A 458772-nucleotide genomic window follows, 5' to 3' on the forward strand; every position below is an offset into this window, starting at 1 on the left:
GGCGTTGTGTCGAAAATCGTCGAGTAATTCGCGCAAGCGAATGATCAAATGGAAAGGGCGCCCATCCGGCGCCCTTTCTCGTTTGATCTCGACAAGCCCGCGACGCACCCATGTCGTACACCAATGAGTGTTGAGTGATCGGAGGCGGTGATGAGATCGTTCGTCGAATATTCTCAGACCTAACCGTCGAAACAAAAAAAGCCCGCCCCAAACGGGGCGGGCTTTTTCTGTTTGAATTTGGTAGTTCAAGACGGGGGAATTCCTAAAGAAGCAGCATGCTTCAGTCGTATGCGGCGTCCACTATGAATTCCACCTTCAGTTCGGGCCGCGCTAGTTTTGCTTCGCCACACGCCCTCGCAGGTGCGTATCCTGCAGGAACCCAAGCATTCCAGACCTCGTTCAAACCAGCAAAGTCCTTCATATCGGCCAGCCAGATGGTCACACGCAGCATCTTTTCCCGTGATGAACCTGCGCGCTCTAGCAGGTCGTCAATTTTCCCAAGGCAAATACGCACCTGTTCCTGAATGGTATCACCTTCGGCGACTTGCCCGGTCAAATAGGCCACACCATTATGTTTAACGATTTTGGACGATCTCTCGCCGGTTTCGATGCGTTCTATCATTGGAGTGATCTCGCTGTTTCCTGTTTGATGCACGCGTTCATGGTCATAAGATGCCCCGCATGGCAAACGGAAACCGCTTGAGTAACTTTCAGAAAAGTTGAACTGGTCGGGGACGGCCCGGGTCGATAGCATTTCGCCACGCCTAGGCTAGCTTGCCAGCGACACAGTATACCAGATTGCGCTTTTGCCGTTGAAGTGCTCTCTAGTTGGTTTCAGTGGATTGCATCGGGCGAAACCGCAAGAAGGATACTTCGACATGGACGAAACCGTAGAACGACTGTCCAAACGCCTGAAGCGGCGAGGATATCAGGTTTCGCCAATGAAGGAGACGGGTGCCTATATCGGTAATCTGGGTTTTGAGGTCGAGACAGTATTCGATGTCGGGGTGGCCTCGGGAACCGAGCATTTGTACGAAGCTTTCCCTGCAGCCAAGTTTGTGTTGGTTGAGCCCATTTCGGATTACGAAACCAAGGTACGGAAAAACTGGGGCGACAAGATCGATTTTGATTTCCATGCTTGCGGAGTTGGTGCCGAAAGCGGACAGACGACTCTTCGAATTCCAACAGTTGGCGATCGTTGGCTCGGCACACGGGCAACGATGCAGGAGTTTGACGAAGCGGCAATCCAGCACACCTCGCAAGTTGAAGAGCGACAAGTCCCGGTAAAAACACTGGATGAGATTGCGTCTTCCTACAAGGAACCTTTCGGATTGAAAATCGACACGGAAGGTTTTGAAATCGAGGTTATTAAAGGTGCATCGGAGATGCTGAAAAAATGCACCTTTGTATTGGCTGAAGTCTCTGTACGGCGCCGGTATCACGGCGGTTATAGGTTCAGCGATTTTGTCGCCGCGATGGCAGATCACGGGTTTGAGCTACACGAATTCGTCAGGCCACCGTCTGCAGAAGCGACCGATTGCGATGCCATTTTTGCCCCATTCGAAAGCTCAGTGTTCGACTATCAGGATACCAGACTGTCTCGTATGGCGGCACGGGTAGCCAAGACATAGTCTAAGGGCATCTTTCCGCATGCAACGCGAGTTGTGTTGCCCGCGAAGGCGTTGAGCCAATCGCGCTGGGAGACGCCCCGCTTTTCGCTATCCGTGAAAGTGGCCGCTCCTCAAAGGACGGCCTTTACAGAGGTTCGGATCGAGATGAGGTTACTCTGCGCCCACAAATCTGAAAGAGGTCGTGCAAGCCTCAAACAATTTGAAGTTAGAAACATGTATCGCCTCAGTTGCACTGATGACATATCGAACGTTACGAACAAGGGCAGAGTGAAGACACACGATGGAAGCAATATTCATCCTCTTGTTTTTGGCCTTTTTGCTCTGGGCGATCTGGCAACTGTTTGCGCTAGTGGGGGATATGGCAGAGCGGCGCGGACAAAATCGATTACTTTGGCAAGTGGCAGCACTGTTTATCAACCCGTTTGGGGCAATTATCTTGCTTTGGCTTTTTGTGTCTGTCCAAGAAAATCCCTAAGCATTCAGTACAGGAATCTGGTGGACCATTTTAGATTGAGTTGATCTTGTCACGACACCCAAATTCAGAAAATCTACGCATAGGGTATGAGCCAGGTGAGCGCATTCGACTTGTTTGAACTTCCCCCCTTGCCAAACCCCTCACACCCCTGTAGATCGCGCGAGTTCTCTATAAGAACATCAAGGCGGGGTGATTCCCGCCTTTTGGGTTCGATGAGGGTTGGCGATGCGCGCTTGTCCTCCTCTCAACCTCAACGCCTGATAAAAGGCTGTTATTATGCAAAGCCAAAATATCCGTATTCGGCTGAAGGCATTTGACTATCGCGTTCTGGATGCCAGCACGCAAGAGATCGTCAACACTGCCAAGCGGACCGGCGCGAACGTGCGCGGCCCGATCCCGCTGCCGAACAAGATCGAGAAGTTCACGGTTCTCCGTGGCCCTCACGTTGACAAGAAATCCCGCGACCAGTTCGAGATCCGTACGCACAAGCGTCTGCTCGACATCGTTGATCCGACCCCCCAGACCGTTGACGCGCTGATGAAGCTCGACCTCGCTGCTGGTGTGGACGTCGAGATCAAGCTGCAGTCGTAAGATCGGAGGGTATAGATTATGCGCTCTGGTATTATCGCAAAAAAAGTCGGCATGACCCGCCTGTTCATGGAAGACGGCAAGCAGATCCCTGTGACCGTTCTTCACCTGGACAACCTGCAGGTTGTTGCACAGCGCACGGACGAGAAGGACGGCTATACCGCTGTTCAGCTGGGTGCCGGTGCTGCCAAGGCAAAACGCACCTCGAAAGCCATGCGCGGTCACTATGCCGCTGCCAAGGTTGAACCCAAGCGTAAGCTGGTCGAGTTCCGCGTCTCTGAAGATGGCTTGATTGAAGTTGGCGCCGAGATTTCGGCAGAACATTTCCTGGAAGGTCAGAAAGTTGACGTTTCGGGTACTTCGATCGGTAAAGGCTTTGCCGGTGCAATGAAGCGCTGGAACTTCGGTGGTCTTCGCGCCTCGCACGGTGTTTCGATCAGCCACCGTTCGCACGGTTCAACTGGCCAGTGTCAGGATCCGGGCAAAGTTTTCAAAGGCAAAAAGATGGCCGGTCACATGGGTGCTGCCCGTGTAACCACCCAGAACCTGGAAGTCGTCAAAACCGACGCCGACCGTGGTCTGGTCTTCATCAAAGGCGCCGTTCCCGGACCGAAATCCGGTTGGGTTACCGTCAAGGACGCCGTCAAGAAGAAAGCACCGGAAGGCCTGCCTTTCCCGGCTGCTGTGAAATCGGCTGCAACCGAAGCACCTGCGGAAGAAGTTCCCGCGGAAGGTGGTGAAGCATGAAACTTGATGTAATCAAACTGGACGGCGGCAAAGCCGGCAACATCGAGCTGGATGCAGACCTGTTCGGCCTGGAGCCGCGCGCGGACATCCTGCACCGTGTGGTCCGTTGGCAGCGTAACAACGCGCAGGCTGGCACCCACAAGGTCAAGACCCGCTCGGAAGTGTCCTACTCGACCAAGAAGATCTATCGCCAAAAAGGCACCGGTGGCGCACGCCACGGCGCCCGTTCGGCACCGATCTTCCGGGGTGGTGGCGTTTACAAAGGTCCGGTCGTGCGTTCGCATGGTCATGACCTGCCGAAAAAGTTCCGTAAACTTGGTCTGCGCCACGCGCTGTCTGCCAAAATGGCAGCTGGTGAACTGGTCGTGATCGAGAACGCCGAAGCCGAAGGCAAGACCGCCGCTCTGGCCAAGCAGGTTGCAAACCTGGGTTGGAAACGCGCTCTGGTCATCGACGGGGCGACCGTGAACGAAGGGTTCCTGAAGGCGTCGCGCAACATCGAAGGTCTGGATATCCTGCCGTCGATGGGTGCAAACGTTTATGACATCCTCAAGCGTGACACTCTGGTGCTCACCAAAGCGGCTGTCGAAGCACTGGAGGCTCGACTGAAATGAGCGCGAAGGCAGAACACTACGACGTGATCCGCAAGCCGATCATCACCGAAAAGTCGACCATGGCGTCCGAAAACGGCGCGGTTGTCTTTGAGGTTGCGATTGACAGCAACAAGCCACAGATCAAAGAGGCCGTTGAGGCACTGTTTGGTGTGAAGGTCAAAGCGGTGAACACCTCTGTGACCAAAGGTAAGGTCAAGCGGTTCCGCGGCCAGTTGGGCAAGCGGAAAGACGTCAAAAAAGCATATGTGACCCTTGAAGAGGGTAACACCATCGACATTTCCACCGGTCTTTGATCGGGCCTGTCTTTGGACAAACCATTAAGACCCCCGCGAAAGCGGGGGTTTTTCTTTAGGTAGTGACACCAAAAGTTGAGCGCCATTCCCAGCGTCTCGAACAGAAAATGATTGCTATGCCGGTGGGGTCGTCTATCCGGTATGGAACAAACAAACGATATGGCAGGCGCATGACCCAATCCACTCTCTCGACCCGGGACAACCCGGATGTGACTGTCGCGCGGGACTGGGTGTCGACGCTGGCCAAATATCGGGAGCCAAGCCAACCGCGTAGCTGGTTCGAGCTGGGGGTTACCTGTGTTCCCTTCATAGCGCTTTGGGCCTTGGCTTGGATGTCTTTGTCGGTGAGCTATTGGCTAGCGCTTGCGATCTCGGTTCTGAACGCGGCCTTTCTGCTGCGCCTGTTTGCCATTCAGCATGATTGCGGTCACGGGGCATTTTTTACGAACCGGACGGTCAGTGACTGGGTCGGTCGGGGGCTCGGGGTGCTGACGTTGACGCCTTACGATGTTTGGCGGCGCACACATTCCTCGCATCACAACTCATCTGGCAATCTGGATAAGCGCGGGATGGGAGACATCCATACGCTGACGGTGGCCGAATACCGGGCGCTGACGCCCTTGAACCGGTTATTTTACCGGCTCTATCGCCACCCGATCACCCTGTTTGGCTTTGGGCCCGGCTATCTGTTCCTGTTTCAAAACCGCCTCCCGCTTGGCTTGACCGGTATTCCGAAATTCTGGGTCAGCGCGATGGCGACGAACCTGGCCATTCTGGCCGCACTGGGGGCCATCTACTATTTTGGTGGCCTGATGCCGGTGCTGCTGATTTTCCTGCCTTCGACCCTGATCGCTGCAACGGCTGGCGTCTGGTTGTTCTATGTCCAACACCAATTCGAAGAGACGCAATGGGACCCTGATCAGGACTGGCAACTGCACGAGGCCGCCCTGCACGGAAGTTCGCATTACATCCTGCCATCCGTATTGCAGTGGTTCACGGCCAATATCGGCATCCACCACGTACACCATCTGTACAGTCGCATCCCGTTCTATCGCCTGACCGAAGTGCTGCGGGATCATGACGAATTGGCCAACAGCAACCGGATGACCATCCGCGAGAGCCTCGCCAACGCGCGGCTGCACCTGTGGGATGAAAAGAACCGTCGCCTGCTGTCCTTTGCCGAAGCGCGCGCGCTGTATGGGTGACGGGCTTGTTCAGAGGGTGTGAACGTTAGCCGGAAATCCGGTCGTTGCCCCCGGCGTGTGATGCGGATACGGTCGCTCTTATGAAACATGTCCCCAAAGAAACTACAGATGAGGCCCTTATTCAGGAGTTCCTGGATAAAGGAGGCAAAGTCAGCATTGGCAAAACCAAACCCGCGCCCGCTGAGCTGGGTTTGAGCAAGAATGTCTGGAACGCCAAGCTGACCAAAGAAGAGAAGGCCGCGCGCGACAAGAAGTGATCTTGCGAGGCCGGTTGTGTGGGCGGAAAGACGTTAAGAAAGCATAAGTGACCCTAGAAGAGGGTAACGCCATCGACGTGTCCAGTGGTCTCGTATCGAACCGTCATTGAAAAGAGAAAAAGGCTCCAGTGAAAGCGGATTATTGGGGAGGGGATACGGTCCAATCTCGGCTTATTCGGGTGCAACGGCTATTCGATCAAACCATAAGGCCGCTTAAACTCTCGAGCTGAGCGTCCTTAGAAGAATTGATAGGGGTTGGGCAGTATGTGCCTCTTCAGACTTTTCCTTTTGCAGGTGGGTTTCATCGCGCTCTTTCATGTTTCGCCGACTTTCGCGGATGAGAGCTATTTCATCTCCAAAAGCCAAGTGGTTTCAGATTTTGATGCGTTTCAGGAGTGCGAAGCATGTCCATCAATGGTTGTTTTGCCTAAGGGGTATTTTTCGTTCGGATCAACTGAAAAAGAGGCGAGGGAAGCGCATCGTCGTTTCAAGATTGGTCTAAACATTGATCCCGATGAAGTCCCAGACCCCTATGACACATTCGTCAGCGAGACCCCAAAACACGACGTTACAATTGATGTTCCGATTGCAATGGGTCTTACCGAAGTTACTCGAGAGGAGTGGTCCGCTTGCGTCGCCGAGAGAAGGTGCGTAGATGAGGCCGACGCACGTATACGCTTTCGACTTAGAAACGGCCCCTACCAAGACCATCCACGCAGCCCGATCACCGCTGTCACCTACACCGAAATGCAAGACTACTTAGCATGGCTAAATGACAAGGTAGGTGCCAAGGTCTACCGACTCCCTACCGAAGTAGAATGGGAATACGCTGCCCGGGCAGGAGCAAAAACAATCTTTGCACAAGGTGATTCACTGACACGGGAACAAGCCAACTTTTCTGTCTATTGGCGAGAAATCGAAGATGGCAGGAAGGTGTGGAGAAGAGACCCCGGGAACGAAAAACGGCCTGTTGCAGTGGATGAGTTGGATGCTGCAAATTCTTGGGGGCTGCGTCATATGTCTGGAAACGTATCTGAAACGACAAGATCGTGTTGGAGCGAAGGGCATCTCGTTTTTGCCACTTCGGGTCGATACCTCGCTGCTTCGATTCGACCGCTTGGCTGTAAGCGCGTTGGTAAGGGGGGCTCGTACGGAGGATCTGTAGAATTGGCTCGCCCAGCTCGGCGTGTAGGCCAACCAGAAGACTATTGGGGACCGTGGGTCGGATTCCGCATTGTGCGAGAGTTGAAAGCGCAGGGTCACCAGGAGAATTGAGTTGGAGTTGGGTAAAGCAGTTATTTTGGCATTATCCGAAAGTATCCCACCCAAAACTTGTAGTGGAGTGTTTTAATGCTTCGCACACCCCAACAAGCGAACCTTGGTGGGACGCGAAAATCCAGCGCCCCCCACTAGACACCCACCCCCAACACGGCTATATGCACCCAATCTTGCGGCCTCGGATTCGTTCCGGGGCTTCTGATATTTGTAACCGGGGACCTTCGGGGCCCTATACCCTTGGCACCTACGGGGGCCTATCACATAGCGGGGAAATCCCTGCACTTGCTAAACGGAAGACAGAAAGCATGGCACTCAAGTCGTACAAGCCGACGACGCCGGGCCAGCGCGGGCTGGTGCTGATCGACCGTTCGGAGCTTTGGAAAGGACGTCCGGTCAAGTCTCTCACTGAGGGTTTGACCAAATCGGGCGGCCGGAACAACACCGGACGGATCACTTCACGCCGCCGCGGCGGTGGCGCAAAGCGTCTCTACCGGATCGTTGACTTCAAACGGAATAAATTTGATGTCGCGGCAACCGTCGAGCGGATCGAATATGACCCGAACCGGACCGCGTTTATCGCACTGGTAAAATACGAAGACGGCGAGCAGGCATATATCCTGGCTCCGCAGCGTCTGGCTATTGGTGACAAGGTTGTGGCTTCGGCCAAGGCCGACATCAAGCCGGGCAACGCAATGCCGTTCTCGGGTATGCCTATTGGTACCATCGTCCACAACATCGAGATGAAGCCCGGCAAGGGTGGTCAGATCGCACGTGCGGCCGGTACTTACGCGCAATTCGTAGGCCGCGATGGCGGTTATGCTCAGATCCGTCTGAGCTCGGGCGAGCTGCGCATGGTTCGTCAGGAATGCATGGCCACCGTTGGTGCCGTGTCCAACCCCGACAACAGCAACCAAAACCTCGGTAAAGCCGGTCGTATGCGCCACAAAGGCGTGCGTCCGTCGGTTCGTGGTGTCGCTATGAACCCGATCGATCACCCGCACGGTGGTGGTGAAGGTCGTACCTCGGGTGGCCGTACACCGGTTACGCCTTGGGGTAAGGACACCAAGGGTAAGCGTACTCGCAACAAAAACAAAGCGTCCCAGAAGCTGATCATCCGCTCGCGGCACGCCAAGAAGAAGGGACGTTAATCCATGTCTCGCTCTGTTTGGAAGGGTCCTTTCGTCGATGCTTACGTGCTGAAAAAAGCCGAAGCAGCGCGCGAGTCGGGCCGCAACGAAGTCATCAAGATCTGGTCGCGTCGTTCCACCATTCTGCCCCAGTTCGTGGGTCTGACCTTTGGTGTGTACAACGGCCAGAAGCATATCCCCGTCAACGTCTCGGAAGACATGATCGGTCAGAAGTTTGGTGAGTATTCGCCAACTCGTACCTATTACGGTCACGCCGCTGACAAAAAAGCGAAGCGGAAGTAAGTCATGGGCAAGGAAAAGAACCCCCGCCGCGTGGCTGAAAACGAAGCAATGGCGAAAACGCGCATGCTCCGTACCAGCCCGCAGAAACTGAACCTGGTTGCGCAGATGATCCGCGGCAAGAAAGTTGAGAAGGCACTGACCGACCTGACTTTCTCGAACAAGCGTGTCGCGCAGGACGTCAAAAAGTGCCTGCAGTCCGCAATCGCCAACGCTGAGAACAACCACAACCTGGACGTCGACGAGCTGATCGTTGCCGAAGCATGGGTTGGTAAGAACCTGGTCATGAAACGCGGTCGCCCCCGGGCCCGTGGCCGTTTCGGCAAGATCATGAAGCCGTTCTCGGAGATCACCATCAAGGTGCGTCAAGTTGAGGAGCAAGCCTAATGGGTCATAAAGTAAATCCGATCGGCATGCGCCTTCAGGTGAACCGCACCTGGGACAGCCGCTGGTACGCCGACACCAAGGACTACGGTGATCTTCTGCTGGAAGATCTGAAGATCCGTGAGTTCATCAACAAAGAGTGCAAGCAAGCCGGCATCGCTCGTGTGATCATCGAACGTCCGCACAAGAAGTGCCGCGTTACGATCCACACTGCACGTCCGGGTGTCATCATCGGCAAGAAAGGCGCGGACATTGAAGTTCTGCGCAAGAAAATCGCCCTGATGACAGACAGCGAATTGCACCTGAACATCGTCGAAGTGCGCAAGCCCGAGCTTGACGCGCAGCTGGTTGCCGAGTCTATCGCTCAGCAGCTGGAGCGCCGGGTTTCGTTCCGTCGCGCGATGAAGCGGTCTGTTCAGAACGCCATGCGTATGGGCTCTCTGGGTATCCGGGTGAACGTCGCTGGCCGTCTGGGTGGCGCAGAAATCGCACGGACCGAGTGGTACCGCGAAGGCCGTGTGCCTCTGCACACGCTGCGCGCCGACATCGATTACGCACAAGCCGAAGCGATGACTCCTTATGGGATCATCGGGATCAAGGTCTGGATCTTCAAAGGTGAGATCATGGAGCACGATCCGCAGGCACGTGACCGTAAAGCACAGGAACTCCAGGACGGCCCTGCACCTCGTGGTGCTGGTGGCGGTCGTCGCTAAGGAGGGAAAGATATGCTTCAACCAAAGCGTACTAAATTCCGCAAGATGCACAAAGGCCGGATCAAGGGTGAAGCCAAGGGCGGCTCTGATCTGAACTTTGGCACCTATGGACTGAAAGCTCTTGAGCCTGAGCGTGTAACTGCACGCCAGATCGAAGCTGCACGTCGTGCCATGACGCGTCACATGAAGCGTCAGGGCCGTGTCTGGATCCGCATCTTCCCCGACACTCCGGTTACGGCTAAGCCGATCGAAGTTCGTATGGGTAAAGGTAAAGGTTCGGTCGACCGCTGGGCATGCAAAGTCAAGCCTGGCCGCGTGATGTTCGAAATCGACGGCGTCAATGACGACATCGCCCGCGAGGCCCTGCGCCTGGCTGCGATGAAGCTGCCGATCAAGACTCGCGTCGTGGTTCGCGAAGACTGGTAAGCGACCCGGGGGCGACCCCGCTCGCGACAAGATTGACCCCCGTCGGGAATCCGGCGGGGGTTTTTGGTTTGATGGGGCTGCCCCCGCGACAGCCTCGCAAAACACCCATCGCCTTCATCGAGAGGCTGGTTTAAGACAGGCCCATGGCACAGATTGAATCACTTTTTGTCACCCGTCTCTATCGCGCAGCTTTGTCCGAGTTTGATCCCAAGATCGACCCGGAGGAGCTGGAAAGCTCCTGTCTTGTCATCGCCGAGGATGATGAGGCCGGGCAGGAATGGTGCGAAGAAAACGGCTATCCCGGTTATACCAGCTATGCCTCGCTGACGGATCTGCCCTGGCGGTTTCCGATCTTTGCCGATCTGGTTAAGGTGCTGGACCAGCACGTTGCAGCTTTTGCTAAGGATCTGGAGTTTGATCTGGGTGAGGGTGAACTAAAGCTTGAAGACCTTTGGATCAACATTTTGCCCGAGGGCGGAATGCACTCCAGCCACCTGCACCCACACAGCGTGATCTCGGGCACGACTTATGTTTCGATGCCCGAAGGCGCTAGCGCGCTGAAGCTTGAAGACCCGCGCTCGGGCCGCATGATGGCAGCGCCCACGCGTATGAAAGGGGGGCGTCGGGACCTGCAGCCATTCATCTATGTGAAGCCTCAGGTTGGCGATGTCTTGCTATGGGAGAGCTGGTTGCGCCACGAGGTGCCGATGAACATGGCCGAGGATGAGCGGATTTCCGTCAGCTTTAACTATAAATGGGACTAGCACGGTCGTTTAAGGGACTCTGATTCAAAGGAATGTGTGAAAAGTTCTTGCATTGTGTCGTCAGATAAACGATGTGGGGGGCGCTTACGTTTTTCTTTTTCGACCACTGTCTCCCGAATATCGGCGTTCAGTCTTTCGATCCAGACCGACAACGCCGCGCTGTCGCAATTCCGCGGACAGCAATTTACTAGGAGACTACGGATATGGCCAACGGCACCGTAAAATGGTTCAACACAACTAAAGGTTTTGGCTTCATCGCACCGGAGACCGGTGGCAAAGACGTGTTTGTACACATCTCTGCTGTCGAGCGCTCGGGTCTGACCGGCCTGGCCGACGACCAGAAAGTAACGTTCGACATCGAACCCGGCCGTGACGGTCGTGAGTCGGCTGTGAACATCGCTCTGGCGTAAGTCACTCAGACTTAGACAGTTGAAGACGCGGTCTCGTGCAAACGAGGCCGCGTTTTGCGTTTGTGAGTGGGATGTCTACATGCTGTAATGGCTGGTGCATTCAACGCACCTGTCAACGAGGCCTAGGGTGGCGGGATTAATGCCAGCTTTTCTATTTTGTGGGAGTAAACCATGGGCGCGCCAAAACCAGCAAAGGTTGTACTAGCGGTTTCACTTTTTTTGGCGTTGGCCGTCGCACCTGCACTTGCGACGTGCCCAACCCGTGTAGATGTCGGTAAAGGCGTCTGGTTGGACTATGGCGGAACATGGCTTTTACGAGTTCAAACCGTTGTTGAGACGGGGTTTGTCGTTGAGTTGAGAACCGAAGACTCTAGGCGCATAGGTTTCGCTAGCCACTACGCGCATCCTTTGCTGTTCGGCGAGACCTTTATGAAGTTCACCGCCTCAAAGCGTTCATACGAGCAATCAGTTAGTTCCTTAGATGACCTAGAGCAGCAAAAAGAGTGGCAGTCAGGCTTCACGATACAAGATGGCGATAAAGAAGCCTTACTCGGCACTGTAACGGTTGAGTTCCAGAAAAATCGAATTGAACGGGTTGGAACGTGTAAATACAAAGTTTGGGAAGTTCTGGTGCGTGAGCATGTATCAGGGGATGACGAACGAACGGTAAAGGTGCTGTATTCTCCAGAGCTAAAGATAGTTTTGAAGCAGGCGCATATGCTGCCGAACTCTGGATTGGTTTGGGGAAGAGGTTTCGATGGAATTCGCTCCAAGAGCGAATAGGCTTCCAAATTCGGTTCAAACATCTCGTGCCCGTCGCTGGTTGCTCAAGTGAGCAGAGCGCTAAAAACGGCCTCTCGATCAATCCTCCATACTTTCCCTTGCCACCCACCCCAGAACCCCCTATAGAGCGGCATCTTGCGTTCCCCCGGCCGAGTCGGGGGATTCGTATGTCTATCATTCATCCACCAGGTCAAAGGTGACCCTGCATAGGGGCCTTCTGGTGTTTTGAGCAAAGGAAAAGGCGATGAACGCCCAAGAACTGCGTGACAAGACCCCTGACCAGCTCCGCGAGGAACTGGCCAACCTGAAGAAAGAAAGCTTTAACCTGCGCTTTCAACAGGCAACCGGTCAGATGGAAAGCACCGCTGGCATCAAAGCGGCCCGCCGCAACGCCGCCCGCGTTAAAACCATCCTGAACGAAAAGGCCGCTGCTGCGGCATCGGAGGAGTAATCCTATGCCTAAGCGTATCCTTTCCGGCACCGTAACGAGCGATGCCAACGCACAGACTGTAACCGTATCCGTCGAGCGCCGCTTTACGCATCCGGTTCTGAAGAAAACCATCCGTAAGTCCAAGAAATACCGGGCTCACGATGAAAAGAACGCCTTCAAGGTCGGCGATACAGTTCGCATCATCGAATGCGCGCCGAAATCGAAGACGAAACGTTGGGAAGTTCTGGAAGCGTAAGCCTCCGGGATTTTCCCATTTGTCGAAACCCTGGGGGATCTAACAAGACCAGCCCCCACAGGTCGGGAGAAACCACATGATCCAGATGCAGACCAATCTGGATGTCGCTGACAACTCCGGCGCACGCCGAGTTCAGTGCATCAAGGTCCTGGGTGGTTCCAAGCGTAAATACGCCTCTGTAGGCGACATCATTGTCGTCTCGGTGAAGGAAGCCATCCCACGCGGCCGCGTAAAGAAAGGTGACGTCCGTAAGGCCGTCGTCGTACGCACCGCCAAAGAAGTCCGTCGCGAAGACGGCACCGCGATCCGTTTCGATCGCAACGCCGCCGTCATTCTGAACAACAACAACGAGCCCGTAGGTACCCGTATCTTTGGCCCTGTTGTTCGTGAACTGCGCGCGAAGAACTTCATGAAAATCATCTCGCTTGCTCCGGAGGTGCTGTAATCATGGCTGCTAAACTCCGCAAAGGCGACAAGGTCGTCGTGCTGGCTGGCAAGGACAAGGGCAAAGAGGGAACTATCACCTCGGTCGACCCGAAAGCCGGTAAAGCCGTTGTTGATGGCGTGAACATCGCCATTCGCCATACCCGCCAGTCGCAGACCTCGCAAGGTGGTCGCCTGCCTCAGGCAAACCCGATTGAGCTGTCGAACCTGGCTCTGCTGGACAAAAACGGTAAAGCAACCCGCGTTGGCTTCCGCATGGAAGGTGACAAGAAGGTTCGTTTTGCCAAGACCACGGGGGACGTGATCGATGCTTGATACCGCAACCTACACCCCGCGTCTGAAAGCTCAGTACGCTGAAACCATCCGTGCCGCTCTGAAAGAAGAGTTCGGTTACAAGAGCGATATGCAGCTGCCCAAGCTGGAAAAGATCGTTCTGAACATCGGTTGTGGTGCAGAGGCCGTCAGAGACTCGAAGAAGGCGAAAGCCGCTGTTGAAGATCTGACCGCGATTGCAGGCCAAAAGGCTGTTGCAACACTGGCGAAGAAGTCGATCGCGGGTTTCCGCGTCCGTGAAGACATGCCGCTGGGTGCGAAAGTTACCCTGCGCGGTGACCGGATGTATGAATTCCTGGATCGTCTGATCACCATCGCGCTGCCGCGCGTTCGTGACTTCCGCGGTGTTAAGCCTTCTTTCGATGGTCGTGGCAACTTTGCCATGGGCATGAAAGAGCACATCGTGTTCCCGGAAATCGACTTCGACAAGGTCGACGAGGTCTGGGGCCTGGATATCGTAATTGCCACCACAGCGAAAACCGACGCTGAAGCGAAAAGCCTGTTGAAAGCGTTCAACATGCCGTTCAACGCTTAAGCGCCGGGAGGATTGAGACATGGCTAAAAAAGCAATGATCGAACGCGAGAAGAAGCGCGAACGCCTGGTGGCCAAATATGCCGCAAAGCGTGCCGAGCTGAAAGAAATCGCGAATGACGAGAGCAAGCCGATGGAAGAGCGTTTCAAAGCGCGTCTGAAACTGGCGAAACTGCCGCGCAACAGCTCGGCAACTCGTCTTCACAACCGCTGTCAGCTGACAGGTCGTCCTCATGCTTACTATCGTAAGCTGAAGGTCAGCCGTATCATGCTGCGCGAGCTGGGTTCTGCAGGTCAGATCCCCGGCATGGTGAAATCGAGCTGGTAAGGGAGACATAGATATGAACGATCCTATCGGCGATATGCTCACCCGTATCCGCAACGCGCAAATGCGCGGCAAGTCCACTGTAAACACTCCGGCGTCGAAACTGCGCGCCTGGGTTCTGGACGTGCTGGCGGACGAAGGTTACATCCGTGGCTACGAAAAGATGACCGGTGAAAACGGTCATCCGGCCATCGAAATCAGCCTGAAATACTACGAAGGCACCCCTGTCATTCGCGAGTTGAAGCGGGTCTCCAAGCCCGGTCGTCGCGTATACATGGGCGTCAATGACATCCCGCAGGTCCGTCAGGGTCTGGGTGTGTCGATTGTCAGCACTCCGAAAGGTGTGATGTCGGACCAGAATGCACGCTCCAACAATGTTGGCGGCGAAGTGCTCTGCACCGTCTTCTAAGGAGGTCTGTCAATGTCTCGTATTGGTAAACGTCCGGTCGAACTGCCCAGCGGTGTAACCGCCTCGGTTTCCGGCCAGACCATCGAAGTCAAAGGCCCGAAAGGTGCCCGTAGCTTCACTGCGACTGATGACGTTACGCTGTCGGTCGAAGACAATGTGGTTCAAATCAACCCGCGTGGCATGTCCAAACGTGCCCGCCAGCAATGGGGCATGAGCCGCACCATGGTTGCCAATCTGGTAACCGGTGTGACCGAAGGCTTCAAAAAAGAGCTGGAGATCCAGGGTGTTGGTTACCGGGCTCAGATGCAGGGGAACACCCTGAAGCTGAACCTGGGCTACAGCCACGACGTTGATTTCGTTGCTCCGGAAGGTGTCACCATCACCGCACCGAAGCAGACCGTGATCATTGTGGAAGGTAACGACCAGCAGCAGGTGGGCGAAGTCGCGGCGAAAATCCGCGAATGGCGCCGTCCCGAGCCGTATAAAGGCAAGGGTATCCGCTATAAGGGCGAATTCATCTTCCGCAAAGAAGGCAAGAAGAAGTAAGGACGCAAACAATGGCAAACAGCAAAAGAACCCTGTTTCTGAAGCGCCGCCTGCGCGTTCGGAACAAACTTCGCAAGGTCAATGCAGGTCGTGTACGCCTGTCGGTTCACCGTTCGAACAAGAACATCAGCGCTCAGCTGATCGACGACGTTCGTGGTGTGACCCTGGCCTCGGCCTCGACCCTGGAAAAAGATCTGGGTGTAGTTGGCACAAACAACGTCGAAGCGGCTACGAAAGTGGGCGCAGCCATCGCCGAGCGTGCCAAGAAGGCAGGCGTCGAAGAGGCTTATTTCGATCGTGGCGGCTTCCTGTTCCACGGCAAAGTGAAGGCTGTCGCCGACGCTGCGCGTGAAGGTGGTCTGAAGATCTAAGACTTGCGGGCAGCGCCTCAGCTGCCCCGATGATCCGGGGGCCTCGGCAATAGTCGAGGCTCACTTGGATTGAAACAACGGCGCCGTAATGCGCCACATGAGAAAAGGGATGCCAAATGGCAGAACGTGAAAACCGTCGGGGCCGTGGCCGCGACCGCGACGAAACTCCGGAATTCGCAGACCGTCTGGTCGCGATCAACCGCGTGTCGAAAACCGTAAAAGGTGGTAAGCGCTTTGGCTTCGCCGCTCTGGTGGTTGTCGGCGATCAGAAGGGCCGCGTCGGCTTTGGCAAGGGTAAAGCAAAAGAAGTACCCGAGGCCATCCGTAAGGCAACTGAACAAGCCAAGCGTCAGATGATCCGCGTGCAGCTGCGCGAAGGTCGGACCCTGCACCACGATATCGAAGGCCGTCACGGCGCCGGTAAAGTGGTTATGCGCTCGGCACCTGAAGGTACTGGTATCATCGCCGGTGGTCCGATGCGTGCTGTGTTCGAAATGCTGGGCGTCAAGGACGTTGTGTCCAAGTCGTTGGGCTCGCAGAACCCGTACAACATGATCCGCGCCACCATCAACGGCCTGCAAAAAGAGCAGAGCCCGCGTTCGGTTGCACAGCGTCGCGGCAAGAAAGTTGCTGACATCCTGCCCAAGCGGGACGAAGCGCCTGTTGCTGCTGAAGCAGAAGCATAAGGAGAGCGACCCATGGCAAAAACCCTCGTCGTCAAGCAGATCGGTTCCCCGATCCGCCGCCCCGCCGAACAGCGCGCGACCCTGATCGGTCTGGGCTTGAACAAGATGCACAAAACCCGTGAGCTGGAGGATACTCCTTCGGTCCGCGGCATGGTCAACAAGATCCCGCATCTGGTAGAGATCATCGAAGAACGCGGCTAATCGCGAGTTCTTTGAAGACTTAAAAACGCCCCCGATCTGATCGGGGGCGTTTTCTTGTTTGGCCGGTCGTCTTTTTTCCGGCTCGTCATATGGTGCTGTTCAGTGCCTCGGCGCAAACTCGGCTATGACCCGAGCGCCTTTTTTTCTGCAAACTCAATGTCGACTTCATGGCGCAACGGGGGTTCTCTGCCTGGTTTTTCGTACAGCCTGGGGCATCCATCGCAAAAACTGGCTGCTGCTTCGCGTTTGGAATGAGCACGCGGGTTCCAGACCTGCCGGCGCAGAGCTTTGTATTTTTCGTTGTTCCAGATGGTTTCAAGTGGTTCGTCGAAAACATTTCCCAACACATGCGGATCACGGTTCTTGTCGGAAACATATTGGCGGCCGGATCGCCAGAGACAGCAGGGAATCACATCGCCATCAAAGCGAATGACCGTGCTGCTGTGGGGCCAATGGCACCTTGGGGTGAGGGATGATGACAGGGGCGGGCCATTTTCAATCCGATCGGGATCGTCGTCTACGACGTTGTACAGATCTCCATTTGCATCGAACCGTAGCCCTTCAAACGTGGTAAAGGCGTCGATACCAATCTCGTCTACGATGGCCTTCACCTGATCCAATTCATCCTCGGCGTGATGGGGGAAAGAGATATGCTGTATTTCTATGAACGGAGATTTCAGACCCTTCCTCTTTTTATAGCCAGCCAGTAGTCGCAGGTTGTTCAGGACGAAATCCAGGCGTCCGCGAACACGGGTAACCTGAAAGCTTTCCTGCGTCGCGCCATCAACCGAGATTGTGATATGGCTAAGCCCGGCATCGACCAGGTCATGAATCCTCTCGGCTTTTAGCCGATAGCTGAAATGGGTGGTGATATGGCTTTCCAAACCGGCTGCAGTCGTGGCCCGGATCATGTCGTTGAGGTCCGGGTGTGCCAGAGGATCGCCATAGTAGAACAGGCTTACACCAAGCGCGCGATCTTTGATCTGGTCAATGATATGCCGGTACTGCTGAAGGCTGAGTTTGTCCTGCTTTCCGAAATTCTGATCGCTGAGTAATGGCCGGTTGCGTCGGGACGGGTTCGCATGGACGCAATGTGGACAGGCTAGTGAGCACAGCGGCGAAATATCAATTTTCACCAGAGACGGCAGCGGGGCGGCTTGTTGAGAGTGAAGAAGATAGCCCCGAACGTTGCGCAACAGGTTTGCCGATTGCTTCAAGGAAGGACGGCGCTGAATCCAGCGCAACCTTCTAATAACGCTTGAAACCAAAGGCATGGAGTATCCTCATTCATGAAGTCGAGGACGCCCTAAACGTGCGAGGCGAAAATGGTAAAACAGGCCGAAATAGCCCGATAGTTCACGGATATGTGATAGAATAGTGAAAATATGGGTCCGTAAAAGAAAAAAGATATTAAAATATATAAATTTGATAGATCTTATCTTTAGCCGAGAAATCCACAGGTCTATTTCAACGAAAGCCTGTAGTGGGATGTCTAAACAGTGTTTTCACTGCCATTCCCCCAATGCATACCGGCCAGACCGAATCTTCTGTTGTTAGCGTTATCTGGCGTTCTTATTTGAGCTTTGTCCCAAATAGGAACGCAAACGAAATCTGGAGAATACGCTCCGGTTTAGAAAGGAATATAGAAATGGCAAACACAGCAACTTTTTCCCGCGAAGGCTTTGGTCTGACCGCCCGCATCGCAACTCTGATCGCACGCGTGAAAGAGGCCTATGCCCTGCGCGCCGAATTCGGCCGCACCTATTCAGAGCTTCAGAACCTGACTGATCGCGAACTGAACGACATTGGTATCCGCCGGTGCGATATAAGTGATATTGCGCATAAGCACGTCTACTGCTGAGAACCTGGCAGGCTGAACAACACCGAGGCGCCATTTGGCGCCTCTTTTGATTCTGCGTGCTTGAAAGGCACAGGCACGGTGAAATTGGTCGCTCTGCATTGTGGATCGTTTGGAAACTTTCCATGAGAATTATTAGAGGGGGCTATGTCCCAATAACGCGATGACGAGGCTGACGCAGTGCGAGACTACCAGATCGGCATGTTGTGGGTGGATGGCCCGCTGAGCTTTCTCGAGCAGCTCTGCATCAAATCCTATCTGGATACCGGTCAATCCGTTCGCCTCTACACCTATGGGAATGTCTCCGGGATACCTGAAGGTGTGGATACCCGCGATGCGCGCGATGTGATGCCTGGCACAGAATTCATTGCGCATAGCCGTACTGGTAGCCCGGCGCCGCATTCGGACAAGTTCCGATACCGCATGTTGGCGCAGGAGCCCGATTTGATATGGGCGGATACGGACGCCTATTGCATGCGTCCTTTCACAACGGAGACCGGGCATTTTTACGGAATGCTCGAAGGAGAGATTGCGATCGGCGTATTGGGCATTCCGTCAGACAGCCCGGCGCTGGATCTGCTCATCGAATATACAACGGACCCGTATCGGATTCCGCCATGGCTGCCCAAACGATATCAGGAACCCCTTCGTGCGGCACAGGATGCAGGTGATCCGATCAATGTGCCCGCGCAATATTGGGGCGCATGGGGTCCGTCAGCCTTTGCCTGGGCTTTACGGCAAACCGGCGAACACCAATTTGTTCTGCCTGAGCATGTGTTCTATCCGGTGAACTTTACCAGACGGCGCGCTTTGGCACGCCCAAACGCCGATTTATCCAGGTTCTTCCACGAGGACACAGTTTCCATTCACTTTTATGGTCGCCGGATGCGTTCGATCCTTAGGAACAGGTATAATGGCCTGCCAGATCCAGATAGCCTGGTGGGTAAGCTTCTGGCCAAACACCGGATTAATCCACTGGACGCGCCAATCCAAAATGCTGAAGGCTAGACAGTTTGGGTGTTGTTCACTTCAAAACTTGCATCCTCAGCCACAAAGCTGTATCGGGCTCCGGTGGCGTACTGCGCCGCAAGAATCAAAACCAAGAAATGCCGTGTTTGACCCATCACGCTTCGGGGTCATTTCCGGCGAAGGAGAAGCGAAATGAAACTGAATGAATTGCGCGACAACCCAGGCGCCACACCGAAACGGACCCGCGTCGGCCGTGGTCCCGGTTCCGGTAAAGGTAAAATGGGTGGCCGTGGTATCAAAGGTCAGAAATCCCGTTCGGGTGTGGCCATCAATGGCTACGAAGGTGGCCAGATGCCGCTGTACCAACGCCTGCCCAAGCGTGGCTTTAACAAGCCGAACCGCAAGGCATTTGCCGTTATCAACTTGGGCCTGATCCAGAAATTCGTCGACGCCGGTAAGCTGGACGCCAAAGCCGCGATCACTGAGGACGCACTGGTTGCATCCGGTCTGGTTCGCCGTAAACTGGACGGTATCCGCGTTCTGGCCAAAGGCGAAATCAGCGCCAAGGTGACCCTGGAAGTAACTGGTGCTTCGAAAGCTGCCGTTGAGGCAGTCGAAAAAGCGGGCGGTTCACTGACGGTCACAAAAGCCGCTGCGGCAGAGTAAGCGCTTGTGAGCGGGCCAAGACCCGCTTACATAGACCTCAGAGTTTTCCAAGACGCCGCCCGAGCCGGAAAACGGTTCCGGGCGGTGTTTTCATAAGAGAGACCGATTCATGGTATCAGCAGCAGAACAAATGGCAGCCAACACTAGCTGGGCTGCTTTGGGCAAAGCCACCGATCTGCGCAACCGCATCCTGTTCACACTGGGTTTGTTGATCGTCTATCGCCTGGGCACTTTTATACCGGTGCCGGGGATCGACGGACAGGCCCTGCGTGAGTTCATGGAGCAAGCGGGGCAGGGCATCGGCGGTATGGTTTCGATGTTCACCGGCGGGGCGCTTGGGCGGATGGGTATCTTTGCCCTCGGCATCATGCCTTACATCTCGGCCTCGATCATCATTCAGCTGCTGACCTCGATGGTTCCGGCGCTCGAACAGCTCAAGAAAGAGGGCGAGCAGGGTCGTAAGAAGATCAACCAATATACCCGTTTCGGCACCGTGGCGCTGGCCACCGTTCAGGCCTATGGCTTGGCCGTTTCGCTGGAGTCGGGCGATCTGGCGACCGATCCGGGCCTCTATTTCCGTCTGTCGACTATGATTACACTGGTTGGCGGCACCATGTTCCTGATGTGGCTGGGTGAGCAGATCACCGCGCGCGGCATCGGCAACGGTATCTCTCTGATTATTTTCGTTGGCATCATCGCCGAGGTTCCGGCAGCGTTGGCTCAGTTCTTCGCAAGTGGCCGCAGCGGCGCAATCAGCCCCGCAGTGATCATCGGAGTGATTGTCATGGTCATCGCCGTGATCACCTTTGTGGTGTTCATGGAGCGCGCTTTGCGTAAGATCCACATTCAATACCCGCGCCGTCAGGCCGGTATGAAGATCTATGAGGGCGGCTCGAGCCACCTGCCGGTCAAAGTGAACCCGGCCGGCGTTATCCCGGCGATCTTCGCCAGCTCGCTGCTGCTGCTGCCGGTGACGATCTCAACCTTCTCATCGGGTGCGACCAACGGGCCGATCATGTCCTGGCTGCTGGCCAATTTTGGACCTGGTCAGCCTCTGTACCTGCTGTTCTTTGCGTCGATGATCGTGTTCTTTGCCTATTTCTACACGTTCAACGTGTCGTTCAAACCGGATGACGTGGCGGATAACCTGAAAAAGCAGAACGGTTTTGTGCCGGGTATCCGTCCGGGTAAGAAAACCGCCGAGTATCTGGAATACGTGGTCAACCGCGTTCTGGTTCTGGGTTCGGCTTATCTGGCGGCGGTTTGTTTGCTGCCTGAAATCCTGCGGGGCCAGTTTGCCATTCCGTTCTATTTCGGTGGTACTTCGGTTCTGATTATCGTCTCTGTGACCATGGATACGATCCAACAGGTTCAGAGCCACCTGCTGGCGCATCAATACGAAGGGCTTATCGAAAAGTCCCAACTGCGCGGGAAGGGTAAGAAACGCGGCAGGAAGGGACCCGCTCGTCGATGAACATCATTCTTCTGGGCCCCCCGGGGGCGGGTAAAGGAACGCAAGCGCGTCATCTTGTTGAAACACGCGGCATGGTGCAGCTGAGCACCGGAGACATGCTGCGCGAAGCCAAAACCTCGGGCACCGAGATGGGCCTGAAGGTTGCAGCCATCATGGATGCCGGCAAGCTGGTCACCGATGAGATTGTCATCGGCCTGATCGAAGAGAAGCTGACCACCGAAACCGGTGCCGGTTTCATCTTTGACGGTTTCCCCCGCACATTGGCACAAGCCGACGCATTGGCGGCTCTGCTGACCAAGTTGGGCCAGTCACTGCACACTGTGATCGAGATGCGGGTGGATGACGATGCCCTAGTGGATCGGATCACCGCACGTTCGACCTGTTCGGGCTGTGGCGAGGTCTACAATGACAAGACCAAGCCGATTCCGGCAGATGGTCGCTGCACCAACTGTGGTGAGCAAAAAGAGTTCACGCGTCGCGCTGACGACAACGAAGACAGCCTGCGCACGCGGTTGATGGAGTACTACAAAAAGACGTCGCCGCTGATTGGTTATTACTACGCCAAAGGCGATCTTCGCCCGGTCAATGGGTTGGCCGATATCAAGGAAGTGACTGCGTCGATCGAGGCCGTACTCGGCTAGCTCCAATATGGCCTTGACGCCAAGCGCAAAAGCCCATATCGACCCCCATCCCTAAAGGGAATCAAGATCGCAGGCGGGATTCGTCCTAACTGCCCCGACCACCTCGAATAATACTGGGCCCTCTGGCGTCACTGCCACGGTCAAGTGTTGTGAAAAAAGGTTCCGGAGCTACGGAACCGCAACAAAAAGGAAAGTGACACGTGGCACGTATTGCCGGCGTAAACATCCCGACTGCAAAGCGGGTACCTATCGCCCTCACATATATCACCGGTATCGGCAACACCTCGGCGCAGGCCATCTGCGAAGCCGTAGGCATTGAAGCGCACCGTCGCGTCAATGAGCTGTCGGATTCCGAAGTTCTGGCCATCCGCGAACATATCGACGCAAACTTCACCGTCGAAGGTGACCTGCGTCGCGAAGTTCAGATGAACGTCAAGCGCCTGATGGATTTGGGTTGCTACCGCGGTCTGCGTCATCGTCGTAACCTGCCCGTTCGCGGTCAGCGTACCCATACCAACGCTCGTACCCGCAAAGGCCCCGCAAAGGCCATTGCTGGCAAGAAGAAATAAGGAGGGTCTGACCGATGGCACGCGAAAAGACTCGTACCAAGAAAAAAGAGCGCAAGAATATCGCATCGGGCGTGGCCCATGTGAATTCGACCTTCAACAACACCAAGATCCTGATCTCGGACGTGCAAGGCAACGCCATTGCATGGTCGTCGGCCGGGACCATGGGGTTCAAAGGGTCGCGTAAATCTACACCGTATGCTGCTCAGATGGCTGCGGAAGACGCAGGTAAAAAGGCGCAGGATCACGGCGTCAAGACGCTGGAAGTCGAAGTTCAGGGCCCCGGTTCGGGTCGTGAATCGGCTCTGCGCGCACTGGCTGCAGTGGGCTTCAACATCACGTCGATCCGCGACGTGACGCCGATCGCTCACAATGGCTGTCGCCCGCCGAAACGCCGCCGCGTCTAAGCGAATTAGAATTGAGCTGGGGCCCGCATTTTCGCACGGCCCCAGCACGTCATTTTGAACCTCGGGCGTCTGCACCTTGTTGGTCATGGGGCGCGGACAGGAATGGAGGGATTACATGATCCACAAGAATTGGGCAGAATTGATCAAGCCAACCCAGCTGGAAAGCAAGCCGGGCAACGATCCTGCGCGCCAGGCAACGCTGGTTGCAGAACCGCTGGAGCGTGGCTTTGGTCTGACACTGGGCAACGCCCTGCGCCGCGTTCTGATGAGCTCGCTGCAAGGTGCGGCCATCACCAGCGTTCAGATCGACAACGTCCTGCACGAATTCAGTTCGGTTGCAGGCGTGCGTGAAGACGTCACCGACATCATTTTGAACCTTAAGCAGGTTGCCCTGCGCATGGAGGTCGAAGGCCCCAAGCGTCTGTCGATCAATGCTAAAGGCCCGGCAATCGTCACCGCAGGCGACATCAGCGAAAGCGCTGGCATCGAGGTTCTGAACCGCGATCACGTCATCTGTCACCTGGATGATGGTGCCGACCTGTTCATGGAACTGACCGTCAACACCGGTAAGGGCTATGTTTCGGCTGAAAAGAACAAGCCAGAAGATGCACCTATCGGCCTGATCCCGATCGACGCGATCTATTCGCCGGTTAAAAAGGTCGCCTATGATGTTCAGCCGACGCGTGAAGGTCAGGTTCTAGACTATGACAAGCTGACCCTGAAGATTGAGACTGACGGTTCGATCACCCCCGAGGACGCGTTGGCCTATGCTGCGCGCATCCTGCAGGATCAGCTGTCGATCTTCGTCAACTTCGATGAGCCGGAAGCGGCTGGTCGTCAGGACGAGGATGATGGTCTGGAGTTCAACCCGCTGCTGCTGAAGAAAGTAGATGAGTTGGAACTTTCGGTCCGTTCGGCAAACTGTCTGAAGAACGACAACATTGTCTACATTGGCGACCTGATCCAGAAGACCGAAGCCGAGATGCTGCGCACCCCGAACTTTGGCCGCAAGTCGCTAAACGAGATCAAAGAAGTGCTGTCCGGCATGGGTCTGCACCTTGGTATGGATGTCGAGGATTGGCCGCCCGACAACATCGAAGATCTGGCGAAGAAATTCGAAGACGCGTTTTAAGCGCGTCTTCCCCAATGCCCGGGCTGCCGGGGAATCAAGGGCGATCTTGCCCCAAGGAGAGTCGGTGACACGCATCGCCGGCCAGACAAAGCAAAACGCTAAAGAAGGAACTAGAAAATGCGTCACGCACGTGGTTACCGCCGCCTGAACCGTACTCATGAGCACCGCAAGGCTCTGTTTGCGAACATGGCTGGCTCGCTCATCGAACATGAGCAGATCAAAACAACTCTGCCCAAGGCAAAAGAACTGCGCCCGATCGTTGAAAAACTGATCACTCTGGGCAAGCGCGGCGACCTGCACGCCCGTCGTCAGGCCGCATCGCAGCTGAAAGAAGACAAAGACGTCGCAAAGCTGTTCGAAATCCTGGGCCCCCGTTACGCCGAGCGTCAGGGCGGTTATGTCCGGATCCTGAAAGCAGGCTTCCGCTATGGCGACATGGCCCCGATGGCGATCATCGAATTCGTTGACCGCGATCTGGACGCCAAAGGCGCTGCAGACAAAGCGCGTACCGCCGCCGAAGAGGCCGCAGACGAAGAATAAGAAAGCTTGGCTTTCATGTGAAAACCCCCGTGTCTCGGACGCGGGGGTTTTTCTTATGGAGCCAGTCGCAAGTCCGCTCTGCTCATGGTATGTGTCAGCTTTAGTCAGGGCCCGAGAAGCGTTTGCAAATGTCTGGTTGCTGCTTCGGCGCGCCTTGCCAATGTTCCCGGATCGGGCTTTTCTGTGCGCCCGATCGCGCGCTGGATCTGAAGATCACCAATCAACAATCCCAAATACAAATCAACCACGTCCGATATATCGTTGCTGACTAGCTCTCTATTGGTTCTGGCAGCTTCAAACAGCTGTGCCAGGAGAGGGGAAATTGTTTCCCGGCCTGCCTCTGACAAGGCTTTACCTAGTTGGCCGGTTGCGTCAGCTGCGGCCGCGCGATTCAGAGAAACGGCCTTCTCGCCCAAAATGATTTCCAGCAATACCGGCCCAAAGGCGTCGAGTGTTTCGATCGAGGCTTCACGCTGTGCAAGCGCGTTTTCAAGCAACGTTTTTGCTTCCGCAGCGTTTCGTGACACCATGGTGCGGAACAAGCCAAGCTTATCGCCATACCAGTTGTAGAGCGTTTCGTTTGAGCAGCGGGCACGTTTGGCGATGCTCAGCATCGAAGTTCCCGCGAAACCTTTTTCTGCGAGCAGTTCATAAGCCGCTGTTTCGATCTGTTCCTGCCGGGCAGTGCGTAGGTGATCTTTCAATCTGGCCTCCTGAATGGTGTTGACACTCAGCCGTACATCGGGTTACGGCTTAACGCAACCGTACACTTTGTTACGGAAAAAGGAGGCGAACTTGATTTATGAGAAAGATCGGGCGGCCAATGCTGCTTTGTTGACACTTATCGTTTTGCAGATCGTTATGCTGAGCGCTCTCTATGCCGGAGTACCGCCACATCCGCCCACAGTTACACCACTGTTTGGGATTGCGCCTTCTATTGGGGCCGCACTCAGCGCAGCCTGCGCTGCGATCCTCCTTGGCGCCACGGAAACAAAGGCCGGTATATGCCTGACACTTTTAGCGGCACTTCTTGCTTCGGTTTCCTTCGGACCGCAAAAGTACACAGACGCGCAGTTTCCCCTGATCTGGCCCGCAGTACTCGTAGGGCAGGGGGCCATACTTACGCTTGTCGTTTTGGCATACAGATCGGTTCGCTTGAAACCGAGACAGCTCAACTAATACCTAACCGTCTGACTATGAACGTCGTAGTCAGGCGGTCGGACATGTCAAATGTGGCTGGACTGGCTTAATCTTGTCTGGGTGGTGATGACTGAAGTCTGGCAGAAACTCCAATACCGCGCTTGCAAACCCAGACATCGCGCCGCATATCCAAAACAGTCCAAAAATTTTCGGGAACTATGATGCTTCGCGCCACGGCCTTCGCTTTATCGCTTTTGTCTGCCTCTGCCGCGGCGGAAACCAGGGTGCCACGTTCTCAGGCCGAAATCAGCCTTGGATTTGCGCCGGTGGTGAAACAGGCCGCGCCGGCGGTGGTGAATATATACGCCAAGATTGTGCGCGAAGGGCGCTCGAACTCATTGTTCTCTGATCCGTTCTTTCAGGATTTCTTTGGCGGCGGCTTTGGCGAACCGCGACCGCGCGTTCAGAATTCGCTGGGGTCGGGTGTGATCCTGACGGATGACGGTTATGTGGTCTCTAACTATCATGTTGTTGGTTCAGCGACAGAAATACGGGTCGTCACGACGGACCGGCGCGAGTTTTCGGCCGAGGTGGTTCTGGGCGATCAGGAAAGCGACATCGCCATTCTACGTCTGAAAGATGCCGAGGCGTTGCCTTCGATCGACATGCGGGATTCCGATTTGGTTGAGGTGGGTGAATTGGCTCTGGCCATCGGCAACCCGTTCGGCGTCGGGCAGACGGTATCATCGGGCATTATCTCGGGGCTGGCGCGGACCGGTACGGCCACGGGCAATGCGCGGGGCTATTTCATTCAGACGGACGCGGCGATCAATCCCGGCAATTCGGGCGGGGCGCTGATCGATGTAAACGGTGATCTGATTGGCATCAACACCTCGATCCTGACACGTTCTGGCGGATCGAACGGGATCGGCTTTGCCATCCCTGCCAATCTGGTTGCCGAATTCCTGCGGCAAGCGCAGGCCGGCAATGACAGTTTTGTCAGCCCCTGGGCCGGAATGGCAGGGCAGCACATGAGTGCGGATATCGCTGAGTCTCTGGGCTTGGTCATCCCGCAGGGTGTGGTGATTTCGGATCTCCATGCGCTCAGCCCGTTGGCCGAGGCAGGGTTGCAGGTTGGGGACGTCGTGACCCATGTCGACGGGGATGAGGTCAACTCGCCGGCAGAGATGAAATTCCGCATGTCAGTGGCCGGTGTGGGCGGCACGTCGGTGGTGACGCGACTGCGCGGCGAGGACCGAGCTGAACTTGAGGTCGCTTTGGTCAAAGCGCCCGAGGTTCCGGCAGCGGAAGTGACGACGCTGAACGATGAAACCGTGATGCCAGGCCTGACCGTGTCGCGGATCAACCCTGCTGTTATCGCGCGGCTAGGGCTTTTGCTGTCGCAGACGGGGGTGGTTGTGGTCGACGCGGGCCGCTATGGCGGTCGGTCCGGGCTGCGTCCGGGCGATGTGGTCGATGGAATAAACGGCGCGCGGGTCGAGCGACCTGCTGATGTCGTGAAGGCGCTGACCGATCCGGGGCGTCGGATCAATCTGGATATCCTCAGGGGCGGCCGGCCGGTTTCCCTGCGGTTCAGGCTGTGACCGGATGAGTGACCTTTTCGATACCGGGTCACCTGATCCTGCGCCGCCTGTACATCGCCCGCTGGCCGACAGATTGCGCCCGCAAACGCTGGCCGAGGTGATCGGACAGGAACAGGTGTTGGGTCCGGATGCGCCTTTGGGCGTGATGCTGGCCTCGGGCAGTCTGTCGAGCCTGATATTCTGGGGGCCGCCCGGTGTCGGCAAGACCACGATCGCGCGGCTTTTGGCGCAAGAGACGGACCTGAATTTTGTGCAGATCAGTGCCATCTTTACTGGTGTTCCCGACCTGAAGAAAGTGTTCGAAGCTGCGAAGATCCGGCGTCAGAACGGGCAGGGGACGTTGCTGTTCGTTGACGAAATCCATCGCTTCAACAAGGCGCAGCAGGACGGGTTTCTGCCGCATATGGAGGATGGTACGATCCTCCTGGTCGGGGCGACCACGGAAAATCCATCGTTCGAGCTGAACGCCGCTGTGCTCAGCCGAGCACAGGTGTTGGTGTTGGAAAGGCTCAGCCCTGCCGATCTAGAACGCCTGACGCAACGCGCTGAGCAGGAACTGGACCGTGGGTTGCCACTGGACTCTGCGGCCCGTGGTGCGCTGCAAGAAATGGCCGATGGCGACGGGCGCGCGCTGTTGAACCTGATCGAACAGGTGGCCGCGTGGAAAGTTGAGGGCACGCTGGACCTTGAAGCCCTGTCGACCCGGCTCATGCGCCGTGCCGCGAAATACGACAAATCTGGAGATGAGCATTACAACCTGATCTCGGCTCTGCATAAATCGGTGCGAGGATCCGACCCCGATGCCGCCCTGTACTGGTTCGCGCGAATGCTGACGGGAGGCGAGGACCCAAGATATCTGGCGCGCCGGATCACGCGAATGGCGGTCGAGGACATTGGTCTGGCGGATCCGCAGGCTCAGGCGATCTGTCTGCAGTCATGGGAGACCTATGAGCGGCTGGGCAGTCCCGAAGGCGAGTTGGCTTTGGCGCAGGCGCTGGTCTATCTGGCTCTGGCTCCGAAATCGAACGGGGCCTATGTGGGCTACAAGGCAGCGATGCGTCTGGCCAAGCAATCAGGAAGTGAGCCGCCGCCCAAACATATTCTGAATGCACCGACCTCTTTGATGAAAGATCAGGGCTATGGTGCAGGCTATGCTTATGATCACGATGCCGAGGATGGGTTTTCTGGGCAGAACTACTTTCCCGAGTCCATATCGCGCCCTGTTCTCTATCAACCTGTCGAGCGTGGGTTTGAACGTGAGCTGAAGAAACGGCTGGACTACTTTGCCAAGCTGCGTTCGCAACGGAAACCAGACTAGCACCGGCTTGACTCTTTGGCCGATGCGCGCGACAGACGCGCATGTTTTCTGGGACAATGTTTACAGCGTGGTCCGGGCGGGTCTGCCGCGCGGCGCAAGGGGCAATGGCATGAGTGGCGTGCAGATGATTACGGTTGCGGATGGGGATGGCGATCAGCGGGTGGACCGCTGGCTGCGGCGTCTGTTTCCGCATGTCAGCCAGGGGCGCATCGAGAAAATGTGCCGCAAGGGCGAACTGCGTGTGGATGGCGGACGGGCCAAGGCCTCGACCCGGCTTGAGGTCGGCCAGGTCGTACGCGTGCCACCTCTGCCGGATGCGGACCACAAACCGGTCGAGGTCAAGCCGCGGATCACAGATGCGGATGCCAAGATGTTGCAGGCTTGCGTGATCTATCGTGATGATCACGTGATCGCGCTGAACAAACCGCAAGGCTTGCCGGTGCAAGGCGGCAGCGGCCAGACCCGGCATGTGGACGGCCTGTCCGAGGCGCTGCGCTTTGGATATGACGAAAACCCCCGATTGGTGCACCGACTGGACAAGGATACCTCGGGCGTGCTGTTGCTGGCCCGCACACGCGAGGCCGCCAAAGCACTGACCGCCGCTTTCCGTCACCGGGACACGCGCAAGATATATTGGGCCCTGGTCGCTGGGGTGCCGACCCCTTATCTGGGCGAGATCAAGACCGGTTTGGTCAAGGCCCCGGGCCATGGCAGCCAGGGCGAGGGCGAAAAGATGATCCCCGTTCATCTGAACGAAATCAACGACACGCCAGGCGCGAAGCGGGCCCATACACTTTACGCTACGCTATACCGAGTGGCCGGACGCGCCGCCTGGGTCGCGATGGAGCCGATCACCGGCCGCACCCATCAGTTGCGTGCGCATATGGCAGCGATTGGGCACCCAATCATCGGGGATGGAAAATACGGCGGTTCGGGTCAAGAGAACCTTGGCGATGGCTGGGGTGCGCAGTTGGGCGGTGTGATCAGCAAAAAGCTGCACCTGCATGCGCGGCAGGCTTCGTTTCAGCACCCGGTGACGCGTAAGAAGATCACGGTTACCGCACCCTTGCCTGATCATATGAAACACAGTTGGGACACATTCGGATGGGCCGAAGACCTAGCTGCGGATGATCCGTTCGAGTCTCTGCAATGAGCAGACCCTTGCGTCTGGTACTATTTGATGTGGACGGTACCCTGGTCGATAGCCAGGGCAGCATTGTTGCGGCCATGACCGCCAGCTTTGATGCCTTGTCTCTGCCGGTACCGGATAGGGCGGGGATCTTGTCCATAGTCGGATTATCTCTGCCACAAGCCATGGCACAGTTGGTGCCCGAGTGTTCTGCTGTGGATCAGGCGCGGTTGGTAGAGGGCTATAAACAGGCCTATCACGCACATCGGCTGGAACAGGGAATGGCCAGTTCGCCGCTCTACCCCGGAGCCCGTGAGGTTATCGAGGCGCTACATGCGATCCCCGAGATGTTGCTGGGCGTGGCGACGGGCAAATCGCAACGCGGTCTGGATGCCCTGATCGAGGGGCACGGCCTGCAAGGCTATTTCGTGACCCGGCAGGTCGCGGATCACCATCCCTCCAAACCGCACCCTTCGATGATCGACACGGCACGGGCCGAAACCGGCGTCAACGCTGCTGATACGGTCATGATCGGGGATACCCGGTTTGACATGGATATGGCCGCCGCCGCCGGTGTCACCGGAATTGGCGTAACCTGGGGGTATCACGAACAGCCTGCCCTGGCCGCCGCCTCTCGCATAATCGAAACGTTTGACCAGTTGCCGGGCGCACTGGACGATATCTGGACCTGAAGACATGAGTGACTGGAAACCGAAACGATTTTGGACTGCATGTCGGGTGGTCGAGGCCGATGGCGGATTTACGGTCGAACTGGACGGTCGTCGGGTCAAAACACCTGCGCGGGCCGGACTGATCCTGCCGACCTTGCCGATGGCTCAGGCCGTTGCGGCCGAATGGGACGCGCAGGAAGAACAGGTCGACCCAGGGACGATGCCCTACACGCGTTCGGCCAATGCAGCCATCGACAAGGTACAGATTCAGCACGCCGAAGTTGCAGACATGCTGGCCGATTATGGCGATTCGGATTTGCTGTGCTATCGCGCCGCCCACCCGCAAGAGTTGCAGCAGCGGCAAGCTGAACAGTGGGACCCGGTGTTGGACTGGGCCGCGGAAGCCATGTCGGTTCGCCTGCAGCCCGTCACAGGTATCCTGCATCAGCCGCAAGACGTGGCGGCGCTGGATCAGTTGCGCCGGCGAGTGCATGATTTCAACAACTTCCAACTGGCTGCCTTCCACGATCTGGTCAGCCTTTCGGGCTCGTTGATCCTTGGGTTTGCGGCCACTTCCGATTGGTGTGATGCGCAAGAGATCTGGCGGATTTCGCGGTTGGACGAGCTGTGGCAAATCGAGCAATGGGGCCATGACGACGAGGCGCATGAAGCAGCCGAAGTCAAACGTTCTGCCTTTTTACACGCTAAACGCTTCTACGACGTCTCTGATTGATCTTAGATTTCTGAATTTTTACCGCTCTGATGGACATCTGTGAGTTGATCCATCGTTTTCCCTGATCCGACCCTTGACGTTTGTTTATGAATGCGACCAAACTCGTGCGCACTAAAGGGGAGACACCTTTGGGGAAACCTTTCTGGTACCTGAGGTGCCGGATAGAACCGTCCCTGAACGGGATGGACAATCAGGAAGAGGTAAAAATGAAAAAATCCGTAATCTTGGGCGCGGCCACAGTTGCCGGTCTGGCCGCAGGCGCAGCCATGGCGGGAACCGTGGACGACGTCAAGGCGCGCGGTAAGCTGAACTGCGGTGTGACCACCGGTCTGGTCGGCTTTGCCGCGCCCGACGCAAATGGTGAATGGCAGGGCTTTGACGTTTCGTTGTGCCGCGCCGTTGCCGCTGCGGTTCTGGGTGACGCAAGCGCCGTTGAATTCGTTCCGACCACAGGTAAGACACGCTTTACCGCGCTGGCTTCGGGCGAAATCGACATGCTGGCCCGGAACACCACCTGGACCTTCAGCCGCGACGTAGACCTGAAGTTCGAATTCGTCGGTGTAAACTATTACGACGGTCAGGGCTTTATGGTTCCCAAAGCGCTGGGCGTAAGCTCGGCCAAGGAACTGGACGGCGCGACTGTCTGCATCCAGACCGGCACCACCACCGAGCTGAACCTGGCGGATTTCTTCCGCTCGAACAACATCAGCTACGAGCCGGTTCCGATCGAAACCAACGCAGAAGCGCAGCAGCAGTATCTGGCTGGCGCATGTGACGTCTATACCACCGACGCATCGGGCCTGGCCGCAACGCGCGCCACGTTCGAAAACCCCGGTGATCACATCCTGCTGCCCGAAATCATCTCGAAAGAGCCGCTGGGCCCGCTGGTCCGTCATGGCGACCACGAGTGGGGCGACGTTGTTCGCTGGACACTGAACGCACTGGTTTCGGCTGAAGAGCTGGGTGTGACCTCGGCGAACATCGACGAGATGTCTGCTGGCACCGACAACCCCGAAGTGAACCGTCTGCTGGGCAGCGAAGGCACTCTGGGTGAGATGCTGGGTCTGGACGCACAGTGGGCAATGCGCGCTATCAAGGCGGGTGGTAACTATGGTGAGGTCTTTGCCAAGAACATCGGTGAAGAAACCCCAATCGGTCTGGCACGCGGCCTGAACGGTCAGTGGACCGATGGCGGCCTGCTGTACTCGCCGCCGTTCCGCTAATATCCATTGAAGAGGGCGCAGTTCATCCTGCGCCCTTTTTCAATCCATAAGAAACAGTCCCGGTTAGATTGAACAGAGATCAACTCTGTCTGCGAATAACGGGATGACACGGGGATATACATAGGTCATGTCGACTCTCACTGACCCGCCAAAGGAGCAGTTCCGGCTGTCCATGCTCCTTTACGATACGCGGTACCGATCTGCGACCATCCAGGTCATTGCAATGATCGGTTTCATGCTTTTGGCAGCCTGGATCATTTCCAACACCATTCAGAACCTCGAAGCACTTGGTAAACCCGTAGAATTCGGGTTCTTCGGCGAACCTGCAAGTTACGATATCAACCAACGCCTGCTGGAATACGATTCTCGAGACAGCCACTTGCGTGCTGGGCTTATCGGATTGCTAAACACACTTGTTGTTGCAGTTCTCGGCTGTATCACGGCGACGATTATCGGTGTTTTCGTTGGTGTATTACGGCTTTCAAACAACTGGCTGATCGCGCGGATCATGACTGTTTATGTCGAGATGTTCCGTAACGTGCCTGTGCTGCTTTGGATCGTTCTGGCTATGGCCATTCTGATCGAAGGTTTACCGGCACCCAATGCATTCCGAGGTGAAACCCCGACGGCCACGATGGATTTATTCAACTCTGTCGCCGTCACCAATCGCGGTGTCTATATCCCAGAGCTCCTGTTTTCACGCAGTCTTGGCGATATCCACTTGTTTGGTGCGTCCAGCTTACGCTTCGACATTTCATTGGATCTGGTCGCCTTTCTGGTCGTTTTGGCGGGCAGCATTTTTGTGATGCGCAAAGTATCCGCTAATGCCGCTGCAAAACAGGAAGCAACTGGTGATCGCCCAACCATCTGGCATATTCAGTTGGGCATACTGTTTGTGCCGATGTTGATCCTGCTGACTGCGTTGGGATTCCATTTGGGATACCCGGAACTGAAAGGGTTCAACTTTAAAGGCGGCACTCATTTGCGGAACTCGCTTATCGCATTGTGGTTGGCCCTGTCCCTTTACACTGCAGCTTTCATCGCTGAGATCGTGCGGGCCGGAATTCTCGCCATTTCCAAGGGGCAGACCGAGGCCGCCGCCGCGCTGGGTATACGCCCGAGCCGGATTATGCGTCTGGTGATCCTGCCGCAAGCGTTGCGCGTGATCATCCCGCCAATGATCTCGAACTACCTGAACCTGACCAAGAACTCGTCTCTGGCGATTGCGGTGGGATATATGGATATCACAGGTACCTTGGGTGGCATCACCATGAACCAAACCGGCCGCGAGCTGGAATGCGTTCTACTGCTGATGCTGGTCTATCTGTGCATCTCGCTGAGCATCTCGGCAGTGATGAACTGGTACAACAATAGTGTCAAATTGGTGGAGCGGTAATATGAGTGATGTTTCATTTGTCCGCGCGGAAATGTTGCCGGAGAAAGCGCCACCAGCGTCCGAAGTGGGAATAGTAGGTTGGGTTAAGCACAATCTGTTTTCTGGTTGGTTCAATTCGATCCTGACTTTGGTTTCGCTCTATGCGATCTACTATGTGTTGTCGGGCGTTCTGCCATGGACGTTCCAATCCGTCTGGAATGCCAATTCACTGACTGAGTGCCGTGAGATCATGATGGCAACCTGGGGAGACACCCATGGTCATGCTTGCTGGGCTGTCATCAATGATCGCTGGCTGCAGCTGTTGTTCGGATTCTACCCGAGCCATCTGTACTGGCGGCCGATTCTGGCGCTTGTTCTGTTGCTGGTTGCTCTGGCACCAGTGCTGTATTCGGACCGTGTTCCGAGCAAGTTGCTGATCTTTAGCGCGATCTACCCCTTCCTGATGCCTTGGTTGATGTGGGGTGGTACCATCTGGGGGCCATTGTCGGCGGCACTTGGATTTGTTGCCGGCTGGGCCGTCTACACCGTCGTCAGCAAGCAACAAAGCGAATTGCTCGGGATGATCGGTGGTGCAGTGGCTGCGTTGATCTGGTGGCTGTTTCTATCGAGCTATTTCGTTGGTGCCATGGATTCGATCCTGCCGATCGGTATCGAAGCCGTGCAAAGTCGTCAGTTCGGTGGTTTCATGCTGGCGATCCTGCTGGGTGTTGTGGCCATCGGTGTCTCGCTGCCGATCGGTATCGTGTTGGCGCTGGGCCGTCAGTCGGACCTTCTTATCGTCAAATACATGTGTGTGGGCTTTATCGAGTTCATTCGCGGCGTACCGCTGATCACGCTACTGTTCGTGGCCTCGCTGCTGTTGAACCTGTTCCTGCCACCAGGCACCAATTTTGACATCATCCTGCGGGTGATGATCATGATGACCCTGTTCTCAGCCGCCTATATGGCCGAAGTGATCCGGGGTGGCCTGGCTGCATTGCCACGCGGTCAGTACGAGGGCGCCGACAGTTTGGGCCTGAACTACTGGCAGGCACAGCGTTTGATCATCATGCCGCAAGCCCTGAAAATCTCAATTCCGGGCATCGTGAGCACATTCATCGGGATCTTCAAGGATACGGTTCTGGTGTCGATCATCGGACTGTTCGACGTGCTTGGCCTTGCCAACGCGATCCGCGCTGATACCGCTTGGAACGGCATCTACTGGGAACTGTTCGCTTTTATCGGCGCGCTGTTCTTCGTCGTCTGCTTCTCCATGTCCCGTTATTCCATGTATCTGGAGCGCAAGCTTCAGACTGGCCATCGTTAAGGAGTTCAACACATGTCTGAACTTGCAATAGACCGCGAAATCGACCGATCCAAGATGCAGGTGAGCGACGAGGTCGCCATCGAAATCAACAACATGAACAAGTGGTATGGGTCTTTCCATGTGCTGCGCGACATCAATTTGACCGTCAATCAGGGCGAGAGGATTGTTATCGCGGGGCCGTCAGGGTCGGGTAAGTCCACCCTGATCCGCTGTCTGAACGCGCTGGAGGAACACCAGCAAGGCACGATCATGGTGGATGGGACGGAACTGTCGAATGACCTGAAAAACATCGACAAGATCCGGTCCGAGGTCGGGATGGTGTTCCAGCACTTCAACCTCTTCCCGCATCTAACCATTCTGGAAAACTGTACGCTGGCCCCGATCTGGGTGCGCAAGACGCCCAGGAAAGAGGCTGAAGAGCGTGCGATGCACTTCCTAGAGAAGGTGAAAATCCCAGAACAGGCCGACAAGTATCCTGGCCAGCTTTCGGGTGGTCAGCAGCAGCGTGTTGCGATTGCCCGTTCGCTCTGCATGATGCCGCGGATCATGTTGTTCGACGAACCTACATCGGCGCTGGACCCTGAGATGATCAAAGAGGTGCTCGACACTATGATCGAGCTGGCCGAAGAAGGCATGACCATGCTTTGTGTGACCCACGAGATGGGTTTTGCCCGTCAGGTCGCCAACCGCGTGATCTTTATGGATGCCGGTCAGATTGTGGAACAGAACGAACCAGAAGAGTTCTTCAACAATCCGCAAAGCGAGCGGACCAAGCTGTTCCTGAGCCAGATTCTGGGCCATTGATCCCGATCGGAAGAACCTTGAAAGGCGGGGTTTTTGCCCCGCCTTTTTTATTCCGGCAACTCGCGTGGAATGACGAACCCCAAGACATCCCCACTGTGCCACCGAAGCGCGGCCCAGGAGTTGATCTCGAACTGTATGACTGTTGTTGCGCAGGTCGGGTAGTCATCGAAACGGCCGTGATCTGGCGCCTGCCGCACAAGCTGTCTGGTGAATTCAGCGATCCCGGGGTTGTGGCCCAGCATCAGCACGGTTTGGCCAGAAGCCTGCGATAGGGCCCGCATCATGAGATCGGGACCGGCCAGATACAGCGAGCGTTCGAACTGGATCAGATCGGCCTGCAGCCCCATTCGATCCCACGTCTCGCGGGTCCTGAGGGCGGTAGAGCTGAGCACCTCATTCGGTAGCCAGCCATTCCTGAGTAGCCAGCCGGACACAGCAGGTGCGGAGCAGCGTCCACGTTTGTTCAGTGGTCGATCATGATCGCTGAGCGTCGGCTCATCCCAACTGGATTTGGCATGGCGGGTCAGGATCAGGGTGCGAGTCATGACGGGTGAAAAGACCTCATGTGGTGGGCGGATTGTTCTGGGTCCCGCCCGGCCCCGGGGCTGAGAGGGCAGGCCAGGCGCGCAAGGCAGCCACCGGTCATGCAGGTTTGGCCCTGCTCTGTGTTCAGATGCCCGTGGCAGGCCTCAACGTCATAGAAGCTGTGGGTGTTCAGGGCTCCGACTGGGCAGGTCTGAGCGCAAGGGGAATCGCATGTAACACAGGGCGATGAGTTATGGGCACCGGGAATCTCGAATTCCTCATCAAAATGCAGCGCGCCGCGATACGAGATCATCATACCGACCGTGTCATGCACCAAGGCGCCAACAGGGCTGCTGAATGTACGCCCCGATTTCAGCGCCCAGTCGATAAACGGCACATAGGGTGGGCCACCGAATGGGAAATAGGCTTGCGCCCCCAAATCCTGCGCCATCTGATTGACGACGCGGTACGACCACCGGTCAACAGGGTCGGGACCTTGCCATTCAAGGGCTGATTTCAAAACAGGCCAGAACGTGGGCCCTGCACCTAGCAGGATCAGGGTGCCGCTGTCCAATTGCTTGGCATTAGCGCGCCCAGGATGCAACGCACCCATCACGATAAGCCCAACCTCAGCTGCCGCTCTGTCGACACGTTGATAAATGTTCGGAGAAGGTGCGGTTTGTTCTGTCATGTCACCTCCGTCGCAGTCGATCAATCGGGTCGGATCAGCGACCCAGCCCCGTGTTCGGTGAACAGTTCCAGTAGCACCGCATTGGGCGCGCGCCCATCCAGAATGACTACGGCCCGCACCCCACTATGTAGTGCGTCCAGCGCCGTTTCGGTCTTGGGGATCATTCCGCCTGCGATGGTCCCGTCCAGGGTCATCTCGCGGATCTGACCGGCTTTTAGCTCGGTCACGACCTCTCCGGCAGCGTTCTTGACGCCTGATACGTCGGTCAGCAACAGCAGACGGTCTGCCTTCAAGGCCGAGGCGATGGCACCGGCGGCGGTGTCACCGTTGACGTTGAACGTCTCACCTTCGCGCCCGGCGCCCAGAGGCGCAATTACCGGGATCACGTCATGCGTAAACAGATCGTGCAGGATTTCGGGTTTCATCTCGGAAGGAGAGCCAACAAACCCCAGCGAGGCATCGGTTTGATCACAGATCATCAGGCTGGCGTCCTTGCCCGACAGGCCAACCGCAGTCCCTCCCTGTCCGTTGATGGCCTGAACAATGCGTTTGTTCACGAGGCCGGACAGGACCATCTCGACCACTTCGACAGTCGCCTTGTCCGTCACACGCTTACCGTTCACGAAATCGGATTGGATATCGAGCTTGTCCAGCATCGCGTTGATCATGGGACCGCCGCCATGTACCACAACCGGGTTGATGCCCACCTGGCGCATCAGAACCACGTCACGGGCAAAGCTTTCCATCGCTTCATCGCTGCCCATGGCGTGCCCGCCCAGCTTGATAACGACAATGGCCCCATCATAGCGCTGCAGATAGGGCAGTGCGCTGTTCAATGTGGCGGCGGTGGCAATCCAATCCCGGTTCATGTCTCTTGTCTTCATGGCTAAGGTCCCTCTGGCCCACCGTGTTAGGGCCTTTGAAAGGTGCTGCCAAGGGCCAAGCTATTCCAGATGCGTGATGATCGAGCGCAACGTTGGGATACCATCGCCTTTTTCGGACGACGTCAGCACGATTTCGGGGAAAGCGGCGGGGTGTTTTGACAGGGCCGAGCGGACCTGGTTCAGAACCTTTTCGCGTTCATTGGCCTTGACCTTGTCTGCCTTGGTCAGCACGCATTGAAAGGTTACGGCACTGGTGTCCAGCAGCTTCATAATCTCGGCATCAACAGGCTTTACCCCATGGCGCGCGTCAACCAGGACAAAGGCCCGGCGCAGGGTCTGTCGGCCACTGAGATATTGTTTCAGCAACCGCTGCCACTTTTCCACCACCTTAACCGGCGCATTGGCATAGCCATAGCCGGGAAGGTCGACCAGATAAAGCTCCGGCCCTTGGGTGAAAAAGTTGATTTCCTGCGTGCGGCCCGGCGTGTTCGATGCACGCGCCAGCCCCTTGGTGCCGGTCAGCGCGTTGATCAGGCTGGACTTGCCAACATTGGAGCGGCCCGCAAAGCAGACCTCAAGCCGGTCAGGGTCGGGCAGCCCACTCATGGCGACGACACCTTTGACAAACTCGGACGGGCCTGCAAACAGCTTGCGCCCGCGCTCCAACGAGAATTCATCGGGATCTTGGGCCAGAGGGAAGGGTAGGGTGCTCATAACGGTATCACCTTGTCACCGACCGAGATTACCCCGCCGCGAACCACTTCGGTATAGATGCCGAAATCCTGATGGCCCCAGCTGTTCAGCGCGCCCAAAGTGTCGGCATCGCGGTCGCCGGTATCGGGGTTCGCAGTGGTCGCCAAACAGCGCACAATCCGCTCGCGGACACGGAACATGGCCTCACCGATTTGCAACTCGCGGTCGAGCCAGTCGAATTCTTCCCATAGGGGCAGGCCATCGAACCAGATGTTACCGCGCCAGCGTTTGATTGACAGGTCTTGCCCCAGTTTTTGTTCAACCGCCCGGTGAGAGGCCATGTTGCATAGGCTGATTGACGGGAAATCGCTGTCTGTCATCCCACGCCCTGGTATTCGAACGATCCGGGCAGATGCCGCCCTGTCCGCGGGCATCAGCGGGCGCACCCAATCCAGAAAAACGTCCTGTTCCCGATCCGGGTCAAAGGTTAGATCGGGGCGATCGGGGTGGGTCAGGGTCAGCAGATCCGCATCCAGCTTGGCGGAAATGGCCATCAGAACTGGGGCTTTTGACCCTCGGCTGAAATTGACGCAAGGTACCCATTTCGTGCCATCGGCCTTTGACGCTTCGTGCGCAACTGCCCAAACGCGATCCCCGGGCATTGTCTGCCCGGGGGTCACTGTCACGGTCTGCACGGCTTCGTGGCCGTGGCTTTTCATAGGATGCCGCCAAATATGGGTGACTTCAGCCGTCATTTGTCATCCGTCTTAGCGGCGCGCTTGAAACCGGATTTGATGTTGCCAAATACATCCGGTTTATAACCTTGGCTGCGCATGATCAGATACTGTTGGGTAAAGGTGATCGTGTTGTTCGCGATCCAGTACACCACAAGGCCGCTGGCAAACCCACCGAGCATGAACATGAAGACCCAGGGCATCCAGGCAAAGATCATTGCCTGTGTCGCGTCTGTTGGTGCCGGGTTCAGCTTTTGCTGCAGCCACATCGAAATCCCCAGCAACAGTGGCAGGATGCCGATGAAGATCAGCGCCATAAGGGTGTCAGGTTGCGGCCCGGCCCAAGGCAGCCAGCCGAAGAAGTTCATGATTGACGTTGGATCCGGTGCGCTGAGATCCTGAAACGGGCCAAACCACGGTGCTTGACGCAGTTCGATGGTGACAAAGATCACCTTATACAGCGAGAAGAAGATAGGGATCTGCATCAGGATCGGCAAACAGCCCGCGGCGGGGTTAACCTTTTCCTTCTTGTACAGTTCCATCATACCTTGCTGCATTTTCTGACGATCGTCACCAGCGGCCTCTTTCAGGGCCTCCATCTGCGGCTGCAGTTCCTTCATCTTTGCCATCGAGACATAGGACTTGAACGCCAGCGGGAACAAGATCGCCTTGATGATCAGGGTCAGGCCGATGATCGACCAGCCCATGTTGCCGATCTGGGCGTTAATGTTGTGCAGCAGCCAGAAGATCGGCTTGGTCAGGAAATAGAACCAGCCCCAGTCGATGCTGTCGATGAACTTTTGAACGCCTTCGGCCTGATATTCACGAATGGTTTCCCATTCTTTGGCACCGGCAAACAGCTGGGTTGTGACCTCTTCAGTAGCCCCAGGTGCGACAAGCAATGTCGGCAGTACAGTTTCCGTCTGATAGATCTTGCGACGGGCATCGTATTTGGCTGCTGCCTTGAAGGTCGCGCCCTCAGCCGGGATCAGGGTGGTCATCCAATAGTGATCAGTAAAGCCGACCCAGCCACCGTCTTTGACCTGAAAGACCTCGGCTTGCGCCCGTTCGTTCGGATCAATATCAAAGTCGCGCACATCGCCATAGTCGATTTCATCAAGAACACCGTCGGCCATGACCATCACGCCTTCATGCAGGATGAAGAAATTCTTCAGTCCGGGCAGGTCGCCATCTTCGCCGATGCCATGGCGGGCGAGGATGCCATATGGCGCCATGCCGACCTCGGCTTGTGTGTTGTTTTCCACCGCTTGTGTGACTTCGAACATATAGTTCTCGTCTACCGAGATGGTACGGCGGAAGGTCAGGCCATTGCCATTCTCCCACTTCAACGTAACTGGAGCGTTCACCCCAAGTGTTTCACCATTTTCGACCATCCAGACCGTGTTCGGCCCGGGTACGTCCGTGCCGGTGACACCAGCGCCAGGCGCCCATCCGTAGAGCGCATAATATGCAGATTCAGATCCGACCGGAGAGAACAGTTCGACAATCGGTGCGTCGTCCTGGATCGAGACTTTATAATCCTTCAGGTACAATTCATCGATGCGGCCACCGGACAACGACAGGCTGCCCTCAAGGCGGGGCGTGTCGATCTTGATCCGCGCGGCCTCGGACCCGGGCAGCGTTTCTTCTGCGCTCGCCGTGGCTTCGCCTACGGTACCCGCGCTAGAGGCGCTGGGGGTCTGAACCTCATCGCTTTCGATGGCGCTGATTTCAGCCTGATCAGTAATGGTGGTTTGCTCGGGCGGTGGAAACAGCACGAACCAAACCAGGATCACGACAAAGCTGAGCGCGGTTGCGAGGATGAGATTCTTGTTCTGATCGTCCATCTGGGACAGCCACCTTAAGCAGTGAAACACACCCGGTGGGTTCAACAGAGTGCAGCCCCAAAGGTCAAGCGGATTCGCCCGCCTTATGGTTCCAGATTGGGCATTTGTGGTGAAAACCTGCGATCAGGAACCCGCTTGCCGTCCAATCTTGGGAATGCCTTTGACTTTGTTCTGGTGGGCCGAGATCCAATCCATGGTCTTTTCGAACGGCATGGGCTTGCCAATGCCAAAGCCTTGAACGTGGTCACAACCTAGCTGTGCCATCAACGCGTGCTCACCGGTGGTTTCAACACCCTCGGCGAGTGTTTCCACATTCAACCTTTCGGCCATAGTCAGAATTGCACTGACCAATTGTTGTTGCGATGCATCACTGTCCGCCTTGGCCACAAAAGTTCGGTCTATCTTGATCCGCGTCACATCAAACCGTTTGATCGAGGCGATCGAGGCATGTCCAGTGCCGAAATCATCCAGATCGATACAACAGCCAAGTGCTGCAAGGCTGGTCACGTTGCGGGTAATCACATCGTCCGGACGTCGCGAAAACACGGTTTCCAGAATTTCGACAGCCAGTCGGTCGGGCGTCAGGTCGTTTTGGTCCATTTCCCATTTCAATCGGTCCAGCAGAGCGGGGTCTCGTAGCTCGTCCGAAGAAAAGTTGATTCCGATTCGTGGGACGTGAATCCCGTTCCGGCCCCAGTCGCACATCGCGGAGAATGCATGATGCCGCATCGTCTGGCCAAGCCTCTCCATCAGCTCGGCCTGTTCGGCAAAAGGCAGAAATATCTGTGGGTTCAAGATGCCTTTTTGCGGGTGCTCCCAGCGGGCCAGGGCTTCAAACCCCGTAACCCGCCCTGTATCTGTGGAAACCTGAGGCTGAAACCAGGGGCGGATTTGTCCGTTGTCCAGCGCAGCCTCGAACTCTTTGCGAAGGTTGGCCCTGATATTGGATCTACGGCGGGTTTCGTTTGAAAAGGCGCGGATCGTTGAGGGCCCATTACGCTGAGCTTCGCATAGCGCAGCAGATGCGGCATCAATCCAATTTTCAAACCCGGATCCGCGAATTGCGGATTGCAGGCAAAAACCGATTGAACACGAGACATAGGCAGTGGTGCCGTTTAGGGTGATCGGCTCTTCAACGGCGGATTGGATGCGGCCCGACATCTGAATACAGGCTTCGAGATCGAGATGCTGTGACGGGCGCAGGCCGATGGCGATTCTGCACTCGTCTAATCGTGTCGCAATATCGCCGGTTCGAATGACCGAGAAGATGCGGTCACAAAATTGGCTGGACAGATGGGTCGCGGCCGCATTTCCGTGCAGGTCAACAAATTCTGTGAACCCGTCTAAGGCCATAATCATACAAGCCGATCCCATGTTATCGTGATCGGTACGGTCAAAGAAATTTTCAAGTTCGGCGGCAAACTTATCCGTTGGCGCGAGTCTTCCGTGATGGTGCAGTGGAGAGATGCGTGCAGTTTGCGTGCGTCTGACTGAGGCGAAGGCGACGATCAGCAACGGAAGGCTTAGTGCCACAACGACAAGCGCACGTTCTCCACCGATCCAGAAAGCCGCAAGCGAAATGGCGGGAGCAAAGGCCAGCACCGGCGGGCCACTCAGATATGTGGTGAGAGTATCGAGAAATTGATCAACGGAAACAGATTTCCTCATCGGTTCGTCTTCGCCTTTACCTTGAGCATCTTGCGCTCAGGTCAAACCGTAGAAAATCAGTCTGAGTCACTCGTTAACGCAGCTGTGGAATATCATCCGTTTTTTCAGTTTTTTCGCTCGAATTGATGGAAAGATTAACAAAATCAAACAATTTCGGGTCCAAAAGGTGCGAAGGGCGCGCATTGGTTAAGGCGCGGAACATCACTTGCCGCCGTCCGGGGCTGTTTTTTTCCCACTGATCGAGAATCTGTTTGACCTGTTGGCGTTGTAACCCGTCCTGGCTGCCGCACAGGTCACAAGGAATGATCGGGTAGTTCATCGCATTGGCAAATTTCTCGCAATCCGCCTCGGCGACATGGGCAAGGGGGCGAAAGACGAACAGGTCGCCTTCTTCGTTCACCAGCTTTGGCGGCATCGTTGCTAGACGGCCGCCGTGGAACAGGTTCATGAAAAACGTCTCAAGGATGTCGTCACGGTGATGACCCAGCACCACGGCCGAGCAGCCCTCTTCCCGCGCGATGCGGTACAGGTTGCCCCGGCGCAGGCGCGAACATAGCGCGCAAAAGGTGCGGCCTTGGGGAACCTTGTCCATGACGACCGAGTAAGTGTCCTGATATTCGATGCGGTGCGGTACACCCATGCGTTCCAGAAACTCGGGTAGGACGGTAGCGGGAAAACCCGGTTGGCCCTGATCCAGATTGCAAGCCAGCAGATCGACCGGTAGTAGGCCGCGCCATTTCAGCTCGTACAGAACCGCTAGCAAGGTATAGCTGTCCTTACCGCCTGACAGGCAGACCAACCAACGGGGTGGTTTGCCGTCTTTCTCATGCGCGGACGGGTCCACCATGCCATAGTGTTCGATGGCTTCGCGGGTGTGGCGCACGATGCGTTTGCGCAGCTTCTTGAATTCGGTGGTCGAAGGCGCGCCAGCAAACAGCGGATGGATATCGTCAGCTTCGTCAAACATGCGCTGCCCCTACAGCAGATGGCGTATCCGGGCAAGTGTGCGGGTCAGCCCAACCGCGCAAGCAGGGCACCAGTGTCCAGCCCGGACACCGAACCGGGGATGCGGCCATTGTTACATGTCAGCCGAGACGCCACAAATCCATCAGCGACCGGCCCGGGCGCTTGGCGTATTAGTTGAGAGGCCGTCAGCAGCAAAGCAGTGCGCTCCGCAAACCAGCGCGCCTCGGCTTCGGGTGGGATATTGGTCCAGCGGGCGCGGTGGTCCCTCAGCGCCGCATCATAGTGGCGGTTCACTCCGGTTGCCGCCTCAAGCTCGGCCTGCAGTACCTCGGCGGCCAAGGGGTCGCGCGCCAGGGTGCGCAGGATATCCAGGCAGATCACATTGCCCGACCCCTCCCAGATTCCGTTCAAAGGGGCTTCGCGGTAGAGCAAGGGCAGGGGGGTGTCTTCGACATAGCCCATGCCGCCCAACACCTCCATGGCTTCGACCACGACGGCTGGACAGCGTTTGTTGTTGAGGAATTTGGCGAGTGCAACAGCGATGCGGGAAAGGGCTTTATCCTCGGGTGTATGACCGTCAAAAGCCTGCGCCACACGCATTCCCAGTGTCAGCGCCCCCTCCCAGTCCAGCACGAGATCGGCCAGAACGATGCGCATCAGGGGTTGGTCAATCAACCGGCGCTGAAAGGCGCTGCGATGGCTGACCCAGTAATGCGCTTCGCTGAGGGCCGCCCGCATCAGACCTGCCGGGGCCATTGCAGTGTCGAGCCGTGTGTGATGCACCATCTCCAGGATTGTGCGCACACCCGCGCCCTCATCTCCAAGCTGATAGGCCAGCGCATCATGGTATTCAATCTCGGCCGAGGCGTTGGACCGATTGCCCAGCTTGTTCTTCAGCCGCATCAGGTGGATTGCATTGCGTTCGCCGTCCAGCCAGCGGGGCACAAGGAAACAGGTCAGACCGCCGGGGGTCTGGGCAAGTGTCAGGAAACCGTCGGACATCGGGGCCGAGCAGAACCATTTATGCCCGCGCAACCGCCAGTGATCTCCGTCGCGTGTGGCCGTCGTGGTATTGGCGCGAATGTCCGAGCCGCCCTGTTTCTCAGTCATCGCCATACCCAGCGTGGCGCTTTTTTTGGAGGCGATAGGAGCGATAGAGGAATCGTGGTTCCATTCCGTCAATCTGGGAACCCAGATCGAGGCAATCTCTTCATTCGCCGCAAGTGCTGGAACGGCTGCGTAAGTCATCGTCAGCGGGCAGCAATGTCCGGGTTCGACCTGACTGGCAAGGTAGACCATGGCGGCGTGGGTGGCGTGACCATTCGGGAGGTCAGACCAGGCAACGGCTGCGTATCCGGATGATTGACTGAGTTGCATCAGGTGATGGTATGAATGAGTGAAACGCACTTCATCCAGGCGGCGTCCACCTTGGTCAAACAGCACAAGTTCTGGGGAGTGGAAATTGGCCTCGCGCGCCATGTCTCTGACTGCAGCACGCCCAAGGTCTGCACCATAGTTGCGAAGAATAGAGCTTCGCGCGCCTGCCACATTTTGCAGTACTGGGTCAGAGGCCCAAAGGTCTAAATCTGCTCGCACAGGCGGCTGATTCAGAACGTCATGCGTGGGTAGGGAATGGCGCGCGTCAGATGTCATCTGGCCCTCGAATTGAACAGCACAACTGTTCAGCGAAGGTGCGCTCCGGTCAAGTCCGACGACGGGTCAGGAGGGATCTTCACGGTCCGGAACCGGATCATACCCGTCACCACCCAAAGGGTGGCAACGCCCAATCCGTCGCGCGGCCAGCCATGTGCCCTTGATGGCACCGTGTTTTTCCAGTGCCTCCAACGCATAGGCCGAGCATGTAGGCTGATAGCGGCAGTTGAACCCGACCCAAGGGCTGAACAGCAACCGGTACGCCCGAATGGGTAAGGCAAGGATATGCGAGAGCAATGTCATTTCCGCGCAGCATGGACTTTTCGCAGAGCATAGCGCAAATCATCCAGCAGCGCCGCATAGGGGCGTCCGGCTGTGACATCGGCGCGACCGATCAGCACGTAATCCCAGCCGTCCTGCCCCTTCTCAGGCAGTACCGCGCGCGCAGCTTCGCGCAGGCGTCGCTTGGCCCGGTTGCGAGCCACGGCATTGCCGACCTTTTTGGAACAGGTGAAGCCGACGCGAATCCCGTCCGCCTCGCCCTCGGCGCGTTTACGCGCCTGCACCATCATTGATGATGTGCCCTGCCGACGCGCACGCGCGGCGTTCAGGAAATCAGATCGTTTACTGAGGATGATCAATGTTTTGGATGCGCAAACGGACGCCGCCGGGGGCGTATCCCCGGGTTGGCAGTTACCATCCTCAGGGGCCTCCGGCGGCGTCATGTTCATAACCTGATCGGTGAGCGGTTTATGCGCTCAGCGACTTGCGGCCACGTGCGCGGCGCGAGTTCAGGATTTTGCGGCCGGCCTTGGTGGCCATGCGCGCGCGGAAACCGTGGCGGCGTTTGCGAACCAGGTTCGAAGGCTGATAGGTGCGTTTCATCGCTCCGTCTCCAATCTATTCGGTCGGGTGCAGCGCGGATTCGCCTGCCCGTGGTGTTCGAAGCCCGTCCTCTACTGCCAAGCGGGGGGTAAGTCAAACCCCTTGGTGGGGGTTTTGCCGCCTTTTGCAACAAATTCTATAATCCCGCGCGGTAAAAGATTTCAAAAATACGGATTTTAGGCACAAAACCCTCACATTCACTGTCGAAAAGATCAAGGCAGCGTGAGGCCCCTGTTGCCCGGGCGCGTGACGTCGCATGTTGAGGCCAGAATGAGACGCACAAAACTGGACACCATTATGAGCGATACAACTCAGGCCCCGCGCAGCGGGCTTGCGCGACATATTCCTTTGCTGGTGATTCTTTCCGTTGCCGCCGTGGGGTTCTTTACCTTGGGTGATTACCTGACTTTTGAGACCCTGCGCGACAACCGAGAGGCCCTGTTGGGCTGGCGTGACGCCAATTACTGGGCAATGGCAGGCGCATTCATCGCGATCTACATTGCCATCGTTGCCTTTTCGCTGCCTGGCGCTGCGGTGGCCTCGATGACCGGCGGGTTCCTGTTCGGACTGTTCGCAGGCACGGTCTTCAACATCTTTTCGGCAACCATCGGCGCCTCGGCGATTTTTCTGGCGGCGCGCTGGGGCTTAGGTGCGTCGTTGACAGCACGGCTTGAAGCCTCGGAAGGCACCATCAAAAAGCTGAAGGACGGCCTGCGCGAGAATGAGATCTCGGTCCTGTTCCTGCTGCGCCTTGTCCCGGTGGTTCCGTTCTTTGTGGCCAATCTGGTGCCGGCGCTGGTGGGGGTGAAGTTCCGCAACTTTCTATTCACCACGGCGCTGGGCATCATTCCCGGAGGTATCGTTTATACTTGGATCGGCGTCGGACTGGGCGGTGTATTCGACCGAGGTGAAACGCCGGATGTCTCACTGCTGTGGGAGCCGTTTGTCATCGGCCCCATCATCGGCTTGTGTGTGCTGGCGGCTCTGCCCATTCTGATCAAAACGCTGCGCGGCCAAAAGGACAGCTGATCATGCAAGAACTGAAATCCGATATCCTGGTGATCGGGGCCGGGTCAGGTGGGCTGTCGGTCGCCGCGGGGGCGAGCCAGATGGGTGCGGATGTGATCCTGCTGGAAGGTCACAAGATGGGCGGCGATTGTCTGAATTTCGGCTGCGTCCCGTCCAAGGCCCTGATTGCCAGCGGCAAGGCCGCCTATGGGCAGGCGCATGCCTCGGCGCTGGGTGTGGCGGATGTGGTGCCACAGGTGGATTACGCCGCCGCCAAGGACCACGTGCATGATGTGATTGCGCAGATCGAGCCGATGGACAGCCAAGAGCGGTTCGAAGGCTTTGGCGTCAAGGTGATCCGGGAATTTGGCAGCTTCGTCTCTCCAACACAGGTACAGGCGGGGGATCACCTGATCGCCGCGCGGCGGGTTGTGATTGCAACAGGTTCATCCCCCTTGGTCCCGCCGATACCCGGTTTGGACAAGGTGCCGTATTATACCAACGAGACTATCTTTGATCTGCGCGACAAGCCCGATCATCTGCTGATCATCGGCGGTGGCCCCATCGGGATGGAGATGGCGCAGGCGCATATTCGGCTCGGTTGCAAGGTCACAGTCATCGAAGGGCAAAAGGCGCTGGGCAAGGATGACCCCGAGGCGGCAGAGGTCGTGCTGGACAGTTTGCGCGCCGAGGGCGTTGCGATCCATGAACAGGCGATGGTGGCACAGATTCGCGGCTCCGATGGCGCGGTTGAAGTGGTGACCGAGAACGGCGAGATCTTCTCGGGCACGCATCTGCTGCTGGCTGCGGGGCGAAAGGCCAATACCGACCGCCTCAACCTTGCCGCTGCCGGGATCGAGCCCATCCGAACCGGCATCAAGGTCGATGACACCCTGCGCACCACGAACCGCAGGGTCTATGCGATCGGAGATGTCGCGGGTGGGCTGCAATTCACTCATGTGGCGGGCTATCACGCGGGGATTATCATTCGTTCGGCGCTGTTTGGGCTGCCCTCCAAGGCGAAAACCGCACATATCCCCTGGGCGACCTACACCGACCCCGAGCTGGCGCAGGTTGGCCTGACCGAGGTGCAGGCGCGCGCCGAGCATGGCGATAAGATGGAAATTGCTCGGTTTGACTATCACCACAACGACCGCGCCATTTCCGAGCGTAAAACGAATGGTTTCATCAAGGTCATGGTCGTCAAAGGCCGACCTGTAGGTGCCACAATTGTTGGCCATCAGGCGGGTGAGCTGATCAGCTTGTGGTCGCTGGCGCTGGCCAATAATCTGAAGATGGGGCAGGTTGCCGCCATGGTTTCGCCCTATCCGACGATTGGAGAGCTTAACAAACGGGTGGCTGGCGCTTATTTCTCACCAAGGCTGTTTGAGAATCAAACGGTTAAACGTGTGGTCAGGTTCGTCCAGCGCTGGATGCCCTGACCTGGAAGGGAGAGCAATGTGAACTCGCTGTCAGGCCGATTTCTGATCCTGACGACGGTCTTCGTGATGTTGGCCGAGGTTCTGATTTTTGTCCCTTCGATTGCGCGATTCCGCGAAGATTTCCTGCTGAACCGGCTGGAGCGCGCTCAGATCGCCTCGCTCGCTTTGTTGGCCGATGATATGCTGGCCGAGGACCTTGAGGCTGAACTGCTGGCCAATGCGGGCGTCTATAACGTGGTTCTGCGGCGAGACGAGATGCGCCAGTTGATGCTGTCCTCTCCTATTCCAGGGCAGATCAGCAAGACCTATGACCTGCGTGACGCGCGACCATGGGTTTTGATCCGGGATGCTGTCGTGCGGTTGTTCACGCCGGAAAATGAAGTCATCCGTGTTATTGGCGAGCCTGTGAAAGGCGCAGGTCTGCTGATTGAGGTGACGACTGACAGCATGCCTTTGCGTATGGCGATGACGGATTATGGGTTACGCATTCTGGGCCTGTCATTTGTGATTTCGATCATCACGGCTTTTTTCCTGTTTCTTGCGGTTCGGGTGGTTCTGGTAAAGCCCATCAAAAGCGTTGTCGGATATATGCAGCGCTATGCCAGCGCCCCCGAAGATGCCCGTGGAATCATCTCACCGGATTCCAAAGTGACCGAGCTGCGCGAGGCCGAAGAGGCGCTAAAACAGTTGCAAACCGAACTGACCCAGGCCCTGAAACAGCGCGAGCGTCTGGCGCAGCTGGGCGGGGCTGTGGCCAAGGTGAGCCACGATCTGCGCAACATCCTGACCTCGGCCCAGCTGTTTACCGACCGGATCGAATCCAGCGAAGACCCGTTGGTGCGTCGCATGGCCCCTAAGCTGGTGAACTCGATCACCCGAGCGGTAACCCTGTGCGAAAGCACATTGGCATTTGGCCGCGCTGAAGAACCTGCACCGTCGCTTACTTTGATTCCGCTCCGCATTGTGGCCGAGGATGTGGTTGCTAGCGAGAAACTTGCCGTTGCCGATGCCTGTGTCGAGATCATCAATGATGTGCCGGAAGAGTTGGTCGTACGAGCTGATCCTGAACAGATTTTCCGTGTCATGATGAACCTCGTTCGAAATGCTCGTCAGGCGCTGGTTGCATCAGGAAAGCCCGGTCGGATCACCCTGTCCGGGCAAGAGCAGGACGCCAACTGGTGTATTCAGATCAGCGACACAGGGCCGGGCCTGCCGGCCAAAGCGCGTGAAAATCTGTTCACACCCTTTCAGGGTGGCGTCCGCAAAGGCGGGTCGGGTCTGGGCTTGGCGATCTCACAGGAACTGTTGCGGGGCCATGGGGGTGACCTTGTTCTGACCGAGACAGGGTCAACAGGTACCACCTTTGAAATTCGCCTCCCGCGGGGCGATGGGGCTTTTTGAATTATTTTTACAGAATCGACTTGCACGTCCCGAATGCCGGGTCTACATAGCGCCTCACCAACGCGGACCGATAGCTCAGCTGGATAGAGTACTTGACTACGAATCAAGGGGTCGGGGGTTCGAATCCTCCTCGGTCCGCCACTGGTTTCCTGTTGAACGTCACACGAACCTGACCCAACTGTCATAGTTGGACCACAAAAGCAGTGAATGTTCGACATCAGAAGGCGCCCCCAACGTTGGACATCAGTTGAATTTGACCTTTGCGTCATCAACTAGCACGCCGCCCCCATTTCATACTCCCGCAGACAGTTTGGTTTGATCTGATCCCTCCTCTTGGAAAATCAGAGCTGATTTGTAGGTCTGACAGCGAAGCTGCCTGTTCCTGCTAATCTGCCACGTGGCGAACGCGGGAAGGTGCGAGGCAATGCTTTTCGACGGGGGTGGCGCGGCCCGCAGGCACAGCCGAGGACACGGTTCTGTCTAATAGGGTTGCCCGAGGGGGAAGGCAGCGTCTTTCCCCTGATGGCCAGGGGCGTTTGGCTAGTCCAAATCCCGCTGGCCCCAAGACAAGTGCGACGGTGTGGGCTGCGCCGTAACTCTTTGCGCCAGAACACGTTGTTTTTCTAAAAAATGGGCGGGAAGCAGACGTTCGCCGCGTATTCGAATTTCAAAAACCACAACAGTCAAAGTGGCCACTCGCTTGTATCGCTTCTTTGGCAGCTGGGCACGTTCGAGAGACGACTGCTGCCAGGATCAGGTGCTTAGGATGTAGCAGTTTTTTGCGATAACGAAGCGTTTTGCGTGTGGGCTTTGTTTTTTTTCGGTCTGGCGAAGGGTGTGTAAGGGAAAATCATGCCCTTCTGATTAGGGGCGGCTTGCCATTTGGGATAGAGAGTGCAGCGGGAAAACTAGAAACTTAAAATGTCTTCAAGTTGTTTCCATATTTGCTCTGCGTGATCTGGCTGAGATTCTGCCAAGCGGACTACCCTGATTGCCAGAAGCTGTGTGGGCAGCACGTCGTCAATACACACAAGCGCGCCCTCAGAAAGGTGGGTCGCCACTAGAGAGCGGGGCAACCACGCGATGCCGATTTCATTCAAGGCGTATTGTAGTATGGCCAACGTAAGTGCGGTTTCAGCCCTGGGTACTGCGGTTTTACCTTCAGGTAATCGCGGCGCAATCATTCTGGAATAGACCTGCCCGAGAAAGACTTCGGGCGGGTAGCTGATTGTAGGAATTACGTCTTCCGTCGCTTGCGTGCGCACAGTAGGCGCACAGACTGGAATCAAAGTATCCATCCCGAGTGTTTTGGTTTCAAACGCGTTAACGGGTTCTTGAATACTGTCATCAGGCACCGCGTACATGATGGCAAAATCAACTTCTTTTGAAATCAGATGCATCAGGCACTCGTCTTGATTTCCTGAACGAACACGAACCGAGATTTCGCCAGCTTCAGTTAAAACGCGAACAATTTCGGGTGAAATTGTCGTGGTAAGCGCGTGTTGGCAAACAAAAGACAGCGATTTGCCTGTCTGATCACTCGCTGTCTTTAAGGTGTGTCGAAGCCTCTGCAGCCGGGTGCTGAGTTCACGTAATTCAAATTCCAGTTCCCGCACGCCTGGCATCAAAGAGACTGGCTTGCGGCGGCGATCAAACAGCGTTGCGCCGATGTTGTCTTCGATAAGCCGCACCCGCCGAGTAAACGCAGATTGCGTCAGCAATCGCTTTTCAGCGGCGCGGGCGAGAGAGCCGCTATCAAGCACGGCTAATATATCATCGATCCACTCAAGACGCATGGCGGATCGATAGTGCAGTTCGTGACAACATGCAATTCCTGCAATTTATGTACCGAAGTTCGAATTATGAATGCGCCTCAGCGCGTAGTAACTTGACAAAAGCAAATATTAGGAACCATGACATGCACCTTGCCCGTTTTCCCCGCCTGCATCTTGCCCATCTTCCAACACCGCTTGAACACATGACTCGATTGTCAAAAGAGCTGGGGGTCGAAATATGGATCAAACGCGATGATTGCACCGGTATGTCGACCGGCGGCAACAAGACCCGCAAGCTTGAATTTCTAATGGCTGAGGCCGAAGCGCAGGGTGCCGACATGGTGATGACCCAAGGGGCCACGCAAACCAATCACGGTCGGCAGACGGCTGCATTTGCCGCCAAGCTGGGGCTTGCTTGTCACATCCTTTTGGAGGATCGCACCGGTTACCAAAATGGAAACTACAATACGAACGGTAACGTCCTTCTAGACCATTTGCATGGCGCAACTACCGAGAAGTTTCCCGGCGGCCACGACATGCCGGGTGAGATGGAAAAAGCAGCCGAAAAGAAGCGCGCGGAAGGGCACAATGTCTATGTCATTCCTGGCGGCGGATCGAACCCGACCGGCGCACTTGGCTATGTTAACGCGGCCTTTGAACTGTTGGCACAAGCAAATAACAGTGGTTTGCAAATTGACAGATTGGTGCATGCAACCGGTTCTTCAGGAACGCAGGCCGGGTTGGTGACTGGCATGTGTGCCATGAATGCGCAGGTGCCCGTGCTGGGCATCGGCACAAGGGCGCCTCAGCCCAAGCAAGAACAGATGGTTTTTGACCTCGCCTGCAAAACCGCTGAAAAACTGGGCTGCGCAGGTGTGGTCAAGCGCGAAGACGTGAAGGCCAATACTGACTATGTCGGCGAGGGCTATGGCCTGCCAACGACAAGTGGCATAGAGGCGATCCAGATGTTTGCAGAGCTCGAAGGCATCCTTCTCGATCCGTGCTATTCAGCCAAGGGCGCAGCCGGTCTGATTGATCTTGCCCGCAAGGGTGAGTTCAACGGCCAACGGATTGTGTTCCTGCACACTGGGGGTGCCGCAGCCCTTGGGGGGTATGATTTTGCCTTTGATCATCAAAACCGCTGGGTGACTGTCTGAACCATGACACTGTGCCCGGTTGGAATTCTTGGCGGTATGGGCCCCGAAGCGACTATCCTCCTCCAGCGCAAGCTGGTGGCGGCAGTACCCGCAACTGATGACCAAGACCACATACCTTTGTTGATCGACATGAACCCGCAGGTGCCATCGCGGGTTCGTCATCTGCTCGAGTGCGTCGGCGAGGATCCGGGGCCGACGCTTGCCGCTATGGCGCGACGGCTTGAAGATGCTGGAGCCTTAGCGCTGGCGATGCCGTGCAACACCGCCCATCACTATGCCAAGGCGATTACGGATTCCGTGGACATCCCCATGCTGAACTTGATCGAACTGGCAGCTGAATATGCAGCTCGGGCGCTTGGGTCAGGGGGATGTATCGGAATGCTTGCCTCGCCAGCCGTACAACGTACTTATCTATTCGAGACTGCGTTGCACAGGCGCGGGCTGTCGGTGGTTTGGCCCGCAGGTGATGAAAAGATGCTTGCAGCGATCCGGAAAATTAAGACGGACGGTCCGTGCGAAGAGGCGCGCGAAACACTAAGAGTTGCCTCGAAAGAACTTGTTGCCGCAGGGGCCGACCTGCAGCTTGTGGCTTGCTCAGAATTCTCGCTCATCGCTGATAGTGTTGCGGCCGAGGTCAATGCCATTGATACGATTGACCTGCTTGTCCAGGCGATTGTCGAATTTTCCCACGCAGGGCAAGTTTAGGCGATTGAATAAGTGCGCCACAGCGTTCGGAGGCAATCTGTAAGTCAACAGATACCTTTGTTCATAATTGGTCCCAAAGCTGTTGCGCTGTCTGATCAAAGGTCGCCGGATTGGCAAATGCGGAAATCGTCAAGGTGGCACACCACGCGTCATCGCCGATTGGCACCAGCAATCCCGCGTCCAGCTCTGGCGAAATCGCAGTTTCGGGCATCCAGGCAAAGCCGCTTCCGGTAATCAGGCGTCTCTTGATTGTCTCAACCAGACTATCAACATAAATCGTCTCGGCGTTCAGGGGTTTGCGGTCTATGGTATTTTCTACAACCATGCCTAAAAACGAAGAACGATCATATGCTAGATAGGGGATGGGTGGGCCATCCTGCTCTGCGAGACTCCAACACATGGCACGCGCTGAATCAGCTGTAGCCACTGGTACCAGACGATCCTTTAAAAGGTCTTTTCGCTCAAATGCGGTTTCATCAATCATCGGTGAAACCGAGTGGTGGTTGTAGCACAAGAGAATGTCCACTGCGCCCTCGACCAACAGGTCACAGCAGGTGCTTAGGGAATCGGACAGTACACGAGTGCGCAGATCGGGAATTTGCATCTGCAACTCTTCGATGCGACTTGCCAAAAAATTAACCGCGATCGTGTGGAGGACCGAAAACCGGATGAAACGGCTATCCCCACGATCGGCATCCCGCAGCGATTGACGGGATTCTGACAGTTGTGAGATCGCCGCCAGCGCGACCGGCAAGAATTGTTGACCTGCTTCTGTCAATTGAACAGGATAGGTGGCGCGATTGACCAGAGGCAGCCCGACCCAGCTCTCCAACGCTTTGATTCTACGACTGAATGCGGATTGTGTGATGTTACGTTCATCGGAGGCTCGGGTGAAGTTCAGTGTCCGGGCGAGGCATTCAAAGTCGCGCAGCCAGTTCAAATCCAATGTGTGTACCTGCATTTCCAAGGAAGCATTGGTCGAGCATACTCAAAACTATGCATTTCGGGAATAGTTTGATGAAATGTTCGAATTGGCCCTCAGAAAACCTCATGCTCTAGACTTTAAGCTAGGGCCTGGCGGTTTGTCCCCCTTTTCCCCTTCCGTCCGAAGTCGCAGCCCGAGACGACTTTGTACGACACCGCCGAGTGATGTGAATGAGATTGACTAAAAAAAACGACGCCAAAATACGGCGCAATTCAACAGAGGAGACTATCATGAGAAACAAGCTAAAGGCATTTGGTATGGCAGCGGCGGTAGGTATCTATGCGATGCCCGCATTCGCGGCGGAAGAGGTTAAAATCGGTGTGCCGTCTTGGACCGGGGCGCAGGCAATCGCTCATCTTCTGGGTGCCGTTGTTGAAACGCGCATCGGCGGGACGGTTGAATATGTGCCCGGTAACAATGCAACCATCTTTCAAGCCATGGATCAGGGCAAAGGTGACATCGACGTGCATCCAGATGTGTGGCTGCCCAATCAGGAGAGCTTTACCAAGAAATATGTCGACGAGGCCGGTACGGTAACATTGTCCTCGAACCCCTACGAAGGCAATCAGGGTTTTTGCGTCAGCAAGGCCTTTGGTGAGGCCAACAATATCACCGACATAGCTGATCTGGGCCGCCCTGACGTCGCTGCCCTGATGGATAGCGACGGCAATGGCAAGGGTGAGATGTGGATTGGCGCCCCGGGCTGGGCCTCGGCCAATGTGAATGAGGTTAAAACGCGCGACTACGGTCTGCTTGATTTCATCGAGCCCGTGCGTGCAGAAGAAAGCGTGAAGACCGCGCGCATCAAAGACAGCATCGCCAAAGGCGAGGGCTATGCCTTCTATTGCTATAAGCCACACGCGGTCTGGTACATGTTCGACGTTCAAATGCTGAGCGAGCCGACGTTCGACCCGGCAAAATACGTGATGGTGCAGCCATCGGACGATCCGGATTGGTATAGCAAATCCAGTGTTGCCACCAAAGACGCCCTGAAGAACGTCCAGATCGCATGGTCCAATACGTTGCCAGACCGCTCACCTGCGATTGCTGATTTCTTCGCGAATTTCGCATTGACTGCAGATGATGTCAGCGGTTTCGCCTATGAGATCAGCGGCAAAGGTCGCGATCCGGCAGAGGTTGCCCGCGAATGGGTCGATGCGAACCCGGATCGCGTCGACGCTTGGCTGGGTCTCTGATCCCACTTCCAGAAACAGGGTGGCGGCATCTGCTGGCGCCACCCAAAAGCAGATCTCTGGAGGACCTATGAGCGACGACACCGTTATCGAAATTTCGAATGTCTGGAAAATTTTCGGAGGCAGACCCGAGGTGGCGCTGCAGGCGATCCGCGACCGCGGGTTGGACAAGTCCCAAGTGCTGGCCGAATACAACTGTGTTGTCGGCGTCGCTGATGTCAGCCTGTCGGTAAACCGGGGTGAGATTTTTTGCATCATGGGTCTGTCAGGCAGCGGTAAATCCACCCTGGTTCGCCATTTCAACCGACTGCTGGAGCCGACAGCTGGTAAGATCGAAATCGAAGGCACTGATGTCATGGCCTTGGGGCCAAAAGAGCTTCAGCAGTTTCGCAACAACAAAATCGGTATGGTGTTTCAGAACTTTGCGCTGATGCCGCATCGGTCGGTGTTGGATAACGTGGCAATGCCACTGGAAATCCGACAGGTCAGCAAGAATGAACGCATGCGTCAGGCTGCTGCTATTCTCGATATTGTCGAACTGGGCGCCTGGGGGTCAAAGTTCGCACACGAGCTGTCCGGTGGCATGCAACAACGTGTGGGCCTAGCCCGCGCTTTGGCCGCCAACCCCGACGTGCTTTTGATGGATGAACCGTTTTCGGCCCTTGATCCGCTGATCCGGCGACAATTGCAGGATGAATTCATCCGGCTGAGCAAGATTCTCAAGAAGACTACAATCTTCATTACCCATGACCTTGATGAAGCCGTCCGCATCGGCAATCGGATCGCCATCATGCGGGACGGCAAGGTGGTGCAGATCGGGACAGCCGAAGACATCGTAATGAACCCCGCTGATGATTATGTGGCTGATTTCGTTGCAGGTATTTCGCGCCTCAAAGTGGTGCGCGCCCATGCGGTCATGCGGCCAATTCCAGAACATATTGCGGCCCATGGACCGCTACCGTCGGATGCCCCGCGCGTGAATGAAGACGAAAATCTGAGCACGCTGATCAATCTGGCGATCGACAACAGTAGCGCAATCCTTGTGGAGGACGGCGGCGTGGATGTTGGCGTCATAACCCGTGCCGATCTGTTGCGCACCGTGATCGAAGGGACCGAAGTGTCATGAGCATTTCTGATGTGAACCCGCTGGAAGATACCGAAAGCGAAGCGGCCCTTGCCTATGCCGAAGAGCGGCGTGAAAACATTCGCACATTTGTGCGCACCAGCCCTGACTACTACATCCGTAATTTCGACAAGATTGGTGCATCGTCCCGCTTTACACCAACTTTCAATCTGATGGCCGGATTGTTTGGTCCGGTCTGGTTCGGTGCGCGAGGTCTGTGGTCATGGGCGTTACCATTTCTGATCCTCGAAACAATAGCCTTTGTGCAGATTGCGCGAGGGTTGTTCGGCGATCTGGCAGCCGAGGCAATGGAGCGTATTGCATCGATTGAAGGGACGCTTGAACTGCGCCGTCAGCAATTGGCGGCGGCTATCGAAAACAATTCGGACAAGATCGATGTCTATCAGCGAACGGTGGACTCGCTTGAAGAAAACATAGGGGGTATCCGTGCCGAGGCCGAGGCGATGGCAGCTGAAGGTCCTTACATCATTCTAACCGGCCTGATCATACTGATCATCATCAAATTCATACAGTCACAGGTGGCGAACTGGGCGCTTGAGGCGCGTTTCTCGGAGTGGCTATCGGATCGTTCGATCCGTTCGGCCATGCCGGTGTCGCAGATCGTGTTCAGCGCAATCTTCATGGCGTTAATCGTCGCCGCGGCAATGTTGCATTACAGCTTCCCAGGGCGCTTTTCACTGCTTAGCCATTTTCCGACAGACCCAAACATCCGCCTGACCAGTATCACTTGGGTAGAAGATTTCATCGCCTGGTGCGTACGCAACAGCGAGACCTTCTTTGATGGGCTGACATTCGGCATCCGCACTCTGTTGGATGCGCTAGAGGTCATACTGGTTCAGACGCCATGGATCGTGATTGCGAGCTTGATTATTCTGCTGACCTGGCTGACAGCGGGCATCAGCACGGCGATCTATTCGGGCGCATTTCTGGCCTATATGGGTCTGCTGGGTTTCTGGGAAGGTGCCATGACGACGCTGGCCTTGTTGGGGACAGCGGCGTGTCTGTCGATTGTTATCGGAATTCCGCTCGGCATGTTTGCTGCCCGTCGCCCACGGTTCTATGCGTTTATCCAGCCGATCATGGATTTCATGCAAACCATGCCAGCCTTCGTGTTCATGGTGCCTGTGATTGCGTTCTTCGGCGTTGGAAAGCCAGCGGCGGTTGTGGTCACGATGATTTTTGGCGGCACACCGGTGGTACGATTGACCGTTCTTGGTCTGCGTGGTGTACCAGAAAGCGTGCGCGAAGCAGCTATTAGTTTCGGTGCCAATAAGTGGTACTTGCTCACTAAGGTAGATCTTCCATTAGCAAGCCCATCGATCCGCGCGGGGATCAACCAGACGATTATGTTGTCGCTGGCGATGGTCGTCGTGGCCTCGCTGATTGGCGCCAAGGGGCTGGGTGAGGACGTGCTGGAAGCGTTGCAATATGCCAATGTGGGCCAAGGCATCCTCGCCGGGTTTGCGATCCTTTTCTGCGCCATGATCCTTGATCGCATTGTACAGGGTGGGCGCAAATGACACCTGTCGTATTCGTCCATGGATTTTTGGGCGGCAGTCGGCATTGGTTGGGGCAAGTCGATGCTCTGGCCGGTTTCAATGTCGTGGCCCTGGATCTACCGGGATTTGGTGAAAACGCACATCTCGAGGCCCCCGCCAGTATTGCGGGCTTTGCCGAGTGGGCGCTGAGAGAATTAAGCGCGCGTGGGATTGAGCGGTTTATCCTGATCGGCCATTCAATGGGCGGGATGATCGTTCAGGAAATGGTTGCCCGTGCACCCGACCGCATCGACCAGTTGGTGCTGTACGGAACCGGAACAATCGGCATTTTACCCGGCCGGTTTGAGACAATCGACACCTCAAAGCATCGGGCCAATACAGAAGGACCAAGAGCCACAGCCAGACGTATTGCGGCAACCTGGTTTCTTGATCGGGGAAAAGCTGCGGCCTATGAGGACTGTGCTATGATTGCAGAACAATGCAGCCTGCAAACCATGCTAATTGGGCTCGACGCAATGGAAAGTTGGAGCGGCGCCAAACATTTGGCGGATATCATGACCCGTACGTTGGTGATTTGGGGTGACCGGGATCGGACCTATCCATGGAGCCAAACCGAACAATTGTGGCAATCAATTCCCGACGCCAACCTCGCGGTGATACCTGGATGTGCTCACGCGACGCATTTAGAGAAGCCGGGGCTCTTTAATTCGATACTGCGAGATTTTTGTACCGCCTGACAGCTTGTCTGCAGCCAAAATGTTAGAACGACCGCTGTCGTGACCAATACCGGTCAATCCCGGATAGTGTAGATTTTGCTGCGAATGGGTATGCACGGGCAGCAAACGCCGGTATGCAACGCTGTATTTCAGTAATCCGCTCGGGTGTAGAATGTCTCTTATGGGCCGTTCTGCCACGATGCTAGTTCTGCGAAACTGGCAGATGCCGCGCCGCATCTGAGGTCGGCTCTGAGCCCTTACTGACTGATGCTGCGAGACGTTCGAACGTCCGGCGTTGCTTTTTTTGTTTGTGTGGAGCGGAGGTCAGTTCAGATCAGATTCAGAAGAGGCCCACATTCGAAGACCACCTAAAAGTTAGCCTGATATTTTGGCATCCTGCGCCGCGTCCCAACCCAAATTTGCAGACATTTCACGCGCAATAAGGGAGATCTGGGGACCAAGTTTTTCGCGGAACGCTGGCGTAAAGACCCGTACCGATCCGGTTGCACCGATGGACATCGTGGAACCTGGCCCGCTTGGCGCAAGGGGAGCTGCCACCGAACACATGCCGCGCTCAATCTCTTCCACGCATTCTGCGAAGCCGCGATTGCGAATGGTGTCAAACTCGGCTTCCAAGTCCTGCACGTTTGTCAGGGTGAATTCGGTGTAGGCGCGCAGCCGGCCTTCCATTTCGCTGGTCAAAAACAAGTCGGGTGAGAATGCAGCAACGGCCTTAGAGCAGGAACAGGCATGCAAGGGTCGTTTCCCCAAACCGGGATGGAGATAGGAGACCCCAGTGTCAGGTGTTTCAACGTGAATAATTTCCACGGATTTTCCGCGCAGACGGGACAGGAAAAATGCGGTGCCATATTGTTTAGCGGCTTGCTTTAGCGCAGGCGCAATCACCTCTAGCAGTGCACGGTCAGAGTGGTCACTTTTCGTGATCCGCTTCAGGCGGGAGCCGATTGTGAATGTACCACGGGCAACAGGTTCCAGTAGACCCACACCGACGAGGTCCTGCACCAACCGGTAGGCAGACGGCTTAGGCAGGTCAGAATGAGCGCAAATCTCGGCCACTGTAGCCTCGCCCTTTTGTCCAACAACTTCGAGGATGAATGTCAGGCGTTCCAGATGCATATTTTTACCTTGCGAGAATCTTTTTATCGATTTACGAGAATCTTCAAATGATCGCAAGGGAGGAATGTGAAGATGGACGGAGCATGTTGTGGCCCGGGGTATGCAAGCCCTGCCGAGGCGATCAAAGCGCCGCGTGAAAAACTCTTGTACACAATTGCCATCTACACCGGCACCGGCATTCAAAAGCCGGACTACCTAGCCACCGTGGACGCCGACCCGGAAAGCCCGACCTATTCACAAGTCATCCATCGCTTAGAGATGCCCGGCATCGGGGATGAATTGCATCACATGGGCTGGAATGCCTGTTCTTCCTGCCACGACGACGCGGGCATGAGCCGTAAATACCTGCTGGTGCCAGGCGTGCGGTCCAACAATATCCATGTGATCGACACCGCGACGGACCCGTTTGCTCCGCGCCTTCATAAGGTGATTGACGGGGCCGAGATCAAGTCAAAAACCAATCTGAGCGGCCCACACACCGTGCATTGTTTGGGCTCTGAGATCATCATTTCCTTCTTAGGTGACGAACAGGGCGAAGCGCCCGGTGGTTATCTGCACCTCAACAAAGAATTCGAGATCGTTGGTCGTTGGGAAAACTCAATGGGCGATATCCCGTTTGGTTATGACTTCTGGTACCAGCCGCGCCATAACGTGATGGTCAGTTCCGAATGGGCCGCACCCAATACATTCATGCCAGGGTTTGATTTGGAAGAAGTGGGCCACCTGAAATACGGTCGCCGCCTGCACATCTGGGATTTTGAGAAAAAGGTGCCGGTCGGGACGATGTATCTCGGCGAAGACGGCCTGATCCCGCTGGAGGTAAAGTTTCTGCATGATCCTGACAGTACACATGGGTTCTGCGGTGCCGCGCTTAGCGCCAATGTCATCCATTTCTGGAAGTCCGAAGCTGGGAAATGGGAATGGGAAAAGATCATTGATGTGGAGAATGAACCGCATCCCGAATGGCCTATTCCCGTGCCCGGTGTGATGTCGGCCATCCTTGTATCGATGGACGACAAATACCTTTACCTCAATAACTGGTTGCACGGCGATATGCGCCAGTACGACATCTCTGACCCGCATAATCCTGTTTTGACCGGGCAGGTTTGGATGGGCGGGCTTTTGGGCAAAGCGCCCGAGGTCAATGGCGTCAAAGTGGCAGGCGGGCCGCAAATGTATCAGCTCTCGCTTGATGGCAAACGGCTTTATGTCACGACCTCGCTGTTCTCGACCTGGGACAACCAGTTCTATCCGGAAATTCGCACCCAGGGCGGTGTCATGCTGATGATCGACTGTGATGTCGAAAACGGCGGTATGAAAATCAACGAAGATTTCGTTGTTGATTTTGGCAAAGAGCCAAACGGACCAAGCCGCTGCCATGAAACCCGCTATCCCGGTGGCGATTGTACAAGCGACATCTGGCTGTGAGCGAAACCCGCACAATCACAATCGCCAACCGCGATGATGCGACCTATCAGGTCGACGCCCGCCGTCCGTTGCTGGACGCTTTACGCGAACAGGGAGTCGATCTGCCCTATGGCTGCAAATACGGCGGCTGCATCACCTGTGCGGCCAAACTGACAGCTGGCGAAGTGGATCAGCGCAGGCAAGTGGCGTTGAACAATCGCCAGATCAACAATGGCTATGTTCTGCTGTGTGTGGCCCGCGCGGTGAGCGATTGCATATTGGAAATCGGCGTCGAAAGCCACGACAAACTTTATCGCAACCCCTTCCTTGATCCGCTGGAGCCGCATGAGCTGAAGGCGGATATCGCGACCCCTAAGGAGGCTTAAATGCCCGAAGCTGACATCGATCACCTGTATGATTACGCGCCCGAATATCTGGCGGACATCCTGCGTTCGGTCAAAACCATTGCGATGGTGGGGGCCAGTGGCGACAAGACCAAGTTCAGCTATGGCGTGCTGCGTGTGCTGCACGAAACGGGCTATGACATGATCCCTGTCAATCCAAACCCAAAGCTGATCGAAATTCGCGGCATACCTGTCGTTCATTCGCTGGAAGAGATCGACCGGCCCGTGGATATGGTCGAGGTCTTCCGCCCGAAAGAGGAACTTTACGCGATCACCGAGAAAGCCATTGCAATCGGCGCCAAGGTGCTTTGGGGCCAAATCGGCGTTTATGATGACCGCGCGGCCGCGCTTGCCGAAGAAGCGGGGCTGAAGGTGGTGATGAACCGCTGCCCCAAGATCGAGCTGTTCCGCCCGTTCTGGAAGCCCCGTCTTGATCTCGCAATTTGACTGAGAGCGGCACAGAAACTCATGTGACATCTGCCTGCGCATACGGCTGTAGCGGTGCCATAAATTGGCCGCTCGACGCACTATTGGACTGGCTCAAAAACCAATCGAAAAAGGAAACCAAACATGGCTCAGACAATCACCAAAAGCGCGAAAGACATCGTAAAGGTGGCCACGAAAGCGGTGCCTGCGATCAGTGCCGAAGAGGCATTGGCCTTGGTAGGCTCGCTCGATCACGTTTTTGTCGATCAGCGCGATGGTACGGAATAGGCCAAAACCGGCGTCATTGAGGGTGCTGTCGCATCGTCGCGCGGCATGATGGAATTCCACATCGACCCGGAAAGTCCTGCGCACAAGCCGGAGTTCAGTCAAGATAAGACTTACGTGTTCTATTGCGCATCGGGTGGGCGTTCTGCCATGGCGGCGGTGGTGGCCATGGATATGGGACTGTCGCCCGTTGTGAACCTGACCGGAGGCGTTGGCGCCTGGAAAAAGGCCGGGGGCGCGCTGGAATAAATCATGGAACCTTCAACAAATTTCCCAAATCTCAATATGGCAGCAAAGCCTAGTGTCGAAGGGTTCTTTGATCCTGCCTGCAACACGATTTCTTATGTCGTGAAAGACCCCGCATCTAACGCCTGTGCAATAATCGACAGCGTTCTGGATATGGATTACGCCGCCGGGCGGATCACTTACGACAGTGCCGATCGCTTTGATCGACGCCATCCAGTCACAAGGCTTGTCGGTGGAATGGATCATTGAAACCCATGTCCATGCCGATCACCTGTCTGCTGCACCCTAAATTCAGGATAGGCTGGGTGGCAAAATGGGCGTTGGTGCAGGCATCATCGAAATTCAGGACACCTTCGGCAAAATCTTCAACGAAGGCACGGAATTTCAACGCGACGGGTCGCAGTTTGATGCTTTGTTCGAGGATGGTGACACCTACACCATTGGCGAAATGACAGCCTTTGTGATTGCCACGCCGGGCCACACACCAGCCTGCATGGTGCATGTGATTGGCGACGCCGCCTTTGCCGGTGACACGCTCTTTATGCCTGACAGCGGCTCAGCCCGCGCAGACTTTCCGGGTGGTGATGCAGGGCAGCTTTACGATTCTATCCAAACCGTGCTGAGCCTGCCGGACGAGATGCGCCTGTTCATCTGCCACGACTATGGCCCCGGTGGGCGCGCCATCGCGTGGGAGACCACAATTGGCCAGCAACGTGCCGACAACATCCATGTGGGTGCTGGCAAATCGCGCGAAGATTTCATCAAGTTCCGGACGGAGCGTGACGCGCAGCTGGCGATGCCCAAACTGATCATACCGTCCCTGCAAGTGAATATGCGGGCCGGCGAAATCCCGTGCGACGAAAGCGGCGCACCTATGCTGAAAGTTCCACTCAATGGCCTATGAGGGCGAAATGCAAAACGATGATTTGATCCTGAGGGCTGACATCGATGGCGTTACCGTTCTGACTCTGAACGCGCCCAAGTCGATTAATGCGTTGTCAGAGGCGATGCTACGCGCTCTGTCTGACACATTTGACGAAATCGCAGAAGATCGCAGTGTCAAAGCAGTGATCTTGCGTACCGGCGGCAATCACTTTTGCGCGGGTCATAACCTCAAAGAAATGTCGGCGCGCCGGGCGGATGCCGACGGTGGGTTTCAGTATTTCCAAGACCTGTTTGCGACGTGTTCGGCGATGATGCTTCGGGTGGTGCGCTTGCCGCAACCTGTAATCGCCGAGGTCAAAGGGATTGCCACAGCGGCGGGGTGTCAGCTTGTTGCGTCCTGTGATCTGGCGGTGGCCGCCGACAACGCAACTTTCGCAACATCGGGCGTGAATATCGGGCTATTCTGCTCAACCCCGATGGTCGCGCTTTCGCGCAATGTGCCGCGCAAGCTGGCGATGGAAATGTTGCTTTTGGGGGAATTCTTGCCCGCAGCCCGCGTCGCCGAAATGGGGTTGGTCAACCGCGTGGTGCCCTTGGCGGAACTGGAAGCGGCATCCACAGAAATGGCTAGGATCATTGCCTACAAATCGCCGTCCGCCGTCAAGATCGGCAAGCGTGCCTATTACGAACAGCTCGAAATGCCGCTGGAAGAGGCCTACGCCTTTGCCGGTCGCACGATGGCGGAAAACATGATGGCCAAAGATGCCGAGGCCGGTATCGGGGCCTTCACCCGCAAAGAACCGATGCCTAAATGGACCGGGGAATGATCTACGAGGGCCCGGAGCTTGCCCGTAATGCAGCGAACCACACCGCCCTGTCACCGGTTTCGATCCTCAAACGCGTCGAGCGCGTGCATCCAGAGCTTCCGGCGCAAATCCATGGCCACATCCGGCGCAACTGGGGCGAGGTCGCGGAACGTTGCAAACGGCTGGCCTCTGCCCTGGCCAAACGCGATATCGGCAAGGGCGATACCGTCGCCCTGATTGCGCCGAATATCCCCGAGGCGCTGGAATGCGCGCTGGCTGTGCCCATGCTGGGCGCGGTTCTGAACGCGAACAACACGCGGCTGGACGCGGGCACGATCGCTTATATTCTGGATCACGGCGACGCCAGGGTTTTGTTGGTCGATACCGAATTTTCCGATCTGGCCACTGAGGCCGTCGCCCAATCGGGCCGTGACCTGTTGGTCATCGATATCGAGGATAGTGAAGGCCCGGGCGGCGAGAAAATCGGCACGTTGACCTATGATGCGCTGCTGGCGGAAGGCGACCCGGATTTTGCCTATTCCTTGCCGGAGGATGAGTGGGACGCACTTGCTCTGAACTATACGTCAGGCACCACAGGACGGCCCAAGGGTGTTGTCTATTCCCATCGTGGCGCCTGGACCAACGCGGTCAACAATGTCGTCACATGGGAAATGCGGCATCATCCGGTTTACCTGTGGACGCTGCCGCTGTTCCACTGCAATGGCTGGTGCTTTCCCTGAACAATCACCATGCTGGCCGGGACGCATGTGTTCCTACGTGCGCCAAGGGCCGACGCGATTTATAACGCCTTCGCCGATCATGGCGTCACCCATCTTTGCGGAGCGCCGATCATCATGTCGATGATCTCGGGCGCAGAGGAAAAACGCGACTTCCCGCAATACATCAATATGATGACCGCCGCCGCCCCACCTCCGGCCAGTGTGATTGCAGGAATGGAGGCGATGGGCATCTCGATCACCCATGTCTATGGCCTGACTGAGGTCTATGGCCCCGCGGTGGTTTGCGCGGAAAAACCCGATTGGGCAGCACTGCCAGCGGAAGAACAGGCAAGCCTGAAAGCCCGCCAAGGCGTCGCGTATGAATTGCAGGAAGACGTGCTGGTCCTGAACCCCGACACATGTGCGCCCGTGCCATGGGATGGTGAAACGCTGGGCGAAATTGTCTTTCGCGGCAACATCGTCATGAAGGGCTATCTGAAAGCGCCCGAGGAAACCGCCAAAGCCTTCAAGGATGGCTGGTTCTGGTCGGGTGACATCGCGGTGCAGCATCCCGATGGCTATATCGAGATCCGCGACCGGTCCAAGGACATCATCATCTCGGGCGGCGAAAACATTTCGTCCATCGAGGTGGAAAAGGCGCTTTATTCGCATCCTGCCGTCAGCCTCTGTGCCGTCGTGGCGATGCCGAATGAGAAATGGGGCGAAGTGCCTTGTGCCTTTGTGGAGCTTTCCGGCGAGGCCACCGAGGATGAGCTTCTGGCGCACGCCAAAGCCCGTCTTGCGGGATACCAGCGGCCAAAGAAGGTGATCTTTGGTGAGCTGCCCAAGACCATTACCGGAAAAATCCGCAAAAACGAACTCCGAGATTTGGTCCGCGCAAATAGCTGACCTCCCACACAATTAACTGGATACACGTCATGTCCCATGAACTTAGCTTTGCCCAGTTCAGCTTCGGAACACAGGTCCGAAAATCCCCTTACTCCGACGCAGCCTTGCGGTGGGGGGCCAAAGGATTTTCCGTCTACAACCACATGTACATCCCCCGCGATTTTGGCGATCCGAGGCAGAATTTCTGGAATCTGGTCAATGAGGCGATCCTGTGTGACGTCTCTGTCGAGCGTCAGGTCGAGATCAAAGGACCGGACGCGGCAAAGTTCACCCAATTCCTCAGCTGCCGTGATCTTTCGAAATGTGAGGTCGGACAATGTAAATACGTACTGATTACCGACCAGAGCGGCGGGATCATCAACGATCCGATTCTTCTGAAACTGGCCGAGGATCATTTTTGGCTGTCTATTGCGGACAGTGACGTCCTTCTCTGGGCGCGCGGTATTGCGGTGAATTCCGGCATGGATGTGGAGATTTCCGAACCCGACGTGTCACCGTTGCAGCTGCAAGGCCCCAAATCCCGCGACGTTCTGCGCGCAGCCTTTGGCGATGCCCCGACCGAGCTCAAATACTACCGGTTCATGGAATTTGACTGGGACGGCGTGCCTTTGATTATTTCACGCACCGGATGGTCAAGCGAGCTTGGTTACGAGATTTTCCTGCGCGACGGATCACAAGGTGACCGGCTTTGGGAACATCTGATGGTCGTTGGCACTCCTTTGGGTCTCAAGCCCGGCCATACATCGAGCATTCGCCGGATCGAGGCGGGCATGTTGTCGTATCACGCGGATATGAACCTTGCGAACAACCCCTATGAGCTGGGTATGGGGCGTCTTGTCGATCTGGACACGGAGGCTGATTTTGTCAGCAAGGCGGCCTTAACCAAGATCAAGGAACAGGGCGTGTCGCAACAGCTAGTCGGTCTGGAAATTGACGGTGATCCTTTTATCGGATCCAATGATTTCTTTTGGCCCATTATCAAGGGTGGCGTGCAGGTCGGCGCGGTCACGTCTGCGATCTATTCCCCAAGACTGGAAAAGAACATCTCACTTGCGATGATCAGCATCGACTACGCAGCATCAGGCGGGGTCCTACAGGTAGATAAGTTGAGCGAAATGCGTATGTGCACTGTCGTGCCGATCCCGTTTTACGATCCCAAGAAATCACTTGCCTCAGCGAGCTGAATGGGCCGCTGCATAGGTTTGGTCGCCTGTGCAGCGAAGCGTTTCCCCTCGATGTAATCCGCGTTAAAAAATACGGAGCATAAGTGAGTTCCCTAACTACGATCATAGAAAACGACGGTTTCGTATTGCCGAATTGGAAGCAGACATTGAACAGCCTCATCTGACTGGTCCAAGTTGATTGTTAGGGTCTGGACCCATTGATTTCCGTTTTGCGGCGTGATTCACGGTTCAAAAACGAGCGGTGAACATGTCTGATCTCTTCTGACTTACGGATGCGCAAATGGCGCGTCTGGAGCCGTTTTTCCCGAAGCCCCACGGCAAGCCGCGCGTCGATGACAGGCGTGTGTTGAGCGGGATTATCTTCATCAATCGGAGGTTTGCGGTGGTGGGATGCCCCTGCCGCCTATGGACCGCACAAGACGCTGTACAATCGATGGAAACGGTGGAGCGACAAGGGCATCTTCGCGCGAATGATGGCCGGTCTGGCCGCCGAGCACGGCGAACAGAAGACTGTAATGATCGACGCGACCTATCTGAAGGCTCATCGGACAGCGACCAGCATGGGCGTCAAAAAGGGGGGCGTGGACGCCTGATTGGCCGAACCAAGGGCGGCTTGAACACCAAACTGCACGCCATCTGCGACAGTCAGGGACGCCCGCTGAACCTGTTCATAACCGCAGGACAGGTCAGCGACTACATCGGTGCTCGGGCTCTGTTCAGCGGCATACCGAATGTCGATTGGCTACTCGGAGATCGCGGGTACGATGCCGATTGGCACCGAAAAGCGTTGCAAGACAAAGGGATACGCGCTTGTATCCCCGGTCGGAAGCAGCGCAAGACAACGGTGAAGTACGACAAGCGCCGATACAAACGCCGCAACCGGATCGAGATCATGTTTGGCAGGCTCAAGGATTGGCGCCGTGTGGCAACCCGTTACGACAGGTGCCCGAAGGTCTTCCTCTCAGCAATCGCCCTCGTAGCTCTCGTCATCTATTGGCTATGAGTCGTCAGCAGAGAGTCCAAAGCGGCCTTTATCTATCTACGCCTATATCGGAGAATTGGGTTTTCTGGGCCGATCACTCGAAATCACCATTTTGGGTCATCAAAAGCCAACTTCGCGCATGTCAATTCCGGCTGGGTGTTGGAAAATGGGACCGAGAAATGTAATCTCTGCTCATCTCCATTGATTGGAGATGAAGTGGCCTGCACGCCGCTAGACCGTTCAGAAGGACGTCGAACGCGATCGTTCGAAATTTGACGGTTTTGAATAAGATGTTCATTTTCAAATGCTTGGGGGGGGACGCATGAGCTATTTCGACCTTGGGACCTATTCACGGCCCGGCGCATCCGCATCAAATGAAGCGCAAACGTGGTTCGACCGCGGTCTGAACTGGACCTTTGGCTTCAACCACGAAGAGGCGGCGGATTGTTTTCGCAAGGCGATTGCAGCGGATCGCGCCTGTGCGTGGGCCTATTGGGGGTTGGCCTTTGCGATTGGTCCAAACTACAACAAAGAGTGGGATTTTTTCGAGCTTGAGGAGCGGATCTCGGTCCTGAAAGAAGCGCACGAAGCCCTGTCGACGGCCAAGGCGCAAGCAGGCATCAACACAGTCGCCGCGGCGATGATCGAGGCGCTCACGGCGCGGTATCCGACCGACCCGGAAGTCGAGGATTTCGGTCCGTGGAACGACGCATTCGCTGATGCGATGCGCCCGATCTACGCGGCCCACCCGAACGACCTTGAGGTGGCGACAGTGTTTGCTGAGGCGCTCATGAATCGCACCCCCTGGGGGCTTTGGGACATTGAGAAAAATCAACCTTCAGACGGCGCATCGACAGAAGAGGCGCGAAACGTTCTCGAAACCGCATTCTCAAACAACGCTGGTGCTTGGGACCATCCGGGGTTGTTGCACCTCTATATCCACCTAATGGAGATGTCGCCCTGGCCCGAGCTGGCCCTGTCGCATGGGGATCGCCTGCTGGATCTTGTGCCGGATTCCGGGCATCTGGTGCATATGGGGACGCACATCGACGTGCTGTGTGGTGACTACCAGAATGTCATTTGGCGAAATCACCGGGCCGCGGAAGTTGACGAAGCATATGAAGCCTACGCGGGAGCCCAGAATTTCTATACTGTCTACCGTTTGCATAACATCCACTTTGAGGCCTACGGCGCGATGTTCATGGGGCGAAAGTCGCAGGCGCTTGCCGCTGCAACGCGGCTGCAGGAAGTCCTGCCGCGCGAAACGGTCGCGTACCTTCCCGTATTGTTTGAAGCCTTCTGGGGTATGCGTATTCACGTGTTGGTGCGGTTCGGCATGTGGCAGGCGCTGTTGGATGAGACGCTTCCTGAAGATCAGGCGCTCTTTTGCTTCACTACCGCGCTGACCCTTTACGGGCGCACCGTCGCCCTGGCCAACCTGGGGCGCATCGACGAGGCCCGCGCGGCATTTGCGGAATTCCGTGCTGCACAGGATAAGGTCGGCGAGGATCGCTTCATGTTCAACAACGAAGCCCGCGACGTCTTGAAAATTGCGGCGGCTATGGCCGAAGGCGAGTTGCTATACAAATCAGGCGAGGTTGAGAACGGCCTTCTACGTCTGGAGGCGGCCATCGCTGCGTCTGACGGGCTGGTCTACGATGAACCCTGGGGCTGGATGCAACCACCGCGGCATGCGTTGGCTGCCCTGCTGATGGATCAGGGCCGGTTCGCCGAGGCCGAGCCGATCTACCGCGCAGATCTGGGTCTAGATGATACCCTGCCACGCCCGGTTCAACACCCGCGCAACGTCTGGTCGCTCCACGGGCTGCACGAGTGCCTCGAGGCCCGCGGAGAAGAGGTTGAGCGGCGCCACGTCGCGGAGTTGCTTGACCAAGCGCTGGCTAGGGCAGAGGTCCCCATCCGAGCATCGTGTTATTGCAGAAGCGCTGCTGCAGAATAGATGCGATGGAAGTTAATTTAGTCCGACACGCTGTACAATTCACGAAGCGAACCAAAAAATGGGGTTTTGATACCGCATCAATCGACTGCTTTGCACCCAAAGCAACCTACCCGCAAATGACGGCGAATGCCCATTTCATTTGGCGAACTTGACAATTTGCCCCTTTCGGCGGTCCTCCGAAACGTGGCGACTGAGGAGATGTTGGATGCCTGACAATCAGGAACAGGACACATTTGCCGCCCTCGAAAGGCGCGAATGGGCCAAGTGCGATGTGGCACAGTCCTATGCCGAGGTGTTTGCCAAGGCGGCGGACATGGTTGTCCCACACCTGGTCGCTGCGGTTTGTGCTGGACCGGACACTCGTGTGCTCGATTTGTGCTGCGGACATGGCAATGTATCCGCAGGCCTTTTCAACACAGGTGCTCGCGTAACGGGCCTTGATTTCTCACCCGCCATGCTTGAGATGGCGCGGCTGGCGGTGCCACAGGCTCAGTTCGTTGAGGGCGATGCGATGGCCTTGAGCTTTGAAGACAATACGTTTGACGCTGTAACAATTGGCTTTGGGATGCCGCATATGCCGGACCCCCCGAAAGTGTTGGCAGAAGTTCGCCGTATTTTGCGCGACGGCGGTCGGCTGGCGTATTCGGTGTGGTGCGGGCCCGAAGTTGACACTGCACTGGGGTATGTTTTTGGCGCCATTGAGGAACACGGGTCGCCAGAGATTGCCTTGCCACCGGGTCCCGGGGCAAATGATTATGCCGATCCGACTATCGCCTTTCCCGTACTCGCCAAGGCCGGTTTTTCAGATTGCCATCAAACCTTCGTCGCGTCGAAATGGCAGGTTAGTGATCCGGGCGCACCGTTCGATTTCTTTCTTGAAGGAACGGCCCGAGGTGGCGCCCTTTTGCGCCCTCAACCTACAACGAATTCGGCCGCAATCCGAGCGGCGGTTGTGGCCAAAGTTCTGGCAAAGCACGGTACGGGTCCTGAATGGGACGTGCCAATTCCGTCTGTCGTGACCTCGGCGGTCGTTGCCTAGCCGATCGGAACGATGTGCTGAAATGCGCGTCGTCGCCATTCATCCAAGTGTCCGGATTGTCCCGCGTTTTGTCTGTTCACACGCGTGCCGCAAAAGTCGTTTCGTACCAGAGCGGCCCTCGGTGCAAGTCGCGGCATAGGTTTAAGGAGAGCCCGAAGTCTCAGTTGCCGCGCTTCGTACGAATGTCCGCTAGGTATTTCGACGAGGTGTAAGCCTTGTGATTTGGATAGCAGTTTTGTTGGCTCCATTTACGGCCGCACTTATGGAGCGGCTATTCCGAGACCTCGTGGGCGGCAAAGGCATCCGCATAGCCAGGATGCCAGCGCGACAGCGCGGGCCGGTTATGGATAATATCACCCAAGGCCCATTCGACGCGTTTCCTGTCGCGGGCTTCTGAGACATCGTTGTCGGGGCAGAGAATATAGAAATCTCCGTTCGACATGCGCTGCAGCAGATAGTCGATCGCCTCGTCGCTTGACCATGCCGCCGCGGGCTTTTCGGGCATGAGCTTCTGGATCATGCCCGTGTAGGTAAAGCCGGGCACAAACAAATGGGCGCTGATCTCGGCACCCGCCTCGCGCAGCTCGTGGGCCAGCATCTCGGTCATGACCTTCACAGCGGCCTTGCTGGTGTTATAGGCGGCGTTTCCGGGCGGCGTGGTGATCCCCTGTTTCGAGCCTGTGTTGATGACCACGGCAGGGCGCGCTGTGGCGATCATCCGCGGCAGCAAGGCGTGCACTCCGTTCATGACGCCAAACAGATTGACCTCTATCAGTTTCCGCCAGTTCTCGCTGTTTTCCCAACTGCCGGTCGGCAACGCAATCCCGGCATTATTCATCAAGACAGCCACTTCTCCGAGTTCAAAGACCTGATCGGCGAGATCCGTCATGGCTGCGGCGTTGGTCACGTCCGCGGGTATCGCCCGAACCGTCTGGGACGTATCCGCCAGTTCGATCAAATCCGGCTCGGCTTTGTCCAGCGCCTCTCCCGGAAGATCGACCAGCACAACACCCAGACCCGCCTGCAAGAACCGTTTGGCCGCAGCGAAGCCCACGCCGCTTGCCGCCCCGGTGACAACAGCCAGGCCGCCTTTATCGATTGCTTTTTGGTACATGTTGTTCCCTCTCTTGATGACGGGTCACGTCGTGTTTCAGGGCGCCATCTTTTGTTTAATGCCCCCGATAAACGCCGCATCGTCTTGTTGTTTGCGGGCATCCAGCAAAGCCTCGGCATCAGGTCCTGCGCGATACCGCAAACGGTCGCCGGTGTCGTTGGCCGCGTCCCAAATCACCTCGGCAACCGTCTCTGGCGCAGAAGGGTTCGATGCGAGTTTGCCGAACAGGCGCCCCATAGCTTCGGCCATCGGCACGTAGTCTGACAGATTTTCATCCATCGCAAAATCGAACGAGCTGCCGCCGAAATTCGTTTGGATCATGCCAGGCTGAACAATACGCACCCGTATGCCCAACGGTTCCAACTCGTAGTGCAGGGCTTCGGACAGACCTTCCACCGCAAACTTGGTACCGTGATAAAGCGCGCCCAGCGGGAAGGTGATCTGCCCACCGATAGACGAGATATTGATCACCGTGCCGGAACGGTTTTGACGAAAGTGGGGAAGCACCGCTTTGGTCACCTCCATCAAGCCGATCACGTTGGTGTCGAACTGGCGTCGGATGCGGTCCATCGTAAAGGCTTCGAGCGCGCCATAGGCCCCATAGCCTGCATTGTTCAGCAAAACGTCGATCTGTCCAAAGCGTTCGATGCCCCCTGCCACGGCCGTCGCGATTGAGTCGGCATCCGTCACGTCCAGCCGCGCCAGGTGGACGTTCTCCAAATTGGCAAGATCCGAGCCGCCGGTAGGGGTCCGCATCGTGGCAACGACGTTCCATCCCTTGGCCTGAAAATACCGGGCCGTTGCCGCGCCGATACCGGACGACGCGCCGGTAATTAGAATGGTCTTCATATCTTTGATCCCCTGATGCCTTTGCGCATAATACTCAAGAATTCTGTGGGAATCTTTTTCTATTCTCCAAAAAATTAGCACATTTCTCCAGAAACGGAGTTTTTTTAAGAAATAAGGCTGCGCCCATGCTAAAGGAGGACAAACCAAGGGAGGCGGACATGGAACCCCAGGATTTGTTGGACTACGTTTCGACACTGCTTGACCAGAAAGGGATCGGCCAGGGCGTTCTTCAGCATGAAGAAAGCGGGACGGTGTTCCTGACCCATCCGACGCCAACCCAACAAGAGGCCAATGTCTACCGTCCTCTTTTGTGTGCGGTGCTGCAGGGCGCAAAGCAGGTTGGCACCAGCACGAGAATCCTGACAGTTGGGGCTGGGCAATCACTGATCGTCAGCAATGCCTTGCCCGTGGTCTCGCAGGTTACCAACGCAACGCCCGAGCATCCCTATGTCGCACTCGTATTCCCTTTGGATTTGGATGTGATGCGCGCCTTGGCGTCGTCGCTGCCACCGTCATCTGGTGCCCGTGTATCGGACCCGTTTTCGATTTGCCTCGCAGATACGGATGATGCGTTACAGGACGCGCTGTTGCGCTATTTCCAACAGTGCGAAACCGATGAGACACGGTGCATGCTCGCCCCCATAACAGCGCGGGAAATCCATGCCCGCCTGTTGATTGGCAAGCATGGCGGCACGCTTCAGAAACTGGTGTGGCATGAAAACGTGGCCAGCAAAATCTTTGCAGCGACACACGAAATCCGCTCTGATCTGGGTCGGTCACTGTGTGTTCCCGAGCTTGCCGGGCGTGTTGGTATGAGCAACTCGGCCTTTTTTGAGCAGTTCAAGGCGGTCACTGGAACGTCTCCCTTGCAATACCAAAAGGACCTGCGGTTGATGCAGGCCCGCAACGAGCTGCGCACAACCGGGTCGAAAGTGTCCGAGATTGCCTATGGCGTCGGATACGAAAGCTCGGCCCAGTTTTCGCGGGAATATGCACGCAAATTCGGATGCTCCCCAAGACACGATCGAGTTTCTATGGCCGTCCAATAAGGCAAAAAGTAACAAATTCAAACGTCACAGCTCTATTACGGACAAGAGCCTTTCAGCCCGGCCAATTTCCGAAAGCAGCCGTAGGCGCATTCGCAGCGAAAGTCGGCTGCGTCCCGCAATGTGTGAGTTCGAGCAGCGCCAAAATTTGCACTTGCAGCGAATGACCGGGATGCGGGCTACGACCGCAGAATGCCAGCAGGGTGCCGAATGTCTCTTATGGGCCGCTCAGTGCTTTTGGCTGCGTGCGCGGTAAAATTGCACAATAACCAGTTCTTCACATCAGAGCTGTGCGGCATATTGCACTTGGCACCGTGCGGAAGGAGTGCGGTGTCCATTGCTGTTAATGCCTCCGAGCGGCGATGCCCTAGGTGGCACCTGATTGACATTTTGGGTATTTTGGCGCAAAATAAAAGCATATTTAAACAGCATTAACACTATTCCAAATTTGCAAATCACACTTGGTCGAGATTGGTGTAAAGCGTCCTATTTGGCGCAATTCCCAAGAGAAATTGACAGAAGTTCATTTTTAAAACGGAGGCTTACTTTAGCTATGTCCAGTCTTATTCAATCTGTTTTCGGTCGTGTCACCCAACAGGAAAACGGTCAGCCCGTACACGGTATATTGGTCAAGATTCAGGCGGTATTTGGGGATGGCTGGCGCAAGCGAGACGGCTGTAAGATCGATCTTGGATGCGTCCTGACAGCCGCCGATGGCCGATTTGTGCTCATAGTGGATTCGTCGAAAATACCCGAAGACTGTCGATGTGCAGGTCCGATGGAATTGCGGATAAAGCTGCGCGACCGCGATGGCGTGCGCATCCATAAAGCCCGGCTCAAGATTGAGGATTGTTCCTGCACCGACGATATTAAAATCGACGTCGCCATCCCGGCAAAGAAGCTGGCGTGTCACCTGAGGCGCCCGTTAAGCTGGGCTGCACCGGATAAGCCGTTTTTGCCAGAAAGCGTTCTCGATGACATTGAGGAAGCGCTTGAGCTTGCGGATGCTGATCGGTTGCTGCGCAAGCGCACTCACTTCTTTGAGTGCATCCGCCCGACGCTTGCGATTTTTGACAACTCGCTTAGTGATGCCTGGAGTGTTCTGAACGGAGACGTCGCTGCCAAGGGGCGCTATGTGGATGTACTCAATGCTCTTTGTGCCACGTCGCCAACAGGCTGTGGCTGTGGCGGCGCATCCGGGGATGATGCAGGCGGTATCTTGCAGGACATTTTTTCCGACGACTGCAATGATGACAGCTGTAAGCCCATCAAATCCAAACCCAACCCGGTGTGCTGTTCCGACCATGTCTGCCCGACCGGTAAGTCCCTGATCGCTGACAAAGACATGAGCTTGATGGCCTTTGCGGCCATGCATGTATCCTGTGGTCACAGACCAACAATGATCAAATACGTCGGCGCGCTGCTTGAACAACGTTGCCGGTTCCAGGCGTTGACCGCGCTTCATGAAGCAGCTGTCAACCTGATCTGCAAGAAGCCGCACGCAAGGCGTCATTTTAAGGATCTGCTCGAATATGTGATGTGCATCTGCACCGGTCAAACCCCTTGTGGACAAGTGCCTTGCTGTCAAACTTGTGCCCGCCAGCCCATCCTGGATTGCATCACGGATGCATATAGAAACTGGTGCAGTATCGAATGCTACACCGTGACCAAGATCAACCCAGAGCGTGCCTGCCCCGGTGACATGGTGGCGATCTGCGGGTGCGGGTTTGGCGATATTGCGGGGCAAGTGCAGTTCACCCAGCATGGCACGATGAACCCCGGTCCGATCGCTGTGCCGACCTCGTGGTCAGACGAACGCATCTGCGTGATCGTCCCGTCCAGTGCAGGATGTGGTTTGGCGATCATTCCTCCGACCCAAACGATCAGCGTCTGCGATCGTTTCCTGGACTATCGAAAAAGCGGCACGATGTTGGCTGAGTTCGAAGGCACAAGCGCTGACATTCTCAAGTTTATCGTCAAAGGGCATCAGAACGACGACTGCCTGTTACCCGGCGAGGTTCTGAAAATCCGCTGGAAGGTCTGCGCCGCTGACTCAGTGACTGTGCGCATCGTCAATACAGACACCGGCGCTGCCATTGCGCAGATTTCACCGGCCCCCGATCTGGGACGCTGGGACTTCGATCAGACTGACTTCGACCAAACGACCCGAGTGCGGGTCGAAATCGTCGTGACCGGTAAATGTAAACCTCCTACAGTAAGTCAGGGCTTAGACCTCGTTTTCCAGAACCCGCCGGATCTATCCATCGACGGGGTCGAGGTAACGCAGGCGATACAGTATTTCCGAGCCAACCAGCATCTGACTGATCCAGCTGACCGCGGCCCGGACAACTCACTTCAACTTGTTGCCAATAAATCGGCCTGGGTGCGGACATATCTGCGCAGTGGACAGGATCCGAATTTCGATAATGGGCAGCTCGGCAATGTCAGTGGCAAACTTCAAGTGGAACGCCGGGTTGGTGGGATCTGGTCCACGGTGGCCAATATCGTTCCGTCCAATGCCCCGGTGACAGCGCAGGACAGTTTCTCGAGCTACGACGCAGAGAGACGCGACATTGATGCGACGCTGAACTTCATTATCCCTGCCAACGTGATGACCGGGCTCTTGCGCCTTTCTATCACTGTCTCGTCGCCAGACGATTGCTATGGAGGCAGCGGCACGGCCCAACAGCTTGTTGATGTCGATCTTGAGCAAGAGTTGCGCGTTGCAGCCGTCACAATTGGCTATAACGGTCCACCGATGGGCGGCGGCGCCAATATTACCTTGCCTGCCCCTAACGCAGCGCAAGTTGCCGCTGATACCAGCTTTGCCCTTCGGGTTTTCCCGGTAGGCAGTACGCCCAACGTGCGGATCATCGACAGTCAGACAACAACACAAGGTCTGACAAACAACAATTTCCCAGCGGGGGGGTGCGATCCCAACTGGACGCCGATCCTGAATTTCGTGGCTAACGCGCGCACGAATGACGGTAATCAGGGCGATTGGCTTTACTATGGACTGGTCAATGCGGCGATCCCGCGCTCGCATGGCAATACAGGATGCGCCAGCGGCGGCAACGGCGCTGGCTTGTCCGGTAGCCCGGTCACGTTAGCGCATGAGTTGGGCCATCAGGCGGGTTTACCACATGCCCCATGTGGCACGGTCGGCACGCCGAACGCGAGCTACCCGCTTTACGAGCCTTACGATACCGGCATGACAACGACCGATAGCAATGGCAACACTGTCTATTCGGATGCGAGCATCGGCGAATACGGGCTCGACACAAATGACGGGACAATACACCGGCCGGCCAACAGTGAGGATCTGATGGGTTATTGCGGCCCCCGGTGGGTCTCGATCTTTACGCATAACTATATGCTGAACCGCGCCGAATTTGACCCGGTGGCGCTGGCAACGGGCGTGTCTGGCGGCAATTCGGTGGGGGCAGGCGCCATGGAAGTCGATCGGCAAGACCAGATGCGTCCTTTCGTGACGATCGTGGGTGAGGTCGGCAAAGACATGCAGGTCTCGGTCGCAAGCCTCGTACGGGTTCCAACCCGGCCCTTGCGGATGTCTGGCGCGCGTACCGATCTAGTTTTGCAGTTGATCGGGGACAAGGACGAGGTGATCTCATCTGCGCCGGTGTTCACAATGGATAATCACGACGCCAATGGCGATGGCTGCGGTTGCGGCGGAGGCGATAAAAAGGATCCGCCTAAACCGCCGTATAGTTTCATTGCGGCAATGGGCGATGTCGGCTCTGGAATTGCAATCCGCATCTGCCAAGGGGACGCAGTCATATGGGAGCGCAAGCGACCGACACGGCCGGTTAAATTGGCTTCGGCTGAAGCCAGCATTGGCAAGTCTGGTCTAAAGGTTTCCTGGAAAACGACCGGGGCCAAGCGTAGTTACGATCCCGATATTTGGCTGCAATGGTCTTCTGATGGTGAACGCTGGAACGGGCTCAGGGTTGGTGCGAGAGGTAACAGCGTAGAGATCGACCCCAACACCATTCCGGTCGACAAGGTTTGGATTAGGGTCCTTGCTCATGACGGTTACTTCACCGCAACGGCAGACACCAAGCAAGTTAAACTGCCACCAGCGCCACCCGAACTCGCCATTATTCACCCCTCTGAGGGGCAAGTGGTGCGCCCGGACCGACCGCTGCATCTCTGGGGTACATTCACTGGCCGCACCGAAGCAAAATCTGTTGAATGGTATCTGGACGGCAAGAAGGTCGCCAAAGATCTGGATGCTTGGATCGATGTACCCAAGCCAGGTGAGCATGTGGCGGAGCTGCGCGTCAAAGGCGCAAACCCGGTAACTGTCAAGTTTTCTACAGGAGCGCGCTAGATGGTTAGCTTCTTTGTGCTGAAAGGGAACTCGATCCAATGCTAGCATCCAGGGCTGACGCCTGAGATCTGGCAAGTGTTAGCCCACAACGCACCCTTCAGGTAGCAGCCGCCGCCGTTTAGAGATCAGATTAGATGTCGTTCGCCATTCCCTGGTGCGGTTTGTTTGCGCGACGGGTGAAAAACCAATGCTTTGCCCATTCGGCACAAAGGCCACGTTTATCAAGAAGCGCCCTTATATACTTGGATTAGTAGTTGGCGGTACTGGTTCTCAATAGACTTAATTATTCTGTCACTGGAGAAAACAATATTTTTGACCAGCCCAAAATTGACAGGAGCATCCGATGACGATCTCATTCAAAGGCTCGCATTTCCCAAAAGATGTGATCTTGCACGAGGTGTTTTTCTATCTGCGCTACTGAGTGTCGTATCGGGATCTGGAAGAAATCCTGGCTGAGCGCAGAGTTAAGGTTGATCACGCGACGCTGAACCGTTGGATCGTCAAATATGCGCCATTGATTGCCGACAAGGCACGTCGCCAGAAGCGAAACTGCGTCCACCTCTGCAACGCTCGATGGGATTGAAGTTGCGCAGATGATCAGAAAGGGTCAGTTCGGAGTCGGAATCTGCCCGTTCAAGCAGTTTGCGAACCAAACCGCTTGAACTTAGTAAATTCCAACCAGCCCTCACACTTCAGAGAATTTTGCGACAAAGCCGCTAAGATCATACCGAACTTGCGAATTCGGACCAACGGTGGCTCTTCCCGCAATATGCGGTCGGAAGGGCAGAGTAGATGAACGGCAGATTCCTTTCGCGAGCTGTTAGTTCGTAGACCTGCCGATTTTGTGGCTGCGGCGAATGTCTCCTTTGATGAGCTGCAGCGCAGTGGTGGGACAAATCTGCCAATGGCAGGTTCGGGCCGCCCGTTCATTTGCACACAGCGTCTGGAAAAATCGCAAAGGTCAGCTACAGTAGTCAATGTTCAAGCGCCCGCTTCAACACAATGCTTTGCTGCTACCTAACAGTTGCGTGAGATTTCGGGATAGGTCTAAAAAAGTTATGCCCTCCTAGCAATCTCAATTCAATACTGAAGAATATGAGTAATTTGGCGGAGATTTAAGTGCGACTTAGCGTGGGCATCGCTGTGTCAATTCTGGTGGCTGTGTCTATCGGAGTGTCGACCTTTATTGTCCATTCCCTATGGTGGACGACTGCGCGCGACAATAGCCGCATGCTTGCAGCTGAAATCAACGGCCAGATCGCGAACACTGTCCGCATCGAGGTGGGGGTGACGCTTAGGTCGGCCGAAGCCGCCTGGGCAGCCGTTCGCACGATCTTTGTCCAGAACGTCATCGCGACGCGACAGGCCGACAAGCGCGAGTTTGTTTTTCTGTCGCAACTGCAGGCGCAGCCGAATATCTCATGGATGTTCTTTGGCTGGCCCGATGGCAATTTTTTCGCGTCGCACCGTTTAGGTGACGGCGGGCTTGAGATGATTGAAATCGACAAGGGAATCCGCGATCGAATGCTGCGGAAGGATCGCTACATCTTTATCCCGGGTGACATTCAGTTCGAGGAGCGGGCCTTTACTGAAACATCCTATGATCCGCGCGAACATGCCTGGTTTGAAAACTTCATGGGGCTCAGCTCTGCGGGGTGGATCGAAACGCGCGACCTTCCGGATAGTAAAAAAACCGTTTACGCCTTTGCTGGTCCGATAGACGTTAACCGAACGCGGCAAGGTGTTCTGGCCGTTGCAATCGAAACGGATCGTTTGTCACGTTTTCTCGCCACGCTTGCGCCCGGCGAATTCGGCGCGGCATTTATTCTGAACGCTGACGGCAAAGTTATTGCGGTACCTGATGCAGAAGCGGATGAGATTACCCCGGCGCGAATGGGCGAAGGGAAGCTTTATGAAGTTGCCATGATCTCAGGCGAAAGGTTGTTGGCAGACCCCCAAGCGAATGCCCAGGGCACGTTAACGAAACGTGTCGTCATCGACGGCGTGCCTTATGCGGTGGCGCTGACGCCACTGGGGTTTTACGGCTGGCGCGTTGCCACGGTCATACCCGAAGCGGCGTTTCTGTCGAGCATCGATGAAGCGCTGATAAACTTGATATACGTTTTGATCGGTGTGGTAGTCGTCGCAACCGGGCTGGCGATCTGGCTGATCCGAAGCATTGTCGCAAATCCGTTGGCACGCATCGCCGAAGATCTTGGCAAAATCGAACGCTTTGACGTCGAACGCATTGAGCGCAGACCCTCCAGGCTGTCTGAGCTTGCCAATCTTTCTGCGGCAACCGCGAGCATGGCCGCTGGTTTGTCCGCTTTCCGAAAATACGTGCCCACCGATCTCGTGCGTATGCTGGTTGCTGAGGGCATCAAGATACAGCCGGGCGGAGAAATGAAACAGATCTCTGTGTTGTTTTGCGATGTAGCGGGTTTCACAGGGCTGTCCGAAAAACTTGGCCCAAATATTGTCCAGCTGATGGAGCCCTTCTTCAGCGCGGCCTCTGCGGCCATTACTCAAAATGGTGGGACGATCGACAAGTTTATTGGCGATGCCGTAATGGCGTTTTGGGGGGCACCGCGTAAAGATGCTAACCACGCTGAAAACGCCTGCCGCGCAGCGCTGGACCTTGTCGCTGCCGTGGCCGCGTCCGGAATCGAGGATGAAGCCGGCAACCCCCTACGCGTCAGGATCGGGGTGAACAGCGGCGAGGCTCTGGTCGGAAATATCGGATCAGAGCAGCGGTTGAACTACACCGCGATTGGTGATGTCGTGAACGTTGCCAGTCGGTTGGAAGGGGCCAACAAAGACTATGGAACGCTGATCCTGGTCGGGCCGGAAACGAGGCGACAGGCCGCTGACGCAATCGTGGTCCGTGAGTTGGACACGCTTACCGTGTTTGGACGTGTTGAAGAGCTGGTGGTCTACGAACTGATCGCGATGGCGGATGGGCGTGTTGGATCATTTGCCTGGATAGAGGCCTATGAACAGGGCCTTACACATTATCGGACAGGGCGGTTTGAAGAGGCCGTTGCCGCATTTGCGGCCGCAGACCAGGCGCGAAACGGAGACCCCGCCTCAGTCGCCATGATGACCCGCGCCCAAGACCTGTTAGACAGGCCGCCAAAGGAAGGTTGGCGTGCGGTTACTAGCACCAACAAGAACCAGTAGGTAACTTCCGTTTAAGTTAAGGGGCTTTGGGAAAGTCCGACAAGTCTTGTGTTGTATGTGCTCAGCGCGCCAGGGGCTTCGCTCTCGCAGCGAATGTCCGGAAAGTGGGTTACGACCGCAGCATCACCACGCTGTAGCCAATGTCCGGTTTGGGCCGTCTAGGAAAACGACCCTGTGGCTCTAAATTTCAAAAGCTTCCGCGATGGCCAATGTGTCCTCCAACTCTAGGCCAGGATACCGTACCGTCCTATCCAACTTTGTATGTCCAGGCAGAAGTCGCTTATTGCGCAGATTGTCAATGTTTCTGCAGATCTGAGTAACCTTGGTTCACCTCTTAGAATGCGTTCCGTTGGTGCTCGCCTCAAGGTCTATGGGCTTCATCCATTCCCGGACAATCCGCAAATACTGGCGGGTCGAGACGAGCGGGCGCTCATGAATGGCCGAAATTAACATGCCCGTCGTTTGCTAATGTCACTAATACTCTTAAGGTGAATGGAGCCTTAGGAGGCCTTAATGAAAAACCTAATTTTGATCTCGGTCTTGGCCGCTACTAGTACTGCGACCAGTGCCGAGGAGCAACGCATCGAGCTTAATAATTTCTATCCGCTTTCTCAGGAAAACTTTGACCTTGGTGATCATATTTTTCACATCGCCGACAACAAAGGAGGATTTGAAGTTATCGAAGGTCCTGTTGACGGCGGGCTTGCTCGATGCCTGGGATCGGGGTTCGGTTACCAAGATGGGACCAACTCAATCTCCGGAATATGCATTTTTGGTGAGGGCGAAGACACTTTCACGACGCGTTGGAAAGCAGGTGAAAAAGGCGCGGCAAACTCTTGGGAAATTATCGTCGGAACCGGGCGCTATGATGGGATGACTGGCGAGGGCATAGCCACGACGGACATTGTGTCGATGTACCAAGCACTACCTTTGAGGCGAACCCACATAGTAGGAACCGTGGAAATCCCTGAGTGAAATGTTGTCCCTGAGTTTATGACGGGTAGGGCCGTTGGATCGATCGTGGGAAGCAGGGCATGGGAAAACGTTACTGTTGCTCCAATGTTCGGTAGGTGATGGCGTCAGACATCATACACATCACAGAGAGCAGCATTTCGCGGTTGCCGACGCAATGTAAGCCGTCCCAACAAAGCGCTCTTACTTCGAGGCCTTGAGTTGTTCGTCCAGATCAGAGAACGATGCGGCCCAGAATTCTGCCAGGAACGCTGAAACCTCCTGTTCTGAGATTTCCGACCTATTGCCTTCGGCATCCGTCGCTTGACCCATTGTGTATCGCATGTCGGTGCCAGAGTTCGTTTGCGTCAGCTGATATGTCTCGGGCAAGCTCACCCCGGTGCGCGCCGGATCCTGGATGCAGGTCGAGAAATAGTCGAACGGTTCCCAATCAGTGATGCGATAGAAAAAGTCCGCCAATTCGTGAGAGCAATGATATTCCGACCCGTTGCTGAGGCGCCCTTGCGGGCTGTCGACGGTGATATCCTGAACACGGTTCATCCATTTCAGCTTTAGTTCAGGCGCGACCAACGCCTCCCAGACGACTGCAATTGGAGCATCGAAATGATGGCTGAAGGTCCAAACTCCGTCTTCCTTGGTCAAAAAATGGCGCTCGCGGTTGGCACGCAAACGTTCCCAAGATTTAGCCAAATCGTAGACCTTCATCGAAACCTCGCCAAAATGTTCGATGTCCTGTGAAAACGGTTCCACTATGCCTTTGATATCCATGGCGTTTGCAGCGGCCTCGCTAAACAGCGCGTAACTGCGTACACCGGTGGCTTCAACAACGTTCGTCTTGGCCATTCGGTGGACCAGAACAACGTCGGCGCCGGAAAAGTCTTTTACCGGGCCAAGTTGCATTTCTTCGAACTGGCCATGATGGGTGATAACCTTCAAATCCAGCCCTCCGACATTGGCACACGCGTTGCAGGTACAGGTTGTGTTGGCAATTATGTCCTGCCGACGAAGAGCAAATGCGTTGTAGAGATTCTCGCAGATGGTCAGGAAGGTCTCGCCGGAGGGGAAATCCTGCCGGGTTGAATATGCCAGAACGGCATCGCCTTCGGTTTTCCAGAAATGGAGCGGATCACCCACCTGTTCGACCAGTACGCCCAGCAAGGAATGCAAAATCGGATTAGCGTGATCCATTTCCGAAGTGGTCAAAAATTGTGTGTAGCCGGAAATGTCGGCGATCAACAGATATCCAGTTTGTGTTGACATGGCACGCTCCCCAAAAGAGTGTTTGGCGCGGTTATTTTGACCTACAAAGGGTTCAAAACCACTTTGGGTCCAAATGCGCCATAGACGGTCATCATGGTGTGTAGGCTGGAGCTCAGACGCAAAGTTGCCGGTGAGAGCCAGAAGTGGTTACCAAGTTCCCGCAATACAGCCCCTAAATGGCGCCGCCGCTATAGCGACGTCACTACGCCCATCCGAGTTGTTTTAGAGAGTGCCCATCATTCCAGATTTTGGTCATTCGGGCGATCTTATCACCTTCAAATTCCATAACGTAGGCATAGTTGGTTGCGATTTCTTTGCCGGTGGCAGGAACTGGTCCACCTTCACCGGTTTGTTTGCCGCTGAATACTGCTGTGGCCGTTACGATGTTGCGTTCGTGATCAGTCGAGAATGAGGTGATGTCGTAATTGCCATCTGGGATTGGGGTCAAAATTCCCGCCGTCCAGGCTGTATAATCTTCGATTGTCGTGATATCGGCCAATGCGTCGGCTTCGCATGTAAAAGTGGCACCGTCCTGACAGTATGTCTTGCAGACGTTCCAGCCTTTGCCTGTTTCGCATGCATCAAAGAAGGCCATAGCCGTTTCGGAAATACTCATCGTGTTTCTCCTATCCCTGTTTTACTAACGTCCAGCGCGTAGTCGCCTTCAACTCCATCTGGATGGGATAGTTTTAGAACATTTATTTTAAAAAATCAATTTTAAAATAAATAGGGGATGAAATTCACTCGCGAATTTCCCTCATGATCAAGTCGTAAAAGTTTGGTATCACGCGCTTTTTTTCGTCGTGCCGCCCATACAAGACGGTCCCGTGAACGCAAAAAACCACAAAGCTCGCAAGCTGCGCCGTGTCCTTCTCCGCCCCGATATCTCCATCCGCCTGGGCATTACGAAGAGCAGTTTCAACCAATGACTCGACTTCTGCGCAGAACGCGCCCACCTGTTCAGCGGCCTCAGGACTTATCACATGTTTCTGCGCAAGGTGGTTCATCATCAGGCAGCCCTTGTATTCCGACTTGGCGGCCCCCAAAAAAACGTTTCGGAGAAACATTTCGACGCCCTCTAAGTTAGGGTTGTCGATCAGAATACGATAGCGCGGCCCGATAACATGATCGCGGTAATGATCCAAAGCTGCTGAAAACAATCCTTCCTTGTCTCCAAACTCCTTGTACATGCTGGCCGTGTTCAGCCCGGTTTCGCGGACAACGTCACTTATCGATGCAGCTTTGTAGCCGTTCTGCCAAAAAACACCCATGGCTTTTTCAACTACAGCTTCGCGTGAATATGATCTTGGTCTACCCATCGGAGCATATTAAAATGATCATTTAAAAATCGCAACACGTACCGTCTGAGCAAGATCATGAAAAACCGTTACGCAGGGTAGAATCTTCGTGAACTGCCACGTTTTGCATGGTGCGCTCTTAATTTCCAACTCGCAGGCAAGTAGTTGACTTGTTATTGCTCCGTGTAGCGAGAATGCTCCCGCGTTTTCACAAATCGATGTCAGTATTGACCGCCTTTTTTTATTGTTCAAACCAACTGCAGAAAATGCGCGGCTCAATTTTCGCATCCCAGCGCGGCCTTCAATGACCGGTTCGATGAAATTCGCTGAGAGGCAAAGTTCCGATGGTCGAACGAGCCTGCCCTGACCTAGACCATTTGCACGAGCAATGCTGCATGATTTACAGCCTGGTCGCGTATCCCCGAAAATGTGAATCCTGACGCGTTTAGGTTTCTCTGTAACGAGCGTCGGCTCACTCCCATTTCATCTGTCATGCATTGGACCGTTGCCCTACCGTCTCGTGCCAAATCGAGCTTTGGTTCGGGACTGAATGGACCACTCGTGGCGCGCAGATGTTCGCGTAATCTCCAACGTGGAAATTCGACCTATTTGAGTGCAAGGTAATTTAGGGCTGCATTTGGAGGAATACGTTTTGATGGAATCGAATTCTGACTCTGGGACTTCCCCAGAATACTCCAAAGCGGTGGAGAAATTTGATCTGGACGTCGCGAAGTCTGTCTTTTTCGGTAATTTCAGCGACGGGATCAATGCATGCGTAGAATGTTGTGATGTCCATTTGCAGGGCAATCCCCTGGCTTTGAACTGGATTGCATTGGACGGGCACTATGAGACCCGCGACTTTAGACAGTTGCGCGATGAAGCTGCACGCTTCGCCAACTTGCTGAAAGAACAAGGTATCCAACCCGGTGACATCGTGGCGGGTCTGTTTCCGCGCACCCCGGATCTTGTGACGGTTGTTCTTGGCGCCCTCCGAGCTGGCGCTGCCTATCAACCTTTGTTTACAGCCTTTGGGCCCAAGGCCATTCAGGACCGTTTGACCATGAGCGGCGCGAAGATGGTTGTGACTGACGCCGCGAACCGCAAAAAGCTCAACGAAGTGGAAGGTTGCCCGCCTGTCGCGATGATTGCTGACACGCGACAAGAGGTTGTTGGGGGAGACATTGATTTCCGCCGGGCAATGGCCTCGCAATCGCCTGAGTTCGTCCCGGTATTGCGGAACGGCGATGACCTGATGTTCATGATGGCGACATCTGGAACTACAGGTCCCGCAAAAGGAGTTCCCGTGCCCCTAAAAGCTCTGCCTGCCTTTAGATCTTACATGATCGAAGGGATCGGTCTGCGGCATGAGGATGTTTTCTGGAACATTGCCGATCCGGGCTGGGCCTATGGTCTATACTATGCGTTGATCGGCCCGCTACTATTGGGTCATGCAACCACTCTGGTCGAGGGGCCATTCACAGTGGACAGTACATATGACGTGATTTCGAGATTGAATGTGACTAACTTTGCAGGCGCGCCCACTGCGTTTCGACTAATCATCGCCGCCGGAACCGAGCGCGCGTCACAGCTGCGCGATCAGATCCGGTGCATCAGCAGCGCAGGCGAGCCGCTAAACCCCGAAGTCATCCGCTGGTTCGAGACCGAACTGAATGCGCCGATCAAAGATCACTATGGGCAGACCGAAACGGGTATGCTGGTGAATAATCATCACGGGCTCGAACATCCGGTCCGTCCGGGATCGGCCGGCTATGTTATGCCGGGATACAGGGTCGAGGTTCTGGCCGAGGATGGCAGCATCGCTGATTTCAATGAGCCTGGTCAATTGGCCGTCAACACCGAGGATTCACCTCTCTTGTTCTTTAGCGGCTACCTGAACAAGGGCAACAAATCGATCGAGAACGGATACTATCTTACCGGGGACACGGTGGAGCGGGACGAACACGGATGTATTACTTTCGTAGGGCGGAACGACGACGTTATCACCTCTTCGGGTTACCGCATCGGACCGTTTGACGTTGAAAGCGCTCTGATTGAACACCCTTCTGTGACGGAGGCGGCAGTCGTAGGCGTGCCGGACAAGGAACGGACCGAAATAGTGAAAGCGGTGGTCGTACTGGCGGAAGGCACAGAAGGTAATGAGGAGTTAGCTGCAGAGCTGAAGGATTATGTAAAACAGCGCCTTTCTGCACACGCCTATCCTCGGCTTATCGAATTCGTTGAAGAACTGCCAAAGACACCCAGCGGCAAAATTCAAAGGTTCCTGCTTCGAGAAGCGAGTGTCGGCGCCACTTGATCTAGCCTCTCGAAGGCAAGCTTCGTCGTTCAACTACATGGCAATTCTGCTGGACAGCAACCGGCAGCTTCGTCCCGCGTTCTGTGAGTTCGCTTGTGTTGAGATATTGCTGTCGTAGCGAATGACCGCAAAGTGGGCTGCAACCGCAGCATCGTGAAGACATGTCGAGTGACCGGTAAGGGCCGACCGTGTAGGCGGCCCAGAGATGTTTGATTTCAATAGCTTCATCAATGGCCAAGGCACCCTCAAGTTCAACGCCAAGATACCTGACTGTACTGTTCATCTTTGTGTGCCCGAACAGAAGCTGAACGGCGCGAAAGTTGCCAGTCTTCTTGTAGATCTGAGTGACTTTCGTTCGCCGCATCGAATGCGTGCCCTATGCACTGACTTCCAGTCCGATCGACGTGACCCAGTCCCGAACAATCCACGCATATTGACGTGGCGATATGTGAAGGCGCTCATGAGAACAGCCTAGCCAAAGATACTCTGATCCGACCATCAATTCGTATTCCATCCATTTCTCGACGGATGTGTGGGTGCCATCCGATATCTCAAACCGAACTGACTTCTGCGTCTTGTTCTGCAGCACTGAGGCGCGTTCCCTGATCTGGCCTGACGCCAGCACATCCAATACTTTCATCTTCACAAGGTCGCAGCGGCGAAGCTTGCTGTCGATTGCCATATTGAACAGAGCAAGATCACGATGGTTCTCTGCCAATTCAAGCCGCACCCGGATTGCCCAGCCATGCTTAGGTTTCAGTGGCCGCTTCTGACCGACAATGCGGCCCTTGTTCCAGGCTGGCCGAAGTGCGCGAATGGCAGGTAAGTTTGGTATTTCCATGACTAATCCTCCGATCCGCCATGCCCTCCCAAAACGACAACCCGACGTTGACACAAACGTCATACCACAGGATGCCGCGCCGCCTCCGATGTCAGGAACCGAGTCCGACCTGCCCATTTGACAGAACGCAGCGAAAGTCAGTTTTTTATGGCTTGGCCATAAATGCGGCTCGGATCGCCTCCTTCATAGCGTCTTGAGGCCCTTGTTCTTTCGGCTTGCTGGATGCCATCACCAGCTTGGAGGCAGGTGTGTTTCCGAAGTCCAATGCGTCGTTCACCACCGATAGACCTGCGTGAAGCGACGAGCGACCAAGTAGACCTACTGCAATCCCAGCCTCAACCGCTGCGATCACGCCAGAGACGCTCTGGCTGGAATATACAAGGCGATATGGCTCTCCGCGGGCTTGCAATGAACTGACTGCCGCGTCGCGCCACCAGCACGCATGATCGAATAGGGCCACCGGAAGGCTTTCATCGATCTGAAAATTCCGGCGCGCCGACGACACCCAACAAGTTGGGTCTTCATAAAGAACTTCCTCTTGGCTGGACGGGTTTTCGACCTCATAGACCGCAAGGTCCAGCGAACCTTTGTCGAGGGCCTCGGGAAAACTTGTGCTCAGGGCGCAGGTGACATCCAGTTCGACTTTTGGGTGATGACGGGTGAAGGACGCAATGATCTCGGCGAGTTTGGTTCGCCCGTGATCGTCGGGTATCCCCAAACGTAGTTTCCCGCTTACAGTGTTCTGGGAAATCTCCCGTAGTGCCGCGTCGAGACGTGCCGTCACCTCCTGCGCGACTGGAAATAGCTTTCGTCCCGTGTCGCTCAGGACCACCCCGCGGCCATGTCGGTCAAAGACCGGCTGACCAAGAATCCCTTCAAGGCGCTTGATTTGAAGGCTTGTTGCGGACTGCGACCGGTGGATACGAGCGGCGCCTTCTGTGACGCTTCCGGCATCAGCCACGGCGACGAAGGTTCGCAAAAGATCGCTATCCAGGTTTTCCATTTGTTTTTCCAATATCGGAAATTGAAACTATGCGTTTCACAGATGCCTCGCGCCGCACTATTTTTCAAGGTCAGAGGAGTATCCCATGTCCGATCAAACCGACTCCGACCGACCATCCAACTGGAAACCCCTGATATGGGGCCTGTCTCTGCTGATGTTGGCGGGCGTCGGTCTTGTCTGGCCGGAACACGCCGCAAACGCAGCAAGGTTCGTCTTATGGGGTCTAATTGTCGTTGCCCCCATTGTCATTCCGGGCATAGTTCTAGCAGCTTGGATCATCGCCAGCGGCGCGGATACCCATATCGCTGGCGCGTTCGAGGGCAGGACGTTGCGAACGGTTTTGGCTGCATCGCTCATCGGAGCCATCACGCCGGTCTGCGGTGTGACGGTGCTGCCCTTAATGGCCGGATTGCTGGCAGCGGGCGTGCCACTCGCTCCGATCATGGCATTCTGGCTGTCCTCCCCAATAACTGATCCGGCGATGCTCGCGACAACAGCCGCGACACTGGGTTTGAGCTTTGCGATCGGCAAAACACTTGCAGCTTTCGGATTAGGCGTATTCGGGGGCGTGATCACAGGGCTATTCGCCAAGACACCTTGGGCAATGAGCGCGCTTCGAGACAATGGTCTTGCGCGCCAACTGAGTGCCGCACGATGCGGCAGGGATCAACCCTTTGATCCATGGGTATGGCGGTCTGAGGCACGAAGGCATTCTTTCAGCAGACAGTTCTGGGCGACCACGCGGCTGATCCTGACCTGCCTGATCCCGGCATTTGCCGCCGAGTATGCCTTAAACGCCGCACTGACGCCGGGCGCACTGGCAGCATATGTTGGCGAAGACAAATGGTGGGCCATACCCGCCGCTGTCTTTGTCGGTGCCCCGGCCTATATCGACGGTTACGCTGCGCTCCCGCTGACACGCGGGTTGATCGACAACGGCATGTCCGAAGGCGCGGCGATGGCTTTCCTTGTCTCGGGCGGTGTTGTCAGCATCTGGGGTGCGATGGCCATTGCACCAGTGCTCAGATTTAAACCGTTCATGCTCTATCTGTTGCTTGCAATTCTGGGGTCGCTCGGGGCGGGGTATGTCTTTGGGTGGATTGTCTGAGATTCAGCGTTAACGGGAAGCAGACGTTCAGCAACCGGCAGCTTCGTCCGCACTGTGTGAATTGATCGTTCCAGCCTCGCTGCGCGCTGCACCAATGGCCGGTTTCATCGCCGCGTCACAGCGCCAGATTTCGAGCGCAATGTTGTGGGTTTTGCGCCTGAAGCGAACGGCAGAAATGCGGGCTGCGACCGCAGTATCGTTATCGTATACTGTATGTCCGGAAGGGGCCGTGATCCGCGCGCATAGTCCTCGCCGCCAATATGCTGCGGCGACGCCGGGGGCTGCAAGAAGCCTAGACTGTCGAGTCATCATCGAAAAGCGGGCGCCCGCCTTGTGGACTATGGGCGATAAACGCTTAAGAAGATCCGCTGTATCAAGTTTCTAAGGCTGCTCAAAATTGGACCAGTCATGCCCGCCACTTCGGCTCACGCTTCCTCACCGAAGAGATAGAGCTTGTCACCTGACAGGATCGCAGAGTGCAGATCCTCAAAATCCTTTGGCGACATATCCTCCCAATTAGGGGTTTCAACAACCTGTAGCTGGCCAATACGTCGGCCAATTTGACTGAGGGTTTTTGCTTGCTCGCATCGTTGGGCGTCGTAGCTTTTGAGCAGGTCAGGTAAATCTTTGGCTGCGACCGCAAGCATTTCCAGCGCCAGCGCGTCTTCTAATGCCTTTGTAGCCCCGCTTGCGGTGTGCGGGCGGGTCATTGTTCCTGCATCGCCAATCAGTAGCGTTCTTTTGCTGACATAGGTATCGACGATGCTGTCATAGATCGGCTGTATCGACACGTCTTTGTGGCGGGTTTGGGCGAGGAGGCTGCGAATGGCGGGTGGAAAGTGATCGTTCAACAGCATCTGAAGCTCGGCGAACGCCGCCATCGTGACACTGCCTGGGGGAATAGATTCGACGCCGTTCAACGGTTGTGCTTCAGGACAGGATGCGTACACTGCCCAATTCACACGGCGTTGCCCGGTCGCGGCGCTGCCGTCAAAATTCGGGATCATGTAAAGGACTCCGTGTCCGCCCGAAAAAGGGACAGTCAACCAGGCCGTCTCTTTGTCGATCGCCTCAATCAAATGGGTGTCGGCACACTCTGCCTCAGGATAATTCCCGCGCCACAGCACATAGCCTGCGTAGTCCGTTTCGATTTGGGGATGCATCCTTTGGCGCACCGCAGAGTTGTATCCATCCGCGCCTATGAGAAGATCAAAGTCTCGCGTCTCACCGTCCTGGAAGGTCACTGTGACGCCATTTGCAGTCTCTGTGAAATCCAAGAGCATCTTGCCCTCGTGATAGATGTCATCGGAGACTGTTTCCCGCAGCGCACGCCATAGGTTCCCCCAGTTATTGGCGAAGGCGGGGGTCGCTTGGGTCCACAAGCGCTTTCCGTCACGACTTCCATCGGGAACCTGCCACCAATGCGATTTCATCTCGCAACTTGGGAAATTCTTAGGAAGATATCCCTTGTCCATAAGCGTGGCGCGTAGAGGGCCCGGAATGCCGATGCCGGACCCGCGGTCCATCAGCCCTTTTGAGGATCGTTCGAACACGTCCACATTGCAGCCAGCTCGGGTCAACGCTGTTGCTGCAGCGCAGCCTGCGATGCTGCCACCGATCACTCCAACTTGCAAACCTTCCAGACTCATGCATTCCTCCCAAGTCGAACTTATATAACTTTACCTTGTATATTTAATTATACAATGTAAAATAAAGAAATGCACAAACCCACTAAGCGATCAAAAAAAACAAACAAACGCCGTGACTTAACGGTGGACAAAATTGTTGAAGCGTCCCTTGTCGTTTTGAAGTCAAGCGACCCATCCGCACTGACAATGCGGCGCGTGGCAGAAGAATGCGGTGTTTCAGCCATGGCGATCTATCATCATATCGACGACAAGAACCAACTCGCCACCCTCGCAGTTGATAGCCTCTTTCTTGCAGCCGCGCAGGGTCTGCGAATAGGGGAAGATTGGAGAGACCGCTTACTCGATTTTTTGGAGGAGGTTCGAAAGCGGCTATTGGAAACACCTGGTGCGGGCATGATCTTTGTCCGCCAGGCTATCATCGGCCCCGGAACCGCTACCACGACAGAGCTGATGTTTGAATGTCTCAGGGCGGGTGGATTCAGCGGTAGGGCCATCGCCGAAGCGAGTGACGCAATTACCATGCTACTCATCGGATCGATCGCCAACGATCTCACCCGGCCACCGCAGATACGTGAGGAGTTGGGCAAGCAACTCGCGCCCGAGGATACCCCGATATTACAAAAGAACATGCAAACCTATGCAACCAGAGACGGCGGCGAACGGTTCATGCTTGCTATAGGCTGGATTCTTGATGGGGTCACTCAAGCGGATGCAACAGGATCCAGAACCAAAACCTTATAAGCCGATCTTGACCTTTGGTTTTTGGTCGGCAACTCCGTCCTTCACACCTTAGACCGACCTGTGCTCTCAGCGTGTCCCGTGAATGTCCGGAATGCGGGCTGCGACCGCAGCATGTCGGTTGGCTGCTGGATGTCGGCTCTGGGCCGAGTCTGCTTGCGCAATGCACATAGTTGTTTCGGCGGGTTCGTTCATTGCTTCGCGTTCTCAAATTACTCGGTCATTCTTGTTTGGCCTGAACATCCAAATATCGGATTAGAACTCTTGGGATGGACGGCTAAAACCTACTGTGATCCTATGCTGTCGCAGTTCATGGGCATTCAATGCGATCAGCTTCGTATATTGTAGGTATTTTGGTAGCCAGTGCCGCCAGCATTGGCCTTTATTTGGTTTCTTACCAGTACTTCGTTTCGGAGGAGCTTTCGAAAGCTCAGGGCCGGCTCTCTCTCTACCAAAGTTCGGTAAACAGCGAACTCGAACGATTTTCCCACCTCACATATGTGCTGTCACAGGATTCCTTTGTAATTGGAACAGCCGAAGGAGACGGCACCGGAGCTTTAAACCGACGCCTTGAGGATTTTGCGGAGCGGGCGGAGCTGGATGCTATCTACCTGATGGACGAAGACGGGATCACGATTTCCGCATCGAACTACCGCAACACAGAGAGCTTTGTTGGCCAGAACTACGCTTTCCGCCCGTATTTCCAAAGTGCCATTTCTGGCAAACAGGGCCGCTTCTATGCCATCGGGGCGACGACTGGTCTGCCAGGATACTTCATCGCCAACGCAGTGCTTGACGACCAGGGAGATTCAACTGGCGTCATAGCGATTAAGATCGATTTCTCTAATCTTCAGGATAGTTGGAAAAACTCGGGCGAACAGGTTCTTTTGGCCAATGAAGACGGTGTCGTTCTGCTTTCTTCGAACTCGGATTGGCAATATCGCGCGTTGACGCCATTGTCAGAACCACAGCGAGAGCGAATTCGAAACGCCCGGCAGTTTCCGGGGCAAGCCTTAGATGCGTTGGATTGGGTTGAGTTGCCGGGAGATCAGGCCAGAATTGTGGGGACGAAGCGCTTGCATCTTGCAGCAACGGATTTGCCTCATGGCTGGTCGCTTCACTATTTTGCAAGTGACGATCAGGCTGTAGCGCGCAGTTGGCTTGTAACTGCAGTTTTTGTCCTCTTGGCGGGGCTCACATTTATCTTCTTCCAGATACAACGTGCGAGACGTGTAAGCGCTGCCTTGGCGCGGTCCGAAGAGGAAGAAGCAATGCTGCGCGAAGCAAATGAAAGGCTTGCCATCGAAATCGACGACCGCAAAACCGCCGAGCGGAGCCTCAAACGCACCCAGGGCGAGTTGGAGCGCGCAAGCCGACTGGCCGCTCTTGGGCAACTATCCGCGTCGGTCACGCATGAGCTGGGCCAGCCCATCGCGGCGATGCGCAATCATCTGGTGGCTGCAGAGATTTCATCTTCCGGTGAAACCAAGCTGCCACAAAAAATCGGCAACCTGGTTGACAGAATGGAAGGGATCACACGCCAGTTACGGTTTTTTGCACGGTCGGAGAGTGAGGCGTTCGACGACGTAGACTTACGCACTTCGGTTAATGCCGCGTTGGCTCTGGTTGCCCCAAACATCGAACAGGGCAAGGTGAAAATCTCAATTGATGCGTCGACTGGTCCGGCGTTTATCCGGGGCAGTGCCCTGCGGATCGAACAGGTCATCACAAATCTTTTGCGCAATGCCATAGATGCTACGGATGAAGCGGATGCGCCTGAAATCCATATCGCTGTCATGGCTTCTGATGATGAGGTCGTGTTGGAAATTCAAGACAACGGTCACGGGTTGGGCGAGGCAACGCTGGCAGAGTTGCAAGAGCCATTTGTAACCACAAGAGAGAGCGGGAGAGGCATGGGCTTGGGACTGGCCATTTCCACCAGCATTGTCAAAGATCACGATGGCACAATGACGGCCAGAAATCGAAATGGCGGCGGAACAATTTTCCGTGTCACCTTCCCGATAGCCTCAAATACTGACGAAACGGACGAATGAACCTGCAGCAACCCTTCAAAGTTTTGGTCGTTGATGATGACAAATCGATGCGACAATCTCTTGTCGAGTTGCTCGAAGCCGCCGACTGGACTGTCAGCGCCTTGCCACGTGCGACTCAGGTGACGGAGCATCTGGCTAACGCCTCGCCCGATGTCATTCTGTCCGATGTGCGTATGCCCGGCATGTCGGGACTTGAATTGCTGGCCAGCCTGGACAGGCATGTGGCGCCTCCGGTCGTACTGATTTCGGCGCATGGTGACATCCCGATGGCCGTTCAGGCCATACAGGACGGGGCGTATGGGTTCATCGAAAAGCCATATGAACCACGGCGATTGCTTACGGTGCTGAGGCACGCGGCTGAACAAAACCGAATGCGAAAAAGCAATGCCCGCCTCAAAGACCGGCTGTTCAAACTGTCAGGCCTTGACCGCATCCTGCTGGGACAAACAGACGCCATTACAGACTTGCGACAAGATGTACTTGATCTTGCTGATACTTCGGTTGCGGTTTTGTTGCAGGGGGATACCGGCACCGGGAAAGAGCTGGTTGCCCATGCTTTACATGATTTGGGTCGCTCGCCGGAGGCACCGTTTCTGGCGTTGAATTGCGCCGCATTGTCTGCCGATACGTTTGAAGCGGAAATGTTCGGCGTCGCGGGTGAATCCGACGGAAGGCTTGTGGCGGCATCGGGTGGGACCTTGTTTCTGGATGAAATCTGCTCGTGCCCACCAGCGGCGCAGGCCAAGCTACTGAGGGTCATCGAAGATCAGCAGGTGCTGCCGGTGGGGGCTGTGTCGCCAGTGCCAGTAAGCTTCAGGGTCGTGTCAGCAACCAACGAGGACATTGTATTGGCAGCCGAGGAAGGCCGCCTGCGTAAGGACCTTTTGTTTCGACTGAATACTGTTGTCCTGTCTTTACCTCCGCTACGTCAAAGACGGGATGATCTGGTTCTGTTGGCAACGCATTTCTTGAACGAATACGCGCAGATTTATGAGATAGACGCACCAGAACTCGATCAGGACGATTTGGCTGCTCTGCTTGCACATGATTGGCCCGGCAATGTGCGTGAATTGCGCCATGTCTGCGAACGGCGCATTTTGGCGGCCCGGCGCGGAGGAGGGTCAGTGGCGCAGGCGATCCAAAGCGATCAGCATTTCGACGATGTGCCGGATACGCTACGCGAAGCGGTTGCTGCTTTTGAACGCGAGCTCATCGGCAAAGCCGTCAAGGCGCATAAAGGCCGCATGGATGCCGCCGCCGAAGCGCTTGGGATTGGCCGCCGGACGCTCAACGAAAAGATTGTTAAACTTGGTCTCGATAAAGAGGCGCTGTTGTAGGAGAAATCACTCTGCGGATATCCGCAGGGACTCCGAAACTTCACGCGCATTTTCCTTCATAGGCAGGCTGCCGTGCATCCTGAATACTCTGCCCAAACACATTGCGTGATCTGGGAGGAGCCATTATGCGCAAACATCTTAACCGGGCGGCCATTGCCGCCCTGTCGCTGACCGTTGCATCCGAGGCACTGGCTGTCGAATGGAACGTATCCCTGTGGGGCAAGCGTCGTGCTTTCACAGAGCATGTCGAAAAGCTGGCTGAACTGGTGAACGAAAAGACCAACGGGGAGTTTACCCTGAACATCAGTTATGGTGGCCTGTCGAAGAACAAAGAAAACCTCGATGGGATTTCGATTGGCGCGTTTGAAATGGCCCAGTTCTGCGCTGGCTATCACCGCGACAAGAACCCCTCGATCACTGTCTTGGAACTGCCGTTTCTGGGCGTGACATCCCTTGAACAGGAAATTGACCTGTCGATGGCCGTTTATCAACATCCAGCCGTTGTCGAGGATCTGGCCCGCTGGGACGCGACTCTGCTGATGCCGTCTCCGCTACCGCAGTACAACCTTGTCGGGGTAGGTGACGCGCCGAAATCTCTGACCGATTTTGAAGGTCTGAGTGTGCGCGCCACCGGCGGTATAGGTAAAGCGATGGAGACGGTCGGCGCAGTTCCGACTTCGATGTCCGCATCCGAAGTACGTCAGGCAATGGACAGCGGCATCGTCAAAGCCGTCAGCTTTGCACCACACGCCCATATGTCCTTTGGCACTATTGAGAACGGTACGTGGTGGACGACGAACCTGAACCCCGGAACAGTCAACTGCCCGGTCGTCGTGAATACTCTGGCACTGGAAGATCTGTCCGATGAACATCGTAAAGCTCTGCTGGGGTCGATAGACGAAGCGCTGGATCACTACGTTTCCCAATACCAGACCAAAACGATGGAAGCTTGGGGCCCCGAGCTGGATCAACGCGGCATCGAACGGGTCACGTTCAGCGATGAAGAAATCGCGGCATTCAAAGAGGCCGCCGCCGCACCCGCAGCAGAAGCCTGGATTGCGGAAAACACCGAACGCGGTCTTCCGGCGCAAGAGCTCTATGACCTCGTGACCGGCAAGATCGCCAACGGTAGCTAATCCACTCACCACCCGACGTCGGCCAAGCTGGCGTCGGGTGCCTATTCCCCTGATAGCGGAGCACAACGATGGCCGGGTCATCCCTGGTGCTGTCCGACGACAGCCGTCTCAGCATTCTCGATCAACATCTCTACAAACTGGAGAGCTTTCTGGCTTTGATCAGCGGTCTTGCGGTTTTCTCTCTGATGGTCATGGCCGTTGTCTCCGTCGGTGGTCGGAACATCGCCAATGCGCCGCTTCCCGGGTATGTCGACTGGATTGAACAGGCCATGCCGTTGATTGCCTTCATGGGGATATCTTATGCGCAGCGCGATGGCGGCCACATCCGAATGGACATGTTCGTTGGTGCACTTAAAGGCCGAACGCTCTATATCGTTGAATTCGTGACAACCGCCGTCATTCTGGCGCTGATCGTCTTGCTGATCTGGGGGAGCTGGGCGCACTTCGCGCGCAGTTTCGACTATGGTGCCCCACTGTGGAGCCGCGACAGTTCCATTGACATCAGTATCCCGCTGTGGCCCGCCAAGCTGTTGGCACCCGTCGCCTTCAGCGTGCTTTGCATAAGGCTCTTTCTGCAGCTCTGTGCCTACGGTCGTGCGATTCGCCATCCTGACCAGCCGCCTATCGCCGTCCCGTTGATTCCCGATGCCGCCACCCAGGCTGCAATGGAAGCCGAGCATGTCTCGGGCCACGACAACTGAGGTAAATTCTGATGGAACCCATTGAAATTGGTCTGATCGTCTCGGGCGGAATGCTTGTTCTTGTGGTGCTGGGTATGCGTGTGGCATTTGCTGCCGCAACGGCCGGAATGGTTGGCCTGATCTGGATCTTCTGGGCCAAGTTTGGGTACGACCCGGCGCGGTTCGGCAAGGCTGTGACTGTGGCCGTCAAAACAGCGGGGCAGGTGCCGCATTCCAAGATTTCGAGCCAGGCGCTGAGCCTTATCCCGACCTTCATCCTGATTGGCTACCTCGCCTACTACGCGGGCCTGACCAAAGCACTGTTCGAGGCCGCCAAGCGATGGCTGGCATGGGTTCCTGGCGGGCTGGCGGTTTCGACCGTTTTCGCGACCGCCGGGTTCGCTGCGGTTTCAGGAGCCTCGGTTGCCACATCCGCCGTTTTCGCCCGCATCGCCATCCCCGAGATGCTGAAGATCGGCTACGACAAGCGCTTTGCTGCAGGTGTCGTCGCTGCAGGCGGCACATTGGCGTCGCTCATCCCTCCTTCGGCCATTTTGGTCATCTACGCGATCATCGTGGAGCAAGACGTGGGCAAACTGCTTTTAGCCGGTTTCATTCCGGGCATGTTCTCTGCTTTGATCTATGGCTTGCTGATCATTGGCATGGCTGTTGTGATCAAAGACTTTGGCCCCCCAGTCTCAGGCTTTACATGGAAAGAGCGTTTCATGTCTCTTCCGCCTGCATTGCCTATCTTGTTTGTCGTCGTGACGATTATCTTCTTTGTCTACAACCCATTCGGAGGCGATGCTTGGGGCACGCCAACCGAGGGTGGCGCAATCGGTGCCTTCGTTGTCTTTCTGATGGCGCTTTACCAGGGCATGCGCTGGTCCGAACTTAAAGACGCGTTGCTGGAGACAGCCAAGCTGAGCGTCATGATCTTTACCATCATCTGGGGCGTGCTGGTCTATGTTCGTTTTCTGGGTTTTGCCGAACTACCCAGCGCGTTCTCCGACTGGATCACCTCGCTTGAGATGTCACCAATGCTCATTCTGATCTGTATCCTGCTGGCTTATGCTGTACTGGGCATGTTCATGGATGCGATAGGTATGCTGCTGCTGACGTTGCCCGTAGTTTACCCAGCCGTCATGGCGTTGAACGGTGGTGAAGCGGTAAGTGCGACCGATAGTACCTTTGGAATGTCCGGCCCGATGTGTGCCATCTGGTTTGGCATTCTGGTAGTCAAAATGGCCGAGTTTTGCCTGATCACCCCACCTATCGGGCTGAATTGCTTTGTAGTGGCTGGCGTGCGTGATGACCTAAGCGTTCAGGATGTTTTTAAAGGTGTAACGCCTTTCTTTCTGGCGGATGCAGCGACGATCGCAATGCTCGTTGCGTTCCCTGCTATCGTTCTGTGGCTTCCTGGACAGGTTTGAATTGCAGGGGATGATTTTTGAGCGCGGTTTGCCGGTGCGGCTTAGACAAAGATGCAAGATGCGTGCCATTCATGAATAAGCAACGGCGACCAAAAGCATAGATAGCTGGCGTCATTATCTGTTCAGTCGTGTAAAGGCGTGTCGACTGATTTGGGCCGTCCGCATGATCAGCTATTGGTGGGGCAGGGGACCTTTCTGCAACGGCACCGGAGCCTGTTGTGAGCCCAAAGCAGAATCTTGAGAGATAGTGGAAAGAGCACTCCGCCGTCACCACGGCGAAGTGCTGAATAGTGTGTGTTTAGCTGCCTTTCGTCGAGCGTGCGAAATCCTGTAGAACGGTAACTCACGGTCTGCAGGGCTAAGCCGCCACTCGCCGCACCGTCCACTAAGAAGCGCTGCGCGAACTTTGCGGACCCTGGAACAGCCTTTGACACAACAATTTGGAACGTCGCAGTTAACCGCGTGCACACCAGCATTGATTTCGAAAAGGTCCCAATGCCATCATCTTCTAAAAGTGGGAGGGGATTAGATGTGGAAACCAATCATATTAGCTTTTTTGATTGTCGTGACTGGTGCCGCAGCGGCTATGTCGCACGATGTGCGGGATCCAGCGACTTTGCAAAAACCGCTTATTCAGGACTTGCTAACCGAGTCGCTCAAAAGCACTGAGGGCTTGGAGGTTGTCGTGAGCCATGTTGCCCTACCACCAAACCTCACTTTACCAATGCATTGGCATCCCGGTGAAGAATTTGCCTACATTCTGCAGGGCAGCGTCACCCTCATCCTAGACGGCGAAGGCGAACAAGAAGCTTTTTCAGGTGACGTAGGCGTCGTTCCGTTGAAAAAAGTGCACACCGCTCGCTCAGGGGACGAAGGGGCAACCATTTTGGTGTTCCGTGTCCATGAGGAGGGCCAGCCAGGCAGAGTTTTGGTCAGCGACTGATTTTCAAGACAAAGGCGAAATATCCTTTACCGAATGCATGGTTGTCGGAACCGGGGGGGGGTGCCGTTTGCCTTCACACTTGCAACCCTGCTTTTTTCCACCCGCTGCGCCAGCGATCAGCGCAGGTTGGAATAGAGAATAATGGTAAACGTGTTGTCTCGGTTATCGAAGCCGCATTCGGAGCGATCTCGTTCAATTTGACAGCCGCTGTTTTTGCCGCATCTATGTCATCGAGCTCAGCGAGCGAGGCAATCAGCATCAGGTGGCTCATCAGGAAGGTTGCACGCACAGACAAGGCTTCGCGACAGGCCTGCGCGGCTTCCTCATAACGTCCCAAGTGAAACAAGGCGGCACCCTGTCCCATGAAAGCGGCGTGCCGCAATGGATCACCCGGGCTGAGTTCGACAGACCGGACTGCATGTTCCAGCGCCTTGTCAGGGCGATTCAGCAAATAAAGATTTGCAGCGGCGAGCATGTGGACCGTCGCCGCGTTGGGATTTTCCGACAATGCTTCCTTAAAGGCTGTCCGCGCGCGGGACAGGTCCTGTGCCAGCATAGAGATCGAATGTGCGGCATAAGCCTTTGCAATGCCGTCCGCGCGATCGCTCCGCAGCACCTGCTCTGCGGCCGCGACAGCTGACTTGGGTCCCTGATCTACAGGCTCCAAACCTTGCACAAGACGTTGGATATGAAGCCATGCTAGCAAGCCCGCTGCGGAGGCGTATTCCGGATCTCGATCCAAAGCCAGTTTTGTTAGTCGTATTGCCTCTATGTTGTCTTGGTCAGTCAGCAAGTGGAAATGTGATAATGCTCGGAGGTAGAGCTCGTATGCCTGTAAGTCCTTGGTGGGCTTTGCACGCGCACGATTTGTTTCAGCGTGCCGCACCGATGGTTCAATAGCTGTAACTACGTCTTCGGTGACTTGATCTTGAAGATCAAAGATGTCGTCGAGCACACCGTCAAAGCGGTCCGCCCACAAATGGCTCCCATTTTCGGTATCTATGAGCTGTCCCGTGATGCGGACGCGCTGCCCGGAACGCCGAACGGAGCCTTCCAGTACATACCGAACCCCTAGGTCGCGGCCCACGTCGCGGATGTCCGTGCTTTTCCCCTTATAAGCAAAAGAAGAGTTTCGTGCGACGACCATCAACCAACGAAACCGAGATAGCTCAGTTATGATGTCTTCCGTTATGCCATCGGCAAAGAACTCCTGCTCCGGATCACCCGACATATTGTCGAATGGGAGCACTGCGATTCCTGGCCTCACATCCGCTTTGATCGCGAGATTGGCTTTCGTACCCTTTGGCCAACACCAGATTCCAACATGCCGCGTGATGTTTTTCAGTTCGGTTTGCTCTCCGCCGTCGAATAATCCCGCATCGTTACGGTCAAGGCTGTTATGTGACGTATCCGAAAAGAGCACTTGTCCCGGCTTCGCGAGAGCCTCCAGACGCGCCGCAACATTGATGCCGTCGCCGAAAATGTCATCGCCATCGGTTACCACTTCCCCTGTGTGAACCCCGATGCGCAGTTTGATGTGGTCAGGTTTGAGGGCGGACTGAACTGCAATCGCGCAAGCTGCTGCTTCAGATGGTGATTGAAACTCGACGATCCAGCCGTCGCCCATGCTTTTGATCAGTGAACCATTGGTATCTTCCACGATCGGGAGAAACGTGTCCTCACGGAAGGTCTTTAATGCAGCGACTGTGCCAGTACGGTCCTGATCCATCAGCGCGGAATAGCCCACAATGTCGGCGGCCAATACCGTCGTGAGACGTCTTCCCATTCACCCCTCCTCTTTGCAATGAAGTTAGCTCGGTGGGTTGCTTCTGTCAGCCCATTCGTCAGATTTTGAAAAGCCTTAATGAATAGAAAGCATAGGTACAGGCATACACGCACAACTAAAAAGGTAATGCTCAAATACCTGTCGCGCATTCAGCAAACGGTCACCTTCATATCCGCGGAGTTAGTTACTTGCGTTTCTTTAGCTGCCAATGTTCGTGGCAAAGCAATTCCGCTTTGGGCTCAAGGCAGACGTTCCTCTAAACTCGTTGAACGTCTGCTGAGCGGGACGAAGCTGCCGTTTGCGCTTGAAAGATCAATGTCCGCTCAGCAAATGGCCACACCTGCTGACGACATCTTCTTTTCAGCGCTTTCCGTCGGTGCGGCTGCGAGCGCCCCCTCTTTCACGACGGTGACGTCATAGCCTCGTTTTCTGGCCGCCAGCGCCGTCTTTTGCACACAGTAATTCAAGTCCAAACCAACAAGGCGCAGCCTGCCGACGTCGTAACTCTCTAAAAGAGCATCCAGTTCGCCCATTTCGAATGCGTCCTGCACGCGCTTAACAAGCACATGGTCGGGTAGAGATGTAAAAACCTCGGCAATTTCGGTCCCGTCGCTGCCCTCTATCGCCTGCCCTTTCATCAAGAGTTTTGCCACTGCCTTGGTTGAAGGGATCGACCATTCCTGACGCACGGCGATGACGGGATGGCCTTGCGCTTTCGCAGCTTCTACTTCCGAAAGAATGACACCTGCGGCGGCTTCTTTTGCGGCGTTCGAGTACGGACCGCGCTCCCAGAATACCGACTGTAGATCAATCAGCAGTAGTGCTGATCCATTCCGGTCCGATATCGTTTCTCCTACACTGACCGCGCCAATGCGTCTTATACCGTTGGCGAGCCAGAGAATTAGGAGCAAGACCGCGGTGGCCAAGATAACACCGAAAGTCATTCGCTCTCTCCCGCTTGGGTTTTTAGTCTGTCCGTCACTGTGAGCACGACCTCAAGCGCCGTGGAAATGCTCTCACTGCGTAGGTTCGCACCAACCCTCTCCATAAGCTTCATTTCGTTCGAAATGATCTCTTCAATGAGGGTGCGACCGTGATCGGTCAACGTCAGGACAGGAGACCGCTTGTGGCGAGGATTTGGGCGGTGCTCGACCAGACCTGAGGCCAGCGTCTCATTGCACATGATCTGAACGTATTGCCGTTTGATTTCGAGTCTTGCCGCAATCTCTGGGACGGTCTGCTCTCCGTATTTGTCCAGCATCTCCAGAACGGCGCGCATCCGGACTGTTAGGTTGGTTCCGACCAAGCCCGTTTCAACGCAGGCTTCTGCGGCCTGCATCAAGGGGCGTGACATCCAAATCAGTTGGTGAAGTTGTTCTGCCTTCATAACGACATTATACATGTCATTTTGACAAGTGCAATGTCATCTCTAAAAAGCTGACATTAGTACATCGTGCAGCATCCGGTAAGTCTGGGCTCAAAACGGAAATCCCTTTTCGGGAGCACTGCAATCTTTCTTTAATTCTAGATTTATTCCTGAACCAACTGCCTCCACTACTACTACTGCAGTTGCAAAATATCCGGGACGCAGAGTTTTCTTTTGGCAGGCATTTTGTCTGCACCATCTGATCGTTTCAGTCGCTTCGGGCCGTCCTTGACCTTGATTTTCGGCTTAGCTAGCGGGCCTTTTAGAGTCACTGGCCAGGGGCTTTTCGAAAGAGGTTCGCCAATCTTGCGGGGCTGTAGATCTAAATCCAAGACCTTGCCAGCCACATCGACCCCGCCAAAAACGACAACTTGGACATGATCCGTTTCCAAGGTGGTTTGTTTCGTCGAAATACTTCCATTGGAGATACTAATCGGCGCGCGCAAGCACACGATCGGAGCAACCTTTTGTTTTTCTTTGGTAAACACCCAAGGCAGCACACCCAGCCCCGCCAAATCCAAAAGCTGGGTCTCGATCGAGCCATCACGCAATGAAACTGTGGCGTTGCCGTTCATGCTGTTGGCAAAGTGCTTGGGTGAATCGGTTCCTCCTGACACCGAAAAATCTGCATAGATCGTACCGCTTGCACCTTTTTTGAAGTTCAGACCGTGAAGAATATCATCCAGCTGCCAGCCGCCTGCCTTGCCGGTCAACGTGAGCAGGTGCGCGTCGTTCGATAGATCCATTTGCCCGCTGACGTCGAAATGAGCGCCACCGTATTCAAATTTCAAAGGTCCGGCCTTAAGCTCATTTTTGTTAAGCGTCAGTTCGCTCTGCAAACTGCTAATGCCTTTGGCGCCCTCTATGTGCCGAAGGTCAATGTCGACATCCATATCCATACCGGACAAGAGAACTGAACGCCCAATTGGTTTAAGCGTAACATTTCTCAAAGGGTCAGTGTCATCTGCTTCTTGATTGACGTCTTCCTCGTCGGGCCCCGTACCGCCTAGCTTCCGCAACTGTGCGGCGGCCTGAATGATAGTTCGAATATGATCTATCTTTATCAGGTCACTCTCTATGGAACCTTTCAGCACAGGATCACTTGTTGCATCATCAAGATCGGCGACAATTTCCAGGACAGATTCAGCAACCTCGACATTGGCACTCGCGTTCCAATCGGTGCCTTCGCTAGCGAGGTCAATCTCAAGGCGAGCCTGTCCGGTTTCCACGCGATCAAGCGATAGTGCCTCCAAAAGGTCTGCACCTGATGGGACTTCAACATCAATTGCCAAATCCAGGTCCTCGAATTTGAGTACATTCTTGACAGTGCCATGTACTTCGAGGTTCCAGACTTCCGTTTCGCTTGTCCTGCCATCCAAATTCGTCAGCGATAGCTGATTGATGTCGCCATTCAAATGAAAGTCGCCGGAAAATCTGCCGAGTTGGTCGTCCGGTCCTAACAGTTCTGGTGAGATCAAACTGCTTGCCGGAATATCCATTAGACCTTCTGCTGATATTCCTTGTAACTGCAGCGCGTCATCGACCGAACCGTCCAAAATGATAAACGGATCAGCCGGGTTCCCAATTCTCAAGTTGATGCTTCCGACCCTTAAGGCGCCCTCTGGTGTTCTGGAAAGTTCGGAGAACTTGATCGGAGGCGGACCCTCGCCAGACGTGTCCAATGTGAATCCGTTGGTCTTAATGACCATTTGCCGCTGCGGAATCTGCCCGGGGACGCTGTCGATAACCATGTCGACCGCGATAAGTTTAAGATCATACCGCGATGCGGCTGTGCCCGGTTCAGCATCTTCAGGGTACAACCGAATGCGGGTTGTCAGCGATACGTCTTCCGGGTTCCCCAATTCTCCGATTTGTCCTGTCAGCGAGAGGCTTTGCCCGCCATCCAACTCCGTCAAAACACTTAGATCATCAATCCGAGCAACGCCGTCGACCGATTTGAATGTTGCACCAATACTTCCTGAACCTTCCAGGACACGGTCAATCTTCAGGATATCGAGAAGCTGGCCAAGTTCTACAACCTCTAGGGTCGTCTTCACTTGCAGCCCGTCTTCTATGGGGGATTCCTCTGCGGTAATCGAAATCTGTTCGAAGTTCACCGCTACCTGAAACGGGTCTTCCGCAGGGAATGTCGCGTTCAGATCAAACCTCTCTCCATTTAGCGAACCGGCCCCAACTGCGGTCGCAACGTCGGTTTCCGTATCGCGTTTTAGAAGCAGCTCAGAAAGCTTCAGATCCAGCTCAAGCCCGTTTAGATCATTTCGGTAGAAAACGGTGATATCGGTCAGGTCAATTTTATGGTCCGTTAGAACTCCAGCCAAAGGCATTTTAGGAGACTTAGCAGCTTGCCCGGCTTCTACATCTGATTGGGAAAGGGACTGCCAGTTTCCGACGCCGTCTTTGCCTGTGATCAGGTTCAGGTGAACGCCCGAGAGAGAAAGGTTGCTCAGCGATAGATTACTGTTCCAGAGGTCGCGCGTGGAAATTTCGAACTCAAGTTCGTCGATTGCTGCCAGATTCTCGTTCGCTCTCCGCGAACCGGGTAGTACCAGCCCCGCCGCTGACACCTGCAAGTGCCGGCCAAGGCCCAGACGCACTTCATCCTCTATGATGACGTCCTGACCAAGTTTCTTGGAGATCAGGTTTTCAACGAAGGTGGTCCTTACAGAAGAAAGCAACGTAGAAGACAGGAAAAGCCAAGCTGCTAACACAGCCACAAACGCGACAGCGCAACAAACAAATACACCTTTTGCAACGTACCGCACGCTTTTCTCCTAATGTTCCGATTCATACCTTGGGCAACCTAAACCATTTATTTGTTAGGTTAATGGATTATATGGTCGGTAAATTTCCCGACCTCTGAATGATCTTGACCGTACAGCTGATAACTCTCGCTGATTTGGTCGGACAGGCAAATCACGGGTAGATGACAAAATAACTTTTGTACCGCTGACCCAGCTTCCAATCAGCTGGCTTGAAGCGAGTTTGACCGACCAGAACTGGACACGTTGCAGGGGTTGCGACTTCAGCGGCTCGACGCATTCCCAAGCTATTGGCAGCCAGATTTCTTCGATTTCCCACATTTATCTAATTACTGTTATATGTGAATTCTTCAAACGACGAGGACAGGATGAACTCACTAACTAGAATAACACGTGGGATAGGCGTCGCTTTCAAAGACGGTAGAGTGAAAGGCATTCTTGCCTTCACGGTTGGAATGATTTTATGGGCCTCGGTCTTTTACCACTTTGTCGAGGGTTGGAGTTGGCTCGACTCAATCTACTTTTCTGTAGTGACAATTTCGACCGTAGGGTTTGGTGACTTCTCACCTGAAACCGCGGCAGGGAAGATCTTCACAATGATTTACATCATCGTGGGCCTCGGTGTCTTCGTGACCGCGGCGACCACAGTGGCAGATACAATCTTGTCCCAAGACGACAAAAAAGCGGACTAATAGACTGCACTCAAATGAGCCAAACCGAGTTCCTGCACAGGCATTGGCCCGTCTGTGCATCTCAAACCGCGGCCTGGATTCATTTGCGCCTTCAAGCTGATAGATGATCACTAAAACTCAAAAAAATATACATATTATGTTTTTTGAGTATAACATTCAAAAAAATATATGGAGGGATGGAATGGAAAAGACACAGGACGCAAAGATTGTCGATCTAGCGATACGATTGCTCTTTCTCGGACTATTTCTCTACAGCGCTCTGGTCATGGTGGCCCCGCTTGCAAGCGTGGTTATCTGGGCAACTATCCTCTGTGTGGCGCTTTACCCGGCATTTGATTGGCTGCAGTCCAAGCTGGGAGGTCGGAAAAAGCTTGCCACGACGATCTTGGTTTTGCTGGGCCTTGTTCTGACCCTCGGGCCTGTCGCAACTGCGGTGTCTGGTGCTGCAGAACTAGGGGCTGAATTCGCGGAACAAGCTGACAAGGGTGAGTTGAAAGTCCCCCCTGCGCCCGAGGGCCTCAAGGAATTGCCATTGGTTGGAGACAAAATTTCCGATGTCTGGGGGATGTTTGAGCGCAATCTTGACGGCGCGCTTACGAAATATGGCGCGCAAATCCTTGAGATCACCAAGTCGCTGTTTGGAAAGGTGTTGGGCATCGGCATCGGGCTTCTTGGCTTAGCTCTGTCCGTATTGATTATGGGGGCGTTGTTCAGCCCCGGGCCAAATATGGTCCAGGGTCTTCAGCGCTTTGCCAACCGTGTTTTCGCTCCGCGCGGTGGAGAATTCGTAACACTGGCAGGCGCAACAATTCGGAACGTTACAAAAGGCGTGATTGGCGTAGCTGCCATTCAAGCGGTCTGCGTTTGGATACTGTTGGCTTTGTTTGGGATTTCTTCGGCCGCCACGTTGGCATTCATCTGCCTGATACTCTCGATTATCCAAATCGGGCCCGGATTGGTTCTTATACCGGTAATTATCTACGCATGGAGTTCCATGTCCGGCGGAACTGCTTTGATCTTCACCATACTGGCTGTTCCCGTCACTATAATGGACAGTTTCCTAAGACCCGTGTTCATCTCAAAAGGCCTCGAGACTCCTATGTTGGTCATCCTCATCGGTGTTCTCGGAGGTATGATGGCGTACGGTTTGATCGGCGTCTTTATGGGGCCGGTTCTCTTTGCTGTCTTCTATGAGCTGTTCAAGGTTTGGATTGATACCTCGCCCGAAGCCGAGGGTGTTGCTGATGGTACGACGAAATGAGGAAAACGATATGGACAACCCTGGCTGTCATTCTGATTTTCCTTGTCTGGTATTTGGTCGCTGATCGGAAAACGCCATTTACCGGGAACGCCAGAGTAAAAGCCGTGGCGACTCAGATCGTCCCTCAGGTGACTGGCACCGTGACTGAAGTATTGGTCGAAAATGGTCAGATTGTCTCGGCCGGAGATGTCCTTGTCCGGATCGATGCGCGACCCTACGAGATTCAGCGCGACAAGGCGGAAGCTGATCTCGAAGCAGCCACTCAAGAAGTCGGCGCATCTTCGGCAGAAGTAAGAGCGGCACAGGCCAAACTGGCAAGGGCGCAGAGCGATCTGGATACGATGCGCATTCAAACAGAACGCGTATTTGCGCTCGAAAAGAAAGGGTTGATTGCCGTCTCAAAGGCCGATGATGCGCGAGGGCAACTGGCAGAGTCCGAGGCAAACTATGAGAACGCAAAAGCAGATCTGGAAAAAGCAAAACAGAGACTTGGTGACGACGGAATCGAAAACCCGAAAATCCAGCGCGCGTTGGCCGCCTTGGCGGATGCAGAGCTTAACCTTGAGTGGACTGAGTTGCGCGCTCCGGCGACAGGTGTCATCTCTAATTTGCTGATAGCCCCCGGAACATATGCGCGATCCGGTCAGGATCTGTTGACGTTTCTGGACGCAACTGACGTCTGGATTGAGGCGTATTTTTCCGAGAACAACCTAGGAAGAGCCTCGATAGGGTCTCCGGTTGATGTAGTGTTGGACATGCATCCAGGTCAGGTTATTCCGGGCGTCATTGAGAGCTTTAGTTCGGCGGTTTCCCTAAGCGGCGGTGATGTGCCCGGGCAATTGGCGAGCCCGCCAAGCACCAAAGGTTTTTTACGAGAGCCTGAGAGATTCCCAGTCAGGATCGTTTTACCCGGCTATGAAGCCGGAAGCACCGAAGACGACCTTCGCTTTCAGTTGAATGGGCAAGCCGATGTGATCATGTACCTAAGCGACAACTCGTTGCTGAACCTCGTGGGACGTACCTACATTCACGTGGTTTCAATTCTGTCCTATGCGTACTGAGGACCAACGCTCTGTCACCCGGCTTGCGCTAGGTGTTACCGGCGTCTTTTCATTGGGCCTATTTCTTGGGTGGCCGCTTGCCGTCGTTGGGGCGGTGTTCGCCGCACTGTTTTTGCAGGCGCCCGCCGCATTGCCTCTGGCAGCATTTACTAAGCTGTTTGTTTTTTCGATTGGATTGATGTTCATTTCGTTTCTGGTGTCGTCAGTCTTCTCACCATATCCGCTTGTATTTCTGATGCTGGTGGCGATTGGAATAATCCTGTCTTTCATGTGGTCAGTTTCCGGCGCCGGAGTATTACCCGGTGTCATAGCTCTCATGGGGGCATTGATGATCCCAAACTTGGTTCTGCAATCCCAGGATCTGGCCTTGGTGCTTGTGTATTGGATACCTTTGAATCTGCTGTTTGCGGGCTTCGTATCGACGCTAATGTTCGCGCTGATCCCCGCGGAACCCCAAACAGCGGCCCAGAAGAAGGCCGCATCGTCGCCGAACTTCGACCCACATCGCCGAATAGTCAGGATGTCGCTTGTAACAGTGCCGTTTGCCTTGGCGTTTTTTGTTTCCGGCGCATCTGCACTACTTGTTTTGTTTTTTGTCGCACTGCTGAGCCAGCAACTTGCGGCAATGCCCGCTGCAGGCAAAACAGTTGCAAAAGCAATGCTGACGGCAAACCTTCTTGGGGCGGCAGTATCCATCATTTGTTATGAAATAAACGTAATAGCTCCGGTTATTCTCACCCCCATTTTGCTGTGTTTTTTCTTTTGCCTGACACTCGGAGTACTCGGTAAATCTCAAGCCCCGCTCGCCACCGCTGCCGGCTCTGCTATTACAACGGCTCTCATAGTATATGGCGGGTCGGTTGCGCCGTTTTCAGACGAGGCTGACGTCAAGAGCATCATTCGAGTTTTGCAAGTTGCCAGCGCCGCCTTCTTTGTAATCATCGCATATGTCGTGGTAGATGAATTCTGGCCGGAAAAAGAGCGCCAGGCGGCTCAATGAAGTTAGTTGCAACAAGGCTTGGCGCTGAAACCGACAGTGTTCTCAACTTGACCAATTCTACTTAGGGTCAGGATTCATAACCAGTACATAACGGTTGCCTCGAGTGCGAAGGCTGAGAGGAAGACCTTGGGACTACGGTCATAGCGTGTCGCCACGCGCCTCCAATCCTTGAGCCTGCCGAACATGATCTCGATCCGGTTGCGACGTTGTACTTTCGCTTATCGTATTTGACCGGTGTCTTGCGTTGCATACGGCCTGGGATGCAGGCGCGTATCCTTTTGTCTTTTAGCGCTTCACGGAACCAGTCGGCGTCATAGCCGCGATCCCCGAGCAGCCAATCCACGTTTAATATGCTGCTGAGCAGAGCCCGAGCATCGATGTAATCGCTGACCTGCCCGGCAGTAACAAACAGGTTGAACGGGCGACCTTAGCTATCACAAATAGCATGCAGCTTGGTATTCATGCAGCCTTTGGTTCTGCCAATCAGGCGGCCACGCCCCCCTTTTTGAAGCCCAAGCTTGATGCCGTGCGATGGGCTTTTAGATATGTGGCATCGATCATGACCATCTTCTTTTCACCGTGCTCGGCAACCAGACCAGCCATCATCCGTGCGAAGATGCCTTTCTCGCTCCAACGCTTCCACCGGCTGTAGAGCGTCTTTTTAGGTCCGGATTCCCAGGGCACATCTCGCCAACGCAACCCATTGCGATTGATGAAGATAATCCCGCTTAGCACCCTTCTATCATCGACCCGTGGCCTACCGTGCGACTTCAGGAAGAAAGGGGAAAGCATGGCCATATGCTCGTCTGTCAGCCAATAGAGGTCGTTCATGTCATCGCTCCGTTTTTGGAGCCGTGAATCACGCAGCGCAGCGAAAATCAATGCATCCTGAGCCTAACATAGATCCAAGCGAAAGCTTCCTTCGCACCAAAAGTCAATTCATGGCAAGCGTTGTTGAATGGCCGCTAACCGAGACTGTGAATGCTTTTTATGCGAGAGTAGCGAACGGCGGGTAGGCTCGCATCAACGAAACTGCAAATTCCTGTCTTGAAGGTCCGCTTTGGGCTGCTAGCGGCCTATCATGCTTGCTGCGGAGAATGGCAACACTGAGCCCAAGGTGTTCATGTTGCAATAGGAATGAGCGGCAGCGACAAATCAGGGTACAGACATCAACGTTGTGAGTAGCGGTTCGTTTTGACCATGCGACGTGCTGATGTCACGCAGCGAACGTAGCCCCACCGCGATCTTGGAGATCGTTAGGCTTCTTGGTCGCTTTGTCTGCAAATTCAGGCGATGTTCAATGTCCCGAATTGGTTTTCGCTATATTGCAAAGCAGATCAACATGTTGATCCAACCAATCTTCGTCCAGTGCCTCGTGACGTATGAGTTTGCGGAAATAAGGTGCTGCGACTGCTAGTTCTATGAGTTGGTCAACAGGGACGTCAGCGGTGATCTCACCGCGGCCTATTGCGGCTGCAAATACTGCTTCAACACTTGCGAACCTGTCTTTCATAAATTCAGTGATCACTAACCTCGCTTCTGCATCGTTGGACGCAGCAGCGACCACCTGAGGCGCAATTTGGCCCCATGGTGTGTCATTCAAGGCTCCCATCAGTACACCGAGTAGCCAGCGCAGGTCAGATCGTAGCGGGCCATCGGTTTTGGGCGGTATGTTCGGCGGTGTTGCGATGCGCCTGAACGCTGCATCACGCAGACTACGCGCATCTGGCCAGTGTCTGTAAAGTGTGCTGCGCGAAATGCCCGTTGCCTTCGATACTGAGCCATGAGTTACGTGCAGCACGCCCTCATCCATTAGTATCCTTTGTGCCGCATCAAGCGCGGTCTGTCGTGTGGCGATCAGCCTAGGATCTTCTTTCAATCACCCCTCCTATAGAACATTTTGTTGCACAGTAGAGCATTTTGTCCTAAAAGTATGGCAAGCTAAAACTAAATCCCAAAATTCAATTTCGCAAACACGTCTTGTCAAAATGGGAGCGTATCAATGTTCAAAGTGGCAGCAACCCCGCTGGCGGTACTCTTATCGATGGGCGCGACAACCGCATTGTCCGAGAGTGGCACTTACGAGCTGGATCCTGGACACAGCCAGGTATTGTTCAGCTACAGCCACATCGGGTTCTCAGAAACATATGGAATGTTCTCAGGTTTTAGCGGTGAGATTGAGTTCGACGAAGATGATCCGTCTGCCTCATCTGTCACAGTGTCTATGCCTGTAAAATCCATGATCACGGGCTGGGATGCCCGTTTGCAACACTTCATGTCCGATGACTTTTTTAGCGCGAGTGACGGTGACGTGGTCACATTCGCCTCAACCAGCATTGAAGTGACCGGGGACAATTCCGCGAATATTTCTGGCGACCTGACCATGAATGGCGTCACCAAACCTGTTGTTCTGGAAACAACGCTTAACAAGTCAGCGCCATACCCGTTTGGCCCAAAAGAGGGCACGCCAACCTTGGGGCTGGCAGCCACGGCGACTATCGTGCGGTCAGAATTCGGACTTGGGGCGTTTGCACCTGCGGTGAGCGACGAAATAGAGCTCTTGATCAATATCGAAGCGTTAAAGGCTGAATGATGTGTGCAAGTGCGCTGAAACTGCTCGGAGCGCTCTTTCTTAACTTTTGACGGGGTCGCCAACAATATGGATATTTTCCCGAAAATATTTGCTGTTGTCGCAGTAGCGGCGGTCACGAGCCCTTTGGCATATGCGCAAGAGTACGCGTTCCCGGAGCGCACCTCGCCCCGTCCGGAAACAACAAGCGGCGTACCGCATACTCAGATTGGTGTCGAAATTGATGCCGATTTGTCCCAGCTATTGCTGGAGCGAGTTGCGCAATTCCCAGGGGTCACACTTGGCCCCACACGCATATCACTACCTGGCGCGATTGGCTTTCAGCTTGATCCCGGCATGTTGTTGTCTCGACCGAGCTCTATCGTCGGTGGGTTTGAGTTTGCGCATATGCATCCTGATGGCAGCTTGCACGCTTCGCTCGACCCAGCATTGGCGCGAAAAGCAATTGAGGCTGGCTGGGCCGTAGCTCACCCTTGGGCTGATCAACGCCCCGGATGGAGCGGCTTTGTCATGATCTATACTCCAACCACACCAGAAGAGTTGGAATTCGTCATCGATCTGGTCGAAAGTTCGTACACCTTCATCACCGGCAACACCTTGGGTTAAACCTGTTTTGCCCGAAAGTGTGCGGTGGCGCCTGCTTCCTTAAAGAGTGCTGTTTCAGCTTGCTTGCTTTTCACGGTCAATTTCTTTCTTACATTCTTGCCGTGGCGAAGCGCTCGGAGCGTGCGTTCAAACCTTCAGCACCAATAGTAACTCCCGTCCCGCGCAGTTGAATTTGCAAAGCTCAGTGGCAAATGCCCGCTTTGGGCTGCGACCAACTAATTGAACTGATCGCAGAGAATGGCGTATCTGCGCCCAAAGCGACCATTCCGGTATCTAATTACAAAGTGGGTGTTCATGTCTTTGGGCTCACTTCACGGGTTTTTCGGTGAACCGGCGAACTGCGAGGACCGAAGCAGCATAATCCCCCAATGAAATCCCTCTGAAAGCAAAAGCCGCCGGTTTATTGCGTGCTCGGACGTCGACTTTGCCAGCGACCAATTCCGTCAAGTCGCCAGCAATTTGCTCGTATTGCAACATCGGCTTGTCGCTTTCCAGCTCCTGCAAACGGTCGTCGACAATTACCGTTTTGAAACCAATCATGTGCGCCGGCACCCACGGGATGCACGCATCAGTTATGGTGGCGAAGGCAGTCGGCTTCAGCCATCGGGCATCCAAGAAGGGTTCAATGGAGTAGTCCAACGTTATCGATGTCACTATCAGATCGGCATCACTCAAAGCGTCCTTGGCATCGGCGCATGTTTCAGCTTCGAGACCCATGCCCCTAGCATAACGACAAAGCTTGTCGGCATTCTCTTTACCTCGCCCGAACACGCGGATTCGTTTCAAGGGAAACAGTTCTGAAAACGCAGCTAGATGGGAGTGAGCCTGCACGCCCGCGCCCACAAAAGCCACTGTCTCGGCATGAGGGTCAGCAAGCCGACGCGCTGCCACCACTGACAGAGCCGCAGTTCTGTTTGCCGTAATCCAATTCGCTCCCAAGACCGCGCGAAGCAGTCCGGTTTGCGCATCCATAACCATGATGGCACCGTTTATCGCGGGATAACCCCTCGCCGGATTTTCCGGACACACTGTAACCTGCTTGGTCACGATGAATCCATCATCTCCCATTGCCAATGTAGACATTGCGTAGCGCCCATCGCCGGGCAAAATGACTGTCTTGGGAGAAGTGTGAAGCTTTCCGTCTGCCTTGGCTATTAAAGCAGCCTCGATGGCATCGGCAACTTCCGAAGGTTGGATGCCTAAACCCCCGAGGTCGTCGTCAGACAGATAAATTAAGGCGTTCTCAGAAGTCACAGAGTCCCTCACTTAAGCAATTTGGCTTTTTGACTGAATACATTGTCTTCGGCAGTTCTTCCTATCGGTTTACCTTCACAGAAGTATTTTGGCTGTAACTTTTGATCGCCCGATCCAACGCGAAAAAAATGCGCCATCATTTTCTGCAAAAGTGAACCTAGCCGAACGCCTGATTTGTCCATTAGGCCGACTTTGTGCGGTCTGAACCAACCCGATGACCTACTGAGATCGTCAGACGACAGGTTCGGGCCCATTGGTAGTTAAAGTTGCGAATTGTTCAAACGACACTTTGCAGATCAGATTCCGGGCGACTTCAGGTCGGGACCACAATCCGACACACCAACCCGCCCAGCGATTCTGAGCGGTCCAGATCTAGTTTGGCATCGTAGGCTTTCAGTAAATCAACCGCGATCGCCAACCCAAGCCCGCTGCCAACGACCGAGGTGTCCAGCCGTCCGCCGGATCGCAAGGCTTCGCGGTGGGCGTCTTCGGGAATTCCGGGGCCGTCATCCTCGATACTGATTTCGATGCATTTCTGCTTACGCTTCGCGGTCAGCCGTACCGCGCTTCGGCACCATTTGACCGCGTTGTCCAGAAGGTTGCCCAAAATCTCTTCGATGTCCTGCGTGTCCATGCGCACCCAAAGACCCGGATCGCCCTGGATCTGCAGCGATTTGCCTTCGCGGTCCGCCATCGCCGAGAACAGCCGCGCCAGGCGGTCGATGGAGTTTGACAGATCGGTCCGCGAATGGGTCAGGTCCGCTGCGTTCAAAGCCCGCAGTCTGGCCAGAGATCGACCAAGTTGAGCATCGATCCGATCCAGCGCCTCTTGTGCGGTATCCGTCACCGCTCCGTCGTTGGACAATGTTACAAGTTCATTGCGCAAAATGGCGGTGGGGGTTTTCAATGCGTGCGCCAGGTCTGCGGCCTGGCGGCGCGAACCCGAGACAATCTCGCGGTTCCGACGCAACAGCTGGTTCAGGTCCTCGACCAATGGCGAGACCTCTTCGGGGTAATCTGCAGGCCTAAGGTCTTCGTCCTGATCCCAGCGATGGGCCACATCCGTACGCAGCTTTCGCAATGGTCCCAGAACAACTGAAATCAGAAACAACGAGCCGGCTAAACCGATCAGGCCAACTAGGCCAAACACCGGCAGCAGGCTTTTCTGCGCCGCGCGCCGCTCGGCCACGAGCTGAGCCTGACTTTCGGCGACGCTGACGCCCCATACCGTGCCATCTTCATAAGTGATCTTCTGAAAAGCGCTGCGCAGCACTTCATTCTCCGGACCGCTTGTGTCCCAGAGTGTGGGGATGTCAGGAATACCGGGGGGTTCCGCGATGACCTCATCAAACAGCGAGCGAGAGGTGAAGACCACACCGTCGGCGCTTCTGACCTGCCAGTATCGTCCGGAATATGGGGTGCCATAAGCCGGGTCAAATATCAGATCTCGTAGTGCCTCCGGGTTTTCGGTTGTGACATTCAACCCGACAACCAGCTGTGTGTGACGATCCAGCAGCGCAGAGTCGAACCGGTTGGACACCCGTGCATCAATGTATGAGAAAACCGCCAGTGTGCCTACGCCCACAGACACTGCCCCAGATGCAATTCCCCCCAGCAGTGCCCGTTGTCGCAGCGATAACATCAGGCCGAATCGATCATATATCCACGACCCCGAACCGTTGTGATCAGGTCAGTGCCAAGCTTCTTGCGCAGACGGGTAACAAATACGGCGATGGTGTTCGAATCCCGGTCTCCATCGTATTCATAGATATGCTCTGAAAGTTCTGATCGTGAAATCATCCGACCAGAATTATGCGCCAGATAAGTCAGCACCGCGATTTCTTGAGCAGTCAGGTCAACCGGCACGCCATCGGCTGTCACCCGGCCGTTACGGGTATCCAGAATGACGTTTCCCATTTCAATCACGGGATTCAGCTGTCCACTTTGCCGTCGCAGGATGGCGCGAACACGCGCGGCCAGTTCGGGCATGTGGAACGGTTTGGTCATATAGTCATCTGCGCCCGCATCCAGGCCGTCGACCCTTTCGCTCCAGCCATCGCGGGCAGTCAGGATCAGCACCGGTGTTTTGACACCCTCGTTGCGCCATTCGCGCAGAATCGAAATGCCATCGCGCTCTGGAAGGCCGAGGTCAAGGATGATCATGTCATATGGTTCGGTCGCACCCAGATGCAGGGCGTCGAGCCCACTATTGGCGACATCCACAACGCGGCCTTCTGCGTTCAGGAGTTTTTTGATCTGTTCGCAGAGGTGCGGTTCGTCTTCTGCCAGCAATACTCTCATACTTAGGGACTATAGGCGAGCGAATGGAAGTATAACCATTACTTTTTGCCCCCGCCGTTACCTCCGCCATTACCACCGGAGTTACCGCCGCCGTTGCCACCGGAATTACCGCCACCGTTACCACCGGAATTACCGCCACCGTTACCACCGGAATTACCACCACCATTGCCACCGGAGTTACCGCCGCTGTTGCCTTTGTTTGCAGATTTCCCCTGCGTAGCGCCCTTGCCGGATTTACCCGGCGCAGCGCGGGCAGCTTCAGAAATCTGGCGGCCAACAACGGATCGGTTGGAGACAACAACACCCGTCTGAGCGTTGACGATGACACTGACGATTATACCATCGGGTTTCTTGACGAGAATACGGTAATATAGCCTGTCAGTCTGAAAGGCGCGCGCGTCAACTGGCGTTCCACCAAAAGCCTTTTCAACGCCTTTGATTACTTTTTTCAAACGAATGGCACTGCCTGAGGTTGTCGCCTTGCGCAACTCGGATTGCGTCAACTCACGTGCAGCAGCCTGTCCCTCTCCGGGGTGGAGAAAGGCAAGTAGACAGGCAATGGCAATAAGCTTTTTCATCCTTGTCACTCATTACTGCGAAAACGCCGGCTCAATCTACCGATTTCTATGTGAACCTACGGTGAACAGCCAGTTACGCGTGGGTTCAACGATGATGGGTTTAGATCAGGGGTGTCGGATTCTGTTTTCGACACCCAGTTTTTGCGTCTGCTCGCCGCTGATTACCGTGACAGACGAGAATCGCACCTGATGAACGAGGACCATTATGAACACCAAACCGATCAACCTGCTAAAAGCCTCTGCTATTGCCATCGCCCTGCTGGGCTCGACCGCGATTGTCGGAGCTGTCGCGTTTCCTGATGCTGCTTATGCCAAAGGAGGCAACGGCGGCGGTAACGGAAACGGCGGCGGCAATGGCAATGGCAATGGCGGTGGAAACGGCAATGGTGGTGGAAACGGTAATGGCGGATCTGGTGCGTCCATTAGCGATAGTGATAAAGCGGCCGGAAAATCTAACCGGAAATCTTCCAACGCTGGTAAGTCAAAGTCATCGGGAAAAAACAAGTTTTCCTTGAAAGACCTGTTTGGGGGCAAAAAGACCAAAGCCAAAACCGCAGCCGTAAAGACCGTACGCAAAAGTCAACCAGTGGATCAGGTGACCAAAGCAATTCGCCCCGCCCCGAAACCAAAAGGGTACAAGATGGCGGATCTGCTGGGCGTGCACCCATCTGAACTAGGCGCACTGAACGCCGCCAACGCTAATGAGAATGCTCTCAAGAACGCCTCTCCTAATTCCCGTGTGGGCCGCATCGCCGCATTTCGTGACGCAGTTCTGGCCGGAGATGAATTGCGCGAGGAGCTTGCGGAAACACAGGCACAGCTGGATGGCATGACCCCGCCGGACCGCCCGGTCTCTGAGATCGAAGAGGACCTTGATGCGGCTCTGACAGATGTTCAGGACAAACAGGATCGCGTGAACGAGCTTGAGGACGCTCTTGCCGATGCCGGGGGCACAGATCCGGATATAGAAGCAGAGCTTAAGGACGCCAATGACGAACTTCAGGGAGCCCTCGATACGGCCGAAGACCTAGGCGCCGAACGGCAGGCTGCGGTCGACTACAACGATACGGTGGCAGAAGTCGATGCGCTGACTGAGGCTGTAGAAAATCAACCGCAGACCGAGCGTGAAGCGTTGGAGGCTGCCGCCAACAAGCCTGTGACGGATGAGGTCGAGGCTGCCGTAAAAACTCTGCTTGGTCTTGAAAGCTGATTGCTGATTGTCCAATCAATCACCAGGTCAAATAGACCCGAGCCAGCAGGCATAACAACATCACAAATAAAAAAACCCGCTCCGATCCGGAGCGGGTTTCACTACATCCCAGACAACACCACGTGACTTGGGATATACGCAGACGTTCTGTTGAGAGATCAGACGCCTCGTTTCGCCTCTTTTAGCCGCTCATTGTTGAATAGTTCAGACAGTGCATTTTCGATAGGAGGGAAGCGACCGTTGCTCGAATTCGTGATGCTTGACAATTCACCGCCTGAGACGGTGCGCGAGGATTGCATTGCTGTAGGAATGCTAGGCGCACCCTCATTGGCAGTATTGATCATGCTATTCCCCTTCAGTGCATCCGGGCACGCATTGATCGGCCCTGAGTAAGGAATTATGAACGATAACGGTTGAACACTCTGAGAATACATTGTTCACGTTCGGTTAATGTTGTTGCGTATGAGTGGACAAACTGGGGGGGCATTGACCGCCATATAAGAAAATGCTGCCATTTTGGTTTTATTTCCCGATGGCAGCTTTGTCCGTATAGCCACTGTCCAAAGCTCCACAACACTGCATCTTGGATTAAGGGTCTGCTTCAAGTGCATTGCCGCCGTTTGTAGGTCTTGTTGATGCATGCGCGGCGAAAGTCTGCCGTGTGGCCTTCCTGCCAAGTAGCCTGTGGCACGGCGATTAGAGGCCATCGGTCTGGATGCACGTTGTCAACAAGATTGGGCGGCAGCTTTATTGGGATTCACGCGGCAATTCACGGGGAATACGCAGAGCAGGCAGAAAAAGCCCTGAAAAGGGCGTTGGATCGTGAAAAACACCACAAACGGAAGCAAAATCGCGAGTATCAATCTCATCTTAAATTACCTTCTGATAGTTAGACCGCTATGTTCTCACGAACATGGGCGTTGTTGCATATCTCTCGCAGCGAGGGATTCACAACGCGAATCCATAAGGTTAAACGGTGTGGATGAGTAAGCCATCTTCCGCCCGTTAACGCGTCACGTATTGGTCCGACTACAATGCTGCGCCTAAGGAGCGCGGCTCACTTCTTGTCTGGCTGGACAAGGACATGACCTGGCTCGCGGCGCACGAAGGTCGGCCTTGTCACAGCCGGTCTTTTCGAATGCGACGATCCAATTCTGCCTGTCGACCAAAGTGCTATTCAAGCTGCCGCTGAGACAGACAGCGGGGGTGACCGCCGGCGTTGATCAGCTTCGTTTCGTAGCCGGCTTCTCTGACTACATCGTTGATAAAATACGCAATCTTAGCCGTTTGGCCTTCTAGGGTACCGTAGGCAATCAGCACAGTCATTCCGATCCTCCTGCAAATCGGTTCGAAAAACGCACCAACTATGTCGAAACTGCTCGTTTCGGCCCTTGATCCCAATCAAAAGTGCCTGTCTTGCCAAGTTATTTGGGCGCGGGTGAGGCACCCGTTGGCTGGCTTATGCGGTTTTGGAAAGCGCGAAAGCTACAGTTAACCAGAATGCACTGCGTATGGTCATTGCGCCGACCGTTCGCCATTCAAACGGCGTTCCACTAAGTGCCACTAGTATCAGAACAACGAACACCAATAGTGTAGATAAGCCAAGCAACCAGGCAATTCGTTGTGCCCAGATCGTGGATTTATGGAGCGCGAAAGCGCCTAGCAAATAGATAAATCCAGCCAGAAAATTGTACCATAGCACGAATGTCACTGCATCTCCGACTGCAGCTCTGGCAGCAGCACCCCCAAACAGGGCTGTTCCTCCTGAGAAAATGGTCAGGAGACCAAAGAGTACTGCGGCTATCGTAACTGGGCGAACCCAAGGCGGAGAGGAAGGCATCGTTGTATTCCCCAGAAATAAGATTGAATCTCATGTCGTGGGCAATCTGCCAACCTTGCCAAACGAACTGAAACGCACGTCCCTAATAGCAATTCTTCTCGCCATTTCCCTTGATCTTTATCATTGGGCTTAACTTGATACCCTTTGAAAAAATGCAGCGTCTGCGCGAGGTTTTTCGCAATAATTATGCGCTGTTGCCCCTTTGGGATGACCCGTTTGCAACTCCTAACATTTTTCAAAATTGGTTCAGTTACCGTATATCTTCTGGAAATAGACGGACGACTACGCTCGAACCTGCAGTGAAATGTGTTGATTTGAGTCAAAGTTAACTACTGCAAGCTCGCCCATACTAACCCCTCACTAAGGAGGGAGTGCAACATGTTCAAAAAGATCGTAGTTGGCTTGGATGGATCTGAGGCGTCAGAAGCAGCTCTGCGCGTTGCCTGTGATATTTCAAGCAAATATGGCTCCCAAATTCACCTTGTTCATACACCTCAACCCCAAACCGTGGCGTTCGCAATGGGCGCATTGGCTGGCTATCACGCCGTCACGACAATGCCTTCAGACGAAGAGGTGCATCAGGCAGCAAACAAGATTATTTCCGCTGGTAGAGAGATTGTCGAAGAGTACAATCAGACGGTTTCGCAAACGCATACCCAACGCGGTGATCCCGTCGACCAGATCATCGCATGTGCGGAGCAATGCACAGCTGACCTGATTGTGACGGGCCGCCGTGGATTGGGAAGCATTGGTAGCCTAATTCAAGGGAGCACCTCTCTAGGCATCAGTCGGAATGCCACTTGTGCTGTTTTAACCGTTGCCTGAATTTCAAACTTGGCCCCAATCGGCGCTAAACGATGAGGATCGAAAAGTTCTGCATTGAGATCTCGCGAAAGCGGAAGCTGAAGTGGATCTCAAGGGTACCTATGGCCATGACCGCGCGCCAAACTGTGTTAGGTGGAACTATCCGAACTCAGAGGGAACAGATAGGCTTCCGGTTTTATTTGCGCGTTAGTTCAAGGTCAGAAGACAGGCTTAAACTTCCTGCTACGTAAACTCGTGCCAACTCTGGAGCGCCACATGAACCCCCCGGCCCTGTTCGATGCTCATAAACCCGCTGAAATTGCAACGTTAGTTGAGACTGCCGGGGTCGCAAAGGCAAAGCTGCCACTAGCACCCATGTTCGTTCTTGCGATGCTGGCTGGAGCATTCATAGGGTTTGGCGCAGCGGCCTATACGATGGCGGTCACGGGGGCAGACAGCGCTTCAGGGCCGATCCGCGTTCTGGGAGGAGCAGTGTTTTCCCTGGGCCTTATCCTGGTGATCGCAGGTGGTGCAGAATTATTCACCGGCAATGTTCTGATGGTGATAGCAGCGGTCGATCGCAAGATACCGCTGCGGCTGCTGTTCCGAAGTTGGGTTATCGTCTACGTTGGTAACTTCGTGGGTGCCGTTGTGCTTGCATTAGCTTTCGCCCTGACCGGCTTGCTTGATGGGCCGATGGGTAGCACTGCCATAAGGGTAGCCGATGCCAAAGCGGGGTTGGAACCGATGGAGGCTTTCGCCCGCGGCGCATTGTGCAACGGGCTGGTTTGCCTTGCCGTATGGCTGTCCTTCGCCGCCCGCAGCGTCGCTGGAAAAATTCTAGCGGTCTTGTGGCCCGTCTCAGCATTTGTGCTGCTGGGGCTCGAGCATTCGATTGCGAACATGTATTTCTTCCCGCAGGGCTGGGCTGCGGGAGCAACTGTGCCGGTTTTCGCAGCGGCGGCCAATCTGCTATGGGTCACTCTGGGTAACATTGTCGGCGGGGCGGGAGGAGTTGCCTTGGCCTATTGGTTTGCTTATCTTGGCGGAACAAATCGGTAAGATCCGCTTCTTCGATTTAAGCACCCACCGGAGCGAAATGAACGGAAACAGTTGGTTCTGAAGGCGTTGTCTAATAGCGCACTGGCTGAAGACGGCGCCGGGAATTGGGCCGCTCATTTCCACTGTGCAAGTCGTCCTCTCGATCCTGATCTGAATCCTTCGCGAACATCTAATTTTATTGATCCCTGTCAAGATTGGCAAAGGTAAGATGTGATACAGTTGAGGCTGAAATTGGGGGGCTATTATGGAAGAATTAGTCGAGATTGGACGAACATTCGTTCAGGCAATGCGGGATCGCAGAGGTCTTGCAAACGTTGGTGAAATGTATGCAGAAAACGCTCAATCTATTGAGGCGGTTGTGCCTCCGGTTCGACAGTTTCGCATCACCAAGGGCCGGGATGCTATCAAGGGAAAAAGAGAGGACTGGCTGGCAGCTCATGAAATCGTCGAATTCGACGTGGATGGCCCCTATGTTCATCCCCCAAACCGCTTCGGTGTACGATATAAGGTTAACGTAACGCAGAAGGCTACAGGGCAACACATGACCTTGAGCGAGATCGCAGTTTATTCGGTAGCAGATGGGAAAATTGTACTTGAAGAGTTCTTCATGTTGCCGAAGTAGGAACGACAGCCAGCAACGCTGACGCAGTGTTGGTTTTACCTGAACGTTGGAAGCGTGACTCGTAAGAGCTTTGACACGACAGATGGACAACTGGGCATTTATTTCGACTACGGGATGCTTGCCCTTGCGCATCATTGCGACCAATTCGGCGCAGCCGTCATAGAGAGTCACACCCCGAAAGCCTCATTGGGCCATGGATGTGGGTCAACAACCAGACCTGTGCCTCAATTTCGTACCCGATAAGCACTTGGACAATCATCAGATAGAACCTGTTTGATCCAACTCAAGGCATCACTTCGAGAGCGAGCTAAATTAGAATAGAAAATTAACTAATGTGCGCGGGGCCATGAGAAAGAACGTACGCGCAATTCTGATCGCCATAGCGCTCCTACTTGCAGGTGCAGCTGTTTATTTTTTCGTCGCAGAAGACAGTGATGAATTGCCGGCTGGGTTTGTACAGGGCAATGGGCGGATCGAGGCTGAACAAGTAGAAATCGCTCCAACCTTTGCCGGGCGCGTTGCTCGGGTCATAGCAGCAGAGGGCAGCCTGGTTGCTTCGGGTGAACTGCTGGTTGAAATGGATACAGATGAATTATCTGCAGCCCTTGACCGTGCCAGTGCCCAGGTTGCGCTGGCGCGCCAAACCAAGGCCGAAGCCGAAGCCGTGGTCATCCAGCGAGAAAGCCAGCAGCGTCGCGCTTCGCAGGAGCTTGACCGGGCCAAGGCGTTGCTGGCCGGTCAGAATATCTCGATGACTGTCTTTGAGGATCGTGAAACCGCGTTTCAGGTTGCGGATGCCGTGCTGGGCGCGGCCAAGGCCCGGGTTGCAACGGCGGATAGCCAGATTGCCGCCGCAGAGGCCGAGGTGCGCCGGATTGCGGAACAAATAGAGGATGGTTCCCTCATCGCTCCCATGCCGGGGCGTATTCTGTATCGACTGGCCGAGCCCGGTGAGGTCGTTGGAGCGGGCGAACCGATCTTGACGTTACTCAGTTTGGAAAACGTCTATATGGAGGTCTTCCTGCCTGCACGCGAAGCGGGGCTATTGCCCATCGGTGCCGAGGCGCGCATCGTGCTTGATGCGTTGCCGGAATTTGCCATCCCAGCAACCGTAACCTTCGTCTCTCCCGAAGCTCAATTCACTCCCAAGCAGGTAGAAACTTTGAGCGAACGGGAGCAGCTGGTGTTTCGCGTTCGGGTTCGCATTCCCAGGGATTTGGTTACGGCGCGGATTGAGCATGTGAAGACCGGCCTTCGCGGCATTGCAGTGATCCGACTTACTTCCGATGGCGCGTGGCCAGACGATCTGGATAGACGAATTCCACCCGAGCTGTTCGAATGAGCGCCGAGGGGGGCTCATCGGGTTTCTGCATCAACGGTGTCACACACACGTACCGACAGCATGTTGCGTTGGATAACCTTTCGCTGGTTCTGCCAACTGGCCAGCTTATCGGATTGATCGGGCCAGACGGGGTTGGCAAGTCAACGCTGCTGGGATTGATTACCGGCGCAAAGCAACTTCAGTCCGGGGAAATTGATGTTCTCGGGGGATCGATAGGTGACCGCGCGCACCGTCACCGCGTGTGCCCGGCGATCGCATTTATGCCGCAGGGGTTGGGCCGCAACTTATACGCGGAACTGTCTGTGCGTGAGAATCTCGAGTTCTTTTCACGTCTTTTCGGACAAGGGCAACAGGAGCGTGAAATCAGGATCGCGGCCTTGCTGTCAGCGACCGGACTTGCGCCCTTTTCGGACCGGCTTATGGGCAAACTTTCGGGCGGAATGAAGCAGAAACTTGGACTGTGTTGTGCGCTGATCCACGACCCTAAGTTTCTGGTACTGGACGAACCGACGACCGGAATTGATCCCCTGTCGCGGCGCCAATTCTGGGCGCTGATAGACGCGGTCCGAGAAGAAACGCCCGGTCTCTCCATACTGGTTTCAACGGCCTATATGGAGGAAGCCGAACAATTCGATTTTATAGTAGCGATGGATGCCGGTCGGGTGATATTTCACGGCCCCCCTGCCAAGCTGAAGGGTAAAGCCCGGGATCTTGAAACATCTTACAGGCAGCTACAGGCACGAGGGGAACCCCGGTTTGTGTCGAACAAGGTACCTATGCACCATCAAGGCGCAGACGCGGTAATCACGGCGCGTGGGTTGACCCGGCGCTTTGGCGATTTTACTGCCGTCGACAACGTCGAATTCTCGATCCACCGAGGCGAAATCTTTGGCTTCCTCGGATCAAACGGCTGCGGCAAGTCAACCACCATGAAAATGCTGACAGGTCTTCTGCCAGCAAGTGAGGGAGAGGCGCTGCTGTTCGGCAGACCGGTGGATGCGCGCGATCTTAGGATGCGCCGCGAGATCGGGTATATGAGCCAGGCATTCTCGCTTTATGGTGAGCTGACCGTTCAACAAAACCTCCAGTTGCACGCCCGCATCTTTGCGATCAAAGATCGTGTAGAACGCATTGATGAATTGGCCGAACGTTTCGGCCTTAAGGCACATATGGGCACGCTGGCGTCGGCGCTTCCGCTGGGTATCAAGCAGCGTCTTTCCCTTGCCGTCGCCGTGATCCACCGGCCTCGGGTGTTGATCCTGGATGAGCCAACCTCGGGCGTGGACCCCGAGGCGCGCGACTCGTTTTGGGCGCTGTTAATCGAGCTGTCGCGAGACGATGATGTAACGATTTTCGTCTCGACACATTTCATGACCGAAGCAGAGCGCTGTGATCGCGTTTCTTTCATGCATGCAGGCCGGGTATTAGCTGAAGGTACACCAGATGAGTTGATCGCAACGGCGCAGTCGGACAGTCTGGAAGGTGCGTTCATCTCTGTCCTGGAGGCCGTCGAGCCGCCTGAGCCGGTAGCAGCACCCAAAATTTCGGTTGATGCTGTCAACCCGGGCGCTGCCGGAAGTATCGGGCGCATACTGGCCTATGCACGGCGCGAAACAACCGAGGTTCTGCGCGATCGCGTCCGTTTGGCTTTTGCTTTCCTTGGCTCGGTGATCCTGATGTTGGTCTTTTGCTATGGGATCACTTTGGACATAGAAGACCTGGATTTCGCGGTGCTCGACCTGTCTCAATCGCCTGAGAGTCGTACCTATATCGCCGAGATTTCTGGTTCCCGCTATTTCAACCCCACGGTGCCTCTGGCCAGTTTTGAAGACGGCCGCGAGCGGTTGGCCAAAGGAGACATCTCGCTGGTTGTCGAACTCCCACCCGATTTTGGTCGCAAGTTGCGCGCCGGCGAGCCAACTGAAGTCTTGGCAATTGTGGACGGTGCGATACCGTTCAAGGGTGAGACAATAGAGGGCTATGTGGCCGGGCTTCACAGTACGTTTCTGGAAGTAATGGCCCGCCAAAGTGGCGAGCAGTCGGTCGAAATCGCCCGCATCGAACCGCGCTTCCGATACAATCAAAGCTTTGAAAGTATCGCTGCAATGGCCCCTGCCATGCCTGCGATCCTGTTGATAATGCTGCCGGCCGTTTTGATGGCTGTTAGTGTCGCGCGGGAGAAAGAGTTGGGCACGATCACCAATTTCTACGCAACGCCAACGACGCGGCTCGAATTTCTGGTTGGCAAACAGATCCCCTACATTGTGATAGCGTTCGTCAATTTCCTACTTTTGGCAGCGATGACGATCTTCATTTTTGGCGTGCCCCTAAAAGGAAATCCGGTGCCGCTTGCAATTGGTGCTTTCCTATATGTTTGGGCAACCACATCTTATGGATTGCTTATTGCGACCATAACGTCGAGCCAGGTGGCCGCAACTTTTGCCACCGCTATCGCGTCGGTGGTGCCGACCATTCAATTCTCCGGGCTGCTACAACCGATCTCGACGTTGGAAGGCGGCGCTCAGACGATTGGATCGCTTTGGCCTTCATCCTATTTCCTGCATCTAAACGTCGGCGCGTTCACCAAAGGTCTTAGCTGGGATGCACTTGCCCCCGACCTTCTGGCCCTAGCCTGTTTCGGGCCCGCGCTAACCTTGATCGCTGCACTGTTACTCCGAGCGCAGGAGAAGTGAATGCAACGATTGTCCCGCATATTCTGGCTTGGTTTGAAAGAAATGATGAGCCTTCGGCGCGACTGGGTGATGATGGCGCTGCTTGTCTGGTCATTCACGCTGGCGCCCGTAATGGAGGCAACGGGCGTTTCAAACTCGGTCAACAATGCATCCATTGCATTTGCCGACGAAGATGGCTCGCCGCTTTCACGCTCGCTTGCCTCAGCGTTTTTTCCGCCTGAATTCCAACCCGTTGTTCAGATCGCACCGGGCACCGGGGCCGAAAAGATGGATGCAGGGCATTTCCTGTTTGTAGTCGCAGTGCCACCAGGGTTCGAGAAAGATGTTCGAGCCGGGCGCGCGCCAGAAATTCAGGTTTTGATCGATGCGACAGCGATGGAGCAGGCCGGAATTGGAGCAAACTACATTATCAATATCTTGAGCGCCGAGATCCAGCGCTTTGCCATCGGTGCAGAATTGTTAGACCCGCCGCCCATCGATATCATTGTGCGCAGCGCATTTAATCCAAATCGCGACACTGTTCGTTTCGCCGGTATCGTCGCGTTGATCGGCCAGATCATGTGGCTGACCACAATCCTTACCGGTGCTGCCATGATCCGTGAGCGCGAGCATGGAACAATCGAACACCTGCTGGCGATGCCGCTTACCCCATTTGACATTGCGGTCGCCAAGATCTGGGCAAACGCTGCGGTGGTTCTGGTAGCGACCGCCCTATCGCTGACCTTTGTTATGCAAGACTTCCTGGGGATCAGCATCGCGGGATCGAAGGTGTTGTTTTTAATTGGCACAGCTCTCTTTCTCTTCACGGCGACGGCGCTTGGGGTGTTTCTTGCGACGATTGCGCGCTCAATGGCTCAATTCGCACTTTTGGTTATGCTGACGGTGCTTCCAATGTTGATGCTGTCAGGAGGAGAGACGCCAATCGAAGGGCAGCCCGGCTGGCTTCAGATCGGAACATCTATCCTCCCATCCCGCCACTACATGTCAGCCAGTCAGTCCATCATTTTCAAAGGTGCCGGGATCGAGACGGTCTGGGCAGAGTTCGTATGGATGGCGTGCTTGGGCGCGATCCTTCTGGCAACAAGTCTGCTGCTTTTTAGACGCTCGGTTGCGCAAGAGACCTAAATAAGTTTTTGCACCTGAGCAAAACTAGGCGGCTGACAGAACACCCGCTTGCGTAAGATCAATGGCCGCGCCCGTATTTTGGCACAATACTGCCTCGCCGTTATAGCACTAAAGGAGGAGGTTCAGATGCTTGAAGGCAAACAGTCCCAGCAAAACATCCAAATCAAGGACCATCGATTGACACTACGTGGCCAGAAGAAGATCACGCACGTTCACCATGATCGGGTCAACATGTATAGAAGGCCTGTCGGTCATTGGACCTCTCCTGATAGCATCACCTATTTGCAATTAACTCGACGGTAACAATTAACCGCCGGAGAACCGCGCCCGGGCATACTCTGATTGTGTGCTTTATTGCCAAACGTGGAAGTTTCGAGGTTGCCCATGATAGAGTGGGTATAGCGCTATTAAACAGAGATGGGCCATGCGGACACCGGACCAAGGCGACACAGGAGTTGATACAGGTAATGTCCGTGCATTCCTGGAGAGCTTGACCGGCCCGTCTCGTGGGACTGTAGTCTGGCTTGCCGACAACGCTGTGTCAGCCTCGGTTAGTCCGGACCGTACCTTGAGGCTGAGACCGAAAGAAGATGTGCCAGCTTATGACGAAGACATTGCGACTCTTCAGTGGTCAAATGACGGTTACACGTTAAACGCGTTGTCTGATCGGAATATCTGGGTCAATGGTCACAAGGTCGCTTCGGTTGACCTCAGGCACGGCGACATGATCGAATTCGGCGAAAAAGGCCCGATGTCCCGCTACAGGGTGTGCGACCACTCATTCCCTGCACATCGCACGGTCGAGGATATCCTAAGCGACGCGTACGCATATGCGAGAACAAGCCGTCGACCCTTTCCAAGAAAAATTTCCGGTGCACTGCGCGACAGTGGGCGTCGGCTAGCATCACAAACCACAATTCTCTTCAGGATCACCATTATTGGCGCAATCCTTCTGATCGCCGTATTTGGGTATTTACTGTTTCAGAACGACAGGAAGCTGGCGGACAGCCTGGAACGAGAATCCCATAAGATCGAAGCGGTTGCCGTTATGCTGGCACAGACCCGGGAAGACTCGTTGACGCCAGAGGATTTGGGTGCACTCAAAGATGCTTTCGAAAGTCAGGTGCTGTCCACTGAGCAGCGTCTTGGCACGCTGGAGGAACGCGCAGGCGCATCAACGCGGATTATCACAGCCTCTACACGTTCCGTCGCGTTCGTCCAGGGCGCCTATGGATTGCGGCAGATCAAAAGCGGGAAATTGCTGCGGCATGTGGTTGGCCCCGATGGAAAGAATCTGCAAACGCCATTTGGACAACCGTGGCTCGAACCAGATGCGATGGGCGAACCTGCTGAGTTTCAGTTTACCGGAACCGGGTTTCTTCTACAGGACCCGCCTCTGTTGGTGACCAACCGTCATGTCGCCTTGCCCTGGACCACTGGCGACCGTGCACAAGCCCTTCAGGCCGCAGCGCTGGAGGCCGAGATGCTGAGTTTGCTGGTCTATTTGCCTGATCAAACTGTACCAATTAAGGCTGTCTTGCATAAAGCAAGCGAAACCGCAGATCTGGCGCTTCTCTCTATCGACTCCACACGCGTTCGGGGACTTGGGCTGTTACTTGCAGATGAGCCGCCGCGAGCGGGAGAGGAAGTTTTCCTGCTTGGATATCCAACCGGCCTGAAGGCTCTTATCGCGCAGGCCGGTCCGGGCTTTCTGAAAACGCTAGAGAATAAAGGCGCCGTGGATTTCTGGACAATTGCGACCCATCTTTCGGAACAAAATAAAATCCGGCCCCTGGCCAGCCGGGGAATCGTAGCCCAGACCAGTCCCGGCGCCATTGTTTATGATGCAGAGACCACAACTGGAGGAAGCGGGGGACCTGCGTTGAACCGAAACGGTAAGGTGGTTGCGATCAACGCCGCAATCTTACCCGAGTTTGGTGGTTCGAATATTGGCGTTCCGGTGTCGCACCTCAAGACACTTCTCAATGAAAGCGACTGATCCGCGTATTCATTCGCCTGTCCGATATGGTGAATTTTGCACAAGAAGAACCATAATCAGTGGGACTATGACAGAGATCAGGCCCACGGTAATCAGCAAATTCCCTAAGTGGCTATAGTCAGCGATGGATGCAACTGTACCCGTTCTGGGTTCGGTAACGACACGAGTCACGACAAATACCTGGTTTAGGTATTTTGTGCCCAAGCTGCTTGCCGACAATGCCATGTTGGTGAAAGAGGCCATGACAGCAAAAAAGGTCGCCTTGAGATGTGTCGGGGCGTTACGTGCGATCCAGGCCAGCATCGGGACCATCGCGATCTGACCCAGCGGTGACTCGACGGCTGTGTCGAGTATGGCGATGAACCTTGCATCCACAACCCCGCCTGTGTGCGCGGCCGTCCATTCATGCACTCCGTAGTACAAAGCAAGGTTAGGCAGGGCCAGCACTCCGGCGGCAATGGTGAGCAGTACCACCACCTGCGCGATGGAACGACTGGCCATAAACGGCCTGAGGATGATCAGGCCAAGCAGCGCTAGTAGTGAGGTCAGGAGCGCCAGAATTGCCAGAAACTGTTCGTCGAACCCTAGCTCGTCGATTTCGAACCAGGTCAATCCCTGACCAGGCAACGGGACCGCGCGAAAAACGAAAATAATTGTCGCCGTCCCGATCAGAACCTTGGCATGTTTCGGCTCCAGTTCCCTTAGCAGCCGTGACATGAGATAGAGAATGACCGTGAGCGAAACCGCAAAAACAGCCTCTTGCGCAAACGCAAAATTTGCGGTTCCCAACACAACGCTGAGTACAACAAACGCGAGACCTCCCAGCAGTATTGGCCACCTTACTTCGGTGGCTTGATCCGGTTTGTGTGGAAGGTGCCCAAGACTAACGAGGCGACGCTGTATCAGAGCATGAAGAACCACTCCGCTGATCGACAGTAAGGGCACAACCAGAGCGACGAGATAGACCTGACCGTAGAGAACCAAACGATCGACTTTCTCCAGATCCTCCGCACCCGAAAAAATCCAGATGTTAACCGCTGCGACTCCCGCAAACCCGGATATGATCGCAATCCTGCCCAGGGTCTGCATGGTAGTGTGGCGGGCACGAACTTCTTCATGCGTAAACGCGAACCCATCTTGGTTGGTTTGTGGTACCGCTTCGATCGTCATGGCATCTGCCACGACGTCCTGAATGGCATAACCAGAAGGTGCCAGGATCAAGGCAACGACATACCAATGCTCAGGCAGCATGACCCCGGCCATCTGGGCAGGCGCGGTCACAAGTCCATACATGATAAGCAACGAGGCCGTGATAAGAGACGCGCCAACCAATATCAGCAGCGATTTCCAACGCCAGAACAGATCCACCAGATGCCCAAGCGGCATTTTCAAAATCCAGGGCAATCCGGCCCAAAATGCCAACCCCGCCACGAAAGCAGCAGATAGATTCAGATAGTCCTTGAGGAAAAACGCGCCAACGACGGATGTCAGTCCCGAAACTCCGGCCGCGAAGTACACCATCAACGGTGGCATGTAGGACCACTGTAGTTGCGCGACCAGATCAACGAATGTCCGGTGCCACCAGTCAGAGAGCCGCCTTCCAAGTGTAGGTCGATCAGTGTTCATAAGTCATTCGGATCCCGTTCTGGCGACCTAACGCCGTCGGATTTTCTCTCAAAGAAACCCGGCGCCAAAAAGCAGGGTGCTGGTCAGCACACCAAGGATTGGCACGACAAGAGGTACGTGGAAATGTTGTCGGGTTGAATCCGGTTTCAACTTCAAAAAGATCAGCGAGAAATTGACTAGAACAAACACCCCCAAGACGATCTGAGATGTGCGTTCTGCTAGGGTGCCGATCGGCAGTGTTTGGGTCAGTAGAAGGATTAGCGCCACAACCAGCAGGGTTGCGACGACTGGTGTCTGGGTTACCTGCGGGACACTCGCCAGTATTTTCGGCAGATGATCCCGGTCGGCAAGGCCGTAGATTACCCGCGACGCCATTATCATCTGGATCAGGACGCCATTGACTGTTGCAACGACTGCGACTGCGGCAAACCCCTGTTTGATTACTTCGGGTGCATTTGAAAAAACCAAAGCAAGCGGGGCAGTCGACGTCGACAAGGTATCGATAGGAACAACAAGCAGGACCGTAATTGAGGTCGCCAGATACAGACCCGTCGCCAGAACGAGCGTCAGCAGAATTGCCCTAGGAATTGTGCGAACTGGGTCTTTTACTTCTTCGGCGACGTTTGCCATGTCCTCGAATCCAACAAAGGCAAAGAAAGCCAGAAGCGACGCCGCGAAAATGCCCCGCCAAGCGTTGATCTCAAAACCTGGAATCGTCTCGCTGAACGCATAGCCTTGCGGATCCTGCACGGACATGCCCCAGCCAATCACAAACAGAAGCCCCGAAATCTCGATGATCGTGATCACTGCAGCCACAAATACTGATTGCGCAATGCCCCAGAGTGCAATCAGTCCCATAACCGACACGATGCCGATCGTAAGCAACGTGGTGCCAAGGTTGGTCAGGGTGTGAAGATAAGAGGCCGCTCCAATCGCAACGGCCGAAGCCGATATCACTCCCGAAGCAGCGACGGCGAGACCCACCAACACGGCAATCCAGTTTCTTTGAAACCCCGCTTCGACGTATGCCGCTTCTCCCGCGCTTACGGGATAACGTGTCGCGAGTTCGGCGTACGACAAAGCCGTCAGCGAAACGACGAGCGCTGCAATGAGAAACGAAACAGCGGCGTAAGGACCAGCGACCTCGGCGGTAGCACCGACAAGCACATAGATTCCCGCACCGACGGTGACACCTAGCCCGTAAAGCGTAAGCAACGGGGCAGTAAGCGCGCGTCGGAGTTTAGGTGTCGGTGGATCGGCCGTATGCATTGGCTTCACTCCTCAATGAACAAACGCCTGTGTACCGAAGCTACAGCGCGGTTAAGTACACCAGTCACTAACGAGGGGCTCGCCACCATTCATTCTGAGCCCCTGCGGTGGAATTTCCACGCTTTTGCAATTCCACTTATCACCATGTTTGATTTGGATGCAGGCGATGAACGGCAATCCCGCTGAAACATTCATGCTTTACTATGTAATGTACCTTTTTGAATTGATCTATGTCATTGGTCGCCAAGAACCGACCAGCCAAGCGGAACCGACTGCAGTGTACTTACTTTCGTCGCAGTCTTTCCCAGCTGGTACTCAAAGGCTGAATATGAGCGAGATCAATGAAGCGTTCATTCATTACCGCGTAGTCTAAACGCGAAATGCTGACGTTCGAGGAGGAACAGATGCCAGTTTATCGCGGACTTCTTTTGTCAATATTTGCTGCAAGTGCTGCACTGGCGCAGGATATTGACCTTCAAAACGGAAACAATCTCTACAGAACCTATTGCTGGCAATGCCATGGTTTCGAGGCCACTGGAGATGGTCCAATGGCGGAGATGCTGGCAATAAGGACGCCTGATTTGACCAGGCTTGCGGCCCAAAACGACGGTGTTTTTCCGATTGAGGCGGTGGCGCGTCAAATCGATGGTCGCGCACCATTGCTCGCGCATGGCGGAGAAATGCCCATTTTTGGACCAGCTTTGGATTCGGACCAAAAAGTTGCGCTGACCATGCCTGACGGCCAGCCGATGTTCGCAGGTGTGCCGTTGGCAAATGTGATCTATTATCTGGAGTCTATTCAAATCGAGTAGGTTGGTACAAATGCTGCCGTTAGATTGTAGATCACCACTGCCCACGTTTGTTGACGCCGGTTGATCTACATTAAGGTTATTTTCTACTGGATATGGTAAGATTCAGCATTGGGAAGATGAGGAGGAATCTCCGATGCCTAAAGAGAAGCCAAAATCAAGTTACTCCAACCCACTTGTTGATGTTTTCAAGCAGATGCAGCCGACTACTACGGCCAATCCGTTTTTAGGCGCTCAGCTTGAGCAATTCTGGGACACGCAGGAGAAATCACTGAAAGAGGCAGAGGCCTTTGCTCAACATTGGTTTGAGAGGCGTCACGAGGCTGTTCGAACCGCGTTAGAAGCTGCGCGCTCGGCGTCTGCTGCAGACCCGACTGATCCGGCGAAAGCACTGCAATCCATAGCAGAGTGGCAGAAGCATTCAGCCGAACGCCTCGTGGCTGACGCTCAGGAATGGTTCGAAACAGTTGCCCGATGTGCAGCATTTGCAGCGGAAACCGAAGACGAAGCTGAGGAAAAAACAATAGGTGATGTTGCAAGCACAGCAAAGAAAGCGGGTAAGTCTTCGAAATCCGAACCGGTTTAGAGTGCCGTATCACCGCGGAGGCCGGAATGATCGTAGCTGGAGCAATCGAAGGTCAATAACATGTATAAGAACATTCTGATTCCAGTCGCGCTGGACAACGATCACGATACACAGGCCTCATTTGAAGCTGCTCGTTTGCTAGCGAGTGCCGATGCGGAATTCACAGTGCTCCATGTGCAGGAGCCGGTCCCTGCATATGTGGCATCCCAGATACCCGAGGAAGTTCTGGCCAACACGCGAAAAGAGCTTCAGGAAGGCTTACATCGGAACGCTGCAGAGCTACCGGGGGCGAAACCGCGGCTTATCTCGGGGAGCGCTGGCCGAGCGATCGTTGATTTCGCAAATGAAAATGGCATCGATTGCATCGTGCTGGCCTCACACAAGCCGGGGATCGAGAACATGTTTATTGGGTCGACTGCGAACCGGGTCGTTCACCACGCCAATTGTTCTGTCCACGTGATCCGCTGAGTCGTTTTGTGGCAGGTGCTCCAAGTCGAATGCTGGATGCCCAGCATGGGACACAAAGACGACGGAGTGAAATTGGCGTTGCGAGCACGCGCAGCGTGAAAATCGTATTCACGCTATGGGCTCGCTGCGGCCGATTGCCAATGCAGTAGGCAACTTGGCGCAGATGGAACGGAACCAGCCATCGGCAGAATAGGTCAAGCCTCTTATCTTCCACTGTCACGGTCGATGTACTGTCGTTCGCATGGCAGGAGCGAACTTTGGCGCCGCAAGCGGCGAAACCTGGCTCTGCGCCCAATTTGCACAATACAGCACTAAACACTTATGACTGCTTTGCGCGGCAATTGAGCTTTGCAGGGGCTAGTGCTTCCTTTTAAAGGCCAACTACAATTGCATTTGACCTATAGGTTTTCAGCATTCGAAAGCACATCAAGGCAAAACCTCAATGGGGTGCTTTTCGGCATCGAGCAGAAACCTTTTGATTGCAAGGGGTCCAGAGGAGAGTTTCCTCCTCCGATCAGAATAAGAAGGAAATCCTCCAAAGGCGGCAAAAGCTCATGTGAGATTGCTGCCGTCTCCTCCAATGACAGTGTTTGGAACACGCCAAAAAGTGGAATTTCGATAGTCCCGTCAGCGCCCTCGGGGTACTCGTGCAGGTATTGCCGCGTTCCCCAGACAGGCTCAGTGAAAAAATCGCGATAGTAAGCCCGGTCCAACTGACCGAACTGAATCTCTAAACCTTCTTGTTCAATCTTCCCGCTGCGGACACTCTGATAGATTTCCTTTATTTTCTCATAGATCTCTGGCCATCTTACCGCCTCAACTGTTGCGCTCAGTGAGATAATCGCCTTTCTCTTCCCCATGACAACGAAATCTGAACGTGGATCGTAAGCCGCACGCATTTCCTGGCGGATTATCCGAAACATCTCAGACCCTTGGTTTGCGCCAATGTAATCCACCAAGACATTTGTTCCAACTTGGTCAGCCTCGTCCGCAAACTCCTCTGCTTTGACAAAAAGGATCAGCATCTCGGAAGAGTCGGGATCGGCAAAGTGAATGACACCCGCTGGAAGGGTGAAGTCATCCACATCCGTGCCAATCAACGCTTCAGCCCATTTTGCAAAAGGCAGTTCCCACTTTCCCTTCGGGCGGGGAAGATTGTTAACCAGTCGAATGGTGCGGCGTTCTACTTCTTCATCTCCAGATCTTAGGATTGCCTGAATGGGTTGACCGAAACGAAATTGGCCATCCCAAACCTCGGTTTCTGCTTCGTCAGGTTCGTACTCTAGGAAATCCGCCACTTCATCCAGAACATGTTCTGGCATTCTGGTCCTGGTAGACTTGATTGGGCTGGAATACTGCAGCTCTCTTGCATACCAGCCGTCGGAGTATTCCGGCTCAAGCAATAGATTTTCGAGGTGGACGATGGTCTCTGGAAAGACTTCATTTGGCGCCGAAACAGTGAGCATCAGACTATGGCGACTTGTTTCGACGTAATACCTGATCCCCTTCAACTGCTTGTATTTAGCAATTTTGTGGGAGGAACGGCTTGATGTTCCTCCTGACACGATACTTGCGAGACCAGCGCGCAACGCGGCCACCCGTTCTGTTGTTGGCCGATCAATTGGCCAAACCAAGGTGAGTTCTGAGATGCCGTTTTCTAGTGGCATCAGATAAACAATATTCGCATCGCCAGTCGTTGCGATCAGCTCTGCTCGGACCTGCTGCGCTGACAGCAGGCTGAGAACCATTAAGAGAGAGGAAGTGAACCGGCTTTTGAATGCTTGCATGTTACTCTGCTTTTTCGGCCAACACGACTGATGTGGCTGATGGCTTGATGACCTTTTCGGCAAAATCAATAACGTCCTGATCTGTCGTATCGTTCAAGATCTCGACAAATACTGACGGTGTGACAGGTGGGAAGCCATCAGAAGCCACATTCTTCAGAAATGATAGAAACTCTACGGGTCGGCGCGCGGCATTCCGGGCTCCAACGACCTGCGTCTGGCGTGCTTGATTGATTTCGTCCCTGGTGATTGGTTCGTTCAACAAATTCGCCAGAGTTTCTGTCAGATGGCTGTGCGCCGGGTCCAAGCTGAAGCCAGGCATCAGGTGCAAATCTATGGTAAGTTCTAGATCAGCATTCTTGGCAAAATACCAGTCAGCATCGACGCTGAAAACACGCTCGTCTTGATAGTACAGGGCCTTGTATAGCCTTTCGTTCAAAATATCGATGGCGATGAAAAATGCGCCCTGCATCTCGATGCTGGTTGACCGATCTTCGAAGTCCACGAATTTCGCAAACTGGACTGTGTCATGCGCCAGCTTGTCCGACCTAATGCGCTCAATAAACTTGAGCTCGGGATCCGGTTTGTGGTCTAACCAGGGCTTCTGAGGAACCTCAGAAGGTTCTGTGTCCCCAAATATACGTGCAACGAGTTCTTCGGCTTTATCAGGGTCAATTTTCCCCGACACGATTAACGTCACATTGGATGGCACATAGTGTGTTTCGTGAAACTGATAGGCCTTCTCAAGGTTCAATTTGGGAAGATCTTCAATGGTGTTATTTGCCCGACCACGCAGAGTGCCATAGAGGTTTTGAAGCGCAATTCTTCGGAGCCAGCGAAGCGGAGACTGTCTTTCGCGTAGCAGTGTTTCACGCTGAACGATATCAATTTCGCTTTCCGCAAATCCTTTCGGCAGTGTTGGGGTGTCAAGAACCGCCCGAGACAGCCGCAACAGCATTTCTATGTCGGAAGGAACGCCAGAATTAGTGTAGACAGTAGATACGTTGTGCGTTGTCGCATGGATATCACGCTCTCGGGGCTTTCTCAGAATGGTAGCATCCGCTGAAAACGCGGCCAGATGTTCAGTCAGATGCGCCGTACCGGATGGTTCCGGATCGTCATACGCCCCCGAGAGAACAATTAGCTGCACGTCCACACGGTCGAGGTCGTCTACCGGAACTACGTAAGCTGCGTGTAATCCGCCTTTCTCAGAAAGAGTGATAACGCTCTGAGCTTGAGCAGCTCCAGCAAACACCAAGAGGACAAGCGAAAAAAACAAAACGACAGCGTGCATTATTATCCTTTAAACTATTTCACTTAAGCCAAATAACGTCCGTCGTTAGGCGTTCAACGAAAGCGAAAATGATTTGCTGAATGCTTGTGGGATACGAGTTGCTATTTCAAGTCGCCAATTGAAAACTTGTCGAAATGTTTTCGGTTTGCTGCAAATCTACGACCGCGAACGACTGGTTCGGCGACATGCGCTGCATCGTATCAATGGTGGTGCCGCACGTGCGAGAGAATGCTGCATCAGCAAAGCAGGAAAATCCAATGTCGGCATTGTCCTGCATAGCAGGCCTTCATACTGTCTGAACCGAACCGATGACCTACTGAAACCGTCAGATGACTGGTTTGAGCCCCCACCAGTCGTTGCTATTTTTTTCTGCGTGCGCTCGCAGCTAGGATTTTTCGGCACCCGCGCAACTTCTCATGTTGCGGTGCGGCGGCCATTCTGGCCGTTCGCGCACCGCGCAGCATTCTTTAAGGTGGGAATTTACAGGTCGCGGACAATGCCGACTTTTGCTGAAACGGTGCCAAAGTCAGCAACTGACTTCGGTTGGGGCATACCAAAGTGGCCTGGATCGCTATTTCTCCCAATGGGGCACCCAGTCACCATCCGTACGCAGTGACACACCGGCGGCATCTTCTTCCAGCTTGATTACGTGCAGTTCGCCCTTGTCGCCGCCGTAGGTTTTTCGCGCTTTTTCAAATTGCGCGCAGACCAGACGTGTCGCGGGGGCCGGTGTTCCTGCGTCATCGCAGGCCTCGACAATGAGCCCCAAGTCTTTTTGGCACAGGTCTAGCGTGAAAGATGGATCGTAGTGCCCTGCAAAGACCGACGGCGCATCATGGTGCATACACCAGCTATCGCTGGCCCCAATTTTCAGAGCTTCCCATGCTCGGGGCAATTCAACGCCGGATTTTACGGCCATGACCAATGCCTCTCCCATCGCGGTGGCGTGGATCGCCCAAAGTTGGTTGCTGGCAAGTTTGGTGATTGACCCGTTGCCGCTTTGGCCCATGTAGTGCATCGGCCCCATCAGCTCCATCACGGGGCGGATACGCTCGATCGTGTCCTCGTCGCCGCCAGCAAATTGCGGCATATTGCCTGCACGTGCGCCATCAACCGCGCCTGATACCGGGGCGTCGACCGGCTGGACGCCCTTGGCTGCCAATGCGCTTCCAAGTGCTCGTGCCAGGGTCGGTTGGTTGGTTGTCATATCAACCCAAACCTGCCCCGCCCCCATCGCCGACAGTAGACCGTTTTGACCCCGAACCACCTGTTCGATCTGCTTGGGACCAAACACCATAGTAAAGACGATATCGGCATCTTTGGCGGCCATGGCGGGCGTATCAGCCCACGTCGCCCCAAGCGCCAGATGCCGTTCGGCGCGCTTAGCGTCCAGATCACAAACGGCCAGCTGATGCCCGCCCTTGATCAGGTTCAGGGCCGCCGCCCCACCCATCGTGCCAAGCCCGATAAAACCAATGCGCATGTGTGCGTCTCCTGAAATCAAGCGGCGAGGATTTCGTCGGTCGATTGGACCGCACCAAATTCGCCGTGAAGGTTTGCAAGGGTCACCGAGTGGATTTGCGCGGCGGTATGGGCAACCCCGTCTGGACCGGTTGCGTCATAGGCCCAGACCGCATCAGAGGCATAGATCATATCAAACCCAAGGCTGCTGGCCGAGCGTGCGGCGGATTCAGCACAATGATTGGCGGTCGCACCGCAGATGACGACCCGTTCAATGCCCGCGCCCTGCAAATCAGCTAAAAGCGTGGTGCCACCAAATGCACTAGAGGCGTGTTTGACGATCACTTGTTCGCCGTTCTGAGGTGCGGCAAACGGTTGAACGGCAGAACCCGGTGCATCTGGGTGAAACGGATCATCCGCATCTGTGCCGTGGTGGTGGATGTGGATGATCTTGTCACCAGATGCGCGGAATTGCGACAGCAAACGTCCAATATTGTCAGACGCTTCAGGGCAAGACCGCGCGGCCCCAGCAGCATCGTCATGGGCGAGCGCCATTTGCACATCAATAACGAGGAGAGCGGTTTTCATTGTGATATTCCCTTAGCCTGCGCCAGTGCGGCCCTACGATCCTCAAGGATTTTTTCAACGCGTGTGCCATAGATGCGTACGTTGATGTCGTCGCTGATGACACGACCTTTTTGTTCATCATAGGTCATAATTGCCGTCATTCTGGGATGCGCGCCGAACACTTCGGTCACACCGTGCAAGGAATATCCGCCACGGAACAGTGTAAACGTCCCGGCCCCACGATCGAATTTATGCGCATGGGACATATCCCCCGCCAATAACCGGTCCACGGCGTCACGGTCTTCGGCCTCATCTGTGCGCGAATTTGGCAAGAATGCAAAATCGCCACCGCTTTCAGCTGCTTTCAAAAGCAACGTCACGGTACATTCGGTTGTATCATAATGCCATGCATGCCAACTGCCGGGGTAAAGTGCGACAACATTCAGTGCCTGAAACTCATCTGCACAACGATGCAACACGGTCTTTTTCTGCACACGGCGAACGAAGTCCGTCAGGACATCCGACTGATATAACTGCTGGATCAACGTATCTGCCGGTATCTGGTCATCGGCAAGCTGAGTAGCCACATGGGTGTATTCGCGACGTCGCGGATCATCTTCGGGCAAGGACGGATCAATCGCACCTTGATAGATGTTGCGTTTGATTGTCAGCACCTCGGCACCGGGCAAAAGGCTGCTGGATTCGTCCTCAAGGGCGGCCAATGCGTCCGCGCGAATGAAGCCATCCAGATTGCACCAGCCGTACGCCTCCATGTGGTCCTGACAGTCCTTCAGGAACGCCGCACCCGCGCCCTTATCCAGATCAGCAATTGGATAACGCGCAAGATCGACGAGGTTCAGGGCCATGTCAGCATGGGTTCCAAAATCGGTCTTTGACATCGCACTCTCCTTTGGAAATCGGGCAGACGCGGGCCCGTTACCCATTGATAGACGAGCAGTTGGCAGAAGATAAACGAAACGAATTGCCCTCAAGCACATAAATATCTTATGCCACACGGGTGAAACAGAATCTCAATCTGAATTGGCTGCGCACGTTTGAGGCCGCGGCCCGCCACCAGAGCTTTACCGCCGCAAGCCATGAATTGGGCCTGACGCAAACCGCTGTCAGCCAACATATCAAGGCGCTGGAGACCAAGCTGGGGCAAAACCTGTTCATCCGCCGCGCCAAAAGCCTGCAGCTTACGGATATCGGGCAAGCCTATCTGATTTCGGTGCGTGAGGCGCTTGAACACATCGCGTTTTCGACCAGCGGGCTTTTTGGGCCGGAGCTAGAAACGACCATCGTTGTGCGCGCCTCTGCGGCGATGATCATCTGGCTGACGCCGAAGCTGTCCACCTTTCAAGATGAACACCCGCAAATCGTGATCAAGCTTGAAACGTCGCTGTGGCAAAATGTGCTGGAAAAACACCCCGTCGATGTCGAGATTTTGCTCGCCGCGCAGACCCACGCAAACCCACGCATGGTCAAGCTGTCGGACGAGAGAATCCTGCCCGTCTGCGGGGTGCAGACATCAACGAAAGTCCAAAGGCCCGCGGATCTGATGCAACTTGATGCCATTCACGTTCTGGGCTTTGACGACCATTGGGCGCGTTATTTATCCGCCAACGGCCTGCCAATTGACAGGATTTCTCCCCGCATCATTGTTGACACCTCGGTCGCGGCCTGTGAATTGGCCGCCGCGGAGAACGGCTGCGCGATTATGTTCGAACGGTTCGCACAACAGGCCATCGCCGCAGGGCGCGCCATCAATATTGTCGGTGACCCCATCGCGAATGGTCAGTCACATTATGTCATCCAACGAAATACGGGCCTCCCCGAAAAACAGGCGTCAGCGGCATTTTGTGAATGGTTGGCTGCTTGCTTTTGACGTTCGCCTCGGAGCCAAAGGGGCTTTTCTGCGAACGGTTGGAAACATCTCTTTAAACCCCATGAGCAAGCCGTTCGTCGACTTTGCAGCCTTGGCCGAACTGGGCTCTTCACGGCCATGCGGTGCCAAAGAAACCCGGGGTCCCTTCGCGGTCTGATAGCGTCCCTTCGCGTAGACAACGCATTTCCGTCCGAACCACCTGTATAAATTCGTGATTCTCAGGCCGCAAAAGTGAGCATGCGTCGTTCGCTGTCTGGCAGCGGGAATTCCGGCAACGGGTAGCGAACCATCGCTCAGAGCCCAACCTGTACCTTGGATTTTTTCGCTGCGTGCGCTCGCAACACGGAAAATTCTGGGCACGCACAAATTCTTGTGTCACGGCGCAGCGCTGAATTCGGCCATTCAAATATTGCATAGCAAGAATGTGCGCCCGGATTCACAGGATGTAGACTAAAGCAGTGATCCGTGAAAATCCGTGCAAGCGTCGGCCCACCGGACCGGTGCTTCCACGGTGGGGCTGACGCGCCTTGATTCCGTTCTGGGGTGCATCACAACCTATGTCCGCCAACGAACTCAAAGCGGTTCAATGCCTGCACCGAGAACTCAAGTAGAGTGGGCTTCGGACAGCAGGCATCCGATTCGATTGTACAAGTGCCTCGTTGGCGCGGTGCCGATGATTGGGTGCGGAGGGCGGATTGGAGGGCACATTATGCCTAGAGCTCAACTTCCCGCAGTCACCCCAAAGCGCAGAGCATGGAACAAGGGGCGGATCATCGGCCAGAAACGCCCCTTGTTTCCCAAGCAGGTCTGGGCGATCCGTGCTCGGCTCGAACTCGCCGGAAATCTGCGCGATCTTGCGCTGTTCAACGTCGCCATTGATAGCAAGCTGCGTGGATGCGATTTGGTTAGGCTTGCCGTGACCGATCTGGTCAAAGATGATCGTGCTCGAGAACGGGTTTCAGTGGTCCAGAGCAAAACCAAGAAACCAGTACAATTCGAACTGACGGAAAACACACGGGATACGGTTCATGCTTGGGTCAAGTCGCCAAAGATGATGGGCTGTAGCTTCATGTTTCCGAGCCGTTTCCTCGAGCGACCCCATATCTCAACGCGTCAGTTTGGTCGGCTTGTCCGGGATTGGGTGACAGCGATTGGATTGGAACCGAGCGGTTACGGAACCCATTCACTCCGCCGAACCAAAGCAGCGGAGATTTACCGTAAGACAGGGAATCTCCGTGCAGTGCAGCTTTTGCTGGGTCACACTAAGATTGACAGTACAGTGCGTTACCTTGGCGTTGAGTTGGAAGATGCTCTCACTATTGCGGAGCAGATTGAAATCTGACCCGCGTCGGTGAATGGCACTTGCCGTTCGCCGGTTTGGAACAGACTTACGGCCTTGACGCGGCGAAACCGGTTATGAAGGGAAGAATAGTATACAGATCACCCTGCCATTGCGTACTACAAAGACGTGCTTGCGGTCAGCTTTTCGAGTGATAGTTCCGGCTTTCGCGCGCTCAGTTTGACGGCACCGCGCTCCATCACGACGAAGGCATCCCCAAGATCATAGGCGAAGGACAGATACTGTTCGACTAGGACGATAGCGATGTTCCCGCGTTCCTTCAGAATGCGGATGGTGCCGCCGATCTGCTGGATGACGTTCGGCTGGATACCTTCGGTCGGTTCATCCAGAAGAAGCACTTTCGGGTTCGACACCAGCGCGCGCGCGATCGCCAGTTGCTGTTGCTGGCCGCCTGAAAGGTCACCGCCCCGCCGTTGCAGGAACTTCTTCAGAATGGGGAACAGATCAAAAATCTCGTCCTTCACCTTGCGTTCGCCACTTGGCAGGCAGGCAAATCCCGTCTCAAGGTTTTCCTGCACCGTCAAAAACGGAAAGATCTCGCGCCCCTGGGGCACATAGGCAACGCCCTTCCGCGCAAGGTCAAAGGCCTTCAGCTTTCCGATGCTTTGGCCGTCCAGATCATAGTCGCCCCCCGACCGGGGATGGGTGCCCGCCAGCGCCTTTAACAGCGACGTCTTGCCTACGCCATTGGTGCCCATCAAGCAGGTGACCTCGCCCTGGGCCGCGTCGAAATCCACGCCGTTCAGAATTTGGCTGCCGCCATAGTGCAGCGTCAGATCGCGGATGCTGAGGAAACTATCGGCCAAGGTACACCTCGATGACTTGCTGGTTCTTGGTGACGTGATCGATCGAGCCTTCGGCCAGAACCGAGCCTTCGTGCAGCACGGTCACTTTGCAATCCAAACGCCGCACGAAATCCATGTCGTGTTCCACTACGACGACAGCGCGGGTCTTCGCCGCGTCCCGCAGAATTTGCGTGGTCTTCTGACGTTCTGCGGTCGTCATGCCTGCCGCAGGTTCGTCCACCAGCAACAGCTTCGGTTCCTGTGCCAAGAGCATCCCGATCTCCAACCATTGCTTTTGCCCGTGGGACAACTCGCCAGATTTCCGTGACAGAACCGCGTCCAGCCCAATGACATCCGCCAGTTCTTCGACCCGGGCAAAGTCCGGTGTTTCGGGTTTGAACAGCAGCACGGCCAGCGGCGACCGCGACTTTTTCAGCGCCATCATCAGGTTGTCTTGAACTGTCTGATCCTCAAACACCGTGGGTCGCTGGAACTTGCGCCCGACCCCTTCCATGGCGATCTTGCTTTCCGATTTGCCCAGCAAGGACACGGGCGGTTCGCCCCAAAGCACATGGCCCTCGTCAGGCCGGGTTTTACCGGTCACCACATCCATGAAGGTGGTCTTGCCCGCGCCGTTCGGGCCGATGACCGCCCGCAATTCGGCCCTGTCAATGCTGAACGACAGGTTGTTCAGCGCCTTGAACCCGTCAAAGCTGACCGACACGCCCGAGACTTCAAGAAGCGCGCTCATGCATCTGCCTCCTTTTCTCTCAAAGAACCGTGGCCCGGCCCCAGGTCGCGCCCATGCCGATTGGGGTTGCGACGCGCTGCCAAGGCGTCGACCAGCCCTCCAATGCCTTTCGGTGCGAAAAGCGTAACCGCCACGAAGGACAGCCCCAACAGGACGGTCCACCAATCGACCCATTGAATGCGATACCCGGCGATGTTCAGGTCAGGGGCTTGCCCGCCGGTAAACCAGGTCGACAAGAGCGAGACGAAAGCCGCGCCGATCACGGCTCCGTACAATCGCCCACGCCCTCCGATGGCCACCCAGACCGCCAGATAGATCGAGGCAATCGGCGCCAGTTCCGCCGGGTTGATGATGCCCGCCTGTGGGTAGTAGATTGCGCCTGCAATGCCAGCGAGCACGGCCGATACGGTGAAGACAAACAGCTTGAACGCCTCGACTGGATAGCCAAGGAAGCGCACCCGCGCTTCGTCGTCCCGAATGCCCCTGAGGACCGAGCCGAACTTGCCCGACACCATCCATGTCGCCAGCAGGTATCCAAGCCCCAAGGCCAGGGCCGAGGCCCAAAGGAACCAGACCGAAACGATGGCCTGACTAGTGCTCTCCAACCCCGGCAGGTTCTGAAGGCCTGACAGACCATTGTTGCCGCGCAATCCGCTGTCGTTTTGGAACAGGTACAGTGACAGCGCCAGCGTCATCGCCTGCGTCAGGATCGAAAGGTACACACCTGTCACCCGGCTGCGGAAGGCCAGCCAGCCAAAGACCAGCGCCAGAAGCCCCGGCGCCAGTACGACGGCGGCCAGTTGCAGCGGCAGAGAATGGGCAAAGGCCCAGATCGGCGGAAATTCCGAGGCTCCGACGACACCGAAGATCTGGCCAGCGATCCCGCTGGAGACCTCTTCGGGCGTTGGCGGCAGCCCTCCGGCGGCGAGGCTTTCGACGACGATCAGACGCGTCCGCTCGTACATCAGCCACATGCCTATCGCGTAACCGCCCATTCCGAAGAAGGCCATGTGCCCAAGGGACAGGATACCGCAATAGCCCCAGACCAGATCCATCGCCAGCGCGACGAGGCAGAGGCACAGGGTCTTGCCCAGGGTCTTGACGAAACTGGTCGAGATGACGCCGATACCGAACCCTTCGGACAGGATCGTCACGCCCAGGGTGAACAGCCCCAGACAGGCCAGAAAGATAAGCACCGACGGATAACGCACCACGAAAGGTGTGCGACGCACAGGGCCTGCTGTCAGTTCCGCCATGCTCATGCCTCCGCCGCCCGGCCTTTAAGCGCGATGATCCCGCGCGGCCGGAATTGGATGAAGAGGATGATGAAGAGGATCATATAGGTCTGTGCGGCCAGTGTGTTCGAGGGGTTCAGCCATTCGATCCCTTTTTGCAGCGAGCCAACCATGGTTGCGCCCAGAAGCGTGCCCCAGATGTTGCCAACGCCGCCCACGACCACGGTCATGAAGCTTTGCACGATATAGTCCGCGCCCATCTCGCTGGTCACTTTGGCGTAAAGCCCAATCGCCACACCCGCAATCCCGGCAATACCCGAGCCGAAGCCGAAGGTCAGCATGTTGATCCTGTCGGGGTTGATCCCCATCGAGGCCGCCATGCGGGGGTTCTGCGTCACCGCCCGCACTTCCAGCCCCAATCGAGTGCGGTTCATGACGAAAAGGAATAGCGCCATGAACAAAAGCGCCAAAACGAAAATCGCGATCCGGATATAGCTGATCGACACGATGTCATTGAACACCAGCGATCCGTCCAGCCAGCCGGGCGAGGTGAGGGGCCGCGCTTGCGTGCCGAAGATGTTCTTGGCGATCTGTTGCAGGGCAATGGAAATCCCGAAAGTCGCCAGAAGCGTCTCCAGCGGGCGATGGTAGAGGTGGCGGATCACTAGCCGTTCCATCGTGACCCCTGCGCCGAAGGTGACGGCAAAGGCCAGCGGCAAGGCGACGATAATGGAAATCGTGTAATCCGGGATGATCTGCTGGACGACGTAGCCGGTGTAGGCGCCCATCATGATGAACTCGCCATGGGCCATGTTGATCACGCGCATCACGCCAAAGGTGATAGCAAGACCGATGGCGGCAAGAAAGTAGATCGAAGCGAGCGACAGGGCGTCAAGGCCAAGGTCAAATGCCTGGTTGAATGCCACCTTGTTTTCGATGCCCGTCAGCACCGCCGCCGCGGCAACGGCCACTGAAGGCGAGCCGCTGTAGCGTTCGTAGAACGTGAAGCCTGCCAGGGTTTCATCCACCTCGGCTTCGGTGGCCACAGGGTCTACCACGCCCTGTTCGGCCAAAGCTTCATAAGCAAGGTCGCGTGCGTCTTCGCTGTTCAGGGTCGCCACCTGAACCCCCGCGACCGATCCCTCCGAGATGTTGGCCAAAAGCGCGTTCCGCTTGTCGTACCGGCTGATCCGGGGTTTCGCCAGATCGGCGGCAACCAGAAGGTCATAGGCGGACTCGCGCGGCAGGTCGTCGCTGCCGACGGTCAGGATGCGGGCGATGTCATCGCCCTCGGGTGCTTGTGCCGAAGACTCGACCTCCACGGCCAAAAGCGGGTTCAATGCGGCCCGGACATCGACACCAAGATCGCCGTCAAACCGCTGGATGGCAGCAATCCTCTCCTCGTTGGTCGCGCCGAAGCGGATTGTCAAAAGTCCCTGAAGGCGTTCCATGCGACTTTGTACAGACTGGTCCGTTTCGTCGGGCAGAACTTTGGTCAGGGCCGCAAGATGGGACATCTCCGAGTCACGCTCGATCGCATTCAGGGCCTGCATCTTTTCGGCAAAGGACCCTGATAGTTGGAATTGCACCAGGGCCGCGCCGATCATGCCGCGAATGCCGCTGTTGGGTTTCAACTGTTTGAAGTCACGGGCAACGAAAGTGCCAAGTTCCGCGCCATCGGCAAAGTCGAAGGCCGCCAATTCCTTGCCCGAGGCTTCGCCATAGACGAAAAGCCCGGTGTCCTTGTCGCGCCACATCTCTTTGTTTTGCCAGCGTTCCAGCACGACCTGGGCCTCGGCCAGACCACTGGCGGCAAGCGCGTCGATGGCAGGACCGATGGTCTTGCGCGAGGATTTGGCGATGATTTCGCCATGTTCTTGCAAGAGTTGCTGGATCGGCGCCTCGGCGTTCTGCGCCGAAAGTGGCAAGGCAAGAGCGCATAGAAGCACCGACATGAAACCGATGTTGAACCGACGTATAATCGACATGGATAGTTCAGCCCCCGTAAGGCGTTCTGGGGGCGACATGCGCCGCACCCGTAGGGTGGGTTTTCAACCCACCATGCTTAGTAGTTCGACTTGATCTGAACGCAGGACGACGTTTCGGTGTTGTACATCCCGCAATCGAGTTCCGCCCAATCGGATTTCAGCACCGCCGATTCCGGCAGGAAATCCGTCCAGGCATCGCCCGGCACTTCCTCCGTCTGGCTGATGATGTCGAACTGACCATCCTCGGTGATCTCGCCGATCAGAACCGGCTTGGTCAAGTGGTGGTTCGGCAGCATGACAGCGGTGCCACCAGTCAGGTTCGGGAATTCCTGCCCGTACAAGGCGGTGCGCACGGCATCGACGTCGGTGGTACCTGCTTCGGTCGCCGCATTCACCCACATGTTGAAGCCGATGTAATGCGCCTCCATCGGGTCATTCGTCACACGCTCGTCACCCATGCGGGCTTTCCAGGCCTCGACCCATTCGGCGTTGGCATCGGTATCTGCTGACTGGAAGTAATTCCAGGCTGCGAGGTGACCAACAAGGTTGGTGGTGTCGAGACCCGACAATTCTTCCTCGCCGACCGAGAAGGCCACAACGGGAATGTCGTCGGCGCTGATGCCAGCAGCCGCGAGTTCCTTGTAGAAGCCCACGTTTGCGTCGCCGTTGATCGTTGAAATCACGCCGACTTTCTTGCCATCCGCACCAAGAGCCACGACGTCCGAGACGATCTTGGACCAGTCAGAATGACCAAAGGGCGTGTAGTTGACGAAGATGTCGTTCTCGGCGATGCCCTTCTGCTGAAGATAGCTTTCCAGAATGTTGTTCGTCGTCCGGGGGTAAACATAGTCGGTGCCCAGAAGCGCGAATTTCTCAACGCCAAGTTCTTCCAGAAAGTAATCCGTCGCCGGGATTGCCTGCTGGTTGGGGGCGGCGCCGGTGTAGAAGACGTTTTTTGAGGATTCCTCGCCTTCATATTGAACCGGATAGAACAGAAGTCCGTTCAACTCTTCGATCACAGGTAGAACCGATTTCCGCGACACGGATGTCCAGTTGCCGAAAATCACGTCAACCTCGTGTACCGAAATCAGCTCGCGCGCTTTTTCGGCAAAGAGCGGCCAGTCCGACGCCGGGTCGACCACGACGGCCTCCAACTCGCAGCCCAGAACGCCGCCTTTGGCGTTTTGCTGTTCGATCAGCATTTCCATCGTGTCTTTTAGTGTTGTTTCCGAAATCGCCATGGTTCCGGACAGGGAGTGCAGCACTCCCACCTTGATCGGGCAGTCTTGCGCCATGGCCGGCAGCATCGAAGTGGCCAGGACGGCAGCAGAACTAAGAAGTGTCTTTTTCATCGCAGTTTTCCTTCAGGCACTGCGCGGGGAAGCGTTGCTTTCAAGGGTGTGATCCCCCATATGCCCCCCACGCAATCTAATTGCGGAGTGCGGTGGTGTTTTGGAATTGCAAGGCCAGCACCATCGCACGTTCAACGGGATTTGTGTGATCCCGGAAGAAGTCGTTCCATGGAAATTGCTGCGACTGCGAGATCGGCGGGGGTTGAAAAACGGCCCCTGGCGTCAATCCGTCAAAAATTGCGCAGACTTTCGCGGGTTCGCCATTTTATTGTGCGAAAGAAACGCCAAATCTTTGGGCGTTTCAGCTTTCAAGCAAGAATCCTGTGCAATAGCCGATCTCGGCCCGGGCACGCCGCACCGCCCATTTGGAGCGATCCGCATCGCGTGAGAAGCTGGCGGCGGTCAGCAATTGCGCATGCGCCATCTTGGCGTCGATACGCAGGTGAAGCGCATGACGTCGTTGATCGTCGGGCACCGTCGCGTTCAGAAGGTCGATGAACTGCGCCCGGCGATGCGCGATCTGATCCGTGCGGTCATCATTCATAAGCCAGGAATGTTCCAACTCGGCCGAGAACCGTCCTGCACATGCCGCGAATGAAGACATCAGGGGATCATCTGCCGCCAGACTTTGCTTCGGTAGGATAAGAAGCAGGACCAGAAAGGTTTTCAAACTGCTCATGATCCGATCATGAACGACCTAGAAGTCAGCAATCAAGCTTTCTGCCACCTTATGGCTAACGCACACTTAACAGACGAAGTCCCTGTCACCCGTTCGACACGTCATTCAGGCATTTCCGTGTCGGCATCTCATCATTGCTGAACTTCTGGGCGAGTGGGGTTACTTTCGCACAGCAAATAGGCAGAACTCCGGGATTGGTCTTTTTCCCGGCGCGCAGCGGTGGATCACCCCCCAATCTGCATGGTGAACCATGCGGGTCGAGTACCGGGGGCGACAAACGCATGGGTCAACCACATCTGGCATCACGAGAGGCGAACACCGCCCCGAGATCCATCGGTGCCATGACCTTGTCGACCAAATGCCGTGACGGACGTACGGGCATAGACCGCTTCAGAACCTCGGGCGCTAGCAAGGTGGCTTTTCCGCGTCGCAAGGATGCCGTCGAAGCCATTGTGCTGAACACTTCGGGCGGATTAACAGGCGGCGACCGGTTTGAGGCTTCGGCCAGCGCCGGGCCGGACAGCCACCTGATCCTGACAACCCAAGCCGCAGAACGTGCCTATCGCAGCACTTCTGGCGCTGCGTGTGTCAGCACGCGCCTGTCTGTCGCCAAGGGCGCGGTACTGCATTGGTTGCCGCAAGAGTTGATCATGTTTGACGGCGGTTATCTTAACCGTCGCCTTGACGTGGACGTCACCGACGGAACCGAGGCCGTGCTGGTCGAACCCGTCGTCTTCGGTCGCCGCGCCATGGGCGAAACCCGTATCTCGGGCAGTTTTCGCGACCGGATCACCCTGCGCCACGATGGTCGCCCAATCTATTGGGATCGCATCAACCTGACCGGATCAATCAGCGCCAGTCTTGACCGTCCGGCCATCGCAGGCGGCATGACCGCCCTTGCCAGCGCCCTTTACTTCGGCCCGCGTGCCGAGGCGCTTTTGCTGATCATCCGACAGCTGTTGCCAAAGACGGGCGGCGCAAGCCTTGTCGCGCCCGATCTTTTGACCATCCGACTTCTTGCCGCCGATTCCTATCTGTTGCGCCAATGGTTGGTGCCGGTGCTGGAACGCCTGACCGAAACCACCCTGCCGAAATCCTGGAGCCTTTGATCCATGCAACTCAACCCCCGCGAAAAAGACAAACTGCTGATCGCCATGGCTGCCGAAGTGGCCCGCAAGCGCCTTGCCCGTGGCGTCAAGCTGAACCACCCCGAGGCCATCGCGCTGATCACCGACACGGTCGTCGAAGGCGCTCGCGATGGCCGCTCGGTCGCCGACATGATGGAGGTAGGCGCCGTGGTCATCACCCGCGACGACTGCATGGAAGGCATCCCCGAGATGATCCACGAAGTGCAGGTCGAAGCCACCTTTCCGGACGGCACCAAGCTGGTCACCGTCCACAATCCCATCCGATAGGAGTCTCTCATGCGTTACGCTATTCCCGCCTTGTTTCTGGCCTCGCCCGCCTTGGCCCACCCCGCAAGCCTCCCACATGGGCATTCGGGGGATTGGGCTGTGCCCGTCGCCTTGATGCTGATCGGCGCTGCGGTTGTTTTGGCCAAGCGCAAGGCGGTCCGTGTCCGCAGACGCCAATGATCCCCGGCGAACTCTTTCCGGCGGAGGGTGAGGTCACTCTGAACGCAGGGGCGGAGCCGATCACGCTAATGGTCGCCAATACGGGCGACCGACCAGTGCAGGTCGGCTCACACTACCATTTCGGCGAGGCCAACGCGGCGCTCGATTTCGACCGCGACGCCGCACGCGGCATGCGTCTGGATATCGCAGCCGGGACAGCCGTGCGGTTTGAACCCGGTCAACGGCGCGAGGTGCAACTGATCCAGATTGGCGGCGCACGGCGTGTCTTCGGGTTCAACCAGCTTGTGATGGGAGATCTCTGATGCCCACCCAAATCCCCCGCTCTGACTACGCCGCCATGTTCGGCCCCACCACCGGCGACAAGTTGCGACTGGCCGATACTGACCTGATCATTGAAGTGGAAAAGGACCTGACAGGTCCCTACGGCGAAGAAGTCAAATTCGGCGGCGGCAAGGTGATCCGTGACGGCATGGGTCAGGCTCAGACCACACGCGCCGAGGGTGCGGTGGATACCGTCATCACCAACGCGCTGATCGTGGACGCAACCGGCATCTACAAAGCGGACGTCGGTTTGAAAGACGGCAAGATCCACAAGATCGGCAAGGCGGGCAACCCAGACACACAACCCGGCGTCGACATCATCGTCGGCCCTGGCACTGAAGCCATCGCTGGCGAAGGCAAGATCCTGACGGCCGGTGGGTTCGACAGCCACATTCATTTCATCTGCCCGCAACAGATCGAGGATGCTCTGTATTCTGGTCTAACCACAATGCTGGGCGGCGGCACTGGCCCGGCCCATGGCACGCTGGCCACGACCTGCACACCGGGACCGTGGCACATTGGGCGGATGCTGCAGGCGGCGGATGCGTTTCCGATGAACCTCGCCTTTGCGGGAAAGGGGAATGCGTCGCTCCCCGCCGCTTTAGAGGAACAGGTCAAGGGCGGTGCCTGCGCGTTGAAGCTGCATGAGGATTGGGGCACGACGCCCGGCGCTATCGACTGTTGCCTATCTGTGGCGGACGACATGGACGTTCAGGTGATGATCCACACCGACACGCTGAACGAATCCGGCTTTGTCGAAAACACCATCGCCGCCATAAGGGGCCGCACCATCCACGCCTTCCACACCGAAGGCGCAGGGGGCGGCCATGCCCCTGACATCATCAAGATCTGTGGCGAGGCCTATGTTCTGCCGTCGTCGACCAACCCGACCCGACCTTTTACGGTCAATACAGTGGACGAACATCTGGACATGCTGATGGTCTGCCATCACCTGGACAAATCCATCCCAGAGGATGTGGCTTTCGCCGAAAGCCGCATCCGGCGCGAGACCATCGCCGCCGAAGACATCCTGCACGACATGGGGGCGTTCTCGATCATCGCTTCAGACAGCCAGGCCATGGGGCGTGTGGGCGAAGTGATCATTCGCACCTGGCAAACCGCTGACAAGATGAAGAAACAGCGGGGCGCCTTGGCCGAGGAGGTCGGCGACAACGACAATTTCCGTGTCCGTCGCTATATCGCGAAATACACGATCAACCCGGCCATTGCACACGGGCTGTCAAAGCACGTCGGTTCGATCGAAGAAGGCAAACGCGCCGATCTGGTCCTATGGAACCCGGCGTTTTTCGGTGTGAAGCCTGAGATGATCCTTATGGGCGGCAGCATTGTGTGTGCGCAGATGGGCGATCCAAACGCTTCAATCCCGACACCGCAGCCGGTCTATACTCGCCCGATGTTCGGGGCCTTTGGCCGCTCTCTGGAAGCCAATGCCGTGACCTTTGTTTCCGAGGCGGCACACTCCGAAGGACTGGGAGATGCGCTTGGATTGGCCAAGACAAGTTTGCCGGTGGAGAACACGCGCGGTATCGGCAAAGCGGATCTTGTCCTGAACGACGCCATGCCCGAGGTCGAAGTGCACCCCGAAACCTATGAGGTGCGGGCTGATGGCGAATTGCTGACCTGCCAACCTGCAACCGAGCTGCCCATGGCGCAGCGGTATTTTCTATATTGAGGCCCCATGACTGATCTTCCACTTGCACAAACGCTCCATCCCGTTGGCACATCAGACAATGCGATAGCGGACTGCGCGTTGACCTACGACGCCCGATTTTTCCGGCGAAAGAAACTGACAACGACCGAAGGCTGGTCCTTTGTCGCGGACTTCGAACAGACCGTATCTCTGAACGATGGCGACGTGCTGGAACTGGGCGATGGACGTCTGGTTAAAGTGACGGCGGCACCCGAAAACCTCTTGGCCGTTTCCGGGCAAGACCTGCCCCGCCTCGCCTGGCACATCGGCAACCGCCACACACCTTGTCAGATCGAGGCGACCCGCCTTTTGATCCAGGATGATCCCGTCATCGCTCATATGCTGAGCCACCTCGGTGCCACAGTGACCCAAGTCACCGAACCCTTCACTCCGGAAGGCGGCGCCTATGGTCACGGGCGCACCCATGCGCACGATCACGGACACTCGGCCCATGCCCACGCCCATTGATGCGCACTTACTGACGCTGACCCAATGGCTGTCGCCCGCGTTTCCAGTGGGGGCATTCGCCTATTCGCACGGACTTGAAACAGCGATCAACGAGGGTTGGATTGCCGACGCGACCAGTTTGGAAGACTGGCTGAGAGATTGCCTGAGTGATGGCTCAGGTCGCGCTGATGCGATCTGGATGCGGCTGGCTTATGCTGCCGACGACCCATTGGAGATGGACGCGAAAGCACGATCCTTTGCCACCGCTCAAGAGCGTCTGCGCGAAGCTGAAAGGCAGGGCGCTGCCTTTGTTGCGACGGTTAATGCTGTCTGGGGTTTGGCGCTGCCTGACATGCTGTTGCCCGTTTCCGTCGGTCGCGCCGCTAGATTGGCAGAGCTGGATATCGATACGACTGCCGTTCTCTATCTGCAGGCCTTTGTCGCAAACCTGACCTCCTCGGCCATCCGCCTGAGCCCCATCGGGCAGACGGCCGGTCAACGGGTGATCCTGAACTTGCAGCCCTTTTGCCTTCAGGTCGCCGAAGACACGAGAAATGCGGACACCACGGACGTTTTTGGCAATGCCTTTTTCTCAGACATCTCCGCGATGGCCCACGAAACTCTTGAACCGAGGCTCTTCCAATCATGACACAACTCAACGGCCCCTTGCGCATCGGTATCGGCGGCCCGGTCGGTGCAGGAAAGACGACCCTGACCGCGAGGCTTGCCGAACTTTTGAAAGACGATCACTCGATCGGCGTCATCACCAACGACATCTACACACAAGAAGACGCCGAAGCTCTGATGCGCATGCAAATCCTGCCTTCGGATCGCGTGATTGGAGTGGAAACCGGCGGCTGTCCTCATACGGCGATTCGCGAAGACGCGTCGATCAACCTGGCTGCCGTGGCCGAGATGCGGCTGCGTCACCCCGACGTAGAGGTCGTCCTGATCGAATCCGGTGGCGACAACCTATCGGCCACCTTCAGCCCGGAGTTGGCGGACCTGACAATCTATGTGATCGACGTGGCCGCAGGCGAGGAAATCCCACGCAAGGGTGGCCCCGCAATCACCAGGTCAGACATCCTAGTCATCAATAAAACCGACCTTGCCCCTCATGTGGGGGCATCTTTGGACGTCATGCGCCGAGACGCCGCGAGAATGCGGGGCGATCTGCCGGTGGTATTTGCCTGCCTGAAAGCCGGCCACGGTTCGGACGAGGTCGTGTCGCACCTTAGATCTCTTTCGGGCATTTGATGAGAGCCTAGCCGGCAAGAACGGTGCTTGGTCCACTTTGCGGGACTTTGAGAGTTTTCGAGTATGTGCTAACGCAACGTTTCGGGACGTTTGCTTCTCCCCCCACTCAAATGAACAAGCGAAATCCCCTGACTTCACCAACGATTTCTGCGGCTTGGGAGGAGGGCGATGACCAGTTTGGATGCAAAACGGCTTTAGCAACGCCCTGATCGATGCACAGCCGAGCATTGTGCTTTGCTGCAAGATGCCTCATGCGGCGGTTCTCTCGCAGGCACATCAATTCAATTGAACTGATGCCCCACTTCCGCGCGATTGCGATAATGCGCTCGAACAGCGCATCACCAATTCCGATGTTTTGCCAATCAGGTTCGACAGAAAAGGCGGCTTCCGTCTTTGTAGATCCGGTCTGGTCGTCACCGCGGAGTTCGGCAACGCCCCTCCGACGCCCTTTTGCAAACGCGCCACAGAGAATGCTGTCATAATGAGGAATGCTCTGAACGTAGGTCGTCAGACTCTCGTCGCTGACAGTCCACCAGAACCGCGCGCGCCGAGCTTCGGCGTCGAGCCGTCGAAAGTGCTCGCAGATCTCGTTTTGGTCGGCTGGATAGAGTCGGCGAATGGCAAAGTCTTGATGATGTCTGAGATGGACCATCGCCTTGTCGCTCCGATTGCAGACTTGGATTGGGCCAGCATCTTCGGGAGGAGGTGAAGATGCTGGCCCAAAAGCATTGGCGGTCCCTGTTGATGTTTTTCGGCGCCGCTGCTTTTGCTGCTTACTGTGGGAAGAGCGAGGTCCAGCAATTCCTTTTCAAATTTGCACGCAAACCCGGGATCAGGACCCGTCGCGTTGGTCCGGGTCTTTCCCGCCGGTTTCCTGTGCCATCAGCTTTTCCGCATATTGAGTGTCCGTCGTCAGAGTTTTTGGAACCAAGAGCGGCGTAAACTAAGTGAGTGTTCGGCTCATCTGATTTGTGTGATTAAGCTGCGCGCTGGCTGTGACGCAAACGCCGAGCTTCGAACGTCTTCCGTTTGATCCGTTCTCGTTATTCCAGAATGGCTTGGTCACGCCCGAAGTAGACATAGGCGGGTGTGACGTTGTTTAGGCTCTCGTGATATCGCTGATGGTTGTAGTGATCGACGAAGGCTTCGATCTGGGCCGCGAGATCACCTGGCAGGAAGTAGTTTTCCAATAAGATGCGGTTCTTCAAAGTTTGATGCCATCGTTCGATTTTACCTTGGGTCTGCGGATGACACGGCGCACCACGACTGTGTTTCATGCCTTTGTCCTTCAACCATTCAGCCAAATCGCCAGAGACATAACTTGAGCCGTTGTCACTGAGCAGTCTTGGTTTGTGGACGATATGGGCCTGATCACATCCGGAGGCCTGCAAGGCTAAATCGAGGGTTCTGTCACATCCTCAGCCCGCATGTTCGTGCAGAGCTTCCATGAGATGATGTAGCGGCTGTAATCGTCCAGAATTGTGCTGAGATAAAACCAGCCCCGACCCAGAACCTTGAGATAGGTAAAGTTGGTCTGCCAAAGTTGGTTGATGGCTGTTGTCTTATGCTCAAACGCATTCGCGGCTTTCAGCACGATGATGGCAGGGCTGGTGATCAGGTCATGCGCCTTGAGCGTGCGATACACTGTAGATTCCGACACAAAATAGCGCTCTTGATCGGTGAACGTGGCGGCCAGCTCGCGCGACGACAGCTCCGTCTCTTTCAGAGCGAGATCCACAACCTTGCGCTTCACTTCGGTGGGCACCCGGTTCCAGACATGATTTGGCTTTGGTGATTGATCATGCAAACCAGCCTCACCGCGCTGCAGATACCGATCATACCAGCGGTAGAATGTGGTGCGGGGGATAAGCCACCGCTATCTCCATTTGCAACACATAGCTTTCGGCACAAGGGGCGGAAATCGGACTTTCGCTGCGGTGGCGAACAAGGCCAACACTCTAGCGATAGCGGTCATTCATTGTAAGTATTAGGCTGATTGCGCTGGGTTAGCAGCCCGATAGAACTTGCGTCAGGCTCAACAGCACATTCCAAAGATGTTTGGTCGCACCAATACGGCAGTCGACGCTGCGATCCCCACAACAAGATCAAACATTTGAGAGCTCCTTGCTGCTTTCTTTTGCCAAGCGTTAAGCTGGCGTTGCAGATACCCTAGTCCGCAACATTTGCGTGGTTGACAGGATCAGTTTCTGTGAAAGGCGGGAAAAACCGCTGACCCGCAATTTGTTCATGCGGTTTTTTTTAGACTACTCGATATTAATATGTATGAATTTAGACTAGGGCAATGAGGCGAAAAGCCATCCGATATCTAGCCACCTATTCATCAAAGTATGCGTTATGCGTTGTGTAGATCGCCTGAATGGTTGGCGTCAAACGGTCAAGATGCGTACGAAGGACTTGATCCGCCGCCCACGCATCCCCGCTGAACAGGGCCTTTAAAAGAGATTGATGATCCAGATACAAATCATCCATTGCTTCTTTGCTGGTTAACGCCAGCATGCAAAGGCGGTCAACCTGTGCTTTGTTTTCGGCGATGATTTCAAACGCAAACGCCTGTTTGGCCGAGGCGCAAAGCAGTTTGTGAAACTGGTAGTCCAGATCATGGAACAAATTGACATCTTCTGCTGAGATTGCATCCGCCTGTTCACGAAGGTTAGCTTTTAATGCCGCGTCTACCGACTTGTCGCGATCTGACACGGCAGTGCGGATGACCTCCAATTCGACTGCGGCACGCACAAAGCGGGCATTCGCGATGAGCTGGCGTGAGAACGGTCGAACAACTGTCGCGCGTTGTGGCCGCACCAAAAGGAGATTGAGGTTGGAAAGTCGCGTGAAAGCCTCGCGCACAGGCTGGCGTGAAAACCCGAATGATTTCGCAACATCCGTTTCGGATATCTTTGTCCCTGGAAGCAGCTCCAGACGGGTGATTTGTCCAAACAGTTCGTCAAAGACGACATCGCTACTTGTCGTACGTTCAAGGGTTCCCAAAGCTGCCATTTTTTGTTTTCCAACCTCTGTTTGGCGACATTGTGGCAGATCAGAGAGAGAATTAATAGAGCAAATTAGGATACTAGGCTACATTATATTCATTGTTCTAAAAGGAAAATATCACATATCGAAAGAGCATCTAGAAAATTTATGTTGACTAGTATCCCAGTTATCGTGTTGGGTGTGCCCATCAACGAGGGCGGAGCAAGTGTGCTAGCTGGGAGGAAATCAGATCATCCAAATTGGGGTGAAGGCTGATCTGGCGTGACCACTTGTAAGGTTTCGAACACGATCGCCGGTCAAAGACGACTGGAAGAAAACAAGACCTGAACCTGATCTGGGAGGATAGAATGTTCAATTTTTCACTAAAGACGTTGGCTGTGACGGCTGTTTTGTTGGGCGGGGTTTCGACCGCGCAAGCTGATGTCACACTGCGCGGGGCAAGCATGTTTGATGAAGAACATGCATTCACTAAGACCTTGCGCGAGTTTGAACGACTGGTCGCAGAGAAATATGATGGCGAGGTCGAATTTGATCTGCGCCTGAACGGTGAGCTTGGGGTTGAATCCGATTACGTCACCTACCTCAACCAAGGTGTCGCCGTAGATTATACGATCCTTGCCCCGTCCAACATGGCGGTGTTTTCAGAGTCCATTCCTTTGATGGATATGCCTTTCCTGTTCCGTGATCTTGAACACTGGGATGCGGTCCTTTCGTCGGATGCGCTGAAACCCCTTGAGGACGATCTGCGCGAAGCTGCAGGTATCGTGATCGTCGGGTATCACGGCGGTGGTGTACGGAATCTCGCCTCTGCTGAGCCCATCACAAACATGGAAGAGCTTGCGGGACATCGTATGCGCGTCATGGGGGCCCCAATTCAGGCCCAGACATTCTCAGCTGTTGGAGCGGCACCATCTGCCATTGCCTACAACGAAGTCTATAACGCAATCCAAACAGGCGTCATTGCCGGATTTGAGAATGAAGCGGCCTCGATCCAGAACCTGAAGTTCTACGAAGTTGCGCCGCATGTCTCATTGACCCAGCACACGATCACGGTGCGCCCAATTGTGATGTCAGCAAAAATCTTCGATGAACTGCCTGCTGAGTTGCAAGCCGCTATCATGGATGCCGGCACCGAGGCCGGTGCTTTTGGCCGCGCGTTGGAGAGCGGTCAGGACGGCGAAAAACTTCAGGCAATGATCGACGCAGGTCAGATCGAAGTGCATGAGTTCGAGGGTCGCGAGAAAATGCTGGAACTGGTTCAGCCAGTGCAGGACGCCTATGCCGAAGAGCTGGGCGCGACAGAACTGCTCAACAACGTTCGCGGAATGTGATCTCCCAGCTGACGGGCGAGTAAGTAATCAAACTCGCCCGTTGGCATAAATCCCGATGCGCTTGGCGCGTCACATTGCGATGTAGGGTGGAACATGCTTGGAAAATATCTGGATAGGTTCTGCACTGGGCTTCGTATATTGCTTGGCGTGATGATGGGGGCATTGGCGATACCGGTCGCGATGCAAGTTGTCTCTCGCTACACCGGTTTGATCCCAACTTATCTTTGGACTGAAGAGCTGGCGACGTTCCTGTTCGTCTGGATTGTGATGATCGGGTCTATTGTCGCTGTTTGGGACGGCACGCATTTTGACGTGCGGATCACCCGGGATGCGACTGGCTCACTCCCGCGGCTCCTCCAAGACGGTGTTGTGCATGTTGCCATCATGATTTTTGGGGGCTTCTTCCTATTTTACGGCATCGAGTACACCGAATTTGGGGGCAACCAACGATCTGTAATGATGCGTGCAAACCTCGCGATCACGCACGTATCGGTCCCGATTGCTGGAGGGTTTTGGTTTCTCCTGTCAGGCTACCGGTTGTCCGAAACCATCGCGAAATATCTAAACCGAGAGAGCAGCCAGACATGATCCTCGATACTGCAACTGCCGCCACGATGCTTATTGCTGGCTTTCTGGTGCTGATTTTCATCCGCATCCCAGTGGCATTCGCATTGGGTTTGGCGACCCTCCCGGTTGTGTTGCTTGAGCTGCGGCTGACCCCGTTCATCGTGCTGGATCGGATGTTCCAATCCTATAACTCCTTCATCTTATTGGCCGTTCCATTCTTTCTACTGGCGGCCAACCTGATGAATTCCGGCAAAGTAACCGACCGGCTGATCGAACTGGCCCGTGTGCTAACCGGCTGGATGCCCGGCGGATTGGGTCATGTAAATGTCGCTGTGTCGATGCTGTTCGCTGGTATCTCCGGATCTTCCACAGCAGATGCGGCGGGTATCGGAAAAATCCTGATCCCAGCCATGCAGAAAGAGGGGTACGACACGCGGTTTGCCGTTGCTATCACGGCCTGCTCTTCGGTGATGGGGGTCATCATCCCGCCGTCGATTTTGATGATCGTTTGGGGCGGTGTCATGCAGGTCTCTGTCGGCGCATTGTTTTTGGGCGGCGCGATTCCGGGCCTGATGATTGGCCTCGCCTTGATGGCTACGGTCTATGGTTTCGCAAAAGCCCGCAATTACCCGGTGACGGCGACGCCGAACTGGGGTGAATTCTGGGCCGCTTGGAAAGGCGCCGCACTGGCCCTTTTGACACCGGTCTTTGTGATTGGCGGTATTGTAGGTGGTCTTGTCACGCCAACTGAAAGTGCAATCATTGCGGCGGGTTATGCGCTGATCTTGGGTATGTTTGTCTATCGGACGGTCACTGTCAGAGATTTGGGTACGATCCTCTATGACACTGCACGATTTGCAGCCATCTCTCTGTTTGCGATCGGCACCGCCTCGGCATTCGGATGGCTACTGTCGTTCTACGATGCGCCGCGCCTGATTGTCAGCGTTCTGACTGCTTGGGAGTTCGGGGCATTTGGAACGGCTATCTTGATTGCCCTTCTGTTTCTTCTCTTTGGCCTGTTCATCGATGCAATCCCGACAATCATCATTCTTGGCACGGTTCTGATGCCGGTGGCACAGGCGGGTGGGGTCGATCCAATCGCATTTGCCATCATCGGTATCGTTTCGCTTGCCTTCGGGCTGGTGACGCCGCCCTACGGCTTGTGCCTGCTGATCTCAGCGGCAATTGGCGGCCTGAATGTTGTGCAAGTCCTGCGTGAGGTCGTGCTTATCCTTGCCCCAATGCTGGTCATCCTCATTCTGTTGGCGGCATTCCCCGAAATCATTCTGTGGCTCCCAAAGGCAGTTATGCCGGGGGCGTTCCGATAATGGCGTCTCAACTTGCGCTGTGAGCGCTCTGAGAGGGCCGCCAACTGAAACCCGTGACACAAGCGAAGCTGGCGCTTTGTAATAGGAAGGACCGACATGAAACTTGCAGGTAAAACCGCCATTGTAACCGGAGGAGGCCGTGATATTGGCCGCGCGGTTGCGATCAAACTCGCCTCTGAAGGCGCAAATGTTGCGATCAACTATTTTTCCAGCTCAAACGGCGCGGATGAAGCTGTTGCCGCAATCGAAGCCAACGGCGGTAAGGCGATTGCCGTGCAGGGCGACCTGAACAAGAAGGCGGATGTTGACGCGCTTGTGTATCGCACGGTCGAAACCTTTGGCGGCGTCGATATTCTGGTCAATAATGCAGGCGGTCTGATCGCCCGCAAAACCATTGCGGAAATGTCTGTTGAACATTGGGACGCCGTGATGAGCCTGAATCTGACCAGCACATTCCTGATGACGCAGGCTTGCCTGTCCAGGATGACGTCTGGAACTATCGTCAATCTCGCCAGTCAGGCCGGGCGCGATGGTGGTGGACCGGGTGCCGTCGCCTATGCCACAGCCAAGGGCGCGGTCATGACCATGACACGCGGTTTGGCAAAAGAGGTCGGCCCAGACATTCGTGTGAATGCACTTTGTCCTGGCATGATCGATACCGATTTTCACAATGTTCATACACCTGATGCTGGTCGACGCGGCTTTGAAGCCAACGCACCGCTAAAGCGTCAGGGTCATGTCGATGACGCTGCAAATCTCGTTTTATTTCTGGCCTGCGAGGACAGTGCCTTCATCACGGGCGCAAACATTGATCTCAACGGTGGCATGCTGTTTTCCTAACAAGCAAGGAGAGAACCTGTGCCCAATTTCCCGATCGTCTCTACAGGTGAACATGTCACGCGGCAGGTGCTATCTGATCATCCTGACCTCATGGTTGTTGCCTTCCGGTTTTACGCGACCGGGGCGATTGGTGCTCTACACAGCCATCCGCATGTGCAGGCGACCTATGTCGAAAGCGGTCGATTTCGGTTTACGTTGGGTGAGCACGAACAAGAGTTTGGCCCCGGTGAAAGCTTTGTCATCCCGCCCGGCCAAACCCATGGCTGCACATGCCTGGAACCTGGGACATTGGTCGACAGTTTCACGCCCCGCCGCGATGATTTTCTGTAACTGATATGCGTGTACTGGCAATCGGCGAATGCATGGCAGAACTTGCCCCATCTGAACGGTTTGGTGAATTCAAGCTTGGTTTTGCGGGCGATACCTTCAATACAGCATGGTATCTTGCACAAATCGCCGCAGATATCGACGTCAACTATCTGACGGCTGTCGGAGATGATGCGATTTCGCAGGATCTGCGGGCGTTCATGAAAGACAGCAGGATATCCGACACGCACGTCCAAGTCATTGCGGGCAAAACGATTGGGCTATATCTCATCCATCTCAGCAATGGTGAGCGCAGTTTTTCATACTGGCGCAGCGACTCTGCCGCCAGGCAACTTGCGGTCGACGAGATTGCACTCGGGCGGGCAGTTAAGGGCGCAGACTTAATCTACTTTTCTGGAATAACCCTCGCTATTCTCGATCCACAATCACGCGAAATGCTGTTCGATGCGTTGCGTCGTGCACGTGCATCCGGAACGACTGTTGCCTTTGATACAAATCTAAGACCACAGCTTTGGTCTACGCCGCAGGAAATGACAGACACAGTTATGAAAGCTGCTGCGCAATCCGATATCGTTCTGCCATCTTATGATGACGAAGCCGTATGGTTCGGGGACGGCGATTCAATTGCGACGCTGGATCGGTATGCAAAGGCTGGTGTCGATCAGATTGTCGTCAAGAACAGCGCGCAGCCTGTGGTTTTTCAAAAAGCAGGTCAACGTGGAGAGGTAGGCGTTGATCCAGCGAGGGGCATTGTCGATACCACTGCGGCAGGGGACAGTTTCAATGCAGGTGTCTTGGTAAGCGTTGTTAGGCAGGATGATTTGGCAACAGGCATACGCAAGGGGTGTCGTCTGGCAGGCCATGTCGTCCGTCACAAAGGCGCACTCGTCCCGGTTAACTTAGATCTTGGTAAGGATGAGACGGGTTAGTGATACGTCTTGATCAAGGAGTAGCAAGATCATGAAACAGACTTGGCGCTGGTTTGGTCCTTCTGATGCGATCTCCATTGGCGAAATCAGGCAAACCGGTGCAACCGGCATCGTCTCAGCCTTGCACCATGTTCCAACAGGAGAGGTTTGGTCAGTCGAGCACATCAAAGAGCGGCAGCAACAGATTGAGCAGCCCGGAGGCGTTCCATCTGGATTGACCTGGGACGTTGTTGAAAGCGTTCCGGTGTCCGAAGCGATCAAATCGCAAACCGGCCCGGTAAGGCAACACCTTGAAATGTACAAGGAAAGCCTACGTAATTTGGCCGAATGTGGCATTCACACAGTCTGCTACAACTTCATGCCAGTGCTGGATTGGACGCGCACAGACCTGAGCCATCCGCTGCCACATGGTGGGCACGCAATGCGGTTTGATCTCTTGGATTTTGTCATGTTCGATTGTTTCATCCTATGCAGGCAACGTGCGGAGCAAGATTATTCAGCGGTGATCATAGAAGCCGCACGGGCCCGGTTTACAGATCTGGGTGATGGAGATCGCCTGAAACTGTCGAACAATATCGTCGCTGGTTTGCCGGGGGCGAACGACAATTGGTCTCTTGAGGACGTGAAGCGAAACCTCGACGCATATGTTGGCGTGACGCCCGAAACCCTCCGCTCCAACCTGATTGATTTCCTTTCCGAGGTTGTTCCAACGGCCGAAGACCTCGGCGTCCGGCTCTGTTGCCATCCAGATGACCCACCTTTTCCACTGCTTGGGCTTCCACGGGTCATGTCGTCGCAAAGTGATTACGCGACCGTGTTGGATGCCGTTGAAAGCCCGGCAAACGGAGCAACGCTATGCACCGGGTCATTGGGTGTTGCCGAAAACTTCGACCCAGTATCCTTCATTGCTCAGCTCGGCCATCGGATCCACTTTGTACATCTTCGCAATACCGTGCGGGACGGTTCAAGCGACCGCAATCGCCATAGTTTTTCCGAGTCCGAACATTTGGCCGGAGACACAGATATGGTTGCAACAATTCGCGCCTTGATGGTCGAAGAAACGCGGCGCCGCAATCAGGGGCGATCAGATTATGAGATTCCCATGCGCCCGGACCATGGCCACGCTTTGCTGAACGATCTCACTCGTCCTTCCCAGCCCGGCTACCCGCTCATAGGCAGAATGCGCGGCCTCGCCGAACTGCGCGGTGTTATGCACGGTTGCACTTTGATTTCACCTGGGTCCAATGCCAATATTCGCGGCATTTAAGCGAGCGTCTGCTCCTCCGGACAGATCAGCCGGGCTTGATGATACCGGTATGTGATCAGAAGACGATAGTAACCTCTCGGCAGAAGTCCGCTTTGTCCGCAGTGCGTAAATTCAGTCCCTGATCCTTGCTGCACTCTGCATGAATAGCGGCTTTTCCCGCTGCCCGACAGCACCATACTTTACGCTACCGCAGCATTTCCCACGCCGCGAGCGCACGCAGCATGAAAACCGGACTCACAAAATGGGTTCATCGCTGACGTTCTCTGCATACACGATCAATGGCTGCTATTGGGCAAATTAAGGACCTTTACGATGCAGCAAATGCAATGGTCGGCCATTTGCGTGGTGGACTTGGGGTCGCCACGATCCTCTCCTGCACCATATTCGCAGCCATTTCCGGTTCGTCTGTAGCCACAGCACTTAACTATTGGCTCGACCGCTATCCCGCAGATGAAGCGCTTCAACTACAGCCCCAGCTATTCCTACGGTGTGATTGCAGCGGGCGGTATGCTCGGGATTCTAATTCCTCCCTCTGGGCCTCTTATTCTCTATGCCATTGTAACCGAGGCCTCGATCGGAGCTCTTTTCCTAGCCGGGTTGGTGCCGGGTATCATGATGGCTGTCATATTCGCGGTTTGGGCGATGGTCAGCGCTGGGTTTGGGGGCACAGTTGTCTCTCAACCATTTGCAGGTATGGGCGTTATTTGGTCACGTATGAGACAGTCGATCTGGGCTTTGTTGATGCCACCGGTGGTTTTGGGCGGGATCTACCTCGGAGTATTTACTGCCACTGAAGCAGCTTCTATTGGCTGCCTTTACGCGCTGTTCATCAGCGTAGTTGTTTACCGCAATTTCGGTCTGAACGACCTTTGGGTGACTGCGTTTGAGACTGTACGCACAACGGCGATGCTGTTCATGATCCTGGCTGCTGCGGCGCTGTTTGGTCACACCGTAACCATTATTCGCCTGCCCATAGAGATCGTCGAACAAGTGACGGCAATGGGCCTCAGCCCCGCCATGTTTGTCGTAGCTGTTATGCTGCTCATTCTGGTGCTGGGTATGTTTTTGGAGACCATCTCGATCATCCTGATCACGACGCCAATCGTTTTTCCTGTCATGCTGGCATTGGGGATCGATCCAATTTGGTACGGCATCCTGCTAATGATCAACCTCGAACTTGCGCTGATCACACCTCCCGTGGGGATGAATCTCTTCGTCATCAAGGGCATTGCCAAAGCCCCTTTGTACGAGGTCATTCGCGGCGCCTTGCCATATGCAGCGCTAATGCTGCTGGGCCTGATCCTCGTCTTTGCATTCCCACCTTTGTCCACGTGGCTTCCCGAGGCGGCGGGGTTCGGCGGCTAAGCAACGCGTTCATGAAACTCCTTGAGTATTACCCTTTTCATCCTTAACGCCATATCTCAATAGGATTTGACCCCATGGCTAGGGCTCGTTTGAGACACTAACCGTATACTTTCTGGGTCAGAAATGCCCGACGTTTAGGTCAGAATTGAATGACGTGATCCTCCGACTCATTGAGGTTTTGGCTGTCAATTGAGTCAAAGGTCAGTGACGTTCCACCTTTCTTGGTCTGGTCGTCATTTTGTGGATCAGTGTCGGAAACAGTGAACTCTCTCCCCGTATTTCCCAAGTAGCATAGCTTTGACAGCGAACGTTGTCAGTCACAGAAGCTGTCAAACGGGCCCGACCCGGAGCTGTTTTTAGACCGGTGTCATTACCGAAGGGAGTTGATCATGGCGAAACTACTTGATCCGTTTCAGCTCAAGCACCTGACGCTGCGCAACCGTATCGTCAGCACCTCTCACGCGCCCAATTACGTCGAAGATGGTCATCCGCGAGACCGTTACAGGCTGTATCACGAAGAAAAGGCCAAGGGTGGCGTCGCCCTGACAATGATCGGAGGATCGACAAATATCGCTGCCGACAGCCCCTCGGTATTCGGCCAGCTTTATGCCGGCGACGACAGTATCGTTCCCTGGTTTCGGAAGCTCACGGATGGCGTGCATCTGCATGGGGCCGCTATCATGTGTCAAATCACTCATATGGGACGCCGCACTGCTTGGGATGATGGGCATTGGTTGCCGGTTATTGCCCCGTCCGGCGTTCGCGAACGCGCGCACCGCGCCTTTCCCAAAGCAATGGAACAAGAGGACATTGAACGAGTGATCGGCGATTATGCCGCTGCGGCGCGACGTTGTCAGCGGGGCGGGTTCGATGGGATCGAGCTTCTGTCCCACTCGCATTTGCTGGGCCAGTTTCTGTCTCCACTCACCAACCAACGCGACGATGCCTTTGGTGGAACGTTGAAGAACCGCATGCGCCTGACCCTGCAGGTATTGGATGCGGTGCGCGCAGAGGTCGGTCCGAAGTTCATACTGTCCATGCGCATCACCGGCGATGAGTTGATTGAGGGCGGGCTGAGCGCCGAGGACTGCATTGCCGCCGCCCGGATGCTGGAAGATAGTGGCCATGTCGACCTGCTCAACATCCTGGTCGGGGCACCCTACGATGACCTTGGCCTTGCTGAATGGGTGCGTCCTATGGGTCTACCAGCCGCTCCGCATATTACTGTGGCCGGACGCATCCGCGAAGCCGTCAACCTGCCGATTCTGCATGCAGGCGGCATCGCAGACATTGCAACGGCTCGCCACGCGGTTACAGGCGGCCATGTCGATCTGGTCGGCATGACGCGCGCCCAAATGGCTGATCCTTATTTGGTGGCAAAACTGGCACGCGGGGAAGAGGATCGTATCCGTACCTGTGTTGGCCTCGGGTATTGCGTGGACCGGGTCAATCAGGGCAAGCCCGCCGTGTGCGGACACAATGCCGCCACCGGGCGGGAGCAAACTTTACCCCATGTCATTCCTGCCAGCCGCACCCGAAGGAAGGTGGTTGTCGTCGGCGGCGGACCTGGCGGGCTGGAGGCAGCGCGGGTCAGTGCCTTGCGCGGTCACGATGTGGTTTTGTTCGAGGCGTCAGATCGGCTGGGGGGGCAGCTTGTTTTGGCAGCCAAGGGCGGGACACGCAGGCAGATATGGGGTGTTGCCGATTGGTTGATTTCCGAGGTTACCACCCTTGGTGTTGATCTTCGCATGAATACCTATGTCGAGGCCGGTGACGTGCTTAGAGAAGCCCCGGAATTAGTCATTGTTGCTACCGGAGGATGGCCCGAGCCAGTATCCATTCCGGGCGGCGATCTGGCGCTCTCCAGTTGGGAGGTTCTGTCAGGAGAAGCGCGTGTCTCGGGCGAAGTTCTATTGTTCGACGAGATTGGAGACCATCCCGCGGCAGTCACTGCCGACATGTTGGCAGGCGCTGGCCACAGCGTCGAACTTGTGACCCCCGACCGGGCGATTCTGCATGACCTTGGCCCAACGACCTCTGCCGTTGCTTTGCGCGATCTGGCAGCCAACGGGGTGACCTTTACCTGCCTCCACGAACTCCGTGCTCTAAGCCAAGAGGGAAACCGGGTGTGCGCCAGCCTGCGCAATGTCTTGACCGGTGATATCACCAAGCGTCTTGTCGACCACGTGGTTGTCGAGCAAGGTCTAATCCCGACGGACGCGCTCTATCACGATCTAAAGCCAAGTTCGCGAAACCTTGGGCAGGTTGATCACAAGGCGCTGATCAATGGTTCATTCCCGTTCAGGGAAGACGAGCCGGATGGCCAGTTCTATCTGGCCCGAATTGGTGACGCGATCGCAGGCCGCAATATGCACGCCGCGATTCTCGACGCTATGCGTATTTGCTGTTCAGCCTGAGCTGCGCTTCGAGCATTTTTCATCAGTTGCGGCGAAGGCAAAGCTGTACCTCGGCCCGCATCGAAAAACCTTCAGGAAAGCAGAAGTTCGCAGCACTCGCACAGAGACCTAGTTTGCAGACGAAAAGCAGATCTTAAGTTCGAAATACGATGCTTGCTCTACGCTGGAGGAAGCGGCCGCCTCAGCAAAGGGCTGCCTAAACAATGCGACATCAAAATACGCTCCCGATACTCAAACTTGGTGCTGTAAACAGGCTTGGCGGTTCAAAACCCACCGGTGCAGAAAACCAATGCTCGTTGAATTTTCTTGCAGAACCAGCAGTACAGTGTTGAGATTGCTTCTGTCATTGGGAGGCTGGTCGGATGTTGATCTGGCCAACGCAATTAGATCAACTAGCGACTTAGAGCGACCGCCACTAGCGACGAATTGACGAGTATCGCGCTGAAAATTTCGGCACGACACATAGGGGAGGAAAGAAATTGAAAAATCTGACGACGACGCTGGCGGGATCGCTGATAGCATTTGCGGCTTCGCTAACTGCGGCCCAAGCTGAGAAGCTGACGTTTTACTGCTCGGCACAGGAAGATTGGTGTCAACTCATGGCGCGCAGTTTCGAGGATGCCACCGGCATAGACGTCAATATGACCCGCAAGTCCTCGGGCGAGACGTTTGCACAAATTCGCGCGGAAAGTTCTAACCCTAAAGGCGATGTATGGTGGGGCGGTACCGGTGATCCCCATTTGCAAGCCGCCGAAGAAGGCCTGACGATGGAATACGTGTCGCCGATGCGTGACCAGCTTCACGACTGGGCGATCTCGCAGGCTGAAAGTGCAGGTAACAAAACCATCGGAATTTATTCAGGCGCACTCGGCTACGGTTATAACTCCGACCTCTTGGCCGCGAACGGCTTGCCCGAGCCCGCATGTTGGAAAGACTTGCTGAAGCCCGAGTATAAAGGGCACGTGCAAATGGCGAACCCGAATTCCTCGGGCACCGCTTATACGACGCTTGCCTCGATGGTTCAGATATTTGGCGAAGACGACGGCTTTGAGTTCATGAAGGGCCTACATTCGAATATCAACCAATACACCAAGTCGGGTTCAGCCCCAATCAAGGCCGCCGGCCGGGGTGAGAACACCATCGGTATCGTCTTCATGCATGATGCGGTCAAGCAGGCCGTATCAGGTTTTCCGGTCAAGGTCGTGGCCCCATGCGAGGGCACAGGCTATGAGATCGGCTCGATGTCGATCATTGATGGCGCTCGAAATGAAGAAGAAGCCAAAAAGTTCTATGACTGGGCCCTCAGCCCCGAGGCCCAGAACCTTGCGCTTGAGGTTAACGCCTTCCAGGTTCCGTCCAACAAAAATTCGGAGACCTCTGAAAGCGCACCTGACATGAGCCAGATCAAGCTTATTGACTATGACTTCAAAAAGTACGGCTCGTCTGACGAACGCAAGCGTCTCTTGCAGAAATGGGACGAAGAGGTCTCAGTACTGCCACAGTAAGTGACTGACACCACACCAAAAACGAACCACCCGGTTCTGATCTTCTGGATTGTTGCCGGGTGGGTCGGATTCTGCCTGCTGCCATGGTTCATGGTGGAGGATGGCATTTGGTCATTCGTATGGCTGGTCGATGGATATCCGTTCGATGAAGATTATGCGCCTGCCGCTTTCCTGATCGGACAGGGCGAAAAGCTGTGGCTTACGCCGCTTTTGGTCCCGCTTACCTTGCCTTTGTTGATACTCGGCAAACCAAAGTCCGATCCACAATATGCACGTATCCTGATTTTGGCTGGTGCCTTGGGTTTTGGCTGGCTGATTGCGCAAGGGTTCTCAATTGGCATTCGCGGGTTCAATTTCGACTGGATGAAGGCGCTGTTCGGAGAACCGAAGATCCGCCAGTTCGGCATGGGATACGGCGCGATGATCTGCGCCACAGCGTTCCTGTTCCTTTTAACTCAGGGTATTGCGGCGCGCGGTGCCATCAACGGCGACGTTTTCGTCGTCAGTGCAATTGGCGGCGTAATCACCATTGTTACAATTTTCGTCTTCTTTCCAATTGCGAAGATGTTGTTTGCCGCCTTCGTTACCGAAGATGGTGCCTATTCAGTTTCGGTTTTTGCCTCGAAATTCTTTGATGACCGACTTTGGGGTTTGGGCTGTTTTGCCGGTGCCAAATGCGGCGCCGCGTGGAACTCTCTGTTTCTTGCAGTTCTTGTGGGCTTCATCACGACGGCACTTGGACTATGTTTTGCACTTGTCGTCACACGGTCAGGTTTTCGTTTTAAACGCGGGATGCGCGCGTTGACAGTTTTGCCGATTATCACACCGCCCTTCGTGATTGGTCTTGCACTGATCCTGCTGTTTGGGCTTTCCGGTTCGGTCACCAAATTTGTTGCTGAGATATTTGGTGTGCAGCCTACGCGCTGGCTTTATGGCATGCCCGGGGTGCTGATCGCTCAGACTCTGGCATTTACGCCGATCGCCTTTCTGGTTTTGATCGGGGTGGTCGAAGGGGTGTCACCTTCGATGGAAGAGGCCGCCCAAACCCTTCGAGCCAATCGTTGGCAAACATTCAAAACCGTGTCCCTGCCTCTGATGCGTCCCGGCCTGGCCAATGCCTTCCTGCTTGGGTTCATCGAATCCATGGCCGATTTTGGCAACCCGCTTGTTTTGGGCGGGAATTTCGATGTGCTGTCGACCGAGATTTTCTTCGCCATCGTCGGAGCGCAATACGATCAGGGCCGTGCTGCTGTTCTGGCCATGGTGCTCTTGTTCTTCACACTTTCCGCCTTCTATGCGCAGCGCGCGTGGCTGGGGAAAAAGAGTTATACCACCGTTTCCGGCAAGGGCGACGCGGGTGTGCACCCCTTGATGCCGCGCGGCCTTGCCATACCGGTTCTGGGCATTGCAATTGCCTGGGCGGTTTTCACTGCCGTGGTTTACGGGATGATCATCTATGGAAGTATCGTCGAACTGTGGGGCGTTGATAACTCGCTGACGTTCAAGCACTACGTCACAGCCTTTTCGGTTCGCTTCGAAGAAGAAGGTATTCGCTGGACCGGAGCCGCCTGGGACAGTTTCTGGACCACAATCACCATTGCTGCCATTGCCGCACCGTTGACGGCCGCCGTAGGGTTGGTCACTGCCTATCTGCTGACACGGCAAAGTTTTGCGGGAAAGAATGCGTTTGAGTTTGGTACGATGCTCTCTTTCGCCATTCCCGGCACGGTTATTGGCGTCAGCTATATCCTGGCATTCAACGTGCCCCCGATCGAGATCACTGGCACAGGTGTTATCCTTGTCGTCAGCTTTATCTTCCGCAATATGCCGGTTGGGGTTCGCGCGGGTATTGCGTCTATGTCACAATTAGACAAGTCGCTTGACGAGTCTTCGCTGACGCTCGGTGCAAATTCCTGGCAGACTTTCAGGCGGGTAATTCTTCCTCTTTTACGGCCCGCTATCCTAGCTGCGCTGGTTTACAGTTTTGTCCGGGCCATGACGGCGATTTCGGCGGTGATATTCCTTGTTTCAGCAGAGTATGACATGGCTACCAGCTACATTATCGGTCGGGTCGAAAACAACGATTACGGTCTTGCAATCGCATATTCCACAACGCTGATCTTCGTGATGTTGGCGGCAGTCGGGATGTTACAAATCCTCGTGGGCCGTGTTCAGATCGGGCGACGTACACAACTCGGGACAGAGAAAACGACATGACCGAAACGACTATAGCAAGTAAAGCCGCGCCTGTTCGTTTCGAGGGGGTTTCGAAAGTGTTCGGCAGGGATGTGGTGGCTGTCGACAGCATCGATCTACACGTCCAGGCTGGCAAGTTGGTGACGCTTTTGGGCCCTTCTGGTTGCGGCAAAACGACGACGTTGCGCATGATCGCAGGTCTGGAAATGGCGACCTCGGGCCGAATTCTGATCGGCGACCGAGACGTGACCAAATTACCCGCTACCGACCGTGACGTGTCGATGGTATTCCAATCCTACGCGCTTTTTCCTCATATGAGCGTGCTGGAAAACGTCATGTATGGGTTGACCTTTTCCGGCTTCGACAAGCGCGAGTCCCGATCGCGCGCGCTGCATGGGTTAGACTTGGTTGGCCTGAAGGGCTTCGACAACCGTTTGCCAAGTGAACTCTCCGGGGGGCAGCAACAGCGCGTTGCCGTCGCTCGTGCGTTGGTTTTGGAACCGCAGGTTTTGCTCTTTGACGAACCTCTCTCAAACCTCGATGCAAAACTGCGCCGCCAGGTGCGCGAAGATATCCGCGCCATTCAGCAAGATCTCGGTTTGACCGTCGTCTATGTGACTCACGATCAGGAAGAAGCCCTTGCCGTTTCAGATGAGATTGTCGTCATGCGCAACGCTGCCATCGCACAGATCGGCACGCCGCGTAAACTCTATGATGCGCCGGTTGACCGGTTTGTGGCCGATTTCATTGGTGAGGCTAACCTGATCAGCTGCACTATTTATTCCGTCAAAGGCGATTTAGCCACGATCGAAATCGAGGGCTATCAACACACACTCCCCTCTCGTGGCCTAACGCCTGGTCCCGCAACACTGGCCGTGCGCCCGTCACGGATATTGATTGGATCTGATATCGGCATCCCGGCCAAAGTTGCCAAGGCGACCTATGTTGGCGTGCGGATGGAGTACACTCTGGCCGGTGCCTTCGGGCAGGTATTTGCTGTGCAGGACGACGTGGACGAGCCACTGGAAATCGGCTCGGAAGTCAAAATGTCTTTTGCCGAACGTGGCCCCGTTCTGTTGCCGGAAGGGTGACGTGGGTAAACTTTTAGCCGTCTCTCACCCGGAGGTCGTCCTTGAGCCAGAGAAACCAGTCACCGAATAGGGTTTGAGTGAAATTGGCCGCGCCCGAGCCGACACATTTTCACAAAGTAAGACCATGTCTAGCGTGACAGATATCTGGTCCAGTACCGAGCGAAAAGCGTCCGATACAGACGCTATCCTTGCAAAGCCTTTGGGGCTGGTCACGAATTCCGAACCTGGGTTGGGAGAGAACGACCGAAGCACTACCGGGTTCCTTCCTCCCTCGATATTCAAGGTCCGCTGCTTACACCTTCTTCAAGGCACCCAAGTCCAGCTTCTGCAGTTGGGAAACTGCCCATGCTGCGCAACTGCGTATCGTTCGAACAGTCCTGTCAATCGTCAAAAACCACGACAGAAGAGACTTGGCCATTTTAAACCACGGCGCGGTCGGAACACCGCTTTGATGCCATCTTGCAGGGAAGAAAATCGATCGGCTGTTTGTGCAACCTGGGCAGGGCCACTTCTGGCGCGCGGATATTAAAACTCTTCAACCTGAATTCGGGTCGAGCCCGATTACCTGAACGACGTCATTCGTTCCAAGCGTCGTCGCAGATCATTTTCAAGGTCTCGAACACGGCCGGTGTGCCAGCGATCACGCGACCACCGTCCCGGATCATCCCGTCGGCGTCTTGATCCTCGATCTCGCCACCTGCTTCGGCGATCATCAACTGACCGGCGAGGCAATCCCAGGCGTTCATGTGCTCTTCAATGTACCCCAATAGACGTCCCGCCGCGACATAGGCCAGCGAAAGCGCACCGCTTGCATTGCGATGATAGAGAGCGCCACGTTCGATAAGGGCCGCAATCACCGGAATGACCTTTGATGCTTCGACCCGGTTCGAATAGCCAATTGAGACGGTTCCACTTGCAAGTTCCACGCTTGAGGCAACCTGCATGGCGTGTCCATTCAAAGTGGCACCTTCGCCTCGGACCGCCACGTAAGTTTCACCAACGTTTGGCTCGAAAATCACACCGACCTGCGTCTGACTGTCTGAGACGCCCGCTAAGACAATCGTCCAGGCCGGAATGCCATTGACGAAGTTCGTTGTCCCATCAATCGGATCGATCACCCAGTCAAAACCGCTGGAGCCAGCTTTTTCGGCGTGTTCTTCGCCATAAATCCCATCATCGGGAAAAGAGTTCATAATCTTTTGACGAATGAAGGTTTCGACGTTGCGATCCGCCTCGCTGACCCAGTCTTGTGCGCCTTTTTGATCAATGACCAAGGTGTCTCTGGAAGCAAAATACTCTAGTGCAAGCGCGCCCGCCTCTTCGGCTACCGCAACGGCGAAGTTTCTTCGTGCAATGATGTTATGCATAGGTCGGCTCGCTTCCTGCTAAATGCAACACCATCCCTAGTGGATAGGGTGTCAGAACACAAAACAGTGTTTGCCAGACAGAAATCCACTTTCTTCGAGTCACCCGAGTTTCTGTCGAAAGAATATGCCAATAAAAGCACTCATTCACTTCCGTGCAGTGAAGTCGCATATTGCTCGTGACCATCGCCGGATTTTGAGAACACTGCATCGCAGCACTTGAAGTTGCGATGACGGTCCGCATCGGGCTGCCTGCGAGAGCGGCCCAGAGATATTGTATTTCAATGGCTTCAGCAATAGCCAGGGCATCTTCAAGTTCAACACCAAGATACCTGACCGTGCTGTCCATCTTTGTGTGCCCCAACAGAAGCTGGAAGGCGCGAAGCCCAAAGCTCCATATGCTGCGCCCTGCATCATAGTCCGCTTTCGTTCAGTCGATCCAATGAGTCAAATCACATGATCACTATTGTTCCCTTCATATGTGGATGAAACGCACAGAAATATTTTGTTTCCATACCTTTAGTAACCTCAACTTTGGCGCTGACACCGTTTGGGATCTCCCCAGTGTCCCATCCGAACTCATCTGCCGTGGCCGTATGTGGCGCCAGATCTTCATTGGTCCATTGAATGGTATCACCAACAGACACGTTCAGAAGCTTTGGCGTGAATGCGAATGCTTTGATGCTGACTTCGTGGACTACTGGTTCTGCCGCCAGGGCCCGCGTTCGGGTTAAAGCGAGAACGGCCGCCGATGCGACCGCTCCAACCATTACGCGACGGCGTGAATGGGCTTTTCCCATCACTGCAGTGCCTCGACCATCATTTCGGCGTGGCCTTCATGGGCTTTAAAGATCTCAAGTCCCTGCTCGAACAGAGCCTTCACCTCGGCATTGACGATATTGGGGATCATTGTGTTCTCCACCAGATCATTCACCGCCTGGTGATAGGCCAATTCATTGGCTGCATAAGCGGCATCAAACTCTGCTCCACGCAGCTTGACGAAGCCATCGATGATCTCTTCGGCATTGGCATTCAGCGTTTGGCTGAACGCATTGTCCTGCGCTGACGCGCCCAGTTTTTCGAGCAGGCCCAAGGCCGCTTCGTTCACGGCAGTATGGTCGCGGATCATCGTGTTTGCGAATTCATGGATGTCGGGGTTCGACGACAAAGCCAGCGCCAGATAGGCATACCGAATGTCGATGTTATCGGCCGTATAGGCAATGTGAGCGTATTCGAGATCGCTCATCTCGGCGACGTCCTGCGCAGAGGCTTGAGCGCCAGTCATGGCAAGTGCCACAGCAAATGCGGAAATCAGTTTCTTCATTTTGGAGACTCCACTGAGTGTTACGATGGCAATAGGAGTAATCCGAACCGGGAAGTGAGATATATGCGGGAACGTTCGATTTTCTGTGCAGATCGTTCAAGCTACTGTACAAAAACGCCAAATACTGCCATGAAAATGCATGCTTGATTTGCTTAGCGATATCCTTACGAAACTGTCTGTTCAAGGCGCGCTCTATTTTCGAACTTCGTTGACCACCCCTTGGGGGATTGAAGTTCCCAAGTTCAATAACGTCGCCCGATTTCATTTTGCTCATAGGGGCAATTGCCTGATCGAAGTTGAAGGATATGAAAAAGTGGTGGGGCTGGAGCAGGGCGATCTGTTGATTGTTCCGCATGGCGCGTCACACAAGTTGTACTGCGCGGCTGAAACGAGAGATGCAGTTTTGCCGCTGGACACGGTCATCGAACGGTCGGGATACACTGGGACTGGGGTTCTGGTTTACGGCGGCGACGGCGATGAACGTGACACGCAACTTATCTGCGGCCATTTTTCATTCGACCCTCATGCAAAACATATACTGTTGGAACGCCTTCCACCGATCATTCACCTCAGGAATTACGGGGAATCCGCTGGAAAATGGATGGAGGCGACACTGCGCATGATCGGAGATGAGGCCGGGGGTCTTCGCCTCGGTGGCGATCTCATTGCTTTGAAGATGTCAGAAGCCATACTTGCGCAGGCCATACGTTCGTTTGTGGAAAGTGACGAATCCTCGAGGTGGGGCTTGAACGGATTCTCTGATCACCATCTGGCTCGGGCTCTTGACGCGTTTCACAAGGATCCAAGCGCATCCTGGACGATAGAAACAATGGCGCGCATTGCAGGCATGTCACGAACAAACTTTGCCGTTCAGTTTCAGAAAAAGATGGCGATGTCGCCAATGCAATACGTAACAGCTTGGCGGCTGGAGATCGCCAAACGCTGTCTTACTGACCCATCAAGTTCTGTTTCGGATGCGGCAGAACGCGCTGGATACGCATCGGATTCTGCTTTTGCACGCGTTTTCAAGAGGGAAATCGGCCTCTCACCTGCCGGCTTCCGTCGGCAAATCAGGTTATCATCGGCGCAATAAACCGGACGGGATCTGTTGCGAAGTTTTAACTTGCCACAGTGATATCTTTGCACCGGCGGACTAAGCCGACAGCTCCTTAAATTGCCGAAACGGACAGACACCGGGCGTGATTTGTCCTTTGCGGATTATGTGAACCACTTCTATTCCGTCGAGCGTTTTGCTGTGGATGTCGACGGCTGGGTAAAGATAGACCCACGCGCCTTTCCCCTTGATGTAGGTCGTACCATTCACACGATAATAGGTATTGACAATACCTATTATTGTGCGCAGATAGTGAGGCGTATCGTTAAGGTAGATCCGATGACTCGTACCATGCCAATTCGGCCACATATGTTTGACATCACAGCGGATGAAATCGCGACTTTGGTCAACCGGTTCTATGCGCGCATCAGAGTGCATCCTGATCTGGGGCCGGTATTTGACAGGGCAATCGAAGATTGGCCGGAACACGAAGAAAAGATCGCAGCCTTTTGGCGCGGCGCCATTCTACGAGAGACAGGCTATTCGGGTAACCCGATGCAGGTTCACCTGGCGAACTCTGAAATCCTGCCAGAACATTTTCGCCTGTGGCTCGACCTGTTCGAAGACACCGCAAAAAAAGCCCTTAAACCTGCAACCGCCGAAGCGTTCTCACATTTGGCCAGGAGGATCGGTAAGGGCTTGTCATTCGGAATTGAGAACTTTCGTCGAGAGGCTGACGCTCCGCCGGTGTTGTCATGACGGTCCCTGTCTATACCAAAGCTCAGGTCATCTCTGATCCTCCGGCACGCGTTGTCAAACGTTGGCTGCAGGCGGGCTGGGGCGACGTGAAACGCAACCCGGGATATTCCTTGCTTTACGGTGGTTCACTCGTAGTTCTGGGGTGGGTTTGCGTTGCGGCCCTGATGCTCAACGATCTTGGTTGGGTTTTGTTGCCTTTGCTAGCTGGCGGCGTTTTGGTCGGACCACTTGCAACGATTGGTCTTTATTCCGTAGCAAGCGGTAAAACAGGGCTCAGAGCGGCCACGGGTCAGATTACGTTGGTGGGCGTCATACTGATGGTTTTTGCCCTAATCTGGATTCGCGCGGCCACAGTTATGTTCGCCATAGTCTACGGGCTGCGCCCATTCTCAAGCTTCGCAGATACGCTGCTTTTGCTGATTACTACGTCATCAGGATGGGCGCTGTTGATCGCAGGATCATTCGTTGGGGGGCTGTTTGCGGCATTAGGGTTTGCGGTGTCAGCGTTTTCATTGCCAATGCTGATCGACCGCCAGATCGATGGCTTCTCGGCTATGGGGCTCAGCTTTAACGCCACCACTCACAACTTCAAGCTTTGCTTGTGCTGGGGAGCCATCATCACTCTTTTGACTTTGGTTGGAATACTGTCCGGGCTACTGGGTTTGGTCGTGGTGTTCCCATTGCTCGGGTACGCGACCTGGCATGCTTATGTCGAGCTTTTTCATGGAGATGCATAAATGACCGAAGCGCTTCCAAAAGGCGTGGTGCACTATGCGACCTCGCGGTTTACGCATGAGACATTGCCAGAAAAGCTGCGCAAAGATCACAGCACCAAAGCGGATGTCTGGGGTCAATTGGCTGTGCAACATGGGCAGCTTCTACTGTGCCGGGATGACAAGGATGACCTAGTTCTGGGCGCAGGGGATACTGCTGTGTTCGCACCACAGGAAACTCATTCGGTGAATCCGATTGGCGAAGTCGAGTTTGAAGTACGCTTCCACCGGCAGGAGGCGCCCGATGCAGCGTGAGAGTTTTCTTGAGGATGCTGCCGTCCTGTGTGCCCTTGCTTTGATCTTTGTCGGTGGCGTAGCCATACTTGGCTGGGGGGTTCCTACCGCCTACGTGCTGCATGGTTGGTTGATCGCAATAGCCGCTGGTTGGGGGTTGATGTGGATGATCAACCGTTTGAGCGAGGCCCCAAAGGACATCCCTTTAGAATACAATGACAAGGTCATTCGGTTTGGTGTCATCGCCGCGCTGATTTGGGCAATCATAGGGTTCACGGTTGGCGATATCCTCGCCTGGCAGTTGGCGTTTCCAGCACTGAACGGTGATATGTTCTGGTCGAACTTCGGCCGGTTGCGCCCGGTTCATACATCTGCCGTGATTTTTGGTTTTGGCGGCAACGCGTTAATCGCGACATCGTTTTATGTGGTCCAACGTACCTCGCGCGCCAGATTGGCCAGTGAATCGCTGCCCTGGATGGTGTTCTGGGGGTACAATCTGTTCATGGTCCTTGCGGCGACCGGCTACCCCTTGGGGATCACCCAATCCAAGGAATATGCCGAACCGGAATGGTATATGGATCTGGTTTTGCTGATCGTCTGGGTTGGTTATCTTGGTCTGTACCTAAAGACGCTCTCTCGCCGAGCCGAACCGCATATCTATGTGGCTAACTGGTACTACCTGGCCTTCATCGTCGTCATCGCGATGCTGCATACGGTGAACAACCTCTCGGTTCCGGTTTCCATAGCCTATCCCAAAAGCTACTCGCTGTTTTCCGGCACACAGGATGCAATGACGCAATGGTGGTATGGGCACAATGCTGTTGGCTTCCTGCTGACCGCCGGGTTCCTGGGGATGCTGTATTACTTCTTGCCCAAAGCTGTGAACCGGCCAATCTACTCTTACCGAATGTCAATTGTTGGCTTCTGGGGGATCACCTTCCTGTATCTCTGGGCTGGTTCACATCACCTTCACTACACGGCATTACCGGACTGGGTTCAGTACCTTGGCATGACCATGTCGATCATCCTGCTGGTCCCCAGCTGGGCCTCTGTGTTCAACGGAATCCTTACGATCAACGGGGCTTGGGATAAGGTCCGGACGGATCCGGCGGTCCGGTTTATGATGGTCGCGATTCTGTTCTACGGACTGTCGACATTCGAAGGGTCGTTCATGGCGATCCGTCCGGTCAATTCGCTGAGCCACTACACGGATTGGACCGTCGGCCACGTACATGCCGGCGCGTTGGGCTGGGTCGCCTTCATCACCTTTGGTGCCATGTATAAAATGGTGCCCTGGATTTGGAAACGAGATGGCGTGTATTCATTGCGGCTGGAGGCATGGCACTTCTGGCTCGCCCTGAGCGGGACGCTGATTTACGTCGGCGCTATGTGGAACAGTGGCATCACACAATCGCTGATGTGGCAGACCTATGATGCGGATGGGGCGTTTCTTTATTCCTTCCTCGACAGTGTGATCGCAATGCATCCTTACTATGTCGCCCGTGCGATCGGGGGGCTGCTGTATCTGATCGGAGCGTGCATCGGTGCATACAACATCTACATGACGGTCAGTGGGCCGCGGCAAGCCGAGACCAGGCAATCCGGACCTTTGGTCCAGCCGGCGGAGTAGCAGCCCATGAGTACACAACACCAAAAGCTCGAACGCCACTCACTTGGCTTTGCGATGGCCATCCTGCTGGTTGCATCAATCGGTGGCATTGTTGAAATCGCCCCTTTGTTCACCATCGAAAACACGGTGGAAGAAGTCGACGGCATGCGGCCCTACACTCCGCTGGAACTGGCAGGGCGCGATATTTATGTGCGCGAGGGCTGCTATGCCTGCCACAGTCAAATGATCCGCACCCTACGGTCGGACATCGAACGCTATGGGCACTACAGCCTGGCCGCCGAAAGCATGTATGACCACCCGTTCCAATGGGGCTCGAAACGTACAGGGCCGGACTTGGCGCGAGTTGGCGGTAAATACTCTGACGCATGGCATGTGGCGCATCTGGAAGCGCCACGAGAGCTGATGGAAGGCTCGATCATGCCTGGTTATGCGTTTTTGTCTGACGCGCGGCTGGAAACAGGCCACCTGCCTGCCTCTTTAAGAGCCCTTAGCCGCGCCGGGGTGCCTTACACAGATGCTCAGATCGAAAATGCGGAAAAGGATGCTGCATGGCAAGCAGATGCCGAGCAATATTATGAAGGTGAACTGCAAGAAAGTTACGGTGAAAACGTTCAGGTCAGGGATTACGACGGGCACCCGAGTGAGTTGACGGAAATGGATGCCCTTGTGGCCTATCTGCAGGTTCTTGGCACATTGGCCGATCTGGATTCGGTAGATCACGAGGAGATTAATCGATGACACATGATACCGTTCTTGTCTTCTCCAAGACCTGGGGTGCAATCTACCTGCTGGTCGTCTTCCTTGCCGCAGTTGTCTGGACCTACTGGCCCTCACGGCGAAAAGTCTACGATGACGCTGCGCAATCTCCGCTGGACCATCAGGAGGATCAGCCGTGGCGCTAAAGGAAAAGGATCCGATTTCCGGTACTGATCTGACCGGCCACGAGTGGGACGGTATCAAAGAGTTGGACACACCTGTTCCCTGGGCGGCCCGATGGGCTTTGTGGATCAGTATCATCATCGCAGCACTGTTTTGGGTGTTCTACCCATCCTTCCCAGGTGCGCGCGGCTATGCAAAAGGGCTGTTGGGGTATTCATCCCGATCAGAGGTTGTCGCAGAACTTCAGCAAGCGAATGCTGATCGTGAAATGACATTTGCGCCTTTTGCGTCACAGGATCTCGAAGAACTGGCCGCAGACCCAACACTGGAGGCAAGGTATAGCGCGTCGATTTCCAAGCTTTACGCTGACAATTGTGCCGCTTGTCACCGGAATGATCTGAAAGGGCAGCCTGGTTTTCCCAATCTGGTAGACGGACATTGGCTGTGGTCCGGCGCACCGGAAGAGGTTGAGGCGACCATACGCTATGGGATCAATGCGCAGCATGACGATACACGGATTGCACAGATGCTGGCGTTTGGCGCAGACGGCATGATCGAAAAGCAGCAGGTTGAAGAGGTTACAGAATTTGTCTTGGCCCTCTCTGGAAAGCAGCATGATGCGACGGCGGCTGGCGCCGGTAGATTGATCTTCGAAGAAAACTGCGCGGCCTGTCATGGCGGTGACGGGCGCGGGGGCTATGAAATCGGCGCGCCCGATCTGGGTGATGAACGCTGGATCTATGGAGGCGACCGGGATGAGATTTACCATAGCATTTATCACGGTCGGCAAGGTGTAATGCCTGCGTGGGAAGGACGTCTGAGCGACGCCCAGATTCGAATGCTCACGTTGTATCTACTGTGGAATGCAGAAGATGCACCAAGTTGAAGAAAATCCACGATTCCGAAGGGCAATGTATCTGATGATACTGGCCCTTCTGGTCGGCTACATCGGGTTCAAGGCATGGCACCTTTCCGTGGCTTTCGAGGCATGGGAAGGACAGGCGATTGTAAAGGCTGTGCCTGGCGCGGCCAAGTAACAATCAAATTATTATAGGACTACAGTTTGCGTATTAATCGCTTGATGCCAGCGCATGACTGACTTCCAACGCTCGGATCAGGTTTTTCATGCCACGGTTCCCTTCCAATACGTCCTGTAAAGTCTTGGTGTCCAAGGCAGCAAAAAACGCCTCCTGAGCTTCGTTCAGAATTGGCAACAATCCACAAGCGGGCGTCATTACACAACAGCCGCCGTCTTCCTTCATGCATTCCACCAAAGGTGTGCCGCGTTCGGATTTTCGTAGTAGGCCGCCAATCGATATCGCATTGGGAGGTAGGGCCATACGCATACCACCGTTGCGCCCACGCATGGATTCTACATAGCCCTCGTGTGTAAGCCACTGCGAGATCTTGGCCAGGTGATTAAAGGGCAAGTTTTGCATAGCCGCGATCTCACGCGTCGACATCAACCCTTCTTCGTGGGTGGCAAGATGGATCAGGATGCGCAGGGCATAGTCGGAGAACTTGGTAATTTGCATAGTTATTCTTCCCATAAAAAATAGGCTTTGAAAATGCCTATTTTATTGACATCTTTTTCTTACCTTTATAATGGGTATTTATAATACCTAATATAGGAGATGGCTCATGCAGCCCGTTGTGTTATTGATCTCGCTGATCCTGATGGCAGTGCTGTCACTTGTCTTCTGGTTGGCCGTGCGGGCTTCGGATGGGTCGGAACCCGGACCCAAGGCCAACTCGAAACGTTCGGGCTTGATCTGGGCAATGACGATTGTCGGCGTAATTGTTGCGGTTGGCACATTGCGACCGTGGCCGCATGCCGTAGCCAGCACAGACGACGCCTTGACCGTCTCTATCACCAGCGGGCAGTGGTGGTGGGATATCGACACCGTCGAGATCCCCGCTGGAATACCCATAAATTTTAGCGCCACGACCGAAGACGTTACCCACGGATTGGGCATTTACACCTCAGATCTTCGCCTTCTGACGCAGGTCCAGGTGATCCCGGGCTACACAACCGAAGTCACGTATACGTTCGATGATCCGGGCTCCTACCAAATCCTGTGCATGGAGTTCTGCGGAGTGGCGCATCAGGACATGGTCGACGAATTCGAAGTCGTCGCGGTGGAGGACTGAATGAGCACTGCATCTGAACCTTTTGCGGGGAAATCAATCGCCGCTGAACCTCAAACCGGAGCGGTCAAGCTCACGATGATCCTTTCAGGCGTGGTTTTTGCCTTGATGATGGTCTTTGGCCTGATCATGCGCGCCGCGCAGGGTCAATGGTTCGAAGTGGATCCTGCATTGTTCTATCAGCTCCTGACGGCCCATGGTGCCGGAATGGTCGGTACAGCGGCGCTGTCTGGCGCCGCGATCATGTGGTATTTTTGCGGACGTCACATAGTTCTGACGCCAAGAATTTTTTGGGCATTCCTTGCCCTGTTTTTGTTGGGCGTGGCCTTGATCTTGGGCTCGATCTTCATCGGCGGATATGGCGGCGCATGGACATTCCTGTATCCGTTACCGGCAATGTCCGGCGGAGCGTGGGAGGCAGGTGCAGCGGCTGCGTTTATGCTTGGATATGTTTCGATCGGCGTAGGATTTTTGTTGTACTATCTGGAGCTCGGTCGCCAGATTCATGCCCGCTATGGTAGCCTTGTACGGGCCTTGGGCTGGAACCTGATCCTTGGGCGTGAGGACAAGAACCCTCCACCGCCAACCATCGTCGCAGCAGCTGCAGTGACCGTATTCAATTCGATCGGGATCATCCTGGGCGCAGCGGTTTTGGTGGCAAGCCTTGTCCATCTGCTGGTACCGGGATTTGAAGTTAATGCGCTGCTGGCCAAGAACCTGATCTATTTCTTTGGCCACGTTTTCATCAATGCCTCGATCTATATGGCGGTGACTGCGGTTTATGAAATCCTGCCGGAATACACCGGTAAGCCTTGGAAATCGAACCGATTGTTTGCGATAGCCTGGAATGCCGTACTGATCTTCGTGATGGCTGTATACTGGCACCATCTGCTTCAGGATGTGGTCATGCCACCCTGGATGCTGGTGGTCGGGCAATTGGTCTCGTACTTCAGCGGCATTCCCCTCATTGCGGTCACGGCGTTTTCCACATTCCTCTACGTGCGCGGCTCAAAAATGCCCTGGGATCTGACGTCCTCGCTGCTGGTTCTGTCCGTTGCAGGCTGGGCGGTTGGCTCAATCCCCGCGTCGATCGACGGAATGATCAGCGTGAACAAGGTGATGCACAACACTATGTGGGTCCCGGGGCATTTTCACACCTACCTGCTGCTGGGCGAGGTGGCGATGGCTTTTGGTTTCATGGCCTGGCTGGTCCGTGGCAAAACGATCGCCCAGATGAGCGGGTTGGACCGTGTCGCCTTTGTGACCTACCTCGTGGGTGCTGCTGGGTTTGTGACAGTGTTTCTGTTCTCTGGCGCGGCTTCGATTCCCCGCCGTTGGGCAGTGCACTATGAAGAATGGCTGATGCACGACCGTATAGGCACTTTGTTCAGCGTGCTGATCGTGTTGGCAACATTGGCTTTTGTTTTGCGCTTTGTGTTGCGTCTTGGGCGGAGTAACGGCTGATGATGGCGCGCGCTCTTCCATCGGTTCTGGTCGCAATCATGGGCCTGGGAATGCTCAGGCATGCCACAGACGGAGGGCAGGCATTCACTAGCGAAGCCGCGCGGAGACTGGATGTGGAACGCGCTCCACGTCCAGTTCCAGCCCTGCAACTGGAAGATATGTCAGGTCAGTTGCTGCCTCTGTCACCGCAAGGGCAAGAGGTGGTTCTGGTCGAGTTCATCTACACTGTCTGTGGCGACATCTGTCAGATTGCTGCAGCGGATTTTGCCGAGATCCGGGATCAACTGGAGCTGCGTGAAGTGCCCGTCCGGATGATCTCGGTCAGCTTCGATCCTGAGCGGGATACACCAGAGCAAATGGCGACTTACGGAGAGGTTCATGAAGCGGACGGCAAAATGTGGACCGTCGCGCGGCCGAAGTCAGAAGATTTACCGGCATTGTTGAAGCTGTTTGACGTGACCGTCATCCCGGATGAGTGGGGCGGGTTTCAGCACAATGCCGCGATCCATGTGATTGACAGCGACGGCAGATTTTCGGCGGTGTTTGATACCGATGCGATCGACGCTGTTCTAAACCATTTGGAGGAGCGCAACTCATGAAGTTGCTTGGTCTTGCCTTCCTCGCGGCGGCCGAAGCTGTCGCACTTCGTTATGCGGTCATTGAAAGCCCGATCCAGCATGTCTTGGTGCAGATGCCATTGCTGGTTTTGGCCGGGGTTTTGTTAGCCTGGAACAGGCAGGTTCGGCAAGAATGGGCGGTTCCATTGCTGCTTGTCGCCTTAACCGTCTTTCTGTTCTGGATGCTTCCGCGAAATGTCGATTGGGCGCTGACATCGACGGGCGAAATTGCCAAATACCTAAGCTTGCCACTGTTGTTGGGCGTTCCTCTAAGGGTGTCCTGGCCCAGGCTGGGCCCGGTCCTGAGGGGGTTTCTGAAGGCGAATGCGCTGTCGATGCTGGGCGTGCTGGGATTTCTGTACACGCATGCACCTGTCAGGATCTGCAACTCCTACCTGGTCTCGGCTCAGAAGGATCTGGGCATGGCCTTTCTCTACCTCGCTGCTGGCTTGGCCTGTCTCTGGGCTATCCCGATCCTGTTTGGAATTCCAAACGGCCAAAGGTCGAATGCGACCAGCTGCGCAAGCTGTGGAGTGTAATACGAAATGACCTATGCTGACACAGTCATTGGGTTTGCAGAACTGGCGCAAAAGAAAAGCGTCAACCTGCGAGCAGATCCAATCGCCTTTCTGATCCTCGCAGTAAAGGCAGGCGCGTTTGTTGGGGCGGGCATCCTGCTGATCTTTTCCGTGGGGCAGGGCGCGGATCCATCCATCCGTCCCATCGTCATGGGGGCTAGCTTCGGTATCGCCTTGACCCTTGTGGTCTTTGCAGGGGCCGAGCTGTTCACCGGTCACACCATGTACATGACGCACGGATTGCTTGCCAAAAGTATTGCGTGGTCGGATGTGCTGCGCTGTTGGTTTGTCAGTTGGGCAGGAAATCTGATCGGGGCCATATTGTTGACGTTGCTGTTCGTCGTAGGCGGTGGCGGACTTATCCTGGGAGCAGGAGAAGACGCTTTGCTTTACAAGGTAGCCGCCAAGAAGATGCACGGCACTGAGTTGGAGCTGTTCGCCAAAGCGATCCTGTGCAATTGGCTGGTTTGTCTCGCCTTGTGGTGTTCGGCGCGCGCAAAAGACGATGTTACCAAATGCATCGTCATCTTCTGGTGCCTGTATGCATTTATCGCTGCCGGGTTTGAACACAGCGTTGCGAACATGACCGTATTTTCACTGGCGCTGCTCTCTGATCATCCCGACAGCATCACTCTGGCCGGAGCCGCCCACAATTTGACGTATGTCACCTTGGGCAACGCATTCGCCGGTGCCGGGATCATGGGCTACGGCTATTGGCGAGCGGCGTCGAAGCCCACGGTCAAGGGTATCGCGACGCCCGCGTCAACCAGACATCCTGTCTAGTGAGGGCGTGATCATGAGCGTGACACAACCTGTCAATATCCCCGTCTCCAAAGACCGATAAGCAAATGCCGGGCCTGTGTCTGGGGCCGAGCAACTCAAAAAGGTAGGATCACTCACAATCTCCAACTGGATGTATTCGCTGGAAATCGCATACTTTCTTGTTAGGGTGCAGCCGGCGCAGAATTCAATCTGCAGCCGTTTGCACAGCGTTTATTGGAGCTGCCATTTGATCATTCCATTTCATGTGCGGGAGATGCTGCGGCGCATCAAAATGCGATATGATGTTGAACGCACGCCACAGCAGATGGCCCCAAGCGACGAAGTGTTTTCGCCTTTACGCCCCTCTCGCAAGGCTGACCGTAAGACTGTTGCGCGGTTCTGGGATCATCTAAAGCCCAAGGCAAGCGGCGCAGATCAGGCATTGATTGCGGATCCTGCAACAGTCGAGGCATCTGAAACCTACAGCGCCAATATTGAAAACTTCATTGGAACTGTGAAAGTGCCAGTTGGCATCGTCGGGCCTTTGCGCATGAACGGTATGAACGCCAACGGGGATTTTTATGTGCCTCTGGCGACGACTGAGGCCGCGCTTGTTGCCTCTTATGCGCGGGGGGCCTTTGCAGCTGGCCGGTCTGGTGGGGTCAGCACAGCTGTTTTGTATGAAGGTGTTTTGCGTACGCCGGCCTTTGTGTTCGAAAGCCTTTTGCAGGCCGGTCAGTTCGTGGATTGGGTGGTCAGCAATGTCGATGAACTCCAGGCGGCGGCTGATGCCACAACCGGGCATGGTAAACTTGTCTCGCTGGAGCCTTTCATAGACACAAATATCGTCTTTCTGATTTGCCGCTACACCACAGGTGATGCGGCCGGTCAGAACATGGTAACCATTGCAACGGATGCTCTGTGTTGCACCATCACCAAAGACTGTCCAGTTCCAATTGAGAACTGGTATATTGAGGGAAATTTTTCAGGCGACAAAAAAGCCTCGGCGCTTGGATTGGTAACGGGTCGTGGCCGAAAGGTTAGCGCGTCGGTAACCTTGCCTGCGGACGTCGTGGAAAAGACGCTTGGCACCACCGTGGATGCCATGCTGGCTTATGGTCGGGTCGCCAATCTTGGGTCACATCTGTCGGGTCAGCTTGGAGCTCAGGCCCATTATGCCAATGGGCTTGCTGCCTTTTACATAGCAACTGGGCAGGACGCGGCTTGTGTCGCTGAAAGCGCGATGGGGGTGACGCGGATGGAGCCCAGAGGGGATGATCTTTTCTGCTCCGTGACGCTCCCGAACATCCTTGTCGGCTCCGTGGGCGGTGGTACCGGTTTGCCCAGCCAGACTGCGGCACTGAACATTCTGGGATTGAAAGGCGCCGGCCACGGCACGGCGCTGGCCGAAGTGGCTGCCGCCATATGCCTGTGCGGAGAAATATCGATTGTCGCTGCAATCGCTGCGGGGCATTTCACGCGAGCCCATGAAAGTTTGGCCCGCCAAAGATGACTCTGCTGGCTCGACTGTGGATATATCAATCCGAACGCTTCCCACTGAAGAAAACTGTACCGCTTTTGCTGGTGTTTTCAGCAGCAAGTATCTGCGTATCGGCCCGGCTTGCTGATCGACCATTGCCCGAGTGGTCTGCCTTTGTGGTGGGGTTCGTACTGGCGATGGCGCTGTTTTTCCAGATGCGCGTTTGCGACGAATTCAAGGATGCCGAGGACGACCGCCGCTACCGGCCCGAGCGACCGATACCCCGAGGGCTGGTGTCCCCGGCTGAGGTGCTTGTCCTTGGCTTGCTGACTCTACCCATGGCCGCCGCCGCTGCATGGTTTTGGTACCTCCCGGTTCTGTGGTGCCTTTTTTTGGTTTGGGTATGGCTGGCGGCAATGACGGCCGAGTTCGGGGTGCCAACCTGGTTAAAGGCGCGCCCAGTTCTTTATCTCGTCAGTCATATGGCGATCATGCCGCTGATCGACTTGCTGCTGACCAGCATCGAATGGCTTCCGGCCGGAGGGGCCGCATCAAAGCTGTGGTTATTTCTGGCGTTGTCTTTCGTGAATGGCTGCGTTCTTGAGATCGGTCGCAAGCTATGGTCGCCCGAAAACGAAATTGTCGGGGTGGACACCTATTCCGGTCTTTGGGGGTATCGCCGCGCCGCTATCATTTGGCTGTGCTGCGTTGTGCTGTCATTCGTGTTTCTGGTTGGCACGGGGTTTGCGTCTGGAGCTGGTTGGTTAACCGTATTGGTCGGGGCCGCTGCTTTCGTGCCTTGTGGTCTTGCGGCACGCAGCTATGCGAAAGCTCCAACACCCAAGGCACAGGACAGGATGGACGCAATCGCGGGACTATGGGTATTTTTCTGCTATGCCACTGCGGGCTTTCTGCCGTTCCTGATCGGAGGCTTTAGATGACCCTTATCATCAATCAATCCGATGCGACTGACCCAACAGTGGTCGGAGGAAAAGCCGCTGCGCTATCAAACCTCGCTCGTCGCGGATTCAATCCACCTGCGTTTTTTGTTATCACCGATGCCGCATTCCGTGCAGGTAAGACAGGGCCTGTCGCAGCACGTGGGTTGAGTAAGGCGCTTGGCGCTGCACTGGATGCGTTGGGTCCGGGGTATTATGCAGTGCGTAGTTCCGGTCGGGCCGAAGATGGTGTAGAACACAGCCATGCAGGTCAGTTTGATACGGTTTTGAATGTCACCGGTAGCAAGGTCATACAGGCGGCAAAACAGGTTTGGCAATCGGGGTTTGCGGATACAATCGCCACTTATCGCTCGGTCAAATCCGGGGGCGAGGCAGAAGCGCCCGCGATAATCGTACAGCGCATGATTGAGGCGACGACCGCGGGTGTTGCTTTTTCGGCCGATCCAGTGACAGGGCAGCGAAACACCGTTGTCGTGTCTGCCATCAAAGGTTTAGGCGATGCGCTGGTAGCAGGTGAGGTTGATGGTGAGGATTGGATTATTGATCAAGCCAAACAGCCCGAGTGCGCGCAAACCACGCCTCAGGTTTTGACACCGGATCAGGTGCTGCAGGTCGCGATGCTGGCGCGCAAAGCGGAAGAGGCTTTTGGCGTTCCGCAAGACATTGAATGGGCGTTCGATGCGGATGGGCTGCACATTCTTCAGGCTCGGCCGATTACGACCGAGCTGCGACCATTGGCGGTGCCGGATGATGTACTTACCATTTTTGACAATTCGAACATCGTCGAAAGCTATCCGGGCATGGTCAGTCCACTGACCTATTCTTTTGCACTGCACGTCTACTCACGGGTTTATCGCGCTTTTGTGCGGCTTCTGGGCGTTTCGAATAAAACCGTCGCGCAGAACTCAGCCATATTCGACAATTTTCTTGGGCGTATTGATGGGCGTGTCTACTACAATCTGGTCAACTGGTATCGGGCGCTGGCGTTGCTGCCGGGGTTCTCGCTGAATCGCGATTACATGGAAACGATGATGGGTGTGTCCGAACCCATGCCCCGCGAGATTACAGATGGCATTGGACCTGCTCCTGCCAGAGGTGTGCGCAAGATACTGGAATACGCCAAACTAGCGACGGTAGCGGGCAGTCTGATCTGGCAGGCCGTGCGTTTGCCGCGCACGCGGCGTAAATTCTATGTCAGGCTGAACGATGTTCTGGACCGTGGTCTGGACATAGAAGCTGCGAATGCGACCGAACTGGCCGCCGAGTATCGTCAGATCGAAAGCACTCTTCTAGATCGCTGGGATGCGCCGCTTATCAATGATTTCCTTTGCATGATCGCGTTTGGGGCATCGCGCAACTTGCTGCTCAAGTGGTTGGGTGAAGACGGGCTGTTGCTGCATAACGACGTCATGATTGGTCAGGGTGATATCGTCTCAGCCGAACCGGCGCAGCGTATTGCCCGCATGGCCGGCTTGGTCCGCGAGGTCGGGATTGCTGATCAGCTAGGCGCGGAATGCCGGTTGGAAACCCTTGCTCCTTACCCTGAGATCGAAGCCGAGGTTAGATCTTATCTCGATAAATTCGGGGATCGATGCACTGAGGAGTTGAAGCTGGAGAGCATTCCGCTGCGCGATGATCCCACCAGCCTGTTGATGGCCGTCGCAGCCAGTGCCGCCCGTCCCGAGGGTAAGCGACACATCGGCACCGAGCCGGATTGGAAAACCCTGTTTCCCGGCAATCCGCTGAAACGCTACCTATCCAAATGGTTCGTAGGCTGGGCCAAGGGCCGCGTACGTGACCGTGAAAACCTGCGCTTTGAACGCACCCGTATTTTTGGCCATGCCAGACGTGTTTTTCTGGGAATTGGTCGAGAGTTTTCGGCAAGGGGGCTGCTTGCGGAACCCCGCGACGTATTTCATCTGACGACGTATGAAGTCTTGGGAGCCGTCGAAGGGTTCAGCCTATCGCCTGATCTGAAAACCATAGTCGCGCAGCGTCAGCGCGAAGAATCCGCTGCGTCCCAGCGTCCGGATCCGCCAGAACGTATAGAAATTCGAGGTCCCGCCATTGCTCCGATTTGGGCGGAAATAGAAGAGGTAGACAGTGATCCGGAGCGGATAAAATCCGGTACCGGCTGTTCAGCTGGACAAGTTATCGCAAAGGCCCGTGTGATCCGTGACCCGCGGACTGAGGCGCTGCAACCTGGTGACATCCTCGTGGCGCGTCACACCGATCCGGGCTGGATCGCAGTATTTTCGAACGCCTCGGCCATTGTTGTGGAACGGGGGTCACTTTTGTCGCATTCCGCAATAGTGGCGCGAGAGTTGGGAATCCCATGTGTGGTCGGTCTGAAAGGGGCCACTCATTGGATCAAGGATGGTGAAACCCTGTCGGTCGACGGGGCTAGTGGCAAGGTGGAACGGTGCGATGGGGCATAGTGAAATCGAAGGCAAGGCTGATTTTGATCACATCCGCTATGCACAGCTGTGGGAAGATGCAGACGTTTTGACCGACGCGCTGGGCGATTGTGCGGGGGGAACGCTGGTATCCATCTGCTCGGCCGGGGATAATGCGCTGGCTATGTTGATACTCGATCCAGCGAAAGTTGTGGTTGTCGATTTGTCGCCAGCACAAATCGCCTGCCTAAAGCTACGAATTGGCGCTTTCCAGACCCTGACACATCCCGAGTTTCTGGAGCTGACGGGATCGCAGCCCAGCAAGAGGAGAGCAGCCCTGCTGGAGCGAGCTTTGCAGGATACCGACCCTGAAACCCGAACCTTCTGGAGTGGTTTTGTCCCTGACGTGGAACGTTACGGGGCAGGCGGGGTTGGCAAGTTCGAGCGGTATTTTCGCATCTTCCGCACCCGGCTTTTGCCGTTTGTGCATTCACGACGTACGATTGATGACGTTTTTACGCCCCGGTCACCTGAGGCGCGCGAGGTTTTTTTCGATACGCGCTTTGACACCTTCAGATGGCGGCTGTTGTTGAATGTGTTCTTTTCCCGTTTTGTGATGGGGCGCATGGGCCGCGATAAGGCGTTTTTCGATCACGTAGAGGGCAGCCCCGCCCAGCATGTGGCTCGTCGCATTCGCCACGCGGGCGTTGATACCGACCCGTCACAGAATCCCTATTTGCACTGGATTCTGAAAGGCACGCATGGAGACGCGTTGCCGATGGCATGGCGGCCCGAGCATTTTGATACGATCCGCACCCGCCTGGATCGTCTCGATATCCGTCCGGGATCATTAGAGGCTTTTGTCTCGACCGGTGAAAAAGCCGACGGGTTCAACCTGTCTGACATTTTCGAATACATGTCGCCCGATGTATTCGAGCAAGTCTATGGCTCGATCCTGTCAGCTGCCGCGCCCAAGGCACGTCTCGTGTATTGGAACATGATGGCACCGCGCCGCGTGCCTGCGCGATACAGGAGCGTAGTTGAAACACATCGCACGACTGAGGATCGACTGAAGTCACGCGACATGGCGTTTTTCTACTCGGATTTCGTCGTGGAAGAGGTGCTTTCGTGAGCATCCAGGCCCAGATTTTACTGGCCTTGGCGTCTGTTGCGGTCCTGTTGGGATTGATGGCCGTTGTCCGATGGCTGGCGCAAAAGGTCGGCTTGAGCGCAGAAGTGCAACGTAAACTGATGCATGTTGGAACCGGACTCTTTACACTGGTTCTGCCGTGGATTTTTCCGGAACGCTGGCCAATATACATGCTAATCGGGGTAACGCTGATCGTCATGCTGATCTTGCGCCTGCCCCGGTTCTCACAAGGTCTGGGCGCAACCCTACACAGCGTCGAGCGCACGTCATACGGCGATTTCCTGTTGGCGCTATCCGTTGGGCTTTGCTTGTTGCTGGCCGGGGAAAACACCCTGTATTACGTGCTTCCGATCGCCGTTTTAACACTGGCTGATGCCGCAGCCGCGCTTGCCGGGACCACGTACGGGACCAAACGCTATGTGGTCGAAGATGGCGAAAAAAGCCTAGAAGGGTCAGTGGTGTTTTTTGTCGTAACTCTATTGGTTGCGATCATCTGCTTCTTGTTTTCGTCGAAACTCCCACCGTCCAACATCATGATGCTGTGCCTTATGGTTGCGGCCTTTGGTACATTGGTCGAGGCACAAAGCTGGCGGGGGTTTGACAACTTGTTCCTGCCGCTTGGCTTGCTGATTTTTTTGAAAGTTCACTACTACAGCTCCTTGGCAGAGCTGGCGTTGCTGGCCATTTTGTTCTTTGCCGCACTTGCCAGTTTTGGGGTGGTGGGAACCAAGCTGGGCCTGACCAAACATACGACCCGTGTGTATGTTGTTGCGATTTTTCTGCTGCTGGCGACCGCGAAACTGCAGAACACAGTACTGCCGATCATGGTTCTCGCGGCACACGGCTGGGCGCGTACTGCTTCTCCTTGCGACAGTAAGTTCCCCGATTTGGATATCGTAGCCGCCTTGGGGCTAATAGGGTTCGGCTGGCTTGCAGCGGGAAATGCAACGGGATGGGATGCAATATCCTTTTTTGGACTGAGTGCAATGGGGTTGGCCATGGGGCTCACAGCTGTGGCGCTGCGTGCCATTCCTATTGCGATACCGCTTGCTGCCGCTGTTCTGTTTCTAATCCGTACCTGGGCGGTTTCCCTGAATTCTGACCAATCAAACTGGGCCGAGCCTTTGACCGCGCTCTCACTTGTATCACTCGCATTTATGGCGATTGTGCCCTTGGTGCTCCCGAATTTGCTCCAAAAGAACCGCGTTTCGAGGCTCACGCTTTTGGCGCTGTTACCTCCGCTTGCCTATTACATCTGGTCCATAGCAGGGTCTATTGACGGCGGGATTGTTGCTAGAGTTGTATCATGACGAAAGAAAACATTCAGACCAAAGGCGCCAAACTATCTGTTTATCTGCAGGGCCCTGATTGGGATGGTGCCCCAGCTGCAACAATAGGCGACTTCTCGTGCGAGACCCCAGAGGCCGGTCTGGAGGTACTGCAAACGGCTATTGGGCGGGTCCGGTACGCCGGGGTTGATCGGATTATTGGACCTATGTCCGGTGATACATGGCACAGTTATCGGTTTGTATCGGACAGTGATGGATCAGCACCCTTTTTAATGGAGCCGACGCACAAATCACATGAGCCCGATGTGTTTAGGGCGGCAGGATTTGCCGCCATCAGCAAGTATTTCTCGGCGCGAGTATCATTGGCGCAAACGGCCAATTCGTCTCTAGCTGCAGTTGATGGGTTCGACGTAGAACCCTGGGACGGAACCAACCCTGAGGAGTTGTTCCGGCAGGTGTATCAACTATCTGTCGAGGCTTTTTCCCGAAACGCTTTTTATAGACCTATTTCTGAGCGCGATTTTCTTGCAATGTATATGCCTGTTGTTCCGATGTTGAAGCGCGAGCTTATCTTTTTTGCCCGCCGTCCGGACAGCTCATTAGCGGGCTTTCTGTTTGGTATTCCGAACTATGCTGAAGGCCCAAACCCAACAGCCGCGATCCTGAAAACTTATGCAAGCCTTGAGCGTGGTGCGGGTCGCCATTTGGCCAGTCATTTCCACAAGTCTGCTCTGAAGCTAGGCTTTGATTCCGCTATCCACGCGCTGATCCATGATGACAACCAATCAGCGGATCGCAGTGTTGTTGAAGGGGCCACCGTATTTCGACGGTACAACCTGTTAGGACTGCGCCTGGATGACTAACTTGTTGGACCAATTTGCCGTAGCGGTTGATAGACACCCGGACCGGACGGCCATTGTTGAAGGCAGCGGTCGCGAGGTCACCTTTCGTGATGTGCAGATACGCGCGCAGCAAATGGCTAGGAAGTGGAGACGTAAGGGGATTGGGCGTGGCGACCGCGTTCTTCTGGCGATGCCGGTCAACGCTAATCTCTACGCTAGTCTTGCGGCCTTGTGGTCGTTGGGCGCAACGGTGGTTTTGCCTGAACCCACGATGGGACTCGCGGGGCTGCGTCATGCAGCGAGAACGACCCGACCCAAGGCTTTTTGCGCGTCGGGTTATTTTGCGTTGCTCAGGTTTGTTGTGCCGGAACTCTTCAGGCTGCGCCTTTTGCTACCAGGTACCGCCCGGGGTGATCTGAGCGTCGCGCCCGTTCAAGACGGTGACACGGCGCTCATTTCCTTTACATCCGGCACTACAGGTCAGGCCAAGGCCATCCCCCGCAGCCACGCGTTTCTGATGGCACAACATGATGCCATTGCGCCGCTTCTGGACAGTGATGCAGTTGAACGGGATCTGGTAGCGTTTCCGGTGTTTACCCTGATCAACCTGGCGGCTGGGCGCACGACAGTTCTGCCGAATTGGAGAATGAGCAATCTGGATCGACTATCCTCCGAACAGTTTGCGGGCTGGATATCGAAGCAGCAAGTGACCCGTCTTTTGATCCCTCCGTCGTTGTGCGAAAAACTTGCACAGCGTAAAGATACGGGCCGGCTGCACACAGTCTTCACCGGCGGCGGTCCGGTATTCCCTGACATGATTGAAAGGCTTCTCGCCAATTCCGGTCTGGACGTGGTCTGTGTCTATGGGTCAACCGAAGCTGAACCGATTGCGCATCTTGATGCGCGGGAAATCACCGAAGTTGATCAACTTGAAATGGCGGCGGGCAAGGGGCTTCTTGTTGGGCATCCGGTTTCGAAAATCAAACTCCGAATTCAGGACGATGAAGTTCAGGTGGCGGGCGATCATGTAAATGATGGCTATCTTGATCTCGCACACTCCAAGGAAAACAAAATCAAAGACGGTACTACGATTTGGCATCGAACCGGCGACGCGGGTCGGTTAGATGATCAGGGGCGATTGTGGCTGTGGGGCAGACTGGGGAGCGATGTGACAACCCCGGCTGGTCAAACCTTTCCTTTTGCAATCGAAGTAGCTGCCCGGCAATGGCCGAGCGTGGCGAACAGCGCGCTCATGAGCTTCGATGGGCGTCCGATTTTATGCATTGAAGGCGACGCGGATCAGCTTTCAAACTGGAATAGCCTGGCGCAGGAATTCGGTGTTGCCAATGTGACCCATGTGAAAAAAATGCCTATGGACAAACGGCACAGGTCCAAAGTTGATCGGAAAAAACTCACTCAATTATTGGGTTACTAAATCACAGGATTTTCACCTTAAGAGCTCCAACGGAAAACCGTGGTCGAGCACACTTTTTGCCTTCCAACCGAAAGGCAGGAAAGTCCGGGTGCTTATGAAAAACCAGTGCCAGCATAGCTGCTCGCCGCATGAATGACTATTTCTCCCACTGCAAGTTGGCTGTGAGAAAGCGCAAGGGACAGGATGGGCTCATTTGAGACATTTATCGCAGCGTCGATGAGGTGTCGTTGTTCGTTCTGGGTTAGAAATGCTTGATGTTTGGGTCAGAATTGAATGAACCAGACCCAACCGTCACAGTTGGACTAGAAATGTGATGAACGTTCGACGTCAGAAGGCGGCTCAATGTAGGGCATCAGCCGAATTTGATCTTTGGGTGGCTTTGTTGATGGCTTAAACAAACATCACATTAGCACATTGCGATGTCGTCAGGAGGAGGCACCCACGTCATCAGCAAAGCCTATCCCAACCTTGGCTGGTCTCGCTCTAGGCATTTCCGTTCAAATATCGCGTCATATCCGGAGCGGCCATAAGCGTCTGAATGAAAGTCCCGAAGTGTTCAAGCGACCCTGCGCGCGGGTCGCTGTCGCGCCATGCGAGTCTGATAGAACGGCCAAAGATCCCATCAGCAATGGGATGTGTCGTTGCCAAGCCGCCGAAACGATCAGGGCCACTCACAGACAATGCCGGAAACAGCGCACAACCCTCTCCGAGTGCGACCATTTGCCGGAGCATTTCAAGGCTGCTCGCCACCCTCTGTCTAGGTCGGTCAATCCGATCGCAAAATGCTACGGTCTGATCCCTTAGGCAGTGCTCTTGAGAAAGCAGAACGAGCTGAGAGGACAGAACCTTGGACCAGCGAACTTTCTCATTGGGTCTGAAGTCCAGATCCTTGGGGCAGGCAAAAACAAATGGTTCGTGAAACAACGGAAGCGCTCTCAGTACAGGCTGTTTCGGGGCCGTCGCAATCAGTGCAGCGTCCAGCGTCCTCCTGACGAGCATCTCTTCAAGAACGTGAGTGGGTTCTTCGAACAATGACAACTGGAGATTGGGGTACGCATTTTTGAGAGACTTGAGGATAAGCGGCAGCAAGTAAGGCCCAAGTGTTGGAAGTACACCAAATTTTAACTCTCCCTCCAGATTGTCACTTAGGCTAAGCGACAATTCCAGCAGTTCACGGGCTTCTGTCAGAAGGATTTCTGCTTTTTGCAGAACTATCTGGCCATTTTGCGTCAACGAAATATGCCGTCCGTGGCGTTCGAATATCGAAAAGCCAAGGCGCGCCTCCAGCTTGGATACCTGTTGGCTGATTGCAGGTTGTGAAACCCCACAGATATCAGCCGCCCGGCCAAAATGGCCTTCTTCGGCAATGCTTTGAATGTACTCAAGATCTCTGAGTGAAAGGCCGGCGACTGAGGTTCTTCTAACCATGCATCACCTCTGATTATCGATCGGATAATTTATATAAGTTGGAGTAATTTGGCGGTTTTCGGTTTTGTCCTGCCAATACCAACTCAGGAGATTGACATGACCAGTAAATCGAAGCTGACCACCGCATTTGGCGCGCCAGTGCCTGACAACCAACACACACTGACGGCGGGGCCGCGTGGACCTGCGCTGCTTCAAGATGTTTGGTTTCTCGAGAAGATGGCCCACTTTGATCGCGAGGTGATCCCCGAACGTCGGATGCATGCCAAAGGGTCTGGCGCTTACGGTACATTCAAAGTGACCCATGACATCACCCAGTATACGCGTGCCAAAATGTTCTCTGATGTTGGCAAGAAGACGGATCTCTTCCTGCGGTTCTCGACCGTTGCAGGGGAACGCGGCGCAGCGGATGCAGAACGGGATATCCGCGGCTTCGCTATCAAGTTTTATACGGAAGAGGGCAACTGGGATCTTGTGGGCAACAACACCCCTGTGTTCTTCCTTCGCGATCCGCTGAAATTTCCCGATCTCAACCATGCCGTCAAACGCGATCCGCGGACGAACATGCGCAGTGCGGATAGCAATTGGGATTTCTGGACCAGCCTTCCCGAAGCCTTGCTTCAGGTGACGATTGTTATGTCTGACCGGGGGATTCCGGCCACCTACAGACACATGCACGGCTTTGGCAGCCACACGTTCAGCTTTATCAACTCGGACAACGAGCGGTTCTGGGTCAAATTCCATTTCAAAACGCAACAGGGGATAAAAAACCTCACCGACGAGGAAGCAGCACAGATCATCTCCGGTGACCGTGAAAGCCATCAGCGAGATCTTTTTGACGCCATTGAAAACGGTGATTTTCCTAAATGGACGCTTTATGTCCAAGTCATGCCAGAGAAGGATGCGGGTACATATCACCTCAACCCGTTTGATCTGACCAAGGTTTGGCCACATGGGGATTTTCCGCTGATTGAGGTTGGCGAGCTGGAATTGAACCGGAACCCTGAGAACTACTTTGCCGAGGTTGAACAAGCAGCCTTCGCCCCCTCTACAATCGTGCCTGGTATCAGCTTTTCGCCGGACAAGATGTTGCAAGGACGTTTGTTTTCTTATGGTGACACTCAGCGGTATCGGTTGGGTGTCAACCATTCCCAGATCCCTGTGAATGCGCCTCGTTGCCCGTATCATTCCTACCATCGTGATGGCGCGATGAGGGTCGACGGCAATGCCGGATCTCGGATTGGTTATGAGCCCAACATGCATGGCGAATGGTCCGAGCAACCGGATTTCTCTGAACCACCTTTGTCCATCGAAGGTGCTGCGGATCATTGGAACCACCGCGAGGATGATGACTACTTCTCGCAGCCTGGTGATTTGTTCCGCTTGATGACGCCAGAGCAGCAAGAAGTACTGTTCGAAAACACTGCCAGCGCAATCGGGGCTGCACAAAGAGAAATTCAGATCCGCCACATATCGAACTGTCTCAAGGCAGATCCTGCATATGGTGCCGGTGTAGCAAGGGCTCTTGGTTTTACCGATGAAAGTGGGTTCCCCGCGTAAAGACAACTGGCAAGCCCCCGATCTTCGAGGGCTTGCCTGATACTGCGGGGTATTCGACGGCGGGCACCGTTTGGTGTGATCGGGTATTCCGTCGCTGCGTGTGGCTAAACAGCCTTTTGGCGACGACCTTGGGGAAAGACGGTTTCCATACGCGGGCGCATTGGCCGGCTCACACATTGCAGCTACCTGATGCGCCTTCGTTTTGATTGACGGTGGCGGGATTGCTTGTGACCGATGCGGCCCCTCGTGTCAGAAGACTGCCAATCTCAGACCCCAACTGCAGTTCTGAGACCTGTCCAAGGTGATGCACAACGATCCGTCCCGACTGATCCAACAAGACAAGGCTTGGTGTACCGCGCATGCGAAAGCGGGACATCGTGTTTGGCAATTGCCCCACCCCCTGCCTGTCCACGCCGACAGGGAAGGTGATGCGATATTCATGCAGGAAGGCTTTCAGAGACACCGGTGTCATGGCGTCGTGATGCTCGAACACAGTATGCAAGCCAATCACGGCTACCTTTTCTTCAGGAAACGTTTTTTGAATTGATTGCACCAAGGGAATACCATGCAGGACGCATCCCGGGCACAACATTTGAAATGCCTCAATAACAACAACCCGTCCCCTTAGACCGCCTAAGGTTAGGGGTGTGTCTGTGTTAAACCATTCCGAAACGTCTAGTTCTGGTGTTTGCATTTTCATTGCCCTCAATAAAACGCAGCCGTCTTGGGTTCGGCGGCTGCGTAGTCGAATGTCAGTGAAGCTTCCCCGGCAGGCTCAGGTCGCCGGATGCGACGTCGAAAACATCTGTGACGCACAGCAAGGGCGCATGGATGTTAGCGTTCACTCGCAATGCAGAAGTGACACCATCGTAAGCGACACCATCCAGTTCTACGTCGCTGGCAAAGCCTGCGTTCACCACAATTTCGGGCCCATCAAACAGCGGTGTAAACCCTGGGCTGTCCAGAAAGATCGGGAACCCAGGCCATGTTGCAGGTAGCTTCGGCGTGGAACCTTCGGGGATGTCCCGTACGGCAAGCGCGTCGGGCCCGCACGCTTCGGTCGGGGTCAACACAACCCAGTGGCTGTGCCATTCGATACCGTCATTCGCCGGATCTCCGTCGCCGTTCTCGTCAAAAAGCGGTGTGTCATCAAAATCTGGATGACTGGTTGCGGCCATTGCAAGGATGCCTGTGCCGCCTTCGAACCCAACGGCCGAAGGGTCCAAAGAAGTAGGCCAGACATATGACCAGACGTCTGATCCACCGACCTCTCCGGTTGCCACCGGAACCGAGGCGCCAGCCGCTCCATTCGTTGTCATGTGAAAAGTGACCGTGTTTCCATTGCGATGCGCATGCGTTGCCAGAATGTCAAAGTCCGCGACTTTACTGGCGTCCGGCGAAGATATGATGGCGCCATCTTGATGGATGGCATGGTTCCCATCTGCAAGAGCCGTGCCTCCGATGACCAGCGCCAAAGTGGAAGTGAGCATTGAGAGTTTCATGAGTGTCTCCAATCAAATAATATCGAGTCGCTACTATAGTGAGAAATGCATTGCAACTATAATTTCGACTCGCTACTAAAAGTGTTATGAACACAGACCACCGCATACGCACGCTAATCAACCGTTTGGCCCGTATTGATGCTTCCGAAGGATGGGCGGGAGATTTGAACCCGACTCAGAGGATGGCGCTGGAATACCTCGCAGAGGCGAACATGTTTTCGCGCTCGCCGTCGCAAGTTGCGGAGTATATCGGAACAACCCGTGGAACGATGTCACAAACGCTCAAGGCTTTGGCGCGCAAGGGCTATGTAGAAGAGCAACGCAAAGAGCTTGATCAACGGTCGATCTCTTATGACCTGACCAAGGAGGGGGTCAAAATTGTACGTCAACCGAATCCTGTTGCACAGGCAATTGGAGATATACCCGTAGAAAACCAAGCCATGCTTGAGCAGGGGTTGATGCAAAGCCTCAGTCTGGCTTTGGCCGCAAATGGAGGTCGGTCATTCGGCCAATGCAAATCCTGCACATACCATGATGCCACGACGGAAAACGGTTTCTGCAAACTGTTGGGTGTATCATTGGACGTCGGTGAAAAAGACAAGATCTGTATCGAGCATGAGGAAGCCAGATGAACCATTTTGATTTATCGGCGAACATCGACGGCATATTTGTCGGAGCGGTCAAAGATTGTTGGGAAGGCAAACCGCCATCGGCCATTCAAAAAGACAGGGTGGACGGGCGGCAGTTGATTACTTCGCTCGGATTTTCCGAGGATGCACAGGCAGATTTGACCCAGCATGGAGGCGAAGACAAAGCCATCCATCATTATGCTTTTGATCACTATTCGGCTTGGCAAGCAGAGGGCCTAATGGCACCCGGCACACTGCCAGTGGCGTTCGGTGAGAACATTTCAACAACGGGGCTGACCGAGGAAAACCTCTGCATTGGCGACATCCTGTCACTGGGTACGGCGGTTGTTCAAATCAGTCAGGGGCGGCAACCGTGCTGGAAACTCGGGCTACATACGGGGCGCAAGGAAATGCCTTACCAGTTTCAGAAGACGGGCCGAACCGGATGGTACTATCGTGTGCTCGAACCTGGCGAAGTTGGTTCCGGTGATCGGATTACCTTGGTTGAAAGGTTAAATCCCAATTGGTCTGTATTGGCCGTCACTCGTGCAAGGTTGACTCGTCGCATTCTGCCAGAAGATGCAGAGGTGTTGTCTCAGATGAAAGAAATGGCTCAAGGTTGGCGACAAGCTTTCTGCCGAATGGCGGAAGGCAACACCATAGAGGATACATCGGTGAGGCTAGGTGCCTGAGGCATCGTATGAAGCATTTAAGCCGTGGTTAGCGATAACGCACCTTCCTCGAACCGAAAGCAATCGAGAACACGAAAGCAGCCAACCGCCTAATATCAGTCCTTTGGCAAACCGAACTCATTTGAGACATAAGCCTTAGCTTCGATGAAAGTTAGTAGCCTTGGGGCAGAAATACTTGACGTCAGGGTCAGAATTGAATGACGCAAACTGCTCATTGCTTGAGGACACCCTCTGATGGGCATGTTTTCATATCACGTCGCCGCGAAGTCGCCCGCCGCTTGAGCAAGAATCCAGTCAACCCCGCGCAGAAAATCGTCTATTGTCAGGGGATTGTCTTCTCCGCTCGAGGCTGAGAGCACAAACCCATGTGCATAGTCGATCAGCACGTGAACAAGAACATCACCGCCATCGCTGTATTCGAGTTGGTCCGTGCTGACCTTTAATTCCTCGGCCACGTTCATGAGGTCCGCGCTCATGAGCGTTACATCGTCTAGGATTGCACGGAGTAGATTGGCGTTCTTCAAAGCGCAACCATAGTAAGCCGCCATAATGCAGCGGGCGCGTTTGACCGGGTTGCCACCATTCACTCCATCCAAGACGCCTGCAAAGGCAAGTTCCACAAGATCGGACAATAGTTGCTTCTTGCTACCTGCGTGATAGGTCACGGCCATCGGAGTGACGTCAAGCTGATCGGCAAGTATGCGAAACGATAGCGCATCAACACCTTTGCTTTGGGCGATCGGCAATGCGGCCTGCAGGATCACTTGCTTCGAAAGGCGCTGTGCAGCCTTTGACGGTCGCCCTGGTGGAGAAGCTTTCGTCACCTGGTTTTCAGTCTGTAATCGAGATCTACCAGACCGGAGGAAAAGCTGCTAACCGAAACCAATTCCAGATCAACGTCACCTTCTGTTTCACCAAAGATCCGAATGCCTTCACCAATCAGAATGGGAACCAAGGTAATCCGCATGTCCTCAATCAGCCCGGCTTTGAGGAAGGATTGGATGATTGCACCGCCATCCACATAAACTCGATTGTAACCACGCGCGCTAAAGCCCTCCATCAAATCGGTGGGTGTTTTGTCTGAAACTTCAACTCTATCGCGCAACTCATCTGGAATGCCTGAGGGTTTCATTGAGCGACTGAGAACCACCACTGGTTTCTTGTAAGGCCACTCCCCGAATCCCAGAACTGTCCGGTACGATCCGGACCCCATCACGATCACGTCGACGCTACTCTGAAACGCGGCGAACCCGTGATCTTCGTCGGCAGTGGGTTGCTTTTCCAACCAGTCCAGCCTGTGATCTGGCCTTGCGACAAAACCGTCTAGGCTCATTGCCATCATGATATGTCCTGTGGGCATCCTCTGGGTCCCTGTGATTTATTTATATGATGTATAATAACGGCTCTGAGGATACTCAAGGGGAATGAATGTTACGATTGACCCAGAATCCAATCCGAGAAGGACTGTACTGCGCCGGTTGGAGCGGAGCTATGCGGTTGAACCAAAAAATACCCATAGTCGGGCAGATCGGTTTCCGACAACCGAAACAGTCTTTCAGCATTTAGATCGTCCCGAACCAGATCATCCATCAAAGCTATTCCCTGTCCGTCGATGACTGCTTGCGCCCGGACATTTGGGTCAGGAACGATTAGCGCATCTCTCCTTGATTGTCGGGGAAGCTTTGCGACGTTCAGCCAATCAGACCAGGCGTTGCTGTCATCACGATCTCTCAGCAGCGTAAGATGCGATATTGCCTCTTTCATTCCTAACTCTATCACTAGGTCAGCTGCCGCCCGGTCACCCACAGGATAGGGCGGCATGGGCATGAACGGAGTAACGGTGCCGCCGATCCAATTCCCGTTACCCCACCTGATTGCAAGATCCACATCCTGCATCTCAGCTTCTGAAAACTCGATCATCGGTTGAATGCGAATCTGCACGTCCGGGTGGCTTTGCATGAATGACATCAGGCGTGGCGACAGCCAGCGCGCAGCGAAATAGGTCGAGACCCCAACGGTTAGAGAACGCGTTGAAATCCCCTTTAATGCATGAATTTCAGCTTCGATTTCTTCGTATCGGGTCTGGCAGATCGCGAGCAGTTTTAATCCTTCACCAGTGAGTGTGACACCACGCGATGTGCGCGCGAACAGGATCATCCCAAGATCGGCTTCAAGCGTTTTGATCTGATAGCTGATGGCGCCCTTTGTCATGTTGAGCGCCGATGCTGCCGTCGAGAAGCTGGAATAACGAGCAATCTCGGCAAATAGCCTGAGTAAGTCATGGTGATAAAATCGGGTACTCATATTCTTAGTGTACAAATTTTCTAAACGTTAAGAGTAGTTTTTTTCGATTTTCAAACATGTTTTTAAGGTCGACAACCGCACTCTAGCTCGTGGAGCAATGAGATGACGTTGGACTTGTTGAACGCAAAAGCAAAAACACCGACACCGGCGGGGCACCGCGGCCGCGCGCGCAGGCGCCGCCTGGCCCGTAGTATTGCCCCTTCTGAGAGCACACCGTTCACGGGTCGCAGGATACCTGCATACAATCTACTAAGTGAAACGGTATTGGCCCGGATCGAAGATCAAGCCGACTGGATTCTAAGCAATATTGGCGTCGAGTTTCGGGGGGATCGAACGGCACTGGATCACTTCGCCCAAACGGGTGCCCGCATCGATGGCGAACGTGTGCGGTTTGAACCGGGTCACGTCCGTGCGCTTTGCGCTACGGCCCCAAGTGAATTTCAGTTGCATGGCCGAGACCCGGTCAGAACGGTGACACTTGGCGGTGACAACGTTGTGCTGATGCCGGGATACGGCTCTCCCTTTGTCAGCGATCTGGTGAAGGGCCGACGATATTCGACGCTGAAGGATTTCCGCAATTTCGTCAAACTGGCCTACAGTGCGGCCGCCTTGCATCATTCCGGCGGCACGGTTGTCGAGCCGACAGATGTGCCGGTGAATAAACGGCATTTGGACATGATGCTGGCGCATCTGACACTCTCAACCAAGCCCTTTATGGGCTCTGTTACGGCACCCGAGCGCGTGCGTGACAGTATCGAGATGGCACGCCTCGTCTTTGGACGGGACTTCATGGAGCACCACGCGGTGATGCAGGCAAATATCAACGTCAATTCGCCGCTGGTTTATGATGATACCATGTCGTCGGCTCTGCGTATCTATGCGGAGGCAGGCCAATGTGTCTGCGTCTCCCCTGCGATTTTCGCGGGTGCCATGGGGCCGCTTTCGCCGGCGGCGGTGGCGGCGCAAACTCTGGCAGAAGCGATGGTTGGCATTGGGCTTGCGCAACTGGTGCGCCCCGGTTGTCCGGTGGTGTTCGGCTCGTTCCACTCCACAATGAACTTGCGCACGGGCGCTCTGACCTTTGGATCGCCCGAGGCGAACATGACCACGATGGCGCTGACACAATTGGGACGAAGGCTTGGCGTACCTGTGCGCTCTGGCGGTGGGCAGATCACCGCCTCCAACGCGCCAGACGGGCAAGCGATGCAGGATAGCACCGGTGCCATGTGGTCCACGCTTTTGTCCGGAGCCCATCAGGTCTGGCATGCGGCAGGCTGGCTCGAAGGTGGGCTTGTGATGTCCTACGAGAAATTCATCATGGATCTAGACCACTGTGGCGCGATGCTGAAACTGTTGCAGGGCTTCGAAACGGATGAAGAGGCCTTTGGCCGTGATGCCTATTTTGAAACGGGCCCAGGCGAAAATTTCCTGTCGACCAAACACACGCTGCGCCACTATGCGGCAGCAAATTATGAGCCACAAATTTCTGATGCAGGGCCATTCGAGACCTGGTCTGAAAATGGTGCTCTCACGTCAGACCAACGCGCCACCGCGCGGTGGCATCAAATGTTGAACGATTACCAGCGTCCTGAAATGAAACCCGGCATACATGCCGCGCTTGAAGACTTCGTGTCAGAGCGCAAAGCGCGAATGCCGGATGAATGGTACTAGAACGGAACACCCAATACCTAAGAACTCTTCTGGGATTGCCAACTTGCTTGAGCAAGATTGAAGAACGTCGGCGCCTATGTCGTCAGGAGGACATTTCGCGGGCATAGCTGATCCAAAACTGGAAGGCATCTGATCGGGCATGGTGGTATAGAGCTGAAGTAAGTTGATAGCGGGGAGACGGGAGCTGATGGTGATCTGGTCATGGGCAACCAGAAATCTCTGAGTCTGCCAGAGTGACTTGTCGGGACCGATGATCTTTTCGCGTTTTCGGGTTGATTGGTGGGATCCTTCAATCCGGTTACTTAGACCCTTGTGCACTGCGCAGTGCTGGGCTCAGGTTTTGAAGACACTGAACAATTTCAAAATTTGATTTCGAGAACGAACTCACTTCGGTGTTTCCAGTCGCCTTTGTTCTCGCTCTTTTCTTGTCTTCGCATTGAGACCGGCCCGGGCCTATTCAGCAATTTCGTTGATCAATCGTGTCTCGAGAAGTTGACCGTTCTGGTAAAGGACCGGGTAAGCAATCGATGCAATATGACTGTTGAACTCCCGGAAAGCCCGCAAAGTCTCTAGATGAATATCACTGGTTTCGAAGCTTTCCGTTGTTCCATGCTGCAACCGGCGCAGGTGACGCTTGCGGCTTTCACGTTCCACGCGTTTGATTTCGGTTTTTTCAAGGCTGAGAAGCCGGGCGCTTTCCAGATCGTCTGAAACAAGTACATTTGATGCCAGTTTCATGTTTGCAAGAATACCTTCATGCATCTGAACAAGTTCGGACCAGCCATCTTGCGAAAAGCTAGAGCCTTTGGCCCGCATTTCACCGGCCAATACAGTCAGGCGTTTGGCGACAACGTCACCCGCCGTTTCAAGCCTGATCGCAAACTCCATAAGGTCGCGCGCGGTTTTAGCATCGTGTTTTTCATATAGCTCAGGGGGTATCGCGGCGACGAAGGCTCGAATACCCGAGAGGCACCGGTTTACGTCCTCGTCAATGGCCTGAACTGACCGGATCTGCTCTTTGTCTCCGCTGCGGTAAAGTTCAAGAGCAGGACGGAACATGGTTTCGAGAAGATCGCTCATCCGCAGCAGCTCACGCTTGAGGCTCGGCAAGGCCTGATTGGGATTTGCCACGTCTTTCATGTCCAATGCGCTGACCGGTTGTGCGGGTTGCGACTTCTGTACTTTCTGCTGGTCTGGCAAGAGCCTTTCGAGCAAGTTCTGCCAGTGTCCACAAAACGGAAGGGCTAAAACCAAAAGCGACAGGTTGAAAGCAAGATGCACGTTGACTAGCATTTGCCCCCCTTGCGGGTCGCCCAAAAGCCCGGTTCGTAGGGCAAAATTTGCTGCAAACAAACTAGCCAACGCCCAACTGCCTCGCAGCGCCAAATTTGCATAGGGTATTCGTCGGGCAGTCACTGGCATTCCTCGGGTTAGCCATACCGGAATGAAGGCCGAGCCAAAGTTCGCGCCAAAAACCAAAGACATTCCGGCGGCAAATGGGATCGCTCCAATTTGCACAAGTGTCACACACATAAGGATGGCCGCTACCGAGGAATGCATGACGAAGGCTAAGGCACCCCCGACAAGAAATGCAGTGATATAGTCGCGCGACAAGTAATCCGCGACTGCGGGTACAAATGCACTGTCCCGAATTGGATCCATCGCCTCACGAAGGAACCGAAGTGAGATCAGGATAAAGGCAACGCCCATCAGAATGCGCCCTAGCTGTCGGGCTTTTTTGGCTTCGGTCTTGACGAATAGATAGCCTCCAATCGCCAGCAGCATTGGAATAAGCCAGTCCAACCGGAACGTAAGAATCTGGATGATCAGTGCTGAACCTAGATCGCCTCCGAGCACAATCGCCAGACCGGCAGGAAAACTCAACATTCCACTGGCAGCAAACCCAGAGGTCAACAGCGCCACTGCCGCCGAACTTTGCAGTACAACCGCCATCATCAGACCCACAAGTGAGGCCTGCAGGTAACTGTGCTGTCGCGTCAAAACGCGCTGGAACGACGCTCCATAGCTGCGCTCAATTCCAGTGCGTACCATTCGAACTGCAAAAAGCAGCAACATCGTCGCGCCAGCAAGGCTGATTAAGAAGCTGACTATCGCCATGCTCTACCTCACTCCCACGGTTTGCTTGGAATAACAGGGTGCGCTGCAATCCTGCCAACCAACGACCGGAGACCGACCCGGTGATTTTGCGGCCGAGTAATTTCGATAAAACGCTCAGCGCCCGAGTTTGCTGAAATAAATCGGACGCGCCTGTTCCACCGGGAAAACGCATTCACTTTCTTGGCGGTAGGCAATGGCCCTTGGCGCCATAATTGAGAATTGATCTCCACGTCCATTGACCACTGTTTTCCTGGAAGCAGACAGAGCAACGGCGTGTTTTGCTCTAAAGGTATGGCCACAAAGATCAACATTCGTCCTTAATCGCGTTGACAACAATGTCGATTGCACAGTCGAGATCCTTGCGCGTGATCGTTAGCGGCGGTGACAATGTAAGCACACATCCCTGACTGATTTTGTAGCTTAGGCCAGCTTCCAAACAAGCATAATAGATCCGCTCGGCTCGTGCATTTCCAGGTGTCTTGTCGGCACGGTCATCGACAATTTCGACACCAAACATCAGACCACGGCCGCGAATGTCACCGACGATCGGGATATTCTGAAGCTCGCCCATCAGACGATCCATAGCGTGCTCGCCCAACTCAGCCGCCCGGTCAACCAACCCCTCATCTTCGATGATTTGTATTGTGGTAAGCGCGGCGCGTGCAGTCACCGGGTTTTTTTCGTGTGTATAATGTCCAATGGCAAAGTCTCCGCAGACGTCTAGTTTGGATCGCGCGATACAAGCTGCAATCGGCAGGATGCCTCCGCCAAGTGCCTTACCCAAGGTGACGATGTCAGGGATAATCTCGTCATGCTCAAAGGCAAACATCTTGCCGGTCTTTCCAAGCCCCGTGGGAATCTCGTCCATGATCAAGAGAGCCCCGTGACGATTACACGCCTCCCGCACAGCTTTCCAGAAGCCCGGTGGCGGCACATAAGGCACCGCGCGCATAGGCTCAGCGATGACCGCAGCTACGTCTCCCTCACGTTCTAGAACGAACTCGACCATTTTTGCACAAGCCAACCCACAAGTATCTGGGCCGGCGTGATTGTACGGGCATCGGTAACAGGCAAAAGGTGCCACGTGCTCTGCACCCGGGAGAAGCGGGCCGGCTATATGGCTGCGAAATGTCGCCTCGCCGCCGACGCTTGCGGCGCCAAAACCGGCACCGTGGAAGGCATCCCAGAAGCTAATTGTTTTGAACCGACCGGTGGCAGCGCGCGCTATCTTGAGAGCGACCTCGTTTGCATCAGAGCCGCCGGTCGTAAACAGCATTTTCCCAAGGTCGTCTGGCGCGATTTCGGCGAGCTTTTCGGCCAATTCAACCGCGGGATCATTGGTGAAGCGACGGGGTGCGAAAGACAGGTCATCCAGTTGCGCCTTGATCGCGGTGATCAAACGGGGATGTCCGTAACCGATATGATGCACTGAATTGCCATGGAAATCCATGTAACGGCGGCCGTCCAGGTCTTCGACCCAAATCCCCTCAGCCTTGGCAATGGTGCTAACGCATGGCGAGGACAGTGACTGGTGGAGAAACGCGTTAGCGTCGCGTTTCAGCAAGGGTGAAGATTTAGGCCCTATAGATTCCTTCATCCATGCTTTTCGCGCGCTGGAAGTATTGGATTCGCCTTCCGTGTGGACGATTTGTGACATGCTTTTTCCTCAACGCCGCTTGTGAAAAAATGCGGACCTCGCAAAGTCCGCCAGTACCAGGGAGGAACTTGTGGTGCCCCGACCCGGGTCGGGACGGGGCACAAAAACTAGCGTGGCCAGGGCAGCGAGTAAGTTTTTACGTTAGTAAAAAACTTCATTGCCTCGATGACACCTTCTTTGACCCCATTACCGCTGTCCTTGATGCCTCCGAAGGGGGACATTTCGATACGGTATCCGGGTTGTTCCCAAATGTTGCAGGTGCCCACGTTCAGACCGTTGATAAAGGCAATCGCACGGTTCAAGTCGTTCGTACAGACGCCTGAGCTGAGGCCGAATTCGGTACCGTTCGAAATACGCATCACCTCGTCGTCATTGTCCGGAACCCGAACGATGGGCACAATGGGGCCAAAGGTTTCTTCCATCACCAGCTCGCTGTCATGGGGGACCTTATCGACAACGATGGGCGGCAGTAGTGCGCCCTGACGGCCCGGATGATAGAGGATTTCTGCGCCGTCGGCCTCGGCCATGTAAACGCGTTTTTCGAATAGTTCAGCTGCCTTGTCATGGATGACACAGCCCAGTTCGGTCTCGGGGTCTTGTGGGTCGCCGAACTTGATCTGCTTCGCCTTTTCCAGAACCAATGGCACAAACTTGTCGGCCACGCTTTCTTGCACCAGAATACGTTTGATCGCAGTGCAGCGCTGACCCGAATTGCCTGTGGCGCCTGCCACTGCAATGGTCGCGGCCTTCTCAAGGTCCGCGTCAGAAAGATCGTTCAAAACGATCAGAGGGTCATTGCCCCCCAGTTCCAGAGCTTGCCGCTTGTAAACGCCTTTTTCGGCGATCATCTTACCCACCGGCACGCCGCCGGTGAATGTGATGATGTCGATGTTGTCATTGGTGATCATCTCATCGCCAATGTCACCTGGCCAGCCGGTAACCACTTGGAACATCTCGGGTGGTAGACCCGCGTCGTAGAGGATGTCAGCTAATGTCAGCGCCGTCAGTGGCGTCAGTTCCGTCGGCTTACACACCATGCAGTTGTTGGTCGCGATTGATGGCGCGATCTTGTGGCTGACCATGTTAAGTGGATGATTGAATGGTGTGATTGCCGAAATCGCATTCACCGGCTCGCGCATGGTGAATATTTTTCGATCTTTGCCATTATGGGTCAGGTCGCATGAAAAGATCTCGCCATCATCCTTCATCGCCTCAGCGGCGGCGAACTGATAGACATCTTGTGCACGCTTGGTCTCATAAATCGCATGCTGGTGACAGATACCCAGTTCCAACGTCAGCCATTTGGCAAGGTATTCACGACGTTCACCAATCAACTCGCCCGCACGCTGCAGGATCTGGCTGCGCTCATACCGTGTGAGCTTTGGAGTGTAATTTGCCGCGATTTCGAACGCTTTGCGCGCATGTTCCGCCTTGCCGGCGGGTACATGCCCGACAATCTCGTTTGTGTATGGGTACAGAACCGGCACCGTTTCGTCGGTAAAGACGATCTCGCCCCCGATGCGCATTCCTTCATTGCGGATTTCGATTTTCGACATGGTTTGATCTTTCATGGATTACTGCGCCGCCGCTGTGGTTGCATAGAAAAACGCATCAAAATTGCGCAACTCGGGCGCAGTCCCCAAGTCGATAACCCGGTTTACGATGAAAGGAACTTCCTGCTCGGTCAGTCCACCGTGGCTGCGCAGCGGCTCGTTGAGAGCGGCCAGATCGTGGCGGTCTTCAGAGGTACCGATACAGATGTTCTCACCCGAGACCATCACAATATCGCCAATGCGGTCACCGGGCAGTTCAAAGCGCTTGATCGCCTCTTCTTTGGTCAAAACATGAGTGATGCCGGGTGTAGCTTTCAGTTTGCCGATGATGTCGTTGCGATCCGCGTCTTCGGGCAGATAGCAGGTGGCAAACGACCCGAGTGCGCCGTGGTGCACCACATAGGGGTCCGTGATCGGCAAGATGACACGGGCCGCGTCCTTGCCCAGCCATTCATCCACCAGATCCTGCACATATACCACGCTGGGCGAGCCATCGGCGTGGTGCTTGGGCTTCATGCCGTGGTCGGCGGTGACCACGATGGCAGCGCCCATGGCGTCCAGTTCGGTCAGATATTTGTCAAACATCTCATAGAATGCCTTGGCCTCGGCCTGATCGGGTGCGTATTTGTGCTGCACGTAGTCGGTGGTGGTCAGATACATCACATCTGGTTTCCACTCTTTCAGCAATTTGACACCCGCAGCAAAGACAAACTCGGACAACTCTGCCGAATAGACCTCGGGTTGGGCCATGCCCAACCATGCGCTTGCTTTCTCCTGACCATGCTCAGCCTGGGTCGACGTGTCGGACTTTTCCGCAGAGAAGCATTTGGCCCGGTCGTCGTCGAACTTTAGACCCGCCCCCAACAACGCGCGCAGCTTGTCCTTCGCGGTGACTATGGCCACCTTGGCGCCAGCGTCATAGAACTGCTTGAACACGGTCGGTGCACGCAAAAAGCGCACATCGTTCATCATCACTTCTTCACCACTGTCCGGATCAATCAGATAGTTTCCACAGATGCCGTGCACGATAGGCGGACGGCCAGTCGCAATGCTGAGGTTGTTAGGGTTAGTAAACGACGGGATCACCGAATGGGCCAGCCGGTCAGTGCCGGTTTCGCGCATCCGCTTGAGCGTCGGCATCAGACCGTCAGCAATAGCTTTGTCCAGATATTCCGGCTCACAGCCGTCAAGGCAGATGGCAATGGCGGGCACTTTGGGCATCGGGTAGACACGCTCGTTGGCTTCAACAGGGGTGTGGATGGTCATTTGGTTTGTTCCTTGATCCTTAAGCGGCCAGTTTGGCGCGTTCTTCTAAAGCTTGGAGAGGAGGTGTGGCACTCGACACACCCATTTTTTCCAGAGTTTCCTTGGCGGCAATTACAACTTTCCGCATAACCTTGTCGTCCATCTGACCGATGCACCCAACGCGGAAGCTGTCGACGACGGTCAACTTGCCCGGGTAAATGATGAACCCTTTTTCTTTCATCAGTTTGTAGAACTGATCAAAGACAAAGTTTTCATCGGCCGGGCAGAAGAATGTTACGATGATTGGGCTCAGCCAGCGATTGTCGAGCAGAGTTTCGAAACCCAGCTCACGCATGCCGGCGACCACAACATCCCTGTTGCTGGTGTATCGGGCTCCGCGACCGGAAACGCCGCCCTCAGCCGCATGTGCCCTGAGGGCTTCGATGAAAGCGGCAACCACATGGGTGGGCGGCGTAAATCGCCATTGACCGGTTTTGTTCATATGCGCCCACTGCGCGTGAACGTCCAGAGACAGCGAATGACTGTTACCCTTGGCATCCTCAAGCTCGTTCTTGCGCGCGATTATGAACCCAAACCCCGGAACACCCTCAATACACTTGTTGGCGGACGAAACCATTGCCTCATAGCGGACTTCCGTAGGCTTCAACTCGATCGCACCAAAGGCTGACATTGAGTCGACAAGAAGTTTGCGACCAGCGGCGTAAACCGCCTCCGATATTTCCTCTACCGGATTCAGAATGCCCGAGCTTGTTTCGCAGTGGATAGCAACGACATGGGTGATCGCGGAATCATTCGCCAGAATCTCGGCAACTTCTGAACCACGCGGCGGCAGATAGTCGCCCTTGTCCAAGACAACATGATCGCGTTCCAGATACTCGAGCGTTTGCGCCGAGCGTTGACCGTAAGCGCCATTGGCCAGCACCAATGCCTTGCCATCGCGCGGAATGAACGAAGCCAGCATCGCCTCTACTGAAAACGATCCGCTCCCCTGCATCGGTACGCAGTCAAACTCATCGGCGCCCTCGCCAAGCAATGCCAAAAGACTGGAGCGCAACTCCTGGGTCATACCCCGAAAGTCATCATCCCAGCTTCCCCAATCCCTCAACATGGCTTCTTTCACGGCGTATGACGTGGTCAAGGGGCCAGGAGTTAGTAGATAGGGCTCGCCGAGACGCGGTTGTTCAATTTGAGGAAAAGAAGACGTCATAACCAAGCTCCAGATCAACGTTTCAAAGACACAGTTGCAGCAACCGCAGCTATATGTGAAATTGCAAATATCAATCTAATTATAAGCTCAGCCTATGCTCGAACCTTCAGGAGTTTGAAATGCGACATAGCCAGCTCAAAGCCTTTCATTTCGTGGCCAAATATGGTGGGTTTTCGCGTGCTGCAGAGGCGCTTTTTTTGACGCAGCCAGCAATTTCAGAGCAGGTTCGCAAACTTGAGCAGGATCATGATTTGTTGTTGTTCAAGCGTGAGCGAAAAAGAGTGAACCTAACCCCGGAGGGGACGCAGCTTTACCGGTACACCAAGCAGTATTTTGAGATCGAGGATCAGATCGAGGACTATCTGTCTGAAACGAGGGCTGCGATCGACGGCGAGCTGCGGATCCTTGCCGATTCCGCGCACCACTTGACCGACTTTCTGGGGCCATTCCGAGAAAAATATTCAAACATTACGATTACCGTCCGCGCTGGCAACACCGAGGACATTTTGGAGGAACTCAGATCTTACAACGCAGAAATTGGTGTTGTTGGCAGCGTGTCTCCCGGCAAGGACATGAGCGTTCTTAGCCTCGGTTCGACCGAGATCGTGGCATTCACGGCCCGCAGTTTGCTTCTCGCGTCAAAACCTACATTGTCCCTCGCAGAGCTGGCGGAGTTGCCTCTCATCTTTAGGGAACAGGGATCAAAAACACGCCAAAAGCTCGAAGATGAAGCCAGTAAACGGGGGGTGCCGCTGAAACCGGCGATTGTGGCCGAAGGAAGAGAGGCCGTCAGAGAGTTGGTGGCATCAGGTGCAGGTATCGGGTTCGTGTCCCAGGCAGAATACGGTCACGACGACCGACTCAGACAAATCAAGCTGCAAGACGTCGACCTGCAAATGGGAGAAAGTATGATCTATCTGTCCCAACGGCGTGAGGTGAAGACCATTCGCGCCTTCATGAAATTCGCCAATTCTGTTCTAGAAGAAAAACAAAACCCCACCAATCAGTGATCGGTGGGGAGATGCCTAAATGGGCTTTCTTGTTAGCGAGTTCGCCAGGCTTGCGTGCGACCGAGGACGCCTTTGGAAGCAATCAGGTGGATGATCCGCGCTGCGGCGTTTGTGTAGAAGATCATCATCCCCATTGCGGCAGCCGGCGCAATATCGCCCGCATCGTCCATGTTTAGCACTGCAATAGATGCCAACGTGGTTTTGGGCGAGTATAGGAACACAACCGCAGATACCGTCGTCATTGCGTTTACGAACAGATAGATTGATATGTCCAGCACGGCTGGCAGGCAAACAGGGACCGTGACACGGGCAAACAACTTCATCGTCGGTTGCTTGAGCGAGGCTGATACCGACTCGAATTCTCTGTCCATCTGCTTGAGTGCTGTCACTGCCGTCAGGTGCGACACAGTATAGAAGTGTGTCACCGTACAGATCACCAAAATTGCCATTGTTCCGTAGATACCGTTCAGCGGATTAGACGGGCTATTGAAGAAGAAGATGTATGACAGGCCCAGTACCATGCCCGGGATCGCCATTGGCAGCATCGCGAACATCTGAAAGATCGATCGACCTGTTCTGAACCCGTTCGACTTTTCAACCAGATAGGCACCAAAGAAGACGACTGAAGTACCGATCACCGCCGTCAAAAGCGCCAGCTTGATCGAGTTAATGTAGGAGCCCCAACCGCCACCATCCATCTTGTTGAAATCGTAGTTCTTCAGGCTCAGGCTCAGGTCGTAGGGCCAAAACTTGATGAGCGCCGCGAATTGGCACACAGCCAGCAGCCCAACGATGAACAAACCGATCAGACAGCAATAGATTAGAAAGAACCGATCTGCCTTTCGATTTGGGGTTGGCTGGTACGGGACCGACCGGGCCGACAATAAGGCAACCTGCTTTGATTGCACCATGCGGTCGATGGCGAACGCCAGGATTGCCGGGATAACCAGAACGACCGAGACTACGGCACCCATTTCAAAGTTCTGCTGGCCGATCACCTGCTTGTAGATATCAACCGCCAGAACGTTGAACTGACCTCCAATAACTTTTGGCAGACCAAAATCAGTTATGACCAGATTAAATACAACGAAAGCGGCCGAGATCAGACCATATCGCGCGCCGGGAACGGTGACCGTCCAAAAAGTACGCCACGGCGTTGAACGCAGGCTGACCGCAGCTTCGTATAGTCGTGCATCAGAGATCGCCAGTGCCGTTGAAATGATTAGGAAGGCGTGCGGGAAGGTGAAGAACACCGAGCCTATCACGATGCCAATCGGACCATAGATACTGGCGCCGAACAGCAACTCTTTTATCATGCCCTGATTGCCGAACAGATAGACCAGCGCGATCCCGGGCAACAGCGAAGGCACCAGGATCGGAGCCATCGCAATCAGACGAAACACACCCTTGAACCGCATGCAACTCCGGTTCAGCGCATAAGCGAACCAGAACGCCAAAGTTACTGTGACAATGGTGCTAATTACAGAAATCCAAAGGGAGTTCTTGATAGAATTGAACAGTGCCGGGGTTGAGAAGTAGTTGACGAAATTTTCCAAGCCTCGCGATTGAACTGGCCTCAGCTGAACCCGCCGGAACTGATTGGAATCGAGCGTGACCCAATCCGTATTGTCTTGCAGCGTAGAACCGACAAGAAACCGCCCGGTGTCGCTTGTGTTACGGATTTGGTACATGACCGGACTGCGAAAGCTGAAATCGGGAAAAAGCTCGGTTACCGATAGCCGCCCGTCTGAGCCGGTAGACAGATCGGTGCCTGAAAAAGCCCCGATTTGTTCGTTCAGTGTGTCGGCTGACAGGATGGTTCCGTCAAATTGCCCCGCTTCGTCACTGACCTGAAACTCGTATTGTGACAACTCCATCCGATAGGTCGAGAATGACTTGGAAAGCATCGTGTAAAGCGGCAGGACCAACGTCGCGACCAGATAGAGTGCGATCACGAACATGCTGCCGCGCATCAGGATGTCATCCCTGCTGAGCTTGGGTTTGATGTCAGGCCCAGCTGGAAGAGTCCCCGGGTTGGTTGAAATCTCGCTCATGCTGCCGTCTCCGGAACATCAAAGGCCATTAGCCGGTTTTCGGGCAGTTCAATCACCATGGTCCTACCCTCTTCCAGTTCTAGGCGGCGCACGGCATTGATCGAAAAATCTGCGATCAGTTCCGAAGATCCAAATCGCTCGTTGCTTAAGCGGCATCGCCAGAATGAACCGAGGAATTCCATTTCATCGAGAGTGACGTCGATGCAATTCCTGTTGCCGCCGGTATCGAGATAACCAGCCTCATGCGGGATGATATCCTCCGGTCGGATCGCCGCAATCGCTGGCATTCCGTCGTTGAACGTGTGGCTGAGGCACGCAAAGGTCTTTTCGCCGACGCTCAGTCGACCACCCTTGGTGACCTGAGACTGGATCTGGTTCATTTCCCCGATGAAGTCTGCCACGAACAAGTTTGCGGGTTCTCGGTAAATTTCTGTAGGTGACCCCACCTGCTCGATAACCCCATGATTCATGACCACGATCCGGTCCGCCATCGCCAGCGCTTCTTCCTGATCATGCGTAACCATCACAGTAGTCACACCCAGTTTGCGCTGCAGCTCTTTGATTTCGTGACGTAGATGGACGCGCACCTTTGCGTCCAATGCCGAAAGCGGCTCATCCAGCAACAAGAGACCGGGGTTGGTCGCAATGGCGCGGGCCAACGCAATCCGCTGCTGCTGGCCACCGGACAATTGCGCAGGATACTTTTTGCCTTGTTCAGGCAACCCAACCAAATGAAGCAGTTCGCTGACACGAACGGCAATATCCGATTTGCTGCGACCAGTGTTTTCCAAGCCGAAAGCAATGTTCTTTTCGATCGTCAGGTTCGGGAACAAGGCGTAAGACTGAAACACAATCCCGAAATCACGCTCTGACGGCGGCAGATTTGACACATCCTTGCCGTCTTGCATGACAGTGCCCTTGGTTTGCAGATCGAGACCCGCAATCGCCCGGAGCAAGGTTGTTTTGCCGCAACCCGAAGGCCCCAGAAAGCAGACAAATTCGCCTTCGTTGATTTCCAGGGATATGTCCTTGAGTGCAAGAAAGCTGCCGAACGCTTTCCACAAATTCTGGATGCTTAGATACAGTTCACCGGGTGGGGTTTTCTGAAGCACGGGAGCGGTCCTCATATCTGCACCTCGGGAACGGCCGATCTGGGCCGGTTGAAGCCGGGCGCGCTGGTCGCGTTGTTTGGAAAAATAGAGTGGTGTGCAGAAGAGGTGCTTACACCTCTTCTGCAGGTTGGTTTACTTCGCTTCAGACTTCCCGTCATAGCGAGACTGCCATTCTTTCAGTATCGCCGCGCGGTTGTTGGCGGCAAATTCAAAGTCGTTGTCGATCATCGCATCCAGAAGACCTTCAGGGAAGTGCTCGACCGGTTTTGCGACGCCAGGATAGGCGACAACGGCGTACCCTGTGTTGTACATCTCGTTGGCTTCCTTGGTGACGGTGAAATCAACCAGTTTCTGCGCGGCTTCGAGATTTGCAGTACCGGCAACAATAGCGGTCGCTTCCATGTCCCAGCCGACACCTTCTGACGGGACGATGATCTCAAGCGGCGCACCATCAGCTTTCGACTTAGCACCACGGAAAGCAAAAGAGATGCCAATCGGGATCTCACCTGCAGCAGCCAGTTTGCACGGCTTTGAACCAGAGTGGGTATATCGCGCGATGTTCTCGTGCAATCCGTCCATGTACTCCCAGCCGCCTTCTTCGCCGAACATCTGCAGCCAACTTGAAACATCAAGGAAACCAGTGCCCGACGAGTTCGGATTTGGCATGATCACCTGATCCTTATACATGGGGTCTGTAAGATCCTTCCACGATGTCGGCGGCGTCAATCCCGCTTTCTCGGCCTCGACGGTATTGTAGCAAACTGCGGCAACCCAAGCGTCCATGCCAACCCACGCCGGAGGATTGTCGCCATCGACAAATTTCGCGTCTAGGTCGCCAACACCCGCAGGCGCGTAAGGCTCCAGCATACCTTCGGACTTGAGCAACAAAAGCGAAGTGGCTGCGAGACCCCACACGACGTCTGCCTGAGGGTTGTCCCTCTCGGCCAACAGTTTGGCGGTGATGATCCCGGTCGAATCCCGCACCCAGTTGATTTTGATGTCCGGATTGCTCGCATTGAACGTCTCAGCGTAGCGCGCCAGGTCTTCAGCTTCGACGGCTGTGTAAACTGTCAATTCGGTTTCAGATAACGCAACTGTAGCAGTCAAGGAGCTTACGGCCAGGGCTGCAAGAAATTTGGTCTTATGTTTCATCGTGATCCTCTGTCGGTTGATTATTCTCGGGAACGCCATTCTTGAGCAGCGCTTATTTGCAGTTCCATGCCCCGGCAGTGTGACAGATAAATAGATCAAGAAAAATCGATTATACCTTCCACATCATAAGCAAAACCTATGTAAGGCAATCCGCCTTAGCGCTCGGAATTGAGTGTCATACCCCATTGATATGAGATAGGAACTCTCCCTGCACCAGTCACCCAAGAGTTTCGTTCAAATCAGTGCGCTTCGGCATTGGCCCATCGAACGGGCGGTGGGCTACGAAATCCGAGGCTACATACTGCTACCTGTCGACTGACCAGCCGCCAATCGAACATGACTGTCATAGTGCTCGCAAATACCTTCGCAAATGTCTGACGTCAGCACTTGCGGGACAGTACAGGTCGATTTGATAAGAGAGATTTTCTGGCACATCGTACCCGCCAAGGAGTGGAGGTGAGATAGAAACCCAGAACACGTAAGAGCCACGGCGAAAAGATCGTCAAGGATATCCGTCGTGCTACCCGCAAGCACTATTCAGCGGAAGAGAAGATCTGGATCGTTCTGGACAAGCGCAAGGGCGAAGGCAGCATTGTGGAGCTGTGCTGCCGGGCAGGCACCGCTCAGAGTCTGTACTATAGCTGGTCCAAAGAACTCCCTGAAGCTGGCAAGAAGCGCCTCGCGGGCTATAAGATACGTGCGGCGACCTTATCCGAAGTTAAAGACCTGCGCCTTGGACTCGTTATCCCGCAACTTCCTTCTCCTTAGTCCAACTTGTACGTCATCTTGTTAGGGCCAGAACCACAATTCCAACTGCTACGATTATCGCCGCCAGGAGCCTGTTGGATTTTGGGCCCTCACCAAACCACATCACACCTATTATTGAAGCGAAGATGACCGAACTTTCTCGGAGCGCTGATACAACACCCAACGGCGCGAAACTCTTAACATAGAGCACCAGACCATAGGCTAAGCCGGAAATGATTCCTCCTGCTAAACCTGACCAGACATATCTCTTTGGAAGTGCGATGAGGCGGTCCCACCGAGTCGAGAAGATGAACCCCGCCACGAAGATCTCGGCCACGAACAATACCGTGATATATCCAAGCGTATTCCCTGAGAGTCTCACGCCAATACCGTCAACCAGAGAGTAGGAAGCAATCATCAAACCAGTTCCGAATGCCGCCGCGATGCCTACCCAGTTCGTTCCCTTTCCAAGTCCGCCAAAAGACAGGCAACCGATGCCGGCCGAAATGCAGACAATACCGATCCACGCGCCCGGAGGAAGGAATTCACCGGCAAGAAAGACCGCTCCCAACGCCACTAATATGGGCGTTATCCCGCGCGATATGGGGTACACCACCGATAAATCGCCGTAACGGTAGGCGGTGTTGAGAAACCAGTAGTATCCCCAATGAATCAAGGTGGAACCAATAATGTATGGAATTGCAGCCATTACTGGAAAGCCCGTAAAAGGAAGCACGGCAAGCGCAGGTATGGCATGCCCGATCGAGATTAATCCCAACATAATGGCCTTGTCAGGCGCGCCCTTTACGACCGCATTCCACAGCGCATGAAGGAAAGCCGCAAACAGTACGATGAGGATCGCATGTACTGTCATAGCTCGTCGCAATCAGCGAAAACGCCTTGTAGACACATATGATTTTGCACCTTTATGCGCTCTGCTTCATGCGCTGATCGACTGGCGTTCTACCAAATCTTCGCTTGTATCGCTGCGAAAGCGTCGTACAGGAAACAAATCCACAGGCCAATGCAATTTCTGTCATATACAGGTCAGTGAATTCGGCGATGGCATGTGCCTTCTCCAACCGCTCTGCCATATAGTTTGGCTTTGAGTTCGTCATGGTTCGTAACGCGGTTAGGCATTGATTGGCGGTCAAAACCGTCAGGCTTCCGTGTCTTGAGAGAATTCAATCAGAATTGAAGAATACGTATTATATGCGAAATGAACGCCGCAGGGCCCTATACCCGCCTCAAGGCCAAATCCGTTAACAACATTCAACACGCCAGCAGGCAGGATATCCGCGATCAGTTCACAGAACACCATGATTGTCGCTGGCGTTGCTTGGCCGGATTCAGAACCACGCAATAGCCAGCATCTCCAGATTGTCTTCCAGTTATTGCTCTATCCGCGTGAGAACATTCGCGCGCTCGGTCACGCTGGTCGAACCTCAGGCATCGGCAGCCGAATGCGCTGGGTCCAGCGCGGCCTCAGCGTCTGAAGCATCAGACCGTGTGATCTGGCCAATGGGCTGGACGGGAATCGGGCTTAGATTGTCAAAATACCGGCCTGCTTTTGGCTTGCAAAAGCCGCCTCCGATCAATTTGTCATAACGGGATGCAGGGGGCGAGATACTCGTTACCGCCTGCAGATTGGTCATCTCATTTATTGATTTTCTCCATAAGTTCACGGTCGGGGCTTTTGATATCCCGCGCATCGGCTGATGCAGCAGTGTGGAACCCGGCCTACCGTTCTTGTTGTACGGCGACTTGGCTAACATGATGAATTTTCGGAATGTATCCGAGCACAATAGTAATACTTTGGTCGCTGCTTGGGGTCTTCCTGTCCGCAATCGCCGAGAGCGCCAAAAAATGCGCCTCAAATGTAAGCGCTTGCACGAATCAAATGTAAGCGCTTACAGTGTCGCTCAGAACTGCAACCTTTTCGGATCCTATTTTATGTTCCTTACCGCCTCGCTGATCGTCTTTGTCATCTACTTCGCCAACGTCGCTCTGGGGGCCTTTGCAGCAAGCGCATTCCTTGGGGACGTGGGCGAAATGCTGGTTCTGTTTGCCGCGTCGATATTGTTTGTCGTCGCCATTCTTCAAAAAGAGGCTGACCGAAACAAAAAGAACGGCAGCTAAGGATTTCTGGGAGGAAACATAATGGACAAAGATCGCAAGGACCTTGCGTCGGCAGCACGCCGAAATTTTCTGAAATTGACGGCAACAGGCGGCTTCACAGCGGCCATGGTAGCTGGTGCTGCGGGGACGTTGTGGTCAACTGAAGCTGCAGCGCAAAGTGCCAGCGAAGAGCGCGACCGCGAGGCTGCAGCGGACCATATCATGGTTCTGGCAACTGCCTATCCGGTCGGTGCGTCGCGTGGTTATCCAATCATGCAGCTGGACCTGAAGGAAAACATCCAGAACGCGACCAACGGCAAGGTCTATGTCAAACTCGCGCCTGGCGGGCAGCTGGGTGCAGGCGGCGCGCTGGTGCAGGCGGTGCAGGGTGGCACAATTCAGGCAGCACAGCATTCGCTTTCGAATTTCGCGCCGTTTGCGTCGACCGTTGACCTGATCAACATGCCGTATCTGTGCGGGTCAAACCAGCGTTTCACAAACCTCGTCAACTCGCAGTTCTGGAAGGACACGGTCGAGCCGAAGGTTGAGGAGAACGGCTTCAAGGCGCTGTTTTATATCAACATCGACCCCCGTGTCGTTGCCATCCGCAAGGGTGGCCCCGGACCGGTCTTGACACCTGGCGACCTGTCCGGCGTCAAGTTCCGCGTTCCCGGCTCGAAGATGCTGCAGCAATACTACCGCATGGTTGGTGCAAATCCGACGCCTGTGGCCTGGGGAGAAACCCCGTCTGCGATCAAACAGGGCGTCGCTGACGCGCTTGACCCGTCCGTGGGTGCGCTCGAAGTCTTTGGTTTCAAAGATATCCTGAGCCATGTGACTTTCACCCAGGCCGTGCCAGACAGCCAAGTTTATTCGTGCAACCTGGAATGGTTTAACTCAATGCCCGCCGACGTGCAGGAAGGGATCATGTGGGGGTCCGAGATGACCTCGCACCAGAACCTTGCCAAAGTGCCATCGGCCCGTGCCTACGCTATGGCCGAACTGATCAAAGCAGGTGTCGAATTCCACTCGCTCAGCGAAGAGCAACTGGCCGAATGGAAAGCCGCTGGTGGCTACCAACGGTCCGAATGGGACGAGTTCAAGATCGATCTGGCCGGGTCCATGGACAACTTCGCCAAGATGGAAGAAGCCGCAGGTACCCAAGGCAAGTACTACGTGCATGACGCTTAACTGTCGGGTCGGGCGTGCCTCCACGCGCGCCCGATCACCAATCTTTCCCGCCTCAGTAAAATCCAAACGCGTCAGCGCGGTGCGTTTTGCTAGGCAAATCAGCAGGTTCTCACATGAGCTTTTTGCGCCGAATTGATAGAGACGCCGAGCGCTGGTTGCTTCTGGTCTTCTACGTGATGCTTGTCATCACCATGGCGATCGAGGTGCTGCGCCGGGAAATATTCTCTTTTTCCTCGATCTGGGGCGAAGAAATTGTGCGGTACTCCTTCATCTATCTCGCATGGATTGGTGCTGCGGCTGCAGTGAAAGAGCGCGCGCATATCCGCATTGACGTGCTGATGCACTACCTTGGGCCGCGTCCGAAGGCTTTGCTGTATATCTTTGGCGACCTGGTGATGTTCGGTGTTGCTGTGATTGCCCTCTATTGGTCCTACGAAGCCGTGCATGTGTCTGCCAAATTCGGGTCGGTCACGGACGGGCTGCGCATTTCCAAAGTATGGTTCCTGATGGCGGTTCCATTGGGGTTCGGCTTGATCATATTGCGGCTGATTCAATCCCTACTGCGCGACATCCATTCTCTCAGAACGGGCAAACCCGTTTTTGAGGGCGACACACTCTTTGATTGAGGGATGATTTGAATGCTTTGGCAAACCTTTGATCAAACCGTCGAGCTGGGTTGGGATTTCTATCTGCCCGTTATCATATTCGTCTCGCTGATTGCTCTGGCGGTTCCGGTTTGGGCCGCCATCGGGACCTCGGCGATCCTGATGTTGGTCATGTCCGGCGACCTTCCCCTGAGCCTTGTTGGTGAAAAGCTGTTCACCGGCATTGATGCCTTTGCGCTGACCGCGGTGCCGCTGTTTATCCTGACAGGGGACGTGCTGGTCCGAACCGGGCTCAGTCGAAAATTCCTTGATGTTGCCGAGGCATTGACGTGTTTCACCAAAGGTGGTTTCGGGTCTGCGACGGTTCTTGTCTGTGGCATGTTCGCGGCCATTTCGGGATCGGACGCAGCTGGTGCGGCCGCGGTCGGACGTATGACTATCGCACGCTTGGTCGAAAGCGGCTATCCGCGTCCCTATGCCTGCGCTCTGGTGGCGGCGGGCGCCTGTACCGGCATTTTGATCCCACCGTCGATCGCCTATATCATCATCGGCCTTGTTCTGGGGATATCCGCATCGACCCTGTTCCTTGCGGCCTTGATCCCGGGGATCGCGATCCTGTTGTCGATCCTGATCACGAACCTGATCGTGAACCGCATCTACGCCTATGAAGGTGGCGGACAGATGACGATGGCCGAATGGTTGGGTAATTTGGGCCGTGCTCTAAAATCCGGTTGGTATGCGTTTATCGTGCCGGGCATCATCTTTTACGGCATATTCTCGGGCCGCCTGACACCAACAGAAGCGGGTGCAACGGCCGTCGTCGTGACAATCATCATGGGCTTTATTCTGCGGACGCTGTCCCTTGCGGATTTTCCCGCCATGCTGGTCAGTTCGGCAAAGGTGAACGGCGTCATCCTTCCCATAATCGCTTTCTCGGCTCCGCTGGCCGAAGCGCTGGCCATCATGGGCGTTCCGCAAGGTTTTGTGACATCGGTGACCGGGCTGACGGATGAACCATGGTTACTGATCCTGCTGATGATCGGAATCCTGATCGCCGCCGGTTGCGTTATGGAAACCACGCCGAATATCGTGATCCTTGCGCCTATCCTGAAACCACTCGCGGACAACATCGGCATGAACGAGATACAGTTCTGCATCATGATGATCACAGCTCTTGGCGTAGGCTTCATCACGCCGCCATTGGGGCTCAACCTGTTCGTGGTGTCTGGCATAACCGGGGAATCCATCCTCAAGATTGCCGCCCGTGCCGTTCCCTTTGTTCTTTGCATGTTCTTGGTTGTGTTGCTGATTGCTTATATGCCAGCGATTTCGACTACGTTCTTGCCCGAAATCTACAAGTAGGACCTCGCTAAGATGAAACGTGAATACCTGAAAAAAGCGACCCTAACCGCTAAATCGGATGCTTCCGAAGTCCACGAGACGGTCAGGACAATTCTGGCCGATATCGAAACGGGCGGAGATGCAAAGGCTCTGGAATACGCAGCCAAGTTCGACCGTTACGATGGCAATGTCCTATTGACCGCCGAGGAAATCGAGGCTGCAGCCGCGCTCGTGCCGGAAAAGCTGAAAGCGGACATCCGGTTTGCACATGACAACGTCAAACGGTTTGCCGAGGCGCAAAAGGCCACGGTATCCGATGTCGAGGTTGAGATCGTACCGGGCATGGTTGCGGGGCAAAAGGCGATCCCGGTTGATGCGGCGGGCTGTTATGTGCCCGGTGGTCGCTATAGCCACATTGCGTCAGCCATCATGACGGTGACAACGGCCAAAGTTGCAGGCTGTGGTCACATCACCGCTTGCTCGCCCCCCCGTCCGGGTGTGGGTGTTGCCCCGGCCATCATCTATGCGGCGCACCTGTGTGGTGCGGACAAGATCATGGCGCTGGGTGGCGTTCAGGGCGTGGCCGCAATGACGTTCGGACTGTTTGGCCTGCCCAAGGCCAACATCCTTGTGGGGCCGGGCAATCAGTTTGTCGCAGAAGCCAAGCGTATTCTCTTTGGCCGCGTAGGGATCGACATGATCGCGGGTCCAACGGACAGTTTGATCCTGGCGGATGCGACCGCTGATCCACATATCGTGGCAACGGATTTGGTCAGCCAGGCCGAGCATGGCTATAATTCGCCTGTTTGGCTGGTCACAGATGACCGGGTGTTGGCCGAAAAGGTGATGGAGCTTGTGCCTGCCCTGATCGATGATCTGCCCGAAGTGAACCGCGACAACGCCTTTGCCGCCTGGCGCGACTATGCCGAAGTAATCGTATGTCCAGACCGCGAGGAAATGGCCGCGTGCTCCGATGATTACGCGCCCGAACATCTGACGGTACAGGCCGAAGATCTGGATTGGTGGCTTGATCGGCTCACCTGTTACGGCTCGCTGTTCCTTGGGGAAGAGACAACCGTTTCCTATGGCGACAAGGCAACGGGCACCAACCATGTGCTGCCAACGTCAGGGGCCGCGAATTATACCGGCGGTTTGTCGGTCCATAAATACATGAAGATCGTCACTTGGCAGCGCGCCACACGCGAAGGTGCCAAGCAGGTGGCCGAAGCCACAGCGCGCATTTCCCGCCTTGAGGGGATGGAAGGGCACGCCCGTGCTGCGGATGTTCGTCTGGCCAAGTATTTCCCGGATGAAGCGTTCGACCTGACTGCAAATGGCTGATCCACGATCTCTGTTCGACCTGACTGGCCGCGTGGCCTGTGTAACCGGCGCCAGCTCCGGCCTCGGGCGGCGTGCGGTCATCGCACTGGCAAGTGCCGGGGCCCGCGTGGTGGGCGTAGCCCGGCGCGAGGACGCCCTGCAGCGCTTGCAAAACGAGGTCGGCGAAGATGTGGACTACGTTGCAGCGGATGTCGCCGACCGTGATGCACTCCCACACTTGGTAGAAGCGGTCAGCGCACCGTTCGGAGCGCCAGACATCATTGTGCACGCCGCTGGCATCAACACCCGTCAGACGGCGGATGACGTGACACCAGAAGGTTGGGATCAGACCGTGGCGCTAAACATCTCGGCTCCGTTTTTTCTGAGCCAGGCGTTGGTGCCCGCGATGAAGGCCAAGAGGTGGGGGCGGATCGTGAATTTTGCATCGCTCCAAACCACGCGCGCTTTTCCCGGTGGCATCGCCTATGGGACGACCAAGGCGGGCATTGCCCAACTGACCCGCGCTATGGCCGAGGCGTGGTCGACTTATGGCATCACAGCCAATGCGATTGGGCCTGGGTTTTTTCCGACAGAGCTGACCGAGACCGTCTTTGCCGATCCGAACCGAGCCACGCGCAATGCCGCCCAGACCTGCATCGGACGCAATGGCCGTTTGGATGACATGGACGGCCCCATGCTGTTTCTCTGCTCGGACGCGTCCGGTTACGTGACCGGACAAACCTTGATGGTCGACGGAGGGTTCACAGCAAAATGAAAGCGTTGGTCTACGAAGGTGTCGAAACGCTTGGTGTGCGCGAAGTCCCCAACCCGACAGTCGGTCAGGGCCAGTCGCTGGTTCGTATCGAAGCCTCGGGCATCTGCGGATCGGACATGCATGCCTATCTTGGCCACGACGACAGGCGCCCTGCGCCCCTGATCCTTGGCCATGAGGCCGCAGGTGTGATTGAAGGCGGCGCCCGTGACGGCGAACGGGTCACGATCAACCCGCTGGTCAGTTGTGGCACCTGTCCCGCGTGTCAGACGGGCCGCGATAATCTGTGCCCGGACCGTATGATCATTTCCATGCCGCCGCGCGAAGGAGCCTTTGCTCAATATGTGGCAATGCAAGGCAGCAATCTTATCGTGGTGCCGGATCATGTTCCGTTGCAAAAGGCTGCACTGGCCGAACCTCTGGCCGTCAGTTGGCATTCCATACGGTTGGGGCTGATGGCGCTTGATCCGGGTGCCAGCCGCACGGCGCTTGTGCTGGGCGGCGGGGCCATTGGCCTTGCTGCGGCCCTTGCCCTCAAGGCACAAGGGGTCGATGACGTAACCGTTGCTGAACCAAGCGACAAGCGACGCACATTCCTGGAAGATGAATGCCTAGTGAAATCTGTACCCGCAGGGGCAGGGCAGTACGGCATCGTGGTCGACGCCGTCGGATACGCGGCAACACGCGCGGCAGCTTCTGCCATGGCTGAACCGGGGGGTGTCATTGTCCACATCGGCCTGGGCGAAGACACGGGTGGCCTCGATATCCGGCGGATGACCTTGCAAGAGGTGACGTTCATCGGAACCTATACCTACACACCGGAGGACTTCCGGGAAACCTGCACCGCGCTTTTCGATGGTGCGCTTGGCCCGCTAGACTGGGCAGAACATCGCAGCCTGAATGATGGACCGCAGGCATTTGCCGATCTACGATCGGGAGTGGTTGCAGCCCCCAAAATCATCCTCGACCCGTGGGCCTGACACTTATGATCACCAACCAAATGGAGACACTTCATGTACCATAAAATCCTCGTCCCCATGGCGCTGGACCATGGCGTGTCGACTCATACACTTGAGATAGCCAACGCGCTGCGTGCAAAAGATGCCCAGATCTTCGCCCTTCACGTTCATGAGGCGCCCCAAGGCTCTGTCAGTGCGTATCTGGACGAAGAAATGGTTGCCGCCGGGTTTGAAAAGGCGCGTGCTGATCTTGAGGGCAAATTGTCTGGACATCCCGGTGTCACGCCTGTGATTGTAAAAGGACATTCGGCCCGCACTATCATTGACTATTCCGAGGCTCATGGCATCGATTGCATCGTGCTTGGATCCCACAAACCTGGTCTGAGAGATTATTTCCTGGGCTCCACAGCTGCTCGCGTCGTGCGGCACGCAGGCTGTGCCGTCCATGTGCATCGCGCGTCCTCTTGATGACGCTCTCCTCTCCTTTCAAGAAAGGCCTTTCTGTAACATGAACATAGACAAGAAGATCACCGACGATCTTGTCGCGAATGACATCTCGTTCGTGACGACGGTGCCCTGCAAACAGCTTGCGGGCGTTATCGAGGAAATTGACCAACACCCCGATATCTTCCATATTCCGTCGAACAAGGAAGACGAGGGCATGGGCCTGTGTGCCGGTGCGTGGATGGGTGGAAAACGCCCTGCGATCATCATGCAGAACACAGCCATTGGGGTGACGATCAACACTCTTGCGACGTTGATCCAGTATTACCGGATGCCTCTGCCGATGTTGATCAGCTACCGCGGAGAGCTCCGCGAACCTGTGGCGTGCCAGGTGGAAATGGCGGTGCATACCAAGGCGCTGCTGGCGCAGATGAATATCCCCACCTACCACTTCCATCACCAGAAGGATGTGGAAGAGCTGGATATGATCCTGAAGTATACCTTTATGTGCAACAAACCCGTGGCAATCCTGACCGATGCCAATTTCTGGGGAGGCTATGGCGACCAATGATCCGTTCTGAAATCCTCAAGGAAATTGCACCTCAACTCCGAGATCAGCTGGTGGTGTGTAACATCGGCATTCCCAGCCAAGAGCTGCATGCCATCGACGATCAACCAACGAATTTCTACATGCTGGGCACTATGGGCCTTGCCTCGTCCATCGGGCTGGGTCTGGCGCTGGTGCAGCCTAAAACCGTGATCTCAATCGATGGGGACGGGTCGGTGTTGACCAATCTGGGCACCTTGCCAACCATCGGGAACAATATGCCTCCGAATTTCATCCTGATGGTTATCGACAACGGATCATATGGATCAACCGGTGATCAGCCGACTTATACTGGGCGCAAGACCGACTTGGCGGGCATGGCGCGTGCGGCCGGATGTGACAATGTCGTTGAAGTGCAGGATGTTGATACCGGGAAAGCATTGCAAGAGGCGATGGACGCGCAGGTCGGCACGGTCATGATCGTGAAGTGCGACAGTGGAAATGCCAAGATGCCGGTCATCACGATGGACCCGGTGATCATCAAGGATCGCTTTATGAAAGCGGTGGCTGGTTGATGAACCGCGCCGCGCGAATTCATTCCAGTGAGGATGCGCGGCGTTTGGCCAAGGCACGTCTGCCTTGGATGGTGTTTGACTATATCGATGGGGCCGCAGGGTCAGAAACGGGGGCTGCGCGTAACCGCGCTGCTCTGGATGACATTTGCCTTGAACCCCGGATATTGAAAGACGTCAGCAATCGGTCTTTGGACATGCCGCTGTTTGGCAAGATTGCCAAGCGGCCCTTTGGCATTGCGCCGATGGGGATGTGCAACCTGTCCAGACCTGGTGCCGATCTGATGCTAGCGCGGTTGGCCGCACGCGAATCCGTGCCTTTGGGGGTCTCGACCGTGGCCTCAACCCCGCTGGAAAAAATGATCGAGGTTGCCGAAGGGCACGCGTGGTTCCAGCTTTATTTCAGCGGAGACGGGACGGGGTCGTTCAAACTGGCAAAGCGTGCGCAAGATGCCGGTTACGACACCCTGATCGTCACGGTTGACGTGCCCGAGGTTGGTCGCCGACCGCGTGAGTTGCGCCATGGTTTTACCATGCCATTCCGTATCGGACCCCGCCAATTTCTGGACTTTGCCCTGCACCCGCAATGGTCGCTTATGTCACTTGCCGCAGGTCGTCCGCAGATGGCAAATTTCGAGATGCCGGGCTTTGAGTTCGACCGCACCGAAAGCCGCGCGAGGGCGACTTGGACAACATTGAAGGCTCTGCGCGATTTGTGGCAAGGCAACCTGGTAGTAAAAGGCGTGACCAACGCCGAGGATGCGCTGCAGCTGAAATCCGAAGGCGTTGACGCCATTCAAGTATCAAATCATGGCGCGCGGCAACTTGAAAGCGCACCCGCTGCCGTTCACGCGCTGGGCCGGATACGAGACAGCGTTGGTGCGGATTTTCCGCTATTTTACGACAGTGGCTTACGATCTGGCGAAGACGTTCTGAAAGCCCTCGATCAGAGTGCAAATTACGTGTTCTTTGGCCGCGTATTGCAATTTGCCATCGCCGCGGCCGGCGAAGAAGGTTTGCATAGACTGTGGAATATCCTCAGCGAAGAGTTGTCCAGTGCACTTGCTCAGGTTGGTCGGACGAAACTGACCTGAAGCAACTGAACAAATGTGAATGCCGTCGGTAATGCCTCTAACGCACACGATCCGGATGCCGCTACGAATTATTTTGCCCCGGACGCTGTGTTCGACTACGCCAGCGGCCCGAGGTGTTTGCCCGCCGGTTCGAGAGCACTAAGACCCTGAATTGGGAAGCGTTGGGAAACCTAAGCAATCCTTCATTTCAGACGCGCATGCGTGCGCTTTGCAGGAATCGAAAGCCGATCACGTTTCTTTCGCCGACCGCGATTTTAGCCAGTTTACGACTTGCATCACCGCGTGTTGGTTTGCGGCCGAACGCTCTATGAGGAGGTAAAAATCGCTACCACCGATGTCTCTTGCCGCACCAACCTCTACCAGGCGTCCTGTCTCAAGATCTCGGGAAACCATGAAACGGCTGACAAGGGCCACACCCTGCCGCGCGATCGCAGCGTCAACTGCAAGCGCTGTCTGGCTTAATCGAAGGCCGCGTTGCGATTTGTCACGAACCCCTAGGTCTGCAAGGTATCGCGGCCAAAGGTCATGCGTGTCATGAATTTTGGGCAGGCGTGCAAGGTCATCTGGTGTTAACGAATTGAATCCGTCGCTGATAAATTCGGGTGCGGCGACGGCAATCACCTCTTGTCTGAAAATAAGCGCCGCCCGAAGCGCGGCGCCAAACGGCGGCGATCCCTGCCGGACGGCAAGGTCGATCCCGTCGCTGTGAAAGCTGGAGACTTTTTCAGTGGCCATGATCCGCAAGTCGATTTCCGGATGGCTCTCAGCAAAGTCCGGCAAATTCGGGATCAACCATCTGGCAGCAAAAGTCGGGGTGACGCTTATTATAACCTTGTCCGGTTCCGGCTTTAGCTCGGCGGTTGCTGATCTAAGGCTCGCAAAGGCAACCGATATACGTGCGTGATAGCTACGGCCAACCGAGGTGAACTCCAATCCTTTGGGCACCCTTTCGAACAATGTGACTTCTAGGTGAGCTTCCAGCAGTCGCACCTGCTGCGCCACCGCCCCTTGTGTTACGCCCAACTCATCGGCAGCGGCGCGGAAACTGAGGCGGCGCCCAGCGACTTCGAAAGCCCGTAAACCGTTGAGGGGAGGAAGATCAGCCATGAGACAATAGTATTTCTACTGTAATGAAACATCAAATCTCAATCGAACGACCCATCGAAACGGGATATTTTCGCAGAATACATAAGGGGAATCGTCAGATGGCAGTAGAAAAAGTAGCTTTGATTACCGCGGGCGGGAGTGGCATGGGGGCTGACGCGGCGCGCCGGCTTGCCAAAGATGGCTTCAAAGTCGGCATCCTCTCTTCTTCGGGTAAAGGCGAAGCACTCGGCGCCGAGCTGGGTGGTTTTGGCGTCACTGGTTCTAACCTCAGTGGTGACGATCTGACTGCTTTGGTCAAGGGCGCGACGGAGCGTTGGGGCCGCGTCGATGTCTTGGTCAATTCCGCCGGTCATGGCCCGAAAGGGCCCGTATTAGAGATCGGTGACGATGACTGGCATCAAGGGATGGAGGTCTATCTGATGAATGTGATCCGCCCAACTCGGCTGGTGACACCCTTGATGCAGCAACAGGGCAGGGGGGTGATTATCAACATCTCTACTTTCGCGGCGTTCGAGCCCGATCCGCTGTTTCCAACATCAGGCGTCTTCCGGGCAGGATTGGCCGCCTTTACCAAACTTTATTCCGATAAATATGCCGCAGAGAATATTCGCATGAATAACATCCTGCCGGGTTTCATCGACAGCCTGCCCGAAACAGAAGACCGCAAAGCCCGGATTCCGATGGGGCGTTACGGTCATGCTGCGGAGGTCTCTTCGCTTGTCTCATGGCTGGCGTCTGAAGGCGGTGGCTATATGACGGGTCAAAACTTGCGCGTTGACGGAGGATTGACCCGCGCTGTCTGAGGCAACGTATCTGTTTGCACAACATCAAGCCTCAATGCATTTGTGCATTGCCTGAGGCAGTACAAAAGGAAGCGGGCCGGTCGGCACAATGCCGATCGGTAGGTTGATGCCGTAAACTTGCTGCATCAGGTCGTCGGTGAGGATATTTGAAGGTGTGCCAGAGCCCCAGACAGTGCCCTGTGACATCACGTAAACACAGTCTGCAAATAGCGCGGTGAGGTTCAGATCGTGCATCACCACCACCACACCTCCACCTTGGGCGGCAAAATCGCTTGCGATACCAAGGACCGTAAATTGATGCGCGATATCCAGGCTGGCAACCGGTTCGTCCAGTAAAAGCCAGCTGGGATGATCGGCCCGTTGTGCCTGCCAGACCTGCGTCAAAACACGGGCTAACTGTACGCGCTGCTGCTCACCCCCGGACAGGGTCTGGTAAGACCTCTGCTCGAACCCTGCTAGGTCGACATGTGCCAGGGCGGTAGTGACCGAACCGTCATCTTGTGCGGCCAACCCGTTTGCCAGCCCCAGTCTGACAATCTCGTGCACTTTGAAAGGAAAGGCCACGCTGGTCGATTGTGGCAGCACGCCCCGTTTCGCGGCCAGTTGCCAGGGCTTTAACTCTGAGATGTCGTGGCCGTTCAGGGTGACGGTTCCGGTCGAGGCAATCTCTCCGGCCAATGCCTTTAGTAAGGTCGATTTGCCCGATCCGTTGGGCCCGATGATTGCGGTGACATGACCGGGATCGGCCTTGAAATTCACGTCGTGCAAGATGTCCTTTCGGCCCAGGCTGACGCAGATGTTCTTACCTTGCATGATTTACATTCCCATAATGCCGTGGCGGCGCAGGAGGATCCAAAGAAAGACCGGTGCGCCGAGAATTGCCGTGACGATCCCGATTGGCAGTTCCGCCGGGGCCACCACGACCCGGCTGATCATGTCGGCGCATAGCAGCAGACTGGCACCCAGCAGGGCGGAGTTCATCAAAAGCCTGTGGTGGTCCGGCCCCGTGGCCAGCCGTAGCAAATGGGGGACCACAATTCCGATGAACCCGATGCCGCCGGACACGGCAACAGCGGCCCCGGTGGCCCCGGCAACGGCCAGAATGGCAATGTTCTTGCTGCGCTGAACCGGGATGCCCATGTGATGGGCCACCGCCTCTCCCATCGCCAGACCGTTAAGCGCGCGAGCCAGAAATTGTGTGCTTGCAAGGGCAACCAAAATGATAGGCGCAGCCGAGGCGATTTTGGTCCAGGTTGCCCCAGCTAACGATCCCATTCCCCAGAACGTCAGGTCGCGTAATTGCTGATCATCGGCCATGTAGACCAGAACACCCGATGCAGCGCCGGATAAGGCACCTAATGCAATGCCGGCCAGTAGCATAGTTGCGACCGATGTCCGCCCTCCGCTGGTCGAGACACGGTATAGGATCAGAACAGACGCCCAGCCACCAAGAAAAGCAGCAATGGCCACTAACCCGTTTCCGGTCCAGACCAAAACCGACACTGGCACGTGGCTGCCAAGCATGATGGCTGAAATTGCGCCCAGACCTGCGCCCGCGCTGACGCCGACAATTCCGGGGTCCGCCAACGGGTTTCGGAAAAGCCCTTGCATGACCACCCCTGAAACAGCCAGTGCGGCACCGACCAGAATCCCCATGGCAAGCCGGGGCAAGCGTATGTCCCAAAGGACAATCCGATTCAGGTCAGACAGGGACCGCCCATTGATTAGGTCGATCACCGCCATGTTTAACGACGCATCCGAAGCACCGACTGAAATGCTTGCGGCGCTGGTTAGGCCAAGCAATACCAGTAAGGCCAAAGTAACCCGCCGTGCAGTTGCTCGCCGATTGTACCCAGGTGCCTCGGCGCTCATATGATCCAACGTCAGCGTCATGAGCCACCTTCATCCTGCAAAGCTGCTGACAGATCAGAAATGGCACTGGCGGTTCTAGGGCCAAACCCAAGAAGATATGCACCCTGCATGCGGATCAGCATCTTGTTCTGGCCCGCCGGGGTCAGCTTGACTGCGGGCAGTGAAAAGAGCGCGGCATCCTCGGTATTATTATCACCCCGCCGATCCATCATAAGGATGACATCAGGCGCAGCCGACACCAGCGCTTCGGGCGTCATTGGCTTGTAACCTGACACTTTGGCGGCGGCATTTACACCGCCAGCCAATCGAATGATGCTGTCTGCTTGGGTATCCACACCTCCCACTGTGATCCGGTTATCCTGCACCGACAGAACAAACAGAACCCGTTTCGGGTTGGATCCTGCGGCACTACTAGCCGCCAATTCCGCCTGATTGATCTGGCGTATGGTTTGCGCTGCCAATCCCTCGGCAGCAACGTCAGCTCCCAGCACGGCCCCAACGGTTTGGATTTTTTCGACCACGCCTTCCAGAGAGAACTCATCCTTGATCGTGACGTATTGCACGCCCGCTTCCTGCAGAACCGCAATCGCCTCTGCTGGTCCTGAACCTTCAAGCGCCAGGACCAAGTCTGGTTCTACCGACAAAACGCCTTCGGGCGACAGCGCGCGTCGGTATCCGATATCGGGCAGGTTCATCGCTTCTGTCGGGTAGGTTGATGTTCGGTCGCGACCAACAAGCCTGTCTTGCTGACCCAGAGCGTAGACGATTTCAGTGATGGAACTGCCGATCGCGATGATCCGCTTTGGTTCGTCGTCCGCAGCCTGCGCGACCTGTGTACTTAGCAGCATAGCCAAGGCAGGCCAGATCACTCGCATCCTGTTCATGTCAGCGCGGCCTCGGGTTGGGGTTCAAGTGCGGCAACTAACTCATTCCAGATTGGGCGATGGTCGGTATCGCCGGTGCGCTGACCAAATATCTGGAAGATCAGCCCACCTTCTGCATCGAACGCCTCGACCGAGACGGCGGGGCCGCGCTGAGTCGGTTTGGTGACAGCCCAGACCTCTGCAATATGGTCCGTCCTCAGATGCAGATTGAAACGCGGGTCAAGCACATTGAACCAGGGTCCCATCTGCTTGATCGTTCCGATAAGGCCACCGTGAATTTCGATACATCCACGATTGCCAACAAAGATCATCACCTCAATTTCCTTGTCGCACACCTGTTCGAACATTGGTGATATTACCGACGGCGTCAGTTCCCTGACAAGCGGTTGGCCGGCGATGCGATAGGCCCCCAATCGGTTCATCTTGAGCTTTGAGGTCAAGCGCATGAACTGGTGGGTGTCCGTCATCTTGGCCCATTCCGCACGTAGGATTTCCGTCTTTTCGGGGTTGGCCTTGGGCGCTTCGGTCGGTCGGCGCGGTTCTAAATCAAGAGTTTGCGATTGGTCCTCAGACGCAAGGGCGCTGACAAGCTTATCCCAATGGTCCAGATCCGATCCTTCGCGCAGGAATATCTTGTGCACCGCATCGCCTGCGGCATCAAAGACCTGAAGCGAGCGTTTCACACCGCTGTCGGTTTTGCGTTCGATCGCAAAGGCATGGACCCAGTGGCTGGGAAACATGCGCAAATCAATCTCATCCGTCAGAACCATCGAGGCATGCGCGCCCGAATGGTAATTGTCGTATTGTCCGACCTTTTCGATCACGCAGGAGATATTGCGCGTCAACGCCATGACCTCTCCCAACCCGTTGAGCATTGGGAAAATGTCATCAAGGCTAGCCGACAGCCGCGTTACGTCCAGCCCAGCGAAGGCTGCAACCAGCTGCCCTTCGGTCAATCCAAGCGATTCTGCCAGATCGCGGTCACGCTTACCGCTGTTTTGCGCATAGGCTGCGCGAATTTGATCGGGGGTGTTAGGCACCTGTTCCGTCATGGGGTTTCCCATCTTACGAGTTGATTTTCGGAGGTGCTGGCCCGGCTGCCGATTTCCTCGGCTGCCCGCTGGCAAGAGCCGTCAGAACGACTGCGATTTATTGTTGACTGTTTTAGTAACCTTTATTAACGAGCACAAGTCGCCAAAATCGGCGAGTCTAAAAAACAATAAAACAGACTGACCAAAGCCAGCATGGCGCAAGCATTTCAGGTCCTCCTACTGTTTCGAAGGGACAGAGATGCGTGTGCAAATACGGAAGATAGCTTTGCTGGGAACGGCTTCGTGCCTCAGCATGATTGCGGCTGGCGCTATGGCGCAAGAACAAGACGATGGTTTCCTGGGCACCCTGATACTTGGGGAAAGCAAACGAGAGATTCAGACAGACACTGCCGTGCCGGTCACAAATATTGATCAGGAAGAGATCAACGACCGGCAGGCCAATACGGTTGCAGAGCTGATCGACTCGGTTCCGGGGGTAAGCCTGGTGAACGGCTCGACCCCTCAGGGATCGGGCATCAATATTCGCGGCTATGGTGCAAACGGCACGTTCGGAACCGACCAGAAGGTACTGATCCTGGTCGATGGTGCCACAACGGGCGCGGAAGAGCTGTATCGGATCGGCAACCAGCTTTTTACTGACCCCCAGCTTTACAAAAGCGTCTCGGTCATTCGGGGCACTGTCGGTTCATTCGAATATGGGTCCGGGGTTGTTGGTGGTGTCGTTCAGCTGGAAACCAAGGGCGCGTCAGATTTCACCGGTGGAGAGCCGGGTTTCCGTTTCCGTCAAACCTTTGAAGGGTATTCCAACGGTAACGGATTTGCCTCGTCCTCTATCCTGGCTTGGCAGCCGAATACCCAAACGGAATTTCTGTTCAACTACGCCTATCGGGATCAGGACGATCAGGAGGATGGAAACGGCAATACGATCGGCAACAGCGCGTTCACGCTGCCGTCGCTTCTGGCTAAGGGCAAATACAGCTTCGGCAACGATCTCGAACATTCGTTCACCGCATCCTACAACCAGTCCACATCTGAAGAGCGCGACGTCCCTTATGACTCGTTTGGCACCACGTCGGATGCCTTTGGTAATGTAGACCGTGATATCGAAACAAAGATCGGTATCCTGCGGTATCAATATCAACCCGTTGGAAATGATCTGGTCGATCTGGATGTGAACCTCAGCTATTCTGAGCAGGCGATCGAAAGCAGCTATGTTTCCGGGTCTTCCAGCCTTGAGGGCACGCCATTCTTCCCTGGAATTCAGGCTCTGGCTGATGCCACGCATAACTATGAAACGACAAAGCTGACGATCAAGAACACGTCGTATTTCCAGACCGGCATCGCCTCGCATGATCTGCGGGCAGGGATTGAATTCATCAACCGCGAACGGTTGGACGCGGCATCGGCGCCGGGTGGAACCGACCGTCGATTTGCCCTGTTTGCTGTGGACGATGTGCAGATCGGTGACAATCTGACGATTACCCCCGCGGTGCGATATGAGACGCAGGACATCGACGGTGATGATGACGCCGCGGCCCCGTTCAACGAAAGCTATGACAACAACGCGCTTATGGGCGGGTTGTCGGCGCGGTACGCGTTCAACAGCGGTTTCGCGATCTTTGGTGGTGCGGCCTACACGGAAAGCCTGCCGATCATCGATGATCTGGGCACGCCGCTTTACATGACGCAACCCGAGAGATCCCGCACGTGGGAAGCTGGTTTTTCCTATGATCGCGGTGACGTGTTTGCCGAGGGCGACGTGATCCGCGCCAAGGTCAATTTCTATCAAACGACCCTGTGGGATATCACCTCCTACGTCTCTGGCACCCCGTCTCAACCTCTGTCCGAAGTGGAAACAAAAGGCGCCGAGATCGAAGCCTCTTATGCCAATGCGGGTGGGTTCTACGTCGATTTCAACTCGAACATCGTGACGGGTACGGAAACCAGCGCCACCGGCGATGACTCGCGTTGGCGGAATGAGCCGTCGGATTCCGCGCGCCTGACATTGGGCAAGCGGTTCGGTCAGACGTTGGACGTCAGCTGGGAAATCTTCGGTGCCCGGGCCGGAACGGACTCGAGCGGGGACGCGACCGCGGGATACGGAGTAAACTCTCTGCGTGCGACCTACATGCCGCAAGAGGGTGTGTTTGAAGGCTTTGAGCTGCGCGCCGGTATCGAGAACATCCTTGATAAGGACTACCGCCCGAACCTGTCGACCCGCAATTCGACGGGCCGGACCTTCAAGCTCGGCCTGGCCAAAACCTTCTGATCCCAAGGAAAGGACCCGTTATGCGAAGTGCGGCAGCAAACAAAGCCAGCGCTGTCCTGTCGACCCTGCTCTCAGTCTTGGGGGCAGGGATCGCCAGCGCAGAAGACGTGCCCAAGACTGGCGGCGTATCAATCGAACTCAGCTCTGCCGAAGCAAGGGGGCAAAACTGTCTGCTCAGCTTTGTCGCCGAAAATATGCATGAGGTCGACATCAACGGTGCGGTCTATGAAACCGTCCTGTTTGGCAAAAACGGTGCGGTCGCGTTAATTACCCTGCTGGATTTCGAAGAACTGCCCGCAGGCCGCCCACGGGTCAGGCAGTTTCAATTCACCGACATGGCCTGTGACCAGATCAGCCGGATTCTGTTCAACGGCGTGCAGGAATGCATGACCCAGAGCGGTAACAAAGATGCCTGCATGAATGGCCTCAGTCTAAAAAGCCGCCTTGAAACTGAGATGATTGGATAAAGCTATGTCCGAAATGCTGCAAAAACTGATGGAAATCCTGCAATTAGGGGGCCCGGTGGTGGCGATCCTGATTGCAGCCTCAATCGCGACCCTCGCCTTGGTCTTTTACAAAATCTGGCAATACAAAGCGGCGGGAGTCGGCCGTCACGTCGAATTGTCAAGGGCGATCGACGCATGGGACCGAGAAGACCCCACGGCCGCCAGAATATACCTGAACAAAAGCCGTAGTTACCTGGCGCCGGTGATCGCAATGGCATTGTCCGGGAATGATCGCACCTTGTCCGAACGGGTCGATGCCGAGGCTGAGACGCGATTTGCAAAACTGGAACAGGGTCTCAACGTGCTGGACATCGTCTCGCAACTTGCGCCCCTGCTTGGATTGTTCGGCACAGTGCTGGGCATGATCGAAGCCTTCCAGACCCTGCAGGGGGCAGGCAACGCTGTTGACCCATCGTTGCTGGCTGGGGGCATCTGGGTGGCGCTGATGACAACAGCAGCAGGGCTGGCTGTAGCCATGCCGACGTCACTGATCCTGACCTGGTTTGAGGCCCGCGTGAACCGGGAACGCGTCTTTGCCAACCGTGCGCTCAGAACAATATTTGCCCCCGGCCATGCCGAGGAGACCGAGCAAACGGCAGGGGCGTCAATTACGGCGCTGGTACATGGCGCTTAATGTGCAAAGAAAGCGGCGCAAACGCCTGTCAATGACGTCGCTTATAGATGTCATCTTTTTGCTGCTGTTGTTTTTCATGCTGACATCCACATTCTCGAAATTCGCCGAGATTCAGTTTTCGACGGCCTCAGTCGGCGGCGCGGAGCCAGACCAAGCCATCCGGTTTATTAAACTGGATGCAGACCGAATTCTGGTCGATGGTGCGCCTGTACCATTGGCGCAGGTGGCTCCAATGCTGCTCGACGCCAAATCCCAAATCGCGCTCATCAGCCTGGGTCCGAGGGCAACCTCTCAGCAGCTGATTGATCTGCTCATCGGGCTGGCACCTGTCGAAAACCTGCGCACTCAGGTTTTGGGCTGATGCAGTTGAAATCGAAGCCCAGACAAAGCCGAGATCCAACCATCGCGCTGATCAATGTCGTGTTCCTGATGCTCATATTCTTCATGATCGCAGGCACCCTTACGCCGCCGCTCAACGGATCGGTTCAGCTTGTCGAAACGATGGATCTGGAGGGACGCGAGCCGCCTGATGCTTTGGTTATTCGCGCCGATGGCACACTTGAATATCGCGGGGCAGAGCTGACCAATGCTGCGGCCTATGTCGAGAGGGCGGCTGTTGATCTGCCCCTTGATGCGGTTCGGATCGTGCCGGATCGATCCTTGCCTGCAGTCACGCTCAAACAGATCAGCGATGACTTGAGCGGGTTGGGCGCAAGACAGGTCTATGTCGTGACGGAAAGGGGATTACGATGATAACCAAATCCCGCGTGGTAGTTGTGATTTCTGTCGCATTGGCCGTAGCGACACATGGCCTTGCGCTTTTGGATTATTCGACCGCCGAACAGGTGCAGGTCGAAGGTGGCGGAGAGGAGAGGGCCGCCGCGCTGGGATCTGTATTCAAGGACTTCGTCGCCGGAACAAATGCACCAGCACCGGCCAGCACGCGCAAGAAACCGGCAGCACCTCATCGGTTGCATCCCAAGGCCCGCCCTGTCAAGCAGCAGCGCACAACGTCGCCGCAAACTCTCAGCCCGGTTGTGAGCAGCGCTACGGCCGCGACCGCTGTTGCGCCAAGCCCTCTCAGGCCTCAGGACGCTGAAACACCGAACAGACAGGGTGATGCTGCTTCGGTGTCGCCGACCGAGGATGCCAAGCCGCCGGAACCGAAGAAACAGGCAAGCAATCAAACTGCCACCGCGCATGGCAACGCGAAACAATCGGGGAAAAAAGGTGACGCCACCGGGAAAACCACGAAAGGCGCGGCAAATGTTGCTACATCCACGTCAGCGCTGACCGCATCCGGCAATGCTGACGCCAGCAACTATGCCGGACAGATTAAACGCAAGATTATCCGCGCCCGGAGAAAGAGCGCCAATATTCGAGGTGCCGCGTTGGTGGCCTTTCGAATAGCTGAGAACGGGACATTGCAGGCGGTTGGAATAGTACGCAGTTCAGGATCAAAGCGGTTGGATCAGGTCGCCCTTGCCCAGGTAAAAGCGGCTGCACCCTTCCCGCCACCTCCGGCAGGGGTGAGACGAGATTATACTTTCGAAATCATCGGGCAGCGATAGGTGTCATATCCGATCGAGCCAAAGGGCCCCTTCGTAAAGATGGGGACACGGCTGCGCTTTGCGCCATCAACTATGAACACCGGTGATCATGGCGACAATTTCGTTCTTGTCGGTCTCGGCAGTTGTCCTGACGCCTATCTGTTCACCCCGGCGTAAAACGCAGATGCGGTCGGCAAGACGAAAAACCTGATCCAGGGAATGGCTGATTATCAAAATTGCCAGATTGCGATCCTTAAGTGACGCGACAAGGTCCTCAACCTTCGCAGTCTCTGCAACGCCAAGTGCTGCAGTGGGTTCATCCAGAAGGATCAATTTGCTGGCCCAATGGGTTGCTCGCGCGATAGCAATGCCCTGTCTTTGGCCTCCGCTCAAATCACGTATGGCTGCGCGCTCAGAGGGGATGCGCACGTCAAGCTGATCAACAAGGCTTTGGGTTTCGGCACGCATGCGTGCTTTATCCAGCAGTCCAAAGGGTTTGCGCGTCAGTTCGCGGCCCAGAAACATGTTCATATAAACCGGCTGTTCGTCAGCCAATGCGAGGTCCTGATAGACCACCTCAATACCATGTGATCGAGCCGCGCTAGCATCCGAAAAACCGACTTCTTCGCCGTCGAGCGCGATCTCGCCGCTGGTTGGTCGATGCACGCCAGAGATGATCTTGACGAGCGTGGATTTACCCGCGCCATTATCACCGACCAGAGCCACGATTTCACCGGGGTAGAGGTCCAGTGAAAAATTCTGGATTGCGACCACTCCGCCAAAAGATTTGTGGATTTGCTTGAGGGAAAGAACCGGAGTCATTGCGCAAATGCTCCCGGCCAGCTGACGTGGTCGCCAAAGCCGTTTTCGATTGAGGTAAGCTCTGGCATTCCGCTGTCTACGCCTTTTATCCCGGCAACCAAAGCGCGGGTTACAAAGGCCTGCCCACGGAAACCGAAGACAACCGTGTCGCCTGGTGCGGGGTTTTGATCGCTGTCGCTGTCGATCATGGCGTAGTAATCTATTGCGGAATAATCAGGAATTTCGACATTTCGCAGGGCTGACCGGCTGATTGTCGGGCTGCTGCTTACCAGCGCCCGAACCTGGTATTTCGGGAAAACCGGATCGATATAGAGCCCGCCGCCAAAGCAATAGGCTTTCCCGCCGTGATGGTGCGAGACCTCGGAAAGGTAAAGTACGGCGGGATCCTCAGGAAGGTCTTCTACCGCATGGAGAGGCGTCGTGCCATGTAGGCCATTGCCCGGTTCAACCTGCGTGGCCCCGGCTTCGGCTAATGCCGGAAGAACAGCTGAAGATGTCGTTCCGGGGGCATTGATTTCGACCTCCGTACGCCCAGCACGCGCCAGAGCTTCTGCAGCCATGTTGAGCGTGTGGAGGTTTGGGGTCGGCACAACCTTGCGGTCATCCTGGTCGAAAAGCAGGGCGGGAAAGGTCGTAATGCCTGCAAAGCGCCCGCCCTGCAGCGCATCCAAACGGTCAGCCACCGCCAGGATATCATTCGCGTCAAATCCCCCCTCGTGGCCACGATAAAACGTATCCCCTTCAGTCTGGATGCGCGCCATCAGTGCCTGTTCTCTCTCGGCCCGAGCAGAGGCGTCTGCCGCCTCTTTTGCCTTGTTGTCCGAGAATACCGTCCAATAGTCCGGGCGTAGTTTGGCTGCGGCGAAGAGAGCTTCTTGGCGGGGCACCTGTACAAGGTGACCCAAATGACCTGTCCTTAAGCCAGCGCGGTCACATGCCAAGGCGCAGGCCATATCCACGGCGACGGACCGGCTGATGCCACCGCGCATGACCGCCTGACAAAAGCCGGAATGGCGGCCCACCTGTTTGGTCATGGCAAAAGTTGCAAGGCCATGCCCACGGGCCACATCAGAGAAAAGGCGCGCGTTGCGTTCGACGGCATCCAAGTCAAGCACATAGGCGTTTGCGGGGATCTTCCCTTGTTGATGCAAGGCCATGGCGGCCTCGATGAACTTGGGGTTGCGGCGTATGAGAAGATCAAGAAACATTGGGTTGCTCCGGTGTCTATCGGCGGATTTCGCGGAGTGAAATTGCTACGGCGATCAGTATGATCAGCCCGCGTACGATCATCTGGTCCGAGACCTGCAGCCCCATCAGGATCAGCCCGTTATTCAGCATTCCCATCATGAGCGAGCCCAAAAGCGCACCTATTATGGATCCCTTGCCGCCATTAAGCGCAGTGCCACCTACGATGACAGCGGCAATGACTGTCATCAGATCGCTTTCGCCCATTGTATATTTGGCGGCTTGAATACGCCCGGCATAGAGCAAACCAGCCAGCCCAGCGGTTGCGCCGCACAAGGTCAGAACCATCAGCCGGATACGGGGAACCCTGATGCCAGAGACTTGGGCTGCGCGGGCATTGTCCCCAACGGCCAGAACGTGTGCGCCAAAACGTGTGTGCCGGTAGATGACATGGCCAATCAGCACTGCAATCACGGTCCAGATAACAAGTGAAGGTACACCAAACAGCTTGCCCGAGCCGAAGACCCCGGTGAAAGTCCCGTTAACGACAGGAATGGATCGCAGATCGGTCATCGAACGCGCAATTCCGGCAAATAACCCCATGGTGGCCAAGGTCACCAGAAATGATGGCAACCGCAGATAGGCCACCAAAGCACCATTGAACGCGCCGATCAGAATGCCTGCGCCAAGCCCCGCTGCGACACCCAGGATCATTGGGCCGTTCTGCATCGCAACAGCTGCCGAGAGGGCTGCAACTGCAACGACAGAGCCAAAACTCAGGTCGATCTCTCCGGCTGACAGGGCAAAGACCAATCCGATGGCCATGATCGTGGCTGGGGCTGTCTGAAGGACGATATTTGTCAGATTCCGACTGGTCAGAAACCCGTCATCGTAGAGAGTGATCCCAAAAAACAGAAAGATCGCAAGAAAGCCGAAATAAATGACGCAGCGCTGTAGATCCAAGTCGCGCATACGTTGAAAAGCCTGTTCCATGGATGCCTCTGGGAATATCCGGTTGCGGCAGGTCGCCAGAGGCGACCTGCCCATCAGGTCTCTACTTCGATGTCAGACTGGCTGGTGCATCAATATTCAGCGAGTTTTGCCATCCATCGGCAACGTTGTCCGCTGTCACTTTCAATGCAGGGGCTACAACAAAGGATGGTACGTCCTCGCCCAGCAGGTCGAGCACGGCACTGGCGGCCATTGCACGCCCCAGTTCATAGGCTTCATCGGCAACAATCGCCGCGACATTCCCACCCTGAACCATATCAAGGGCAATCGGCTCTGACAGATCCAATGTCACGATCTTGGTCGAGGTGTTTCCGTTCGTCCGCAGCGCTGCAAGAATACCCTCTGCCGGACCAGCCCAGGTTACGTAGATTCCACCCAGGTCTGGGTTTTTCAGCAGCATAGCATTGGCAATCTCTTCGGCGCGCGCAGGATCAGAAATGCCTTGTTCTGCAACGATTGTGATGTTCGGATAGTCGTTCTCAATCGTGGTCTTGAAAGCGTTGTCGCGCTGATTGGTCACATAATAATCTGCGTCGTGATAAATCCATCCAACTGTTCCTTCATTGCCCATGGCAGCCGCAAGCGCATCCGCCGCTTGTTTGCCCATCTGAAACAGATCATCCGTCACGATTGCCGCATAGTCGTCCGGGTGCTTGTAGCCGGCCGGCAGGTTCGAGAGGAAACTTAGGGCAACTCCGGCCTCTTTTGCCTCTGCAAATGCTGCGGCAGAGGTCACCGGGTCCAGAGGAAGCGACAGAATGATATTGGGCGATTTGGCCATGACCGTCTCGATATCGCTACGTTGTTTTGCAGCATCAAATCCTGCGCTTGTCACGGCAACGACCTCGATCCCCAGACGCGCAAATTCATCGCTGGCACCTGCTGTTACCGCATTCACAAAGTCGGATTGGTCATGCCACAGCAAAGCAGCTGAATATCCAGCCTCTTTCACCTTTTCGACATCATCATCAGCGACAACAACCATTGATGAAGGGGTGGCACTTTCCCCCGCTGGACCGATGGTTTCGGCGTATAAGCTGCCCGCCAGCGCGAACATCGCGGTAGCGGCAAATGTGCTTCTAACAAGTGACATGTTTGTCCTCCTCAGGTTGGATGCATTACGAGCGTGTCCGACGCACCGAACTGCGCTATGAAAAGCGCAAAGGCCCGGACGGCGGCGAGGTATTCTTCGACCTCAATTCGTTCTTCAAAAGTATGCGCCACGGCGATATCACCCGGTGCGCAGTAAACGGTTGGACAGCCGATCTGTTCTGTTAAAAATGGCATCTCAGACCAGTAGGGCGCGCCGCCGATTTCTACTTTTCGGGACTGAGTTTGCTGTACACAGCTCTGCAACAGGCGAACCGCCTCAGTATCGGGGTCGTTTTCAACTGGTGAGCCGCCCTTGGGATGATCACGACCGGCTGGGTAGTCGATGCACACCTCTATACCTGTAGGTAGGCGATCCAGGCCAAGCGCTGTTTCCAATGCTGCCACTGCATCATCAAGCATTTCGCCAGGTCTAAGTTTCCGGATCAGTGAGAGCCTGCATTCTCCGGGCACTGCGATAAACCCGCCGCCATTGATATGCGTCACCAGAACAGAAGAGGCACCGACAAGGTCATGACGCGGGCCCGCGTTCAGTTCTTTTTCATGATCCCAGATTTTCGACAGAAGCGTATGCGTTGCTTTCAATGCATCGACCCCCAATTCGGGTCGGCCGAAATACGCTGTTTTTCCAGTTATCGTGATCTCGGCGATAAAGAACCCGATCTGGGCGGAATAAATGTCCAAACTCGTTGGCTCGACATAGATCGCGAAATCAGGACGGGGGATTTCGTCGGACTTGATACGTCCAACCAGATCTTTCGCCCCGGCGCTAACGCCGCTGTCAGGTTCACCGCTTTCTTCATCACCGATGAAGGCAAAGGTCAGACTGGCTGAAGGCATAACGCCAAGTTTTTGCAGCAGGCGATACCCGGCAATCGCAGCGCAAATCCCACCCTTGAGGTCGCTTGCCCCACGTGACCAGATGTGCCCGTCCTTTTCGGTCGCGCCGAATGGATTTTTGCGTGCATCGTCTTCCCAATATTCCTCCCAGCCCCGGACATGCACAGTATCCGTATGGCCCAAAATCATGAGGTTGGGACCCTCCACAGAAGCAATTCCCCAGACATTTTCGCGTTCACCCGCGAAACAGCCCCGTCCGGTATTCAGGCCCAGGGCCATAAGTTGCTGGTCCAGAAAACGCGCAAAACGTGTTTCATTGCCCGTCACGCTTTCGATGGACAGGGCATTGCGCAACAGAGTTAGGTCTGCATCAGCATCCTGTTCTTGACGCAAGCGTTCTGAAAGAGCCTTAGCGGTCATGACATACTTGCCTTGAAGGTATCGAGCGCTGGAGGTGGTACGTTGATCTCGGCACCTTTCTGACCCTCGGCGAAAAGAGAGATATGTAAATGCGACAGGGCTATAGACACACCTCCGGCAAGGGCAGCATGCGGACCCAGCTTTGAGGGCTGGATCTCTATTTCACGGGGGTAGCACTGGGCGGCAAAGCGTCTGATCCGGTGCATCAACTCGTCGCGCGCGCCGATAGAGCCCCCCATCACGATAAGGGACGGATCAAGAACCGCTACAATCGACGCCGAAGCCCGCGCGATCTGATAAGCGACATTGTCCAGCGTTTGCTCGGCTGCTTTGTCGCCGTTATTGGCAGCCTCAAAGATCGCAGGAACTGAGCAAGTTTTGCCCGTAAGCATCCTGTATTCGCCGATGATTGCATCGGTGGCGGTTACGCGTTCCAGCGCGCCTATTTTATGGCTTTCCTTTGCAATGGGATCGGCACCAAAGGGAAGAAAACCTATTTCGCCAGCTGCACCAGATGCGCCACGCAGCAAAATACCTCCGACGACGATTCCTGCACCAATTCCGGTTCCGACGGAAACGAAGACCAGGTCATCCTGGTCGCTTCGATGATCCATCCAATGCTCGCCCAGAGCGGCAAGGTTCACGTCATTTTCGACAAGGATTTCTATCCCAAGCCGTTCGTTCAAAGTGCCAGCAAGATCAATCTGATCCAGCCCGGTTATGTTAGGCGCCATCAGGACCGCGCCGGTCCTGCTGTCCGGCACGCCTGGGACACCGACGACAGCTATTTTCAATTCGCCTGACGGGCATTGGGGGTCGTCTGCGGTTGCGCGAACCATACGGGCAACCTGATCGATCACTTGTCTGCCGCCGCTTTGTTCTGTCGGCTCTACGCGCTCGGCCAGAACGCGACCGGTCAGATCGCATAGTGCGACCCTGATCTTTGTTCCACCCAGATCGACGCTGGCGACCGTTGCCGCATCCGGAGCGATTTCATATACCACGGCTCGGCGTCCGACATGCCCCTCGGTCTGACCGACTGTCCGCACCCAGCCATCGCTTTCTAGGTTCCCGACAATTTCCGAGATTGTCTGTTTCGAAAGACCGGTCAGCTTCGACACGCTGGCGCGCGAAATGGGCCCATAGGTCGCAATCGCCTGAACGACCGCACTTTGAGACATTCGTCGAGAGATTTTTGTCTGCGTTGCCACGTCAATTCCATTTATTCGTTCTGTTACCGAACTAAATATGGAGTGCGATTTGAGTCAACCCCGTTTTTTTCTGCGCTAAAGCATGAAATACGAAAAATGAGCCTGCTGCGTCCGGGTCGAATTTTGGCTAAAGGCCTGGAAGCCGTTCTGAAAATTGGTGCTGGGTCAGAAGGTTTGAGTAAGGGTGCCCGAACCAGAAAGAATCTGATTGCGGGCTAATAAAACCGGCTTATCCCAAGATGGTCTCGATCTTTTCAAGGGTCGCAATATTTACAGCCACGCCTTGTGTGGCCGATGCGACGCGTTTTGCGCGTCGGCCATCGCCAGGCAAATGTGCATCGTCTTGCGATCGAATGGCGCCGACGAGTTCCTCGATGCCCTGAGCAAAGCCACCCGACGACGATGTCGCCACAGGGTCGATCGCAATGAAAAACTGTCCGGTCTTGGGCGGGCCGCCAGCGGTTCCTGAAAAGGGCGAGGCGTTGATGCCCAGAGTGGCCCCTGTAAGAGCGGCCGCCATAACTTCGGTCAGAAGGGCCACACCGACGCCCTTGTACCCACCAGAAGGTGCCATGGAGCCCTTGAGGCCCACATTGGGATCAGTGGTCGGGTTGCCCTCGGCGTCCAATGCCCACCCAACGGGGATCGGCCTTCCTTCTCTGGCATGTTTCATGACCTCGCTCTTGGCGATTGTGCTGGCGCTTTGATCGATCAGCAGGGCGGGTTGCCCATCTGTACCGGGTACGGCAACGGAAAAGGGGTTGGTCCCTACAACCGGCTTTGCGCCACCCGATGGCGCGATCGAGGCTGGCGCGTTGGTAAAACCAAGCCCGACAAGCCCGGCCTGTGCCAGACGATAGGTGTGATAGCCCAGCACGCCGCAGTTATAGCTGTTGCAGATGCTCAGCACGGCAACGCCCTGTTCGCGCGCAGCGGTGATCAGCGTCTCATACCCGAGATCGATGGCTGAATGGGCAAATCCGGTTGCGGCATCTACGGTAACTACACCTGGCTTGGGCCGTGTCATGACCGGTTTGGCAAGACCGTCGACCTTGCCACATTGGACATGCTCACAATAGATCGGGATATAGGCCAGTCCATGGCTTGCCACGCCGTCCGCCTCGGTTGCCGCGGTCGCAACCGCCAGCGGGCGGGCGTTTTCCGGTGAAGTCCCCGCAGCAACAAGCGCGCGAAACGACAGGTCTTCGATTTCGTTCAGAGTAAGGGTCCGGGTCTCGGTCAAATCAGTACCTCATCAGTCATTATCAGAAAGCCCGGCCCCTGCACCCAGCAGGCGGGATTCCTCGGTTGCGGGGGCATAGGTGCGGTGGGCAAAGCGATTCAGCGTTGCCCAAGCCTGATCAGTCGGGGCGGCGCGGGTCTGATGTGGGCGGGGGCCTGTGCGCTGTTCCCCCAGCGAAACCACCACCCTGCGCGCCTGGGCGGGTAAGGTATCTGGGGTCGACACGGAATACCCATCACATGCCGCCAGATGCCCATCACAATCAAGCACCACACAGCCCTTGAGTTCACGTGCCGCATAGGCAGCAAAGGGCAGTAACAGTGCAGGGATTGCAATGTTGGCCATCTCAACCGGTCCGGCGCGCAGCTGTTCGGCACAATCCGACAGCAAGGTGCCAGTGGCCAGAGGGCACAAAGCGCCCTTGCCCTGCCATGGGCCCTGCATCGCATCTGGTCTGTGATCTGCCGGCGCCGCAGCCAAACCCAAGTCCAGCAGGTGGGCCAGCTCTGTAGTCCCGTCCAGCCCATGCCCGCACAACCAGCGTGTGGCCTTGGCGGCCTCTTCTGCCAGACCCCAGGCATACCCTGCCCCTCGGGCGGCGCGTTTAGAGGTGGCTTCGATCTCGTTCAGTGAATAGGTCATTGCGGCAACTCCGGATAAACCCAAAGATCGGCATTTTCCGGCGTTAACTCATCAGGATATGGTGCGCCGGAATACATGCAGATCCGCACCCAGCGGTCCGACCGGGGGTCAAAATGGGTTGCCCCAAAAAACGACAGCTTGGCCCGCAGCATGTCGATAGGCAGGACAGTGGCGCTGATCGTATTGTCGTGGATTTCACCATAGGGGGCTACTCGGCTCATTTGAGCGCGGCGCAGGGTGTGGCGATGTTCAGGATGGCGCAGCAGAAACTCTGCAACGGAGGAGCGAGTATCCCATTCGGCAAGTGCCTTAAACGCCATCGCGGCGTCACGGGCCGGGGCAAGGGGCTGTTCGTAACCGGCTATCGGTTCCTCAAAGCGCTCACCCAGTCGCGGCTCCAGCTTCTCCTCGGAGACATACCAGGCCCGCGCACAGTTTTCCGCTGCGTTCCAATCCAGATCCAAGGCCCAGCCAAAACTGTTACTGATCAGATCGCGCGCAGCGCCTACCGACATTGATCCATCAATCACATGGGCACTTGAATTGCTGTCGGCCATACAACAGCTCAGCCCATCGACCAATTCGCCATAGGGCTCAAGGATAAGCGAGGCGAGCAGTTCCTGGCCCTCCTCGCTCAGCGCGGATTGCGACCACAGGATCAACCGATCCCAGGGTTGGTTCTGCGTCAGATCATCCCTGTCCAGATACCCAGAGATTGCCTGCAGATCGTTGTTGAGCGCCGCCAGCTTATCGCGCTGGACCGGATGCTCAGACTGCCACCAGGACATCGAGAGTTTGCTACGATCATAGATGCCACGGAATTGACGGGCCTCATCTTCCGAGGCGGTCAAGAGCGACCGTACCCGGGCGATGGCCTCCTCTCGCGCCATGATCCAGTTATTGAACAAGATCGGATGGTTGACGATGAAGGGGGCCATGCCCAGACCTGTGGAATTGCCAATGCCGAGCCAACTGGCGATCTGCGGATCTAACTGCGCGGTTTGATCGCCGCCCTTCACTTGGGCCATATGCTGCACCAGGTCGCGCACAAAGGTCCGGGTCAGGTAGACCGACAACATCTCGGTCTGGAACGGGCCGTTGACCTCGGGGCGACTGGCTGTTTTCTCGCGATCTGCAGCCCCAAACTTGCCGGAACCATACACGGCGGTTGTCCGCATCAGGTAGCCAACCTGATAAATCTGTTCCAGATCGGGTTGTTGACCAGCGGCCAGACGGTCGACCACATGTGCCCACAGGCGGACTGACCGGTTGGCGCGCGACAATGACAGTTCTGACTCGCTGACGCGCCCGGCCTCTTGCACTGGTACGTTTTGCGACAGGCGGTGAATATCATCCGCCGTCGGAATGCCGTCAAATAGCGCGAAGGTGGCATCCCAGGCCTCGGCGATGACCCGGTCCGAGCGTTTTTCGGGCGGCAGATCATGGGCAAACGCCACAAGAGAATATGCGTGATCAGGGCCTTGCGCGGTATAGACCGCATGGCCAACGCCGTGTTCGTCAATCTCGAACGCAGGGCGGGAAAAACTCCAGTTTTCCTGCGCCATACGGCGGGTCAGTTGCCGCATAAAGCTGAGACGGCATTGATGCAGCGAGCCCAGCCGCGACAGCCGCATGACCATCGCGGGATCACGTCTGACATTTTCAGTCTGCACGCGTGTATTCATAGTGTTACCCTTGTGGGACGAAGTTCTCGGCAAAAAACTTATACCAGTTTCTGCCCATGATCCCGGCCACTTCGTCATCGTTCAGGCCGGTCGCGCGTAACCCTTGTTCGATGTTCCCAAAATCTCGGTTGTCCTGAAACCAGCCCGGCATGGGCGGAAAGCCTGGTGCCGAAGCGGATCCCTCGCCATAGTCGATTTCCTTGGTCCAGCGGCCAACCCGCATCCATTCCACAATGCTGTCGGGTTGATCCTGACACAGGTCTGTGCCGATCCCCAGATGCTGCGCGCCGTATTTGTCGGCGGCGCGTGCGATCATCTCGCAAAAACTGTCCAGCGTGCAGTCGGATTTATCTTTCAGATGGTGAGGATAAACCGAAAAGCCAAGCACCCCGCCGTTTTCCGTCACCGCACGAATGACATCGTCGCGCTTGTTACGCAGCGCGGGCGACCAATCATACGGGTTCGCGTGTGTGATGGCTATGGGACGCTCGGACAATTCAGCGGCCTCGATGGTGGAACGGTCCGCCGAATGGCTCATGTCCACTACAAGACCTACGCGGTTCATCTCTTTGATCACCTGCTTGCCCATACGGGTGATGCCTGTGTCTTCGGCCTCATAACAGCCGGTCGCCAGCAAGGACTGGTTGTTATAGGTCAGCTGCATGAAACGGGCGCCAAGATCGTGCAGGATTTCGACTAGCCCGATATCGTCTTCGATGGGCGAGGGGTTCTGAAAGCCAAAGAACACAGCCGTCCGGCCCGTTTTACGAGCCGTATCGATATCGCTGGCCCAGCGCCCTTTCATGATCAGGTCCGGGTATTGTTCGAACCAGCGGTTCCATTTCTCGAAATTCAGTACCGTTTCGCGAAAGTTCTCGTGGTACGAGATGGTGACGTGGATCGCGTCCACGCCCCCGTCACGCAGTTGGCGGAAAATCTTTTCCGACCAGTTGGCATATTGTAGCCCGTCGATCCGCATCACACGGGGCCCGCGCTGATATAGGCGGTTTTGACCGTGGTATAGAACTCGGCCGCAGCCTTACCCTGTTCGCGCGGCCCGTAAGAGCTGTCGCCGCGGCCGCCAAAAGGCACGTGGTAATCGGTGCCTGCAGTGGGCAGGTTCACAGTCACAACACCAGTGCGCGCATTGCGACGGAAATGCGTGGCGCGGGCCAGCGATTTGGTCACGATGCCCGAGGTCAGGCCAAAGTTGGTGTCGTTGACGACGCTCAGCGCTTCGTCATAGCTGCCAACCTTGATGACACTGGTCAGGGGCGCGAACATTTCTTCGCGGTTGATGCGCATGTCGTTGTTGGTGTTCAGAAACACGCCCGGCGACATGTAGAACCCGTCATGAGGCATCTCCAGCCGGGTTCCGCCACAGGCCAGCTCGGCCCCTTCGGATTTGCCCAGATCAACATAGGCCAGGTTTTCGCTCAGCTGCTGTTGGCTGACGACGGGACCCATCTGCACGCCTTCCTCCAGCGCGTGGCCGACCTTCATCGCTTGCGCACCGGCCACCAGCTTTTCGACAAACGCGTCATGGATACCCGCATGCACAACAAGGCGCGAAGACGCCGTACATTTCTGTCCGGTGCCGCCAAACGCTCCTCCCAATGCCAGAGTAACGGCCAGATCCAGATCGGCATCGTCCATCACAGCCAGCGCGTTTTTTGATCCCATTTCCATCTGAACTTTGGTCAGGTTCTGGATGGCGGCTGCTGCGATACCCTTGCCGACCGGGACTGACCCGGTAAAGGAAATTGCATTGACCTTGGGGCTTTCGACCAGGCGTTGCCCGATGCTGCGCCCCGAACCCATGACCAGACTGAACAGACCTTTGGGGATGTCCTGACGTTCGATGATTTCGGTCAGTGCGACAGCGGATGCCGGGGTGATGTTGGCGGGTTTCCACACAACCGCGTTGCCAAAACACAGCGCCGGAGCAATCTTCCACGAGGCAGTCGCGGTAGGGAAGTTCCATGGGCTGATGATGGCGACAACGCCGACAGCTTCGCGGCGAACGTCTACTTCGATATCGGGGCGCACAGAATCCGCGTTCTCACCGATTTGACGCAGGCATTCAGCTGCGTAGTAGGTAAAGAACTGCCCGGCGCGGAACACTTCGCCTTTGCCTTCGGCCAGCGGCTTGCCTTCTTCGCGCGCCAAGAGCGTACCCAGTTCTTCGGCCCGGGCCATCATTTCATTGCCGATAGCGTTCAGAACGGCTTGCTTCCGTTCGATGCCATAGGCGGCCCATTCAGCCTGTGCAACACGGGCTTGATCCAGCGTCGCCTCAAGCTGGTCAGCGCTGGCCTGTGCAAACATGCCGACCAGATCGCTCAGGTCCGAAGGATTGCGGTTTTCGATTTCAGACTCACCTGCCAGCCATTCGCCAGCAATCAGATTCAGTTGTGTCACGTTACGCCCCAGTGCGATTTCATTTGACCTAGGATGGATTTTTTGGCGAACATCAGTCAAACTCAATTAAATGAAACAAATTGCAGAAAAACTGAAGTATGGCGATCAAGATTGAAACACTGCGCAGTTTTTGCACGGTTGTGCAGACTGGTAATCTGACCGAGGCCGCCGACCGTCTTGGACGAACGCAATCGGCGGTGTCGATGACGCTGAAGCAGCTTGAGGAGCACCTGGGTAAGAAGCTGTTCGAGGGAGAGCGCAAAAATCGACTGTCGGAAGTGGGTCGGCAGGTTCATGATTTGGCTTTGAAGCAGGTCAGACAGTTCGATCAAACAGTTCAGGATATCGAGGCAATAGCCAGCGCAGAGTACGGCCTGTTGCGGATCGTGTCTGTGCCGTCGGTGGCGGCTCTTGCCTTTCCCAAGGTGCTGAGTCACATGAATAGCCATTTCCCCGATATCAGGATCGAGCTCCGCGATACCGATACACAGCAGGTACTGGACGCGGTTGTGCAAGGAAAAGCGGATATCGGCATTGCATCCGGATATCTTGCGCTAAACGGGGTCACAGCCACGCCCTTGTTCGAAGACAGGTTTGGGGTGGTTTGCACGGCTGCTCACCCGCTGGCACAGCAATCGGAGATGCCAACCATCGAACAGGTGGCTTCGGTTCCCTTCATACGCAATGCTCTGTGCGATCTGGTTCAGTCCCCGCGGTTTCACGCGGCGATTTCGAAGGCCGGTGTGACCATTCAGAACACCCATTCACTGATCGCATTGGTGCGCACCGAGGAATGGGTGACGGTTTTGCCGCAAACCGTTGCACGGTCTCTTCCTGAGGCTATCGTCTTCCGTCCGATAGCTGATCTCGAAGATCAAAGGCAGGTGTATCTTTATGTCTCGCAACGCTCGCGCTTTCAAACGCTGACGGACGCGTTTGGGGACTTCATCCTGAAGCAGGATCTTGTACTGGGATCTGAGGACTGACTGGATAAAATCTGTGCCCCTGTCTGAGATGGCGCCGCTTAGGGGATATTGATGGCAGACAAGCCCACTCAAGAATCGGCTGCACCTATTTCAGGCGTCATATCGATCAAGATCAGAATAAACCGAAACTAATATTCGAGAAAGACGCATATATCGATTTGTGGCATGTTGTTCTTGATGGGTCATGTGTCGGCATGTTTGAATTTTCCTGTCAAACCGGCGCGCCCGGTAACTGGCTAAGAAAGGGGGATGGAACGTCATCCCGATGTCGTTTGACAGGCGTACCGCTGCCCAGAGGGTAAGAAGAACAGCGCCTCGAACGCCCAACACGGAGAAATAATATGAACAAACTCACTATGTTACTGGGAGGCGCGTCGATGATGGTCGCTGTGCCTGCTTTTGCTGCTGACATTGTGATCGGTGTGCCGAACTGGCCATCGGTAAATGCAACAGCGCACATTCTAAAGGTTGCGATCGAACAAAATCTGGGGCTAGAGGTCGAGCTTCAGAATGGCACCAACCCGATCGTGTTCGAGGCGATGGATTCCGGCGCCATGCACGTACACCCCGAAGTGTGGATGCCGAACCAGCAGAACCTGCATGACACCTATGTAACCGAAAAGGGTACAGTTACCTTCAATTCCAATGGCGTTGAGGCGTTTCAAGGAATGTGTGTCGACAAAGCGACCGCTGATGCCAATGATATCCGGTCCATTGACGACCTGACCAATCCCGACATCGCGGCACTGTTCGACAGCAATGGCGACGGGCAGGGCGAAGTATGGATCGGTGCCCCCGGCTGGGCGTCGACCAATGTCGAGAAAATCCGGGCCAAATCATATGGCTATGACCAGGTCATGGAATTGACCGAGATAGACGAAACCGTCGCCTATGCGAACCTTGATAACGCGATCAAAGCGGGTGAGCCTTGGGTGGGTTTCTGCTATACGCCGCATTACGTGTTTGAACTGCATGATCTTCAGATCCTGGAAGAGCCAGCCTATGACGCGGCAAAATGGAATGTCCTGCAGCCCACGGATGATCCGGATTGGCTGGAGAAATCCGAAGCAGGTGTCGCCTGGGATTTGGCCTATCTGCACCTTCACTATGCCAAATCTCTTGAGGATGAGTACCCCGAGGTTGCTCGGCTGTTGTCCAACATGAAACTGGATACTGCCGCTGTCTCGGCCATGACTTATGCGCTTGTCATAGATGGCAAAGAGCCGCTCGCATATGCCGAAGAATGGGTCGGTGCGAACGAAGATGCGGTTCTGAACTGGATGTCAGAGTGATCGGTAACGCTCGGAACTGAATTACAGATAGGCCGCCGGGAATGCCTGGCGGCCTGTTTTGCATTGAAGGGGCAAGTATGACCGAAACAGTCGTTAAGCTGACAGATGTCTGGAAGATTTTCGGTGCGCGGGCAGAGGAGGCCATGACCGCAGTACGGGATGAAGGGATTGGAAAGCCTGAAGTTCTTGAAAGGTATAATTGTGTGGTCGGCGTACAGGGTGCGTCTTTCGAAGTCCCGCGCGGCGAAATCTTCTGCATTATGGGTCTTTCGGGATCCGGGAAATCCACGCTGGTGCGCCACGTGAACCGCTTGATCGAGCCGACCTCAGGCAAGATCGAGATTCTGGGCCAGGACGTATCCAAAATATCCGAGGCTGAGCTGCGCCGTATCCGCGCGCAGCAGATCGGGATGGTTTTCCAGCATATGGCGCTGATGCCGCACCGATCTGTCAGAGACAATGTGGCCTATCCTTTGGAAATTCGAAAAGTGTCCAAATCCAAGCGCTGGGCCGTCTCGGATCATGCGCTGGGTCTGGTGGACCTGACCGGGTACGAAGACCGCCTGCCCAAGGAATTGTCGGGCGGGATGCAGCAGCGTGTCGGGATCGCTCGCGCGCTGGCCTCGGACCCGGAAATCCTGTTGATGGACGAGCCCTTTTCGGCGCTTGATCCGCTTATCCGGCTGCAACTGCAGGACCAGTTTAAAGCGCTGGTTGCCCAGTTGCAGAAAACGACGTTGTTCATCACCCATGATCTGGACGAAGCGATCCGCATTGGCCACCGCATCGCGATCATGAAAGATGGCGTCATCGTTCAGATCGGTACGCCCGAAGATATCGTGATGAACCCGGCTGATGACTATGTGCGCGAGTTTGTTCAGGGCATTTCCAAGTTGAAACTGGTCAAGGCACACTCGATCATGGAGCCACTGGACAGCTATTCCGGCCCGACCGACGGCGCGCCGCGCGCGGATGAGGGGGCCGATCTGGATCAGCTGATCGACCTTGCCGTCAACACGGACCAGCCGGTGATCATCACCGATGCAGGGCAAGACGTCGGCGTCGTCACCAAACCGCGCCTGCTGCGCGGAATTCAGGGGGGCAAGAATGACTGATGTAACCACCGAAGTGAAAGTAACCGCCGCCTCGGATATCGAGGTTGACCATGAGGCACTGGATCGGTCCATTCACGAGTTTGCTGGTCCGAACGGGGACTATTACGTCAAGGCGTTTCACAAGATCCATGATGCAACCAGTGCGGTTCCGAATACGTTCAATCTCTGGGCCGCGGTTCTGGGGCCTTTGTGGTCAGCATCACGAGCCATCTGGGGGATGTTCTGGACCTTCCTGATCCTGGAAATCATCGCTTGGGTTCAGATCGGGCGTGGCGCCTGGGGCAATCCGGGCGCTGACATGGTGGAACGTGCCGAACGTCAGCAGGCACGCGCCGACGAGCTGCTGGCGCGAGCGGCCGATGCGATAGAGAAGGCCGATATTGACCGTTTCACCAAGCTGGCAGCGAATATACAGAAAGCCGCCGATACCAGCTTTGGAAAAGCCGCGGCCGCGCAGTCTGAAGCGCTCAGCATCATGATCACCGGATTGCTGATGCTGCTGGTCTTCAAACTGGCACAGGGCTTCTATGCCGACCGCGTCTATGAAAAACAGTATTCAAAATGGCGGACCGATCCGGACAGTACCGAAAGTGGTCAGTCCAGGCGAAATATGGTGCTGGGGGCTGTGCTTGTTGCGGCGATTGGGCCGTTGATTGTCTACAAATTCACGGTCAATGCGTCGATGGCTATGTTGGATGCATTCCCCGAAAAAGAAGTGTCCGCACTGATATTGGGTGAGGGCGGCGGGACCCTGTTTTCAAACCTTGCAAGTTGGATGGAGGCGCAGATAGATGCGGCCGCTCTTGCTGGCGGGGACGTATTCGATGGGATCGTCGCTGGGGTTCGGTCGGTTCTGGATGCCCTGACCATTGCGCTGATCGGGTCGCCTTGGCCGGTTGTGATGTTGGTGATATGTGTGACGGCTTGGCGGGCTGCAGGCCCCCGAGTGGCGATCTTCACGGCGTCTTCATTGGCCTATATCGCCTTGCTGGGATATTGGGATGTGGCGATGGAAACCGTGGCGCTGGTCGGTGCGGCGGTGCTGTTATGCGTTGTTTTTGGCATTCCACTGGGCATTTGGTTTGGCAAGTCCAGGCGTGCCTACCGCGCGGCAGAGCCCGTGCTGGACTTGATGCAGACTTTGCCGGCCTTCGTCTATCTGATCCCGATTATCGCCTTCTTTGGCACCGGCAACCCGCCCGGCATTCTGGCCACGATCATCTTTGGCATGCCGCCGGTCATCCGACTGACCGCGCTGGGCATGCGCGGGGTGCCCGACAGTATCAAAGAGGCTGCTGTGGCCTTTGGGGCTTCGAAATGGCAGTTGCTGAAGGATGTCGAGATACCTCTGGCCTTGCCGTCGATCATGACCGGGGTGAACCAGACCATCCTAATGTGCCTATCGATGGTGGTGATCATTTCGCTGATCGGTGGCGGAGGGCTGGGCAAGGAAATCCTTGAGGCGTTGCAATACGCAGCCAAGGGGCCCGGCCTGTTGGGCGGCTTTGCCATTTTGTTCCTTGCTATGGTCATGGACCGTATTGTTCAGGGTGCATTCCGGCGAGAAGACGAAAGAATCTGAACTTCTATGCCCTCGGCCCAGGCCGGGGGCATTTTTTTACCGGAGGATGAAATGGTCGACCGCTATGAGCAGTCCATGATGGACAATTTGTACTGGTGGGGCATACCGACGATGTTTCGCTGCCCCAATATCGGACCCGAGGGGCAGGATATTGCACTTGTCGGTGTGCCGCATTCGACCGGAAACGGGACAACCGAAAGGGATCAGCATCTGGGCCCGCGCGCCTTGCGGAATGTCTCGGCGGTACAGCGCAGGGTCCATTCGGTTTTTGAGATCGACCCCTGGAGCAGCGCGAAGATTGCCGATGTCGGCGATGTACCCTTCCCGCGCGCCAACGACAACGAAGACTGCATCGAGCGCATTACCGCCTTTTACAAAGGCATAGATGCGGCAGGTGCGCGCCCGGTATCCGTTGGCGGTGACCACTCCATTACCGGCGGGATCGTACAGGCGCTGGGATGTGGGAAGCTGGCCGGAGGAGAGCCGATCAGTTTTCTGCACCTGGATGCCCATACGGATGTGTTTACAAAGGTCGATCACTTTTTGGGGGCAAAGAAGTCGGCCGCTCATTGGGGAGCTTATCTGGCCGATCAGGGGCAGGTTGATCCTACCTGTTCGATGCAGATCGGCCTGCGAGGCCATCCGCGCAGCCTGGACTGGTTGCAGCCGTCCTACGACTACGGGTACAACATCGTCACCATGCGCGAATTTCGTCAGCGCGGGCTTGCAGATGTAGTGGCGCAGACCAAAGAGGTTCTAGGCGACCGACCGGTCTATATTACCTTCGATCTGGATTGCCTTGATCCGACAATCGCTCCGGCGGTTTCTAATCTGGAACCGGGCGAAAAGGGGTTCGATATTGATGAGGCCGTGGGTATCCTGCGTGCCGCGCGCGGTTTGAACATTGTCGGAGGTGACGTTGTTTGCATGATGCCCACCAAGGACAGCCCCAACAATATCACCGCCCTGACCGCGGCGGCGGTGATGTTCGAGATGATCTCGATGATTGCCGAAAACACCGGTTAGCGGCGGGCGTCTACGGCCTGTGCCAGAACACACAGTAGCTCGAACATCAGTGAGATGCCCAGCCAGGCCGTGCCCCCAGCGGCATCGAAGGGGGGCGCGACCTCAACCAGATCAGCACCAACCAAATTGACACCGCTTAACTGGCGGATCACCTGCTGCGCCTGAAAGCTGTTTGGCCCGCCAATTTCCGGCGTGCCAGTGCCGGGGGCATAGGTGGGGTCCACAAAGTCGATGTCATAGGTGCAATAGGTCTGACTTGTTCCGACGATCTCTCGCACCTCGGCCATGACATCGTCAATGCCGCGGTCGAACAGTTCTTCGATGCGGATGATGCGGATGCCCTGTGCTTCGGCCCAATCGATATCGTCTGTGTTATAGGCCGTCCCGCGTATGCCGACTTGGACAAAGCGCTTGGGGTCCACAAGGCCCTCTTCAACGGCACGACGAAACGGTGTGCCATGGGTGTATTTGTAGCCACCGAAATAGCTGTCGAACAGGTCGGTGTGGCTGTCGAATTGAATAAGGCCTAATGGCTCCGACTTGGCCAGAGCGCGCAAGACGGGCAGGGTGGTCAGGTGGTCGCCGCCCGCGGTTAGCGGCGTTATGCCCCGTTCGGTCAGATCGTTATAGAAAGACGTGACTCGGTTCATGGTGTCTTCGATGTCCACCGGGTTCGGCGCGACATCACCCAGATCGGCGCAATTCACCATGGAAAACGGAGCAATACCGGTGACCGGGTTCATTGCACGGATCATGGTCGAAAAGTCGCGCAACTGCCGAGGCCCATGCCGCGCGCCGGGGCGGTTGGTGGTGCCACCATCCCACGGGATTCCGACGATGCCAATATCCACCTCGTCAATCCGGTCGTCCTTGGGCGTCAGCCCGGGAAGGCGCATGAACGTCGGGACACCGGCAAAACGCGCAAGCTCCATTGCCGAGACCGGCTGAAAGAAGGGGTTTGTCATGAGGGCCTCATCTGAGTGTATGTGGTGCAAGCCTACTGGCTAGGATCGTTCAGCGTAAGTCTAATAGAGAATGCGAAACCGTCTGCGGATTTCAGCGTCCTGTTCTTCGGTCAGGTATTGCGGATGATGTCGTGCCAGGATGTCCTTTGCGTGCCGGCGGGCAACCGTCCACGCATCTGCGGCCCCTTCGGTCTGCCATGTCCGGGGTTCGTTCCGGTCAGCCAGCGCTGGATAGAAGTAGTCCCGTTCCATCGCAGCATAGGTGTGGGCGCTTCCCAGAAAATGACCGTCGCCCAGTACCGCATGACAAATGGCGTCGAATCCCAGGTTTTCGTCGGTCACTTCGATGCCGCGCAAAGCGCGATAGGTGTGAGAGTGCATTTCGTCGTCAAGGACGAACCCTTCGAAACTGACGCCCAGCAACGAAGCGGTCATGCCCGAGCTTTCGTAGATCAGATTGCCCCCGGCCAGCGCTGCAGCCAGCGAGGTCATTCCTTTCTCGGCCCCGTACTGTGCGTCGACAGCTTTGGCATCAGTCATCGAGGCGGCCACTCCCGAAGGCAGCCCCAGCGCGTTAGTGATCTGTGCCGACGCCGCGTTCAGGATGGCGGTCTCACCGCTGCCGCCTGCGAAAGAGCCGGTGCGCAAATCAACGATGAAAGGCCAGTTGGAAAACACCATCGGGAAGCCGGGTTTGATCGCATTGACCATAACAAGGCTGGCCAGCGTCTCGGCCAAAGACTGCGCCAGAAACCCGGCGAGTGTCGCGGGTGCTGTGGCGCCCGCCTGTGCGGCGGTAATGCAGGACATCGGGATATTATGTGCGATACATTCATAGACAACATCCACCGCATCCTCGCCATAGCGCAGCGGTGAAATCACCGGGCTGATATGGGCCTTCAGAAACGGCCGCTTGGCGAACTCACCCGGCCCGCCTGCAACGATGTCGAGCATTTCGACGATCGGGGCCACATGTTCGGCAAGGGTAAACGACGTGGCAATCGGTTTGGTGGTATTGCGAACCAGAGCGTAAACCGTGTTCAAGTCCAGATCGAAAACATCTGGCAGATCAGTCGCGACACAGCAGCGCGTGAACCAGCTGACATTGGCCAGCGTATCTTGAAGCCGCGTGAAATCATGCAGATCGGCCAGCGTGGAGGGGCGATAGTGACCGCTCTCCAGATCCAGCGTCTGCACCGCCGCGCCGCCGGTGCCAAAGAACACGCGGTCTCCGCCCACTTCGATCGAGCGCGCTTCGTCCCGGCCATGAAACGAGAAAGTCTTGGCAGCGGACCCAATAGCGTCTTCAACCATGTTTCGAGGAAATAGCAGCCGCCCTTGCTGTCCGGTTTGTGCACCGGCTGACCGCAGGTCGTTGGCCAGCCTGTCCGGGACCTCGCCCATGCCCAGAGTTTCCAGAAGCCTTAAGGCGGTATTGTATATTTGTTTGACTTCGGACTGTGTCAAAGGTTGAAAGCGACCACCGGCTTGCCCGGGGGGGCACGGATCTATGGCGGGCTCTGCTGCGCGTTGCGCAAGACGCGCATTTCGACCGCTTCTTTTACTGCCCTTTGACAACGCCCAATCCTTTTCATGTCAGAATTCCCGGAACCGTAAAGGGCGATGCGGGGTCTCTGCAAAAGGGAAATGCGCCTTTCAGAATCCTCAATCGTAGTTTCGATTTTTCAGCACAAGCCATTCGTAAGCTGTTGCGAAGACCCGTTTTCAGCAAAACCTATTGGGGTTCAGAGGAGCAAAGCCAATGAAGTCGCGGACAAAAGTAGTGGTAATTGGTGGCGGGATCGCTGGGTGTTCAACGCTGTATCACCTGACGCAAGAGGGATGGGCAGATGTTGTCCTGGTCGAGCGGGACGAGCTGACCTCGGGCACCACATGGCATTCCGCGGCGCAGGTGACGAATTTCGGAACAAACCAAACCATGGTTGGGCTGAAATCCCATTCGATCAAGCTGTACCAAGACCTGGCTGCCAACCCGGACTATCCCATCAACTATCACCACGGCGATGGCGGGATCAGGCTGGCGAATACCGAAGCGCAGATGCAGGGATACCGCCATTTCGCGTCGATGGCCCGGGGGATGGATGTCCATTTCGAGGTTATTTATGCCGAAGAATGCGCTCGGCGGCACCCTCTGATCTCGACCGAAAACCTAATTGGCGGGCTGTGGGATCCTTTGGACGGGGATATTGATCCGGCTCAGCTGTGTCAGGCGTTGGCCCGGGCTGCACGTTTGGCCGGGGCCGAGGTGTACCGGAATACCCCGGTTGTCGGGTTGACCCAACACAAGGATGACACCTGGACGGTGCAGACCGAACACGGTGATATCGACTGTGACATCGTGGTGAATGCCTGCGGATATCGTGTGAACGAAGTGGGCGCCTTGATGGGGGTGCACCACCCCGTGGCCTCGATGGAGCATCAGTATTTTCTGACAGAAGATATTCCTGAAATCCGCGATGCCGGCCACCGAATGCCTTTGCTGCGATGTCCGATCAGCGATTTCTACTGTCGACAAGAAAAGAACGGCCTCTTGCTGGGGTTCTATGAACAGGGCTGCAAGACCTGGGGCATGGACGGGATCGATCCAAATTTTATCAATGCACTGTGCCCGGACGATCTGGACCGTGTCTCGGATGTGCTGGAGGGCGCTTTTGCCCGGATGCCTGCTCTGTTGGAGGCCGGGATTCACACCGTCGTCAATGGGCCGATCACCTACACGATTGATGGTGCGCCGCTTGTCGGGCCGATCCCGGGCAAGCGCAACGCCTTCTGTATCATCGGCCTGCGGGCGGGGTTAGGTGAGGGCGGTGGCCACGGCTGGTTGCTGGCCCAGCAGATTGTGCATGGAGAGGCCTGTTATGACACCTGGTGCCTGGATCCGCGCCGGTTCACAGACCACGCGAATGTGGAGCTGACGGCACTGAAGGCAGTTGAGGATTATCAAAACGAATTTCGCTTTCATCTCCCGCATGAACACCGCCCCGCGGGGAGGCCTGCTAAGACCACTGCTTTGACCCCGGTTCTGGCGGCCGAGGGCGCCGAATTCACTGTCGTCAATGGATGGGAAAGGGTGGATTACATCAAGCCTGACCCCAGCTTTGAACCGACCCTCAGTTTCGATTTTGACGAAACCTATGATTTGGTCGGGGCCGAGGTGGCAAATGTTCAGTCCAATGTCGGGTTGTCCGAGGTGAATGGTTTCAACCGTATCGAGATTACTGGCGCGGATCGGCATGCCTTTCTGGATCGTCTGTTTTGCGGTGCTGTCACGCGCCGCGACGGCAGGGTTGGGCTGGGCTATCTTTTGAACCATCACGGGATGGTCAAAGCCGAAGCGACTGTGGCGAACCTGCCCGCCAGCGATCGCGGCCCTGCCCGGGTCTGGTATGGCTCGGCGGCGGCAAGTGAATTCCACGATATGGATTGGCTAAAGCATAACCGCTACCCTGATGAAGACGTGCATTTACGCAGTCTGACCAACGACTACACCATTCTGATCCTTGCCGGCCCGAAATCACGTGATGTGCTGGCGTCCAGCGCGCGCGGTGATTGGTCCCCGGCAGCTTTTCCATGGCTGAGCGTCAGGGAGTGCTTTGTTGGCTTCGCTCCAGCAACGGTGATGGCGGTAAGTTTTTCTGGCGAACTGGCATATGAAATCCACGTTCCCAACCCTTCGCTTTATAGCGCATATCTGGCGCTGCGGCGGGCTGGAGAGCGCTTCGGCCTCAAGTTGTTTGGCGCTCGGGCGATTGACTCCATGCGGATGGAAAAGACGTTCCTGCACTGGAAGGCTGATTTGATCACCGAGTTTAATCCTTTTGAAACAGGACTGAATCGGTTTGTGAGGTTGGAAAAGGGCGACTTCATCGGGCGCGATGCCTTGCTGAACCGTGATGCTGATGGGCCGCGGAGAAAACTCGTGCCGCTCCGGTTGGAAACAGGACAGGGACCTGCCCATGCCGGGGCTTCGCTGATGCTGGGTGACACGGTTGTCGGAACAATCACCTCGGGCGAGTGGGGGCACCGCACCGGCCTCAATCTTGCCCATGGATTTGTCGATCCGCAACTTGCAGAATTCGGGTGCAAGATAGAGTTGGATCACTGTGGAATACGGGTCAACGCAACGGTGATCGCACCTTCGCCCTATGACCCGGACCATAGCAGGCTCCGGGCTTGAGGCAGAACGGGTTGCAAGTTCCTCATTGCAATGAGGGGCGTTCTTTGTTTCGCTAGTTTTGATGTAATCGAAACAACGGACTGTAAATGTGCCAAAGTCGCTAAGCCTCCGCTGGCTGGAAGTTTTTCAGTTGGTCGCAAAGTCAGGATCGATCCAACAGGTCGCATCGGAAACCGGTTTGTCTATCAGCACGGTTTCCAATCACCTACGAAGCCTTGAGACCGCGTTGGGCATTGATTTGGTGGATCACGGGCGTCGTCCAATGGGTCTGACACCTGCCGGTGAAGTCTATGCGCGCCATGTCCGCGATGGGCTGATTGTTTTGAAAAAGGCCGAGGCGGAGATCCGGTCGGGTAACTGGCGCCATGCGACGGATTTGAGGCTGGCACTGATTGATGATTTCGACAATCAAATCTCGCCAGACCTGTTTCGGTTTCTTGCGCATGCTTTGCCGCGCTGCAGTTTTCGGCATTTCACACGCCCCAGCCATGAGATCATTGCCAAGTTGCAGGAACATAAGCTGGATGCAGGGGTGGCGACCCGACCGTTCGAACGGACCGAGGGCCTGATCGAATACCCGTTGATGCGCGACCCTTTTATCGTTGTTTTGCCCGGAGCGTTCAGTGGCATGCCCGAGGAGATGTTTTCATCAAACGCAGAATTGCCGTTGCTGCGCTATTCGCGTGATTACGTGATCGGCAAGCAAATTGAGATACAGCTCAGGCGAGGTAAATTTGATCTGCCCAACAGGTTCGAACTGGAATGCAATCAGTCGATCATAGGATTGGTCGCTGAAGGCACCGGTTGGACCATCACCACGGCCGCAAGTTTTCATAGGGCCCACAGATTTCACGACCAAGTTCGGGTGGTGCCATTTCCCGGCCGAAACTTTGTAAGAACAGTGTCTTTATTCACGACCGACGTATACCCCGAGACCACTTCGAAGCTAATCCAGAGAGCGATGGGAAAGCTTATTCGTCAACATTTTACCGACCCGATGTGCGCAAGTCACGCCTGGTTGAAAGGTGAGTTTCGCACCATGGAGAATGAGGCCGCCTGAAGTCAGCCGGGGCGCCCCAGCGATTGGCGTTCGACCAAATTGGTTCGCAACTGTACATTGCAACTTTCGGTGGGCTTTTCGATCAATCCAACCAGTTCCAGCGCAGCCCGTCGACCCATTTCCCGATGTGGGACATGCACGGTCGTCAAGCCTGGATCGGTGATCTGCGCCAGTTCGATATCGTCGAACCCTGTGACGGAGACGTCCTGAGGAACTCTAAGCCCCATCTCCTTGGCCCGGCGCGACGCACCGATAGCCAGAACATCGTTCCCGCACAGCACCGCTGTTGGTCGATCTTGCCGAGACATCAGACGGGAAAACGCCTCTGCCCCGTTTTCGATTTCATATGGCGTTTCTACGATCGTCAGCCGGTCATTTGGGATGTTGTTGCGGCGCATTGCTTCTTGCACCCCTTCGATCCTCAGTCGGGCACGGTCGTTTCCGGTGCTGACACCAGAAATCATACCCAGGGTTCGGTGACCCAGCTTGATCACTTGATTTGCCAGTTCGGCCATGGCCGCACGGTTGTCAAATCCGACCGAAGGGACTGGTGCGTCTGCCTGAAACGACCAGGCTATCAGAACTGGAATCCTGCGCTTTGCGAGATAGTCATAGATCCGCGAGTCTCGATCATGCCCGATCAGCAGCAACCCATCCGCCCCCCGTGCGACCAGGTTGCGTATCTGCTCTTCTTCGATCTCAGGCTGATAGGCCGAACTAGAGACAAGCAGGGTATAGCCATGCTGGCGCAGCTCTTCCTGAAAGGCCTGAAGTCCACGCGCAAAGATCGCGTTTTCCATGGTGGGAATGATGGCGCCGATGGTGTGCGACCGTCTGGCAGCCATAACACGTGCGGCAAAATTCGGCGTGTATCCCAAAGCGTCAACGGCAGACTGAACCCGATCACGCGTAGCCTGCACCACCAGGTTCGGAGAATTGAGGCAACGTGAAACCGTGGCGGTCGATACGCCCGCGAGTTTCGCAACATCCTCCAGGGTCGGTGCAGTTTTTGCCTTTGGCATTGTCAAACCTGAAATTTGATTTTGCAAATATGTGTAAGCTCTGCGCCGTCTAGGCGAAAGCGAAATGTAACCGCTTACAGAAATTGATTGCTTTGTCGCAGGCAAACCGGTGCGGGCTAGGCTCAGGAAAATACCAACCCGTCGCGATTTTGTGGTTGGATATTCAGAATGTAGAAACTTCAAGTATAAAATATTTTTACTTGAAGGGATGCGCCACCTGGTCTAGCGTTTCAGGTAAAGCTGCGAATGGGGGGAAGGTAACGATGCGTGTTGCATGTCTCGGCGGCGGGCCGGCTGGCCTCTATTTCGGGATTTCAATGAAGCTCCGCGATCCGGATGCCGAAGTGGTTGTTATCGAGCGAAACCGCCCGGATGACACCTTTGGCTGGGGCGTCGTGTTGTCAGATGAGACGCTGGATAATCTTGCAGCCAATGACGCAGCCAGCGCGGCGGTGATACGTAAACACTTTGCCTATTGGGATGACGTAGCACTTGTGCATAAAGGTCAGCGCACCGTGTCCAGCGGCCACGGATTTTGCGGGATCGGACGCAAGCAACTGCTGCTCATTTTGCAAGACCGAGCGCGCGAGCTTGGTGTCGAGATGCGCTTTGAGACCGAGGCGGCATCAGCCTCGGACTATATGATGAACTTCGACGTCGTTGTGGCTTCGGACGGGCTGAACTCCAAATCACGGGCCGAGTTCGCAGATGTTTTTCGACCCGATATAGACCAACGACGGTGTCAGTTCGTCTGGCTGGGTACGCATCAGAAGTTTGACGACGCCTTCACCTTTATTTTTGAGGAAACGCCAAAGGGCTGGGTCTGGGCACATGCCTATCAGTTCGACCGGGATACGGCGACTTTCATCGTGGAATGCTCGCAACAGACCTTCGATGCTTTTGGGTTTGGTGAGATGACCAAGCAAGAGTCCATCGCTTTGTGCGAAGACATTTTCAAAGATCATTTGGGCGGCCATCCCTTGATGAGCAATGCCAGTCATATCCGCGGCTCGGCCTGGCTGCGGTTTCCTAGGGTCTTGTGCGAAAAATGGAGTTACAAAAACCTGGTATTGCTGGGAGATGCCGCAGCGACTGCACATTTTTCCATTGGCTCGGGAACAAAGCTGGCACTGGAAAGCGCTATAGCGCTGGCTGACTTCCTCCATAAAGAAGATACGCTTGAAGCGGCTTTCGCGCGGTATGAGGACGAGCGTCGTCTTGAAGTGTTGCGCCTGCAATCGGCAGCGCGGAACTCGGTCGAATGGTTCGAGAATGTCGAACGTTACCTCGATCAGGATTCGGTTCAGTTGAATTACGCGATGCTGACACGGTCTCAGCGGATCAGCCACGAGAACCTGCGCCAACGCGATGCCAACTGGCTGGGGCATGCCGAGGCATGGTTCATGCAACAGTCTGGGGGCGCGGTTGATGGTCCGGCCCGGCCCCCGATGTTTGCGCCATTTCGCCTGCGGGGGATGCAGTTGAAGAACCGGATCGTGGTGTCACCCATGGCACAGTACAAGGCGGTTGATGGGTGCCCGGTTGACTGGCACCTGATCCATTACGGTGAAAGGGCCAAAGGTGGCGCCGGGCTGGTATACACCGAAATGACCTGTGTCAGCGCCGAAGGCCGGATCACTCCAGGATGCCCGGGGCTTTATGAGCCCGAACACGAGGCCGCATGGGCTCGACTCACCGAATTTGTCCATGCGGAAACCGACGCCAAAATATGCTGTCAAATCGGCCATTCGGGCCGCAAAGGTTCAACCTGCATCGGGTGGGAAGGAATGGACCAGCCGCTGAAGGAAGGAAACTGGCCTTTGATATCAGCTTCGGCGATCCCTTGGTCCGACGGTAACGCTGTGCCCAGCGCGATGGATCGTGCAGATATGGATAGGGTCACGTCCCAATTTGTGACCGCAACCCGGATGGCAGATCGTGCTGGGTTTGACATGATCGAACTGCATGCGGCGCATGGCTACCTCATCTCGTCCTTTATCTCTCCTTTGTCGAACACGCGCGACGACATGTATGGGGGTAGTCTTGAAAACCGTATGCGTTATCCGCTTGAAGTTTTTTCAGCTATGCGGTCGATCTGGCCCAAAGATAAGCCGATGGCGGTGCGCATTTCTGCCAATGACTGGGTCGGACCTACTGGTGTGACGCCGCAACAAGCTGTGGATATAGCGGCGATGTTCGATGCGGCGGGTGCAGATATAGTCGATGTTTCCGCCGGGCAGACTTCGACCGATGCCAACCCGGTTTACGGCCGTATGTTCCAGACCCCTTTCGCGGACCGCATTAGAAACGAATGCGGCATCAGTACTATGGCGGTGGGGAACATCTATGAAGCCGATCACGTAAATTCGATTCTCATGGCCGGTCGTGCGGATCTGGTGTGCCTTGCCCGGCCTCATCTGGACGATCCGTACTGGACCTTGCACGCGGCTACGGCGTTGGGGGACCGGCAGGAAACTTGGCCCCGCCCCTATGAAGCCGGGCGGGATCAGGCTTGGCGCCTGGCAGATCGCATGGCGGAAACGGCGGGTGAAGTATGAAACATGTCGTCATAACCGGCGGCGGCACCGGCGTTGGTGCGGCTATAGCCCAAGATTTCGCGAATGGCGGAGCAGTCGTTACCATTTTGGGCCGTACAGAGGCCAAGCTGCAGCAGCAAGCTTTGCCGTATGTCCTTTGTGATGTGACCGATGACAAGCAGGTCCTAGCTGCTATTGAAACAGCACGGGCAGAACGCGGCCCAATTTCAATAGCGATTGCGAATGCCGGCGCGGCCCATTCGCTTCCGTTTCATCGGATGACAGCCGATGATCTGCGGACCCTGACGGATGTGAATCTGGTGGGTGTTTTCAATCTATGGCAGGCGGTTTTGCCTGACATGCAAGCCGCTGGAACGGGCCGTCTGATTGCCATCGCGTCCACCGCCGGATTGAAGGGCTATCCTTATGTTTCCGGCTATTGTGCGACAAAACATGCGGTGGTTGGGCTGACGCGGTCTCTGGCGGTCGAACTTGCGGCGACGGGCATCACTGTCAATGCGGTTTGCCCGGGGTTTGTGGAAACGCCGATGTTGGATCGCTCGATTGCGAACATCGTCGAGAAGACAGGAATGAGCTCAGAAAATGCGGTGAAAAGCCTGAAAAAGATAAACCCACAGGGTCGTTTCATCCAGGTCGAAGACGTAGCAGGTGCCGTGCGGTGGTTGTGCTCGGATGCGGCAAATTCAGTCAATGGCCACGCGCTTAGCCTGTCCGGAGGCGAGATATGAACCCAAACCCGCTTCAAGCACCATTGGAAGATCCATCCAAAGAGAGGTTGCGGTTATGGCTGCGGCTGCTCAAGACCACGCGTGGCATCGAGGCGGCGCTAAGAGAGAACCTCAGGGTAGAGTTCGACACGACACTGCCACGTTTCGACGTGATGGCAGCCCTGTCGCGGTTCGAAGATGGGCTGAAGATGAGCGAAATCTCGGGCGCGCTGCGCGTTTCGAACGGGAATGTGACCGGAATCGTGGATCGGCTGGCTGATGACGGCCTGCTAGTGCGCGTACCTGTGCCTGGGGATCGTCGTGCCCATCGCGTACGCATGACACAAAAAGGATGCGAGGAATTCGCACGTCAGGCCGCGGCGCATGAGGCGTGGATATCCGATATGCTTGGCCAGTTTTCCGCCGAGGACGCCCGCACTCTGACAACCGAACTCACTATTTCGGAGGAAATCGATGGCCAGTGACGTCAAACATTTTCGCTGCGAAATCCGGAACCGGGTTGCAACGATTGCACTGAACCGACCAGAGCGTAAGAACCCTTTGACCTTCGACAGCTATGCCGAACTGCGCGATTGGTTCAGGGATCTGGTCTATTCAGAAGAGGTAGATGCAGTGGTGTTCGCCTCAAATGGTGGCAATTTCAGCTCGGGCGGCGATGTGCACGATATCATCGGTCCGCTAACGCGCATGAAGATGAAAGACCTGTTGCTCTTCACGCGAATGACCGGAGATCTCGTCAAGGCGATTGTGAATTGTGGCAAGCCGGTGATTGCTGCGGTGGACGGTATTTGCGTGGGGGCCGGGGCCATCATCGCTATGGCTGCGGATTTGCGTATCGCCACCCCGCAGGCCAAATGTGCATTCCTGTTCACGCGGGTGGGGCTGGCAGGGTGCGATATGGGGGCCTGCGCCATCCTGCCCCGTATCATCGGGCAGGGGCGTACGGCCGAACTGCTCTATACCGGACGCAGCATGACCGCTGATGAGGGGCTTTCCTGGGGGTTCTACAATGCGGTGGTTGATCCATCCGAGCTTGACGCTACCGCGCAGTCTCTGGCTGACCGTATCGTGGCAGGCCCCAATTTTGCGCATATGATGACCAAGACCATGCTGGCGCAGGAGTGGTCTATGTCGATCGAACAGGCAATCGAAGCAGAGGCGCAGGCCCAGGCGATCTGTATGCAAACCGGAGATTTTGAACGCGCCTACAAGGCCTTTGTTGCAAAAGACAAACCAGTATTCGAGGGCGATTGATGGCAGATCAGAGCTTTCTTTCGTGGCCATTCTTTGACCCTCATCACCGGGGCTGGGCGGATCGGGTGCAAGACGTCGCTCGGGGACTGACTATTGACCATGGCGACCCGGACCAGGCTTGTCGCGATCTGGTCCGCCAGCTGGGCGACGCCGGGCTGCTGCAGCCTACTTCGGACGAAAGCGGCCATTTGGATGTCAGGACGCTGTGCCTCAGCCGTGAAACACTTGCCCGCCATGATGGGTTGGCCGATTTCGCCTTTGCAATGCAGGGGCTTGGAACCGGTGCGATCTCGTTGTTCGGCTCAAAAGGCCAAAAGGCGCATTGGCTGCCGCAAACGCGCTCTGGTCAGGCTATCGCGGCCTTTGCATTGACTGAACCTCAATCGGGGTCGGATGTGGCAAATTCGACAATGACGGCTATCCGTGATGGCAACGACTTTGTCCTGAACGGTGAAAAGACATGGATATCGAACGGGGGTATCGCAGATGTCTACACCCTGTTCGCCCGTACTGGCGAGGCACCCGGGGCCAAAGGGTTGTCAGGTTTTATCATCACTCCTGATCTGAAGGGTTTCGAAGTTGTCGGGCGCCTGGACACAATCGCGCCACACCCATTGGCGACATTGCGTTTCAATGATGTGCGTGTGCCGGCTAGCGCGATGATCGGTCAAGCTGGCGCAGGATTTCGTATTGCAATGTCTGTGCTGGACCTGTTCCGCCCGACGGTGGCCGCCGCTGCGCTGGGATTTGCACGACGCGCGCTGGATGAGGCGCTGACACGGGTATCGGAACGGCAGGTGCAAGGCGCCCCGTTGTTTGAATTGCAGATGGTGCAGGGGCACATCGCCGAGATGGCATTAGATGTCGATGCTTCGGCGCTTTTGATCTATCGGGCAGCGTGGGCCAAGGACAGCGGAGCGGCGCGCATTACACGTGAGGCGGCGATGGCCAAGCTGTTTGCTACCGATCAGGCGCAGTTGATTATCGACAAGGCGGTTCAGTTGTTTGGTGGCGACGGGGTGCGTTCTGGGATGGCGGTAGAATCTCTGTACCGAGAAATCCGTGCCTTGCGCATCTACGAGGGCGCCTCGGACGTTCAAAAAGTAATTATTGCACGTCAGACGATGGCCGCGCACATGGAGGGAAGGTGATGCTTGGACCGTCTGCACATACCGACACGTTCAGCCGCGATAACCTGCCCCCCCAGGATCAGTGGCCCGACTTCCTGTTGGCGGGTTTTGCATATTCCGATCATGTGAATGCAGCATATGAGCTGACCGATGCCATGGTTGCCAAGGGCTTTGGTGATCATACCGCTTTGATCGGCAATGGTCGGCAACGAACATATAAAGAGCTCAGCGACTGGACCAACAGGCTGGCACATGTATTGGTCGATGACTTGGGGGTCGAGCCGGGAAACCGGGTGCTGATCCGATCGGCTAACAATCCGGCAATGGTTGCGTGCTGGCTTGCCGCAACCAAGGTGGGAGCGGTTGTCGTCAATACTATGCCGATGTTGCGCGCTGCAGAACTGATGAAAACTGTCGATAAGGCGGAAATCCAGTTTGCATTATGTGATACCCGGCTGATCGACGAAATGCAGTCCTGCGCCAGTGATAGCCGGTTCCTGCAGCGGGTTGTCGGGTTCGACGGAACTTCAAACCACGATGCCGAGCTTGATCGTCTAGCACTTGAAAAACCGGTACAGTTCGATTGCGTTAAAACCGGGCGCGACGACGTGGCCTTGTTGGGTTTCACCTCCGGCTCGACAGGTGAGCCCAAGGCCACCATGCATTTTCACAGAGATATTCTGATCATTGCCGACAGCTATGCGCGTGAGGTGTTGCAGGTCGTTCCGGAGGACGTTTTTGTTGGTTCTCCACCTTTGGCCTTCACATTCGGGTTGGGTGGTCTGGCGGTGTTTCCGTTGCGGTTCGGCGCGACTGCAACCCTGTTAGAACAAGCCTCGCCTGCGGGCATGATCGAGATAATCGAAAAATACAAAGCGACTGTCTGTTTCACTGCGCCAACCGCCTATCGGGTCATGCTGCAGGCGATGGATGACGGTGTAGATCTGTCTAGTCTGCGTGCGGCTGTGTCGGCGGGCGAGACCTTACCGCAGCCAATCTATGACGAGTGGATTTCCAAGACAGGCAAACCAATGCTCGACGGGATCGGCGCGACCGAGATGTTGCACATCTTTATTTCAAACCGGTTTGACGATCACCGCCCAGCCAGTACCGGCAGGCCGGTTACCGGATATGAGGCCAAAGTACTAAACCCAGACGGAACTGAAGCTGCAGTTGGGGATATCGGACGCCTGGCTGTTCGTGGTCCGACAGGGTGCCGGTATCTGAATGATAAGCGGCAGGCGGGTTATGTGACAGATGGGTGGAATATCACTGGTGACAGCTTTTATCGGGACGCAGAGGGGTATTTTCATTTTTCTGCGCGCAATGACGACATGATTATCTCGGCCGGATACAACATAGCCGGACCCGAAGTCGAAGCCGCACTTCTGGCGCATGAAGCCGTTGCGGAATGCGCGGTGATCGGCGTCCCAGATGCTGAGAGGGGTCATATTGTCCAAGCACATGTTGTTCTGGCTTCAGGTACGGCTGATGACGCTATGCGCGAAGCCCTTCAGGCTCATGTGAAATCTATGATTGCCCCGTATAAATACCCGCGCTCGATCCGGTTCTGCGATGGTTTGCCCAAAACCGCGACCGGAAAAATCCAGCGTTTCCGCCTGAAATCATGATCAATGTATGTAGAATATAGCGGGCAGAAAGAATGTAAGAAAAAGACCGAATTGCCAAAGGCATAGACCGAACGTTGAGAATAATGACATAAATCGCGTTCATAGGGCCAACGAAGGGAGAAGACGATGAAGAGACTATTGGCGGCTGCAGCGATCACCGCGCTGTGCGCGACGGGTGTTACAGCGGAAGTTAAGGTGGGGATGATCACAACGCTTTCAGGCGGCGGGGCCGGTTTGGGCATCGACGTACGGGATGGGTTCATGCTTGCGATTGCTCAATCGGGGCGGGATGATATCGAGGTGGTGATCGAAGACGACCAGCGCAAACCGGATATCGCGGTACAGCTGTCAGACAAGATGATCCAATCCGAACGTGTAGATGTGATGACCGGTATCATCTGGTCAAACCTGGCGATGGCGGTTGTGCCAGCCGCCGTGAACCAGGACGTTTTCTATCTGTCACCCAATGCGGGCCCGTCACCTCTAGCGGGGAAGGGCTGTCACCAGAACTATTTCAACGTTGCCTGGCAGAACGACAACCTGCACGAGGCCGCGGGCGCATACGCCAATGGTGCGGGTTACAAGAGCAGCTTCATACTTGCTCCGAATTACCCGGCGGGTGTCGACGCGCTGACAGGCTATAAACGCTTTTTCGAAGGTGATCTGGCCGGTGAGATCTATACCGAGCTTGGCCAGACTGATTATGCAGCTGAAATCGCGCAAATCCGCGCAAGCGATGCGGATAGCGTCTTTTTCTTCCTGCCCGGCGGGATGGGGATTTCGTTTCTGAAGCAATATGCCGACAGCGGGATCGATCTTCCAGTTGTTGGCCCAGCCTTCAGCTTTGATCAGGGCATTCTGCAGGCGGTAGGCGATGCGGCGCTGGGCGTGGTGAACACTTCGCAGTGGAATAAGGATATCGACAACCCGACCAACGCTGCCTTTGTTGAAAGCTTTCAGGCAGAATACGGACGTCTGCCCTCGCTTTACGCCAGTCAGGGATTCGATACCGCTAACCTGTTGCTTGCCGCGCTTGACAAGGCTGACCCGTCAGATGCGGATGCCTTCCGCGAAGCGCTGAGGGCGGCGGATTTCAACAGCACACGAGGGGATTTCAGCTTTGGCCCGAACCATCATCCGGTTCAGACCATCTATGCGCGCGAAGTGATCAAAGAAGGTGATGTATTTACCAATAAGATCCTTGGCGTAGCTCTTGAAAACCACTCTGATGCCTACGCGGCCGAGTGCAAAATGTAACTGAATTTCTGCCTGCCCCTAAAAGTGGGCGGGCAGATCACCGGAGTTTCCATGTCCTCGATCCTGATTATCGAGCAGATCCTGAACGGGCTGCAGTTCGGCGTCATGTTGTTTTTGATGGCTGCTGGCCTGACGCTGATCTTCGGGGTGATGGGCCTGATCAACCTGGCCCATGGCTCTTTGTACATGGTGGGTGCATTTGCCGCTGCAGCAGTTGCAGGGGCGACCGGGTCATTTCTGCTTGCTCTGATTGCTGCTCTGGCTGCGGCCGCACTGGCAGGGGTGATCGTAGAAATGCTCGTTATCCGGCGGCTTTATCAGGCACCACATTTGGATCAGGTTCTGGCCACCTTTGCACTGATCCTGATCTTTTCCGAAGGGACAAGGTGGGTCTTTGGGTCTTTCCCATTGTTCCTGGATATTCCAGCGGCACTTTCGGGTCCGATCACGCTGCTGGGCGGGATCGAATATCCCCTCTATCGCCTAACCCTGATCGGGATTGGTCTTGCTGTTGCAGTAGGTTTGTGGGCCCTGATCGAACGCACGCGTTTGGGTGTGCAGATACGGGCCGGTAAGAACGACCGGGAAATGATTGCCGCACTGGGCGTCGACATCTCGAAACTTTATACGTTGGTATTTGCACTAGGGGCGGGGCTGGCGGGGCTTGCCGGTGCTTTGGTTGGGGCAATTCAGTCGGTACAGGTGGGCATGGGTGAACCTGTTCTGATCCTGGCCTTCGTGGTTATCGTAATCGGTGGCATAGGCTCGGTTCGAGGGGCGTTCATCGGGGCGCTGTTGGTTGGGCTAACCGACACGCTGGGCGGGGTTTTCCTGCCCGAGCTGTTCAAACTGTTCATGGAGCCGGGAGCCGCTCAGAAAAGCGGCTCGGCTCTGGCATCAATGGGAATCTATGTCCTGATGGGATTGGTCCTGATCTGGCGCCCAACAGGTCTGTTCGGAGCCCGCGCATGAGAATGAATGAAAGATACATCAATGGCCTGATGATCGCCGGCCTGCTGGCGCTGCCCCTTTGGGCGCTGGCCGCGGACCAGCCCTTCACAATCACGCTTGTGACGCGGGCGGTGATCTTGGCGCTTGCAGCGGTTGGTCTGAATGTCATCCTGGGAATTGGGGGGTTGGTCAGCTTTGGCCATGCTGTTTTCTTCGGGATCGGCGGCTATGCGATGGGCATTCTGACCTATCACGCGCAGACCTACACGGCACTGGATCTGGGCTTGATTTCTATCGAAGGCAGTAAATCCATGCCCGTGATCTGGATAGTTGCGATGCTTACTTCGGGCATTGCTGCCTTTTTCGTCGGTCTTCTGTCCCTAAGAACGTCAGGCGTTTATTTCATCATGATTACGCTGGCCTTCGGACAGATGTTTTACTACTTCGCGATTTCTTGGGCGCAATACGGGGGCGAAGACGGATTATCCATCTATGTTCGCAACGGTTTTCCCGGCCTCAACACATTGGATCCGATCCAGTTTTACGGCATCTGTTTCGCGCTGCTATGTCTCGTCCTGTTCCTGTTTGCGCGGATGCAAGCCGCGCCATTCGGGCTGGCTCTTAATGCGACGCGGCAATCTACGGCGCGGGTCGAGACCGTGGGATTGAACCCCATGCGGCTGAAACTTCTGGCCTTTGTTCTGTCCGGCGCTGTCACTGGTCTGGCCGGGGCGCTGTTTGCCGATCTCAACCGGTTCGTTTCGCCGTCTATGTTCAGTTGGCAGCTTTCGGGCGAATTGATTGTGCTGATAATCATCGGAGGTGTCGGACGCCTGATGGGTCCGGTAATTGGGGCTTGCGTGTTTGTCGCGCTCGAGCATTTTCTGGGCGAACTAACCGATTTCTGGCATGTATATTTGGGTGTTGTTCTGCTGTGCATCGTTCTGTTTGGTCGCGGTGGCCTGATTGGGCTGCTAACCGGGAAAGAGGGGGCACATGTCTGATCCGGTCCTTGCCACCGAGAGTCTGAACAAAAGCTTTGGCGCGTTAAAGGCTACGGATAACGTCTCGATTGATCTCAGGCCAGGAGAGATCCACGCCATCATTGGTCCGAATGGAGCGGGAAAATCCACGTTGATCCAGCAGATCTGCGGAGGTTTGCAACCGGATTCGGGGCGTGTTTTGCTGTGCGGACAGGATGTGTCGGACCTTGGCACGCAAAAGCGGGCAAGGGCAGGGATGGGGCGGACGTTCCAGATATCGGAACTGTGCATGGAAGATACGGTTCTGGAAAACGTCGTGTTGAGCGCCATGGGTGCGGAAAACCTCGTATGGCGGTTCTGGAAACCTGCCTTGAAACGGCCAGAGCTGCTCGAAAGGGCCGAGGCTGCGCTGGAAAGGGTGGGCCTGGGCGATGAACGCGAAACGCGTTGCGCAAATCTCAGCCATGGTCAACGCCGCCAGCTTGAAGTCGCCGTGGCTTTGACTTTGTCACCTAGGGTCTTTGTCATGGATGAACCGATGGCCGGGCTTGGCGCTGGAGGGTCCAAACGGTTGACCGGGTTTCTTGACGGTCTGCGGGAAGAGGCGCCCATACTGCTTGTCGAACATGATATGGACGCCGTTTTTGCGCTGGCTGACCGGATCAGCGTATTGGTCTATGGCAAGGTGATCGCAACCGGGACGGCAGATGAAATCCGCGCAAGCCGTGAGGTGCGCGATGCCTATCTGGGGGATGAGGCATGACTTTGTTGCGGGTAGAAAACCTGACCGCGACATACGGTGTCAGTCAGGCGTTATTTGGGGTCGATCTTTCTCTGGCGCAGGGCGAGGTTACAGCCCTTATGGGGCGCAATGGGATGGGCAAGACCACGACTGTCAAAGCCATTTGCCGGATGATCCGGTCCGAGGGCACTCTGTCGCTGAACAATCAGAATCTGCACGCTTTGCCCAGCTATAAGGTCGCGCGTCTTGGTGTCGGGCTGGTACCCGAGGGGCGCCGGTGCTTTGCCGACCTGACGGTGCGCGAGAATCTGATCGCCGCTGCCAGACCCGGTGACTGGACATTGCAGAAGGTGGCTGAACTGTTCCCACGGTTAGAGGAACGTCAGGGCCAAGGGGCTGCCTCACTATCCGGCGGAGAACAACAGATGCTGGCTATCGGGCGCGCCCTGATGACAAATCCCCAGCTCTTGATCCTCGATGAAGCAACCGAAGGGCTGGCTCCGATCGTGCGGCAGGAAATCTGGTCGGTCTTGCATCGCCTGAAACAGGAAACCAATGTTTCGATCCTGTTGATCGACAAGTCTCTGAAAGAGTTGGCGCTGGTGTCTGACCGCGCGGTCATTCTTGAGCGCGGTAAAACAGTCTGGTCTGGCGCGATGGTGGATCTCGGTCATGACATCACAGAAAAATATGTGGGGGTCTGATGACTTTTGAATTCCACCAAAAGGTTCTGTTCAAACATTGCGACCCGGCGGGGATTGTCTTTTTCCCGCGCTATTTCGAGATGATCAATGATTGCGTTGAGACCTATTTCGATCAGGTGCTATGCAAACCGTTTGAAGAGATTCATCCTGTTGGCGCAGTGCCTACCGCACAGATACAAACCCGATTTTCAGCGCCCAGCCGTCACGGTGACCATTTGATATTCCGGATGAAGATCACAAAGATCGGACGCAGTTCAGCCGAATACTCGGTCGTGGCCAGTTGTGCGCAAGAGGAGCGACTGACAAGCGTAGCAACGCTTGTTCATGTAGATTCAAAGGGCGGTCCAACGGCCTGGCCCGCAGACATCCGTAAAAAACTCGAGGCATTCAGGGACGACGCGCTATGAGCCACAAGACAATTCACCCCGATGGCTGGTTGCCTGCCAAAGGATATGCCAATGGCGTTTTGACCAAAGATGGAACGTTACATATCGGCGGGCAAATAGGATGGGACGCGAACAAGAAATTTGTCAGCGGCGGGTTCATCGGACAGATGAAACAGGCGCTGCAGAATATCGTTGATATTGTCGAGGCCGCTGGTGGCTCGGCCCGCGATGTGACCCGCCTGACCTGGTTCGTAACTGACAAACGCGAATATCTGTCTCTGCAAGCCGAAGTTGGGGCCGCCTATCGTGAGGTTTTCGGCAGGCATTTTCCTGCGATGTCAATGATCATCGTGGCGGGTTTGGTCGAAGACGAGGCCTTGTTGGAAATTGAAGCGACAGCACATTTATCCTGAAGGCAAGCGACATTGAAACCGGCCCAGCGGAATGAATATGAGCGATTTTCACCATAGGAGGTGAGAATTCTGCCAAACCTCTTTTCTGAAATCACAGGGCCGCCGAAGCGGGTTGCAGCGGCCTGAACCGCGCTGGGTTTTTTACTCGTACCAGAGTTAAAAGGCCAACGTGCAGGGCGTAACCAAGTCATTTGGGCGACCGATTGAATGGTGAAGGGAGACAAAGACAAACTTCCGCCGCTATTTCGTCAGATCAATCACAAATTCATATTTCAAACAGATCCTCAACAAAACATGAGGGTCGACGCAGTGAATAGAGTCACAAGGCATCTAAGTCTCGAAAGACGGCGGTTGTCGCTGATTGCGGCTCTGGCTTTTGCCTCAGGTTTCACTCTTTACTCACATATAGAGGCAACGCGTTTCGGATTGCCCGTCCCGGTTGTTATCGGCCTGATCTATATGGCTGTCATTGTATGCGCGACGGCTCTATCCACCTATTTCCTGCCTGGCTTGCGCCGCGTCACGGATACGGTGGCGATGACGCGTCTGGCATTTGCTCTTTGGGTGGCCGGAACCCAAAGCCATGAGATCGCAGCCTCGCCCACAATCAGCGCCGCCGTTGTGGTAGGGGGCGCGATCTTCGTGTTGCAAACGGGTTCATTGGTTCAAAAGCTGGCCGGTAATCGACCGGATTTCGGCTTTGTCCCTTACATCGTTGGAAACACGCGCCTGTTTCTGGACTGGTTGGATAACGCAGGCGAATATCAGGGTGCCCGGGTCCAGCCTGTATTTGCCGGAAAGACGCCTCGAACGGTGGTCTGATGGCAAAACTCAGGTTTATTTGGTCAGCGTTGCACAGGCCGTCTGGGCCCATCTAAGGGCCAGAGGCGAAAGATGCGGCCCGACCTGTCTGAGAACCTTGGCATGATAGTCATTGATCCAGTCAATTTCTGACTGGTTCAGCATATCTGGCATCAACATATCCGTCTGGATCGGGATCCAGGTCATGTTCGAGAACTCCAGAAATCCGTCATCTGCCTCGACAATTTCGAACAGGTTTTCGATGCGAATGCCGAACTTGCCGGCCTCGTAATATCCCGGCTCGATCGACATAACCATGCCAGGCATCAGGTCGACCGGGTTATAAGGTTTGCCAATGCGCTGCGGATGTTCATGGACGGACAACCGGTGGCCAATTCCATGACCCGTGCCGTGGTCATAATCCAATCCCAGATCCCACAGCGGGCGGCGACAGATTGCATCAATGTGATGGCCCTGTGTGCCTGCAGGAAAGCGCAGCGTGGCCAGAGCGTGAAAGGCCTTGAACACTGCGGTATAGGCCCGGTCATATCCATCAGGCCGCTGGGGCCCGAACGAAAAGCTGCGCGTGGCATCCGTTGTGCCGGTGTCGTACTGCCCCCCGGAATCCAGCAGGTATGTGCCCCGCGGTTGGATCGGAACGGTATTGTCGGCCTCGGTCGCGTAATGGCACATCGCGGCATTGCCATCGGCGGCCGAGATTGTGTTGAAGCTTTCGTGGATGAACCCATTCTGAGCGCGGCGGAAGGCCAATACCCGCTGTTCTGCTTCACGCTCGGTCACCGGATCAGCCTGTTTCTGTACCTGAGCCGCTAGCCAGGCGCAGAATTCGGTCCAGGCGATCCCGTCCCGGATATGGCAAGCGCGCAACCCTTCCAGTTCCGTTGTATTCTTGCGGGCTTTGGTTTTGCTTAACAATCCGTTGACCGGCACGCCCTTCGCTCCGATACGCTCCAGCACTTGTTTGACCGCCGTCGGCGAAAAATCGGGGTCGAAAATCACAGCCTGGCCGGGCGCTGTGAGATCACTGAGTGTAGACAGAAAACCATCCGGCGCCTGAACCGAAACATTTTCCGGCATGTGGTCAGTGACATCGGCATCCAGTTTTTGATCAGACACGAACCAGTGCACTTGGCCCGAGCTTTGCAACAGAAGGAAAGAGTTGGGAACAGGGTTGAAAGCCACGTCTGAGCCACGCACATTAAGCAGCCAGGCGATGTTGTCGGGCTGAGTTTCCACCAGCAAGCCGGCCTCTCGGCGTGTTAGCTCAGTGGCCAGATCCGAGATCTTTTCACCCGCCGCCCGGCCCGAAAACTGAAGTGGAAATGGCTCGATCTGTCCTTGGGGGGCAGCGGGTTGGTCGGTCCAGATTGCATCGACCGGATTTGAAGCTGTCGCTACCATCGCGGCACCGCTGCCTTCCAGCCCGCGCTCAAATCGGTCAAACCAGACCGGCGGTAGGTGCATAGAGTCAAAGCCGATTTTCCATCCTTTCTGTGCAACGGCGGCCAGCCAGTATTCGGGCGGCTCGTTAAACAGATGATGGTGCGAGAAAACAGCCTCGGCACACTGGTTTGCAGCCTGCACCACATAGCGGCCATCGACAAATAAAGCGACAGTTTCGGGTGTGACGATGGCCATGCCTGCCGAGCCGCTGAAGCCAGTTACAAAGGCGAGGCGTTCATCATGAGGGGCAACATATTCGCCCTGATGTGCGTCGTAGCGGGGCACGATAAAGGCATCCAGACCTTGTGCTTTAAGCTCTGCGCGCAAGGCCGAAACAATCGCGGATCGGTCGGTTCCGGGGGCATCAAGCATCGGCATTTATCTCTTCAACATGGTGACAGGCGACCTCGCCACGATTTTCAAAAGGCAGCAGGGCAGGCACTTTGGCTTTGCATATGTTGCTGGCGTGAGGGCACCGGACATGGAATGGGCACCCTGAGGGCATGTTCAGCGGTGAAGGCAGCTCTCCCTCAAGCCGCTTGACGGTGCCCCGGTTGTCGGGGTTCAGCGAAGGCGCGGCTGAAAGCAGAGCTTGGCTGTAAGGGTGGGAGGGGGCGGAAAACAAGGTTTCGCTGTCGCCGATTTCAACGATCCGCCCAAGGTAGATTACCGCGACCCGGTTTGAAACATGACGGACAAGCCGCAGGTCATGGGCCACAAACAGGATTGTCAGATCAAGTTCCCGCTGCAGGTCCAGCAACAGGTTTACCACCTGCGCCTGAACCGAAACATCTAGTGCCGAGACCAGTTCGTCCGCAATCAGAACTTCGGGTTCGACCGCCAATGCGCGCGCAATGGCGATCCGCTGACGCTGACCTCCGGAGAATTCGTGCGGCAGCTTGTCTTGCGCGTCCTTCGGAAGGCGGACCAGATCAAGCAACTCGGCCACACGGTCGGGAATTTCTGCTTCTGGGCGCATGTTGTGAACGCTCAGGGCTTCGGCCAGAATTTGCCCTGTCGTCATCCGGGGATTGAGCGATGAATAGGGGTCCTGGAACATCATCTGAACCCGGCGGTTATAGGTGCGGTCAGCTTTGATTTCGCCGTCGAATATGTCCTGACCTTCAAAGTGGATTGAACCGTCGCTGGGCTTATGAAGGCGCACGATACACCGGGCTAGTGTGGACTTTCCACACCCGGACTCTCCGACGACGCCCAAAGTTTCGCCGCGGGTCAAATCTAGGCTGACACCATTCAGCGCCCGTACTTCGCGACCAGGACGCCGCGAAATGACATCGCCGATGCTACGGCCCATTGGGAACCGCAGATGCAGGTCACGGATTTGCATCAGGGCGGTCATGCGGCGTTCCCTTGGGTTTTGGTTATCGGGTTGAAACAGGCGACCTGTCTATGATCGGTGATCAGGGTCATCGCTGGGCGCTCTTGCGTGCAGGCGTCTATGCAGGCGGCACAGCGCAGTGCAAACGCGCATCCAGCAGGCAGGGCATCCAGTGCTGGCGGCACTCCGGGAATAGAATATAGCGGCGTGCGAGGAGCGATGTTTTCGGGCACAGACCGCATCAGACCCACAGTGTAGGGGTGATGCGGTGCCCGCAGCACATCGCGGACCGGCCCTTGTTCGACGATCCGCCCCGCATACATAACGGCCACGTTGTCGCAAGTCTGGGCAACCACGCCAAGATCATGGGTGACCAGCACAACCCCCATATCCATATCCTGCGCCAGTCGCAGGATCAGATCGAGGATCTGCGCCTGTATGGTCACGTCCAGTGCTGTGGTGGGTTCATCCGCCAGCAACAGTTTGGGTTCTGCGGCAAGCGCTATTGCGATCATGACCCGCTGGCGCATTCCGCCGGAAAATTGGTGAGGATAATCCTTCAAGCGTTGCGCTGCCGAGGGGATGCCGACAAGGTCCAGCATTTCGATTGCCCGATCCAAGCGCGCGGCGCGGGGCAGGTCGGTATGGGCGCGCAGGGTCTCTTCCAGTTGCAGTCCGACTGTCAGCAGTGGATTCAGCGAGGTCATCGGTTCCTGAAAAATCATCGCGATTTCGCGACCCTGAAACCGACGAAGAGCCCTGTCTGACATGGATATCAGATCACTTCCATTCCAGCGCACCTGGCCGGTCACGTCGCCATAGCGGCGCGCCAGCCCCATGATCGAGCGCAACGTGACGCTCTTGCCCGACCCGCTTTCGCCGACCAGCCCCAAAACTTCACCCCGGTTCACGCCGAAACTGACATCGCGCAGCGCAGGCAGCGCGCGACCGTTCTTGTGAAAGGTTGTGCTTAGCCCGGTAACTTCTAGAAGTTTCGTTTGATCCTGCATCGCTATCCCCGCGGTCTCAGCAGATCGGCAAGCCCATCGCCCAAAAGCGAAAAGCCAAGGCCGGTCAGAACGATGGCGATGCCAGGCATCAGGCTCAGCCACCAGGCGGTCGAGATAAAGTTGCGCCCTTCGGCGATCAGCACGCCCCATTCGGCCTGCGGTGGTTGCGCCCCCAAACCAAGATAGCCCAGGGATGACCCCAGCAGGATCACCAGCGCCATGTCGGTCATCCAATAGACGATAACCGGCGTTATCGCGTTTGGCAGCAGGTGGCGAAAGATGATGCGCCGGTCAGAATAGCCCATGACCACCCCGGCCGAGGCATAGTCATTCCCCATTTGAGCGATCACCTCGGCCCGCATCAGGCGCGCATAATAGACCCAGTAAACAACTGAAATCGCGATATACATGTTGATCAGGCCCGGCCCTAGAACCGCAACCACGGCAATGACAAGAACCAGGAAAGGAAAGGTTATTACAGCGTCAACGATGCGGCCAAAGATCATGTCCGCGATGCCGCGATAATACCCGACCAGCGCGCCAACCGTTATACCGGTGACCAACGCGAATACAGTCCCGAAAATTGCCATCTGCATGTTGACCTGATAGGCCCAGATGACGCGGGATAGGCTGTCGCGCCCTAACAGATCTGTGCCGAACGGATGTGCCCATGATGGTGGTTGGCGCAGGGCCTGATAGTCGATTGCGCTTGGGTCATAGGGCGCGAATACGCCGGGAAACAGGGCAAGCAGCACCGAAAACCCGATGATGATGCACCCGGCCACAAACCCAGGCTTGCGCAAGGCCCGCTGCATGAAGGTGGGGCGCTGCGAGGTGCTGTTGAAGGTCGCGTCACTCATTGCAGGCGCATCCTTGGGTCAAGGCGACTCTGAAACAGGTCGGTCATCAGGAAAACCACGGAAACCAGAACAGCAAATGTCAGGGTCAGCCCCTGAATCAGGGGGTAGTCGCGGGCAAAGATAGCCTCGAGCATCAGGCGCCCCATTCCGGGCACGGCGAATACGGTTTCGGTGACCAATGTCCCGCTCATCAGATTGCCGATGGACAGGCCCAGCAGGGTTACCGTGGAAATCAGCGCATTGCGCAGGACGTGGCGACCCAGAACCAAACGAGGCGGCAGGCCTTTGGCACGCGCGAACTGAACATATTCGGCGTCCAGAACCTCGATAATCGCGCTGCGCAGGTTCCGCATGATGATGGCCGAGGTGTAAAGCGCTACGGTCACTGAAGGCAGGAACAGGTGATAGAGCCGCTCGGTAAAGGTGTCGCCATATCCTCCGACCGGAAACAGGCGCAGCTGTGCTGCCAGAAAGGTCAACAGAACGAGGCCAATATAGAACACCGGCATCGACAGCCCGATCTGAAAAACGGTGCGGATCACCGCATCAGGCCAGCGCCCCCGGTTGAGCGCAGCAACAAAGGCCAGCGGACCGGCAATCAGCAGCGACAAAACCACCGAATACACGGTCAGGAAGACAGTGATAGGAAGACGGTCAGAAATCACATTGATCACATCCGAGCGCATCAGGATAGACCGACCCAGATCGCCCTGCACGGTATTGGTAAGGAACAGCCAGAATTGCACCAGCATAGGTTCGGTCAACCCAAGCCGTTCACGGATGGCCTGGATGTCGGCGTCCGAGGCACGATCACCGGCCATCGCAATGGCAGGGTCCCCCGGTAGCAATCGAACAAGAAGAAAAATAATAATCATGACCAGGAAAAAGGTCGGGATCATCATCAGGAGTCGTTTGAAGATATAGGACAGGCTGGACAAAGCGAGCTCCGCAAATTTGTCCCGCCGCCTGAAAGCGGCGGGACCAGGGGTCTTACCTTAGCGGCTGACGGTTGCTTGATCGAAGATATTGTTGCCCAGAGGGGTCTGGACATAGCCTTCGACAGCCGAGCCAACTGCAACGGCAAAGGGGGTCTCATACATGAACAGCAGGGGGGCTGCTTCGGCATAGAGCTCTTGCATTCGGGCGAATTTCGCTTTGCGCGCCTCGGCGTCCATTTCACCGGCGGCTTCGTCGAACAGGGTGTTAAACTCGGCGTTTTCCCAGCCGGTTCCTACTGCCTTGGCCGTGGGTGTGTGGCCCAGCCAGCCCACCACCTGACTGGGATCATTTACATCGTTGACCCAGCCATAGGTGTGAATGTCAAACTCACCTGATCGGTTCTTTGCGCCGCGTGTTGCGCCGTCCACTTGCTCGACCACAAGATCGACGCCCAGAGGAGCCCACATCTGCTGAAGCGCCGCAAAGATGGTCGCATCGTCCGCAGAACCTGCCAGCGTGGTAAAGGTGATTTCGGTTCCATCGGCAAACCCGGCCTCGGCCAACAATGCCTTGGCCTTGTCCACGTCATAGCCATAGAGCGGGGTCATGTCGGCGGCATATTGGGTAGCCTTGGCCATCAACGGCGAGCTCATCGGTTGACCCGCGCCATGCAGTACCAGCCCGATCAACGCTTCTTTGTTGGTGCCATAGTTCAGCGCCTGCCGGACGCGGGCGTCGGCCAGTGGGTTGGCAGAACCATCGGCTCGGTTATCGCGCGTATTGATTGGCGAATAGATGATCCGCGTGGACGGATAGAGGTTCATGTTGATGTTAGAATCCTGCTCCAGCTCGGCCACACGGCTGAACGGGATGAATTCTGCGGCATCAACTTCTCCGGCCTGCAAACTCAGGATGCGGGTAGCGTCATCCGGGATGATCTCAAAATGTACGGCATCCAGATAGGGCAGAGCTTTGCCGTCTGCGCCCATGCGCCAATAGTTTTCATTGGCGCAGAAATCCATCGATGCACCTTGTTCAAAGCCACACAGATAGAAGGGGCCAGAGCCTACTCCGGCGGCTGTGGCGGCAAATATCGCAGCGGATTTTTCCTGATCTGTTGCACCTTCTGCGGCCTCAAAGGCCGCTTTGGACACGATTGCCGTGTTGAATGTGGCCAGCATGGACAGGATGGTTGGATCCGGGCTGCCAAGGGCAACCGTGATCGCGTTTCCATCTGCGGTAACCGCGTCGATCGAACCCAGCAAGCCAGCCCAGGGGCTCAGGTCGGGATTGCGCGCTCGGTCGAGGGAAAAGACTACATCGTCACCTGACATGGGCGTACCGTTTGCGAATTTGATCCCCTCGCGCAGGGTCAGCGAAACCGTTTTACCATCGTCAGAGACTGTATAGGTCTCAGCAAGGCCGGGTTCGACGGAATTGCCGTCGGCACTGCTCCGCAGCAGGGTGTCGAACAGGCTGCCGACCATCCAGATATCAGGGTTGCGATCCGCATAGATCGGATCAATCAGGCGCGACCCGTCATAGCGTGCAAAGTTGAGTGTGCCGCCTCTTTCCTGTGCCAAAGCAGGCATGGCCAGGGTGGCGGCAACGGTTAGTCCCAAAACCGTCTTCAATTTCATAATCAGTCCTCCCGCAGAATGAATTCATGCTCGGGGCGACCATATCCGATTCTTAACAATACTAAAGCTTTTTTTAGTGGTGGGTGAAAAATGGCCAAATGTATTTAGGCTGACCTCTGTTCGGTTGGTCAATTTAACTTGCCACAAAGCCGGAATCATTGATCGGAGAGGTTGTTACCCAAAGCTCTACGGCTTCTACGTCCCCCAATACGACTGAGAAATGACGGGTAGATGTGTCGTGGTGAACGACGTCACCTGGCGACATAATGAAAACCTTGTCACCAAGGTGATATTCAAGCCGTCCCGAGATCAGATAGCAAAACGCCTCGCCCTCATGCCGCATCTTTTCGGAAACGTGCCCCGGGGGGCGATGAACGATCTGTGGGTTGAACAATGCACCGGTAAAACCAGGGCCCAGCTTCTCATAAAACCTGCCCCGCATACCCAGGGAATATGTCTGGCGGTTGTCCTTTGCCACATATTCGCTGAACACCTCGGGTACGCTGAGCAGCTTTTCGATGCTGGTTTGAAGTGCCGCGGCAATCGCCATCAGCGAGGTCAGCGAGGGTGAGCTCAGGCCGCGCTCGACCTGAGACAGAAAGCCCGTTGTCAGATCAGAGGTCTGTGCGACCTTGTCCAAAGTCAGGCCCATCGCCTTGCGCCGCCTGCGAATTGCCTGCCCAAGCTCGGTCGGCGTGCCCTTCGGCTTTGATTTGTCGCGCGCGTTTGCTGCGTTCATTCCCTGTCTCCCGGAATCGTGGGTTGCCGCGCATTCAACCGGATCGCAGAGGAAATATCAAAATTTTTTTTAGCAGAGGTAAATTTATTTGGGAAGATCTGGATATAAGCCTTCAAACCCCTCAATTTTTCCAACGGCTTAGTATCTAGCGAAACAGAATCAGAGTTTGATAGCGTGACGCCGATCCGCCGAGATCATGTCGCGGATGTTCTGTACGATTTGTTCCGCATGGGCGCTCGCCAATCGGTCGGCCTCGGTGATGTCCTGGGCCGCTATAGCTGCGATTATGTCGTCGTGTTCCAGGGAATACCGATCCGGTAACCGATCCCCAAAGGACGAATAATAGGGCCGCATGATCCGTTGCCCTTCGTTCAGCAGTCTGCGCGTCAGGCTTTCGTAATATGGGTTGCGCCCTGCTTTGGCGATTGCATTATGAAGCTCTGCATTTTTTGCGATCATGGTCAGAACGTCATTTTTGACAGCTGCATCCGAAAATTCCTGCTGCCGCATGCGAATGTCGCACAGATCCTGGTCCGTTCGGTATTCGGCGGCCAGCCGGGTTGTAACGCGATACATCAGGGTCATCGCATCAAAGAATGTGTGAAGATTCAAAAAGTCTATGGGCGCCACGATGCTCGCGCGGTTCGGCAGTGTCGCCACCAACCCTTCCGATGTCAGCCTGACAAGGGCTTCGCGGATCGGGGTGCGCGACATCGAGAACCGCTCGCTCAGCTTGGCCTCGTCTATGGCGCTGCCGGGCGCAAGGGCGAGGTCGATGATTTCGTCCCGCAGGGTTTCATAGACGAACTGAACGCCTGATCCACGTTTGCGGCCGGCTTCGACCGGCTTTCGTTTTTCCATGTCAGAGCATTCCTTAGCCGCTGGATCGCGGTCCATCTGCGTTCGCATATCAATTTTGCCACACGTACCGGTGCTAAGTCGAGTGTTAATCCCAGCCAAAAACCAGTTGTTTTTCACGTATTTTAGGGCCTTATTCCTTCTTGTCGAAAATTTGTCGACAAATAAAATATTTAAAGTAGACTGACGGCAAGATTACACGAATCCCTAACCCGGTGGGGCAATCCACCGGCCCGGCAAAAAAATACGGAGACCCAAATCGTGAACCCGAATGTCTTTTCCGGATGCATCCCGGCCCTGATGACGCCCTGTCGCGCGGATCGCAGTCCTGACTTTGAGGCGCTTGTGCGTAAAGGTCTTGAGCTGATCGAGACGGGCATGTCCGCGGTTGTCTATTGTGGCTCGATGGGTGATTGGCCCCTTTTGACAGATGCGCAGCGTATGCAGGGCGTCGAGGCGTTGGTCGGGGCTGGTATCCCGGTGATCGTGGGAACAGGCGCGATCAATTCGGCCTTGGCAATCCAGCATGCCGCACACGCGCAGAAAGTGGGCGCCAGCGGATTGATGGTCATTCCACGTGTACTGTCACGCGGCGCGTCCATGACTGCGCAGCGGCACCACTTCAAAGGCATTCTGGCCGCGGCACCGGATCTTCCCGCAGTGATCTACAACAGCCCTTATTACGGATTTACCACCCGTGCGGATCTGTTCTTTGATCTGCGCAAGGACCACCCGAACCTGATCGGTTACAAGGAATTCGGCGGCGCCGAAGATCTGCGCTATGCGTCCGAAAACATCACCAGCGGTGATGACAGTGTTTCCCTGATGGTCGGCGTGGATACCGCGGTGTTCCACGGGATCGTGAATTGTGGCGCAACCGGCGCCATCACTGGGATCGGGAATGTGCTGCCCCATGAGATTCTGCATCTGGTGGATTTGTGTCAGGCGGCGGCCAAGGGCAATGCCAACGCGCGTGCCCGGGCGTTGGAGCTTGAGGCGGCTTTGGGCGTTTTGTCGTCCTTCGACGAAGGCACCGATCTTGTGCTCTACTACAAACACTTAATGGTTATGACGGGTCATCCCGAATACACGCATCATTTCAACGAAACAGATGCCCTTACTGACAGCCAGCGCGGCTATGTTGAACAACAGTTCAGACTGTTCCGTACCTGGTACGAGAACTGGAGCAGTCAGGCCGGTTCTTCGGCGCAAAATGCAGCGTGAGGATTGGGTATGTCGTTGAATAATGGATATGTTTTTCGCGGTCAGCACTTGATTGGCGGTCAGTGGGTTGGAGCTGATGAAAGCTTTGCCTCCAGCCCCGTCTCGGGTGAGGGGAGCAACTTTGCTGCGGGAACGCCTGAGTTGGTTGATCAGGCCTGTACCCTGGCCGAGGCCGCCTTTGGAGATTACGCCAATCGCAGCCGAGGGGATCGAGCCAGATTCCTGAATGCTATCGCGGATGAGGTCGAGGCCCGTGCCGAGGCCATCACCAGCATTGGCAGTGCAGAAACCGGTCTGCCCGAGATGCGTCTTCAAGGCGAGCGGGGACGCACGGTTGGTCAGTTGCGCATGTTTGCCGAATTCGTCCAGGATGGTGCGTATCTAGAGCGCCGCCATGATCTGGCGATGCCGGATCGCCAACCCGCCCCACGTCCTGACATCAAGATGATGCAGCGCCCGGTTGGCCCGGTGGCTGTTTTTGGCGCCTCGAACTTCCCCTTGGCATTTTCGGTTGCCGGAGGTGACACCGCATCGGCACTGGCCGCAGGTTGCCCGGTCGTGGTCAAAGGCCACCCCGCCCATCCGGGCACCGGCGAAATCGTCGCTGATGCCATCCACGCGGCGGCCAGGGCGACCGGTATGCCCGACGGCGTATTCTCATTGGTGCAAGGTGGGGACCGCAGCATCGGAGAAGCATTGGTAAAGCATCCGGCAATCCGTGCCGTGGGCTTTACCGGTGGGCTGGCCGGAGGCAGGGCGCTGTTTGACCTCTGCGCAAGCCGCCCAGACCCGATCCCGTTCTTTGGTGAATTGGGCTCGGTCAATCCGATGTTTGTTCTTCCAAACGCTATGGTCGCCAGAGGTGAAGAGATCGGCAAAGCCTGGGCGGGGTCGATGACCATGGGGGCAGGGCAGTTTTGCACCAATCCGGGCGTTGCCGTGATGATCACAGGCGATGATGCTGACCAATTTATCGATGCTGCAGCGAGTGCCCTGAGTACAGTGCCGTCACAGACCATGCTGACCGATGGGATTGCCGAGGCATTTCGATCCGGCCAATCGCATTTGGCCGAACATCCCGCTGTGCGCACGATCCATCAAGGTTCCACGGCAGGCCGTTCAGCTGAACCGGCGCTCTTCGAAACCGATGCCGAAGCGTTTCTGGCTGATCCCAGCCTCAGCGAAGAAGTGTTTGGGCCCGCATCGCTGATTGTGCGCGTCGGCTCGGAAAAAGAGATGGTTGCCTTGTCAGCCCAGCTGGACGGGCAACTTACGGCCACGATCCAGATGGATGACAGCGACACCGCGCTGGCGCAGCAACTCTTCCCGATCCTGGAGCGCAAGGCCGGGCGGTTGCTGTTCAACGGCTTCCCAACCGGGGTCGAGGTGGTGGGGTCCATGGTCCACGGGGGGCCTTATCCTGCCAGCACGAATTTCGGCGCAACAAGCGTCGGCACAATGGCCATCCGCCGTTGGCTGCGACCCGTAGCATATCAGAACATGCCCGCCGCACTCAGCCCCGAAGATCTGGAAGGCTCGACGCAATAAGCGGTGAACCACAGGGCTGAGGCTGGAAATTTCCTCGGTCATATCAAAGGCTTTGGCCCCGGTGAACGGGGCCGGGCAGGGACACCAAGATCGGCTGTTCCGTATCATCCGCAACACTCTGCCATAGAAGCAGATCACCGGAAATTCCGCGTCATTCGACGTGCAAAATCGGGCTTTGGCCCATAACAGGAGGACAAGATGAAACTCTTCTCGAACTTTGCCGCCCTGGCGGTAACAGCCACGCTTGCAATGCCCGCAAGCGCCGCAGAAATTGAATGGAAGATGACCGCAGCGATTGGTGAAGGTTCATTCTTTTACCAGAACTTCATGGAACGATTTGCGGCTAATGTGGACACACTGACCGCGGGACGCATGCATGTCCAACCTTTTGGCGCGGGCGTTCTGGCCCCGGCCTTCAAGGCGTATGAAGTAGTTCAGGACGGCATCGTCGAAGCCGGACATTCCACGCCGTCTTATCTGGTAAACCAGGACCCGACCAATGCCGTTTTCGCCAGCTTCCCCGGTGGCATGTCCGGCGAGGCGACCCTGCACTGGATCTATGAAGGCGGCGGTGAGCAGATGCTGCAGGATTTCCGCCGCGAAGAAATGGGTCTGCACACGCTGGTCGTTGGGGTCGGTACGTCCGAAGTTATGGCGCATTCGAACGTCAAGATCGAAACAACCAACGATCTGAAGGGCGTCAAATACCGGACCTCGGGCGCATGGGCCGCTGTTCTACAGGACAGCTTTGGCGGCGTTCCGACGGTTGTCCCGGGAAATGAAATCTACACTTTGCTGCAGCGTAAGGGTGTGGACGCGGTCGAATGGTCGACACCAGGAGGCAATATCTCTGAAGGTTTCCACGAGGTTGCGCCCTATATGATCATGCCCGGCGTGCATCAGCCGTCCTTTCTGTGGGAAGTCTTCGTCAAACAGGAAACTTGGGATGCTCTGCCCGAGGATATCAAGCTTCAGGTTACCGCAGCGGCCAAGCTGACAACATACGAAAGCTTCACACATTTCGGTCACGCGGACATTCAAGCCATGGCTGCCTTCCGCGATACCAAAGTTGAAATCATCAACATGGTACCAGCGGAATCCGAAAAGATCCGCGCCGCCGGGCGCGATTGGGCCCGTAGCCAGGCTGCCAAAAAAGCCGAAGACGGAAGCGCCCGGATGCAAGAGGTTCTGGACAGCTACCTCACCTATCAAGCGAACTGGGCCGAGAATTCGGGTTATTTGGTTCGCGACAGCGCCGAATAGGCTCTGCCCTGACATTGGTTGGATGACCGGATATTCGTGCCGGTCATCCGTTTCCGGGGACATACATGACCACTATTCTCAGAGTCATCGACGCGATTGCCGGGGCGCTGGCCCTGCTGGGTCGATGCGTAATTTTTGCCCTGATCGTGGCAATGCTGTACGAGGTTGTTGCTCGCTATGCGTTTGGTGCGCCGACGCTTTGGGCGTTTGATATCTCGTACATGCTGAACGGTTCGGTTTTTCTGCTTGGGGCGGCTTATGCCCTGCGCTGTGACGTGCATGTCAGGATCGACTTTCTGTCTCAGCGTATGCCGATGCGGGCGCAGCAGCTGTTGAACGGTGCTGTCTTTCTGTTGGTCATGACACCGATCACGACCATCTTTGCCTGGGTTGCAAGCAAAAAAGCCTGGAAAGCACTGATCACCGGAGAGGTCGAAAGCGTCAGCCCCTGGGCGCCGGTTGTTTGGCCGTTTTACACGGTCATCGCCGTTGGTCTGGCGGCCTTGGCGCTGCAATTCCTGGCTGAGGCGATCAAGTTGCTTTCGGGGCGCAAGAACCCTGGTGAGGCACCGGGCGAACTGGACGGCATGGAAGAAAACCAATGACACCATTACTGATGTTTGCAGCCCTTTTTGTGTTGGTCTTTGCCGGAGTGCCGGTGGCCTTTTCGCTCATCATCATCTCCGTCGCCTTTGGCTACATGGTGTTCGGTGAGCTGATCTTTTTGCAGCTTTATGGTCCGCTGCTTCATACGGCTTCGAATTTCGTACTGGCAGCAATCCCTCTGTTCATTTTCATGGGGGCGATACTTGAGCGTTCGGGGATCGCGAAACGCCTGTTCTTTGCACTGCAGTTGTGGCTGGGCGGCTTGCCCGGTGGATTAGCGCTGTCGACGATTGCAATGTGCGCGGTTTTCGCCGCCGCATCCGGCGTTGTAGGTGCGGTCGAGATAGTTGTGGGGTTGATGGCCATCCCAGCCATGACCAAAGCGGGTTATCGTAATGACCTCATCGCGGGAACAATCTGTGCAGGGGGCTCACTGGGGACAATAATTCCACCCTCGGTCATTGTGGTCGTCTATGCGTCGATTGCGCAGCTGTCGATTGGCAAGCTGTTTGCCGCATCTATCCTGCCCGGCTTGCTGATGGTGGTGTTCTTCGTGCTTTATATTTTAGTGCGCAGCATGGTCCGACCTGCTGACGCTCCTCCGTTGCCACAGGCAGAGCGCGCGATGTCAACCGGCCGTAAGATGAAGGTGACGTTGACGGCATTGTTGCCCCCGCTGGCATTGATTGTCCTGGTGCTGGGCTCGCTTCTGGCCGGTGTTGCCTCGGCTACCGAAGCTGCCGCAGTCGGGGCCGCCGGTACGATCCTGTTGGCTTTGATGTTTCGGGAACTAAACCTGAAACTGATGTCCGAGGCACTGAATGTGACCCTGCGCATCACCGCTATGATCATGTTGATCGTGGCCGGAGGAACGATGTTCACCAGCATCTTTGCGGTCACCGGAGGCGGACAGCTGGTGCGCGATACCGTTGCCGGGATCGGGTATGGCAATGCCGGTATCATCGCATTCTTTTTGTTGGTGGTTTTTTTCGCGGGCTTTGTACTGGACTGGGTGTCGATCGTTCTGATTTTCATTCCGATCTTTGCCCCGATCGTGAAATCCGCCGGAATTGATCCGATCTGGTTTGCCATGATGGTTCTAGTGGTGATTCAGACTTCGTATCTGACACCGCCAATGGCACCGTCGATTTTCTATCTTCGCTCAATCGCTCCGCGTGACATGAGCTATGGGCAGATGTATCGCGGCGTGTTGCCCTTTGTAGGGGCGCAAATGCTGGTTCTTGTGGTCATCATCCTGATCCCCGAAGTGGCGACATGGTTGCCAGAGATATTGGTCGGGCTTTGACATAGATCTTGGTCTTGCCCCTTCAGATGCCTGGCCCTGGTTCAAGGGGCTGGGTCATCGCCCAAGCTGTTTCGAAAGATCTTTCGGTTCCGGTAACTTGTCCGCATTCTGCGCCGCCCATTGATGCATCTCATACAGCAGTGGAAGCAGGCTTTGACCCAGAGGTGTGAGGCTGTATTCGACATGCGGCGGTATGGTCTTGAAGTCTTTGCGAGAGACAAAGCCCGTCGTCTGCAACTCGGTCAGCTGGCGCGTTAACGTTCGATGCGTGATGCGTCCGAGGTTTCGCTGAAGCTGGTTGAACCGGCAGTCTCCCTGCGAAAGCCAGTAGATGATCAACAGCTTCCATCGACCTGAGATCGCCGAGATCAATGCTTCGATCTGACAATGATCCTCTAACTCATCATGTTTCAAGGCAGTATCCTAGATGACCGTACTTGTTCGTGTGAACGTGCAATTTTAGATAGTGGTCAGAACGTTATGCCGCAACGGGGGGACCCAATGGCGAAGAAGAAAATTGTGATCATTGGCGGGGGCTATGTCGGGTTTGAAGTTGCCCGGGAACTGGACGCTTGCGCGGACGTCACCCTGATTGAGCAACGCGAAGCGTTCGTGCATCCGCCTGCAGCGATCCGCGCGCTGGTTGAACCCGCCTTGCTGGACCAGATCATCCTGCCATACGACAATCTGCTGCTATCGGGTAAGGTCGTGCGCGGGCGCGCCGTTTCGGTTTCTGAAACCGAGGTCACTTTAGAATCTGGAGCTGTCTTTCCGGCGGACTATATCCTGATCGCCACCGGATCATCCTATGCAGCGCCGTTCAAGCCGTCGGGTGGCAGCATTGCGGATTTTCAGCAAGCGAGCAAAGACGTCAGCGCGCAACTGGCCAAGGCGAATTCAGTTGTGATCGTAGGGGCAGGCGCTGTCGGGACAGAGCTTGCGGGCGAAACCGCCTCGGCACATCCGGGTAAATCCATCACCCTGGTTTCGTCGGATGATACCTTGTTTCCCAAATACCCGGCCAAGCTAGGCGCGCAGCTCAAAGGTAAATTGGAACGGCTGGGCGTCACTGTCATTCTCGGCCAGAGGGCGCAGGATTTACGCCATTTGGATCGGCCCTACGAAGGATCCGTGAGCTTGACCGACGGTAGAGTGATTGCGGCCGATCTGGTATTTCCGGTGGTTGGATCGAAACCCCAATCGTCTTTGGTTCAAAGCCTTCCGGGCGTGTCGGCTGATGCATTGGGTAGGGTCAAAACCGACAAATGGTTGCGACCGTCAAGCTATCCGAATGTCTTCGTCGGCGGTGACATTGCCGACATTGGCGACGGAATGACAATCGTAGCAACGGCACGGCAGAATCCGTGGCTGATCAAAACGCTTAAGAAAGTAATCGAGGGCGCACCCGTCGAAAGTCAGAAACCCTACGCGCCCTGGAAAAAAGCACCAATTCTGGTGCCCCTTGGGCCGGTCATCGGAAGCAGCTGGCTTTTTGTGACAGTGGGTGACTGGATCACACGCAAGATAAAGGGGAAAGATATTTTCATTCCCAAATATCGAAAGGCTTTTGGGATTTCGAGCTCGGGAAAATAGTTCCTTCTGAGCATTGCGATTTGCCAACGTTCAGGCATCCCACTCGGATGATATCTGTGACATTCGTGTTGGCCTGCCTCTAGTCGTGTGCGAGGTTGCGACTGGCTTGTACCTGCTGAATATCTTTCGGCCATGTGGAACGGATATAAGCCAGAACATCCCATATGCCGTCATCAGTCAAAGTGCCTTCGAAACCCGGCATGCCACTGTTGAAATTCTTGACGCCGCGTGCGGCCAGTGTCTTTGCACCGCCGAATTTGGTGTAGTCAAACAAAAGCAGGCTATCATGGTGCCATGTGTGCCCGGTCACGTCATGTGGTGGCGCAGGCATCACACTGTCTTCACCCGGTGTTTGCCAGTTGGGTTGGCCTTCCAGGTTAACGCCGTGGCACGCGGCGCATTGATCTACGTAGAGCCTCTGTCCATTCGCCACGTCTCTGTCTGTCAACGTATGATCCGCGGCAACGCTGGAATAAATGCTGCATAGGACCAAAATAAATAAGTGCCTGGTCATCTCCACCCACCTCAATTCGGAAGCGTCAGAACGGTTGTTAGTGTCGCCGTAGTTGTCAGCACCGCCAGAACGATCAGCGCCTCAACTTCGATGGAACGGGCGAGGTGCTGCGCCGCCTTGGTATCTCCGTCTAGCATTGCCGGAACAAATCGAAGCTTGTTCGCGGCGGCTAGGATCAATAGCAGCCCTACAAATAGTACTTTGAGCAACAGGGCCTGCCCATAACCAGTGGAGATGAGCGCTCGGAGATCACCAACAAGCAACCAAGCCATCCAGAAACCTGCGACGATCAATGCGGGTACCATTAGTGCCGCAGCTTGGCCAAACCTATGCCCAAGTGCAGCAGCGTCTGCAATTTGCTCAGGTTGAAGAGCCATACTCCGCAGCGGGCTGAAGATGCCTACCCAGAAAGCTACACAGAGCAGGTGTGCTAGTAACAAGAGTTGGGTACCAAAATTCTCTAGATCCGATAGGTGCCCGATCTGTGCAAAGGACCACAGAGCCATCGTGCCACCCACAAGTGCGATCCCTAAACCAAAGCGCGGAACAGACAATCCGACAAGGATCATTGCTGCGCCTATCACTCGATAAACAAATACATCGCCTACGGATGTCTGCCAGAGTAATCCAAGCATCTCGGGGTCGACCAGCCCATCCGCTCCGCCCGTCAAGAGGGCTCCACGAAGCATGAACCCCAGTGCCGTCGCAATGAGAGCAAGCCATGCCAAGGCCATGGATTGGCGTTTCATCGCCAGGCTTATCGGTGTGACCAAGCTGGAATAGAGACACTTAACGACCACAAGGCCAGTGGCCCCCGCAAAGCCGATATAGAGTGCTAGCTTTGCGAGGATTGCAGCAATTCCCCAGATGTCTGGCATGCTCATTCCACAGTAAAGGTAAACGCGCCCTGCATCGCATGACCGTCCTCACCTAAACCGCGCCACTCGATGACATAGGTGCCCGCGCCATTGCCTGGCAATGGAATTTTGAACTTCTGAGCAAATCTTGCCTGGTCGCCCAAATCCAGTCGTACTGCCCCGTGTTCTTCGTGTGCCATCTCTATCCGGGTCAGCCGGATGTCTTTCGAGAAATTGAGGCCAACTTCAGCAGGCACAGTCGTTACTGTGGTTCCGTCTGCAGGTGTTGTTTCTGTGACCTTGGAATGCGCCAGCGCAAAACCGGGGAGCGCAGCCAAGAGTATAAGCATTACAATCTTCTTCATGGGCCTATCCTCAATTTATTCCGTTGGCGCGCTGGATTTCACGAATGTAGGCGATCACCATAGCGACGTCACCTCGCGTCAAGCCGTCGACGGGCGGCATGTCTCCAAACTGCCAATGGTGACTTCTTACACCCTGTGAAACCGCCCTCTGAAACGCTTCATCAGCGTGGTGACTAGGTTCGTATATCTTGTGGATCAGCGGCGGTCCTGCGCCGTCAATTCCGACCGCGTTGACACCGTGGCAAGTGGCACAGGAGGCATCAAAGACCCGCTGGCCGATTGCTGCATTGCCCTCAATAGGTGGCAACTGAATTGCGACTAGGTCGACTCTTGAAACTGTCGCCTGAGGGCTGGATTCTTCGATTGGGTCTGAACGAAAAACTATGAAAGCGGCAACAGCCGAGACGACGCAAGCGCCGATTAACAAGTGACTTTTCTTCATGGGTTGAACCTGACTTTGTAGAAGCTGGAAGTGCTGCGGCACATCGCAAACAGCCGCAAGGGCCGGTCACTTAGGCGCGCGCGGATTTTGGCAGCTTCAAAGGTCAGGGGGTCTGTAGGGGCTATCTGGTTCAGTCAACTTGGATTGGGATCCAATCTGGAACTCTCGGTCAAGCTGATATTGATTCCACACGACTTGGCTGTTCTGCGAGATCAGTACGACGGCTTGGCAAAGCGAAGGGTTACACTCTCCGGCTCCGGCACTATCCGTGTCGTGCTGGCTGCTTTGGGCCGAGATGTCAGGGATGCTTTTCACCGCGGCGGAGTGTCCTGCCGATTGCATATGGTCCCCGCAATGAAGCCCGACGCAGGCATGAGACTCGCTAACAAATCCGGCCAGAATGACCAGAAGACTCGTCAATAGCGCAAATGTGTATCGTCGGATGACCATGATTCCGGACGCTAATGCAGCGGAACACACAAGACAACGCCTACAGCTTCATTATGCCCCACGCCGTTCTAAAGGAAATTACAACGCTGATATTCGTGATGGGGCATTCCCCGCTCTTGTCCGTCGCGCGATTCTCATCAAATGCAGAGAGTCCGGGTCTATTTTGATTTCTATCAGTTGGGCCAAGCAACTGATTAGCGGCCAAACGGCAACACAGGTCGCAGCAGTGCCAACGCCGACGATCGGATAGTAGAGGAACTTACTCTGGGATTCAGTGGTCGCATCAATCTTCTGGAAGGTTAGTCACATCGTATTTGCTTTGTGCATTGGCCGTTGTTCGATTTGCTGCATTTCAATCCGTCGAATAGTCGAGGTCTTCTCGCCACTCTCGCAGCAAATACTCCAAGTTGGAATATGGTTTCCCAAGACCTGCTCATCGACGCGTGAGTTTGTGTATTGATCCAGATGTTGTAACTGCCCTTGCTGGCGAGAGCATCGGTCTGGCCAGCTACCAGCGATATTCTGGCGAAACTCATGTCTGACACGCTGCGGTGTCTGGCTGGGGTGGGCAGCGCTGGTTGCGAACGTAGCATCGCGCGCGGGTGGGGAATGTCTCTTTTGGGCCGACATTATCTTTATTGGGAAAAGTTGGTCCTCAGTATATGCGCCGTTTCGTGACATCGTTCATGGGCTTGCAAAGCTGATTGCCAGCGCTTCTACCGCGTCCCCGTAGGTTGGGTATAGACCGGCGCGTTGTTCAAAGGCGTAGGCCTGAAAATAGTCCCAAAATAAGGTCACTTCCGTTCCAAAATAGTCTTTGAGCAAAGGAGTATTGCAAAGGTCGGCGCGTAAACAAAATTCAACCTCGCTGAAAAATACAACTACTGTGTCGATCTGCGCTTCGATTTCTTTGAGTGTATCTGCATCGCCTGTTTTGAGATTTTCTAATAGGTTAGCCCCGATCTGCTTACGGGCCAGTTGCCGGGCTCGCTCGGGCAAGTCCGCGGGTACTTCGCCCGCAGCTTTGATTGCGGGGATCAGAACGTTGCCTAGTTGGGTGTATGTTTCGCGTGCACCGGTTTTCTGCCAGTCCGACATCAACTCGATGGAGCGCTCCTTTTTTGTGTCGAGGTAACCCTGATAGAAGTTCAACGCCGAGACCCCGGCGGAGGCGGCAATAGCGATCAGTGATAAAAGGCGAAAGGTGCTTTCAATTCGTTCCCATGCGGTTTTAGGCGCGGGGGCCGTGTCGGCGGTGGCAATGCGGCGGCCAAGCGGGCCGTCGTCTCCTGGTTCGACATCCTCGTCCGCCTGTACAGGTTCAAGAACACCGGAAAGTTCGGCTGCGCCCGGGTCCAGATCATTGGAACGCGTACGCCTAATCGACCGTTTGTCAGTTGGAGCAGTCAACGCGGACCTCAAATGTCAGTGTTTTGTCCTTTTCGAATTGCGCGGTTTCGACCTCGCGCGCAAGACAATCAAGCGCCGGTTCGGGTATTAGAAACGCCTGGTCCAGCTGCACCGGCCCCCCTCCATCGGTTTGCACGTCCGGAAGCGCAGTCGCACTGCGATCTAAACCACATGCGGACAAATCAACAAGGTGCACCTCTGAGTTGTTCTGTGATGCCGCCAAGCGTTCGTCGTTCAGCCGCTTGAGATAGCATTTCGCGAGCAGTTCGTTCAAAGTGACCTTTTCGGCGCAAAACCCGCAATCCGCAAAAACCGGCGGTGCGACGAGGGCACACGCGATGCAAATGGAGGCCGCTGATGTCAGGTTCTTCATTGTGTGTGTCCACCCAGGAGTCTTGACAGACAAGGATAAGCGCGACTCAGTTGTTTTGTGAACCCGTTTTGAGGCGTGCGTATAAGATGAGTTCGGGTCGGTACTCAAAGTGCATTCCATCGAAGTGGTGCCATTTGCCTCCCCAGATAAACCCAAAGCGTTCCATTTGCTGAACGAGCGCAACTGGGTATTGATTTTCGTAGGCCCCGGCGTTGCCTTCAGGAGCGCCTGACCAGCGCCAATAGCCGCCAAGCTGCGTGTTGAAGTCGACCGCGATACCAAAACTGTGCGCGCTTAGCCGTGGCGTGCCAGCGATACGGCGCCAGTTAAAGCTTCCGCCGACTTGGGTGAAATATGGGTCAAAATCCTCACCACTGGCAGCCATCGCATCGAACGCAGCTTGTAATTGATGTGCAGCGCAGTGGTGGCTGTTCAAGGCAAAACGGGCGCGGCGCTTCGGCCCCTGGTATTCTGCGCGCCAGAGCCGGGCTGCAACCTGAGTTTCTGTTTGCCCATAAAGTGCGCGGAAGAAGGCGTCGTTGCGGGCGCGGCCTGGATCGAACCAGGGTGTGTCACGCGCCGCGAGGTCAAAGGCCAGCGGATAAATCTGTGCGAACTGGTCGGTGATGGAGGCGTTCGCCAGCCGTTCCTTCGGCGGACCGTTATGAGCCGCGCCAAGTGGCAGCGTCTGGCCGCCCGTTGTTAGCGTTTTCGCTGCTTCGTCGACGGTCAGGCCGGGATATGCGGTCTCAAGTGCTGTGGCGATTGCGGACCGACCCTGCGGTAATGGCATCGCCAGAAAATCGCGGGGGACGCAGCCATCTGCACGCGCAAAACTCGGCAAGAGTCCAAGCGCAAGAGAGACAGCGACTAGCCGCGATATTAGCATCCATTGGCCCTTTCGAGCGCTTGCAGACGCTGCACCTCGCCTTGTTCGGCTGCTGTCAGGCGCGGGTTTCGAGTGGTGCATTGGCTTGTGTCAAAGGCAGCCCGCGCACGCGTGGACTGAAAGCAGAAGCCGTTGTTATGAAAGATGAGGTTGCGCGAGTACCAAAGCTGTTCGCAGGTGCTGGGCGGCGAAGGCACTGGTGCCACGGCCCTTTCGGCGGGTTGGGTAGCGGCACTGAGCGTGTCGATCCGATCCTGAGCAGCGGCGGCATAGATGGGGCAGCCCGCGTGCATGGTCATGAACGCTTCCAGCGCGGAGGTGCTAGACGTGGTTTGTAGCACCTCCCAGTCAGCGCGTGCCGCGTCGCATGGGCTGATCTGAGGGGCAGAGGGTTGGGGCGTTGGAACAGTTACTGGGAGCGGGGCGGGGCCGCCGCGCTCAAAGGTAAATGTGCCCTGTAGCTGGTCGTAGTAAGCTGGGAACTGGTTGTGGTTCACACTGGCAGCCAGTTTACGCACGTCGGTCCGCACAAGGCGCACTAGCTCGTTCAGAGGTAGGCCGGGTGTGGTCATCCGCTCCAGCAGGGAGCGAGTGAAGACCGAGTTGGGGTTTGGGTCATTGTCCGACAGTCGGTCCAGCGCAGTCTGGCCTGTACCGGCAGAAAAGAGGACGAAGGCCCCTTCGGCCGGTTCCATTCGCGATAGCCCGCTCGAGCGGCCCACGGACCGGGTACCTTGGGTGGGGAATGGGTTGTCGCGGCAGGCATCGAGTATCATCAGTGCCACGCGCGCACCGCGGGACTGGATTACATCAAGGATCTGGTCAGCAGCGATGCTTTCGCCGGTCACAAAATCTTCTTCGCCCGGACGCACTTGGGGTACGTCGGTGGGCAGCAGGTAATTGCGACCTTCTACTTCGATGCCGTGTCCTGCAAAGTAGAACACTACCTCGTCGCCAGGACTGATCTGGCGAGAGAAATCTACAAGGCCGCGCCGCAGGTCCAGCCGCTCGGGGTCGATCAGTTCGGTGACCACAAATCCGAGTTCGCTCAGCGTGGCAGAGACGGCTCGAGCGTCATTGCCTGCCTTTTGCAGGTCGTTAATATTTTCATAGCTGTCGATCCCAATAACCATCGCCAGCCGTTCCTCGGCAGTGGCGAGCGAACCGCATAGCAGTGTGGCGGCGATCCACATAAATAAACGCAAAACGGTCTCCTTAACGTTTGTCGTACCGCTCTGAATTTAAGGCTAACGTGTGTGTGAGGTCGTGTCCAACTTCACCTAGAAAGCCGGGCGGAGCGTTGTCCACATTTTTGACAATGTCGACATCCAGAGAAATGGATGATGCAAATCTTTGCTTTCGCTGCTGCGCTGAAGTTGGATGTCCGCTCCGACGCGCAGAACCTCACTGGAACCAGCCAAGTTCCAGCCGTGCGGTGCCATTAATTTGGGGCAACGTAGTGGTCTGAGGGTGCTGGTGTTTCTGCTTCTTTGACCCGCGTTCAGGCGCGCTTATTGAGAACTTTGAACCAAAGATATATTTTGACCGGATTGCGAACGAAAAGGAAAGTTCATGATCAGAACTACTGCACTGGCGCTCTTAGCGCTCCTCTCGGCAACCTCGGCATTCGCAACTGTCGGGCTGTATTGCGAGGCCCCTGATGGATCAGGCGCTGTATTTGATGTCGGATTGGGAACTGTCCCTGGTCTCGCAGTCGTAAGCGCGACCATTCACGCAGACGGCAAACACTGGAGCCTTACTGAAGTCGATGGTGCGATACCAATCATCGTGGCACAGGGGGCCGATGTCGATATGCGTACTGTAATCGACTTTGCCGATCCCGAATACAGTCGGATCGTTGCCTCGGTTCGATTGATAACCGCTGTCGAAAGAGACAAATCCGTCACTGTAGGCACGCTCACGATTCCGGAAATCGGTGCCTTCCCGCTGGTTTGCGAAGGGCCGTAGCCGTCCGATTTTGTGCAGTGTACCAGGGCTAGCTCGGCGGAAGCGGTCATCCCAAATTCTGCTTTGCTCAAATGTCTGAAATTTGGCCGAGAGCGAGAGTAGTTTTAGATTGGAGGTGCTGCACGTTCTGTGACCAATTGTCTGGCTACGACTCTTTCGCGATGAATCATGTACAGCCCTGCACTGATGATGATTGCAATACCAAGTAGGCTAAGCGTGTTCGGAAAGTCATTGAAGACAAGATAGCCGAACAGGGTCGCAACTGGCAGCTCAAAGTACTGCAAAGGTGCCAATGTGGCTGAAGGCGCGAACGAAAGCGCATAGGTCATCATCATGTGGCTCACCGTTGCAAAAAAACCAGCTCCCAAAAGCCACAACAAAGCGATGTCTGTCGGCCAAACAGGATCGAACAGCTCCGAACCAGAGCCTTGCGCAAATATTAAGATTGGAATGGAAAACAGGCTGGCAATCAGGCCAGTGTGGAATTGCAGAGCCACGGGATGCATCCGACGCGACAATCCTCGCGTCACAAGAATGTAGAAAGCGAAAGCAACTGCCGTACCAAGCGGAATTATTGCAACCGCGCCGAAGGCCGCGAAACTGGGCTGGATGACGAACATTACCCCAACAAACCCGACAAGAGCTGCCCCGACACGACGCGGACCTACGTCTTCACCAAGGTAAAACTTACCAACCAACAAGACAATGAACGGGGCCACAAACACGATTGCCAACGCATCGGCGAGTGGCATCACACGGATGGCAGCAATGAAGCAAAAAGTTGCGAACAGCAAAAGTAATGAGCGGAATGCGAGTACGATCAATTTGCCTCGCGCTACATGCAACGACAGCCCCATTATCCAGACGAACGGGGCCATCAACACGCACTGCACTACAAAGCGAGCAGCCGTAATCTGCCCAACTGGTACGCTAGCCGACGCGAGTTTTGCAGCTACGTCCAGCAAAGGAGCGGTGAGGCAAAATCCAAGCATCAGTGCAACTCCTGCAAGGATGCGATCCGTAGATTGAGGTATGGAATCAGCCGAGGACATCTCATCTTGTAGAAACGTCGCTAAACGCGTGTCTGTTCTCTATGCGACGCGGAGCAAAAATCCCTCAACTTGCGAGTTGGGGGTGGGTTAGAATTTGCGCTAGAAACGAACAGCAGGTTCGATGAGATGCGCAGCAGCAGATGGCCGGTTCAAAATTGGTCTACAAGCTCTTGATCTCGATTGCTGCTGCGATGGCAAAGGCGTCTTCAAGCTCGACGCTCAGATGCCGAACCGTGCTTACCATCTTTGCATGACCCAAGAGCAACTGAATCGCCCGAAGACTTCCTGTCTTTTCTTGTAGAACTGCGTGACTTTGGTCCGGCGCATTGATGGAGTTCCTTAGGCGCTGGCCTCGAAGCCAATGGGCTTCATCCAGTCCCGGACAATCCGCGCATACTGACGTGTTGAGATCTTCAGGAAAACTAAGTGATAGATCCACGGTCACAGCAATTACTTTCTTTTCAAGGGAGACACATAGAAAAAGCTGTAATTCCGACCCCTGTGAAGCTCTTGGTGATTGATCTGCTTGTTCGCGAATTCGAATTGGTTACTATTGTCGCATGACAAATTGGAAACCATCCCGAGATACGCTGAGTTCACCGCTGCATACGAGCCTTGCCACGATGATTGCAGGCGCGATCGAAGACGGCAGTTTGTCACCTGGACAGAAATTACCCACACACCGGAAACTGGCCGATGACCTGAGGTTGAGCGTTAATACCGTCAGCAAAGCTTACGACATTCTGCGTCGCCAAAACCTGATCGATGGTCAGATTGGGCGTGGCAGCTATGTTGTCGATACTGACAAAACCGACGGACAGCCATTCAAGTTGGAGTCAGAACCTCGAAACTTGTTCGACATGTCGATTTCGCGCCCCTTGTTTAATGGCCTGCATGTTGAGGCGATGCAATCAACGCTGAGGACTTTGCATGCTGGGCTCGACCCGGCCATATATCTTTCTACACGTCCGAATGTAGGCCACGCGACTCACCGAAAAACGGGAGTCAAATGGCTTTCACATTGCGGCCTCGAGACAAATGCAGATTCAGTCCTCATGACGAATGGGGTAACGCATGGAATGTCGGCAGCAATGTCTGCGATATTGCGTCCTGGCGACGTCATTCTGTCAGATATGGTCACGCATCACCTCTTGGTTTCGAGTGTCGCATATTTCGGATACCGACATGTTGGCCTTGAAACTGATGAGCACGGAATCCTGCCCGATGCATTGGAAAGGGCGTGCGTTGATAAGTCACCTAAGGCATTGTATTTATTACCATCTCTTGCCAACCCTAATGTACATATGATGCCAGAGGAACGTCGGCGCCAAATTGCTGCAATCGCCCGCAAACATAGGCTGCATATTATTGAAAACGATGCGTTTGGTCCGGTCGCAGCGGATCGCCAGCCGCCTGTTTCGATGTTCGCACCAGAACTGTCGGTCTACCTGACAACGTTCACCAAATGCACGGTCAGCGGGTTGCGTGCGGGTTATGCCGTTGCTCCGGACCATTTGCTTCCTGCATTGACAGCGAGACTGATCGTATTTGGTTGGATGGCAACGCCGCTGATCTGCGAACTTGCCTCACGCTGGGTGGAAGATGGCACAGCACAAGCGCTGGCGGATTGGCAGCGCGCGGAAATTGTCAAGCGGTATCACATAGCAACGCAAGAGCTTGCTGGTTTTAAATGGACGGGCCATCCGGCCAGTTTGCATCTTTGGTTGCAGCTCCCTCCAGATTGGGATTCCAACAGTTTTGTCGCCCATGCCCGCGAACTAAATGTTGCGGTGTCCCCCGAAAGCCCATTCCTTTCTCCCAAGGCTACCCCAACAAATGCAGTGCGCATTTCGGTGGGAAGCATTCGCGAAATCGAACGTTTTCGCCAAGCTCTGAAGCTTCTGGCCGGTTTACTTTTGCGCCCACGCGAGCCTTTGCCGCAATTCGCTTACTAGAATGTAGCGCAACAATATAATAATTGACTCGCAGTACAATCTTCGGGATGTGGTGGAACATCACTAACAAAGAAGGTGATATCTGGGAGGATATGATGACCAAGACTGCACGTTTTACCCTGCGCGTCTGCGCACCCCTTGCTGCTGCATTGCTAACCTCAACTGCCGCTTATGCGGACAATTGGCGCTATGCTATGGAAGAGGGGCTGACAGATCCGCAAGGCCTGTACGCCACCAAGTTCAAAGAGGAAATCGAAGCCAACTCGGATCACACAGTCCAGATTTATCCTGTGGGTACGCTTGGTGAATCGGCCGACGCCATGGAGCAGGCCCAGGCTGGATTGCTGCAGTTCATTGATCAATCTCCAGGTTTCACCGGTGCGTTGATCCCAGAGGCCGAAGCCTTTCTGGTGCCATATATCCAGCCGACGGACCCTCAAGTCGTGCGCAAGTTTTTCAAAGAAGGCGTCGCTGTAAACGAGATGTTCCACGATATCTATCGCGAACAGGGATTGGAATTGTTGTCGGTGTTCCCGGAAGGTGAAATGGTGGTCACCACAATGGAGGAATTTCGGACACCTGCCGATTTGGAAGGTATGAAAATTCGGACCATGACCTCACCATTGCTTTTGGAGACTTACACGGCCTTTGGCGCTTCCCCGATTGCCATGCCTTGGGGCGAGTTGATCGGCGGACTGAAAACTAAAATGGTTGACGGGCAAGAAAACCCGGCAATTTGGATCGAGGCCTATGATCTGGATAACCTGACTAATGTGATGACCTATACCGGACATGGTCAGTACACGACTGCTGTGATGGCAAATGCAGAGTTTTACGACGCGCTAAGCGATGCGGACAAAGAACTTGTTCAGAATGCGTCGCAAGTCGCACTCGATTATATTCTTGATGTTGCCGTCGAACTGGATGCAACCGGTCTGGCAAAAATTCAGGAGAGCAATCCGGGCTACACAATAAACCGGCTAACCGAGGAAGAGCGTGCACCCTTTAAAGAACGTGCAAAAGCGGTCGAAGCAGCCTTTGTCGAAAGAGCGGGCGAACGTGGCGCTGCCATCCTCGAGCAAATGAAGAAGGATCTAGCGGCTGCGCAGCAGTAGCGCTTTGCCACAGGCATCCATCACGTTTGCGATGTGTTCATCTGAAAAATCGGTGCAGGCCCAGAACCATAGTTCGGGCCTGCAATTTGGAAATAGTAAACCGGCGATCAGCCTATGTTGCGAATGTTCGGGGGGAATATGAGCGAAACGACGCAGAAAAAGTCGGGCCTTGCCGGAATTGTTGATGGCATTGACAAGGGGATCGCTGCGCTTGAGCGGGTGATCATGGCCACAGGCGTCATTCTGATGGCAGTCAACACCATCGCAAATGTCATCAGCCGGTTTGTTTTCAACCACTCCATTATATTCGCCGAAGAGTTGAACAGTATATTCATATTGTTGGTGACATTTGCTGGTATCGGCTACGCCGCGCGCCATGGTCGGCATATCCGCATGTCCGCCATCTCAGACGCGTTACCCGAACGGGTCAGAAAAATCTTGATGGTTGTAGTCACGGGAGTCACCGCTGTGCTGTTGCTGCTCTTGGCGTGGTACGCTGTGCAATACATCATCAGCATGTACGCCAAGGGGCGGGTCTATCCCGCCCTCGGATTCCCTGTTTATCTCAGCTACATCTGGGTGCCGATTGGGCTGTTTGTGACCGGGGTTCAATACGCGCTCACTTTCATCAAAAACCTTCAGGAACCTGAAATCTACCTGTCAACTGATCTGCGAGAAGCAGATGCGCGGGAACTGGAAGTGGAGCTTTAACCATGGCACTCTTAATGTTTTCCGCAATGGTTGTCCTGCTGCTTATGGGGTTTCCGATGATGGTTCCCCTCATTGCCGGCGCGTTCATCGGCGTGATCGAGCTGTTTGGCACAATCGACAAAACCGAGTTTATGATTCAGCAAATGTTGGGTGGTATCCGGCCCTCTTCATTGATCGCCGTGCCTATGTTCATTCTGGCAGCGGATATCATGACACGTGGCCAGTCCGCAGGGCGGCTGATTGATATGGTCATGGCCTTTGTTCGCCATGTTCGAGGGGGGTTGGCCGTCAGTACAGCTGCGGCTTGCGCATTGTTCGGTGCCGTGTCCGGGTCCACCCAAGCCACGGTCGTTGCGGTGGGAACGCCACTCAGGCCCCGAATGCTGAAAGGTGGCTACAAGGATTCTTTCATTTTGGCCCTGATCGTCAACTCAAGTGACATCGCGTTCCTGATCCCGCCCAGTATTGGGATGATCATCTACGGTGTAGTTGCCAAGGCCTCCATCCCTGAACTGTTCATCGCGGGCATAGGGCCCGGATTGTTAATCCTGTTCATGTTCTCGGTCTACAGTATGATCTACGCCAAAATAAATGACGTCCCCACTGAACCGGCCGCCACATGGTGCGAACGCGCGGCAGCGGTGAAACGGGCCTTGTGGCCGCTGGGTTTCCCGGTTCTGATCATCGGCGGCATCTTCTTCGGCGTTTTCAGCCCGACCGAAGCCGCAGCAATCAGCGTGGCCTATGCGGTGTTGCTGGAAGTCTTCATTTTCAAAACAATGAAAATCACCGGCCTATACCAGGTCGCCCTGTCAACGGGCATGGTAACGGCGGTAGTTTTTATTTTGGTGGGTGCAGGTGCTGCCTTTGCCTGGGTTCTGTCATTCGCGCAGATACCGCAACAGATATTGGGCGCTCTTGGCATTGATGAAATGGGGCAGATCGGCGTCCTATTCACAATTGCGATTGCGTTCTTCATCGGCTGTATGTTCGTGGATCCCATCGTGGTCATCTTGATCTTTGTTCCGATCTTTGCGCCCGTGGTCGAGAAAACCGGGCTGGACCCAATTCTGGTCGGCACTTTGATCACATTGCAGGCCGCCATCGGCTCGGCCACCCCGCCGTTCGGATGCGATATCTTCACAGCGGTTGCGGTGTTCAAACGTCCCTATCTGGAAGTAATCAGAGGAACGCCGCCTTTCGTGATCATGCTTTTGAGTGTCTCGGTCTTGATGATCTTCTTCCCGCAGGTGGCACTGTTTTTGCGCGACATCGCCTTTAACAAATAAAAGGAGCGACAAATGTTCAAATCAATACTCGCTGCTTTCGACGGGTCTGAAGGATCAGAGGCCGCCCTTCGCAAAGCCGCTGAATTGGCTAAGTTGTGTGATGCGGAAATGTTGGTACTGACGCTCTACCGTCATCATTCGATACTGGAAGGATCGATGTATGTCATCGATGCAGAAAAGCCCGATGATATTGACGGGATCATGCGCGATCACGCAAAGGAAACTGCTGAACGCGGCGCGTCCATTGCGCACGAGGCAGGGTGCGAGAGCATCCGGGCCTTTGTCAAAGGCGGGCCAACGGCGCGGACTATCGTCAGCTTTTCCAAAGAACATGAGAATGACCTGATCGTCATGGGCAGCCGGGGATTGGGATCGATTGAGGGCTATTTGCTGGGCAGCGTCTCTCACAAAGTGACCAGCCTTGCGCAATGCCCGGTTCTGGTGGTGTGAGGATGGCAATGGCTTTGGATATACAATCTTCGACCTCGTCTGTGGCTCTCGCGCTGGATGCTCGCCCTGTCACACATCGTATCGGGTTGGTCACGCTGGCCACGGATCATACGACGGAAACTGACTTCGCACGCATTCTGCAAGGGCATGATGTGGGCGTATATGTAAACCGGATCGGGTTTGAAAACCCAACCACACATGAAAGCCTTTTGAAGACAGGGCCGCTGCTGACCGATGCCGCAGCAGAGATCCTGCCTGGCGAGGCGCTAGATGTATTGGTCTATGGATGCACGGCAGCTTCGGTAGTGTTGGGGAACGACAAAGTGGCCGAGCACATGAACAGCGCAAAGCCGGGCACGCCATGCGTCACACCCAGCTCGGCAGCCTTTGATGCATTTGAGGCTTTGGGGGTAAAAAAAGTAAGCGTTCTTACGCCCTATACGCAGGATGTGACGGATTCTCTGGTCACCTATTTCTCGCAACACGGCCTCGACGTGGTGAACGCTGTTTGCTTTGGATTGTCCGATGATCGCGACATGGCGCGCGTCTCAATGGACAGCATTATCGAAGGTGGTGTTGCTGCGTGCGATCCCGATGCTGATGCGCTTTTTATTTCCTGTACGGCGGTGCGTGCCGCCCCATGTGTCGCACAATTGGAGGCCCGACTTGGCAAACCGGTTGTTACCTCCAATCAGGCGATGGTTTGGCGCTGCATGAGGCATCTTGGGATTACTTCGGATTATCCCGCGGGCGGTATGTTGTTCAGTAAATAGGAAAAAAGTCAGGACAAGAAATGAGCTCTGAAATCACACTTCAGGATAGTTTTGCTGCGCGCGCGCGGATCGCACAGTCGATCCGGGTCACGCCGACGGTGTCGTCAGACGCGCTCAGCAAAGCCACCGGCGGTGATATTCGCCTCAAGCTGGAGCAAGGCCAGATTACCGGCAGTTTCAAGCTGCGCGGGGCATCCAATGCTGTGTTGTCACTTAGCGATGCGCAGCGCGCCAAAGGTGTGGTGGGTGTATCGACGGGCAATCACGGGCGCGGTTTGGCCTATGCGGCAAAGCAGGCCGGGGTGCGGTGTATCATCTGCATGTCGGAACTGGTGCCGCAAAACAAGGTGGACGGCATCAAGGCGCAAGGCGCAGAGGTGCGCATTGTCGGGCGTTCTCAGGATGACGCACAGGTAGAAGTTGACAGGCTGGTCGCCGATGGGATGGTCATGCTTCCCCCGTTTGATCATCGCGATATCATTGCCGGGCAAAGCACCGTTGCACTGGAAATGCTGGAACAATCCCCGGATCTTGAAACGGTTCTGGTGCCGCTGTCGGGCGGCGGGCTGATTTCCGGCGTCGGGATGGTGATGAAGGCGGTTAATCCGCAGGTCCGCGTTATCGGAATTTCGATGGAGCGCGGGGCGGCTATGTATGAAAGCCAGAAGGCAGGGAAACCGGTTCTGGTCGAAGAACTGTCGACACTGGCCGACTCGCTGGGCGGTGGGGTTGGATTGGACAACCAGCACACTTTTGCCATGACTCGTGCCTTTGTTGATGATCTGATTCTTGTGACCGAGACCGAGATTGCTGCTGCCATCCGTCACGCCTATTGGCAGGAACGTCAGATCATTGAAGGGTCCGGCAGTGTCGGCATTGCCGCGCTTCTGGCGGGAAAAATCAAAGACCCAGGTCGGTGCGTCGCGCTGATATCGGGGCAAAACATCGACATGCAGCTGCATCACCGGATCATTTCCGGCGAAGATGTAGATGTGACGGCGGAGGGCTAGAATGGCGCAGATTAAAATTCTGACAGAAGCCGAATTGCGCGATCTGGTGCCGCTCGATATCGATGCAGTGGACTGCATCGAACAGGGTTTTTCGACACTGGCCGGGGGCAAAGTGGTCATGCCGCCAATCATGACACTGATGGTTCCAGATCATAATGGCGAGGTATGTGTAAAGTCTGCTTATGTCCCCGGCATAGACAGCTTTGCCATGAAGATGAGTCCCGGCTTTTTCGATAATCCCAAGCTGGGCCTGCCCAGCACATCAGGCTTGATGGTGCTATTCTCAAGCACCACTGGCGTTCTGGAAGCTTTGCTTCTGGATAATGGTTATCTCACGGATGTGCGCACCGCCGCTGCGGGAGCGGTATCTGCGCGCCACCTTGCGCGCGAGGACGCGACACGCGCGTGTATCATCGGTGCTGGTGTGCAGGCGAAGCTACAACTCAAGGCGCTGACCCTTGTGCGCGGCATCGAAAGCGCTGTGATCTGGGCGCGGGATGCGGCCAAGGCCGAAACCTTGGCTTCCAGCCTTCGCGAAGAACTTGGGGTCGACGTCACGGCCAGCACTGATAGGGCGGGTGCCGTGTCCTCGGCAGATATCATCGTCACGACAACCCCTTCGGCGACCCCGCTGATCAAAGCGGACTGGCTGCAACCGGGGCAGCTTGTCATTGCGATGGGTTCGGATCAGGAACACAAGGTCGAGCTTGACCCGGGTTGTCTTGCCAAGGCAACGCTCTATGTGCCCGACAGCCAAGCCCAATGCGCCCTCAAAGGCGAGCTGCGCAGCGCCATTGCGGTAGGCATTTTCCCGGCTGATGGCAGGTTTGCTGAACTGGGTGATATCACCTCCGACAAGGCGCCGGGGCGACAATCCGACAGTGACATCATTATTGCTGACCTGACAGGTACGGGTGTCCAAGACACCGCCATTGCCACGCTTGCTCGCCAGCGCGCGGAAAACTCAGGCAAAGGCACCACGTTTTCAAGCTAACAACGGATTAATTCTATGCCAGAACCAAAACTCCACTTCTCACGCGATGAGTTCAGCCAGCGCATTGCAAAAACCCGCGCCGCCATGGCCGAACGTGGGCTTGACCTTCTGATCGTGACGGACCCTTCGAACATGAACTGGTTGACCGGCTATGACGGTTGGTCTTTTTACGTGCATCAATGCGTAGTGCTGAGTCTCACTGGCGAGCCGGTCTGGTACGGCCGTGGACAAGATGCCAATGGCGCGCTTCGCACCTGCTTTATGGATCCCGCCAATATCATCGGTTACCCGGACCATTATGTACAATCCACCGAACGTCACCCGATGGACTACCTGTCGGCACAGCTGGCCGATCGTAAGCTGGATAAGGGCCATATCGGCGTTGAGATGGACAACTACTGGTTCACAGCTGCGGCCTTTGCCGCGCTACAGCACCACATGCCAAATGCCAAATTTTCCGATGCGACTGCGTTGGTCAACTGGCAGCGCGCGGTAAAATCTGAAACCGAGCTGGAATACATGCGCCAAGCAGGCCGCATTGTGGGCCGTATGCATGAACGTATCTTTGAAAAGGTCGAGCCGGGCATCCGCAAATGCGATCTGGTGGCGGAAATCTATGATGCGGCCTTACGCTATGACGCACAGATCGGTGCGGGCGGAGACTATCCCGCGCTGGTGCCACTTTTGCCCTCAGGCGCGGATGCCTCAGCCCCGCATTTGACATGGGACGATCAGCCAATGAAATCCGGCGAAGGCACGTTTTTCGAGATCGCAGGTGTCGTCAAACGCTACCACTGCCCGCTGTCGCGCACGGTCTTCCTTGGAAAGCCCACGCAAACATTCCTCGACGCTGAAAAGGCTGTGCTTGAGGGCATGGAGGCCGGGCTGGAGGCTGCAAAAGAGGGCAACCTCTGCGAGGATGTCGCAATTGCCTTCTTCAGCGTGCTAAAGAAACACGGGATCACCAAAGATAACCGCACCGGTTACCCGATCGGTGTCAGCTACCCGCCTGACTGGGGCGAGCGGACCTTCTCGCTTCGCCCTGGCGACAAGACGGTTCTGCAGGAGAACATGACCCTGCACTTCATGACCGGCCTCTGGATGGAGGATTGGGGTTTTGAGATTACTGAAAGCATCCGCATCACCAGATCCGGCCATGAGTGCCTGGCCAACGTGCCCCGCAAAATGGTTGTGAAGGACTGAGTAATGACACCCAACCCAATTTCCCCGACGATCCCGCTGGATAGCGATGGTATCCACCACGGTTTCCTACGGCTGCCTTACAGCCGGGATGACAGTGCTTGGGGGTCAATTATGATCCCGCTAACGGTTATCAAAAACGGAGATGGGCCTACGGCTTTGCTGACCGGCGCCAACCATGGCGATGAATATGAAGGGCCCGTGGCGTTGCAAGAACTGACGGTTACGCTAAAGCCCGAGGACATCGCCGGACGCGTGATCATCGTGCCTGCCTTCAATTATCCCGCTTTTCGCGCCGGGTTACGCACCTCGCCCATCGACAAAGGCAATATGAACCGTGCCTTTCCGGGCCGGCCAGATGGCACCCCAACCGAAAAGATTGCCGACTATTTCCAGCGCGTACTTTTGCCAATGGCCGATATTGCGGTGGATTTTCACTCGGGCGGAAAAACGCTGGATTTCGTGCCCTTCGCGGCGGCCCATATCCTTGAAGATAAAGCCAATGAAGCGGCCTGTTTCGCCGCGATGGCCGCCTTTAACGCCCCCTATTCGGTGCAGCTACTGGAGATCGACAATGTCGGAATGTACGACACCGCGGTCGAAGATATGGGTAAGGTTCTGGTTTCAACAGAATTGGGCGGTGGTGGCTCTGCCACAGCCAAGTCGATTGCCGTTGCAAAAAAGGGCCTGCGCAATGTGCTGATCCACGCAGGAATTCTGAAGGGCGAGATGCAGATTGATCCAACCGTGCGCCTGGATATGCCCGATGGTAACTGCTTCGTGTTCTCGGAAAACGATGGCCTCTACGAGCCGATGGTTGATCTTGGCGAACAGGTCAGCCAAGGCGATGTTGTGGCCCGCATTTGGCCGGTTGACCGCACCGGGATTGCCCCGATTGAATACCGAGCCAAAGTTACGGGCCTTTTGATCAGTCGCCACTTTCCCGGTCTCATCAAAGCGGGCGATTGCGCGGCGGTGATCGGGTTGAAAGTTGGATAACTTTATTCCCCGGAGGTGAGACCATGCGGCTCGACGCCCGCGATCTGGATATTCTACGGGTGCTTTCAACCGACGGGCGCATCACAAAAACGGCTTTGGCCGACCGCGTTGGCCTGTCGCCCACCCCCTGCTGGGAGCGGCTGAAAAAGTTGGAAAAAGCCGGGTTGATCAAGCGATATAGAGCCGAGATCAACCTGCGCAAACTTGGGCCACATGTAACTGTTTTTGTTGCGGCCGAACTGTCCGATCATACCGCTGCCAGCTTTCAGGCTTTTGAGGCCGCAATGCAACGCTATGAAGAAGTGTTGGCCTGCTGGGCGCTTGGCGGAGGATTTGATTACATCCTGCAAATCGTGACGCGCGATATCGATGCCTATCAACGCCTGATTGATGAAATGCTCAATGCTGACATAGGTCTGGAAAAATATTTTACCTATATTGTCACCAAACCAGTGAAGGGGCAGGGCGTTCCGCCGATTTCCCTCATTGCTGGATGGCAGGAGTAACCCTCTGCCTGAGAGATGGTTGACAGTAGAATACTCTGCTTTGGCCCTGAAATTTGGTCTCATCCTTTGCCTGTAATGCCCGACATTGTCGGGCATCGAGGGAGAGGTATCCATGAAAGACACTGCACTTTCTGCGCGCGATGATATTGCTGACAAATCTTTGGCGCGCAGTTTTTCCTATGTGAATGGTAAATGGTGTGCAGCTTCGTCGGGTTACACCATCCGCGTCACCGATCCGGCAACTGGCGATGTTATCGGTGAGGCCGCCAGCCTTTCGGCAGAGGAATCCTCTGCCGCCGTGGATGCGGCACAAGCTGCCTTTCCGACCTGGTCGGGCCTCTTGCCACAAGACCGATCCGCCATTCTGCGCCGTTGGTTCGACCTGATGCTGCACCACAAAGAAGATCTGGCACGGATCATGGTACTGGAACAGGGCAAGCCCCTGTCCGAGGCGCGCGGTGAAATTGATTATGCTGCGTCTTTTGTAGAATTCTACGCCGAAGAGGCCAAGCGACCCAATATTGAAGGCGTCACCAGCCATCTGCCCGATGCCGAGGTCGAGGTTTGGCTAGAGCCGGTCGGGGTGGTGGCAATGATCACACCGTGGAATTTCCCTGCTGCCATGCTGACCCGCAAAGCAGCAGCAGCCATGGCAGTGGGATGTACGGTTGTGGCTCACCCCTCAGGTGAAACCCCGTTTTCGGCCCTCGCGTTGGCTGAACTGGCGGAAAAGGCGGGTATTCCGGCGGGCGTGTTCAACGTGGTCACCGGCCAGGCCTCGACCGTGGTCGAACCTTGGACGAAAGACACCCGTGTTCGGGCACTCTCGTTCACAGGCTCCACCGAAATCGGACGGTTACTTTACCGTCAGTCCGCCGACACAGTGAAAAAACTTGTAATGGAACTAGGCGGGCATGCACCGGTGATTGTGTTCAAAGGGGCCGATCTTGAAATTGCGGTTTCTGAAACGATCAAGGCCAAATTCGCCACATCCGGGCAGGACTGTCTTGGCGCCAATCGGATATTTGTGGAGCGCTCAATTTACGACGCATTCTGCTCGCAGTTCGCCGAAGCGACCCGCAGGCTGTCCCTTGGCATCGGTATGGACGACCCCGATATCGGCCCTCTGATGAATGAAAAGGCGGTTCAAAAGCAGGAAGAACATGTCGCCGATGCGCTGGCCAAGGGGGCCAAACTGGCGTGCGGAGGTGCAAGGGATCCTCTCGGCCCGCTGTTTTATCAGCCCACGGTTCTGACCGACGTGCCCGCCGATGCCGTGCTTATGTCAGAGGAAACATTTGGCCCTGTGGCGGCCATTGCGCCCTTTGATACCGAAGAAGAGGTGATCGCCCGGGCCAATGACACCGAATACGGTCTGGTTGCGTATCTGCACAGCCATGACCCACGCCGTATTTACCGCGTATCTCGTGCATTGCAATTTGGCATGGTGGCGGTGAATCGCACCAAGGTCACCGGCGCGCCGATCCCCTTTGGCGGCACCAAACAATCCGGTCTGGGCCGTGAAGGGGCAAGACGGGGAATGGAAGAGTTTACCGAAATCAAATATGTCTGCCGCGACTGGGCATGAGGAGTGAAAAGATGCTGAAGAACGATCAACTTGACCAATGGGACCGCGAGAACTTTTTCCATCCCTCCACTCATCTGGCCCAGCACGCGCGGGGCGAAACAGCGACCCGAGTGATCAAAACCGCAAGCGGGGTCCATATCGAAGACCGTGATGGTACCAAATTGCTGGACGCCTTTGCAGGACTTTATTGCGTGAATGTGGGCTATGGCCGTCAGGAAATTGCCGAAGCGATTGCGGATCAAGCCCGCGAGTTGGCCTATTATCATTCCTACGTAGGCCATGGCACAGAAGCCTCCATCACTCTGTCCAAGATGATCCTTGATCGCGCGCCTTCGAACATGTCCAAGGTCTATTTCGGCCTGGGCGGTTCAGATGCAAATGAGACCAACGTCAAATTAATATGGTATTACAACAATATCCTGGGTCGCCCCGAAAAGAAAAAGATCATCTCGCGCTGGCGCGGGTATCATGGCTCGGGCCTTGTCACCGGGTCGCTGACTGGGCTGGAACTATTCCACAAAAAGTTCGATCTGCCGCTCACGCAGGTGGTTCATACCGAAGCGCCCTATTATTTCCGCCGCGATAATCTGGACCAAAGCGAAGCCGAATTCGTCGCGCATTGCGTTACTGAACTGGAGGCGCTGATTGAACGTGAAGGCGCTGATACAATCGCCGCGTTTATTGGCGAGCCGGTGTTGGGAACCGGCGGTATCGTGCCCCCGCCCGAAGGCTACTGGGCCGCCATCCAGACCGTATTGCGCAAGCATGACATCCTGTTGGTTGCCGATGAAGTTGTGACCGGGTTTGGCCGCCTGGGCAGCATGTTCGGCTCTGAGCATTACGGCTTGGAATCCGATATCATCACCATCGCCAAAGGCCTCACCTCGGCCTACGCACCGCTGTCAGGTTCGATTGTTTCGGAAAAAGTTTGGAAGGTGCTGGAACAGGGCACGGATGAAAACGGCGCCATCGGCCACGGCTGGACCTATTCGGCACACCCGATCGGGGCCGCGGCCGGTGTGGCAAACCTCAAACTGATTGATGATCTGAACCTGATCGAAAACGCAGGCAAAGTCGGCGCTTATCTGAAGCAGTCGATGAAGGATGCACTGTCAGCACACGCCAATGTTGGCGATGTGCGCGGCGAAGGAATGTTGTGCGCGGTCGAGTTCGTGAAGGATAAAGATAGCCGCACCTTCTTTGACACCGCGGACAAGATCGGCCCGCAAGTCTCAGCCGCTCTTTTGGCACAGGATAAGGTCATCGCACGCGCTATGCCGCAAGGCGACATCTTGGGCTTCGCGCCACCGTTTTGCCTGAGTCGTGAAGAAGCTGATACCGTCGTCGCGGCAACTCTGCGCGCGGTTACAGCAGTATTGGGCTAGGGGATGTCTGTCTCGTCCATCCTTGGCTGAGTTGACAGCGGTAAACATTACCGCATCAAACTCTGGGGTGGGCGCAGCACTCGATTGAGACCGCTTTGATTTGGCAATATTGCCTGGATCAGGCCGCAATTCCAAGATTCCTTACTATACGGCCCAATCCGATCAAAGCGGCCAGGATTGAAACTTGAAACAAGCACACGTCACTATTGTCGCAATGTGCTACAGACCAGATATTGTCAATCATGGGTGGAGCGGCGGAAAAGTCCGCAACGTGTGGGTTGCCATTCCTGTAGCCAGACAGACGATGAAGCAGGAAGAGCTCAAGCGGAAGTTGGAAAATTTCGAAGTTCCGCAAAGGAATTTTGAAGAGATGTTCGAACCGGTCGCCGAAATTCTGTCAAAATCTTGGAAAGTATGGAAAAAAAGCGACTATAGGGGCAAGAGAGCTCTGCTTAGAATGCTATTTGTTCAGAAGGGAAGTTACTCTTCCAAATCGGATCTTCGAACCGGTGAATTATCTTTTCCATTCAGATTCTTAAGTGACGCAAATTATCTGAATTAGGTTTTGGTGGAGCCTAGGGGAGTCGAACCCCTGACCTCTTGCATGCCATGCAAGCGCTCTCCCAACTGAGCTAAGGCCCCATACAGGTACTGCAGAAGCAGTGGGCGGACGTTTATGAGACAGTGGCGCTAAGCGCAAGTCCAAAAACAGGCGTCGCCGTTAAAATTTTGAAACCAGATTGCAAATGGCGCGAGGCGGCGCGAGGCCGCCTCTGACCGTGATCAGCTATCGTCCTCTGCTGGAATGTCAGTGATGTCGTCCAGCGGAACTTCATCACTGCTGTCATCATCGTCATCCAGCAGATCATCATCCAGATCGACTTCGACTTCGTCGTCGTCATCCAGAACCAGTTCTTCCTCAGGCGCGTTTTCACGCGCCTTGGCCGATGCAGCATCTTCTGCATCTGCTGCGATCATCCGGCTTTTACCGGTTTCGAGTTCCACGATCTCGCCGGTATAAGGGCTAACGATCGGGTCTTTGTTCAGGTCATAAAACCGTTTACCGGTGGTCGGGCAAACGCGCTTTACACCCCATTCTTCCTTGGGCATGTCCAATCCCCTTGATATCAGGTGAGTCGTATCGACGATTCAGGTCAGGTGCCACAAGCAGCGGGCACTGTCAAAGCCTTTGAGCAGGAGAAACAGACCTATGGGAGATCACGCACTGCCAGGATCGCCTCCGGTGCCGCTGACATTGCGCAAATCGGCGTGGGCACGGCGGATCAGTCTGCGTATATCCCAGTTGGACGGGCGTGTTACACTGACCTATCCAAATGGCGTTGCTGAATCCGATGCGTTGAACTTTGCCCGCCAAAAAGAAAGCTGGATTCGGCAGCACCTGAGTGATCGGCCAGACCCCTCGGTGGTTCAATTTGGGCAGCATATTCCTGTTGAGGGCACCCAACGGCGCATTGTCCGGGCAACGGGCCGACGCGTTCTGTTGCAGGCGGATCAGATTTCAGTACCTGAAGGCGCTGAAGCGCGACGTTTGGCGCGCTTTTTGAAAGAACTGGCACGCGACCGGCTGACCGGCGCATGTGATGACTACGCAGCGATGTTGGGTAGGGCTTATGCCAGCATCTCTATTCGGGATACCCGATCGCGCTGGGGATCATGCAGTTCTGAGGGTGGGTTGATGTTTTCCTGGCGGCTGATTCTCGCTCCACCAGACGTCCTGCATTATGTTGCTGCACATGAGGTGGCGCATCTGGCCGAGATGAACCATTCCCCAGCCTTTTGGGCCCAGGTCGAGCGGTTATTCGGAGATTACAAAGAACAGCGGCGCTGGCTGCGCGACAACGGGGCGCAGCTGCACCAGTACAGATTTGACACGCCTGCGAGTTGACCTGTGCGGTGTTTGTGATCACATAGAGACATGTTGAACGCACGCCCCTCGGAAACGCAGACCGCAACGCATGACCGGGTGTACCGGGCCCTGCGATCCCGCATCATGCATGGTGATATCGCCCCCGGTCAGGCACTGACCTTACGGGGAATTGGCAAAGAGTTTGGTGTCTCAATGACACCGGCCCGAGAGGCGGTGCGTCGGCTTGCGGCTGAAGGGGCGTTGTTTCTGTCTTCCTCGGGCCGCGTCTCGACGCCCGAGCTGACCAATGACCGGATCGAGGAGCTTGCTGCGCTGCGGGCCTTGCTTGAGGTCGAGCTGGCCAGCCGGGCATTGCCGCGTGCGCATATTGCCCTGATTGACCGATTGCAGAGCATCAACATGACGGTGGCCGAGATGGTCACCAAACGTGATGCCGTTGGATATATTCGCACCAATCTGGAGTTTCACCGAACTCTGTATCTGCGGGCGCAGGCCCCTGCGATGCTGGCGATTGCCGAAACCGTATGGTTGCAGCTTGGGCCGACGATGCGCGCGCTTTATGGGCGGCTGCGGCGAACGGAACCACCGCATCACCACAAGCTGATAATTGCGGCGCTAAAGGCCGGGGATGAGCCGGGTTTGCGCCTTGCGGTTCGCTCGGATGTTACACAGGGCCTGCGGATGCTGGTCAGCTAAGCGGCTTGTTGCCGAAGCTGCCGAAATCGCCCGGTTCGGTATCGCTGTTCTGGCCCCGGCGATTTCTCTGCGCTAGGCTGTGAGAAATCACAATAAGAGCAGTTTTCAACCATGATTGATCGACGGTTATTTTCCCTTGGGCTGGGCTCCGGCTTGTTGGTTGCCTGTACGGATGGCGTGCCTTCTTCGGCGCCGGCCGCGCGCATGCAACCGGTTCGGAACGCGGGCTGGGACGCCTGGGTCGCGGGCTTCAAAAGCCGCGCGGCCGCACAAGGGATTTCGCAAAGCACAATTAACCGCGCCTTCCAGGGCGCCGGATATCTGCCCGGAGTGATCGAGCGGGACCGAAATCAGGTCGAGTTCAAGAGGTCGCTTGAAGACTACCTGGCGATTGCAACCTCGGATGAACGGATCGCGACCGGCAAGCAAATGCTGGTGCGTCATGCGGGAACGCTGTCTCAGATCGAGGCGCAGTACGGCGTCGACAAAGAAGTTGTCGTGGCGATTTGGGGGCTGGAAAGCCGCTATGGTGCGCGGCGCGGTGATGTGCCTGTTGTATCGGCCCTGTCGACGTTGGCCTATGACGGTCGGCGCGGGCAGTTCTTTGAAAGCCAGCTGATAGCGGCGATGAAGATCCTGCAGAACGGTGACACGACATCTGCCAACATGACAGGTAGCTGGGCTGGTGCCATGGGGCACACGCAGTTCATCCCGACCTCTTATCTGGCCTATGCTGTGGATTTCACCGGCGATGGACGGCGCGATATCTGGTCCGACGATCCAACGGATTCGCTGGCATCAACGGCGGCTTATCTGGCGCGTTCCGGTTGGGTGCGTGGACAGCCCTGGGGCGGTGAGGCCGGGACGGTCTCGGGCACGCCGGTTGCCGTGCTGCAACCTCAGGTACCAGGGCCCCGCATTGCCGTGTTCCGCAATTTTCAGGTGATCAAACGGTATAATAACTCGGACAGCTACGCGATCGGGGTAGGGCATCTATCAGACCGGATTGCCGGAGGCGCGCCGTTCCAGGCCTCTTTCGGACCGGATGCGACTGGTCTGACGCTTGAAGATCGCAAAGAGCTACAGCGCCGCCTGACATCCGCCGGGTACGACACCGAAGGCGCAGATGGTGTAGTCGGTAAAAACACGACATCCGCGATTTCTGCGTACCAGCGGGCCAATGGGCTGCCCGCGACCGGAGAGCCCTCAGTTGCGCTGCTGAGGCAGTTGGGGGGCTGAGGAGGGTTACGCTGCCAGCCCTTTTGAGCCGATGTCGAGGAATTTTTGACGACGATCTCTGATCAGGGCGGCAGAATCCTTGCCGTCCAGATCCTTGAGCATCGCCGTAATTGCATCCCGCACGGAGTCCACGGTCGCGGCGCGATCACGATGTGCGCCGCCTTTGGGTTCCGAAATGATCCGGTCGCAAACGCCCAGCTTGTGCAGGTCTTGCGCGGTCAGCCGCAACGCTTCGGCTGCTTCGCGCATTTTCTCTGAATCTTTCCAAAGGATCGAGGCGCAGCCTTCGGGTGAAATGACCGAATAGACCGAATGTTCCAGCATCGCGACACGGTTTGCCGTTGCAAAAGCCACCGCACCGCCTGATCCACCTTCGCCGATGATGACCGAGACCAACGGGACGCCGATCTTCAGGCACATTTCGGTCGAGCGGGCAATCGCCTCGGACTGGCCGCGCTCTTCGGCGCCTTTGCCGGGATAGGCGCCAGCCGTGTCGATCAAGGTGATAACCGGCAGTCCAAAGCGTCCTGCCATCTCCATCAGTCGGACAGCCTTGCGATACCCTTCGGGGCGAGCCATTCCGAAATTGCGTTCGATGCGCGATTTGGTGTCGCTGCCCTTTTCGTGGCCGATCACCATAACAGGTTGATCGTTGAACCGCGCCAGACCGCCGATCACGGCCAGGTCGTCAGCAAAATTCCGATCGCCTGCCAGAGGTGTGAATTCGGTGAACAGATCTTCCACGTAGTCTTTGCAATGGGGACGTCCAGGGTGACGAGCGACCTGACATTTTCTCCATGGCGTCAGATCGGCATAGAGTTCGTCCAACAGCTTTTCAGCCTTGGCGTCCAAAGCGGCGGCCTCTGCGGCCACATCCATCTCTTCATTGGCGCGCGCCAGTGCACGCAGTTCCTCGGCCTTTCCTTCGATCTCGGCCAAGGGTTTTTCGAATTCCAAATACTGGGTCATGACGCCTCTTAACGCGGAAGTTCTCTGCTATATGGCCTGACGTCGCGTCGGATGCAACTCAGCAAGATCTGAAGGGTTGGCAAGGGTGCCGGCATTCGTCAAGCAGTTGCAGGTCTGTATACGCTCTTACCCCGACCACAGAACAGGGTAGAGCGACGCGACTAGCAGCCCCGCCATCACCCAGTTGAACAGCATCAACCGGCGCGGATTCGTGAGTACTCGCGCCATTTGCTGCCCAAGCACCGTCCACGTGCTGACCGAGGGCAAATTGATTGCGCCGAAAACAATCGCGACAATGACGATGGCGTTCAAGGTGCGGTCGGGCGTGTAGGCGGTTGTTGCGGTCAGGGCCATGGCCCAGGCCTTTGGGTTGACCCATTGGAAGGCGGCGGCCTGTAGAAACGTCATCGGCGTACCAGCAGAGGCGCCCGCTTCGGCTGGGGCCGAATGCGCAATTTTCCATGCCAGATACAGCAGGTATGCGACTGAAGCCGCTTTCAACACGGTATAGCTGATCGGATAGGCATCAAACACCTGTACCAGCCCCGTTCCGACCAGAAGGACCATGACTGTAAAGCCCAACCCGATTCCGAACATATGTGGGATTGTGCGTCGAAACCCGAAATTCGCGCCCGAGGCCATCAGCATCAGGTTATTGGGTCCCGGCGTGATCGACGAGACGAAGGCAAAGGTGACGAGGGCAAATAGCAATTCAGGGTTCATAGCGCAGATAATTGATAGATTCCGCCCAAATGAAATTGCGTTTGCGCTGGCTATTGCGGTAATTCTGCAATTAATGATCAAGTTGGATGGAATAAATCGCCATATATTGCGTGAGCTGACGCGTGATGGGCGGATAAGCAACCTTGAATTGGCCGATCGGGTCGGGCTGTCAGCCTCGGCCTGTTTGCGCCGTGTTCAGGAATTAGAGCGCGCGGGCGTGATCTCGGGCTATCGTGCTGTATTGAACCCACCTGCGCTGGGCATCGGCTTTGTCGCCTATATTGGCGTGGGGCTGGGCGAACATACAAAGGCCGCTCAGGAAGGGTTCGAGCGTGCATTGCAGCGCGCGCCTGAAGTGGTGGAGTGCCATAACATCACCGGCACGATCGAATACCTGTTGCGCGTGGAATGTGCAGATCTGTCGTCTTACAAAACTTTTCACACCGAAGTTCTGGGGACTTTGCCCCATGTCACGTCGATCACGTCCTATGTTGTCATGGGCTCGCCCAAGGATATGCGGGCCTGACATTGGAAAGATGATTCTGTACCGACTTGCCGGAGTTGGATTCACGTTTTACTGTCTTGCCAAAGAATTGACCAAAAATGGGGACAACCCCAACCGGTCGTATTCAGGGAGAAGACGATGAAACTTGTTCGGACCGGAGCACTGGTCGCAACTTTGGTGATGATTGCGGGTGCATCTTTTGCAGCTCCGTTAAAACTGCAACCTGCCAACCCACAGCCCAGCCCCAAGGCGGGATTGAATGTGAATTACTTTGGCACTGGCAATCAACACAAGAAGATCCGAGATCTGAGCCATGCAAAAAGCATGCTGTCTAAAGCGCAGCCCGGACAACCGTTGCGGGGCTTGGATTACAGGGACACCAGTAAGGGTCAGGACGTCATGACGTTTGACGGCGCTTACAATGTCGCCGCCGAGATTACGGGGTATATGCGGTTCGACTCTGCTGGAATCTACGAGTTGGAAACGTGGTCAAATGACGGGATAGAGGCATTCGTCGGAGGCCAGAACATTGGACAAGTCTCGGGCATTCAGGGCTGCGAGGCCAATCAGCGGACCGAAGTCGATGTGCCCAAAGCCGGGTGGTACGCGCTCAAGATCATCTATTTCCAGAAGCTCGGAACATCCTGTCTGATGATGAAATCTGGGAAAAAGGGCGAAAGGTTCACCTGGACACCCAATGATGTCTTCGGACGGTAAGAAAAAGGCGCCCGGTGAGGCGCCTTTCTACTTTTAGCTATTGGCAGCGATCAATTCGGCCTGGGCCACGATCACCTCGGCCTGTTTGATCGAGGCGATATCGACCAGACGCCCTTTGTAGACCGTCGCACCTTCGCCATTGGCCTTGGCTTGCTCCATGGCGGCCAAGATTTCGCGGGCCTCTGACACCGCCTCGTCCGAGGGGGTGAAGACCTGGTTGGCCAGCGCGATCTGTTTGGGGTGGATTGCCCATTTGCCGACCATGCCCAAAGTGGCAGAACGTTTGGCCTGCGCGATATAGCCTTCGTCATCGCTGAAATCGCCGAACGGTCCATCCACCGGCAGCACGCCATGGGTGCGGCAGGCGGCAACGATGGCGGCCTGCGCCCAGTGCCACGGGTCGGACCAGTGTTTTTCACCTTCGCGCAGCATGTAATAATTTTCCTGCGTGCCGCCGATGCCAGTTGTCTGCATGCCCATCGAGGCCGCAAAGTCGGCGGCCCCAAGGCTCATGGCTTGCATCCGGGGGGACGAGGCAGCGATTTCTTCGACATGGGCGAGGCCAGCTGCGGATTCGATGATGACCTCAAAGCTGATCGGTTTGGTACGGCCTTTTGCGCGTTCGATGGCGGTGACCAGCGCGTCCACCGCATAGACATCCGCCGCACAACCGACCTTGGGGATCATGATCTGGTCCAGTCGATCTCCGGCCTGCTCCATCACATCCACGACATCGCGGTACCAGTAAGGCGTATCCAGCCCGTTGATTCGTACGGACATGTATTTAGTGCTCCAATCGAGGGTGTTCAGCGCCTCGATGACATTGGCACGCGCTGTGTCCTTGTCAGATGGTGCAACCGAATCCTCAAGGTCAAGATTGATCACATCCGCCGCAGAGGCCGCCATCTTGGGGAACAGCTTGGTGTTCGACCCGGGGCCGAACAACTGACAACGGTTAGGGCGCGCGGGGGCGGCGGGTTGAATGCGAAAGCTCATCTGGACCTCGTGCAGGAAAGGAAATTGCGATTTTGTTGCCTTATGGGGTATTAAATTGCGCAGGTCTCCGCAAGCACGTTTGTGCATCTGCGGCAATGCAGTCGCAGCATTCGCCGCAATGCGCCGTGTCTCTGGTGATTAAAGTTTAATCGCTTTAAAAACTTGAAAGAATTTTGCGCAAGCTACGATATTTGCGCGAAATTTTCCTGCGGGATCCAGCGATGCTGGGCGAAATCGAGAAACACTCGCCTTGCCCGTCCCATAGCCTGCGCCAGAATCAAAGGAGTGCACCGCAATGATCGAGACACCGTATCTGTTGTTTTTGGGCGATGCGCCCGACCAGCTGGCGGCCAAGGTTGCCGTTGGAATCAAGGACTGGCGTCCGGAAAACGCCGTGGGTCAATACCGGATGGAGGGTTGTAAAGCCGATCTGGGCCTGACCGACATGTCCCTGGCTAAGGCCAAAGAGGCCGGGGCCAAGACTTTGGTCATTGGCGTGGCCAATCGTGGCGGTGTGATCAGTCAGGAATGGAAAAAGGTGCTGGTCATGGCGTTGGAGGAAGGTTTCGACCTGGCCTCGGGCCTGCACAACCTTTTGTGTGATGAACCCGATCTAGTCGCAGTCGCCGAAGCAACAGGCCGCAAGCTGCATGATGTGCGGGTTCCGTCGGTCGACTATCCAATCGCCAACGGAATCAAACGTAAAGGTAAGCGCTGTCTTGCCGTGGGCACCGATTGTTCGGTTGGCAAGATGTACACCGCGATGGCCATGGATGCCGAGATGCGCAAGCGTGGCATGAAGTCGACCTTCCGAGCTACTGGCCAGACTGGCATTCTGATCACCGGTGACGGTGTACCGCTGGACGCGGTGATCGCAGATTTCATGGCGGGATCGGTCGAATGGCTGACACCCGACAATGATGACGACCACTGGGATTTGATCGAAGGGCAAGGGTCACTGTTTCATGTGTCATATTCCGGTGTGACAATGGCGTTGATCCATGGCGGTCAACCGGACGCGTTGATCCTGTCCCATGAACCCACCCGCGAGCATATGCGCGGTCTGCCGACCTATAGTTTGCCATCTTTGCAGGCTCTGCGGGACACGTCGCTGGCGCTGGCCAAGGTTGCCAATCCTGAGTGTCAGGTCATCGGTGTTTCGGTCAACACGCAGCATATGAGCGAAGCAGACGCATCCGCCTATCTGGCACAGGTCGAAGCTGACATGGGGCTGCCCGCGACGGACCCGTTCCGTTTTGGTGCAGGCAAGCTGGTCGACGCGCTGGCAGCAGTATAAAGCGGTCTGGTCCCGCCGGCCCGGATCTAAATTGGAAAATCCGGGCGGCTCTGCCAGGAAAAGGTATGTTATGCAAATTGACGTCTCTCGCGATGTGTTCAGGCTGGCTCAGGTCTTTACGATTTCACGTGGGTCACGGACCGAGGCCAAGGTTCTGACTGTACGCATTTCTGACGGCCAGTATCAGGGCTGGGGCGAATGTGTGCCCTATGCGCGTTATGGTGAAACACTGGATTCGGTCGAGGCTGAAATTGCCGGATTGCCCGACAGTTTCGACCGAGTGCAACTGATGGACTTATTGCCTGCGGGCGCTGCACGGAATGCCGTAGATTGTGCGCTGTGGGATCTTGAGGCCAAGCGTTCCGGTAAACGCGTCTGGAATCTGGCTGGGCTGCCTCAGCCTGGCCCCGAAATCACGGCCTATACATTGTCGTTGGACACCGCCGAGGTGATGCAGGCGCAGGCGGCTGCGAATGCACATCGCCCGCTTTTAAAGATCAAACTGGGCACGCCGGATGACATGCCCCGACTTGAAGCCGTTCGCGCAGGCGCACCGGATGCGACGATCATCGTGGACGCAAATGAAGGTTGGTCCGCCACCGTTTACACCGATCTTGCGCCACATCTTGTGCGCCTGGGTGTGGCCTTGGTCGAGCAACCTCTGCCCGCCGGTGACGATGACGCGCTGATCGGGATGGAGCGCCCGGTTCCCGTATGCGCCGACGAATCCTGCCATGATCGTGCCAGCCTGCCCAAACTGAAGGGCAAATATGATGTGATCAACATCAAGCTCGACAAGACCGGAGGTCTGACCGAAGCGCTAGAGCTGCGCAAAGCGGCGATTGCTGAAGGCTATGACATCATGGTCGGCTGTATGGTCGGCAGCTCTTTGGCGATGGCCCCTGCGACATTGCTGGCGCAGGGTGCGATGGTAACGGACCTTGACGGACCACTTCTGTTGGCCGAAGACCGCGACAACCCGCTGACTTTTGATGATGCCGGAGTGTACCCGCCATTGGCGGCGCTCTGGGGCTAAGGAGATTGACATGACCCGCACCGTTTATGTGAATGGCGACTACCTGCCCGAAACCGAAGCCACAGTGTCGATCTTTGATCGTGGCTTCCTGATGGCCGATGCCGTGTATGAGGTGACCAGCGTTCTGGACGGCAAGCTGATCGACTTCGAAGGCCACGCGGTCCGCCTCAAGCGCTCGCTGGACGAATTGCAGATGGCTGAACCCTGCTCGAAGGACGAGCTGCTGGAGATCCACCGCAAGCTGGTTGAGTTGAACGGCATTGAAGAGGGGCTGGTCTATCTTCAGGTCACGCGCGGCAGCGACGGCGACCGGGATTTTGCATTTCCTGCGGCTGATACCAAACCCACACTGGTTTTGTTCACCCAAAACAAGCCGGGTCTGGCAGACAGCCCTGCTGCCCGGAAAGGTGCCAAGGTCATCTCGATCGAGGATATCCGTTGGGGCCGGCGCGACATCAAGACGACACAGCTGCTCTATCCCTCGCTGGGCAAGATGATGGCCAAGGCCGCGGGCTGTGATGATGCCTGGATGGTCGAAGGCGGTTATGTGACCGAGGGCACCAGCAACAACGCGTATTTTGTCAAAGGCAACAAGATTGTCACCCGGCCGTTGTCGAGCGACATCCTGCACGGCATCACCCGCAAGGCCGTTCTGCGAATGGCAGCTGAAGCGCAGATGGTTGTCGAAGAACGCCTGTTCACTATCGACGAGGCCAAGGAGGCTGATGAGGCGTTCACCACCTCTGCCAGTGCTTTTGTCATGCCTGTGGTTGAAATTGACGGCACAGCGCTGGGCGACGGCACGCCGGGACCCTTAGCCAAACGTCTGCGCGAGATTTATCTGGACGAAAGCCGCAAGGCAGCACTCTAAAGAAATCCCATGCTGGGCGTTTGTGTGGCATGGGGTGGTCGCAACGAATTTGACAACATTTGGTGCCGCGTGCAGGTCTTGGTCGGGATGAACGGCGCAAAGAGGGTGCGGCACCAAAATCTCTGAGCGCGATCTGAACACGATAGTTGGTGATCCTGCATCCTGACAGGCCGCTTTGAGAATAGGCATACTCAGCCTGACAAAGGGTATTGGTATGGCCGAAACCAGGCGGCATATTACGCGCTGAGTTGCGGTTTTCAGGAGCCAACTTCACACATGATGATGGCGAAGCCCCTACGTGTTGCTGGTGTAGCTAGGGGACAGAGGGCCGGAGATGCCCCGTCACACGACTAATGGGCCTCAATGGCCGCTATTGGCGCCGATGAAAATGTTGGTCTATCATGTCCTCCTGTGGTCCATTTCAAATGAGTTAACTTATGGCCGATCCATACTCTGACCTCGGCGCGCAAGACACCGCCCTTCAAGAGCGGATCGCAACAGCAATGGAAGTGCGCTGTTTAGAGCCTGCGCAGATTGCAATTCGCAAAGCCTACATGGAAAACCTGAGGCTCCCCAAAGGTGCACGGGCGCTGGAGCTTGGTTCAGGAACAGGACACGTTACCCGAGATTTGTTGGAGCTTGCAGGAGCCGCAACGGCTCATGGAATTGAACCCTCGCCCGTCATGGTCGCACGGGCCCAGAAGAGCTTTGGGGATGATGATCGACTTAGCTTTGATATCGGGGATGCCAAAAACACAGGTTTTGAAAGCGAGACCTTTGACCTTGTGTTAATGCACACGTTGTTGTGCCACGTCCCTGGACCTGAAGACGTTGTTCAAGAGGCCTTCCGCCTTTTGAAGCCCGGAGGTGTGCTGGCAATTTGTGATGGCGACTACAGTACCGCAACTGCGCAGATCGCGGACTTTGATCCGCTCGATCAACTCATCAAATTCATGATCAATCAAAATGTCACTAATCTTTGGATAATGCGTCAGATTTCAGGCATCCTGGTCGATGCCGGATTTCAACTTGGGGCTCGGAAAGGTCATGGATATGTGGCAGAAGGGGAAGCGACCTATTTTCTCACCGTAATTGAACGCGGAGCAGACCGCATGGTGGAAGAGGGTCTGTTATTTTCCGAAACTGCAGAGGCTTTGAAATCAGAAGCGAAACGCAGAGTATCTGCCAAGATGTTTTTTGGTTTTATGTCCTATGTGAGCCAAATCGCGAATAAACCCAAGATCGTTTGACCGTTCTCAGTAATCGAGCAGACAGACATTGCACAGCATCCGGCCTTCTTGGTTCAAAGCGGACCCTACCAGTTACCAGTAACAAAAAAGGCCGCCCCAAACGGAACGGCCCTTTATTCACTGTCTCTTTACAGAGGATCAGGCGGTCAGAGCAGCCTGAGCCTGGGCGACGATCGCGCCGAACGCTTCCGGTTCGTGCACGGCCAGATCGGCCAGAACTTTACGGTCCACTTCAATACCGGCCAGGTTCAGGCCGTTGATGAAGCGGGAATATGTCAGGGCTTCGTCATGCGAACGTACAGCAGCGTTGATCCGCTGGATCCACAGCGCGCGGAAGTTACGCTTGCGGTTCTTACGGTCACGGGTTGCATATTGGTTGGCCTTGTCTACGGCCTGACGGGCAACCTTGAAGGTGCTTTTGCGGCGGCCATAGTAACCTTTGGCGGCCTTGATAACCTTCTTGTGACGGGCGTGAGTTACGGTTCCACCTTTAACGCGGGACATGTCTTAATCTCCTCTTATCGATCGTAGGGCATATAGCCCTTGACGATTTTGGCGTCGGGGGCGGACAGGGTGGTGTTGCCACGAGCATCGCGGATGAATTTCTTGGTCCGCTTGATCATGCCGTGACGTTTGCCGGCCTGGCCAGCAAGGACCTTACCGGTCGCAGTCACCTTAAAGCGCTTTTTGGCGCTCGACTTTGTCTTCATCTTAGGCATTTCCGTCTCCTTTCGGGGTTCGGTTCGAAACGCGACTCGGCATGCCATCTCGGCCGGTCACGCGATCAGAAGCGCCGTTTACGCAAGTTCGACCATACTGGCAAGGGGGTTTTGGCTGAATCTGCAATTTTAGCAGCCCAGTCAGGCACCGGGGCGACGCAGGCCGCCCCGGTGGTCTATTTAGTGACCGTATTTGCGGATCTCACCGCTTTTCAGTCTTTCACTATACGATGCCAGTTCCTGACGAACGATCTTCATCAGGAAGTAGAGCGCAAAGACGTTCACAACCGCCATCGCAAAGATCGCCGCATCCGAGAAGTCGATAACCGGGCCGAGGTTGGCCGCAGCACCGATCACCACGAAGACGCAGAAGATGATCTTGAACACCAGCTCTTTGGTGTGCCCCTCACCGAACAGATAGGTCCAGGCCTTGAGGCCATAGTAGGACCAGCTGATCATAGTCGAGAAAGCAAACAGGATCACCGCAATCGCCAGAACATAGGGGAACCAGCTGAACGCGCTGCCAAAGGCGGCAGAGGTCAGGCTGACGCCTGAGTTGCCGTCAACGGTCGCAATAGCGCTTCCTGCTTCGTTCAACATATAGTTGCCGGTCTCGGGGTCGATGATCAACTGCTGAGTAATGATGATCACCAGCGCAGTCATGGTACAGATCACGACCGTATCGATGAACGGCTCAAGCAGCGAAACAAAGCCTTCTGTGATCGGCTCCTTTGTGCGCACCGCCGAGTGGGCAATCGCAGCAGACCCAACGCCGGCCTCGTTCGAGAACGCGGCCCGTTTGAAGCCCTGGATCAGAGCACCGACCATGCCGCCGGCCACACCAAGACCGGTAAACGCACCGGCAAAGATCTGACCAAAGGCCCAACCGATCATATCCGCATTCATGACGATGATGACCAGAGCCGCCGCGACATACATCACGCCCATAAAGGGCACAACTTTTTCAGTCACTCGCGCGATGGATTTAAGTCCACCGACGATCACCATGAACACGACAACCGCAAAGACCACACCGGTGATCCAACCCGGGTAATTCCCGACGATGCCTGCAATCTGCTGATGCGCCTGATTGGCCTGGAACATGTTGCCCCCGCCCAGCGCTCCAAGAATACAGAAGATCGAGAACACAACCGCCAGGATCTTACCTCCGGGTAGGCCAAGCTCGTCAAAACCCTTGGACATATAGTACATCGGGCCGCCCGAGACGCTGCCGTCTTCGTATTCGTTGCGATACTTGACGCCAAGTGTACATTCGGTGAATTTTGACGCCATGCCCAGAAGACCAGCCAGGATCATCCAGAAGGTCGCCCCGGGGCCACCAATGCCAACAGCAACGGCAACGCCTGCGATATTGCCAAGCCCGACCGTGCCCGACAGGGCAGTGGCCAATGCCTGAAAGTGGCTAACCTCACCCGCATCGTTGGGATCGGAATAGTCGCCTTTGACCAGACTTATCGCGTGGCCGAAAAAGCGCATCTGCACAAAAGCAAAGTACAGAGTAAAGACCGACGCCGCGATAACCAACCACATCACGATCCAGGGAAATCCTGTCCCGGGAATTGGTGCGAATATGAAGCTAACGAATGGCCCAGTGATATCAGCAAAAGCCTGATTGATCTTTTCGTCCAACCCGGGCGCCTCTTGCGCGGCGACGGGGCTGGCCATCAGGGTGGCGACTGCCAATCCCAGTTGAGATAGTGTTTTCATTCCTGTGCCTCCCTCAATTCACGACCGTGACCGGTACATCGGCATGCATTACAAGGTTTTGCGTAGAGCTGCCGAAGATACGCTTTTTGAGGCCATCCGCGGACGAGCGTCCAACGACAATCTGTACGGCCTTGCTGTCTACCGTGATGGCATTCAGCGTTTCAGCTACATCTCCGTGGCGCACCACTCCGGTCGCGGCGAAGCCCGCGGCCTTCAGGGCGTCGACGGCGGGTGCCACCACCCGTGTCGTTGCTAGTTCAATCTCCTCCTCACGCCGCATGTGCCGCTTTGCGTTTTCTTCAGGTGTCTGAAAAGTGTAGGGCGACCATTCAATGACATATGCAACCAGAAGCTCGCATGAACCAATTCTTTCAGCCAAATCTTTGGCGAAAGCGATGGCACGTTCTCCGGATTCTGTCCCGTCCAGTCCTATGACAATTTTTGTTGTCATCTCGTTCCTCCATTTATTGTTCATTTGACCGGGGCCCGTGCCCCCGGCAGGGCAGCCGGAACTTGGAGCATTTATTGTAGACTGCCCTCAAGTCAGTATCAGGAAAAATCACTAGGAAATGGTATTATTTTTGGTCTATTCTCAGTAAATTATCCCATTATACGCCAAAATTACAGGGAATTTTCCTAATGGACAGAGAATTGGACAAGATCGATCAACGCATCCTGCGGGAATTGGAAGCCAATGGCCGCCTGCCGATCGTCGAGCTTGCCATGCGGGTAAACCTGACCAACACCCCGTGCTCAGAGCGTGTAAAACGACTGGAAAGAACCGGCTATATCACCGGATACAGCGCCGTTCTGGACAAGGAGCGGTTGGGTCTCGGGCATATGACGGTTGTGCAGGTTTCCCTGGCTGCAACGTCTGAGAACTCATTGGATAAATTCAACGATGCCGTGCGCGATGTCACCGAAATCGAAAGCTGCCTGATGGTGGCAGGGTCGTTTGACTATCTGTTAACCGTTCGCACACGCGACATCGCCCATTTCCGCCAGACCCTGGGGGAAAAGATAAATAAGCTTCCGGGCATTCACCAGACCAGTTCCTTTACCGTGATGGAAATCGTCAAGGAACCGGTCGGGCAGAATGTCATACCAGCCTGATCAGCCAGGGTCCGTGTTATAGATCAGCCTTTCGTCGCAAGGCGCGATCCGCAGGATATTGGTCGTGCCGGGCACGTTGAACGGAACACCAGCGGTGACAACGATCTGATCCGTGTCAGTTGCAAATCCACCAGAACGAGCAGCACGGGCGGCGCTGACGACCGCCCCTTTGAAACGCTCAAGCTCGGGCGTCATTACGCAATGGCAGCCCCAGCTCAGGCATAACCGACGGGCCGTTCCCTTTGCCGGGGTCATTGCAATGATCGGAACTCCGGGGCGTTCGCGCGCGGTCAACAGCGCAGTTGTGCCGCTTTGAGTGAAACAACAGATGGCCTTGATATCCGTTTTCTCGGCAATTTCGCGAGCGGCGGCGACGATGCCGTCGGCCACGGTAGTCCCCTTCGCCGTGCGCGATGCTGCGATAATCTGATCATAAGTGGGGTCGGCTTCGACCTCGATGGCGACCTTGTTCATAGTCTGCACGGCCTCGATCGGATATGAGCCAGCGGCAGATTCCGCACTCAGCATGATGGCATCCGTGCCTTCGTAGATTGCGGTTGCCACATCTGAAACCTCGGCCCGCGTGGGCATCGGGCTTTCGATCATGCTTTCCAGCATCTGTGTGGCCACAATCACCGGCTTGGCGGCGCTACGGCACCGGCGGACCAGACGTTTCTGGATCGGGGGCACTGCAGAAACCGGCAGTTCCACACCCAGATCGCCGCGCGCAACCATAATGCCGTCCGAGGCATCGAGGATGTCGTCAAACGCTTCAACAGCGGCGGGTTTTTCAATCTTGGACAGGATTGAGGCGCGCCCGTCGGCCAGCGCTCGAGCCTCGAACACATCTTTGGCACGCTGAACGAAACTCAGCGCCAGCCAGTCTACGCCCAACTGGCAGACAAATTCCAGATCGCCACGATCCTTGGCCGACAGAGCTGCCAAAGGCAGCACCACGTCCGGCACGTTCACGCCTTTCCGGTTCGAAATTGTCCCACCGACCTCGACGGTACAATTCGCATGATCCTGGCCGCAATCCTGTACGATCAGGCGAATTTTGCCATCATTGACCAAGAGGCGCGCACCGGGTTCCAGCGCAGCAAAAATCTCGGGATGGGGCAGGCATACGCGGCCTGCGTCGCCCGGGGCCGGATCCAGATCCAACCGAAACACGGCACCCTCGATCAGCTCTTCCGCATCATTGGCAAATACGCCGACACGCAGCTTTGGCCCCTGCAGATCTGCAAGAATGGCGATAGGGCTGTCCAGATCCTTTTCGACCTGACGGATGATCCGGTGCCGCTCGCGGATTTCGTCATGGCTGCCATGGCTCATGTTCAGGCGAAATACGTCGGCTCCGGCTTCGTGCAATGCGCGAATGGTGTCATAGTCATTGGACGCCGGCCCCAGCGTCGCCACGATTTTCACATTTCTCAGGCGTCGCATTGACCTTGTTCTCCTCAAATCATGTCCTGAATTTGCGCGAATGTTACCGCAAACATCGACTCTGCCCGCTTATTGCGCAATTCCCTTTCCGAAGCAACTGTCCTAAACCTGCCGGAAACAACATGACAGGCTTATGACGTATTCTCCGTTTTTTATCCATGGCGCGGATCGCCCTTCCCGCTGGCTGATCACATGTGACCACGCGACCAATACTGTTCCACCGGGAATCAATGGTGGGGATCTTGGCTTGCCGCGTGAGGATATGGAGCGCCACATCGCCTATGACGTGGGCGCCTATGAAGTATCGAAACATCTGGGTGAAATTCTGAACGCGCCTGTGATCGCGGCGAATTTCTCGCGCCTTGTGATCGATCCGAACCGAGGCGAGGACGACCCGACTCTTGTGATGAAACTGTATGATGGGTCAATCATTCCCGGCAACCGTAACGCCGATGCGGATGAGCGCGAGCGGCGTTTGAACATGTGTTACCGCCCTTACCATAGGGCATTGGCTGAGCTGGCCGCACTGCCCCATGCGGTGATCGTGTCGATGCATTCTTTCACCCGGCAGTTGCGTGGACGCGAACCGCGTCCCTGGCATGTCGGTGTGCTGCACACTCCGGATGAGCGTTTTTCGCGCCCACTGATCCACCGGTTGCAGGCTGAAAAGGACCTATGTGTTGGCGTCAATGAACCCTATACTGGCGTTCTGCCGGGCGATGCGATCGACAAGCATTGCTCTACCTTTGGCCGCCCTAATGCGTTAATCGAACTGCGCAATGACCTGATCGCCGACCACGCGGGGCAGCGCGCATGGGCCGAACGTCTGGGAATTGTCCTGGAAGACGCCCTTTCGCAAAGCGAATTGTGACTTTTGGTGGCTGAGAGCCTGCGCACCATTGAGCGACCGCGCCCGAAACCCCATATATCAGGCGAAAGGAGGCGATCATGACGCAAGAGCTTTTGACATCTGTTTTCGGCTGGATGGCGGTGATCAACCTTGCTGTGTTACTGTTTTCGACCCTGATGGTCGTGCTGACGCAGGATTGGGCGGCTGGCATCCATAGTCGGATGTTCCGGATGGACCGCGCGGATGTGAAACGTGCGTATTTCAGGTATCTGGCCAATTACAAAATTCTGGCGCTTATCTTTTCCATCGTGCCCTGGCTGGCGTTGAAACTGGCCTAGCGCACTGAGGTGTTGCTGATGATTGAAACGGCCCGCTTGGGTTGTTAGGTCATCTTGAACATATTGGGCAAGCATCCGGAGCGAGAACATGGACCAGAAAACCGAAACCGAACTTCAGGCCGCCGCATTCCGCAGGTTGCAGCAGCACCTGATGGAAGACCGGACCGATGTTCAGAACATCGACATGATGAACCTGGCCGGATTTTGCCGCAACTGCCTGTCGCGCTGGTATCAGGAAGCGGCCAATGAACAGGGCATTGAGATGGACAAGGACGAAGCCCGTCAGATCTTTTACGGGATGACCATGAGCGAATGGAAAGCCAAGTATCAGACCGAAGCCAGCCCTGAAAAACAGGCGGCTTTTGAAGTCTCATTCGAAGAAAATGTCGGCAAAAAGAGCTGAACGTGAAAATAGAAAGGCCCACCATTCCGGCGGGCCTTTTCTCAGTGAGGCGACTGTCAACAAAGGTTTCACTGCCTCCGCTACATTCGCTTCTTACGGTTGTTCCGATCCGAAAGCGACTGGCGCGGCGAATTGCGCAAATGCCCAGCTTTACCTCAGCGCTCCTAAGATCTTGCCTTTAAGGCCTGCGCCCGACATTTACGCTTTCTCCGAATTAAGGGATGGTTCTTCTGCTGACTTTCAGTGCAAGAAAGGATGTCTTTGCTCTTACTGACGGGTATGAAACGTGTTGAAACTGATCAAGAATGCGCGGCTCTATACGCCTGAGCCTGTTGGTTTAGGCCATATTCTCACAGCAGGTGAACGCATTATTTACCTCGGTAGCACTCAACCCGAACTGCCGGATCCGCTTCAGGCTGAAGTCGTTGACGTCGAAGGTGCAGCGGTTGTTCCGGGATTGATTGACGGACACGCGCACATCACGGGCGGCGGCGGTGAAACCGGACCAGCCAGTCGGGTGCCGCCGATGGTCCTGTCCTCGTTCACCCGTGCCGGGGTCACGTCGGTTGTGGGGGTATTGGGGACGGACGATCTGACCCGCAACACGCAGACGTTGGTGCAGCAGGCCTATGGGCTGCGGGAGGAGGGGCTTTCGGCTTGGTGTCACACTGGTGGCTATCACGTCCCACTGACCACCCTGACCGGTTCCGCCCGGGGTGATATCGTGTTTCTTGACCCGGTTATCGGCGTTGGGGAACTGGCGATCAGTGATCACCGGTCAAGCCAACCGACAATGGACGAGTTTCTGCGGATCGCAAGTGAGGCGCATGTCGCGGGCCTGATGACCGGCAAGGCAGGGGTCGTGCATTGCCATATGGGCGACGGCGACAGGGGTCTGTCGATGTTGGAGCAGGCTATTGCGACCTGCGAAATTCCCGCACGCGTCTTCAACCCGACCCATGTCAATCGCAACAAACCCCTGTTTGAACAGGCCGTCGCGTTGGCGCGGCACGGATGTTACATCGACGCCACCGCGTTCCCCTGCGAACACATCGAGCCGGGCATTTCAGCCGCCGAGGCCTATATCCAATTCCGCGATCAAGGTGGCCGCGCGGACCGGTTCACCATCAGCTCTGACGGGGGTGGCTGCCTGCCGGCCTTTGACCGTGAGGGCAATCTGACACGGTTTGGTGTGGGGTTGTCCGACACTCTGCCTGAAACACTGCGCGACCTGACCGATAAAGGAATGCCTCTGTCTGATGCGCTTGCTCCGATGACCTCTAATGTCGCCGATCTGCTCAGGCTACATCGAAAGGGCCGTTTGAAAGTGGGTATGGACGCCGATCTGGTGGTTCTTGACGAAAACACCGCTGTGCGGCATGTGATGGCCCGGGGGGAATGGCATGTCCGCGATGGCCAGATAGCCCGGCGCGGCATGTATGAACAGATTTGAACGTCCGCGCGGTCCCCGGTGGCTGCCCGCTATAGCTCCGGAAGGTAGTTAAGATATGTGCCCTGCACCCATTGATGCAGAGACCCCGCGCGGGTTCATCATCCCGATCGGCGGTGGCGAAGACCGCGTCAAGGAAATGCAGATTCACCGCAAATTCGTGGAGCTGTCCGGCGGCGGCGATGCCGATATTGTCGTGATCCCGACAGCCTCGATGCTGGAAGAAACAGGGCCGGATTATAACCGCATATTCTCTGAGCTTGGAGCGGGTCAGGTTGAGTTCCTGCCCATCTCGCGTCGCGCCGATTGCGACAATCCCGACTATGCCGAGATGTTGGACCGCGCCACCGGGATATTCATGACCGGCGGGAACCAGCTGCGCTTGTCGGCGATTCTGGGTGGCACGCTTGTTGCTCAAAAAATCCGGCGCCGGAATGCGGCGGGGATACCGATTGCGGGAACCTCAGCCGGGGCGTCGGTCATGTCCGAGCATATGGTTGCAGGCGGCAGCAGCAATTCGGCCCCGGCTGAAGGCAATATCACTCTGGCCCCGGGCATGGGTTTGACCAATGCGGTCATCATTGACCAGCATTTCACGCAGCGTAACCGCCTGGGGCGCCTGTTAACCGCCTCATCTTTCAACCCTTTCCTGATCGGGCTGGGCGTTGACGAAGACACGGCGGCCTTCATTGGGCCCGATAACGTCCTTGAGGTAGTGGGCAGCGGAACGGTCACTGTGGTGGATGCCAGCCATCTGACGCATTCATCGATGTGGGATGCCCGTCGCGGAGAGGCGTTGAGCCTTCTGGGACTTCGGCTTGACGTTCTGGGCGAAGGGTGCCGTTATGATCTGACGGCTCGCCAGGCGTTTCCGCCGGATGAGCATATGGCGTTCTGTACATTGCCGGACCTGTCCGGGGACGAGGGCGCCGGCGGGGGAAAATAAAAACTAACCAACAGGGTGCCTCATGAAAATAATTTCGACCAACGTCTTTGTCGGCCCGAATGTTTGGGCAAGTTTTCCGGTTATTCGCCACGTTATCGATCTGGGTATTCTGGAAGAATGGCCTTCGGCAAAGATTGGTTCGGAATTTATCGACGCTCTGGTCGCGGCACTTCCCGGTTTGACAGAACATGGCTGTTCCTATCGCGAACCCGGCGGGTTCATCCGCCGCCTGCGCGAAGATGAAGGCACCTGGCTGGGTCATGTGCTGGAACATTGCGCTATCGAGGTTCAGAACGTAGCTGGTACGGATGTGACTTTTGGCCGAACGCGCGGCACTGGCGAACCCGGCCAATACAACATGGTTTATGAATACCGCCAGCGCGATGTCGGACTGGATGCGGGCAAGCTGGCGATGCGTCTGCTAATGCATCTGTTGCCACACTCCCTCAAGGACCAGGTGGATTACGACTTTGATCCAGATTTCAACTGGGATGATGAGTTACGCAGCTTTGTGCTGCGGGCGCAGCGCAAAGAATTTGGCCCCTCGACCGGCTCGTTGGTCAAGGCGGCACAAGAGCGGGACATTCCGTGGATCAGGCTGAACTCTGGCTCGCTGGTGCAGTTCGGACACGGGAAGTATCAGAAACGCATCCAGGCTACCATCACTTCTGAGACCAAACATATCTCGGTCGAGATTTCCTGCGACAAGGAAGATACCCACAATCTGCTGAACGATCTGGGTCTGCCGGTACCACAGCAGCGCATGGTCTATTCGGCACGCGAGGCGGCAAAAGCAGCGGGACGTATCGGGTTTCCTGTTGTCGTCAAGCCGCTCGACGCCAATCATGGGCGCGGTGTTTCGATCAATCTGAATTCAGAGTCCGAGGTCGAGGCCGGTTTTGCCGAAGCCAAGGAACATTCTCGGAGCAGGGCCATTCTGGTGGAAAGCTTCATCACCGGTTTTGACCACCGAATGCTGGTTGTGAACAACAAACTGGTTGCGGTGGCCAAGCGTGTCCCCGGACATGTCGTTGGCGACGGCACACACACGATTGCCGAACTGGTTGACATCGTGAACCAGGATCCGCGCCGTGGCATCGGACACGAGAAAGTGCTGACCATGCTGGAAATCGACAATCAGGCCAAACGCCTGATGGAGAATGCGGGCGTGACCGAAGAAACGGTGCTGTCGGAAGGCGAGATCTTCTATCTCCGTTCAACGGCAAATCTGTCGACGGGGGGGACAGCGATTGATCTGACGGATGTGGTGCATCCTGACAATCGTGACATGGCCGAACGCGCCATCATGGCGGTTGGATTGGATGTGGGAGGTGTGGATTTTCTGATCGACGACATCACCAAATCCTACAAGGATATCGGCGGTGCTATCGTCGAGGTGAACGCCGCCCCGGGCTTTCGGATGCACGTGGCGCCGTCCGAAGGTCAGCCCCGCGACGTGGCGGGCAGAGTGATCGACATGTTGTTCCCCGCCAATGAGGAAACTCGCATCCCGATTGCGGCGATCACAGGAACCAACGGCAAGACGACGACCTCGCGGATGCTGGGGCATATTATGAAAACCAGCAGCAAGACCGTTGGCATGACCTCGACCGATGGCGTCTATGTGGACGGTAAACTAAGCGTTAAGGGCGATATGACGGGACCGAAATCCGCACAGATCGTCCTGCGTGATCCGGCGGTCGATTTTGCGGTGATGGAAACCGCACGCGGCGGGCTTGTGCGGTCCGGTCTGGGCTATCAGCGGTCGAACGTGGCGGCGTGTCTGAATGTCTCGGCCGATCATCTGGGTCTCGGCGGCATAAACACGGTCGAGGAGCTGGCCGTTGTCAAGCGCGTGGTGGTTGAAAGCGCTGTGGATACTGCAGTGCTGAATGCCGATGACATCAACTGTCTGAAAATGGCCGACTACGCTCAAGCGGATCAGATTTTCTATGTCACGACCAATCCAGCGCACAGTCTGGTCAAGGAACATATCAAGGCCGGCGGCAAGGCTATCGTGCTTGAAAAAGGCATGAATGGTGACATGCTGACCATCTATGACAACGGGCTTCATATCCCGGTTCTGTGGTCGCATCTGATCCCGGCGACGTTGGAAGGCAAGGCAATTTTCAACGTCCAGAATGCGATGTTCGCCGCCGCGATGGCCTATAGTTTCGGCGTGGACCTAGATAATATCCGCCATGGGCTGCGCACCTTCGACACCAGCTATTTTCAGGCACCTGGACGGATGAATGTCTATGACGAACATCCCTTCAAGGTGATCCTCGATTATGGCCATAACCCCGCCGCGCTGAAAGCGATGGCGGCGCTGGCCGATCAGTTAGAGATCAAGGGCCGCAGGCTGTGCGTTGTAGCGATGCCTGGCGACCGGCGCGACGAAGATATTGTCGATGGGGCCGCCGCCCTAGCCGGACATTTTGATCATTTCATCTGCAAGGCAGATGACCGCCGTCGCGGACGCGGGCATGACGAGGTGCCGCAGATGATGCGTCAAGCCCTGATCGACAACGGCGTGGATGCCGCAGCCATCACGGTCATCCCCGACGAAGTCGAAGCGGTCAGTGCCGCGTTGGAACAGGCCGGACAGGGCGATCTGTTGGTGATCTTTGGTGATGACACAACGCGCTGCTGGAAACAGATCATCTATTTCAATTCTGATGGCGAAGAACCCGAGGTCGCACCTGTGGCAGCCCCCGCCGAAACCTCGTTCGAAGATATGTTCGAAGGCGACCAGAACCTGATCCGGGATGAGCGTGGCGTGCGTCTGGCCCGTGAAATCAGCGAAGACGCGGATTGAGCGGAGGCACCGGAATGGACCGGATCGAAGAGCTTGAGACCGCGCTGACAATAGAAAGCGCGACCGTTGACCATATTCAGGTGGATGACGCCCGGCGTCTGACCGGGCCGGGCCTGCTATGGAACCGACCCGGCGCGGTGATGGATGTTTTCTTCACCGATATCGACGCGACGCAGATCACCGACTTGTGGGAGAAGCATGCGCGCCGGGTTCTGGACGCACTGGGCTGGCAGGGACAGGGTCTGATCCACCGTACCTTTACGGGCGGTGTCAATCTGGCGATCTCGGCACCGATGGATCAGCTCTATTCCGGGATATTCGCAGCGCAAACCGCCTGGCATTTCTGTGCTGCAGAACTGCTGGCATCCGAGCCCGGAGATTTCGATCAGATGGTTGCGGATGTCAAAGGCGTCATGGAAATGGAAGCCAATCCCGCACTGATCGCCTTGATCGCCGCGGCTGAGGCGCATGGCGTGGATATCCTTTGCGATGATGACGAGGTGTCGATCGGGCATGGCACAGGCAGTCAGACTTGGCCTGTTGATGGGCTGCCCACCCCGGGTGAGGTGGACTGGTCTGCGCTGCATGATATCCCGGTCGCGTTCATCACCGGAACCAACGGCAAGACCACTACGACCCGGCTGCTTGAGGCTATCGCACGCGCTTCGGGCAAGGTCGCTGGGCTAACCTCGACCGAGTTTGTCCGCGTGGGCGATGATATACTGGACCGTGGCGATTACTCGGGCCCCGGCGGCGGGCGGATGTTGCTGCGCGATAAAAGGCTGGAGGTTGCCTGTCTTGAAGTCGCCCGTGGGGGCATCCTGCGCCGGGGTCTGCCGACCCGCGCTGCCACGGCGGCGGCTGTCACCAATGTAGCCAACGACCATCTGGGCCAATACGGGGTCAACACGGTGCCGGAACTGGCCCAGGCCAAATTCGCCGTACATCGGACATTGGCTGAGGGGGGCGTGCTGGCCCTGAATGCCGATGACGACTTTGTCCGTGCCGAGGCGAAGAATACCTCGGCGAATATCTGGTGGTTTTCGCTGGACGCGCAGAACGACCTGATCCGCCAGGCGCGCGATGCAGACAGGTGCTGCGCCTATGTACGGCAGGGTGATATCGTGTTTTTCGACGGTGCGGCGGAACAGGTGGTGATCGCAGTTTCCGATGTTCCCCTGACCATGGGCGGCGCTGCGAAATACAATATCCTGAACGCGCTAGCGGCTTTGTGCCTGGCTTTGGCGTTGGACTTGCCCGCTCAGGCGGCTCGGGATGGGTTGGCCGGGTTCAAACCAGACGCTAAGGATAATCCAGGCCGTTGCAACGAGTTCCGATACAACGGGGCACGGGTCTTTGTGGATTTTGCACATAACCCGCATTCGATTTCCGCCGTTTGCGATGCGCTGTCGAGCTTGCCAGCAAAACGGCGTTTCATCATGCTCAGCCATGCGGGGGATAGATCGGATCAGGATATCCGGGACGTAACCGCGACAGCGCTGAATTTCCAACCCGACGTGGTCGTCGCAACCGAGTTGGAAGGGTATCTAAGAGGCCGCGAGTCGGGGGAAGTTTCTGATCTGATCGAAAGGACAGCGTTGGAACATGGGTATGGTGCAGAACAAATACTCAGAGCCGCTTCGCCCACACAAGCCGCATCAATGATACTCGAAAAGCTACAACCGGATGATATCGCTTTGCTGCTGGTTCTGTCCGATCGTGACGCTGTTCTCGCTATGCTCGACGGGTAAGAACAGAGGCGCGTGTCGGGATCACAGAGAGGGCGTGTTAGGAAATCAGTTTTTGGGCGGTCGGCAGTCCACATTCGACGCCCTCACCCAATATCAATACGGCCCTATCGTATATCCGCCTCATCCTCGAATTTTTTGCTTTGCGCATTGCATCATACTGTCCCGCAATTCGAGGCCGAGTAAGCTGGTGCGACGCCGTTCAAAGGGCATTGAGCCCCTGATCATTGGCCGTTGGGGCAGGTATGATACCTGCCCTCAACTTGCTCGTGGCTGCCGGAACGGGCTCTAGCTGCCGGCTGAGACGTGCGACGAACCCTGCGGGATCACCTCGTATCCAGGCTCTTCTGGTTCGTCATCCGCCATTTCCGCAGGGAAGCCGGGGGCAAGGATGGAAAGACCGGTGGCGTCCTCTAACCGACGGATAATGTTGGGCGATAGCTCGCGATCGCCATAGCGTGCAATGCCGTCGTCAAAAATCTGGCAAATCAAGGGAGAGACTTCCAGCGGCACATTGTTTCGTTCGGCAATACTCTGGAACAGGCCCACATCTTTTTTCACCAGATCCATGGTGAATGAGATATCGCGCGAACCGTTCAGGATTACCTGGCTTTCGGTAACATGGGAAAAGCTGTTACCAGACGAAATTTTGATCGCCTCGTAGGCTGTGTTTAGGTCCATACCTGCAGCCTTCGCCGTCACCAACGCTTCGGCATTGGCGACCAGATGGACGGTGGCCAGATAATTGGTAAGTACCTTGAGCATCGAGGCGCTGCCAAGCTCACCAGTATGCAGGATACGCCGTCCCATGGTCTTCAGCAACGGCAGAACTCGCTCGAACGTTGAGCGGTCACAGCCCGCAAAGATCGAGATATTACCAGTGTCGGCGCGGTGGCAACCGCCAGATACCGGGCAATCGACTGCGGCACCACCGGCGGCGATGACGATACCGCCAAGGCGTTCGGCTTCGGCTTGGTCAGTGGTAGACATCTCCAGCCAGATCTTGCCTTCTTTCACCTCTGGCAGCATCTCCTGCATGACAGCGTCCGAGGCGGCAGGCGAGGGTAGGCAGGTGATGACGACATCGCAATCACGCATCAATGCTGCGGCATTTTCTGCCAACTTGGCACCCTTGGCCGCCGCCGCTTCCATCAAGTCGCGGTTTAGATCAAGAACCGTCAGGTCGATTCCGTTCCGCAAAAGGCTGCCTGAAAGCTTTCCGCCGACATTACCAAGTCCAATGAACCCTACTTTCATCTTCTATTCCTTCCGAGTGTACGAAAAATCCAAACAAACAGATCCGCTAGGTGAGCAGTCAATAAGCGATGTCCGAGCACAAGGTGCCACCGATCCCTTTGTCAGATGAACGACGTTGGAATCTGCAATAACGCCAAGACCGGCCGCGTTTGCCACGAAGTCGAAGCCAAGCGCCGGATTGGCCACGAATGCGGCAATTCTGACTTTCGTCGATGAGACGTCTGGTTTGATCAAGTCCAGATTTCCTGTTCGGATTTGAGACAATTCAAAAACTTGTATCGCGACCTGAGCCGCAAGTGAAAATGATAAAACAGGCTATCTACCACAAAAATTATTTGTCGCTAGATTAGATCAAACCCAATACCCATAGCTGGTTACGCAGCTTCGAGGCAGCGGCCCGACATTTGAACGCTTCGCATATCGATGTCGACCTGTTCAAAGCTTGGCTGCGTGGACAGTTTGCCCCGGATTAGGGATATGCGAGAGATGGTCAGGACAAAACTTGCGGCAGCCTAGCTGTACATGGTCGGCTACGTAGGTCAGCTTCGGCGGAGCCAGTGCGATATTGTCGAAACAAGGCATATCTCAACGTCATTTGCCCGCCCGTTTCGGAGCTTCAAAGAAAACCAGAGGTGCAAAGATGAGATGGTGCTGCTGGAGAGAATTGAACTCTCGACCTCTCCCTTACCAAGGGAGTGCTCTACCTCTGAGCTACAGCAGCGCTGTGGGCGGGTGATTAGACTCAAACGAAACGCGGCGCAAGGGTGTCTGGACGGTTTTTTTCGCCTCCTGTAGAGAAAGGTTATGGCAGATAAAAATACACCTAAAAAACACGGCAGATCCGGCGATGTGCGCGAAGAGCGGCTGAAAGCGGCGCTCAAGGCGAATATGGCGCGGCGTAAGGCGCAGGCTAAGGCGCGGGCAACCCAGAACGGCAAAGCCGACAAAGACGAGGGATAAGAGCAGATGGATTCGATTCTGGTGACAGGCAACGGGCCGCTTAAAGGTCAGATACCGATTGCAGGGGCAAAAAACGCGTGTCTGACGCTGATGCCGGCGACCTTGCTCAGCGAAGAACCGCTGACGCTGACCAATGCGCCTCGGCTGAGCGACATCAAGACGATGACGGCTTTGCTGCAGTCCTTGGGGGCCGAGGTGTCGTCATTGCAGGATGGTCAGGTGATCGCTATGTCCAGCCACGACCTGACCAGTCAGACGGCGGACTATGACATCGTGCGAAAGATGCGCGCGTCAAACCTTGTGCTGGGTCCTTTGCTGGCGCGGTTTGGGCAGGCGGTCGTTTCGCTGCCCGGGGGCTGTGCAATCGGCGCGCGTCCGATGGATTTGCACGTCGAAGGGCTCGAGGCGCTGGGCGCTGAGATTGAGCTTAAGGACGGGTATCTGCATGCCAAAGCTGTGGGCGGGTTGAAAGGTGCCGTGCATGAGATGCGATTTGCATCCGTGGGCGCGACCGAGAACATTGTCATGGCGGCCACGCTGGCCAAAGGCACAACGGTTCTGAAGAACGCGGCGCGCGAACCTGAAATTGTCGATTTGGTCGAGTGTCTGAGGAAGATGGGTGCTCAGATTTCCGGTGAAGGCACGCCGACCATCGAAATTCAAGGCGTAGACCGGTTGCATGGTGCCACTCATCAGGTGGTCACTGACCGGATCGAGCTGGGCACCTATATGCTGGCCCCGGCGATCTGCGGAGGCGAGGTCGAACTGTTGGGCGGGCGGATGTCTCTGGTGGAATCATTTGCCGGGAAACTGGATGCGGCGGGCGTGAATGTCTCGGAAACAGCAAACAGTCTTTTGGTCGCCCGCAAGAACGGGCGCGTCAAAGCCGTGGATGTCGTGACCGAGCCGTTCCCGGGTTTTCCGACCGACCTGCAGGCCCAGATGATGGCGCTGATGTGCACGGCCGAAGGTACCTCGGTGCTCGAAGAACGCATTTTCGAGAACCGTTTCATGCACGCCCCCGAATTGGTGCGGATGGGCGCGAATATCGAAGTGCACGGTGGCACGGCAACCGTGACTGGTGTCGAACGTCTGAAGGGCGCACCGGTTATGGCGACAGATCTGCGCGCTTCGGTTTCGCTGATACTGGCGGGGCTGGCTGCTGAAGGTGAAACAACTGTCAGCAGGGTCTATCATCTGGATCGTGGGTATGAGCATGTTGTGCGCAAGCTGGAAGGCGTGGGCGCCAAAATTGAACGGATCAAAGACCAATGACAGACGCAAGTTTCCACGATGGGCGTGAGGCTCCACTGAATCTGGGTGCAGAGGATGGGGATGACCTTCAGGTGATCTCGACTTTGACACAGGATGCGGTGTTCCCTGTATCCGAAATGACCTGGCACCCGTCGCAGCGCCGCTTTGGCCTGTTGCTGAACCGTTTCCGCTGGGAGGACAAGGATGCGGCCACGCGCCGGGGCCGTCCATTCGAAAGGGTGCAGTCTGTGCTGGTGTTCGCTTCCGTTCTAACCGTGGCCAGCCAGGGTATCGACCGTAGCGAGAAGGATTTGGTGATGTCCTTGCTTTCGGTCGATTTTGAACCCGGCGAAGACGGCGCGGGTCAGATTTTGCTTACATTGGCCGGAGATGGCGCGATCCGTCTATCGGTCGAGGCAATAGACGTCACGCTCAAGGATGTAACCCGCCCCTATCAGGCGCCTTCGGGGCAAGCGCCGCATCATGCAGAATAAGCGCGGTATCGCGCAGGCCTTCTCAGAACCACCCGCTGGTCTGATGTTGCGCCGCGCGACCGTGTTTGATGTCTTTGATCTAAGCCGGGTTCTGATCCGTTCGATCACGCAGCTGTGCGAGGCGGATCATGGCGATGATCCGCAGGCCGTTGCGGAATGGACCGCCAATAAAGACCCGGAGACCATTCGGGGTTGGGTCAAGGCCGGAGCGCAGATTTGGCTGGCCGAGCGCGCAGGTCAGGTTGCGGCTGTCGGCGGATTGCGTGAGGGCGGCGAGATCACGCTGCTCTATATCGACCCGGCTCATACCGGTCTTGGGGTGGGAAGCGCGTTGTTGGCCCGGCTGGAACAGGAACTGGCCGCTGCCGGTTGCACCGAGGCACAGCTTGAGGGGACACGGACGGCCCAGCCGTTTTATATCCGGCATGGCTGGAAACCGACTGGCGGCTGCGCGGCGCGCAAAAGCATATCCTGTTTTGAGATGCGCAAATCGCTGCACCCGGTGGACTGAGGGTTGAGGACAGCCCATCCCGGCGATATGACCCGGTGAAACGCTACGGAGTGCCAGATCATGCCCGTTTTCCTAAACACCAAGACGCCCGAGTTTGAAGCCGCTTTTCAAACCCTGCTGTCGGCCAAGCGCGAAGACAGCCCGGATGTTGATGCCATCGTAGCGCAGATCATTGACGATGTCCGTGCCCGCGGCGATGCGGCTGTGATCGAACTGACGGCCAAATTTGACCGGTTGGCGCTGACACCGGAAACGCTGACCTTTTCGGAAGAGGAAATCGACGCCGCCATTGCGCAGGTCTCGGACGCGGATCGTCAGGCGCTCGAACTGGCAGCCGAACGCATCCGGGCCTATCACGAGAAACAGATGCCCGCCGATCACCAATGGACGGATGAGGCCGGGGCGACCCTTGGCTGGCGCTGGTCCGCAGTGTCTGCGGCGGGGCTGTATGTGCCGGGAGGGCTGGCCTCGTATCCGTCGTCGGTGCTGATGAACGCGATCCCGGCCAATGTCGCAGGGGTCGAGCGTCTGGCTATCGCCGTGCCCACCCCAGACGGTCAGGCGAACCCTCTGGTCCTTTTGGCCGCGCGCCTGTCAGGCGTGACTACGGTCTATCGCATCGGCGGGGCGCAGGCGATTGCGGCACTGGCCTATGGAACAGATACAATCGCAGCGGTGGACAAGATCACAGGCCCCGGAAACGCCTTTGTCGCCGCGGCCAAGCGCCGTGTCTTTGGCAAGGTCGGCATCGACATGATTGCGGGCCCGTCTGAGATTTTGGTTATTGCTGACAAAGACAACGACCCCGACTGGATTGCACTGGATCTACTCAGCCAGGCAGAACATGACGAAAGTGCTCAATCCATTCTAATCACGGATAACGCCGATTTTGGACGGGCTGTGGCGCAAGCCGTAGACAAACGTCTTGAAACTCTCCAGCGCCGGGCGATTGCAGGTGCCAGCTGGCGCGATTTTGGTGCGGTGATCACTGTGGGCAGTCTGGATGAGGCAGCCTCTCTGTCGAACCGAATTGCCCCGGAACACCTTGAGCTATGCGTCGCAGATCCCGTCGCTCTGAGCGAAAAGACAATTCACGCAGGTGCAATCTTTCTTGGTCAATACACGCCCGAGGCAATCGGGGATTATGTTGGTGGGCCCAATCACGTCCTACCCACCGCCCGGTCGGCGCGTTTTTCTTCCGGTCTGAGTGTGATGGATTTCCTTAAACGCACGACTCTCAGCCAGATGACACCCGAAGCCCTGCGGGCAATCGGGCCAGCGGCAGAGCAACTTGCGCAGTCGGAAAGCCTTGAGGCGCACGGGCTGTCCGTGACCGCACGGTTGAAACGATTGAACGGTTGATCACCTATGGTCAGAGGGTCACACCTGCAATTACCTCATCCGATTTTCCCCGATAGGGCTTGAAATCAAGGGGCAAATTGCGGCGCTCTTTATGTGCGACCGGATCTAAAGGAGGTTGATTTGGAACGTGTGGCGACCCTCTGGATCGGTAAGCGCTTTAGCTTTTTGGAACATCTGTGCCTGAAGTCCTTCGCCGATGTCGACCAGAAGCCAATCGTCTATCACTATGGCGATCTTGAAGACATTCCGGATTATATCGAGCCGCGCGATGCCCGCGAAATTTATGATACTCCCGAGATCTACCGCGATCCGATAACCCGATCCGTGGCCGTTCATGCAGATCTTTTCCGTCTGCAGTTGATGCAAAAAACCGACTATATCTGGGCCGATGCGGATGCTTATGCGGTCCGGCCATTTGAGACAAAGAACGGGTATCTTTTTCCGAATGCGAACCTCAAGAAACAACGGATCATGAACGGTGTACTTGCGTTGCCCAGCGACAGTCCGGGGCTGCAAGCCATGTGCAAATATGCTTTTGACAGCGATCTGGTGCCGCCATGGTGGACACAAGAGCATAAGGAAACCTACAGCCAAATGTTCAACGGGTCGACCTATTGGAGCCTGCCAATTTTCAGCTTTGGTCCGCCCATGCTGTTTCATTTTCTTTATGGCACACCAGAGCATGAGATAGCTGTGCACAGGTCGGTCCTCTATCCTATCCCATTGCGATACCGCGGCCTTTGGAATGATCCTGACCTTTCCAAACTGGATTTTCTGAAGTGGGACCAACAGATGTCTGTCCATTTTTTTGGATCCTGGTTCCGAAAGATCTTTCTTGGCCGCCAAATCAACTCTGGTTCACTGGTCGATACGCTGTTGCGCAAACACGGAATAGATCCGTCCGAACACCCGCTTTGACGATTTTCGTTGGACGGGCCGTCACTGCGTTGCCCATTTATTTCCATTGGGATAAGTCTGTCCCGACCTGAACGGACCAAACGACCATGACCCGAATTTCGCACATCGAACTGGATGATAGAAACTTGCCCCCGCCGACACCCGAGATCGAGCAGGAGCGCAAAGTGGCAATCTATGATCTGCTTGAGGATAACGCTTTCGCGCTGCCCAAACGCGATGATCGTGTGGTTCCGGAAGGGCCGTATCATGTGCAACTCTCGATCCGTGACAAGCGTTTGGTCTTCGACATTGCCACCGAAGCCGAAGAAAAAGCGGCCGAGTTCCATCTGTCCCTTGGACCATTCAGGCAGGTGGTCAAGGACTACTTCCAGATCTGTGAAAGCTATTTCGACGCCGTAAAGACTTTGCCGCCCAGCCAGATCGAAACCATCGACATGGCCCGGCGCGGTATCCACAACGAAGGCAGTCGGGTGTTGCAGGAACGTCTGGAAGGCAAGGCCGAAGTAGATTCAGACACAGCCCGTCGCCTGTTTACGTTGATCTGCGTATTGCATTTCGGGGGGTGACGGGTGACGTCTCTGCCGCAGTCCATCTTGTTCTGTTGCGACCACAATTCGGTCCGATCTCCGATGGCCGAAGGCATCATGAAGAAGTTTTATGGCACCGGCACCTATGTGCAATCCGCCGGGGTGCACAACGATCTTGAGATCGATGGCTTTTGCATTTCGGTCTGTCATGAAATCGACGTCGAGCTTTCACGTCACCGGTCCCGGTCGTTTGATGAAATGCAGGAATGGGGCGACGACCTCAGCTCGTTCGATCTGATTGTAGCGCTGTCGCCGGCCAGCCAGCGCCGTGCGCTGGATTTGACGCGGGTTTTTCATCTGGATGTCGATTATTGGCCAATAATGGACCCTACCGGGCTGGGTGAAAGCCGCGAGGAAAAGTTACATCACTACCGACAGACCCGCGATCAGATCATTCAGCATCTGAAGGACCGCTGGGGTGAACCAACGGAGTGACCATGAACGAAACCGTCAAAACCTATTTCGAAGCCTTCAACGCCGGGGACGTAACCGGCATGCTGGCCTGTTTGTCCGACGACGTGGCCCATCATGTGAACGAAGGGCAGATACGAGTGGGCAAAGAGAAATTCGCAGCTTTTTGTGACCACATGAACCGCTGCTATCGCGAGAACCTCACCGATATCGTTGTGTTCGCGGCCGAGGGCGGTACCCGTGCCGCCGCTGAATTCATCGTGAACGGCACCTATCTTGAGACGGATGAAGGCCTGCCCAAAGCACGCGGGCAGACCTACCGCCTACCAGCCGGGTCGTTCTTTGACCTAAAGGATGGCAAGATCACGCGGGTCACCACCTTTTACAACCTGGCCGACTGGACCAAGCAGGTCTCGAATGGCTGAGGTCACAGGCGTTCGCGCCTTGACCGGGGCGGCGCTTGAGGCGGCTCTGGATGACGTCGCTCGCTTGCGGATCGAGGTGTTTCGGGCATGGCCGTATCTTTATGACGGCGATCTGGAATACGAGCGGAAATACCTGCAATCCTACCGTGACAGCGACAGATCCATCGTTGTTGGTGCCTTTGACGGGGATCGTCTGATCGGCGCATCGACCGGCGCCCCGCTAGTCGACCATGCCGCCGATTTCGCGGCGGCCTTCGATGGCTCTGGGCTGGACTTGTCCCAGATCTTCTACTGCGCCGAATCCGTCTTGCTGCCCAACTATCGCGGGCAGGGCGTGGGGCATAGGTTCTTTGACCTGCGCGAAGCCCATGCGCGCAACTTTGGCTTCACCAAATGCGCCTTTTGCGGTGTGCAACGCACGACCGATCACCCGATGCGGCCTGATACCTACCGCCCGCTGGATGCTTTTTGGAGCGCGCGGAAGTATGAGCCGTTGCCTGGCGCTGTTGCGCAGTTTTCGTGGAGGGATATCGGCGAAGAAGGCGAGACGCTGAAGCCGTTGCAGTTTTGGATCAGGGATATCACGGCTTAGATTTTATGGCTGACGTTTGCGCCCAAGAAGGCCGTATTTTACGGCCCAAGCCCTGATTGACCGGCGTTTCCGCCTTTGCTGTCTCGGAGTTGATTTTGTTAGCGCTCCACCCGTTCGGTTGAATTCGTACACGTCGATAATCCGTTCGGCGCAACCGCAGGCTTCTCCCATGCCAACCTTTGTGTAATAGAACTTTTCGAAACTTTCCCGGTTTTGCATCGCAACTCTCCTAATCTTATTTAGCCATTTCGGGCTTGAGATGCCAACTCACAATCCCTTGCTGGGCCGGTATATGCACATATGTGCCTGTACTTTTCAGGGCGCCCTCAACTAGTGTTCGCCAAACCAGCGCAATGAAAGTTACTCCATGAAAGCTGCCACCGCCGCCTATAACCTCGACTGGCTCGAAAACTGGGCGCAGTATGAAGATAAGCTGGCCCGCTGGGTCTCGGATGCCGCAGGGCAGGGGGCAGATCTTCTCGTTTTCCCCGAGTATGGCGCGATGGAATTGTCGACTTTGGACGGGGCCGAAGTAGCGGGTGATCTGGAACGCTCGATCCGTGCTGTTTCAGATCGGATGGGGGACGTGCAGGCCCTGCATTCGCGTCTGGCTCAAGAACATGAGACCTACATCCTGGGCGCATCCGCTCCGGTGATTGACGGGTCAGGCCGTCCGGTAAACCGGGCTGTGCTCTACGCTCCGAACGGGACGTTTGACCATCAGGACAAACAGATCATGACCCGCTTTGAACGCGAAGACTGGGATATCGCGCCGGGCGGACCACTAAAATTGTTTGATACCCCACTTGGAAAAATCGGAATCCTGATCTGCTATGACAGTGAATTCCCCTTGCTGGGCAGAGCCCTAAGTGAGGCGGATATAATCCTGGTTCCCTCATGCACCGAGGCGTTGGCAGGGTACTGGCGTGTCCGCATCGGGGCTATGTCGCGTGCGCTGGAAAACCAATGTGTTACGGTCATGGCGTCTCTGGTGGGCAAAAACGAATGGTCCGATGCGGTAGATATGAATACAGGAACGGGTGGTATTTTTGGTCCACCTGACAAGGGTTTTCCCGCGACCGGAGTGTTAGCAGAGGGTGCGCTGAACCAACCTGGCTGGACCTATGCCGACGTCGACCTGACAACGATCGCCAATGTGCGCCGGGATGGCCATGTGTTGAACCGCGCCCATTGGGACGAGCAGTGCGGTCGAGTCGAAACAGTCACAATATCCTCTCTTTAGGTGAATACGCCCTTGAAATAAGCCCCAAATAGGCTCATTTAGGCGCACATCCCCGTAGATTCTGCGGGTGCAACGTAATTATGGAGACAACATGGCCAAGGAAGATACGCTCGAATTTCCCGGTGTCGTGAAGGAACTCCTGCCTAATGCGACGTTTCGGGTCGAGCTGGAAAACGGCCATGAGATCATCGCACATACGGCAGGCAAGATGCGCAAAAACCGCATCCGTGTTCTGGCTGGCGACAAAGTTCAAGTCGAGATGACCCCCTACGATCTGACCAAAGGTCGGATCAACTATCGCTTTAAGTAACGCCCGACACATGGCGTTTATTCTCGGATCGGGCAGTCCAAGGCGGCTGGACCTGCTGGCGCAGCTTGGTGTGCAGCCCGACGCCATCCGCGCCCCGGACATTGACGAAACGCCTTTGAAAGGTGAGCTGCCGGTGCCCTACTGCCACCGGATCACACGCGCCAAGGTGCTAGCTGTTCCCGCCGAAAGCGATGATGTCACACTTTGTGCGGACACCACGGTCGCGCTGGGTCGGCGCATCTTGGGAAAGCCTGAAGATGCAGGTCAGGCGGCCGAGTTTCTGCACGCTCTGTCTGGACGGCGGCACCGGGTGATTACCTCGGTTGCGGTTCGGCGCGGAGACCGCATATCGCAACGCGATGTGGTGTCTCAGGTCAAGGTCAAGCGCCTGTCGGATGTTGAGATCAATGCCTATCTGGCAACGGGTGACTGGCAAGGCAAAGCCGGTGCATATGCAATCCAGGGGCCTGCAGGGGCGTTCATCCCATGGATTTCCGGCTCATTTACCGGCATCGTGGGACTACCATTATCCGAGACTGCCGCTTTGCTGCAGGGCATCGGCTATCCTTTGTATCGCGAGGCACTATGAAGGGGCGTACCATCGTTTTAGACCACATCAACAACCGCGAGGCAGCGGCGTTGATGGTGGACGGAAAGCTTGACGATTTCCTGATTGCTTCCGAAGCCCCGGCACCCGGTACTATCTACCGGGCGCGGGCGGATCGCCCGGTCAAGGGGCAGGGTGGGATGTTTCTGGCCACGCCGGACGGCCAGGCCTTTTTGCGACAGGTCAAAGGATTGGCCCCCGGAGAGCTCAAGCTGGTCCAGGTGACCGGTTTTGTCGAACCCGGAAAGGCGCTGCCGGTGACGGATCGCGTGCTGTTTAAAAGCCGCTTTGCGATTGTCACACCGGATGCGCCTGGCCTGAATATCTCGCGCAGTATCCGGGATGAGGATGAACGCGACCGCTTGCTGGAAATTGCACATGAGGCGATGGCGGGCAGCGAACACGGGTTGATCCTGCGGTCCTGCTGTCAGGGCGAGAATGCCCTAGAGATTGCTGAAGATATCGGCGTCATGCTGGCTCATGCCGATGCTGTGATGAACGATCCCGGTACCGAGCCTGAGGTTCTGCTCGCAGGTGATGGGCCGCATGTTTTGGCCTGGCGCGACTGGACCGACCCGGCCGAGGTCGTCACCGAGCCCGGCGCCTTTGAGGCGCATGGTGTCTTGGATGCATTGGATCAGGCGGGCGGAATATCAGAACCATTGGCCGGGGGCGGACACATCTATATCCAGCCCACCCGCGCCCTGGTGGCCGTAGATGTAAACACGGGTTCAGACACCTCGATGGCCGCCGGAACCAAGGCCAATTTCGCCTGCGCAAAAGCACTGCCACGTGCATTGCGTGTCCGTGGGTTGGGGGGGCAGATCACGCTCGACCTCGCTCCAATGCCCAAGAAAGACCGGCGCGGTTTCGAAGCCGCTTTGCGATCTGCATTCAAGTCTGATCCGATCGAGACGATTCTGGCAGGATGGACCCCGTTGGGTCACTATGAGTTGCAACGCAAACGCGGCCGGATTTCCCTTGCGGAGGTGCTGAAATGAGCTGTCCGATCTGTCACGAACCAACGGTGTCTCAATTCCGTCCTTTTTGTTCGAAACGCTGTGCAAACATTGATTTGGCCAAGTGGCTGAACGGGTCTTACGCGGTTCCTTCGCAGCGTGAAGAAGACGTTGAACAGGATGTTTCTTCAACTGAAACTGAGATGCCGCGCCCACATTGAAAAAATGTAAAAAAGCCTCTGGACACTGCCAGTAGCAAGTCATAGAACGCCTCCACCCAACGGTAAAAGCCGTATCCGTGCCCGGGTAGCTCAGGGGTAGAGCAGTGGATTGAAAATCCTCGTGTCGGTGGTTCGATTCCGCCCCCGGGCACCATTTAGCTAAGATAAATTATTCAATATCAAGGCTTTGATCTGATATCTGCTTTGTGTATCTACCATTGCATCCATCAGTGTGTTTTGCATTGCCCGAAGCTGTGTGCCGAGACAACCGCTTGGTGAAAAGTACGAATACAAAGAACTGATTTAGCAGCGCGGCGGCTTTCGGACAATTTGGCACGATTTCCCGGAAAAAATTCAAAGTGACTTCTGAGCCCACAGCATGGCGCGACGCGGCTATTTGTAGAAATATTCCCAGCCGCGATCTTCATGCAAACCGAAGCGGGCATTGAGCAGGTGGCCACTGAGCCGACATTCGCCGCGATTGCAGCAACTGTCGTTGCTAACGGCGGCTTTGCGCAGAAAGCTGACTTTGCAAAGTTACCGTTCAAAGTTTCGCTTGCCTAATTTGACCGGCCCAGATGGTCGGAGGCTCTTCGTGGAAGTGCGGCGCTTTAGATTGTTGGCCTATTTGAAGTAAATTTGGGTACGGAGCATTGTTGGGCTACATCAGCCAACGTAAGCGCCAGGGATTAAAGGCAATACGAAATCCAATTTTCCAGATGACAATTGACGAACTATTGGTCGATTAATCTCATTACCCGAGCAAAACCTACCCAGCGAGCTTCAGCGCTGCTTTCGTTTGACCGAGATAATGCATCCGGAATGCTTCGGGTGCCGTGCTGGTACATCACGAGCCATCGCATCCACATTTCCAAGGTGTCGTAGTGCCCCGCTGTTCAGCAACACGCCCCGCCCAGCGTCATACCGGCGCTGTCCAAATCCGCTGGCAACGCATTCCCAGTTTTCCTTGGCCGCCGCGCTGCGGAACCTCGGCAGGTCGTGCGGGTCATGCCGTCCAGGTGTTGCTGCGACGTGATCGTGTTTCTTTGAATTACTTTGGTGGGTTAAATGGTGGGTCACTTGTGTTGTGCCAGGTTGCTGAACAGTACCGGTTGTCGGCCTCGGCTTTGGGCGCATGATTGTCACGACGCCTTGTGGCTTCGGATGTCCTGGGACGGCCACGTGAGTTGCCGTAGGTTTTGGTGTCAACTGTGGAACCTGGCCAGGAACCGCGGTGGGAACCTGATTGGGGGTTGCGGTTGGGACAAGCGGTGGCGTCGCTGTAGTGCCGCTGGGTTGCGGAACACGGCCTGGCACTGCGACTGGTATTTGGTTGGGTGTCGCTGTTGGCACAAGGGGCGGCACAGCCGTCGGGCCAGTAACTTGAGGCGGAACCTGGCCAGGGATAGCTATCGGAACTTGATTGGGAGTTGCAGTCGGAACTTGCGGCGGCACCGCGGTAGGACCGGTAGCCAATGAGGGAACCTGATTTGGAACAGCTGTCGGAACCCGGCTTGGTGTCGCGTTTGGTGTCAAAGGCGGAACTAGGGTCGGCGCTAGGACCGGTGTGGGAACCTGACCTGGAACCGCTATTGGTGTCGCAATAGGAACCTGACCGGGAATTGCGTTCGGGACCGCGCCCGGCGCAAGGACTGGAACAGTAACTGATGTGGGCGTTTGCTGCGTTCCTTTAGGCGGCAACTGATTTGCCACCGGCTGCGTTGGGCCGGTAATTTGATTGCCTGCCCCTTGCCCACCGGCCTGCCCACATCCTTGGCTCGACTGGTGCGGATTCCCTACGCCACGGCACCACCCGAAATGATTTCCCTGCGCGACGACCTGCGTAGCGGCCAGCTCTGCGACCAAACAAGCTGCGGTAAGTAAAACAATGCGGTTCCGTTTCATAACATCCTCACCAACTTGTTGTCAGAGCAAGATACGCGCCAGGATCGCCTGAGTCGGTCAAAGGGCCGTCTCTCAAAGGGACACCGACATATCCGGACAGGAATAGGTTTTGCTTAAACTCAATGTCCAAACCCAGACCTGTCGATGCCAGTGTAGCATTATCAACTTCAAAACTCGCTGGGTCATTGTTCGAGATGTAACCCACGTCGAAAAAGACAAAAGGCGTTAAGCGATGAATGCTTTGGGAACTTGGAAAGTAGGAGTGAGATACTTCGAAAATCGCGGAAATCCCGGAATCACCGTCTACTTCGTCGAACCGATACCCGCGCAATGCATAGCGATCACCAAGGAAGTACTCCTCGACCGAGGGCAACCGGTCGGTTGTGAACTGGCCCCAGATCTCGGTGCGCCAAGCTGTGTTGGGTGACAAGCTCGTAAGTGGGCTTTCGTATCCGATGCCGCCCCGCAGATGCCAGAACGAAGAGTCTCCGTCGTCAAAATTCGCGTCTGTCGTGTCATTGTCATTGTCACCAAAAGATAAGGTTAGCCCCGCTTCCAGAGCTTGTCCTTTTGGATAGTTTTGTCCGTAAAGATACGTAAGACCAACAACGCTCGCGTCACTGGACAATGGAACGCCGCCACTGACTGAGTCCGCTTTTGAAAGGCGATAATCCAGCAGAAAATATCCATAACGGGCCACATCGCGGATCACGGGATAACCCATCGCGACGGTGAAGTTCTCGCCGTCAATATCTGTTCTCGCAAAATCCCCCGAGAGGTCACGTTTTGCGTTAATGTTTCCGTAGAAAATCTCACCGTAGAGACCATTGCTGTTCAGCGGCGTGCGATAGGTAACAGCGCCCCACAAAGAGTGTTCGTCGTCTTTGTCCCAATTGTAATTGCCTGATCCCTCAAAGCGCAGTAAATCCCCGACGGTCAGCGTCGAATAAAACTCTTGTACGACATAGAAGCTGAGCGCTTCTCCAAACTCACGCGGAGGGTTGTCGAGTGTCGCACTCCCGGCTTGTTTGCGCAGAGGCTCTCCCAATACTCTCAGCCTGGCACCTGCCTGATCCGGATAATCAAGTTCGGTCGACAATTCCAAATCAGGTATGTCCTCGGCCAACATAACCGCCCGCTCAAATTGTTTGAGAGTTATTGGATATGCGGTGGTGAGGGGGCGAAAGATCTTTTCCAAGGTTTGGAACGTGCGCGTATCTACACCTTCAATTTCGATGGTTTGAATACGCCCTTCATCAACAACAATGCTCTGCCCATCGGGGCCAGGCCAGGCCTCAGCCAAAAAATAGCCGTCTTCTCGGTAGATCTGCGTGATCGTTGATGCGACCTCTACCGCTGTGATGCGCCCTGACCGATCAAAGGCCAACTGACCGGCAAAAGTTAACAGCTCATCTGAATCATACACAGTTACGCCGCTGACAGAGTGCTGTGATGCTATGTCCCAAGTTTGTGCAATGCTGTATTTTGGAACTGAAACAATGGCCACAAAAGTGCAAATGATCGCAATTACAACCGAGTTGGTTACGGGCATTTTCTACAACCTTAGCATGATTGAGCATGTTAAAACCCAATCCTATTACGAGGTTTGAATGTCTAAGCTTGCCGTTATTCAAATTTGATCACGACTGGTGCTTTCGAGATACACAGCGAACAGACTACAATGCGCCTTCGTCGCCAAGGAACTCGATACCAGCTGTCGCGCCATCACTGTAGGCAATGCAATTCCACGGAGCGCGATCCTCACCAACGCCTACAGTGACCTGTGTTCCCGCCTCGCTAAACGCGGATGAGAGCACCACGACTTGCGAATTGTTTGTCGTGTTGGCTACATCCCGTAAACATGCCTGCTGAGCGGGCGTGAGCTCGGCGGACGCGCTGGACGTACTCGTGTCGTCGCAGGCTGCAAGCAATGCGAAACATGTCGCGCCTGCAATCATCACCTTCTTGTTAGTCATTTTCTTCTCCCTCTGGTTCCTTTGAAATTTGTGAAATTGGATGCGCATGTTTGAAGCTTTTGCGTCTGTGCAGCCAACAGAACACACCTCGATCCTTTGACTACCTTTCCCAAAAACTTGCCGCGGGGGGCTTGTGGGGCAGAACGACATTACGTTGACTACCGAGGCCGCCAACAACGTGTGATGGCCGTATGACGTCACTGGTAAAAGCTAGAGCGAACTTGGGAGAGAGGGCGAGTACGTTAAGTCTGAGCATCGTGTTCTCCCAAGCCAGATTATTGTGAAGTGCCTTCCGACCGCCGGCACTCACTCCAGCAGTCGGAAGGGCCCGGTAGATCGGGCGACAGCGACAACAACGGAGGTAAAAAAAAGTTGTGTCGAATTCGTATGTTCGAATATATTTTTTCATAAATCAACATTTTTTCCGCGCGTAAACTTCTTTACGCTCTCGTACGATAGGCTTCTGCTTTCAAACAAAAAGGTAAGTGGGAGTACCCAGAGGGGAGAGTGTGTTCTCCTGAGCGGCGAAATGTTTTGAGACCGCACAGAAACTGAGAAAGGAATGAAAGATGGGATTCGGTGAAGCAGTTAAAACGTGTTTCTCGAAATACTTCCAGTTCTCCGGGCGGGCTATACGCACAGAATACTGGTGGTTCTTCTTGTTTGTGGTTCTCGTAAGTGCCGTTTTTGCCGGGTTGGATTCGATCCTGTTCGGGACAAACCCCGAAACAGGCCAAGGATCTCGGGTTCTGTCCTCTGTTTTTCAACTGGCCGTTCTCATACCAATGCTAGCCGCCGGTTGGCGGAGGCTGCATGATACAGGGCGACCTGGTTGGTACTTGCTGCTGCCGATGGTGCTCAGCATTACAACGCTTTTTGTTATGCTGGGTGGGGTGGCGTTCTTTTCGGTATTGGAGCAAGGGACCGAAAACCCCGATGCATTGCGAGGACCCGCGGCAGTCCTGGGCTTGACCGGTATTGTCGTTGTCTCAATTCTGCAAATCGTTCTGTCCATTCTGATGATCTGGTGGCTGACACGACCTTCCCAAGAAGGCGCAAACGAATACGGCGCACCTGCTTCCTGACCTCGCTGTGGGGGCAACAGGTCGGAATCTCTGCTGAATGAAAGTGCAAACCGCAACACCATGGAGAGAGAAAATGAGTTTCAGACCGATTTCCATTGGAACGCTAATGATGGCAATGGCGACCACAGCATCGGCGGAGTGGTCGTTCAGTTCCGGGCCTAATCCCAATGCATTTATTCAGACCGGAAACATGACGCTAGAGCTTCAGTGTAACCGTATTCGCTTTGCTCCAGCTGGATATGAGGACAGCCAGGACATTGCGGAGAAGCAAGGGCTTTCCTTTCGTTTTTTGAAGAACGGCACCACCGAGGTTGGGGCATTTCAGGTTGGCGCTGAAAACGCTGTGTTGCAGATCGTTGACAATTATCCCGTCGAGATCAGTTTCAATAGTCAGCAGGACTATGGTTTTGTATTGGACCAGCTTGCGGCCAATGCATCGGTTAATTTGTCGATGATTGATCAAGATGTCAGCTATGGAATCTTCGACTTAAAAAGTTCCCGCGCGGCAATTCGGTCCCTTCGTTCTGAGTGCGCTTCGGATGCCAGCCAGGGAGCCTCCTATGAAGCACCCGAAGGCATCGTCTATTGTGGAGGCGGTGCGATAAAACGCGTGATCGAACCTATGATTTTGGAAAACCCGGAGGGGGAGTGGGACGCGCGAGTGGCAGTCAGCGGCGAGTGGATCAGAGCCATGACGGCCTACAGTTACTTCGGAAACTCTGAGCCACCGGCCGGATTTGTCGTCGCCCTGCTTGGGGAAGACAGGTCCGAATTTCTGATTTTTAGCGAAGGCTCGGCAAACTGGCTGGAGTACGGGGACTACAGGTATGATCAATGCAATTGATGCTACCTTCCAACCAGCTTCCCAAATAGTGCGCCAGTTGAAAGGTTTGGTTTCCGGGATTGTGCTTGCTTCGGGCCTTGTTTGGACCTCACCAGCTGCAGCGGCTGATGTTTCGCAACTTCCGCCTGGTTTTGCGGGCCCGTGACGCTGTACTGTCGAAGTCGATTATTATAATTGGGTTACCGCTGATGGCCCGCGAAGGTATGGGGAGTCAGTGGCACTTCGACGATCTTGACGTCTACTACCAGAACTGTGTGACAGGCGGACCTGGTTCATTCGTAGTCCCGGTGCTTGACTGGCAGGGCTTTGCGGAGGGCGTACGAAGAAAATTGGTACTGGAAATTGGGTCAGCGCCAGCAATAGGAGAGGTTATGAAGGCGCAACTTGCCTCACCCTCAGACTGCCTGATTGGCGAGAAGATCTGGGAACGGAACCAACATATCTGGAGCGAACCCTAGAATCGGCCTTTGCATCAACCAGCCGTGGCTCGATACAAAAAAGCCAGCAGCAATATTCTAAGGGAAACTAGTTTTCCGCGCTTCCAATGGAACCACACAAATGATGGTGAATCTTCGATACGGTGTGAGTAGACAAACTTATTGACATCGATTTGTACGAACCGAGCGAAATTTGTACGCTTATGGTTATTTCGCTAAGCTCTGCGACGGGCATTTCCAACTGCTAGATCAACCGTTCACTGCCGTTAAGACGACCGCTGACGATCGATTCCGGGGGCTGAAGACTGGTCGCTGGTGCTGGCGGGTTGGGTGGGGAGCGGACGTTCACGCGTAGTACTGCCAGGAACTGGTTAGAGCCCAGAGTGACAGATGCTGCGCTAGCTAGGAATGGCAGCGGTGCGCTAATGTCGACTCTGCAAAGTTGAACGAACGGAGTACACGGAACTTTTATCGCGCTCTCATCCGTTCTGGTGCAGAATTCTCCAAACCGGTCGATGATCGAATTCGCAGCTGGTGAAAAAAATCAGGCTTTGACTGTCATCTGAAGCATTAGTCACTCGCTCAAAAGAGCCGAAAGCTGCTTCGCTCCCTTCTGAAGTATGCCCAGAAACGACATCAGACTGTTGACGTCATGACGTTGTGTCGGCGCGTGAACCGAAAGCGTGCCTACCAATCGGCCTTGTCCATCCTGAACGGGTACTGCTAGGGCAGTCATTCCGGTCATGAATTCCTCGTCATCGGTGGAATAACTATTCTCAGAGATACGTCGGATCTCCGATCGCAATGCCTTGAGATCGGTCAGCGAGCGTTCGGTTTGTGGTTGTAGATGTCCTGCCGAAAGAAACCCATCCAGCTTTCTTTGCCGTAGTGTGGACAGGTACATCTTGCCGCTGGCCGTGCAATGGAAGGGCACCTGTGTTCCGACCGGCAGTTGAATTCGCAGGGGCCACTTCGTTTCCACCCGGTCGAGATAGATCATGCCCTCGCGGTCTGGAATGGCGAGATTACATGTCTCGCCAACAGTTTCAGCCACACTGCGCAAGATCGCCAGTCGCGCAGTGCGCAAATGCTCGGACGACATGGTGTTGACCGATAGCAGTCGCAGCCGGTGCCCCGGGCCATATGATCTGCCATCGAGATCCCGCTGCAGAAACCCTTCGGCTTCTGCGGTTTGCAGCAGACGGTGAATTGTTGGCTTGGCAAGACCTAATGCCTCAATCAGATCCGATGGTTTTACGGAAACGCCACGCCGCGCCACCTCCTCAAGGATCAGCAGGAGGCGGAGGTTGGTCGGTATTTGAGTTTCTTTTTCTTGTGTTTCCGTCTCGGCCATCCTGCAACAGTCTAGCTATTTGGCAGCAGTATCAAGGCCAGATCGGGCACAAGCGACACTAAAATCCAAACCGAAAGAAGCGCCACCAGATAGGGTACCGTATACCGAAGCAACCGGAAATAGGGTACTCCTGTTACTCCTGAAGCCACATAGAGGTTCAGCCCATAAGGTGGTGTGATGAATCCAATGGACGCCCCCACAAGGAAGATCACCGAGAAATGGATTGGATCAATCCCAACCGAGGCCGCGATTGGCGCAAGAATTGGAGCGAGAATTATGGTTACAGGTAGGCTTTCCAGAACCATACCCGAGAAGAAGACAATCACCATCGACGTGAACAGAACCGCATAGTACCCACCCATCGAGGTTACAAAATCTCCAATGGTTTGTTGCGCGCCGAGCAATGACAAGATCTGTTGCATCACAACTGATATCGCGATCAGCGGAGCGAGGATGCCAGTGATCTGGGCCGAGCGGATCACGATCGAGGGGATCTCGGGGATCGTAAAGCCTTCGACCACGAACATTTCGGCGTAACTCTTCTCGGTTGGCGATATGTCGTTTCTGGCCCCCATAATCCGATTGATCGGATAGCTGAGCAAACCAGCGATCACACAGAAGCCAACCGTCACGCCCGCGGCTTCTGTCGGGGAAAACTTGCCTGTGTAGATGCCCCACAGCACCAGCCCAATGGCGAAAAATCCAAGCCAGGCGCCAAATGCCGTTTTCAGTATCCGGTTGAGCTGCAAAGGGATCAGATGGCCCCACCCGTTCATGCGGCAAATGATCCAGCACGCGAATTGCATACCAAAGACCATGAGCGCGCCCGGAAGAATGCCCGCCACGAACAACTCGGAAATAGGAAGGTTCATCAAGAAGCCATAGACGATGAAGATAATGGAAGGCGGGATAATGATCCCTACAGTACCCCCTGCCGCAGCGGTCGCCGCGCTGAACCGTTCGTCATAGCCACCTTTGACCATCTCGGGGTGCAGCATCGAACCAATTGTGGCTGTCGTCGCCGAGTTTGATCCCGAAATCGCCGCGAATAACCCGCAGGCACCAAGCGATGCCATCGCCAACCCACCACGTATCCAGCCCAGACAGGCATAGGCGAAATCGCTGAGCCTTCGGGCAATACCAGACTTGTTGATCAGGTCTCCAGTCAGGATAAAGAGCGGCATCGCGAGCAGGGCAAAGCCTTTGTTGAACACGTTCAACAGTTCGGCCCCCATATTGTCCAGCGTCAAGCCAAGGACGAATGAGCAGCCGATCACCCAATAGCCGATGACCAAAAACACCGGCACGCCCAGCATGAACAGAAAGGTAACCCCAAGTGAGATCAGTGTAACCAAAGTTCCGTCTGTCATCAGTCTGCTCCGATCACGGCCTGCTTGATCAGCGGCTCACCTGTTTTCCAGTTTTGCAGATCGTCGGCGAGGTTCTGAAACACACGCCCGATCATCAAAAAGAACGAAATAGGCGCGGCCAGCAAAAACCACCACTGCATGATATTGTCCGTGCCGAGAACGATCTGAAAATTCGACGCCGATAACGCAACCAGTCGCGTGGTCGTCACGATGACGATCACCGCAAAGATGAACCACAGCACCGCATCAAGGATCAAACAGGCCAACTGCCCGCCTCGGGGCATTGCGGTGCGGAACTCATTGAAACTCAGATGCGTCCGCAGGCGAACATTGTACGTGGCCCCGAACCACGCCATCACCATAAACAACAAGGGAGGGATAGTGGTGGACCACGGTTCTTGATCGTTGAACACGAATCGGTCGATCACGCCCCAGAAAATGATCAACGCAATCGCGAGGTAAGAATATACCATCACCGACCGCTCCAGATGGCGCTCGATAAACGGCACTGTCCGATAGATCAGCATGATCACGAATCCGCCCATGGCTGAAACAACCGCGCCCAACACCCATGCGGCGTCCGATTCCAGCGCTGATTGAATCTCGAACGAATCCTGGCTGAGAAAGGCACTGAAGATCGCGCCTGTGTCTGCCCAAAACGACATGTACCCCGTCCTCCCAGTCGGTGTGTATTAGAACCGGCCCGCTTGGGGCCGGTTCGTCTTTTGTATCAGGCTTCGCCTTTCCACCAACGGCGCGGTTCGACGTTTTCCGGCAGGGTGTCAGCCGGAATCTCGCGCGCGATGTCGTAAATTTCCTGATAGGTATCGATGCCACCGGCCCATTTGTTCAAACGCTCACGCCACTGCGCCCAGGGTTCGGGGTTGTAGTTCGGGGCGCACATCTCTTCGGCCAGTTTGATCTGATCATCTGGCAGGAATGCCGGACGTACTCCATTTTCGGCGAAGATAGTATCAGGCAGCTGCGGTTCCGAGAAACCGACGGTGTTCAGCAAAGCCGCCTCATTGGCACCTTGAATCAAAGCCTGCGTAAAGTAGGAAGACTCCATCACAGCATCCTGCAGCTCCCCGCCCAGACTGTCGAACACTTTGGCCGACATTGAGGTATGTTCAGTGCCGCAGAAGAATTTCAGGTTGACTGACTGCGACACCACTGGAGCCATGTTGGCATATGCGACGGCCGATGCCCACGTTTCAGCCCCGTCGATTAGACCAGTCTTCAACGCATCCAGAGTTTCTTCCCATGCAACCGGTACCGGATTCAGGTTCAACAGCTGCATCGCAATGCGTCCCAGCTGCGTACCCGTCACACGGTTCTTTGTACCGAACAGCTCTTCCAGTTTGGTGACGGTCGGCTTGTCGGCAAAGGTTGAACCCATTTGCAGGCCGCGCAATTCACAGTGGGTAAACAGGAACTTCAGGCCGTGCCGTTTCTCAAGCGGATCACGCAGAATGCGCTGGCTCGCCGGGCTGTAGAAGAAGTGATACTGCGCTGCCCGGCTAGGGAACATGTAAGCATAGTCCAGCACGTTGAGATACGGCGCGCCTCCAGCCGAGTTTTGGGTCGAGGCCGCGTAAATATCAACAATGCCCTGCTGGGTTTTTTCAACACAGCTCAGCTGGCCGCAGATCTGGTTGTCGCCAATGAACTCGATCCGAATTTCACCGTCCGTGCGCTCTTCCAGATCGCGTGCAAACTCGATCGCGCCGGCGCGTTCGATCAGCAGATTGCGGGTGTTAAAGCCCGATGCGCCGAATTTAAGCGTGTGCTTTGGCTCTTTCGAGAAGCGCTTTTCATAGGTTGATTCGGCTGCCTGCGCCAGATTCGCCAGGCTCATCGCGCCACCGAACCCACCTGCCGCCAGCAGTGTCGAACTCATGCCATAGCGCCCGGCCACACGAAAAAAATCTCGCCGGGAAATGCCACTTAGTTTCTTACCGATCTCCATTGCTTACCTCCCTGATCGCAATTAATGAGACGTTTTGTATCAAAAAAGGCTAGTATATTTCTCGCATCTTGCATAGAGTTTTTTTCAGTCGCGTCGGGAGGAGACAGTTATGGAAGTCGATTATGCGGTAGTCGGAGCAGGATCTTCGGGCTGTGTCATTGCCAACCGTTTGAGTGCTGATCCCAATACGACCGTCGCATTGCTGGAGGCTGGCGGTCGCGACACCAACCCGTGGATTCACATTCCGGTCGGTTATTTTAAAACAATGCACAACCCGTCGGTTGACTGGTGCTATCGCACTGAACCCGATCCGGGGCTTAATGGACGATCCATAGACTGGCCACGAGGCAAGGTGCTGGGCGGCTCATCCTCGCTGAACGGGCTGCTTTATGTCCGCGGCCAGAAAGAAGACTACGATCGCTGGCGGCAAATGGGCAATGAGGGATGGGGGTGGGACGATGTCTTGCCCCTGTTTAAACGCTGCGAAGATCAAGAACGCGGTGAAGATGAGTTTCACGGCATTGGCGGGCCTTTGTCTGTTTCGAACATGCGCATTCAACGCCCCATTTGCGACGCCTGGGTTGCCGCGGCACAGGCCGCAGGCTACCCGTTCAACCCCGACTACAACGGTGCTGAACAAGAGGGCGTGGGGTATTTCCAACTGACCACCCGCAACGGCCGTCGCTGCAGCGCGGCTGTGGCTTATCTCAAACCCATTCGAAGTCGTCAGAATCTGAACATCATCACCAACGCATTTGTGACGCGCGTGGTTTTGGACGGGAAAAAGGCGACCGGGCTGGTTTACCGGGACAGGTCAGGGGTCGAGCAAACTCTGAAGGTTCGACGCGAGATTATCCTGTCTGGCGGCGCGATCAATTCGCCCCAGATCCTGATGTTGTCGGGGATTGGAGACCCGGACCACCTCAAAGAAAACGGAATCGAACCGCTTCACACCCTGTCTGGCGTCGGTAAGGGCTTGCAGGATCATTTACAGGCGCGCCTGGTGTTCAAGTGCAATGAACCAACACTGAATGATGAAGTCCGCAGCCTGTTCAATCAGGCGCGCATCGCTCTGAAATATGCACTGTTCCGTGCAGGGCCTATGACAATGGCGGCCAGCCTCGCCACCGGCTTTATGAAAACGCGCCCGGATGTAGAGACACCCGATATACAGTTTCATGTCCAACCCTGGTCCGCTGACAGCCCGGGCGAGGGCGTACACCCGTTCTCGGCCTTTACAATGTCGGTCTGCCAGCTGCGCCCGGAAAGCAGGGGGGAGTTGTGCCTGAACGGCCCCGATCCGTCCAAACATATCAAGATCATACCGAACTACTTGTCCACAGAAACAGATTGCAGGACCATAGTCGATGGCGTGAATATCGCGCGGCGAATTGCCAAGAAAAACCCTTTGGCCTCGAAGATTTCGGAAGAGTTTCGACCAACAGCAGATCTGAATTGCAACGACTATGACGCTACGCTGGATTGGGCCAGGTCGAATTCGACCTCAATCTACCACCCAACCGGCACCTGTGCGATGGGAAGCTCTGAGGCATCTGTTGTCGATCCTAAACTAAGGGTTCACGGGCTAGAAAATCTGCGCGTGGCCGATTGTTCAATCATGCCCGAAATCGTCAGTGGCAACACCAACGCACCGGCAATAATGATCGGGGAAAAGGCGAGCGATTTGATAATCGCGGATGCCTGACAGGCCCTCCATCTTGCCTGTGTGCGATGCAGAATGCCCAAAACACTCGCAACCGATGGATCGGTGTGCCAGTCGCGCAAGCTCAAGCTGTTCTGTTGATTATGTCTGATCGCAACTCGCACTTTGCCAACTCTTGTCTCATGACTGACCGTGATCTGGGAGGGCGACTCTTGGCCAACGATCTGTGCTGCATCCAGCTCAGATTTTGACATCAAACCAATCTCGCGAAACATGCATAAGCGGTCGCGGACGCTACTTGCTTTTCCAATAGTTCAAATCGGAACGTCCACTTTCCTATTTTTGGCGTACAAGTACTTCACTTACAGAGAGATATACACAGCTCTGGGTCGCGAGCCTAAGCCTGGCTACGGGCACTGCGTCGGTGAACCCTATTGGCCGCTAAGTCCCGCAACCCGGTCATTCACCAGTCTTCACCCAACGTCCGCTTTCATCTAAACCGAGCAACCCCTTGCATCTAAATAAAGAAGCAACTGCAGGAGTTTGATCCATGAAGTACCTGTCTGCCCTCGGCGTTCTCGCCGGGGGTTTTCTTTTGCACCCACCGCCCAAGGCTGTCCTGACGACGATCCGGCATCGTTGCCATAACCGTCGCTGTGTGAACCCGCGTCATCTGACCATCGGTGACCGCCGTGATAACCTTGAGGATGAGCGTGACCGGCAGGCGAACGGGGTCGATTGGGATATGCTATAGACCTGTGGCTATGCAGAAATCTCGACTTCGGAACAGCTAACCCGCTCCCCCCGCAACGTGGGAGGGGCACCCCCGCAGAACCCGCTATGATTGTTAACGGGTGGTTCGGGTGGCTGGGGCATAAACGGGGGCATTTCTCGGAGGGTTTAGCCCCAAGAGCCTGTTGTCGTTCTATGATCTGATGAACTGGCTGGGGTGGTAGGATTCGAACCTACGATACACAGTACCAAAAACTGCTGCCTTACCACTTGGCTACACCCCAACGGTGAGGCGCTATCTACGATTGTTGTTGGTAGGGTTCAAGAGCTTTCAGGCAAAAAATTAGGCCAGTTATAAAAAAAATTCAGAGCATCTTTCACGGGTCATGTTAGCAGCACCTCTTCCTGCCCGAAGGTGTTGAACATGGTTTGATGGCAACGGCTGTGAATTGGCCCTTCCGCCAATGAAGCATGACTCTGCGGACAGATGTTGAACGGCTGGGCCGGGCGAGGATTCGTCTGGCAGGCGGACAGGAAGCAGGTTTTCGATTGGTTTAACGAGGGCGAGTGGCAGTCGCGAATGTGGTCTTTCTGGCGCTGCACCCCTTTGTTGCGCCTCCTGCTTACGTAGGGCGGCCCAATGCCGAAGCAGATAACAAGAATAAGCAAGTTCGAGAGTGGCGGATCGGGAACTTCATTGCCGGTTGCTCTGAGATCAGCGCTACTCGCGAATCTCTGAGGGATCGACGCCCCAAAGGTTGGATTTCAGGGCCCAGCCACGATAGCCACCTGCAGAGATGCGACACCACTCGATCGTGCAGGTTCCAAGCCGCGCGACAACGCCGGTTTCAAACCGCGCACTGACCTGCGAGTTTGGGTCCGGGTTGGAATAGACCGGCAGCAAGTCGGATTCGATCAGTACTGTGCGCACGCCAGACAACAAGGCGTAATGGACCCAACCCCCTGCGCCATCGCGGTCCTGAACCTTTCTCCAGTTGCCATATTCCGCTGTCACCTGCAAAGGCATCCCACGCCGTTTGAACACCCAGTCGATTCGATGCGACAGGGATGGTCCTCTGCGCACGTTTCCCTCAGCCGCTTTCATGGAAACATACCGTGGCAAAGGCAGATTCGTGACCTGGCCGCGCTTATCCTGTGCGCTGGCCACTAAGGGACCAAGCACAAGCATAATTACTGAAAAAAGCGCCAGAATCCGGCGATTTACTGGTAGGAGAACACTCACTGACAGTCTGCTCTTATGCCTGTTAATTTTGCTTCGAAAAAAGGTTGGATCAATGCCCAGGGGTTCTTGTGCCCCGCCTTATCCTGCGCCACGATGCCATGACGCGCGAAAGTTTGCAAAGCAGTGGGAGTACACAGGTGCCTAGAGAACGTCTGAGTGTTGTCGTTACGCGACGGTTGCCCGAGGCTGTTGAAACCCGATTGAGCGAGCTTTTCGATGTCCGGTTGCGTGCGGACGACGCACCCATGACCCGAGAAGAGCTTGTAGCGGCCGTACAAGAAGCGGATGTACTTGTACCAACGGTTACAGACTCGATTGATGGCGGGTTGCTGGGGCGGGCGGGTGAAAGGCTGCGACTGATCGCCAACTATGGGGCAGGGGTTGACAATATCGATGTCGCAACCGCCCGTCAGCGCGGCATCCTTGTGTCGAATACGCCCGGTGTGCTGACCGACGATACTGCGGATATGACCATGGCGCTGATATTGGCCGTGACCCGCCGCATCCCAGAGGGGTTGTCCGTCATGCAAAAAGGGGACTGGCAAGGATGGTCACCCAACGCGTTGCTGGGTGGGCGGATCGGTGGGCGGCGTCTTGGCATTTTGGGGATGGGCCGGATTGGTCAGGCGGTTGCCCGTCGTGCCAGTGCCTTCGGAATGCAGATACATTACCACAACCGTCGTAGGTTGAGACCGGAGACAGAGCAAGAGCTTGAGGCGACCTATTGGGAAAGCCTTGATCAGATGGTCGCGCGGATGGATGTGATCTCGGTCAACTGCCCGTCTACGCCTTCGACTTTCCACCTGATGAATGCCCGGCGGCTAAAGCTGATGAAGCCGAGTGCAGTGCTCGTCAATACGTCACGTGGCGAAGTAGTCGATGAAAACGCGCTAACCCGCCAAATCCGGTCAGGCGATATCGCAGGTGCAGGTCTTGACGTTTATGAACACGGAACGAAGGTGAACCCTCGCCTACGGCAGTTGGCGAACGTGGTTCTGTTGCCGCATATGGGATCTGCCACGCTTGAGGGGCGGATCGAAATGGGCGAAAAAGTTATCATAAATATCAAGACATTCGAAGACGGCCACCGACCACCGGACCAGGTTGTTCCGTCCATGTTATAGTAGGCGGCTTGGTGGCCAGACGATACAAAGTCAATTTTTCAGGAGGATACTATGAAACGAAGTCTGATTTCGGGATTGCTTTTGGCAACCATGACCTTTGCCGGGCCGTTGGCCTCTCAGGAAGCTGCGGATGCGGTTGCACCTGAGGGTGGTACTGACGGGCAGGTTCAAGGCCTGACCGCAGAAGTCATAGCCTCACTCGAAGCGAAATTGGCCGGTGAACCCGTGACGTCGCAGAACTGGATGGTGGCCGCGGCCAACCCTCTAGCGGTTGAGGCTGGGGCCAAGGTGCTGCGGGCAGGCGGTTCGGCGGCTGATGCGATGGTTGCCGTGCAGGTTGTACTTGGTTTGGTCGAGCCGCAATCCTCGGGCCTTGGTGGTGGTGCATTTCTGGTCTGGTATGATGCGGCCTCTGGCAAGCTGACAACACTGGACGGGCGTGAATCCGCCCCGCTTGAGGCCACCCATCGTCTGTTTCAGGACGAGAATGGCGAACCGCTGAAATTCTTTGATGCGGTTGTCGGGGGACTTTCTGTCGGCACACCCGGCACCCCGGCTTTGTTGGAAGAGGCGCATCGCCGCTGGGGCCGCAGTCCGTGGCCCGGCCTGTTTTCTGACGGCATTAATTTGGCTGATGAGGGTTTTTTGGTTTCCCCTCGATTGGCCAGCCTTGTTGAGAATGACGCGGAACGCCTGTCGCGATTTCCCGAGACAGCCGCGTATTTCCTGCCGGAAGGACAGCCGCTTGCACAGGGGCAGCGGTTGACGAACCCGGCCTATGCGGAAACGCTGCGCATCATGGCTGCGGAAGGATCGGCTGGATTCTACGGAGGAGAGATTGCTGCCGGGATCGTCAGCGCGGTTCGCAACGCGCCTGGGAATCCAGGCGTGCTGTCTGGTACAGATCTGGCGCTTTATCAGGTCATCGAACGTGACCCCGTCTGCGCCACCTACCGCGTTTATGAAGTCTGCGGAATGGGCCCGCCATCCTCAGGGGCGCTGACGGTCGGGCAGATTCTGGGCATGTTGAACGGCTATGATCTGGCAGCGTCAGGCCCCGAAGATATCAGATCCTGGCGGCTGATCGGGGATGCTTCGCGTTTGGCTTTTGCCGACCGTGGACGCTATATGGCTGACCATGATTTTGTCCCGATGCCGACACAGGGGCTGGTCGATCCTGCCTATTTGTCCGAACGGGGCGCGTTGCTGAGCGGTGAGGCCGCATTGATCGACGCCGTTCCGGGGAATCCCGAATTTGACCATGCCTCGAACTGGGCGGATGATATCTCGCTGGAACTTCCGTCGACCTCGCATATTTCGATCGTAGACCAGTATGGCAATGTGCTGTCCATGACCACGACGATCGAAAACGGCTTTGGATCGCGGCTGATGACCAACGGGTTCTTGCTGAACAATGAGTTGACGGATTTCTCGTTCAAAACCCACAGTGATGGCGTTCCGATTGCCAACCGTCTGGAACCGGGCAAGCGTCCGCGCTCATCTATGAGTCCGACCATTGTGATGCAGGACGGTGCACCGGTTCTGGCCATCGGGTCGCCGGGCGGAAGCCGGATTATCGGCTATGTTGCCAAGTCGATCATCGCCTGGGCAGATTGGGATATGGATGTGCAACAGGCCTTGGCACTGCCGCATCTGGTCAATCGTTTCGGCACGTTCGACGTGGAACAGGGCACCGGGGCCGAAGGGCTTTCGGATGCGCTGACCGAACTTGGCTATGAGGTCAACGCGCGTGATCTGACATCAGGTCTTCATGCCATCGAGATCGGGGACATGCTGACAGGCGGTGCCGATCCGCGACGTGAGGGCATTGCGCTGGGCGAATAGTCTAGCGGCCAGTCAGAAAGGGAAAGCATGGTGCAGGCAAAGTCGCTTCGGCGAAACGAGGCGGGGATTGAAACGGTCGTCGGCATTCTGAAACAGCAATTCGGCGACCGTTTGCAAACGGGTCAGGCGATCCGCGAGCAGCACGGGCATACGACCACATGGATCGAAAACCAGCCCCCTGATGCGGTGGTGTTTCCGCATTCGACCCAGGAAGTCTCGGAAATCGTCAAGGCCTGCGCCACGCATAAGGTCCCTGTGATTGCCTTTGGCACCGGAACCTCACTGGAAGGGCATGTGAACGCGCCAGCCGGTGGCATTTCGGTCGATCTGTCTCAGATGAACAAGGTACTGGCCGTTCATTCCGATGATTTGGATTGTGTCGTGCAACCAGGTGTAACGCGAGAGGAGCTGAATACTCATCTGCGTGATCAGGGTCTGTTCTTTCCGATTGATCCCGGTGCGAACGCCTCGCTGGGCGGTATGGCGGCGACCCGTGCTTCGGGAACCAATGCGGTGCGCTATGGCACGATGAAGGACAATATCCTTAGCCTTGAGGCCGTGATGCCGGACGGGCAAATCATCCGAACCGGGCAGCGGGCCAGAAAGTCGTCGGCCGGGTATGACTTGACCCGCCTGATGGTAGGCGCAGAGGGCACGCTGGGCATCATCACAGAACTCACTCTGCGTCTGCAAGGCATCCCCGAAGCGATCACCTCGGCGCGTTGTGTGTTTCCTTCTGTCGACGCGGCATGTCAGGCTGTAATGATGACGATCCAGTACGGCGTTCCCGTGGCCCGGATCGAGTTGTTGGACGAGGTGTCGGTGAAGGCCGCAAACGCCTATTCGGGACTGGCCTTACCGGAAACCCCGCTTTTGCTGTTGGAGTTTCATGGATCAACTGGTGGTGCGGTCGAGCAGGCTGAGACATTTGGTCAGATCGCCGAAGAGTTCGGCGGCACAGATTTCGCGGCCACTTCGACAACCGAAGAACGCAACAAACTCTGGCAGGCACGCCATGATATGTATTGGGCCAGCTTGCAGTTGCGCCCCGGTGCGCGGGGCATATCAACCGATGTTTGCGTACCGATCTCGCGACTGGCAGAATGCGTGACTGCGACCCGGAACAAGGCCAAGGAACTTGGGCTTTTGGCGCCGATTGTCGGGCATGTAGGGGACGGTAATTTTCACACCTTGCTGTTGATCGACATGGAAAACGCCGACGAAGTGGCCAAAGCGGACGGGTTTGTTGGGTGGTTGAATGACCTTGCGATCGAGATGGAGGGAACCTGTACCGGGGAACATGGGATCGGGCAAGGAAAGCGGTCATACCTGGCCAAGGAGCTAGGGGCAGCGCTGACCTTTATGGAGGCGGTGAAAAAGGCGCTTGATCCCGACAATATCATGAACCCGGGAAAAATATTTCCGGCTCGGGACGGGTAAAAACCGCGCGGATTATTCCGTATCTAGGCCACAAGGATGCCTCAATTTTCAAAGATTCTGCGCGAAATAAGCAGTGAATGAATATTGAGGTAATTTAATGGACGCGTTGCGGCTGATCGGGTTTACGCTGATTGTTGGATTGGTTGTCGCCGGGCTGGATTACTACCAGCAGGATAAGAAACACGAAGGTACGCTGTCGGCAAACGGCTATGTGGAAACGCTCAAAACGCGGTTCGCCCTTTATCATGAAGAACTGGATGCCGAAGCGGCAGAACGCGACCGCCAGAAGCGTTGGCGCGCAGGGGGCAAGCCCTATATGCCGGTCCCGGATTCAGTGCTTTCGCGTCGGGCAATAATGGACAGTGACTTCACGCTCGATGCGCGTGAAGGGGGGGGCTTGAAATCAGTCAGTGAGGCCGCGCGCCCGCTTGCCAGTAAGGTGGCTGTTCAAAAAGCTGAAATACAGGCCAAAAAACTGGATAAGGCAAGCTGGGTTTATGAAAAGGCTGGTCACACTTACTGGATTGAGATCAAACTGCGGCAGGAGGCTTCCGCGGATTCACTTGCAGGCAATATCGCAAGATCGATCGACTCGATGGATTTCGGTGCCAGCAACTATGCTCCGTTCGGTGTGATCGGGGGCGTTGCCTATTTTCAGTTCGTCGAAGCTGAGTACAGCCCGATCCATCTCGATGTCCGTAAAGTCTGGTCGATGATCACTGCCAAAGTGACGGATCTGACTCAGCCGGTTGGGTTCCAGATCTATACGGGCACCCTGGGTCTGGGTGAGGAAATACGTGTTGAGATGTACACGGATGCCCCGGAGCAGGATGTGCGCATATTCCTCAGCCAGCTTGACTATGATGGGATGAACGCGTTGCTTAGCCGGCCGGTGCCTGGTGTAGGAAACGAGGCGGTTACCGACCCGGATGGCGGCATTGAGCGCGCCTTGCAAATGGCCGAAGTCCGGGCCGAGTTCACCCGGCTGCGCAGCGAGATTGCTCAGTTGCGGATCGAAAACATCAACGGGTTGGCCTTGCTTGCCAATACAATGGCGGCACAACACGGGTTGCCATCTGATGCTTTCGATCTGACGGCAAACAATATCCAATCCCCGGATGATTTGATCCAGATCGGGTATCGCAAAGGGTTGGCTGGCCTGGAAATTGAAAACGCAGATGCGGATGGATCTGGCGGCAGTGTTTTTGGGCGACTTTTCGGGAAGCTAACGGGTGGGTCGGAAGAAAAAGAGGTCGAACCGAAAAGCTCGAGCGGTTTGTTCGGCGGCCTGAAGTCGTTTTTTAAAGGTTCAGAAACTGCCGATGCTTCTGGGAAACGTGTGAACGAAGCATCCGAGATTCGTGTGAACAAGGGTGGCGCAGGGTCTTCGGGCAAATGCGCCTTCAAAGATGCGCGCAAGACCTGCTCGCTGTCTGGCGGCTGAGAAAGTTCAAAACTTTTAGGAAAAACGACCCCCAGATGTCTGAGGGTCGTTTTTTTTATATCACTGGTCGGATGAATGTCGCGCGGTGGGCGCTGATTGCGCCATATGGTGGCAACAGATTCCAAGGGGAGACACCCGGCTATGAAAACCCAAGTCAAAGCACTGGTCGTTGGCGGCGGCGCCGTCGGCACTTCGATTGCCTATCATCTGGCCAAGGCAGGCTGGGACGATGTCATGCTAATTGAGCGGGACGAACTGACATCAGGTTCGACCTGGCATGCGGCGGGTTTGCTGCCGCTGTTCAACATGTCCTATGCGACCACGCATATCCACAAATACTCGGTCGATTTCTACAAGCAGCTTGAAGATGAGACCGGCCTGAACGCGGGTTTCGCCGTGGTTGGCAACCTGCGCATGGCGCAGACCCAGGAGCGCATGGACGAATACATGCTGTACGCGTCCACCGCCGAAACCTGTGACGTTGCCTATGAATGGCTGACTCCGGACCAGATTAAGGAACGCTGGCCGCTGATCGAGACCTCGGACCTGAAGGGCGCGATCTATCACACCGAGGACGGCTATATTAACCCAGCAGACGTGACACAGGCGATGGCCAAGGGTGCGCGTCAACGCGGTGTTGAGATCGTTCGCAAGCTGCAGGCCGATGCCTTCCATTGGAATGGCACTCATTGGGAAGTCACCTGCACCAAAATGGTCGAGAAGGGCGGTAACCTCATTCCGTCGGATGAGCAGGTGGTTATCACCGCCGAGCATGTCGTGACCGCATCGGGCAACCACGCACAGCGGACCGCGAAAATGCTGGGCATCAAGATGCCCGCGATCCCGGTCGAACACACCTTCATCGTCATGGACAAAGACCCTGAGCTGGTCAAATGGCGTGAAGCGGGCAACCCCGAACACCCTGTTGTCCGCGATGCCGACAACGAATCCTACGCACGCGAGGAACGCGGCGGCTGGATTTTGGGGATCTATGAACATGGTGCGCCGGCGCAGTTCGAACACGGCGTGCCGGACAGCTTCCGTGCTGATCTGTTCCCGCTCGATCTGGACCGGATTGCGGATCAGTACATGGCGATGGCCGAACGTGTGCCGTCCTGTGCTGAATCCGGTCTGAAAGACGATTTCAACGGCCCGATCTGCTACACCCCCGACGGTAACCCGCTGGTTGGACCCGCGCCGGGTCTGCGCAATATGTGGCTGGCCGAGGGCTTCAGCTTTGGTATCACCGCTGCGGGTGGCACCGGTTATTATCTGGCCCAGATGATGGTCGATGGAGAAGCCGAGATCGACATGGCCTCGCTGGACCCCAAACGCTATAGCAGCAACTGGATGACCACCGAGTTCGCGGCGCGCAAGAACGAAGAGTGCTATGAGCACGTCTATATCCTGCACCACCCCGATGAAGAACGTGCTGCCTGCCGCCCGCTGCGGACTGTTCCGGCCTATGACCGTCAGAAAGCGCGTGGCGCACAGTTTGGCTGGGTTAACGGCTGGGAGCGCCCGAACTATTTCGGTCCGCTGGATGCACCCGAAAACTTCGACCATGATGCCCGCTCGTTCCGCCGCGGTGGCTGGTGGCAGCATGCCGTTGACGAAGCAAAGGCGATCCGCGAAGGCGTTGGCCTGATCGACGCATCGGCCTTCACAAAGCATGTCGTCAAAGGCCCCGGTGCGACCCAGTTCCTGGATTGGTTCACCTGCAACAAGCTGCCCAAGGTCGGTCGTATCAACCTGACCTACGCGCTGACCTCGCACGGTACCACCCGCACCGAATACACCATCGTCCGTAACGGCGAGAACAACTACTACATCGTCTCTGCCGGTGCCTGGACTGAGTACGACGCCGATTACCTGCGCAAGGCGGCCGAGGACAAGATGGAGGAGTTCGGTTACATCGAGATCCAGGATGTGACCACTCAGTGGGGCGTTTTTGCCATCGCCGGACCCAAATCGCGGGACGTTCTGAAAGAGATCATCAAGGACGCCGATCCGGAAACCGCGCTGTCCAACAAGCGCTTCCCATGGCTGTCGGCCCGTCAGATCGAACTGGGCATGTGCCCGGTCAACTCGATCCGTGTGGCCTATACCGGTGAGCTGGGTTGGGAACTGCACCACCCGATTGAAATGCAGAACTACCTGTTCGACCTGCTGGAAAAAGCGGGTGAGAAGCATGGCATGAAGCTGGTCGGCGCACGCGCACAGAACTGGCTGCGTCAGGAGAAATCCTATCGCGCCTTCGGCACCGAACTGGGCCGCGACGCGACCCCGCTGGAAGCCGACCTGCCGCGCTTTGTTGACCTGTCCAAGGACTTCTATGGCAAGGCCAAGCTGGAAGAGACTGGCGTGCGCGTGAAATGCTGCACCCTGCTGATCGACGGACCGGAGGATGCCGATCCGTGGGGCCGTGAAGTGTTGTATACGCCGGAAGGTGAACGCGTCGGTCGTCTGACTTCGGGTGGCTATTCAGTAGCCTTCGAGAAATCCATCGGCATGGGCTATGTGAAGCCCGATCTGGCGGTGGAAGGCACCAAGCTGAAGGTCAAGCTTCAGGACAAATTGTGGGATGCGGTCGTCACCTGCGACAGCCCCTATGATCCGAAAAACGAGGTCATCCGCAAGGACGGCTGATCTGGATAAGAACGGCGGCACCTTTTTGGTGCCGCCTTCAAATGCCCGCGGCACGCGGGCTTTTTTCATGCACTCAGCTCGTCGAAGCAGTCCAGCGCCTTAGAGGCGTACATCATCGACGGCCCGCCCCCCATCTGAACCGCCATGGACAGAACGTCCGAAACCTCGTCACGTGACGCGCCGGCTTTGATCAAAGCTTCGGTGTGCAGCATGATACAGGGTTCGCATCGGTCCGCTATGGATATGCCAAGAGCGATGAATTCTTTGGTCTTGTAGTCCAGCGTTCCGCCTTGCTTGACCGCCGCGCCAAGCGCACCGAAGGCGCGGGCGGTATCAGGGATTGCGCCGTTCAAATTGCGAAGACCTTTTCGCGTGTCGTTGATCTTTTCCTGCCAGGGCATGCTACATTCCATTTAACATCGTGTGTTTGGAATATGTTTAGTTGGCCTCGGTCGGGCTTTGATCTGGATCAGGTGTCAGATTTTTCCACGATGAAGGCCAGGTTATTTGCAGGCATCTCCGCGACTTCCAGGATTTTCAGGTCGTGATTGGCCAAAAGCTCAGAAACGTCTCCGTCGTTTTTATATCCGATTTCAGCATCCTGCTGGACCAGAGCTGCATGAAATCGTTGATCCCCCGCGCTGGTCAGGCGATTGTTGCGCATGAAGGGACCATAGAGGATCAACCGGCCATTCGCGTTCAGTGCTTGAGCTGCCTCGCCGACAAGCGTTTCCACTTCGGCCCAGCTGATCAGGTGCAAGAGATTGATCAGAACGATCAGATCCCTGCCGCCAAACGGCTGATGCCAACCCTCGATGGTTGCATCCAGAGCGACTGCTTTAGACACATTCGGCAGGCCCGCGGTGTAGGCATTGATGCTGGCCTGCCGTTCGGATTCAACCTCACTGGGTTGCCAATGCATGCTGGGGCGGCATTCGGCAAAGGCTGCGATGTGCTGACCGGTGCCACTTGCCAGTTCCAGCGCTTGTCCGGTCAAAGGGGCGAACCGGTCCAGAAGATCGCACAAAGCCCCGACGTTACGGCTGGCTGCCGGAGCGACCAACTGACCGTTCTCTCCTACAGTCGCGACGCTGGCGTTGGAGGGTAACGGGCGCTTGTTCATCTATGCAACCTGTCTGGTCTCAGAGAGGCGATGGTCGCCGTGTCCAGACTTGATTGGTTGCCGACTGTCAGATCCGCTACCAGTTGGGATGCAGCAGGGGCCGTCTGAAACCCGTAACCGCCCTGACCGGCAGACCAGATAAACGTAGGATCGGTCGGATCGGGCCCCAAAACCAGGCTGCCATCCGGTGCGAAACTGCGCAAGCCCGCCCAGTTGGTTTCGACCCGCGTCACAGGCTCGGTGACCATTGCCTCGTACCGGGCCAAGCCCTCGGCCAGAACCATGTCATCGGCAAACGCATCATGGGCGGCGGTCGGATCGGCATCGGCAGGTGAGACCAGCAATTTGCCCGCGTCGGGTTTAGCATACCAGCTTTCGCCCGCACCCAACATCATGGGCCAGGCGCGCAAGTCATGCCCGCCGGGGGCCGGGATACGGGCCATTGAGCGGCGGCGCGGCTGGATACCAATCGGCGCGATACCGGCCATCGCCGCGATTTCGTCAACCCAGGCGCCGGCTGCATTGACGATGTGTCGTGCCTCAAAGCTCTCGGTGGCCTCGACGATCCAGTGCCTATGTTTGCGAATTGCCGTGACGCTTTGCCGGGTCAGAACGGATCCACCATTCCCACGGATCGTCCGGGCGAAATCCTGCATCATGCGGTCGGTATCTATATCTTGTTCACTGTCGCTGTGCGCCGCGAACCCGACGGTTTCGGGGTTCAGGATCGGGATAAGGGATTGTGCCGCGTCAAAGGAAATCTGTCGGCCGCCAAGTTGATCGGCATCCCGGTGAAACACATCGTGTTGGTCTTTCCCGCCGATCAGAACCCAGCCGCGTGGCGACAGATAGTCATTCGTCTCAAAATGCGCTGCGCTGGCAAGGTTGAGGGCAATAACAGCAGGCGGACCATAGGCGGGTGCAAACATAGCCGCGGACCGGCCTGATGCGTGATAGCCCAGCGCCTCTTCGCCTTCGAGCACGGTGACCTGGCCGCGCTCTGACAACCGCGCGCCCGCGCTAAGCCCGGCAATACCGCCGCCGATAATCAGGAAATCTATCATGTCGCCCCTTTGCTGGCCGCAGTCGTGATTTTCTGACGTCGAATGCGCCCTGCACGACCGTAGAATTCTAATTGAGACTTTAAGCAGGGTTGAATTTGCGCATCAACCCATCCAAAGAAGTGGAAAGCATTTAGAGGAGGGCAGGGTGAGCACAGCAGATTTACACCCATTGGCCACGGGGCACATTCCGTCTTACGTGACCCAGGCGGATGGCAGCGATTTTCTTTTGACGGTCATGTTCATTTTCACGGTTGTGGTGATCATCCTGATCGGCGTTGGCTATTTCACCCTGCATTCGATCCCCGAAAAGCTCGCGCATGAATCCAACCACCCGCAGTTTCAGCTTGTGGGAATTCTTGCGCTGCTGGCTTTGTTCACTCATAACGGATTGTTCTGGATTGCAGCCATTCTGGTCGCCGGATTCCAGTTTCCCGACATAGGTGCGCCCTTGCGTGCCATTGCCGATGCGATCCGATCTTTGGCGCCGCAACCGCCTGCTGATCCCGATCCCGTTCCATCCCCCGAACCCGTCGCGCAGCAGGAGCAATAGGACATGCTTGAAACACTGATGTGCGCGCTGGTCACAGTGCTGCCCGATTATCTGTTCCGCCGCTTTGTGCAGGGAAAACGCATCGGGCATGAGATAACCCTGTTCACCATGTGGTACGAGCTGCGCTGGGGTCTGACAACCTGTGCCATTATGGCGCTGACCGTGATCACCACTCTGTTCTATTTTCACCCGGCCAGCAAAACTGCGGCCTCGTATTTCCGCACGGTGACGATCCTGCCGCAACTGGGTGGGCGAGTGTCCGAGGTCTATGTCTCCAACAATCAACAGGTTGTTGCTGGGCAGCCAATCTTCCGGATCGAGGACTTTACTCAGACTGCAATGGTTGAGGCAGCGCATGCGCAGATCGCGCAAGTTCAGGCATCACTGAAAGTCGCGGAGACCGATCTGGCCGAGGCCGCCGCCGGGATCGCTGGCGCAAAAGCGGCGCTGGATCAGGCGCTAGAGGACTTGCAACGCAATACGACCCTGCGGGACGAAGGGTCAAGCGCCGTCCGCCTGGCCGAGATTGACCGGCTGGAAAACCTTGTCGCTGAACGAGAGGCCAAGCTGGTTGCGGCTGAATCGCAACGCGCTGCCGTCGTACAGCAAATCGAAGAGCTGATCCCGGCCCAACTGGCCAGCGCCAATGCGAACCTGGATGCTGCTTTGACCGAGCTGGACAAGACTGTGATCAACGCGGGTGTGACGGGGAGGATCGAACAGTTCGGCTTGCAGGTTGGCGATTACGTCAGTCCTCTGCTACGTCCAGCAGGTATTCTTGTGCCGTCAAATTCCGGGCATGACCGCTTTCAGGCTGCGTTCAATCAGATGTCGGCGCAGGTTATCAAACCCGGCATGGTCGGAGAGCTGGGCTGCATGACCAAGCCGTTCACGGTTATTCCGGTTGTGGTGGTCGAAGTTCAGGATGTGATCCCATCGGGACAAATTCGCCCGTCAGACGAGCTTAGAGACGTGCAGTCCAACAAGGTGCCGGGCTCGATCCTGGTTTATTTTGAACCGCTTTATAAGGGCATGGCGGATGATATCCCGCCCGGCAGCAACTGTCTGGCGAATGTCTACACCGATAACCACGAGCGGCTGGAGCATGAAGATTTGGGCTTTTGGCAATCTGCTTTCCTGCATGTGGTCGACACGATCGGCGTGGTTCATGCGGCGGGTCTGCGCCTGCGTTTGATCCTGATGCCGGTGAACACGCTGGTTCTGACTGGGCATTAACGGCTCTTAGGTAGATCAGAATTTGCCATTGTCATTCTTCCAATCGCTACGGGGCGCTATGGTTTCCATAGTGCCCCACTGCTCGACGATCACTCCGTCTGCGACCCGAAACAGATCATAGAAGCTGGTATGTTTTCCGTGACTGGCACCTTCGCTCATGCACAGGACGAAATTCCCTTCTGCCAGCACACGATGGACGCGGTGATACTGAACGATCAACTCCGCGTCTGATCTAGCTTCAAGCACCATGCGATAGGCGTCGATGCCGTCAACGCCATCGGGATCGTGTTGTATCAGGTTCGCATCAACAAACGCCTTCATCCGCTCGGTTTGCCGGTCTATCAGGACTGTTTGCGAGAAGTTGCCGACCAATTCCCGGTTCTGTTCGGTTCTGTCAATATCCGTGATTTCAGTTGGACCATCAAGCATGCCGCGTCCCGAAGCGTTTGGGCCGCGCAGGGGCTGAATGTTATCCCAGTGCTCAACAGCTTTGCTGTCTTCAAACCGAAAGACCTCGAACGCGGCCTTAACTTCGGCAAAATCATATTCGTTATGGGCAAAAGCGAATTCGCCATCTTCAAAAACGCGAACAAATTTAACCTTGGGATTTGTTTTCGACAGGCGGGCAAACAACGTGGCCAGCCCCTCGCTGCCTTCATGGGTCTGGGGATTGTGCTGGATGTATTTTTCTTCGTTGACGACGGCTGCGGCCTCGGCATCCCCGGTTTCGATACCTTTCAACAGTTTCTGCAGCAATTCGCGTTTTGAATTCATCTGGTCCTCGTTGATCGGTAGAGCCGCGGATCAATGTGCTTGGCGCTGGTTTCGGGCTATCGAAGATCAAGAGTGGCATAAAACAGGTGGCAAAATCAAAAAAGGCCCGCACATGGCGGGCCTTTCTGCGTTATCCTGTGCCGCCTTACTGCGGAATCTCACCTTCCAAGCCTTCGACATAGAAGTTCATGCCAGCCAGTGTACCGTCGTCTGCAGCCTCGCCTTCGGCCAGCCAGTCACTACCGTCCTGCTTTTTCAGCGGTCCGGTGAAGGGGTGGTATTCACCCGCGGCCATGGCCGCTTTCAGCGCCAGTGCCTCTTCTTTGACGTCAGCGGGAACCGCGTCCGAGATTTCGCCGATTGCAACCATGCCTTCGCGGATGCCATCCCATGTATTGGCGCTTTCCCATGTGCCATCCATGACGGCCTGGGTCCGTGCAATATAGTAGGGCGCCCAGTCATCGATGATCGACGAGACGCGCGGGTACGGAGCGTATTCGCTCATGTCCGAGGCCTGGCCGAAAGTGATGACGTTGCCCGCCTCTTGCGCAGCTGCTTGCGGTGCGGTCGAGTCGGTGTGCTGCAGGATCACGTCCGCGCCCTGTTCGATCAGAACAGTGGCGGCATCTGCTTCTTTCGCCGGATCGAACCAAGTGTAGGCCCAGATGATCTTGAACTCGACATCCGGGTTGACCTTCTTGGCGTGGATATAGGCCGAGTTGATTCCGCGGACCACTTCGGGGATCGGATAGGACCCGATATAGCCAACAATGTTCGACTTGGTCATCTTGCCCGCGATATGGCCCTGTACCGCACGACCTTCATAAAAACGTGCCGAATAAACCGAAACGTTGTCGGCTGTTTTATAGCCGGTCGCGTGTTCGAACTTCACGTTCGGGAATTTCTTGGCCACGTTGATGGTCGGATCCATGTATCCGAACGAGGTGGTAAAGATCAGGTCTGCACCTTCCAGCGCCATCTGGGTCATCACCCGCTCTGCATCCGGGCCTTCGGGCACGGATTCAACAAACACGGTTTCGACTTTGTCGCCGAACTCTTCCTCAACCGCCAGACGGCCCTTGTTATGTTCATAGGTCCAGCCGCCGTCGCCCACCGGGCCGACAAATACAAAGCCGACCTTGGTTTTGTCTTCGGCTATGGCAGTAGTTGCCAAACCCAGCGCCATGGCAGCGCTTGCCAGAAATGTGGTAATTTTCATGTGTTACTCCCCAAGTTGGTTCAGTTGTCCCCGTCTAGTGCGAGGCATGGAATATCCGGCCGAGTGAGGCAGGTGCGCTGCTTTTGTCGGCGGAAAGGATCACAAGCACAAGGATCGTGATGATGTAGGGCGACATTGCCAGATACTCGACCGGGATGGCAACGCCCGCTGCCTGCAAATTCAGCTGCAACACGGTGATACCGCCGAACAAATAGGCACCCAGCAGGGCGCGCCATGGCTTCCAACTGGCGAAGACGACCAAGGCCAAGGCGATCCAGCCGACACCGGCTGTCATGCCCTCGGTCCACTGTGGCACCCGGATCAAGCTGATATAGGCCCCACCCAGCCCGGCACAGGCACCGCCGAACAGGATCGCCATGATGCGGATCTTGATCACCTTATAGCCAAGCGCATGCGCCGCATCGTGGTTTTCACCTACCGCGCGCAGGATCAGTCCGACGCGAGTGTATTTAAGCGTAGCCCAGACGGCCGCTGTCAAAGCGATGCCGACATAAAGGATCGGGTCATGCTGAAACAGGATCGGGCCAATCACCGGAATATCGCTGATCACCGGGATATGGATATCGCCCATGCTGGGGGGTTTGACACCCACATAGCTTTGACCGAGCAGGGCGCTGAACCCTAAACCAAACAGAGTAAGCGCCAGGCCACTGGCAACCTGATTGGCCAGCGCCACCTGCGTCAGCAGCACAAACAGCAGGGACAGTACTGCACCGCCTATGGCCGCGGCGACAAAGCCCAGCCAGGGCGACCCAGTCTCGACCGAGATCGCAAAACCGCTGATCGCGCCAACGATCATCATGCCCTCTACGCCAAGGTTCAGAACTCCTGCTTTTTCGACGACCAATTCACCGATCGCGGCCAGAAGCAGGGGAGTTGCAGCCACCATCAGTGACGCGACCAGAAGTACGGGATTAATCTCACCAAGGTCCATGATTACGCCACCTCGCTACGGGCCGCACGGATGCGGTAGTTGGTCAAAAGGTCGAAGGCCAGCAGGAAGAACAGCAGCATCCCCTGGAATACTTGAATAGCCGCGGCAGGAAGACCCATTTGGGACTGCGCGATTTCACCACCGATATAGGTCAATGCCATTAGGCCACCGGCTAGCAGGATGCCCACCGGATGCAGTCGACCCAGAAAGGCCACGATGATCGCGGTAAAGCCATAGCCGACGTTAAAGTCGATGCTGACAACACCCGAGGGGCCCGAGACTTCGAACATCCCCGCCAGCCCGGCCAGTGCGCCTGACAGGCCAAGACAGAACAGGATCAGTCGTGCTGGGTTTACCCCGGCGAATTTGGCTGCGCGCGGGGCCTCACCCGTCAGGCGGATGTGAAAGCCCAGCATGTGCCGGTTCAGCAGGATATAGGAAAAGATCACGGCTATCAGTGCGGTCACAACGCCCCAATGCATCCCCGATCCTGCGATCAGCTCGGCATTATGCGCACTCTCATAGGATTGCAGATTGCGTGAACCCGGAAAACCGAACCCTTCGGGATTTTTCAGCAGTCCCAGCGAGACCGAGGCCATCATCTGTTCAGCCACATAGACCAGCATCAGCGAGACCAGAATTTCATTGGTGCCAAAGCGCACCTTCAGAAAGGCCGGAATAGAGGCCCAGAGCCAACCGCCAAGCGCACCTGCCATCACCATGATCGGAAAGACATACCAGGCATCCAGCGGGTAAAAGGCCAGCCCGGCGCCCGCGCCAAAGATGGCGCCCATGATATACTGACCCTCGGCGCCGATGTTCCAGATACCGGCGCGGAAGCCTAACGACAGGCCAATCGCAATCAGCACCAACGGCGCGCCCTTCACCAGCAGCTGCGGGCGGTAATAAAAGGCGAATTCACCGAACAGAGGCTCCCAGAAAATGGTGCCGATGGCCTGAACCGGGTTTTTACCCAGGACGGCAAACAATATGCCGCCAAACAGCATCGTCGCCAGTACCGCCACAAGCGGGGTCGCATAAGACCACGCCTTGGACGGCTGTGGTCGTTTCTCCAATACAATCATCTGCTTACACCCCCGTCGTCATATTTTGTTTTGCATCAGACATGGGCTACCTCCATGCCATGTGCACCGCCCATCATCAGGCCGATCTCATCCACGGTCAGACCCGTGGTTGTGCGTGGCGCGCTGAGCCTGCCTTCGTTCAGGGCGGCAAAGCTGTCCGAGATTTCCATCAATTCGTCCAGATCCTGGCTGATGCAGACCACCGCCGTGCCCTTGGCGGCAAGGTCCAGAATGGCCTGTCGGATCGACGCAGCGGCAGCGGCGTCCACCCCCCATGTGGGTTGGTTCACGACCAGTACATCGGGGTTCTGCAACACCTCGCGTCCGATCACGAATTTCTGTAGGTTGCCGCCTGACAACGACCGGGCCGCATTCTCGGGCCCCGGCGTGCGCACATCAAAGGCGCTGATGATCTTTTCAGCAAAGCTTTTGGTTTCTGCCCATTTCAAGAACCCGTTTCTTTCCAACCCTTCGCGGACCGATCCGGTCAGTAGGGCGTTTTCGGTCAGGCTCATGTCTGGGGCGGCTGCATGTCCCAACCGCTCTTCGGGGGCGGTCAGCACGCCCAGCTTGCGCCGTGCGGTTGGGCCCAGTTTGCCAATCGGCTGGCCATCGAATTTGATCGCATCGGCAGCTGTCTGGATTTCGCCAGACAGGACACCCAGTAGTTCGTCCTGTCCGTTGCCGGCAACACCGCCAATTCCCAGCACTTCGCCCTTGCGAACTGTCATGTGGACATTCTTCAGCGCGGTGCCGAATTCAGACGGTGAGGGCACGGAAAGCCCGCTGACATCCAGCGCGACCTCGCCGAACTCGCGGCCTCCGCGCTCAGGTGTTTGCAGGGTTGAACCGACCATCAACTCGGCCATCTCCCGGGCCGAGGTTTCAGACGGAACGCATTCGCCCACATTCTTGCCCAGACGCAAGATCGTAGCGTGGTCGCATAGGGTGCGGATTTCTTCAAGCTTGTGCGAGATATACAGGATCGATGTGCCTTCAGACCGCAATTTATTCAGCGTTTCGAAAAGGATATCGACTTCTTGCGGAGTCAGAACACTGGTTGGTTCGTCCATGATCAAAAGCTTTGGATCCTGCAGAAGGCAGCGAATGATCTCAACCCGTTGGCGTTCCCCCGCAGACAGGTCGCCGACTGTACGAAAGGGGTCCAGCGGTAGGCCGTAGGTTTCCGAAACTTCCCGAATGCGCGAGGCCAGGTCGCCCATTGGCGGCGGGTTCTCCATCCCCAATGCGATGTTCTCGGCCACGTTCAGCGCGTCGAACAGCGAAAAATGCTGAAATACCATCGCGATTCCGTCAGCACGCGCGGCGCGCGGCTCGGGCGGAGCAAAGGGTTGGCCACGCAACAGCATTGTGCCGTTGTCTGGCTTCACCAAGCCATAAATCATTTTGACCAGTGTAGATTTTCCCGCGCCGTTTTCGCCCAACAGGGCATGAACTTCGCCCTCACCGATGTCAAAGGACACCTGATCATTGGCCACGACGCCGGGATAGGCTTTGGTCAGTCCTTGCAAACTTAGCAGTGGAGTGGTCACGCGCTCAGATCCTTCTTCAAATTGTTTTGCCCGATCGGGCGCAGCAGTTGTGCTGCGACGCCCACGGCAATCATCTGCGGGTGCTTGCCCAGGCCCGGGTCGCCAATCGGGCAGGTGATCCGGCTGATCCGATCGGGCGAGTGCCCCAGCGCCGCCAGCCGAGACCGGAACCGCGCCCATTTCGTAGCCGAGCCGATCAGCCCCGCAAAGCGGAAATCGTGCGAAAGCAGACGGTTGCACAATTCCAAGTCCAGATTGTGTGAATAAGTCAGCACCAGATGTTCAGCATCACGCGACGCATGCCGAACCAGTTCCGCTGGTTTTGCGGCAGGGACGGCGGTGACTCCGTTCGGTACGGTTTCCGGAAACCGCTTGGATCCTGTATCGACCCAAGTGATTGCGAGATCGGGCAGCGGTGACAGGACATCCACCAAGGCGCGACCGACGTGACCCGCGCCCCAGACCCACAGTGTACGCGCGGGTTTGTGGACCGGCTCGACCATCCAGCCTTCGATCAGCTGTGCCTCTGGTGCAATCCCCTGTCCGCGGGCTTCGGTCAACAGGCGTTTGACCGACAGTGGCATGTCCTGGCCCGATGTTGGTCGCGCGATGATGCTGTCGTCCAGATCGTTGATGTTGTTGCGGTCATAGACCTCGCTTAGCAAGGAAACAGCGCCACCGCAGCACTGGCCCATGTCGGGGCCAAGCGCGTGATGGGTCAGGCGCGCTTGGGCGGTTTGTATCCGCGCCGCTTCGGCTGCCTGAAACTCAAGTGTGCCGCCGCCGATCGTGCCGGATTGCCCGTCCTGCCAGACCAGCATTGCGGCACCAACCTCACGTGGGGACGAGCCCTTGATCCCGGCGATGACTACCCGGATCACGCGCCCATGGGTTTTGACCGCCTCCCTCAAAGTCTCAAGGTCAAATCCCATCAGTCGTCCCCCTTCATCCTTTGGACACCATGCCAGACTTCTTCTGCCGTGGCGGGGGCATCCAATGCGGGGTAGCTGTTTCCGCAGGCCGCCACCGCATTCGACAGTGCCAGCCAAGCGGATATCCCAAGCATGAATGGAGGTTCGCCTACCGCTTTCGAGCGATAGATCGTGTCCTCACGGTTTTCAGCCTCCCAAAGCGCAACGTTGAAGATGTCGGGGCGGTCGGAACAAGCCGGGATCTTGTAGGTCGATGGCGCATGGGTGCGCAGATTGCCTGTGCCATCCCAGACGAGTTCTTCGGTCGTCAACCAACCCGCGCCCTGCACATAGCCACCTTCGACCTGACCGATATCCAGCGCAGGGTTCAGCGACGCGCCCGCGTCATGCAGGATATCCGTGCGCAAGATGCGGTTCTCACCGGTTAGTGTGTCCACGGCAACTTCGGTGATCGAGGCGCCATAGGCGAAGTAGAAAAACGGACGACCTTGGCCTTTGATCCGGTCCCATTCGATCTTGGGTGTCTTATAGAAGCCGGTGGCCGAAAGGCTGATGCGGCCCTGATAGGTCAGCGCAGCCGCTTCGGCAAAGGTATAGCGTTCCTCACCAACCGATACATGACCATCCCCGAAGGTGACAGCCGACGGGTCGGCCTGATGTCGCTCGGCCAGATACTCTGCCATCCGGTCGCGGATTGTGTCACAGGCGGCTTTCACCGCCATGCCGTTGAGATCGCTTCCCGAGGATGCCGCCGTTGCCGAGGTGTTCGGCACTTTGGCCGTGTCTGTGGCGGTGATCTTCACCATCTCTAGCGGAATACCAAAGCGTGAGGCGGCAACCTGGGCCACTTTTTGAAACAGGCCCTGGCCCATCTCGGTGCCGCCATGGTTCAGGTGCACGGACCCGTCCTGGTACACATGCACCAGCGCGCCGGCCTGATTCAGATGGGTCAGGGTGAAGGAAATGCCGAACTTGACCGGAGAGAAGGCGATGCCCTTTTTGATCACGCTGTTCTCGGCATTCCATTTCTGAATTGCTGCCTTGCGCGCGGCATAGTCGCTGGAATTCAATAAGGCTTCGGTCATGCCGTGAAGTTCGAAATCTTCGACTTCCATGCCATAAGGGGTGGTGTTTGGCGTATCGCCGCCATTGCGATCAGGGGCATGGTCATCGGTACCCGCCGGGGCAGCGTAATAGTTCCTGCGGCGCAGTTCGACCGGGTCCAGACCCAGCTCATGCGCGGCGTGGTCCATGACGCGTTCGATTCCAACCATACCCTGAGGGCCTCCAAACCCCCGATAGGCGGTGGCAGATTGGGTGTTGGTTTTCAGCCGGTGACTTTCGATCCGCGCATTGGGCAGCAGATACGCATTGTCGGAATGCAGCATCGCCCGGTCCGCGACGGGCAGCGACAGGTCTTGTGCCCATCCGCATATGGCGTGGTGCAGAAAGGATACCCCCTGAATATGCCCATCCTGATCGAACCCGGCCCTATAGCTAATGCGAAAGGCATGCCGCTTACCGGTGATGATCATGTCGTCATCGCGGTCATAGCGCATCTTGCAGGCTGTGCCGGTTGCCCGCGCAGCCACTGCGCAGGAAACAGCCAGAGCGTTGCCCTGGCTTTCCTTGCCCCCGAACCCGCCGCCCATGCGCCGGGTTTCAACGCGCACAGCATGCATGGGAACGCCCAGAGCCTCTGCCACTTTGTGCTGAATCTCAGTCGGGTGCTGGGTTGAACTGTGGACCAGCATATCAGCACCCTCATTCGGCACCGCCAGTGCAGCCTGACCTTCCAGATAGAAATGCTCTTGCCCGCCAAGCTCAAAACTGCCTTCGATCACATGCGCCGCGCCTGCGATGGCGGCATCTGCATCACCTTTGGTGTAGATGCGCGGGCCGTCCTCGAACCGACTGTCGGCGGCCAGCGCCTCTTCAATCGTCAGAATTGGTGTTTCTTCAGTATAGTCGATCTTGCCCAGTCGTGCAGCTTTGCGCGCGGCCAGATGGCTGGTGGCGACAACCAAAAATACGGGCTGCCCGATATAGTGGACAGAGCCGTCCGACAACAAAGGTTCATCGTGAATGGACGGTGAGACATCATTCGCAAAGGGCAGGTCTTCGGCGGTCATCACCATGACGACACCGTCGGCGGCTTTGACTGCAGACAGGTCAATCGCGGCGATTGTGCCCTTGGCGATGGGACTGAGACCAAAGGCCAGATGCAACGTGCCTTTTGGTGTTGGGATATCGTCCACATAGCGGGCCGAACCGGACACATGTAGCGGCGCGGCGTCATGAGGCAGTGGTTTTGTCACGCTCATGCCGACACCTCCAGCACATTGGTTACCTGGCCCTGATCTTCAAGGAAATAACGTTCCAGCATCGCTTTCGCCGTCTCAAGGCGGTAATGAGCCGAGGCGCGCATATCTGACATTGGCGCGTAATCCTCGGCAAACATCGTCAGAGCGGATTGAACGGTAGCAGCTGTCCATGGCTTGCTGGTCAACGAAGCTTCGACTTGAGTGGCGCGTTTCGGAACGCCCGCCATGCCGCCAAATACGATGCGCGCCTGAGTGACGGTACCTTCTGCAACGGTAATGTTGAAACACCCACAAACGGCCGAGATATCCTGATCAAACCGCTTGCTGAGCTTGTAGCATTTCAACCGATCCGCCTGGCGCGGGAAGCTTACGGCTTCGACGAATTCTCCGGGTACGCGATCCTGTTTTCCATAGTCGATGAAGAACTCTTCCAAGGGCAGCGTTCGCCTTGTGTCGCCTTTGCGCAGGTGCAGGCTGGCGCCCAGGGCAATCAGTGCAGGCGGGTTGTCACCGATTGGTGACCCATTGGCGATATTACCGCCTACGGTTGCGGCGTGCCGCACCTGTACGCTGGCATAGCGGCGGATCATTTCAGCATAAGAGGGGTGCAGATCCCCCAGCGCTTCGCCCATGCGGTTCATATCGACCATGGCACCAAGGCGAATTTCATTGTCAGTAACCGTGATCTGTTTCAGATCATCGCAACCGTTCATGAAGATTACTGTTTTCAGGTCGCGCAACTGTTTGGTGACCCAAAGACCTACATCGGTCGCGCCAGCGACCAGGGTGGCCTCTGGGTGTTCGGCATAAATGGCGGCAAGCTCGTCCGAGGACCGCGGCAGCATAGGAGAAGCGGCGGGTGCTGCGTCAGGCTTGTCCTTGACCCAGACGGGAACAGGGTGCTTTTCGGCGGCTTTGGCGGCACGGATAATCGGCGCATAGCCCGTGCAGCGGCACAGGTTCCCGGCCAGCTGTGTGTCGTGATCGGTTGCACCATTCGCATGCCCGGCCACCATCGACATTACAAAGCCGGGGGTGCAAAAGCCACATTGCGACCCGTGCAGATCAACCATTGCCTGCTGAACCGGGTGGGCCTTCCCGTCCGGGCTGCTGGCGCCTTCGACGGTGCGCACCGCTTTGCCGTGGAGCTGAGGCAAGAATAGAATGCAGGAGTTCAGAGCTTTGGCTCCTCCCTGATCCGTCACCATGACAGTGCAGGCACCGCAATCACCTTCGTTGCAGCCCTCTTTGGTGCCGGTCAGAGAGCGATCCTCGCGCAGCCAATCCAACAAGGTGACTGTCGGATCGACATTCGCCAACTCCACTGTCTCTCCGTTCAGAAGAAACGTGATATCCATTCGTGAAACCCGTCGCGTTACCGAATTGCGCCTCTGAATGCTCTCCTTCGATGCGACGTAGAAAGAGTGCGGGCGGATAGCTTGCCACTAGATGTTAGAAACAGCGCAGCCAATCTGGCAAGAAAAACCGCGCTTCTGATGTATCATTTCATTGGTCCGATCCTTGTGTTTCATGTGGTTTCGATGTTCATCACCTTGAAACTAAAAGGTTTTGTAGCATGTTTCATCCTCAGAGTCCGAAGCACCTTATGGATTTCCCGAACAATCAACGCATGTTTTTTTGGCAATCCGAACCTACGGTTCAGGCTTTTGTACCACCACTGGCTGCGATAGCGTGGGCGGCATGAGCAGCACTCCACGATTCATCCACCTCCGCGTTCACACCGAATATTCCCTGCTGGAAGGCGCCGTGCGGCTGAAAAAGCTGCCTGGTCTGTGTGAAAAGCTTGAGATGCCCGCCGTCGCCGTCACGGACACCAACAGCATGTTCTCTGCGTTGGAGTTTTCGGTCACCGCCAGCGGAGCGGGCGTTCAGCCGATCATGGGGTGCCAGGTCGATCTGACCTACCTGCAGGCGCAACCGGGCGAGAAAGCGAAAGCCCCCGCGCCGCTGGTGCTGCTGGCGCAGTCAGAGGCCGGGTATGAAAACCTAATGAAGCTCAGCTCTTGCCTGTATGTGGACAAGGGCGGGCAGTTGCCGCAGGTGACATTGGATGAACTGGCAGAGCGCTCGGATGGTCTGATCTGCCTGTCTGGCGGCCCTGACGGACCGGTGGGTCGCTTGTTGCAGCAAGGGCAGCGCCCAGCGGCCGAGGTCTTGGTGGATCGCCTTGCAACCATGTTCCCGGATCGTCTGTATGTCGAACTACAGCGCCATCCAGGCGAGGGTGGTCAGCCCGAGGCCGAACGTCTGACCGAGCGCGGCCATGTTGAAATGGCCTATGCCAAGAACCTGCCGCTGGTGGCTACCAACGATGTCTACTTCCCGACCACGGACATGTACGAAGCGCATGATGCGCTGATCTGTATTGCCGAGGGCGCTTATGTCGATCAGCAGGATGGCCGCCGCCGTCTGACCGCACAGCATTATTTCAAGTCGCAGCAGGAAATGGCGACCCTGTTCGCCGATCTGCCCGAAGCAATCGAAAACACGGTCGAGATCGCCAGGCGCTGTGCGTTCATGGCCTATCGCCGCGATCCGATCCTGCCGAAATTCGCCGATGACGAGGTGGCCGAGCTGCGCCGCATAGCCAATGAAGGTCTGCAGAAACGTCTGGCCGTGATCCCGCATGCGGTAACCCCTGAAGAGTATCAGAAGCGGCTGGATTTCGAACTGGACATCATCGAGGGCATGGGGTTTCCGGGTTATTTCCTGATCGTTGCCGATTTCATCCAATGGTCAAAGGATCAGGACATCCCGGTTGGGCCGGGGCGGGGCTCGGGCGCGGGGTCGCTGGTGGCCTATGCGCTGACGATCACCGACCTTGATCCGTTGCGTTATTCGCTGCTGTTCGAACGTTTCCTGAACCCCGAACGGGTATCGATGCCTGACTTCGATATCGACTTCTGCATGGACCGCCGCGAAGAGGTGATCCGCTACGTGCAGCAGAAATATGGGCGCGACAAGGTTGGGCAGATCATAACTTTTGGCGCGCTGCTGTCGAAGGCCGCCGTGCGTGACATCGGGCGGGTTTTGCAGATGCCATATGGGCAGGTGGATCGCCTGTCCAAGATGATCCCGGTGGAAGGCGTCAAACCCGTCTCCATCGAGAAGGCGTTGAAAGATGAACCCCGGCTGCGGGAAGAGGCGCGTAACGAGGAGGTTGTGGACCGTCTGCTGACTTATGGCCAGCAGGTCGAGGGGCTGTTGCGAAACGCGTCGACCCACGCGGCTGGTGTGGTGATTGGCGACCGTCCGCTGGATGCGCTGGTGCCGCTGTATCAGGATCCGCGTTCCGACATGCCTGCGACCCAATTCAACATGAAATGGGTAGAACAGGCCGGTCTGGTTAAATTCGACTTTCTGGGTCTGAAAACCCTGACCGTGATCCAGAATGCGATGGATCTGATCTTCAAATCCGGGCGCGACCTGCACATCGCTGCTGATGGCACCGAGCTGTACGAAGCCGCCGAGGGGGCCGCGAACCAGATCAACGCCATCCCGCTGGATGATGAAGCGACTTACAAACTCTACTCAGCGGCCAAGACCGTAGCGGTGTTCCAGGTGGAATCCTCGGGCATGATGGATGCGCTCAAGCGGATGAAACCGGATTGTATCGAGGATATCATCGCCCTCGTCGCGCTATACCGTCCGGGCCCGATGGAGAACATCCCCAAGTTCTGCGAGGTCAAGAACAAGCTGAGTGAACGGGACACGCTGCACCCTTCCATCGACCATATCCTGGACGAAACCCAAGGCATTATCGTCTACCAGGAACAGGTTATGCAGATCGCTCAGGAAATGGCGGGCTATAGCCTTGGCGGAGCGGATTTGCTGCGCCGCGCGATGGGTAAGAAAATTCAGGAGGCGATGGATGCCGAGCGGCCTAAGTTCCTCAAAGGCGCTGCTGAGAATGACGTGGACGAGGCTAAGGCGACCGAGGTCTGGAACCTGTTGGATAAATTCGCCAACTATGGCTTCAACAAATCCCACGCTGCCGCCTATGCCGTGGTCAGCTATCAGACCGGCTGGTTGAAGGCGAACCACCCGGTCGAGTTCATGGCCGGGGTCATGAACTGCGATATCCATCTGACTGACAAGCTGGCGGTTTACTTCGAGGAAGTCCGCAAAGGGTTGGAACTGCCTTACATACCGCCCTGCGTGAACCGCTCGCAATCCACGTTTGACGTGGTGGATCAGCATCTGGTTTACGCGCTGGGCGCGTTGAAAAACGTCGGCGTTGAGGCTATGAATTTGGTAGTAGAAGGACGTGCAGGCAAACCGTTCGTCAACCTCTTCGACTTTGCCCGCCGCGTTGATCTGAAGAAGGTCGGCAAGCGGCCCTTGGAAATGCTGGCGCGTGCTGGCGCGTTTGATGAACTCGACAAGAACCGCCGCCGCGTCTTCGAAAGCCTTGATCCACTGGTGCAATATTCAGCTGCGATCCACGATCAGAAGAACTCGAACCAGGTATCGCTGTTCGGCGAGGCGGGCGACGACCTGCCCGAGCCACGCCTTTCGCCGACGCCGGACTGGTTGCCTGCCGAGCGTTTGAGCGAAGAGTTCAAGGCCATCGGATTTTACCTGTCCGGCCACCCGCTGGATGATTATATGCCTGCCCTAAAACGCAAGCAGGTACTGGCACTGGATGAGGTGATGGAAAAGGCACGCTCGGGTCCGCTGATCGCCAAGATGGCCGGTGTAGTGGCTGGGCGGCAGGAACGGAAATCTGCGCGCGGAAACCGGTTTGCCTTTGCCCAACTTTCTGACCCTACAGGTGCCTATGAGGTCACACTGTTTTCCGAAACGCTGGAGAAATCCCGTGAGTTTCTGGAAACCGGTGCACAGGTGGTGCTGACCGCCGAAGCAACGATGGAGGCCGATCAACTCAAACTGCTAGGCCGGTCCGTCGGGCCGGTAGATGCAGTCGTGGCCGAGGCAGGGGCGACCGGGCTGCGCATTTTTGTTGACCAGTCGCAGGTTCTGCCCACAGTTGCCAAAGTTCTGGAAGATGCCGCTGGCGCAGCCAAGGGGGCTGCGAAAGGGCCTATCCATCTGTGCCTGCTTGATCCTGGCCTGCCGGGAGATGTCGAGATGGACCTCGGCCAGGAATTCCCGATCAACCCGCAGATCAAAGGGGCGATCAAGTCGCTGGACGGCGTGATGTCGGTTGAGGAAATCTGACCGCCCCGGAAAAGTTGCCTGACATTCGCCCGCCGGATAGGCTGAGGACTGAAAGAGATTTTCTGGTGATGCCACAGGAGGGCAACCATATGACGATCCCACATTTCGGTTTTCGAACATTGATATTGGCAGCGTCGGTGGCCTTGGTCACCGCCGGGTCGGTGGTGGCGGACGACAAGAAGAAAAAGAACACCATCGAAGGCGCGTTGATCGGGGCGGGCGTCGGTGCTTTGATTGGTGATGGCAAGGGCGCGGCAATCGGTGGCGTGGCCGGGGCCCTTATTGGACATAACTGGAAATGACTACGATGCGTTTGACCCAAATGAAAACCGCTCTCGCAAGCCTGTGCATGATCGTTCCGGGCATGGCCATCGCCGACGAAGCTGCTGAACAAATGGTTCAGGACGCATTGCCCGTCATGTATCATACCTGTGCAACGGTGGTTGAAGAGTCGGACGGTGATGAGGCCTATATCTATGCGGTTGTCGAGAAGATGACAGCGCTGTCGATCTATAACCGCCAGATTGATATCAATGATCACGCAAGCACGGACGAGGACAAAGCGAAACTGCGCGAGACCTTCATAGCCGCATTGAGAGAGGGCTGCGCCGAGGACCAGCATGCCCTGTTGGGCGGGGTTGTCGACAATGCGGTGAAAACGACGCTCGGCTTGTAATCGCTCAGTAATGCGGCGGGCGTTCGTCTCCTAGGATGATGCCGCCTGATCCTTCTTGTGCCCGTTCACCTTCGCGGCGCATCAGCACCTCAACCCGGCGGGTCAAGTTGTCGATCTCATCCTGCTGGCGCGTGACGATTGTGTTCAGATCTTCGACCGTGCGGGTCAGATGGGCGATCTGCTCTTCCAGATGTTGCATTGGAAACTCCTGTCTCGGGCCGGTCATAACGGCACCGGCTGTGCAAGGCCAGCGAAAGCGCGCCTTGCCCCGAAACGGGCCATGGGATAGACCGCGCGCGGAACACTTAACGCCCAAGGACGCCCCAAATGGCCAAGCCCAAGAAACAGCCCCGCCCCAAGGCCGTAACGCCGAAAGGGTTTCGCGACTATTTTGGCGAGGAAGTCACGCAGCGCACCGAGATGCTGTGGACTATCGCGGGTGTCTATCATCGCTATGGCTTTGATGCTTTGGAGAGCAGCGCGGTCGAAACGGTCGAAGCGCTGGGCAAGTTCCTGCCTGACGTGGATCGCCCGAACGAAGGCGTCTTTGCCTGGCAGGAATTCGATGAGAACGACAAGGGCGATTGGATGGCCCTGCGCTATGACCTGACCGCGCCATTGGCCCGCGTCTATGCGCAGCACCGCAACGATCTGCCGACACCGTATCGCCGCTATGCGATGGGTCCGGTCTGGCGCAACGAAAAGCCAGGCCCGGGGCGGTATCGTCAGTTTTATCAATGTGATGCGGATACGGTGGGTACCGCATCAATGGCGGCGGATGCCGAGATTTGCGCCATGTTGTCGGATACGCTGGAAACCGTGGGCATCCCGCGCGGTGACTATCTGGTGCGGGTGAATAATCGCAAGGTACTGAACGGCGTGCTCGAGGCGATGGGTCTGGGCGAAGACGCCGCCGCCCGTGACAGCGTGCTGCGCACCATCGACAAGTTCGATAAGGTGGGCGAAGCAGGCGTGCGCGAATTGCTGACCAAGGGTCGTCTGGACGCGTCAGGTGCCTTCATCGACGGCGTGGGTCTAAGCGATGATCAGGCAGAACCGGTCATCGCCTTCCTGACCTCCAAAGCTGCAGATACCGCAGGAACGCTGGCCAATCTGCGTGCCGCCGTGGGTGACAGCCAAATCGGTGCGGATGGCATTGGCGAACTGGAACAGATCGGGACCTTGCTGGAAGCCGGCGGCTATGGCGCGGATCGGATCGAGATTGACCCATCGGTCGTGCGTGGGTTGGGCTATTACACCGGTCCGGTCTATGAGGCCGAGTTGACCTTTGATATCTTTGACGAGAAAGGCCGCAAGCGGCAGTTCGGCTCTGTCGCAGGCGGCGGGCGCTATGACGATCTGGTCAAGCGATTCACCGGGCAGGAAGTGCCCGCGACCGGCGTCTCGATCGGGGTTGACCGTCTGCTGGCCGCCCTGCGCGAAAAGGGGCGGATCAGCGCACAGGCCAAGGGGCCGGTGGTTGTCACCGTCATGGATCGCGACCGCATGGCGGATTATCAGGCCATGGTGGCCGAGTTGCGCAATGCGGGCATCCGGGCCGAGGTGTATCTGGGCAACCCCAAGAACTTTGGCAATCAGCTGAAATATGCGGACAAACGGAACTCACCCATTGCGGTGATCGAAGGCGGCGACGAAAAGGCGAACGGGATCCTGCAGATCAAGGACCTGATCCTCGGTGCCAAGATCGCCGAAAGCGCCACGCTTGAGGAATGGAAAGAACGCCCCAGCCAGTTCGAGGTGCCGCGCGGTGATCTGGTCGCCAAGGTGCGCGAAATTCTGGACAGTCAGGACTGAGCCATGGCCAACCGTACTCAGATACAGACGCGCGCAGCAATGATGCGGGTGCGATTTGAGACCGCAGGTGCCCGGGTTGTTGATCCGCCTCTGTTGCAACCGGCTGAAACGTTGCTGGACCTCTATGGGGAAGACATTCGCGCCCGTGCTTACGTGACCTCGGATGCGCTGCATGGTGAACAAATGCTGCGCCCGGATTTCACGCTGCCGGTGGTGCAAATGCACATGTCCGACGGTGCCGAACCGGCGCGCTATACCTATTCGGGTGAGGTGTTTCGACGGCAGGAACACGATCCGGATCGCGCGAATGAATATATCCAGGTCGGGTATGAGGTGTTTGATCGCACCGATCCGGCCAGTGCCGATGCCGAAGTGTTTTCGCTGTTTGCGTTGCAACTGCGTGGGTTGCCCCTGCGGGCGGCAACCGGGGATATCGGTATCCTGACCGCTGCTGTCCAGGGGCTGAGGACTTCCGACCGGCGCAAGGCGGCCCTGATGCGCCATCTGTGGCGGCCCCGCCGTTTTCGCGTCTTGCTGGACCGTTTCGCTGGGCGCAAGCCGGGGCCTGAAGGACGCAAGACCTTACTCGAGGCTGCTGACCCTTTGGCAACCGACGCGCCTATGATCGGCAAGCGCCGCGCCTCTGAAATTCAGGCGCGGATCGAAGCCCTGCGTGAGGATCGTGATACCCCACCGATTTCCGACAACGAATTGGCCGGGTTGGAAACCCTGCTGAACGTCCGCGAAACCATGCCCTTTGCGCTTGAACAGCTGCGCGACGTGGCGGTGGACTTGCCGCAGATCACCCCGGCACTGGACCGGCTTGAGGCGCGGATCGCGGCCTTGCAAGCGCGCGGCGTGGATGTGGACAGGTTGGATTTCGAAGCGTCTTATGGCCGGACCTCGATGGAGTATTATGACGGGTTTGTCTTTGGTTTCTACGCCGAGGGCCGGCCGGATTTGCCACCCATTGCCACTGGGGGGCGCTATGATGCACTGACCCGCCACTTGGGCAAAGGGGCAGAAATCCCTGCAGTTGGCGGCGTGCTGCGCCCGGACCTGATGCTGGAGATTGAGGAGGACGCCCAATGAGCCTGAAACTGGGCGTGCCTTCAAAGGGCCGGTTGATGGAAAAGACCTTTTCGTGGTTCGAAAAGCGCGGCATCACCCTGTCTCGCAGTGGGTCGGACCGCGAATATGCCGGTAAGGTGGAAGGGATCGAGGGTGTCTCGCTGATCCTGTTATCGGCGGGGGAAATTCCGCGTGAATTGGCTGCTGGTCGCATTCATCTTGGCGTCACCGGAATTGATCTGGTGCATGAAAAACTGCCGCGCTGGGAACAGCAGGTCGAAGAAGTTTCTCCGCTTGGGTTTGGCAAGGCCGATCTGATCATCGCTACGCCAGCCTGCTGGGTCGACGTGGACACGCTTGATGACCTTGACGCGGCGGCGGCGGCTTTTCGCAAGACCCACGGCCACCGCCTGCGGATTGCCACCAAATACCACCGGTTGGTGCGTGAATTTCTGACAGATGCGGGCGTGGCCGATTATACGCTGGTCGACAGCCAGGGGGCGACCGAAGGCACGGTAGTGAATGAAACCGCCGAAGCGATTGCCGATATCACATCAACGGGGGAAACCCTGCGCGCCAACCACCTGAAAATTCTGACAGACGGGTTGATCCTGCAATCGCAAGCAACCCTATGGCGCAGCCGGGTGGCCAAGTATACGGACGAAGACAAGGATGTTCTGACTGAGGTGCTCGACCGTCTGGCCTGATTACAGCACGCCGATATCCGCCAGCGCGCGGTTCAGATCATCGGGCAGGGCATCGTCCTGCGCGCGGGTTTTTGGCAGATCGGCGGGGGTGTCCTCGGGCTTGAGATAACGCCACCCCTGAAAGGGGCGCTTCAGGGCGTTCTGGGTGCGATGAACCTCAGGATCCAGAATAATGGCGCAGCGGCGAATGCCGTCATCCCCGATCACTTCGTCCATACGTAGGATGCGCTGACGGCATTGCACAACGCCTTTGATCACCCAATAGATTGATCCGCCATTCAGAATCTCTGCCTCGCGTTTGGGCCACATGCGTGTCACGTGGCGCGGCAATCCGTCCTCGTACAGAGGCATGCGACTCTCCTGCCATGCGATCAGCGTGTCGACGCTTTCTGATCCGACGGACAGTTTTATGAGGTTTACGTACTTATCCACAGCTTTCCCACAGAGTCGTCCCAAGGCTACCTTTATATTGTAGCCTTCTGCACCGCTTCATCAAGGTGTTGTGGTGAAGGTGCGAATTGGGCTAATCTGGATACCTCTTTCAAGACAGGGAATCACCAATGAGCCGCTTTGCCGCCCCCATCGCCGAGCAGATCTGGGACATGAAATACCGCTTTAAACAGGCGGATGGAACACCCATCGACCAAACGGTTGAAGACAGCTGGCGCCGTATCGCTCGCGATCTGGCCCGCGTGGAACAGGACCCTGCTCATTGGGAAGACAAGTTCTTTGAGGCGTTGGAGGATTTCAAATATCTGCCCGCCGGACGCATCACCGCCGGTGCGGGCACTGCACGCCGGGTGACCCTGTTCAACTGTTTTGTCATGGGAACCATACCAGACAGCATGGGCGGTATTTTCGATATGTTGAAAGAGGCCGCCCTGACCATGCAGCAGGGTGGGGGGATCGGCTATGATTTCTCAACCATTCGTCCGCGTGGGGCGGATGTACACGGGGTGGCGGCGGACGCCTCGGGGCCGCTGAGCTTTATGGATGTGTGGGACGCGATGTGCCGCACGATCATGTCCGCGGGGTCGCGCCGCGGGGCGATGATGGCGACCATGCGCTGCGATCATCCCGATATCGAACAGTTCATCACCGCCAAATCCGACCCGGCCCGTCTGCGCATGTTCAACATGTCGGTTCTGGTGACAGATCCGTTCATGGAGGCAGTCAAGGCCGATGGCCCGTGGGAACTGGTGTTTGATGGCAAGGTCTATCACACCATCCAGGCCCGCGATCTATGGAACAAGATCATGCAGGCCACTTACGACTATGCCGAGCCAGGTGTGATCTTCATCGATCGGATCAATGCGGCCAACAACCTCAGCTATGTCGAGACCATCGCGGCGACGAACCCCTGCGGTGAACAGCCCCTGCCGCCGTATGGCGCCTGTCTGTTGGGCTCGATCAACCTGGCGCGTCTGGTGGCCGGACCGTTCGAGGATGCCGCACATCTCGATGAGGCCGCGCTGCAAGAGCTGGTCGCCACCGCCGTTCGCATGATGGACAATGTGGTCGACGCCTCGAAATTCCCGCTGGCCGAACAAGAGGCCGAGGCGCAAGATAAACGCCGCATTGGTTTGGGTGTCACCGGGCTGGCCGATGCACTGTTGATGCTGGGTCTACGCTATGGCTCTGACGAGGCGGCGCGTCAGACCGAGCGCTGGTTGCACGCAATCGCCCGCGCCGCGTATCTGGCGTCGGTCGATTTGGCAAAGGAAAAGGGGGCGTTTCCCTTGTTCGAAGCCGAGAAGTACCTGGCCAGCGGCACAATGCTGCAGATGGATGACGACGTACGCGATGCGATCCGCGAACACGGCATCCGCAACGCGCTGCTGACGTCGATTGCCCCGACGGGGACGATTTCCCTGTACGCGGGCAACGTCTCTTCGGGGATCGAGCCGGTCTTTGCCTATGCGTATACGCGCAAGGTCCTGCAAAAAGATGGCTCACGCACCGAAGAAGAAGTCGTGGATTACGCTGTTCAGATGTGGCGCGACAAGTTTGGTGATAAGGACCTGCCCGACTATTTCGTCAACGCGCAGACGCTGCCTCCGTCTGATCATGTCAAGATGCAGGCGGCGGCACAGAAATGGATCGACAGCTCGATTTCCAAGACGATCAACTGCCCCGAGGATATCAGCTTTGACGCTTTCAAAGATGTCTACATGCAGGCCTGGGATCAGGGCTGCAAAGGGTGCACGACCTATCGCCCCAACGATGTGACGGGGTCGGTTCTGACCGTATCAGAGAGTGCCGACAAAGCTCCTGGAGAAAGTGCGGATGCGCCGCACGAGGTTGATGGCGGCGATGTCATCTATATGTCCGAACCGCTGGACCGCCCACAATCGCTAGAGGGGTCAACATATAAGTTGAAATGGCCCGACAGCGAGCATGCGATTTACCTGACCATAAATGACATTGTCATTGGCGGCCGCCGTCGTCCGTTCGAGGTATTCATCAACTCCAAGAACATGGAGCATTATGCATGGACGCTTGCGCTGACCCGCATGATCTCGGCCGTGTTCCGTCGGGGCGGTGATGTGTCCTTTGTGGTCGAGGAACTCAAGGCGGTGTTCGACCCGCGTGGCGGGGCCTGGGTGAAAGGCAAATACATCCCCTCGATCCTGGCCGCGATTGGCGGAGTGATCGAGCAGCACCTGATCAATATAGGCTTCCTTGAGGGCGAAGGGATGGGGCTGAAATCCGACCCTCAGGCGCAAGTGGTCAACCTCGACGGCCCCCGCGGCAAAGCCTGCCCGTCCTGCGGTCAGTTCGACATGGTGATGATCGAAGGATGCATGACCTGCCGTAGCTGCGGTCACTCTAAATGCGGGTGATCTGAAGTAGTGGGTTTGTTGTTGATACACCAAGCAATTGAGACCCAAATCAGCGATTTTTTCGCCCAAAGACAAGGTCTTTGTCGCCCAAGTATCAAAATCCCCTTGTTATCATAGGGGCGGGAAAGCGTTTGATGTTTCTTAACAGATGCTTTCTCAGCCAGTATCAATAGTACGAAGGTATTAGCGTGCGTCCGGCAATAGGGCTGTTTCATTCTATGACGACATCACAGCATATCTTTCTCATACGATTTTTCTGATCTGCCCCTGTTAGGGCCGACCGGTAGCTGCTGATAATTTATCTTCTTTTGCGCTCGTTTTCGGTCGGTTTGTCTCACTGGATAGATGAGGGAACTGCTATGAAGACCATCAAACTCCTACTTGCCACGGATCCCAACTTTGAAAATCGTGCACTCACGCATCGATTCACTGAATATTTGAAGAAATAGCGCAAAACGCGGCTGGCCAGAGAATTCATCGGAGACGATGAACATTCGGTCGATCTCGGCGGAGATGATTTCGATAAAGTTGCTCGCGAACTATCGGATAGTGTCGCGCTAACTTGAGATGACAAGCGGCGCATCAAAAATCTAGTTCAGCGCAGCCCACAACACAGGGCTGAAGCCTCAGGTCTTGGGCATCTCTCGGAGAAAGAAATCCAACGACTGCGCCCACTAATGAATGAGGTTCGCTTGGTGGAGCCGAGAGGCGAGCACTGGGTGGACGAGACAGTATCTTCTTTACATGAAGAAATGCCGTGGATGTCTGCCGCCACCAATGAGGGCTGGCACGCGTTGCGGCGCATCTCTAGTACCAAAGATACAATCTCGTTGCCGAAGGACAGGTCCGTGTACATATAGTCGGTGAGAAAGCTCCATTTCCCGTTACTGGCGGCAAAGGCTCCCATAAAGGCAAAGTCCAGATTCTCAAGCGCGTCGCCAAACATGAGTGCGCCCTTGATCTGCCCTGAGGGTGTATCGATTGCGGTTTTGGTCTCGGGCGCGAACAGGTAGATCGTTGCCTCGTAGTTCCAGTCAGTATTCTGAGCAGACGCGGGCCCGGATGCCGGCAACTGCCGGCACGATTGCGGTCAAGATCGTTTTCATAGGCAGTGCCTTTTGAGCTAACATTTCATTGTGTGCCGGGTGGCTTCAGAGATAGCAGAAGCTGAGCAGCTCAGCGGTCCGCTCTGAGGTTCCGGATTCTGGCAAGAGCAGTCACTCGCTATCTCCTTGCGGCGCAGGTTTTCCTTCCAGCTCTGCCTGTGTGGCCAGAAGTGTGGGATGTTCCGGATTGGCTGACAGAGCTTCTGCCACAACCGCGGCGGCAGCAACGCGTCCTTGGGTTGCCGCTGTGATCCTGGCCAGCATCATCCATGCATCCAGCCGTTGCGGATCCAGCCGCACCACCTCACGGAACGCGGATGTGGCCATGCCCATGTTGCGCATGGTCAGTGCCACACCGCCCAGTTGGAGGTGGGTTTCAGGAAAATCGAGCCGGTTTGCCATGGCATACTGCCATTCAGCCATGGCGGCTTGCAGCTCTCTGGCGGTTCCATTCTGGAGGCCGTTCTCCGTATCACCCAGCATCGCGCGGGCAGCGGCCATGCGCACATTGCGGGCAGGGTCGGCAAAGACATCGGCCAGGCGCTTGCCCCTTTCCTGAAGCGGTGCAAGGCGCTGCAGAGAGGCCGCGGCAGCGCGGACAAGCGGATCCGGGTCCCGCAGCAGGTCCGTCAGCCTAGCGGCGAACAGCGGGTCGTTGGACTGCTCCAGAAGCCAGAGCGCAGTGGCCCGCACGATGCCCGGCTGGCTGGTATTCTGCGCAAGCGTGGTCAAGTCGCCGGCCGCCGCTGCTGCATCGGCACGTCCCCGCGCCAGCACCTCCCCGTAATGCCGGCCACGGTTTCTGTCGTCCGGATACCAAGCGGAAATCTGTGCAGCTGCCCAGGCTGCGTCCTGGCCGCGGTGGCAGGCGGTGCAGGCATCCGGTGCTCCCGTCACCGGCGAAAGATCCGGCCGGGGAATGCGGAAGGAGTGATCGGCGCGCCAGTCGTTGCCCATGTAGACGCGTTCTGGCATGTGGCAGGACTGGCACTTCGCTCCGGCGCTGCTTTCCGGGTGGAAGTGATGTGCAGGGCTGTCGTAGTCCGCTGCTGTGAGTGTTGGGAAGTCCGGATTACCCGCTGGGCTGTGGCATTGGGTGCAAAGGCCGTTGCCTTCTGCCTTCAGGTCCAGACTGTGTGCGCCGTGGCAATTCAGGCAAGTCACGCCCCGAGCGTGCATCTTAGATTGCAGAAAGGAGCCGTAGACATAGACCTCGTCCTGGATCTGCCCGTCCGCGTGGTAAAGTCCTGGGCGCAAAAGTGCGAGCGTGTAGGCATCATGAAAACGCGTGCCTGGCACCGGGTTGCCGTCCAAGTTGGCTTCGCGTCTGGAATGGCACGTCGCACATTGTTCGACTGCCTGCCGAGGATCGGCGAAATCCACAGGAAATCCATGGTTTGCGGGCGGCGGTGTCCTTGTCGTTTCCCACGTATCAGCCCAATCAACGTGGTCCTTTCCCGGTCCGTGGCAGGCCTCGCAGCCAACGCCTATTTCGACCTGGGTTGATGCATAGCTTAAACGGCGTGCGTCGTAGTTTTTGCGGAACCCGGTGGCGTGGCACTCCGCACAGCGCGCATTCCAGGTCTTGTAGGGACCCGTCCAATGCAGACCATCCAACGGGGGCAGGGTCTGGTCCGGATAAAGGTGGAACCACTTCCCCTCTTCGGTGTCCCAGACCACGTCAAAACTCTGCAGCTGCCCCGGTTCGGTCTCGAGAAGATATTGCTGCAGCGGTTCGATCCCCGCAACCGAATGCACTTTGTATTCCGCCTGCGATCCATCCTTTTCGATCACCTCGACGTAGTATCCGCCCTCAGCTCCTGTCTGAAACCGGGCGGTCATACCGTCATGGTGAAAGGCCGTTCCGCCGAAGTCACCTGCGACCGTCTCCCGCGACGGCGTTGTCCAGGCCTGAGCGTGATGCGATCCTGCCCAGCCTGCGGCACTGTCCTTATGGCAACCGGTGCAACGATCCGACCCCAAGTAGCCGTCAAGGCTCTGGGCCATCGCTGGCAGACCCAGCAGCAAGAGAAGGATCAAGACTACAATCTGCATTTTCAGAGGGCCATCCGATTTTCTGGGTCGTTCATGGACAGGGATGGTGCAGGGCTTCATTCGCGGCTCGGCCAGATCCGCTCCCAATCACGGGCCATGTCGATTACCAGCCAACCGCGGCTGGCTGCTTCATCAAGTCCGCGTGCAAGCTGCCCGATATGGCTTTCACGGCCGTAAGCGTATTCGCGTTCGCTGTCAGTATGGTGCAGCAGGATGCCCAGCCGCGCACCATCGCCCGCAGTAGTCCACTCAAGCATCTGGAAGTCTCCATCGGAATTTCCTACTGCGATCACCGGCCGGCGCCCGATGCGGGCCTCGATAGCAACGGGCTTACCTGCCTTGTCGTCGATGAAGAATAAACCGGGGTCCTTCATCACCCGCGGCGGTCCGTCCCCGGCGGAATAACTGCCATTTCCGATGGATCCGATGACCTGCTCGGGCGGAATGTTATAGGCGCTTTCAGAGAACACCCGGATGAAATGCAGGCCGCCGCCTGAGGCGATGTAGGTACGGAAGCCTTCATCGCGTAGATAGGTCAAGAGCTCCAGCATGGGTTGATAGACCATTTGGTCATAGGCCAGGCCTGTGCCGGAATGCCTGGCCGTGTCCAGCCAGCTGCGCACGACCGCCTGGAACTCGTCCACCGTCAGGCCGGAGTGGGTGGTGGAGACGATTTCCAACAGTCCCTCAGTGCCCGAGGCGGCCACTGTCTCCATGTCGCCTTCGACTGCGGCCCGCAGCACGTCAGACGTGAGCACCCCGGGATCAGCGGCAGCCATTTCTTTCAATCGGTCGATGGCAAATAGCAGTTGAAAGTAGACCGGCTGTTCTGCCCAGAGCGTGCCGTCATTGTCGAAGGTCGCAATACGCGCGGCCGGGGTGACATAATCAGGTGAATCCGGGTCCGTTATGCCTTCGACAAACGCAATGATCCGATCCTTGGTGGCCGTATCCGTCCAAGACGGCAAAGGGTCAGCGAGCGGAGCTGATGCAAACAGAATTGTCAAAGGAATTGAAATTAGCAGAGCACGCATAGGGACAACCTCCGCAAATGCAGGGAAAGGGATGCCGAGGCAACCGGAAAATTAGGCGCCCCGACGGAATACTCCGTCGGGACGAAGTGGGATGAGTCTACTGCGAGCCGCCCGGCTGCGACAGCTTCTCCATTACCTTGTCGAGGCTGAACGAAGCCGCCTCCTGCCGTGGCGGGTATTCTTCGAAGGTTGCCAGGAACTGCCCAACATAAGCCTGGGCCGGCACCAGCATGAAGGCGTGGTCCATCAGCCAGTCGTAATAGGTGTTCGACGTCCGGTAACCGCGTTCATAAGGGTCGCGGCGCAGGTTGAAGATCAGCGGCACGCGCAGCGGCGTCAGCGGCTCCATCCAGGCCCGGAGAGTTCCCCAGGCCTTCTGCTCGAGGAAGGTGATCTTCCAGTTGTTGAGCCGGATCGCCGCGAGGTCGCCGTCGTCAGTGAAGTAGAAGATCTCATTACGCGGGCTCTTGTCCGTGTCACCCTTGAGCATTGGCAATAGGTTGTAGCCGTCGAGATGGACGCGATACTCGCGGCCTGCCATTTCCGGAACGGTGATGCCTTCGAGCAAATCTTCCTTGATGGTTTCATTGCCTGCAGCGGCCAGGAATGTTGGCAGCCAATCCATGTGATGCACGATCTCGTTCGAGATAGTTCCGGGCGCGATATTACTGGGCCAGCGGACCATAGCAGGCACCCGCCAGGCGCCTTCCCACTGGGTGTTCTTCTCGCCCCAGAACGGGGTCATTCCGGCATCCGGCCATGTGTTCATATGGACGCCGTTATCAGTGGAATAGAACACGATGGTGTTATCGGCGATGCCGAGCTCGTCAAGCTTTTCGAGGAACTTGCCGATATCCATGTCGTGTTCGATCATGCCGGCAGTGTATTCATCAGCTTTTTCCCCATTGTATAACTCATCCGCGAGCGCGCGGTTCTCTTCGCTGACGTGGGTACGGAAATGCATCCGTGTGCCGCTCCACCACAGGAACCAAGGGGTGCCGGCGTTGGTCTGTTCCTCCATCCAGGCAATTGCAGCATCTGATGTCTCGTCGTCCACAATCTCCATCCGCTTCCGGGTCAGAGCCCCGGTATCCTCGATATTCTGCGTGATTTCATTTTCGCCGTAGGTCGCTGTCACGTTCAAAACACCACGCGGACCGAACCGTTCAAGGAACGTCGTGCCGTCTGCGAACACCATATCCTTCGGGTAGTCCTCGTTTTCCGGCTCTTCTTCGGCGTTCAGATGGTAGAGATTTCCGAAAAACACATCGAAACCGTGGTTCGTCGGAAGGTGTTCATCCCGGTCTCCCAGATGGTTCTTGCCGAATTGACCGGTGGCATAGCCTTCGGCTTTGAGGAGGCCGGCAATGGTGGGATCTTCGATCTGCATACCTTCCTTGGCACCGGGCAGGCCGACCTTGGAAAGGCCGGTGCGGAAGACCGACTGGCCCATGATAAAGGATGACCGGCCAGCCGTGCAGGATTGTTCACCGTAGTAGTCGGTGAAGATCATACCTTCTCTGGCAACCCGGTCGATATTCGGCGTTTGATAACCCATCAACCCCATTGTGTATGCGGAGATATTGGACTGGCCGATGTCGTCGCCCCAAATGACGAGAACGTTCGGCTTGCCGCCCGCGCTGCCTTCTTGGGCAAGCGCCGGCGCAATCCCAATGCTTAAAATCAGGAACCCGGCCGCGACGGCCCTGTTCAAATACGAAACTGGCATAATCGGTCACTCCCTCACATTCGCTAACAGTGAAACTTGAGTTGGTCGCAGACAAGCACCAAGCGAGAGGCTTTGCTCGCCTTTGTCCGCCCGTAGAACATTTCGAGTGGGATCAACTATCCATAAGTTGAATGTATGGCGCAACACTTTCTTTTTTGGGCAATCTTTCGGTTGTCGGCCATTGTGTCTAGGCCGTTGCGGACCGGCACGTCATCAGGAACTGCCATGGCCTGCAAGCGGAGTCCTTGGCGCACAAGCTGGAGGCCCACGCGCACAGCAGGCTTTCCGGTCATCTTTGCCGATGAAAGTCAGGACACAGACCCGGCCTTTGTGGATGCGCTCCGCGAAGTGGCGCAGGCGGTTTCACTAGGCTTCTGTCTCGGCTTCTTCGGCGATCCGGAGCAGAAAATTTACATGCAAGGTGCCGGACAAATTCCGCCTGAAGAGGGATGGGAGATGTCTGACGTCAGCGCCAACCCGACGTTGACGTATTACAATATCATCGAATGCTGCGTTTGCTTCGATGGCCGCTATGAGCCGATTGTGTTGAAAAACTCGAGTATCTGACGGCTGCATTTTTCCGCCAGAATCCGTTACGGCGGCTAAATTGAAACCCTGTGCTTGGTAGGGGCCCTGAGAGCCGCGGACATTGTCAACGCGAATTCCCCCTCGACGAATTCTCGGAAAGGCCTCCTGCAGGCAAGTATTTCACCCATCTTCACGAAAATCGGAGTTTTTCAACACGATCAGCCCAGTCTGCACTAAGGTGAGATGCACCAACCTAGAGACCCGGTTGTTGGAGCGAACATTCATAGGGCAGCGTCTACACGTAAGTCTGCACAGGACTAAGACGTTTGGCGATCAACAGATAGTCCACGGCACTTGCGGCGTCCCCCGCAAACTGGAGATAGAAACCCATGAAGAGGTTAGCCTCGTATCCGTTAGGTTCGAGGATAAGTGACTGATGCACAGCGTCGACGGCTGCATTTGCGTCGCCGCTGGCGACATATACGCCTCCCAGAGCAATGTGCCCGCACGCAAAATCCCTTTCGAGCGTCATCCGAATGCCGTGACGGGCGACTAAACTTCTGAAAGTGGCGCATCCTTCCAGTAGCCCGAATGGCAGATTTCGGGATCAGCCGAGAAGATCGAACCTTTGGCTCAACTGCAGCTTTGGGCCGTTACTTTGACGATGGAACCATCCAAAGAACGATGCAATGTCTGGCTGTGTGTCCGGCTAACCAACTTTTACGACCATCTTTCCAAAGTTTCCCCCGGCCAGCAGTTGATTGAATGCTTCCGGAGCATTTTCCAGCCCCTCAACCATATGTTCCTTGTAGCTTATTGAACCGTTTTTGAGCCAAGCCGTCATATCGCGGACAAACTCCTGATACACGTCGGCACCAAAGTTGTCGAAGATTATGAAACCCTGCATTCTGACTTTCATCCGCAGGATCGTGCCCATGATCGCAGGGCCCATATCCGGGCCGTCCGGTAGGCCGGGCAGGTTGTACCAGGATACAATCCCGCAGACGGGCACCCGTGCAAACGGGTTCAAGAGCGGCAATACGGCATAGAGAACTTTGCCGCCAACGTTTTCGAAATACACGTCAATTCCACTTGGACAAGCCTCGCGCAGTTGCGCTGCCAGATCATCAGATCGATGGTCCAAACATGCGTCAAATCCAAGGTTTTCGACTACATGAGCACATTTTTCAGAACCGCCTGCGATGCCCACTACACGACATCCTTTTAGCTTTGCGATCTGACCGACTGTTGCGCCTACCGGGCCGGCTGCGGCAGCCACAACAACTGTTTCACCGGCTTTTGGCTCCCCGATTTTCAGAAGCCCGGCATAAGCCGTGTAGCCTGGCATTCCGAGAATTCCGAGCGACCAAGACGGGTTGTCCGGAGATTTACCCAACTTAACGACCTGCGTTCCGTCTGAGACAGCAAAATCCTGCCACCCGCTTGTATTGAGCACATACTCTCCGACTTCGTATCCTTCGATGTTGGATTTGACCACCTGCCCGACGACCTGCGCCGTCATAACACCGCCAATCGGAACGGGTTCGGCATAGGATTTTGCGTCATTCATTCGGCCACGCATGTAAGGATCCAACGACAGGTACACCGTACGTACCAGCATTTCGTCTGGTCCAGGTTCAGGAACGCTCGTGGTTTCCAGGCGCAATGTATTCTCGTCCGGTTGTCCGGTTGGGCGATTGGCGAGAACAATACGACGATTGGTGGCGGATGCTTGGGGCATTGTGACCTCTCATAAGACGGCTTTCTCGCAACAGAGACCAAATTCCGCTGCAGAGCAACACGACAGCACTAACGAGTTCGAAAAACCTATAGACGTGGCCCAATCACGCACGATCTGCGCATTGAAATGCCCAAACGCTCATGGAAACGCCCTGCTAAAAAGTAATCAAACCCGACCCTAGGTTCGTCTTCCATTCACCTCTCGACTGAGGTTCTGGTTCCTTCAAGAATCTCGAAATGGAGGGGTCTCCGAGTCTTGCTTTGCAGGTCTGAAGCCTGCTCATGGGGCTGACCAGAAGCCAGGACATAAAAGACTTCAATCGTGACCAAGTCACAGCCGCACAATTTACTGTCGATGGTCATATCGAAGAGAGCGAGATCGCGTTGGTGAGCTGCAAGCGCACGCAGCGTCTCAAATGCAGCGCGAGTGGAGGATCTGGTGCCGCTGTTCAGCGGAAAGGATAACCATTCATGCAGACCGTGGCGACGATTAGTGGTCGAATTTCCAGGTCGCAGGACAAAGCCAACTGTTGTCTCTATTGACCAAATGACTGGTTTTGGCCCAAGCAGTTAGGTCAGATCTGTGGGCTTTTCCGAATGCCATTATCAGTTGCTTTGTATCAAAAGCAATTCTCACAATAGTGATAGCTGGCCAACAATCACCAAGTAATTCGTATTGGCGACATCGCCCAGACCATTGTGGCCTCTTTGTCAGTCCGGTTGCGGAACCGATGCGCGATCATTGAAGGGTAGGAAAAGCTGTCGCCTTTGCGAAGAACTATGATTTCTTCACCAAGGCGCAGCTCCACTTCGCCACTCAAGACGATCGCATGTTGCTCGCCCTCGAAAGAATAACCTTCCTGGGGTTCAGGCGGTGTACCGGCTCCTGGGCGGAACCGTGACAGGATCAGATAGCATTGTCCGGATAGTGTGCTGGATAGCAGTTCGTCTTCGAATCCCAACTCCTGGGTTGTTCGCGTGTACATGTTGGAAAGCGCCCTGCGATTTTCTTTGCGTACGACGTGTTTGCGCTCCAATGGTCCGGCACCCGATTGCTTGGGAAAGAACCAGTTGGGATCGACCGAGAGCGCTTCGCTGATCTCTCGCAGAAGCTCCGCCGATGCTTTTGCTGATCCCAGCTCGATCCGGCTCAGATACGCCGTCGAGCAGGATACCGTTTCCGAAAGGTCTTGTAACGTCAGGCCACGCGCCTTGCGCACTTCGCGGATTTCGCTGCCAAGCCGTTGAGTGTCAGTATCAGTAACGTTGCTATTCATGCATTCGGGATAAGAGATTTTTGTTGATTTTTCGAGTAAAATTCAACTTAGTTGAAAATTGGGTGACAATTCAACTTACCACATCTGTCCGGGAGATCGCTATGCGCTTTGATTTGATTGCCAATTTCAGTCCTGGTGAGACGATTCCCTGGACCCGGACATTGGAGATGATCCTCGAACAATGTTCGCTGGCAGAGCAGGCTGGATTCACGACCGCCTGGTTCACAGAACATCACTTTGCCCATAACGGCTATATGAACGCACCGCCCAACCCGATCCAGATGGGTACGCATGTGGCTGCTCATTGCAAAAAACTGCGGGTTGGAACTGCACCCATTATCTTGCCGGACTGGCACCCATTGCGCGTGGCCGAAGACGCGGCGATGCTGGATAACATGTCGCTGGGCCGGTTCGATTTTGGTGTCGCCAAGGGCATCAATGAGCGCTCGACCATCCAGTTCAACTCGGATGCGGATCGGCGCGACAACGCCAAGGTGATGCGCCTCTATCAAGAGAGCCTGGATATTATTCTTAAGGCGTGGACCAACGACGCCTTCACCCATCAAGGTGAGTTCTATGAGTTCCCAGTTCCAGGCTGGAAAGAAACCAACCGTTTTTTTGAACCGCTGGACCCGCGCTATCACGACGAGAATGGCGAGTACAAAGCGATATACGTGCATCCACGCCCGTATTCTGATCCGCACCCGCCGGTCTGGCTCATGTCGAATGCGCCTCCCACATTCAAGCTTGCTGGTGAAAAAGGGTGGGGTGTGATCTCGATGGCCGCTGGACCCAAGGCGACACTGGCCTGCTGGGAACCCTACCGCGAGGCGCTGTCCAAACGTGAAGGGCGCGATGTGAAACCAGGAGAAGGCGTTGGCGTCTGCACGGCGTTCTATGTCGGTGAAAGCATGGAGGAGGCGGTGAACACCATTCGTGGCCCGATCAATGCCTATTACGAATTCCTCGGCGGGTCGCGCCCCAAGGGCGAGTGGACAAAACATGGCTATCTTGATGTCGGTGAAGAGATGACTTCTGAGGACGAAGAGATGGATTGGTTCGATTTCCTCAATAAACGCGGGATCATTGTGGTTGGTGACGCCGAATATGTAGCGGATCGTTTTGCCGAGCGGCAGGAAACCATCGGCCTCGACCACCTCATGTTGATGCAGCAATACACGGGCGTTCCCTACGAGAAAATCCTGTCCAGTTGGCATCGACTGTTTGAGCATGTCGTTCCAAAATTCGGGACACAATCCATCGCGCAGAAAAGGATGTTGGAGCATGCTTGAGATTTGGGGGCGGCCCTATTCGTCAAACGTTATTCCGGTGATTTGGACAGCCAATGAGTTGGGATTGGACTATACGCTGCAACTGGCCGGGGGCAGCTTTGGCAAGCTCGACACTGATATGTACGCGCAGATCAATCCCAACAAAATGATCCCGGCGATCCGCGATGGGGATTTCGCGCTTTGGGAAAGCCTCGCCATTGTGCGGTATCTCTGCGACCGGTACGGCGCGGGAACGTTTAGCCCCTCTGACCTACAGACCCGCGCCATCGCGGATCAATGGATGGAGTGGTCCGCCAGCCGCGCCTTCGGGCCGGTGATTTACCTGTTTTTTGCAACTGTGCGCACCCAATCCGACCAACGGGACCAGGAACAGATCGCCAAACTTCGCGATGAGGCGCATGAAGCGCTGACCATTCTGGATCAGCACCTTGCGGATAAGGCCTATGTCTGTGGCGACAGCTTTACCATGGCGGATATTCCGCTGGGTTGCGTGGCGTACCGCTATTTCAATGTCGAGGTCGACCGCCCACCGTTGCCCAATGTCGAAGCGTGGTATGAACGATTGGCGGAACGCCCTGCATACCGGGGTCACGTCATGCGTCATTTCGGCACAAACCCGGATGAGTGGGCCGCCCTTGAAAAGGCCTGCGTCAGCGAAGGAGTTCTGTGATGGACCTGCGTGACTTTCGCCATGCGCTTGGCGCTTTTCCGACAGGGGTCACAATCGTGGCCACTTATGACCCCGAGGGCATGCCATGGGGCCTGACCGCCAACTCCTTCACCTCGGTCTCACTCGAGCCGCCTGTGATCTCTGTCTGTGTCGCAAAATCGGGTCGCGTGTTCCCGACGCTGTCCAGGTCTGATCATTTCGCGGTCAACATCCTGTCCGCGGATCAGAAAGCTTTGGCGTTGCATTTTGCCAGCAATGTGGAAAACCGGTTTGCCGATACGGAATGGACTCCTGGGGCCAAGACGCCTTTGGTCCCCGGTGCATCTGCGCATCTGGAATGCACCGTGCACAACCGGGTTGATGCGGGTGATCATGAAATCCTCTTGGGACGTGTCGTGAACTTTGCCCATGCACCCGTTCCTCCGCTGGTCTTTTGTCGCGGCGTGTTCTTTTCCGCGCCCCAATCGGAGGCAGTATCATGAGTGATCACCTGACTTTCCACACCCGGTTCAGCCCTGACGAATTCGACGCGCAGTACAATTTGCGGGCTGGGCGGCCAGACTATGAAGTGACCGTCATTCCCGGGTGGAGCCGCGACAGCGCGCACGCGCGTGCAACATCCGATTGCAGCCTAGATATCCGCTATGGAGAAGGCGAAAAACAAAAGCTGGATGTCTTCCGCTGCGCGGACACCGCCGCACCGACATTGGTCTATTTCCACGGCGGTTATTGGCAGCGTGGCGACAAATCGATCTACAGCTTCATTGCGCCGCCGTTTGTTGAGGCGGGGTTCAATGTTGTTGTCATCGGATACGATCTTTGCCCGTCTGTGACCATCACGAGAATTTCAGAAGAAGCGCGTGAGGCCATGTCCTTTGTCTGGCGCAACGCGGGCGCATTGGGCTTCAATCCAGACCGTCTCTGCGTTATGGGTCATTCCGCTGGCGGCCATATTACCCAGATGATGATGGCGACCGATTGGCCGGCATTTGACGATGACTTGCCCGCAGACCTGATTAAATCTGGCATTCCGGTCTCACCGCTCAGCTATCTTGAGCCGGTCCGCCTGACCGAGGCTTTGAATGCGGGCATCCGAATGGATCCGGCAGAAGCCCAGGCCGAAAGTCCGATGACCAAGCACCCTCCGGGTACCAATGCCCCTCAGCTGGTCGTCGTCGGCGGCGCGGAAACCGATGAGTTCCACAGACAGGCTCGAATGTATGTAGAAAAATACGAAACAGCAGACCGCAAGATAGGTCTCTATTTCGTGCCCGATGTGGATCACTTTGACGAACTGAATGTGCTGGTCGACCCGGCGAGCCCCTTCTTCAAACACACTTGCGATATGCTTCAAGGAAAAGGACCGAAATCATGACCGCTTTGACCCGAGACCTAGTCGACTCTGTCGGTGACGCGTTTAACGCCAATGACATCGATGCCGTAATGATACACTTCGCAACCGACGCTACATTTGATCACGCTGTTGGCCCCGAAGAACATGGCGTGCGTCTGGAAGGAGCCGAAACCATTCGTGGTGCTTTTGCAGCCCTGTTTGAAAAGGTCGCGAACGTGCATTGGGAAACGCTCGACTGCGCTATTTCCGGCAACAAGGCTTATTGCGAATATCGCCGTACAGCCGTGCACAAGGATGGTTCAAAAGAAGAGTTTCTAAGCGTTGACATCCTGACCTACCGAGACGGGCTGATTGTCCATAAAGATACTTATTACAAGCAACGTACAAGCTGACCCGACAGCCTTTGATGCAGCCAAGCACGCAGCAGTTTTGTAAGAGGGAACCTATCTCGCTTTGACAAACCGCTGCGTCGGCAATCAAGCTCCGTTTCGCGCAATCCGTTATTGCGTAATGAAAAGATGCGAAAACAGCTAAGGCCCAAACTTGGCATTACCAATGGGAACAAGGATCGGTTCGAGGAACTGCACAGGATTGTCGAAGAGAGCGAGAAGAAGCGCTTTACGATCATCGGATGATGGAAAGCTGCTCAGGGACACTCTGAAGATGTAGATTTCTAACTAGATCCTGAGACGCCATCGGAAGCACTGCACCACCGTATTCAGCTCTTAGCTTAAAAGTACCGGTGTCACAGTAAAGGGGGGAGAGGTCACATAGCCTCCAAGGTATGCGCGAGGCCATTTCGAATGTGGTCTTCCAATAACCTCTTTGCCGTGTTCGCGTCTCTGGCCAATGCTGCATCGAACATACCCTTATGCTCCTTGATGGCTTCTTCGCCACGATTGGTCAGCACGAGCATCTGATAACGTAAGTATTTGTCGTAGATGATCGAGTGCAGAGACAGAAGGTTCTTGGAGTTGCAGGCCGCGATCATCGCTTGGTGGAACTCCCAATCATAACGTTTCCAGGTTTCTTTCTCGGATTCGTCGCCCTTGAGAAGTTGCCGTTCTATCAGGTGCAGTTTGTGATGTGCGGCAACGAGGTTGCCTTCCCAATCCGTGTCGCCGTTCGCAATGGACAACTCCAACGCGTGGCATTCCAACAGGACACGCAGCTCTGATATTTCGGTCAGGTCTTCTCGGGAGACCGGCGCAACCAGGAATCCCCGTTGTTCGGGAGCTTCGACAAACCCATCGCTGGCAAGCCTGTTTAGGGTTTCACGAAGTGTCGAAAGGCTCGCCGCATAGCGTTCCTTCAATGCGTCCAGCTTCAGTTTGGAACCGGGTTGCAGCGCCCCGAAGATGATATCCCGCTTGATGCGCTGATAGGTGCTTGCACCTATCGTAGACGGCTGTTTCGCCATGCGTTTCACCCGATATTCTCAGTTTCTTCGTTCAATTAGCATTTTTCGGAGACATCAGCAATCCCAACTGATGTATGGTAAAAATAAAAATATCATACATTATTGCGGAATCGCGAAAACCCCAATACCTTCATGTCCAAATTGAGCAATGCAGCTCAGTCGCAAATGTCGGTTTCGGGATTTTTCGAACCATCCGGAAGGAAGCAAAAGTGTCTAAGAACTTTCGCATTGCCATTGTTGGCATTGGCCTTGTTGGACGCCGCCACGCAGACGCTATCCGGGCGTTGCGCCATGTTGACCTTGTTGCGGTCGTCGATCCCAGTGACGAAGGTCGTGCTTACGCCGTTGAGCACGGGGTGGCATGCTACGAGACCCTTGGGGAAATGTTTGCAACTCAGACGCCGGACGGCGCTGTGCTTGCGACCCCTACGACGCTTCATGTCGAACAAGGCCTTACATGTGTGCGACATGGGTGTCCTGTTCTCGTCGAAAAACCGATCGCCGTGGAAGCTGCCGCAGCACTGGAGCTTGTCCAGGAAGCGGAGAGGGCCAATGTGCCTCTGATGGTCGGACATCATCGTCGGCATAACCCCCTGATCAAGTCAGCCAAAGAAGCTATTGTTGATGGGAGGATTGGGGATGTTCGTGCTGTCCACGCGAATTGCTGGTTCTATAAGCCCGACGAGTATTTTGATGCCGCGCCCTGGCGAAAGAAACCCGGTGCAGGACCCATTTCGGTCAATCTTGTCCATGATGTGGACCTTCTGCGGTATCTGGCCGGAGAGGTCGTGACGGTACAGGCGCAGTCGGCTTTATCGCAACGCGGTTATGACAACGAAGATGTCGCCGGGGCGCTGTTGACGTTTGAAAGCGGAGCGATTGGGACCATAAGCGTGTCCGACAGCATCGTCGCCCCGTGGAGCTGGGAGATGACGTCTCGGGAATATCCAATCTATCCGTCGACAGCGGAGAGTAGCTACATGATCGGTGGTTCTCATGGATCGTTGTCCGTACCTGATCTTCGACTATGGAACTACCAAGGTGATCAACGGGATTGGTGGACGCCAATCTCATCAACCGTGTTGAAGAAGGGTGCATCTGATCCGCTGGTCAATCAACTCAGGCACTTTGTTGAAGTTGCTCGGCACGAAGCAGATCCGATTGTGTCCGGATGGGAAGGTTTCAGAACACTTCAAGTCATTGAAGCTATACAGAATTCCTGCAGAATGGGCGAGAAGGTCAGGATAAAAAGCCTGCTAAATACACCAAAGGCAAATGTATCAGTAGTATAAAATATCTGATATTTTGTAAAAAATCTTGCAAAATGTCCAAAATAGGTCAAAACTCTGAATCGCAAAAAAGAAGCTTGATGATGTCTCAGGGAGGAGCAAAGTGATTACCAAACTTACCCGTAGGGCTGCAGTATCAGCCCTTGTCGCAACCGGTGTTCTGTTTAGCGCAACAAGTGGTGCGCTGGCGGAAGACAAAGTGCAACTTCGCCTCGCAACATCAGGATCGGAAACCGACCAGCGCTCGGTCGCCATGGCAGATGTCTTCGCGCCAATGGTTGCCGAGTTCGCAAATTATGAGCCCAGCTATAACGGCACAATCTTTGCACAGGGCACCGAACTTGACGCCATCAGCCGGGGCAACCTGGAAATGTCGATTACCTCGGCGCAGGAACTCGCGCAGTTCTTCCCCGAGTTTTCGATCTTTACTGCTGGCTATGTCCACCAGGACGCCGCGCATCAGGTGGCTGTCTTTACCGATCCCTTGATGGATGCGTTCAAGCAAAAGGCTGAGGAAGAGCTGGGTGTTAAACTCCTGTCGGTTATGTATCTGGGCCGACGTCAGGTGAACCTGCGCCAGCCCAAAGATGAACTGACTGTGACGACACCAGCGGACTTGGACGGCGTGAATCTTCGGATGCCGGGCACAGACGCATGGCAATTTCTAGGCAAGGCTCTGGGTGCAGCCCCGACGCCAATGGCCTTCTCAGAGGTTTACACCGCTCTATCGACAGGTGCGGTTGACGGTCAGGACAACCCACTGCCGACCGTGGTGGACGCCAAGTTCTATGAAGTGACCAATCAGATCGTTCTGACGTCGCATCTGGTGGACCTTAACTATATCGCCATTGGCAAGGGTGTCTGGGACGGGCTGACACCGGAACAGCAGGCTAAAGTTCAGGAAGCCGCAGACGCAGCCGCGGAATCTGGTCGCCAAAAGCAGCTTCAGAAAGAAGAGGACCTTGTCAGCTTCCTGAAAGAGCAAGGGATGGAGATCTACGAACCTGATCTCGCTGCGTTCCGCAATCAGGTACAGTCCATGTATCTGGACAGCGAATTCGCTGGCTCTTGGCCCGAGGGGGTTCTGGATCGGATTAACGCTCTGGGCAACTAAGTCCAGCAAGACAAGAGAGGGAGAACCGCAATGAAGGCCTTTATCAAGGGGTTCTCCCGACTGACCGAAGCGATTGCCGGCGGGATGCTGGCGGCAATCTTCCTGATCTTCCTTCTGCAAATTCTCTTGCGGTATTTTTTTACACCCGCCGGTTGGACGCTGGAATTGATCGGCATTCTTTGGGTCTGGGTGATCTTCTTCAGCTGCGCCTTTATCGTGCGCGAACGGGATCATGTGAAGTTCGACATCATCTATCTTTCGGTGCCGACGCGCGTACGCCAGGTCTTTGCAATGCTGGCGGCCGCAGCGATCGTGATCGGGATGCTCTATAGCTTCCTGCCGACCTGGGACTACATCGACTGGATGAAAATCCGCAAGACAGCGACTGTCCGCAATCCGTTCTCGGGCGAGAAGATACCGTTGCGCACTGTGTTTTCGATATATGCGGTATTCATGCTGGTCGTAGCAGCGCGATACGCGTGGTTATTCTTCGACGTTTTGCGCAATGGCCCTCCAAAAACAGAGTTGGAACTGGTCGTTGGGTACAACGTGGTTGACGATCATCCCCGTGTCGACGTCGTAGACGACGAGGAAGCAAATAAATGAGTATCGAACTTATTTCCTGCCTGCTCGCTCTTTTTCTTCTGGCGGGCATTGGGACACCTATTGGGTATTCCATCCTCTTAGCCTCATTGGTGTATTTAGGCACGGCCGGACTGGATGTCGCCCTAGCGGGCGAGAAGATCCTACAAGGCTTCTACAAAAGCACGATCCTGCTTGCCGTGCCTTTGTTCATTGTCGCCGCCAATATCATGAATGCGGGGTCGATCACGGATCGACTGCTGAACTTCTGCGTTGCGGCGGTCGGGCGTTTCAAGGGTGGCCTCGGACACGTAAACGTAGTGGCATCTCTGATCTTTTCCGGCATGTCCGGCTCTGCTGTCGCGGATGCGGCGGGAATTGGTAAAATCATCATTGAGATGATGACCAAAGATGGCCGCTATAGCCGAGGCTATGCAGCCGCAATCACGGCTGCCTCGGCAACAATCGGCCCTATCATTCCGCCCTCAATCCCGATGGTATTGTATGCGCTCGTTTCCAAGGCCTCTATCGGTTCGTTATTTCTGGCTGGTATTCTGCCGGGCCTGATAATGGGCGTCGTCCTCATGGCGATGAACTATTATCTGGCCGGAAAGCGGAACTTTGCCTTGGAAGAACCTGTTCCGTTGCGCGAATTGCCCGCCAAAACCGCCAATGCGTTTCCTGCGCTGCTAATGCCCGCCATCCTGCTCTATGGCATCTACGGGGGTGTCACGACACCGACCGAGGCCGCGGCCGTGGCCGCACTCTATGCCCTGCTGCTGGCAGGGTTCTTCTATCGCGCCTTGTCGTTCCGTGGCCTTTATCAGGTCTTCGTTGACAGCGCCCGTTCTTCTGCAGCGGTTGGAGTTGTCATTGGTGGCGCGTTCATTTTGAACTTCATCGTGATTCAGGAGCAAATCCCACAGTCTATCTCGGCGCTGCTGGAAGGTTCGGATGTCAGTCCGATCGTCTTCTTGATCCTCGTCAACTTGCTGATCCTTGCCCTGGGGTGCGTTTTGGACGCGACAACGATCATTCTGGTGATTGTGCCCTTGTTCATCCCCACTTGCGAAGCGCTTGGTATTGATCTGGTGCATTTCGGTGTGCTGGTCGTCGTGAATTCGATGATCGGTCTGATCACGCCGCCCTACGGGATTCTGCTGTTCGTAATTAATGCTGTTTCGGATATTCCACTGCGTGAAATCATTTCCGAGATTTGGGCCTTCTTGGCGGTGTTGATTTTCGCCTTGGTGATCATGATGCTGATGCCCGATCTGGTTCTGTGGTTGCCGCGTATGTTTGGGTATCAGGGGTAATGTGTCTCTCGGTTTCGACAACGTCGATCCCCGGTGATCTGGCCGAAAAACTAAGTGCAATCGCTGACGCGGGCTTTAGCGGTGTCGAGTTGCATGAACCGGATTTGACCGCTTATGACGGGCCACCATCGCGAATTCGGGACATTGCATCAGATCTCGGACTGAAGATTTGTCTGCTGCAACCCTTCCATAACCTTGAAGGCCAGGCCGACAGCGAGCGGGAACGTGCCTTTGATCGGCTGAAGCGCAAACTCGATCTGATGAGCGAGTTGGGAACGGATCTGCTGCTAATTGGCTCTGCATTCGAAGTGGACCCTGCTGCCACCGAGGATCAGGTGATCTCAGACCTCAGCGAAGCGACCGAGATTGCAAAAGGGAAGGGGCTTCGCTTGGCCTATATGGGTTTGCCGTGGTCCGATCTCATTCGCTCGGACGAACAGGCGTTGCGCGTCGTCGAGGCGATTGACAGCCCTTACTTTGGACTGGCTTTAAACTCTTTCTTCTCGCTCGCTGACGGTTCCAAACCCGCCCGCCTTAGGGACATTCCCGGAGAGCGACTGTTCCATGTGCAACTGTCCGATGCGCCCCGGCTTGAGATGGATATTCGCAGACTCAAAAGGCACTTCGGGCTTCTACCTGGGCTTGGATCACTTAACCTAGCAGGCTTCGTGCGCGTGCTGGCCAGGGCAGGCTACATAGGACCCTGGTCTATCGCCCGTGTGAACGAAGTGGCGGCACAGCCCGGTGCCCGAACACTGGCCCGGGACAGCTATAGGTCCCTGGTCAACCTTTTGGACGAGGTATCACGGACCGAGCCGAAAGCAGACTTTGGAACCCCAAACCTGCCAGAACGCGTTTATGCGTCCGGCTTCGAATTCGTAGAGTTTGCAGCCGATGAAACAAGCGGGGCACAACTGGCAGACTTGCTGTCAGCAATGTGTTTTCGAATGGAGCGAAAGCACGTCACCAAGTCTGTCGAATTGTGGCGGCAAGGCGCGATCAACATCGTTGTGAATACCGAAAAAGAAGGCTTTGCCCATTCGGCGTTTCTGGGCCATGGTCCATCGGTCTGTGACATGGGATTGCGTGTCAAAGATGCGGATCAGACGGTTCAACGTGCAACCGCGCTGGGCGCCCCGAATTTCTTACAACCGGTGGGAACAGGAGAGCTGGATATCCCTGCAATCCGTGGTGTTGGTGGCAACGTCGTTCATTTCATCGATGAGAAATCCGATCTGCATCGAGTATGGGATATCGAATTCGAGCCGGTTGCCAAAACCAAAGCCATGCAGCCCGCCGGATTGCGCCGTATCGACCATCTGGCACAGACAATGCGCCACGATGAAATGCAAAGCTGGCTGCTGTATTACATCTCGACCTTCGACATGGCAAAGTCGCCAATAGTGAACGTGGCTGACCCGTCGGGCGTCGTGCAAAGCCAGGCCATCGAAAGCCCCGAAGGCGAAGTGCGTCTGAACTTGAACGGGGCCGTCGGTCGCCGAACGCTGGCGGCATCGTTCCTTGAAGTAGGCTTTGGGGCAGGCGTTCAACATATCGCCTTCCAGTCCGACGATATTTTTGAAACCTCTGCTCAACTGCTTAAGTCTGGTTTCCCCAGCCTGACTATTCCAGAAAACTATTATGCTGATCTGCAGGCGACTTTTGGGGTGAGTGACGACCTGATCACCCAACTGCATGGGAGCAATATCCTCTATGATCGCGCGGGGGGAGCAGAGTATTTTCAGATCTATAGCCGTCCCGTTTTCAACGGCTTTTTCTTTGAAATCGTTGAACGCCGCGCTGGATATGCAGGTTTTGGCGCGCGCAACGCCCCTATTCGCCTCGCCGCGCAAAGGAAAACTCAGGCGGCGAAAGAGGTGCAAACGCCATGAGCGCACTGGATGAAAACATGACAAGTGATGAGCGCGCCGTTCGCCAATGGTGGCGCACCTCCATCATCGATATGAAGCCCGGGTACATCGCATTTCGTGGCAACGCCATAGAGGACCTGATCGGGAATGTATCCTTTCCGCAGATGATCTGGATGATGGTGCGAGGCGATCTGCCGGGCGATGCTCAGGCGCGCCTGTTTGAGGCCGCTCTGGTCGCAGGTGTGGATCACGGCCCGCAGGCTCCCTCGATTGCGGCTGCGCGCATGGCTGCTACTTGTGGAGTAGGTCTCAATAATGCGATGGCGACTGCAGTGAATATGCTGGGCGATGTACATGGCGGAGCAGGCGAGCAGTGCGCCGAGCTTTATTATGATATCGCCGATCGCATAGATGCCGGGGCATCGCTGAATGATGCTGTTCGGAATGGTCTGGACAGTTGGCGCGAGACTTACGGCAAGTTCGTTTCAGGTTTCGGACACCGGTTTCACAAGCCCGTCGATCCGCGTGCACCCCGGCTGATGCAGCTCGTTCGCAATGCGGCAAATGAAGGCACGGTTTCAGGTCGCTTTGCAGACATCGGAGAAGGGGTTCAGGCCGAACTTGGTAGTCAACGGGGCGGTCGGCCGATTGCGATGAACATCGATGGCGCGACAGCCGTGATCTTTTGCGAACTTGGCTTTCCCGCGCCCCTGTCGCGGGGGCTGTTTTGCTTGTCCCGTTCGGTTGGAATACTTGCCCACGCCTGGGAACAGATGAACCAGGGCGGTCGGAACAAAGGCCCTATGCCCCCGAATTACTTACCCCTCTACGAAGACAGGAATGATGAGATGTGAGACATCGAAATCTTTCCGGTCCGGCTCTGTTGGCGTTGGTCGTATAAACGATGTCGATCTAAAACCACATTCAAAAATTCCCAATGCCAAAGTCATGATCTGCGGCAACCTCGATCTTCTAGAAAACCGCACCAAGGCCGATCAATACGGCATCGCCAGAGCCTGCGCGCCTTGATGGCGCCAGGGTTCCGGCTGATTGGCCTGCCTATTCCGGTGATGATCACGGCGCAGACGCGTCCGATTTAACGATGCCTCTGTGGGGCCTCGCCAGTTTAGAGCGATTGGATTACCATATAAGTCGCTGTAAAAAATAATTAAACCCGCTCGGGAGCCCGTCCGGTGGTTTCACTTTAAGCCGCGTCGCTAAGAGTTGATATTTTAAAAAATATCAGATATTTTTTACTAAGTATGATGAAAATTAGATTCGCAGACGTATGGAGCTGTCGTTCATGGTGAAACCCGAAGAGGCCGGCTCATGCCCCTCTCTCTATTCCTTGGCGCATCTGACGCTGATCGGCTGCACGCCGCCCGAGCTAGTCTACATTGCTGCCCGGGCCGGTTACGATGCCGTCAGCCCGCGATTCATTCCGATGCATGTGCCCGGTGAGTTTACTCAATCCCCGATCGACAAGGCACAGGTGCAGGCCACCAAAACCGCTCTTTCTACTACGGGTTTGAAAGTTCTTGATGTCGAGCTTGCGCGCATCACCGAAGATGTCGACCCGCGCAGTTTTGAACCCTCTTTGGAAATAGGCGGAGAGCTTGGTGCAAAGCGCATGATCATGAGCGCGTGGACCAACACCCGCGATGATCGCGACTTCTTGATCGACGTCTATTCCGAGACCTGCGAACTGGCCGCGCCCTACGGGCTGACGGTCGATCTGGAGTTCCCCAGCTTTTCACGCCTGCGTACACTGGACGAGGCGCTGGATATTGTCCGCGCCTCCGATCAGCCGAATGGCGGTATTCTGGTCGATACGCTTTATCTGCACCTAAGCCGGGTGGATCTGGGAGAACTGCTGCACGTCCCCTCGGACTTGTTTCACTTTCTGCATATCTCTGACTGTCTACCAGGCATCGCGGATACGCGTGAGGGCATGATCCAACTGGCCCGCGATGCGCGGCTTTATCCCGGTGAAGGTTGGATTGATTTCACCGGCATCATCGAGCGGATGCCCCCTGTCGACTATTCCATTGAACTGCCCAACCAAAGCCGCGTTGCCGAGTTGGGATACGAAGAGCACGCGCGTCGCTGTCTGAGCCACGCCAAGCGAACATTCGGTGAGGCGCGATCTCAGCGCCGCATGCCCAATGCAGCAATTCTAAAACACCAAGAGGATCATCATGGGCAAAGAGCTCACTGAAGACGACCGCCGACTGGCGGCTGATATGTTGGAACGTGCCCGCGCGGCCATGGCCAAAATCGAGGATTGGGAACAGGACAGGCTGGACCGTCTGTCTCAGGCCATAGCGTGGTACGCGGGGAACGAAAAAACCTTTACGCGATTGGCTCAGCAGGGGGTGGACGAAAGCGGCATTGGTGACCGCGAAGGACGCCCTGCAAAGCGGTTCAAAATACACATGGTACTGCGCGATGTCCTGCGCACCCCGTCGACTGGGATCGTCGAGGTTGATGAGGAAAAAGGCCTGGTGAAATACGCCAAGCCTGCGGGTGTGATCGCATCCCTGATTCCAATGACAAACCCGGCGATGACACCACCGGTGACCGGTGTTTCCGCCGCTAACGCCCGTAATGCGGTCATCTTCAGCCCGCATCCACGCACAGCAGTCACGACCTATGAAATGGTCGAGGTTATGCGCGCAGCCTGTCGAGCAGCAGGAGCCCCGGAAGACTTGTTCCAATCGATCCGCAAACCTTCGATCCTTCTTACCCAGCACCTGATGGAGATTTGTGATCTGACGCTGGCAACAGGTGGGAAGCCGATGGTCAAAGCGGCCTATAGTTCAGGGCGTCCGGCTTACGGTGTCGGCGCAGGCAATTCATCTATCGTCATTGATGAAACTGCGGATCTGGATATCGCTGCCCAGAATACACGGATTTCAAAGACGTCTGACTTTGGGTCTGGTTGTTCGGCAGATGGCAACATTATCATTCAGCGCTCGGTTTACGATGATATGGTTAAGGCGCTTGAAGCCGAAGGTGGTTATCTTTGTTCTGACGTAGAGAAGGCCATGCTTGAAGCAGCCATGTGGGATGAGAAAGGAAACCGTACGTTCCCGACCATCGCCTGTCCGCCTCAGCAAACGGCCAAAGTCGCCGGTTTCTCGATCCCAGAAGATCGCAAATTCCTGATGGTTGAAAATCAGGGGCAAATCGGGCCGCAGCACAAGTTCTCCAAGGAAAAACTGACCACGCTGATGGCGCTATATCACTTCGACACATTCGATGACGCGCTGGAAACGGTCGGCCAGATTTACAACACCGGAGGTAAGGGCCATTCCTGCGGGATTTTTAGCCATAATGACGATCACATTGATCGGTTGGCGCGTCTGGCTCCGGTCAGCCGTATGATGGTTCGACAGCCTCAGTCCAAGGCCAATGCGGGCGCCTGGACCAATGGCATGCCCATGACCAGCAGCCTGGGCTGCGGCATCTGGGGCGGCAATATCACCAATGAAAACGTCACCATGAAACACATGATGAACTACACCTGGGTCAGCCGTCCGATCCCCGAGGATCGCCCCTCGGAGCCGGAGCTGTTCGGTGAGTTCTACGGACAGGAGGTCGCGTGATGGACGGAGCGAAACTGGAAGGCAAAACGGTTGCCGAACATATCGTTGACTTTCTCGAACGCCGTGAAGTCAAGCATGTATTCGGCCTGTGCGGCCACACGAATATCGCGGTTCTGGCCGCATTGGCGGAAAGTCCCATTGATTTCGTAACTGTGCGGCACGAACAGATCGCCAGCCACGCGGCGGACGCTTATGCGCGGGTGACGGGCAAGGCCTCGGTGGTGCTGTCCCATCTCTCCCCGGGGCTAACTAATTGCGCCACCGGGGTCGCCAATGCGGCGTTGGATTGTATCCCCATGGTCGTGATCGCGGGTGACATTCCTACGCATTACTATGGCAAGCATCCGCATCAGGAGGTTAACCTGCACGCAGACGCCGCCCAGTGGGAGATCTATCGGCCTTTTGTCAAACGCGCCTGGCGGGTGGACCGCGCAGACCTGATGGCTGAGATACTGGAGAAGGCGTTCCATCTGGCCGAAAGTGGTCAGCCCGGACCGGTTCTGGTCAATGTCCCCATGGATATCTTCTCAGAGGTGATCCCCGCGGACAGTTTCGACCGAATCCGCGACAACACGCGCGCGCTCAAGAAACCGTCGATTGACGACGAGACAGCGCGAGAGATTGTCGAAGCGTTGGCCAAAGCCGGAAATCCGGTCGCCTATGTAGGAGGTGGTATCCTACTGGCACAGGCCAGCGAGGAACTGCGCGAGTTCGTTGAACACATGGGACTGCCCGTCGCGCATTCCTTGATGGGTAAAGGCGCCCTGCGGGACGACCATCCGCTTGTTTTGGGAATGACCGGGTTTTGGGGCACCGAGTTGGTTAATCAGTCTTGCCTGAACGCGGACTACATCTTTGCCGTGGGCACTCGGTTCAAAGAGGCTGATTGTTCAAGTTGGTATCCCGGGTACACGTTCAATATTCCCGGCTCAAAGGTCATTCATATCGATATCGAACCGCAAGAGATCGGCCGGAACTATCCCACCGAGATCGGCGTTGTTGCGGATGCCAAGGCCGCGTTGCGCGTCCTCAACCGGGTTGCCCGCAAAATGTATCCGGGCGGTTTCAAGCGCCCCGCTGTTGAACAAAAGATTGCTGATTTCCGGATGGGCTTCAAAGCGCGCAATGTGGAAATGGCCACCTCATCAGCGTTTCCGATGATGCCCGAGCGTATTCTGGCAGATACCCGCAAGGCACTGCCCGAGGATTCCATCATCACGACGGACGTCGGATGGAACAAGAACGGCGTCGGACAACAGTTCGACATCCTGACACCCGGTTCGATCCTGACCCCAGGTGGTTTTGCTACAATGGGTTTTGGCCCTCCGGGCGCGATCGGCGCGAAGCTGGCAGCACCTGATCGCGTGGTGATCAGCCTGGTTGGTGATGGTGGTTTCGGCCAAAACCCGTCGATGCTTGCGACTGCGGTCGAGCTTGATCTGGGTATCATCTGGCTGGTTATGAACAACAACGCCTTCGGCACGATCGCAGGTCTTCAGAAGGCGCATTACGGTTTAACCTATGGTACAACCTTCCCAGGGTCGGCCGAAGCGCCGGCCAACGGACCGGGTTATGCAGAAATTGCACGGGCCTACGGCGCAGAGGGGCACAGGCTGGGCGCTGCTGACGAGCTGTTGCCCGCATTGGAAGCGGCGATAGCCAGCGGCAAACCCACTGTTCTTGATGTCCCAATGATCAATAATCCGACACCAACGACCGGACATTGGAACATCTTGGACATATACTCACCAGACAAAGATGTATCCCACGTAGCGACGTGAAAAGCATGTTCGAGGCACGCCTCACTTGGGGTGTGCCTCGAACATGCCTGCAGTGGTTTCACTCTCGCAGCGGTGAGCGAAGAAACATCAATCAGCATCACCAGTAGCGGGCTACAAAAAGAGGAACACCTCCAAAGCGCCGAGGTCCTTCAGACATTGCGTGGCAACATTTGGCGCATGATGTTGAATGCGGAGTTTAGGGGCCGGGTTTAACTCCTGCTTTCCTCATCCCAAGGAATTCCGCTAGTGTCGGCACCGACCTGATATGAGTGATGCCGCCACATGATCGAAATCCGCGACCTGCAACTGCTCAGCGCTTTGGCGCGGCACCGGCATTTTGCAAAGGCAGCCGAGGAATGCGGGATTTCCCAGCCTGCGTTTTCAATGCGTATTCGCAACCTAGAGGATCGGTTGGGCGTGTCCATCGTCCGCCGTGCCAACCGGTTTCAGGGCCTGACCGAAGAGGGCGAGATGATCGTCCAGCGGGCGCGGCGCATTCTGGACGACACCAAGGCCTTGGAACAGCAGGTGCAGGCGGCAAAGGGGGAAATCACGGGGACTCTGATACTGGGCGTGATCCCGACCGCAATCGCCTTTACGGGCCGGTTGATCAAGCGTCTGCAGCAGGCGCATCCGCGCATCATCACTCGGATCGAAACGATGTCGGCTACGGCCATTCAACATCGGCTGGACGAAGGCAGTCTGGATGCGGGCATCACATATGGCGACAGTATCGGCACCGATTTGCGGCAGGTACAGTCGCTGTATGAAGAAACCTATGTCCTGTTGATCCCGTCTCATATGACAGACGAAACGGGGCCAATTCCCTGGGCGCGGGTCTCCGAATTCCCGGTCAGCCTGCTTGAACCGCAGATGCAGAACCGCCGCATATTAGACCGGATTTTCGCCGAACAGGGCCTGCATCCTCATGTGGTCGCGGAAACCAGCGGGTTCACTGCTTCAATGGTCATGGCGCGTGAGGGATTGGCGGCCACCGTGGTGCCACGCGTGTTGGTTCGGGCGTTGGGGGATCTGAAGGGAACAAAGGTTCTGCCTTTGGTCGATCCGGTGGTCAGCAAACCTATCTGTCTGGCGACCCTGACACGCGATCCGGAACTGCCAACGGTTGGAGCGTTGCGCGCGGTGGTGACGTCTTTGCGGTGATAAGGTGTCGTTATCGTGCGATTGAAATATGCGATTTGACGATATGCTAGTCTGATGAGACACGGGGCCTGAATCGGAGGGCATCATGGCACCATTAGATACCAAGCCATCAGGCGCGCCAAAGGGCGTCTGGAAGTCAGGTAAAGGCAAGGGGCGGCACACGCCCAAAGGCCGTCAGTTCACGGATGAGGCGGCGGCCGAGATTGCGCGCTTGCTGGGGGATCGCCCCCGCCGTCGCGACCTTTTGATCGAATTCCTGCATCTGATTCAGGACGAACACGGCCATATCAGCGCTGACCACATTGCCGCGCTTGCAGTCGAGATGCGGATCGGTCAGGCAGAGATCTATGAGACCGCCACCTTCTATGCCCATTTCGATGTGGTGAAAGAGGATGAAGCCCCGCCGCCCGCGCTGACCATCCGCGTCTGCGATTCCCTGTCCTGCGAAATGGCCGGTGCCCAGCAGTTGCAAAAGGCGTTGGAAGACGGTCTTGATCCTTCCAACGTCCGTGTCCTGCGTGCGCCTTGCATGGGTCGTTGCGATACTGCGCCTGTGCTGGAGATCGGGCATAACCATATCGACCATGCCACCCCTGAAAAGGTGCAGGCGGCGATTGCTGCGGATGATACCCACGCCCATTTACCCGCCTATGAAACCTTTGCAGCATATGAAGCAAACGGCGGCTATGCCAAGCTGAAGGAGCTGCGCGAGAGCGGTGATTGGGAGAAAGTACAGGAAGACATCCTGTCCTCGGGCTTGCGCGGTCTGGGTGGTGCTGGCTTCCCGTCCGGCAAGAAATGGGGCTTCGTTCGCATGAACGAAGGCACCCGCTATCTGGTAGTGAATGGCGATGAAGGCGAGCCTGGCACGTTCAAAGATCGCTTCTACCTCGAGCGCACGCCGCATGTCTTCCTTGAAGGCATGCTGATAGCTGCCTGGGCGGTAGAGGCCGAGACCTGCTTTATCTACATGCGCGATGAATATCCGGCGGTGCTGGAAATTCTACGCCGCGAGATTGCCGAGCTGGAACAAGCTGGCCTGGTTGAAAAGGGATATATCGATCTGCGCCGGGGCGCCGGTGCCTATATATGCGGCGAAGAATCCGCGATGATCGAGTCGATCGAAGGCAAGAAAGGCTTGCCGCGTCACCGGCCTCCGTTTGTGGCGCAGGTTGGGGTCTTTAACCGTCCGACCTTGGTGCACAATGTCGAGACGCTCTATTGGGTGTCGAAAATCTGCCGCGAAGGGCCCCAAGTGCTGAACAGCACGGAAAAGAATGGGCGCACGGGTCTGCGCAGCTATTCGGTCTCGGGCCGGGTGGCGCAGCCGGGCGTCTATCTGTTGCCTGCGGGATCGACCATATTGGATGTGATTGAGGCCGCTGGTGGCATGGCCGAGGGTCACGTTTTCAAAGCCTATCAACCGGGCGGGCCGTCTTCGGGCCTGTTGCCTGCGTCAATCGACGACGTGCCGCTGGATTTCGACACGCTGCAACCTCTGGGTACGTTTATCGGGTCGGCCGCCGTGGTGGTGCTGTCCGATCAGGACACTGCCCGCGACGCGGCGCTGAATATGCTGCGGTTTTTCGAGGATGAAAGCTGTGGCCAATGCACGCCCTGCCGGGCGGGCTGCGAAAAGGCGGTTAAGCTGATGCAGGCTGACACGTGGGACCAGGATTTACTGGAAGACCTGTGTCAGGTCATGGGCGATGCCTCGATCTGCGGTCTGGGGCAGGCGGCCCCGAACCCGATCCGCCTGGTCATGAAACATTTCGCTGACGAAATCTGAGGGAGACAGAGCCATGCTTGATGCAAGCCCAACCAAGACCGTCACCTTCAACCTGAACGGCGATGACGTCACCGTCCCCGAGGGCTGGACCATCTGGGAAGCCGCCAAGGGGCAGGGGTTCACCATTCCGCACCTGTGTCATAAGCCGCAGCCGGGCTATAAACCCGACGGCAACTGCCGCGCCTGCATGGTCGAGGTGGAAGGCGAGCGCACTCTTGTCGCTTCGTGCATTCGCCCTGCGGCGGACGGCATGGTGGTGAAAACCGACAGCGACCGTGCCGAGAAATCGCGCGCAATGGTCATGGAATTGCTGGTCGCCGATCAACCCGAAGAGGCGCACGATAAATCCAGCCATTTCTGGGACATGGCCGAACTGAACGATGTCAGCAACAGCCGGTTCCCTGCCAAAGAGGCCGAGAAAATCCCGTTGCTGGATGACAGCCATATCGCGATGCGGGTTAATCTGGATGCTTGCATCAACTGCAACCTCTGCGTCCGGGCCTGCCGGGATGTGCAGGTCAATGATGTGATCGGGATGGCCGGGCGTGGTCACACCGCGCAAGTGGTGTTCGATCAGAACGACCCGATGGGCGATTCAACTTGTGTGGCCTGTGGTGAATGCGTTCAGGCCTGTCCGACCGGTGCATTGATGCCAGCCACTGTGTTGGACGAAAAGCAGCAGGGCGACAGCAAGGATTATGATTCCGAGACCGAAAGCGTCTGCCCGTTCTGCGGCGTCGGCTGCAAGGTCTCGCTGAAGGTCAAGGACGGCAAGGTCAAGTATGTCGAAGGCATCAACGGCCCGGCCAACGAAGGCCGCTTGTGCGTCAAAGGCCGCTTTGGTTTCGACTACATCCACCACCCACACCGCCTGACCAAACCGCTGATCCGGCGTGAGGATGCGCCCGCCAAGGGGTTGAATGTCGACCCTTCGAACCTGTCGACCCATTTCCGCGAAGCGACCTGGGAAGAGGCGATGGACCTGGCGTCCTCCAGACTGAAGGTGTTGCGCGATCAGGACCCACGCAATGTCGCGGGCTTTGGCTCGGCCAAATGCACCAACGAAGAAGCATATCTGTTCCAGAAGTTCATTCGTCAGGGATTTGGGCACAACAATGTCGACCACTGCACGCGTCTGTGCCACGCCTCATCGGTGGCGGCGCTGATTGAAAACGTCGGTTCGGGTGCTGTGACCGCAACCTTTAACGAGATCGAAAACGCGGATGTGGCCATCATCATCGGGGCCAACCCGATTGAGAACCACCCCGTTGCGGCGACCTATTTCAAGCAGTTCACCAAGCGCGGCGGCAAGCTGATCGTGATGGACCCACGTGGTGTCGGCATGCGTAAATTTGCCGATGAGATGCTGCAATTCCGCCCCGGTGCCGATGTCTCGATGCTGAACGCGATCATGAACGTGATCGTAGAGGAAGAGCTGTATGACAGCCAGTACATCCACCGCTGGACCGAGAACTGGGAGGCCGAGAAGGAACACCTGCGCGCCTTCACCCCCGAAGCGATGGCCCCGATCTGCGGTATCGAACCCGATCAGTTGCGCCGCGTGGCGCGCATCTTTGCACAGGCCAAGGCCGGGCTTATTTTCTGGGGTATGGGTGTCAGTCAGCATATCCACGGCACTGACAATTCGCGCTGCCTGATCTCGCTGGCGTTGATGACCGGCAACGTTGGTAAACCCGGCGCGGGCCTGCACCCGCTGCGCGGTCAGAACAACGTGCAGGGCGCGTCGGACGCGGGCCTGATCCCGATGTTCCTGCCCGATTACAAAACGGTGACCGATGACAACATCCGGGCACAGTTCACCTCGGTCTGGGGATCTGAGGATTTCTCGAACGAAAAAGGCCTGACCGTCACTGAAATCATCGATCAAGCATATGCGGGCAATATCAAGGGCATGTATATTCAGGGTGAAAACCCAGCCATGTCCGACCCCGATGTTGGCCACGCGCGGGACGCGCTGGCCAAGCTGGAGTTGATGATCGTGCAGGACATCTTCCTGACCGAAACGGCGAACTACGCCGACATCATCCTGCCTGCCTCGGCGCTGTATGAAAAGAACGGCACCGTGTCGAACACCAACCGTCAGGTACAACGAGTGCGTCCGGCTGTGGCGCCTCCGGGCGAGGCGCGCGAGGATTGGAAAATCACCGTCGAACTTGCGCAGCGCATTGGTCTGAACTGGTCTTATTCGGATGTGTCCGAAGTGTTTGCCGAGATGAAGCTGACGATGGAGTCTCTCGACAACATCACCTGGGAGCGGCTGGAGACCGAAACAATCACCTACCCGTCGCTGTCTGAGACCGATCCGGGCCAAGCGATTGTGTTTGGTGATGGCTTCCCTCGTGCCGATGGGCGGGCCAAGTTCACTCCTGCCAGTGTGATCCAGCCGGATGAAGCGCCGGATGAGGAGTATCCGATGATCGCCACCACGGGTCGTCAGCTTGAACATTGGCACACAGGGTCAATGACCCGCCGAGCCACGGTGCTGGATGCGGTTGAACCAGAGGCCAACTGTTCGATGAACCCGCGCCAGTTGAAGCTGATGGGAATTGAACCGGGCGAGACCATTCGCCTGACCACCCGTCGCGGCTCGATCGAGATCATGGTGCGTGCCGACCGGGCGATTGCAGAGGACATGGTGTTCATCCCCTTTGCCTATGTTGAGGCGGCGGCGAATATCCTGACCAACTCGGCCATCGACCCTTATGGTAAAATCCCTGAGTTCAAATTCTCGGCCATTCGAGTTGAAAAGATCGAAGACGCAATCGCGGCTGAGTAAGAGTGTCGGAGTAGAATTTTTGAGGGCGGCCTTGCGAGGTCGCCCTTTTAGGTTTCCGCGACGTCAACGCGGAAATAGGCATTTCCCACTCAGCTTTGCGCCATTTGCGCCATATTTCTCTGGTTTCAGCAATTTTGAGCCTAAGAAAACGCCACCAAAGCGCCCATTTTGCGGTCGTCAGGTTAGGTCTTGATTGGGTTTGGAAACGAAATTGGGGAACCGATTGCGCAGGGCCCGAACCTGTGGGCAGTCGGGCCTAGGCGCCGAAGCCGAAATAGATGGTAGTAGCGCGATCAGAGCAACAAGGGCTGAATGAAACCGCAAGACGTGTATAACGATTTGAAACAGGCTGAGCTTTCGTTTGTTGTATTGCCGGGTATGTCGGTTGATGCGATCCTGAGCGAAGTCCTTAGTTTTTTCCTGTCCAGAAACTTCCTGATGTTTCTGCCTGCTTTGATGCTGCTGCTCATTGGTGCGACGCCGTCATTGTTTGCTGAACCGCTAAACGGGCTGGGGCGCACGATCTATTGGATGTGCGGATTGCTGGGGTATATGGGCTCGGTGGTGCTGATGTTGCTTTTTGAAGCATTCTGCAGCCGATATCTGGGCATCAAACGGTTTTTCACCCCGCTGACATGTTTTCCCATTGCGTATGGGGCGATGAAGTTTGCCCAATTCGCAACGACAATGGTTTTCAGTACATTTCTGTCTTTCAGCTTTGAAAACTCGCCGCTTTTGCTGCCTCAGTACTTTCTCGTCGTTGGAATTGAAGTGATCGTAATCGTTTGGGTTTTTCCACCTTATCTGGCCCGCCTGCGCGCCGGCGATCCGCAACCCGAGGACGAGCCGGATAGCAGAGTCGAATCCCGTGTTCCTGTGGCCAATGGTTTAGTGTCCGCCAATGGGCAAAATTTTTTGGCCAAGGACATTTTGTTCGTTCAGGCTCAGCAGCACTATGTCACCCTGCGTGTAGATGAAAAAGAAGTGCTGGTGCGTTCAACGTTCAAAGGCATCCTATCGCAAATGCCAGAATGCTATGGCCTACAGGTGCATCGGTCCTTTTGGGTTGCCAATCGGTGTGTGGATATTGCTCAAAGCCTGAATGAAGTCGGATATCTGGTTCTGGGCTGCGGCAAAAAGATCGCTATCGCCCGTAGTCGGCACGGCGCCGTGCGTGATTGGCTGTCCGAGATGGCGTCAGCGGAAAGCCCGGCAACAGTCAAAGCTTCACCACAACAAACCTGACATCGTTCGGCAGAAACATCCGGCTTATCGGTTCGTTTAGATAATCCACCTTCCCATCGCTACTGGGTACAGAATACGCAGTGGATGGGAAGGTGGGCAGTTCAATATTTTTAGTAATGAAACGACTTGAATTTTGATCTTTTGCTTTCCCCGATTTTGAGTTTTTCCCCCTCTATAATCAGGTCGTACTGGTCAACACGTCACTCGATAAAGGCGCCGCAAAACCAGGCGCTGCCTTCTTTTCCTGCATAGGCACGGACCTGGCAATGAAATTGGTACGAAACGTCAAAAATTCGAAACGAACAGGAATGAAAATTCGTGTCGCACGAAATGAATAGAGCGACTTGTGCATTCGCTGTCATGTTAAGAAGTTGATAGTAAAGGGGTTAATGAAATTCCCTGCCTTCCTGTGATTTGGCCCGAAACTGTTGTCACAGATACAGAGTTCCGCGCAGGATTAGTAGTCGCGCTCGAAAAAGACACCCAATCCCGTTTCCCCCCGCCCGTCAACGGTTCCGCGCATGGTGATATTATCGGTGACGTCCAGATTGAGGTTCACTTCGGTATTTCCTTCGGTGTTCACGTTGAAGTCGGTATAGAGATTATCACCCAGATACGCCCCGGCGCCCAAAATTCCGCCGCTTGACGTTGCTCCGATATCGACTGTGTCGACACCGGTCGATTCCCTCAGACCCTTGGTCGCATCCCCTCCTGCACCGCTGAGTTGCGCCAACGAAGCCGCCATCTGGGCAATGACAAAGGGCGACAGCTCAGAGAAACGGTTGCCAAACAACAGCATGGCCAGCGCCTCTTCTGCTGGCCGTTCCGGATCCGAGAACACGTTGACCTCGGGGGCGTCCAGCGGCCCGGCGATTTCGATTGTAGCGGTCCCGTCCGAGGTGCTGTTTGAGGATTCAAATTCGATATAGGGTGTCAAGTCGCCTTGTAGGGTCACGATACCTTTTGTCAGGGCCAGCCTGCGGCCCAGAATGTCGAAATTGCCTCGGATTAGAGCGATCTGACCCGAAGGAATGATCGAGGTTGTTGTACCGCCTATGTACAGCTGTCCGCCGAGTTCGGCATTCACGCCTCGACCTCGGACAAACACGGCTTTGGGGGCGAGCAGAGCGATGTCCAGCGCAATACGGGAATCGCTTTGGGTGGCATCGTCCTGTTTTACCAAACGGGCACGTTCCCGAGTCCTATAGCTGGCCGCGTTTTCGTTGATATGTTCGATCTCTGGTATGGGCGCAGCGCCAACCGCACCCGAGGCGGCGGCGAGGTTAATATTGGTTTCCTCGAATGTAATTTGCCCGACTATTGTGCTGTTGCCCGCCAAAGCTCCGGTCATTGCGATTTGCCCGTTCAGGATCGTCTCGTACAAAAGCTGATCCGTCAGCACGAGACGATTGAGCGTGGTCGTAATTTGCGCATTGAACGGAGGCGTCAGGTCAATCGGGCCCGCGACGGTGAAATTACCCCCGGCGCGGGTTCCACCATTTAGGGAGATGTTGGCGCGGTTGTTGGCCAACTCGACCGCGCCGCTGATGCCGGTAATGGTCTGACCGGCACCCGGTATCGCCAACGAGGTTCCAGAGGTCGTGATCGACCCGCTGAGCGCCTCAAGCGAGGGTTGGCCATTCAAGCTAAGGTCGTACCGCGCAGTCCCGTCGATTTGGTTGGGGGTGATGAACAGGTTTGCGATACCGATATTAACCCCGCCTTGCGCATTCAGATCGGCGTTTCCTGTGGTTTCATCGAACGTGCCCGAGATTTCGCCGGTGATCTGTGCCGGACCCTGCGCCGAAGAGTTGATGGTCCAGACGCCTGCCTTGCGCTTTGCGGTCCCATTGGCGGTGATTGTACCTGGAAAGTCTGGGGCGAAACGCTCGACCTTGTTTAGCTCGGCGTCAAAGTCCAAGTCTGCCGATCCGTCAGAGCCGACCGACCCCGTCAGCGACGCGTATGAACTGTCCGGCCCACGCAAGCTGACTCTTCCTTCAAGGCCCGAAGCTGTTGGTGCGGCGTTGCCTTCCAGCGTCAGTGGTCCTGACAACGTCTTGGAAATCCGCGCCAGATCGTCCAGTTTTACCGAATAGCTCAGCCCGCCGGTCTCTTTGCTGACCTGACCCGAAGCGTCTGCGGTCAAGGCGGTGCCCCGCAGTTTGAAGTTTTGGACATTCAGACCCTGATCACTGTTCTCGGCATCGACACGCAGCCTCGTTCGACCTTCGATCAGTTTGTCGACGAGACTGATGCCAATCTGGACGTCCTGCGCATCGACATCGCCGGCTATGTCGAAGGTCTGGCTGGACAAAGCTCCGTTGCCATTGATATCCGCGGTAACCGACCCGGCAAGATCCCGGCCCGCGAGGTCCGAAAATAGCGAAAGATCAGGGACAGTCACCTGTGCCTGACCATCAAGAACCAGATTGCCGGTTGGGTCATTGATCGACGCGCTCACCTGTGCTGTCAGGGCCCGTCCGTTGATGGTGGCTTTGCGTATGTCGATAAGGTCTCCCGTTTTCGCACCATCCCAGGTGATCACGGTTTTGCCTGCAAGCAGAGGATCGACTTCGGACATACCTGTCTGCAGATCCTGCGTCGTAATGCTGGCCGTGCCATCAAACTCTTGCGTCTGCAGGGTGCCTTTGCCGTCCATTTGGGCGCTGAGCGACCCGCCCAGCTGCCGCTGGGCCAGCCCGGAAAAGACCGAGAGGTCGGGCGCGTTGAGGCTGGCCTGACCGTCGATTGTCAGATTGCCATCAGGCGTGGTCACTTCGCCACTTGCCTGTGCCTGCGCGGCCTGACCGTTCAGTTTGAACTCGCGTATGGATATTCCATCCGCCCCACGGCGAGCATCCAGAGCGATGGTGGTCTGGCCGGTGATTACGGGGTCGATATCGTTGCGGCCCGTAGACAGGTTGTTGCCCTGAACAACAATTTTGCCATCAAAGCTGCCCTCAAGCGGAGAGCCCTTGCCCTGAACCTCTGCCGACGCCGACCCTGCCAGTTCCAACTGGGCAAGGCCAGAGAACCGGGACAGGTCGGTAGCGTCCAGCGTTGCTTTGCCATCAACAGCCAATCCGCTGGTTAATCCGCTAATCAGCGTGTCCAGGGCCAGAGTGTAATCCGACCCGACCAGTTCGAAACCGGACAATGTCAGCGACTGGTCATCGCCATACTCAAATTGCCCGTCCAGCGTGATGCGGTCTCCGACGGCTGTGTTCAGGTTCGGATCGGTCAGATCTATGCCAGTGACGCTGGCCTGCAGATCGCCGTTCACCGTAAATCCAAGGGTCTGATCGAGCACGCCTTGCGCGATAATTTGCATGCTCTCAAGTTCGGCCTGGGGGGATTTGAACTTATCTGCTGTCAGGCTAAGATCCCAGAGATTGCCGTTCTTCTGATCAAACAAGGTCGAGATCTGCGCGGACTTGATCGTTTTGTCACCACCGCCAACCGGAAGCGTGACCGCCTGTCCCTGCGGCGGGGTAATGCGTCCCTGCAAGGCGGCAAACTGCAATGTGCCACCTTCGGCAAGGGCCAACTTCCCCTCAAGGTTTAGGGCCTGCGTTGCAAGCTGAAGATCGGACAGGTCCAGCGCCCCTTCGGGCAGGGTCTGACCCTGCACGAACAGCCGCGAGTCCGTCCCGAAAAACGGGTCGATGGCAGGGCCGACGAAAGGAGTCAGGTCTCCGTTCAGATCGGCGGTAAATGCTATGCCTTCCGCAGTGTCGTCAGGGGTCGAACCAAGCCGAACCTGCCCGGCCAGACGCTGCTGCCCGTCACTGCTCAGCCCGATATCGGCGGTGAAATCCGTCAGCGGTCCGGCACCTTTTGCCGTCAGCTCGATCGTTGGGCTGTCGGGAATGTTCAAAGCGGTCGAAATAAGCCCGCCGGATGCCTCGGCCACGTTCAGGTCCAGATTGATCTCGCTTGTCGAGTTGTCGAACCCGGCGGTCAGTGTGATCTCATCTCCGGCACGATCCAGCCGCACCACGTCGAGATTGGTGTCCAGCGTTCCATCAGCAAGCGACAGATTGCCGGTGACGGATAAGTCGGCGGCTACCCCAATCAGCGGCTGCCCCAGCGACAGCTGATCCACGCGGATTTCGCCGATTTCAACTGCGACAGGCAGCTCGGGCAGCTGGAATGTCTGGGTTTCCGCAGAAGGAGGAGGGGCATCTTTGGTTGTGGCGCCCGGCGCACGGGCTACGTCGATCTCTTGCGCTGTCAGCGCATTGACCGAGAACCGCCCACGTATCAGGGCCAGTCTGTTCCAATCCAGTTCGGCATCTTTGATGGTCAGCCAGACGCCCTCATCATCCGATACGGTGATCTCTGCGATTGTGGCCCGTGCGCTCAGCGCGCCTTGCAAGCCTTTGACGGTTACGTTCTGATCATCACCGGACAGGGTATCCTGCAGAAACTGCTCTAGCATACTGCCGCCTTCGTCCTGCGCCAGAACGGGGTAGGGTACCCACAGCAGAACAGCCGCCAAAACTGGATATGAGAAACGATGTGTCAAAATGCCTGACCAATTCCGATGTAAAACTGCAATCCGTCCCCGGTGCCGCCCTGAACGGGAAGGGCGAGATCAAGACGCAGGGGGCCAAAACCACCGAGGTCATATCTGATACCAAGCCCGGCGCCGGAATGGCTCTCTGCGGCGCTGCTGACAAACGAGGACGTGTCGACAACACCATAATCATAAAACCCGACCAGCGATATTGTCTCGGTGATTTTGCCGCGAACTTCGCCAGATAGACCGAGGAAAGACTTGCCGCCAGCAACCTCATTGCCAACAGGAATGCCGAGGCTTTCATAGGGCTGACCGCGCACAGTGCCCGCACCGCCCGAAAAGAACAGGAAATCGGGTGTGACCCCGTCCAAAGCGGGTCCTACAATTGACCCAATCTGGACCCGTCCTGCCAGCACGAGACGACCTTGCGTCCGCAGACTGGTATAGGCACGCGCGTCCGCAAACATCCTGAGGCCTGTTTCTGTGTCGGACAGGCCGACAAATGGCATCACACGGGCATCCAGGTAATAGCCATTGGTGGCGCTGACCTTGCTGTCCCTTTCATCCCATTCTGATCGGAACGGCATGATAAAATAGCGGAACTTACGCCCGTCGCCATAGGCGTCATCTGCATCCGACCACTGAAACCCGGCGGATGCTTCGGCGTATAGGCGGTCTGAAAATGTGCGTCTTGCACCATAGGCCAGAGACGTCACCGTCACGTTGTAATTGTCGGTGTTGCGACGTTCCAGAAGGGCGCTCCAGAACGTACTGTCATCGGGGCCCAGCCGGTCGGGCTGATCCAGCCGCAGCCCGATGCGCCCGTCCAGATCCTCGGCCCCGCCAATATTGCGCAACGATGCCTCAAACCGCAGGCGTTGGGCGCGGCGGAACACGTTGCGATGCGTCCAGGTCGTCGACAGCTCCATCCCATCGCGCGAGGCCACTTCCAAACCGAAGGTCAGGCGGCGTTTGGGCATGTCTTCAAGATAGACATCGAAATCCAGGGAGCCATCAGGGTTGGGAGTGTCGTGCTCTTCGATCGAGACAATATTAAACGTGCCGGTGCGGCGAAGCCGGGTTCCGACCTTTTGCACCTGCTGGGGGGAATACACCTCTCCGGTTGGGAAGCCGGCGATTTGTTCGACGGACCTGTGGCGAACATCGCTGTCGCCTTTGATGTACATTTTTCCAAAGCTCAGACGCGGTCCCGGGGCGAGGTCAATGCGGGAATCCAGCTTTGCTTGGGCGTGGCGGGCAATGACTTTCTGGCCGCTGACCTCGGCCTTGGCATGACCAGCGTCACGCCATCCCTGCACGCCTGCTGACGCGGCTTGCTGAATGGCGCCGGTGGTGGCCAGTTTGCCCGTCGCATAGTCTTCGGGAAGAACCGTTTCGGTCGCGATCGGCCGGACCACCGCCTGGCCAAATGTGAAGGTTGGGCCGGTTTTAACAGCAATCACGATTTTGTTGATCTGATTGGGCACGTTGAGTGAGCTGAGTTCCGCCGCCTCTTTCCCGTCCAGTTTAATGCTGACGACGGGACTGAAATAGCCTTCGTCATAAAGGATCTGAACAATGGTGGTATAGTCCGACAGGGCCGCTGACAAAAGTTCAAGCGGTGTGTCCAGCCCGCGGGATTCTGCGGTTGTCACCGATGCGGTATCTTCGATCCGTTCAACCAGCGCTTTCGGAGCGCCCGGTGCCGTGAGGACGGTTTCCAATGCGGCCAGCGATGTGGGTAATGTGGCGACGACTATTCCGAACAGACAATTTCTCACAAAGCTGCATTGTCTTATTCGCTGCATCTATTGGCTCCAGCTGCCCCAACTAGAAATTAACTTCGGCGCCTTTTCGGATGTGGCGGCCCCTTAAGGATAGTTAGAACATCTGTAATCGTGTAGGGGAAGCGTTTATCGTTTGGCCAAGAAAATTAGCGGAACAAGTGATGGCTCAGTGCCAGTTCAAAGGCCAGCATTGCGGAACCAGCGAATGATCGCCGCGCGATCTTCCGGTTCCATATAGGTGACATTTGCGGGTGGCATGGCGTGACTGACACCGGCCTGCAGGTAAATCTGTTTCGCATTGCGGGCGATGTCACCTTGGGTTTCCAGAAGAATGCCTTTTGGCGCCCACAGGATGCCGTCCCAAACCGGTTCGCGCGCATGGCACATGGAACAGCGCCCCAGAACGACATCATGTGCCTGTTCGAACCCGTCTGCTGCTGCGTATTTCTGTTCAAATGCGGTGAGCGGCTGTGCCTCGGCCTCCTCCAGAGGTTTGTACATAGGCGCGGTGGACAGCCACATGATGGCGATGAACAGAAGAGCGGTCACCAGCCAGGTCCAGGTCGGATCACCGGCGCGGGCGTGGCGTGTATTGAAGTAGTGACGAATTGTGACACCCATCAGAAATACCAGCGCCGCAATGATCCAGTTGTATTGGGTGGCAAAGGCCAGCGGGTAGTGGTTCGAAAGCATCAGGAAAACCACTGGCAAGGTCAGATAGTTGTTATGAGTCGAACGCAACTTGGCGATCTTGCCGTATTTCGGGTCCGGGGTGCGGCCATTCTTAAGGTCGTCTACGACGATGCGCTGGTTCGGCATGATGATGAAGAATACATTCGCTGTCATGATCGTGGCGGTGAATGCGCCCAGATGCAGCATCATCGCGCGCCCGGTGAATATCTGGTTGTACCCCCAGCCCATCACCACCAGCAGGACAAACAGCAGCACCATCAGTAATGTTGGGCGCTCACCCAGGCCGGATTTGCACAGGAAGTCGTAGATCAGCCAGCCAATAGTCAACGAGGCAGCCGAGATCAGAATGCCCTGCCACAGTGCCAGATCGGCCTTTTGCGCATCAATCAGATAAAGCTCTCCACCAACCCAGTAGACGATCATCAACAGCGCAGCTCCGCTAAGCCAGGTGGCATAGCTTTCCCATTTGAACCAGGTCAGATGATCCGGCATCCGCTCGGGTGCGACGAGGTATTTCTGAATATGGTAAAAGCCGCCGCCATGTACCTGCCATTCTTCCCCGTCGGCGGGGCCGGGGATATCCCGATTCAGGCCAAGGTCCAGAGCGATGAAGTAAAAGGATGATCCGATCCAGGCGATAGCAGTGATTACGTGCAGCCAGCGCACAGCAAATGCCATCCAATCCCAGAACACGGCGAATTCAAACATGAGAGTTCTCTCCAGTAGGTTATAGTCACCCTAGGCAAACTGGCTTTTCTTCGGTATTCCCGTATATTGTCAAACTGTATCAAAAAAAACGATAAGATGTCCTATCTCGACAATATTCGCACCTTCGTTCGTGTCTATGATCTGGGCAGCATGTCTGCTGCCGGGAGGGATTTGCGTGTTTCACCGGCGGTGACTTCGGCGCGAATATCACAGCTTGAGGATCATTTGGGCGTGCGTCTGTTTCAGCGGACTACACGTAACCTCAGCCCGACCGAGCAGGGACGTGCGTTTTACCCCGGAGCGGTTGCGGTCCTGGATGCTGTAGATGAAGCCGAGGCGCAGGTTGTTCACCTGACCGAAGCTCCCCGCGGGTCACTATTCGTAGCCGCGCCTTTGGGCGTCGGGCGCAGGTTATTAGCCCCACATGTGCCGGATTTTCTCTCGGAATACCCCGAAATTGATGTGCGATTGCGCCTGACCGACAGGTCAGTGGACCTGACGACCGAAGGATTGGATCTGGCCTTTTTCATTGGTCAGCCCGAGGACAGCACCCTGCGTATTCGCAAGATCGCGGATTGCGCGCGGGTTCTGTGTGCCGCACCGGACTATGTAAAACGTAGGGGGATGCCGCAAAACGGAGCCGATCTTGTGTCCGACAAGCACGAGTGTCTTAACCTGCGGTATCCCGGTGCTGCAGAGTTTCAGTGGATGCTGGAAACTCCAGACGGGCCAAGACGTTATGCCGTGTCGGGCCGGTTTGAATGCGATGACGGAGATGTTTTGACCGATTGGGCGTTGTCAGGGCAGGGGATCGCGATGAAACCTGTGTTTGAGGCAGCGGAACATCTCAAGGCAGGACGTCTGGTGGTGGTTGCGAAGGAGACACCTCCTGTCTCTGTTCAGATGGCGTGTCTCTATACCCATCGACGTCACCAGGATCCCAAGGCGCGTTTGTTCATGGATTTCATGATCGCGCGAATTGGCAAGGTTGTTCAAAACTCGGACATCAACGGTTAGCAAAGGCTCCCGGCCGCGCGTAGCTTTTCTCGAAGGGCTGTAACCGTCACTATCCGCGCCGCGCCCAACGGGTGCGGCGCCCGGCTCAACAGGAGGAGGCCCGGCAGGGGCGATAGACGGGCGGAAGGTTCGCCCGGTCAGTTAGCTGCCACGATACGTGGAGTAGCTGTATGGCGAAAGCAAGAGCGGCACATGATAGTGGGCGTCTGCTTCAGACATACCAAACCTGATTGGAATCTCATCCAGGAACAGCGGTTCGTCATCCGCCTGGCCAGAGGCGCGCAGATAGTCACCCGCGCTGAAAACAAGCTCATATTCCCCGGTTTCAAAGTTTGCTTGCGGTAGTATTGGGCTGTCTGTTCGCCCGTCTGCATTGGTCAGCATCTCAGCCAGTTTGTGGCGTCCGTCCTGGGTAATCGCGTACAGAGCAATTTTCAGCCCCTCTGCAGGACAGCCTTTGGCGGTGTCCAGAACATGGGTTGTCAGGTATCCTGCCACGCGTTTCTCCTCATATTCCAATCACCGCAACGAGTGGCTGTTGAAAACCGCAAACTGCAATCGAGTATTGTTTGACGCAGTCTGGGGCGAAACCCGAGACTTTGGGAATGCCGAAAGAAAAGGAAACAGCGTTCGGATTGATTTGATAATACTGCTTCCAATTCTGCGGTAAAGCGTAGGTAGTGTAACACAACTGAGACGGAACATTCATGCAGCCCCCTCGCTATCCCCGTGACATGATCGGATACGGAGCCAACCCGCCAAACGCCCAGTGGCCTGGCGGAGCAAATCTGGCCGTTCAGATTGTGCTGAACTACGAAGAGGGTGGCGAGAACTGCGTGCTTCACGGTGATGCCGCGTCTGAGGCCTTTCTGTCCGAGATTGTCGGCGCAGCGCAATGGCCAGACCAGCGTCATTGGAACATGGAATCGATCTATGAATACGGGTCGCGGGCAGGGTTCTGGCGTCTGCACCGCTTGATGCAGGACTTGCCCATAACCGTTTACGGTGTTGCTTCGGCGCTGGCACGGTCGCCCGATCAGGTTGCCGCCATGAAAGACGCAGGTTGGGAGATCGCAAGTCACGGCCTGAAATGGGTCGAACATAAGGATATGTCTGAAGCGGAAGAGCGCGCTCAAATAGAAGAGGCCATCCGCCTGCATGCTGAGGTCGTGGGGGAACGTCCCTATGGTTGGTATACCGGCCGGTGTTCCGAGAACACCGTGCGTCTGGTGGCAGAAGAGGGGGGCTTTGCCTATGTGGCGGACACCTATGCGGATGATCTGCCCTATTGGATGCAGGCCTCTGGCCGGGACCAGTTGATCGTACCATATACTCTCGATTGTAACGATATGCGCTTTGCAACGCCGCAAGGTTTCAATTCGGGCGATCAGTTCTATTCCTATCTCAAAGACAGTTTCGACGCGCTTTATTCCGAGGGTGAAGCCGGTGCGCCCAAGATGTTGTCGATCGGTCTGCATTGCCGCCTGATCGGTCGTCCAGGTCGGGTCATGGCGCTGAAACGGTTTCTGGATTATGCGCGTGGGCACTCGGATGTCTGGTTCGCGACCCGTCTGGAGATCGCCCAGCATTGGGCAGCGCAGCACCCGCCTGTATCAGGTCCAAAGCCGTCAGAAATGGCGCGGGACGCTTTCGTTGCCGCTTATGGCGGGATCTTCGAACATTCGGCTTGGATTGCAGAGCGCGCCCATGGGCTGGAACTCGGCGCGGCTCACGATACTGCCGGCGGGTTGCATAACGCACTGACGCGCATGTTCCGTTCGGCCTCGGATGAGGAGCGGCTGGGCGTGCTGACCGCGCACCCTGATCTGGCGGGCAAACTGGCACAGGCCAAGCGGCTGACACAGGAAAGCACGGCGGAGCAGTCCTCGGCAGGGCTGGATGCGCTGACGGATGCCGAACGCGATGCCTTCACCGATCTGAATAGGCGCTATACCGACAAGTTCGGATTTCCCTTCATTATCGCTGTGCGTGATCATGACAAAGCCTCTATCCAGCAGGCGTTTCAGCGGCGGATAGATCAGGACCGGGACACAGAATTCGCCGAGGCCTGCCGACAGGTCGAGCGTATTGCCGAATTCCGCCTGAGGGATGTGCTGCCTTCATGAAACAGATCCGGACTGTTCCTTTAACGCCTGACGCTTTTGCCCCGTTCGGAGATGTGATCGAGGCATCGGGCGACCCGGACAAGATCATCAACCAGGGCCAGTGCGGGCGTTTTCATGACCGGGCGGCCCTTGATTTCGCGGGCGGCCGCGCCGGGATCAGCCTGTTCAACGCCAACCCCCGAACCCTGCCGTACCAGTTGGATATGGTTGAACGGCATCCTGATGGCAGTCAGGCCTTTGTGCCCATGACCCATCAACCCTTTCTGGTCATTGTAGCACCAGATGTTGACGGGCAGCCGGGCGAGCCGTGTGCCTTTGTCACCCGGCCCGGTCAGGTGGTGAATTATCATCGTGGGACGTGGCACGGCGTTTTGACACCGTTGCATGGCCCTGGATTGTTCGCCGTTGTTGATCGGATCGGCGATGGGTCCAACCTGGAAGAATACTGGTTCGATACCCCATATCAGGTGGTGTCGTAGCCAAATGAAGCCGCAGCATAAGCGGTAAGACCCCCGTGAATCTGACAGAGAGGACAGTAACTCATGGCTGACACTTCAATAGGGACACCCGAACAGCTTCGGGATCCAAATTATACCCCGGCGCTGCACAAGGCAGTTCCGCTGGGCATTCAACATGTTCTGGCGATGTTCGTTTCGAACGTGACGCCTGCGATCATCGTTGCAGGGGCCGCCGGGTTCGGGTTCGGTTCGAACTCCCCCGATTTTCCCGAACTGCTGTACCTGATCCAGATGTCGATGCTGTTTGCCGGCGTCGCGACCTTGCTGCAAACGGTGACGATTGGCCCGGTAGGAGCGGCTTTGCCTATTGTTCAGGGCACCAGCTTTGCCTTTCTGCCGATCATGATCCCGCTGGTTGCCGGCAAAGGCGTCGATGGTCTGGCCGCATTGTTTGGCGGTGTCATTATCGGTGGGGTGTTCCATGCCCTGCTGGGCACGGTGATTGGCAAAATCCGTTTTGCCTTGCCACCTCTGGTCACAGGCCTTGTGGTGACAATGATTGGTCTGGCGTTGGTCAAGGTCGGCATTCAATACGCCGCCGGAGGGGTTCCGGCCATTGGAACGCCCGAATACGGCTCGGCGCTGAACTGGTCGGCTGCAATGGTCGTCGTGGTCGTGACGCTGGGGCTCAAGTTCTTTACCCGCGGAATGCTTTCGGTTTCTGCCGTTCTGATTGGTCTTGCGGTTGGGTATCTCTATGCCCTGATGGTTGGCATGATCACGTTTGAGGCAATCGGAACAAGCTGGAGCCGCGCTGCAACTTTCGCCCTGCCTGTGCCCTTCAAGTATGGGTTCGAGTTCTCATTCGCCGCCATAATCGGGTTCTGTCTGATGGCCTTTGTTTCGGCAGTTGAGACGGTGGGGGATGTGTCGGGTGTGACCAAAGGCGGAGCCGGGCGCGAAGCCACGGACAAGGAAATCACCGGTGCAACCTATGCTGACGGCTTCGGCTCGGCCCTGGCGGGCGTGTTCGGCGGCTTACCCAACACGTCGTTCAGCCAGAATGTCGGGCTGATCGCGATGACCGGCGTCATGAGCCGAAATGTCGTCACCATCGGCGCCTTGTTTCTGATCCTGTGCGGCCTGGTGCCCAAGGTTGGCGCGATCATCCGCACCGTTCCGATCGAAGTACTGGGCGGTGGCGTCATCGTCATGTTCGGGATGGTTGTCGCCGCGGGTGTTTCGATGTTGTCCGATGTGGATTGGAATCGGCGCAACATGGTGATCTTTGCCATCGCGCTGTCAATCGGGTTCGGCCTCCAGCTCGAGCCGGGTGCGGTGCAACACTTGCCCGATACTCTGGGCATCCTGATGAAAAGCGGGCTGCTGCCTGCGGCTCTGATCGCCATCGTGCTGAACCTGATCCTGCCGGATGAGTTGGCCGATGAGGCAACCGAAGAAGTTTCGGGCGGCATGTCGGGGCACGGGTCGGGCAGCCTTCCCGGCAAGTAACGGAAAGAAAACCGGCGGATCGCGTTAGGTCGCGATCCGCCTATGTGTCGGCCATCAAACGAGCGACATCCAGCATGCGGGCTGAAAACCCCCATTCATTGTCATACCAGCCAAAAACACGAACCTGAGTTTCGCCGATCTGCCGGGTTTCTGGCCCTGCAATGATCAGAGATTCCGGCCGCGTCCGCAAATCGGATGACACCAGCGGCTCATCCGTCCAACCCAGAACGGGAGACTCTGCAACGGCTGCACGTAGGGCGGTTTCAAAACCCTCGGCACTCATCCCGCGTTCCAATGTCACGATCAGATCGATTGCCGAGACGCTTGCGGTCGGCACCCTGACTGCCGCGCCCGAGATGCGCCCGGCCAGATGGGGCAGGACTTCGTCTATCAGGTGCATAGCGCTGGTGGTGGTCGGGACCATCGACAGCGCTCCGGCGCGTGACCGTGCCAGATCACCACGCGGAGCGTCGATCATCGGCTGGCTGTTGGTGTAGCAGTGGATGGTGGTCATATGGCCCGACGCGACACCAGCGATCCCGTCCAGAACCTTGACCAGCGGAGCCAGCCCGTTGGTGGTGCAAGAGGCATTTGACACGATCCGCGCATTGCCCAGCTGATCCTCATTTGCACCCAGAACGATTGTGGCCTCGGTCGCAGGCGATGGGCCGGAAATCAGTACTTTCCTTGCCCCTGCGGTCAGGCCCTGACTAGCAACATCCGATGTCCGGGCAACGCCGGTGCAGTCCATCAGGACATCTACACCGGACAGATCAACCCGGCTGAGGTTGGGGCTGTGTGTAACAGGAATAGCGTGCCCATCGACAACCAGTTGTGCAGTTCCCTGTTCCACTTTGCCCGGATAGGGCCCGAAAGTGCTGTCGTACTTGAACAGATAGGCGCAGGTCTCTAGCGGTGCGATGTCGTTGATCAGCACCAGTTCGATGTCGTAACCGAGCGGCATGGCCAGAAGCTGCCGCAAAATCGTGCGGCCGATGCGGCCGAATCCGTTAATTGCGAGTTTCATGCGCAAGCTATGGCAGTGGCTTGAATTAACCTCAATGCCAGTTTCCTGTCCGGGTCAGTTACAGCTGACCTGTGAAAAGAACTGGCCCGAGATGTTCTGGTACATGCTGGCCACAATCGGCTTGCACCCGGTTGCCTGCTGAATCGCCGCGATGGCCTGAATAGTGCGCAGCCGGGGCGGGGGGCCGAATGGGTTGAGATTGTTGTTATCACGTGTGGCACGGTATACGACCGGAGCTTCCGAAACCTGGGTAATGGCCCAGGTACGGCTCATGACGTTGACGGTATTCGTCTCTTTGGCGGTTGCAGGGTTCACATCCAGGGCCGTCAGGCCGATTGCAGCCGCCAGTGCCAGCGTTACATTGCGCAGTGCCATCGTACAATCTCCTGAACTAAAACCGTTTGTTATTCCACCAGATTACCGCGCTTGCCGAGTTCCGCCAAGGCCGAATTTATCCTAGCGCCCGCCTGGTGAAAGAGGCATCTGGCGGTTCACATCTTTGTACAGCAGATACCGGAACCGCCCGGGACCGCCCGCATAGCACGCCTGAGGGCAAAAGGCGCGCAGCCACATAAAGTCTCCGGCTTCGACCTCGACCCAGTCCTGATTCAGCCGGTAAACGGCTTTGCCTTCCAGCACATACAGCCCGTGTTCCATGACATGGGTTTCGGCAAATGGGATCACGCCACCCGGTTCGAAAGTCACGATGTTCACATGCATATCGTGGCGCAGGTCCTGCGGATCCGCGAAACGTGTTGTGGCCCAGCGACCCTCGGTTCCCGGCATTTCGATCGGGGCGACCTCTTGCTCATTGGTGATGATCGGGTCCGGCGCGGGCAGGCCGGGCACTGCCTCATAAGCCTTTCGAACCCAATGAAACCGCGCTGGCTGCTCCGTATGGTTGCGCAACGCCCATTTGGAACCAGCGGGGATATAGGCATATCCACCAGTTTCCAAAACGTGAACACTTCCCTCAAGCGTCAATGTGACCGCCCCTTCGACAACGAACAACACCGCCTGCGCTTCGGGGTCCGTTTCGGGCGTATCGCTACCGCCACCGGGTTGGACCTCCATGATGTATTGCGAAAAGGTTTCGGCGAACCCGCTAAGGGGGCGTGCCAAAACCCACAGGCGGGTGTTTTCCCAGAAGGGCAGATAGCTGGTGACGATGTCGCGCATCGTACCCTTGGGTATAACGGCATAGGCCTCGGTGAACATGGCGCGATCTGTTAACAGGGTGTCCTGTCCGGGGTGTCCGCCATGGGGCGCATAATAAGTCGGGTGTGCCATCAAATGCCTCTGGTTCGTGTTTCGTGCACTATGCGAGGGACGCTCGGCATGGCCTAGCGTCAGAGTTGCAATAGGTTTCTTCGGGATAATTTGAAGGTTGCAGACTAGGGCTTGGCCCTGTGCCTTCCCGGGTATATCCTTGAATGTAAATTGGTTGCAGAATTGCGAGGCGGTATGAGAATTTGGGGATCACTATTAGTTGCAGGTGTTCTGGTGCTGAGCATTGGTGTTGCCGGCAGCGCGAAACCGCTGTCGCGCATCATCGCAGAGTCGGGGTTGAGCCCGGATGATTTCACATTGCTGAGTGCAACCACAGACACCATGCTGGGCAGTGGTTTGCCGCAGGTTGGTGCCGAAAGTGAATGGATCAGCACCGAGACCGGGGCCAAGGGCACCGTCCGTGTGCGCGAGGTCCGCGATAATTGCGTGCATCTGCAGCATTTTATCCGACCTCCGAGTGCCGAGCAGACCCGTGAGATCAGAACCCGCAGGTGCCAGGATGCCAATGGTAACTGGATTTTCACACCCTAATTGGGTTGCTATACCCGCGCGCGACGCAGGTTATTGACGGCTATACGGTCGCCAGTCTCCGGTTACTGCACCCGTTTAATCTCATATGGGGTGGGTGACGTCCCGTCACCCAACTGGACATCATGACGGTGGCTAAGTCATTCTCGGCCCAAAGGTAATGCCCGTGTGTCGGGGCGGAGGAGAAAACTCATGAACATGTCATTCGGCCTGCGCGAGGAAAACCGCGAACTGCTGACCCGCGTAACAGAGATGATCCGAAATGAAGTCATGCCGCTGGAAGAAGAGTTCCATGCTGAAATCAACAAAGGTGACCGCTGGCAATATACCGACCGGCAGGCGGATATCCTTGAAGGGTTGAAGGCCAAGGCCAAGGCGGCGGGATTGTGGAACTTCTGGCTGACCGACAGTGAAAAAGGGCTGGGTTTGACAACTGTGGAATACGCCTTTTTTGCTGAAGAAATGGGTAAGACCCCGCTGGGTGCCGAAATCTTCAACTGTTCGGCCCCAGATACGGGCAACATGGAAGTATTCGAGCGGTACGGGTCCGAAAAGATGAAGCAAGAGTGGCTCAAGCCGCTGCTCGATGGGCAAATCCGTTCGGCCTATCTGATGACCGAACCGGATGTCGCCTCGTCTGATGCCACCAATGTTTCGATGTCCTGTGTGCTGGACGGCGAATCCTACGTTCTGAATGGCGAGAAATGGTGGGCCTCAGGCGCCGGTGATCCGCGGTGCAAGGTCTATATCGTCATGGTCCGGACTGGCGGTGATGACTTGCCTGTTCACAAACGCCAGTCGATGATCGTGGTGCCGGCGGGAACGCCCGGGATCGAGGTGCTGCGCCCGATGGAAGTCTACGGCCATGATGATGCGCCGCACGGGCATATGCATATTCGCTTTACCAATGTCCGGGTGCCTGCCGAGAATATCCTGCTGGGCGAAGGGCGCGGGTTCGAGATCGCTCAGGGTCGATTGGGGCCGGGACGTATTCACCACTGTATGCGCGCTATTGGGCAAGCAGAGATGGCCCTGGAGCAGATGTGCAAACGGTCGCTGCAACGCGAAGCATTTGGCAAGAAGCTGGCGCAGCTTGGGGCGAATTTCGATATTATAGCCGAATGCCGGATGGAGATCGAAATGGCCCGGCTACTTTGCCTCAAGGCTGCTTGGTACATGGATCAGGGCGATGCGCGCGCGGCGGCCCCGTGGATCAGCCAGATCAAGGTCGTGGCCCCGCGGGTCGCATTGAAGGTGATTGATGAGGCGGTGCAGATGTATGGCGGGCAAGGGGTAAGTCAGGACACGCCGCTGGCGACCGCGTGGACGCATGTACGGACCCTGCGGCTGGCCGATGGGCCGGACGCGGTGCATCGTCGTCAGGTCGCACGGACCGAGCTGAAAAAGCATACACAGGAAAAGGTCTGAGGTCCCAAGTGGTCTTGAAATCTGACATGTCCAGGTTGCCTTATTTCAGACTTCGCGCGGATGGGGTTTTTGTCGGCAATGACCCGGCGCGGGGTCCGTGGTCTGCCGAACATTGCCATGCTGGTCCGGTCAGCGGTCTGATCGTGCGCGCCGCGGAATCTGAAATTGGTCCGGACAAGATGCTGACCCGGCTGACGGTCGATCTGCTGCGCCCGCTGCCCCTGTCCGGGTTGCGGGTTGCGGCCGAGACGACGCGGCACACCAGAACGCTAGCGACCACTCGGGTTACTGTGCACGATCTGGACAACACTTTATGCGCCGTAGCCACAACTATGCACCTTGCCCGCCGCGACCTTGGCCAGGTTCCCAATGTCGCTCTCTCATCTCCGCAACTGGCGGACACGGTGGACGGCCCATTTCCCATCGGCGAAATTCGGCACGATCTTCCGGGGTTCGCGACCTATTCCGATGTCCTCTATCCCAAGGGTGGAAATCAGGGCGTCGGTCCCAAAACGATCTGGATGCGCACGCCTCCGTTGCTTGGGGAGGAGGTGCAATCTCCGATTCAGGCGCTGTGTCCACTGGCTGATTGCGGCAATGGCATTTCGTGGAATGCCCCCACAACCGAGATGGGGTTCATGAATACCGATCTGACGATTCAGGTGCACCGCGAGCCGGTCTCGGATTGGCTGGCCTCCGAGTCTGTCTGCCATTGGCAGCCCTCGGGTATCGGCATGTCGCAATCGGTTTTGTATGACACCGAAGGGCCGGTTGGAACAGCCCTGCAGACCCTTGTGTTGTTCCCACCTGCCTGAGCCATCGGCCAGCTTCTGCGCGCCCGGCCCAAATGGGATTGCCGGGCGCAGGCCGACACCCTATCTTTCGCCCATGCGCTGGCTTGTGACCCTAGTGACCTGCTGTTTGCCGATCCCGGCGATGACGCACCCGCATGTCTTTATCGACACGGGGCTGGAATTCATTGTGGACGATTCCGGGCAGCTGACCCATGTCCGTGTGACCTGGGCCTATGACGAGTTCTACTCATTGCTTGTCCTCGAAGACATGAAGCTGGATCAGGATGGCGACGGTCTTCTAAGTGAAAGCGAACAGGATTTCCTGTCCGGGTTCGATGCACAGTGGGATCAAGGCTATAACGGCGATCTGGTCGTCTGGTCCGAGGCTGAGGTATTGCCGCTTTCTGGCCCACTTGAGCCGAAAGCATTGATGGAGGACGGGCGCATCGTGACCTCGCATCTGCGCAGTGTCGAAGGGGGGCCTGTACCGGCCACCGCCTTATCGGTGAAGGCGTTTGATGAGACATATTACACCGCATATGACCTGACGCGCCCGGTGACGGTTTCGGGGAGTAAGACCTGCCAGATTGACCGCTTCGAGCCGGATGTCGACGGACAGCTTGCCCAAATGCAGGCGTTTCTGCTGACGCTGGATGCCAATTACGACGTTGAGGAAAATGACATCCCGATGGTGGGCGAAAACTTTGCAACCGAGATCCGTATTTCATGTCCAAATACCTAATTGTCCCG

438 protein-coding genes, 5 tRNA genes and 10 pseudogenes (1 of these 453 only partly in view) are annotated in these 458772 nt (G+C 55.8%); 292 read left to right on the top strand and 161 right to left on the bottom strand.

Features of this window, described 5'->3' with window-relative positions:
• Nucleotides 1-280 precede the first annotated feature (280 nt).
• A complete protein-coding gene (locus AC2FH0_RS08165; protein WP_142639802.1) occupies nt 281-622 on the bottom strand; it encodes a RidA family protein in 342 nt (113 codons plus the stop codon).
• 256 nt (nt 623-878) lie between these two features.
• Between AC2FH0_RS08165 and AC2FH0_RS08170 the strand changes: the two genes are divergently transcribed.
• The 28 genes from AC2FH0_RS08170 (at nt 879) to rpmD (ending at nt 16528) form a co-directional block, all read left to right on the top strand.
• Nucleotides 879-1631, top strand: a complete 753-nt coding sequence (locus AC2FH0_RS08170; protein ID WP_271951961.1) for an FkbM family methyltransferase — start codon at nt 879-881, stop codon at nt 1629-1631.
• A 280-nt stretch (nt 1632-1911) separates the two neighbouring features.
• Complete coding sequence (locus tag AC2FH0_RS08175) at nt 1912-2106, top strand: hypothetical protein (RefSeq protein ID WP_282022291.1); 195 nt, start codon at nt 1912-1914, stop codon at nt 2104-2106.
• Between the two features lie 276 nt (nt 2107-2382).
• Complete coding sequence (rpsJ, locus tag AC2FH0_RS08180) at nt 2383-2697, top strand: 30S ribosomal protein S10 (protein ID WP_008756422.1); 315 nt, start codon at nt 2383-2385, stop codon at nt 2695-2697.
• A gap of 18 nt (nt 2698-2715) precedes the next feature.
• Nucleotides 2716-3441: a 50S ribosomal protein L3 gene (gene rplC, locus AC2FH0_RS08185; protein ID WP_271951966.1), complete on the top strand. Its 726-nt coding sequence runs from the start codon at nt 2716-2718 to the stop codon at nt 3439-3441.
• Entirely contained in the window at nt 3438-4055 is a 618-nt protein-coding gene (gene rplD, locus AC2FH0_RS08190; RefSeq protein WP_050605826.1) for a 50S ribosomal protein L4, read from the top strand. The genes rplC and rplD overlap by 4 nt, the downstream gene beginning before the upstream one ends.
• Nucleotides 4052-4348 (top strand): 50S ribosomal protein L23, encoded by a 297-nt coding sequence (locus AC2FH0_RS08195; protein ID WP_142639794.1) that lies wholly within the window; start codon nt 4052-4054, stop codon nt 4346-4348. The genes rplD and AC2FH0_RS08195 overlap by 4 nt, the downstream gene beginning before the upstream one ends.
• 170 nt (nt 4349-4518) lie before the next feature.
• A complete protein-coding gene (locus AC2FH0_RS08200; RefSeq protein WP_496691897.1) occupies nt 4519-5553 on the top strand; it encodes a fatty acid desaturase in 1035 nt (344 codons plus the stop codon).
• Nucleotides 5554-5633: 80 nt separating this feature from the next.
• Entirely contained in the window at nt 5634-5810 is a 177-nt protein-coding gene (locus AC2FH0_RS08205; RefSeq protein WP_176797675.1) for a hypothetical protein, read from the top strand.
• Between the two features lie 264 nt (nt 5811-6074).
• Nucleotides 6075-7085 (top strand): formylglycine-generating enzyme family protein, encoded by a 1011-nt coding sequence (locus tag AC2FH0_RS08210; RefSeq protein ID WP_496709000.1) that lies wholly within the window; start codon nt 6075-6077, stop codon nt 7083-7085.
• A gap of 308 nt (nt 7086-7393) precedes the next feature.
• A complete protein-coding gene (gene rplB, locus AC2FH0_RS08215; RefSeq protein WP_271951974.1) occupies nt 7394-8236 on the top strand; it encodes a 50S ribosomal protein L2 in 843 nt (280 codons plus the stop codon).
• Between the two features lie 3 nt (nt 8237-8239).
• Complete coding sequence (gene rpsS / locus AC2FH0_RS08220; RefSeq protein WP_005980699.1) at nt 8240-8518, top strand: 30S ribosomal protein S19; 279 nt, start codon at nt 8240-8242, stop codon at nt 8516-8518.
• A 3-nt stretch (nt 8519-8521) separates the two neighbouring features.
• Nucleotides 8522-8902, top strand: coding sequence for a 50S ribosomal protein L22 (gene rplV, locus AC2FH0_RS08225; RefSeq protein ID WP_039538267.1), 381 nt, complete (start codon nt 8522-8524; stop codon nt 8900-8902).
• Entirely contained in the window at nt 8902-9612 is a 711-nt protein-coding gene (gene rpsC, locus AC2FH0_RS08230) for a 30S ribosomal protein S3 (RefSeq protein ID WP_037311761.1), read from the top strand. The genes rplV and rpsC overlap by 1 nt, the downstream gene beginning before the upstream one ends.
• Nucleotides 9613-9624: 12 nt before the next feature.
• Nucleotides 9625-10038: a 50S ribosomal protein L16 gene (gene rplP, locus AC2FH0_RS08235; RefSeq protein WP_085823145.1), complete on the top strand. Its 414-nt coding sequence runs from the start codon at nt 9625-9627 to the stop codon at nt 10036-10038.
• Between the two features lie 143 nt (nt 10039-10181).
• Nucleotides 10182-10802: a 2OG-Fe(II) oxygenase family protein gene (locus tag AC2FH0_RS08240; RefSeq protein WP_496691900.1), complete on the top strand. Its 621-nt coding sequence runs from the start codon at nt 10182-10184 to the stop codon at nt 10800-10802.
• A gap of 203 nt (nt 10803-11005) precedes the next feature.
• Complete coding sequence (locus AC2FH0_RS08245; RefSeq protein ID WP_010437077.1) at nt 11006-11212, top strand: cold-shock protein; 207 nt, start codon at nt 11006-11008, stop codon at nt 11210-11212.
• 171 nt (nt 11213-11383) lie between these two features.
• Nucleotides 11384-11995 (top strand): hypothetical protein, encoded by a 612-nt coding sequence (locus tag AC2FH0_RS08250; RefSeq protein WP_142639789.1) that lies wholly within the window; start codon nt 11384-11386, stop codon nt 11993-11995.
• A 244-nt stretch (nt 11996-12239) separates the two neighbouring features.
• Complete coding sequence (gene rpmC / locus AC2FH0_RS08255) at nt 12240-12446, top strand: 50S ribosomal protein L29 (protein ID WP_074736205.1); 207 nt, start codon at nt 12240-12242, stop codon at nt 12444-12446.
• Nucleotides 12447-12450: 4 nt separating this feature from the next.
• Nucleotides 12451-12681, top strand: a complete 231-nt coding sequence (rpsQ, locus tag AC2FH0_RS08260) for a 30S ribosomal protein S17 (RefSeq protein WP_037311742.1) — start codon at nt 12451-12453, stop codon at nt 12679-12681.
• 76 nt (nt 12682-12757) lie between these two features.
• Entirely contained in the window at nt 12758-13126 is a 369-nt protein-coding gene (gene rplN / locus AC2FH0_RS08265) for a 50S ribosomal protein L14 (RefSeq protein ID WP_005621870.1), read from the top strand.
• A gap of 2 nt (nt 13127-13128) precedes the next feature.
• Complete coding sequence (rplX, locus tag AC2FH0_RS08270) at nt 13129-13440, top strand: 50S ribosomal protein L24 (RefSeq protein ID WP_142639787.1); 312 nt, start codon at nt 13129-13131, stop codon at nt 13438-13440.
• On the top strand, nt 13433-13993 hold the full coding sequence (gene rplE, locus AC2FH0_RS08275; protein ID WP_142639786.1) for a 50S ribosomal protein L5: 561 nt from the start codon (nt 13433-13435) through the stop codon (nt 13991-13993). The genes rplX and rplE overlap by 8 nt, the downstream gene beginning before the upstream one ends.
• 19 nt (nt 13994-14012) lie before the next feature.
• Nucleotides 14013-14318 (top strand): 30S ribosomal protein S14, encoded by a 306-nt coding sequence (rpsN, locus tag AC2FH0_RS08280; RefSeq protein ID WP_142639784.1) that lies wholly within the window; start codon nt 14013-14015, stop codon nt 14316-14318.
• Nucleotides 14319-14331: 13 nt separating this feature from the next.
• Nucleotides 14332-14724: a 30S ribosomal protein S8 gene (rpsH, locus tag AC2FH0_RS08285; protein ID WP_142639782.1), complete on the top strand. Its 393-nt coding sequence runs from the start codon at nt 14332-14334 to the stop codon at nt 14722-14724.
• Between the two features lie 12 nt (nt 14725-14736).
• Complete coding sequence (gene rplF / locus AC2FH0_RS08290) at nt 14737-15270, top strand: 50S ribosomal protein L6 (protein ID WP_058272374.1); 534 nt, start codon at nt 14737-14739, stop codon at nt 15268-15270.
• An 11-nt stretch (nt 15271-15281) separates the two neighbouring features.
• Nucleotides 15282-15641 carry a 50S ribosomal protein L18 gene (rplR, locus tag AC2FH0_RS08295; protein ID WP_142639780.1) on the top strand — a complete coding sequence of 120 codons (360 nt, stop codon included), beginning with the start codon at nt 15282-15284 and terminating at the stop codon, nt 15639-15641.
• 116 nt (nt 15642-15757) lie between these two features.
• Complete coding sequence (gene rpsE / locus AC2FH0_RS08300) at nt 15758-16327, top strand: 30S ribosomal protein S5 (RefSeq protein WP_142639778.1); 570 nt, start codon at nt 15758-15760, stop codon at nt 16325-16327.
• A gap of 12 nt (nt 16328-16339) precedes the next feature.
• On the top strand, nt 16340-16528 hold the full coding sequence (gene rpmD, locus AC2FH0_RS08305; RefSeq protein WP_496789050.1) for a 50S ribosomal protein L30: 189 nt from the start codon (nt 16340-16342) through the stop codon (nt 16526-16528).
• Nucleotides 16529-16650: 122 nt separating this feature from the next.
• On the opposite strand, the gene AC2FH0_RS08310 is transcribed toward rpmD, so the two are convergent.
• A complete protein-coding gene (locus AC2FH0_RS08310; protein ID WP_496789051.1) occupies nt 16651-17664 on the bottom strand; it encodes a radical SAM/SPASM domain-containing protein in 1014 nt (337 codons plus the stop codon).
• Between the two features lie 512 nt (nt 17665-18176).
• On the opposite strand from AC2FH0_RS08310, the gene AC2FH0_RS08315 reads away from it, so the two are divergent.
• The 9 genes from AC2FH0_RS08315 to rplQ all read left to right on the top strand — a co-directional run bounded on the left by AC2FH0_RS08315 (nt 18177) and on the right by rplQ (nt 24781).
• The gene (locus AC2FH0_RS08315) at nt 18177-18389 is read left to right on the top strand and encodes a DUF1127 domain-containing protein (protein WP_496691902.1); all 213 of its coding nucleotides are present in this window, start codon (nt 18177-18179) and stop codon (nt 18387-18389) included.
• A gap of 177 nt (nt 18390-18566) precedes the next feature.
• Complete coding sequence (locus AC2FH0_RS08320) at nt 18567-19394, top strand: hypothetical protein (RefSeq protein WP_496691903.1); 828 nt, start codon at nt 18567-18569, stop codon at nt 19392-19394.
• Between the two features lie 153 nt (nt 19395-19547).
• Nucleotides 19548-20021, top strand: a complete 474-nt coding sequence (rplO, locus tag AC2FH0_RS08325; protein WP_142639772.1) for a 50S ribosomal protein L15 — start codon at nt 19548-19550, stop codon at nt 20019-20021.
• A 109-nt stretch (nt 20022-20130) separates the two neighbouring features.
• Nucleotides 20131-21495, top strand: coding sequence for a preprotein translocase subunit SecY (secY, locus tag AC2FH0_RS08330; RefSeq protein ID WP_271951986.1), 1365 nt, complete (start codon nt 20131-20133; stop codon nt 21493-21495).
• Nucleotides 21492-22136, top strand: a complete 645-nt coding sequence (locus tag AC2FH0_RS08335; protein ID WP_142639768.1) for an adenylate kinase — start codon at nt 21492-21494, stop codon at nt 22134-22136. The genes secY and AC2FH0_RS08335 overlap by 4 nt, the downstream gene beginning before the upstream one ends.
• 200 nt (nt 22137-22336) lie before the next feature.
• A complete protein-coding gene (gene rpsM, locus AC2FH0_RS08340; protein WP_142639766.1) occupies nt 22337-22705 on the top strand; it encodes a 30S ribosomal protein S13 in 369 nt (122 codons plus the stop codon).
• 14 nt (nt 22706-22719) lie between these two features.
• Nucleotides 22720-23109, top strand: a complete 390-nt coding sequence (gene rpsK, locus AC2FH0_RS08345; protein WP_037311698.1) for a 30S ribosomal protein S11 — start codon at nt 22720-22722, stop codon at nt 23107-23109.
• 115 nt (nt 23110-23224) lie between these two features.
• Nucleotides 23225-24241, top strand: a complete 1017-nt coding sequence (locus AC2FH0_RS08350; RefSeq protein WP_281995981.1) for a DNA-directed RNA polymerase subunit alpha — start codon at nt 23225-23227, stop codon at nt 24239-24241.
• A gap of 117 nt (nt 24242-24358) precedes the next feature.
• Nucleotides 24359-24781 carry a 50S ribosomal protein L17 gene (gene rplQ, locus AC2FH0_RS08355; protein WP_142639761.1) on the top strand — a complete coding sequence of 141 codons (423 nt, stop codon included), beginning with the start codon at nt 24359-24361 and terminating at the stop codon, nt 24779-24781.
• A 104-nt stretch (nt 24782-24885) separates the two neighbouring features.
• Here rplQ and AC2FH0_RS08360 read toward each other — a convergent pair whose 3' ends face one another.
• Nucleotides 24886-25485 (bottom strand): TetR/AcrR family transcriptional regulator, encoded by a 600-nt coding sequence (locus AC2FH0_RS08360; protein ID WP_496789053.1) that lies wholly within the window; start codon nt 25483-25485, stop codon nt 24886-24888.
• A 91-nt stretch (nt 25486-25576) separates the two neighbouring features.
• Here AC2FH0_RS08360 and AC2FH0_RS08365 point away from each other — a divergent pair, with 91 nt between their 5' ends.
• From AC2FH0_RS08365 to AC2FH0_RS08410, 10 genes are all read left to right on the top strand, one after another.
• Entirely contained in the window at nt 25577-25960 is a 384-nt protein-coding gene (locus AC2FH0_RS08365; RefSeq protein ID WP_496789055.1) for a hypothetical protein, read from the top strand.
• A gap of 182 nt (nt 25961-26142) precedes the next feature.
• Nucleotides 26143-27525 (top strand): trypsin-like peptidase domain-containing protein, encoded by a 1383-nt coding sequence (locus AC2FH0_RS08370; RefSeq protein ID WP_281973751.1) that lies wholly within the window; start codon nt 26143-26145, stop codon nt 27523-27525.
• Nucleotides 27526-27529: 4 nt separating this feature from the next.
• Entirely contained in the window at nt 27530-28843 is a 1314-nt protein-coding gene (locus tag AC2FH0_RS08375) for a replication-associated recombination protein A (RefSeq protein ID WP_496789056.1), read from the top strand.
• Between the two features lie 109 nt (nt 28844-28952).
• Nucleotides 28953-29996 (top strand): RluA family pseudouridine synthase, encoded by a 1044-nt coding sequence (locus AC2FH0_RS08380; RefSeq protein ID WP_496789286.1) that lies wholly within the window; start codon nt 28953-28955, stop codon nt 29994-29996.
• Nucleotides 29993-30664, top strand: a complete 672-nt coding sequence (locus AC2FH0_RS08385) for an HAD-IA family hydrolase (RefSeq protein ID WP_496789057.1) — start codon at nt 29993-29995, stop codon at nt 30662-30664. The genes AC2FH0_RS08380 and AC2FH0_RS08385 overlap by 4 nt, the downstream gene beginning before the upstream one ends.
• A gap of 4 nt (nt 30665-30668) precedes the next feature.
• A complete protein-coding gene (locus AC2FH0_RS08390) occupies nt 30669-31376 on the top strand; it encodes an ATP12 family chaperone protein (RefSeq protein ID WP_496789059.1) in 708 nt (235 codons plus the stop codon).
• 206 nt (nt 31377-31582) lie between these two features.
• Entirely contained in the window at nt 31583-32599 is a 1017-nt protein-coding gene (locus AC2FH0_RS08395) for an amino acid ABC transporter substrate-binding protein (RefSeq protein WP_142639749.1), read from the top strand.
• 127 nt (nt 32600-32726) lie between these two features.
• Nucleotides 32727-33995, top strand: coding sequence for an amino acid ABC transporter permease (locus AC2FH0_RS08400; protein WP_496729464.1), 1269 nt, complete (start codon nt 32727-32729; stop codon nt 33993-33995).
• A gap of 1 nt (nt 33996) precedes the next feature.
• Nucleotides 33997-35301, top strand: coding sequence for an amino acid ABC transporter permease (locus tag AC2FH0_RS08405; protein ID WP_142639745.1), 1305 nt, complete (start codon nt 33997-33999; stop codon nt 35299-35301).
• A gap of 12 nt (nt 35302-35313) precedes the next feature.
• Nucleotides 35314-36105, top strand: a complete 792-nt coding sequence (locus AC2FH0_RS08410) for an amino acid ABC transporter ATP-binding protein (protein WP_142639743.1) — start codon at nt 35314-35316, stop codon at nt 36103-36105.
• 47 nt (nt 36106-36152) lie between these two features.
• Here AC2FH0_RS08410 and AC2FH0_RS08415 read toward each other — a convergent pair whose 3' ends face one another.
• From AC2FH0_RS08415 to rpmH, 12 genes are all read right to left on the bottom strand, one after another.
• A complete protein-coding gene (locus AC2FH0_RS08415) occupies nt 36153-36650 on the bottom strand; it encodes a SixA phosphatase family protein (RefSeq protein WP_496691911.1) in 498 nt (165 codons plus the stop codon).
• Nucleotides 36647-37321 (bottom strand): ferredoxin, encoded by a 675-nt coding sequence (locus AC2FH0_RS08420; RefSeq protein ID WP_496789060.1) that lies wholly within the window; start codon nt 37319-37321, stop codon nt 36647-36649. The genes AC2FH0_RS08415 and AC2FH0_RS08420 overlap by 4 nt, the downstream gene beginning before the upstream one ends.
• 20 nt (nt 37322-37341) lie before the next feature.
• Nucleotides 37342-38205, bottom strand: a complete 864-nt coding sequence (gene argB, locus AC2FH0_RS08425) for an acetylglutamate kinase (protein ID WP_496691913.1) — start codon at nt 38203-38205, stop codon at nt 37342-37344.
• 60 nt (nt 38206-38265) lie between these two features.
• Nucleotides 38266-38919, bottom strand: coding sequence for a ribosome biogenesis GTP-binding protein YihA/YsxC (yihA, locus tag AC2FH0_RS08430; RefSeq protein ID WP_142639735.1), 654 nt, complete (start codon nt 38917-38919; stop codon nt 38266-38268).
• The gene (locus AC2FH0_RS08435) at nt 38916-39653 is read right to left on the bottom strand and encodes an MOSC domain-containing protein (protein ID WP_496789061.1); all 738 of its coding nucleotides are present in this window, start codon (nt 39651-39653) and stop codon (nt 38916-38918) included. Before AC2FH0_RS08435 ends, yihA begins: the two co-directional genes overlap by 4 nt.
• The gene (yidC, locus tag AC2FH0_RS08440) at nt 39650-41479 is read right to left on the bottom strand and encodes a membrane protein insertase YidC (RefSeq protein WP_496789062.1); all 1830 of its coding nucleotides are present in this window, start codon (nt 41477-41479) and stop codon (nt 39650-39652) included. Before yidC ends, AC2FH0_RS08435 begins: the two co-directional genes overlap by 4 nt.
• 123 nt (nt 41480-41602) lie before the next feature.
• On the bottom strand, nt 41603-43147 hold the full coding sequence (locus tag AC2FH0_RS08445; protein ID WP_496691916.1) for a putative bifunctional diguanylate cyclase/phosphodiesterase: 1545 nt from the start codon (nt 43145-43147) through the stop codon (nt 41603-41605).
• A 73-nt stretch (nt 43148-43220) separates the two neighbouring features.
• A complete protein-coding gene (gene ttcA / locus AC2FH0_RS08450; RefSeq protein WP_142639727.1) occupies nt 43221-44114 on the bottom strand; it encodes a tRNA 2-thiocytidine(32) synthetase TtcA in 894 nt (297 codons plus the stop codon).
• A 44-nt stretch (nt 44115-44158) separates the two neighbouring features.
• Nucleotides 44159-45766 (bottom strand): acyl-CoA dehydrogenase family protein, encoded by a 1608-nt coding sequence (locus AC2FH0_RS08455; protein ID WP_496789064.1) that lies wholly within the window; start codon nt 45764-45766, stop codon nt 44159-44161.
• Between the two features lie 66 nt (nt 45767-45832).
• On the bottom strand, nt 45833-46069 hold the full coding sequence (gene yidD / locus AC2FH0_RS08460; RefSeq protein WP_281973741.1) for a membrane protein insertion efficiency factor YidD: 237 nt from the start codon (nt 46067-46069) through the stop codon (nt 45833-45835).
• Entirely contained in the window at nt 46066-46491 is a 426-nt protein-coding gene (gene rnpA, locus AC2FH0_RS08465) for a ribonuclease P protein component (RefSeq protein ID WP_496789065.1), read from the bottom strand. Before rnpA ends, yidD begins: the two co-directional genes overlap by 4 nt.
• 25 nt (nt 46492-46516) lie before the next feature.
• A complete protein-coding gene (gene rpmH / locus AC2FH0_RS08470; protein ID WP_005632162.1) occupies nt 46517-46651 on the bottom strand; it encodes a 50S ribosomal protein L34 in 135 nt (44 codons plus the stop codon).
• A gap of 270 nt (nt 46652-46921) precedes the next feature.
• Between rpmH and AC2FH0_RS08475 the strand changes: the two genes are divergently transcribed.
• The 4 genes from AC2FH0_RS08475 to AC2FH0_RS08490 all read left to right on the top strand — a co-directional run bounded on the left by AC2FH0_RS08475 (nt 46922) and on the right by AC2FH0_RS08490 (nt 50643).
• Nucleotides 46922-47680 (top strand): TVP38/TMEM64 family protein, encoded by a 759-nt coding sequence (locus AC2FH0_RS08475; protein ID WP_496789067.1) that lies wholly within the window; start codon nt 46922-46924, stop codon nt 47678-47680.
• Nucleotides 47681-47682: 2 nt separating this feature from the next.
• Nucleotides 47683-49101: a dihydrolipoyl dehydrogenase family protein gene (locus tag AC2FH0_RS08480; protein ID WP_496789068.1), complete on the top strand. Its 1419-nt coding sequence runs from the start codon at nt 47683-47685 to the stop codon at nt 49099-49101.
• An 18-nt stretch (nt 49102-49119) separates the two neighbouring features.
• On the top strand, nt 49120-50502 hold the full coding sequence (locus AC2FH0_RS08485; RefSeq protein WP_496708986.1) for an ATP-binding protein: 1383 nt from the start codon (nt 49120-49122) through the stop codon (nt 50500-50502).
• Between the two features lie 64 nt (nt 50503-50566).
• Nucleotides 50567-50643 (top strand) — tRNA-Arg (locus AC2FH0_RS08490).
• Nucleotides 50644-51410: 767 nt separating this feature from the next.
• Here AC2FH0_RS08490 and AC2FH0_RS08495 read toward each other — a convergent pair.
• Nucleotides 51411-52298, bottom strand: coding sequence for a LysR family transcriptional regulator (locus tag AC2FH0_RS08495; RefSeq protein ID WP_496789069.1), 888 nt, complete (start codon nt 52296-52298; stop codon nt 51411-51413).
• A gap of 122 nt (nt 52299-52420) precedes the next feature.
• Between AC2FH0_RS08495 and cuyA the strand changes: the two genes are divergently transcribed.
• Both cuyA and cuyB read left to right on the top strand, forming a co-directional pair.
• Nucleotides 52421-53434 (top strand): D-cysteate sulfo-lyase, encoded by a 1014-nt coding sequence (gene cuyA / locus AC2FH0_RS08500; RefSeq protein WP_496708984.1) that lies wholly within the window; start codon nt 52421-52423, stop codon nt 53432-53434.
• 3 nt (nt 53435-53437) lie between these two features.
• On the top strand, nt 53438-54139 hold the full coding sequence (gene cuyB / locus AC2FH0_RS08505; RefSeq protein ID WP_496691939.1) for a cysteate racemase: 702 nt from the start codon (nt 53438-53440) through the stop codon (nt 54137-54139).
• A gap of 61 nt (nt 54140-54200) precedes the next feature.
• On the opposite strand, the gene AC2FH0_RS08510 is transcribed toward cuyB, so the two are convergent.
• On the bottom strand, nt 54201-55100 hold the full coding sequence (locus AC2FH0_RS08510) for a LysR family transcriptional regulator (protein ID WP_496709004.1): 900 nt from the start codon (nt 55098-55100) through the stop codon (nt 54201-54203).
• Between the two features lie 254 nt (nt 55101-55354).
• Between AC2FH0_RS08510 and AC2FH0_RS08515 the strand changes: the two genes are divergently transcribed.
• The 4 genes from AC2FH0_RS08515 to AC2FH0_RS08530 all read left to right on the top strand — a co-directional run bounded on the left by AC2FH0_RS08515 (nt 55355) and on the right by AC2FH0_RS08530 (nt 59697).
• A complete protein-coding gene (locus AC2FH0_RS08515) occupies nt 55355-56320 on the top strand; it encodes an ABC transporter substrate-binding protein (RefSeq protein ID WP_496708983.1) in 966 nt (321 codons plus the stop codon).
• 67 nt (nt 56321-56387) lie between these two features.
• A complete protein-coding gene (locus AC2FH0_RS08520) occupies nt 56388-57443 on the top strand; it encodes a quaternary amine ABC transporter ATP-binding protein (RefSeq protein WP_142639705.1) in 1056 nt (351 codons plus the stop codon).
• Nucleotides 57440-58981: an ABC transporter permease gene (locus AC2FH0_RS08525; RefSeq protein WP_142639703.1), complete on the top strand. Its 1542-nt coding sequence runs from the start codon at nt 57440-57442 to the stop codon at nt 58979-58981. Before AC2FH0_RS08520 ends, AC2FH0_RS08525 begins: the two co-directional genes overlap by 4 nt.
• Entirely contained in the window at nt 58978-59697 is a 720-nt protein-coding gene (locus tag AC2FH0_RS08530) for an alpha/beta fold hydrolase (RefSeq protein ID WP_496703449.1), read from the top strand. The genes AC2FH0_RS08525 and AC2FH0_RS08530 overlap by 4 nt, the downstream gene beginning before the upstream one ends.
• A gap of 354 nt (nt 59698-60051) precedes the next feature.
• Here AC2FH0_RS08530 and AC2FH0_RS08535 read toward each other — a convergent pair whose 3' ends face one another.
• On the bottom strand, nt 60052-60813 hold the full coding sequence (locus AC2FH0_RS08535) for an IclR family transcriptional regulator (protein WP_496703447.1): 762 nt from the start codon (nt 60811-60813) through the stop codon (nt 60052-60054).
• 72 nt (nt 60814-60885) lie between these two features.
• On the opposite strand from AC2FH0_RS08535, the gene AC2FH0_RS08540 reads away from it, so the two are divergent.
• From AC2FH0_RS08540 to AC2FH0_RS08595, 12 genes and pseudogenes are all read left to right on the top strand, one after another.
• Nucleotides 60886-62241: a selenium-binding family protein gene (locus AC2FH0_RS08540; RefSeq protein WP_496789070.1), complete on the top strand. Its 1356-nt coding sequence runs from the start codon at nt 60886-60888 to the stop codon at nt 62239-62241.
• Nucleotides 62238-62606 (top strand): 2Fe-2S iron-sulfur cluster-binding protein, encoded by a 369-nt coding sequence (locus AC2FH0_RS08545; protein ID WP_142640391.1) that lies wholly within the window; start codon nt 62238-62240, stop codon nt 62604-62606. The genes AC2FH0_RS08540 and AC2FH0_RS08545 overlap by 4 nt, the downstream gene beginning before the upstream one ends.
• Nucleotides 62607-63071, top strand: coding sequence for a CoA-binding protein (locus AC2FH0_RS08550; protein ID WP_142640390.1), 465 nt, complete (start codon nt 62607-62609; stop codon nt 63069-63071).
• Between the two features lie 123 nt (nt 63072-63194).
• Entirely contained in the window at nt 63195-63338 is a 144-nt protein-coding gene (locus AC2FH0_RS08555) for a hypothetical protein (protein ID WP_334223335.1), read from the top strand.
• Nucleotides 63339-63383: 45 nt separating this feature from the next.
• Complete coding sequence (locus AC2FH0_RS08560; protein ID WP_334223334.1) at nt 63384-63584, top strand: rhodanese-like domain-containing protein; 201 nt, start codon at nt 63384-63386, stop codon at nt 63582-63584.
• A 3-nt stretch (nt 63585-63587) separates the two neighbouring features.
• A pseudogene (locus AC2FH0_RS08565) lies at nt 63588-64485 on the top strand (MBL fold metallo-hydrolase).
• A gap of 7 nt (nt 64486-64492) precedes the next feature.
• Nucleotides 64493-65293 carry an enoyl-CoA hydratase gene (locus tag AC2FH0_RS08570; RefSeq protein WP_496789071.1) on the top strand — a complete coding sequence of 267 codons (801 nt, stop codon included), beginning with the start codon at nt 64493-64495 and terminating at the stop codon, nt 65291-65293.
• Nucleotides 65290-66900 (top strand): annotated as a pseudogene (locus tag AC2FH0_RS08575) (AMP-binding protein). Before AC2FH0_RS08570 ends, AC2FH0_RS08575 begins: the two are co-directional and overlap by 4 nt.
• 29 nt (nt 66901-66929) lie before the next feature.
• Complete coding sequence (locus AC2FH0_RS08580; protein ID WP_496789072.1) at nt 66930-68084, top strand: glycine cleavage T C-terminal barrel domain-containing protein; 1155 nt, start codon at nt 66930-66932, stop codon at nt 68082-68084.
• 280 nt (nt 68085-68364) lie between these two features.
• Nucleotides 68365-69087: an IS5 family transposase gene (locus AC2FH0_RS08585; protein WP_496789073.1), complete on the top strand. Its 723-nt coding sequence runs from the start codon at nt 68365-68367 to the stop codon at nt 69085-69087.
• Between the two features lie 301 nt (nt 69088-69388).
• Nucleotides 69389-71026: a hypothetical protein gene (locus AC2FH0_RS08590; protein ID WP_496703433.1), complete on the top strand. Its 1638-nt coding sequence runs from the start codon at nt 69389-69391 to the stop codon at nt 71024-71026.
• Nucleotides 71027-71231: 205 nt separating this feature from the next.
• On the top strand, nt 71232-72065 hold the full coding sequence (locus tag AC2FH0_RS08595; RefSeq protein ID WP_496691949.1) for a class I SAM-dependent methyltransferase: 834 nt from the start codon (nt 71232-71234) through the stop codon (nt 72063-72065).
• 271 nt (nt 72066-72336) lie between these two features.
• Here AC2FH0_RS08595 and AC2FH0_RS08600 read toward each other — a convergent pair whose 3' ends face one another.
• Both AC2FH0_RS08600 and AC2FH0_RS08605 read right to left on the bottom strand, forming a co-directional pair.
• Nucleotides 72337-73179 carry an SDR family NAD(P)-dependent oxidoreductase gene (locus tag AC2FH0_RS08600; RefSeq protein WP_496789075.1) on the bottom strand — a complete coding sequence of 281 codons (843 nt, stop codon included), beginning with the start codon at nt 73177-73179 and terminating at the stop codon, nt 72337-72339.
• A 36-nt stretch (nt 73180-73215) separates the two neighbouring features.
• Complete coding sequence (locus AC2FH0_RS08605; RefSeq protein ID WP_496789076.1) at nt 73216-74028, bottom strand: SDR family oxidoreductase; 813 nt, start codon at nt 74026-74028, stop codon at nt 73216-73218.
• Nucleotides 74029-74186: 158 nt separating this feature from the next.
• Between AC2FH0_RS08605 and AC2FH0_RS08610 the strand changes: the two genes are divergently transcribed.
• The 5 genes and pseudogenes from AC2FH0_RS08610 to AC2FH0_RS08630 all read left to right on the top strand — a co-directional run bounded on the left by AC2FH0_RS08610 (nt 74187) and on the right by AC2FH0_RS08630 (nt 83580).
• A complete protein-coding gene (locus AC2FH0_RS08610; RefSeq protein WP_496789077.1) occupies nt 74187-75077 on the top strand; it encodes an AraC family transcriptional regulator in 891 nt (296 codons plus the stop codon).
• Between the two features lie 550 nt (nt 75078-75627).
• A complete protein-coding gene (locus AC2FH0_RS08615) occupies nt 75628-79425 on the top strand; it encodes a hypothetical protein (RefSeq protein ID WP_496789078.1) in 3798 nt (1265 codons plus the stop codon).
• 343 nt (nt 79426-79768) lie between these two features.
• Nucleotides 79769-79972, top strand: a pseudogene (locus AC2FH0_RS08620) (IS6 family transposase); the annotation flags it as partial.
• A gap of 572 nt (nt 79973-80544) precedes the next feature.
• Complete coding sequence (locus AC2FH0_RS08625; protein ID WP_496789080.1) at nt 80545-82605, top strand: adenylate/guanylate cyclase domain-containing protein; 2061 nt, start codon at nt 80545-80547, stop codon at nt 82603-82605.
• Nucleotides 82606-83118: 513 nt separating this feature from the next.
• On the top strand, nt 83119-83580 hold the full coding sequence (locus tag AC2FH0_RS08630; RefSeq protein WP_496789081.1) for a hypothetical protein: 462 nt from the start codon (nt 83119-83121) through the stop codon (nt 83578-83580).
• Between the two features lie 180 nt (nt 83581-83760).
• On the opposite strand, the gene AC2FH0_RS08635 is transcribed toward AC2FH0_RS08630, so the two are convergent.
• The 3 genes from AC2FH0_RS08635 to AC2FH0_RS08645 form a co-directional block, all read right to left on the bottom strand.
• Nucleotides 83761-84837: a DUF2652 domain-containing protein gene (locus tag AC2FH0_RS08635; RefSeq protein ID WP_496704066.1), complete on the bottom strand. Its 1077-nt coding sequence runs from the start codon at nt 84835-84837 to the stop codon at nt 83761-83763.
• Between the two features lie 202 nt (nt 84838-85039).
• The gene (locus AC2FH0_RS08640) at nt 85040-85453 is read right to left on the bottom strand and encodes an ester cyclase (protein ID WP_496704067.1); all 414 of its coding nucleotides are present in this window, start codon (nt 85451-85453) and stop codon (nt 85040-85042) included.
• Nucleotides 85454-85577: 124 nt separating this feature from the next.
• The gene (locus tag AC2FH0_RS08645; protein WP_496704068.1) at nt 85578-86108 is read right to left on the bottom strand and encodes a TetR/AcrR family transcriptional regulator; all 531 of its coding nucleotides are present in this window, start codon (nt 86106-86108) and stop codon (nt 85578-85580) included.
• Between the two features lie 730 nt (nt 86109-86838).
• Between AC2FH0_RS08645 and AC2FH0_RS08650 the strand changes: the two genes are divergently transcribed.
• Nucleotides 86839-88449: an AMP-binding protein gene (locus AC2FH0_RS08650; RefSeq protein ID WP_496789082.1), complete on the top strand. Its 1611-nt coding sequence runs from the start codon at nt 86839-86841 to the stop codon at nt 88447-88449.
• Nucleotides 88450-88660: 211 nt separating this feature from the next.
• Here the strand turns inward: AC2FH0_RS08650 and AC2FH0_RS08655 are convergent.
• Together AC2FH0_RS08655 and AC2FH0_RS08660 are read right to left on the bottom strand one after the other, a co-directional pair.
• Nucleotides 88661-89290: pseudogene (locus AC2FH0_RS08655) on the bottom strand (tyrosine-type recombinase/integrase); the annotation flags it as partial.
• Nucleotides 89291-89435: 145 nt separating this feature from the next.
• Nucleotides 89436-90293 (bottom strand): LysR substrate-binding domain-containing protein, encoded by an 858-nt coding sequence (locus AC2FH0_RS08660; protein WP_496789083.1) that lies wholly within the window; start codon nt 90291-90293, stop codon nt 89436-89438.
• 85 nt (nt 90294-90378) lie between these two features.
• On the opposite strand from AC2FH0_RS08660, the gene AC2FH0_RS08665 reads away from it, so the two are divergent.
• Nucleotides 90379-91401: a permease gene (locus AC2FH0_RS08665; protein ID WP_496691960.1), complete on the top strand. Its 1023-nt coding sequence runs from the start codon at nt 90379-90381 to the stop codon at nt 91399-91401.
• Between the two features lie 425 nt (nt 91402-91826).
• Here AC2FH0_RS08665 and AC2FH0_RS08670 read toward each other — a convergent pair whose 3' ends face one another.
• Nucleotides 91827-93050 carry an FAD-dependent monooxygenase gene (locus tag AC2FH0_RS08670; protein WP_496789085.1) on the bottom strand — a complete coding sequence of 408 codons (1224 nt, stop codon included), beginning with the start codon at nt 93048-93050 and terminating at the stop codon, nt 91827-91829.
• Between the two features lie 69 nt (nt 93051-93119).
• Between AC2FH0_RS08670 and AC2FH0_RS08675 the strand changes: the two genes are divergently transcribed.
• From AC2FH0_RS08675 to AC2FH0_RS08705, 7 genes are all read left to right on the top strand, one after another.
• Nucleotides 93120-93791 carry a TetR/AcrR family transcriptional regulator gene (locus tag AC2FH0_RS08675; protein ID WP_496701452.1) on the top strand — a complete coding sequence of 224 codons (672 nt, stop codon included), beginning with the start codon at nt 93120-93122 and terminating at the stop codon, nt 93789-93791.
• Nucleotides 93792-94111: 320 nt separating this feature from the next.
• Nucleotides 94112-95842: a sensor histidine kinase gene (locus AC2FH0_RS08680; RefSeq protein ID WP_496789086.1), complete on the top strand. Its 1731-nt coding sequence runs from the start codon at nt 94112-94114 to the stop codon at nt 95840-95842.
• Nucleotides 95839-97179 (top strand): sigma-54-dependent transcriptional regulator, encoded by a 1341-nt coding sequence (locus tag AC2FH0_RS08685; RefSeq protein WP_496691965.1) that lies wholly within the window; start codon nt 95839-95841, stop codon nt 97177-97179. The genes AC2FH0_RS08680 and AC2FH0_RS08685 overlap by 4 nt, the downstream gene beginning before the upstream one ends.
• A 125-nt stretch (nt 97180-97304) precedes the next feature.
• Entirely contained in the window at nt 97305-98315 is a 1011-nt protein-coding gene (dctP, locus tag AC2FH0_RS08690) for a TRAP transporter substrate-binding protein DctP (protein WP_496691966.1), read from the top strand.
• A 68-nt stretch (nt 98316-98383) separates the two neighbouring features.
• Nucleotides 98384-99016 carry a TRAP transporter small permease subunit gene (locus AC2FH0_RS08695; protein WP_142637619.1) on the top strand — a complete coding sequence of 211 codons (633 nt, stop codon included), beginning with the start codon at nt 98384-98386 and terminating at the stop codon, nt 99014-99016.
• A gap of 11 nt (nt 99017-99027) precedes the next feature.
• The gene (locus AC2FH0_RS08700; RefSeq protein WP_496701445.1) at nt 99028-100428 is read left to right on the top strand and encodes a TRAP transporter large permease; all 1401 of its coding nucleotides are present in this window, start codon (nt 99028-99030) and stop codon (nt 100426-100428) included.
• Between the two features lie 529 nt (nt 100429-100957).
• Nucleotides 100958-101371: a cupin domain-containing protein gene (locus tag AC2FH0_RS08705; RefSeq protein ID WP_496691968.1), complete on the top strand. Its 414-nt coding sequence runs from the start codon at nt 100958-100960 to the stop codon at nt 101369-101371.
• Between the two features lie 73 nt (nt 101372-101444).
• Here AC2FH0_RS08705 and AC2FH0_RS08710 read toward each other — a convergent pair whose 3' ends face one another.
• From AC2FH0_RS08710 to AC2FH0_RS08725, 4 genes are all read right to left on the bottom strand, one after another.
• The gene (locus AC2FH0_RS08710; RefSeq protein WP_496789087.1) at nt 101445-103157 is read right to left on the bottom strand and encodes an adenylate/guanylate cyclase domain-containing protein; all 1713 of its coding nucleotides are present in this window, start codon (nt 103155-103157) and stop codon (nt 101445-101447) included.
• A gap of 323 nt (nt 103158-103480) precedes the next feature.
• On the bottom strand, nt 103481-104101 hold the full coding sequence (locus tag AC2FH0_RS08715) for a cysteine hydrolase family protein (protein ID WP_496691970.1): 621 nt from the start codon (nt 104099-104101) through the stop codon (nt 103481-103483).
• Entirely contained in the window at nt 104098-104544 is a 447-nt protein-coding gene (locus AC2FH0_RS08720) for a MarR family winged helix-turn-helix transcriptional regulator (RefSeq protein WP_496789088.1), read from the bottom strand. Before AC2FH0_RS08720 ends, AC2FH0_RS08715 begins: the two co-directional genes overlap by 4 nt.
• 173 nt (nt 104545-104717) lie before the next feature.
• Nucleotides 104718-107366, bottom strand: coding sequence for an AsmA family protein (locus AC2FH0_RS08725; RefSeq protein ID WP_496789090.1), 2649 nt, complete (start codon nt 107364-107366; stop codon nt 104718-104720).
• A 422-nt stretch (nt 107367-107788) separates the two neighbouring features.
• Between AC2FH0_RS08725 and AC2FH0_RS08730 the strand changes: the two genes are divergently transcribed.
• From AC2FH0_RS08730 to AC2FH0_RS08745, 4 genes are all read left to right on the top strand, one after another.
• Nucleotides 107789-108055 carry a potassium channel family protein gene (locus AC2FH0_RS08730; RefSeq protein ID WP_246097203.1) on the top strand — a complete coding sequence of 89 codons (267 nt, stop codon included), beginning with the start codon at nt 107789-107791 and terminating at the stop codon, nt 108053-108055.
• 103 nt (nt 108056-108158) lie between these two features.
• On the top strand, nt 108159-109316 hold the full coding sequence (locus tag AC2FH0_RS08735; RefSeq protein ID WP_282027164.1) for an AI-2E family transporter: 1158 nt from the start codon (nt 108159-108161) through the stop codon (nt 109314-109316).
• On the top strand, nt 109313-110377 hold the full coding sequence (locus tag AC2FH0_RS08740) for an HlyD family secretion protein (RefSeq protein WP_496691973.1): 1065 nt from the start codon (nt 109313-109315) through the stop codon (nt 110375-110377). Before AC2FH0_RS08735 ends, AC2FH0_RS08740 begins: the two co-directional genes overlap by 4 nt.
• A complete protein-coding gene (locus AC2FH0_RS08745) occupies nt 110367-111377 on the top strand; it encodes a DUF2955 domain-containing protein (protein WP_496789091.1) in 1011 nt (336 codons plus the stop codon). Before AC2FH0_RS08740 ends, AC2FH0_RS08745 begins: the two co-directional genes overlap by 11 nt.
• A gap of 74 nt (nt 111378-111451) precedes the next feature.
• Here AC2FH0_RS08745 and AC2FH0_RS08750 read toward each other — a convergent pair.
• A pseudogene (locus tag AC2FH0_RS08750) lies at nt 111452-112208 on the bottom strand (IS5 family transposase).
• 466 nt (nt 112209-112674) lie between these two features.
• Nucleotides 112675-113256: a TetR/AcrR family transcriptional regulator gene (locus tag AC2FH0_RS08755; RefSeq protein WP_496789093.1), complete on the bottom strand. Its 582-nt coding sequence runs from the start codon at nt 113254-113256 to the stop codon at nt 112675-112677.
• 123 nt (nt 113257-113379) lie between these two features.
• Between AC2FH0_RS08755 and AC2FH0_RS08760 the strand changes: the two genes are divergently transcribed.
• Together AC2FH0_RS08760 and AC2FH0_RS08765 are read left to right on the top strand one after the other, a co-directional pair.
• On the top strand, nt 113380-113970 hold the full coding sequence (locus AC2FH0_RS08760; RefSeq protein WP_496789094.1) for a YceI family protein: 591 nt from the start codon (nt 113380-113382) through the stop codon (nt 113968-113970).
• 66 nt (nt 113971-114036) lie between these two features.
• Nucleotides 114037-114573, top strand: a complete 537-nt coding sequence (locus AC2FH0_RS08765) for a luciferase domain-containing protein (RefSeq protein WP_496702438.1) — start codon at nt 114037-114039, stop codon at nt 114571-114573.
• A gap of 306 nt (nt 114574-114879) precedes the next feature.
• Here AC2FH0_RS08765 and AC2FH0_RS08770 read toward each other — a convergent pair whose 3' ends face one another.
• The 4 genes from AC2FH0_RS08770 to AC2FH0_RS08785 form a co-directional block, all read right to left on the bottom strand.
• Nucleotides 114880-115827 carry an ornithine cyclodeaminase family protein gene (locus AC2FH0_RS08770; RefSeq protein WP_496691978.1) on the bottom strand — a complete coding sequence of 316 codons (948 nt, stop codon included), beginning with the start codon at nt 115825-115827 and terminating at the stop codon, nt 114880-114882.
• A 313-nt stretch (nt 115828-116140) separates the two neighbouring features.
• On the bottom strand, nt 116141-117412 hold the full coding sequence (locus tag AC2FH0_RS08775; protein WP_496789096.1) for a sensor histidine kinase: 1272 nt from the start codon (nt 117410-117412) through the stop codon (nt 116141-116143).
• A gap of 56 nt (nt 117413-117468) precedes the next feature.
• The gene (locus AC2FH0_RS08780; protein WP_142636050.1) at nt 117469-118128 is read right to left on the bottom strand and encodes a response regulator transcription factor; all 660 of its coding nucleotides are present in this window, start codon (nt 118126-118128) and stop codon (nt 117469-117471) included.
• A 38-nt stretch (nt 118129-118166) separates the two neighbouring features.
• The gene (locus AC2FH0_RS08785; RefSeq protein ID WP_496789098.1) at nt 118167-118706 is read right to left on the bottom strand and encodes a PepSY domain-containing protein; all 540 of its coding nucleotides are present in this window, start codon (nt 118704-118706) and stop codon (nt 118167-118169) included.
• Nucleotides 118707-118911: 205 nt separating this feature from the next.
• On the opposite strand from AC2FH0_RS08785, the gene AC2FH0_RS08790 reads away from it, so the two are divergent.
• Complete coding sequence (locus AC2FH0_RS08790) at nt 118912-119916, top strand: hypothetical protein (protein ID WP_496789100.1); 1005 nt, start codon at nt 118912-118914, stop codon at nt 119914-119916.
• 982 nt (nt 119917-120898) lie between these two features.
• Nucleotides 120899-121146 (top strand): annotated as a pseudogene (locus AC2FH0_RS08795) (transposase); the annotation flags it as partial.
• Here the strand turns inward: AC2FH0_RS08795 and AC2FH0_RS08800 are convergent.
• Nucleotides 121090-121242: a hypothetical protein gene (locus AC2FH0_RS08800; RefSeq protein ID WP_496693808.1), complete on the bottom strand. Its 153-nt coding sequence runs from the start codon at nt 121240-121242 to the stop codon at nt 121090-121092. The pseudogene AC2FH0_RS08795 and the gene AC2FH0_RS08800 overlap by 57 nt on opposite strands.
• 892 nt (nt 121243-122134) lie before the next feature.
• Between AC2FH0_RS08800 and AC2FH0_RS08805 the strand changes: the two genes are divergently transcribed.
• The 7 genes from AC2FH0_RS08805 (at nt 122135) to AC2FH0_RS08835 (ending at nt 131403) form a co-directional block, all read left to right on the top strand.
• A complete protein-coding gene (locus AC2FH0_RS08805; protein WP_496708955.1) occupies nt 122135-122581 on the top strand; it encodes a universal stress protein in 447 nt (148 codons plus the stop codon).
• A 255-nt stretch (nt 122582-122836) separates the two neighbouring features.
• Entirely contained in the window at nt 122837-123622 is a 786-nt protein-coding gene (locus tag AC2FH0_RS08810) for a formate/nitrite transporter family protein (RefSeq protein ID WP_496789101.1), read from the top strand.
• A 244-nt stretch (nt 123623-123866) separates the two neighbouring features.
• The gene (locus AC2FH0_RS08815; RefSeq protein ID WP_142636034.1) at nt 123867-124244 is read left to right on the top strand and encodes a nuclear transport factor 2 family protein; all 378 of its coding nucleotides are present in this window, start codon (nt 123867-123869) and stop codon (nt 124242-124244) included.
• Between the two features lie 346 nt (nt 124245-124590).
• Nucleotides 124591-125586: an HlyD family secretion protein gene (locus AC2FH0_RS08820; RefSeq protein ID WP_142636032.1), complete on the top strand. Its 996-nt coding sequence runs from the start codon at nt 124591-124593 to the stop codon at nt 125584-125586.
• Nucleotides 125583-128279 carry a ribosome-associated ATPase/putative transporter RbbA gene (gene rbbA / locus AC2FH0_RS08825; protein ID WP_496708953.1) on the top strand — a complete coding sequence of 899 codons (2697 nt, stop codon included), beginning with the start codon at nt 125583-125585 and terminating at the stop codon, nt 128277-128279. The genes AC2FH0_RS08820 and rbbA overlap by 4 nt, the downstream gene beginning before the upstream one ends.
• The gene (locus AC2FH0_RS08830) at nt 128280-129404 is read left to right on the top strand and encodes an ABC transporter permease (protein WP_142636028.1); all 1125 of its coding nucleotides are present in this window, start codon (nt 128280-128282) and stop codon (nt 129402-129404) included.
• A 424-nt stretch (nt 129405-129828) separates the two neighbouring features.
• A complete protein-coding gene (locus AC2FH0_RS08835; protein WP_496789103.1) occupies nt 129829-131403 on the top strand; it encodes a trypsin-like peptidase domain-containing protein in 1575 nt (524 codons plus the stop codon).
• Between the two features lie 9 nt (nt 131404-131412).
• Here the strand turns inward: AC2FH0_RS08835 and AC2FH0_RS08840 are convergent, their stop codons facing one another.
• Together AC2FH0_RS08840 and AC2FH0_RS08845 are read right to left on the bottom strand one after the other, a co-directional pair.
• Nucleotides 131413-133029, bottom strand: coding sequence for an MFS transporter (locus AC2FH0_RS08840; RefSeq protein WP_496789105.1), 1617 nt, complete (start codon nt 133027-133029; stop codon nt 131413-131415).
• 48 nt (nt 133030-133077) lie between these two features.
• Nucleotides 133078-134298, bottom strand: coding sequence for an APC family permease (locus AC2FH0_RS08845; protein WP_496789107.1), 1221 nt, complete (start codon nt 134296-134298; stop codon nt 133078-133080).
• 157 nt (nt 134299-134455) lie between these two features.
• Here AC2FH0_RS08845 and AC2FH0_RS08850 point away from each other — a divergent pair, with 157 nt between their 5' ends.
• The 4 genes from AC2FH0_RS08850 (at nt 134456) to AC2FH0_RS08865 (ending at nt 136161) form a co-directional block, all read left to right on the top strand.
• On the top strand, nt 134456-134671 hold the full coding sequence (locus AC2FH0_RS08850) for a hypothetical protein (protein WP_496789109.1): 216 nt from the start codon (nt 134456-134458) through the stop codon (nt 134669-134671).
• Nucleotides 134672-134702: 31 nt separating this feature from the next.
• The gene (locus tag AC2FH0_RS08855) at nt 134703-135110 is read left to right on the top strand and encodes a c-type cytochrome (RefSeq protein ID WP_282021708.1); all 408 of its coding nucleotides are present in this window, start codon (nt 134703-134705) and stop codon (nt 135108-135110) included.
• A gap of 133 nt (nt 135111-135243) precedes the next feature.
• On the top strand, nt 135244-135693 hold the full coding sequence (locus AC2FH0_RS08860) for a phasin family protein (RefSeq protein ID WP_496789111.1): 450 nt from the start codon (nt 135244-135246) through the stop codon (nt 135691-135693).
• A gap of 60 nt (nt 135694-135753) precedes the next feature.
• On the top strand, nt 135754-136161 hold the full coding sequence (locus AC2FH0_RS08865; RefSeq protein WP_496701402.1) for a universal stress protein: 408 nt from the start codon (nt 135754-135756) through the stop codon (nt 136159-136161).
• 398 nt (nt 136162-136559) lie between these two features.
• Here AC2FH0_RS08865 and AC2FH0_RS08870 read toward each other — a convergent pair whose 3' ends face one another.
• The 6 genes from AC2FH0_RS08870 to AC2FH0_RS08895 all read right to left on the bottom strand — a co-directional run bounded on the left by AC2FH0_RS08870 (nt 136560) and on the right by AC2FH0_RS08895 (nt 142166).
• Nucleotides 136560-137948: a peptidase M16 family protein gene (locus AC2FH0_RS08870; protein WP_496789112.1), complete on the bottom strand. Its 1389-nt coding sequence runs from the start codon at nt 137946-137948 to the stop codon at nt 136560-136562.
• 1 nt (nt 137949) lies between these two features.
• Complete coding sequence (locus AC2FH0_RS08875; RefSeq protein ID WP_496702416.1) at nt 137950-139239, bottom strand: M16 family metallopeptidase; 1290 nt, start codon at nt 139237-139239, stop codon at nt 137950-137952.
• A 106-nt stretch (nt 139240-139345) separates the two neighbouring features.
• Nucleotides 139346-139516, bottom strand: a complete 171-nt coding sequence (locus tag AC2FH0_RS08880) for a hypothetical protein (RefSeq protein WP_496691997.1) — start codon at nt 139514-139516, stop codon at nt 139346-139348.
• A 294-nt stretch (nt 139517-139810) separates the two neighbouring features.
• Entirely contained in the window at nt 139811-140722 is a 912-nt protein-coding gene (locus tag AC2FH0_RS08885; RefSeq protein WP_496691998.1) for an NAD(P)-dependent oxidoreductase, read from the bottom strand.
• 17 nt (nt 140723-140739) lie between these two features.
• The gene (locus AC2FH0_RS08890; RefSeq protein ID WP_496691999.1) at nt 140740-141288 is read right to left on the bottom strand and encodes an isochorismatase family protein; all 549 of its coding nucleotides are present in this window, start codon (nt 141286-141288) and stop codon (nt 140740-140742) included.
• Nucleotides 141285-142166, bottom strand: a complete 882-nt coding sequence (locus AC2FH0_RS08895; protein ID WP_496789113.1) for a HalD/BesD family halogenase — start codon at nt 142164-142166, stop codon at nt 141285-141287. The genes AC2FH0_RS08890 and AC2FH0_RS08895 overlap by 4 nt, the downstream gene beginning before the upstream one ends.
• Nucleotides 142167-142285: 119 nt before the next feature.
• Here AC2FH0_RS08895 and AC2FH0_RS08900 point away from each other — a divergent pair, with 119 nt between their 5' ends.
• Together AC2FH0_RS08900 and AC2FH0_RS08905 are read left to right on the top strand one after the other, a co-directional pair.
• The gene (locus tag AC2FH0_RS08900) at nt 142286-143155 is read left to right on the top strand and encodes a LysR family transcriptional regulator (protein ID WP_496692001.1); all 870 of its coding nucleotides are present in this window, start codon (nt 142286-142288) and stop codon (nt 143153-143155) included.
• Between the two features lie 709 nt (nt 143156-143864).
• Nucleotides 143865-144497: a tyrosine-type recombinase/integrase gene (locus tag AC2FH0_RS08905; RefSeq protein ID WP_496702408.1), complete on the top strand. Its 633-nt coding sequence runs from the start codon at nt 143865-143867 to the stop codon at nt 144495-144497.
• Nucleotides 144498-144613: 116 nt separating this feature from the next.
• On the opposite strand, the gene urtE is transcribed toward AC2FH0_RS08905, so the two are convergent.
• The 6 genes from urtE to AC2FH0_RS08935 all read right to left on the bottom strand — a co-directional run bounded on the left by urtE (nt 144614) and on the right by AC2FH0_RS08935 (nt 151305).
• Nucleotides 144614-145321, bottom strand: a complete 708-nt coding sequence (gene urtE, locus AC2FH0_RS08910) for an urea ABC transporter ATP-binding subunit UrtE (RefSeq protein WP_142639074.1) — start codon at nt 145319-145321, stop codon at nt 144614-144616.
• Nucleotides 145311-146051 (bottom strand): urea ABC transporter ATP-binding protein UrtD, encoded by a 741-nt coding sequence (gene urtD, locus AC2FH0_RS08915; RefSeq protein WP_142639072.1) that lies wholly within the window; start codon nt 146049-146051, stop codon nt 145311-145313. The genes urtE and urtD overlap by 11 nt, the downstream gene beginning before the upstream one ends.
• Nucleotides 146048-147307 (bottom strand): urea ABC transporter permease subunit UrtC, encoded by a 1260-nt coding sequence (urtC, locus tag AC2FH0_RS08920; RefSeq protein ID WP_496705668.1) that lies wholly within the window; start codon nt 147305-147307, stop codon nt 146048-146050. The genes urtD and urtC overlap by 4 nt, the downstream gene beginning before the upstream one ends.
• Nucleotides 147308-147309: 2 nt before the next feature.
• Nucleotides 147310-149274, bottom strand: coding sequence for an urea ABC transporter permease subunit UrtB (urtB, locus tag AC2FH0_RS08925; RefSeq protein ID WP_496789114.1), 1965 nt, complete (start codon nt 149272-149274; stop codon nt 147310-147312).
• Nucleotides 149275-149351: 77 nt separating this feature from the next.
• Entirely contained in the window at nt 149352-150626 is a 1275-nt protein-coding gene (urtA, locus tag AC2FH0_RS08930; RefSeq protein ID WP_496789116.1) for an urea ABC transporter substrate-binding protein, read from the bottom strand.
• Between the two features lie 301 nt (nt 150627-150927).
• Complete coding sequence (locus AC2FH0_RS08935; RefSeq protein WP_496708945.1) at nt 150928-151305, bottom strand: hypothetical protein; 378 nt, start codon at nt 151303-151305, stop codon at nt 150928-150930.
• 281 nt (nt 151306-151586) lie between these two features.
• On the opposite strand from AC2FH0_RS08935, the gene AC2FH0_RS08940 reads away from it, so the two are divergent.
• From AC2FH0_RS08940 to ureG, 8 genes are read left to right on the top strand one after another with little or no spacing between them, the layout of a single operon-like run.
• Nucleotides 151587-152414 (top strand): urease accessory protein UreD, encoded by an 828-nt coding sequence (locus tag AC2FH0_RS08940; protein WP_496789117.1) that lies wholly within the window; start codon nt 151587-151589, stop codon nt 152412-152414.
• A gap of 3 nt (nt 152415-152417) precedes the next feature.
• Nucleotides 152418-152720, top strand: a complete 303-nt coding sequence (locus AC2FH0_RS08945; RefSeq protein WP_496708943.1) for an urease subunit gamma — start codon at nt 152418-152420, stop codon at nt 152718-152720.
• 9 nt (nt 152721-152729) lie between these two features.
• Nucleotides 152730-152900 carry a hypothetical protein gene (locus AC2FH0_RS08950; RefSeq protein WP_282022498.1) on the top strand — a complete coding sequence of 57 codons (171 nt, stop codon included), beginning with the start codon at nt 152730-152732 and terminating at the stop codon, nt 152898-152900.
• On the top strand, nt 152897-153202 hold the full coding sequence (locus AC2FH0_RS08955; protein WP_142639060.1) for an urease subunit beta: 306 nt from the start codon (nt 152897-152899) through the stop codon (nt 153200-153202). Before AC2FH0_RS08950 ends, AC2FH0_RS08955 begins: the two co-directional genes overlap by 4 nt.
• Nucleotides 153202-154914 carry an urease subunit alpha gene (ureC, locus tag AC2FH0_RS08960; protein ID WP_496789118.1) on the top strand — a complete coding sequence of 571 codons (1713 nt, stop codon included), beginning with the start codon at nt 153202-153204 and terminating at the stop codon, nt 154912-154914. Before AC2FH0_RS08955 ends, ureC begins: the two co-directional genes overlap by 1 nt.
• A gap of 6 nt (nt 154915-154920) precedes the next feature.
• Complete coding sequence (locus AC2FH0_RS08965; protein WP_142639057.1) at nt 154921-155400, top strand: urease accessory protein UreE; 480 nt, start codon at nt 154921-154923, stop codon at nt 155398-155400.
• Nucleotides 155384-156028 carry an urease accessory protein UreF gene (locus tag AC2FH0_RS08970; protein WP_142639055.1) on the top strand — a complete coding sequence of 215 codons (645 nt, stop codon included), beginning with the start codon at nt 155384-155386 and terminating at the stop codon, nt 156026-156028. The genes AC2FH0_RS08965 and AC2FH0_RS08970 overlap by 17 nt, the downstream gene beginning before the upstream one ends.
• Nucleotides 156025-156636 carry an urease accessory protein UreG gene (ureG, locus tag AC2FH0_RS08975; RefSeq protein ID WP_142639053.1) on the top strand — a complete coding sequence of 204 codons (612 nt, stop codon included), beginning with the start codon at nt 156025-156027 and terminating at the stop codon, nt 156634-156636. Before AC2FH0_RS08970 ends, ureG begins: the two co-directional genes overlap by 4 nt.
• Before the next feature lie 106 nt (nt 156637-156742).
• Here ureG and AC2FH0_RS08980 read toward each other — a convergent pair whose 3' ends face one another.
• From AC2FH0_RS08980 to AC2FH0_RS08990, 3 genes and pseudogenes are all read right to left on the bottom strand, one after another.
• On the bottom strand, nt 156743-157288 hold the full coding sequence (locus tag AC2FH0_RS08980) for a GNAT family N-acetyltransferase (protein WP_496789120.1): 546 nt from the start codon (nt 157286-157288) through the stop codon (nt 156743-156745).
• 325 nt (nt 157289-157613) lie between these two features.
• A pseudogene (locus AC2FH0_RS08985) lies at nt 157614-158503 on the bottom strand (IS3 family transposase); the annotation flags it as partial.
• A 467-nt stretch (nt 158504-158970) separates the two neighbouring features.
• Complete coding sequence (locus tag AC2FH0_RS08990) at nt 158971-159651, bottom strand: GntR family transcriptional regulator (protein WP_271952726.1); 681 nt, start codon at nt 159649-159651, stop codon at nt 158971-158973.
• A 341-nt stretch (nt 159652-159992) separates the two neighbouring features.
• Here AC2FH0_RS08990 and AC2FH0_RS08995 point away from each other — a divergent pair, with 341 nt between their 5' ends.
• The 12 genes from AC2FH0_RS08995 to AC2FH0_RS09050 all read left to right on the top strand — a co-directional run bounded on the left by AC2FH0_RS08995 (nt 159993) and on the right by AC2FH0_RS09050 (nt 174808).
• Complete coding sequence (locus AC2FH0_RS08995; protein WP_496692012.1) at nt 159993-160976, top strand: TRAP transporter substrate-binding protein; 984 nt, start codon at nt 159993-159995, stop codon at nt 160974-160976.
• A gap of 150 nt (nt 160977-161126) precedes the next feature.
• The gene (locus AC2FH0_RS09000) at nt 161127-161564 is read left to right on the top strand and encodes a TRAP transporter small permease (protein WP_496789121.1); all 438 of its coding nucleotides are present in this window, start codon (nt 161127-161129) and stop codon (nt 161562-161564) included.
• The gene (locus tag AC2FH0_RS09005; protein WP_271952730.1) at nt 161561-162871 is read left to right on the top strand and encodes a TRAP transporter large permease; all 1311 of its coding nucleotides are present in this window, start codon (nt 161561-161563) and stop codon (nt 162869-162871) included. Before AC2FH0_RS09000 ends, AC2FH0_RS09005 begins: the two co-directional genes overlap by 4 nt.
• Nucleotides 162872-162967: 96 nt before the next feature.
• Complete coding sequence (locus tag AC2FH0_RS09010) at nt 162968-163711, top strand: SDR family NAD(P)-dependent oxidoreductase (RefSeq protein WP_271952733.1); 744 nt, start codon at nt 162968-162970, stop codon at nt 163709-163711.
• 18 nt (nt 163712-163729) lie between these two features.
• On the top strand, nt 163730-164041 hold the full coding sequence (locus AC2FH0_RS09015) for a cupin domain-containing protein (protein WP_281973965.1): 312 nt from the start codon (nt 163730-163732) through the stop codon (nt 164039-164041).
• A gap of 5 nt (nt 164042-164046) precedes the next feature.
• Entirely contained in the window at nt 164047-164967 is a 921-nt protein-coding gene (locus tag AC2FH0_RS09020) for a sugar kinase (RefSeq protein WP_271952738.1), read from the top strand.
• Nucleotides 164968-164998: 31 nt separating this feature from the next.
• A complete protein-coding gene (gene uxuA / locus AC2FH0_RS09025; protein ID WP_496789123.1) occupies nt 164999-166234 on the top strand; it encodes a mannonate dehydratase in 1236 nt (411 codons plus the stop codon).
• Nucleotides 166235-166684: 450 nt separating this feature from the next.
• Nucleotides 166685-167599, top strand: a complete 915-nt coding sequence (locus AC2FH0_RS09030; RefSeq protein WP_496690066.1) for a TRAP transporter large permease — start codon at nt 166685-166687, stop codon at nt 167597-167599.
• A gap of 389 nt (nt 167600-167988) precedes the next feature.
• The gene (locus AC2FH0_RS09035) at nt 167989-170016 is read left to right on the top strand and encodes an oxidoreductase (RefSeq protein WP_496692015.1); all 2028 of its coding nucleotides are present in this window, start codon (nt 167989-167991) and stop codon (nt 170014-170016) included.
• A gap of 479 nt (nt 170017-170495) precedes the next feature.
• On the top strand, nt 170496-171521 hold the full coding sequence (locus AC2FH0_RS09040; RefSeq protein WP_496789124.1) for an ABC transporter substrate-binding protein: 1026 nt from the start codon (nt 170496-170498) through the stop codon (nt 171519-171521).
• Complete coding sequence (locus AC2FH0_RS09045; RefSeq protein ID WP_496692016.1) at nt 171522-173738, top strand: ABC transporter permease; 2217 nt, start codon at nt 171522-171524, stop codon at nt 173736-173738. It begins immediately after the preceding gene.
• Nucleotides 173735-174808 (top strand): ABC transporter ATP-binding protein, encoded by a 1074-nt coding sequence (locus tag AC2FH0_RS09050; protein WP_496690062.1) that lies wholly within the window; start codon nt 173735-173737, stop codon nt 174806-174808. Before AC2FH0_RS09045 ends, AC2FH0_RS09050 begins: the two co-directional genes overlap by 4 nt.
• 575 nt (nt 174809-175383) lie before the next feature.
• On the opposite strand, the gene AC2FH0_RS09055 is transcribed toward AC2FH0_RS09050, so the two are convergent.
• The 4 genes and pseudogenes from AC2FH0_RS09055 to AC2FH0_RS09070 all read right to left on the bottom strand — a co-directional run bounded on the left by AC2FH0_RS09055 (nt 175384) and on the right by AC2FH0_RS09070 (nt 177496).
• The gene (locus AC2FH0_RS09055; protein WP_496701367.1) at nt 175384-176175 is read right to left on the bottom strand and encodes an inositol monophosphatase family protein; all 792 of its coding nucleotides are present in this window, start codon (nt 176173-176175) and stop codon (nt 175384-175386) included.
• 274 nt (nt 176176-176449) lie between these two features.
• A pseudogene (locus AC2FH0_RS09060) lies at nt 176450-176557 on the bottom strand (integrase); the annotation flags it as partial.
• A gap of 67 nt (nt 176558-176624) precedes the next feature.
• Nucleotides 176625-176942 (bottom strand): cupredoxin domain-containing protein, encoded by a 318-nt coding sequence (locus AC2FH0_RS09065; protein WP_496692019.1) that lies wholly within the window; start codon nt 176940-176942, stop codon nt 176625-176627.
• Between the two features lie 29 nt (nt 176943-176971).
• Entirely contained in the window at nt 176972-177496 is a 525-nt protein-coding gene (locus tag AC2FH0_RS09070) for a DUF4142 domain-containing protein (RefSeq protein ID WP_496789126.1), read from the bottom strand.
• A gap of 139 nt (nt 177497-177635) precedes the next feature.
• On the opposite strand from AC2FH0_RS09070, the gene AC2FH0_RS09075 reads away from it, so the two are divergent.
• The 9 genes from AC2FH0_RS09075 to AC2FH0_RS09115 all read left to right on the top strand — a co-directional run bounded on the left by AC2FH0_RS09075 (nt 177636) and on the right by AC2FH0_RS09115 (nt 183862).
• Nucleotides 177636-178589, top strand: a complete 954-nt coding sequence (locus AC2FH0_RS09075; RefSeq protein ID WP_496708933.1) for an AraC family transcriptional regulator — start codon at nt 177636-177638, stop codon at nt 178587-178589.
• Nucleotides 178590-178670: 81 nt separating this feature from the next.
• Nucleotides 178671-179309 carry a group III truncated hemoglobin gene (locus AC2FH0_RS09080; RefSeq protein ID WP_496789127.1) on the top strand — a complete coding sequence of 213 codons (639 nt, stop codon included), beginning with the start codon at nt 178671-178673 and terminating at the stop codon, nt 179307-179309.
• Nucleotides 179306-180046 (top strand): DUF2189 domain-containing protein, encoded by a 741-nt coding sequence (locus AC2FH0_RS09085; protein ID WP_496789129.1) that lies wholly within the window; start codon nt 179306-179308, stop codon nt 180044-180046. The genes AC2FH0_RS09080 and AC2FH0_RS09085 overlap by 4 nt, the downstream gene beginning before the upstream one ends.
• On the top strand, nt 180047-180337 hold the full coding sequence (locus tag AC2FH0_RS09090) for a TehB-like domain-containing protein (protein ID WP_496705629.1): 291 nt from the start codon (nt 180047-180049) through the stop codon (nt 180335-180337).
• A complete protein-coding gene (gene ccoN, locus AC2FH0_RS09095) occupies nt 180327-181946 on the top strand; it encodes a cytochrome-c oxidase, cbb3-type subunit I (protein WP_496789131.1) in 1620 nt (539 codons plus the stop codon). The genes AC2FH0_RS09090 and ccoN overlap by 11 nt, the downstream gene beginning before the upstream one ends.
• Before the next feature lie 6 nt (nt 181947-181952).
• Nucleotides 181953-182684, top strand: a complete 732-nt coding sequence (ccoO, locus tag AC2FH0_RS09100) for a cytochrome-c oxidase, cbb3-type subunit II (RefSeq protein ID WP_496696623.1) — start codon at nt 181953-181955, stop codon at nt 182682-182684.
• Nucleotides 182681-182848: a cbb3-type cytochrome c oxidase subunit 3 gene (locus AC2FH0_RS09105; protein WP_281973918.1), complete on the top strand. Its 168-nt coding sequence runs from the start codon at nt 182681-182683 to the stop codon at nt 182846-182848. The genes ccoO and AC2FH0_RS09105 overlap by 4 nt, the downstream gene beginning before the upstream one ends.
• Nucleotides 182839-183711, top strand: coding sequence for a cytochrome-c oxidase, cbb3-type subunit III (gene ccoP / locus AC2FH0_RS09110; RefSeq protein WP_496789132.1), 873 nt, complete (start codon nt 182839-182841; stop codon nt 183709-183711). The genes AC2FH0_RS09105 and ccoP overlap by 10 nt, the downstream gene beginning before the upstream one ends.
• 25 nt (nt 183712-183736) lie before the next feature.
• Nucleotides 183737-183862 carry a hypothetical protein gene (locus tag AC2FH0_RS09115; protein ID WP_496678063.1) on the top strand — a complete coding sequence of 42 codons (126 nt, stop codon included), beginning with the start codon at nt 183737-183739 and terminating at the stop codon, nt 183860-183862.
• Nucleotides 183863-183895: 33 nt separating this feature from the next.
• On the opposite strand, the gene AC2FH0_RS09120 is transcribed toward AC2FH0_RS09115, so the two are convergent.
• Nucleotides 183896-184360, bottom strand: coding sequence for an RrF2 family transcriptional regulator (locus AC2FH0_RS09120; protein ID WP_281973916.1), 465 nt, complete (start codon nt 184358-184360; stop codon nt 183896-183898).
• A 106-nt stretch (nt 184361-184466) separates the two neighbouring features.
• Here AC2FH0_RS09120 and AC2FH0_RS09125 point away from each other — a divergent pair, with 106 nt between their 5' ends.
• From AC2FH0_RS09125 to AC2FH0_RS09180, 12 genes are all read left to right on the top strand, one after another.
• Nucleotides 184467-184976, top strand: coding sequence for a cupredoxin domain-containing protein (locus AC2FH0_RS09125; RefSeq protein WP_496789134.1), 510 nt, complete (start codon nt 184467-184469; stop codon nt 184974-184976).
• A complete protein-coding gene (locus tag AC2FH0_RS09130; RefSeq protein WP_496789135.1) occupies nt 184977-186437 on the top strand; it encodes a cbb3-type cytochrome c oxidase subunit I in 1461 nt (486 codons plus the stop codon).
• A 2-nt stretch (nt 186438-186439) separates the two neighbouring features.
• Nucleotides 186440-187036, top strand: a complete 597-nt coding sequence (locus AC2FH0_RS09135; RefSeq protein WP_496789137.1) for an SCO family protein — start codon at nt 186440-186442, stop codon at nt 187034-187036.
• Nucleotides 187033-187593, top strand: a complete 561-nt coding sequence (locus AC2FH0_RS09140) for a hypothetical protein (RefSeq protein ID WP_496789138.1) — start codon at nt 187033-187035, stop codon at nt 187591-187593. Before AC2FH0_RS09135 ends, AC2FH0_RS09140 begins: the two co-directional genes overlap by 4 nt.
• Nucleotides 187594-187599: 6 nt before the next feature.
• Nucleotides 187600-188415, top strand: a complete 816-nt coding sequence (locus tag AC2FH0_RS09145) for a formate/nitrite transporter family protein (protein ID WP_496789140.1) — start codon at nt 187600-187602, stop codon at nt 188413-188415.
• A gap of 271 nt (nt 188416-188686) precedes the next feature.
• On the top strand, nt 188687-189907 hold the full coding sequence (locus tag AC2FH0_RS09150) for a hydroxymethylglutaryl-CoA reductase (RefSeq protein ID WP_496692033.1): 1221 nt from the start codon (nt 188687-188689) through the stop codon (nt 189905-189907).
• Nucleotides 189904-190815: a UbiA family prenyltransferase gene (locus AC2FH0_RS09155; protein WP_496705615.1), complete on the top strand. Its 912-nt coding sequence runs from the start codon at nt 189904-189906 to the stop codon at nt 190813-190815. Before AC2FH0_RS09150 ends, AC2FH0_RS09155 begins: the two co-directional genes overlap by 4 nt.
• On the top strand, nt 190812-193271 hold the full coding sequence (locus AC2FH0_RS09160) for a PEP/pyruvate-binding domain-containing protein (RefSeq protein ID WP_496789141.1): 2460 nt from the start codon (nt 190812-190814) through the stop codon (nt 193269-193271). Before AC2FH0_RS09155 ends, AC2FH0_RS09160 begins: the two co-directional genes overlap by 4 nt.
• On the top strand, nt 193261-194361 hold the full coding sequence (locus AC2FH0_RS09165) for a BtaA family protein (RefSeq protein ID WP_496702354.1): 1101 nt from the start codon (nt 193261-193263) through the stop codon (nt 194359-194361). Before AC2FH0_RS09160 ends, AC2FH0_RS09165 begins: the two co-directional genes overlap by 11 nt.
• Nucleotides 194358-195689, top strand: coding sequence for a hypothetical protein (locus tag AC2FH0_RS09170; RefSeq protein ID WP_496789143.1), 1332 nt, complete (start codon nt 194358-194360; stop codon nt 195687-195689). The genes AC2FH0_RS09165 and AC2FH0_RS09170 overlap by 4 nt, the downstream gene beginning before the upstream one ends.
• Nucleotides 195686-196531: a hypothetical protein gene (locus AC2FH0_RS09175; protein WP_496789145.1), complete on the top strand. Its 846-nt coding sequence runs from the start codon at nt 195686-195688 to the stop codon at nt 196529-196531. The genes AC2FH0_RS09170 and AC2FH0_RS09175 overlap by 4 nt, the downstream gene beginning before the upstream one ends.
• Nucleotides 196524-197945: an AMP-binding protein gene (locus tag AC2FH0_RS09180; protein WP_496789146.1), complete on the top strand. Its 1422-nt coding sequence runs from the start codon at nt 196524-196526 to the stop codon at nt 197943-197945. Before AC2FH0_RS09175 ends, AC2FH0_RS09180 begins: the two co-directional genes overlap by 8 nt.
• Before the next feature lie 483 nt (nt 197946-198428).
• Here the strand turns inward: AC2FH0_RS09180 and AC2FH0_RS09185 are convergent, their stop codons facing one another.
• Nucleotides 198429-199373 carry a hydrogen peroxide-inducible genes activator gene (locus AC2FH0_RS09185; protein WP_496692040.1) on the bottom strand — a complete coding sequence of 315 codons (945 nt, stop codon included), beginning with the start codon at nt 199371-199373 and terminating at the stop codon, nt 198429-198431.
• Nucleotides 199374-199469: 96 nt separating this feature from the next.
• Here AC2FH0_RS09185 and AC2FH0_RS09190 point away from each other — a divergent pair, with 96 nt between their 5' ends.
• Nucleotides 199470-200930 carry a catalase gene (locus AC2FH0_RS09190; protein ID WP_496789148.1) on the top strand — a complete coding sequence of 487 codons (1461 nt, stop codon included), beginning with the start codon at nt 199470-199472 and terminating at the stop codon, nt 200928-200930.
• Nucleotides 200931-201099: 169 nt separating this feature from the next.
• On the opposite strand, the gene AC2FH0_RS09195 is transcribed toward AC2FH0_RS09190, so the two are convergent.
• Nucleotides 201100-201402, bottom strand: a complete 303-nt coding sequence (locus AC2FH0_RS09195; RefSeq protein WP_496749327.1) for a TlpA family protein disulfide reductase — start codon at nt 201400-201402, stop codon at nt 201100-201102.
• A gap of 280 nt (nt 201403-201682) precedes the next feature.
• Nucleotides 201683-202432 (bottom strand): hypothetical protein, encoded by a 750-nt coding sequence (locus tag AC2FH0_RS09200; protein WP_496692043.1) that lies wholly within the window; start codon nt 202430-202432, stop codon nt 201683-201685.
• A gap of 86 nt (nt 202433-202518) precedes the next feature.
• Here AC2FH0_RS09200 and AC2FH0_RS09205 point away from each other — a divergent pair, with 86 nt between their 5' ends.
• Nucleotides 202519-203064, top strand: a complete 546-nt coding sequence (locus tag AC2FH0_RS09205) for a MarR family winged helix-turn-helix transcriptional regulator (RefSeq protein WP_496692044.1) — start codon at nt 202519-202521, stop codon at nt 203062-203064.
• Nucleotides 203061-203753: an MOSC domain-containing protein gene (locus tag AC2FH0_RS09210; RefSeq protein ID WP_496692045.1), complete on the top strand. Its 693-nt coding sequence runs from the start codon at nt 203061-203063 to the stop codon at nt 203751-203753. The genes AC2FH0_RS09205 and AC2FH0_RS09210 overlap by 4 nt, the downstream gene beginning before the upstream one ends.
• Before the next feature lie 251 nt (nt 203754-204004).
• On the opposite strand, the gene AC2FH0_RS09215 is transcribed toward AC2FH0_RS09210, so the two are convergent.
• The 3 genes from AC2FH0_RS09215 to AC2FH0_RS09225 all read right to left on the bottom strand — a co-directional run bounded on the left by AC2FH0_RS09215 (nt 204005) and on the right by AC2FH0_RS09225 (nt 206057).
• Complete coding sequence (locus AC2FH0_RS09215) at nt 204005-204577, bottom strand: TetR/AcrR family transcriptional regulator (protein WP_496789149.1); 573 nt, start codon at nt 204575-204577, stop codon at nt 204005-204007.
• Complete coding sequence (locus AC2FH0_RS09220; protein WP_496692047.1) at nt 204574-205092, bottom strand: dihydrofolate reductase family protein; 519 nt, start codon at nt 205090-205092, stop codon at nt 204574-204576. Before AC2FH0_RS09220 ends, AC2FH0_RS09215 begins: the two co-directional genes overlap by 4 nt.
• 92 nt (nt 205093-205184) lie before the next feature.
• Nucleotides 205185-206057, bottom strand: a complete 873-nt coding sequence (locus AC2FH0_RS09225; RefSeq protein ID WP_496789151.1) for a LysR substrate-binding domain-containing protein — start codon at nt 206055-206057, stop codon at nt 205185-205187.
• A 102-nt stretch (nt 206058-206159) separates the two neighbouring features.
• On the opposite strand from AC2FH0_RS09225, the gene AC2FH0_RS09230 reads away from it, so the two are divergent.
• Complete coding sequence (locus tag AC2FH0_RS09230) at nt 206160-207728, top strand: trimethylamine methyltransferase family protein (protein ID WP_496789152.1); 1569 nt, start codon at nt 206160-206162, stop codon at nt 207726-207728.
• Between the two features lie 453 nt (nt 207729-208181).
• On the opposite strand, the gene AC2FH0_RS09235 is transcribed toward AC2FH0_RS09230, so the two are convergent.
• From AC2FH0_RS09235 to AC2FH0_RS09255, 5 genes are all read right to left on the bottom strand, one after another.
• Nucleotides 208182-209846 carry a Na/Pi cotransporter family protein gene (locus AC2FH0_RS09235; protein ID WP_496789153.1) on the bottom strand — a complete coding sequence of 555 codons (1665 nt, stop codon included), beginning with the start codon at nt 209844-209846 and terminating at the stop codon, nt 208182-208184.
• A gap of 304 nt (nt 209847-210150) precedes the next feature.
• Nucleotides 210151-211503, bottom strand: a complete 1353-nt coding sequence (pbfA, locus tag AC2FH0_RS09240; protein ID WP_496696665.1) for a (R)-1-hydroxy-2-aminoethylphosphonate ammonia-lyase — start codon at nt 211501-211503, stop codon at nt 210151-210153.
• Nucleotides 211504-211610: 107 nt separating this feature from the next.
• Entirely contained in the window at nt 211611-213074 is a 1464-nt protein-coding gene (phnY, locus tag AC2FH0_RS09245) for a phosphonoacetaldehyde dehydrogenase (protein ID WP_496692052.1), read from the bottom strand.
• A 3-nt stretch (nt 213075-213077) separates the two neighbouring features.
• On the bottom strand, nt 213078-214322 hold the full coding sequence (gene phnA / locus AC2FH0_RS09250) for a phosphonoacetate hydrolase (protein WP_271949911.1): 1245 nt from the start codon (nt 214320-214322) through the stop codon (nt 213078-213080).
• 19 nt (nt 214323-214341) lie between these two features.
• A complete protein-coding gene (locus tag AC2FH0_RS09255) occupies nt 214342-215529 on the bottom strand; it encodes a 2-aminoethylphosphonate--pyruvate transaminase (protein WP_496692054.1) in 1188 nt (395 codons plus the stop codon).
• A 119-nt stretch (nt 215530-215648) separates the two neighbouring features.
• On the opposite strand from AC2FH0_RS09255, the gene AC2FH0_RS09260 reads away from it, so the two are divergent.
• Nucleotides 215649-216539 (top strand): LysR substrate-binding domain-containing protein, encoded by an 891-nt coding sequence (locus AC2FH0_RS09260; RefSeq protein ID WP_142637687.1) that lies wholly within the window; start codon nt 215649-215651, stop codon nt 216537-216539.
• 32 nt (nt 216540-216571) lie between these two features.
• Here the strand turns inward: AC2FH0_RS09260 and AC2FH0_RS09265 are convergent, their stop codons facing one another.
• From AC2FH0_RS09265 to AC2FH0_RS09275, 3 genes are all read right to left on the bottom strand, one after another.
• Nucleotides 216572-218593: a putative 2-aminoethylphosphonate ABC transporter permease subunit gene (locus AC2FH0_RS09265; RefSeq protein WP_496789155.1), complete on the bottom strand. Its 2022-nt coding sequence runs from the start codon at nt 218591-218593 to the stop codon at nt 216572-216574.
• On the bottom strand, nt 218590-219720 hold the full coding sequence (locus tag AC2FH0_RS09270; protein ID WP_496701308.1) for a putative 2-aminoethylphosphonate ABC transporter ATP-binding protein: 1131 nt from the start codon (nt 219718-219720) through the stop codon (nt 218590-218592). Before AC2FH0_RS09270 ends, AC2FH0_RS09265 begins: the two co-directional genes overlap by 4 nt.
• 117 nt (nt 219721-219837) lie before the next feature.
• The gene (locus AC2FH0_RS09275) at nt 219838-220857 is read right to left on the bottom strand and encodes a putative 2-aminoethylphosphonate ABC transporter substrate-binding protein (protein ID WP_281973206.1); all 1020 of its coding nucleotides are present in this window, start codon (nt 220855-220857) and stop codon (nt 219838-219840) included.
• A 498-nt stretch (nt 220858-221355) separates the two neighbouring features.
• Between AC2FH0_RS09275 and AC2FH0_RS09280 the strand changes: the two are divergent.
• Nucleotides 221356-221589, top strand: a pseudogene (locus AC2FH0_RS09280) (transposase); the annotation flags it as partial.
• 49 nt (nt 221590-221638) lie between these two features.
• Here the strand turns inward: AC2FH0_RS09280 and AC2FH0_RS09285 are convergent.
• The 3 genes from AC2FH0_RS09285 to AC2FH0_RS09295 form a co-directional block, all read right to left on the bottom strand.
• Nucleotides 221639-222478, bottom strand: a complete 840-nt coding sequence (locus AC2FH0_RS09285) for an EamA family transporter (protein ID WP_496701306.1) — start codon at nt 222476-222478, stop codon at nt 221639-221641.
• Nucleotides 222479-222530: 52 nt separating this feature from the next.
• Nucleotides 222531-222722 carry a helix-turn-helix domain-containing protein gene (locus AC2FH0_RS09290; RefSeq protein WP_496789157.1) on the bottom strand — a complete coding sequence of 64 codons (192 nt, stop codon included), beginning with the start codon at nt 222720-222722 and terminating at the stop codon, nt 222531-222533.
• Nucleotides 222723-223049: 327 nt separating this feature from the next.
• A complete protein-coding gene (locus AC2FH0_RS09295) occupies nt 223050-223259 on the bottom strand; it encodes a hypothetical protein (protein ID WP_496789159.1) in 210 nt (69 codons plus the stop codon).
• Between the two features lie 298 nt (nt 223260-223557).
• Between AC2FH0_RS09295 and AC2FH0_RS09300 the strand changes: the two genes are divergently transcribed.
• The 11 genes from AC2FH0_RS09300 to AC2FH0_RS09350 all read left to right on the top strand — a co-directional run bounded on the left by AC2FH0_RS09300 (nt 223558) and on the right by AC2FH0_RS09350 (nt 232567).
• Complete coding sequence (locus tag AC2FH0_RS09300) at nt 223558-223743, top strand: hypothetical protein (protein WP_142637697.1); 186 nt, start codon at nt 223558-223560, stop codon at nt 223741-223743.
• 21 nt (nt 223744-223764) lie between these two features.
• On the top strand, nt 223765-224913 hold the full coding sequence (locus tag AC2FH0_RS09305) for a TRAP transporter substrate-binding protein (RefSeq protein WP_142637699.1): 1149 nt from the start codon (nt 223765-223767) through the stop codon (nt 224911-224913).
• A gap of 113 nt (nt 224914-225026) precedes the next feature.
• A complete protein-coding gene (locus tag AC2FH0_RS09310; protein ID WP_281973202.1) occupies nt 225027-225539 on the top strand; it encodes a TRAP transporter small permease in 513 nt (170 codons plus the stop codon).
• A gap of 12 nt (nt 225540-225551) precedes the next feature.
• Complete coding sequence (locus AC2FH0_RS09315) at nt 225552-226880, top strand: TRAP transporter large permease (protein WP_142637703.1); 1329 nt, start codon at nt 225552-225554, stop codon at nt 226878-226880.
• A gap of 12 nt (nt 226881-226892) precedes the next feature.
• Nucleotides 226893-228200, top strand: coding sequence for a histidinol dehydrogenase (gene hisD / locus AC2FH0_RS09320; RefSeq protein ID WP_271949931.1), 1308 nt, complete (start codon nt 226893-226895; stop codon nt 228198-228200).
• The gene (locus AC2FH0_RS09325; protein ID WP_496708905.1) at nt 228193-228954 is read left to right on the top strand and encodes an SDR family NAD(P)-dependent oxidoreductase; all 762 of its coding nucleotides are present in this window, start codon (nt 228193-228195) and stop codon (nt 228952-228954) included. Before hisD (AC2FH0_RS09320) ends, AC2FH0_RS09325 begins: the two co-directional genes overlap by 8 nt.
• Entirely contained in the window at nt 228951-229931 is a 981-nt protein-coding gene (locus AC2FH0_RS09330; RefSeq protein ID WP_496708904.1) for a zinc-dependent alcohol dehydrogenase, read from the top strand. Before AC2FH0_RS09325 ends, AC2FH0_RS09330 begins: the two co-directional genes overlap by 4 nt.
• 33 nt (nt 229932-229964) lie before the next feature.
• Nucleotides 229965-230378: a universal stress protein gene (locus AC2FH0_RS09335; RefSeq protein ID WP_281973199.1), complete on the top strand. Its 414-nt coding sequence runs from the start codon at nt 229965-229967 to the stop codon at nt 230376-230378.
• A gap of 40 nt (nt 230379-230418) precedes the next feature.
• Nucleotides 230419-230925: a sulfopyruvate decarboxylase subunit alpha gene (gene comD, locus AC2FH0_RS09340; protein ID WP_142637714.1), complete on the top strand. Its 507-nt coding sequence runs from the start codon at nt 230419-230421 to the stop codon at nt 230923-230925.
• Nucleotides 230922-231476 carry a sulfopyruvate decarboxylase subunit beta gene (comE, locus tag AC2FH0_RS09345; RefSeq protein WP_496692063.1) on the top strand — a complete coding sequence of 185 codons (555 nt, stop codon included), beginning with the start codon at nt 230922-230924 and terminating at the stop codon, nt 231474-231476. The genes comD and comE overlap by 4 nt, the downstream gene beginning before the upstream one ends.
• The gene (locus AC2FH0_RS09350; RefSeq protein WP_496696681.1) at nt 231476-232567 is read left to right on the top strand and encodes an alpha-hydroxy acid oxidase; all 1092 of its coding nucleotides are present in this window, start codon (nt 231476-231478) and stop codon (nt 232565-232567) included. The genes comE and AC2FH0_RS09350 overlap by 1 nt, the downstream gene beginning before the upstream one ends.
• A 228-nt stretch (nt 232568-232795) precedes the next feature.
• Here the strand turns inward: AC2FH0_RS09350 and AC2FH0_RS09355 are convergent, their stop codons facing one another.
• Nucleotides 232796-233674 (bottom strand): LysR substrate-binding domain-containing protein, encoded by an 879-nt coding sequence (locus AC2FH0_RS09355; RefSeq protein WP_496789161.1) that lies wholly within the window; start codon nt 233672-233674, stop codon nt 232796-232798.
• 98 nt (nt 233675-233772) lie between these two features.
• Between AC2FH0_RS09355 and AC2FH0_RS09360 the strand changes: the two genes are divergently transcribed.
• Nucleotides 233773-234477, top strand: a complete 705-nt coding sequence (locus AC2FH0_RS09360; RefSeq protein WP_496789163.1) for an SDR family oxidoreductase — start codon at nt 233773-233775, stop codon at nt 234475-234477.
• A 24-nt stretch (nt 234478-234501) separates the two neighbouring features.
• Here AC2FH0_RS09360 and AC2FH0_RS09365 read toward each other — a convergent pair whose 3' ends face one another.
• Genes AC2FH0_RS09365 through AC2FH0_RS09380 form a run of 4 tightly spaced genes read right to left on the bottom strand, consistent with a single transcriptional unit; the run spans nt 234502 to nt 238285 of the window.
• Nucleotides 234502-235290, bottom strand: a complete 789-nt coding sequence (locus AC2FH0_RS09365; protein WP_496789165.1) for a heme ABC transporter ATP-binding protein — start codon at nt 235288-235290, stop codon at nt 234502-234504.
• Nucleotides 235291-235293: 3 nt separating this feature from the next.
• Nucleotides 235294-236370 (bottom strand): FecCD family ABC transporter permease, encoded by a 1077-nt coding sequence (locus AC2FH0_RS09370; RefSeq protein WP_496692067.1) that lies wholly within the window; start codon nt 236368-236370, stop codon nt 235294-235296.
• A complete protein-coding gene (locus AC2FH0_RS09375; protein WP_496789167.1) occupies nt 236367-237233 on the bottom strand; it encodes a heme/hemin ABC transporter substrate-binding protein in 867 nt (288 codons plus the stop codon). The genes AC2FH0_RS09370 and AC2FH0_RS09375 overlap by 4 nt, the downstream gene beginning before the upstream one ends.
• Nucleotides 237230-238285, bottom strand: coding sequence for a hemin-degrading factor (locus tag AC2FH0_RS09380; protein ID WP_496708903.1), 1056 nt, complete (start codon nt 238283-238285; stop codon nt 237230-237232). The genes AC2FH0_RS09375 and AC2FH0_RS09380 overlap by 4 nt, the downstream gene beginning before the upstream one ends.
• Before the next feature lie 238 nt (nt 238286-238523).
• Between AC2FH0_RS09380 and AC2FH0_RS09385 the strand changes: the two genes are divergently transcribed.
• From AC2FH0_RS09385 to AC2FH0_RS09410, 6 genes are read left to right on the top strand one after another with little or no spacing between them, the layout of a single operon-like run.
• A complete protein-coding gene (locus AC2FH0_RS09385) occupies nt 238524-240554 on the top strand; it encodes a TonB-dependent receptor domain-containing protein (protein WP_496708902.1) in 2031 nt (676 codons plus the stop codon).
• Nucleotides 240555-240574: 20 nt separating this feature from the next.
• On the top strand, nt 240575-241021 hold the full coding sequence (locus tag AC2FH0_RS09390) for a hypothetical protein (RefSeq protein ID WP_496690031.1): 447 nt from the start codon (nt 240575-240577) through the stop codon (nt 241019-241021).
• 4 nt (nt 241022-241025) lie between these two features.
• Nucleotides 241026-241694, top strand: a complete 669-nt coding sequence (locus AC2FH0_RS09395; protein WP_496692969.1) for a MotA/TolQ/ExbB proton channel family protein — start codon at nt 241026-241028, stop codon at nt 241692-241694.
• 31 nt (nt 241695-241725) lie between these two features.
• Nucleotides 241726-242055 (top strand): biopolymer transporter ExbD, encoded by a 330-nt coding sequence (locus AC2FH0_RS09400; RefSeq protein ID WP_496705571.1) that lies wholly within the window; start codon nt 241726-241728, stop codon nt 242053-242055.
• A complete protein-coding gene (locus AC2FH0_RS09405; protein WP_496789169.1) occupies nt 242055-242447 on the top strand; it encodes an ExbD/TolR family protein in 393 nt (130 codons plus the stop codon). Before AC2FH0_RS09400 ends, AC2FH0_RS09405 begins: the two co-directional genes overlap by 1 nt.
• Nucleotides 242444-243265, top strand: coding sequence for an energy transducer TonB (locus AC2FH0_RS09410; RefSeq protein ID WP_496789172.1), 822 nt, complete (start codon nt 242444-242446; stop codon nt 243263-243265). Before AC2FH0_RS09405 ends, AC2FH0_RS09410 begins: the two co-directional genes overlap by 4 nt.
• Before the next feature lie 66 nt (nt 243266-243331).
• Here AC2FH0_RS09410 and AC2FH0_RS09415 read toward each other — a convergent pair whose 3' ends face one another.
• The 11 genes from AC2FH0_RS09415 to AC2FH0_RS09465 form a co-directional block, all read right to left on the bottom strand.
• Nucleotides 243332-244066: an ATP-binding cassette domain-containing protein gene (locus AC2FH0_RS09415; protein WP_496692973.1), complete on the bottom strand. Its 735-nt coding sequence runs from the start codon at nt 244064-244066 to the stop codon at nt 243332-243334.
• Complete coding sequence (locus AC2FH0_RS09420) at nt 244063-245274, bottom strand: alanine racemase (protein ID WP_496701272.1); 1212 nt, start codon at nt 245272-245274, stop codon at nt 244063-244065. The genes AC2FH0_RS09415 and AC2FH0_RS09420 overlap by 4 nt, the downstream gene beginning before the upstream one ends.
• 16 nt (nt 245275-245290) lie before the next feature.
• Complete coding sequence (locus tag AC2FH0_RS09425) at nt 245291-246244, bottom strand: ABC transporter permease (RefSeq protein WP_282022025.1); 954 nt, start codon at nt 246242-246244, stop codon at nt 245291-245293.
• Nucleotides 246245-246305: 61 nt separating this feature from the next.
• Nucleotides 246306-247355, bottom strand: a complete 1050-nt coding sequence (locus tag AC2FH0_RS09430) for a substrate-binding domain-containing protein (RefSeq protein WP_496789174.1) — start codon at nt 247353-247355, stop codon at nt 246306-246308.
• 11 nt (nt 247356-247366) lie between these two features.
• Nucleotides 247367-248632, bottom strand: a complete 1266-nt coding sequence (locus AC2FH0_RS09435; RefSeq protein ID WP_496789176.1) for a M20 family metallopeptidase — start codon at nt 248630-248632, stop codon at nt 247367-247369.
• Nucleotides 248629-249813 carry an ROK family transcriptional regulator gene (locus AC2FH0_RS09440; protein ID WP_496789177.1) on the bottom strand — a complete coding sequence of 395 codons (1185 nt, stop codon included), beginning with the start codon at nt 249811-249813 and terminating at the stop codon, nt 248629-248631. Before AC2FH0_RS09440 ends, AC2FH0_RS09435 begins: the two co-directional genes overlap by 4 nt.
• A gap of 259 nt (nt 249814-250072) precedes the next feature.
• The gene (locus tag AC2FH0_RS09445) at nt 250073-251086 is read right to left on the bottom strand and encodes an Ldh family oxidoreductase (protein WP_271949976.1); all 1014 of its coding nucleotides are present in this window, start codon (nt 251084-251086) and stop codon (nt 250073-250075) included.
• A 12-nt stretch (nt 251087-251098) separates the two neighbouring features.
• Complete coding sequence (locus AC2FH0_RS09450) at nt 251099-251728, bottom strand: DUF3726 domain-containing protein (protein ID WP_271949978.1); 630 nt, start codon at nt 251726-251728, stop codon at nt 251099-251101.
• Nucleotides 251725-253413, bottom strand: a complete 1689-nt coding sequence (locus tag AC2FH0_RS09455; protein ID WP_271949979.1) for a hypothetical protein — start codon at nt 253411-253413, stop codon at nt 251725-251727. Before AC2FH0_RS09455 ends, AC2FH0_RS09450 begins: the two co-directional genes overlap by 4 nt.
• A gap of 4 nt (nt 253414-253417) precedes the next feature.
• On the bottom strand, nt 253418-254392 hold the full coding sequence (locus AC2FH0_RS09460) for a membrane dipeptidase (RefSeq protein ID WP_496789179.1): 975 nt from the start codon (nt 254390-254392) through the stop codon (nt 253418-253420).
• On the bottom strand, nt 254392-255834 hold the full coding sequence (locus AC2FH0_RS09465; protein ID WP_496789181.1) for an aldehyde dehydrogenase family protein: 1443 nt from the start codon (nt 255832-255834) through the stop codon (nt 254392-254394). The genes AC2FH0_RS09460 and AC2FH0_RS09465 overlap by 1 nt, the downstream gene beginning before the upstream one ends.
• Before the next feature lie 98 nt (nt 255835-255932).
• Between AC2FH0_RS09465 and AC2FH0_RS09470 the strand changes: the two genes are divergently transcribed.
• The 5 genes from AC2FH0_RS09470 to AC2FH0_RS09490 all read left to right on the top strand — a co-directional run bounded on the left by AC2FH0_RS09470 (nt 255933) and on the right by AC2FH0_RS09490 (nt 261835).
• Entirely contained in the window at nt 255933-256820 is an 888-nt protein-coding gene (locus tag AC2FH0_RS09470) for a LysR family transcriptional regulator (protein ID WP_142637763.1), read from the top strand.
• 341 nt (nt 256821-257161) lie between these two features.
• Nucleotides 257162-258112, top strand: a complete 951-nt coding sequence (locus tag AC2FH0_RS09475) for an ABC transporter substrate-binding protein (RefSeq protein WP_142637765.1) — start codon at nt 257162-257164, stop codon at nt 258110-258112.
• 77 nt (nt 258113-258189) lie between these two features.
• On the top strand, nt 258190-259227 hold the full coding sequence (locus AC2FH0_RS09480; protein WP_496789183.1) for a quaternary amine ABC transporter ATP-binding protein: 1038 nt from the start codon (nt 258190-258192) through the stop codon (nt 259225-259227).
• Nucleotides 259220-260809: an ABC transporter permease gene (locus AC2FH0_RS09485; protein WP_496789184.1), complete on the top strand. Its 1590-nt coding sequence runs from the start codon at nt 259220-259222 to the stop codon at nt 260807-260809. The genes AC2FH0_RS09480 and AC2FH0_RS09485 overlap by 8 nt, the downstream gene beginning before the upstream one ends.
• Before the next feature lie 51 nt (nt 260810-260860).
• Complete coding sequence (locus AC2FH0_RS09490; RefSeq protein ID WP_496789185.1) at nt 260861-261835, top strand: arginase family protein; 975 nt, start codon at nt 260861-260863, stop codon at nt 261833-261835.
• On the opposite strand, the gene speB is transcribed toward AC2FH0_RS09490, so the two are convergent.
• Together speB and AC2FH0_RS09500 are read right to left on the bottom strand one after the other, a co-directional pair.
• Nucleotides 261832-262800: an agmatinase gene (speB, locus tag AC2FH0_RS09495; RefSeq protein ID WP_496789186.1), complete on the bottom strand. Its 969-nt coding sequence runs from the start codon at nt 262798-262800 to the stop codon at nt 261832-261834. The genes AC2FH0_RS09490 and speB overlap by 4 nt on opposite strands.
• A gap of 60 nt (nt 262801-262860) precedes the next feature.
• On the bottom strand, nt 262861-264378 hold the full coding sequence (locus AC2FH0_RS09500; RefSeq protein WP_496789188.1) for a trimethylamine methyltransferase family protein: 1518 nt from the start codon (nt 264376-264378) through the stop codon (nt 262861-262863).
• 184 nt (nt 264379-264562) lie between these two features.
• On the opposite strand from AC2FH0_RS09500, the gene AC2FH0_RS09505 reads away from it, so the two are divergent.
• Nucleotides 264563-266998: a GcvT family protein gene (locus tag AC2FH0_RS09505; RefSeq protein WP_496789190.1), complete on the top strand. Its 2436-nt coding sequence runs from the start codon at nt 264563-264565 to the stop codon at nt 266996-266998.
• Between the two features lie 88 nt (nt 266999-267086).
• Nucleotides 267087-268058 carry a LysR family transcriptional regulator gene (locus tag AC2FH0_RS09510; RefSeq protein WP_271949993.1) on the top strand — a complete coding sequence of 324 codons (972 nt, stop codon included), beginning with the start codon at nt 267087-267089 and terminating at the stop codon, nt 268056-268058.
• A gap of 2 nt (nt 268059-268060) precedes the next feature.
• Here the strand turns inward: AC2FH0_RS09510 and AC2FH0_RS09515 are convergent, their stop codons facing one another.
• Nucleotides 268061-269080: a LacI family DNA-binding transcriptional regulator gene (locus tag AC2FH0_RS09515; protein ID WP_281973175.1), complete on the bottom strand. Its 1020-nt coding sequence runs from the start codon at nt 269078-269080 to the stop codon at nt 268061-268063.
• Between the two features lie 263 nt (nt 269081-269343).
• On the opposite strand from AC2FH0_RS09515, the gene AC2FH0_RS09520 reads away from it, so the two are divergent.
• From AC2FH0_RS09520 to AC2FH0_RS09585, 14 genes are all read left to right on the top strand, one after another.
• Nucleotides 269344-271638 (top strand): bifunctional salicylyl-CoA 5-hydroxylase/oxidoreductase, encoded by a 2295-nt coding sequence (locus tag AC2FH0_RS09520; RefSeq protein WP_496702303.1) that lies wholly within the window; start codon nt 269344-269346, stop codon nt 271636-271638.
• On the top strand, nt 271635-272366 hold the full coding sequence (locus AC2FH0_RS09525) for an SDR family NAD(P)-dependent oxidoreductase (protein WP_496789191.1): 732 nt from the start codon (nt 271635-271637) through the stop codon (nt 272364-272366). The genes AC2FH0_RS09520 and AC2FH0_RS09525 overlap by 4 nt, the downstream gene beginning before the upstream one ends.
• Entirely contained in the window at nt 272363-272830 is a 468-nt protein-coding gene (locus AC2FH0_RS09530) for a MarR family winged helix-turn-helix transcriptional regulator (RefSeq protein WP_142637787.1), read from the top strand. Before AC2FH0_RS09525 ends, AC2FH0_RS09530 begins: the two co-directional genes overlap by 4 nt.
• Nucleotides 272820-273620 (top strand): enoyl-CoA hydratase family protein, encoded by an 801-nt coding sequence (locus AC2FH0_RS09535; RefSeq protein ID WP_271949998.1) that lies wholly within the window; start codon nt 272820-272822, stop codon nt 273618-273620. Before AC2FH0_RS09530 ends, AC2FH0_RS09535 begins: the two co-directional genes overlap by 11 nt.
• Nucleotides 273620-274771: an acyl-CoA dehydrogenase family protein gene (locus tag AC2FH0_RS09540; RefSeq protein ID WP_496789192.1), complete on the top strand. Its 1152-nt coding sequence runs from the start codon at nt 273620-273622 to the stop codon at nt 274769-274771. Before AC2FH0_RS09535 ends, AC2FH0_RS09540 begins: the two co-directional genes overlap by 1 nt.
• Entirely contained in the window at nt 274771-276381 is a 1611-nt protein-coding gene (locus AC2FH0_RS09545; RefSeq protein ID WP_496708886.1) for an AMP-binding protein, read from the top strand. The genes AC2FH0_RS09540 and AC2FH0_RS09545 overlap by 1 nt, the downstream gene beginning before the upstream one ends.
• Before the next feature lie 126 nt (nt 276382-276507).
• Entirely contained in the window at nt 276508-277638 is a 1131-nt protein-coding gene (locus AC2FH0_RS09550) for an ABC transporter substrate-binding protein (protein WP_271950002.1), read from the top strand.
• Nucleotides 277639-277689: 51 nt separating this feature from the next.
• Complete coding sequence (locus AC2FH0_RS09555) at nt 277690-278610, top strand: branched-chain amino acid ABC transporter permease (RefSeq protein ID WP_496789193.1); 921 nt, start codon at nt 277690-277692, stop codon at nt 278608-278610.
• 2 nt (nt 278611-278612) lie between these two features.
• Entirely contained in the window at nt 278613-279593 is a 981-nt protein-coding gene (locus tag AC2FH0_RS09560) for a branched-chain amino acid ABC transporter permease (protein WP_496789287.1), read from the top strand.
• Complete coding sequence (locus AC2FH0_RS09565) at nt 279586-280335, top strand: ABC transporter ATP-binding protein (RefSeq protein WP_282027717.1); 750 nt, start codon at nt 279586-279588, stop codon at nt 280333-280335. The genes AC2FH0_RS09560 and AC2FH0_RS09565 overlap by 8 nt, the downstream gene beginning before the upstream one ends.
• Nucleotides 280332-281018 carry an ABC transporter ATP-binding protein gene (locus AC2FH0_RS09570; protein ID WP_496702295.1) on the top strand — a complete coding sequence of 229 codons (687 nt, stop codon included), beginning with the start codon at nt 280332-280334 and terminating at the stop codon, nt 281016-281018. The genes AC2FH0_RS09565 and AC2FH0_RS09570 overlap by 4 nt, the downstream gene beginning before the upstream one ends.
• Nucleotides 281018-281425, top strand: a complete 408-nt coding sequence (locus AC2FH0_RS09575) for an acyl-CoA thioesterase (RefSeq protein ID WP_142637803.1) — start codon at nt 281018-281020, stop codon at nt 281423-281425. The genes AC2FH0_RS09570 and AC2FH0_RS09575 overlap by 1 nt, the downstream gene beginning before the upstream one ends.
• A complete protein-coding gene (locus tag AC2FH0_RS09580; protein ID WP_142637805.1) occupies nt 281422-281817 on the top strand; it encodes a RidA family protein in 396 nt (131 codons plus the stop codon). The genes AC2FH0_RS09575 and AC2FH0_RS09580 overlap by 4 nt, the downstream gene beginning before the upstream one ends.
• Nucleotides 281818-282276: 459 nt before the next feature.
• A complete protein-coding gene (locus tag AC2FH0_RS09585) occupies nt 282277-282639 on the top strand; it encodes a hypothetical protein (protein ID WP_496789195.1) in 363 nt (120 codons plus the stop codon).
• 15 nt (nt 282640-282654) lie between these two features.
• On the opposite strand, the gene AC2FH0_RS09590 is transcribed toward AC2FH0_RS09585, so the two are convergent.
• The 8 genes from AC2FH0_RS09590 to AC2FH0_RS09625 all read right to left on the bottom strand — a co-directional run bounded on the left by AC2FH0_RS09590 (nt 282655) and on the right by AC2FH0_RS09625 (nt 291470).
• Nucleotides 282655-284454 carry an aminopeptidase P family protein gene (locus AC2FH0_RS09590; RefSeq protein WP_496789197.1) on the bottom strand — a complete coding sequence of 600 codons (1800 nt, stop codon included), beginning with the start codon at nt 284452-284454 and terminating at the stop codon, nt 282655-282657.
• Complete coding sequence (locus AC2FH0_RS09595; protein ID WP_496692993.1) at nt 284447-285442, bottom strand: ABC transporter ATP-binding protein; 996 nt, start codon at nt 285440-285442, stop codon at nt 284447-284449. The genes AC2FH0_RS09590 and AC2FH0_RS09595 overlap by 8 nt, the downstream gene beginning before the upstream one ends.
• Nucleotides 285439-286431 (bottom strand): ABC transporter ATP-binding protein, encoded by a 993-nt coding sequence (locus AC2FH0_RS09600; RefSeq protein ID WP_496694011.1) that lies wholly within the window; start codon nt 286429-286431, stop codon nt 285439-285441. The genes AC2FH0_RS09595 and AC2FH0_RS09600 overlap by 4 nt, the downstream gene beginning before the upstream one ends.
• A 2-nt stretch (nt 286432-286433) precedes the next feature.
• The gene (locus tag AC2FH0_RS09605; protein WP_271950018.1) at nt 286434-287291 is read right to left on the bottom strand and encodes an ABC transporter permease; all 858 of its coding nucleotides are present in this window, start codon (nt 287289-287291) and stop codon (nt 286434-286436) included.
• Complete coding sequence (locus AC2FH0_RS09610) at nt 287288-288229, bottom strand: ABC transporter permease (RefSeq protein WP_142637818.1); 942 nt, start codon at nt 288227-288229, stop codon at nt 287288-287290. The genes AC2FH0_RS09605 and AC2FH0_RS09610 overlap by 4 nt, the downstream gene beginning before the upstream one ends.
• Nucleotides 288230-288286: 57 nt before the next feature.
• Entirely contained in the window at nt 288287-289870 is a 1584-nt protein-coding gene (locus AC2FH0_RS09615) for an ABC transporter substrate-binding protein (protein ID WP_271950020.1), read from the bottom strand.
• A gap of 133 nt (nt 289871-290003) precedes the next feature.
• Nucleotides 290004-290609, bottom strand: a complete 606-nt coding sequence (locus AC2FH0_RS09620; RefSeq protein WP_281973159.1) for a helix-turn-helix domain-containing protein — start codon at nt 290607-290609, stop codon at nt 290004-290006.
• Between the two features lie 159 nt (nt 290610-290768).
• Nucleotides 290769-291470, bottom strand: a complete 702-nt coding sequence (locus AC2FH0_RS09625; protein ID WP_496789198.1) for a GntR family transcriptional regulator — start codon at nt 291468-291470, stop codon at nt 290769-290771.
• A gap of 258 nt (nt 291471-291728) precedes the next feature.
• On the opposite strand from AC2FH0_RS09625, the gene AC2FH0_RS09630 reads away from it, so the two are divergent.
• The 5 genes from AC2FH0_RS09630 to AC2FH0_RS09650 all read left to right on the top strand — a co-directional run bounded on the left by AC2FH0_RS09630 (nt 291729) and on the right by AC2FH0_RS09650 (nt 297414).
• Nucleotides 291729-292691 (top strand): dihydrodipicolinate synthase family protein, encoded by a 963-nt coding sequence (locus tag AC2FH0_RS09630; RefSeq protein WP_496710567.1) that lies wholly within the window; start codon nt 291729-291731, stop codon nt 292689-292691.
• A gap of 9 nt (nt 292692-292700) precedes the next feature.
• On the top strand, nt 292701-294239 hold the full coding sequence (locus tag AC2FH0_RS09635; protein WP_496789200.1) for an aldehyde dehydrogenase (NADP(+)): 1539 nt from the start codon (nt 292701-292703) through the stop codon (nt 294237-294239).
• Nucleotides 294240-294437: 198 nt separating this feature from the next.
• Complete coding sequence (gene dctP / locus AC2FH0_RS09640; RefSeq protein WP_496694008.1) at nt 294438-295502, top strand: TRAP transporter substrate-binding protein DctP; 1065 nt, start codon at nt 294438-294440, stop codon at nt 295500-295502.
• Nucleotides 295503-295567: 65 nt separating this feature from the next.
• Complete coding sequence (locus AC2FH0_RS09645; protein ID WP_142637832.1) at nt 295568-296107, top strand: TRAP transporter small permease subunit; 540 nt, start codon at nt 295568-295570, stop codon at nt 296105-296107.
• A complete protein-coding gene (locus AC2FH0_RS09650) occupies nt 296104-297414 on the top strand; it encodes a TRAP transporter large permease (RefSeq protein ID WP_271950034.1) in 1311 nt (436 codons plus the stop codon). Before AC2FH0_RS09645 ends, AC2FH0_RS09650 begins: the two co-directional genes overlap by 4 nt.
• 54 nt (nt 297415-297468) lie before the next feature.
• Here the strand turns inward: AC2FH0_RS09650 and AC2FH0_RS09655 are convergent, their stop codons facing one another.
• Nucleotides 297469-297828: a winged helix-turn-helix transcriptional regulator gene (locus AC2FH0_RS09655; RefSeq protein ID WP_142637835.1), complete on the bottom strand. Its 360-nt coding sequence runs from the start codon at nt 297826-297828 to the stop codon at nt 297469-297471.
• A gap of 87 nt (nt 297829-297915) precedes the next feature.
• Here AC2FH0_RS09655 and AC2FH0_RS09660 point away from each other — a divergent pair, with 87 nt between their 5' ends.
• The gene (locus AC2FH0_RS09660; RefSeq protein WP_496789202.1) at nt 297916-299007 is read left to right on the top strand and encodes an NAD(P)/FAD-dependent oxidoreductase; all 1092 of its coding nucleotides are present in this window, start codon (nt 297916-297918) and stop codon (nt 299005-299007) included.
• Between the two features lie 79 nt (nt 299008-299086).
• Here AC2FH0_RS09660 and AC2FH0_RS09665 read toward each other — a convergent pair whose 3' ends face one another.
• The 8 genes from AC2FH0_RS09665 to AC2FH0_RS09700 all read right to left on the bottom strand — a co-directional run bounded on the left by AC2FH0_RS09665 (nt 299087) and on the right by AC2FH0_RS09700 (nt 305512).
• Nucleotides 299087-299455, bottom strand: coding sequence for a c-type cytochrome (locus AC2FH0_RS09665; RefSeq protein ID WP_496786670.1), 369 nt, complete (start codon nt 299453-299455; stop codon nt 299087-299089).
• A gap of 77 nt (nt 299456-299532) precedes the next feature.
• Complete coding sequence (locus AC2FH0_RS09670) at nt 299533-300405, bottom strand: CopD family protein (RefSeq protein WP_496789204.1); 873 nt, start codon at nt 300403-300405, stop codon at nt 299533-299535.
• Nucleotides 300402-300743 (bottom strand): copper resistance CopC family protein, encoded by a 342-nt coding sequence (locus AC2FH0_RS09675; protein ID WP_496789206.1) that lies wholly within the window; start codon nt 300741-300743, stop codon nt 300402-300404. Before AC2FH0_RS09675 ends, AC2FH0_RS09670 begins: the two co-directional genes overlap by 4 nt.
• 10 nt (nt 300744-300753) lie before the next feature.
• Entirely contained in the window at nt 300754-301185 is a 432-nt protein-coding gene (locus AC2FH0_RS09680) for a c-type cytochrome (protein ID WP_496789289.1), read from the bottom strand.
• Nucleotides 301186-302319: 1134 nt separating this feature from the next.
• The gene (locus AC2FH0_RS09685) at nt 302320-303057 is read right to left on the bottom strand and encodes a hypothetical protein (protein ID WP_496789208.1); all 738 of its coding nucleotides are present in this window, start codon (nt 303055-303057) and stop codon (nt 302320-302322) included.
• A complete protein-coding gene (locus AC2FH0_RS09690) occupies nt 303029-303418 on the bottom strand; it encodes a hypothetical protein (protein WP_496693006.1) in 390 nt (129 codons plus the stop codon). The genes AC2FH0_RS09685 and AC2FH0_RS09690 overlap by 29 nt, the downstream gene beginning before the upstream one ends.
• Before the next feature lie 46 nt (nt 303419-303464).
• Nucleotides 303465-304211 carry a M15 family metallopeptidase gene (locus AC2FH0_RS09695; protein ID WP_496693007.1) on the bottom strand — a complete coding sequence of 249 codons (747 nt, stop codon included), beginning with the start codon at nt 304209-304211 and terminating at the stop codon, nt 303465-303467.
• A gap of 89 nt (nt 304212-304300) precedes the next feature.
• The gene (locus tag AC2FH0_RS09700; RefSeq protein ID WP_496701222.1) at nt 304301-305512 is read right to left on the bottom strand and encodes a caspase family protein; all 1212 of its coding nucleotides are present in this window, start codon (nt 305510-305512) and stop codon (nt 304301-304303) included.
• Between the two features lie 367 nt (nt 305513-305879).
• Between AC2FH0_RS09700 and AC2FH0_RS09705 the strand changes: the two genes are divergently transcribed.
• Nucleotides 305880-306275 carry a hypothetical protein gene (locus tag AC2FH0_RS09705; protein WP_496789210.1) on the top strand — a complete coding sequence of 132 codons (396 nt, stop codon included), beginning with the start codon at nt 305880-305882 and terminating at the stop codon, nt 306273-306275.
• A gap of 104 nt (nt 306276-306379) precedes the next feature.
• Here the strand turns inward: AC2FH0_RS09705 and AC2FH0_RS09710 are convergent, their stop codons facing one another.
• Together AC2FH0_RS09710 and AC2FH0_RS09715 are read right to left on the bottom strand one after the other, a co-directional pair.
• The gene (locus tag AC2FH0_RS09710; protein WP_334223312.1) at nt 306380-307327 is read right to left on the bottom strand and encodes a DMT family transporter; all 948 of its coding nucleotides are present in this window, start codon (nt 307325-307327) and stop codon (nt 306380-306382) included.
• A 160-nt stretch (nt 307328-307487) separates the two neighbouring features.
• Nucleotides 307488-307744: pseudogene (locus AC2FH0_RS09715) on the bottom strand (site-specific integrase); the annotation flags it as partial.
• A gap of 143 nt (nt 307745-307887) precedes the next feature.
• On the opposite strand from AC2FH0_RS09715, the gene ehuR reads away from it, so the two are divergent.
• The 14 genes from ehuR to AC2FH0_RS09785 all read left to right on the top strand — a co-directional run bounded on the left by ehuR (nt 307888) and on the right by AC2FH0_RS09785 (nt 321864).
• Nucleotides 307888-309282 carry a MocR-like ectoine utilization transcription factor EhuR gene (ehuR, locus tag AC2FH0_RS09720; protein ID WP_496789212.1) on the top strand — a complete coding sequence of 465 codons (1395 nt, stop codon included), beginning with the start codon at nt 307888-307890 and terminating at the stop codon, nt 309280-309282.
• Nucleotides 309283-309377: 95 nt separating this feature from the next.
• Nucleotides 309378-310397, top strand: a complete 1020-nt coding sequence (gene dctP / locus AC2FH0_RS09725; protein WP_142637852.1) for a TRAP transporter substrate-binding protein DctP — start codon at nt 309378-309380, stop codon at nt 310395-310397.
• A gap of 138 nt (nt 310398-310535) precedes the next feature.
• Nucleotides 310536-311108, top strand: coding sequence for a TRAP transporter small permease (locus AC2FH0_RS09730; RefSeq protein ID WP_142637854.1), 573 nt, complete (start codon nt 310536-310538; stop codon nt 311106-311108).
• Between the two features lie 2 nt (nt 311109-311110).
• Complete coding sequence (locus tag AC2FH0_RS09735; protein WP_282027707.1) at nt 311111-312397, top strand: TRAP transporter large permease; 1287 nt, start codon at nt 311111-311113, stop codon at nt 312395-312397.
• Nucleotides 312398-312409: 12 nt separating this feature from the next.
• Entirely contained in the window at nt 312410-312847 is a 438-nt protein-coding gene (locus tag AC2FH0_RS09740) for a universal stress protein (protein WP_496701214.1), read from the top strand.
• 8 nt (nt 312848-312855) lie between these two features.
• Nucleotides 312856-313620: an ectoine utilization protein EutA gene (gene eutA, locus AC2FH0_RS09745; RefSeq protein ID WP_496701212.1), complete on the top strand. Its 765-nt coding sequence runs from the start codon at nt 312856-312858 to the stop codon at nt 313618-313620.
• Between the two features lie 20 nt (nt 313621-313640).
• Nucleotides 313641-314630, top strand: a complete 990-nt coding sequence (gene eutB, locus AC2FH0_RS09750; RefSeq protein ID WP_496708869.1) for a hydroxyectoine utilization dehydratase EutB — start codon at nt 313641-313643, stop codon at nt 314628-314630.
• Between the two features lies 1 nt (nt 314631).
• On the top strand, nt 314632-315624 hold the full coding sequence (gene eutC / locus AC2FH0_RS09755; protein WP_496789213.1) for an ectoine utilization protein EutC: 993 nt from the start codon (nt 314632-314634) through the stop codon (nt 315622-315624).
• Between the two features lie 15 nt (nt 315625-315639).
• Complete coding sequence (gene doeA, locus AC2FH0_RS09760; protein WP_496789215.1) at nt 315640-316827, top strand: ectoine hydrolase DoeA; 1188 nt, start codon at nt 315640-315642, stop codon at nt 316825-316827.
• Between the two features lie 3 nt (nt 316828-316830).
• Entirely contained in the window at nt 316831-317823 is a 993-nt protein-coding gene (gene doeB / locus AC2FH0_RS09765) for a N(2)-acetyl-L-2,4-diaminobutanoate deacetylase DoeB (protein WP_496789216.1), read from the top strand.
• A gap of 23 nt (nt 317824-317846) precedes the next feature.
• Nucleotides 317847-318329, top strand: a complete 483-nt coding sequence (locus AC2FH0_RS09770; RefSeq protein ID WP_142637871.1) for an Lrp/AsnC family transcriptional regulator — start codon at nt 317847-317849, stop codon at nt 318327-318329.
• A gap of 112 nt (nt 318330-318441) precedes the next feature.
• Nucleotides 318442-319917, top strand: coding sequence for an NAD-dependent succinate-semialdehyde dehydrogenase (locus AC2FH0_RS09775; protein ID WP_496789218.1), 1476 nt, complete (start codon nt 318442-318444; stop codon nt 319915-319917).
• Between the two features lie 11 nt (nt 319918-319928).
• The gene (locus tag AC2FH0_RS09780) at nt 319929-321302 is read left to right on the top strand and encodes an aspartate aminotransferase family protein (RefSeq protein WP_496789219.1); all 1374 of its coding nucleotides are present in this window, start codon (nt 319929-319931) and stop codon (nt 321300-321302) included.
• A 184-nt stretch (nt 321303-321486) separates the two neighbouring features.
• Entirely contained in the window at nt 321487-321864 is a 378-nt protein-coding gene (locus AC2FH0_RS09785) for a hypothetical protein (protein ID WP_496789220.1), read from the top strand.
• Between the two features lie 4 nt (nt 321865-321868).
• On the opposite strand, the gene AC2FH0_RS09790 is transcribed toward AC2FH0_RS09785, so the two are convergent.
• Both AC2FH0_RS09790 and AC2FH0_RS09795 read right to left on the bottom strand, forming a co-directional pair.
• Nucleotides 321869-321944: transfer RNA gene (locus AC2FH0_RS09790), tRNA-Ala, on the bottom strand.
• 141 nt (nt 321945-322085) lie between these two features.
• A complete protein-coding gene (locus AC2FH0_RS09795) occupies nt 322086-322412 on the bottom strand; it encodes a TIGR02300 family protein (RefSeq protein WP_496693020.1) in 327 nt (108 codons plus the stop codon).
• 100 nt (nt 322413-322512) lie between these two features.
• Between AC2FH0_RS09795 and AC2FH0_RS09800 the strand changes: the two genes are divergently transcribed.
• The 3 genes from AC2FH0_RS09800 to AC2FH0_RS09810 all read left to right on the top strand — a co-directional run bounded on the left by AC2FH0_RS09800 (nt 322513) and on the right by AC2FH0_RS09810 (nt 325125).
• Nucleotides 322513-323208 (top strand): M48 family metallopeptidase, encoded by a 696-nt coding sequence (locus AC2FH0_RS09800; RefSeq protein WP_496789222.1) that lies wholly within the window; start codon nt 322513-322515, stop codon nt 323206-323208.
• 30 nt (nt 323209-323238) lie between these two features.
• Complete coding sequence (locus AC2FH0_RS09805) at nt 323239-323886, top strand: GntR family transcriptional regulator (protein ID WP_496708864.1); 648 nt, start codon at nt 323239-323241, stop codon at nt 323884-323886.
• A gap of 111 nt (nt 323887-323997) precedes the next feature.
• On the top strand, nt 323998-325125 hold the full coding sequence (locus AC2FH0_RS09810; RefSeq protein WP_496693023.1) for a lytic murein transglycosylase: 1128 nt from the start codon (nt 323998-324000) through the stop codon (nt 325123-325125).
• 6 nt (nt 325126-325131) lie between these two features.
• Here AC2FH0_RS09810 and AC2FH0_RS09815 read toward each other — a convergent pair whose 3' ends face one another.
• Together AC2FH0_RS09815 and AC2FH0_RS09820 are read right to left on the bottom strand one after the other, a co-directional pair.
• Complete coding sequence (locus tag AC2FH0_RS09815) at nt 325132-326094, bottom strand: acetyl-CoA carboxylase carboxyltransferase subunit alpha (protein WP_142637885.1); 963 nt, start codon at nt 326092-326094, stop codon at nt 325132-325134.
• A gap of 126 nt (nt 326095-326220) precedes the next feature.
• Nucleotides 326221-326817, bottom strand: coding sequence for a LysE family translocator (locus AC2FH0_RS09820; protein ID WP_496701198.1), 597 nt, complete (start codon nt 326815-326817; stop codon nt 326221-326223).
• Nucleotides 326818-326890: 73 nt separating this feature from the next.
• Between AC2FH0_RS09820 and AC2FH0_RS09825 the strand changes: the two genes are divergently transcribed.
• Complete coding sequence (locus AC2FH0_RS09825) at nt 326891-327343, top strand: Lrp/AsnC family transcriptional regulator (RefSeq protein ID WP_142637889.1); 453 nt, start codon at nt 326891-326893, stop codon at nt 327341-327343.
• A gap of 117 nt (nt 327344-327460) precedes the next feature.
• Entirely contained in the window at nt 327461-328039 is a 579-nt protein-coding gene (locus AC2FH0_RS09830; protein WP_142637891.1) for a PA14 domain-containing protein, read from the top strand.
• Nucleotides 328040-328072: 33 nt separating this feature from the next.
• Here AC2FH0_RS09830 and AC2FH0_RS09835 read toward each other — a convergent pair whose 3' ends face one another.
• Nucleotides 328073-329035, bottom strand: coding sequence for an L-malyl-CoA/beta-methylmalyl-CoA lyase (locus AC2FH0_RS09835; RefSeq protein ID WP_496702238.1), 963 nt, complete (start codon nt 329033-329035; stop codon nt 328073-328075).
• A 295-nt stretch (nt 329036-329330) separates the two neighbouring features.
• Between AC2FH0_RS09835 and dgcN the strand changes: the two genes are divergently transcribed.
• From dgcN to AC2FH0_RS09855, 4 genes are all read left to right on the top strand, one after another.
• Entirely contained in the window at nt 329331-330332 is a 1002-nt protein-coding gene (dgcN, locus tag AC2FH0_RS09840; RefSeq protein ID WP_496708863.1) for an N-acetyltransferase DgcN, read from the top strand.
• Between the two features lie 70 nt (nt 330333-330402).
• Nucleotides 330403-331368 carry an N-acetyl-D-Glu racemase DgcA gene (dgcA, locus tag AC2FH0_RS09845; RefSeq protein ID WP_496789223.1) on the top strand — a complete coding sequence of 322 codons (966 nt, stop codon included), beginning with the start codon at nt 330403-330405 and terminating at the stop codon, nt 331366-331368.
• Nucleotides 331369-331378: 10 nt separating this feature from the next.
• A complete protein-coding gene (locus AC2FH0_RS09850; RefSeq protein ID WP_282022056.1) occupies nt 331379-332239 on the top strand; it encodes a D-amino-acid transaminase in 861 nt (286 codons plus the stop codon).
• Nucleotides 332240-332742: 503 nt separating this feature from the next.
• The gene (locus AC2FH0_RS09855; protein WP_281973127.1) at nt 332743-333489 is read left to right on the top strand and encodes a methyltransferase domain-containing protein; all 747 of its coding nucleotides are present in this window, start codon (nt 332743-332745) and stop codon (nt 333487-333489) included.
• A 138-nt stretch (nt 333490-333627) separates the two neighbouring features.
• On the opposite strand, the gene rplT is transcribed toward AC2FH0_RS09855, so the two are convergent.
• From rplT to AC2FH0_RS09875, 4 genes are all read right to left on the bottom strand, one after another.
• A complete protein-coding gene (gene rplT, locus AC2FH0_RS09860) occupies nt 333628-333993 on the bottom strand; it encodes a 50S ribosomal protein L20 (RefSeq protein WP_142637903.1) in 366 nt (121 codons plus the stop codon).
• Between the two features lie 14 nt (nt 333994-334007).
• Nucleotides 334008-334208, bottom strand: coding sequence for a 50S ribosomal protein L35 (gene rpmI, locus AC2FH0_RS09865; protein ID WP_010443552.1), 201 nt, complete (start codon nt 334206-334208; stop codon nt 334008-334010).
• 180 nt (nt 334209-334388) lie between these two features.
• Nucleotides 334389-335936 carry an alanine/glycine:cation symporter family protein gene (locus tag AC2FH0_RS09870; protein WP_496708861.1) on the bottom strand — a complete coding sequence of 516 codons (1548 nt, stop codon included), beginning with the start codon at nt 335934-335936 and terminating at the stop codon, nt 334389-334391.
• 13 nt (nt 335937-335949) lie between these two features.
• Nucleotides 335950-336387 carry a universal stress protein gene (locus tag AC2FH0_RS09875; RefSeq protein ID WP_142637907.1) on the bottom strand — a complete coding sequence of 146 codons (438 nt, stop codon included), beginning with the start codon at nt 336385-336387 and terminating at the stop codon, nt 335950-335952.
• A gap of 188 nt (nt 336388-336575) precedes the next feature.
• Between AC2FH0_RS09875 and AC2FH0_RS09880 the strand changes: the two genes are divergently transcribed.
• Nucleotides 336576-337049 carry an Lrp/AsnC family transcriptional regulator gene (locus AC2FH0_RS09880; protein WP_142637909.1) on the top strand — a complete coding sequence of 158 codons (474 nt, stop codon included), beginning with the start codon at nt 336576-336578 and terminating at the stop codon, nt 337047-337049.
• On the opposite strand, the gene pyk is transcribed toward AC2FH0_RS09880, so the two are convergent.
• Nucleotides 337050-338495, bottom strand: coding sequence for a pyruvate kinase (pyk, locus tag AC2FH0_RS09885; protein WP_142637911.1), 1446 nt, complete (start codon nt 338493-338495; stop codon nt 337050-337052).
• 133 nt (nt 338496-338628) lie between these two features.
• On the opposite strand from pyk, the gene AC2FH0_RS09890 reads away from it, so the two are divergent.
• The 7 genes from AC2FH0_RS09890 (at nt 338629) to AC2FH0_RS09920 (ending at nt 347051) form a co-directional block, all read left to right on the top strand.
• Complete coding sequence (locus AC2FH0_RS09890) at nt 338629-339366, top strand: N-formylglutamate amidohydrolase (RefSeq protein WP_496789224.1); 738 nt, start codon at nt 338629-338631, stop codon at nt 339364-339366.
• A 77-nt stretch (nt 339367-339443) separates the two neighbouring features.
• Nucleotides 339444-339683: a DUF6868 family protein gene (locus AC2FH0_RS09895; protein ID WP_496789226.1), complete on the top strand. Its 240-nt coding sequence runs from the start codon at nt 339444-339446 to the stop codon at nt 339681-339683.
• An 88-nt stretch (nt 339684-339771) separates the two neighbouring features.
• A complete protein-coding gene (locus tag AC2FH0_RS09900; protein WP_142637917.1) occupies nt 339772-340086 on the top strand; it encodes a DUF1244 domain-containing protein in 315 nt (104 codons plus the stop codon).
• Between the two features lie 286 nt (nt 340087-340372).
• A complete protein-coding gene (iadA, locus tag AC2FH0_RS09905; RefSeq protein WP_496789227.1) occupies nt 340373-341539 on the top strand; it encodes a beta-aspartyl-peptidase in 1167 nt (388 codons plus the stop codon).
• 55 nt (nt 341540-341594) lie between these two features.
• Nucleotides 341595-342482: a cyanophycinase gene (locus tag AC2FH0_RS09910; RefSeq protein ID WP_142637921.1), complete on the top strand. Its 888-nt coding sequence runs from the start codon at nt 341595-341597 to the stop codon at nt 342480-342482.
• Between the two features lie 22 nt (nt 342483-342504).
• Nucleotides 342505-345300, top strand: coding sequence for a cyanophycin synthetase (gene cphA, locus AC2FH0_RS09915; RefSeq protein WP_496789228.1), 2796 nt, complete (start codon nt 342505-342507; stop codon nt 345298-345300).
• A gap of 14 nt (nt 345301-345314) precedes the next feature.
• The gene (locus AC2FH0_RS09920; RefSeq protein WP_496789230.1) at nt 345315-347051 is read left to right on the top strand and encodes a Mur ligase family protein; all 1737 of its coding nucleotides are present in this window, start codon (nt 345315-345317) and stop codon (nt 347049-347051) included.
• A 285-nt stretch (nt 347052-347336) separates the two neighbouring features.
• On the opposite strand, the gene AC2FH0_RS09925 is transcribed toward AC2FH0_RS09920, so the two are convergent.
• Nucleotides 347337-348305, bottom strand: coding sequence for an NAD(P)-dependent oxidoreductase (locus AC2FH0_RS09925; RefSeq protein ID WP_496702225.1), 969 nt, complete (start codon nt 348303-348305; stop codon nt 347337-347339).
• Between the two features lie 646 nt (nt 348306-348951).
• Nucleotides 348952-349026 (bottom strand) — tRNA-Thr (locus AC2FH0_RS09930).
• 83 nt (nt 349027-349109) lie between these two features.
• Between AC2FH0_RS09930 and AC2FH0_RS09935 the strand changes: the two genes are divergently transcribed.
• The 17 genes from AC2FH0_RS09935 to AC2FH0_RS10015 all read left to right on the top strand — a co-directional run bounded on the left by AC2FH0_RS09935 (nt 349110) and on the right by AC2FH0_RS10015 (nt 359723).
• Nucleotides 349110-349265 (top strand): hypothetical protein, encoded by a 156-nt coding sequence (locus AC2FH0_RS09935; RefSeq protein ID WP_496696796.1) that lies wholly within the window; start codon nt 349110-349112, stop codon nt 349263-349265.
• 6 nt (nt 349266-349271) lie between these two features.
• Complete coding sequence (murA, locus tag AC2FH0_RS09940; RefSeq protein ID WP_496708851.1) at nt 349272-350540, top strand: UDP-N-acetylglucosamine 1-carboxyvinyltransferase; 1269 nt, start codon at nt 349272-349274, stop codon at nt 350538-350540.
• Nucleotides 350537-351013 (top strand): DUF2948 family protein, encoded by a 477-nt coding sequence (locus AC2FH0_RS09945; protein ID WP_281973613.1) that lies wholly within the window; start codon nt 350537-350539, stop codon nt 351011-351013. The genes murA and AC2FH0_RS09945 overlap by 4 nt, the downstream gene beginning before the upstream one ends.
• On the top strand, nt 351003-351524 hold the full coding sequence (locus AC2FH0_RS09950) for a GNAT family N-acetyltransferase (RefSeq protein WP_496789231.1): 522 nt from the start codon (nt 351003-351005) through the stop codon (nt 351522-351524). Before AC2FH0_RS09945 ends, AC2FH0_RS09950 begins: the two co-directional genes overlap by 11 nt.
• A 60-nt stretch (nt 351525-351584) precedes the next feature.
• A complete protein-coding gene (gene hisD, locus AC2FH0_RS09955) occupies nt 351585-352886 on the top strand; it encodes a histidinol dehydrogenase (RefSeq protein WP_496789232.1) in 1302 nt (433 codons plus the stop codon).
• Nucleotides 352887-353006: 120 nt separating this feature from the next.
• Nucleotides 353007-353804, top strand: a complete 798-nt coding sequence (locus AC2FH0_RS09960; RefSeq protein WP_496789233.1) for a hypothetical protein — start codon at nt 353007-353009, stop codon at nt 353802-353804.
• An 86-nt stretch (nt 353805-353890) separates the two neighbouring features.
• On the top strand, nt 353891-354370 hold the full coding sequence (locus AC2FH0_RS09965) for a UPF0262 family protein (RefSeq protein WP_142639020.1): 480 nt from the start codon (nt 353891-353893) through the stop codon (nt 354368-354370).
• Nucleotides 354371-354373: 3 nt separating this feature from the next.
• Nucleotides 354374-354826 (top strand): arsenate-mycothiol transferase ArsC, encoded by a 453-nt coding sequence (locus AC2FH0_RS09970; protein WP_142639018.1) that lies wholly within the window; start codon nt 354374-354376, stop codon nt 354824-354826.
• 2 nt (nt 354827-354828) lie between these two features.
• Nucleotides 354829-355227 (top strand): ketosteroid isomerase-related protein, encoded by a 399-nt coding sequence (locus tag AC2FH0_RS09975; RefSeq protein WP_281995642.1) that lies wholly within the window; start codon nt 354829-354831, stop codon nt 355225-355227.
• On the top strand, nt 355220-355819 hold the full coding sequence (locus AC2FH0_RS09980; protein ID WP_496701173.1) for a GNAT family N-acetyltransferase: 600 nt from the start codon (nt 355220-355222) through the stop codon (nt 355817-355819). The genes AC2FH0_RS09975 and AC2FH0_RS09980 overlap by 8 nt, the downstream gene beginning before the upstream one ends.
• A gap of 367 nt (nt 355820-356186) precedes the next feature.
• Nucleotides 356187-357062, top strand: a complete 876-nt coding sequence (locus AC2FH0_RS09985) for a carbon-nitrogen hydrolase family protein (protein ID WP_281973619.1) — start codon at nt 356187-356189, stop codon at nt 357060-357062.
• A gap of 91 nt (nt 357063-357153) precedes the next feature.
• Nucleotides 357154-357372: a translation initiation factor IF-1 gene (gene infA / locus AC2FH0_RS09990; protein WP_005978431.1), complete on the top strand. Its 219-nt coding sequence runs from the start codon at nt 357154-357156 to the stop codon at nt 357370-357372.
• A gap of 10 nt (nt 357373-357382) precedes the next feature.
• On the top strand, nt 357383-357961 hold the full coding sequence (locus AC2FH0_RS09995) for a Maf family protein (RefSeq protein WP_496789235.1): 579 nt from the start codon (nt 357383-357385) through the stop codon (nt 357959-357961).
• Nucleotides 357958-358980 (top strand): ribonuclease E/G, encoded by a 1023-nt coding sequence (locus AC2FH0_RS10000; RefSeq protein WP_496789236.1) that lies wholly within the window; start codon nt 357958-357960, stop codon nt 358978-358980. The genes AC2FH0_RS09995 and AC2FH0_RS10000 overlap by 4 nt, the downstream gene beginning before the upstream one ends.
• Complete coding sequence (locus AC2FH0_RS10005; protein ID WP_496701171.1) at nt 358977-359159, top strand: DNA gyrase inhibitor YacG; 183 nt, start codon at nt 358977-358979, stop codon at nt 359157-359159. The genes AC2FH0_RS10000 and AC2FH0_RS10005 overlap by 4 nt, the downstream gene beginning before the upstream one ends.
• Nucleotides 359160-359238: 79 nt before the next feature.
• Nucleotides 359239-359313: transfer RNA gene (locus AC2FH0_RS10010), tRNA-Phe, on the top strand.
• Between the two features lie 272 nt (nt 359314-359585).
• The gene (locus AC2FH0_RS10015) at nt 359586-359723 is read left to right on the top strand and encodes a hypothetical protein (protein WP_496789238.1); all 138 of its coding nucleotides are present in this window, start codon (nt 359586-359588) and stop codon (nt 359721-359723) included.
• Between the two features lie 1348 nt (nt 359724-361071).
• On the opposite strand, the gene AC2FH0_RS10020 is transcribed toward AC2FH0_RS10015, so the two are convergent.
• Together AC2FH0_RS10020 and AC2FH0_RS10025 are read right to left on the bottom strand one after the other, a co-directional pair.
• Complete coding sequence (locus AC2FH0_RS10020) at nt 361072-362571, bottom strand: ShlB/FhaC/HecB family hemolysin secretion/activation protein (protein WP_496709686.1); 1500 nt, start codon at nt 362569-362571, stop codon at nt 361072-361074.
• Between the two features lie 169 nt (nt 362572-362740).
• Complete coding sequence (locus AC2FH0_RS10025) at nt 362741-363040, bottom strand: hypothetical protein (protein WP_142638995.1); 300 nt, start codon at nt 363038-363040, stop codon at nt 362741-362743.
• Nucleotides 363041-363609: 569 nt separating this feature from the next.
• Here AC2FH0_RS10025 and AC2FH0_RS10030 point away from each other — a divergent pair.
• The 3 genes from AC2FH0_RS10030 to AC2FH0_RS10040 all read left to right on the top strand — a co-directional run bounded on the left by AC2FH0_RS10030 (nt 363610) and on the right by AC2FH0_RS10040 (nt 365427).
• A complete protein-coding gene (locus tag AC2FH0_RS10030) occupies nt 363610-364125 on the top strand; it encodes a DUF805 domain-containing protein (RefSeq protein WP_496709685.1) in 516 nt (171 codons plus the stop codon).
• A 73-nt stretch (nt 364126-364198) separates the two neighbouring features.
• A complete protein-coding gene (locus AC2FH0_RS10035) occupies nt 364199-364969 on the top strand; it encodes a hypothetical protein (protein ID WP_496709684.1) in 771 nt (256 codons plus the stop codon).
• A gap of 107 nt (nt 364970-365076) precedes the next feature.
• Nucleotides 365077-365427, top strand: a complete 351-nt coding sequence (locus AC2FH0_RS10040; protein WP_496703861.1) for a DUF1194 domain-containing protein — start codon at nt 365077-365079, stop codon at nt 365425-365427.
• A gap of 553 nt (nt 365428-365980) precedes the next feature.
• On the opposite strand, the gene AC2FH0_RS10045 is transcribed toward AC2FH0_RS10040, so the two are convergent.
• From AC2FH0_RS10045 to AC2FH0_RS10060, 4 genes are all read right to left on the bottom strand, one after another.
• Nucleotides 365981-366760 carry an IclR family transcriptional regulator gene (locus AC2FH0_RS10045; protein ID WP_496789240.1) on the bottom strand — a complete coding sequence of 260 codons (780 nt, stop codon included), beginning with the start codon at nt 366758-366760 and terminating at the stop codon, nt 365981-365983.
• 11 nt (nt 366761-366771) lie between these two features.
• Complete coding sequence (locus tag AC2FH0_RS10050; protein ID WP_496692257.1) at nt 366772-368130, bottom strand: TRAP transporter large permease; 1359 nt, start codon at nt 368128-368130, stop codon at nt 366772-366774.
• Nucleotides 368130-368795, bottom strand: coding sequence for a TRAP transporter small permease (locus AC2FH0_RS10055; RefSeq protein WP_496692258.1), 666 nt, complete (start codon nt 368793-368795; stop codon nt 368130-368132). The genes AC2FH0_RS10050 and AC2FH0_RS10055 overlap by 1 nt, the downstream gene beginning before the upstream one ends.
• Before the next feature lie 65 nt (nt 368796-368860).
• A complete protein-coding gene (locus AC2FH0_RS10060; RefSeq protein ID WP_142638251.1) occupies nt 368861-370099 on the bottom strand; it encodes a TRAP transporter substrate-binding protein in 1239 nt (412 codons plus the stop codon).
• Nucleotides 370100-370208: 109 nt separating this feature from the next.
• On the opposite strand from AC2FH0_RS10060, the gene AC2FH0_RS10065 reads away from it, so the two are divergent.
• Together AC2FH0_RS10065 and AC2FH0_RS10070 are read left to right on the top strand one after the other, a co-directional pair.
• Entirely contained in the window at nt 370209-371804 is a 1596-nt protein-coding gene (locus tag AC2FH0_RS10065) for a GMC family oxidoreductase (RefSeq protein WP_496692259.1), read from the top strand.
• Nucleotides 371805-372312: 508 nt separating this feature from the next.
• A complete protein-coding gene (locus tag AC2FH0_RS10070) occupies nt 372313-372516 on the top strand; it encodes a hypothetical protein (protein ID WP_496692260.1) in 204 nt (67 codons plus the stop codon).
• A 187-nt stretch (nt 372517-372703) separates the two neighbouring features.
• Here the strand turns inward: AC2FH0_RS10070 and AC2FH0_RS10075 are convergent.
• Nucleotides 372704-372778: transfer RNA gene (locus AC2FH0_RS10075), tRNA-Gln, on the bottom strand.
• A gap of 437 nt (nt 372779-373215) precedes the next feature.
• The gene (locus tag AC2FH0_RS10080) at nt 373216-373683 is read right to left on the bottom strand and encodes an SH3 domain-containing protein (protein ID WP_282022367.1); all 468 of its coding nucleotides are present in this window, start codon (nt 373681-373683) and stop codon (nt 373216-373218) included.
• Nucleotides 373684-373874: 191 nt separating this feature from the next.
• On the opposite strand from AC2FH0_RS10080, the gene AC2FH0_RS10085 reads away from it, so the two are divergent.
• The 5 genes from AC2FH0_RS10085 to AC2FH0_RS10105 all read left to right on the top strand — a co-directional run bounded on the left by AC2FH0_RS10085 (nt 373875) and on the right by AC2FH0_RS10105 (nt 382239).
• Entirely contained in the window at nt 373875-374861 is a 987-nt protein-coding gene (locus AC2FH0_RS10085; protein ID WP_496729275.1) for a 2-hydroxyacid dehydrogenase, read from the top strand.
• Nucleotides 374862-374912: 51 nt separating this feature from the next.
• Nucleotides 374913-376706 (top strand): gamma-glutamyltransferase, encoded by a 1794-nt coding sequence (gene ggt / locus AC2FH0_RS10090; RefSeq protein ID WP_496789241.1) that lies wholly within the window; start codon nt 374913-374915, stop codon nt 376704-376706.
• 27 nt (nt 376707-376733) lie between these two features.
• The gene (locus AC2FH0_RS10095) at nt 376734-378146 is read left to right on the top strand and encodes an FAD-binding oxidoreductase (RefSeq protein ID WP_496789243.1); all 1413 of its coding nucleotides are present in this window, start codon (nt 376734-376736) and stop codon (nt 378144-378146) included.
• A gap of 97 nt (nt 378147-378243) precedes the next feature.
• The gene (locus tag AC2FH0_RS10100) at nt 378244-379590 is read left to right on the top strand and encodes a hypothetical protein (RefSeq protein WP_496709681.1); all 1347 of its coding nucleotides are present in this window, start codon (nt 378244-378246) and stop codon (nt 379588-379590) included.
• Between the two features lie 141 nt (nt 379591-379731).
• Nucleotides 379732-382239: a GcvT family protein gene (locus AC2FH0_RS10105; RefSeq protein ID WP_496789244.1), complete on the top strand. Its 2508-nt coding sequence runs from the start codon at nt 379732-379734 to the stop codon at nt 382237-382239.
• A 65-nt stretch (nt 382240-382304) separates the two neighbouring features.
• On the opposite strand, the gene AC2FH0_RS10110 is transcribed toward AC2FH0_RS10105, so the two are convergent.
• The 3 genes from AC2FH0_RS10110 to AC2FH0_RS10120 all read right to left on the bottom strand — a co-directional run bounded on the left by AC2FH0_RS10110 (nt 382305) and on the right by AC2FH0_RS10120 (nt 384426).
• The gene (locus AC2FH0_RS10110; RefSeq protein WP_142638962.1) at nt 382305-382640 is read right to left on the bottom strand and encodes a carboxymuconolactone decarboxylase family protein; all 336 of its coding nucleotides are present in this window, start codon (nt 382638-382640) and stop codon (nt 382305-382307) included.
• A 68-nt stretch (nt 382641-382708) separates the two neighbouring features.
• Nucleotides 382709-383362, bottom strand: coding sequence for a DUF938 domain-containing protein (locus AC2FH0_RS10115; protein WP_496703856.1), 654 nt, complete (start codon nt 383360-383362; stop codon nt 382709-382711).
• A complete protein-coding gene (locus tag AC2FH0_RS10120; RefSeq protein ID WP_281973636.1) occupies nt 383359-384426 on the bottom strand; it encodes an NAD(P)/FAD-dependent oxidoreductase in 1068 nt (355 codons plus the stop codon). Before AC2FH0_RS10120 ends, AC2FH0_RS10115 begins: the two co-directional genes overlap by 4 nt.
• A 145-nt stretch (nt 384427-384571) precedes the next feature.
• On the opposite strand from AC2FH0_RS10120, the gene AC2FH0_RS10125 reads away from it, so the two are divergent.
• Nucleotides 384572-384976, top strand: coding sequence for a hypothetical protein (locus tag AC2FH0_RS10125; RefSeq protein ID WP_142638956.1), 405 nt, complete (start codon nt 384572-384574; stop codon nt 384974-384976).
• 3 nt (nt 384977-384979) lie between these two features.
• The gene (locus tag AC2FH0_RS10130) at nt 384980-386212 is read left to right on the top strand and encodes an HlyD family secretion protein (protein ID WP_496703855.1); all 1233 of its coding nucleotides are present in this window, start codon (nt 384980-384982) and stop codon (nt 386210-386212) included.
• A gap of 15 nt (nt 386213-386227) precedes the next feature.
• On the opposite strand, the gene AC2FH0_RS10135 is transcribed toward AC2FH0_RS10130, so the two are convergent.
• From AC2FH0_RS10135 to xdhA, 8 genes are all read right to left on the bottom strand, one after another.
• Complete coding sequence (locus AC2FH0_RS10135; RefSeq protein ID WP_496789245.1) at nt 386228-386986, bottom strand: nuclear transport factor 2 family protein; 759 nt, start codon at nt 386984-386986, stop codon at nt 386228-386230.
• A 145-nt stretch (nt 386987-387131) separates the two neighbouring features.
• Nucleotides 387132-388205: a BMP family ABC transporter substrate-binding protein gene (locus AC2FH0_RS10140; RefSeq protein WP_496692271.1), complete on the bottom strand. Its 1074-nt coding sequence runs from the start codon at nt 388203-388205 to the stop codon at nt 387132-387134.
• A gap of 34 nt (nt 388206-388239) precedes the next feature.
• On the bottom strand, nt 388240-389160 hold the full coding sequence (locus AC2FH0_RS10145) for an ABC transporter permease (RefSeq protein ID WP_142638949.1): 921 nt from the start codon (nt 389158-389160) through the stop codon (nt 388240-388242).
• A gap of 2 nt (nt 389161-389162) precedes the next feature.
• Nucleotides 389163-390245, bottom strand: coding sequence for an ABC transporter permease (locus AC2FH0_RS10150; protein ID WP_142638948.1), 1083 nt, complete (start codon nt 390243-390245; stop codon nt 389163-389165).
• 35 nt (nt 390246-390280) lie between these two features.
• On the bottom strand, nt 390281-391798 hold the full coding sequence (locus AC2FH0_RS10155) for an ABC transporter ATP-binding protein (RefSeq protein ID WP_496692272.1): 1518 nt from the start codon (nt 391796-391798) through the stop codon (nt 390281-390283).
• The gene (gene xdhC / locus AC2FH0_RS10160) at nt 391795-392730 is read right to left on the bottom strand and encodes a xanthine dehydrogenase accessory protein XdhC (protein WP_496692273.1); all 936 of its coding nucleotides are present in this window, start codon (nt 392728-392730) and stop codon (nt 391795-391797) included. The genes AC2FH0_RS10155 and xdhC overlap by 4 nt, the downstream gene beginning before the upstream one ends.
• Nucleotides 392730-395054, bottom strand: coding sequence for a xanthine dehydrogenase molybdopterin binding subunit (gene xdhB, locus AC2FH0_RS10165; RefSeq protein ID WP_496709678.1), 2325 nt, complete (start codon nt 395052-395054; stop codon nt 392730-392732). Before xdhB ends, xdhC begins: the two co-directional genes overlap by 1 nt.
• The gene (gene xdhA / locus AC2FH0_RS10170) at nt 395051-396412 is read right to left on the bottom strand and encodes a xanthine dehydrogenase small subunit (RefSeq protein ID WP_496789246.1); all 1362 of its coding nucleotides are present in this window, start codon (nt 396410-396412) and stop codon (nt 395051-395053) included. Before xdhA ends, xdhB begins: the two co-directional genes overlap by 4 nt.
• Nucleotides 396413-396755: 343 nt before the next feature.
• Between xdhA and dnaE the strand changes: the two genes are divergently transcribed.
• The 3 genes from dnaE (at nt 396756) to AC2FH0_RS10185 (ending at nt 400932) form a co-directional block, all read left to right on the top strand.
• Complete coding sequence (gene dnaE / locus AC2FH0_RS10175; protein ID WP_496789248.1) at nt 396756-400256, top strand: DNA polymerase III subunit alpha; 3501 nt, start codon at nt 396756-396758, stop codon at nt 400254-400256.
• A gap of 89 nt (nt 400257-400345) precedes the next feature.
• Nucleotides 400346-400558: a YMGG-like glycine zipper-containing protein gene (locus AC2FH0_RS10180; protein WP_496709675.1), complete on the top strand. Its 213-nt coding sequence runs from the start codon at nt 400346-400348 to the stop codon at nt 400556-400558.
• Nucleotides 400559-400578: 20 nt separating this feature from the next.
• A complete protein-coding gene (locus AC2FH0_RS10185) occupies nt 400579-400932 on the top strand; it encodes a hypothetical protein (protein WP_496692277.1) in 354 nt (117 codons plus the stop codon).
• Nucleotides 400933-400936: 4 nt separating this feature from the next.
• On the opposite strand, the gene AC2FH0_RS10190 is transcribed toward AC2FH0_RS10185, so the two are convergent.
• Entirely contained in the window at nt 400937-401131 is a 195-nt protein-coding gene (locus AC2FH0_RS10190; protein ID WP_142638896.1) for a SlyX family protein, read from the bottom strand.
• Between the two features lie 128 nt (nt 401132-401259).
• Here AC2FH0_RS10190 and hisS point away from each other — a divergent pair, with 128 nt between their 5' ends.
• The 3 genes from hisS to hisG are packed head-to-tail and all read left to right on the top strand — an operon-like array spanning nt 401260 to nt 404525.
• A complete protein-coding gene (hisS, locus tag AC2FH0_RS10195) occupies nt 401260-402747 on the top strand; it encodes a histidine--tRNA ligase (RefSeq protein ID WP_496709674.1) in 1488 nt (495 codons plus the stop codon).
• Nucleotides 402748-402750: 3 nt separating this feature from the next.
• Nucleotides 402751-403839: an ATP phosphoribosyltransferase regulatory subunit gene (locus AC2FH0_RS10200; protein ID WP_142638892.1), complete on the top strand. Its 1089-nt coding sequence runs from the start codon at nt 402751-402753 to the stop codon at nt 403837-403839.
• Nucleotides 403836-404525, top strand: coding sequence for an ATP phosphoribosyltransferase (hisG, locus tag AC2FH0_RS10205; protein WP_496703847.1), 690 nt, complete (start codon nt 403836-403838; stop codon nt 404523-404525). The genes AC2FH0_RS10200 and hisG overlap by 4 nt, the downstream gene beginning before the upstream one ends.
• Here hisG and AC2FH0_RS10210 read toward each other — a convergent pair whose 3' ends face one another.
• Nucleotides 404526-404957, bottom strand: a complete 432-nt coding sequence (locus AC2FH0_RS10210; protein WP_281973647.1) for a DUF1489 family protein — start codon at nt 404955-404957, stop codon at nt 404526-404528.
• A gap of 128 nt (nt 404958-405085) precedes the next feature.
• Between AC2FH0_RS10210 and AC2FH0_RS10215 the strand changes: the two genes are divergently transcribed.
• A complete protein-coding gene (locus tag AC2FH0_RS10215; RefSeq protein WP_142638886.1) occupies nt 405086-407368 on the top strand; it encodes an adenosylcobalamin-dependent ribonucleoside-diphosphate reductase in 2283 nt (760 codons plus the stop codon).
• Between the two features lie 595 nt (nt 407369-407963).
• Here the strand turns inward: AC2FH0_RS10215 and AC2FH0_RS10220 are convergent.
• The 4 genes from AC2FH0_RS10220 to AC2FH0_RS10235 all read right to left on the bottom strand — a co-directional run bounded on the left by AC2FH0_RS10220 (nt 407964) and on the right by AC2FH0_RS10235 (nt 413292).
• Nucleotides 407964-408440: a hypothetical protein gene (locus AC2FH0_RS10220; RefSeq protein WP_496789249.1), complete on the bottom strand. Its 477-nt coding sequence runs from the start codon at nt 408438-408440 to the stop codon at nt 407964-407966.
• A gap of 145 nt (nt 408441-408585) precedes the next feature.
• Nucleotides 408586-410529, bottom strand: coding sequence for a multiheme c-type cytochrome (locus tag AC2FH0_RS10225; protein ID WP_496709673.1), 1944 nt, complete (start codon nt 410527-410529; stop codon nt 408586-408588).
• Between the two features lie 56 nt (nt 410530-410585).
• Complete coding sequence (locus AC2FH0_RS10230) at nt 410586-411563, bottom strand: HAD family hydrolase (RefSeq protein WP_142638883.1); 978 nt, start codon at nt 411561-411563, stop codon at nt 410586-410588.
• A 97-nt stretch (nt 411564-411660) separates the two neighbouring features.
• Nucleotides 411661-413292: an arylsulfatase gene (locus AC2FH0_RS10235; RefSeq protein ID WP_142638882.1), complete on the bottom strand. Its 1632-nt coding sequence runs from the start codon at nt 413290-413292 to the stop codon at nt 411661-411663.
• 135 nt (nt 413293-413427) lie between these two features.
• Here AC2FH0_RS10235 and AC2FH0_RS10240 point away from each other — a divergent pair, with 135 nt between their 5' ends.
• Nucleotides 413428-413859, top strand: coding sequence for a hypothetical protein (locus AC2FH0_RS10240; protein ID WP_496701118.1), 432 nt, complete (start codon nt 413428-413430; stop codon nt 413857-413859).
• A gap of 670 nt (nt 413860-414529) precedes the next feature.
• Here the strand turns inward: AC2FH0_RS10240 and curA are convergent.
• The gene (gene curA / locus AC2FH0_RS10245) at nt 414530-415561 is read right to left on the bottom strand and encodes an NADPH-dependent curcumin/dihydrocurcumin reductase (protein ID WP_496787488.1); all 1032 of its coding nucleotides are present in this window, start codon (nt 415559-415561) and stop codon (nt 414530-414532) included.
• A 658-nt stretch (nt 415562-416219) separates the two neighbouring features.
• On the bottom strand, nt 416220-416837 hold the full coding sequence (locus AC2FH0_RS10250) for a helix-turn-helix domain-containing protein (RefSeq protein WP_142638879.1): 618 nt from the start codon (nt 416835-416837) through the stop codon (nt 416220-416222).
• A gap of 101 nt (nt 416838-416938) precedes the next feature.
• Between AC2FH0_RS10250 and AC2FH0_RS10255 the strand changes: the two genes are divergently transcribed.
• Genes AC2FH0_RS10255 through AC2FH0_RS10275 form a run of 5 tightly spaced genes read left to right on the top strand, consistent with a single transcriptional unit; the run spans nt 416939 to nt 420545 of the window.
• Nucleotides 416939-418129, top strand: coding sequence for an LLM class flavin-dependent oxidoreductase (locus tag AC2FH0_RS10255; protein ID WP_496789250.1), 1191 nt, complete (start codon nt 416939-416941; stop codon nt 418127-418129).
• Nucleotides 418122-418799, top strand: coding sequence for a glutathione S-transferase family protein (locus AC2FH0_RS10260; RefSeq protein WP_496692296.1), 678 nt, complete (start codon nt 418122-418124; stop codon nt 418797-418799). The genes AC2FH0_RS10255 and AC2FH0_RS10260 overlap by 8 nt, the downstream gene beginning before the upstream one ends.
• Nucleotides 418799-419281: a flavin reductase family protein gene (locus AC2FH0_RS10265; protein ID WP_496789251.1), complete on the top strand. Its 483-nt coding sequence runs from the start codon at nt 418799-418801 to the stop codon at nt 419279-419281. The genes AC2FH0_RS10260 and AC2FH0_RS10265 overlap by 1 nt, the downstream gene beginning before the upstream one ends.
• Nucleotides 419278-420174 carry an alpha/beta hydrolase gene (locus AC2FH0_RS10270; RefSeq protein WP_496789253.1) on the top strand — a complete coding sequence of 299 codons (897 nt, stop codon included), beginning with the start codon at nt 419278-419280 and terminating at the stop codon, nt 420172-420174. The genes AC2FH0_RS10265 and AC2FH0_RS10270 overlap by 4 nt, the downstream gene beginning before the upstream one ends.
• Entirely contained in the window at nt 420171-420545 is a 375-nt protein-coding gene (locus AC2FH0_RS10275; RefSeq protein WP_496789254.1) for a nuclear transport factor 2 family protein, read from the top strand. Before AC2FH0_RS10270 ends, AC2FH0_RS10275 begins: the two co-directional genes overlap by 4 nt.
• A 374-nt stretch (nt 420546-420919) precedes the next feature.
• Here the strand turns inward: AC2FH0_RS10275 and AC2FH0_RS10280 are convergent, their stop codons facing one another.
• Entirely contained in the window at nt 420920-421573 is a 654-nt protein-coding gene (locus AC2FH0_RS10280) for a GntR family transcriptional regulator (protein ID WP_496692299.1), read from the bottom strand.
• 74 nt (nt 421574-421647) lie between these two features.
• Here AC2FH0_RS10280 and AC2FH0_RS10285 point away from each other — a divergent pair, with 74 nt between their 5' ends.
• From AC2FH0_RS10285 to AC2FH0_RS10345, 13 genes are all read left to right on the top strand, one after another.
• A complete protein-coding gene (locus AC2FH0_RS10285; protein ID WP_496692300.1) occupies nt 421648-422865 on the top strand; it encodes a Gfo/Idh/MocA family protein in 1218 nt (405 codons plus the stop codon).
• Between the two features lie 100 nt (nt 422866-422965).
• The gene (dctP, locus tag AC2FH0_RS10290; protein ID WP_496692301.1) at nt 422966-423976 is read left to right on the top strand and encodes a TRAP transporter substrate-binding protein DctP; all 1011 of its coding nucleotides are present in this window, start codon (nt 422966-422968) and stop codon (nt 423974-423976) included.
• A 30-nt stretch (nt 423977-424006) separates the two neighbouring features.
• Complete coding sequence (locus tag AC2FH0_RS10295; RefSeq protein WP_496709666.1) at nt 424007-424582, top strand: TRAP transporter small permease; 576 nt, start codon at nt 424007-424009, stop codon at nt 424580-424582.
• Nucleotides 424579-425874, top strand: coding sequence for a TRAP transporter large permease (locus AC2FH0_RS10300; protein ID WP_496692303.1), 1296 nt, complete (start codon nt 424579-424581; stop codon nt 425872-425874). Before AC2FH0_RS10295 ends, AC2FH0_RS10300 begins: the two co-directional genes overlap by 4 nt.
• Nucleotides 425874-427766 carry a bifunctional sugar phosphate isomerase/epimerase/4-hydroxyphenylpyruvate dioxygenase family protein gene (locus AC2FH0_RS10305; RefSeq protein WP_496789256.1) on the top strand — a complete coding sequence of 631 codons (1893 nt, stop codon included), beginning with the start codon at nt 425874-425876 and terminating at the stop codon, nt 427764-427766. Before AC2FH0_RS10300 ends, AC2FH0_RS10305 begins: the two co-directional genes overlap by 1 nt.
• Nucleotides 427763-428599, top strand: coding sequence for a citryl-CoA lyase (locus tag AC2FH0_RS10310; protein ID WP_496789258.1), 837 nt, complete (start codon nt 427763-427765; stop codon nt 428597-428599). The genes AC2FH0_RS10305 and AC2FH0_RS10310 overlap by 4 nt, the downstream gene beginning before the upstream one ends.
• A gap of 434 nt (nt 428600-429033) precedes the next feature.
• Nucleotides 429034-429963, top strand: coding sequence for a sugar phosphate isomerase/epimerase family protein (locus tag AC2FH0_RS10315; protein ID WP_496701099.1), 930 nt, complete (start codon nt 429034-429036; stop codon nt 429961-429963).
• Nucleotides 429944-431353: an aldehyde dehydrogenase family protein gene (locus AC2FH0_RS10320; RefSeq protein ID WP_496789259.1), complete on the top strand. Its 1410-nt coding sequence runs from the start codon at nt 429944-429946 to the stop codon at nt 431351-431353. Before AC2FH0_RS10315 ends, AC2FH0_RS10320 begins: the two co-directional genes overlap by 20 nt.
• Nucleotides 431353-433134, top strand: a complete 1782-nt coding sequence (locus tag AC2FH0_RS10325; protein ID WP_496789260.1) for a thiamine pyrophosphate-binding protein — start codon at nt 431353-431355, stop codon at nt 433132-433134. The genes AC2FH0_RS10320 and AC2FH0_RS10325 overlap by 1 nt, the downstream gene beginning before the upstream one ends.
• Before the next feature lie 282 nt (nt 433135-433416).
• Nucleotides 433417-434298: a LysR family transcriptional regulator gene (locus tag AC2FH0_RS10330; protein ID WP_496701094.1), complete on the top strand. Its 882-nt coding sequence runs from the start codon at nt 433417-433419 to the stop codon at nt 434296-434298.
• 85 nt (nt 434299-434383) lie between these two features.
• Nucleotides 434384-436087, top strand: coding sequence for an NAD(P)H-dependent oxidoreductase subunit E (locus AC2FH0_RS10335; protein ID WP_496709662.1), 1704 nt, complete (start codon nt 434384-434386; stop codon nt 436085-436087).
• A 13-nt stretch (nt 436088-436100) separates the two neighbouring features.
• Nucleotides 436101-438884: a formate dehydrogenase subunit alpha gene (fdhF, locus tag AC2FH0_RS10340; protein ID WP_496692310.1), complete on the top strand. Its 2784-nt coding sequence runs from the start codon at nt 436101-436103 to the stop codon at nt 438882-438884.
• A gap of 312 nt (nt 438885-439196) precedes the next feature.
• On the top strand, nt 439197-440129 hold the full coding sequence (locus tag AC2FH0_RS10345; protein ID WP_496692311.1) for a LytTR family DNA-binding domain-containing protein: 933 nt from the start codon (nt 439197-439199) through the stop codon (nt 440127-440129).
• 457 nt (nt 440130-440586) lie between these two features.
• Here the strand turns inward: AC2FH0_RS10345 and AC2FH0_RS10350 are convergent, their stop codons facing one another.
• From AC2FH0_RS10350 to AC2FH0_RS10360, 3 genes are all read right to left on the bottom strand, one after another.
• Nucleotides 440587-444660, bottom strand: coding sequence for a translocation/assembly module TamB domain-containing protein (locus tag AC2FH0_RS10350; protein ID WP_496789261.1), 4074 nt, complete (start codon nt 444658-444660; stop codon nt 440587-440589).
• Nucleotides 444657-446462: an autotransporter assembly complex protein TamA gene (locus AC2FH0_RS10355; protein WP_282022395.1), complete on the bottom strand. Its 1806-nt coding sequence runs from the start codon at nt 446460-446462 to the stop codon at nt 444657-444659. Before AC2FH0_RS10355 ends, AC2FH0_RS10350 begins: the two co-directional genes overlap by 4 nt.
• Nucleotides 446463-446618: 156 nt before the next feature.
• On the bottom strand, nt 446619-447842 hold the full coding sequence (locus AC2FH0_RS10360) for a urate hydroxylase PuuD (RefSeq protein ID WP_142640105.1): 1224 nt from the start codon (nt 447840-447842) through the stop codon (nt 446619-446621).
• Between the two features lie 96 nt (nt 447843-447938).
• Between AC2FH0_RS10360 and AC2FH0_RS10365 the strand changes: the two genes are divergently transcribed.
• Nucleotides 447939-448859, top strand: a complete 921-nt coding sequence (locus AC2FH0_RS10365; protein WP_281973831.1) for a LysR family transcriptional regulator — start codon at nt 447939-447941, stop codon at nt 448857-448859.
• Nucleotides 448860-449000: 141 nt separating this feature from the next.
• Here AC2FH0_RS10365 and uraH read toward each other — a convergent pair whose 3' ends face one another.
• Nucleotides 449001-449357, bottom strand: a complete 357-nt coding sequence (gene uraH, locus AC2FH0_RS10370) for a hydroxyisourate hydrolase (RefSeq protein WP_142640109.1) — start codon at nt 449355-449357, stop codon at nt 449001-449003.
• Nucleotides 449358-449566: 209 nt separating this feature from the next.
• Between uraH and puuE the strand changes: the two genes are divergently transcribed.
• From puuE to AC2FH0_RS10385, 3 genes are all read left to right on the top strand, one after another.
• The gene (gene puuE / locus AC2FH0_RS10375; RefSeq protein WP_496749192.1) at nt 449567-450985 is read left to right on the top strand and encodes an allantoinase PuuE; all 1419 of its coding nucleotides are present in this window, start codon (nt 449567-449569) and stop codon (nt 450983-450985) included.
• The gene (locus AC2FH0_RS10380) at nt 450982-451464 is read left to right on the top strand and encodes an ureidoglycolate lyase (RefSeq protein WP_496789263.1); all 483 of its coding nucleotides are present in this window, start codon (nt 450982-450984) and stop codon (nt 451462-451464) included. Before puuE ends, AC2FH0_RS10380 begins: the two co-directional genes overlap by 4 nt.
• A gap of 63 nt (nt 451465-451527) precedes the next feature.
• Nucleotides 451528-452955 carry a uracil-xanthine permease family protein gene (locus AC2FH0_RS10385; RefSeq protein ID WP_496789264.1) on the top strand — a complete coding sequence of 476 codons (1428 nt, stop codon included), beginning with the start codon at nt 451528-451530 and terminating at the stop codon, nt 452953-452955.
• A 40-nt stretch (nt 452956-452995) separates the two neighbouring features.
• Here the strand turns inward: AC2FH0_RS10385 and AC2FH0_RS10390 are convergent, their stop codons facing one another.
• The 3 genes from AC2FH0_RS10390 to AC2FH0_RS10400 all read right to left on the bottom strand — a co-directional run bounded on the left by AC2FH0_RS10390 (nt 452996) and on the right by AC2FH0_RS10400 (nt 455272).
• Nucleotides 452996-453982: a type I glyceraldehyde-3-phosphate dehydrogenase gene (locus AC2FH0_RS10390; protein WP_496789265.1), complete on the bottom strand. Its 987-nt coding sequence runs from the start codon at nt 453980-453982 to the stop codon at nt 452996-452998.
• Between the two features lie 54 nt (nt 453983-454036).
• Complete coding sequence (locus AC2FH0_RS10395) at nt 454037-454357, bottom strand: hypothetical protein (RefSeq protein WP_496709656.1); 321 nt, start codon at nt 454355-454357, stop codon at nt 454037-454039.
• Nucleotides 454358-454438: 81 nt separating this feature from the next.
• Nucleotides 454439-455272: a bifunctional allantoicase/(S)-ureidoglycine aminohydrolase gene (locus tag AC2FH0_RS10400; protein ID WP_496789267.1), complete on the bottom strand. Its 834-nt coding sequence runs from the start codon at nt 455270-455272 to the stop codon at nt 454439-454441.
• A 174-nt stretch (nt 455273-455446) separates the two neighbouring features.
• Between AC2FH0_RS10400 and AC2FH0_RS10405 the strand changes: the two genes are divergently transcribed.
• The 5 genes from AC2FH0_RS10405 to AC2FH0_RS10425 form a co-directional block, all read left to right on the top strand.
• Nucleotides 455447-455803, top strand: a complete 357-nt coding sequence (locus AC2FH0_RS10405) for a hypothetical protein (protein ID WP_496701077.1) — start codon at nt 455447-455449, stop codon at nt 455801-455803.
• Between the two features lie 189 nt (nt 455804-455992).
• A complete protein-coding gene (locus AC2FH0_RS10410; protein ID WP_496694652.1) occupies nt 455993-457228 on the top strand; it encodes an acyl-CoA dehydrogenase family protein in 1236 nt (411 codons plus the stop codon).
• Nucleotides 457229-457254: 26 nt separating this feature from the next.
• Complete coding sequence (locus tag AC2FH0_RS10415) at nt 457255-458043, top strand: thioesterase family protein (protein ID WP_496789269.1); 789 nt, start codon at nt 457255-457257, stop codon at nt 458041-458043.
• 73 nt (nt 458044-458116) lie between these two features.
• Nucleotides 458117-458764, top strand: a complete 648-nt coding sequence (locus tag AC2FH0_RS10420; RefSeq protein ID WP_496789270.1) for a DUF1007 family protein — start codon at nt 458117-458119, stop codon at nt 458762-458764.
• Nucleotides 458749-458772 carry the start of a nickel/cobalt transporter gene (locus AC2FH0_RS10425; protein ID WP_496709654.1) on the top strand. 879 nt of this gene lie beyond the right edge of the window, so the window shows 24 of its 903 coding nt (coding positions 1-24); it begins with the start codon at nt 458749-458751; its stop codon lies beyond the right edge, outside the window. The genes AC2FH0_RS10420 and AC2FH0_RS10425 overlap by 16 nt, the downstream gene beginning before the upstream one ends.

This window comes from Ruegeria sp. CDSC051, assembly GCF_059610665.1.

Bases quoted from the DNA above. Each gene is read 5' to 3' on its own strand.
- rplV (WP_039538267.1), top strand. From the start codon at position 8,522: ATGGGCAAGGAAAAGAACCCCCGCCGCGTGGCTGAAAACGAAGCAATG.
- pbfA (WP_496696665.1), bottom strand. From the start codon at position 211,503: ATGTCACAAATCGTCCACACGGAAGGCGAATCCAATACTTCCAGCGCG.
- AC2FH0_RS09565 (WP_282027717.1), top strand. From the start codon at position 279,586: ATGTCTGATCCGGTCCTTGCCACCGAGAGTCTGAACAAAAGCTTTGGC.
- AC2FH0_RS09850 (WP_282022056.1), top strand. From the start codon at position 331,379: ATGACCCGCACCGTTTATGTGAATGGCGACTACCTGCCCGAAACCGAA.
- doeB (WP_496789216.1), top strand. From the start codon at position 316,831: ATGACACCCAACCCAATTTCCCCGACGATCCCGCTGGATAGCGATGGT.
- AC2FH0_RS09120 (WP_281973916.1), bottom strand. From the start codon at position 184,360: ATGCAAATTACCAAGTTCTCCGACTATGCCCTGCGCATCCTGATCCAT.
- murA (WP_496708851.1), top strand. From the start codon at position 349,272: ATGGATTCGATTCTGGTGACAGGCAACGGGCCGCTTAAAGGTCAGATA.
- AC2FH0_RS08720 (WP_496789088.1), bottom strand. From the start codon at position 104,544: ATGAAGGCAGAACAACTTCACCAACTGATTTGGATGTCACGCCCCTTG.
- AC2FH0_RS09800 (WP_496789222.1), top strand. From the start codon at position 322,513: ATGGGAGATCACGCACTGCCAGGATCGCCTCCGGTGCCGCTGACATTG.
- AC2FH0_RS09995 (WP_496789235.1), top strand. From the start codon at position 357,383: ATGGCGTTTATTCTCGGATCGGGCAGTCCAAGGCGGCTGGACCTGCTG.
- AC2FH0_RS10120 (WP_281973636.1), bottom strand. From the start codon at position 384,426: ATGATAGATTTCCTGATTATCGGCGGCGGTATTGCCGGGCTTAGCGCG.
- AC2FH0_RS08415 (WP_496691911.1), bottom strand. From the start codon at position 36,650: ATGACTCGCACCCTGATCCTGACCCGCCATGCCAAATCCAGTTGGGAT.
- AC2FH0_RS08455 (WP_496789064.1), bottom strand. From the start codon at position 45,766: ATGACATCTGACGCGCGCCATTCCCTACCCACGCATGACGTTCTGAAT.
- AC2FH0_RS09825 (WP_142637889.1), top strand. From the start codon at position 326,891: ATGATCAAGTTGGATGGAATAAATCGCCATATATTGCGTGAGCTGACG.
- AC2FH0_RS08865 (WP_496701402.1), top strand. From the start codon at position 135,754: ATGTATAAGAACATTCTGATTCCAGTCGCGCTGGACAACGATCACGAT.
- AC2FH0_RS08830 (WP_142636028.1), top strand. From the start codon at position 128,280: ATGCAACGATTGTCCCGCATATTCTGGCTTGGTTTGAAAGAAATGATG.
- AC2FH0_RS10025 (WP_142638995.1), bottom strand. From the start codon at position 363,040: ATGACTAACAAGAAGGTGATGATTGCAGGCGCGACATGTTTCGCATTG.
- AC2FH0_RS08560 (WP_334223334.1), top strand. From the start codon at position 63,384: ATGATGGAATTCCACATCGACCCGGAAAGTCCTGCGCACAAGCCGGAG.
- AC2FH0_RS09775 (WP_496789218.1), top strand. From the start codon at position 318,442: ATGAAAGACACTGCACTTTCTGCGCGCGATGATATTGCTGACAAATCT.
- AC2FH0_RS10185 (WP_496692277.1), top strand. From the start codon at position 400,579: ATGAAAACCGCTCTCGCAAGCCTGTGCATGATCGTTCCGGGCATGGCC.
- AC2FH0_RS10150 (WP_142638948.1), bottom strand. From the start codon at position 390,245: ATGATTGTATTGGAGAAACGACCACAGCCGTCCAAGGCGTGGTCTTAT.
- AC2FH0_RS10255 (WP_496789250.1), top strand. From the start codon at position 416,939: ATGCGCTTTGATTTGATTGCCAATTTCAGTCCTGGTGAGACGATTCCC.
- AC2FH0_RS09105 (WP_281973918.1), top strand. From the start codon at position 182,681: ATGACACATGATACCGTTCTTGTCTTCTCCAAGACCTGGGGTGCAATC.
- AC2FH0_RS10140 (WP_496692271.1), bottom strand. From the start codon at position 388,205: ATGAAAATTACCACATTTCTGGCAAGCGCTGCCATGGCGCTGGGTTTG.
- AC2FH0_RS09385 (WP_496708902.1), top strand. From the start codon at position 238,524: ATGCGTGTGCAAATACGGAAGATAGCTTTGCTGGGAACGGCTTCGTGC.
- rplC (WP_271951966.1), top strand. From the start codon at position 2,716: ATGCGCTCTGGTATTATCGCAAAAAAAGTCGGCATGACCCGCCTGTTC.
- AC2FH0_RS09870 (WP_496708861.1), bottom strand. From the start codon at position 335,936: ATGAAAACACTATCTCAACTGGGATTGGCAGTCGCCACCCTGATGGCC.
- AC2FH0_RS08395 (WP_142639749.1), top strand. From the start codon at position 31,583: ATGAAAAAATCCGTAATCTTGGGCGCGGCCACAGTTGCCGGTCTGGCC.
- AC2FH0_RS09430 (WP_496789174.1), bottom strand. From the start codon at position 247,355: ATGTCACTTGTTAGAAGCACATTTGCCGCTACCGCGATGTTCGCGCTG.
- AC2FH0_RS08970 (WP_142639055.1), top strand. From the start codon at position 155,384: ATGCCCACGCCCATTGATGCGCACTTACTGACGCTGACCCAATGGCTG.
- AC2FH0_RS09085 (WP_496789129.1), top strand. From the start codon at position 179,306: ATGACGGTCCCTGTCTATACCAAAGCTCAGGTCATCTCTGATCCTCCG.
- AC2FH0_RS08950 (WP_282022498.1), top strand. From the start codon at position 152,730: ATGCGTTACGCTATTCCCGCCTTGTTTCTGGCCTCGCCCGCCTTGGCC.
- AC2FH0_RS08800 (WP_496693808.1), bottom strand. From the start codon at position 121,242: ATGACTGTGCTGATTGCCTACGGTACCCTAGAAGGCCAAACGGCTAAG.
- AC2FH0_RS10250 (WP_142638879.1), bottom strand. From the start codon at position 416,837: ATGAATAGCAACGTTACTGATACTGACACTCAACGGCTTGGCAGCGAA.
- AC2FH0_RS09420 (WP_496701272.1), bottom strand. From the start codon at position 245,274: ATGTTTCTTGATCTTCTCATACGCCGCAACCCCAAGTTCATCGAGGCC.
- rpmI (WP_010443552.1), bottom strand. From the start codon at position 334,208: ATGCCTAAGATGAAGACAAAGTCGAGCGCCAAAAAGCGCTTTAAGGTG.
- AC2FH0_RS09730 (WP_142637854.1), top strand. From the start codon at position 310,536: ATGAGCGAAACGACGCAGAAAAAGTCGGGCCTTGCCGGAATTGTTGAT.
- AC2FH0_RS08195 (WP_142639794.1), top strand. From the start codon at position 4,052: ATGAGCGCGAAGGCAGAACACTACGACGTGATCCGCAAGCCGATCATC.
- AC2FH0_RS09395 (WP_496692969.1), top strand. From the start codon at position 241,026: ATGTCCGAAATGCTGCAAAAACTGATGGAAATCCTGCAATTAGGGGGC.
- fdhF (WP_496692310.1), top strand. From the start codon at position 436,101: ATGCTTGATGCAAGCCCAACCAAGACCGTCACCTTCAACCTGAACGGC.
- AC2FH0_RS10360 (WP_142640105.1), bottom strand. From the start codon at position 447,842: ATGTTTGAATTCGCCGTGTTCTGGGATTGGATGGCATTTGCTGTGCGC.
- AC2FH0_RS09780 (WP_496789219.1), top strand. From the start codon at position 319,929: ATGCTGAAGAACGATCAACTTGACCAATGGGACCGCGAGAACTTTTTC.
- hisD (WP_271949931.1), top strand. From the start codon at position 226,893: ATGAAACGTGAATACCTGAAAAAAGCGACCCTAACCGCTAAATCGGAT.
- AC2FH0_RS10035 (WP_496709684.1), top strand. From the start codon at position 364,199: ATGAGTTTCAGACCGATTTCCATTGGAACGCTAATGATGGCAATGGCG.
- AC2FH0_RS10095 (WP_496789243.1), top strand. From the start codon at position 376,734: ATGGTGCAGGCAAAGTCGCTTCGGCGAAACGAGGCGGGGATTGAAACG.
- AC2FH0_RS09670 (WP_496789204.1), bottom strand. From the start codon at position 300,405: ATGAGCATGCCAGACATCTGGGGAATTGCTGCAATCCTCGCAAAGCTA.
- AC2FH0_RS09815 (WP_142637885.1), bottom strand. From the start codon at position 326,094: ATGACCCAGTATTTGGAATTCGAAAAACCCTTGGCCGAGATCGAAGGA.
- rpmH (WP_005632162.1), bottom strand. From the start codon at position 46,651: ATGAAACGCACCTATCAGCCTTCGAACCTGGTTCGCAAACGCCGCCAC.
- AC2FH0_RS10385 (WP_496789264.1), top strand. From the start codon at position 451,528: ATGGCTGACACTTCAATAGGGACACCCGAACAGCTTCGGGATCCAAAT.
- AC2FH0_RS10230 (WP_142638883.1), bottom strand. From the start codon at position 411,563: ATGCGTGCTCTGCTAATTTCAATTCCTTTGACAATTCTGTTTGCATCA.
- doeA (WP_496789215.1), top strand. From the start codon at position 315,640: ATGCCAGAACCAAAACTCCACTTCTCACGCGATGAGTTCAGCCAGCGC.
- AC2FH0_RS10130 (WP_496703855.1), top strand. From the start codon at position 384,980: ATGCTTGAAACACTGATGTGCGCGCTGGTCACAGTGCTGCCCGATTAT.
- AC2FH0_RS10295 (WP_496709666.1), top strand. From the start codon at position 424,007: ATGAAGGCCTTTATCAAGGGGTTCTCCCGACTGACCGAAGCGATTGCC.
- hisG (WP_496703847.1), top strand. From the start codon at position 403,836: ATGAGCCTGAAACTGGGCGTGCCTTCAAAGGGCCGGTTGATGGAAAAG.
- AC2FH0_RS08820 (WP_142636032.1), top strand. From the start codon at position 124,591: ATGAGAAAGAACGTACGCGCAATTCTGATCGCCATAGCGCTCCTACTT.
- AC2FH0_RS09315 (WP_142637703.1), top strand. From the start codon at position 225,552: ATGCTTTGGCAAACCTTTGATCAAACCGTCGAGCTGGGTTGGGATTTC.
- AC2FH0_RS09405 (WP_496789169.1), top strand. From the start codon at position 242,055: ATGCAGTTGAAATCGAAGCCCAGACAAAGCCGAGATCCAACCATCGCG.
- rpsJ (WP_008756422.1), top strand. From the start codon at position 2,383: ATGCAAAGCCAAAATATCCGTATTCGGCTGAAGGCATTTGACTATCGC.
- AC2FH0_RS08700 (WP_496701445.1), top strand. From the start codon at position 99,028: ATGGAACCCATTGAAATTGGTCTGATCGTCTCGGGCGGAATGCTTGTT.
- AC2FH0_RS09185 (WP_496692040.1), bottom strand. From the start codon at position 199,373: ATGGTTAGAAGAACCTCAGTCGCCGGCCTTTCACTCAGAGATCTTGAG.
- AC2FH0_RS08670 (WP_496789085.1), bottom strand. From the start codon at position 93,050: ATGAGTCTGGAAGGTTTGCAAGTTGGAGTGATCGGTGGCAGCATCGCA.
- AC2FH0_RS10365 (WP_281973831.1), top strand. From the start codon at position 447,939: ATGTCCTATCTCGACAATATTCGCACCTTCGTTCGTGTCTATGATCTG.
- AC2FH0_RS09580 (WP_142637805.1), top strand. From the start codon at position 281,422: ATGAGCCACAAGACAATTCACCCCGATGGCTGGTTGCCTGCCAAAGGA.
- AC2FH0_RS09285 (WP_496701306.1), bottom strand. From the start codon at position 222,478: ATGACAGTACATGCGATCCTCATCGTACTGTTTGCGGCTTTCCTTCAT.
- cphA (WP_496789228.1), top strand. From the start codon at position 342,505: ATGAAAATAATTTCGACCAACGTCTTTGTCGGCCCGAATGTTTGGGCA.
- AC2FH0_RS09705 (WP_496789210.1), top strand. From the start codon at position 305,880: ATGATCAGAACTACTGCACTGGCGCTCTTAGCGCTCCTCTCGGCAACC.
- AC2FH0_RS09520 (WP_496702303.1), top strand. From the start codon at position 269,344: ATGCGTGTTGCATGTCTCGGCGGCGGGCCGGCTGGCCTCTATTTCGGG.
- AC2FH0_RS10410 (WP_496694652.1), top strand. From the start codon at position 455,993: ATGAACATGTCATTCGGCCTGCGCGAGGAAAACCGCGAACTGCTGACC.
- AC2FH0_RS08375 (WP_496789056.1), top strand. From the start codon at position 27,530: ATGAGTGACCTTTTCGATACCGGGTCACCTGATCCTGCGCCGCCTGTA.
- rplR (WP_142639780.1), top strand. From the start codon at position 15,282: ATGGCAAACAGCAAAAGAACCCTGTTTCTGAAGCGCCGCCTGCGCGTT.
- AC2FH0_RS09545 (WP_496708886.1), top strand. From the start codon at position 274,771: ATGCTTGGACCGTCTGCACATACCGACACGTTCAGCCGCGATAACCTG.
- AC2FH0_RS10050 (WP_496692257.1), bottom strand. From the start codon at position 368,130: ATGACAGACGGAACTTTGGTTACACTGATCTCACTTGGGGTTACCTTT.
- dgcN (WP_496708863.1), top strand. From the start codon at position 329,331: ATGATCGAGACACCGTATCTGTTGTTTTTGGGCGATGCGCCCGACCAG.
- infA (WP_005978431.1), top strand. From the start codon at position 357,154: ATGGCCAAGGAAGATACGCTCGAATTTCCCGGTGTCGTGAAGGAACTC.
- AC2FH0_RS08785 (WP_496789098.1), bottom strand. From the start codon at position 118,706: ATGAAAAAGCTTATTGCCATTGCCTGTCTACTTGCCTTTCTCCACCCC.
- AC2FH0_RS08935 (WP_496708945.1), bottom strand. From the start codon at position 151,305: ATGAGCAGTTTGAAAACCTTTCTGGTCCTGCTTCTTATCCTACCGAAG.
- AC2FH0_RS09305 (WP_142637699.1), top strand. From the start codon at position 223,765: ATGGACAAAGATCGCAAGGACCTTGCGTCGGCAGCACGCCGAAATTTT.
- AC2FH0_RS09820 (WP_496701198.1), bottom strand. From the start codon at position 326,817: ATGAACCCTGAATTGCTATTTGCCCTCGTCACCTTTGCCTTCGTCTCG.
- rplT (WP_142637903.1), bottom strand. From the start codon at position 333,993: ATGTCCCGCGTTAAAGGTGGAACCGTAACTCACGCCCGTCACAAGAAG.
- AC2FH0_RS09300 (WP_142637697.1), top strand. From the start codon at position 223,558: ATGTTCCTTACCGCCTCGCTGATCGTCTTTGTCATCTACTTCGCCAAC.
- AC2FH0_RS08580 (WP_496789072.1), top strand. From the start codon at position 66,930: ATGTCCCATGAACTTAGCTTTGCCCAGTTCAGCTTCGGAACACAGGTC.
- puuE (WP_496749192.1), top strand. From the start codon at position 449,567: ATGCAGCCCCCTCGCTATCCCCGTGACATGATCGGATACGGAGCCAAC.
- AC2FH0_RS09000 (WP_496789121.1), top strand. From the start codon at position 161,127: ATGATGGGGGCATTGGCGATACCGGTCGCGATGCAAGTTGTCTCTCGC.
- AC2FH0_RS09050 (WP_496690062.1), top strand. From the start codon at position 173,735: ATGACCGAAACGACTATAGCAAGTAAAGCCGCGCCTGTTCGTTTCGAG.
- AC2FH0_RS10235 (WP_142638882.1), bottom strand. From the start codon at position 413,292: ATGCCAGTTTCGTATTTGAACAGGGCCGTCGCGGCCGGGTTCCTGATT.
- AC2FH0_RS09020 (WP_271952738.1), top strand. From the start codon at position 164,047: ATGCGTGTACTGGCAATCGGCGAATGCATGGCAGAACTTGCCCCATCT.
- AC2FH0_RS08495 (WP_496789069.1), bottom strand. From the start codon at position 52,298: ATGCGTCTTGAGTGGATCGATGATATATTAGCCGTGCTTGATAGCGGC.
- phnY (WP_496692052.1), bottom strand. From the start codon at position 213,074: ATGAAAGATCAAACCATGTCGAAAATCGAAATCCGCAATGAAGGAATG.
- AC2FH0_RS10180 (WP_496709675.1), top strand. From the start codon at position 400,346: ATGACGATCCCACATTTCGGTTTTCGAACATTGATATTGGCAGCGTCG.
- AC2FH0_RS08885 (WP_496691998.1), bottom strand. From the start codon at position 140,722: ATGCGCATTGGTTTTATCGGGCTTGGCACGATGGGTGGGGCGGCGGCC.
- AC2FH0_RS08410 (WP_142639743.1), top strand. From the start codon at position 35,314: ATGTCTGAACTTGCAATAGACCGCGAAATCGACCGATCCAAGATGCAG.
- AC2FH0_RS09210 (WP_496692045.1), top strand. From the start codon at position 203,061: ATGAACCATTTTGATTTATCGGCGAACATCGACGGCATATTTGTCGGA.
- AC2FH0_RS09330 (WP_496708904.1), top strand. From the start codon at position 228,951: ATGAAAGCGTTGGTCTACGAAGGTGTCGAAACGCTTGGTGTGCGCGAA.
- rbbA (WP_496708953.1), top strand. From the start codon at position 125,583: ATGAGCGCCGAGGGGGGCTCATCGGGTTTCTGCATCAACGGTGTCACA.
- AC2FH0_RS09535 (WP_271949998.1), top strand. From the start codon at position 272,820: ATGGCCAGTGACGTCAAACATTTTCGCTGCGAAATCCGGAACCGGGTT.
- AC2FH0_RS09595 (WP_496692993.1), bottom strand. From the start codon at position 285,442: ATGACCGCCCTGATGCAAATCCGTGACCTGCATCTGCGGTTCCCAATG.
- AC2FH0_RS08805 (WP_496708955.1), top strand. From the start codon at position 122,135: ATGTTCAAAAAGATCGTAGTTGGCTTGGATGGATCTGAGGCGTCAGAA.
- AC2FH0_RS09200 (WP_496692043.1), bottom strand. From the start codon at position 202,432: ATGAAACTCTCAATGCTCACTTCCACTTTGGCGCTGGTCATCGGAGGC.
- pyk (WP_142637911.1), bottom strand. From the start codon at position 338,495: ATGCGACGCCTGAGAAATGTGAAAATCGTGGCGACGCTGGGGCCGGCG.
- rplP (WP_085823145.1), top strand. From the start codon at position 9,625: ATGCTTCAACCAAAGCGTACTAAATTCCGCAAGATGCACAAAGGCCGG.
- AC2FH0_RS09035 (WP_496692015.1), top strand. From the start codon at position 167,989: ATGGCGAAACTACTTGATCCGTTTCAGCTCAAGCACCTGACGCTGCGC.
- AC2FH0_RS09490 (WP_496789185.1), top strand. From the start codon at position 260,861: ATGGTCGACCGCTATGAGCAGTCCATGATGGACAATTTGTACTGGTGG.
- rplN (WP_005621870.1), top strand. From the start codon at position 12,758: ATGATCCAGATGCAGACCAATCTGGATGTCGCTGACAACTCCGGCGCA.
- AC2FH0_RS09360 (WP_496789163.1), top strand. From the start codon at position 233,773: ATGGCAGTAGAAAAAGTAGCTTTGATTACCGCGGGCGGGAGTGGCATG.
- AC2FH0_RS09975 (WP_281995642.1), top strand. From the start codon at position 354,829: ATGAACGAAACCGTCAAAACCTATTTCGAAGCCTTCAACGCCGGGGAC.
- AC2FH0_RS08420 (WP_496789060.1), bottom strand. From the start codon at position 37,321: ATGACAGAACAAACCGCACCTTCTCCGAACATTTATCAACGTGTCGAC.
- AC2FH0_RS10330 (WP_496701094.1), top strand. From the start codon at position 433,417: ATGATCGAAATCCGCGACCTGCAACTGCTCAGCGCTTTGGCGCGGCAC.
- AC2FH0_RS09160 (WP_496789141.1), top strand. From the start codon at position 190,812: ATGACCCTTATCATCAATCAATCCGATGCGACTGACCCAACAGTGGTC.
- AC2FH0_RS09570 (WP_496702295.1), top strand. From the start codon at position 280,332: ATGACTTTGTTGCGGGTAGAAAACCTGACCGCGACATACGGTGTCAGT.
- ggt (WP_496789241.1), top strand. From the start codon at position 374,913: ATGAAACGAAGTCTGATTTCGGGATTGCTTTTGGCAACCATGACCTTT.
- AC2FH0_RS09480 (WP_496789183.1), top strand. From the start codon at position 258,190: ATGACCGAAACAGTCGTTAAGCTGACAGATGTCTGGAAGATTTTCGGT.
- AC2FH0_RS09690 (WP_496693006.1), bottom strand. From the start codon at position 303,418: ATGAAGAACCTGACATCAGCGGCCTCCATTTGCATCGCGTGTGCCCTC.
- AC2FH0_RS08695 (WP_142637619.1), top strand. From the start codon at position 98,384: ATGGCCGGGTCATCCCTGGTGCTGTCCGACGACAGCCGTCTCAGCATT.
- ttcA (WP_142639727.1), bottom strand. From the start codon at position 44,114: ATGTTTGACGAAGCTGACGATATCCATCCGCTGTTTGCTGGCGCGCCT.
- AC2FH0_RS10080 (WP_282022367.1), bottom strand. From the start codon at position 373,683: ATGCTTGTGCTTGGTCCCTTAGTGGCCAGCGCACAGGATAAGCGCGGC.
- AC2FH0_RS08645 (WP_496704068.1), bottom strand. From the start codon at position 86,108: ATGGGTGTTTTTTGGCAGAACGGCTACAAAGCTGCATCGATAAGTGAC.
- AC2FH0_RS09515 (WP_281973175.1), bottom strand. From the start codon at position 269,080: ATGCCAAAGGCAAAAACTGCACCGACCCTGGAGGATGTTGCGAAACTC.
- AC2FH0_RS08710 (WP_496789087.1), bottom strand. From the start codon at position 103,157: ATGGGAAGACGTCTCACGACGGTATTGGCCGCCGACATTGTGGGCTAT.
- AC2FH0_RS09260 (WP_142637687.1), top strand. From the start codon at position 215,649: ATGCGACATAGCCAGCTCAAAGCCTTTCATTTCGTGGCCAAATATGGT.
- AC2FH0_RS08815 (WP_142636034.1), top strand. From the start codon at position 123,867: ATGGAAGAATTAGTCGAGATTGGACGAACATTCGTTCAGGCAATGCGG.
- AC2FH0_RS09635 (WP_496789200.1), top strand. From the start codon at position 292,701: ATGTCGTTGAATAATGGATATGTTTTTCGCGGTCAGCACTTGATTGGC.
- AC2FH0_RS08905 (WP_496702408.1), top strand. From the start codon at position 143,865: ATGCCTAGAGCTCAACTTCCCGCAGTCACCCCAAAGCGCAGAGCATGG.
- AC2FH0_RS08605 (WP_496789076.1), bottom strand. From the start codon at position 74,028: ATGAAGACCATTCTAATTACCGGCGCGTCGTCCGGTATCGGCGCGGCA.
- AC2FH0_RS10405 (WP_496701077.1), top strand. From the start codon at position 455,447: ATGAGAATTTGGGGATCACTATTAGTTGCAGGTGTTCTGGTGCTGAGC.
- AC2FH0_RS09680 (WP_496789289.1), bottom strand. From the start codon at position 301,185: ATGAAGAAAAGTCACTTGTTAATCGGCGCTTGCGTCGTCTCGGCTGTT.
- AC2FH0_RS08880 (WP_496691997.1), bottom strand. From the start codon at position 139,516: ATGCAGGACAATGCCGACATTGGATTTTCCTGCTTTGCTGATGCAGCA.
- AC2FH0_RS09600 (WP_496694011.1), bottom strand. From the start codon at position 286,431: ATGCAGGATCAAACGAAACTTCTAGAAGTTACCGGGCTAAGCACAACC.
- AC2FH0_RS09540 (WP_496789192.1), top strand. From the start codon at position 273,620: ATGGCAGATCAGAGCTTTCTTTCGTGGCCATTCTTTGACCCTCATCAC.
- AC2FH0_RS09410 (WP_496789172.1), top strand. From the start codon at position 242,444: ATGATAACCAAATCCCGCGTGGTAGTTGTGATTTCTGTCGCATTGGCC.
- hisS (WP_496709674.1), top strand. From the start codon at position 401,260: ATGGCCAAGCCCAAGAAACAGCCCCGCCCCAAGGCCGTAACGCCGAAA.
- AC2FH0_RS08205 (WP_176797675.1), top strand. From the start codon at position 5,634: ATGAAACATGTCCCCAAAGAAACTACAGATGAGGCCCTTATTCAGGAG.
- xdhC (WP_496692273.1), bottom strand. From the start codon at position 392,730: ATGGGATTTGACCTTGAGACTTTGAGGGAGGCGGTCAAAACCCATGGG.
- AC2FH0_RS08515 (WP_496708983.1), top strand. From the start codon at position 55,355: ATGAGAAACAAGCTAAAGGCATTTGGTATGGCAGCGGCGGTAGGTATC.
- AC2FH0_RS10325 (WP_496789260.1), top strand. From the start codon at position 431,353: ATGGACGGAGCGAAACTGGAAGGCAAAACGGTTGCCGAACATATCGTT.
- AC2FH0_RS08540 (WP_496789070.1), top strand. From the start codon at position 60,886: ATGGACGGAGCATGTTGTGGCCCGGGGTATGCAAGCCCTGCCGAGGCG.
- AC2FH0_RS10420 (WP_496789270.1), top strand. From the start codon at position 458,117: ATGCGCTGGCTTGTGACCCTAGTGACCTGCTGTTTGCCGATCCCGGCG.
- AC2FH0_RS08550 (WP_142640390.1), top strand. From the start codon at position 62,607: ATGCCCGAAGCTGACATCGATCACCTGTATGATTACGCGCCCGAATAT.
- AC2FH0_RS10355 (WP_282022395.1), bottom strand. From the start codon at position 446,462: ATGCAGCGAATAAGACAATGCAGCTTTGTGAGAAATTGTCTGTTCGGA.
- AC2FH0_RS09945 (WP_281973613.1), top strand. From the start codon at position 350,537: ATGACAGACGCAAGTTTCCACGATGGGCGTGAGGCTCCACTGAATCTG.
- AC2FH0_RS09455 (WP_271949979.1), bottom strand. From the start codon at position 253,413: ATGAATACACGCGTGCAGACTGAAAATGTCAGACGTGATCCCGCGATG.
- AC2FH0_RS08245 (WP_010437077.1), top strand. From the start codon at position 11,006: ATGGCCAACGGCACCGTAAAATGGTTCAACACAACTAAAGGTTTTGGC.
- AC2FH0_RS08390 (WP_496789059.1), top strand. From the start codon at position 30,669: ATGAGTGACTGGAAACCGAAACGATTTTGGACTGCATGTCGGGTGGTC.
- AC2FH0_RS09695 (WP_496693007.1), bottom strand. From the start codon at position 304,211: ATGCCATTACCGCAGGGTCGGTCCGCAATCGCCACAGCACTTGAGACC.
- AC2FH0_RS08615 (WP_496789078.1), top strand. From the start codon at position 75,628: ATGTCCAGTCTTATTCAATCTGTTTTCGGTCGTGTCACCCAACAGGAA.
- ehuR (WP_496789212.1), top strand. From the start codon at position 307,888: ATGACAAATTGGAAACCATCCCGAGATACGCTGAGTTCACCGCTGCAT.
- AC2FH0_RS09070 (WP_496789126.1), bottom strand. From the start codon at position 177,496: ATGAAGAAACTGATTTCCGCATTTGCTGTGGCACTTGCCATGACTGGC.
- AC2FH0_RS10300 (WP_496692303.1), top strand. From the start codon at position 424,579: ATGAGTATCGAACTTATTTCCTGCCTGCTCGCTCTTTTTCTTCTGGCG.
- AC2FH0_RS10345 (WP_496692311.1), top strand. From the start codon at position 439,197: ATGAAACCGCAAGACGTGTATAACGATTTGAAACAGGCTGAGCTTTCG.
- AC2FH0_RS09770 (WP_142637871.1), top strand. From the start codon at position 317,847: ATGCGGCTCGACGCCCGCGATCTGGATATTCTACGGGTGCTTTCAACC.
- AC2FH0_RS09275 (WP_281973206.1), bottom strand. From the start codon at position 220,857: ATGAAACATAAGACCAAATTTCTTGCAGCCCTGGCCGTAAGCTCCTTG.
- AC2FH0_RS09560 (WP_496789287.1), top strand. From the start codon at position 278,613: ATGAATGAAAGATACATCAATGGCCTGATGATCGCCGGCCTGCTGGCG.
- AC2FH0_RS08780 (WP_142636050.1), bottom strand. From the start codon at position 118,128: ATGAGAGTATTGCTGGCAGAAGACGAACCGCACCTCTGCGAACAGATC.
- AC2FH0_RS08810 (WP_496789101.1), top strand. From the start codon at position 122,837: ATGAACCCCCCGGCCCTGTTCGATGCTCATAAACCCGCTGAAATTGCA.
- AC2FH0_RS10065 (WP_496692259.1), top strand. From the start codon at position 370,209: ATGGAAGTCGATTATGCGGTAGTCGGAGCAGGATCTTCGGGCTGTGTC.
- AC2FH0_RS10105 (WP_496789244.1), top strand. From the start codon at position 379,732: ATGAAAACCCAAGTCAAAGCACTGGTCGTTGGCGGCGGCGCCGTCGGC.
- AC2FH0_RS09660 (WP_496789202.1), top strand. From the start codon at position 297,916: ATGGCGAAGAAGAAAATTGTGATCATTGGCGGGGGCTATGTCGGGTTT.
- AC2FH0_RS10240 (WP_496701118.1), top strand. From the start codon at position 413,428: ATGGCGCAACACTTTCTTTTTTGGGCAATCTTTCGGTTGTCGGCCATT.
- AC2FH0_RS10145 (WP_142638949.1), bottom strand. From the start codon at position 389,160: ATGGACCTTGGTGAGATTAATCCCGTACTTCTGGTCGCGTCACTGATG.
- AC2FH0_RS08610 (WP_496789077.1), top strand. From the start codon at position 74,187: ATGGAACCCCAGGATTTGTTGGACTACGTTTCGACACTGCTTGACCAG.
- AC2FH0_RS10100 (WP_496709681.1), top strand. From the start codon at position 378,244: ATGGACGCGTTGCGGCTGATCGGGTTTACGCTGATTGTTGGATTGGTT.
- AC2FH0_RS10040 (WP_496703861.1), top strand. From the start codon at position 365,077: ATGTTTCGCAACTTCCGCCTGGTTTTGCGGGCCCGTGACGCTGTACTG.
- ureC (WP_496789118.1), top strand. From the start codon at position 153,202: ATGCCCACCCAAATCCCCCGCTCTGACTACGCCGCCATGTTCGGCCCC.
- AC2FH0_RS08170 (WP_271951961.1), top strand. From the start codon at position 879: ATGGACGAAACCGTAGAACGACTGTCCAAACGCCTGAAGCGGCGAGGA.
- AC2FH0_RS10115 (WP_496703856.1), bottom strand. From the start codon at position 383,362: ATGAACAAGCGCCCGTTACCCTCCAACGCCAGCGTCGCGACTGTAGGA.
- xdhB (WP_496709678.1), bottom strand. From the start codon at position 395,054: ATGAGCGTGACAAAACCACTGCCTCATGACGCCGCGCCGCTACATGTG.
- AC2FH0_RS09450 (WP_271949978.1), bottom strand. From the start codon at position 251,728: ATGACCTATTCACTGAACGAGATCGAAGCCACCTCTAAACGCGCCGCC.
- comD (WP_142637714.1), top strand. From the start codon at position 230,419: ATGAACATAGACAAGAAGATCACCGACGATCTTGTCGCGAATGACATC.
- AC2FH0_RS09910 (WP_142637921.1), top strand. From the start codon at position 341,595: ATGTGCCCTGCACCCATTGATGCAGAGACCCCGCGCGGGTTCATCATC.
- AC2FH0_RS10190 (WP_142638896.1), bottom strand. From the start codon at position 401,131: ATGCAACATCTGGAAGAGCAGATCGCCCATCTGACCCGCACGGTCGAA.
- AC2FH0_RS08535 (WP_496703447.1), bottom strand. From the start codon at position 60,813: ATGCATCTGGAACGCCTGACATTCATCCTCGAAGTTGTTGGACAAAAG.
- rnpA (WP_496789065.1), bottom strand. From the start codon at position 46,491: ATGACGCCGCCGGAGGCCCCTGAGGATGGTAACTGCCAACCCGGGGAT.
- AC2FH0_RS09065 (WP_496692019.1), bottom strand. From the start codon at position 176,942: ATGGTTGGAGCGGTCGCATCGGCGGCCGTTCTCGCTTTAACCCGAACG.
- AC2FH0_RS08760 (WP_496789094.1), top strand. From the start codon at position 113,380: ATGTTCAAAGTGGCAGCAACCCCGCTGGCGGTACTCTTATCGATGGGC.
- AC2FH0_RS10315 (WP_496701099.1), top strand. From the start codon at position 429,034: ATGGAGCTGTCGTTCATGGTGAAACCCGAAGAGGCCGGCTCATGCCCC.
- AC2FH0_RS08945 (WP_496708943.1), top strand. From the start codon at position 152,418: ATGCAACTCAACCCCCGCGAAAAAGACAAACTGCTGATCGCCATGGCT.
- AC2FH0_RS09140 (WP_496789138.1), top strand. From the start codon at position 187,033: ATGAAGTTGCTTGGTCTTGCCTTCCTCGCGGCGGCCGAAGCTGTCGCA.
- AC2FH0_RS08980 (WP_496789120.1), bottom strand. From the start codon at position 157,288: ATGGTCCATCTCAGACATCATCAAGACTTTGCCATTCGCCGACTCTAT.
- AC2FH0_RS08240 (WP_496691900.1), top strand. From the start codon at position 10,182: ATGGCACAGATTGAATCACTTTTTGTCACCCGTCTCTATCGCGCAGCT.
- AC2FH0_RS10415 (WP_496789269.1), top strand. From the start codon at position 457,255: ATGTCCAGGTTGCCTTATTTCAGACTTCGCGCGGATGGGGTTTTTGTC.
- AC2FH0_RS09675 (WP_496789206.1), bottom strand. From the start codon at position 300,743: ATGAAGAAGATTGTAATGCTTATACTCTTGGCTGCGCTCCCCGGTTTT.
- AC2FH0_RS10285 (WP_496692300.1), top strand. From the start codon at position 421,648: ATGGTAAAAATAAAAATATCATACATTATTGCGGAATCGCGAAAACCC.
- AC2FH0_RS09950 (WP_496789231.1), top strand. From the start codon at position 351,003: ATGCAGAATAAGCGCGGTATCGCGCAGGCCTTCTCAGAACCACCCGCT.
- rpsQ (WP_037311742.1), top strand. From the start codon at position 12,451: ATGCCTAAGCGTATCCTTTCCGGCACCGTAACGAGCGATGCCAACGCA.
- AC2FH0_RS08385 (WP_496789057.1), top strand. From the start codon at position 29,993: ATGAGCAGACCCTTGCGTCTGGTACTATTTGATGTGGACGGTACCCTG.
- AC2FH0_RS09005 (WP_271952730.1), top strand. From the start codon at position 161,561: ATGATCCTCGATACTGCAACTGCCGCCACGATGCTTATTGCTGGCTTT.
- AC2FH0_RS09270 (WP_496701308.1), bottom strand. From the start codon at position 219,720: ATGAGGACCGCTCCCGTGCTTCAGAAAACCCCACCCGGTGAACTGTAT.
- eutA (WP_496701212.1), top strand. From the start codon at position 312,856: ATGGCTTTGGATATACAATCTTCGACCTCGTCTGTGGCTCTCGCGCTG.
- AC2FH0_RS09010 (WP_271952733.1), top strand. From the start codon at position 162,968: ATGAAACTTGCAGGTAAAACCGCCATTGTAACCGGAGGAGGCCGTGAT.
- rplD (WP_050605826.1), top strand. From the start codon at position 3,438: ATGAAACTTGATGTAATCAAACTGGACGGCGGCAAAGCCGGCAACATC.
- AC2FH0_RS10335 (WP_496709662.1), top strand. From the start codon at position 434,384: ATGGCACCATTAGATACCAAGCCATCAGGCGCGCCAAAGGGCGTCTGG.
- rplF (WP_058272374.1), top strand. From the start codon at position 14,737: ATGTCTCGTATTGGTAAACGTCCGGTCGAACTGCCCAGCGGTGTAACC.
- AC2FH0_RS09230 (WP_496789152.1), top strand. From the start codon at position 206,160: ATGACGTTGGACTTGTTGAACGCAAAAGCAAAAACACCGACACCGGCG.
- AC2FH0_RS08685 (WP_496691965.1), top strand. From the start codon at position 95,839: ATGAACCTGCAGCAACCCTTCAAAGTTTTGGTCGTTGATGATGACAAA.
- yihA (WP_142639735.1), bottom strand. From the start codon at position 38,919: ATGAGCACCCTACCCTTCCCTCTGGCCCAAGATCCCGATGAATTCTCG.
- AC2FH0_RS10070 (WP_496692260.1), top strand. From the start codon at position 372,313: ATGAAGTACCTGTCTGCCCTCGGCGTTCTCGCCGGGGGTTTTCTTTTG.
- AC2FH0_RS08940 (WP_496789117.1), top strand. From the start codon at position 151,587: ATGGGTCAACCACATCTGGCATCACGAGAGGCGAACACCGCCCCGAGA.
- AC2FH0_RS08350 (WP_281995981.1), top strand. From the start codon at position 23,225: ATGATCCACAAGAATTGGGCAGAATTGATCAAGCCAACCCAGCTGGAA.
- AC2FH0_RS10270 (WP_496789253.1), top strand. From the start codon at position 419,278: ATGAGTGATCACCTGACTTTCCACACCCGGTTCAGCCCTGACGAATTC.
- AC2FH0_RS08635 (WP_496704066.1), bottom strand. From the start codon at position 84,837: ATGTCAACACAAACTGGATATCTGTTGATCGCCGACATTTCCGGCTAC.
- AC2FH0_RS09875 (WP_142637907.1), bottom strand. From the start codon at position 336,387: ATGACAACAAAAATTGTCATAGGACTGGACGGGACAGAATCCGGAGAA.
- uxuA (WP_496789123.1), top strand. From the start codon at position 164,999: ATGAAACAGACTTGGCGCTGGTTTGGTCCTTCTGATGCGATCTCCATT.
- AC2FH0_RS10060 (WP_142638251.1), bottom strand. From the start codon at position 370,099: ATGGAGATCGGTAAGAAACTAAGTGGCATTTCCCGGCGAGATTTTTTT.
- AC2FH0_RS09935 (WP_496696796.1), top strand. From the start codon at position 349,110: ATGGCAGATAAAAATACACCTAAAAAACACGGCAGATCCGGCGATGTG.
- AC2FH0_RS10030 (WP_496709685.1), top strand. From the start codon at position 363,610: ATGGGATTCGGTGAAGCAGTTAAAACGTGTTTCTCGAAATACTTCCAG.
- comE (WP_496692063.1), top strand. From the start codon at position 230,922: ATGATCCGTTCTGAAATCCTCAAGGAAATTGCACCTCAACTCCGAGAT.
- AC2FH0_RS09290 (WP_496789157.1), bottom strand. From the start codon at position 222,722: ATGACGAACTCAAAGCCAAACTATATGGCAGAGCGGTTGGAGAAGGCA.
- AC2FH0_RS09530 (WP_142637787.1), top strand. From the start codon at position 272,363: ATGAACCCAAACCCGCTTCAAGCACCATTGGAAGATCCATCCAAAGAG.
- AC2FH0_RS09710 (WP_334223312.1), bottom strand. From the start codon at position 307,327: ATGTCCTCGGCTGATTCCATACCTCAATCTACGGATCGCATCCTTGCA.
- eutC (WP_496789213.1), top strand. From the start codon at position 314,632: ATGGCGCAGATTAAAATTCTGACAGAAGCCGAATTGCGCGATCTGGTG.
- phnA (WP_271949911.1), bottom strand. From the start codon at position 214,322: ATGACCATCCACACCCCTGTTGAAGCCAACGAGCGTGTCTACCCGATG.
- AC2FH0_RS09435 (WP_496789176.1), bottom strand. From the start codon at position 248,632: ATGACCGCTAAGGCTCTTTCAGAACGCTTGCGTCAAGAACAGGATGCT.
- xdhA (WP_496789246.1), bottom strand. From the start codon at position 396,412: ATGGATATCACGTTTCTTCTGAACGGAGAGACAGTGGAGTTGGCGAAT.
- AC2FH0_RS09460 (WP_496789179.1), bottom strand. From the start codon at position 254,392: ATGCGGATCGACGGGCTACAATATGCCAACTGGTCGGAAAAGATTTTC.
- AC2FH0_RS09415 (WP_496692973.1), bottom strand. From the start codon at position 244,066: ATGACTCCGGTTCTTTCCCTCAAGCAAATCCACAAATCTTTTGGCGGA.
- rplO (WP_142639772.1), top strand. From the start codon at position 19,548: ATGAAACTGAATGAATTGCGCGACAACCCAGGCGCCACACCGAAACGG.
- AC2FH0_RS08175 (WP_282022291.1), top strand. From the start codon at position 1,912: ATGGAAGCAATATTCATCCTCTTGTTTTTGGCCTTTTTGCTCTGGGCG.
- AC2FH0_RS09165 (WP_496702354.1), top strand. From the start codon at position 193,261: ATGGGGCATAGTGAAATCGAAGGCAAGGCTGATTTTGATCACATCCGC.
- AC2FH0_RS09590 (WP_496789197.1), bottom strand. From the start codon at position 284,454: ATGCTTGATGCCCCCGGAACCGACCGATCCGCGATTGTTTCGGCCTTG.
- AC2FH0_RS09380 (WP_496708903.1), bottom strand. From the start codon at position 238,285: ATGACGGAACAGGTGCCTAACACCCCCGATCAAATTCGCGCAGCCTAT.
- AC2FH0_RS10000 (WP_496789236.1), top strand. From the start codon at position 357,958: ATGAAGGGGCGTACCATCGTTTTAGACCACATCAACAACCGCGAGGCA.
- AC2FH0_RS08520 (WP_142639705.1), top strand. From the start codon at position 56,388: ATGAGCGACGACACCGTTATCGAAATTTCGAATGTCTGGAAAATTTTC.
- rpsN (WP_142639784.1), top strand. From the start codon at position 14,013: ATGGCTAAAAAAGCAATGATCGAACGCGAGAAGAAGCGCGAACGCCTG.
- AC2FH0_RS09155 (WP_496705615.1), top strand. From the start codon at position 189,904: ATGACTCTGCTGGCTCGACTGTGGATATATCAATCCGAACGCTTCCCA.
- AC2FH0_RS08370 (WP_281973751.1), top strand. From the start codon at position 26,143: ATGCTTCGCGCCACGGCCTTCGCTTTATCGCTTTTGTCTGCCTCTGCC.
- AC2FH0_RS08870 (WP_496789112.1), bottom strand. From the start codon at position 137,948: ATGCAAGCATTCAAAAGCCGGTTCACTTCCTCTCTCTTAATGGTTCTC.
- AC2FH0_RS08955 (WP_142639060.1), top strand. From the start codon at position 152,897: ATGATCCCCGGCGAACTCTTTCCGGCGGAGGGTGAGGTCACTCTGAAC.
- AC2FH0_RS09355 (WP_496789161.1), bottom strand. From the start codon at position 233,674: ATGGCTGATCTTCCTCCCCTCAACGGTTTACGGGCTTTCGAAGTCGCT.
- AC2FH0_RS10005 (WP_496701171.1), top strand. From the start codon at position 358,977: ATGAGCTGTCCGATCTGTCACGAACCAACGGTGTCTCAATTCCGTCCT.
- rpmC (WP_074736205.1), top strand. From the start codon at position 12,240: ATGAACGCCCAAGAACTGCGTGACAAGACCCCTGACCAGCTCCGCGAG.
- cuyB (WP_496691939.1), top strand. From the start codon at position 53,438: ATGACACTGTGCCCGGTTGGAATTCTTGGCGGTATGGGCCCCGAAGCG.
- urtA (WP_496789116.1), bottom strand. From the start codon at position 150,626: ATGAAAAAGACACTTCTTAGTTCTGCTGCCGTCCTGGCCACTTCGATG.
- AC2FH0_RS08840 (WP_496789105.1), bottom strand. From the start codon at position 133,029: ATGAACACTGATCGACCTACACTTGGAAGGCGGCTCTCTGACTGGTGG.
- urtD (WP_142639072.1), bottom strand. From the start codon at position 146,051: ATGAGCGCGCTTCTTGAAGTCTCGGGCGTGTCGGTCAGCTTTGACGGG.
- urtC (WP_496705668.1), bottom strand. From the start codon at position 147,307: ATGGCGGAACTGACAGCAGGCCCTGTGCGTCGCACACCTTTCGTGGTG.
- ccoO (WP_496696623.1), top strand. From the start codon at position 181,953: ATGAGTACACAACACCAAAAGCTCGAACGCCACTCACTTGGCTTTGCG.
- AC2FH0_RS08660 (WP_496789083.1), bottom strand. From the start codon at position 90,293: ATGGAAAACCTGGATAGCGATCTTTTGCGAACCTTCGTCGCCGTGGCT.
- AC2FH0_RS10275 (WP_496789254.1), top strand. From the start codon at position 420,171: ATGACCGCTTTGACCCGAGACCTAGTCGACTCTGTCGGTGACGCGTTT.
- secY (WP_271951986.1), top strand. From the start codon at position 20,131: ATGGTATCAGCAGCAGAACAAATGGCAGCCAACACTAGCTGGGCTGCT.
- curA (WP_496787488.1), bottom strand. From the start codon at position 415,561: ATGCCCCAAGCATCCGCCACCAATCGTCGTATTGTTCTCGCCAATCGC.
- AC2FH0_RS10320 (WP_496789259.1), top strand. From the start codon at position 429,944: ATGGGCAAAGAGCTCACTGAAGACGACCGCCGACTGGCGGCTGATATG.
- AC2FH0_RS08555 (WP_334223335.1), top strand. From the start codon at position 63,195: ATGGCTCAGACAATCACCAAAAGCGCGAAAGACATCGTAAAGGTGGCC.
- urtB (WP_496789114.1), bottom strand. From the start codon at position 149,274: ATGTCGATTATACGTCGGTTCAACATCGGTTTCATGTCGGTGCTTCTA.
- AC2FH0_RS08210 (WP_496709000.1), top strand. From the start codon at position 6,075: ATGTGCCTCTTCAGACTTTTCCTTTTGCAGGTGGGTTTCATCGCGCTC.
- AC2FH0_RS09920 (WP_496789230.1), top strand. From the start codon at position 345,315: ATGGACCGGATCGAAGAGCTTGAGACCGCGCTGACAATAGAAAGCGCG.
- AC2FH0_RS09900 (WP_142637917.1), top strand. From the start codon at position 339,772: ATGGACCAGAAAACCGAAACCGAACTTCAGGCCGCCGCATTCCGCAGG.
- AC2FH0_RS08855 (WP_282021708.1), top strand. From the start codon at position 134,703: ATGCCAGTTTATCGCGGACTTCTTTTGTCAATATTTGCTGCAAGTGCT.
- AC2FH0_RS09180 (WP_496789146.1), top strand. From the start codon at position 196,524: ATGACTAACTTGTTGGACCAATTTGCCGTAGCGGTTGATAGACACCCG.
- AC2FH0_RS09585 (WP_496789195.1), top strand. From the start codon at position 282,277: ATGGCTGTCATTGTATGCGCGACGGCTCTATCCACCTATTTCCTGCCT.
- AC2FH0_RS08740 (WP_496691973.1), top strand. From the start codon at position 109,313: ATGAGGAAAACGATATGGACAACCCTGGCTGTCATTCTGATTTTCCTT.
- AC2FH0_RS10390 (WP_496789265.1), bottom strand. From the start codon at position 453,982: ATGAAACTCGCAATTAACGGATTCGGCCGCATCGGCCGCACGATTTTG.
- AC2FH0_RS09605 (WP_271950018.1), bottom strand. From the start codon at position 287,291: ATGAGTGACGCGACCTTCAACAGCACCTCGCAGCGCCCCACCTTCATG.
- AC2FH0_RS08590 (WP_496703433.1), top strand. From the start codon at position 69,389: ATGAGCTATTTCGACCTTGGGACCTATTCACGGCCCGGCGCATCCGCA.
- AC2FH0_RS09190 (WP_496789148.1), top strand. From the start codon at position 199,470: ATGACCAGTAAATCGAAGCTGACCACCGCATTTGGCGCGCCAGTGCCT.
- AC2FH0_RS08895 (WP_496789113.1), bottom strand. From the start codon at position 142,166: ATGTCAAAGACCGATTTTGGAACCCATGCTGACATGGCCCTGAACCTC.
- AC2FH0_RS09255 (WP_496692054.1), bottom strand. From the start codon at position 215,529: ATGACGTCTTCTTTTCCTCAAATTGAACAACCGCGTCTCGGCGAGCCC.
- AC2FH0_RS09130 (WP_496789135.1), top strand. From the start codon at position 184,977: ATGAGCACTGCATCTGAACCTTTTGCGGGGAAATCAATCGCCGCTGAA.
- AC2FH0_RS10265 (WP_496789251.1), top strand. From the start codon at position 418,799: ATGGACCTGCGTGACTTTCGCCATGCGCTTGGCGCTTTTCCGACAGGG.
- AC2FH0_RS09220 (WP_496692047.1), bottom strand. From the start codon at position 205,092: ATGGCAATGAGCCTAGACGGTTTTGTCGCAAGGCCAGATCACAGGCTG.
- AC2FH0_RS09795 (WP_496693020.1), bottom strand. From the start codon at position 322,412: ATGCCCAAGGAAGAATGGGGTGTAAAGCGCGTTTGCCCGACCACCGGT.
- AC2FH0_RS09030 (WP_496690066.1), top strand. From the start codon at position 166,685: ATGAAGCGCTTCAACTACAGCCCCAGCTATTCCTACGGTGTGATTGCA.
- AC2FH0_RS09835 (WP_496702238.1), bottom strand. From the start codon at position 329,035: ATGAGCTTTCGCATTCAACCCGCCGCCCCCGCGCGCCCTAACCGTTGT.
- AC2FH0_RS08380 (WP_496789286.1), top strand. From the start codon at position 28,953: ATGAGTGGCGTGCAGATGATTACGGTTGCGGATGGGGATGGCGATCAG.
- AC2FH0_RS09620 (WP_281973159.1), bottom strand. From the start codon at position 290,609: ATGAACGCAGCAAACGCGCGCGACAAATCAAAGCCGAAGGGCACGCCG.
- rpsK (WP_037311698.1), top strand. From the start codon at position 22,720: ATGGCACGCGAAAAGACTCGTACCAAGAAAAAAGAGCGCAAGAATATC.
- AC2FH0_RS08585 (WP_496789073.1), top strand. From the start codon at position 68,365: ATGGCGCGTCTGGAGCCGTTTTTCCCGAAGCCCCACGGCAAGCCGCGC.
- AC2FH0_RS08405 (WP_142639745.1), top strand. From the start codon at position 33,997: ATGAGTGATGTTTCATTTGTCCGCGCGGAAATGTTGCCGGAGAAAGCG.
- AC2FH0_RS08525 (WP_142639703.1), top strand. From the start codon at position 57,440: ATGAGCATTTCTGATGTGAACCCGCTGGAAGATACCGAAAGCGAAGCG.
- eutB (WP_496708869.1), top strand. From the start codon at position 313,641: ATGAGCTCTGAAATCACACTTCAGGATAGTTTTGCTGCGCGCGCGCGG.
- rplB (WP_271951974.1), top strand. From the start codon at position 7,394: ATGGCACTCAAGTCGTACAAGCCGACGACGCCGGGCCAGCGCGGGCTG.
- AC2FH0_RS08480 (WP_496789068.1), top strand. From the start codon at position 47,683: ATGCAAGAACTGAAATCCGATATCCTGGTGATCGGGGCCGGGTCAGGT.
- AC2FH0_RS09550 (WP_271950002.1), top strand. From the start codon at position 276,508: ATGAAGAGACTATTGGCGGCTGCAGCGATCACCGCGCTGTGCGCGACG.
- AC2FH0_RS09205 (WP_496692044.1), top strand. From the start codon at position 202,519: ATGAACACAGACCACCGCATACGCACGCTAATCAACCGTTTGGCCCGT.
- yidD (WP_281973741.1), bottom strand. From the start codon at position 46,069: ATGACATTGCTCTCGCATATCCTTGCCTTACCCATTCGGGCGTACCGG.
- rpsS (WP_005980699.1), top strand. From the start codon at position 8,240: ATGTCTCGCTCTGTTTGGAAGGGTCCTTTCGTCGATGCTTACGTGCTG.
- AC2FH0_RS10055 (WP_496692258.1), bottom strand. From the start codon at position 368,795: ATGTCGTTTTGGGCAGACACAGGCGCGATCTTCAGTGCCTTTCTCAGC.
- dctP (WP_142637852.1), top strand. From the start codon at position 309,378: ATGACCAAGACTGCACGTTTTACCCTGCGCGTCTGCGCACCCCTTGCT.
- AC2FH0_RS10305 (WP_496789256.1), top strand. From the start codon at position 425,874: ATGTGTCTCTCGGTTTCGACAACGTCGATCCCCGGTGATCTGGCCGAA.
- AC2FH0_RS09350 (WP_496696681.1), top strand. From the start codon at position 231,476: ATGAACCGCGCCGCGCGAATTCATTCCAGTGAGGATGCGCGGCGTTTG.
- dgcA (WP_496789223.1), top strand. From the start codon at position 330,403: ATGCAAATTGACGTCTCTCGCGATGTGTTCAGGCTGGCTCAGGTCTTT.
- AC2FH0_RS10200 (WP_142638892.1), top strand. From the start codon at position 402,751: ATGGCCAACCGTACTCAGATACAGACGCGCGCAGCAATGATGCGGGTG.
- AC2FH0_RS09470 (WP_142637763.1), top strand. From the start codon at position 255,933: ATGGCGATCAAGATTGAAACACTGCGCAGTTTTTGCACGGTTGTGCAG.
- AC2FH0_RS09895 (WP_496789226.1), top strand. From the start codon at position 339,444: ATGACGCAAGAGCTTTTGACATCTGTTTTCGGCTGGATGGCGGTGATC.
- dctP (WP_496694008.1), top strand. From the start codon at position 294,438: ATGAAACTCTTCTCGAACTTTGCCGCCCTGGCGGTAACAGCCACGCTT.
- AC2FH0_RS09985 (WP_281973619.1), top strand. From the start codon at position 356,187: ATGAAAGCTGCCACCGCCGCCTATAACCTCGACTGGCTCGAAAACTGG.
- AC2FH0_RS10310 (WP_496789258.1), top strand. From the start codon at position 427,763: ATGAGCGCACTGGATGAAAACATGACAAGTGATGAGCGCGCCGTTCGC.
- AC2FH0_RS08860 (WP_496789111.1), top strand. From the start codon at position 135,244: ATGCCTAAAGAGAAGCCAAAATCAAGTTACTCCAACCCACTTGTTGAT.
- AC2FH0_RS10395 (WP_496709656.1), bottom strand. From the start codon at position 454,357: ATGGCACTGCGCAATGTAACGCTGGCACTGGCGGCTGCAATCGGCCTG.
- AC2FH0_RS08705 (WP_496691968.1), top strand. From the start codon at position 100,958: ATGTGGAAACCAATCATATTAGCTTTTTTGATTGTCGTGACTGGTGCC.
- rplX (WP_142639787.1), top strand. From the start codon at position 13,129: ATGGCTGCTAAACTCCGCAAAGGCGACAAGGTCGTCGTGCTGGCTGGC.
- AC2FH0_RS09965 (WP_142639020.1), top strand. From the start codon at position 353,891: ATGACCCGAATTTCGCACATCGAACTGGATGATAGAAACTTGCCCCCG.
- AC2FH0_RS08890 (WP_496691999.1), bottom strand. From the start codon at position 141,288: ATGAAAACCGCTCTCCTCGTTATTGATGTGCAAATGGCGCTCGCCCAT.
- AC2FH0_RS08200 (WP_496691897.1), top strand. From the start codon at position 4,519: ATGACCCAATCCACTCTCTCGACCCGGGACAACCCGGATGTGACTGTC.
- AC2FH0_RS09370 (WP_496692067.1), bottom strand. From the start codon at position 236,370: ATGACGCTGACGTTGGATCATATGAGCGCCGAGGCACCTGGGTACAAT.
- AC2FH0_RS09830 (WP_142637891.1), top strand. From the start codon at position 327,461: ATGAAACTTGTTCGGACCGGAGCACTGGTCGCAACTTTGGTGATGATT.
- AC2FH0_RS08965 (WP_142639057.1), top strand. From the start codon at position 154,921: ATGACTGATCTTCCACTTGCACAAACGCTCCATCCCGTTGGCACATCA.
- AC2FH0_RS08835 (WP_496789103.1), top strand. From the start codon at position 129,829: ATGCGGACACCGGACCAAGGCGACACAGGAGTTGATACAGGTAATGTC.
- rpsC (WP_037311761.1), top strand. From the start codon at position 8,902: ATGGGTCATAAAGTAAATCCGATCGGCATGCGCCTTCAGGTGAACCGC.
- AC2FH0_RS08630 (WP_496789081.1), top strand. From the start codon at position 83,119: ATGAAAAACCTAATTTTGATCTCGGTCTTGGCCGCTACTAGTACTGCG.
- AC2FH0_RS09425 (WP_282022025.1), bottom strand. From the start codon at position 246,244: ATGGAACAGGCTTTTCAACGTATGCGCGACTTGGATCTACAGCGCTGC.
- AC2FH0_RS09335 (WP_281973199.1), top strand. From the start codon at position 229,965: ATGTACCATAAAATCCTCGTCCCCATGGCGCTGGACCATGGCGTGTCG.
- AC2FH0_RS09265 (WP_496789155.1), bottom strand. From the start codon at position 218,593: ATGAGCGAGATTTCAACCAACCCGGGGACTCTTCCAGCTGGGCCTGAC.
- argB (WP_496691913.1), bottom strand. From the start codon at position 38,205: ATGAAGACAAGAGACATGAACCGGGATTGGATTGCCACCGCCGCCACA.
- AC2FH0_RS08165 (WP_142639802.1), bottom strand. From the start codon at position 622: ATGATAGAACGCATCGAAACCGGCGAGAGATCGTCCAAAATCGTTAAA.
- AC2FH0_RS08680 (WP_496789086.1), top strand. From the start codon at position 94,112: ATGCGATCAGCTTCGTATATTGTAGGTATTTTGGTAGCCAGTGCCGCC.
- AC2FH0_RS08435 (WP_496789061.1), bottom strand. From the start codon at position 39,653: ATGACGGCTGAAGTCACCCATATTTGGCGGCATCCTATGAAAAGCCAC.
- AC2FH0_RS08510 (WP_496709004.1), bottom strand. From the start codon at position 55,100: ATGCAGGTACACACATTGGATTTGAACTGGCTGCGCGACTTTGAATGC.
- AC2FH0_RS09475 (WP_142637765.1), top strand. From the start codon at position 257,162: ATGAACAAACTCACTATGTTACTGGGAGGCGCGTCGATGATGGTCGCT.
- AC2FH0_RS09440 (WP_496789177.1), bottom strand. From the start codon at position 249,813: ATGTCTCAAAGTGCGGTCGTTCAGGCGATTGCGACCTATGGGCCCATT.
- AC2FH0_RS08250 (WP_142639789.1), top strand. From the start codon at position 11,384: ATGGGCGCGCCAAAACCAGCAAAGGTTGTACTAGCGGTTTCACTTTTT.
- AC2FH0_RS09880 (WP_142637909.1), top strand. From the start codon at position 336,576: ATGGACAGAGAATTGGACAAGATCGATCAACGCATCCTGCGGGAATTG.
- AC2FH0_RS09375 (WP_496789167.1), bottom strand. From the start codon at position 237,233: ATGAACAGGATGCGAGTGATCTGGCCTGCCTTGGCTATGCTGCTAAGT.
- AC2FH0_RS09740 (WP_496701214.1), top strand. From the start codon at position 312,410: ATGTTCAAATCAATACTCGCTGCTTTCGACGGGTCTGAAGGATCAGAG.
- AC2FH0_RS09615 (WP_271950020.1), bottom strand. From the start codon at position 289,870: ATGAAATTGAAGACGGTTTTGGGACTAACCGTTGCCGCCACCCTGGCC.
- AC2FH0_RS08445 (WP_496691916.1), bottom strand. From the start codon at position 43,147: ATGAGGAAATCTGTTTCCGTTGATCAATTTCTCGATACTCTCACCACA.
- AC2FH0_RS10260 (WP_496692296.1), top strand. From the start codon at position 418,122: ATGCTTGAGATTTGGGGGCGGCCCTATTCGTCAAACGTTATTCCGGTG.
- AC2FH0_RS08600 (WP_496789075.1), bottom strand. From the start codon at position 73,179: ATGTACCAAAAAGCAATCGATAAAGGCGGCCTGGCTGTTGTCACCGGG.
- AC2FH0_RS09980 (WP_496701173.1), top strand. From the start codon at position 355,220: ATGGCTGAGGTCACAGGCGTTCGCGCCTTGACCGGGGCGGCGCTTGAG.
- AC2FH0_RS08640 (WP_496704067.1), bottom strand. From the start codon at position 85,453: ATGAGTATTTCCGAAACGGCTATGGCCTTCTTTGATGCATGCGAAACA.
- AC2FH0_RS08595 (WP_496691949.1), top strand. From the start codon at position 71,232: ATGCCTGACAATCAGGAACAGGACACATTTGCCGCCCTCGAAAGGCGC.
- AC2FH0_RS09485 (WP_496789184.1), top strand. From the start codon at position 259,220: ATGACTGATGTAACCACCGAAGTGAAAGTAACCGCCGCCTCGGATATC.
- AC2FH0_RS09090 (WP_496705629.1), top strand. From the start codon at position 180,047: ATGACCGAAGCGCTTCCAAAAGGCGTGGTGCACTATGCGACCTCGCGG.
- AC2FH0_RS09195 (WP_496749327.1), bottom strand. From the start codon at position 201,402: ATGACACCGGTGTCTCTGAAAGCCTTCCTGCATGAATATCGCATCACC.
- AC2FH0_RS09555 (WP_496789193.1), top strand. From the start codon at position 277,690: ATGTCCTCGATCCTGATTATCGAGCAGATCCTGAACGGGCTGCAGTTC.
- AC2FH0_RS09075 (WP_496708933.1), top strand. From the start codon at position 177,636: ATGCTTGATTTGCTTAGCGATATCCTTACGAAACTGTCTGTTCAAGGC.
- AC2FH0_RS09150 (WP_496692033.1), top strand. From the start codon at position 188,687: ATGCGATATGATGTTGAACGCACGCCACAGCAGATGGCCCCAAGCGAC.
- AC2FH0_RS09390 (WP_496690031.1), top strand. From the start codon at position 240,575: ATGCGAAGTGCGGCAGCAAACAAAGCCAGCGCTGTCCTGTCGACCCTG.
- AC2FH0_RS08875 (WP_496702416.1), bottom strand. From the start codon at position 139,239: ATGCACGCTGTCGTTTTGTTTTTTTCGCTTGTCCTCTTGGTGTTTGCT.
- AC2FH0_RS08400 (WP_496729464.1), top strand. From the start codon at position 32,727: ATGTCGACTCTCACTGACCCGCCAAAGGAGCAGTTCCGGCTGTCCATG.
- AC2FH0_RS09890 (WP_496789224.1), top strand. From the start codon at position 338,629: ATGACGTATTCTCCGTTTTTTATCCATGGCGCGGATCGCCCTTCCCGC.
- AC2FH0_RS08665 (WP_496691960.1), top strand. From the start codon at position 90,379: ATGTCCGATCAAACCGACTCCGACCGACCATCCAACTGGAAACCCCTG.
- AC2FH0_RS09125 (WP_496789134.1), top strand. From the start codon at position 184,467: ATGCAGCCCGTTGTGTTATTGATCTCGCTGATCCTGATGGCAGTGCTG.
- AC2FH0_RS09225 (WP_496789151.1), bottom strand. From the start codon at position 206,057: ATGAGTACCCGATTTTATCACCATGACTTACTCAGGCTATTTGCCGAG.
- AC2FH0_RS10135 (WP_496789245.1), bottom strand. From the start codon at position 386,986: ATGAATTCAAAACGCGAATTGCTGCAGAAACTGTTGAAAGGTATCGAA.
- dctP (WP_496691966.1), top strand. From the start codon at position 97,305: ATGCGCAAACATCTTAACCGGGCGGCCATTGCCGCCCTGTCGCTGACC.
- AC2FH0_RS09055 (WP_496701367.1), bottom strand. From the start codon at position 176,175: ATGCATAACATCATTGCACGAAGAAACTTCGCCGTTGCGGTAGCCGAA.
- AC2FH0_RS09925 (WP_496702225.1), bottom strand. From the start codon at position 348,305: ATGAAAGTAGGGTTCATTGGACTTGGTAATGTCGGCGGAAAGCTTTCA.
- AC2FH0_RS08335 (WP_142639768.1), top strand. From the start codon at position 21,492: ATGAACATCATTCTTCTGGGCCCCCCGGGGGCGGGTAAAGGAACGCAA.
- AC2FH0_RS09525 (WP_496789191.1), top strand. From the start codon at position 271,635: ATGAAACATGTCGTCATAACCGGCGGCGGCACCGGCGTTGGTGCGGCT.
- AC2FH0_RS09295 (WP_496789159.1), bottom strand. From the start codon at position 223,259: ATGACCAATCTGCAGGCGGTAACGAGTATCTCGCCCCCTGCATCCCGT.
- AC2FH0_RS08715 (WP_496691970.1), bottom strand. From the start codon at position 104,101: ATGACTTTCGGTGTTATCTTGGCCACCGCGGTCTTGCTCCTAATTCTC.
- AC2FH0_RS09505 (WP_496789190.1), top strand. From the start codon at position 264,563: ATGAAGTCGCGGACAAAAGTAGTGGTAATTGGTGGCGGGATCGCTGGG.
- AC2FH0_RS09235 (WP_496789153.1), bottom strand. From the start codon at position 209,846: ATGGCGATAGTCAGCTTCTTAATCAGCCTTGCTGGCGCGACGATGTTG.
- yidC (WP_496789062.1), bottom strand. From the start codon at position 41,479: ATGGACGATCAGAACAAGAATCTCATCCTCGCAACCGCGCTCAGCTTT.
- rpsE (WP_142639778.1), top strand. From the start codon at position 15,758: ATGGCAGAACGTGAAAACCGTCGGGGCCGTGGCCGCGACCGCGACGAA.
- AC2FH0_RS09115 (WP_496678063.1), top strand. From the start codon at position 183,737: ATGTATCTGATGATACTGGCCCTTCTGGTCGGCTACATCGGGTTCAAG.
- AC2FH0_RS08765 (WP_496702438.1), top strand. From the start codon at position 114,037: ATGGATATTTTCCCGAAAATATTTGCTGTTGTCGCAGTAGCGGCGGTC.
- hisD (WP_496789232.1), top strand. From the start codon at position 351,585: ATGCCCGTTTTCCTAAACACCAAGACGCCCGAGTTTGAAGCCGCTTTT.
- AC2FH0_RS10400 (WP_496789267.1), bottom strand. From the start codon at position 455,272: ATGGCACACCCGACTTATTATGCGCCCCATGGCGGACACCCCGGACAG.
- AC2FH0_RS08475 (WP_496789067.1), top strand. From the start codon at position 46,922: ATGAGACGCACAAAACTGGACACCATTATGAGCGATACAACTCAGGCC.
- AC2FH0_RS09145 (WP_496789140.1), top strand. From the start codon at position 187,600: ATGACCTATGCTGACACAGTCATTGGGTTTGCAGAACTGGCGCAAAAG.
- AC2FH0_RS08790 (WP_496789100.1), top strand. From the start codon at position 118,912: ATGAACACCAAACCGATCAACCTGCTAAAAGCCTCTGCTATTGCCATC.
- AC2FH0_RS09135 (WP_496789137.1), top strand. From the start codon at position 186,440: ATGGCGCGCGCTCTTCCATCGGTTCTGGTCGCAATCATGGGCCTGGGA.
- AC2FH0_RS09400 (WP_496705571.1), top strand. From the start codon at position 241,726: ATGACGTCGCTTATAGATGTCATCTTTTTGCTGCTGTTGTTTTTCATG.
- AC2FH0_RS09325 (WP_496708905.1), top strand. From the start codon at position 228,193: ATGGCTGATCCACGATCTCTGTTCGACCTGACTGGCCGCGTGGCCTGT.
- rplQ (WP_142639761.1), top strand. From the start codon at position 24,359: ATGCGTCACGCACGTGGTTACCGCCGCCTGAACCGTACTCATGAGCAC.
- AC2FH0_RS09645 (WP_142637832.1), top strand. From the start codon at position 295,568: ATGACCACTATTCTCAGAGTCATCGACGCGATTGCCGGGGCGCTGGCC.
- AC2FH0_RS09365 (WP_496789165.1), bottom strand. From the start codon at position 235,290: ATGCAAGGTAAGAACATCTGCGTCAGCCTGGGCCGAAAGGACATCTTG.
- AC2FH0_RS09175 (WP_496789145.1), top strand. From the start codon at position 195,686: ATGACGAAAGAAAACATTCAGACCAAAGGCGCCAAACTATCTGTTTAT.
- AC2FH0_RS09810 (WP_496693023.1), top strand. From the start codon at position 323,998: ATGATTGATCGACGGTTATTTTCCCTTGGGCTGGGCTCCGGCTTGTTG.
- AC2FH0_RS08675 (WP_496701452.1), top strand. From the start codon at position 93,120: ATGCACAAACCCACTAAGCGATCAAAAAAAACAAACAAACGCCGTGAC.
- AC2FH0_RS08995 (WP_496692012.1), top strand. From the start codon at position 159,993: ATGTTCAATTTTTCACTAAAGACGTTGGCTGTGACGGCTGTTTTGTTG.
- AC2FH0_RS10015 (WP_496789238.1), top strand. From the start codon at position 359,586: ATGCAAACCGAAGCGGGCATTGAGCAGGTGGCCACTGAGCCGACATTC.
- speB (WP_496789186.1), bottom strand. From the start codon at position 262,800: ATGACAAACCCCTTCTTTCAGCCGGTCTCGGCAATGGAGCTTGCGCGT.
- AC2FH0_RS08990 (WP_271952726.1), bottom strand. From the start codon at position 159,651: ATGGCAGCTTTGGGAACCCTTGAACGTACGACAAGTAGCGATGTCGTC.
- AC2FH0_RS08315 (WP_496691902.1), top strand. From the start codon at position 18,177: ATGGCAAACACAGCAACTTTTTCCCGCGAAGGCTTTGGTCTGACCGCC.
- cuyA (WP_496708984.1), top strand. From the start codon at position 52,421: ATGCACCTTGCCCGTTTTCCCCGCCTGCATCTTGCCCATCTTCCAACA.
- rpsH (WP_142639782.1), top strand. From the start codon at position 14,332: ATGAACGATCCTATCGGCGATATGCTCACCCGTATCCGCAACGCGCAA.
- rplE (WP_142639786.1), top strand. From the start codon at position 13,433: ATGCTTGATACCGCAACCTACACCCCGCGTCTGAAAGCTCAGTACGCT.
- ureG (WP_142639053.1), top strand. From the start codon at position 156,025: ATGACACAACTCAACGGCCCCTTGCGCATCGGTATCGGCGGCCCGGTC.
- AC2FH0_RS08570 (WP_496789071.1), top strand. From the start codon at position 64,493: ATGCAAAACGATGATTTGATCCTGAGGGCTGACATCGATGGCGTTACC.
- AC2FH0_RS08845 (WP_496789107.1), bottom strand. From the start codon at position 134,298: ATGCATACGGCCGATCCACCGACACCTAAACTCCGACGCGCGCTTACT.
- AC2FH0_RS09855 (WP_281973127.1), top strand. From the start codon at position 332,743: ATGGAAGTGCGCTGTTTAGAGCCTGCGCAGATTGCAATTCGCAAAGCC.
- AC2FH0_RS10045 (WP_496789240.1), bottom strand. From the start codon at position 366,760: ATGGCCGAGACGGAAACACAAGAAAAAGAAACTCAAATACCGACCAAC.
- dnaE (WP_496789248.1), top strand. From the start codon at position 396,756: ATGAGCAGCACTCCACGATTCATCCACCTCCGCGTTCACACCGAATAT.
- AC2FH0_RS09650 (WP_271950034.1), top strand. From the start codon at position 296,104: ATGACACCATTACTGATGTTTGCAGCCCTTTTTGTGTTGGTCTTTGCC.
- rpmD (WP_496789050.1), top strand. From the start codon at position 16,340: ATGGCAAAAACCCTCGTCGTCAAGCAGATCGGTTCCCCGATCCGCCGC.
- AC2FH0_RS08530 (WP_496703449.1), top strand. From the start codon at position 58,978: ATGACACCTGTCGTATTCGTCCATGGATTTTTGGGCGGCAGTCGGCAT.
- AC2FH0_RS10280 (WP_496692299.1), bottom strand. From the start codon at position 421,573: ATGGCGAAACAGCCGTCTACGATAGGTGCAAGCACCTATCAGCGCATC.
- AC2FH0_RS10380 (WP_496789263.1), top strand. From the start codon at position 450,982: ATGAAACAGATCCGGACTGTTCCTTTAACGCCTGACGCTTTTGCCCCG.
- ccoN (WP_496789131.1), top strand. From the start codon at position 180,327: ATGCAGCGTGAGAGTTTTCTTGAGGATGCTGCCGTCCTGTGTGCCCTT.
- AC2FH0_RS09575 (WP_142637803.1), top strand. From the start codon at position 281,018: ATGACTTTTGAATTCCACCAAAAGGTTCTGTTCAAACATTGCGACCCG.
- AC2FH0_RS08850 (WP_496789109.1), top strand. From the start codon at position 134,456: ATGCAGGCGATGAACGGCAATCCCGCTGAAACATTCATGCTTTACTAT.
- AC2FH0_RS08735 (WP_282027164.1), top strand. From the start codon at position 108,159: ATGATCACTAAAACTCAAAAAAATATACATATTATGTTTTTTGAGTAT.
- AC2FH0_RS09735 (WP_282027707.1), top strand. From the start codon at position 311,111: ATGGCACTCTTAATGTTTTCCGCAATGGTTGTCCTGCTGCTTATGGGG.
- AC2FH0_RS10110 (WP_142638962.1), bottom strand. From the start codon at position 382,640: ATGCCCTGGCAGGAAAAGATCAACGACACGCGAAAAGGTCTTCGCAAT.
- AC2FH0_RS09805 (WP_496708864.1), top strand. From the start codon at position 323,239: ATGTTGAACGCACGCCCCTCGGAAACGCAGACCGCAACGCATGACCGG.
- AC2FH0_RS10225 (WP_496709673.1), bottom strand. From the start codon at position 410,529: ATGCAGATTGTAGTCTTGATCCTTCTCTTGCTGCTGGGTCTGCCAGCG.
- AC2FH0_RS09625 (WP_496789198.1), bottom strand. From the start codon at position 291,470: ATGGAAAAACGAAAGCCGGTCGAAGCCGGCCGCAAACGTGGATCAGGC.
- AC2FH0_RS09310 (WP_281973202.1), top strand. From the start codon at position 225,027: ATGAGCTTTTTGCGCCGAATTGATAGAGACGCCGAGCGCTGGTTGCTT.
- AC2FH0_RS08745 (WP_496789091.1), top strand. From the start codon at position 110,367: ATGCGTACTGAGGACCAACGCTCTGTCACCCGGCTTGCGCTAGGTGTT.
- AC2FH0_RS10215 (WP_142638886.1), top strand. From the start codon at position 405,086: ATGAGCCGCTTTGCCGCCCCCATCGCCGAGCAGATCTGGGACATGAAA.